Here is a 360,322-nt window from a genome sequence, read left to right as displayed (position 1 = left end):
TCACCTTCAACACCCCGAGCCCCCACTACACCCTGGGCGCTGCTGGCCAGGTACTGCTGACCCAGGCCGGGGTCAATGTGATCAACGCCGGCGGCACCCTGGATGCCATCGACCTCAAGGTCACTCAGAACAACGACGCCACCAAGGTTGGCACCGCTAGCGATACACCGGTGGTTACCGCCGTCGACGACGCGCCGACCATCACCGTCACCGCCAATGACTTCACTGAAGACAGCGGCGTGGTCGTGGGCGCGGTGGCCGGTACCTACACCACCGCCGATGCCGAAGGTGATGCACGCACCGTCACCTTCAACACCCCGAGCCCCCACTACACCCTGGGCGCTGCTGGCCAGGTACTGCTGACCCAGGCCGGGGTCAATGTGATCAACGCCGGCGGCACCCTGGATGCCATCGACCTCAAGGTCACCCAGAACAACGATGCCACCAAGGTTGGCACCGCTAGCGATACACCGGTGGTTACCGCCGTCGACGACGCGCCGACCATCGCCTCTGCCAGCGTTACGCTTTCCGAAGAAGCGCTAGCGGGAGGTATTCCGGACTCCAACGGTGCGAGCGATAGCGCCGCCCAGAGCGGTACGCTGGCAATCACTCACGAAGGTGCTGCCACCGTCAGCCTGGACCTCAACTCCTTGCCGTCTCTCACGTCGGGTGGGGTTGAAATCACCTGGAGCTACGGCAGCAATGGCAGTAACCACGCCGTTATCCTGGGCAAGGCAGGTGCCAGCGACGTTATCCAGATCAGCCTTAACGGCGGTAATGGTGCCGTTGCCGCAGGCACCAGTAACGTTGGCTACACCGTAAACCTGCTTGGCCCTGTCGATCACCCGAATACCACCAGCGAGGACGTGCTGAACTTCAACGTCGGCGTCTCCATCTCCAACGGCACAAGCAGCAGCACAGGCACACTGGCCGTGAGGATCGAAGACGACGCACCGCACGCGGGCATCATCTCGAAAACCACCGGGACCGAGACTGTCTTCAACGCCAACGTGCTGATCAGCCTCGATATCTCGACCAGCATGGACGAGTCCTCCAACATTAATGGTCTGAGCCGCCTGGACGCCGCGAAACAAGCCATCGTCTCGCTGCTCAATGACTACAAGGCAACGCTTGCAGGCGCTGACAGCGGCGATGTGCGGGTGAATATCAGCCTGTTCGGCACTACCAATACTCAGCTCTCCGCTGGCTGGGTGAGCCTCGATGCCGCAATCAACCTGATCAACACCTTCACCCGCCCAGGTGGCACCCAATACACCAACTACGACGCCGCGCTGCAGGAGCTCATCGACTCCTTCAACCCTGCCGAATACGGCGCCAACGGCCCCGTCACCGCCGTGGGTACGCAGAACGTTTCTTACTTCCTGAGTGACGGCGAACCGACCAAGTCCAACATCAACCCCGGCGGCAGCAACTCGTACCTGTCTACAGATCCGTCGTTGGGTGACGGCATCCAGGCGGGTTCTGCTAGCGGTTTCAATGCCAACAGCACCAATGGCACCAGTGATGTCGGGCAGAGCAACTGGGAGGCCTTCCTCGTTGCCAACAAGGTGATTTCCTATGCCATTGGTATGGGCTCGGGGGTATCGGCTACTTACCTGAACCCGATTGCTTACAACGGCGCCACCGGCAGCGACGACAACACCAACCTGGTCAAAGTCGTTACCAACATGAGCCAGCTGTCCAGCGTGCTGATTGGCACCACGCCGCAAGCCGAGCAACTTGCCGGCTTCCTGGTAGCAGGCACTGCCACCGCTGCTGGGTTTGGTGGTGATGGTGGCCACGTCATGACGGTCACGGTGGATGGCGTTGCCTACACCTACAACCTGGCGAGCAACACCATCTCTGCAACAGGTGTACCCACCATCAGTGGCCACACCCTTAGCCTTACCACGGCTCTGGGCGGCAGCTTCACCATCGATATGTCGACCGGCGGCTACAGCTACACGCCATCCAGTTCTGGAACTGCAGGGACGGAGCGCATCTACTTCACCCTCACCGACAAGGACGCGGACTCCGAGTCCGGGCTGTTGAAGATCGTGGTGAACAGCAGCACGACGACTGCAGCGGACGACACCGTCATCACCAACATCCTCGCCAACAGTGTCACCGTAGCGGCTGAAGCCTTGCTGGCCAACGACTCGGCCGCACACGGCGGCACCTTGAGCGGCAGCAACCAGACGCTGGCCACCGGCTGGCTGCCAACCACGCAGCCTGTGCAGAGCGTCACCAGTACACGTACCAGTGCCGCCACTGTCTCGCGCGCCAACTTCGATCTGGAGTCAGCCACCGCTGCTACGTTGCTGGTCACTGGCGCACTGAGTGGCAACAACAACAGCAGCGACAACCGCAGCGATGTACTGACCATCACCCTGCATGCCGGCGAGAAACTCACGCTGGCAACCAGTAGCGCGGTCAGCTTTGAATACCATGCAGGTACCACAACTGGCGGCAGCTATTCCGCTCTCGTCAACAACTCCATCTCCAACACAGGTACTGCTGATCAGAGCTACCAAATCCGGGTCAACAAATCTGGCAACGGTACAGTCAACTACAGCCTGGACCTGACCCTGGATGGCAGCGGTTTCAACCCGAGCGAGTTCATCTCCAGTGCCCATGGCACGTACACCGCAACCGGCAGTGCTGGTGGTACCGATACTGGCGATGTCAGCCTCACTTACCAGGCGGGCAATACCCTCACCGGCACCAGCGGCAATGACACACTGCTGGCCTCCAACACCGCGACAACACTGAACGGTAATGGCGGCCATGACGTGCTGTACGGCGGCAGTGCTGGCGACACCCTGAATGGCGGGACTGGTAACGACACGCTGTTCGGCAAGGCCGGCATAGACACCCTGCTGGGTGGCGCCGGTGATGACATCCTGATTGGTGGAACCGGTAACGACATCCTGCAAGGCGACGCCGGAAGCGACACCTTTGTCTGGAAAAGCGGCGACCTGGGCACTGACACCATCAGGGACTTCAAGCTGGGCGAAGATCACCTCGACCTCAGCGACCTGCTGCAGAACGAACAGAACTCCGCCGATCTGACCAATTACATCAAAGTCAGCGCCAATGGCAGCGACCTGTTGATCAGCAGCAGCGGCAGCCTGAATAGCGGCGGCACTGCTGATCTGACCATTCACCTGGACAACACCAACCTGCATGACCCGAGCCTGAGCCTGGGCGCGTCGCAAACAGCGATCATCAACTCGCTGGTTGCCGGGGCAGACCCCACCATCAAGCTCGACCACTAAACTGCGGCGTAAAAACAAAGCCGGCCCTTAATGGGCCGGCTTTTTTGTTTTCAGTTCGCGTGGCGGTTGCCTTTGCCAGGTTCGCCGGAGCGCCTGTCGCCTCGCTGCTGTCTGTGCGCCTGTTGCGGACGCTGATGCCCGCCATTCAGCAGTTGCTGATTCGGCCTGCTGGATGGCCGGGAAACCTGCTGCCCGTGATTGCGATCAGGCAGACGCTGGCCATTCCAACCGCTCTGCGGCGGCCGATAGTTGGCTGGCGGGCGGGCCTGGTGAGGTTTGTCGTGGCGCCGGTCGTTGTCGTGACGGCGATGATCGTTAGGGTGGCGGTCACGCCGGTCGTCATGACCACCGTTGTAGTGGTAGCGCGGCGGCTCCCGGTAGCCGTAGTGACGCGGGGCGTCGTAGCGGTAGTAGCGCTGCTGCACCGGATAAGCCGGGTACACCGGATAGGTCTCATAACGCTGCACGCTGTAGCCGCGATCTCCGTAGTAGCGGGAGTCGTAGCGATCATCGTCGTAGTCATAGACGGCACAACCATTCAGGGTCAGACCCAGTACTGCAATCAGGATTGATCGGCTGGACATGGCGGCCTCCTTCGACCGCGGGGATGGCGACGGCGATTACCGGCACCTGGGATTGCTCCCACAACTATGACTGCGACCTCCACAGACAAGTGCTGAAGCCCTGAGGCGAAAGTTGTATCGGCGCATTTCCCGTGCGCGCACCATTTTGCCCCGGCTCTCGCGCCGTATTGGCGCGCCCGGCTCCAGCAAGAAAGCTCAGACTCAGGGGAAGACCACGCCGTTAGCGGGCTACATCGAGTTGGCACAGCATTCGCTTTGCAGCCCGCGCACAAGGTCCCCATCAATGCGATGAGGATTGCCAGACACGATGATCGCAATGGTCGACTAGGGTTCCGAGCTGTCTGAGACAGGTGTCTGGTCCGAGAGTCGACAACCTCGCATTTGGGGTCACACGGAGGGACAAAAGCCCGGGAGAACGCGCAGTATGCCGCCGCGATCCCGTTCGCCCCTGCCCCGAGGTATTCATGCCCCTACGTTCGTTGCCCGCTCGCCTGCTGTCCTGCTCCCTGCTCGCCCTGCTACTGCTGCAATCCCCCCATGCCAGCGCGGATACGCCCCGCTACAAGGTCTGCTGGTCGATCTACGCCGGCTGGATGCTCTGGGGGCAAATGGCCGAGCAGGGCATCATCGACAAGTGGGCGAAAAAGTACGGCATCGAAATCCAGGTCGATCAGGTGCCTGACTACGTCGGCTCCATCGAGCAATACACCGCTGGCCAGTACGACGCCTGCGCCATGACCAACATGGACGCCCTGACCATTCCCGCAGCAGCCGGAGTGGACTCCACCGCCCTGATCATCGGGGACTTCTCCGCCGGCGCCGACGGCATCCTGGTGCGTGGTAGCAGCAAGAGCCTCACCGATCTCAAAGGCAAGACCATCCTGCTGGTGGAAAACTCGGTCTCCCACTACCTGCTCAGCCGCGCATTGGAGTGGGCACACCTGAGTGAAAGTGACGTGACCATCGAGAACGTCTCGGACAAGGACCTGGCCCAGGTCTGGCGCAGTGGCAAAGGCGATGCAGTGGTCACCTGGAACCCGATCCTCGCAGACCTGCGCCAGGACGGTGACAGCGTGCTGGTGTTCAGCTCGCACCACATTCCCGGTGAAATCCTCGACCTGCTGGTAATCAACAGCACCACCCTCGCCGCTCACCCGGAACTGGGTCGCGCACTCACCGGCGCCTGGTTCGAAGGCATGCGCCTGATGGGCATGCCGAATGCCGAAGGCCAGGCCTTCCGCGCCAAGATGGCCGCCGCCGCGGACACCACGCCGGAAGACTTCGACGAACAGTTGAAGACCATTCGCTCCTTCTACTCGCCCCGCTCGGCCTACGCCTTCGCCAACACCGAGAAGATGCCCACGCTGATGGAACGCATCGCCGATTTCGCCGACGCCCACAAACTGCTGGGCAACGACGGCAACGGCCTGCAGACACTCGGCATCAGCTTCACTGGCAACCGCGTGGTGGGCAACGCTGCGCAGATCAAGCTGCGCTTCGACCCCGTCTATATGCAGATGGCCGCCGAAGGAAAACTCTAAGAGCCTGCCGACGATCTCTTGATCGTCGGCCAAGCAGCGTTGAAATAGGGCTCAGGCTGCTCATTTACAGCTCGTAAACTCCGCGCCTTCGCCCAATTTCGCCTTGCCTGGCTCTAGCTCAAAAGATCGTAAGCAGACTCCGCGAGCACCAACAGCGAGCATTGCGCACCACAAACGCGCAATGCTCGCCCGTTTCTGCCCACAGACGGAGCGACAACGCCCAGCCGTGCTGAGCGGACACAACTGGCACGATGTTCGCTTTAACCCATTCATGCAGAAGCCCCCGCGAGGGGCGCGACACGACAATTTGCAATGGCTGACTAGGGTTCCGGCTCGACTGCTCCACACGGAGACAGACGAGTGACTGGTCCGAGAGTTGGCGACCTCGTTCGGGGTTACACGGCGGGACAAAAGCCCGGGAGAACGCGCCACCTGTTGATTCAGGAAAGTGTCGCGCTGCTCTGCCCGTATCCCAGAACTGGAGGTTCACCCCATGCGCAAGTCCCTGCTGTCCTCGCTGATCGCCGCTGGCCTAGCTGCCGCCCTGAGCATCCCCGCTCACGCCGAAAAGAAAGACCACTTCAGCGTCTGCTGGACCATCTACGCCGGCTGGATGCCCTGGGAATACGGCCAAGCCGAAGGCATCGTCGAGAAGTGGGCGAAGAAGTACGACATCGCCATCGATGTGGTTCAGCTCAATGACTACGTCGAGTCGATCAACCAGTACACCGCCGGTCAGTTCGACGGCTGCACCATGACCAACATGGACGCCCTGACCATCCCCGCCGCCGGCGGTGTGGACAGCACCGCGCTGATCGTCGGCGACTTCTCCAACGGCAACGACGGCATCGTCATCAAGGGCGAGAAAAAGACCCTCGGTGATCTCAAGGGCCTGGACGTCAACCTGGTCGAACTCTCCGTCTCCCACTACCTGCTGGCCCGTGGCCTGGAGCGTGCCGGCCTGGCCGAGAAAGACCTGAAAGTGGTCAACACCTCCGACGCCGACATGGTCGCCGCCTTCGCCACCGACGATGTGCAAGCCGTGGCCACCTGGAACCCGCTGCTGGCCGAAATCGAAGCCACGCCGAAGGTGACCAAGGTGTTCGACTCCAGCCAGATCCCCGGCGAAATCATCGACCTGATGGTGGTCAACTCCGACACCCTGAAAGACAACCCCGCCCTGGGCAAAGCCCTGACCGGCGCCTGGTACGAAATCATGGCGACCATGAGCGCCGACTCGGCCGCAGGCAAAGCAGCCCGCGAGCACATGGCCAAGGCCTCCGGCACCGACCTGGCCGGCTACGAAGCGCAACTGGCGGCGACCAAGATGTTCTACAGCGCCAAGGATGCCGTGGCCTTCGCCAACAGCCCGAAACTGCCGGCGACCATGAGCAAGGTGGCCGAATTCTCCTTTGCCCACGGCCTGCTCGGCGAAGGCGCACAGAGCGCCGACTTCATTGGCATGGGCTTCGCCAAGGGCGTAGTCACTGGCGACAAGGGCAACCTCAAGCTGCGTTTCGATCCTTCGTTCATGCAGATGGCGGCCGACGGCACGCTCTGACGCCCGCTCCCCTCTTCCAACGGGAGAGGGGAATGTCGAACCCCGAGGAAGCGCCATGCGCCTGATCAACCGACACCCGGACCGCGGCGGCCGCCTGCTGCTGATCCTGTTGCCGTTCGCCCTGCTGCTGTTCGCCTACTTCGTGGGCTCGGCGGCGCGGCTGACGGACAACCCCAACGACAAGCTGTTGCCCAGCGCCAGCCAGATGGCCAGCGCGATTGATCGCCTGGCCTTCACCGAAGACAAGCGCAGCGGCAACTACCTGTTCTGGCAGGACAGCGCCTCCAGCCTGGCCCGCCTCGGCATGGGCATCGGCATCGCCGCCCTGGTCGGCCTGTGCTTAGGGATAGCCGCTGGCATCCTGCCGCTGTTCCGCGCGCCGCTGTCGCCGCTGCTGACCGTGTTGTCGATGGTGCCACCGCTGGCGATCCTGCCGATCCTGTTCATCGTCTTCGGCCTCGGCGAGCTGTCCAAGGTGATGCTGATCGTCATCGGCATCACCCCGGTGCTGGCTCGTGATCTGGAGCAGCGCGCCCGCGAAATCCCCACCGAAATCCTGATCAAGGCGCAGACCCTCGGCGCCAGCACCTGGACGCTGATCCTGCGCGTGGTGCTGCCACAACTGCTGCCGCGCCTGCTGATCGCCCTGCGCCTGGTGCTCGGTTCGGCCTGGCTGTTCCTCATCGCCGCCGAAGCCATCGCCTCCACCGACGGCCTCGGCTACCGCATCTTCCTCGTGCGTCGCTACATGGCGATGGACGTGATCCTGCCGTACGTGGTGTGGATCACCCTGCTCGCCTGGCTGATGGACCTGGGCCTGCGCCAGACCACCCGCCTGTGCTTCCCCTGGTATGAAGGAGCGAAAGCATGAGCGCATTTATCGAGGTCAAGAATGTCTGGCAGGAGTACGGCGATCAGGTTGTGCTGGAGCGCCTGAACCTGAGCATCAACGAAGGTGAGTTCTGCACCCTGGTTGGCGCTTCCGGATGCGGCAAGTCGACCTTCCTGCGCCTGCTGCTGGGTCAGGAACGCGCCAGCCGCGGCGAGATATTGCTCGGTGGTCAGCCGCTGGCCGGCGAGCCGGATAGCAGCCGTGGTGTGGTGTTCCAGCGCTATTCGGTGTTCCCGCACCTGAGCGTGCTGAACAACGTCGCCATCGGCCTGGAGCTGCCACGCTCGCCCCTGCTCGGCCGTCTGTTCGGCGCCGCCAAGCGCGACGCCCGCGAACAGGCGGCAGTCATCCTCAAGAAAGTCGGCCTCGGCCACGCGCTGGACAAATACCCAAGCCAGCTCTCCGGCGGCATGCAGCAACGCCTGGCCATCGCCCAGGCGCTGATCATGAAGCCGCGCGTGCTGCTGCTCGACGAACCTTTCGGCGCGCTGGACCCGGGCATCCGCAAGGACATGCACGCCCTGCTGCTGGAGCTGTGGCACGAGACCAAGCTGACCGTGTTCATGGTCACCCATGACCTGAGCGAGGGCTTCAGCCTTGGCACCCGCCTGCTGGTGTTCGACAAGACCCGTATCGACCCGCACGCACCGAACGCCTTCGGCGCGCGCATCACCTACGACATCCCCCTGAACAGCGACCGCCGCGCCACCCGCGCCGCCGTCGAGGCACTGCCGGCGCACATCACCGGCACCCCGCAACCGGCCCTGTAAGGAGCAACCATGACCGCATCCCTGACCCTGCGCCCCAGCCTGTACGAAGAACTCGTACCCGGCGGCGGCCACACCTCCTTCGTCCTCAAGCGCGGCCAGCTGCTGCGCGTTACCGATCTCGAAGGCGGCGCCAACGTCAGCCTGCTGCTGCTTTCCGCCGTCGAGAAAAGCGAGCGCCTGAACCTGCCCGACACCCTCAAGTGCCAGCACACCGCCAAGCTCACCGCCGGCCACTGCCTGTACTCGGACATGGGCCGCGTGCTCGCCGCCATCACCGCCGACACCTGCGGCTGGCATGACAGCTTCGGCGGCGTGCTGAATGCCGAGGAAGTCACCGAGAAGTACGGTGCCGGGCGCTACCAGGAGCTGCGCAACGGCTACTTCCGCAACGGCGTGGACAACCTGCTGGTGGAAATGGGCAAGTGGAACCTGAACATCCAGGACCTGCTGATGGCGCTCAACCTGTTCAGCAAGGTCAGCGTCGACGGCGACGGCCGCTTCCATTTCGAACCTGGCAACTCCAAGGCCGGCGACTACATCGAGCTGTACGCACCGATGGACACCTTGGTGGCGCTCACCGCCCTGCAGCACCCGCTGGACCCCAACCCGCAGTACGCGCCCAAGCCGGTGCAACTGAGCTGGAGCAAGGTCGAGAGCGACGGCATCAGCGTGCTCTGCCGCACCTCGCGCCCGGAAAACGGCCGCGGCTTCCACAACACCGAACGCCTGTTCATTTGATTGGGTCCCCGCCTTCGCGGGGATGACGAAGAAAACCTATAGACCGTCATTCCCGCGAAGGCGGGAATCCAGTGAAACAACACCGAGGACATTCCGATGAGCCTTACTGCAAGCGACAAACACGCCGCCACCGCCGTCTACCGCCACGAGATCCCGGCCGGCGAGCCGTTCCTCTGCGAAGTCAAAGCCGGGCAGACCGTGCGCCTGCTCGACCTCGAAGGCAACCAGGCGGTCGACACGCTGTTCTTCAGCGCGAAGAACCCACGCGAGCGCTACGACCCGCAACGCACCCTGCGCAAACAGAACAGCGTGTACCTGACCACCGGCACCGTCCTCTACTCCAACCTGGGCAACCCGCTGCTGACCATCAGCGCCGACACCTGCGGCCGCCACGACACCCTCGGCGGCGCCTGCGCCCAGGAGAGCAACACGGTGCGCTACGCCTTGGACAAGCGCTACATGCACAGCTGCCGCGACAACTTCCTGCGCGCCAGCCTGCACGACGGCCGCCTGGAGAAGCGCGACATCGGCGCCAACATCAACTTCTTTATGAACGTGCCGGTGACGCCCGAAGGCGGCCTGACCTTCGAGGACGGCATCTCCGCGCCGGGCAAGTACGTCGAGCTGATCGCGCACATGGACGTCATCGTGCTGATCTCCAACTGCCCGCAACTGAACAACCCCTGCAACGGCTGGAACCCGACCCCGGCCGAGGTGCTGGTATGGGACTGAAGCAGCTTCGCGAATGGCTGTTCCGCCTGTGCCAGAGCCGCTCGGGGCAGTGCCTGGAGCAACAGCCCAAGCCACCGCAGAACCCGTAGGAGCGAGCTTGCTCGCGATCAAACCGACAGACCGCTGATCGCCAGCAAGCTGGCTCCTACACAGAACACACGCATTTCCCACCCCGGACGACCGTGGTGCAGACCGAATACAGCGGGACGGCCCGCCAACCCTTCCGAGGGCAAGCAGATGTTCGACAAACTCCTGATCGCCAACCGCGGCGCCATTGCCTGCCGCATCCTGCGCACCCTGCGTCAACTGGACGTCAAAGGCGTGGCCGTGTACTCCGAGGCCGACGCCGCCAGCCTGCATATCCAGCAGGCCGATGAAGCTTTCAGCCTCGGCGAAGGCCCGGCCGCCGGCACCTATCTGGTGGTCGACAAGATCCTTGCCGTCGCCAAGCAGACTGGGGCCAAGGCCATTCACCCCGGCTACGGCTTCCTCTCCGAAAACGCCGCCTTCGCCGAAGCCTGCGAGGCCGCCGGCATCGCCTTTGTCGGCCCGACGCCCGAGCAGCTGCGCGTATTCGGCCTCAAGCACACCGCCCGCGCGCTGGCCAAACAACATGGCGTGCCAATGCTCGAAGGCACCGAACTGCTGGAAAACCTCGACGCCGCGCTGGTCGCCGGCGAGCAGGTCGGCTACCCGGTGATGCTGAAAAGCACCGCCGGCGGTGGCGGCATCGGCATGCGCGTGTGCAACAGCGCCCCCGAGCTGAGCGACGCCTTCGACGCGGTCAAGCGCCTGGGGCAGAACAACTTCAGCGACTCCGGCGTATTTATCGAGAAGTACATCCAGCGTGCCCGCCATCTGGAAGTGCAGGTGTTCGGCGACGGCCAGGGCGAAGTCCTCGCCCTCGGCGTGCGCGACTGCTCGGTGCAGCGGCGTAACCAGAAAGTGCTGGAAGAAACCCCGGCGCCCAACCTGCCGGCCGGCATGGCGGATGAACTGTGCGCGGCAGCGATCAAGCTGGCCAAGGCGGTCAGCTACCGCAGCGCCGGCACCGTCGAATTCGTCTACGACAGCGAGGCCGAGCGCTTCTACTTTTTAGAGGTGAACACCCGCCTGCAGGTCGAGCACGGCGTCACCGAACAGGTGTGGGGCGTCGACCTGGTGCGCTGGATGATCGAACTGGCGGCCGGTGACCTCGCGCCGCTGAGCGAGCTGGCGAAGGGCCTGAAACCCAGCGGCCACGCCATCCAGGCGCGCCTGTACGCCGAAGACCCGGGCCGCGATTTCCAGCCGAGCCCCGGCCTGCTCACCGCCGTAGACTTCCCCAAGGCCGATGGCAAGGCCCTGCGCATCGATACCTGGGTCGAAGCCGGCTGCGAGATTCCGCCCTACTTCGATCCGATGATCGCCAAGGTCATCACCTGGAAGCCGACCCGCGAAGAAGCCAGCGCCGCGCTGAACCAGGCCCTGGCCGACACCCTGCTGTACGGCGTGGAAACCAACAGCCAGTACCTGCGGCAGATCCTGATCGATGCCCCCTTCGCCAGCGGCGAGCCCTGGACCCGCTGCCTGGAAGGCCTGACCTACCAGGCGCATACCTTCGAGGTGCTGTCCGCCGGCACCCAGACCACCGTGCAGGACTTCCCCGGCCGCCTCGGCTACTGGGCCGTCGGCGTGCCGCCGTCCGGGCCGATGGACGACCGCGCGCTGCGCCTGGGCAACCGCCTGCTGGGTAATGACGAAGGCGCCGCCGGCCTGGAAATCACCATGAGCGGCCCGCTGCTGCGCTTCAACACCGACGCGGTGGTCGCAGTCACCGGTGCGGCGATTCCGCTGAGCGTGGATGGCGCCGAGCAACCGATGAACACCGCGCTGCTGATCAAGGCCGGCAGCACCCTGAGCCTCGGCACCATCGCCGGTAGCGGCGCACGGTCCTACCTCACCCTGCGCAGCGGCCTGCAGGTGCCGGAATACCTGGGCAGCAAAAGCACCTTCACCCTCGGCCAGTTCGGCGGCCACGGCGGCCGCGCCCTGCGTGCCGGCGATGTGCTGCATATCCCCGCCTTGAGCGACGCGGACAACGGCGCACAACTGCCCAGCGAGCTGTGCACCGCCCTGCCCGCCGTCCGCGAAATCCGCGTGATCTACGGCCCGCATGGCGCGCCGGAATACTTCACCCCGGCCTACATCGAGACCTTTCTCGCCACCGACTGGGAAGTGCACTTCAACTCCAGCCGTACCGGCGTACGCCTGATCGGGCCGAAACCGGAGTGGGTGCGCGACAGCGGCGGCGAAGCCGGCCTGCACCCGTCGAACATCCACGACAATCCGTATGCAATTGGGGCCGTCGACTTCACTGGCGACATGCCGGTGATCCTCGGCCCGGATGGCCCGAGCCTGGGCGGCTTTGTTTGCCCGGTAACCATCATCGAGGCCGACCTGTGGCAACTCGGCCAGCTCAAGGCCGGCGACAAGCTGCGCTTCGTGCCGGTGAACATCGACACCGCGCGCCAGTTGGCCAAGGCGCGCAAGGCAGAGGTAGCCGGGCTGGAAGCCGTCGCGGTGAGCTGGAAACCGATCCCGCTGGAGCCGCCGGTGATCCTCGACATCGGCAGCCAGGACAAGCGCCTGGTCGCCCGCCTCTCCGGCGACACCCACCTGCTGCTGGAAATCGGCCAGGCCGAGCTGGACCTGGTGCTGCGCTTCCGCGGCCATGCGCTGATGCAGGCGCTGGAAGCGAAGAACCTCAACGGCGTGATCGACCTGACCCCGGGCATCCGCTCGCTGCAGGTGCATTACCAGCCGGAAACCCTGTCGCTGGCCAACCTGCTCGCGGTGGTGATCGGCGAGTGGGACGCGGTGTGCAACGCCCAGGACCTCAAGGTGCCGTCGCGCATCGTGCACCTGCCGCTGTCCTGGGACGACCCGGCCTGCCAGCTGGCCATCGACAAATACATGACCACGGTGCGCAAGGACGCGCCCTGGTGCCCGAGCAACCTGGAATTTATCCGCCGCATCAACGATCTGCCCAACCTGGATGAGGTCTACAAGACCGTGTTCGACGCCAGCTACCTGGTGATGGGCCTGGGCGACGTCTACCTCGGCGCACCAGTGGCCACGCCACTGGACCCGCGCCATCGTCTGGTCACCACCAAGTACAACCCGGCGCGTACCTGGACCGCCGAGAACTCGGTGGGCATCGGCGGCGCCTACATGTGCGTGTACGGCATGGAAGGCCCCGGCGGCTACCAGTTCGTCGGCCGTACCCTGCAGATGTGGAACCGCTATCGCGAAGTCGCCGCCTTCCACGGCAAGCCCTGGCTGCTGCGCTTCTTCGACCAGATCCGCTTCTATCCGGTGGGTGCCGAGGAACTGCTGCAGATTCGCCGCGACTTCCCGCTCGGTCGTTATGAACTGCGCATCGAAGACAGTGAACTGGCCCTGGCCGACTACCAGGACTTCCTCACCGAGGAAGCCGAGGGCATCGACGCCTTCCGCACCCAGCAACGCGCCGCCTTCGACGCCGAACGCCAGCGTTGGATCGCCTCCGGCCAGGCCCACTACGAAAGCGAGGAAGTAGCACCCGAACTGGGTGACGATGCCCCGCTCGGTGCCGGCCAGCACAGCATCGACAGCCACATTGCCGGCAACCTCTGGCAGGTGCAGGTCGAGGAAGGCAGTACGGTGAAAGCCGGTGATGTGCTGGTGATCCTCGAGTCGATGAAGATGGAAATTCCCCTGCTCGCCCCGCGCGACGGCGTGGTGCGTGAAGTGCGCGTACAGCCTGGCTCGCCGGTGCGTGCCGGGCAGCGCGTGGTGGTGCTGGAAGAGGCCTGAGCCCCACACGAACCGCCCCCTCTCCCCTCTGGGGAGAGGGCCGGGGTGAGGGGACGAGGCCCATCGCAAGCGCAGTGGCCGCCCCAAGCCCCCTCACCCTAACCCTCTCCCCAAGGGGGCGAGGGAACGAACCGCAGGCTGGGTACGCTCTATCGACCCAGTACGAACTCGCAAGAACGAGGAAGCCCGATGAAACATGACTTCGACCTGCGCCTCGGCGCCCTGAAAACCGCCTACGCAGACGGCAGCCTGACCCCGCGCCAGCTGATCCTCGCTCTGCATGAGCAGGCCGCCACGCTCAACCCGGAATTCCACCTGTTCATCCACCTGCTCAGCCTGGAAGAACTGGAACCCTACCTGGCCGCGCTGGACGGCAAGTCAACCGCCGAGCTGCCGCTGTTCGGCGTGCCTTTCGCCATCAAGGACAACATCGACCTGGCCGGCGTGCCGACCACCGCCGCCTGCCCTGCCTTCGCCTACGTGCCCGAGACCAGCGCCACCCTGGTCGCCCAGTTGATCGCCCTCGGCGCCGTACCGATGGGCAAGACCAACCTCGACCAGTTCGCCACCGGCCTCAACGGCACTCGCTCGCCCTATGGTGAATGCCGCAACAGCGTGCACCCGGCCTACCCGTCCGGCGGTTCCAGCGCTGGCTCGTCGCTGGCCGTGGCGCTCGGTGTGGCCAGCTTTGCCCTGGGCACCGACACCGCTGGCAGCGGCCGCGTGCCGGCGGCACTGAACAACCTGGTCGGCCTCAAGGCGACCAAGGGCCTGATTTCCACCGCCGGCGTGGTGCCCGCCTGTCGCACCCTGGACTGCGTCACCTACTTCACCACCACAGCGGCCGAGGCCAGCCAGTTGCTGGCGCTGACCGCCAAGCTGGATGCGCGTGACGAATACAGCCGCGCCAACCCCCTGTGGAACGACGCCAGCGCCTTCGGCAAACCCCGTGCGGGCTTTCGCTTCGGCGTGCCCAAGCAGCTGGAATTCCTCGGCTGCACGGAAAGCCCGGCGCTGTTCGCCAGCAGCATCGAGCAGTTCAAAGCCCTCGGCGGCGAAGCGGTGGAAATCGACTTCGCGCCCTTCCTCGAAGCCGCGCGCCTGCTCTATGAAGGCCCCTGGGTCGCCGAGCGCTACAGCGTCGCCGGCGCACTGATCGAGCAGCAGCCGGACGCCGTGCTGCCGGTGATCAAGGCCGTGCTGGAAAAAGCGCCCGGCGTCAGCGGTGTCGATACCTTCCGCGCCCAGTACCGCCTGCAGGCGCTCAAGGCGATCTGCGACCGCATCCTCGCTGATGTCGATTGCGTGCTGACACCGGCGTACCCGCGCCCGGTGACGCTGGACGAGTTGCACGCCGAGCCGGTCAAGCGCAACTCGGACCTGGGCTACTACACCAACTTCATGAACATGCTCGACTACGCTGCCGTCGCGGTGCCGGCCGGCTTCATGGCCAACGGCCTGCCGTGGGGCGTGACCCTGTTCGGCCGCGCCTTCACTGACCAATACCTGCTGAGTCTGGCCGACGGCCTGCAGCGCCAGCACGGCCTGCCGCTGTCGGGTGAGCGCAGCCTAAACGCGCAAGCACCAGCCACCCTCGCCCGCAACGACCGCGCCCGCGTGGTGGTGTGCGGCGCGCACCTCGACGGCCTACCGCTGAACTGGCAGCTCAAGCAACGTGGCGGCCGCCTGCTGCAAGCCACGCAGAGTTCGCCGGACTACCAGCTGTACGCCCTGGCTGGCGGCCCGCCGTTCCGCCCCGGCATGGTGCGGGTCGCCGAGGGCGGCGTGGCCATCGCCGTGGAAGTCTGGGAACTGCCGAGCGCCGAGCTGGGCTCGTTCCTCACCGGCATCCCCGCGCCGCTGGGCCTAGGCAAGGTGCAGCTGGCCGACGGCAGCTGGGAAACCGGTTTTATCTGCGAGCCATACGGCCTGGCTGGCGCGGTCGACATCACCCACTTCGGCGGCTGGAAGGCCTACATGAAGAGCAAAACCTGAGGCCGCTCAACGCTCTTGTAGGAGCCAGCTTGCTGGCGATGCTCTTGCGGTGCTGCTGATCGCCAGCAAGCTGGCTCCTACAAAAGTACTGCGCGCTGATAGCTAAGGATGCGCCCCTTGAACGGCGCATCCGGATCGACGATCAGCACCTCGGCCACCGGCTTGCTGTGGCGGCCGAACAGCAACCAGGTGGCAGAGGAAATCCCCGCTCGCTCGGCCAAACCATCGCGGTCGGCAAGGCACTTGAGCAGCCGTGGCTGCGCGGCCTTACCGGGTAACGCTAATTTACACGTCGGGCCGGTGACGCCAGCCGGCCCGCACGCTAGCATTGCGCCACTTCCCCAAGGCTCTGCCGTCATGTCGCTCCGCGCTTCCCGTAAGGCCCAGTTGCTGCTACTCGGATTGTTGCTTGTGCTGCTGGTCGGTGGCTTCGCCGCTACCAGCCTGGTCAGCTACTCCACCTCGCGCGACAGCATTCGGCAGAACATCGTCAACACCGAACTGCCGCTGACCTCGGACAACATCTACTCGGAAATCCAGAAGGACCTGATCCGGCCCATCCTGATTTCCTCGATGATGTCGCGCGACACCTTCCTGCGTGACTGGGTGCTGGCCGGTGAACAGGATGACGAGCCGATGACCCGCTACCTGCGTGAAGTGCAGGAACACTACGGCGCCTACACCAGCTTCTTCATCTCCGAGAAAACCCATACCTACTACCAGGCCAAGGGAGTGCTCAAGCAGGTCAGCGAGAAGGAGCCGCGCGACATCTGGTACTTCCGCGTGCGCGACATGCAACCGCTCTACGAGATCAATGTCGACCTGGACATGGCCAACCGCGACACCATGACCATCTTCATCAACTACAAGGTGTTCGACTACCAGGGCAACTTCATCGGCGTGACCGGCGTCGGCCTGACGGTGGATGCCGTGGTCAAGCTGATCGACGACTACCAGCAGCGCTACGGGCGCAGCGTGTACTTCGTCGACAAAAACGACAAGATCGTCCTGACCGGTGTCACCGGCGGCCCCCTGGGTGCGCGCGCCGGCCAGACACTGAGTGCCGTACCTGGGCTCGAAAGCCTCGTGCACAAGTTGCCCAAGCCCCAGAGCGGCAGCTACGAGTACCAGGAACACGGGCGCGGCCACTTCCTCAACGTGCGCTACATCCCCGAACTGGAGTGGTACCTGTTCGTCGACAAGCATGAGGAAAGCGCCCTCGCCGACATCCGCCACATCCTGTATTTCAACCTGCTGGTGTGCCTGCTGGTGAGTGTCATCGTACTCGCCGTCGTGTACCTGGCAACCCAGCGCTATCAGCAGCATATCGCCGCACTGGCCACCACCGATGTACTCACCGGCCTGTCCAACCGTCGCGGCTTCAACCTGCTGGCGCAACAGGCGGTACTCGAAGCCCAGCGCGAGCGCAGCCCGCTGAGCGCACTACTGATCGATCTCGATCACTTCAAGCAGCTCAACGACACCCACGGCCACCTGGCCGGCGACGAGGTGCTGCGCGGCTTTGCCAAGCACCTGCAAAGCAACCTGCGCCAGTCCGACATCATCTGCCGCTGGGGCGGTGAAGAGTTCATCCTGCTGCTCAAGGACACAGGCAGCAGCACCGCCCGGCAACTGGCCGAGAAGATCCGCGAACAGACCGAGAACAGCCGCTTCCCGTTCGCCGGGGTCAACCTGCAGGTCACCACCAGCATTGGCCTCACCGAACTGCACGACGACGACAGCCTGGACCGCCTGATCGCCCGTGCCGACCATGCGCTGTACCGGGCCAAGCAATCCGGGCGTAACCGGGTCTGCGAAGAAACCTACGAGCTGCGGCCGTGAGCGACAGCCGCCGCTGCCCACGCTGCGGCCAGTTGAACAGCTGCGCCCAGGCCGAGCAGTTGGAGCCGGTCGAGGACTGCTGGTGTTTCCATCAGCCCGTCGACCCCACCGTGCTCGACAGCCTGCCTGCCGAACAACGCAACCAGGACTGCCTCTGCCCGCGCTGCGCCCAGGGCCTGCCAGTGCCTGCCAAGCCTGTCGACTGAATCCATGCGCCTCGACCGCTTCCTCGGCAATCTGCCCCAACTCAACCGCGCCGATGCACGCCTGTTGCTGGCTCGCGGCCAGGTGCAAGTAGATGGTCAGGTGGTCCGCGATGGTCGCCACGACGTGCGCGAATTCAGCCGCATCCAACTCGGCGATGAGGTGCTGCAAGCCGGCAAACCGGCGCGCTACTTCATGCTCAACAAGCCGGCCGGCGTGGTCAGCGCCACCGAGCATCCCGAGCACCGCACCGTGCTCGACCTGCTCGATGAGCCGGAAAAACACGACCTGCACATCGGCGGTCGCCTCGACCTGAACACCACCGGACTGCTGCTGATCACCAACGACGGCCTGTGGTCGCGGCGCCTCACCGAACCGCGCAGCCGCCTGGGCAAGGTCTACCGGGTGCAGACCGAACAGCCGATCACGCCCGAGTACATCGAGGTGTTCGCCCAGGGTTTGTACTTCGCCTACGAAGACCTCACCACCCTGCCCGCCGAGCTCGAGATCACCGGCAGCCACAGCGCCCTGCTGACCCTGCACGAAGGTCGCTACCACCAGATCAAGCGCATGTTCGGCCACTTCCAGAACAAGGTCATCGGCCTGCACCGCGAACGCATGGGCCCGTTGCTGCTTGATCCCGACCTGGCCCCGGGCCAGTACCGCGCGCTCAGTCCGGACGAAATATCACGGGTCTGACCGTCCGGCAGAAGATGAGAAATCAGCCTTTCGATTGACTTGCTTCGGTCACACAAGCCTGCTTGAATCAAATCCAAGGTCCAGAAGTGACCAGCAAGTCAAACACAACATCTAACAAGCTTTTTTCAGATCGAAGGTGCCACGGCACTGCAAACGGGACTGCCCTCATCGCGCCACCACGGTCGATGTCCCCGGACTGGAAAAGCACCCGCCGCTAATAACAATCGTCGGCCAGCCAGTACGCGCCGACCAAGGCCCCCAAGTTCCCAAGGCACATGCCTACCTGTCGACGTTCGCGCAGCCGTTGCATTCGGTCGCGCGTGCGCAACGCCGTACCCAGGGGCATGCAAGATGAAAGCAGAAACCGCTGTGCTGGATATTCAGGGGCAATACCGGGTTTACACGGAGTTCTACCGCGCCGACAGCGCCGAGCAGACCATCATCCTGGTCAACGGCTCGTTGTCGACCACCGCATCCTTCGCGCAGACGGTCCGTTATCTCTACCCGCATTTCAACGTCGTGCTGTTCGACCTGCCCTACGCCGGGCAATCGCGCGAACACAACGAACACACCCGCTTCATCAGCCGCGAAGAGGAGGCCGACATCCTCCTTGAGCTGGTCGAGCACTTCGCCTGCGACGTCGTGTTGTCATTCTCCTGGGGCGGCATTGCCACCCTGCAGGCGCTCTCCCGGCAGCCCCGGCGCATCACCCGCGCGGTGATCAACTCGTTCGCACCGGTCACCAACAACGCCATGCTCGGCTACCTGGAGCGCGGCGTGGAAGTGATGGACGCCTGCGACCGCGAGAACATCGGTGCGGTGCTCAACGGCACCATCGGCAAGCACTTGCCGTCGCTGTACAAACGCTACAACCACCGCCACGTGGCCAGCTTGCACCCGTACGAGTACGCGCAGATGAGCCACCACGTGCAGACCGTGCTCAATATGGAAGGTCGTTCGTGCGTCAGCTTCGCCGGGGAAATCACCATCCCGCTGCTGTTCGTCAACGGCGAATGGGACGAGTACACCACTCCGGAAGACGCCCGCCTGTTCTCGCAGTACGTGCGCCACTGCGACTTCCGCATCATCAACCAGGCCGGCCACTTCCTCGATATGGAACACAAAGCCGCCTGGATGCAGACCCGCGACGCCCTGCTGGCCTTCCTGCTGCCACCACTGAGCAACCGCCAGCGCAGCATTGCAGTTCAGGAAAGCACCGCCCTCGCCGGCTGAACCCATCCCGCAGGCAGCCACCTGGCACGCCCCGCCAGTGCTCCTGCGGCCGGTCACCGGTAGGGAAACACGGTTTTTATCGTGCGGCAGCTTCTCCTGCCTGGGTGATTCTGGTACAAAGTCACCCGCAAAAGCGGGTGTCGTATAATGGCATTACTCCAGCTTCCCAAGCTGATAACGAGGGTTCGATTCCCTTCACCCGCTCCAGAATCCAAAAGATAAAGCCCTGTTTTTACAGGGCTTTGTTGTTTCTAGGGGTTGGTGGTGTCGAAGAAGTCTCGACACTCGGCTCCAGCGGCCAAGTGACCGAGCGCCTATTGCTTCGTGTAGATGCCATCAAAAGAGGCGGAGTTGTCACCCGCATTGACCCGTCGTGTAGCAAGAGCATCTGGATTACTCGCGATGCATTCACTGTTCGTCAGGTTTCGGCCTTGGGCGCCTGGAATGCCTTGCTGTAGTAACCAGACGGGTCAAAACAGCAGACGTGTTTCTTGCCCGATGCCAGCATATTGCAGGCATCACCGATTCGTTTTGCGCGCGTCTTAAGCTGCTTGGCTGAAGTGATCCAGTGAATCCAGTCCAGTCGTGCGAGGGTCGTCGTCCCGTTCCAGACCTTAAAAGCCTCAGGAGCGGCTGCCAACGCCTCCTGAAAATCAGGTGGAACCTCAGGCTCGGGCTCCTTCTCTACCGGAGCTAACTCAAGCGCGACGATATCCCCAACAGCCGCACCCGCAGCTTCGCGTAGCTCACTACGGACCTGCAGCCAATGGCTCAGCTGACCATCCGGCTCAAGAGTGGCCTGGAAAGGATGGCCATTGAGCGTACCCTCAACGGTGGTCCGTCCTCGCCTCGGAAGTTTTTCACTTACCTCCCTTGGCAGCACCACGAATGCCCATGACGCATCACCTCCCAGCGTTTTCGGACGGAGGAGTTTTGCTTCGAATCGAGACGTCACATCGAGCGTGGTCATGGCAGTTCCATCAACTAATACGCTGACGATTGGTTGTCGGGCAGGCTTCACATCACCTGCAGCACCGGCTCCCACTCGCGTACTTTTGCCGGTACCTCTGCGAAGTTGAAGCAAAGAAACGACGCCGGCGCCAGCGTGAGGCCGCCTTTCTTGAACTTCATTTTCACCAGCACCTCGGCAGCCTGCGCTCCGCGCGCCTGTAGCGCATGGGAGAAATACGCGCACTTGTCGTCGGCGTAGAGCAGGCGCGTCTCGACCCGCACCCGGCTGAAGACCGGCACAGGCCGCGAGAACTTGACCAACAGCGCCACGTTCACAAAACCCGCGCCACTGCGCAGCACGTTGAAGAACTGGCCCACCTTGAGCAGGTAATCCACCTGGGCGGTTTCGGCGAACTGCAGGTACTTGTCGCTCTTGAGCACCTTGATGCCCGAATCGAACGGCGTGACCCAGAACGTAGTCACCACCACATCGCTGGCGGCCTTGCTGCCGTGACTGAACAGCCCGATGCAGAAGGCGAGGATATTTCTCAGTAATCCGGACACTCGCGGCTCCTTTTCCTAAAGGTCAGACAATGGGCCGGCCAGGCGCGGACCGACAGCCAATCCGGCGATAAATTACTGGATAGACTCGCCACTGCCATTACGCATTAGGAGTGAATTCGCCGCTGCACGACACACTCATCACCGTATCGCCCAGCGCCTGCGCGGCGGCCGACAGCTTGTGCCCGGCCAGGCGCAGCAGGCCGACGCGGCGGGTGATCTGCGGCTCGTTCAGGGCCACGCAGCGGGCGCCGAGTTCCTTCATCTGCTCGATGCACAGGCTCGGCACCGCGCTGACGCCCAGCCCCTGGGCGACCATGCGCCCCACCGTCACCAGTTGATGACTCTCGAACGCCACCGGCAGCTTGCCATGCTGCGCAGCGATGCTCTCTTCCAGCAGCAGGCGCACGGCGGATGGCCGCTGCAGGGTGATGAAGTGTTGTTGCAACAGCTCCGCCCAACTCACTTCCGTGCGTGCGCTCAACGCACTGTCGGCCGCTACCACGGCGACGAAGCGGTCGGTGTAGAACGGGGTGAAATCGAGCCCGTCGAGGGCGTCCGGCTCGAAAGCAATGCCCAGTTCGACGCGGCGGTTACGCACCATGTCGATCACCTGTTCGTTGATCACGTCGTGCACCGCCACGTTCACCTTCGGATGGTTGTCGCGAAAGGCCTTGAGCGCGACCGGTAGCAGGTTGGCGGCGAACGACGGCATGGCGGCGATGGCTACCTTGCCCAGCTGCAAGGTGAAGTGCTGGCGCAGCAACTCTTCGGCGTTGTCCCACTCGGCCAGCAGGCGCCGGGCAATCGGCAGCAGGGTTTCGCCTTCCGGGGTCAGGGCCACGCTGCGGGTGGTGCGCACCAGCAACTGACCGCCGAGGGATTCTTCCAGGCTCTTGATCGCCAGGCTCAGCGCCGGCTGGGACAGATGCAGGCGTGCGCAGGCCTGGGCAAAGCTGAGGCTTTGGGCCACCGCAAGAAAGGCGCGTAGCTGTTTGACGGTCATTGATTTGTTTTTTTCATTAATAACCAAGAAAAACAAACTTAACAAATCAGTATCCAGCCGTGAAGCTCTCTACTCGCTCCCGGCAGCCGTACTGCCGAACCGACCCAGACACAAAGGCGCAGCAACATGAGTGGACTCGACAAGCGGGTAGGCAGTTACGCAGAAGCCCTCGACGGGCTGACCGACAACATGACCGTGCTGGCCGGCGGTTTCGGCCTGTGCGGCATCCCGGAAAACCTGATTGGCGAGATTCGCCGTCGCGGCGTCACGGGCCTGACCGTGGTCTCCAACAACTGCGGCGTCGACGGTTTCGGCCTCGGCGTGCTGCTGGAAGACCGGCAGATCCGCAAGATGATCGCCTCCTACGTCGGTGAGAACGCGCTGTTCGAACAACTGCTGCTCAGCGGTGAGTTGGAGGTCGAACTGACTCCGCAAGGCACCCTGGCCGAGAAGCTGCGTGCCGGCGGCGCCGGCATCCCCGCCTTCTTCACTGCCACCGGCTACGGCACCCCGGTCGCCGAGGGCAAGGAAGCGCGGGAAATCAACGGCCGCCACTACATCCTGGAGCCTGCCATCACTGGTGACTTCGCCATCGTCAAAGGTTGGAAGGCCGACCACTTCGGCAACGTGATCTACCGCCACACGGCGCAGAACTTCAACCCGGTGGTCGCCACCGCCGGGCGCATTACCGTGGTCGAGGTGGAGGAAATCGTCGAGCCGGGCGAACTGGACCCGGCGCATATCCATACCCCCGGCATCTATGTCGATCGCATCATCCAAGGCACCTTCGAGAAGCGTATCGAGAAGCGCACCCTGCGCGCCTGAACCCACCTGAGCAGAAGAGAAACTCCCCATGGCACTTACCCGCGAACAGATGGCTCAGCGTGTGGCGCGCGAGTTGAAGGATGGTTACTACGTGAACCTGGGCATCGGCATCCCGACCCTGGTGGCCAACTACGTGCCGGACGACATCGACGTGATGCTGCAGTCGGAAAACGGCCTGCTCGGCATGGGCGCCTTCCCCACCGAGGATGAGCTGGACGCCGACATGATCAACGCCGGCAAGCAGACGGTCACCGCACGCCAGGGCGCGTCCATCTTCTCCTCCGCCGAGTCGTTCGCCATGATCCGCGGCGGTCATGTCGACCTGACGGTACTCGGCGCCTTCGAGGTCGACGTCAACGGCAACATCGCCTCGTGGATGATCCCCGGCAAGCTGGTCAAGGGCATGGGCGGCGCGATGGACCTGGTGGCCGGCGCCGACAACATCATCGTCACCATGACCCACGCCTCCAAGGACGGCGAGTCCAAGCTGCTCACCCATTGCAGCCTGCCGCTCACCGGCTGCGGCTGCATCCGCAAGGTGCTTACCGACCTGGCCTACCTGGAGATTGAAAACGGCGCCTTCATCCTGCGCGAGCGCGCGCCGGGCGTGAGCATCGAGGAAATCGTCGCCAAGACCGCCGGCAAGCTGATTGTGCCGGACGATGTGATCGAGATGAGCTTCTAGCGCATACGACCGGGCGGGCACACTGGGCGAGTGGCCAGTACCCGTTCGTCCAAAGCTGCCAGACGGGGCTGAACTTGCCGGACTAGAGGGGTCGGAACACCACCCACCCCTCCGCGCAGGAAGCCCGCCCATGCTCGATCTGACCACCTGGAACCTCACCGTCCCCGCCACCAGCTCGACCACGCTGATCACCACCCAGCGCCTCAACGCCGGCTACAGCAGCCAGTACTTCCGCCCCCAGCGCGACCACAGCGTGGTCTTCTGGGTGCCGGTGAACGGCTCACGCACCGCCAGCGCACGCTACCCGCGTAGCGAACTGCGCGAGACGCTGCGCAACGGCACGTTGCACAACTGGTACTTCAGCGAGGCGGACAACATCCTCAGCGCCGTGCTTTCGGTGCAGCAACTGCCGAGCAAGAACAAGCTGGTGATCGGCCAGATCCACAGCAAGGACGAGCCCGGCAGCAACAATGACCCGCTACTCAAACTGCAGTACCACCTGGTCAACGGCACCGGCCGGATCGAAGCCCTGCTGCGCAAGTACCCGGGCGACAGTACGGTGCAGAACATCATTCTGGTCAACGACGTGAGCCTGGATGAACGCTTCAGCTACCAGTTGCGCCTCACCCCCAGCGGCCGCCTGCGCATCAGCGTGCACAGCGCCGACGACAATGGCACCTACTACCGCCAGCTGAGCAGCTCCTGGGGCTTGCAGCAGCTGTACTTCAAGGCTGGCGCCTACGCGCAGGACAACTACGGGCCAAGCAGCGAAGGTGCGCGGGCGACCTTCTATCACCTGAACACCTTGCACCGGAAGCCTTAGCGAGCGCCGCGCAGGTACTGCTCCGTCAGCTCGAGCATTCGCGTACGGCCGAAGCTCGGGTCGTGGCCGCCATGCACCACCTGCACCGGCAGATCGCGCAGGCGCTGCATGGTGCGCTGGTAGTCGGCCAGGTCGGCGCCGGCAATCTTGTCCAACAACGGGCCGTCGTAGATCGCATCGCCAGAGAACAGGGTGCCCGTGCTCTTCTCCCAGAGGCCGATGCTGCCTGGCGAATGCCCTGGCAGGTGCAGCACTTCGAAGGCGGTGTCGCCCAGGTCGACCACATCGCCCTCATCGATCAGGCGGGTCGGCTGAGTGCCCTGGGTGCGAAAGGCCAACGGGTCGAACCCTTCGTGCGGATAGGCATCGACCAGCACGTCCGGCACCTCGTAGCCCTGCGCCTCGATATCGGCGCGCATGGTGCCCGGCCAATGGCAACTGCACAGCACCGGGTAGTCGTCCGGGTTGGCCAGCGAGTGCGCTTCCGAGGGGTGCGCCAGGCGGTGCTCGAACTCGTGCAGGCTGCCGACATGATCCATGTGAGTGTGAGTGGCCACGGCCAACAGCGGCTTGTTGAGCAACTCGGCCAGCGCCGTCTTCAGGCTGCTGATGCCCATGCCGGCATCCACCAGCAGGTCGGCATCGCGGCCGCGCACATGCCACATGTTGCACTGCTCGACCCGCGCCACATGCGGCTCCCAGAGCAGGGTAATGCGGTCATCAATCCGCTTTGTCTCGAACCAGCGATCAGCAATTCGCATCAGCAACTCCTCGTGATGAAAAACAGTTACGCACAGCCAATCGCCCGCAAGGCAGGTGACCGGAAGGCGAAACGGTGAGGGACGACGTCAGCCCGGACAGGGTCATGACAAGGCTCCATTGGTGAAAAAAGGACGCAGGAAGAAACGCTGTAACGACGTTCTCCCGGGCTTTTATCCCTCCGTGAAGCCTCTTGCGAGACCGGCCTGCTCTCGGACCAGCCACCACCGCGAACGATGATCGGAACCCTAGCAAACCTACGCATAAGCCATCGCACCTACGGTGAGACACGCTCTTCATGCTGTTCTAGTAAAAGCACGTTGTGTGCCAATGGGTAAAGCCCGACAGGCTGCGTAGGCAAGCGTTACGCGCTGCCGATTAACCACCAAAAAGGCCCAACCTGGACTGGCCTCGAACAGCTTTGGTGCAGCCCGCAGACGCGGCAACTCGACATTGGCTTCGGCTGGCAAAGCAGTTGCCAAAGCGATGGATTCCTGCGAAAAGGCTGGCGCATGGCAGCCACCGGGCAGCTACCAAATCAATCAGAGAACGCGTGATGAGCAACGAATTGCAGATCGAGGACATCCAGCTGGGCGACGGCAAGGAGGTGGTCAAAGGCGCCCTGATCACCACCCAGTACAGCGGCTTTCTCGAAGACGGCACGCTGTTCGACTCGTCCTACCAGCGCGGCAAGCCGTTCCAGTGTGTAATCGGCACTGGCCGGGTGATCAAGGGTTGGGACCAGGGCCTGATGGGCATGAAGGTCGGCGGTAAACGCAAGCTGTTGGTGCCGGCTCACCTGGCCTATGGCGAACGACAGATGGGCGCGCACATCACGCCCCACTCCAACCTGCGCTTCGAGATCGAGCTGCTGGAAGTGCTGACCCGCGACGATTGATGGCCCGCTGACGACATGCCCGTAGCGCTGCACTCACTAGGTCGCCGGCGACAGGGTCATCTCCAGGCACCAGAGCGGCGCGTCGGCGTTCGTGCCGAACACCAGGTTGGCGTTGAGCAGTTGCAGCAGGTGCTGCAGGTAGATGCCTTGCAGGCTGCCGGCGGGTTCGGCGAGCCCTTCGGCATCCAGCGCCTGGGCAACGGCGACACGCTCCTGCGTAGCGTTCTGGCCTTGCAAGTCGAGACGGACGAGCAGCAAGCCGCCCGGTTGCAGCTGGCCGTGCAATGTCAGCTGCCACGCGGCCGGCCCAACCGCCGCCAGTGTTCGACTCAGCAACAGCTCGAGTAACTGCCGATAGTGGCGCTCATCGATCCAGGCCATGAGCTTGGCCTGGGGCGCCTGTTCCAGCGTCAATGCCGCGCCCTGGGCCTGTGCCCGGGCACTCAGCGGCGCCAGGATCGCCGCACTCAACTCGCCCAGACGCTGCACCGCCGAGCGTGGCGCCAGGCGCTCGGCATCCAGCTGCAGAAGCTGCTCCGCGTGGCGCAGGGCCTGCTGGATCAGGGCCAGCGCTGCCTGCTCCGGTGCGGCCTCGGCCCTGTCCTGTAGTGCAGTGGCCAGTTGTTCGAATGGTGCGCGCAGCTCACGGTGCAGAGCCGCCAAGGCCTCGCTTTTGGCCCGGCTCATCGCCTCCGCCTCGGCCTTGGCGTTGCGCAGCTCGGCCAGCAGTACCTCACGTTTGCTCAGGTCCTGCAGGCCGCCAACCATACCGGTCACCTGCCCCTGTTCATCGCGATAAGGGATACCCCAGACATGCAGCACCCGCGTGCTGCCGTAGATATCTATCGCCGTATCGTGGCTCAGCGAACTCTCCTGTTCGACTGCCGCGACGAAGCGCCGCTGCACCTCCTCACGAAACTCCGGCGCAAGCCAGGGCGCCTCGTCCAGGCGGGTGCCACGCACCGTGTCGAAGGGAACGTGGTAGTACTCGAGAAAGTGTCGATTGCAGGTCAGCAGGCGCCCCTCGCGATCACGAATGAACATCGGATTGGGCGACCCATCGACCAGCGCGCGGAGCATCGCATAGTCCTGTGGCAGCTCCGCGCTGGCAGCCGCCACGGGCGCCCAGGGAACGGCAGCGGCGTGACGGGTCACTTCCAGCAGTTCGACGGTGGAGTGCACATGCAGCTTCTGCTGCAGCCGCGTCTTGTAGGTACTCACGGTCTTGTAACTGAGCGCCAGTTGCTCGGCGATCTGCTGGTTGCTCAGGCCCTTGGCCAGTAGCTCCAGCACCATCAGCTCGCGCGCCGATAGCTGGGCCAACTCATTGCTGCCCTCACCGCCCGCCTCTTCCGCGGCATGCACTGCCTCGCGGGGGAAATAGCTGCGCCCGTGCACCACGGCATGCAGGGCCCGGATGAACTCCTCCAGGCCATCGAGCTTGCTGACGAAGGCATCGGCACCGGCCTGCAGGCTGCGCGAGGCGTACAAGCCACTGTCTTGCACGCTGTAGACCAGCACCTTGAGTGCGGGCTGGCTGGCCTTCAGGCGGTGCAGCACATCCAGGCCACCCAAGCGTGGGATGGCCAGCTCCAGCACTACCAGATCCGGGTGCTGGTCACGGCAAAGCGCCAGGGCATCCAGGCCGTTGTCCGCCTCGGCGATCACTTCGTGCCCCTGCTTTCCCAGCATCACCCGTAGCGCCCTGCGCATGATGGGCAGGCTGTCGACAATCATGACTCGGCTCACCGCAGACCTCCCTTTCGTGCCCGGCTCTGCAGCGCAAGCCTAGTCCAGCCAACGCAGCGCCGTGGATTACTCCTACAACCACCCCGGCAATGCTCCGACAGATCGTCCAGGCGCTCTTCGCAAGACTGCAGCCATCAGTCACTTGCAGAGACCGCCGCCATGAAAAACCAAGTACAACCACTGGTCCTCGAGCAGTTCAGAGCTAACAAACTGGCCCGTGCCATCAGCCTGCTGCTGGCCGGCTTCTTCAGCCTGCGCCTGGCCGAAGTGGAGGCCGAGGACAGCGTGATCAGTGCGCGCAGCGAAGAGCTCAACCTCAGCTCCGCCGCGGCCATGGACATCAGCCAACAGCCTGCTGCAAGCCCCGTTCCCTCCTACCTGGATATCGCCCTGCAGGCCGTACGCGTAGCGCCCATGTCCTTCGGCGCACCGGCGCCGATCAATATCGGAACGGCGGGCGGCATCGGTATCAGCAGCCACGGCGCACACGACGGCGCCACGGTGAATCTGGCCGCCGCCAACAGCGTCGGCGTACAGGCCGGGGCCGGCGCGGTGATCGGTTTCGACCAGGGCACCGTCAACAGCACGGCCGTCGCCAGCTCTACCGCTGCCGGGCAGAAAGGCCTGTACGCCAAAGATGGCGGGCAAATCAGCGCCACTGCCGCGACCATCATTTTGACCCCGAAAGTGCTGGCCACCGGCGTCGCCGTGAAAGCCAGCAACATGATCGGGGCCAGCGCCGAAACTGCCGCCCAGATCAACCTGAGCGACTCCAGCGTCACCACCGGCGGCAACACCGGTACCGGCAACCATGCGCTGCGGGCCAAAGGCGCCGAGAGCCGGATCGGATTTAATGGCGGCTCGCTCTCGACCCAGAGCACCAGCTCGCATGCCGCCCTCGCCCAGGACGGTGGCCACATCGCCCTCGACGGCGTGCAAATCAGCACCAGCGGCGCCTCGTCGAGCGGGGTTCGCGCTGAAACCGGCGCCAGCGCCAGCGTGCTCAATAGCCGCATCGACATCAACGGCGCTGCCGCCACGGCCAGCTCCACCGCCGCGCTGCATGCGCTGTCCGGCGCGCAGATCAGCGGCAGCAACGTCAGCGCCAATACCGCCGGCAACTACGTCAGCGGTGCCCGCGCCGACGGTGCCGGCAGCAGCGTGAAGTTGAGCGGCAGCCAGCTCAGCACTCTGGGCTCCGGCAGCGTCGCCAACCCGATAGCCGCCGCGCGGGCCACTGACGGCGGGCGCCTGGAGCTTGACGGCAGTGGCACGCAGCTCAGCTCCGCTGGGCAATACGCCCATGGCCTTTCGGTGGAAGGTGCGGGGGCCAGCGCCCGTGTGGCGGATGCTCACATCCAGGTCGGCGGGGCACGCTCGATTGCCATCAATGTCGTCGCCGGCGGCGGCGCCACCGTCAGCAATAGCCAACTGCTGCACGCCAACTCCGGTACCGCAGCACCCGCCGTGCTGGTCGACGGTGCCGGCTCGAACTTTGCCCTGAGCGACAGCAGCGTCACCACGCAAACCGACAACGGTATCGGCGTACGTGCCACCGCCGGCGCCAGCGTCAGCCTCGACCGGAGCGCCATCACCACCGCCGGCAAGGAGGCTGCCGGCCTGAACGCGGCCAATGCCAGCATCGTCGCCAACAACCTGACCATCGAAACCTTCGGCGACAACAACGCCATGGGTGCCGTCGCCGACGGCAACGGCAAGATCACCCTCAACGGCGGCTCGGTGACCACCCACGGCGACTCGGTGCGCCAGGCCTCCTTCCCCCATGCCCTGGTGGCGCGCAATCCCGGTGGCGAACTGATCGCCAACGGTACCAGCGTGCGCACCCTAGGGTTCAAAGCCTATGGGGCAGTGACCGACGATGGTGGCTCGATGATCCTGAACAACCTGTCAGTGGTCACCGCCGGTGAGCACTCCATTGGCCTGTACAGCGTGGTCGAACAGGTCGGTGTCCCATTCAAGGCCGACATGCAGGCGAACAACGTCAGCGTGGAAACCTTCGGCAACCATGCGGCCGGCGCCATGGTGCAACAGAGCTTCCTCGACGCCCCCGCCACCCTGACCCTCGATAACGCCACCGTGACCACCCACGGCGCCGCGGCCAACGGCCTGCACGCCGGCACTGGCGGCACCCTGGCTGCCAGCAACAGCAGCGTGGTCACCCATGGCGACGAGTCTCACGGCGCGGTCGCCAAAAGCGCACCCAGCAGCCTGAGCTTGCAACAGAGCGCCATCCAGACCAACGGAAACGGGGCCCACGGCGCCCTGGCTCAGGACGGCGGCCAGTTCAGCGCCCACGACACCACCATTCATGCCCTCGGTCAGGCCTCCGCCGCCCTGCACGCCCAGGGCACAAGCGATGCGCTGACGGCCATCGACCTGGATAACAGCCTGCTGAGCAACCGCGACGGCGCCACCATCAGCGTCGCCGGCGCCGCAGATCTCACCCTCGACCAGGTCATCGCCGGCGGCAGCGGCCAGTGGCTGCAGGTCGAGGCGCTGGAGCAAGACGGGGTCTCGACTGCGGGCCACACCAACCTGGACCTGGGCAAGTCGCTGGTCAGCGGTTCGGCCCGCACCCAGGCCGGCAGCCGCGCCGACCTCAACCTGCACGACACCAGCCTGTGGCAGCTCAGCGGCACCTCCAACCTGAGCAACCTGCGCAACGACGCCAGCCTGATCGACTTCAGCGCACCCGTGGGCAACAGCTACAAGACCCTGACGGTGAACAACTACCACGGCGCCAACGGCACCATCGCCCTCAACACCCACCTGTACGACGACAATTCGCCCTCGGACAAACTGGTTATCGATGGCGGCCAGGCCAGCGGCAGCAGCAACCTGGCGATCAAGAACGCCGGCGGTGCGGGAGCACTGACCCAGGGCAACGGCATCATGGTGGTGGATGCGCTGAATGGTGGCAGCACCGACCAGGAAGCCTTCCGCCTACTCAACCGGGTCAAGGCTGGCCCCTACGAGTACAACCTGTACCGGGGCAGCCGCGATGACAGCAACAGCGAAGCCTGGTACCTGCGCTCGTCTCAGGAAGAGCCCGATGACCCAGAGCTGCCACCGAAAAAACCGGACGATCCGGATCAACCGGAGAAACCAGAGCAGCCGGATAAACCCAATAAACCAATCAATCCAGTGCAGCCTGAACAACCTGAGAAGCCAACCCATCCAGAACAGCCGGAACAGCCGGAGAAACCAGCAAGAACCGCCAAACCAAGCAAACCACTGATCCCCAACTACCGGAGTGAAACCTCGCTGTACAGCGCCATCCCGGAAATGGCCCTGCGCTACAGCCATGCCATGCTCGATACCCTGCACGAACGGGTCGGTGAAGAACGCCGCCTGGACGTCGAGCCGCTGCCAAGTGAAGCCATCGACGAATACGGCCCGTCGCTCGGCTGGGGCCGGGTGATCTACCAGAACGGCGAGAGCGCCAGCGCCGACTACGACATCAATGCCTTCCAGGTCGGCCTCGACCTGTACCGCAACGAAGACAGCGATGGCAGCCAGGACCTGGCAGGCCTGTCGCTCGGCATCGGCCAACTCGACGGCAGCGTCACCCACAGCAACGGCCAGGATGCCGGCGACAACGCCCTGCGCGCCTACAGCCTGGGTGGCTACTGGACCCACTTCGGCCCGGCAGGCTGGTACGTCGACGGGGTGTTGCAGTTCCATGCCTTCGACATCGACGCGCACTCCGTCGACGGCGAATCCCTGCATAGCGATGGCCGCGGCTTCAGCGCCTCGCTGGAAACTGGCTATCCCTTCGAGGTCGACGACGACCTGTACATAGAGCCGCAAGCCCAGGTGGTGGTCAGCCGCATCGAACTGGACAACGCCAATGACTCGGCAGCCGAGGTGCGCTTCGAAGATGTCGACTCGCTGGCCGGACGCCTCGGCGTACGCATCGCCCAGGACTGGTTCCGCGAAGACGACAACGGCGATATCCAACGCACCAATGTCTGGGTCCGCCCGAGCATCTGGCACGAGTTCCGTGGCCAGCCGCAGACCGAGCTCTCCTCCGCCGACGGCTACCTGCCGTTTGCCGGCGACCTGCAGGGCACTTCGGGTGAGCTGAACCTGGGCGTCGACTACCAGGTCGACGAGAACACCACCTTCACCTTCTCCGCCGGCTACCAGGAAGGTTTCGATGATGACAGCAGCAGCTACGAAGGCATCCTCGGCGTGAAGATCAAGTTCTAGACCCGCGGCGCCAACCGACGCCTCTCCATCTATATGGGGAGGCGTTTTTTCATGCGTGGGTAAAGTCTATCGCCGGGTACTGTTGCGAACCGGCATCGCGTATTGCTGGCAATGCCTCGCGAGCTCAAGGGCGCTCAACAATCATCAAGCCGCGACGGCGCGAACGATCAAGCGATAGAGCGCATCCTCGCCCCGCGCCACCAGGCCGCAGGCGCCGAGGCGGCACAGCACCTGGCGCACGGTCAGCAGCGAGATCTGCTCGTTGGCCTGCAGCAGCTCGGCATGTACCGCCCGCGAAGACAGACCGCGTCCCTCGCACTCGGCGTGCTGCAACACTTCAAGAATTTTCAAACGCACCAGGCTGACCTTCAACCCGGCGCCCTGCAGCAGGCTTTTCAACTGCTGATGCTGGCTCATGCCCATATGTACTCTCCCTGCCCGACCTGCCGTTCGACGCCGGCTCAATTCCCTGATGAACGGACAACACGTCAACGCAGCCAATCTTCGTGACTGGCCATGATCATCGGCGTGGCGTGAAAATTTTGCTCTCACTACTAAGACGAACGAGCAATGCAAATCCTGTAGCCATTCGGAAACTTTTTTTGTCTCGCCTGGCTTCTGCCTTTGTGATATTTCTCAGACAGATAGGCTCACTCTGGGCAACAGGGCGCCAGCGGCAACCGAATAGAAAAGAGCCGCGGCGCAGCCAATCATTCAAAGAGGGCGGCAGATCCACAGGTCTGCCGGAAACAGACAAGCCCGCTGGGGAAAGAAATGAAAAGGCTTGTGCTGCTGATCGCTGTGCTGGCAATTGCCGGCTGCTCCGCAACTGCCAAAACCTATGACAAGAAGGGTCGTCGTGGCCTGAACATCAATTGCTCCGGCCTGACGTCCAGCTGGGAGCAATGCGAGCAGAAAGCTGTTCGTGCCTGTGGCAGCAAGGGCTACAAAGTCATCGCCCGCGCCGGGCAAGACCAGGACAACGAGGATGATCCGGCAGACTTCGCCTTCGGCATCAACCCGGCCGGTTTCTCCAGCCGCAGCATGATCGTGCTCTGCAAGTAACGGCGCCGGTATCCGCCCGATACCGGCCTCTGCCCTCGACACCCTGCCCCGCCGTACCGCTCAGGCTTGAACCCTGCCACCGCCTGATCGGCTACCATGCGCAGGTTGCTCATCGCCCTGAACGCCCATGTCCTATTCCGTTTCGCCCATCGGTTTCGTGCGCTCCTGCTTCAAGGAGAAGTTCGCCATTCCCCGCCAGCCGCAACTGGCTCCGGCGGCCCACGGCGTGCTGGAGCTGGTGGCGCCATTCGATCGCGCCGAAGCCGTGGTCGGCCTAGAGCAGGTCAGCCATGTCTGGCTGCTGTTTCTCTTTCATCAGGCGCTGGAAGACAAGCCGCGACTCAAGGTGCGCCCACCGCGCCTGGGCGGCAATGCCTCGCTCGGCGTGTTCGCCACTCGCGCCACGCACCGGCCCAATGGCATCGGCCAGTCGGTGGTGAAACTGGACAAGGTCGAACCCGGCCGTCTGTGGCTATCCGGTATCGACTTGCTCGACGGCACACCAGTGCTGGATATCAAACCCTACGTGCCTTACGCCGACTGCGTGGAGGACGCGCATAACGCCATCGCCGACGCCTCGCCCACCGCCTTGCCCGTGGACTGGAGTGAAGCCGCACTGCAACAGGCACACACTCATGCCTTGCGCCTGGGCGAGCCACTGGTGGAGTTGATCGAACAGTGCCTGGCCCAGGACCCGCGCCCGGCCTATCAGGTGCCGGAGCCGGAGCGGCGCTACGGCGTACTGTTCTGGGATGTACAGGTCCGCTGGCACTACCCGACACCCGGGCAGGTTCGCGTGCTGGAAGTGGTGCCGGCCTGATCCGCCCTACCGGCTAGGCACAGAAACAACAAACCCGCCAATTGGCGGGTTTGTTTTGTCACGCTGACGGCTTACTTCTCGACGAAGGCGCGCTCGATCAGGTAATCGCCCGGCTCACGCATGCGTGCCGAGATTTTCAGGCCGAAGCTGTCCAGCACTTCACTGGTTTCGTCGAGCATGCTCGGGCTACCGCAGATCATCGCGCGGTCGTCCTGCGGGTTGATCGGCGGCAGGCCGATGTCGGCGAACAGCTTGCCACTGCGCATCAGGTCGGTCAGGCGACCCTGATTCTCGAACGGCTCGCGGGTCACGGTCGGGTAGTAGATCAGCTTGTCTTTCAGCGCATCACCGAAGAATTCGTTCTTCGGCAGGTGTTCGGTGATGAACTCCTTGTACGCCACTTCGTTCACGTAGCGCACGCCGTGAACCAGGATGACCTTTTCGAAACGCTCGTAGGTTTCCGGGTCCTGGATCACGCTCATGAACGGCGCCAGGCCGGTACCGGTGCTGAGCAGGTACAGGTGCTTGCCCGGGTTGAGGTCATCGAGCACCAGCGTGCCGGTGGGCTTCTTGCTGATGATGATCTCGTCGCCTTCCTTCAGGTGCTGCAGCTGGGAAGTCAGCGGGCCGTCCGGCACCTTGATGCTGAAGAACTCCAGATGCTCTTCCCAGTTCGGGCTGGCGATGGAGTAAGCACGCATCAGCGGGCGGCCGTTAGGCTGCTGCAGACCGATCATCACGAACTGGCCGTTTTCGAAGCGCAGGCCCGGGTCGCGGGTGCACTTGAAGCTGAACAGGGTGTCGTTCCAGTGGTGCACACTGACCACGCGTTCCGAGTTCATGTTGCTCATGCGTTGTTTCCTCAAAGTCTCGGTGTGGGTTCAGACTGCCTGCAAAGCTGGCTGCGCCTGTTGAGACATATCAATGAAGTCTCGGGAACAGGGGCATCAAAGTGCATTGCAGAGAATCTGCCTACCGGGGGCCGGCAGCATTGCGCGCCATTCTAGTGACGGCCACAATATCTGTTAAGTGAATTATCAAGATATGGTTTATCGGTTATATAGATATGCGATTTACACTGCGACAACTTGAAGTCTTCTCCGCCGTCGCCAAGCAGGGCAGCGTGTCCCGTGCGGCACAATCCCTGGCCTTGTCGCAGTCGGCAGCCAGCACCTCGCTGACCGAACTGGAACGCCAATCCAACTGCCAGTTGTTTGATCGCGCCGGCAAGCGCCTGTCGCTCAATGCCCTCGGCCAGCAACTGCTGCCACAGGCAGTGGCCCTGCTCGACCAGGCCCGCGAGATCGAGCGCCTGCTCAACGGCAAGAGCGGTTTCGGCTCCCTGGAAGTGGGGGCGACGCTGACCGTCGGCAACTACCTGGCGACCCTGCTGATCGGCAGCTTCATGCAGCGCCACCCGGAATGCCGCGTGCGCCTGCATGTGCAGAACACCGCCAATGTGGTGCACCAGGTGGCGCACTACAAACTCGATCTGGGCCTGATCGAGGGCGACTGCCAGCACCCGGATATCGAGGTGCAACCCTGGGTGGAAGACGAGCTGGTGGTGTTCTGCGCACCGCAGCACCCGCTGGCGCAGGGCGGTACCGCCAGCCTTGAAGAACTTGGCCGCGAGGCGTGGATCCTGCGCGAACAAGGCTCGGGCACGCGCCTGACCTTCGACCAGGCCATGCGTCACCATTCGGCCCAATTGAATATCCGCCTGGAGCTGGAGCATACCGAAGCGATCAAGCGCGCCGTGGAGTCTGGCCTGGGTATCGGCTGTATCTCGCGCCTGGCCCTGCGCGACGCGTTCCGTCGCGGCAGCCTGGTGGCGCTGGCCACCCCGGAGCTGGACCTGATCCGCCAGTTCTATTTCATCTGGCACCGGCAGAAGTACCAGACAGCCGCCATCCGCGAGTTTCTCGAACTATGCCGGGAGATGACCGCCGGTATCCGGCGTAGCGACGAAATCATCCTCTCGCCCATTGCCTGAGCGGGACGAGCGCTCTACCGATCAGTAGTCGGCAGCGGTGGATGGGGTGGTATCAGGCGGACGCCTGTAGGGGACGAAAACTGAAGTAGTGACGCAGGGCGTCGACCATGTCGACGTACTCGCTCGGCGGTGCCACCAGGGCAAAGCCGGAGTCGAAGGTGCCGGGGGTGATGTCCTCGCGGCTCCACTGGCAGGTAGCGTAGAAATCGATGTTGCGGATCTGGCCATCGCGGCCAGGAATCTTAAGACGCATGTCGAAGCGTGCGTTGACCAACATCGGTAGTTGGCTGATCAGCATCAGGCCGTCCAAGGAGACGTTGCCGATATAGCCCATGGGCTTGTCGGTGATGCGGTTGAACACCTTCAGGTAGTACGGCAACTGGTGGCGTTCGATGCTGCGCTCGATATGCATGGTGGCCAATCGCTACGGTGAGATTTTTGAGTATGGGCTCAGCCGGCCAACGGCGCCAGACTCAGGAGCATCGCTCGCTGATCCGAGACGATAAACGGTTGCGTGCGTCGTCTACTTCCTTGGGGTCGATGTACGAGCGTTCGCCATTCTTGTCGGTGACGAAGTAACGTCCACCGCGCTGGATATCGGCCAGTTGCCCACGCAGTTTCTTGCACTCCTGGGAGCGCTTGGCCTGCGCCTCGGCAGACTTGGCATCGGCCTGAGCCTTCTCCTGACGGCGCGCGTCGTAGAACTGGGCGGTACGCTCCTCGCGCTGACGCGTGGCATCGTCGCGCTCGACCACCTGTGGCTTGACCTCGACCTGCTGGGCACCCGCGCCGGCAGGTTTCTCGCTGAAATGCACCTGACCACTGGCATCGGTCCAGCGATAGATCTCCGCCCCTGCCAATCCCGGCAGCAGGAGGACACTCCACAACAGCTTGCGCATATCCGACTCCTTCAGAAAAGCCGAGCTTAACCTCGGCCTGCGCGACACAAAAGCTCCCGGACTATCGGCTGGCTCAGAGCGGCGCCGGGCTGCTCTTGGCAACTTCTCTACTGCGCAAATGGTTGAGTTGCTGCAAGGTTTCCAGGCGCGCCCGCGCGCGGTAAGCGTATTCACTGGCCGGGTAGCGCGCGACGATGAACTCGTAGGTGCGCGCCGCATCGACGAACAGATTCTGCCGCTCCAGGCACTGACCGCGCAGCAGGGAGATTTCCGGCTGCACGTAGTTGCGCGAGCGACTGTTGCGCTCGGCTCGCGACAGGTCGAGCAGGGCCTGGTCGCAGTCGCCCTCTTCGTAGTGCTTGTAGGCCTCGTCCAGATGACGGTCGAGCGCCACGCGGGTACAGCCGGTCAGGCTGGCCAGCAGGGCAAGGATGATCAGGGTACGCATGGGAAATTCCTCCGTAGTGCAGTGTATCGACTGCCCCCAGGTTTTCTCCAGCCAAGAGCGATGACAGGCTGCCAGCGAACAGATGCAAGGTAGTGCAGCCGAACAATGACTACAGTGTTTTGCCGTAGTAGCCTGCGCCCAGCCGTAATACTGGAGTATCCGCATGACCCTGCGCCGCACCAAGATAGTCGCCACCCTCGGCCCTGCCAGCAACTCGCCGGAAGTCCTCGAACAACTGATTCTCGCCGGCATCGACGTGGCCCGCCTGAACTTCTCCCATGGCACGCCTGACGAGCACAAGGCACGCGCCAAACTGGTCCGCGAACTGGCCGCCAAGCACGGCCGCCATGTCGCCCTGCTCGGCGACCTGCAGGGACCGAAGATCCGCATCGCCAAGTTTGCCGGCAAGCGTATCGAACTCAAGGAAGGCGACCTGTTCCGCCTGTCCTCCAGCCACTCGCGCACCGAAGGCACCCAGGACGTGGTCGGCATCGACTACCCGGCGCTGATTCAGGACTGCGACGTGGGTGACGAGTTGCTCCTCGACGACGGCCGCGTGGTCATGCGTGTGGAACTCAAAGGCGCCGACGAACTGCACTGCCGTGTCACCATCGGCGGCCCGCTGTCCGACAACAAAGGCATCAACCGCCGTGGTGGTGGCCTGACGGCACCGGCCCTGACCGAAAAAGACAAGGCCGACATCAAGCTGGCTGCCGAGATGGAGGTCGATTACCTGGCGGTGTCCTTCCCGCGTGACGCCGCCGACATGGATCTGGCCCGCCGCCTACGCGACGAGTCCGGCGGCACCGCCTGGCTGGTGGCGAAGATCGAGCGCGCCGAAGCGGTGGCCGACGATGCCACCCTCGACGCCCTGATCCGCGCCAGCGACGCAGTGATGGTGGCCCGTGGCGACCTCGGCGTGGAAGTTGGCGATGCCGAACTGGTCGGCATCCAGAAGAAGATCATTGCCCACGCCCGCCGCTACAACAAAGCGGTGATCACGGCCACGCAGATGATGGAGTCGATGATCCACAGCCCGATGCCGACCCGTGCGGAAGTGTCCGACGTAGCCAACGCCGCGCTGGACTACACCGATGCGGTAATGCTCTCGGCAGAAAGCGCCGCCGGCGAATACCCGGTGGAAGCGGTGCAGGCCATGGCTCGCGTCTGCCTGGGCGCGGAAAAGAACCCGATCAGCCAGCGCTCCGGTCACCGTATCGGCCGTCAGTTCGAGCGCTGCGATGAAAGCGTGGCCCTGGCGACCATGTACACCGCCAACCACTTCCCGGGCGTCAAGGCGATCATCAGCCTGACCGAGAGTGGCTACAGCCCGCTGATCATGTCGCGCATCCGCTCGTCGATCCCGATCTACGCCTTCACCCCGCACCGTGAGGCACAGGCCCGCGTGGCGATGTTCCGCGGCGTCTACACCGTGCCGTTCGACCCAGCTGCACTGCCGGCCAACAAGGTCAGCCAGGCGGCGGTGGACGAGCTGCTCAAGCTCGGCGTGGTCGAGCCCGGCGACTGGGTGATCCTGACCAAGGGCGACAGCTACCACGGCACCGGCGGCACCAATACCATGAAGATCCTGCATGTTGGCGATTTGATGGTCTAAGTGTTGACCCAATAAAAAAGCCGCTCAATGAGCGGCTTTTTTGTGCCTGGCGCTTTACCTGTAGGAGCCAGCTTGCTGGCGGTCCGGACGCCCCAGAAGCATCGCCAGCAAGCTGACTCCTACAGACACAGAACGCAAGGTGGATCGGTGAAGCCCACCCCACCTACACGAAGCGAGAGAAATCCGGCTTGCGCCGCTGCAGAAAGGCCGACAGCGCCTCGATGGCCTCCGGCGAGCGCAGGCGCTGACCGAACAGGGCGCCCTCCTCCTCGATCGCCTTGCGCAGTTCTTCGCGCCCCGGCGTGCGCATCAGGCGCTTGCTATCGGCCACAGCCGAGGGCGCCAGTTCAATGAACCGCCGCGCCATTTCGCGAGCCTTGGCCAGGGTCGCCGGGCCGCCCTGCAGCACGCCACTAGCAATCCCCCATTGCGCCGCCTGCTCGCCGTTGAAGCTTTCACCGAGCAGCAACAACTCGGCTGCCTTGGCCTGGCCGAGCAGGCGTGGCAGGATCAGGCTGGAACCAAACTCCGGGCACAGGCCGAGGTTGACGAACGGCATCTTCAACTTGGCATCGTGACTGACATAAACCAGGTCACAGTGCAGCAGCAGCGTGGTGCCGATGCCCACGGCCGGCCCGCTCACGGCGGCCACCACCGGCTTGCTGAAGTCGAACAGCGCGCGCATGAAGTGGAACACTGGGCTATCCAGCGTAGTCGGTGGCACTTCGAGGAAGTCCGCCACATCGTTGCCACTGGTGAAGCACTCGGCGCCGCCGGTGATCAGCACCACGCGCACGCTGGAATCCGCATTGACCGCATCCAGCGCCTCGGCCATCTGGCTGTACATGGCGCGGGTCAGGGCATTCATCTTGTCCGGGCGGTTCAGACGCAGGGTCAGCAGACCACCATCGCGCTCGACCAGTACATGCTCGCTCATTGCAACTCCTTGCGAATCTGTGGCGTCGCGCCGCTGGCTGAGGAAAGCACGCTGAACCGGCCCGAGGGGATTCGCGTGCAGCTCCAGAGCGATCTAGGCGCGAGGAAGAAAGACGTCAGCCAGCAGCTGGTTGCGTGGCAGGCCGGCCAGGTAGAGACGGCGTGCGAAGCTCTCCACGCTGGCGGGAGAACCGCAGAGTAAGGCGCGGGTTTGCCGCGAAACAAGCTTCAGTTCCGCCAAAACCGCCGCCAGCTCGGTCGCCACTACCGGCTGCACCTGCAACTGCAGATGAGCAGCGGCAAGCGCCTGCAAGGGCTCGGCAAGGTAATGTTCGCTGGCATCATGGGCCAGGTGCAGCACACGGATCGGCCCCTGGTGTTGCTGGTTCAGAGCCTCGCGCAGGATGCCCCAAAGCGGCGCCATGCCAGTGCCGGCGGCGAACAGCCAGAGCGGCCGCTCGTGCCAGTCCGGGTCATAGTGCAGCGCCCCGCCCCGCAGCTCGCCCAGGCGCAGCGAATCGCCCGGCTTGAGCTGGCGCGCCGCATCGCTGAAGGCGCCGCTGTGCCGGCAATCGAGGTGGAACTCCAGCCAGGGGTCGATGCCCGGTACGCTGGCCAGCGAATAAGGCCGCGCCACACCGCCAGCCGTCCACAGCACCAGGTGCTGGCCAGCGCTGTAGCGCAGCGGTTTCTGTGGGGTCAGGCGCAAGCGCAGCACGTTGGGGCTCAGCCAGTCGCTCGACTCGACAACCGCCGGCAGGCCATCGCGCAGCGGGTCGAAGACCTCCACCGCGAGATCGCCCGCCACCTGGCACTGACAGGCCAGGCACCAGCCCTCGGCACGGCGCTGGGCGTCCAGCGCATCCGGCGCAGCGTCCAGCACTTCGCCGGCTACACAACGCACCAGGCACGCGTGGCAACTGCCGGCACGGCAGCTATAAGGCACGCGCAAGCCAGCGCCATTGAGAGCGTCGAGCAGATTGCTTCCGGCAACGACCGACCAGGACTGGCCGGCGACATGCAATTCAGGCACCCGCACCCTCCCAAGCCGCATCGCAACGGTTACGCCCGCCGCGCTTGGCCCGGTACAGCGCCTGGTCGGCCCGTTGCAGGGCCTCGTCGAGGTCATCGCCTTCGCCAATCAGGGTCATGCCGGCGGACAGGCTCAAATTGTCGACCTGCACGCCAACCGGCTCGGCGCAGGCGAAGGCCTCGCGCAGACGCTCGCAACAGGTGGTGAACTGATCGGCATCGGTATTGGGCAGAAACAGCACGAACTCCTCGCCACCGTAGCGCGCCAGCACATCGCCGTCGCGCAGGCAGGCCCGCGCCACTGCGGCGAAGGTCTGCAGCACGCGGTCACCGGCAGCATGGCCATGCACGTCGTTGATCCGCTTGAAGTGATCAAGGTCGATCAATGCCAGGCCATGCTGGCGCCCGCCGCCGAGGGTTTCCAGCTCACGCAGGGCCAGGCGCAGGAAATGCCGGCGGTTGAACAGGCCAGTCAGTTCATCGGTGGCCACCAGGTCTTCGAGCTGGCGCATCATGCCGCGCAGGGTGTCCTGGTGCGCCTGCAGCGCATAGCGGCGTTGGCGCATGCGCTGGCGCAGCGCCTGCACATAACTGGCGAACAGGCTCTGCCAGATCAGCGCAACGGACAGGGTGCAGTTCTGCAGCAGCGCCAACCCCGGTTCGGCCAGGCGCATGTGGTAGCCCTCCCAGAGGTTGAGGCTGGCAAAACTGAAGAAGGCGAAGGCGGCGCAACGTGCAAAGACCCCGGGGCGTAGCTGGAATACGCCGAACATCAGGATCACCACATAGAACAACAGCAACGTGCCGCGTGCGCTGTCGAGCTGGGCGAGCAGGAAGGTATGCAGGGCGAGGCCGACCAGCACCTGGGCTTCGGTCAGGCTGGGGTCGCGAAAGCGCAGGTTGAGACCACTGCGAAACAGCAGCAGGAAGGCCAGTTGCGAGACCACGACCAAGGCACTGCAGGCCAATGCACCAGACAGTGAGCCACTGAGCAGATCGTTGAAGGCCGCCACCCAGAGCAGCAGAAGTACCAGGGCATAGGTACCCGCCGCCATGCCGAAACGCTTCAGCAGCAGGCTTTGCAGACTTCGTTTCGTAACCCGTGGACTGCTCGTACTCATGGGCTCCATCCCGTACTGGCACCTTGCCTCACTCTACCCCTGTGATCACAAAAAACCTAGGGTCTTTGCGCCCTGCCAACCTAAACACAAGACCTTGGTCGCAGGCCGCTCGCGACTACCGGCGGCTGTGCCGCGGGCCTCTGGCACGCTATACTGCGGCGCCTTTTTTGTCGCAATGCGCCGGGTCGTGGTCCGGCGCTTCCCTACAGATGTTCCCGTACTAGAGGAGCGCTTGCATGACCGTGATCAAACAGGATGACCTGATTCAGAGCGTCGCCGATGCCCTGCAGTTCATTTCCTATTACCACCCCGTCGACTTCATCCAGGCCATGCATGAGGCCTACCTGAAGGAAGAATCGCCGGCCGCGCGCGACTCCATGGCGCAGATCCTGATCAACTCGCGCATGTGCGCCACCGGCCACCGGCCGATCTGCCAGGACACCGGTATCGTCACCGTGTTCGTGCGCGTCGGCATGGACGTGCGCTGGGACGGCGCCACCATGAGCGTCGACGACATGATCAACGAAGGCGTACGCCGCGCTTACAACCTGCCGGAAAACGTCCTGCGCGCCTCGATCCTGGCCGACCCAGCCGGTGCCCGCAAGAACACCAAGGATAACACCCCGGCGGTGATCCACTACTCCATGGTTCCCGGCGACAAGCTGGAAGTGGACGTCGCGGCCAAGGGCGGCGGCTCCGAGAACAAGTCGAAGATGGCCATGCTCAACCCGTCCGACTCGATCGTCGACTGGGTCCTCAAGACCGTGCCGACCATGGGCGCCGGCTGGTGCCCGCCGGGCATGCTCGGCATCGGCATTGGCGGCACCGCCGAGAAAGCTGCGGTAATGGCCAAGGAAGTGCTGATGGAGTCCATCGACATCCATGAGCTGAAAGCCCGCGGCCCGCAGAACAAGATTGAGGAAATGCGCCTCGAACTGTTCGAAAAAGTTAACCAGCTGGGCATCGGCGCCCAGGGCCTGGGCGGCCTGACCACTGTGCTCGACGTGAAGATCATGGACTACCCAACCCACGCCGCTTCCCTGCCGGTGTGCATGATCCCCAACTGCGCCGCCACCCGCCACGCCCACTTCGTGCTTGACGGCAGTGGCCCGGCCGAGCTGGAAGCGCCGTCTTTGGACGCCTACCCGGAGATCGTCTGGGAAGCCGGCCCGAGCGCGCGCCGCGTGAATCTGGACACCATCACCCCGGAAGACGTGCAGAGCTGGAAGCCGGGCGAGACCGTGCTGCTCAACGGCAAGATGCTCACCGGCCGCGACGCCGCGCACAAGCGCATGGTCGACATGCTGAACAAGGGTGAAGAGCTGCCGGTCGATCTGAAAGGTCGCTTCATCTATTACGTCGGCCCGGTCGATCCGGTCGGTGACGAAGTGGTAGGCCCAGCCGGCCCGACCACCGCCACGCGGATGGACAAGTTCACCCGGCAGATCCTCGAGACCACCGGCCTGCTGGGCATGATCGGCAAGTCCGAGCGCGGCCCGATCGCCATCGACGCGATCCGCGACAACAAGGCCGTGTACCTGATGGCCGTCGGCGGCGCCGCCTACCTGGTCGCCCAGGCGATCAAGAAGTCCAAGGTGCTGGCCTTCGCCGAGCTGGGTATGGAAGCCATCTACGAGTTCGAAGTGAAAGACATGCCGGTTACCGTGGCGGTCGATACCAAGGGCGAGTCGGTGCACATCACCGGCCCAGCGATCTGGAACAAGAAGATCGCTGAAAGCCTGGCCGTGGAAGTGAAGTAACCCGTCCAGCGGCAACAAAAAGCCCGGCCCTAGTGCCGGGCTTTTTGTTGCGCGAAACATCCGGCCAGTAGCCGCTCGATCAGGTATCCAGATGACCGGCGAGAAACTGCTGCAGGCGGCGCTGCATCAATCCACCGTCGTTGCCCAGGCAGGCGATTGGCGAGCCTTGCAGTTCCTCCTCGGCCAGGTCTGCAGCATCGCCGGCGAACAGCAATGGGCACTCCAGGCTCAGGGCCAGACGCTTGAGCTGCTGCGGCAGCTCCTTGCTCGGCGGCTGGTTGGAAAACAGCACCAGCGCCTGCGGGCGAATCTTCTCGCACACCAGCGGCAGCTCAAGCAGCGGCTGGCCCAGCCCCAACACCTGCACGCCACCGTCGCCCGCCAGCAACAGGCCGGCTACCAGCAGCTCCAGTTCACGGCAATGCCCCGGCAGCGCCGCCAGCAGCACCCGCTCGGCGCCTGAGGTACCGAGCTGCAAGCGCTGCAGCACGCGGGCGCGCAGGAAGCTGTCGAGGAAGGTCCATTCGCTGGCCTGACCATAGTCGTCACGGCGCAGCAGCAGTTCCTGCCAGAGCGGCATGAGAATGTCCTGGAACACCACCGCCAGCGGATAGGTGGAGAACACCTGGCCATACAGGCGCTCCAGCTGCAGCCCATCGAAGGCACCCAGCGCCAGGCGAATGCGCGCCTGCCAGGCCTCCCACTCGCTGGCGGTAGCATCAACTGCCACCAGCGCCGGGGTCTTGATCCCGCTGCTACGGGCCAGGATCTTGCCGACCTTGCTGACCGCCACGCCCCGCTCGATCCAGGCCAGGATGCTGCGCACCGTCTCGATATCCGCTGCCGAATAAAGGCGATGGCCGCTGTCGGTGCGCATTGGCTGGATCAGGCCATAACGCCGCTCCCAGGCACGTAGGGTGACGGAATTGACCCCGGTCAGCCGCGACACTTCGCGGATGGGGAACAGCTCCTGCTGTTTCAGGGAGTCGCAAGCCTGGGAGGCGCCAGAAAGCTCGGTCATGACAGGAGTGGCCGCCAGAGAAAGATCGGCAGAGTGTACCCCAGCCGGTGGCTGCGCTTGAATCGCCCGCGACGCCCACTCACGGTGCATCTAGCAGCAGACCGGCGCCGTTAGTCCGACTGCACAGCAAGGCGCGCCAGGCCTCTGGCGTATTGCGCAAAAACAGGAATAATCCTTGCCTGTCATTCAGGCATGCCGTCACCACCCCGACGCCATGCCCCGTGCAGGGCCCTACCCGGGCCCTGCCAGTTGCCCTGGAGATACACAATGTCTGCTGCTCCCGTCACCATGCTGGTGGCGCGTCGCGTACCGCGCGAGCGCTTCCACGAATTCCGCGCCTGGCTACACGAAGGCGAATTGCTCGCCGCCGACTTTGCCGGCTACCTCGGCTCCGGCGTACTTGCCCCGCCGCCTGACGACGACGAATTCCAGATCGTCTTCCGTTTCTCCGACGAGGCCACCCTCGCCGCCTGGGAACACTCGGCCTCGCGCCGCACCTGGCTGCAGCGCGGCAGCGGGCTGTTCGCCCAGCCGCTGGAACAGCGCGTGCGCGGCCTCGACGCCTGGTTTGGCAGCGCCCAGCGCCGACCGCCGCGCTGGAAGCAGAGCGTGGCCATCTGGCTGGCGTTCTTCCCGGTATCGCTGGCATTCAACCTGCTGTTCGGCGGTTGGCTCAGCGACCTACCCTTGGCCGTGCGCATCCTGCTCAGCACCCTGGCCCTGACGCCGCTGATGACCTACTGGTTCATCCCGCTGTCGACCCGCCTGCTCGAGCCCTGGCTGCAGCCCGCACGCACGCCGGCACCTGCCGACATCGCCCTGCAACCGCGTTAAGCACGCCTCTCCCGGTGCCATTCCCGTACAGCCCGCGTGGTTGTACAGAAATGGCCCGCTGGTATAACTTGGCGGCTTATACGGCCCCGCCCCATGCGGGTGCATGCCCCCTTTTTATTCTGCCGAACGAGACCCTCCATGAGCGGTTCCGCTGCCCCGATCCTGATCACTGGCGCCAGCCAGCGTGTGGGCCTGCACTGCGCCCATCGCCTGCTCGACCAGGGCCAGCCGGTGATCATCAGCTACCGCCGCGAACGCGAGGGCGTACAGCAACTACGCGAGCGCGGCGCGCTGGCGCTGCCGGCCGACTTCTCCAGCGAAGCCGGCATTCTGGCCTTTATCGACGAGCTGAAGCGCCACACCGACAGCCTGCGCGCCATCGTCCACAACGCCTCGGACTGGCTCACCGAAACACCCGGCAACGAAGCCCAGGTGTTCCAGCAGATGGTCGCCGTGCACATGCTCGCGCCCTACCTGATCAACCTGCACTGCGAGCCATTGCTGCGTCGCTCGACGCCGGCCGACATCATCCACATCAGCGACGACGTGACCCGCAAGGGTAGCGCCAAGCGCCCGGCCTACTGCGCCAGCAAGGCCGGCCTGGACAGCCTGACGCAGAGCTTTGCCGCGCGTTTCGCACCGGGCATCCAGGTCAACGGCCTGGCCCTGGCGCTGATTCTATTCAACGAAGGCGACGACGCGGCCTACCGCGCCAAACGCCTCGCCGAAACCCCGATGGACATCGAGCCAGGCGCGGAAGTCGTGTACCACAGCCTGAGCTACCTGCTGGACAATCCCTATGTCACCGGCACGACGCTGACCGTCAACGGCGGGCGCCACCTCGTCTGAGGGGCACCGTGAGGACTCTTTTAATGAACTCCCAACTGCCGCACCACTACCGCGAGATTCTCCTCGGCCTGGGTGAAAACCCCGAGCGCGAGGGCCTGCTCGACACCCCGAAACGCGCAGCCAAGGCCATGCAGTACCTGTGTCACGGCTACCAGCAGTCGCTGGACGAAATCGTCAATGGCGCGCTGTTCGCCTCCGATAACGACGAGATGGTGATCGTCCGCAACATCGAGCTGTATTCGCTGTGCGAGCACCACCTGCTGCCCTTCATCGGCAAGGCCCACGTGGCTTATATCCCCACCGGCAAGGTACTTGGCCTGTCCAAGGTGGCGCGCATCGTCGACATGTACGCGCGGCGCCTGCAGATCCAGGAAAACCTCACCCGGCAGATCGCCGATGCGATCCAGAGCGTCACCCATGCCGCCGGCGTGGCCGTGGTGATCGAGGCCCAGCACATGTGCATGATGATGCGCGGGGTGGAGAAGCAGAATTCGCAGATGTTCACCTCGGTTATGCTGGGCGCCTTCCGCGAGTCGACCAACACTCGCCAGGAATTCCTGCAACTGATCGGACGGAGCAAGTAAATGCCGCGACTGGAACCCGGAATGGCGCGCATCCGCGTCAAGGACCTGCGCCTGCGCACCTTCATCGGTATCAAGGAGGAGGAGATCCTCAACAAGCAGGATGTGCTGATCAACCTGACCATCCTCTACCCCGCCGCCGAGGCGGTGCAGGGCAATGACATCGACCATGCCCTCAACTACCGCACCATCACCAAGGCGGTGATTCGTCACGTCGAGGAAAACCGCTTCGCCCTGCTCGAGCGCCTGACCCAGGAAATCCTCGACCTGGTGATGGCCAGCCCGGCCGTGCGCTACGCCGAGGTAGAAGTCGACAAGCTGCACGCCCTGCGCTTCGCCGAATCGGTGTCGATCACTCTCGCCGGCCACCGCTAGAACAGCCGCTGAAATGCCCGGCGCCGCTCTGGTTCCGGGCGTTGCCGGCACCCGCCAGCCCTTCTATCATTCGCGCCACCGCCGCCGTCCGGAAGCCTCGCCATGACCGAACAACAACGCCTCGAACTGGAAGCCGCCGCTTTCCGTCGCCTGGTCCAGCACCTGCGTTCGCGCCCCGATGCGCAGAACATCGACCTGATGAACCTCGCCGGCTTCTGCCGCAACTGCCTGTCCAAGTGGTACAAGGCCGCCGCCGACGACCTCGAAGTGGACGTCAGCATGGAACAGGCCCGTGAGGAGGTCTACGGCATGCCGTATGCCGACTGGAAAGCCAAATACCAGAAAGAAGCCAGCGCCGAACAACAGGCTGCCTTCGACAAGGGAAAACACTGATGAGCCAGCTACAAGACTTCCGCGCCCGCCTGCACAGCGACAGCTTCCTGTTCGCCGACACCCTGGCCTTCGTCGCCGCGCACTACGACTACCAGCCCAGCGCGTTTCGCAACGGCAACGTGGAAAACGCCAGCGGGCAGAACGAAGGCTCGTGCAAGACCCTCGGCCTGGCCCTGCTCGAAGGCTTCAGCCTGGAAGAAACCCTGCGCGCCTTCGGCGAGCACTACCGCGCCGTGCTGGCCAACCCCGATGGCAATGACCACGGTAATATCCGCGCCCTGCAGGACACCGGCCTGAGCGGTGTGCAGTTCGCGCAACCGTCGCTCGCCCGCAAGGCCTGACCTGCGCAGAAAGTTGCCAATGTCAGCTTTGGCTGACAGACAACGCCTGCAAAGCCTCGTAATCTTCCCCCACCTGAGCGCCGGGATGCCTTCAGGGAAGTCGTTGGCAGGACGCCGACGCGAGGCGCCCGGACCTTGAGCCGTGGAGTGCAAGGATGCAACAGAGCCTGGTCTGGAAACCCTGGGACAATCCGGGTGTTGAACACCTCAACCTGGATATCGACAGCAACGGCGTCAACGCCAGCAGCCACCTGCTGCAGAACATTCGCGGCAACAACATCGCCGCCACCTATACGCTCAACTGCGATGCACGCTGGCGCTTCCGCCGCCTCTGGCTGAAGGTCGACAACCACGGCCCGCGTAGCCTGGAGCTGCGGCGTGACATGCGCGGCCAGTGGTTTCTAAACGGCGTGCTGCGCGATGATCTGCAGCATTGCCAGCAAGTGATGCTTTCCGCCTCGCCCTACACCCACACCCCCGCCCTGCAGCGCTGCGCCCTGGAAGTCGGGCAAAGTGAACAGCTCGCCGTGGCCTACATCGACCTGCTCAGCCTCAAGATCGAAGCCCGCCTGCAGCGTTACCACTGCCTGCAGCAGAACAATGCACAGACCCTGTATCGCTGCGAAGCCGAAGGCCATCCCAGCTGCGAGCTGACCGTGGATCAGTTCAGCCTGTTGCAGAAGGCCAGCGAGCAGTTCGTGCGGGTCAGCCAGCGCCGGCTGCACCTGAACACCTGGGTATGACGCATCGGCCAGACTCGCGACCATAAAAAAGCCCCGCTTGAGCGGGGCTTTTTTTCGGGTATCGATTACTGCCGTGCGTTGATCTGCTGCTGCAGGTTCTGCACCTGCGCCTGCAGGGTGCTGACGTTGCGCGTCATCTGGGCGCGGAAGGCGTCGAACTCGGCGGTATTGGTGCCGCTCTGCGCCGGGCGGTTATCCAGCTCGCTGCGCAGCACCAGCAGGTCCTGCTCAAGGCTCTTGATCGCCTGGCTCTGGTTGCCCTGCTTCTTCAGCGTATCGATGTCGCCGCCGAGCGCCTTGACCTGCTCCTGCAGCTTGCCGACACCGGCCAGGCCGCTCTTCTGCTCGGCGGCCTGCTTGTCGAGCTTGGCCAAGCGGTCGTCGTACTGGCTGGTGGTGCTCTGCTGGCTTTTCAGGTCGCTGGCCAGTTGCTCCAGGCGCTTGCCCTGCCCGCTCTGCTGGCCAGCCACGCTCTGTTGCTGCTTGCTCAGCTCAGCCAGCTTGGTTTCCAGTTGTTTGACCCGCAGTTTGAGCGCTTCGCTGCCGCTGGTGACGTTGGATTCGGTGGCCACCACCTTGCCGGAGATATCCTGGATGCGCCCGTCGGCGACCTCGCTCATCTTGGCGAAGGTTTCCTGGGTCACCACTATCGACGCCTGCATCTGGGCGATCTGCTGGTAGCTCCACCAGCTCAGGCAGCCCAGCGCGATGATCAGCGCACCGATCAGCGCCCACAACGGCCCGGTACCGAAACCACGACGACGCTCCACCTGCGGGTAGCTGCGCGCGCTGCTCTGCGGCGCGTGGGCATGGGCTGGAGCGTGGGCTGGGGCGTGGTGACCGCTCTGGTAGTCGTCGCGATCACGCGGGTCGGTGGTCAGGCTGGGAACGTGATCCAGCTCGTCGTGTGCATCGTTGCGCATGGGTAAACCTTCAGGAGAGGCCGAAGCCGAGTAACAAAACGCCAGTATACCGGTTAGTCCCGGCGCAATCAGTCCCGCGCCAGAGGAGTGCAAGCCGCACCAGCGACGGGCGGCTCGCGCAACATGGACCTGTGAAACACCGCACAGTTCGCCACCTGGGCGGCTGGTACGGCGCTTGCAATGCTGACAGGGCGGTATCGCCGCGGTGAGTCAACAGCACCGCATCGCGCCACGGACACAGGGGAAACGCGTATGGAATTGAACAAAGCCGTTCTGGACTGCATGCAAGCCCTACGTCGCCGCCTGCGCGACGAGCTTTGCGTGGATATCCGCCTGAGCCAGCCGGATGCGGTGGAGGCCATGTTGCTGGCCTGCCTGCGCTCCAGTGACCAGGAAACCCGCAGCCTGGCCATCCGCCTGGCCGAAATGAGCGACTTCCCGACCAGCGCAGTTCCCGCCGCCCATCCGCATCCTGCACGCCAGTACCGCGGCCATGCCCTGCCCGAGGCACAAAGCGCAGCGCCACTGCCAGCCGCAGTCGAGCCTGAGGAACATCGCGGCTCCGTGCGCATGTACCGCGGCCAGCGCATCTACGCCTGACAGCTACAGCACCAGGACTGGACGCAAGCAGCGCAGCCGGTTAAAAGTCAGACAAGAACTCCCAGCGAGAGGAGACCTTGATGACGGCACGCCCAGCTTGGCTGAACCACCTCGAAACAGACCCACCCGCGCTGTTCGCCGCTGCGCTGGCGATTGCCGCCGAGCATGATCCCGACCTGAACAGCGAGCACTGGCTGCGCGAGATCAGCAACCTGCGCCAGCAGGTCGCCGCCGGCCTGCCCAACCTGCCGCCTGGCGAACTGGCCCAGCCGCTGCTGCGGCGCCTCAACGAACTGGATTTTCACGAAGACGACGGCCTGCCCACCCGCCCGCAGGCCGCCTTGCTGCATCGCGTGCTGCAACGCCGGCGCGGTCAGCCGCTGTCGTTGGCGCTGATCGCCCTGGAACTGGCGCGGCAACTGGAGATCCCGCTGCAGGCGGTGAACTTCCCCGGCCATCTGCTGCTGCGCGTACCGGGCGCCGATCACCTGCTCGACCCGTGCAGCGGCCGCCGCCTGTATACCCGTGACTGCCGCGAGCTGCTGGCACGGGTCGGCGGCGTGCACCTCGAACTGAATGCCAGCCACCTGCAGACCGCAGACAGCCATGCCCTGCTGCTGCGCCTGTCGCGCAACCTGTGCAACCTGCATGGCGCCGCCGGCGAGCACCTGGCCGCCCTCAAGGATGCCGAACGAGTGCTGTTCCTGGCCCCGCCGAATGCCGCCGACCACCAGGTACGGGCCATGATCTACCGCGAGCTGGACTGCCCACAGGCCGAGCGCTATGACCTCGAACGCGCCCTGCTGCTCAGCGAGGACCCGCAGGAAAGCCTGCGCCTGAGTCAGCGGCTGCACGAGCTAGCACGCGCGCCGGCCCTGCACTGACGGGGCCGGACAAGGACAATCAGGCCTGCGGCTCAGTGAAGTCCCCGTGCCGCCCCGCTCCCGCGCTGAATCGCTGGGCGCCGGCACGGGTTTCACCACTCTGCACCACCGCCATGCCAGCGCTGAACTCCGCGCGCAAGGCCGCCTCCAGCGGCTGATCCCACTGGCCGTAGACGCTGGCGCGGTCGGTCAGCATGCACAGCTGGGGAAACCCGGCAATTTGCGCCGCCAACTGCTCCGCCGCGGTACGCGCCGTACCGCTGGCCACCACGCGATTGACCAGGCCCATCTGCAACGCCTCGCCCGCTGCGACCGGACGCCCGGTCAGAATCAGATCCAGCGCCCGGCTCTGGCCGATAAGGCGCGGCAAACGCACTGTGCCGCCATCGATAAGCGGCACACCGAAGCGCCGGCAGAACACCCCGAGTACCGCGTCTTCAGCCATCACCCGCAGATCGGCGAGCAAGGCCAGCTCCAGGCCGCCGGCTACCGCATGGCCTTCGATAGCCGCGATCAGCGGCTTGCTCAGCAGCATGCGACTCGGCCCCATTGGCCCGTCACCATCGACTTCCAGGCGATTGGCCCGCTCGGCGCCCTCTGCCACTGCCGCGAGGTCAGCACCGGCGCAAAAGGTTCCGGCGGCGCCTGTCAGCACTGCCACACGGGCGCTTTCATCTGCCTCGAAGGCGCGCAAGGCCGCCGCCAGTGCCTCGGCAGTCGGCCGGTCGACGGCATTGCGCACCTGCGGACGCTCGATGGTCAGGGTGGTGACCGGGCCGTTCTTCTCGACGCTGACGCTCATTGCGTTCTCCTGATGGTTTTCCTCGCAGCATAAAAGCAGAAAGGCCGGCTAAAGAGCCGGCCTTTCTGCGAAACGCGGCTGGATCAGCCGAGCTTCACGTACTTCTGCAGGTTGGAGAGCATCGCGCCCAGCGCCTGGTTGGTGTCAGCCGGGTGGCTGGCGCCCTCGAAGTTGCCGATCTCCTGCCAGCTGGCCGCCACGTCTTCCGGGCTGAAGCCCTGCAGCGGGTTGAAGCCGACGCCGTTGCTGCGTTCCCAGCGCACTTTGCCGACCCAGCCGCCACCGACTTCGAACAGGCCGCCGGTTTCCTTGCACCCTTCGCTGCCGAGGAACACCACCAGCGGGCTGATCAGCTCGGGCTTGAGCTGGTCGAATACCTGCGGCGGAATCAGCCCTTCGGTCATGCGCGTGCCGCCAGTCGGGGCGATGGCGTTGACGAAGATGTTGTTCTTGCGCCCTTCGATGGCCAGGGTGCGGGTCAGGCCGTACAGGCCAAGCTTGGCCATGCCGTAGTTGGACTGGCCGAAGTTGCCGTAGATGCCGGACGTCGACGCAGTGAAGATGACGCGCCCGAAGTTCTGCTCGCGCAGGTGCGGCCAGGCCGCGTGGGTCACCTTGTAGGCGCCTTCGACGTGGACCTTGTAGACCAGGTCCCAGTCAGCGTCTTCCATCTTGGCGAAGCTCTTGTCGCGCAGGATGCCGGCGTTGTTGACCACCACGTCGACGCGGCCGAAGGCATCCAGCGCGTTCTGCACGATCTTGCCGCCGTCGGTCACCGAGTCATGGTTAGCCACGGCGGTGCCACCTGCGGCCTGGATCTCGGCGACGACCTTGTCGGCCGCCGATGAGTTGGCGCCTTCGCCCTGGGTGCTGCCGCCGAGGTCGTTGACCACCACGCGCGCACCGTGTTTGGCGAACAGCAGCGCATGAGCACGACCGAGGCCACCACCGGCACCAGTGACGATTACGACTTTGTCTTCGAAACGAACGGCATCACTCATGAACTTGCTTCCTCGACGGGTGGAAAAGGCCTCGAGTGTCCGGCAATGACTGCCCCACGGCAATCATTTGCGGCACGACTGAATAATGGCCGATAAGGCAGAGGGATGATTGATGCCAGGCAAAATCAGGCAGACTGATCGGCCGAACGAATCAGACTCAAGTGGTTGTACAGATGCAACACATGGGCCTGGGCGTATTCCTCGTGGTTCAGAGCGCCGTAGGCGAAGTGCGGGTGCAGCTCGCCCTGATACCCCGCAAACCGCGCAAAGGCGCCTTGCAGACGGGCCAAGGCAGCCGCCGTGCTGGCCGGCTCCGCCAAGGGCGTGGCGCCAGGAATCGCCTCATGCAGGTTGTGGCGCATGGCCCCGCGCGCGCTGAACACGCTGAAGGCCAGCGGACCGACGCTATGGCGGAACCATGCCGGCTTCAGCTCGGGGTAACCGTCCATCGAGTAGTCGATACTCTGCGCGCAGTGGTTGAACACCTCGGCCGGGGTCCAGCCCTTGAGGCTGACCAGCTCGCGCCCCACCAGGCCACTCAGCACCTGTTCCGCGCCCTGCAGATTCAAGGCGGCGGGCGCCACGCTGGTGGGCAGTGCCCAGAAACCCGCCCCCAACACCACTACACCGCCTACAGCGGCTCCCTTCAGGACAGTACGTCGCTGCATGTTTTGGCCTCCAGACGGTCACGGAACTGCAGATAATGCTCGAGCACCTCTGCGGGTGCCTCGGTCTGCGGATAATGGCCGATCTGCTCCAGCAACACGGTGTCGGCGTTCGCAATCAGCTCGCGGTAGCGCGCCACCATGTGCGCCCCGGAAACCGGATCGAGCGCACCATCGATCACCCGCAGCGGCACTGCCGTTGCCTGCATGGCCGCCACCCAGCGCTCGCGATTGACGCGGCGATCGAGGATGTAGCGGATCAACCGGTGCATCACCGCCGGCCCGTCGTTATGGGCGATCAGGCTCCAGAACGCATCCAGCTCGGCTTCGCTGGCCGGCGTGTGCGGGCCGAATACCTTGTCCAGATTGGCCTTCAGCTTGGCCCGCGAGAACAGCTTGCCGAGCAGCGGCCCCAACGGGCTGAGCAACAGCTTTTGCGTCAGCACCGGGTGATGGGTTTCCGGAAACAGCCCGCCATTGAGGAACACGCAGCTGGCCAGCGGCAGACGCCCATCCTGGTGCCGGGCCAACAGTTCCTGGGCCACGCTGTCGCCGTAGTCGTGCGCCAGCACATGCACCGGCTCGGTAATTCCCAGGTGCGCCAGCAAGACCTGCTGCAGGTCCGCCTGTTCCAGCAGGTCGTAGGTGTGCGGGCGCGGCTTGGCCGAATAGCCGAAGCCGAGCATGTCGCAGGCGATCACCCGGTAGCGCTGGGCCAGCGGTTTCCACAGGTAATGCCAGTCCCAGCTGGCCGTGGGGAAACCGTGGATCAACAGCAACGGCTCGGCATCCGCCGCGCCAGTCACCCAATAACGGATGGCGTGGCCCTTGAAGGTGAAGCCCTGCCCCTGCGCACGCCACTCATCCAGGGCGATGCCTGGCAGCGCCGTCACTCGGCGTAACCCGGCATTTGCTGGTCGAGCTTGCGCAGCAGCGCCGGCCAGGCCAGTTGGCCGCCCATGCCCTGGCTGGTTTTCATCACCCCGGCGACCATTGCGGCGGAGCCGTCGAGAATCTGCTGAGGAATGTGGATCAGCTCGGCACCGCCGCTCTGCGCCATCACCTGCGCCTCGCAGGCACGCTGCAGGGTGAACATCATCAGGAAGGTATCGGCGATGCTGCCACCGGCGGTGAGCAGACCATGGTTGGGCAGGATGAAGAAGTGCTTGTCGCCCAGGTCGGCCTGCAGGCGCACCTTCTCTTCATGGTTGAGCGCCACGCCTTCGTAGTCGTGGTAGGCCAGGCTGGAGAGCACGAACAGCGACTGCTGGGAAATCGGCAGCAGGCCCTGCTTCTGCGCGGACACGGCGATGCCGGCCGGCGTGTGGATGTGCAGCACGCAGGCCGCGTCGTGGCGGACTTCATGCACGGCGCTGTGGATGGTGTAGCCAGCGGGGTTGATGCTGTACGGGCTGTCCATCAGCTTGTTGCCGGCCAGGTCGATCTTCACCAGGCTGGAGGCGGTGATCTCGTGGAACATCAGGCCAAACGGGTTGATCAGGAACTCTTCGGTGCCGGGGATCTTCGCCGAGATGTGGGTGAAGATCAGGTCATCCCAGCCATACAGGGCGATCAACCGGTAGCAGGCCGCCAGGTCGACGCGGGTCTGCCACTCGGCGGCGGACACCTGGCTTTTCAGATCGGGCAGATTGAGCGGAGCGTTCACGGCGGTTACCTCGGCACTTGTTGTTGTGCCGATGAGTCTAGTGGCAAGCCATGCCACCGGTAGTCGCCTTGCAGGCCAGCTTAGTGACCCAGCAGGTCACACCAGCTCGGGATAGTCCGCCGCCAATCGCGGCCATTGGCGTTGCGCCAGTGGATCGTTGGCGAGCAGGCGAAAACCCTCGAACTGGAACTCCGGCGCCACGGTACAGCCAACCAGGGTGAACGCCCCGGTGCTACGCGCCGCCTGCCAAGCCTGGGCCGGCACCACCTGCTGCGGCATCTGCCCATCGGCGACCGGGCCGAGGCGCAGGCTGCACAGGTTGTCGGGGGCTTCGGCGACCAGCAGCTCAAGCGGATCACCTTCGTAGAAGTGCCACAGCTCGTCGGCATCGACCCGATGCCAGCGCCCCACCACCCCAGCCGGCAGGAGGAACAGGATCGAGCTGGAGACCGCGCGGCCATCCGCCTGGCGCTGGGCCGAGGTGAACAGGCGCCGGTAGTAGCCGCCCTCCGGGTGCTCCGCCAGCTGTAGCTCGCGGATCAACTCGGCCGCGCGCGGGTGCATCAGGCGCTCAACGCCTCGGCGAACTCGGCCAGCCACGGCTGGGCGTCGTCTTCCGGGGTGACCGACTCGCTGGCGTCCAGGCGCAGCATCGGCAGCGCTTCACGCATGCCCAGCTCCAGCAGCAACTCGCGCATCTGCTCGCCGCCACCACAGAACACGTCGTAGCTGGAATCGCCCAGGGCGACGACGCCGGCCGGCAAACCGCTCCACGCCGGGAAACGGTCACGCAGGGTGTAATACAGATCCTGCAGGTTGCCCGGCAGCTCACCCATACCGGTGGTCGAGGTCACCACCAGGACCGCCTCGGGAGCAAAGGCCAGAACCTCATCGAGGCTTGCACCAGCTTTGTGCCATGGCTCGAAACCGGCGGATTTGAGCACCTCAACAGCGCGCTGGGCGACTTCCTCGGCGGCTCCATAGACCGAACCGGAGAGAATGGCGACTTTCATGAATGACTCCGCAACAGATTGATAATGTCTCGCATTATGCCGCAAGTGAACGGCCCATCGGGATGCCATAAACTGCAGCGCACATGAACAGGGAACCTGCACGATGATCAATGCCAAGCTCTTGCAACTGGTGGTGGACGCCTCCAACGACGGCATCGTGGTGGCCGAACAGGAAGGCGAAGACAACATCCTGATCTACGCCAACGCCGCCTTCGAGCGCCTGACCGGCTACGTGCGTGACGACATCCTCTACCAGGACTGCCGCTTCCTGCAGGGCGACGACCACAATCAACTGGGCCTGGCAGCCATCCGCGAGGCCATCCGCACGCAGAAGCCGTGTCGGCAGATCATCCGCAACTACCGCAAGGATGGCAGCGCGTTCTGGAACGAGCTGTCGATCACCCCGGTGTTCAACGCCGGCGACCAGCTCACCTACTTCATCGGCATCCAGAAGGACGTCAGTGATGAAGTCGAAGCCAAGCAGCGGGTGCGGGAACTAGAGGCCGAGGTTCGTGGTCTGAAAGCCGAGCTCGCAAGGCTGACGGCCGGCTAGGCCGCCAGGCGTATTTATTGCTTGCTACTTCCTGTTCCCCGCCTCGCAGGAGGCCTGCATGTCCGAGCACAGCACCCTGTCCGGTGAAGAACTGGACTTCATCAGCCACCTCTACGACAACCAGTTGAGCGGCAAAACCCTGCACAGCCCAACTTTCACCGTCGATGGTGGCCCGCTGGCCAACGCCCTGTTCAGCCGCCTCGGCCAGCATGCGCAGCTGAGCCTGGAAGCCCAGCTGGGCAACTACCGCATGGCCTTCCCGCTGCAACTGGTCGAAGACGAGATGCACAACCTGCAACTGGAACTGGGCGCACCGAGCATCTTCGAAGACGGTATCATCCGCCGCCCCTGGCGCCTGAACCTGCCGCAAGCGCTGTACCTGCTCGATGAACATGGCGCGGCCACGTCCTTGCGGGTCAACGAGATTTCTCCCGGCAGCCTGCTACTGAGCCAGGAAGGTGAGGGCGATCTGCCCGAGCAGTTCTGCCTGTGGCTACCGTTGCCCGGGCATGAACCCATGGCGATCAACGGCCTGCGCATCCGCCCTGCAGGCCCGCAACAAGCGGCCTACCGCCTGTTGCTCAACCACCGCGAGCATCGCGAGCGCGTGCGCCAATACATTTTCGAGCAGTACCGCGAGCGCCACCCACAACTACAAGTCGTTGGTTGATTGTCATAGATAACTGCCACCTTTTAGATGAAGGCAGATAGACCTAGCCAATCGTGCTCATGCCTTCATTCAATTTAGCGATTACGGCGCATGCGGTTAGTATGCCCAGCATCAAGTTACCAACCCCCCTAAGGAGTTCACTGATGAACCTCATCAATACCCAAGTTCAGCCTTTCAAAGCCAACGCTTTCCACAACGGCGAATTCATCGAAGTGACCGAGCAGTCCCTGAAGGGCAAGTGGTCGGTGCTGATCTTCATGCCGGCAGCCTTCACCTTCAACTGCCCGACCGAAATCGAAGACGCCGCCAACAACTACGCCGAGTTCCAGAAGGCCGGTACCGAGGTGTACATCGTCACCACCGACACCCACTTCTCGCACAAGGTCTGGCACGAAACTTCGCCTGCCGTTGGCAAGGCTCAGTTCCCGCTGATCGGTGACCCGACTCACCAGCTGACCAACGCTTTCGGCGTGCACATCCCGGAAGAAGGCCTGGCCCTGCGCGGCACCTTCGTGATCAACCCGGAAGGCGTGATCAAGACCGTGGAAATCCACTCCAACGAAATCGCTCGCGACGTCTCCGAGACCCTGCGCAAGCTGAAAGCAGCTCAGTACACCGCCGCTAACCCGGGCCAGGTTTGCCCGGCCAAGTGGAAAGAAGGCGAGAAGACCCTGGCTCCTTCGCTGGACCTCGTAGGCAAGATCTAAGATCTGCCTGGGGCCGCCAAGGCCCCATCCGCCTTGCGCTTTGCCGGCTGAGACCCAGCCGCAAGTGCCCGAACGCCCGGGCGCGATCCGCCCGGGCGTTTGTTTGTCCGCAATTCGTCAAAAAGGAACCCCGTCATGTTGGATGCCACTCTTAAAACCCAGTTGCAGGCCTACCTCGAGAAGGTCACCCAGCCGTTCGAGATCGTCGCCTCCCTCGATGACGGCGAAAAGTCCCAGGAACTGCTCGGACTGCTGCAAGACATCGTCGGCCTGACCGACAAGATCACCCTCAAGACCGACGGCAGCGATGCCCGCCGTCCGTCCTTCGCCCTGGTTCGCCCGGGCGCCGATATCGGCGTTGCCTTCGCCGGTATCCCCATGGGCCACGAGTTCACCTCGCTGGTGCTGGCCCTGCTGCAGGTCGGTGGCCACCCGTCCAAGCTGGACGCTGAGACCATCGCGCAGATCCAGGCCATCGAAGGTACGTTCGAGTTCGAAACCTACTTCTCGCTGTCCTGCCAGAACTGCCCGGACGTGGTCCAGGCGCTGAACCTGATGGCCGTGCTCAACCCCAACATCCGCAACGTCTCCATCGACGGCGCGCTGTTCCAGGAAGAAGTCGAGCGCCGCCAGGTCATGGCTGTGCCGAGCATCTACCTGAACGGCGAAGTGTTCGCCTCGGGCCGCATGGAAGTGAAGGAAATCCTCGCCAAGATCGACACCAAAGCCGGTAGCCGTGACGCCGAGAAGATGAGCGCCAAGCCTGCCTTCGATGTGCTGGTGATCGGTGGCGGCCCGGCCGGCGCCGCGGCGGCCATCTACGCCGCGCGTAAAGGCATCCGTACCGCCATCGCCGCCGAGCGCTTCGGTGGCCAGGTGCTCGACACCATGTCCATCGAGAACTTCATCTCGGTGAAGGAAACCGAAGGCCCGAAACTGGTCCGCGCCCTGGAAGAGCATGTGCGCGAATACGAAGTCGACATCATGAACCTGCAACGCGCCAGCGCCCTGGTTCCGGCCAGCAGTGAAGGCGGCCTGCACGAGGTGAAGTTCGAAAACGGCGCCAGCCTCAAGGCCAAGACCGTGATCCTCTCCACCGGCGCGCGCTGGCGTGAGATGGGCGTACCCGGCGAGCAGGAATACAAGGCCAAGGGCGTGTGCTTCTGCCCACACTGCGACGGCCCGCTGTTCAAGGGCAAGCGCGTGGCGGTGATCGGCGGCGGCAACTCCGGCGTGGAAGCGGCAATCGACCTGGCCGGCCTGGTCGCCCACGTCACCCTGCTGGAATTCGCCGACACCCTGCGTGCCGACGCCGTGCTGCAGAAGAAGCTGTACAGCCTGCCTAACGTCACCGTGATCAAGAGCGCCCAGACCACCGAGGTCAAAGGCGACGGGCAGAAGGTCAATGGCCTGGTCTACAAGGACCGCACCAGCGAAGAACTGCACACGGTCGAACTGGAAGGCATCTTCGTGCAGATCGGCCTGCTGCCCAACAGCGACTGGCTGAAAGGCAGCGTGGAGCTGAGCCGCTTCGGCGAGATCATCGTCGACGCCAAGGGTGCCACCAACATCCCCGGCGTGTTCGCCGCCGGCGACGTGACCACCGTGCCGTACAAGCAGATCGTCATCGCCATGGGCGAAGGCTCGAAGGCCTCGCTGAGCGCCTTCGACCACTTGATCCGCACCAGCTGATCACGGCGCCGTAACGAAAAAGCCGGGCTCGCGAGAGACCCGGCTTTTTTATGCCTGTCCGAAAAAGCGTTTCTTAGAACCAGGCGGGAAATTAAGAGCCACAGCGACACCGGTAGCCCGGACTTCAGTCCGGGCTACCGCGTAGTGTGTAGGGTGGAAAACCGCGAAGCGTTTTCCACCGCCGATTATTCCCGGCCACCTCGCACAGCGTTGTACGTGCGACCGATTGAAGTGGGTAGAGCTATGCCCCCTCTTCCTTGAGCGATGTACCGCCGACCAATCCCGGTGGACAAGCTTCGCGTTGTCCACCCTACGGGGCTGCGACTTAACGCTCAAAGCGCCATCAGCACCTGGTACTCATCCTGCGCCAGCTGATCGGTCAGGCCGCTGACGAAGTCCAGCAGCAGGCGGGTGCGGTGGTAGAACTCCCAGAGTGGCGCATCGCTGCCCTGCTCTTGCGTCAATGCCTCGCGGTAGGCGCTGAGCAGGTGGGTCGGCAGGCGTCGCAGCAGCATGCGCAGGTCGGCGCGACCACGACCCTCGAGCATGGCCTGGAATGCCTCGCCATCTACCGTCAGCAGCGCGCCGTAGGCATCGAGCAAGCCCTGGAGGATGCGCAGCCCCTGCAGTTGCAGGGTGTCCACCTCGCGGTGGCAGAACACATGCTCGGCGCCGACGGTCTTGAAGGTCTGCACCACCGCGCAGGCGGCGCTGTCGTCCTCCAGCAGCGCGCGGTCGAGAGTGCCGGCGAATACCGCGTCGAGCTGTTCGATGAACTGCTCGGCCGCGTGCTGCACCAGCGGGTGGATCAGGTTCACCCGCAGGCGAATGAAGAACTGGCCAACCTTGTCCACCGGCTCGGCCTGGGCGCGCGCCTGGGCATCGCCGAGCAGCTCGTCGAAACTGCGGCCACGACTGTCGATCGGTGTATCCAGCGGTTTGCTGCGCTGGAAGGTCTCGCGCAGCAAGGCGCTGAGCCGCTCCAGGTCGAGGATGCCCTTGACCACTGCATCTTCCAGATCCGCCAGGCAGTAGGAAATATCGTCCGCCGCCTCCATCACATAGACCAGCGGGTAGCGCGTCTGCGGCGCCATGCCCAAGGCCTGCCACAACCCTTCGACAAAATCCTGCTCGCCCAGGTAGAAGCCGGGTTTCTTGCGCAGGTAGGCGCCGTCGCTGCCTTTGGGCGGGCGTGGCTGATGCGCCGCACGCACGTACTTGAGCATGCACGCGGTCTGGCTGTAGGTGAGGTTCATCCGGTGCAAACGATGCACCAGGCGGATGGCCTGGGCATTGCCCTCGAAGGCGCTGAGGTCGACCAGCATGCGCTGGCGCAACTCGGCGTCACTCGGCGTTGGCACCGCAGCGGCGAACAGCCCGTCGAGGTGACGGGCGCACCAGTCGCCAATGGCAAACTCGCCGAAGTGGCCGAACGGTGGATTGCCCACGTCGTGGGTCAGGCAGGCCATTTCCACCAGGGTTTCCAGCGCGCCGTCGAGGCCGTCGAGGCCATGCTCCGCCGCACGCGGGCCGAGCTTGCGGAACAGCGTGCGCACGATATGGCGACCGACCTGTTGCACTTCCAGCGAGTGGGTCAGGCGACTGCGCACGGCGGCGTTGCGCTCCAGCGGGAAGACCTGGGTCTTCTGCTGCAGGCGGCGCACGGCGGCTGAATTGATGATGCGTCCGCGGTCGCTTTCCAGCCGTTCGATCAGTTCGTCCAGCCAGGCCGCGCCGTACCCTTCGGGCAACTCGCCACTGTCACGCGGACGCCGCAGGGAAATCTTCGCCTTGAAATCCACTCACCCACTCCCTTCGCCAATTGTTAGGGCCTGTTAAGGCTTCGGCGCGCACCGCGACGGAGCAAGTTTTTGCGCGGAGCTAGGCGCGAGACGCGAAGTTTGGTCGTCCAAATGAGCCGTCGAGTAACGACGTTCCGCGCAAAAACTGGCCCGTCCCTTCGGGTTACGCGCCAAATCGCGCCATGCGGCGTTGCGGGACTTGGCAAGGGATCACCATTACCTGCGTCCCGCGTCTTGCCTGGCGCGATTTGGCGCAGCAACGCGGTGTGCGCCGAAGCCTTAACAGGCCCTAGAGCCTACAGTGACGGCCTGCCCTTGGCCACGCGGCGCCAGCACCTTATCCTCGCTGCCTATTCCCTTGCGCGACCTGGCCCACCGATGAAACCCGAAGACCTCCTGCTGCTGGTCACCCGCACCATGCCTTTCGGCAAGTACAAAGACCGCCTGATCGCCGACCTGCCCGGCCACTACCTCAACTGGTTCGCCCGTGAAGGTTTCCCCAACGGCGAGATCGGCCGCCTTCTGGCCCTGATGCAGGAGATCGACCACAACGGCCTCAAGCCGCTGCTCGACCCGCTGCGCCAGCGCCCGCCTCGCCAATAGCACGGCATTCCCCGGGACAATAACGCCAGATCGCGCTTCATCCAGATCCTGCGGGCGATTAGGGTTAGGGCCTTCCCAACCTGCCCGAGGACTCTTCCATGCACTCCTATTTCAGCCTGCAAGGCCGCACCGCGCTGGTTACCGGCGGCACCCGTGGCATCGGCCGGATGATCGCCCAGGGCTTCCTCGAAGCTGGCGCGCGGGTGTTCATCTGCGCCCGTGATGGCGCCGCGTGCATCCAGGCTGCCGAAGAACTGTCGGTGTATGGCGAATGCATCGGCCTGGCCGCCGACCTGTCCAGTGAAGAAGGCGCCAAGGCATTGGCCGCCGAACTGGGCGCGCGCCTCGGCCAGCTCGACATCCTGGTCAACAACGCCGGCACCAGCTGGGGCGCACCGCTGGAGAGCTACCCGGTGAAGGGCTGGGAGAAGGTCATGCAACTCAACGTGACCTCGGTGTTCAGCTGCATCCAGCAACTGCTGCCACTGCTGCGCAAGTCCGGCAGCGAGCAGAACCCGGCGCGGATCATCAACATCGGCTCGGTGGCCGGCATCACCTCGTTCGGCGAACAGGCCTATGCCTATGGCCCGAGTAAGGCGGCACTGCACCAGCTGTCGCGCATGCTGGCCCGCGAACTGGTTGGCGAGCACATCAACGTCAACGTCATCGCTCCCGGCCGCTTCCCGAGCAAGATGACCCGCCATATCGCCCAGGACGAAGCCGCCATGGCCGAGGACACGGCGGTGATCCCGATGAAGCGCTGGGGCCGCGAAGAGGAAATGTCCGCCCTGGCCATCAGCCTGGCGAGCACGGCGGGTGCCTACATGACCGGCGCCATTATTCCCATCGACGGTGGTTTCAGCCTGTAAGGAGCGCCTGCTAGTGCAGGCGCAAGGCAAGCCTCAAAGCGCGCCTTCGGAGCCGGTGTAGCTGGCGCCCTGCACCTTGCCTTCAGGGCTGGACAGGCACGACCAGGGGGCATCTGCGCCGGGCACCTCGATGGTGACACCGACGCCGGCCTCGGCAGTCAGCACATCGGTCACCTTCAGTTTGGCCTGTTCGACATTGGTGCTCTTGGCCACTGCGGCCAGGCAGGCTGCCTCAGCCTTGGCCGTCGGCGAGGCAGTGCTTGCCGCGCCAGCCTTGGTCTCGGCGCAAACGCCATTGGCGCCGTGCTTGCCGGTGTAGGACAGCGACGGCGAACCGTCGGGATTGATACTCAGCGAGAGGGTCACACCCTCGCCCTTGGCCTCGAAGTAGTTGTCGTTGAACTTCTTCAGCTGGGTTTCCTTGCCGTTGATATAGATAGGGCCACCCTCATCGGCATGCACCTCCAGGTTGCCCGGGCAGGTGGCGTTGAGTTGCGGGATCCCGGCCTGGGCGGTACCCGCCATGAGCAGCGCGGCGATAGCGGTCAGGGTTCTGTTCATCTGCATTCCCTCGTCAATGAAGTGGTCGCCGCCTGCTGGCTGGACGACAGTTGCATCACTCACCTGGCGCAGCAGCGAAACCACAGCGTGGCCTACACCTCGTTGCCCAGAGCGGCCCATGCAGCTTAGCTGGCACGATCGCCAGCGCTAGGGACTAGCGCCTGCAATCGACCGGCCTTGCTGGGCAGTTGCTTGCGCCACTCGCGCGGGCTGGTGCCATACCAGCGCTGGAACGCCCGCGAAAATGCGCTCTGGTCGCCGTAGCCGAGCAAGTCGGCCAGTTGGGCGATGCTCAGCGCCGAGTCCTGCAGGTAGTGGCATGCCATGCTCTGGCGGGTCATGGACAACAGCTCCTGGAATGACGTGCCTTCGGCGTCCAATCGGCGCTGCAGCTTGCGCGTGCTCAGCATCATGTGGGCGGCGATGTATTCGATGCTGGCACGTCCTTCGGGCATGAAGCTGCGAATCAGTTGCTGGACCAGCGTCGGCAACTCCTCGGCCGTCATGTGCGCCAGGTAATCGAGGTGCTCACGGATCAACCGATGCAGCGCCGGGTCGGCCGACGCCAGCGGTGTATCGAGCAGATCCGCCGCAAACATCCAGCCGTTATAGGGCGTATTGAAGCGCGGGCTCAGATCGACCAGGCGCCGGTACTGCGCCGGCTCGGCAATCTGCGCATGCTGGAACAGCAAGGCCTGGGGGCTCCAGCGGTTGCCAAGAAGCGTGCGCATCAGTTGCATGCCCACGCCAACAGCCAGTTCGGAACCCTGGCGATACCCCGGTACCGTCGTGTCGCTGATGGTGTAGGTGAGAAAGGCATGCTTGCCCTGCTCTTCGAGGCCCACCGTGGCCGCCCCCGAATGGACGCGGTAGTACTGCACCAACTCTGACAGCGCCTCGCGCAAATCCTTGGCGTTGCGCAGCAGATAGAGCAGCGGGCCAAACACATTCACCCCCTGGAACAGGCCGTACTGCAGGGCGAACAGCGGGTTGCCGGTCTCCATTTCGCACAGCACCAGCAGGTCGAGCATCTTGCCGTAGGGGATCAGGCTGTCGGGAAGCTGCTCCAGGTCGACTGGCAAGCCACTCCTGAGGAGCAATTTTGCCGGCTGCAGGCCCTGGCTGGAGGCAAAGGCCGAAAAATCGGCCAATGCCGTGGCGCGGATGAAACCGATCATGGCGACCTCCTGGTTTTATGGGCCGCTTTTGCAGCGCAGCCCGCTCTCGGCTTTTCCGGACGAATTGTCGTGAATTGCAATATCAATGGTTCGAAATGTCAAATATTGAAGCGATGCCTGGCGCAACATGCAGTCAGATCCAACCGTGATCCGACTGACTGCTCGTAACCAGGAGAACAACAAGATGGCCATCCCTGCCCAAGTTCACGACCACAAAGACCTGCTGACCCTCAACACCAACGAGCTGCCGATCTACAAGGACGCCCTGCCTGGCGTACCGGGTATCGACGTGCAGCCGCTGTTCCTCGATCCCAACGTCGGCATCTGGGTGCTGCGGGTGATCTTTCACCCGGGCGTGATGCTGCCCAAGCACTACCACACCGGCCCGGTGCATTTCTTCACCCTGAGCGGCAAGTGGAACTACGTCGAATACCCGGACCAGCCGCAAACCGCTGGCAGCTACCTGTATGAGCCAGGCGGTTCGGTGCACCAGTTCTCCGTGCCGGCGAGCAACACCGAAATGACCGACACCATGATGGTGGTCTACGGCGCCAACGTGAACTTCGACCAGGACGGCAACTACCTCGGCATCATGGATGCCAGCGACATCATGCTGATGTTCGACAACCTGGTGCGCGAGCGCGGCCTGGAGCCTGCCAAGTACATCACCCCGCGTGCGGCGGATTACACCACCCGCGGCTGATGCCTGTGCTTCCCACCCTCGACTGGCAGGGTGGGCACTCCACGCCCACCTGTTCGTCCGCGCCTTGGCCCCCTCATGGTCGAGCCCCGCTGGGCAGGTGAGCCATCGAGGGACATGTCATGACTGCTATCACGATGCCCACCGGCAGCGCCGGTCAAACACCCGAGGTGCCTCGCGCCGTATTCATCACCGGCGCCAGCGGCTTTATCGGCCGCGCCCTGACTGCCCGCTATAAAGCACTGGGGGCCGACGTACGCGGTATGGACCTGTTTGCCGACCCGGCGAACAACGTCGTGGCCGGCAACCTGACCCAGCCACAGGCATGGGCCGAACATGCCAAAGGCTGCGATCTGTTCATCAACACCGCGGCGGTGGTATCTCTGGCCGCCGACTGGAAGCTCTATCGCGACGTATCGGTGCAGGGCGTGCGCAACTGCCTGGACGTCGCCATCGCCGCCGGAGTCAAACGCTTCGTGCAGTTTTCTTCGATTGCGGCCCTGGGCTGGGACTACACCGGCGAAGCCACTGAGCAATCTCCCGTAGTGATCGGTGAACAGTACCGCTATGGCGTTGCCAAGGGCGCCAGCGAGCACCTGGTGCTGGCCGCCCACGCAGCCGGCGAGATCGAGTGCACCATCGTCCGCCCGGGCGATGTGTATGGCCCGGGTTCGCGCGCATGGCTCAGCGAACCCCTGAAAATGGCCAAGGCCGGCGCGTTGATTCTGCCCAATGGCGGCAACGGTATTTTCACCCCGGTGTACATCGACGACCTGCTTGACGGCGTCATGTTGGCCGCGGGCTTGCCTCAGGCCGTTGGCCATATTTTCCAGGTCAGTAGCAGCAGCGCCACCACCTGCAAGACCTTCTTCAGCCACCACTGGCGCTGGGCCGGTCGCAGTGGCGCACCACGCAGCCTGCCGCTGGGCGTGGCCGTGGCAATCACCAACGTGCTGTGGAAAGTCGGGCGTCTGTTCAACAGCACCAGCGAAGCCGCGCCGGACACCATGTACATGTTCGCCCGCCGTGGCGGCATCTCCATCGCCAAGGCCCAACGCCTGCTCGGCTACCAGCCCAAAGTCGACCTTGCCGAGGGCTTGCGCCGCTCCGAAGCCTGGCTGCGCGAGACCGGCCAGATCTAAGCCAGCTCCCAGTAGTTAAACGCGACACGGCGGTGCCTGCCCCGTGCAGCCATCGCGATATACACCACAACAAGAAAGGACCACCCTATGAAAGCTGTCGTCATGCGTGACAAGCAATTACTGACGGGTACCGTCCAGGCGCCCACTCCAGCTGCCGGCGAAGTGCTGGTTAAAACCCTGGCGTGTGGCATCTGCGGGTCGGACCTGCATATGTTCCACCACTGCGAACACGTACTGGCCAACTTCAAGCGTGGCGGCATTCCGGTCGACTTCGACGCCCAGCAGGACGTAGTTTTCGGCCATGAGTTCTGCGCCGAAATTCTCGACCACGGGCCCGGCAGCGACAAGCGACTCAAGGTCGGCACCCGTGTCTGCTCGATGCCGTTTATCTTCGCTCCCAGCGGCTTCGAACACGTTGGTTTCTCCAACCGCTACCCCGGTGGTTATGGCGAGCAAATGGTGCTGTCCGAAGCCCTGCTGATTCCGGTCCCCGGTGATTTGCCCGCGCCTATCGCGGCATTGACCGAACCGATGGCCGTCGCCGTGCATGCCGTCAATCGTGCGCAACTGGCCGGTGACGAAGTGCCCATCGTGATCGGCTGCGGCCCCATTGGCCTGGCCTTGATCGCCGTGCTCAAAGCGCGCGGGATCGGCCCAGTAGTCGCCTCCGACTACTCCCCCAAACGCCGCGCACTGGCAGAAAAAATGGGCGCCGACCTGGTGGTCAACCCAGCCGAGAACTCCCCTTACCAATCCTGGGTAGAGGTAGCCGCACCCGCCAACTACGACATCAAGGGGCCGGCCGCCATGTTTAGTCTCGGTCCGCAGCCAAAGCCTTGCGTGGTTTTCGAGTGCGTAGGTATTCCGGGCCTGATCCAGCAGGTGCTGCAGCACGCCCCACCGCGCAGCCGTCTGGTCGTGGTGGGCGTGTGCATGGAGTCGGACAGGATCGAGCCGCTGATCGGCATCGCCAAGGAAATGAATGTGAGCTTTGCCTACGGCTACAACGGCGATGAATTCGCCCAGACCTTGCTCGACCTGGCCGACGGCAAACTCAATGGCGAGCCGCTGATTACCAGCACCGTGCAACTTGACGGGGTGACCGACGCATTCGCTGCGCTGAGCGACCCGCAGGAGCAAGCCAAGGTGATGATCACCTTCACCTGACCTGGCACTGCCTGCGCTCAAACTGCACGCCTGGCAGATCGACTCTCCGGGCACTCACGCAACAGCATGGGAAAAACCATGAAATCCAGATTTCTCCACTACGCCCTGGCCTCGCTGATGGCTACGGCATCGGTGATTGGCCTGAGCGCTCCCGCCTCTGCCGCCACCAAGAAACCCAACATCCTGGTGATCTGGGGCGACGACATCGGCTGGCAGAACGTCAGCGCCTACGGCATGGGCACGATGGGCTACACCACGCCAAACATCGACAGCATCGGCATGCAGGGTATCCGCTTCACCGACCATTACGGACAGCCTTCCTGTACCGCCGGCCGTGCCGCGTTCATCACCGGGCAATACCCGATTCGCTCCGGCATGACCACGGTCGGCCAACCGGGCGACAAGCTGGGTTTGCAGGCGGCTTCCCCGAGCCTGGCTGCAGTGCTGAAAAAGGCAGGCTATGCCACCGGGCAATTCGGCAAGAACCACCTCGGCGACCGCAACGAACACCTGCCCACCGCCCACGGGTTCGACGAATTCTTTGGCAACCTCTATCACCTCAACACCCAGGAAGAGTCGGAGCAGCGCGATTACCAGAACTTCGCCAAGTCCTACGCCGGCAGCCTCGAGGCCTATCAAAAGAAATTCGGCACTCGTGGCGTATTGCACTCCTTCGCCACCGACAAGGACGATGCGACAGAGGACCCGCGCTTCGGCCGTGTCGGCAAGCAGACCATCGAGGACACCGGCCCGCTTACCCAAGAACGCATGAAGATGTTCGACGAGGAGGAAGTCTTGCCGAAGGCCATGGACTTCATGAAACGCTCCCAAGATGGCGACAAGCCGTTCTTCGTCTGGCTGAACACCTCACGCATGCACCTCTACACGCGGCTTGCCGCCAAGTGGCGCTACGCGGCGGAGAAGTACACCTCGGAAGGCGACATGCACGGCTCGGGCATGCTGCAGCATGATCACGATATCGGTCTGCTCCTCGACTTCCTCAAGGCCAATGGCCTCGATGAAAACACCATCGTCTGGTACTCCACGGACAACGGCCCGGAACACTCCTCCTGGCCGCACGGAGGGACGACGCCATTTCGTAGCGAAAAGATGTCCACTTATGAAGGTGGCGTAAGGGTGATTTCCATGCTGCGTTGGCCCGGTGCTGTCAAACCCGGCCAGGTGCTCAATGGCATTCAAACGCACATGGACATGTTCACCAGCTTTGCCGCCGCAGCCGGAGTGCCTGACGTAGCCGCCGACATGAAGCAGGAGAAGAAGCAGTACATCGACGGCCTCAACAACGTGCCGTACTGGGAAGGTGAGGCCCCTGAATCGGCCCGCAACAGCCTCTTCTACTACTACGAAAGCAAGCTGACTGCCGTGCGTGTGGGGCCGTGGAAGTTCCACCTTTCCACCAAGGAGGACTACTACGCCAACGTCGTCCCCCGCACGGTACCGCTCCTCTTCAACCTGCGCATGGACCCATTCGAAAGCTATGACAGCAAAGACTCTTATGGGCATCTGCTGCAGAAGGTGTCGTGGCTGATACAGCCCGTGGGTGAGCTGATCGGCGGGCACTTGAAGACACTCGCCGAATACCCTCCCGTTCAGAGCGGAAAGAGCTTCGACATGTCGAACCTCGTGCAGGACTTCCTCAGTCGCGCCAAGCAGTAACCTCACACCTGGCGACGGCCACTCGCAACGAGTGGCAAACAGAGCAGCCCGCCCACGCTAATGCGTGGCGGGCTGTCCTGTTGCGGCCTGACCCCGCTGTCACAGATCGATAGACGCCCTCACGCACTCAGCAACCCGCCAGACCAGGCAGATCGTCCAACTGCACTGCCCGGGCCGGTTCGGGATGAACCGTGCGTCAGGCCGAGGCAATCCACTGCGCCGCGCGCTCGGCGATCATGATGGTCGGCGCGTTGGTGTTGCCGCCAACCAGGGTCGGCATGATGGAGGCATCGACCACGCGCAGCCCCTCGATGCCATGCACGCGCAACTGGCCGTCGACTACCGCCATCTCGTCGCTACCCATCTTGCAGGTGCCAATCGGGTGATAGATCGAGTCGGTGCGCTTGCGCAGCAGGTCGATCAACTGTTCGTCGCTGTGCAGGCCTTCGCTGTACATGTCCTTGAGGCTGAGCGGCTTCATCGGCGCCTGTTCGAGAATCTCGCGGGTCATGCGGTAACCCTTGAGCAGGGTTTGCACATCATCGTCGTGGCCGAGGAAGTTGGGGTCGATACGCGGTGGCGCTGCCGGGTCCGCCGACTGCAGGCCCACGCTGCCGATGCTCTTGGGCCGCAGCACGCAAACGTGACAGCTGTAGCCATGCCCCCAGTGCAGGGTTCGATTGTGGTTGTCGACCATGCCGATCACCGCATGCAGCTGAATATCCGGGCGCGCCAGGCTGGCATCGGTCTTCAGGAAGGCGCCGCCTTCGGCAAAGTTGCTCGCCAGTGGGCCGCGCTTGTGGCGCACATAATCCGCCAGCGCCTTGCCCATCTTCAGGCTGCCCCGGGCCGACACGCCCAGTAGCGAGGTGTCGCTGCTGCGGTAGCAGAGCACCACATCCGGGTGGTCCTGCAGGTTCTGCCCCACACCCGGCAACTCGTGCCGCACGGTAATGCCCTGGGCTTTCAGTTCAGCCTCGCTGCCGATGCCCGAGAGCATCAGCAGCTGGGGGCTGCCAAATGCGCCGGCACTGAGCAGCACTTCCCGGCGCGCCCGCAAGGCCTGGCTGCGGCCCTTGAACGTGACCTGTACGCCCGTAGCCCGCTTGCCTTGCAGCAGGATGCGCTCGACATGGGCGCCGGTCATCACGGTCAGGTTGCTGCGGTCGTTGCGAATCGGCTTGAGGAAGGCCGTAGCGGTGCTCCAGCGCCGGCCGTCGCGAATGGTCACATCGTAGGGGCCGACACCTTCCTGCTCGCCACCGTTGAAGTCGGGATTGAAGCGATGCCCGGCCAGCTGGGCGGCTTCGACAAAAGCCTGGGTCGCCGGGTGCGTCTCGAGCTTGCCGACATACAGCTCGCCCGTGCCGCCGTGGAACTGCCCTTCGCCGGCGTGGTGCATCTCGCTCTTGCGAAAGTACGGCAGCACATCGGCGAACGACCAGCCCGGGTTGCCCAGCGCCTGCCACTCGTCAAAGTCCGACTGGTGGCCACGGATGTAGACCATGCCATTGATTGAGCTACTACCCCCCAGGGTCTTGCCGCGCGGCTGGTAACCGAGGCGACCACCCAGGCCAGGCTGCGGTACGGTATTGAAGGCCCAGTTGACGTGACGGGTCGGCAGGATCGCGGCCACCCCGGCCGGGGCATGAATCAGCGGCGAGCGGTCTTCCGGACCGGACTCCAGCAGGCACACACGGTTTGCCGGGTTGGCGCTCAGGCGATTGGCCAGCACGCAGCCGGCAGAGCCGGCGCCGATGATGATGTAGTCGAATTCCATCGAAGAGATTCTCGGTTGCCCAGCAAGGAAAGGTGCGTAGCGCGCAATCAAGCCGTAATGAACGCCACACCGGGGACTGGAATTCTTCGCTGGCGTGGTGCAAATTTATTGATCTATACCGACTTATTTTTGATCAATAACGACTATGACCGCCCTGATCCGCACCACGTCGCTGAACGGTTTCCGCGAGCTGACCGAACAGCTCGGCGGCAATCCCGACGCCCTTCTGCAGCGCTTTGGCATCGAACCCGCCCTGCTCCTGGAAGAAGACGCACGCGTGCCGCTGCGCGCCCTGGTCGGGCTGCTGGAGTGTGCGGCGCAGGAGCTGAATTGCCCGGACTTCGGCCTGCGCATGGCCGACTACCAGGACCTGCACGTCCTCGGCCCGGTGGCGCTGATCGCCCAGAGCTCGGCCACGGTCGGCCAGGCACTCAGTGAAATCGTGCGTTTCATCGGTTATCACAGCCCGGGACTGCACCTCGACCTGGACAACAGCGAAGCCCATGCACCGCGCCTGGTGATTGGCATCCGCCTGCCCGGCCTGCTCCAGCAGCGGCAGATGATCGAGCTGGCAATGGGCGTGGGGCACAACACCATGAAGCTGCTGTGCGGGGTCGACTTCACCGCCCAGGCGGTGCTGCTCAGCGGCATCTCGCCGTTACCGCCGGCGCGCTACAAGCGCTTCTTCAAGGCCGCGGCCTACACCGCGCAGGCCTGCAATGCGCTGGTGCTCAAGGCCGAGCAACTGAGTCAGCCGATCGAGCAGCAGGACCCGCACATGCACAACACCCTGCTGCAGTACCTCAGCCAGTTCAGCGCCCAGGGGCCGGACGATCTGGTGCAGCAGGTCGAGCGCCTGATCCTGCGCATGTTGCCCACCCAGCGTTGCCGCCTGCCGCTGATCGCCGAGCAGCTCGGCCTGCACCAGCGCGTACTGCAGCGACGCCTGGCCGACCAGGGGCGACGTTTCGAGGAGATGCTCGAGGCGATTCGCCGTGACCGCGCCGAGCAGTACCTGGCCGAGCGCGCCATGCCGATGTCACAGGTTGCGGGATTGCTCGGCTACAGCGAACAGAGCGTGTTCAACCGCACCTGCCAGCGCTGGTACGGGATGACCCCGCGCGCGCGCCGGCGGCAGTTGCTGGGCACCCAGGACGCGTGAGCGGCACTGCCGGCACAGCCAGCCCCACTCATAACGCGGGTTGCATCCACCCTACCCCGTTCAACCCAGGCCCAGCTCCTTGGCCCGGGCCACGGCTTGGGTGCGGCGCTCGACGCCCAGTTTGAAGTTGATGCGCTGGGCGTGGGTTTTCACCGTGTGCAGGGAGATGAACAGGCTCTCGGCGATCTGCTGGTTGGAGTAGCCCTGAGCAATCAGCTTGAGTACATCCAGCTCGCGGCGGCTGAGCAACGCGGCGGGAGCGCCTTCATTGCTGCTGGCCTCGCCCGCCCAGCGCATCAGCGCGGGACTGCGCTGGGCGAAGGCACGCTCAACGCTGGCCAGGCCCATCTGCCGCGACAGGGCCAGGGCATCGAGCAAGGCCTGCTTGGCCTGCGCCGGTTTGTTCCAGGCGTACAGGGCTTCGGCCAGAGCGAAACCGACCTCGCAGGCCAGCGGCCGACGCCCTTCGCTCAGGACCTTGGCGTGCAGTTGCGCCAGCCCGGCGACCGCCTCCTCCACCGCACCATTGGCCAGGCGCGCTTGCAGCAGCAACAGGTTGAGGCGCAGGTGCAGATCCGGTGCGCCGAAAGGCGAGAAGTTCAGCGCATACGGCGGTAACGCCAGCAAGGCCTTCTCGGCCTGCACGGCGCGCCCCTGGCTCAGCCACAGGCGTGCCTTAGCACGCAGCAGCAGGCCCTGGTAGAGCGCCTCGCTGATGTGGTCGTACTGCATGAATCGCTCAGCATCGGTGATACGCATGAAGGCGCTGGTCGGGTCACCCTGCAGGGCATCCAGCTCGGCCAGTCCCAGGTAGGCCCAGAAAGCCGCCGGATCGTCGCAGGCCAGGGCCTCCTGCAGGCCCGAGTGGAAGCCCGCCTCCGCCTCCTGGTAGCGACCCTGTTGCAACAGCAGGGCCGCGCGGCGCAATTGCACACGGCCACGCATCGGGCTGGCCTCGGCGCCCCAGGCGCTGGTCAGTTCGCTGTACAGGCGCTTGAGCAGGGTTTCCGCGCGCAACAGTTCGCCACGGATTTCCAGCAGCTTGACGTGGCCCATCACCATTACGCTTTCCAAGGCCAGGCTGGCATGCTCGCGGGCCTGCTTGGTAACGATGCGGTTGAGTTCCTGGGCATCGTCGAGGCGGCCTTCGGTCATCGCCTGATCGACCTGCATGCCGCAACAGAACAGGCGCTGGCTCCAGGACCGCTCGGGCAACTCAGCCACCGCCTCGGCCAGCAGGTAGCGGGCCTGTTCGGCATCGCCGCGATGGAATGCCAGGTTGGCGGTCAGCGCTGTCCACTGGGCGATCAGGCCCCGCTGGCGGGCCGCCGTGGGTTGCGGCAGAAAACGCGCCAGCTCGTCGGTGTAGTACTGCGCTTCATCGAGCCGGCCGCTGAGCATCAGCGCCCAGGCGTTGAGCATCAGCAGGCGTGGTGTACTGGTGAGCAGCTCCGCCGGCAGCTCGCGACGCCATAGCAACAGTTGCGCGAGGCTACGCCCCTGCAGCAGGGAATCTTCGGTGTAGCGCTGCATCAGGCTGGCCGCCACGTCGCTCTGCTCGGCCTTGACCGCACACTCCAGTGCCAGGCGCACGTTGTCCTGGCTCAGGTACCACTGGCAGGCCTTGCGAAACACGGACTTGGCCATCGATGGGGGCAACTGGGCAGCCAGCGGTTGCGCCAGCGCCGACTGCACGCGCGACAACTGACCGTCGTCGGCAGGCTCGATAAACAAACCGCAGAGCGTGAGTTGCTCCAGCAGGCTCGCGCCTTCGCCCACGCCGAGCAGTTGCTCGCACAGCGCCGCATCGAATTGTGGCAACTGGGCCAGGGTATAGAGCGCCTGCTGCCAGTCATCGGGCAGCTCGTCGAGCACTTCGCGGCGCAGGTAGTCCAGCAGGCGCGGGTCAGCCCGATCGAATGCCACCGGGAGCTGGTCCGGCACGAGGTGCAGCAGGTGCAAGCGGATGCCGGCGAACCAGCCCTGGGAATCGCTGCGCAGTTCGTGGATCGCCTGCCACGACCACTCCAGCTGGTTGCGCTGCAGCAACTCGAACAGCTCGCTCTCGGTGCAGGCCAGTTCGGTACTGCCCAGCTCGAACAGCTCGCCATCCAGCAGCAGACGCGACAACTGCAGCGCGGGGCGACGGCGGGTGGCAATCCACCAGTGCACCCGGCGCGGGGAAGACAGGATCAGGTCATTGAGCAGCGTATCCAGCGCGCTGTCCGGAAAGCGCGGGTAGTCGTCGAGCAGCAGCCACAGCGTCCCCGGCACATCATCCAGGTGCTGCTGGATGCTGGTCAGATCGGCCGCAGCGCCCAAGGCACTGGCCAGCCGTTGCAGGAAGCTGTCGACCGTCAGCGATTTGCCGCGCAGGGCCAGATAGACCCGCTGGGTGTCTGGCGGACACTGCAGCGCGCACTCGGTGAGCACGACGCTCTTGCCGCTGCCCGCCGGGGCACAGAGCAGGCGCAGGCGACAATCGGCCTGCAACAGGGCATCACGCAGGCGCGGCCGGGGCAGATGGCCAGGAGGCAGTCGGGGCAGATCAGCAGCACGTGGAGAGGTAGACGCAGGGGGAACCATGGACAAACTCGATGTGTGACGCAGCAGGCCTTCATCCTTGCAGAGCTTAGTGTTGCTAGGCAAACCCGCCGGATAAAAAAAGGCGACCCGAAGGCCGCCTCAAATACCACGGAGTAGTAATCGAATCGATGGATCAGCGCACGCCAGCCTGACGCAGGGCCGCCGGGGTGTACTGCGAAGCGGTGGCCTTGAAGCCGAACTCCCAGCTGCGCTTCTCTTCGTTTTTCAGACCAACGACCGAGTAGCGGCCGGCGATCACGTCATACAGCGCTTCGGCGGTGTAGCCCGGAACCTGCTTGTGGTAGTAGTTCTGGATGTGGCCTTCGCCTACACGCCACAGGGCGCCACGACCGTCGTAATGGTCGGCCAGGGCTACTTCCCAGGTGTCTTCGTCGAAGTACATGTGACGGGTGGCGTAGATGTGGCGCTCGCCCGCTTTCAGCGTGGCAACCACTTCCCAGACGCGGTGCAGCTCGTAGCGGGTCAGGTCCTGGTTGATGTGGCCAGCCTTGAGGATGTCGCCGTACTTCAGGCTCGGCGAGTCCAGCTTGTAGCTGTTGTACGGGATGTACATTTCCTTCTTGCCCACCAGCTTCCAGTCATAGCGATCCGGTGCACCGTTGAACATGTCGTAGTTGTCCGAGGTGGCCAGACCGTCGGCGGCGGTAGCCGGGCCGTCGTAGGCAACCTGTGGAGCACGGCGTACGCGACGCTGGCCGGCGTTGTAGAGCCAGGCCATGCGCGGTTCCTTGACCTGGTCGATGGTCTCGTGGACCAGCAGGACGTTACCAGCCAGGCGCGACGGGGCCGTCACGCGCTGGATGAAATAGAACAGGATGTTGGCCGCCTTGGCCTTGTCCTGGTCCGCCAGGTTGCCCGGGTAGGACACCTCGTCCTCGAAGTTCACCACGCTGAAGTCGCCACCGACCTGCGGTTGCACGCGGGTCATCAGGCGCTTGATGTTACCGCCGCGGTAACGGGTGGTGTGGTTCCACACCACCTCGACGCCGCTCTTGGGGATCGGGAAGGCGTAGTAGCGGCTGTCGGAGAAACCAGACAGGCCGTTGCCGCCGTCCAGGCCTTCGGTGTTCAGCGCACTGGTCTTGGCCGCGGCGTAGATTTCATCCGGCAGCGCTGCGGTACGGTGGGTCGGGTATACCGGGATCTTGTAGGTATCCGGGTAGCGCTTGAACATCGCCAGCTGACCTTCGGACAGCTTGTCCTTGTACTGCTCGGCGTTGCTCGCGGTGATGGTGAACAGCGGCTTCTCGCTGGCGAACGGGTCGGCCAGGAAGCCTTTGCCGTCCACGGCGCCGGCGGTGGTCGGCAGGCCGCCGGTCCACTCCGGGATGCTGCCGTCGGCATTGCCGGCTTTTTCCGCGCCGATCGGGGTCAGGGTGGTGCCCAGCTTGGCGGCTTCTTCCGGGCTGACCTTGGCCATGACGCTGGTGGCCAGCAGACTCAGCGCCAGGGCGCCGGTCTGCATCAGGGTTTTGCTAGCGATCATCTAGGTATCCTCGTTCTTATTCTGTGCTTAGAAGTTCATGCCAACGCTGAGGGCAAGGAAGTCGCGGTCGGTCTGGGTGTTGTAATCGCCGTCGAAGAAGTTGGTATAGCTCAAGCTCGCGGTGTAGGTGTTCAGGTACTCGGCATCCACGCCGATACTGGCTGCCTTGGAGCCTTCGTTAAACACCGGGCCGTAGCCGTCGACATCGTGGGAGAAGGCGACGTTGGGCTTCAGGTTGACCCCGGCGAACACGTCGTTGTAGTCCCAGATGGCGCGGGCGCGGTAGCCCCAGGACGTGTTGGTGTAGAAGCCGTGGGTGCCGTACTCGTCGCGCGAGGCATTGTTGGCAGCAGTGCTGCCGTGCGGCGAGCCGTAGATCGAGTCGCGGCCGTAGGCCACTTCGTCACGGCTTTCCAGACCACCGATGGAGGTCACGCCAAACTCGCCCACCAGGGTCAGACGCTCGGCGCCCATGACCTGATCGAGGAAGTGGGTGAAGGTGGTCTGCGCCTGGGTCACTTCCTTGCGGAGGTAGCCGTGGCTGATGGCATTGGCTTGCCCCAGGGCGCCAGCGAAACCGCCAGTGGCCAGGCCGCCGGCTACGGTGGTGGCGAGTTTGGCGGTCATGTCGGTGCCGTTGATGCTCAGCGGCATGTTCGGACGGTAGCTGATTTCACCGCTCCAGGCCGTGCCGGTGGGCAGGGTGGTGGAGAAGCTCAGGCCGTACAGACGGATATCTTCCGGGTATTCCAGGAAGTAACTGCCGCGCCCCAGCAGGATCGGCTGTGCCAGTGCACCACCGGCCAGGGTGAAGGCAGTGGTGATGTCCGCCGCACTGGCGTTCTGGAAGCTCACGTTGGGCGTACGGCTGTGGTAGTTCATGAAGTAGGCACCGTATTCGGTGCTGTCGCCCAGCCAACGCAGAGCGGTACCCCACTGGCCATCGTCCCGCGCATCACGGTCGCCGCCACGCTGTACCAACAGGCCTTCTTCCTCGATCTGCACGCCCAGGGCCGACGCGAGGCCCTGGTAAGGCATCAGATTGGCAACGGTGGCCGCATCGAGAATATTGAAGTTGTCATCGCAACCGTCGGCGGCTACGTCGGCGCTGGAGAAGAAGGTGCCGCAGTTGTCCAGTACGGTCTGGTCCCATTCCAGCTGGTAGAAGGCTTCTGCCGAGAGCTGGTCGGTGATGGACTGCGACATGTAGAACATGTTGACCGGAATCAGGCCTTCCTTGATCTCCGCGCCTGGGCGGCGGAACGCGGAGACGTCGACCGGGTTGATCGAGTTGATGCTGTTACCGATGAAGGTACTCTCACCCCAGCTCACGACCTGCTTGCCGATACGCGCGCTACCCGGCATCTCGGCGATGTTGTAGTTGTGGTAGAGGAAGGCGTCGAGGATCTGCGCGCCGGAGGCCTGCGAGCCTTCCTTGCGGTTGTGGTCGTCGATGTCCTTGAACTCGCGGCTCTCGTCCTTCAGTTCGAAGTCGTACCAGTACTTGCCACGGACGAAGATGCCGGTGTCGCCGTACTTCAGTTCGAGGTCGTGGATGCCTTTGAAGATCTTCGAGAAGGTCTTGTCCTTCTTGAAGTTCAGGTGGCCGTCATCACCGGTCTGGGTGAAGCCGGTGCCGCCGTTGGCGGAACCAATCAGGTCCTTGTCCGGCGAGGCGGTGGACCAGCTCGAACCAATCGACAGCGACGAATCCAGCTGCCCTTCGATCTCCCCGATATTGAAATTGACAGCCTGCGCTTGCGAGACACAGCCCAGTGCGATGGCGGCAGCCAAGGCATGGCGTTGGAAGCGGGCATTTCTTGTTTTTGTTGTCATGCAACTTGTCCCCTGATGGGTTTTGATCGGCGACCAAAGCTAATCAATCCCCCCAGGCGGGGTAACGGACAAAGTAGTGATATTGAAAGTCATCACTAAGAGTGAGTTTTTTTGCCCTCTGGCGATTCTCCCGGCACCCTCTGCAGCCGGCGCCCGCAACGGATGACACGCACCCGGCAAACGCCCTGCGGCAATCGCCGGAGCCGCCAGACAGCGCTGCAGAGCGCTGTGGGCAGGGCAAATCACTACTAGTCAGTATTGGTCGCGGGGAGCTGAAAACCTAAGGTGCCGGGCAGTTGCAATTCGCTTAGCCACAACCTGAAGGTGACTCATGCTTTCTTCCCGTACACGCCGCTCCGTTGCCCTGACGGCCGCCCTGTCATTGCTGGCCCTCTCGGTGCACGCCCAGCCGGCCGCTTCCAAGCCCGCCACCGCCACCACCCGCGCCGCCAATGCGGCGGTGCTTGAGGCACTGCCATTCGCCGACAAACAGGACTTCGAAGACGCCCAGCGCGGCCTGATCGCCCAGCCCAAAGAGCTGACCATCCGCGATGCCAACGGCAAGGTGGTGTGGGACCTGGAGTCCTATAAGCAGTACATCGGTCTCGACCAGGCCGCGCCGGACACGGTCAACCCGAGCCTGTGGCGCATCGCCCAGCTGAACATGCAGCACGGCCTGTTCAAGGTCACCGAGCGGATCTACCAGGTACGCGGCTACGACATTTCCAACATCACCTTCATCGAAGGCGACAGCGGCTGGATCGTCATCGACCCGCTGCTCTCGGTGGAAACCGCCAAGGCCGCCTTCGCCCTGGTCACCGAGCACCTGGGCAAGAAGCCGGTGGTCGCGGTGATCTACAGCCACTCCCATGCCGACCACTTCGGCGGCGTGCGCGGCATCATCGACGAGGCCGACGTCAAGGCCGGCAAGGTCCGGGTAATCAGCCCGCCGGAATTCAGTGAGCACGCCATCAGCGAGAACGTCATCGCCGGTAACGCCATGTCCCGCCGTGCCGTGTACATGTACGGCGCCATGCTGCCGCGCTCGGCCCAGGGCGGCGTCTCCTCCGGGCTGGGGCAGACCATTTCCGCCGGCCAGGTGAGCATGATCGAGCCCACCGAAGTGGTCAGCAAGACCGGCCGCGAACTGACCGTCGATGGCGTGAAGATGGTGTTCCAGCTGACCCCGGGCTCGGAAGCACCCACCGAGATGAACACCTACTTCCCGCAGTTCAAGGCACTGTGGATGGCCGAAAACGTCACCCGCCACATGCACAACATCTACACCCTGCGTGGCGCCGAAGTACGGGATGCGCTGCAGTGGTCCAAGTTCATCCAGCAAAGCCAGGAGCTGTATGGCGACAAGGTCGACGTCGAGTTCCAGAGCCACCACTGGCCGACCTGGGGCCAGGCGCGCATCGCCAACCTCCTCAGTAAGCAACGTGACATGTACAAGTACATCCACGACCAAACCGTGCGCCTGATGAACGAAGGCCTCAACGGCGAGGAAATTGCCGAGACCATCAAGCTGCCACCGGAGCTGGACCAGGCCTGGTTCAACCGCGGCTACTACGGCACCCTCAAGCACAACGCCAAGGCCGTGTACCAGCGCTACATGGGCTGGTACGACGCCAACCCGGCCAACCTGGACAAACTGCCGCCAGAAGCGGCCGCCAAGAAATACGTGGAATACATGGGCGGGAGCGCCTCGCTGCTGAGCAAGGCGCGCGCCGACTTCGCCAAGGGTGAATACCGCTGGGTGGCCGAAGCCCTCAAACATGCGGTGTTCGCCGAACCGGGCAACGTCGAGGCGAAGAACCTGCTGGCCGACACCTATGAGCAGCTGGGCTACCAGGCCGAGTCCGGCCCGTGGCGCTCGGTGTACCTGCAAGGTGCCTTCGAGTTGCGCAACGGCCTGCCGCAAGGTCCCGGGATGAAAACCGCCAGCGCCGACATGATCCGCGCCATGCAGCCGGAAACCCTGTTCGACTACCTCGCCGTCCGCCTCAACGGCCCCAAGGCTGCTGGCAAGAAGATCAGCATCAACCTGGATCTGACTGACCTGCACAAGCAGTACGTGCTGAGCCTGGAGAACGGCGTGCTCAACTATGCCAACAGCATGAGCCCGCAGGCCGACGCCACCCTGACCCTGAAGATGAGCAGCCTGATTGCCATGCAGATGGGCCAGGGCAGCCTGAAGGACAAGATCGCCTCCGGCGAGATCAAGCTCGACGGCCGCCAGGAAGCCGTACCCGAGCTGCTGGGGCTGATGGACAACTTCAACTTCTGGTTCAACATCGTCACGCCATAACGGCAGACGCTACGACGCCCATCCCCTCGGGATGGGCGTGATTCTCCCCCGCCGGACCTTCAGCTCGGCAGATCAAATACCTGCGCCAGATGGGCCTGATAACGGGTGACATCCGCCTCGATCGCCGGCCGCTTCATCACATCCACACACAAGAACGTCGGCAGCCCGCTCATGCCGAGGAACTGGTTGGCCTTGTGGAATGGCAGGTAGACCGCATCCACACCCGCCCCGCCAAAGAAGTCCGTCGGATCGTCGAAGGCCTGCTGCGGTGCGTTCCAGGTCAGCGACAGCATGTACTGCTTGCCCTGCAGCAAACCGCCGCTGCCGTATTTTTGCGACGCGTCGGAACGGGTACGGCCATCGTTGGCGTACAGCGATCCATGCCCGGCGGTGAACACTTCGTCGACGTACTTCTTCACGGTCCAGGGCGCGCCCATCCACCAACCCGGCATCTGATAGATGATCACATCGGCCCAGAGGAACTTGGCCACCTCTTCATCGATGTCGTAACCGGCATCGATCTGGGTGGTCTTGAACTCAACCCCGGCACGATCAAGGAGGCTGGCGGCCGCGTCATGCAGGGTCGCGTTGTAGCGACCATCGGAGTGGGCGAACTGTTTACCACCGTTGAGCAGCAGGACTTTCTTCATGGCTAGGGCCTCGGCAAGGTTTCGATGGCCGGCAGACTACCGGCCACGCCCCTGCGGAAAAACCCTGCGCCAGGCAAAGCATACTTGCGGATAAGTCACGAATAGATCATCAACTATTGCGATAAGGTTTACCCACTTCCTACCAGCCAGTGGATAAACCCCATGAGCGAGTTACACGGCTTCATCCTGCACGCCCACGTCAAAGCGGAAAAAGCCGACGAGTTCGCCGCGCTGTTCGGCGCCTACGTCGAACCCAGCCGCGCCGAGGCCGGCTGCATCGAATACCACATGCTGCGCGACCGCGAAGACCCGAACCTGTTCGTGTTCTTCGAGGTGTGGCAGTCGCGCGAACACCTGGACATCCACTCCGCCCTGCCGCACATGCGCCGCTTCCATGCACAGCGCATGGACTACCTGACCCGCGACTTCGAGATCCGCCCGATCGAGATGCTCAGCCAGTCTTCGGCGCAGCGCGACTGAAGGCAGGCCTATTCGTAGGCCACCTCCCCGTCGTCCTCGCGAATGCGGGGACCCAGAAAGGTTGCAGGCAGCGCGTAGAGACGGGAGACGCGGAGTTGCCGGCTACTGGATCCCCGCATTCGCGAGGATGACGGGCTGGGAATATTCAGTGTCGATCTATCAAGGATGAAGCGGCCTGTCTGTGCGCCTTGGTGGATAAGCGCAGCGTTATCCACCCTACCCGGCTCCCAACCCCCGTCGTTCCCGCGCAGGCGGGAACCCAGTGGCCGGCAACCCGGCGCTTTCCTGTATCTGCCCACGGCCTCAAGCCTTTCTGGTTGATCCCCCTTCGGGCCAGCGCAAGCGCTGTTCAGTGATGGAGCCGCTGTCCCGCCTTCGCGGGGATGACGGGGGTTTATCAGGCCGGCACGGTGCGGGTCAGCTGTTCCAGCAGTTCCAGGTCGGTGTTCATCCCCGAGGTCTCGCGGATGCGTGCGAGGATCTCGCGCTTGAGGCTGAGAAATTCCGCCGAGAGCTTCATGTCCTGGTTGCGTTCGGCCGGCAGCGGTACGTCGTAGATGGTGTCGATGCGTCCTGGGCGCGGCGCCATCAGCACCACGCGGCCGCCGAGGTAGATCGCCTCTTCCACGTCGTGGGTGACGAACAAAATCGTGCTCTTCTCCAGCCGGTGCACATGGCGGATCAGGTCGTGCATCACCTCGCGGGTCTGCGCATCGAGGGCGCCGAAGGGTTCATCCATCAGCAGGATTTCCGGTTTTGGCATCAGTGCGCGGGCAATCGCCACGCGTTGCTGCATGCCGCCGGAGAGCTGGTTGGGGTAGGCCTTGGCGAAGGCCGACAGGCCCATCAGGGTCAGCAGGGCATCGGCGCGGCCGCTGGCGACTTCGACGTCGGCATCGCTGCGCACGGTGTCGGACACCACCTTGAGCTGGCGGCAGAACTTGATGTTCTCCATCACCCGCAGCCAGGGGTACAGGCTGTAGTGCTGGAAGACCATGGCGCGGTCGATGCCGGGGCCGTTGACCGCGCGGCCGTCGACGAGGATTTCGCCGACGCTGTGCTGTTCCAGGCCGCCGACCGAGCGCAGCAGGGTCGACTTGCCGCAGCCGGAGGCGCCGACGAAGGTGATGAATTCGTTGGCCTGGATGTCCAGGCTGACGTCCTGCAGGGCCTGCACGCTGCGGCCCTGGCTGTTGAACACTTTGCCAACGTGGCGGATCTGGATCTTGCTGTCAGTCATGGCGCTTACCTCTTCATCCAGGGAAAGGCCACGCGGCCGAGCCAGCGGAACGCCTGGTCGGTGAGCAAGCCGATGACGCCGATCAGCATGATGCCGGCGAATATCTTGTCGGTGTGCATGTAGCGCTGGGCCTTGAGGATGGCGTAGCCGAGGCCCGAGTTGGCGGCCACCAGTTCGGCCACCACCAGGTAGGTCCAGGCCCAGCCGCAGGTGATGCGCAAGGTGTCTAGCAGCGCCGGGCGGGACGATGGCAGGATCACCAGTTTGACGATCTCGCTGCGCGAGGCGCCCATGGTCTGCGCCGCCTCGATCTGCGCCATGGGCACGCGGCGCACGTCCTCGGCGACCATCAGCACCATCTGGAAGAAGGTGCCGATGAAGATGATGAGGATCTTCGAGCCTTCGTCGATGCCGACCCAGAGCATGATCAGCGGAATGAAGACCACCGCCGGCATGTAGCGGATGAAGTCGGTGAGCGGTTCGAGAAACGCCTGCACCGGCCGGTAGGTGCCGATGTACAGGCCGATCGGCAGGGCGATCAGCGCCGAGGCGGCGAAGCCGGCCATGACTCGGTAGACGCTGATGCCGATGTCGGCGAGCAGGCCTTCTTCCGTCCACCAGCGGCCGACCCGCGCCAGCACCGCGTCCGGGCCGGGCATGAACATCGGGTTGCTCAGGCCCAGCGCGGCGCAGGCCCACCAGACCAGCAGCGGCAGCAGCAGGCCGGCGCCAGCCAGGCCCCAGATGGCGCCGCGCGGCAGTTCGCCACGGATCACCCACCAGCTGGGGCGGGCAGGACGCACCGCTGTACGCGGCGATGGAACGGGTTGATAGGCAGTCATGACCTGCTCTCCTGATACCGGGGTAAGCGGCTGTTCTGGGTCGGGGCGAATAGAGGGTTCAGTCGGCATCGGCCAATCTCCTGCGCAGCCCGACATCGCGGGCGTGGGCCTGGTCGTACATGGCGCGGTAGTAGGGCATCAGTTGCTGGGCATGGGCCTCGGTGTCGGCATGCTGGCTCTGCAGTAGCTGCCCCAGCTCGCGGATCTCGCGGCGGATGGCCTTCACATCCAGCCCCGGAAAGTCGCCGTCGGCATACACCACCCGGCCATTGACCAGGGTGTAGCGCACCGAGCTGCCGTCCTCGCAATAGATCAGTTGGCGCACCAGGTCGTTGAGCGGGGTGAAGGCCCAGGTGTCCATGTCGAGCAGGATCACATCGGCGCAGGCGCCGACCTTGAGCTGGCCGAGCTGGCCGTCCATGCGCAGCGAGCAGGCGCCGCCGCGGGTCATGCTTTGCAGGATCTCACCGGCCTGTGGCCACTGGTTGAAATCCGCGGTGTGCAGGTTATGGATCAGCGCCGCCGTCTTGCCGGCGAACCACAGGTTGGCGGTGTCGTCGGAACACAGCTCGTCGGTGCCCAGGGCGATGGTCACCCCGGCCTCGCGCAGCTTGCGAAACGGCATCACCCCGCTGCCCAGGCGCAGGTTGCACACCGGGTTGTGCGCCACCACGCAGCCGGAGGCGGCCAGCAGGGCGATGTCCTGATCGTCGACCCAGATGCTGTGGATGATCTGGCAACGCTCATCCAGCACGCCGCGCTGCTGCAGCAACTGCACCAGCGACTGGCCGTACTTCTCCTCGCCCAGCACGCGCTGCAGCTTGGTTTCCAGCACATGAATATTGAACGGCAGGTCCAGCCGCCGGCTCAGCTCGCCAAGCGCCTGCAGGTATTCGGGCGTGACCCGCTGCGGCGCCGAGCAGGACACCGCAGCCGCCAGGCGCCCATCCTCGGCACCGTGCCAGCGGCTGATCAGGTGGTCGTACATGGCCAGCAACTGCGCATCGGTCTGCCGTGGCGCGGCGCGCATCTGCTCACGCAGGGGCTCGGGCAGCAGGTCATGCAGGAAGGGGTATTTGTCGTACTCGACGACGTTCGGCTGGTCGATCGCCACCGTGGCGCGAATGCCGGCATCGCGATAGGCCTGCATCAACGTATCCAGGCTCTGCTCGGTCACCAGCGGCACGTGGTAGGCGTCGTCGTGCACGGCGGTAATGCCGCGCTGCAGCATTTCCAGGGCAGCCAGCAGGGTACGCAGATACGCCATGCGTTCGGCCCCACCCTCTGCGGCCAGCGGCGGTACTTCATAGAGCATGAAGACTTCCAGCGGCAGGCTATCGAGCTGGCCCTTGAGGAAGTTGCCGGGGGAATGGAAGTGCGCGTTGATCAGCCCCGGCATCGCCAGCAGGCCCTTGCCTTCGATCACCTGCGCACCGGCCGGTACCTGGGCATCCAGCACCGGGCCGATAGCGGCGATACGCCCATCGAGGATCAGCAGATCAGCCTCGTCATAACGGCGGTCATCGTCATCCAGGCATAACAGCCGGGCCTGGCGGATATGGATTGCACGTGCTGCAGGCATTGGGGCTCTCTCGGCTAAGCGTTGCGCAGTAGCGGAGTCATCGCAAAACCCAGGCCAATCCTTGTCTACCCGTCTTCGATTCAGCGCCAGCCCCTGCGCCACCGGCATTTCACTGGAAAAACTGGCCAGGAATATCGTTAACAATCATCAAAATAAATTGTTAACGATTGCACCAAGATGGTTAGCAATGCTCCGCTTTGGATCGCAACGCACAGCGCGTCGGCGCCAGCCAAAGAACCCAACAAGAACCCTAACAACATGATTTAAATAAACATTTAATCGATAGACGAAAGTTGGCCCGCTCCCTGCTCTAGCCCTGACATGAACCATCAGGCCGAGTGCCCCGCATGCGAATCCAGCTGATCAACCCCAACACCACCCGCGCCTTCACCGAACGCCTGCAACACAGCGCCCAATTGATCGCCGCCGCCGGCACCGAGGTGTTCGCCACCCAGCCTCGGCTCGGCACCCCCTCGGTGGAAAGCCATGTCGATGAAGCCTGGGCCAGCCTCGGCGTGATCGCCCAGGTGCAGGACGGCGAAGCCAACGGCGTGGATGCCTATGTGGTGGCCTGCTTCGGTGATACCGGCGTGGCCGCCGCCCGCGAAGTCGCCCGCGGGCCGGTGATCGGCATGACTGAAGCGGCGCTGTTCAGCGCCTGCCTGCTGGGCGCCAGCTTCAGCATCATCACCCTGCCGCCGCGCACCCTTATCCACGCCCGCCGCGTACTCAATGAATGTGGCCTGCAGCACCGCTGCGCCGGCCTGCGCGCCATCGATGTACAGGTCGACGACTGCCAGGAAGAAGACAACGCGGCGCTCTACCAGGCGCTGCTCGACGAGGCCCATGCGGCCCTGGCGCACGACCGCTGCGAGGTGCTGATCCTCGGCTGCGCCGGGCTCAGCGAGATGGTCGAACCGCTGCAGCAGGCCCTCGGCATTCCGGTCATCGATGGTGTCTGCGCCGCGCTGAAGATGGCCGAAGGCCTGGTCGCCATGGGCCTGAAAACCAGCAAGCACAGCAGCTTCGATTTTCCACCGCGCGACCTGCGCGCCCAGTGGCCCGGCCTGTAAGTGGCCGTTCCCCTCTCATTACCGGAGCCGTCCATGCTCAGCAGCCACAACCGCTACCCCTACACCCCGATCACCGCGGCCAACCCGCGCTGCTGGCCGAACGGCGCACGCCTGGCGGTTTACTTCGTGATGGGCGTCGAGGAATACAACTTCGGCCCCGGCCTGACCGAGAACCTGATGAGCGGCATGGCCTACCCGGACTACGCCAACACCTCCTGGCGCGACTACGGCAACCGCGTCGGCGCGCTGCGCCTGCAACAGCGTTTTGCCGAGCATGAGGTGCCGCTGTCGGTGCTGCTCAACACCGCGGTCTATGACCATGCACCGGGCCTGGTGGAACAGCTCAGCGCGGCCGGCTGCGAGCTGATCGGCCATGGCCTGAGCAATTCCGACTCGCTGGCCGGGCGTGCCCGCGAGGATGAACGCCAATACCTCGCCAGCGTCAGCCAGCGCATCCAGCAGGCCACCGGCAAAGCACCGCTGGGCTGGTCCAGCCCCTGGCTGAGCCAGACCGAAAACACCGTCGACCTGCTGGCCGAAACTGGCTACGGCTATGTGCTGGACCTGGGCATGGACGACCGCCCGGTGTGGCTCAACAGCAGCCACGGGCGCTTCCTGCACATCCCCTACGCACTGGAGCTGAACGACAGCTCGACCATCATCGGCCGCCAGGCCAGCGCCAGCGACTTTCGCCAGATGATCACCGACCAGTTCGACGAGCTGCTCAACGCCGCGAGCGACCAGCCGCTGGTGATGTCGGTGGTGATTCACTCCTTCATCAGCGGCCAGCCATTCCGCCTGCGTCAGTTGACCCAGGCGCTGCAGCACATCTGCGCGCAGCGCGAGCAGATCTGGCTGACCACCCCCGACCAGATCTACCACAGCGTGCAGGCCGACCCCGGCCTGGCCGTCTAACCCGGAACCGAGCGAGCAGACCCATATGGCCAGCCCCGCCAACAAAGCCAAGACCGCCGCCAAGACCGTCAACCCGGACAGCGAGCGCATGTACCAGGACATCTACCGCGCCATCAGCGAGCAGCGCCTGCTGCCCGGCACCAAGCTCAGTGAAGAGCAACTGGCGGAAGCCTTTGGCGCCAGCCGTGGATCCACGCGCCTGGCCCTGCAGGCACTGGCCCGAGACAAGGTGGTGACCCTGGAACCCAACCGGGGCGCCTTCGTCGCCAAGCCGTCGCCACGCGAAGCCCGCGACGTGTTCGAGGCCCGCAAAATCATCGAAGTGGCCCTGGCCGCCGAAGTGGTGCAACGCATCGACGCCGCCGGCATCAGCCTTCTGCGCGAGCATGTGAAGAAGGAAACCCACGCCGAGGAGGGCGACGACCGCACCGCCGAGCTGCGCACCTCCCACGACTTCCATGTGCTGCTGGCCGAGTTGTACGGCAACCCGATCCTGCATGAGCTGCTGCGCGACCTGATGGCCCGCTCGGCGCTGGTCACGGCGATCTACGAGCGCCCGCACAGCGAGGTCTGCTCGCACTCCTGTCACGCCGACCTGGTTGACCTGCTCGAAGGCGACAAGACCCGGTTCGCCCAGGCCATGTTGCGCCATATCGAAGAGCTGGAAGCGCAGTTGCTGCTGATCGAACCCAAACCTGAACAGGTTGACCTGAAAGACCTGTTTGCCCCCACGCAATAGAAGAAAAAAACCTGAACCCAACCCGCACTGACCCTCATACACGTACAGGAGCTTCATCATGACTTCAGTCTTTACCGCTAGCTCGTTGCGCAAGACCCTTCTCGGCGTGAGCCTGGCCACCGCCGCTGGCGTGCTGTCGTTAAGTGCCCAGGCTATGGAAACGATGAAAATCGGCACCGTGGTGTGGGTCGGCCAGGCGCCCTTCTACATTGCTGACAAGCTCGACCTGTACAAGGCCCATGGGCTCAAGGTGGAACTGCAATTCTTCAACGACCCGACCATGGTGCCGCCGGCAATGATGAGTGGTGCGCTGGATGGCGGCACCCTGACCTATGACCAGGTGGTGGCGTCGGTGGCCAAGGGTATTCCGCAACGCGCAGTGTTGCCGATCGACTTCTCCAACGGTGGCGATGCCATAGTCGCGGAGAAATCCATCACCTCGGTGCAGGACTTCAAGGGCAAGAAGGTCGGTTTCAGCCCGCTGTCGACCACCGATTTCCTGCTCGCCTACGCCCTGAAAAGCCACGGTATGAGCAGCAAGGACATCATCTCGGTAAACCTCAGCCCCGAGGCCATCCCCAGCGCCATGGCCTCCGGCAGCCTGCCGATCGGCGTGACCTACGAGCCCAACGTGTCGCAGACCGTGAACATGCCGGGCGACAAGTACCATGTGGTGTATTCGTCCAAGGATGCGCCGGGGCTGATTACCGACGTGCTGGCCTTCGAAGAAGGCGTCATCGCCAAACGCCCCGAGGCGATCAAGGCGCTGCTCAAAGGCTACCTGGACGGCCTGGCCTATATGCAGAGCCATCCGGACGAGTCGGCGCAGATCATCGCCAAGGTGCTCGGCGTCACCCCGGCCGAAGCCAAGGAGCAACTGTCCGGCGTGTACAACATCCCGCTGCATGAGATGGGCAAGAACTTCGAGAAGTCCGACGCCACCACGTCGTTCTACGGCAGCGGCGCGGTGATTGCCGACCTGCTCAAGGCCAACGGGCAGATCCCGGTGATTCCAGACTTCGCCGACACCTTCGATGCGCAGTTCGTCGAGGCCCTGAGCCAGTAAGCCAACTGCGGGCCATGCCCTTGCGGCATGGCCCGTCAGCGCAGGCTATTCGCCTTCCTGAGCGGCCTTGAGGCTCTCGTAGGCTGGCGCGGCGTAGATCCCCACCGCCACTGCCAGCTCCACCACCCGCGCCAGGTCACTGGTGTAGACGAGCACGCACTGCAGCTCGTCATCCAGCGGCTCGCTGAGGTCCACCAGCACATAGCCGCCCTTCTCCTTGTACATACTGGAAAGCTGCACCTGGATGCGGTTCAGCGCCTTCAGCGGCTCGACCTTGGCCAGCTGCTTGGGCTTGATGTTGAAGGTCACGTCCGGGCCGAAGGATTCGATGATGCTCTGCAACAGTTCTTCGTAGCTGTCGGCCAGTAGCAGCACGGTTTCCGGCAGGCTGCCGACCACCACCCATTCGCCCAGAGGGATCGGGAAGCTGTCGTCGTAGTTGATGTCGGGGTTGGCGGCGAGGAACGCCTGCGGGTCGGCGTAGGCCTGATCGGCCTCGTCGGCGATGCGGGCGATCTCCTCGTCGGTCATGCAGCCGGAGCTGATCAGGGTAATGAGTTCGAGGAGCTGGGCTTTCATCGGGCAGACCTGACGCGCAGTTGGAAAGGCGCACAGGATACGCCGCTACCCGCCGTGGTGCACCGCCAGCTCGGTGAACTGCACCTCGCCAACCTCATCGGCACTGCCGTCATCGTCCTGCACATAGGCGCCGGCCTTGAAGTAGAAGGCCACATCGCGCCAAGCCGGGTCGGCGGCATAGAAGTCATGGCTGAAGCGCTCGCCGTTGGCCTCGACGCTGAGCACGCCGTCGCGCACCTCGATGCTGTAGGAGAACAGGTCGTTGTTCACCGGCACCGAGAAGGTGTGGCTGAGGTCTTCGTTGTCGCCCTTGGGATGCTGCTTGATCAGCGCCCGCAGCTTGCCCTTCTGCCACTGCAGCTTGACCAGCGGACGCGCGTCGAAACCGTGGATCTGCCCGACGATGATCTTTTCCGTACTCGGCGCCTGCATCACTCGGCAACTGGCCTTGAGCTGGTGGAAGCCGCTGCCCGACCAGTTGCGGTTGTCGTCCGCCGGGTCGAGCACTTCACGCAGCTCCGAGCGCGGGTAATCGGAATTCTTGGTAGTGCCGGCACCGGCCGGGGCGATGAACACCATGGCGCCGCTTTCGCTCAGGTGGAAGTAGCGCGAGGCATAGCCCGCTTCGAGTTTCTCGGCGCGCACTTCGCTGGCCTGGTCATCCGGCAAGGTCAGTTTCCAGTGCGAAAGGTCGTAGTTGCTGCCCGGCGCGGCGTAGTCGCGCTGGGGTTCCTGATCCTTGCCACAGCCGCCGAGCACCAGCAGGCCGAGGCTCAGGCAAATGAAGGGTCTACGCATGCTGTTCTCCCTGATCCACTGCGCTTCAGCGCAACGGCGGGCAACCACCCGCCTGGCAACTCCAGCGTTCTTAGAACCTGTCTACGAACTTCTGAATTAGAGCCAGACAAGGAAAGAACGGCCGAGGACGCGCAGTTTACGAGCTGTAAATGAGCAGTCCGAGGCCGTTTTTAACGCCGTATGGCCGACAGTCAGGAGATCGCAGATAGGTTCTTATGCAACGCAAGACTGCACAGGGCAAGTGAAAGTACCGAGACAGAGGGGTTCAGGGACAAACGGTCGCCCCCCCTGTAGGAGCGGTGGGCAGACTGGGCTGCATGACTATAGGGCGGGTGCAACCCGCGTCGCCGGCAACGCGGGCTGCACCCGCCCTACGGGCTGTTAGCGCAACTTTTCCATCATCTGGTAGTACCACATGCCGGCGGCCAGCATCGGGTTGCCGAAGATGTCGCCCATCGGCACCTTGATGTGCTTGCACGCGGCGAAGGTGTCGTAGTGGCCGAGGGTGCCGGTCAGGGCGTTGGCCATGATCTCGCCCATGATGTGGGTGGTGGCGATGCCGTGGCCGGAGTAGCCCTGGCAGTACCAGACGTTGTCCGACAGCTTGCCCAGTTGCGGGATGCGGTTGACCACGATGCCCATGGCGCAGCTCCACTGGAAGTCGATCTGCACGCCCTTGAGCTGCGGGAAGGTGCGCTCGATGCACGGCAGCAGTTCACCGGCGATATCCCGCGAGTCGCGCCCGGAGTAGTTGGCGCCGCCACCGAACAGCAGGCGGCCGTCGGCGGTCATGCGGTAGTAGTCGAGGACAAAACGGCAGTCGTACACGGCCAGGTCCTGCGGGTTGAGCTGCTTGGCCAGCTCGCCCAACGGCTTGGTGGTGACGATGCCGCCCATGGCCGGGAAGATCTTGCCCTTGAGCTTTTTCGGCTCGAGCTTGTGGTAGACGTCGCCAGCCAGCAGCACCTGCTTGGCGTCGATGCGGCCGTGGGCGGTGATCACCGCAGGATTGGCGCCGTGGACGATTTCCAGCACTTCGGAGTGTTCGAAGATCAGCGCGCCCAGGCTTTCTGCGGCCTTGGCCTCGCCGATGCACAGGTTGAGCGGGTGCAGGTGCATGTTGCGGGTGTTCTTCACCGCGCCCAGGTACAGCTCGCTGCCCAGGTGCTGGCGCATGTCGTCTCGGTCGAGCAGGCTGACCTGGTCGCCCATGCCGCGGCGCTGGGCCTCCTCGTAGGCGCTTTTCAGCTCGTCCATGTGGCTGGGCTTCATCGCCGCATGCAGGTGGCCGTGCTTGAGGTCGCACTGGATGCCGTACTTCTCCACGCGGTTCTTGATGATGTCGTGGCCGCGCCAGCGCAGGTGCCAGATGAAGTCGTCGACTTCCTCGCCGATGCTGTTGCGCATCTGTTTGCGCATCGCCTCATCGCCCGACAGGCTGCCGGTGACCTGGCCGCCGTTGCGCCCGGTGGCACCCCAGCCGATCTTGTTGCTTTCGACGATGGCCACCTTGAGACCGCGCTCGGCCAGCTCCACCGCACTGGCGACGCCGGTGAAGCCGCCACCGATGATGACCACGTCGACGCTGACCTGGCCCTGCAGGGTCGGGTAATTGGTCTCTTCATTGAGCGTGGCGCTGTAGTAGGACTTGCAGCGTTCGGCGGCAGCAGTCGCGGGCTGGAGGGCGGCGTTCATCGTGTTTTCCTTGTTTGCATGAGGTGGACGACCGTGGGTCTGCTCCACCGTGAAAGCTGCGGTACAGCTTTACACCGGGTAAATGGCTTCACTAACGGGTCAGGCAGCGGCCAGGACAGCTACTGGGTTCAGCATCCAGCGAAGGGGCGATCCGGTGGGCGTGCGTGGCGGCAATGCCAGAGCGCCCAGAAGGCGAGGATTTCAGGAAGCAGCGGGTTGGCCCGATCGGCGCCGAGGCGGGCCTGGGTCTTGGGCAGACGCAGGCTGAACAGCTGGCGGAAATAACGCATCGGGGCACTCATGGAAGAGGAGACTCGCACGCCGGCTAGCGTTGGTTAAATCGGATTTTTTACATGTTCAGTTATGCACTCGCTAAACAATCCAGGCGCATCCGCGCGGCCTGCTGTTGCCGCGTCAGCCGCAAACAGCGCGGGCGCCGAACTGCCCCGCGCCAGCATGGGTTAGCCTTCGAACCAGTACGGCTGGATTGCCCGGCCCACAAGGAGAGCGCCATGTTCAAGTTCATCAAGACCACCGTCGCCGGGGGGCTGCTGTTTATCCTGCCGCTGGTGCTGATCGCGGTGCTGGTCCAGAAAGCCGTGCACCTGCTGCGCGGCCCGATCCAGAAGCTGCTGCCGATGTTCGGCGACCATGCGGTGGCGGGCGTGACGCTGTTCAGCCTGGTCGCCTTCGTCGCGCTGATCCTGCTGTGCTTTTTCGCCGGGCTGCTGGCCAAGACCGCCCCGGCGCAAACCCTGCGCCACTCGCTGGAAGACAAGGTGCTGAGCAACCTGCCGGGCTATCAGCTGCTGAAAGACGCCACCACACGCCTGACCGGTATGGAGAGCCTCGAGGGCGTCAAAGTCGGCCTGATCGCCGAGGGTGACGGCTGGCGCATTTGCCTGGTGTTCGAAGCCCAGGGCGACTGGCTGACCATCTATATCCCCGATGGCGGCCCGGCCGGCAGTACCGCAGGCGAAGTGCGACTGATGCCCGCCAGCGCAGTACGCGTGACCGACATGCCCTGGCTACCGCTGCTCGGCAGCCTGCGTCGCGGCGGCCGTGGCGCCCTGGAAATGGCCATGCCCTGGCTGGAGAAGGCTTGAGTAGAGGTGGCGCTGAATAACCATGAGAGCGCGCATGAACACATCCACACGCCTGGCCATCTTCACCCTGGACGGCCTGCCAGGGCGAAGCCAGCGTAGTCTGGGGCGATGAAGCCGAGACGATGAAGTGCAAAGCGCGGGCAGCAAAACCCTGAGGCCCGACGCGCACCGAGCAGGCAATAAAAAACCGCCCATACGGGCGGTTTCCTTATGTGGGGTGAGCGAATTCGCGATCAGTCCTTGTCCAGCTCTTCCTGTTTGGCCAGGAAGTCCTCCTGCAGCAAGGCATCGGTGAGGATGACATCGTCGGACGCTTCGAGGCGGCCGGTGGAGACCACGCGGGATTCGAGCCGCCCGGTCAGGTGTTCCAGCGCGTGGCGCATTTTCTCGGCGGCGCCGTCTACGGCGACACCCATGTCGTGGGCTTTGTGGGTAACCGAGATGGCCTGGTGGCCTTTGGGACGCGCCTCGATCTGGCAGCGTTTGTCGTCGGGGCCGGATTTATGGCCGTTTTCATCACTGATATGTACTACCACCCGGCTCAGCCGCTCCTCGAAATGATCCAGCTTGTCCATCACGGCCGAGCTAACCCACTCCTGAAGCCGAGCACTGCCTTCAATCTGATTCGCGTGCACTTGAACTTGCATAAGGCTTCCTCATTTTGCTTGGGGTGTTCGTTCGAGGCGTTGCCGCCATCGAGGTTCAGCACCCCATCTATTACTCCTATCGAAGGCGCCGAGCAAATCCCGAGTGCTTGCCGAATATGTCCTGGCGATGGCAAACCCGCATGCCTAGTCGGCTTCACGTGTATCACGCAGATTGGCCAGCACCCGCTCGGCGTTGACCTGGCACGACATGCCTTCCGGCTTGCCTTCGATGCCGGCGATGATGCTCAGCAAGTGCGCCTTGTTCTGCGCCAGGCGCTGCTGCATGACCTCAATCTCGCCAACCTTGCGCTGCAGGCTGACCAGCAACTCGTCGTGGGGCCAGCCCTGCTGCTCGCTGCTGGGTAGCAGGCGGCGGATTTCTTCCAGGCTGAACCCCGACTGCTGGGCGCCGGTGATGATGTTGAGGATCTGCACCGTCTGCTCCGGGTACTCGCGATAGCCATTGGCCTGACGCTGCGCGGCGATCAGCCCGCTGGCTTCGTAGAAGCGGATGCGCGATGGCGCCAGGCCCGAACGATTGGCCAGCTCACCTATTTTCATTTTTCTCACTCACGGCTATTGACCTTAAAGTTGACTTTAACCTTAGGCTTGCTCCATCTGCTACCCCCGGAGTACGTCATGACTGCCTTCCAACCGCTGCAACTGCCCAACGGCACCACCGTCGCCAACCGCATCGCCAAGGCGGCGATGGAAGAGAACCTGGCCGACGCCAGCCAGGGCCCGTCCGCCGAGCTGCTGCGCCTGTACCAGGCCTGGGCCGAAGGCGGCGCCGGGCTGCTGCTGACCGGCAACGTGATGGTCGACCGCCGCGCCATGACCGGCCCCGGCGGCGTGGTGCTGGAAGACGATCGCCAGCTGGACAAGTTCCGCGAGTGGGCGCGCATCGGCCGTGCCCAGGGCGCGCAGTTCTGGATGCAGATCAACCATCCCGGCCGGCAGATGCAAGCCAACCTCGGCCAGCAGACCGTCGCCCCGTCGGCCGTGGCCCTGGAGCTGGGCGGCCTGTCGAAGATGTTCCCCGTACCCAAGGCGCTCAGCGACGAGGAAATCGGCGGCCTGATCCAGCGCTTCACGCGCACCGCGCAACTGGCCGAACAGGCCGGCTTCACTGGCGTGCAGATCCATGCGGCGCACGGCTATCTGCTCAGCCAGTTCCTCTCGCCGCTGAGCAACAAGCGCACCGACAGCTGGGGCGGCTCACTGGAGAACCGTGCGCGCCTGCTGCTGGAAGTGGTCAAGGCCGTGCGCGCTGCGGTGGCGCCGGGCTTCTGCGTGGCGGTCAAACTCAACTCGGCGGACTTCCAGCGCGGCGGCTTCGATGGTGCCGACGCCAAGCGCGTGGTGCAGATGCTCAACGAGCTTTCGGTCGACCTGGTCGAGCTGTCCGGCGGTAGCTACGAGGCGCCGGCCATGCAGGGCGACGCGCGCGACGGCCGGACCCTGGCGCGCGAGGCCTACTTCCTCGAATTCGCCGGCGAGATCGCCGCAGCGGCGAAGATGCCGGTGATGGTCACCGGCGGTATCCGCCGTCTACCGGTGGTCGAGCAGGTACTGGAAAGTGGCGTGGCCATGGCCGGCATCGCCACCGCCCTGGCCATCGAACCCAACCTGCCGCGCCGCTGGCAGGCGGGTGAGCGGCAGGTCAGCGCCGAGCTGGCGCCAATCCGCTGGAAGCAGAAAGCCCTGGCCTCGCTGGCCTACATGGCCACGGTGAAGTTCCAGATGCGCCGCCTCAGCCGTGGCGACCAGCCCAAGCCAAACGTCTCGCCGCTGCGCGCGCTGCTATCGGAGCAACTGAAGATCGCCCGCCGCACCCGCCTGTACAAGCGCCTGATGGCCGCAGGCTGAGAACCTGCTCAAAGTCTCGCGAGCTAGAGCCCGATTTCAACGCAGCATGGCCGACGCGCAGCAGACTTTGAGCAGGTTCTAGTCCCCCGGCATTACCAGGAGCCGGTGTTGCCCATGGACAGCCACGGCTCCTGGGGCGCCAGCGGTTCGCCGGCCTGCAGCAGCTCGATGGAGATATTGTCTGGCGAGCGCACGAAGGCCATGTGGCCGTCACGCGGCGGGCGGTTGATGGTCACGCCGTGCTCCTGCAGCCGCTGGCACAGCGCGTAGATGTCATCCACCGCATAAGCCAAGTGGCCGAAGTTGCGCGCGCCGCCGTAGTCCTCGCTGTCCCAGTTGTAGGTCAGCTCGACCTGGGCATCCTCGTCGCCCGGCGCGGCCAGGTAGACCAGGGTGAAACGCCCCTGCGGGTATTCGCGCTGCTTGACCACGTTCAGCCCCAGGGCATCGCGGTAGAAACGCAGCGAGGCGTCCAGGTCGCTGACGCGCACCATGGTGTGCAGGTACTTCATCGATTATTCCTCTTGGCTAGTCCCGGGCCTGCAGCTTGTTGATCAGCGTTTTGGCCAGGGCATGGTCGGAAAACGGATTCTGCCCGGTGATCAGCTCGCGATCGACCACTACGTTGGGTTTCCAGGCTTCGGCGTACTGCAGCTCGCCACCGGCCGCGCTCATCGCCTGGCCCGGGTAGTAGCGAATCTTGTCGCCCTTGAGCGAGGACTCGAACTGCACTTCCTCCGGCTCGGAGAAGATGGTCATGCGATAGCCCTGGTAGGTCCAGTCGCGCGCCGCCGGCCGCTCACCGCGCGCCAGCGCCGCCTCGTAGCCCTGTGGATCGGCCTGCGCCGAGAGCAGCGCAATCGGCCCGTGGCAGATGGCGGCGGTCGGCTTGCCAGCCTGGTGGAAATGCTGGAGCAGTGCGCCGACCTGCGGGTTGTTGGCCAGGTCGATCAGCGGCGCATGGCCACCAGGGATCAACAGGCCGCCATATTGATCGAGATCGCCAGCCAGCACCTCCTGCAGCGACAGGCTGTCGTCGATCCCGGCAATGCCAGCCACCACCTTCTGGATGCGCTGCATCTCGGCCGCATCGCCGCCGAAGTACATCGGGTCGAGCGAGGTCTTGTCCATGCTCGGCGCATTGCCCCTGGGCGTTACCAGCACCAGCTCATAGCCGGCCTTGAGCAGCTGGTCAGCCGGCACGCCGAACTCGTTGAGGTAGTAGCCGGTGGGGTATTGCTTGCCGTCCTTGAGTGCCAGCTGGTTCTCGCTGGACAACAGCACCAGCACTCGGCCTTGGCTTTCGCCGGCCAAGGCGGCGCCACTGGCGAGGGTGCCGAGCAGGGCCAGGGTGATCAGGTTGGGCGTCTTCATGGCAATGCCTCCGCGAGCAGATTCAGTGGCAACAGGATTGCTGCCTGGGTGGTGGGCATCTTAGAAGCACCGCTATGATTCGATAATTCGAAAGACTCTATTTCTGGTATCCAAATAGTGAATATCACCAACAAGGACCTCAACCTGCTGCTGGTCTTCCATGTGGTCTACCAGGAACGCAACGCCTCCCTGGCCGCCACGCGCATGGCCCTCAGCCAGCCGGCGCTGAGCCACAAGCTGAACAAGCTGCGCCACGAGTTCGGCGACCCGCTGTTCGTCCGCGCCCCGCGCGGCCTTACCCCGACGCCGCGCGCCCACGAGCTGGCGCCACTAGTGCAGCGCCTGGTGGAGGACATGCAGGCCTTCTACGACCTCTGCGAAGGCCGCGACTTCCTCGCCCGCGCCGAGCGCATCCACCTCTACACCACCGACTACATCGAGCAGACCCTGTTGCCGCGCCTGCTGCCGCACATTCGCGCCCAGGCCCCGGAGCTGGTGCTGATCACCCACAACACCCGTGGCCTGCTGCCCCGCGAGGAACTGGAAAAAGGAACCTGCGACCTGGCCATCGCCGGTTTCTTCGCCAACCTGCCGGACACCTTCCATCAACAGCGCCTGCTCAGCGAAGACTTCGTGGTGCTGGCCGCCCACGACAACCCGCTACTGGCCGACGGCCTCAATCTGGACGCTTTCCTCGCCTGCGAACACCTGCTGACCACCCTCACCGGAGACCTCAACGGCCTGGTCGATCGTGCCCTGGAAGCGCGCGGGCTCACGCGGCGGATCGCCGCCGGGCTGGCCAGCTTCATCGCCCCGACCCGCCTGGTACGCGGCTCGAGCATGTTGCTGACCTGCCTGCGCTCGGTGGCCGAGGAGGCCGTGGCGCGCGACGCCGAACTGCGCCTGCATGCCCTGCCGCTGGAGCTGCCGCGGGTCGAGGTGATGCAGATCTGGCATGAGCGCACCGACGCCGATCGCCTGCGCCGCTGGCTGCGTCAGCAGATCCAGCAGGTGGCAACGGAGCATGCGTCGGCGTAGAGGTACATACGCCGCCCCAGAGCACCCCGCACAATCCCCTGCCGGTTGCCTGCAAGCGCTGACGATGGCAACGTGGACACTCGTCCCACTGCCGACAAGGAAGCCCCATGAACCGTCTACTGCCCGCCGCCGCCCTGCTCGCCAGCGCCCTGCTGGCCGCCTGTGCCAGCGAACCGCAAGCGCCGGAAACCCAGGGTGATGGCACCTGCAACGCCGAAGCCGTACAGAACCTGACCGGCAAGCGGATCACCAGCGAACTGGCCGAAGAAGCACGCGCCAAGGCCGGGGCCAATTTCCTGCGCGTCACCACGCCCAACCAGCCGGTGACCCTGGACTACAACTCGCAGCGGCTGAACATCGACATCGACGATGGCGACAGCATCATTCGCCTGAGCTGCGGCTGACCACTTCGGCGCCGGCTTCAACCAGCCAGCGCCGGCTCGACCCGCATCTCCATCTGCTGCACCAACCCACCGGCCACTAACCCACCAAGCAACTGCATATGCGGCAGTTGCAGGTGACTGTGCAGCGCCTGCTCCGAGCACCACTGCCCACGCAGCTGCCAGCACTGCGGTTGCTGCGCGTCATGCAGCAGCTCACAACCCAGGCAGGTAGCATCCAGCCGCGCACGCAGCAGCAACTCGCCCAGCCGCAGCCCCAGCTCTTCACTGTGGCCAGCGCTCGCCTGGAAGCTGGCCAGGCTGACAATGGCATCGTTCATGGTGATCGCTCCCGGTAGGTTGAAACAGGCCGTGCAGCGGCGGCGCGGCAGGACAGAGCATGCCCGCCAGTGGTTGTTCAGGGGTAATCAGATCCTGCGGATGACTTGCCTGATCCTGTGAAACTCACCAGCGCCATACCGAGCAAAGCCAATAGACAGGCGAAATGCTCTGACACATTTGCGCAAGCCACTGACCCAAACCTGTCATTCACTTGCCCAATCCTGCTCGCTTTACTGCCGCCACAGGATTTGCCGGCGCACCCGGCGTAAGCTCCAGGCCATACCTTGCAGGAGAGTGCCGGCCATGCACCCGAACAGCCCCAGTGATGTCGACAACCCGCAGCGCCGCCAGGACCTGGCCGAGCTGATCGCCCGCCTGACCCCGCAGGAAGGCCTGACCCTGTCGGCCATCGGCCCACTGGCCCTGTTTCGCAGCACCCAGCCGTCGGCCATCACCCACACGCTGTACCAGCCGGCGCTGTGCATCATTGCCCAGGGGCAGAAAGTGGTGCGATTAGAGGACGAGACGTACACCTACGACCCGCTCACCTACCTGGTGGCCAGCGTCGCACTGCCGGTCACCGGCCAGGTCACCGAAGCCTCGCCGCAGCAGCCGTACCTGAGCCTGCGCCTGGATATCGACCCCGGTGAGATCGGCAAGCTGATCGCCGAAGCCGGCCCCATCGGTGTGCCCAGCCTGAGCAGCGGTCGCGGTATCCATGTCGACTGCCTGGACGGCGCCATGCTCGACGCCATCCTGCGCCTGGTGCGCCTGCTCGATACCCCGCGTGACATCGCCATGCTCGCCCCGCTGATCCAGCGCGAAATCCTCTATCGCCTGCTGTGCAGCCCGCAAGGCCAACTGCTGCGCGATATCGCCACCGCCGACAGCCAGGCGCACCGGGTCAACCGCGCCATCGAATGGCTGAACCAGCACTACGACGCGCCGCTGCGCATCGAGGAACTGGCCAGGGTGGCCAACCTCAGTGCCTCCACCCTGCACCACCGCTTCAAGGCCGTCACCGCGATGAGCCCGCTGCAGTACCAGAAACAGCTACGCCTGCAGGAAGCACGGCGCCTGATGCTCTGCGAAAACCTCGACGTCTCGGCCGCCGGCTACCGCGTCGGCTATGAAAGCCCCTCACAGTTCAGCCGCGAATACAGCCGCCTGTTCGGCGCGCCACCGGTGCGCGATCTGGCGCGCTTGCGCAACGCCGGGTAGAGCAGTGAAAAGCCCTGCACAGGCGCGAGGAACAGGCTAGGGTTGGCTCATTCATGGATGCCCCTGCGACAAGGATGCCGTATGTTCCGCGCCCTGCTACTCAGCCTGTTCCTGCTCCCTTCGCTGTCAATGGCAGACAGCGCCCCGCCACCCGAAGAGCTGGATTTCAGCAACGCCTGGTTCAAGCCGACGCTGGAGGAAAACCACAGTCCGCATTGTGCGGGTCTGCTGCGCAGTGCAGAGCTTGGGTTCTTTAGTCACCAGTCGCTCAGAGATGAGCTGATACCGGATGGCTTGCAGGAACAGACCGGATATAACTCCTCTTTGCTCCTGACCGATGGCAGCTCAGTCTACTTCAACACCTACGCCCACCCAGGTTGCGGCGGTGGCTGCGCGCCGGAGCAAATCGTCGCCAGCCACGTTGCACATAAAAATGCTTACTGGGCAGCTGACATTGATCTGAACAAAGCAGCGCCACGCAGCTCCTCTCCCAGATTATTCCTTGATGCCAATCGACAAGCCTTCGTCCTCAGCAGTGGCAGCGGCTGGTGGCAACCGCTCGAAAAGCTGTACTTGCACCAGCTCAAGGCTGACCTGAGCTGGGAAGAGGTCTGCCGCGTAAGTATTGCTCCTCAGCAACAACACATGGGTGATACACCGCTGCAAGTCGCGCGCGCCTCGATCGGGCAACTCAGTGCCACGCTGGGTTCTATCTCCGCCAGCGAAGGTGATTGTGGCTCCCTGCGTCCAGGTGAGCGACGGAAAGACATGAGAGCCAGCGCGCTCTCAGAAATACTGTTTCGACCTTGGGGCCAATACAGCCGAGCGCAATCGTCCGAGGCGCTGGAAACCCAGTTCCGCACCAATAGCGAGAACCTTGGTCGATGGGCACTGACCGGCACATCCGAATTCCAGTCAGTGCGCGATTACCAAGCCCAGTTCGAGAAGACCACCCAAGTAATGACCCACTTCTACCAATCCCACTTCGGCTGGCAACCGCAACAGGCCCGCCAGGTCGCTCGCAGCGCATTGCTATCGGCAGTCAATAGCGGCTTGGCTTTCCCCAGCAGCGGCTATAGCCCCTTTGCCAAGGAAGAATCTGCCCTGCGCCAGGCCATCCTTGAGCGCCAGCCTCTTGAGCGCGTTCGCCAGTTGGGCGGCACCCTCAGCGACTTGAGCATTGCCATCCAGCATCCTCAAGCCCTGCAGTACCTGCTCAAACAGGGCGCAGACCCGAACCAGACCAATCCTTTCGGCAAGACTGCCCTGATGTACGCCGCCCAGTACAACCAGTTGGAGTCCGCGCGCATTCTGCTGGCCAAGGGCGCCGAACCCAATGTCACCACCATCTGGCCAGAAGACACCTGCACCTACCGGCTCGATACCCGCAACATGACGGCGCTGCACTATGCAGCTCGGTACGCCTCGCCAGAGCTGATCGAGCTACTGGTGGAGTACGGCGCGGCCACCTTTATCCAGACTGTCACCCACGAATTTCCGGACGCGCGCACCGGCACACCACTGGACTGGCTCAAGCGCCACACCGCTGCCGACGCCAAAGAACCGAACCCGAATATTCCCCCGCAACGTGTTGCCGACCTGGAAGACACCCTGCGCGTACCCGATGAGCCGCAACTGCAACGACAAGCCAGAAAACTGACCCTGCAGGCCGAACAGGACTACGCCCAAGGCCACGCCGCACCGGCCTACCGGGCTCTTTTGCTGGCACGGGAAGCGACGCCGAATGATCCGCGCATCCTCAGCAACCTCTCGCTGATAGCCCTGAAAATCGGCGAACAGGGGCTCGCACTGGAGGCCGGACAACAACTGCTCGACAGCAGCCAGGACACCAAACTGCTGGCCAATGCTTGGTACAACCAAGGCCTGGTCTGCGAACAATCCAGTGGTTGGCATTCCTACAATGGCGTGTGGTACTGCCGCCGTGGTGGCAACTACCCCTATTTCCAGGCCGTACGCCTGGAGAGCACGGCACCACGCCAGGCCAAGCTGCTCGACATGCTGCGTGCGCCAAAGCAGCAGCACTGCCAGACAACCTACGGTGAAGATGAAATACATATCGTCGTCGAGGATATCTTGGGCCGAGAAGAGATGCTCTACGCCCTCTATCCGGCGACCATCACCCTCGACGCCGGAGATATCAGCTGGCAACTCAAGGACAGGCGGATCAAGCCCGTGGAAAGCGCAACCCTGGAGCTAGGCGAATGGAAAGTCGGCCTCCTGGAAAGCAGCGAATCCCTGAATGGCAAGTCGTTGCAGGTCGCCGAAGCAACCTGCACGCTGGAGCGTGACTAAGCGCCTGCTGACGATCTCGCCAGCAGGCGCTCGGTGGAAAATGCTGCGCAGCTTTCCACCCTACACAAGCCTGCAAGCCCTGTAGGGTGGATAACGCTTTGCTTATCCGCCTGTTGCTTCACCATCGGCGCCCCCTGAAAAGATCGCAAAGAGACTCCCGGCGAAATCACCAATCCAGCGTCAACCCGCTCTCGAAACTGCGCACTTCACCGCTCAACGGATCACTGAAGTTCAGGCTGTGGGCCAGCAGTTTGAGCGGGCGACTGAAGTCATCCACGCCCTTCTCATCGTTGAGTTCGGGGTAGAAGGTGTCGTTGCAGATTGGCGCGCCGAGGGCTGCCATGTGTACGCGCAGCTGGTGCTGCTTGCCGGTGACCGGGTAGAGCCGGTAGCGCCACAGTTCGTCGTTGCGCTCCAGCACTTCGAACAGGGTTTCGCTGTTCGGCACGCCGGGGACTTCTTCCATGCGGAAGAACGGCTGGCCCTTTTCCAGGCGGGTGCGCCGCTCCAGCGGGAATTGCAGGTGTGGCAAGGCCGGGGCAATGGCGTGGTAGCGCTTGTCGATCTGCCGCTCGCGAAACAGCGCCTGGTAGGCCCCGCGCGTCTGCGGGTTGGCGGAAAACAGCACCAGCCCGGCGGTGTGCCGGTCGATGCGGTGCAAGGGCGTCAGGTTTGGATTGCCGAGGCGCTGGCACAGGCGGGTCAGCAGGGTCTGCTCGGCGTAGTCGCCGGCGGGCATCACCGGCAGGAAATGCGGCTTGTCGGCCACCACCAGGTGCTCGTCGGCATGCAGCACCGACTCCACGAAGGGGATCACCCGCTCACCCGGCACCTCGCGGAAATACTGCACGCGCAAGGCTTCGCGGTAGGGCTCGTCGGGGCCAATCGGGCAGTTGCTGCTGTCCAGCACCCGGCCGCGGGCCATGCGCTCCAGCCAGGTCTCGCGGCTGATCGCCGGAAAGCGCGCACACAGGCAGTCGAGCACGGTGAGCCAGTCGCCCTGCGGTAGGTGCAGGTAGCTCGGGCGAACACTGAAGGAAGGGGCGGACATGGGCATCGGGCCTGGACACTGAGCGGGCATTATCCCCGCCGCGCCCGTGCAGCTCCAGCCACGCTAGCCGATGAATTGCGCGATATTCGGGTCGAACAGTTGCACCCGGTCGCGTCCCGCCGCCTTGGCCGCGTACAGCGCCTTGTCTGCGGCCTGGATCAGCGCTTCGGGGCCATCTTCGGGGTTCGGCACGCAGACCTGCACGCCAGCGCTGAGGCTCAGGCGCATCCACGGGCAACCGGCATGCACGATGGCCTGTGCCTCGATCGCCAGGCGCACCTGTTCGGCCACCTGCAGGGCACCCTCGCTGCTGGTTTCCGGCAGGAGCAGGCAGAACTCCTCGCCACCGTAGCGGGCGGCCAGGTCCGCCGGGCGCTTCTGCCCGCTGCGAATGGCCAGGGCCACGCTGCGCAGGCAGTCGTCGCCCGCCGAATGGCCGTAGATATCGTTGTACTGCTTGAAGTAGTCGACATCGAACAGGATCAGCGCCAGTGGCCGCTGGTAACGCGCAGCGCGGGCGAATTCGTCTTCGAGGGTGCGCATGAAGCGCCGGCGGTTGGCCAGGCCCGTCAGCTCGTCCTCCAGCGCCTGTTTCTCCAGGCGCTGGTTGAAGGAGCGCAAGGCATCGCGAGTGGCCAGCAGCTCGGTTTCCGCCAGCAGGCCCTGCTTGATCAGGCGGATCAGGTAGAAACCGAACAGGCCGAGCAGCCCCGCCAGCAGGGACACTACCGTCAGTTGCACCACGGTATCGCGACGCCAGTCGGCGAGGATGTCGTCGCGGGCCAGGGCGGCGATGGACACCAGCGGGAACTCCTGGATCTGCCGGTAGCTGTACAGGCGCTCCACCTTATCCACGATGGACGTGAGCATCTGCGTGCCGGTTGGGCTCTCCGGCAGCAGGTCACGGAAGATCACCCCGTCGGCAATGCTGGCGCCGATCAGTTTCTCGTTGAAGGGGCTGTGCACCACCAGCTCGCCGCTGTTCATCACCAGGTTGATCGAGCCATGGGCGCGCACGTCGAAGGTGGCGTAGAACTTCTGGAAGTAATCGATCGATACGCCCGCCAGGGCCACGCCAAGGAAGTTGCCCTGGGCATCCTCGAAACGCCGCGACACCGGGATGATCCAGGCGCCCGTGGTACGGCTGCGCACCGGCAGGCCGATATGCACGCTGTGATCGTTGGGATGGTCGCGGTGATAGATGAAGTATTCGCGGTCGGCGTTGTTGGCGCCCACTGGCGGGGTGCCAAAGGAGCTGGCCAGCCAGTTGCCATTGCGATCGTAGGCGAACAGGCCATGCAGCTCCGGCAGGGCATGCACATGCTGCTTCATCAGCAGCTGCAGGCGGGACAAGGCAGCAGGGCCAGTACCGCCATATTCCAGGCGCTCGACCATGCTGATCAGTACGGTATCGGCCTTCTTCAGGGTGTCGGTAGCCTGGCGCGCCAGGGCCGAGGCCAGGTTGGAGGTCTCGACCTCGGCGTCACGCAACTGAATGGCGCGGTTGGTCCAGATCAGCCAGCCATCGGTAGCCACCAGCGACAGGCAGACCAGCACCACAAAGATCCTCGCCAGCGGCAAAACCGAGGGTTTGAGTAACCAGCGTTGCCAGTTCGATACTGCGTTCTCACTCATGGGCGGCTACTGCCTACGCCTGTTCCTGATACGTGAATATAGAGAAGCACATGCCGGGTCAATAAAACCCGCGTGCCTGCTGCAACAATACCCCCAGCACCGCACAAGCCAGCAGCACCTCCATTACCCCGCGCCGAAAGCGCAGCAAGGCCACCGCTGCGGCCAGGGCAAGCAATGCCGCCGGCCAGTCGAATGCCTGCGCCAGCCCCTGCGGCCACAGCACATGGTAAGCGAAGAACAGCGCCAGATTGACGATAACCCCCACGACCGCCGCAGTGATGCCGGTCAGTGGCGCGGTAAAGCGCAGCTCGTTGTGGGTCGACTCCACCAACGGACCGCCCGCCAGAATGAACAAAAAGGATGGCAGGAAGGTAAACCAGGTCACCAGGCAGGCCGCCACGGCGCCACTGAGCAGGCTGGAGTCGGCGCCAAATTGCGGCTGCGCATAAGCCCCGAGGAAGGCGACGAAGGCCACCACCATGATCAGCGGCCCCGGCGTGCTCTCGCCCAGGGCCAGGCCATCGATCATCTGCGTCGGGCTCAGCCAGCCGTAGTGCCCGACCGCACCCTGGTAAACATAGGGCAGCACCGCATAGGCACCGCCGAAAGTCAGCAGCGCCGCCTTGGTGAAGAACCAGCCCATCTGCGTCAGCGTGCCGTGCCAGCCCTGCAGGGCCCACAGCAGGCCCATCGGCAGCGACCACAGCAGTGCACCGAGTACCAGCAACAGCAGCAGGCGCGACAGGCGAAAGCGCGCATGCGGCGGGGTTGGCGTGTCATCGTCGATCAGCGCCGGGCCGTAGGAGCGCGCAGCCGCCGCATGGCCACCGCCGAGGCTGAACTGCGCCGGCAACAGCCGCCCGCCCAGCCAGCCGAGCGCGGCCGCGCCCAGCACAATCAACGGAAACGGCACTTCGAGGGCGAAGATGGCGACAAAGGCCGCCGCGGCAATACCCCACAGCCAGCGGTTGTGCAGCGTGCGCGAGCCGATACGGTGGGCGGCCTGCACGACAATGGCCGTCACCGCCGGCTTGATGCCGTAGAAGATCCCGGCCACCAGCGGCTGATCGCCAAACGCGACATAGACCCAGGACAGGCCGATCAGGATCGCCAGCGAAGGCAACACGAACAGCACCCCGGCAATCACCCCGCCCCAGCTGCGGTGCAGCAGCCAGCCGATGTACGTGGCCAGTTGCTGGGCCTCAGGCCCGGGCAGCAGCATGCAGTAGTTCAGCGCATGCAGAAAACGCCGCTCGGAAATCCACCGGCGCCGCTCCACCAGCTCCTGGTGCATGATCGAAATCTGCCCCGCCGGCCCGCCAAAGCTGACGAAGCCCAGCTTGAGCCAGAACAGCAGGGCGCTGAGCAGACTCACCGTCGGCACTTCGTACGCCTGCTCGGTGGGTGTTTGCAATTGGCTCATCCGCACTCCTTGATTGATCTCAGGCCAGCGCCGCCGGCCGGCTGATTGGCGTGTTCAGCCGGGACGCCGCTGGCCAGGATGCATACACTAGCGGCCTGCGACTCTCTACTCACTGCCCTTTGCCACGAGGTAATACATGACTGACGCTGCAACCTCCACCGCGATCATCATCGGTGCCGGCCATGCCGGCGGCGAACTGGCCATTGCCCTGCGCAACGAGGGCTGGACCGGCCGTATCCTGCTGATCGGCGAGGAGGCGCACCTGCCTTACCATCGCCCGCCGCTGTCCAAGGCCTACCTGGCTGGCGCGAGCGCCGCGAGCAGCCTGTCGATCCGTCCGCAGGCGGCGTACGACAAAGCCGCCGTGGAGTTTGTCGGCAGCGCCAAGGTCGTGCACATCAACCGCGCGAACAAGTCCCTGCAACTGGCCGATGGCCGCAGCCTGAACTACGACAAGCTGGCCATCGCCACCGGCGGCCGCCCGCGCCCGCTAAGCGTGCCGCAAGCGGCAGCGGCCGAGCGCTGCGCCAACTTCCACTACCTGCGCACCCTCGATGATGTCGAATGCATCCGCGGCCAATTCGCCGCTGGCAAACGCCTGGTCATCGTCGGTGGTGGCTATATCGGCCTGGAAGTCGCCGCATCGGCCGTCCAGCAGGGCCTGCAGGTTACCGTGCTGGAGGCCCTGCCACGGGTGCTGCAACGGGTCACCGCCGCTGAGCTTTCCGCCTACTACGAGCGCAAGCACCGCGAAGCCGGGGTGGAAATCCGCACCGGCGTGCAAGTGGCCGACCTGGAACTGAACGGCGATGCCGTCAGCGCCCTGCTCTGCGCCGATGGCAGCCGCGTGGAAGCCGAACTGGTGGTGGTCGGCATCGGCCTGCTGGCCAATACCGAACTGGCCGCCGAAGCCGGGCTGGACGTGGACAATGGCATCCTGGTCGACCAGCACGCCCAGACCAGCGACCCGGACATCTACGCCGCCGGCGACTGCACCAACCACCCCAACGCCCTGCTCGGCCGCCGCCTGCGCCTGGAGTCGGTGCCCAACGCCCTCGAACAGTCACGCGTCGCCGCCGCCGGCATGGCCGGCAAGATCAAGGCCTACGCCTCGGTGCCGTGGTTCTGGTCCGACCAGTTCGAGCTGAAACTGAAGATGGTCGGCCTGTCCGAAGGCTACGAGCAGCTGGTTCTACGCGGCTCGCCAGACAGCGACAGCTTCTCGGCCTTCTACCTCAAGGATGGCCGCGTACTGGCCGCCGACACCGTAAACCGCCCGCAGGACTTCCTCGCCGCCAAACGCCTGGTAGCCGAACAGATAGCAGTAACCGCCGCCCAACTGGCCGACGACAGCGCCCCGCTGAAAGAACTGCTGCCCAGCCCCGCGGGCTGACGTCCAAGCGCTAACATGCACCGGCCACGGGACCGGTGCATGGGCCGTCGCCAGCTGTCATGCCGCACCTGCGCACAAGCCTAAGTCACTGACTTTACTGTCATACACAGGGCCGTGGACGTCATCACCGACAACCGATTACCCTGCAGTACCGTATCCTTCCGGGTACACACTCTTTTGCCGCAAGAGGCCCCGCGCATGCCCCTGACCCACCTCGAACGCCTCGAAGCGGAGAGCATCGATATCTTCCGCGAAGCGGTTTCCGAAGCGGAAAACCCGGTGATGCTCTACTCCATCGGCAAGGACAGTGCCGTCATGCTGCACCTGGCACGCAAGGCCTTCTTCCCTTCGCGCCCCCCCTTCCCGCTGCTGCATGTGGACACCACCTGGAAGTTTCGCGAGATGTACGAGATGCGCGAACGCATGGTGCAGGAGTCCGGCATGGAGCTGCTGATCCACCACAACCAGGAAGCCCTGGAAAAGGGCATCAACCCTTTCACCCATGGCTCTGCGCTGCACACCGACATGTGGAAAACCCAGGGCCTGAAACAGGCACTGGACAAGTACGGCTTCGACCTGGCCTTTGGCGGTGCGCGCCGCGATGAAGAAAAATCACGGGCCAAGGAGCGCGTATTCTCCTTTCGCAGCACCCAGCACCGCTGGGACCCGAAGAACCAGCGCCCGGAGCTCTGGCGTCTGTACAACGCCCGCAAGCTGCAGGGAGAAAGCATCCGCGCCTTCCCGCTGTCCAACTGGACCGAGCTGGACATCTGGCAATACATCTATCTGGAAAAAATCCCGATCGTGCCGCTGTACCTCGCCGAACGCCGTCCAGTGGTACAGCGCGACGGTGTACTGATCGTGGTCGACGATGAGCGCATGCCGCTGCACGAAGGTGAAGTACCGGAGCTGAAAAGCGTGCGCTTCCGCACCCTGGGCTGTTACCCGCTGACCGGCGCAGTCGAGTCCGAGGCCAACACCCTGCCGGCGATCATTCAGGAAATGCTGCTGGCCAAGACCACCGAGCGCCAGGGCCGGGTCATCGACCACGACAGCAGTGGCTCCATGGAGAAGAAGAAAGTCGAGGGGTACTTCTGATGAACGCACAAAACCGGCTCATCGAAGAAGACATCGAGCAATATCTCAAGACCCACCAGCACAAATCCCTGTTGCGCTTCATCACCTGCGGCAGCGTGGATGATGGCAAGAGCACGCTGATCGGGCGCCTGCTCTACGAAGCCAAGGCGTTGCTGGAAGACCAGATGACGGCGCTGGAAGCCGACTCGAAGAAACTCGGCACCCAGGGTGGCGAGCTGGACTTCGCCCTGCTGGTCGATGGCCTGAGTGCGGAGCGCGAGCAGGGCATCACCATCGATGTCGCGTACCGCTTCTTCGCCACCGAAAAGCGCAAGTTCATCGTTGCCGACACCCCTGGCCATGAGCAGTACACCCGCAACATGGTCACCGGCGCCTCTACCGCAGATGTTGCCGTGATCCTGGTGGACGCACGCCGGGGCCTGCTGACACAAACCCGCCGCCACAGCTACCTGGTATCGCTGATCGGCATTCGCCACGTGGTGCTGGCGATCAACAAGCTGGACATGGTCGATTACTCGCAGGAAGTCTTCGAACAGATCGACGCCGACTACCGCGCCTTCGCCAGCAAGCTGGGCCTCGAACATATCCAGAGCATTCCGCTGTCCGCCCTGCGCGGCGACAACATGACCAGCGCCAGCAGCAACACCCCCTGGTACCACGGGCCGAGCCTGATGGAGTACCTGGAAACGGTGCAGATCGACGCAACCCTGGAGCACGCAGCCCTGCGCATGCCCGTGCAGTGGGTGAACCGGCCAAACCTCGACTTCCGTGGTTTTTCCGGGCGCATCCTGAGCGGTAGCGTACGGCCGGGCGATGCGATCCGCGTACTGCCGTCCGGAAAGGTCAGCACAGTGGCGCGCATCGTCACCCTTGATGGTGATCTGCCTCAGGCCGTAACCGGGCAATCAGTAACCCTGACCCTCAGTGACGAGATCGACATCAGCCGCGGCGACGTAATCGCAGCTGCGGACTCGCCGCCAGAAGTAGCCGACCAGTTCGAAGCGACGCTGGTCTGGATGAGCGAAGACGCGATGCTGCCGGGCCGCCCTTATCTGTTCAAACTGGGTGCCAGCACCATCGGCGGCGCCATCGGCCAGCTCAAGTTCCAGCTCGACGTCAACAGCCTCGACCAGTTGCCAGGCAAAACCCTGGAACTCAACGAGATCGGCGTATGCACCCTGAACCTGGATCGTGCGACTGCCTTCGACGCCTATGCGACAAACCGCGACATGGGCAGCTTCATCGTGATCGACCGCTTCACCCACCAGACAGTCGGCGCCGGCATGCTGCACTTTGCCCTGCGTCGGTCGCAGAACGTGCACTGGCAAGCCGTGGAAGTGGACAAGGCGGCGCGCACCCGGCTCAACAACCACAAGCCTTGCGTGCTCTGGCTGACCGGCCTGTCCGGTGCCGGCAAGTCGACCATCGCCAACCTGCTGGAACGGCGCCTGTATGCGATGGGCGTGCATTCCTATCTGCTAGACGGCGACAACGTGCGCCACGGCCTGAACAAGGACCTCGGCTTCACCCCGGTCGATCGGGTGGAGAACATCCGCCGGATTGGCGAGGTCTCGCGCCTCATGGTGGACGCCGGCCTAGTGGTGATCAGCGCCTTCATCTCGCCCTATCGCGCCGAGCGGGAGCTGGCCCGCAGCCTGGTGGAGGATGGTGAATTCATCGAGGTGTTCGTCGACACGTCCCTGGCCGAAGTGGAAAAACGCGACCCCAAGGGCCTGTACAAAAAGGCACGACGTGGCGAGCTGAAGAACTTCACCGGCATCGACTCGCCTTACGAAGCGCCGGAAACGCCGGAAATCCACATCGACACCAGCCGTTACAGTGCCGAAGCGGCGGCCGATCACATCGTCGATCTGCTGCGTCAGCGCGGCGTGCTGCAATAACAGGGCAGGCAGCAACACCCTCGGCGCTCTCCTTCAGTCAGGCGAGCGCCGCACTTTTCACAAGACAGGTATGACCCACTCGCCCTGCGAATTGCGTACCCAAGGCGGGAACTGTCCTTACGCTGAGTAAACTCGCGAAAATACAGTGGCAAGCGATTGTCTTTCTATTTGCCATAACCAGACGCCCTGGCAAACATGTAGTGCATTCCTGGTCGCCAATACAAAAGAGTTGCACGAGCGATAAAGGGAATATTCAGACAAGGGCTTACAACAGCTATAAGCCCTCTTAGTTACTTGGTAGCCGGCAGCCGTTACGCCCTTAGCTCCAGGCGGACCAAGCAGACCGGGCAGCCCCGACAGAGAGGGCAGGCAGCCAAGACTCGCGCTACGCATGGGCACCAAAAGGGCAATTAACTGTCCACGCACTCAACTTTCCACTGAACCAAATCAGTGCTCACACGCTCAGAAGTGTATCGAGCAGGATATAAAGTCTTTTTGTAATATCTGGAAAAGATAGTTTTGCTCGTTATAATCGCGGCCGCGTTACTTGCTTCGATCGCAAGTTGGCCAATCTGCAGCACTAGCTGCACACCCCACTCCCCTCTCAGGTGAATACGTGACGAAAGACGAACTGCGCGCCGAACTGGAGCGTCAGGCGCAACGTTACAAGGATGTATATGGCGGCGAAGTGCTGACCTACGCCGCCCAGCCAGACCCCGAGCGCCGCCCCTGGCGCAAGAAAGCCAGCCTTCTGGACCAGGCATTCCAGCAAGAAATACAGAAGATTGAGCGGGCCAAGGAAGCGGACTGAGGCCAGCTGGGGCAACGGCTCGACACAACCAGCCGGCAGATAAGAGGTTGGCTCAGGGGCCATATCTGGCATAATCGCCCCCCCTTCACGAGCCTGTCATCCTACCTTCATGTTCGAACTATTCAGCGGGCTTGATGCCTGGCTGGTGCTGAGCCTGGTGCTCGCCCTGGCATTCGTCCTCACCTTCGAATTCATCAATGGCTTCCACGACACGGCCAACGCCGTGGCGACGGTGATTTACACCAAGGCCATGCCGCCCCATCTGGCAGTGATTCTCTCCGGGATCTTCAACTTCCTCGGCGTGCTGCTCGGTGGCGTCGGTGTGGCCTATGCCATCGTCCACCTGCTGCCGGTGGAGCTGCTGATCAACGTCAACACCGCCCACGGGCTGATCATGGTGTTCTCGTTGCTGGCTGCCGCCATTACCTGGAACCTCGGCACCTGGTACTTCGGCATCCCGGCCTCCAGCTCGCACACCCTGATCGGTTCGATTCTCGGCGTCGGCCTGGCCAACGCCCTGCTCACCGATATCTCGCTGAGCGATGGGGTGAACTGGCAGAAAGCGATCGACATCGGTATTTCCCTGGTGCTGTCGCCGATTGCCGGCTTCATCGTCGCGGCCATATTGCTGCTTGCGCTCAAGCGCTGGATGCCGACGCCCAAGGTGCACAGCACGCCGGAAAGCCGCAAAGAGACCAAGGGCAAGAACAAGCCGCCGTTCTGGAATCGCCTGGTACTGATCCTCTCCGCCATGGCAGTGAGCTTCGTACACGGCTCCAACGACGGGCAGAAAGGTATCGGCCTGATCATGCTGGTGCTGATCGGTATTGTGCCGGCCAAGTTCGTTCTGGACCTGGGCAGCACCACCTATCAGATCGACCGCACCCGCGATGCCGCCATTCACCTGAGCGACTTCTATCAGCGCAATGCGCCGACCCTGACCGAGTACCTGGCACTCGGCAAGCCTGGCAACACCGAGCTGCCCAAGCAGTTCCGCTGCGATCCGAAGCTGACCGAGCCGACCATCGCCGCCCTGCTCGGCAACCTGGAAGGGGTCAAGGACTACCACAGCCTGAGCGAAGAGAAGCGCATCGATATCCGTCGCTACCTGCTCTGCCTGGATGATTCGGCGAAGAAGGTCAGCAAGCTGGATAACCTGCCAGCACGCGAAAAAGCCGACCTCGACAAGCTGCGTAAAGACCTCACCGCCACCACCGAATACGCACCGTTCTGGGTCATCCTGGCGGTTGCCCTGGCGCTGGGTATCGGCACCATGGTCGGCTGGAAACGCGTGGTGCAGACCGTCGGCGAGAAGATTGGCAAGCAGGGCATGACCTACGCCCAAGGCATGAGCGCGCAGATAACTGCGGCCTGCGCCATCGGCCTGGCCAACATCTATAGCCTGCCGGTTTCGACCACTCACGTGCTCTCATCCGGTGTCGCCGGGACCATGGTGGCGAACAAGAGCGGCCTGCAAGGCAGCACCGTGAGCAACATCCTGATGGCCTGGGTACTGACCCTGCCCACCTCGATGGCGCTCGCCGCCGGCCTGTTCTGCCTGGGCTCCTACCTGTTCAACTGATGAGCAAATAGACCCATGCAAAGAAAAAGGCGCCTACGGGCGCCTTTTTCATTTCTCACCCTGACTTAACGGCGCTTGCTGCTACCCAGCAACGAGCCCATCAAGCCACGCACCAACTGCCGACCAATCTGGTTGGCAGCCTGACGCACTGCCGTTTTCATCACCTGGCTAGCCAGCGTGCCCAACAGCTCACCGGCCGCACCGCCAAAGCCTGGGTCGTCACCACCCTTGTTGCCGGCCGACGTCTTCTCAGTCGTAGTTTCAGCAACAGGGGGGGCCTTGCGCGCCATCAGCAACTCGTAGGCCGACTCCCGATCAACCGGTTTGTCATAGCGTCCAGCCTGGGGCGAGCCGCGCAACAGCTGCGCTCGCTCAGCCTCGCTCAGCGGCCCGATACGCGACTGCGGCGGGGCAATCGCCACACGCTGCACCATCGCTGGCGTGCCCTTCTCTTCCAGGGTGCCGACCAGCGCCTCGCCGATACCCAGCTCGGTCAGCACGTTAAGGCAATCGAAAGCCGGGTTAGGCCGAAAGCCATCGGCCACCGCGCGCAGGGATTTCTGCTCCTTGGCGGTGAACGCACGCAAGCCGTGCTGAATGCGCAGCCCCAGCTGGGCAAGGATGTCGTCCGGCAGGTCGCCAGGAGACTGGGTGACGAAATAAACGCCGACGCCCTTCGAGCGAATCAGCCGCACCACCTGTTCCAGGCGTTCCTGCAGCGCCTTGGGCGTATCGGCAAACAGCAGGTGCGCCTCATCGAAGAACAGCGCCAGCACCGGCTTGTCGGCATCGCCGCGCTCCGGCAACTGCTCGAACAGTTCGGCCAGCAGCCACAGCAGGAAGGTCGCGTAGACCTTGGGCGCTTCATGCACCAGGCGACTGGCATCAAGCAGGTGAATGCGCCCACGTCCATCGCGATCAGGATGAAGAATGTCTTCCAGCTGCAAGGCCGGCTCGCCGAACAATGCTTCGGCGCCCTGCTGCTCAAGCGTCGCCAGGCGACGTAGCAAGGCCTGCGCCGAGGCACCGGCGAACAAGGCACGATCCTCGCCGAGCATCTCGGGATGGTCCTTGAGGTGATTGAGCAGCGCCTTGAGGTCTTTCAGGTCGAGCAGCAGCAGGCCTTCGCGATCGGCCACCTGGAAGGCGGCATACAGCGCCGCTTGCTGGCTGTCGCTCAGCTCCAGCAGGTTGGCCAGCAGCAGCGGGCCCATTTCGCTCAAGGTGGTGCGCAGCGGATGCCCGGTCTTGCCCGCGACATCCCAGAGGGTGACCGGATAAGCCTGCGGGCTGTGGTTGAGCCAGGACATGCCGGCAATCCGCTCGGCCACCTTGCCTTGCGGGTTGCCTGCCGCGCCAAGGCCGCACAGGTCGCCTTTGATATCGGCGGCAAAAACCGCCACACCGGCATCACTGAACATCTCGGCAAGCCGTTGCAGGGTCACCGTTTTACCGGTGCCGGTCGCGCCCGCCACCAGACCGTGGCGGTTGGTCAGGCGTAGCGCCTGACTGATTGGCTGCCCTTGCGGGTCGCTGCCGAGAATAAATGAATCATTTGCAGGCATCTTGCCATCCCTCGCGCTAAAGCTTTACTGCACTTATGTCGTTATAGGTTGTGTTAGCACACAGTTGCCAGCTTCTGCGCGCCTTGCGACAGAAACCAGACTGCTGCCAGAAATTACCGGACGCAAGTGACCATGACCCAGAACCTGAAGTTCAGCCACAAGATTCTGATTGCCGCCTCCCTGGTGGTGATCGTCGCCTTCTCGCTGTTCAGCCTGTACAACGACTACCTGCAACGCAATTCGATCAAGGCCGATATCGAGGATGAACTCACCAGCATCGGTGCAGTGACCGCGAGCAACATCTCGAACTGGCTGTCAGGACGCATCCTGCTGGTGGAAAACGTCTCCCAGTCGATCCACCCGGACACCACGCCGGAAATCCTGGTCAGCCTGCTCGAGCAGAAAGTCCTGGCCTCGACCTTCGTCTTCACCTACCTCGGCTCGGCGGACGGCAGCTTCACCATGCGCCCGGAAGAAGCCATGCCGGCGGACTACGACGCGCGCACCCGCCCCTGGTACAAGGACGCCATGAGCGCCGGCGGCTCAACCCTCACCGAACCCTATGTCGACGCGGCCAGTGGTGAGCTGATCATCACCATCGCCACCCCTTCGGGCCAATCCGGCGTGGTCGGCGGCGACCTCAGCCTCGCCACCCTGGTGCAGATCATCAACTCCCTGGACTTCGACGGCATGGGCTATGCCTTCCTGGTCAGCTCGGACGGCAAGATCCTCGTTCACCCGAACAAGGACCTGGTGATGAAAACCCTCAAGGACGTCTACCCGGAGAACACGCCGACCGTCAGCAGCGGCTTCTCCGAAGTCGTACTGGATGACGTACCGCGCATCCTCACCTTTACCCAGGTCAAAGGCCTGCCATCGGTGAACTGGTACATCGGCCTGTCCATCGATAAGGGGAAGGCCTACTCCACGCTCACTGAGTTCCGCACATCAGCCATCATCGCCACGGTCATTGCCGTGGTCATCATCATGCTGCTGCTCAGCATGCTGATCCGCGTGCTGATGCAGCCGCTGCTGATGATGGGCAAGGCCATGCGTGATATCGCCCAGGGCGAAGGCGACCTGACCAAACGCCTGCCGATCCAGAACCACGACGAGTTCGGCGAGATGGCGGGCTCGTTCAACCAGTTCGTCGAGCGCATCCACAGCTCGATCCGCGAAGTATCCTCGGCCACCCAACAGGTCAACGAAGTGGCCAAGCTGGTGGTCAATGCCTCCAACTCGTCCATGGTCAACTCGGACGAGCAGGCCAACCGCACCAACAGCGTGGCCGCCGCGATCAATGAGCTGGGCGCTGCAGCCCAGGAAATCGCCCGCAACGCTGCCGACGCCTCGCACCAGGCCTCGGATGCCCGCCACCTGGCCGAAGAAGGCAGCCAGGTGCTGCAGAAAACCATCCGGGCGATGAACGACCTGTCGAGCAAGATCAGCGCCTCGAGTACCAATATCGAAGCGCTCAACAGCAAGACGGTGAACATCGGCCAGATCCTCGAAGTGATCAAAAGCATCTCCGAACAGACCAACCTTCTCGCACTCAACGCCGCCATCGAGGCCGCCCGCGCCGGCGAGGCAGGTCGCGGCTTTGCCGTGGTCGCCGACGAAGTACGCAACCTGGCGCACCGCACTCAGGAGTCGGCGCAGGAAATCCAGAAGATGATCGAGGAGTTGCAGGTCGATGCCCGCGAATCGGTCAGCACCATGACCGAAAGCCAGCGCTACAGCGAGGAAAGTGTGTCCATCGCCAACCAGGCCGGTGAACGCCTGGGCAGCGTGACCCAGCGCATTGGCGAAATCGACGGGATGAACCAGTCGGTAGCGACCGCCACGGAAGAACAAACCTCGGTTGTCGAAGCCCTGAACATGGACATCACCGAGATCAACACCCTCAACCAGGAAGGCGTGGAAAACCTGCAGGCCACCTTGCGTGCCTGCGGCGACCTGGAGCAACAGGCTGCACGCCTGAAGCAACTGGTCGATAGCTTCCGCATCTGACTATTTGGGCTTGGGCGCGGGTTCAACCTGCGCCTTGCCTACCTCTACAGGAGCGCCCTGCTCCTGCTGCAACTGCTCCCAGAGCTCAGCGGCACCTGAAAATTCGGTACCATCCTCGGGCTGCAGCGCTTCTGGATCGTAACGACTGAGGCATCCCTCGCCCAGGGTGGGCGGTGGGCTGGCCGTGGCGCGTTTTAGCGGATCGCTCATGATCAGGCTCCAGGTCTGCACTTGGAACGGAAGCGAACGCTCGACGCGCCCGCAAACTCAGTCGAACACGACTGTCTTGTTGTCGTGCACCAGCACGCGGTCTTCCAGGTGATAGCGCAGGCCTCGGGCCAACACCATCTTCTCTACGTCCTTGCCCAGGCGCACCATCGTCTCGATGCTGTCGCGATGGGTGACCCGCACCACGTCCTGCTCGATGATCGGCCCGGCGTCCAGCTCCTCGGTGACGTAGTGGCAGGTCGCGCCAATCAGCTTGACCCCCCGCAGCGACGCCTGGTGGTAAGGCTTGGCGCCGACGAAGGATGGCAGGAAGCTGTGGTGGATGTTGATCACCCGCCCGGCGAATTTCTCGCACAGCTGCGGCGGCAGGATCTGCATGTAGCGCGCCAGCACCACTGCGTCCGCCTCACACTCGTCGACCAATTGCGCCACTTTGGCGAACGCCGGCGCCTTGTCCTGCGGGTTGACTGGCACATGGTGGAATGGAATGCCGTGCCACTCGACCATGCTACGCAGGTCGTCGTGGTTGGAAATGACGCAGGGGATATCGCAATCCAGCTCATCGCTGTGCCAGCGGTGCAACAGATCTGCCAGGCAATGCGACTCGCGACTGGCCATCAGCACCACGCGTTTCTTCTGCGCCGAGTCAGTGACCCGCCACTCCATGGAGAACTCACGGGCAATCGGTGCAAACGCCTGGTGAAACCCTTGCAGATCGAAGGGCAGCGAATCGGCGCGAATTTCGTGGCGCATGAAGAACCAGCCACTCTGGTTATCCGAGTGATGACTGGCCTCAGTGATCCAGCCATTGTAAGTGGCGAGAAAATTACTGACTTTGGCCACGATGCCAACCCGGTCAGGACAGGCAATGACCAACCGAAAAGTGCGCATGCTGAAAACTCCGAAAACTTCGCAAGGCCGCCATTCTAGCCACTGCGGCGCAAAACTTCAGTAACGACGGCAGCCCAAGCCATGCACGCGCGGAGAATTGCACACCGCAGCAACTGCGCAACAGTTCGCCGGTTATGCCTGAAAAGTGGCCACCAATAACTGCCGAGCAGTTTGTTAAATCTGCATGTCGTTCGGATGAATTGGCGCAGCGGGTATTCCATGCAGGCCAAATGACACGATCAATTAGTTTGCGTGAATACAGGCCCAATAGAGCGCAAAAGATAATCTCTGCAAAACTTTTCAAGCATATTTACTTGACGCCAACGCCTGTCTATTATTGATTCCACTTACCCATCGCCACCCGCCCGCTAATTTAAGGTAGAGCCCACATGTCCCTGATCAACGAATACCGCGCCACTGAAGAAGCCATCAAAGAACTTCAAGAGCGCCTGAAAAATCTTTCGCAAGATGACAAGCTGAAGAAAGAGCTGGAATTCGAAGGCAAACTGCGCACCCTGATGGGCGAATACCAGAAGTCCCTGCGCGACATCATCGCCCTGCTCGATCCGGACTCCAAAACCAGCAAAACTCCGCGCACTGCCAAAGCCACTGGCGCCAAGCGCGCACGCAAGGTCAAGCAATACAAGAACCCGAACACCGGTGAAGTGATCGAAACCAAAGGCGGCAACCACAAGACTCTGAAAGAGTGGAAAGCCAAGTGGGGCGCTGCTGTCGTTGAAGGTTGGGCCACGCTGCTGGGCTAATCCACAACACGATCAATAAAAATGCCGGCTTATGCCGGCATTTTTATTTCCCGTGACACCCTGCATTTCAGCCGCTGTAGCGCTCGCGCAATTTGTTCGCATACTCCTGCCAGCCCAGCAATACCGCACGCTGCGCCTCAGTCGCCACGGCTAACTCTTGCGTCATTGCCGCCTCGAAGTTATCCAGTGTATTCGGAGCACCATAGTGCTCGTCGCTCAGGCGCGCCTGACAGAAACTTTGCCAACGTTCGGCTTCAGCCGGAGCCAGAGAGCTCGGAAAGTTGCGCGCCCGATAGCGGAATAACAACTCAGGCAAACGCTCATCGGCGAACGCCCAATTACCTCCCGCCAATTGCTGGGCACTGGCCTGGCGCACTTGATCACACAGGCGCCGATCCCGCGAATCGAGGAAGCCGGAGTAAAGCTGCTGCTCCGGATCATCCACCGATTCGAAATCTTCACTGGCATAAATATCCGCCAGCTTGTTCTGCCAACTCGATTTAGCATCACGCAACTGCCCGGCGCGTCGCTCGCACTCACCCATATCCAGTTGCAGGCGGGCGATATCCTGCTCACGCAGCACCTTGAGTGGAGCCACCACCGGGCAACGGTTGATATGCAGCAACTTGAGCGGCACCGGCAGCTCCCCTTCGGCCAATTGCTCGCGCCGGGTATACAGGCGCTGGCGCAAGGTTTCGGCATCCAGATCCAGCAGAGGCTGCGGATCTGCCTGCAGATCACAGACAATCAACGCATTGCGATTGGTCGGATGCCAGGCCAGCGGCAGCACCAGCGCCAGGTAATGCCGGCTTCCGGCAAAACGCCCGGAGACATGCACCAGCGGCTGCAACAGGCGAATCTGCTCCATTACCTGTGCCTTGCTGCGCAGCTGGAACAGATAGTCATAGAGTTTCGGCTGACGCTCGCGCAGCAACCGAGCCAGGGCGATGGTCGCGCGCACATCGGACAGCGCATCGTGCGCCTGCCCATGGTCGATGCCGTTGGCCTGGGTCAGCCGCTCCAGCTTGAGTGTCACCCGCCCGTCTTCGTCACGTGGCCACTCGATACCTTCGGGGCGAAGCGCATAAGCGGTGCGCATCAGGTCGATCAGATCCCAGCGGCTGTTGCCACTCTGCCACTCGCGGGCATAGGGATCGAAGAAGTTGCGGTACAGGCTGTAGCGCGTCATTTCGTCGTCGAAACGCAGGCTGTTGTAACCCGCACCACAGGTGCCCGGCTGCGCCAGCTCGGCATGCACGCGGGTCATGAACTCTGCTTCGCTCAGCCCCTGCTGCTCCAGTACCTGGGCCGTGATGCCGGTGATTCGACAGGCCGCCGGATGCGGCAGGATGTCATCGGCCGGCCGGCAGTAGATATTCAGCGGCTCGGCGATTTCATTGAGCTGTTCATCGGTACGAATACCGGCCACCTGCAAGGGGCGATCACAGCGCGGGTTGATACCGGTGGTTTCGTAGTCGTACCAGAAGATGCTCGAGGACACGGCGTTTTCCCAAGGTTGAAAGCTGCGCCAGTCTAGCATCCACCCCCGCAAAGCATGCGTGGCCTCACGCCCCCGGCCTGCGCTGCTTGCCGCCTGGCCCGCTCTGCCGATAGCATGCGGGCTTGGAACTTCACCCCATCAACAAGGACAGTCGTATATGAGTGAATCCACCGCGCCAAACCCCTACGCAGCCCCCAGTGCCAACCTGCAGGAGTTGCCCGCCAACACCCAGGTACCGAGCATTGCCGAGGCCCTCAGCCGTGGCTATGACTACCGCATCGGCGACCTGCTCGGCGAAGCCTGGCAACGGGTCAAAGGCACCAAGGGCATCATCTTCGGTGGCTTCGTCATCTTCTACGTCGCCATGATCATCGTGACCACCGTGCTCAGCGCCATTCTCGGCGCGCTCGGTATTCTCGGCGAAACCAGTGCCACCAACCTGATCATTGGCCAGTTCGCCGTGTCGATCATCGGCTCTGCCCTGACTTACCCACTGCTGGCCGGCCTGAACATGGTCGGCATTCGCCGCGCCGCCGATCAGCCGGTATCGTTCAACGATATCTTCAGCACCCTCGGCCGCTTCGTCCCGCTGGCGGTGACGGCGCTGCTGATGACTCTGCTCATCTATGTCGGCACGCTGCTGCTGATCATCCCCGGCATATACCTGGGCGTGGCCTACCTGCTGGCGATCCCGCTGGTGGCCGAGCGCGGCCTGTCGCCGTGGCAAGCGCTGGAAACCTCGCGCAAGGCCATCAGCCAACACTGGTTCAAGGCCTTCTTCCTGTTCCTCGCGCTGGGCCTGATCATGGCGCTGAGCATCATCCCGCTGGGCATCGGCCTGGTCTGGACCATGCCGCTGTTCGTGATCAGCGTCGGCGTGCTCTATCGCACCATCTTCGGCGTACTGCCGCCGGCCAACTGAGTTAGCCTGATGTTCGGGTCGCTACGGCGACCCGATTGCTTTAGCGCCCTGCTGCTGGCTAGCATCAGGCTCATTTCGACGCAGTTGACCGATGCCGCCAACCCCACAGGTTTTATCGAACGCCAGCCCGTTGCTTCTGGACACCCGCTATCAGGTGGAAACCCCGGAAGGCATCGATCTGGCCCTGCGCCCCGCCGGCCTGGTGGTGCGCGCCCTGGCATTCGCCCTTGATCTGCTGGCGCGCGGCGCCATTCTGCTGGTCGCCTTCATCGTCCTTTCCGTACTCGGTCAGTTCGGCATGGGCCTGGGCACCATCCTGTTCTTCCTGGTCAACTGGTGGTACCCGGTCCTGTTCGAAGTGCTCTACCAGGGCCGCACCCCCGGCAAGAAAGCCATGGGCCTGCGCGTCGTCCATCACGATGGCACGCCAGTCGGCTGGGGTTCGTCGCTGACCCGCAACCTGTTGCGCTTCGTCGACATGCTGCCAATGGGCTACTGCCTGGGCGCCCTCAGCTGCCTGAGCAACACGACTTTCAAACGCCTGGGCGATCTCGCCGCCGGCACCCTGGTGGTCTACCGCGATGAAGAAAGCCTGCGCCCGCCACTGCCGGACGCTGACGCCGAACGCGCCCCCTTCGCCCTGACCCTGGCCGACCAGCGCGCCATCCTTGGCTTTGCCGAGCGCCAGAGCGGATTGTCGTCCGCACGCCGTACCGAACTGGCGGCCATCCTCGCTGAACCGCTGGAATGCCTGCCGGAGCACGCCGAGGCGCGCCTCAACAGCATTGCCCGCGGCCTGTTGGGGTCGGCATGAAACAGCACCTCTTCGAACAACTCCACAACACCGACTGGCAGCGCTTCGAGCGCCTGCTTGGCCAACTGGAAAAAGGCAAGGCCGAGAGCAAGCCCTGCGAGGCTTTCGCCGCCGATTACCGGCACCTCTGCCAGCACCTGGCCCTGGCCGAAGAACGGGGCTACAGCAGCCACCTGATCGACCAGCTGCAACAACTGGCCATGCGTGGCCACCAGCAGCTCTATCGCCACCGCAGCCACCTCGGCGCGCAGATCATCGGCTTCGTGATTGCCGGCTTTGCCCAACGGGTTCGCTGCGAATGGCGCGTGGTGCTATGCGCCTGCCTGCTGTTCTTCGGCAGCCTGGCCGTGATGGGACTGCTGACCTGGCGCTTCCCCGACCTGATCTACAGCCTGCTCGACCCCGCGCAGGTATCGAACATGGAAAAGATGTACGACCCCGACGCCCGGCGCATCGGTCGCTTCAGTGAGCGTGACTCCGGGGACGACTGGATGATGTTCGGCTACTACATCATGAACAACATCGGCATCGGCTTTCAGACCTTCGCCAGCGGCCTGCTGTTTGGTCTCGGCAGCCTGTTCTTCCTGCTGTTCAACGGCCTGATGATCGGCGCCGTAGCCGGTCACCTGACTCGCCTGGGCTACAGCGAGACGTTCTGGTCCTTCGTCATTGGCCACGGCGCCTTCGAGCTGACCGCCATCGCCTTCGCTGGGGCCGCCGGGCTCAAGCTAGGCTGGGCACTGCTTGCCCCCGGCCGGCTGAGCCGCCGCGAAGCGCTGCGCCAGGCCGCCGGGCACGCCATCCAACTGGTTGCCGGGGTAATCCTGTTCCTGCTCATCGCCGCCTTTATCGAAGCCTTCTGGTCCTCCATGACCTACACCACGCCCACCATCAAATACTGGGTCGGCGGCGGCCTGTGGCTGCTGGTGATCGCCTACTTCGTTTTTGCCGGACGCAACCGCCATGCGCCTGACTGACGCCAGCGTCGCCATCCGCCCGCGCCGCGTGTGGGAAGCCATGGACCTGGGCATCCTCCTCGCCCGGCGCCATGCCGGCTTGCTGATGGCCAGCTGGGCGTTGGTCACGCTGCCGGTGTTCACCCTGATCACGCTGCTGCTGTGGCAACACCCGACCCTCGCCGCCCTGCTGTTCTGGTGGCTGAAACCCGCCTGGGAACGCCTGCCGCTGTACATCCTCTCCCACGCCCTGTTCGGCGATACACCGACGCTCAAGCAGGCCCTGCGCGCCCTGCCCGGCTTGCTCAAACCGCAGCTGCTGGCCAGCCTGACCTGGCGACGCTTCAGCCCGACCCGCAGCTTCGATCTGCCGGTACTGCAGCTAGAGGGACTGAAAGGCGAAGCCCGCGGTAAGCGCCTGGTGGTGCTTGGCCAGCGTTATGCCGGCGGCGCCACTTGGCTGACCGTGATCGGCATGCATCTGGAAGGATTGCTGTGGATCGGCCTCGCCAGCCTGTTCTACCTGATGCTGCCGCAGCAGATAGAACTGAACTGGGACTGGCAGCGCCTGGTGAATGCCGCGCAAGGCCAGTGGCTGTGGCTGGAACACCTGTCCAACCTGCTTTACGCCCTAGTACTGGTACTCGCCGAGCCGCTCTACGTGGCCTGCGGTTTCACCCTCTACCTCAACCGCCGCACCGCCCTGGAAGCCTGGGATATCGAGCTGGCCTTCCGCCGCCTGCGCCAGCGCCTGACCGGCAGCGCCTATGTCCTGCTGCTGGCCTTCGGCCTGTTCAGCCTGGCGCCAGCTCCCCAGGCCATGGCGGCGGACAGCGTCAGCAGTTGCCCGGTGCCCTACGACGACCCGCAGGGTCCGGACGCCGAGCGCCTGCAGCAGCAACCGCTGACCAGCAAGGCCGCCCATGACGGCATTCAAAAGCTGCTGGACCAGCCGCCCTTCGAGAACCGCGAAACCGTGACCCGTTGGCGCTTCGGTGACGAGAAGAAAGCAGAGGAACCGACTAAGGAGGATGCCAAGGGGCTCCTCGAACTGCTGGAAACCCTGTTCAAGCTCGGCGAGTACTGGAAGAAGCTGGACGTGGTCGCACTGATCTTCGAAGTCCTTCTGTGGGCGGCCCTGGCCTGCCTGGTGGCCCTGCTGCTGTGGCGCTATCGCGACTGGCTGCGCACCTTCGCCAGCCAGCTTGGTCTGCCGCAGCGCCGAGTACGCGAAATGCCCAGCCAGCTGTTCGGCCTGGAACTGGCGCCGGAAAGCCTGCCCGACGATATCGCCAGCGAGGCCGAGCGGCTCTGGACCGAACAGCCGCGCGAGGCCCTCGGCCTGCTCTACCGCGGCCTACTCAGCCGCCTGCTGCATGATTACCGCCTGCCGCTGAAAAACTCGCACACCGAGGGCGAAGTGCTGCAACTGGTACAGCGCCTCGACCAGGAGGAGCTGAGCCGTTTCAGCGGCATCCTGACCCGCCACTGGCAGAACCTCGCCTATGGCCACCGCCTGCCCCCCGAGCAGCTGCGCCGCGGGCTCTGCGAAGGCTGGCGGCGGCTGTTCCGTGAAGGAGCAGCGGCATGACCCGGCGCGCCAGAATCCTCCTCGCTATCGCCCTCATCCTGGCACTCGCCGGGCTGGGACTGTATGTGCTCGGAAAACTGCAGCCCTACGAAGAAACCCTCAAGCACGGCGCCGCACCGGAAGCCCGGGCCAATGAGTACCTGGCAGCCGAACATTTCCTGCGCCTGCAGAAGATCACCGTCAGCCGTGCAGACGGCCTGCAGGTACTGTCCACCCTACCCCCCGCCGGCCACACCCTGATGCTGCTTGGTAGCCGCCACAACATGACGCCACGGCAGGCGCGCCAGGCACTCGACTGGGCCGCCCAGGGTGGCCACCTGCTGTTCGTCGCCGAGAGCATCTGGGACGAGGAAGCAGGCACGAGTGAGGACCTGCTGCTGAACAGCCTGGGCATTCACCAGCAACTCAGCGAAGAACTCGACGAAGACAGTAAAAACGGCGACGAGGCGGCCAGCGACGAGGACAACAGCAGCGAAGCAGTCAAGGCCGAGGACGCAGAGGAAGCAGATGCGCCATCTGCTGACGAAGCACAGCCCGCCACCGATGATCCAGAAGAACAGGCCGAGGCAGATCGCTACCCGGAACTGACCAAGCTCTACCTGGAAAACGAAGAAGCGCCGGCCTACATTGACTTCGACACCGAATTCCACCTGTATGACACGCAGAACCGCGCCCATGCCTGGGCCAACAGCGGCGACAGCACGCACATGCTGCAACTGGATCACGGCAAGGGCCTGATCACCGTGCTGACCGACGCCTGGATCTGGCAGAACGAAAACATCGCCGACTACGACAACGCCTGGCTGCTCTGGTACCTGAGCCAGGACAGCAGCGTCACCCTGGTCTACAGCAGCGAGCGCGACGACCTGTTCAGCCAGTTGCTGCGCCACTTCCCGGCCGCCCTCGCCGCCCTGGCGCTGCTGGTCATCCTGCTGCTGTGGCATGTCGGCATGCGCCATGGGCCGCTGCAAGCGCCACCCAGCCACGCTCGCCGGCAACTGGAAGAACACCTGCGCGGCAGCGCCGACTTCCTCATGCGCCGTGTCGGCCAGGCCCACCTGCTACACAACCTGCAACGCGATATCCAACGCCGCGCGCGCCATCGCCACCCCGGCTTCGAGCGCCTGCCCGTGGCCGAGCAGTGGCAAATTCTCGGCCGCCTCACCCGTATCCCCACCAGCGCCATCAGCCAGGCCATGCGCCCCCAGGGCACGCAACGGCTGTCCGCTGCCGACTTCACCCGCCAGGTCACCAACCTGCAAACCCTCAGGAATTCGATATGAGCGATGAGACCCCGGAACAACCCGACAGCAGCGCCAGCCCCGAACTACCAGCGGCAACCCCGGTGGCCGCACCCGCTGCAGTCGCGCCCCTGGTCAGTCAGCGCCAGCGCGCCAGCCAGATGCTGGGCGCCCTGCGCGCCGAACTGCAGAAGGCCGTGGTCGGCCAGACCGCGGTTATCGACGACGTGCTCACAGCCCTGATCGCCGGCGGCCATGTACTGGTCGAAGGCGTTCCCGGCCTGGGCAAGACCCTGCTGGTACGCGCCCTGGCGCGATGCTTCGGCGGCGAGTTCTCGCGCATCCAGTTCACCCCGGACCTGATGCCCAGCGACGTCACCGGCCACGCCGTGTACGACCTGCAGACCGAGCAGTTCAAGCTGCGCAAGGGCCCGGTGTTCACCAACCTGCTGCTCGCCGACGAGATCAACCGCGCCCCGGCCAAGACCCAGGCGGCGCTGCTGGAAGTCATGCAGGAGCGCCAGGTGACCCTCGAAGGGCGCCCCCTGGCCGTGCCGCAACCCTTCCTGGTGCTGGCCACGCAGAACCCCATCGAGCAGGAAGGCACCTACCCGCTGCCGGAGGCCGAACTCGACCGTTTCATGCTCAAGCTGCGCATGGATTACCCGCAAGCCAGCGAAGAACTGGACCTGGTGCGCCAGGTAACCCGTTCGGCCAAGGCCGACATGCTCGAAGTAGCGCCGCTGCGCACCCTGCTGCAGGCCAAGGACGTTCTGGCCCTGCAGAAGATCGCCAGTGAACTGCCGATCGACGACCAGGTGCTCGACTATGCCGTGCGCCTGGCACGCACCACCCGCAGCTGGCCGGGCCTGGCCATGGGCGCCGGGCCGCGCGCCTCGATCGCCCTGGTACGCGGCGGCCGTGCCCGTGCCTTGCTGCGCGGCGGCGACTTCGTCCTGCCGGACGACGTCAAGTCCTGCGCCCTGGCTGTGCTGCGTCACCGCGTACGCCTGGCTCCGGAGCTGGATATCGAAGGCCTGTCGGTCGACCAGGTACTGCAGCAACTCCTCGACCAGACTCCGGCGCCGCGCCTGTGATCGACACCCGCCCTGCTACCCGAGGCCCGCGTCCGGCATGAAACCATCGCGTCTGCTGCTCGGCCTGCTCGCCGGCCTGCTGGTTCTGGCCATGCTGCTCGGCGCCTTGCCGTTGCTGCGCGTCAAGCTACCAGCCACCCTGCAACCGCTCTGGTGGGGGCTGCTGCTCGCTTTGTCGGTACTGGCGGCGGTCGACGCCCTGTGGCTGCGCCGCCTGCCCGCGCCACGGTTGGAACGCCATCTGCCGGGTAATCTGCCCCTCGGACGCTGGAGCGAGGTGCGCCTGACCGTGCACCACGACTACCAGCAGACGCTGGTGGCCAGCCTGTTCGATCATGTGCCCGACGGCATGGACTTCGAATTCCTGCCGCAGCAGGTGACCTTGCACCCCGGCGAGCAGACCGAGTTCGGCTACCGGGTGCGCCCGCTCAAGCGCGGCCACTTCAGCTTTGCCCGTTGCGAGTTCGGCCTGCCCAGCCCCCTGCGCCTGTGGCAGGGCCGGCGTTATCTGGAGCTGGCCAGCGCTACCCGCGTCTACCCGGATTTCGCCCGCTTGTATGGCGCCCAGCTGATGGCCGTCGACGACTGGCTCAGCCAACTCGGTGTACGCCAGCGCCAGCGCCGCGGCCTGGGTCTGGAATTCCATCAACTGCGCGAATTCCGCGACGGCGATACGCTGCGGCAGATCGACTGGAAAGCCACCGCACGCAAACGCACCCCGATTGCCCGCGAATACCAGGACGAGCGCGACCAGCAGATTGTCTTCCTGCTCGACTGCGGCCGGCGCATGCGCAGCCATGACGGCGACCTGGCGCACTTCGACCACGCCCTCAATGCGTGCCTGCTGCTCAGTTACGTCGCCTTGCGCCAAGGCGATGCCGTGGGCCTGGCGACCTTTGCCAGCAACCAGGACCAGTACGTCGCTCCGGTCAAAGGCCAGGCGCACATCAGCACCCTGCTGAATGCCGTCTATGCCCTCGACAGCACCCACCGCCCGGCCGACTACACGGCAGCAATCAACGCCTTGCTGGCACGCCAGCAACGACGCGCCCTGGTGGTGCTGGTCACCAACCTGCGCGACGAGGATGACGAGGAATTGTTGACGGCGATCAAGCGCCTGGGGCGCCAGCACCGCGTACTGATCGCCAGCCTGCGCGAAGAAGTGCTCGACCGTCTGCGCCAGGCGCCCGTGCAGAACTACGAGCAGGCGCTGGGCTACTGCGGCACGGTGGATTATCTGAACGCACGCGCCAGCCTGCACGAGCGCCTGCTGGCCCACGGCATGCCGGTACTGGATGCCCGCCCTGGCGAGCTGGGGCCGGAACTGGTGGGGCGCTACCTGGCCTGGAAAAAGGCTGGCGTGCTCTGAAGCAGAGGCAGAGCGACCCACGCCTGTAGGAGCGAGCTCTGCTCGCGAAACGCTTGTACGGATCGATTTCGCGAGCAGAGCCCGCACCTACGTCCAACCGATCAACCGATCAACCGATCAACCGATCAGGATGATGCCCCAGACCAGCGCGATCAGGCTCAGGGAGACGAACTGGGCGGCGCTGCCCATGTCCTTGGCGTTCTTCGACAGCGGATGGCGGTCCAGGGAAATACGGTCGATGGCCGCTTCCACCGCCGAGTTGAACAGCTCGACGATCAGCGACAGCAAACCCACCGCGACCATCAGCGCCCGCTCTACCGGGCTGACATTCAGCCAGAAGGCCAGCGGCAGCAACACCACGTTGAGCAGCACCAGTTGACGGAAAGCGGCTTCGCCCTTGAAGGCGGCGCTCAGGCCGTCCAACGAATAGCCTGCGGCGTTGAGGATACGTTTCAGGCCGGTCTGGCCCTTGAATGGCGACATGATTAACAACAATCCTTAGGGTGTGCGCCGCGCACTCTAGCCACGGCGTCGTCAAAAAAGCGTGAAGTACGGGTCAGTGCCCGGGAATCGATTCCATCTGCTGCAGCAACAGCGCCGCCTGGGTCCGCGTGCGCACCCCCAGCTTGCGGAAGATGGCCGTCACATGGGCCTTGATGGTGGCCTCGGAGACACTCAGCTCGAAGGCGATCTGCTTGTTCAGCAAGCCTTCGCAGACCATGGTCAGCACACGGAACTGCTGGGGCGTCAGGCTGGCCAAGCCGGCACTGGCCGCCTTGGCCTCGGCCGAAATGGCAGCCGCCTCGGCGGTCTGCGCCGGCCACCAGATATCGCCGTCGAGCACCTGACGCACCGCCTGCTGGATAGTCTCCAACGGGCTCGACTTGGGGATGAAGCCACTGGCACCAAACTCGCGCGAACGCACGATAACGGCGTCTTCTTCCTGCGCCGAAATCATCACCACGGGAATCTGCGGATACTGCCCGCGCAACAGCACCAGGCCGGAGAACCCATAGGCGCCCGGCATGTTGAGGTCGAGCAGGACCAGGTCCCAGTCGCTCTTCTCACTCAGGCGTGCTTCCAGCTCGGCAATACTGGCCGCTTCGACCAGACGTACTTCGGGGCCCAAGCCCAGGGTCAGCGCCTGGTGCAGGGCGCTGCGAAACAGCGGGTGATCATCGGCGATCAGAATTTCGTAAGCAGCCACAGTATCCCCAGTTCTTGTTGTAGGTCCCATCGGGAGGTGCACAGCTTAAGGGATGCGCGCGCCGGCGGGAATGCGCCGATAGAAAAGCGCCGCTCGGCGTGCCGCGGCCTGACGGGGTGGTCAAGTTCGACGCTTTGCGGCACAGTCGCGGCCTTTTCCTGCCGAGACCGACCATGCGCCGCCACGCCCTTCGCGCCGACCTGCTGATGCTCTTCACTGCCATGATCTGGGGCGCGTCCTTCGTCGCCCAGCGCATGGGCATGGATGCCATCGGCCCGTTCCTCTATACCGGCCTGCGCTTCACCCTGGCCAGCCTGGTTGTGTTGCCACTGGTGCTGTTCCTCGGCCGCCGCAAGGACGGCAAAGGCCCCGAGCCGATGAACCGTGGCCTGCTGTTCGGCGGTGTGGCCATGGGCCTGGCCCTGGCGTTGGGGATCAACCTGCAACAGGTCGGCCTGCTGTTCACCAGCGTGACCAACTCCGGCTTCATCACCGGCCTGTACGTGATCATGGTGCCGCTGTTCGGCCTTTTCATCGGCCACAAGACCGGCATGGGCACCTGGCTCGGCGCCGGCCTGGCGGTGCTCGGCATGTTCCTGCTGAGTGTCGGCGATGGCTTCCACGTCGCCTCTGGCGACTGGCTGCAACTGGCCGGCGCCTGCGTCTGGGGCGTGCATGTGCTGCTGGTTGGCTTCTTCGCCGGCCGCCACGATCCGCTGCGCCTGGCCTTGCTGCAGTTCGTCACCTGCGCGGTGATCAGCCTGGCGCTGGCCATCGCAACGGAGCAGATCGAGCTCGCCGCGATCCTCGCCGCCGGCCCAGCCATTCTCTACGGCGGTGTATTCGGCGTGGCAGTCGGTTTCACCCTGCAGGTGATCGCGCAAAAGGATGCCATCGCCTCCCACGCCGCGATCATCCTGTCCCTGGAAGCGGTGTTCGCCGCCATCGCCGGCGCGCTATTCCTCGGCGAGACCCTGGCGCTGAAAGGCTACTTCGGCTGCGCTCTGATGTTCGTCGGCATGCTGGTCGCCCAACTCTGGCCGAAGAAGGCCGTGCTCAACTAAAGAAAGGCCTTCACCGCCAGGTGCGCGGGGCTGTTCTCATCCACCAGCCAGCGGTGCTTGGCGCCCAGGTAACGCTCGGTGAACAGGTCCAGCCAGGCGTCCAGCGCCACGGCCGCCCGTGCATCACCCGCCTGCTCCAGGCACAGCGCCGCCACTTCGGCGGTGCACAGGTGCTCATCACGATTGGAACGGCGCAGGCGATAGCGCGACAACTGCTCCGGCTGCAGGCTGAGCACCGGCAGGTTGTCGAGATAGGGGCTCTTGCGGAACATCTTGCGCGCCTCGGTCCAGGTCGCATCGAGCAGGATGAACAGCGGCCGCTTGCCCGCCTCGACAGGCAGTTCGTTGATCACCCGCTCCGGCCGCTGCGCATACTCGCCCGGGAACACCACATAGGGCTGCCACTGCGGATCGGCCAGTAGCGCCAGCAGGGCGGGATCGACCTCTGTGCGTTTCCAGCCAAAGGCGAAGGTGTCCGCCACCAGATCGGCGATCAGCCAGCCGGTGTTGCTCGGTTTCAATGCTTCGACGTCATACATCAACAGGCATACACCGGCCCGCGCCTCGACCTGCGGCTTCCAGGCGCACAGACAGTAATTGCCGAGAACCCGACATTGCGGACAACGCGGCGCGCGGGAACCCCTTGAGACAAAGGGTTTCAGGCTGCGGGCCAGGCGCTCGGCGCGCAGCCGGGCAACGGCGTGACTCATCGGGGGAACCTGCGGGATGTAAGGCGAAGGGCGCGCAAGTCTAGAGTAAGATTGCCGGCGACTGAACCAGTCCACTGCCCACCGGTCGAAGCGTCACGTTGAATTCCGGAGAATTGTCATGCACCGCCTCGCTACTTTGCTCGCCTTCAGCTTCATCCTGCCAGCCGCCCAAGCGGCCTCCCTGAATGACTTCGAGCTGACTCGCATGCTCAACCAGGTGGCCAAGGACAGCAGCGTTGGCACGCCACGGGCCATCAACGAAGATATTCTCGACCAGGGCTACACCGTGGCTGGCAACGAGCTGATCAATCACCTCAGCGTGCGGGAAAACCATGCCGCCCAGATGCGTGGCAACCCGGACGCCGTGCGCAGCCAGCTGGCTGCCAGTGTCTGCAACAACACCGGCTACCGTCAGCTGCTGGCTCGCGGTGCAGTACTACGTTACGAGTTCAGCGAGTACAAGAGCAATCGCCCGGTAACCACCGAACGCTTCAGCAAGGTCGACTGCGGCCTCTGATCCGCCGCTCAGTCTTCCTGCGCGCGGCGCTGCTCATCGTCGGCGCGCAGCTCGGCGAGCAGGGCTTCCATATAGCGTGATCGTCGCGCACCGCCATCCAGCCTGCGCAGGCATTCGTCTTCGAGACTCAGGTTGTTGGTCCGTGCCGCCTGCTGCAACAAGCGGTACATATCCAGCTCGATCTCCAATGTGATCTTGGGCATGCCCTGCCCTCCCATTCCTCACGCGCGCCGGCCTGCCGTACCGACGCCTGCGCTGCATTGCAAGACTGAGCCTGCTCTGGCAGCTGCACTTGCGCAGCCTGACTGCGCAAGTTCCGGCAGCTGTCAGTAAAACAGAGGATTGCCGGGCGCCCTACTGATCGGACGAATGGCCGGTGGCGCGGCAAAAGGAAGCAGCACTGCAGAGCCAAAAGCACGCACTCAAAGCGTCATGGCCCAGCCATACTCTGAACAGGATCAGGCGCTCCACGGATGTGAAATGACCGGATCCGTATTGAAGGAGACGTCTCATGCCTTATGAACCGGACGATTACCTGTCTCGGCACTTCCACACCAGCGGCATCGACCTGACCAGCAAGATCGAAGAACTCAGCGCCCTGGTCGTGCCCGCCGCCAGCCCCAACCTGCCGCTGTACCGTGAGATGCTCACCACCGTAGTGCGCATGGCCCAGGCCGATCGCAACCGCTGGGACGCCAAGATCATGCTGCAGACCCTACGGGAAATGGAGCACGCCTTCAGCACCCTCGAACAGTTCAAACGCCGCCGCAAAGTCACCGTATTCGGCTCGGCGCGTACACCCGCCGATCACCCGACCTATACCCTCGCCCGCGACCTCGGCCGGGTGCTGACGCGTCTCGACCTGATGGTGGTAACCGGGGCCGGAGGCGGCATCATGGCTGCCGCCCACGAAGGTGCGGGGCTGGAAAACAGCCTGGGGTTCAACATCACCCTGCCCTTCGAGCAAAGTGCCAATGCCACCGTGCACGGCACCGGCAATTTGCTGTCTTTCCACTTTTTCTTCCTGCGCAAACTGTTCTTCGTCAAGGAAGCCGATGCCCTGGTGCTCTGCCCTGGCGGCTTCGGCACGCTCGACGAAGCCCTGGAAGTGATGACCCTGGTACAGACCGGCAAGAGCCCCCTGGTGCCCATCGTGCTGCTGGACGAACCCGGCAGCAATTACTGGGAAGAAGCCCTGCGCTTTCTGCGTGAGCAATTGCAGGAGCGACGCTACATCCTGCCCAACGACCTGCAACTGGTTCGTCTGGTACATAGCGCCGAAGAGGCGGGCCAGGAAATCGCCCGCTTTTACCGCAACTTCCATTCTTCGCGCTGGCTCAAGGATCGCTTCGTGATTCGCCTCAACCATCCCCTCCACCCAGTCGCCCTGGATACGCTGAACCGGGAGTTCATCGACCTCTGCGTGAGTCCTGGCTTCCAGCAACAGGCCTCCTATGAAGCAGAATACGACGAGCCCGAGTTGCGTGACCTGACGCGCCTCGCCTTCCATTTCAAGGCCCGCGACCATGGCCGCCTGCGTGAACTGGTGGACTTTATCAACCTGCCACAGAACTGGGCCCAGAACGGCTGAAACCGGCCGAGCAGCCGCGCACGAAGTGCCCTTCTCTGCAAACTGAGAGGACGGGCCTTGAATCAATAGCGGCAGAAAAAACAGAGCCCGAAGAGGGGAGGCTTCGGGCTCAAAGGGGAATCAGTCGAGACTGGCACCGCGCAGCAGGCGGCCAATCTGTTCCTGGGAAAAACCTCGATAAGCGAGAAAACGCCCTTGCTTGGCCTTCTCCCGCATATCCATCGGTAGCTCGCCGGCGAACTTGCGCAACCACAACTCACGCAACTGCTCGTTCCAGTCAATCCCGGACTCGGCCAGCGCCTGCTCGATGGCTGGACGCAACAAACCACGCTGGGACAACTCTTCGCGAATCCGCAGTGGACCGTAGCCAGCACGACCGCGACTGGCCACGAAGCTCTCCAGATAGCGGTCTTCCGACAACAGCCCCTCTTGCGCCAGGCGGTCGAGGGCACTGTCGATCAACTCATCGGTGGCCCCACGCTGGCGCAGCTTGCGCGCCAGCTCGACCCGCCCATGCTCGCGGCGAGCCAGCAGATCCATGGCGGTACGCCGCACAGCCACCAACGTATCGAGCACCAGAGCCATCGCAGGGGCTATCGACTATCAGCAATCAGGCGTCGAGGTCAGCCAGATCGTCGGCATCGGCAGTCGCCTCGGCACGGGCGGTCGGGCCGGAAGCCACCAGCAATTTCTCGCGGATGATCTTCTCGATGGCACTGCCCACTTCCGGGTTGTCTTCCAGGTACTTGGCCGAGTTGGCCTTGCCTTGGCCGATCTTGCTGCCCTGGTAGCTGTACCAGGCGCCGGATTTCTCAACCAGGCCAAGCTGCACAGCCAGGTCGATGACTTCGCCGGTGCGATAGATGCCCTTGCCGTAAAGAATCTGGAACTCAGCCTGACGGAATGGCGGAGCCACTTTGTTCTTCACCACTTTGACACGGGTTTCGCTACCGACCACCTCGTCGCCTTCCTTCACCGCGCCAGTACGGCGGATGTCCAGACGCACCGAGGCGTAGAACTTGAGCGCGTTACCACCGGTGGTGGTTTCCGGGCTACCGAACATCACGCCGATCTTCATGCGGATCTGGTTGATGAAGATCACCAGGCAGTTGGCGTTCTTGATGTTGCCGGTGATTTTGCGCAGCGCCTGCGACATCAGGCGGGCCTGCAGGCCGACGTGCATGTCGCCCATCTCGCCTTCGATTTCGGCTTTCGGCACCAGAGCGGCCACGGAGTCGACGATGATCACGTCGACGGCATTGGAGCGCACCAGCATGTCGGTGATTTCCAGGGCCTGCTCACCGGTATCTGGCTGCGACACCAGCAGGTCGTCGACGTTGACGCCGAGCTTGCCGGCGTAGTCCGGGTCCAGGGCGTGTTCGGCGTCGACGAAGGCGCAGGTGGCGCCCATCTTCTGCGCTTCTGCGATCACCGACAGGGTCAGGGTGGTCTTACCCGAGGATTCCGGACCGTATATCTCGACGATCCGGCCTTTCGGCAGGCCGCCAATGCCAAGGGCAATGTCGAGGCCCAGGGAGCCGGTGGAAATGGCGGGAATCGCTTGGCGCTCGTGGTCGCCCATGCGCATCACGGCGCCCTTGCCGAATTGCTTTTCAATCTGACCCAGGGCTGCCGCCAACGCGCGCTTCTTGTTCTCGTCCATTTCCATCCTCACGTGATCAAAGGGAGCCAATCGCCCACCAACAACTGTATAAGTAGACAGTAGTATTCCATAAGGCAAGTCGCTCGCCTACCCCTGTTGCGGATTTTCTCCTGCCGCCAGTCGGAGCAAGCCCTGCAATGCCCGTTCTACGGTCTGCCGGCGTACCGCATCGCGATCACCGGAAAAATGGCAGCGCTGGCTATACAGGAACTCGCCATCGCCCCAGGCCAGCCACACCGTACCCACCGGCTTTTCCGGCGAGCCGCCATCCGGGCCGGCAACACCGCTCACGGCCACGGCAAAACGTGCTGCGCTGTTCTTCTGCGCCCCCTGCACCATGGCCTCGACCACGTCCTGGCTGACCGCCCCCACGCGCATAAACAGCTCGGCCGGAACGCCCAGCTGCAAGATTTTCTGTCTATTCGAGTAAGTGACATAACCCGCCTCGAACCAGGCCGAACTGCCCGAAATGCGCGTAATCGCCTCGGCAATCCCGCCGCCGGTGCAGGATTCGGCGGTGCTGACCTGAGCCTTGATGGCCTGCAGGCTCTGCCCCAATCGGGCGGCCAATACGCTGAGGGAATCCATATGTTCTCCGGGGTTAAGCGGCTTCGGCGGATACCGTACACTACGCGACTTTGTGAATTAAGCCGGACAGCAGAACCATGAGCGACCTCTCCGCCCACACGCCGATGATGCAACAGTACTGGCGGCTGAAGCACCAGCACCCAGACCAACTGATGTTCTACCGCATGGGCGACTTCTACGAGATTTTCTACGAGGACGCGAAGAAGGCCGCTGCTCTGCTGGACATCACCCTGACCGCGCGTGGCTCATCGGCTGGCCAGGCGATTCCGATGTGCGGCATCCCGCATCATTCGGCAGAGGGCTACCTGGCCAAGCTGGTCAAACTCGGTGAGTCGGTGGTGATCTGCGAACAGATCGGCGATCCGGCCACCAGCAAGGGGCCGGTGGAACGCCAGGTGGTGCGCATCATCACCCCCGGCACCATCAGCGACGAAGCCCTGCTCGACGAGCGTCGCGACAACCTGCTGGCCGCCGTGCTCGGTGACGAGCGCCTGTTCGGCCTGGCCACCCTGGACATCACCAGCGGCCGCTTCACCGTGCAGGAACTCAAGGGCTGGGAAAACCTGCTGGCCGAGCTGGAGCGCCTGAGCCCGGCCGAACTGCTGATCCCCGATGACTGGCCGCAAGGCCTGCCGGTGGACAAGCGCCGTGGCACCCGCCGCCGCGCGCCTTGGGACTTCGACCGCGACACGGCGCGCAAGAGCCTGTGCCAACAGTTCGCCACCCAGGACCTGAAAGGCTTCGGCTGCGAGCAGCTGAGCCTGGCCATCGGCGCCGCCGGTTGCCTGCTCGGCTACGCCAAGGAAACCCAGCGCACCGCCCTGCCGCACCTGCGCAGCCTGCGCCACGAACGTCTGGACGACACGGTAATCCTCGATGGCGCCAGTCGACGCAACCTGGAGCTGGACACCAACCTCGCCGGTGGGCGCGACAACACCCTGCAATCGGTGGTCGACCGTTGCCAGACCGCCATGGGTTCGCGCCTGCTGACGCGCTGGCTGAACCGTCCGCTGCGCGACCGCGCCGTGCTCGAAGGCCGCCAGGACTCCATCGCCTGCCTGCTCGATCGTTACCAATTCGAACTGATTCAGCCGCAGCTCAAGGACATCGGTGATCTCGAGCGCATCCTCGCCCGCATCGGCCTGCGCAACGCCCGCCCACGCGACCTGGCCCGCCTGCGCGATGCCCTGGCCGCCCTGCCTCAGCTGCAAAGCGGCATGTCTCAGCTGGATATTCCACACCTGACCGAGCTGGCGACCAGCATCCGCACCTACCCGGAGCTGGCCGACCTGCTGGCCCGCGCCATCATCGACAACCCGCCGGCGGTAATCCGCGACGGCGGTGTGCTGAAGACCGGCTACGACGCCGAGCTGGACGAACTGCAGTCGCTGAGCGAGAACGCCGGCCAGTACCTGATGGATCTGGAAGTACGTGAAAAAGCCCGCACCGGACTGGCCAACCTCAAGGTCGGCTACAACCGTGTGCATGGCTATTTCATCGAGCTGCCGAGCAAGCAGGCCGAATCGGCCCCGGCGGACTATATCCGCCGGCAGACCCTGAAAGGCGCCGAGCGCTTCATCACCCCGGAGCTCAAGGAGTTCGAGGACAAGGCCCTGTCAGCCAAGAGCCGCGCCCTGGCTCGCGAGAAACTGCTGTACGACGAGCTACTGGAGCACCTGATCGGCCACCTGGCGCCACTGCAGGACACCGCCGCAGCCCTCGCCGAACTGGACGTGCTGAGCAACCTGGCCGAGCGCGCGCTGAACCTCGACCTCAATCGCCCGCGCTTCGTCGAAGAACCCTGCATGCGCATTAGCCAGGGTCGCCACCCGGTGGTCGAGCAGGTGCTGGATACGCCGTTCGTGGCCAACGACCTGGGCCTGGACGACAACACCCGTATGCTGATCATCACCGGCCCGAACATGGGTGGTAAGTCGACCTACATGCGCCAGACCGCGCTGATCGTGCTGCTCGCCCATATCGGCAGCTTCGTCCCGGCGGCAAGCTGCGAGCTGTCACTGGTCGACCGCATCTTCACCCGCATCGGCTCCAGCGACGACCTGGCCGGCGGCCGCTCGACCTTCATGGTCGAGATGAGCGAGACCGCCAACATCCTGCACAACGCCAGCGAGCGCAGCCTGGTGCTGATGGACGAAGTCGGCCGCGGCACCAGCACCTTCGATGGCCTGTCGCTGGCCTGGTCGGCCGCCGAACAGCTGGCCAGCCTGCGCGCCTGGACGCTGTTCGCCACCCACTACTTCGAGCTGACCGTGCTGCCCGAGAGCGAGCCGGTGGTGGCCAACGTGCACCTCAATGCCACCGAGCACAACGAGCGCATCGTCTTCCTGCACCATGTGCTGCCCGGTCCGGCCAGCCAGAGCTATGGCCTGGCCGTGGCGCAGCTGGCCGGCGTGCCGGCGCCGGTGATCGCCCGCGCCCGCGAGCACCTGGCGCGCCTGGAAACCACTAGCCTGCCCCACGAAGCGCCGCGCAGCGTGGCCGGCCAACCCGCCGCCCCGATGCAGAACGACCTGTTCGCCACCCTGCCGCACCCGGTGTTGGAAGAATTGGGCAAGATCAATCCCGATGATCTGACACCGCGCCGCGCACTGGAGCTGTTATATACATGGAAGACACGGATCTGACAGCGAGCCTCGCAAACTGGTAGAATCCGCGCGCTTTTAAGATTGCCCGACCTCCAGCCTGAGTCGAGGCCATCACTTTTTGTGCCGGAGACCCACCCAGAACGGGGCACGGCCGCTGTTTGAGGAGAGAATCAGAACATGACTTTCGTCGTCACCGACAACTGCATCAAGTGCAAATACACCGACTGCGTGGAAGTTTGTCCGGTGGACTGCTTTTACGAAGGCCCGAACTTTCTGGTAATCCACCCGGACGAGTGCATTGACTGCGCCCTCTGCGAGCCAGAATGCCCGGCCCAGGCCATCTTCTCCGAAGACGAAGTCCCGGAAGACCAGCAGGAGTTCATCGCCCTGAACACCGAACTGGCGGAAGTCTGGCCGAACATCACCGAGAGGAAAGATGCCCTGGCCGACGCCGAAGAGTGGGATGGCGTGAAGGACAAGCTGAAACACCTGGAGCGCTAAGCGCCCCGCAATGCAAAAGGCCCGCGCAATGCGGGCCTTTTTCTGTCTGCAGTTTTTTGCGGGCAAAAAAAGGGGCAGTGATTAGCTGCCCACTCTTTCTTCCCTACTCCCTGAGAATCCTGCCATCTTCCTGATGAACTGCATCCTGCAGTGGTTCCCTGACTGTCGTCCTGACAATCTGCGCCTTTCCCTTGGCACGGCTCCATATTACCGCCTCTCATCGCCTTCACAAGGCCACTCCTGGCTGTAAGCAGGCAGCTAGCAACAACTCATAAATATAAATAATCTTTATATTTCAATAAGTTAGTATTTATGTAAATCAGAAAAGCGCCGCCTGCGGGCGTAATCTGCCTGCGAACACTTACAGCACATGTAAGCAATGGCTTACATTTCAGCGAATAAAAAAGCCCCGGCGTGCCGGGGCTTAGAGGGGCGCAACAGCCGAGGCGTGCGCCAGGGGTAAACCTAGGGATCAGACCAGCTGCTTCAGCGCTTCGCGGCTGAACGGCAGGATGTCCTGCTCGCGGCCTTCACGGACCTTCAGCGCCCAATCCGGGTCGACCAACAGCGCGCGGCCCACGGCCACCAGATCGAACTCCTGCTTGTTCAGGCGCTCCAGCAGGTTTTCCAGGCTGGCCGGTTCGGCCACCTTGTCGGTGTTGACCATGAACTGCAGGAACTCGCCGTCCAGGCCGACGCTGCCCACGGTAATGGTCGGTTTGCCGGTCAGCTTGCGGGTCCAGCCAGCCAGGTTGAGATCAGAGCCTTCGAACTCCGGCTCCCAGAAGCGGCGGGTCGAGCAGTGGAAGATGTCCACGCCGGCGTCGCTCAGCGGCTTGAGGAAGGCTTCCAGGGCCTCCGGCGTCTGCACCAGGCGCGCGGTGTAGTCCTGCTGCTTCCACTGAGAGAAGCGGAAGATGATCGGGAAGTCCGGGCCGACGGCGGCGCGTACGGCCTGGATCAGCTCGATGGCGAAGCGCGAACGCTGGGCCAGGTCGCCACCGTACTCGTCGGTACGCTGGTTGCTGCCTTCCCAGAAGAACTGGTCAACCAGGTAACCGTGGGCGCCGTGGATTTCCACGCCGTCCATGCCGATCGCCTTGGCGTCACGGGCGGCCTGGGCGAAGGCGGCGATGACTTCGTCGATGTCGGCCTTGGTCATGCCGTGCACAACCACGTTGCCTTCCTTGATTTTCTCGCTTGGGCCGTAACCCGGCACGCTAGCGTCCGGCTCGGTGCCGAGCTTGCGCACATTGCCCACGTGCCACAGCTGCGGAACGATCTTGCCGCCTTCGGCGTGTACCGCGTCGACCACTTCCTTCCAGCCAGCCAGCGCGTCCTCACCATAGAAACGCGGCACGTGCGGGTAGCCGTTGGCAGCCTTGTGGCCGACGGTGGTGCCCTCGGTGACGATCAGGCCGACACCGGCCGCAGCACGGCGACGGTAGTACTCGACGACCTTGGCGTTGGGCACGCCGCCCGGGGAAAAGGAACGGGTCATCGGCGCCATTACCACGCGGGTCGGCAGCTCCAGGTTGCCCAGCTGGAAGGGTTGGAACAGGGCTTTTGCAGGGGCGTTCATAAGGACTCCAAATGCCGGACAGATGACCGGTCGTCTCGTTTATAGGCAATAAAAAATCAAGGCCGCAGGAGCAGCTCCAGACGGGTGTTGAAGGCGTTCAGCGGTGCGCTACCGGCGCCGACCTTGAGGCGTGCCAGCACGCCTTGCCAGGCGCTGTTGATGAAGGTCGCGAGGTTGTCGCAGTCCTCGTCGGCGGCCAGTTCACCCGCGTCACGCGCCAGCTCCAGGCAACCGCGCAGGATGTCCACCGAGGCTTGCTGGATAGCATCGACCTGGGCGCCGATCGCCGGCAGCAGGTCGGCCATCTCGAAACTCAGGCTGCCAATGAAGCAGTGGTACTCGGCCTTGTCCTGGCGGGAAAAATGCTCCTGCAGCTCCAGGTAGTAGGCGAGGATACGCGCCCGCGGGCTCAGCGCCGGATTGGCCAGAGCCTCGGCGTAGCGCTGCAGGCGCGGGCGGTAGACGAACTCGAGGGCGTGCAAGGCGAAATCTTCCTTGCTGGCGAAGTAGTGATAGAACGAGCCCTTGGGAATTCCCGCGGCCTGGACGATCTCCTGCACCCCGGTGCCGTGGTAGCCGCGGCGGGTCATCACCGCCGAGCCCTTGGCCAGGATCAGGTCGCGCTTGTCGAGTCGAATGCTGTTGTTCATGGGGCGAGGATATGACCGGTCGTCTCGCTTCACCCAGCACTATTGATATTAGTGATTAAGCCCTAGAAGCCAGTTCCTACAACCAGGTGACCTGCTGCTCCAGCGGAAAGCGCAGACGCGGGTTGTACACGCCCTTCTCGCCCTGACGTCCGACCGCTAGCAGCATGATCGGAATCGCCGCACGTGGCAGGTCGAGCACGCGGCGCAGGCGCACCTCGTCAAAGCCTTCCATCGGGCAAGTGGCGAAGCCGTGGCTCTGGAATCCCAGCATCAGGTTCTGCGCCGCCAGCGCGGTCGACTTAACCGCCCAGATGCGCATGTCGGCCTTGCTGTTGGGCGTACGCATCAGCGGCTTGCGCAGTGCCACTACACGCAGCAGTTGGCGCTTGAGAAAGCCCAGTAGCCCCAACGGCCCCTGGTTGTATTGGAACGGCGCGGTCTTGGCGTAGAAGTGGCGGATGCGCCCCGGCACTTCGGGCTCCGGCCAGTGAGTGACGATGTCGCGGCAGGCCTGACGCCAGGTGTCCGGGCGCGCCAACACGGCGATGATCAGCGGCGCCTTGGCCGCGTTCTGGCTCATGCACACCGGGTGCAGGCGCGCGAGCAACTCGGGATCGCGGATCACCTGGAAACTCCAGGGTTGCAGGTTGCAGGAGTTGGGCGCGAGGGTGGCCAGGTCCAGGCAGTCGCGAATCACCGCATCGGGCACCGGCTCGCTGGTAAAGCGGCGCACCGCACGGCGGCTTTCGATCAGCGCACGCAGGGCGGCCGGAGAAGCCAATTGGAGCGCGTCATCATGGGGAAAACTGGTCATCGCGGGCCTCCTCAGCAAGTCAGCCGATTAAGCAGCGCGCGGGAGCAGCCGACAAGCCACGAGGGTGAAACAGCCGAAGCATTGGCGCATTTGCCCGCTATCGAGCGAGTCCATGCGCCAGAACGGTCAGGCTAGCGCTTTGTCGATCGCCTGCAGCAAGGCAGGATCGTCCGGCGTGGTGCGCGGGGAGAAACGCGCCAGTACGCGACCATCACGGCCGACAAGAAACTTTTCGAAGTTCCAGGTGATATCCCCCGGGAACTCTGCGCCCTCGCCCGCCAGCAGGCGGTACAGCGGGTGGCGAGTAGGACCGTTGACATCCAGCTTGCTGCCCAGCGGGAACGTCACACCGTAGTTGAGGCTGCAGAATTCGCGAATCTCGTCTTCGCTACCCGGCTCCTGGCCGGCGAACTGGTTGCACGGCAGCCCCAGTACGGTGAAGCCACGCTCACGGTATTGCTGATGCAACGCTTCCAGGCCCGCGTATTGCGGGGTCAGGCCACACTTGGAGGCCACGTTGACCACCAATACCAACTGGCCCTTGAACGGCGCCAGCGGCAGATCCTGGCCGTCCAGCGCGCGTAGATTGAGATCGTGAAAGGCACTCATGAGTAACTCCTTGAGCCTGCATAAAAATCTGCGCCGAGGACAAAAAAGGCGCCCATGGGCGCCTTTTTCGCTTAGCTCAGCTTAGCAGCCACGATTACGCGTGGGACGACCATAAGTCGTATTGCGCAACCGATAATCAGGCTGCTAATCAGTGGTGGTGACCACCTTCGCCGTGGATATGGCCGTGGGCCAGTTCTTCGGCCAGGGCTTCACGCACGCTGACAACCTTGACCTGGAAGGTCAGACGCTGACCGGCCAGTGGGTGGTTGCCGTCGACGATCACGTCGTCGCCGTCGAGGTCACGGATGGTGACGATCTGCATGCCGCCGTCCGGGCCGGAGGCGTGGAACTGCATGCCGACTTCCAGCTCGTCGACACCTTCGAACATGCTGCGATTGAGGGTGGCAACCAGCTCGGCGCTGTATTCGCCGTAGGCATCGGCAGGTTCGACGACAGCAGTCAGCTCGTCGCCGGCCTGCTTGCCTTCCAGGGCCTTTTCCAGGCCAGCGATGATGTTGCCTGCACCGTGCAGGTAGGCCAGCGGGGCGCCGCCGGCAGAGCTGTCGATAACCTCACCAGCATCGTTGGTCAGGGTATAGTCGATGGAGACAGCCTTGTTGGCGGCGATCAGCATAGGGTGAGACCTTTTGCAAAAGATTGAAGAACCGGCGAGTTTACCTGCGGCCTCGGTTGAAAGCGACCCGAACCCAGACAAACGGGCCATACCGACCTGCTTACTGGTGGGTTTCCACCAGGACGAAGATGGCCACTGGGTCGCCGATTTGTCCTGCGGCCACACCCAGCACCTGCGCCACCAGCCGCCCTGGCAGAACCGCGCCTGGGTCATGGATGTGCAGCAACGCCAGCAGCGCATCGGCCAGCCCTTCGCCTGCGGCTGGTGCGCCGCCGAGCAGCGAGAACACGCCACAAACAGTGCACAGAGCAGATAGGGAGTCGTCATGCCGGCACGCAATATTCTGGTCATCAACTGCGGTAGCTCGTCGATCAAGTTCGCCCTGGTCAACGAGGCCCATTCGCAATTCACCTTGAGTGGCCTGGCCGAACGCCTGGGCAGCCAGGACGCCGTGCTGCACTGGCAGCGCGGCGGCGAGCAGGACAGCCTGATGCTGCCCAGCGGCGACCACCGTGCGGCCCTCGCCCAACTGCTGCCGCTGGTGCAGGGCGCGGCCGGTGGCAAACTGCATGGCATTGGCCACCGCGTGGTGCATGGCGGCGAACAGTTCACCGCCGCCTGCCGCATCGATGCGCAGAGCCTGCAGGCGATCCGCGCCACCGCGCCCTTGGCACCGCTGCACAACCCGGCCAACCTGCAGGGCATCGAAGCGGCACTCAAGCTGTTCCCCAGCCTGACCCAGGTAGCGGTGTTCGACACCGCCTTCCACCAGAGCCTGCCCGAGCACGCCTATCGCTACGCCGTGCCGGAGCCGCTGTACCGCGAGCATGGCGTGCGCCGCTATGGTTTCCACGGCACCAGCCACCGTTATGTCAGCCATCGCGCTGCCGAGATGAGCGGCCTGGCTAGCGGCGACAGCAGTTGGTTGTCGGCGCACCTCGGTAACGGCTGTTCGACCTGCGCCATCGTCGATGGCCAGAGCCGCGACACCAGCATGGGCCTGACCCCACTGGAAGGCCTGGTGATGGGCACCCGCAGCGGTGACGTCGACCCCAACCTGCACGGCCACCTGGCGCGGACCCTGGGCTGGAGCCTGGAACGCATCGACACGCTGCTGAACAAGGAAAGCGGCCTGCTCGGCCTCTCCGGCCTGTCCAACGACATGCGCAGCCTGGAACAGGCACGTGATCAGGGCCATGTCGGCGCGACCCTGGCTATCGAAGTGTTCTGCTATCGCCTGGCCAAGTCGCTGGCCGGCATGAGCTGTGCCCTGCCACAACTGGACGGCCTGATCTTCACCGGCGGCATCGGCGAGAACTCACCGCTGGTGCGCAGCAAGACCGTAGCCCACCTCAAGCTGCTCGGCCTGGCCCTGGACAAGGAAGCCAACGCCCGCTGTATTCGCGGCGTCGCGGGCTCCATTCACGCCCACGGCCACCCGCGCATCCTGGTGGTACCGACCAACGAGGAGCGGCAGATCGCCCTCGACACCCTCGCCCTGCTCAATGCTTGAAACGGGGAAGAACAAACCGGCGCCCACTGTCGAACCCGCTCGCTCCTTCAAGAACGGAGAACGCATGCATACCTTCTTTATTGCCCCCACCGGTTTCGGTGTTGGCCTTACCTCCATCAGCCTCGGCCTGGTTCGCGCCCTGCAACGTGCCGGGCTGAAAGTCGGCTTCTTCAAGCCGATAGCCCAGCCGCATCCCGGCGACGCGGGCCCGGAGCGCTCCACCGAACTGATCGCCCGCACCTTGGGCCTCACACCGCCCACGCCGCTGGCGTTGAGCCACGTCGAACGCATGCTCGGCGATGGTCAGCTGGACGAGCTGCTGGAAGAAATCATCAGCCTCTACCAGCAGGCCGCCGAGGGCCTGGACGTGCTGATCGTCGAAGGCATGGTGCCGACCCGCCACGCCAGCTATGCGGCGCGGATCAATGTGCACCTGGCCAAGAGCCTGGATGCCGAGATCATCCTGGTATCGGCACCGGACGGTGAGTCCGCCCAGGAGATGAACGAACTGTCCGACCGCATCGAAATCCAGGCGCAGCTGTTCGGTGGGCCGAAGGATCCGAAGGTGCTCGGCACCATCCTCAACAAGGTGCGTGGCGATGATTTCGCCGCCCGCCTGCAACAGCTCTCGCCACTGCTGAAGACCGAGGAGTTCCGCCTGCTCGGTTGCATTCCGTGGCAGGACGAGCTGAACGCCGCGCGCACCCGCGACATCGCCGACCTGCTCGGCGCCCGGGTGATCAATGCCGGCGACTACGAGCAGCGCCGGGTGGCGCAGATCGTCCTGTGCGCCCGCGCCGTGCCCAACACCGTGCAACTGCTCAAGCCCGGCGTGCTGGTGGTGACTCCTGGTGATCGAGACGACATCATCATGGCCGCCAGCCTGGCCGCAATGAACGGCGTGCCGCTGGCCGGCCTGCTGCTGTGCAGCGATTTCCCGCCGGACCCAAGGATCATGGAGCTGTGCCGCGGCGCCCTGCACAGCGGCCTGCCGGTGCTCAGCGTGAGCACCGGTTCCTACGACACGGCGACCAACCTCAATCGCCTGAACAAGGAAATCCCCATCGACGACCGCGAGCGCGCGGAGAAGGTCACCGAGTTCGTCGCCGGGCATATCGACCACGAGTGGCTCAAGCAGCGCTGTGGCAGCCCGCGCGAGCCACACATGTCGCCCCCGGCATTCCGCTACCAGTTGGTGCGCCGCGCCCAGGCGGCGAACAAGCGCATCGTCCTGCCCGAAGGCAGCGAGCCGCGCACCGTGCAGGCCGCCGCCATCTGCCAGGCCCGCGGCATTGCCCACTGCGTACTGCTGGCCAAGCCGGAAGCGGTGCACGCCGTGGCCAGCGCGCAAGGCATCGAGCTGCCCGCCGGGCTGGAAATCCTCGACCCGGATCTGATTCGCGAGCGTTACGTCGGACCCATGGTCGAGTTGCGCAAGGGCAAGGGCCTGAACGCGCCGATGGCCACCGCACAGCTGGAGGACACGGTGGTGCTGGGCACCATGATGCTGGCGCTGGACGAGGTCGACGGCCTGGTCTCCGGGGCCATCCACACCACGGCCAACACCATTCGCCCGGCCTTGCAGCTGATCAAAACCGCGCCGGGCTACAACCTGGTGTCTTCGGTGTTCTTCATGCTCCTGCCGGACCAGGTACTGGTGTATGGCGACTGCGCGGTGAACCCCGACCCGACGGCCCCGGAACTGGCAGAAATCGCCCTGCAGAGTGCCGCCTCGGCCGAAGCCTTCGGCGTGCCGGCACGGGTGGCGATGATCAGTTATTCCACCGGCGACTCCGGCAGTGGTGCCGAGGTGGAGAAAGTTCGCGAAGCCACACGCACCGCACAGGCGCTGAACCCGCAACTGCTGATCGACGGTCCCCTGCAATACGACGCTGCCGCCATCGCCAGCGTGGGCCGGCAGAAAGCCCCGGACAGCCTGGTGGCCGGGCGCGCCACGGTCTTCATCTTCCCCGACCTGAACACCGGAAACACCACCTATAAGGCAGTACAACGTAGCGCCGACTGTGTCAGCGTCGGGCCCATGCTGCAGGGGTTGCGCAAACCGGTGAACGACCTGTCGCGCGGCGCGCTGGTGGACGACATCGTCTACACCATCGCCCTGACAGCGATCCAGGCGGTGGCCAAAGGGTGAAACAGGCTTGATGGTTCCCACGCTCCGCGTGGGAACCATCTAGAACGCGCGTGGCACCGACGCGGGTTTCACCTCGCTTGCGCTAGAATTCGCCACGTTTGGGAACTGCGAAAACCCCAGCAGGCATGACCAAGAGGTCAAAGCCAACACTTGCCGTTCAGTGTACAAGCGTTAACCTTGGCACCGAACCGACTTGCGGCAGACCATCTGCCACAAGGTTTTCAAGCAATCCGGGGCACACAGAATGCCCCTCTGCCAGGAGGCTCAAGCCCCCATGCTGCATCTACTGCCTGCCCCGCTGCGCGGCGTTATCGCCGGCCTGCTGTTGGCCCTGAATACCCTGGTCTGCTGCTGGCCACTGTTCGCCGTGTCGCTGCTCAAGCTGCTGTTGCCGGTACCGGCGATCCAGCGCGGCCTGCGCTTCGTCATGCATGGCATCGCCGAATTCTGGATCGGGGTGAACAAGTTCTGGATGAACCAGGTACGCCGCACCCGCTGGCATGTCAGCGGCCTGGACGGCTTCGACCTGAACCACTCCTACCTGGTCACCAGCAACCACCAGAGCTGGGTCGACATCCTGGTGCTGCAGTACCTGCTCAACCGGCGCATGCCGCTGCTCAAGTTCTTCCTCAAGCAGGAATTGATCTGGGTTCCGGTGATCGGCCTGTGCTGGTGGGCGCTGGAATTCCCCTTCATGAAGCGCTTCAGCAAGGAATACCTGGCCAAGCACCCGGAAAAGCGCGGGCAGGATCTGGCCACCACGCGCAAGGCCTGCGCCCGCTACAAGACCAACCCGGTGTCGGTGTTCAACTTCCTCGAAGGCACGCGCCTGACGCCGCAGAAACACGCGCAGCAGGCTTCACCCTTCAAGTACCTGCTCAAGCCCAAGGCCGGCGGTATCGCTTTCGTGCTGGATGCCATGGGTGAGCAACTGGATGCCATCGTCAACGTGACCATCCACTATCCCGGCGGCAACCCTGGGTTCTGGGATCTGCTCTGTGGCCGTGTCGGCGAAGTAGTGGTGCAGTTCGCCCGCCTGGAAATCCCTGCGGAATTCATCAGCCGCAACTACGACCAGGACGAACAGTACCGCCTGCAGTTCCAGCAGTGGGTCAACCAGCTGTGGCTGGCCAAGGATGCCGAGCTGGCCGAGCTGCACCAGCGCTTTCCTGGCTAGCCAGCAGCAGGCTCTGTTCGCAAAGCAGCTGCTGCGTCAGCCGTTTGCCAGCAGAGCACGCCCCATGGGCTTATGCATCGGGTTTCCAGGTCGACCAGTCGAGCCGCAGCGGAAAACTGCCGGCCTTGTCCACCGACAGGCCCGGCGCCACCAGAAAGCCCTGCATGGTGCTGCACTGGTGGGCGATCAGCCAGTCGCGCTGCTCGATGGTTTCCACCCCTTCGGCAATCACTTCCAGTTCGAGGTGATGGGCCAGGTCGATGATGGTGCTGACGATGGCGGCATCCTTCGGCGAGTCGAGCATGTTGGCGATGAACAGCCGATCGATCTTCAGCGTGTCGATCTCGAAATGCCGCAAGTACGCCAGCGACGAGTAACCGGTGCCGAAATCATCGATGGCAATGCGCACGCCCAGCTCGCGCAGTTGCTGCAACTGCTCGCGGGTGTTGTCGAGGTCCTGCATAAGCGCGCTTTCGGTCACCTCCACTTCCAGCTGGGCCGGATTGAGTTGCAGCTCCTCCAACACCCGGCGCAGGTCATCCACCAGCTGCGGCATACCGAATTGCACCGGGCTGACGTTGAGGCTGAGTACCAGCTCTTCGCCAAAACGCTCACGCCAGGAGCGGCACTGGCTGATGCCCTGGCGGAAGATCCAGTCGCCCACCCGGTTGATCAGCCGGGTTTCCTCCAGCAGCGGAATGAACACCCCTGGCGAGACGGTACCGGCCACCCGGTGTTGCCAGCGCAGTAGCGCCTCGAAGCCGCGCAGGCGGCCGGTAGCCAGGTCGATCTGCGGCTGATAGACCAACACGAAATCGTCCTGCTCGATGGCCATGCGCAGGCTTTCTTCGAGCATCAACCGCGAGCGCGCGCGGCCGTTCATTTCCGGCGAGAAGAAGCGGTACTGCTGACGCCCGGCGCGCTTGGCCTCGTACATGGCCATGTCCGCCGAACGCAGCAGGCCATCCACCGTCTGCCCGCACTCCGGGTAGCAGGCAATGCCGACACTGGCACCAACGGTGAACTCGATGCCGTCCACCTTGTGCCGCACCGACACCAGTTCGATCAGCTTCTCGGCCACCCGCGCGGCATCCTCCGGGTGGTCGAGCGAATCGAGCAACGCAGTGAACTCGTCCCCGCCCATGCGCGCGAGAACGTCGTAGGGACGCAGGCAGGTCTTCAGTTGCTCGGCCACGCGGCGCAGCACAATGTCGCCGGCGGCGTGGCCGAGGGAGTCATTGATCCGTTTGAAGCCATCGAGGTCCAGGTAGATCACCGCCATGCGCTTGCCGCTGCGGTCGATGCGTGAAAGCGCCGACTCCAGCGCCTGGTTGAAGCCGCGTCGGTTGTGCAGGCCGGTCAGGGCATCGGTAACCGCCTGTGATTCGAGTTGCGCGTGCAAGTTGCTCACCACAGACATGTCCAGGGCGATCAGCACCATCGAGTTCTGGTACTGCGGCAGCGGTGAACAGGACAACGCAACAGGCAGGAAGCTGCCGCTGAAGGTATTCAGCACCGCATCGTGCAGCCGGTAGGTCTGGCCGGCGCGCCAGTGCCGGTAGAACTCGGTTTCCTGCCAGTTCTGCGCCATCTCCGGCGCCCGCAGGTAGGACAGCAACTGGGTGCCCTGCAAGTCGGCCACGTCGCCATGAAGCATCTGCGCCATGGCCGGGTTGGCGAAGTTGATCAGGCCATCCTGGCCGATCACCATGATGCCTTCCGAGGCGTTTTCCAGCACCGAGGCATTGAAGGCCCGCGCACTGTCCAGTTGCTGACTGAGCAGTTGCATCTCGTGACGATGGCGCTCGTGCTCAAGCAGGGCATTGATCTTGTGCCGCAGCACCTTGGGGTCGAAGGGCTTGAGGATGAAGTCCACCGCGCCGATGGCATAGCCGTGCAGCACCGAGTCCTCGGTATGAGCGATGGCGGAGAGGAAGATGATCGGCGTGTAGCGGGTATTCGGGCTGCCACGCATCAGGCGCGCCACCTCGAAACCGTCCATTTTCGGCATTTGTACATCGAGCAACACCAGCCCGACATCCTCGGACTGCATGCATTGCAGGGCGGCTTCGCCAGAGTTGACCGTGCGCACGTTCCACTGGCCATCGCCCAGCAGCGCCTCCATGGCCACCAGGTTCTCCTCGCGATCATCCACCACCAGCAACACCTGACTGTCCACCGGTGTTTCAAGCTGCAGCCGCGTCATCCAGCCCTCCCATGGCGCGCCCTTGCGCCATCAGCCTTGAACATTGCCCACCCCAACCCGAGGCCTGCCACCGCTTGCAGCACTCACCATATCGCGCCGTCATTGGCGTGCTCGACTCTGCGGCTCGATCGGGGTGTTGATCCAGCGCTGGAGCATTTCCAGCAGTTCCTGACGCCCAACCGGTTTGGCCAGGTAGTCGTCGGCGCCCGCGGTGATGCATTTCTCGCGGTCGCCCTTCATCGCATGGGCCGTCAGGGCGATCACCGGAATCCGGCAATCGTGCTGTTCCTTGAGCAGCCGCGTGGCGGTGTAGCCATCCATGTTGGGCATCGCCATATCCATCAGAATCAGATCGAAGGGTTCGCGGGCGAAGCATTCCAGCGCCTCCACGCCATCCTTGGCCGGCACCACGATGAGCTCTATTTCATCGAGCAGTGCAGTCATCGCATAAATGTTGCGCACGTCATCGTCCACCAGCAGCACACGCTTGCCGGCCAGCCCCGAACTATCGACCTGCGGTTCGCGCACCGTGGTGAGGAAGCCCTGCAGGGCAGAGCTGAGTGGCCGCAAATCATCGCCACTCTTGCGCACCACCACCGCCGAGTAACGGCGCAGGTGCTGCAAGTCAACGCGGGTAACGTCCACACCAGTGTTGATCACCACCTGGCTGCCATGCAGCGGGCGCTCGCGATTGAGCAGTTCCAGCAGGTCGAAACCATCCGCGTCGGGCAGATCGAGATCGATCACCAGGGCACTGAAACTCCGCGCGCCATAGGCATCGCGGGCCGCCTCGGCCGTCGCCACCGCCGTCACCGCAAAACCCAACTGCTGCAGGTGCTCGCGGTAGTGCTCGCGCTCGACCTCGACATCCTCCACCAGCAGCAGTGGCCGGGTGCCGATATCGGGCCTGCCGATATCGTGGAAGACCTGCTCCAACGCCTCACGGCCGATGGGTTTGACCAGGTAACGCGTACCGTCCTCGTGCCAGTCCTGCGGTTGCGGCACGCAGGACAGGATATGCACCGGGATATCGCGGTACTGCACCAGGCCCCGCAGGCGTCGGTAGATCTGCCAGCCGCTGATATCCGGCAACAGGATGTCGATGATCACCGCCGCGAAGCGCTCGCTCTGCAGCAGGTTGATCGCCTGCTTGCCATTGCGGCAGAGCACGCTGGAAAAACCGTGGGCCTGGGCCTCCTCGGCGATCACCGAGGCGAAGTTGAGGTCATCCTCCACCACCAATATCGCCGGCCCCTGCCCGCTGCGCAGCGGCGCGCTGCTCAGCGGCTCGTCCGGCTCGGCCTGAGCCACAGCCACCACCGGCAACAGCACGATGAAGCGCGAACCGGCACCGGCGATGCTCTCCAGGCGGATCTTGCCGCCCAGCGCTTCGACCAGCTGGCGAGTAATGGCCAGGCCCAGCCCTGTACCACCGAAGCGCCTACTGATGGAGCCATCGATCTGCTGGAAGGCCTGGAAGACGCGCTCATGTTGTTCCGCGGCGATGCCGATACCGGTGTCGCGGACGACGATCTCGAGGGTCTCCCGCTCATCATCCAGGGGCGTCATGCTGCGGTTGATCAGCAGTTCGACCTCGCCGTGCTCGGTGAACTTCAGCGCATTGGACAGCAGGTTGCGCAGGATCTGGTACAGCCGCCCACGGTCGATATGGATCACCCGTGGCACACCGGGCTCAATGCTGCTGAGCAGGCGCAGCCCTTTGATCTCGGCCATCGGCCGCAGGCTGGCATCCAGCTCCACCAACATATCGTGGACGTTCAGCGGCTCCAGCTTGAGCTGCACCCGCCCGGCTTCGATCTTAGCCAAGTCAAGTACATCGTTGATCAGTTGCAGCAGGTCGTTGCCGGCCTTGTAGATGATGTCGGCATGCTTGACCTGCTTCTCGGTGAGGTTGCCGGCCATGTTCTGCTTCAGTTGCTCGCTGAGAATCAGGATGCTGTTGAGCGGCGTGCGCAGCTCGTGGGACATGTTGGCGAGGAACTCGGACTTGTAGCGGTTGGCCAGCGCCAACTGCTCGGCCTGTTCGCGCAAGCGTTGCTCCGCCGCCTTGCGCTCGCTGATGTCGATGATCACCGCCTGCACCAGCAGCTCTTCACCGGTGCGCAGGGGCGACAGGCCCACCTCCAGTGGGATCAAGCGGCCATCGCGGTGCTGGCCGAACAGGTCGCGGTTGTTGCCCATGCTGCGTGGCGAGGGGTCATTGAAGAAGTTCTGGCGCATGCCCGGGTGCATGGCGCGCAAGGACTCGGGCAGCAGCCTCTCGACCGGCTGGCCGATCAGCTCGCTGCGCGGGTAGCCGAACATTTCCTCGGTCTGCCGGTTGGCCATGGCCACCCGGCCCTTGCCATCGACCAGCAGGATGGCGTTGGGTGAAGCCTCCACCACCTGGCGAAAGCGCTCCTCGGCGGCCTTGCGCGCGCTGATGTCGATGATCACGGCCTGTACCAGCAGCTCATCGCCGGTGCGGATCGGCGACAAGCCGACCTCCAGGGGAATCGAACGGCCATCGCGATGCTGACCGAACAGCTCGCGATTACCGCCCATGCGCCGTGGCTCGGGCGCGCTCTGGTAGTTCTCGCGCAGGCCGACATGCGCGCTGCGAATGGCGTCGGGCAGCAGTTTCTCCACTGGCTGCCCGACCAGCTCCTCACGGCCATAGCCGAACAGCAGCTCGGTCTGGCGGTTGATCATGGTGATGCGGCCACTGCGGTCGGCCAGCACGATGGCGTTGGGCGAGGCCTCCACCACCAGCCGAAAGCGCTCCTCGCGCTCACGCAGATCGTGGCTCTGACGCTCGCTGTAGGTCAGCGAACGCTCGCGCAGGTAGAGGTAGCCACCGACCAGCAACGACAGCAGCAGCGAGGCAGCCAGGCCGCTGATCAGGCTGAAGCTGAGATCGCCATTGCGCTGCGTGGCCTCGTAGCGCGGCATGCTGCGCACCTTGAGCTGCCAGTCGCGGCCGTAGAAATGCAGGGGGCGCTGCGCCTCGAAACGCGAGATATGCCCACCCGAGGCCTCTTGCTGCAACAACGGGGTCTGCTTGTCCGCTACATCCAGCAGTTCGATGCGGAACAACTCGGCGCTGCTGCCAAGAATGCCGCGCATCAGATCACCCATACGGAACGAACCGATCACCACGCCCAGCAGCGCCTCCTGGCGCTCGGCCTGGTTGCTCAACGGCGCATCACGGCGGTACACCGGCAGGTACAGCAAGGCGCCGACCTGGGTGCTTTCCTCGGTTTCCTGCTTGAGCTTGAGCGGCCCCGTCAGCCGCGACTCGCCGCTGTCGCGGGTCTGCTCCAGCGCCTGCCGGCGGGTCGGGTCGCTGAACATGTCGTAACCCACCACGCGGCGGTTGCGCCAGTCCAGCGGGTTGACGTAGTCGACCACCGCGTACAGCTCGCGCTGGCCCGGTGGGAACACCTGGAATTCGCTGCGTCCGGCTGCCCGCTCCGCCTCGATGAACGGCTGCAGCTCGGCAGCCTTGAGGTAGCGTCCCCAGCTCAGCGACTGGATGCCGGGATAGCGCTCCTGCAGCTGCAACTGCTCTGCCGCGCGCTGCCACTCATCAAACGACACATCCGCACTACCCGCCAGCAGACCGGACATGCCACGCAGGACCATTTCATAGGCCCGCAGACGATCGCGCACACTCTGTTCGACGCCATCCACGGCTAGGGCGAAGCGCTGCTCCTGCTCGGCAGCGGCACTGCCACGCAGTGCCAGCCATTGCCAGCTCACCAGCGAGCCCAACCCGAGCATCAACAGGGCCGAGACCAGCAAGGGGATCCAGGGTTTGCGTACGTGGGCGTTGGGAGCGGTTGCGTCCATGCGGTTTTGTCATCCTTAGACGGCGCACGTCGCTCACCTGACGCACACCGAACCAGCTCAAGCCAGAGAGAATTTCTGTTGAGAGTCTAGTCAGGAATCTGTGCACCACCATGCACATGACAGGCGGCACAAACAACAAGGCCCTCGAATGAGGGCCTTGTTGGTAACGTTGGACTTATTGCTGTGCGGGCAACGGCCGCAGGGTCACTTCCACCCGACGGTTCTGCGCGCGCCCATCAGGCGTGGCGTTGTTGGCCACCGGCTGATCCGGGCCGGCACCGCGGGTGCTCAGGCGCGAACCGTCGACGCCTTGGGCCGACAGGTAGTTGGCCACGCTCTGCGCCCGGCGCTGCGACAGGCTCATGTTGTACTGATGGCTGCCGGTGCTGTCGGTGTGGCCGACGATCTCGATGCTGTTCTGGTTGTACTGGCGGAAGGAGCTGGCCAGGTTGTTCAGCGGGGTATAGAAGCTGCTGGCGATATCCGCCGAATCGGTAGCGAAGGTGATGTTGCCCGGCATGATCAGCTGAATGGTGTCGCCCTGGCGCTCAACCTGCACCCCGGTGCCTTCCATGCTGCGACGCAGCTCGGCTTCCTGCTTGTCGGCGTAGTAGCCATAACCGGCACCCGCTGCACCGGCAACGGCGGCACCGATCAGTGCGCCCTTGCCGCGATTGTCGTGGTTGATTGCCGCGCCGGCGACCGCGCCAGCCAGCGCACCCAGGCCGCCGTACTTGGCCGTCTTGCTCACGCCACCGGAGCTTTGCGTGTCATAGGGATTTTGCGAAGCACAGCCCGTCATCAGGGCCGCCAGGGTGGCGACAAGGATCAGGCGTGAAGGGGTAAACATGGATTGGACTCCCACGAACAGAGGACTCAGCCGGAGCGGCTGACCGCTATTGGAACACGTTAGTTGAAGAAGATTCCTTGCTCTTAGGCACGGATAAAAGGGTTCTCACGCATCTCATCACCCAGCAGGGTATCCGGGCCGTGGCCGGTGACCACGGTGGCGTCTTCATCCAGGCTGTACAGGCGTTGCTTGATCGAGCGCTCGATGGTCGCGTAGTCGCCGCCCCACAGATCGGTACGGCCGATGCCCCGACGAAACAGGGTGTCGCCGGCAATCAGCAACTTGGCTTCCGGGAACCAGAAACTGGTCGAGCCCGGCGTATGCCCAGGCGTGTGCAGCGCCACGCCGCAGCCGCAAGCCAGCTCCTCGTCGTCGGCCAGCCACTGATCCGGCGCCGGCACCGGGACATAGGGCACGCCGAACATGCGGCACTGCATTTCCAGGTTGTCCCAGAGGAACTGGTCTTCCTTGTGCAGGTGCAGGGTGGCTCCCGTCAGCTCCTTCAATTGCCCGGAAGCGAGGAAGTGATCAAGGTGCGCATGGGTGTGGATGATGCTGACCACCTTGAGGCCGTGGGCATCGAGGCGCGCCATGATCAGTTCGGGATTGCCACCCGGGTCGACCACGATGGCCTTCTTGCTCAGCGGGTCGCCAATGATCGTGCAATTGCACTGCAAAGGCCCGACCGGGAAGGTTTCGCGGATCAGGCTGGGCGTTGGGCTGGCGGGCATCGGCGTGTCCTCGGGGTCAGATCAGGGGGCGGCACGATAATCGCTCGGCTGCTTGCCCGTCCACTTGCGGAAGGCCCGGCGAAAATTGGACGGGTCGCTGAAGCCCAGCAGCAGGGCAATCTCGTACAGCGGCAAATGGGTGGTGCTGAGGTACTGCTGCGCCAGGCGCTGACGCACCTCATCGAGTACCTGCTGGTAGCTGGTGCCGGCCACGGCCAGGTGCCGGCGCAGGCTACGCCCGCTGGTGTGCAGGGCGCGGGCGGCGCTGTCCAGATCGGGAAAGTCGCCCGGGCGCGCCAGCAGCAGGCGGCGTACCCGGCTGAGCAGGCCATCGCGCACATCGAGGGTGGCCAGCAACGCTTCGCACTGTTGCTCGCACATCTGCATGGTCGCCGGGTTGGCCAGGGCCATGGGCCGTTCGAGATAGCTGCGCGGCAGTTTGAACCAGTGCCACGACTGCTCGAACTGCACCGGCGCACCGAACACTTCTGCATAGCGCGGCGCATGCTCAGGCGCCGGGTAGGCGAAGCCCAGAGTCACGCCCTGCGGCGCCTCGCCGAGCAGAAAGCAGGCAATGCTGTACAGGCTGGCGTTCAGGCTTTCGGCGGCAAAACGGCTCAACGCCCCGAGGGGGACCGACTCCATGGCACGCAACTCAAGGTGATCGACATGTTCCAGCAGCTCCAGTTCGAAGGTCAGGCCCAGTACCCGGTAGTACTTCAGGGCGAACTGGATGGCTTTGCCCAGGTTGGCGCTGGACAGCAGTGCATAGCCGAGGATGCCGTGGGCCGATGCATTCAGCCGCTGCCCCAGCAACAGGCCCAGCGCCGGCTCGTCACAGTGCAGCAGCGCGGTATTGGCGAGCTGGTGAAAATCCATGAACGAGATACGCCCGCCCGGATTTTCCAGCACCTGCGCCGACACACCCGCAGCCTGCAGCAGCTCCGCGCGCGGCATACCGCGCTCACAGGCCAGGGTCAGCAGCGCCTCGGCGTAGGTGATCGGGACCAACTCGGAGCTGAACGTCAGCGGCTTGCTCATCGATAGTCTCGGCTAGTGCCAGTGGCCGGATATGACCCTGAGATTGGCTGAAGATAACCTTGTCCGACAAAAGCCGGCAAGGCCATAGTCGAACCCATCATAACAACGAGATGGGAGGCAACATGGCCAACCCTACCCCGCCTGATCTGCAGATCAAGCCGCGCCAGCCCGGGTTCGACTTTCCTCAGCCGTGGTCACGCCACTGGCATGGCGGCGATGCGTTCAAGAGCCACTTCTTCGATGCCATGTCGCTGCTGTTTCCGGACGGCGAGCGCTTCTTCATCGACTCGGTGCGGCACTACCGCGATCGGGTCAGCGACCCGCAGCAGCTGCAGCAGATCCGCGGCTTCATCGGCCAGGAAGCGCACCACAGCCGCGAGCATGAACACTACAGCGACGCCCTGCGTGCCAGCGGCTACGACCTCGACTACCTCGAGCGGCGTCTGAAGGGACGCCTGGCCTTCGTGCGCAAGCACCTGCCGGCGAAGGTCCAGTTGGCGGCGACCGTTTCGGTGGAGCACCTGACCGCCATCATGGCCGACGCGATTCTGCAGAACCCGGACTGGATGCAAGGCGCAGACCCGGCCATGGCACGCCTGTGGCGCTGGCATGCGCTGGAGGAAAGCGAACACAAGGCCGTGGCGTTCGACCTGTACCAGCAGGTCTGCGGCAGTGTCTGGCTACGGCGTCGGGCGATGTTGCAAAGCACCCTGTTCTTCACCCTCGACACCTTCAAGGGCCTGGTGCACATGCTCAAGCGCGACGGCCTGCTGTGGAACTGGAGGGTCTGGCGTGACGGCCTGGTCTGGCTGTGGGGCAGCCGCGGCATCCTGAGGCCGCTGTGGCGGGTCTACTGCGACTATTTCAGCCGCGACTTCCACCCCTGGCAGCACGACAACCTGCAGGTCATCGAGCACTATCGCCGCGAGTTCGACGTCCCGGCCGAGGCCAGCTAAGCATCAGCGCAGCAGCCCCAGGCCCTTGGCCCGCGCCACGGCCTGGGTACGCCGCTCGACCCCCAGCTTGCTGTTGATGTGACGGGCGTGGGTCTTCACCGTGTGCAGCGAGATGAACAGGCGCTCGCTGATCTCCTGATTCGAGCAACCCTGGGCGATCAGTGCCAGCACCGCCAGCTCGCGGGTGCTCAACGCCTCCGCCGGGGCGCAGACCACCTGCCCCTCACTCACCTGCTCCGCCGGCAGCAGCGCCTGCAACCTCTCCCCCAGGGGCGATGGCGGCGCACTGCGCAGTTGCGCACGCAGCCAGTCCGGCTGATGCGACAACAACTCGTGGAACGGCAACAAGGCGCCGCCGCTGGCTGCCAGCAGGCTGCCATGCAGTTGCTGCTGAGCCTCACGCTCACGCCCTACCGCGCACAGCAGCAGGATCAGCTGGATCTGCGCAAAGCTGCCCAGCAACTGCCCACCGCAACTCGGCGCATGCAGGATCAACGCCCGCAAGCGGCGCTCCGCCTCGCTCAGCAACCCCTGGCGACGCTCCAGCGCTGCGCGGTGCAGTTCGATATGCAAGGGCAGCTGCGGGTGGAACTCCGGGGCCGCGGCCGCGCTATCGCCGCCATAGGTTTCGGCCAGGCGCATCAGCCAGGCATTGGCCAGGTCGACTTGCCCCTGGGTCAGCCAGAGTTCGCACTTGGCCATAGTGATCATCGCCAGGTAATACACTGGCGGCACATCCCAGATATGCATCAGCCGCTCGGCTTCCGCCAACTGCGCAAAGGCTTCGGTAAAGCGGCCATTACGCCCGTCTTCGCTGGCGAGCATGCAGTAGCCGATCAGCAGGCTGATATCGCGACAGCCACGGGCCTCAGCGATACCGGCCTGCAGGCGGCTACGTGCCTCATCCGGCTGCAGGCGCAGGGATAGCAGGAAACCTTCGTATAAGGTCAGCCGCGCCCGAGCGGCGTACAGGCGTTGCGTGGGCAGATCGCGCAGGCGCTCGAGGCCGCAACGCACTTCTTCCAGGGCCCGGACGATTTCCCCCCGCGCCTGCAACACCCGGCTGCGGTCGTAATGACAGAGCGCCTCGAACAGCGGATTACCCTGGCGCTGCGCCAGCTCCAGGGCTTCGCGGTTGAGCCCGCGGGCGCGCCACAGGTCACCGCGCACCACGGCCAGGTTGGCCAGCGTCGACAAGCACAGCAGGCGTGGGCCGAAGCGCTCTGGCGGCATGCTCGCCAGCGCTTCGGAAAAATACTGTTCGGCGCGTTGACTGTCGCCGCGCCCGCGCGCGATGACCCCGCTGACCGCCAGCCACTGCGCCAGCAGGCTCTGCTGCTCGCAAGCGGTCGGCGCCGGCAGGAAGCGCGCCAGCTGGTTGGCCAGGTCCTCGGCGGCATCCAGCTGGCAGGCCAGGGCCAGGGCCCAGCTGTACAGCACGATCAGGCGCGGCGTACTGGTCAGCAGGCTGTCGGGCAGGTCCATCTTCCAGCGCAGCAGCATGGCGACGTTCTGCTCGGCCAGCAGTTGCTCTTCGGAAAAATTCTGCACCAGGCTGGCCGCCACATCCGGCTGGCCGGCACGCAGGGCCTGTTCCACCGCTTCGGCCAGCATGCCCTGGCCACTGAACCAACGGCAGGCGCGCAGGTGCAGGCTGGCCGGTGGCAGCGACAACGGAGCTGCCGAGGTGGAGCGCAACAGGTCGGTGAACAGATGGTGATAACGGAACCAGCGGCCCTGCTCGTCGAGCGGCACCAGGAAAACCTGGTGGGCCTGCAGGTGCTGAAGAATCTCGGCGCTGTCGTGGGCATCGCGCATGGCATCGCACAACTCAACGCAAAAGCGTTCGAGGCAGGCCGTGTCATAGAGGAATGACTGCACTTCAGCAGGTTGACGCTCGATCACCTCTTCGAGCAGGTAATCGCGGATCAGCCCTTCGCCGCCATGCAGATCGCGCGTGGCTTCGTCCGCCTCCTGCCGCTCGTTGGCGGTGATCAGCCACAGGCGCAGGCCGGCAGCCCAGCCCTCGCTGCGCTGCAACAGGCCATCCAGCTCGTCGCCGGCCAGGCTCGCGCCCTGGTTGAACAACAACGTGCGGGTTTCTTCGAGGGTCAGGCGCAGGTCCTGTTCGTGCAACTCCTGCAGCTGACGCGACAGCCGCAGGCGCGCCAGGTGCCAGTCGGGCCGCTGCCGGCTGGTGACCAGCACCAGCAAGCCGCTAGGCAGGTGATTGAGGAAGAACTGCAGGCAACGATCCAGCACCGCGCCTTGCGCCAGGTGGTAATCATCGAGCACCAGCAACAGCGGTGCGGCAGGATCGACCCGCCCGCCCAGCTCATCGAGCAGCCCGTCGAGCCATTCCTCGAAGGCAAAGGGCTGGTGGCGCTGGCGCATTTTCAGCATGCCGAGCGCTTCTTCGCCCAGGTTTGGAAAGTGCTGGCGCAGCCCTTCGAGCAGGCGCTCGAGGAAACGCCCGGGATCACTGTCACGACGGTTCAGGCCAAGCCACAGGCTCTGCCATTGCACCGGCAAACGTTCGCAGAATTCGATGGCCAGCGAGCTCTTGCCGAAACCAGCCGGCGCGCAGACCAGCAGCAGACGCCCATCCACCCCTTGCGCCAGGCGTTCGCACAGGCGTGGCCGGCGCACATGCCCTGCCGGCAGGGGCGGACGATAGAAACGTCCGTCCCCAGGCGTGGCCTGGAGGCTGGTGGCAGATGCAGGGGATAAATCGGTCACGGAGAGATTCAAGGGTCGCTGCCTGAGTGTTGCCCGCAGCCTATCCCCTTGGCCCCCGCTTTTGAAGCCGGGAATTTTTTCGGCAAAGAAAAAAGCCGGCACTAGGCCGGCTTTTTCTTGTTACGCAGAGCGACTTAGCGCACGCCCGCCTGGCGCAGGGCCGCCGGGGTGTAATCGCTGCTCGAAGCCTTGAAGCCGAACTCGTAAGCGCGCTTCTCTTCGTTCTTCAAGCCCATGGACAGGTAACGACCGGAGACGATGTCGTACAGGGTTTCCACGGTGTACCACGGTACTTGCTTGTCGTAGTAGTACTGCGCGTGAGCTTCGGCAACACGCCACAGCGCGCCACGGCCATCGTAGTGGTCGATGATTGCGGCTTGCCAGGTGTCTTCGTCGATGTACATGTCGCGCTTGGCGTAGATGTGGCGCTCGCCGGCTTTCAGCGTACCGACCACGTGCCAGACACGGTGCAGCTCGTAACGAGTCAGATCCTGGTTGATGTGACCGGCCTTGATGATTTCAGCGTACTTCAGCTTCGGCGAGTCCAGCGCGTAGGAGTTGTACGGGATGTACAGCTCCTGCTTGCCTTCCAGCTTCCAGTCGTAACGGTCAGGAGCACCGTTGTACATGTCCAGGTTGTCGGAGGTACGCAGACCGTCGGAAGCGGTACCCGGGCCGTCGTAGGAAACCTGCGGGGCACGACGTACACGGCGCTGACCGGCGTTGTACAGCCAAGCCAGACGCGGCTCTTTGACCTGGTCGAGGGTCTCGTGCACCAGCAGGACGTTACCAGCCAGACGCGACGGAGCGGTTACACGCTGCTTGAAGTAGAACAGGATGTTGCTCGGCTTGCTCGGATCGTAGTCGGTCAGGTTGGCCGGGAAGGTGAATTCATCCTGGAAGTACACCAGGCTGAACGAACCATTGGCCTGCGGAGTCGCCTGGGTGACCAGACGGCGCACGCTGCCGCCGCGGTAGCGGGTGATCTGGTTCCACACCGCTTCCAGACCGTTCTGCGGGATCGGGAACGGGTTGGCGGTCTTGAAGTTCTCCAGACCGTTACCACCCTGTACCAGCTTGGTGTTGGCGGCGTTGAACTTGGTGTCGTCCTGCACGTTTTGCGGAACGGTAGCCGAACGATGCGTGGTGTACACCGGCATCTTGTAGGTGTCCGGGTAGCGCTTGAACATCGCCAGCTGGCCGGGGGTCAGCTTGTCTTTGTACTGATCCACGTTCTGCGCAGTGATGGTGAACAGCGGCTTCTCACCAGCAAACGGGTCGGCCAGGAAGCCAGCCGCATCGGCAGCGCCGGCGTTGGTCGGCAGGCCGCCGGTCCACTCAGGAATGGAACCGTCAGCATTGCCGGCCTTTTCCGCGCCCAGCGGAGTCAGGCTGGTGCCGAGCTTGGCAACTTGATCAGCAGAAACGGCAGCCATAACGCTGGTAGCCAGCAGGGACAGAGCCAGGGCACCGGATTGCAGCAGGTATTTTGTTGTTTTCATGTGCATATCTTTCCTTATGTTCCGACCTGCTTAGAAGTTCACGCCGAGGCTGAGCGCGACGAAGTCACGGTCAACGTTGGTGTTGTACTCGCCACCGAAGTAATCGGTGTAGGACAGGCTGGCGGTGTAGGTGTTCTGGTACTCGGCATCCAGACCGAGGCTGACAGCCTTGTTGCCTTCGTTGAAGGTCGGACCGTAGCCATCGACGTCATGCGACCAGGACACGTTCGGCTTCAGGTTCACACCGGCGAACACGTCGTTGTAGTCGAGGATGGCGCGAGCGCGGTAGCCCCAGGAGGTTTCAGTGAAGAAGCCCTTGCTGTTGCACTCGTCCGGGTTAGCAGTGTTGCCCAGGCCCGTGCAGAGACTATTAGTCGGCAGCACACCCGAACCGAACTCTGGTGCTCGACCGAAGCGCAGTTCGTTCTCACCCAAGTTGCTCACGTGGGTGTAGCCCACTTCACCAACCAGAGTCAGACGCTCGGCGAACAGAACTTGATCGACGAACTGGGTCACGGTCACCTGAGCCTGGCTAACTGGCTTGCGCACATAACCTTTGAGCAACTCACCGGTACCAGGCTGAGCATGGCCGCTAGTGAAAATCGGGCTATTTGTGAAGACCGGGCCAAGTTGCGCAATCGACGCCAGAGTGAGGTCCGTCGTATTGAGCTGCAGCGGCATGTTCGGGCGGTAGCTGAGTTCACCGGCAACAGCGGTAGAGCCGATGTTGGTCGAGAAGCTCACGCCATGCAGGCGGATATCTTCCGGATAGTCGAGGTAGTACTTGGCATATGCCTCGCCAGTAGCCGGGTTTTCAACACCGTAGACACCCTGACCCGAGATGTAAGACAGAATCGGTGTGCGGCTGTGGTAGTTCATGGTGTAGAAGCCGAACTCGGTATCGTTCAGCTCAGGCGAGAACCAGCGCAAGGCCACGCCATATTGACCGCTATCACGTGCATCTTGATCACCCGCACGGCCAAGGTAGACATATCCTGGGGTGCCTGGACCATTAAAGTCGCTACCCAGTACTGCCAGGCGATCTGTACAGCCGTCAGCTGCTACGTCGACCGAGAAGAAGGTACCGCAGTTGTCCAAAACGCTCTGATCCCACTCCAGCTGATAGAACGCTTCAGCAGAGAGGTTATCGGTCAGGCTCTGGGACATGTAGAACATGTTGACCGGGATCAAGCCTTCCTTGATCTCGGCGCCGGGACGGCGGAATGCAGCAACGTCGACCGGGTTGATCGAGTTGATCGAGTTGAAGATGAAGGTACTTTCACCCCAGCTCACTACCTGCTTGCCCAGGCGCACGCTGCCCGGCAGTTCGGCGACTTGGTAGTTGTGGTAGATGAATGCGTCGAGGATCTGCGAGCCGGAGGACTGTGCACCCTCTTTGCGATTGTGGTCGTCGATGTCATAGAGCAGACGCTGTTCGTCTTTCAGCTCGAAGTCGTACCAGTACTTGCCGCGAACGAATACGCCGGTATCGCCGTACTTCAGTTCGAGGTCGTGGATGCCCTTGAAGATCTTCGAGAAGGTTTCGCCCTTCTTGAAGTTCAGGCGGCCATCGTCACCGGTCTGAGACGATGCAGAACCGCCATTACGCGCCCCTACCAGCGCAGGCTCGGCACCGCGTACCGACCAGCTGGCACCTACGGAGAGAGAGGAATCCAGCTGACCCTCGATCTCACCGATGTTGAAGGTGACACCGAATGCCGGGGCAGCGAGGGTTGAGGCGAGGCTGACTGCCAGAGGCAGTTTGGCCAGACGCCAGAACGGGTTGGTTGTTGTCATCGACGCTACTCCATGTGTTTTTTTGTTATGGATGGTGCGGAATATAGCTAGCAGGCCCTGAGGCTTGATCCCTCTAAAGTGTGATTTCCAGCCCCAGCCTCTCTAGACCGGCCAGTCACGGAATTCGCAACTGGCCAGAGTGGCTGCAAAACAGCAATTAATGAGCCAAGCGTTTGCTCAAAACTCAGCTTTTAGTACTAAGGCGCGCAGGCAGGCCCTCACAGGGTAGACAGAAAAGCGCTGCCCGCCGCCTGCCATTGGGCGATATCGGTCCGGATGCGTTTCTTATCCAGCTTACCGACACTGGTCTTGGGAATATCGGTAACAACTGCGATCTGGCTGGGTATCGCCCACTTGTTGATGTGGCCCTGTTCGACAAAAGGCTTGAGGTGTTCCTTGAGGCCCTTGGCATCCAGCACCTGGCCATCGTGCAGCACCAGCAGCGAGAACGGACGCTCACCCCACTGCGGATCAGGAATACCCACCACCGCCACCTCTCGCACGGCCGGGTGACGGCTGATCAGGTCTTCCAGCTCCAGCGACGACAACCACTCGCCGCCGGTCTTGATCACGTCCTTGATGCGGTCGCGGATATCGATGAAACCGAAGTCGTCGAGGGTCGCCACATCACCGGTGTGCAGCCAGCCGTGCTCCCACAGTTCGGCCCCTTTCTGCGGCTCGCGGAAATAGCCCATGGTCAGCCAGGGCGCGCGCAGCACCAGCTCGCCCTGGGTTTCACCGTCAGCAGGTAGCAGCTTGCCATCGGCCGACATGATCGCCGCCTCGACCAGCGGAACCGGCACGCCGGCCTTGATGCGGTAGGTGATGCGCTCATCCTCGCTACCGGCCAGCAGCTCCTCGTTGATGTGTGCACAGGAGATCAGCGGGCAGGTTTCGGACATGCCATAAGCCGCCGTCAGCTGGATGCCGCGGGCCTTGGCCGCCTGGTACAGCGAGCGATTCAGCGCACTGCCGCCGATGATGATCTTCCAGCCGCCGAAATCCAGGCCCTGGCCGGCCTTGGCATTGAGCACCATCTGCAGGATGGTCGGCACGCAGTGGGAGAAGGTCACCTTCTCCTTCTGCCACAGCTGTACCAGCAGTTCCGGGTCGTAGCGCCCCGGATAAACCTGCTTGAGCCCGAGCATGGTTGCCGCGTAGGGAATGCCCCAGGCATGCACGTGGAACATCGGTGTGATCGGCATGTACACGTCGTTGGTGCCCAGCAGGCGCACGCTGTCCAGGCTGCCCAGCACGCTGGCTTCGGCCAGGGTGTGCAGCACCAGTTGGCGATGGGTGAAGTACACGCCCTTGGGGTTGCCGGTGGTACCGGTGGTGTAGAAAGTGGTGGCCACCGAGTTCTCGTCGAAATCGGGGAAGTCGTAGCGCGGGCTGGCAGCCGCCAGGAGGTTCTCGTACTCGCCGACCAGATTGCCCAGGTCTGCGGTCTTTTCTGCCTCGTCGGTGAGCAGCAGGGTCTTCTCGACCGTGGTCAGCTGCGCTTCGATCGACTTGTACAGCGGCACGAACTCGCTGTTGACCAGGACAAACTTATCGTCGGCATGGTTCATCGTGTAGAGAATCTGCTCGGCCGACAGGCGGATGTTGATGGTGTGCAGCACCGCACCAATCATCGGGATGGCGAACATGCATTCCAGGTAACGGTGGCTGTCCCAATCCATCACCGCCACGGTATCACCCGCCTTCACCCCGGCCTCGCTGAGCACGTTGGCCAGCCGCGCCACGCGCTCGTTGAAGGTGGCGTAGCTGTAGCGCACCAGGTCGCGGTAGACGATCTCCCGGGTCTTCTCGTAGCGAATGCCGGACAGCAGCAGACGCTTGAGCAACAGTGGGGTGTCGTGGGCGTTTTCGGCCGGCGGGATGATACGGGTCTGCAGCATGACGGATACCTTTTTGGGGAATTGTTCTCTGGCGACCAATCTAGAGCCCCCGACCCAGACCATTAATCAGCCCAAAGAATGATTTTCCCCGTGACTCTTTGGCCACTTTTAGTCACCGAGTAGAATCGCCCCCATTGCGCAGTACCCACTATTTCCAACAAGAGGTAATCCCGATGTCCGATATCGTCATCGTCAGCGGCGCCCGTACCCCCATGGGTGGTTTCCAGGGCAGCCTGTCCGGTGTGCCTGCCGTGGAGCTGGGCGCCATCGCCATCCGCGAAGCCGTGGCCCGTGCCGGCATCCAGCCTGGCGACGTGGAAGAAGTGATCATGGGCTGCGTACTGCCCGCCGGCCTCAAGCAGGGCCCGGCCCGCCAGGCCTCGCTGAATGCCGGCCTGCCCGCCGCCACCGGCTGCACCACTATCAACAAACTGTGCGGTTCCGGCATGAAAGCCGTGATGCAGGCCCATGACGCGCTCAAGGCCGGCAGCAACAGCATCATGATCGCCGGCGGCATGGAGAGCATGTCCAACGCCCCGTACATCCTCGAGAAGGCCCGCACCGGCCTGCGCATGGGCCATGGCGAGATCAAGGACCACATGTTCTTCGACGGGCTGGAAGATGCCCGTACCGGCCGCCTGATGGGCTCCTTCGCCCAGGAAACCGCCGACAAGTACGGCATCAGCCGCGAAGAGATGGACGCCTACGCCATCGAGTCGCTGAAACGCGCCCAGGCCGCCATTGCCGATGGCTCGCTGGCCAGCGAGATCGTCCCGGTTACCGTCACCAGCCGCAAAGGCGAAGTCGTGGTCAAGGACGACGAGCAGCCGCTGAATGCCAACCTGGAGAAGATCCCGGGCCTCAAGCCAGCCTTCAAGAAAGACGGCACCATCACTGCCGCCAACGCCAGTTCGATCTCCGACGGCGCCAGCGCCCTGGTCCTGATGACCGCCGAAGAAGCCGCCAAGCGTGGCCTCAAGCCGCTGGCGAAGATCGTCGCCCACGCCACCCAGAGCCAGGACCCGAGCGAGTTCACCATCGCGCCGATCGGTGCCATGAGTAACCTGTTCAAAAAAACCGGCTGGAGCAAGGACGACGTCGACCTGTTCGAAATCAACGAAGCCTTCGCCATGGTCACCATGCTGGCCATGCGTGAGCACGGCCTCGACCACGCCAAGGTCAACGTCTACGGCGGCGCCTGCGCCCAGGGCCACCCGGTCGGCTCCACCGGCTCGCGCCTGATCGTCACCCTGATCAATGCCCTGCAGAAGAAAGGCGGCAAGCGCGGCGTGGCCTCGCTGTGCATCGGCGGCGGCGAAGCCACTGCGGTAGCCATCGAGCTGATCTAAGCGTCACGGCATAAAAAAAGCCCCGCCTAGGCGGGCTTTTTTATGGCTATGTCCAAGTTATGTGTTGCCAGGGGAGAAACCTTTCCGCCCGCCCGGGCACCGATCTGGATTCCCGCCTGCGCGGGAATGACGAGGCAGGAGGTGTGGCACAGCGTCGTCCCACCCACTCCGTCATTCCCGCGCAGGCGGGAATCCAGAGGCATTCGGCAACACGGAAAGCGGCTAGTCAGATGACACAACACGTAACTGAGACATAGCTTCTTTATAGCGATGTCTTGAGAAGGTACGCAGCACTTGTAGGAACGAGCGCTGCTCGCGAATCAGGCCCGTAAAGCGCTTCGCGAGCAGAGCTCGCTCCTACAACGGCACCGTTCAGCGCAGCTCAGTGAACGCCAGCTTGATCCCCAACCCAACCAGCACCACGCCCATCAGCCGGTCGAACCAATGGCCCATGCGCGAGAAGCCGGCGCGCACCCGCTGTTGGCTGAACAGCAGCGCCACCAGGCAGAACCACAGCGCCGTGGCGAACGCCAGGTACACGCCATAGCCGACCTGCACCGCCAGCGGCGTGTGCGGGTTGATCACCACGGTGAACAGCGAGAGGAAGAACAGCGTGGCCTTGGGGTTCAGGCCATTGGTCACGAAGCCGGTCATGAAGGCGCCACGCGGCGAGCGCGCTTCAGCATCGGTGCCCACTTCCAGCGCATCCGCGCCGGACGGCTTGGCGCGCAGGGCCTTGATCCCGATATAGAACAGGTAGGCCGCCGCCAGCCATTTCAGCGCGTTGAACAGCACGATCGACTGCGACACGATCAGGCCGATGCCGAGCAGCGAATAGCCGACGTGCACGAAGATCCCCGTGCCCACACCCAGCGCCGTCCAGATCCCGGCGCGGCGGCCGTGGGCCACGCTCTCGCGCACCACGATGGCGAAATCCGGCCCGGGACTGGCCACGGCCAGCAGGTGGATCAACGCTACGGTGAGAAACTCAGCCCAGTACATACGACCTCCGAACAGTGGGAATCAACGCGTGAGGGTGGCAACCTTACGCCAGTCCACAGACGCGAAACAGGCACAGCTGATGAATAGTCCCACCCGCGCAGTCTTCCTCGACCACGCCTCTCTCGACCTCGGCGACCTGGACATGGCGCCGCTGCGCCAAGCCTTCAGCGAGCTGACCCTGCATGCCAGCACGCCCCCTGCCCAGGTCATTGAACGCCTGCAGGATGCCCAGGTGGCGATCACCAACAAGGTGGCACTGGATGCCGCCACCCTGGCTGCCTGCCCCGACCTCAAGCTGATCCTGATCTCGGCCACCGGCACCAACAATGTCGACCTCGCCGCCGCCCGTGAACGCGGCATCTGCGTATGCAATTGCCAGGGCTACGGCACCCCGTCGGTGGCGCAGCACTGCCTGATGCTGCTGCTCGCCCTGGCCACGCGCCTGCCGGACTACCAATTGGCCATCCGCGATGGCGCCTGGCAGCGCGCCAGCCAGTTCTGCCTGCTGGACTTCCCGATCATCGAACTGGAAGGCAAAACCCTCGGCCTGCTCGGTCATGGCGAGCTGGGTGGCGCCGTGGCACGCCTGGCCGAGGCCTTCGGCATGCGCGTGCTGCTCGGCGCCCTGCCCGGCCGCCCGCCGCGTGCAGATCGCCTACCGCTGCACGAACTGCTACCCCAGGTGGATGCCCTGACCCTGCACTGTCCGCTGACCGACGAGACACGCAACCTGATCGGTGCCGCCGAGCTGGCGCTGATGAAACCTCAGGCCCTGCTGATCAATACCGCCCGCGGCGGCCTGGTCGACGAGCAGGCACTGGCCGACGCGCTGCGCGCTGGCCATCTCGGCGGCGCAGCCTTCGATGTACTGCGCGAGGAACCACCGCGCAACGGCAACCCGCTGCTGGCCGCGGACATTCCGCGCCTGATCATCACCCCGCACAATGCCTGGGGCAGTCGCGAGGCACGCCAACGCATCGTCGGTCAGTTGTCGGAGAACGCCAGCCACTTCTTCGCCGGTGCGCCCAAGCGGGTGGTCAACGGGTAAACTACGCGCCCTTTTTCTACCGCGGAGATCGCCATGGACCCACGAAGCGAGGTGCTGTTGCGCCAGGCGGAGCTGTTCCAGGGCGATCTGCTGCTGGCCGGTCTGCCTGCCGACGACCTGCTCGGCAAGCTGCCGCGCGCCCATGGCTGGGGCTGGCATGCCGGTGAGCACAGCCTGCTGCAGGCGCGCTTCGCCGAGCGCAGCGCGTTCGACACCCGCGCCCCGCAGCGCACCTTCGACAGCGCCGTGCTGTTCCTGCCCAAGTCGCGCGAACTCACCGACTACCTGCTGCAAGCCCTGGCCGCACGCCTGGCTGGCCGCGAGCTGTACCTGGTCGGCGAGAAACGTGGCGGCATCGAGCGCGCCGCCAAACAACTGGCCGCCTATGGCAAGCCGCGCAAGCTCGACAGCGCCCGCCACTGCCAGTTGTGGCAAGTGACCGTGGAACAGCCCCCCGCCGCCCCCGACCTGCACAGCCTGGCGCAACGCTATGAACTGGCCCTGGCCGATGGCCCGCTGCAGGTGCTGAGCCTGCCCGGCGTGTTCAGCCACGGGCGCCTGGACCGTGGCAGCGCCCTGCTGCTGGAGCAACTGGACAACCTGCCGAGCGGTCATCTGCTCGACTTCGGCTGCGGCGCTGGCGTGCTCGGCGCGGTGCTCAAGCGCCGCTATCCGCAAAGCCAGGTCAGCCTGCTCGATGTCGACGCCTTCGCCGTCGAAAGCAGCCGCCTGACCCTGGCCGCCAATGGCCTCGACGCCAACGTGATCGCCGGTGACGGAATCGACGCTGCTCCCCATGAACTGGCCGCAATCCTCACCAACCCGCCCTTCCACCAGGGTGTGCACACCGACTACCAGGCCAGCGAACACCTGCTGCGCCAGGCGGCCAGCCACCTGGTGCGCGGCGGTGAACTACGCTTGGTGGCCAACAGCTTCCTCAAGTACCCGCCACTGATCGAACAGCACCTGGGTGCCTGCCAGACCCTCAAGGATGCCGAAGGCTTCCGCATCTACCGCGCCCGCCGCGGCTAATCTCATCTTTCGACCCTACTGACGCATCCGCCCCCGGCCGGATGCACCGGAGCTTTTTGTGACTGATACACCGACCACCGCCCAGCCGGGCCTGCACCGCGTACTCAAGCCGCGCCACTTGAACATGATTGCCATCGGCGGCTCGATCGGCACCGGCCTGTTCGTCGCCTCGGGCGCCACCGTGGCCACTGCCGGCCCGGGCGGCGCACTGCTGGCCTACGCGCTGATCGGGGTAATGGTGTACTTCCTGATGACCAGCCTCGGCGAAATGGCCGCGTACATGCCGGTATCCGGCTCGTTCAGCACCTACGGCAGCCGCTTCGTCGACGAGGGCTTCGGTTTCGCCCAGGGCTGGAACTATTGGTACAACTGGGCAGTGACCATCGCCGCCGAGCTGGTGGCGGCCCAGTTGATCATGAGCTTCTGGCTGCCAGACGTGCCGGGCATCTACTGGAGCGCCCTGTTCCTCGGCGTGATGTTCCTGCTCAACGTCGTCTCGGTGAAGGGCTTCGGCGAGAGCGAGTTCTGGTTCGCGCTGATCAAGGTGGTGACGGTTCTCATCTTCATCGGTGTCGGCCTGGCCACCATCTTCGGCATCATGAGCGGCATCGAATCCCCCGGCTTCAGCAACTTCACCACCGGTGATGCGCCCTTCGTCGGCGGCCTGCAGGCCATGGTCGGGGTGGCGATGATCGCCGGCTTCTCGTTCCAGGGCACCGAGCTGATCGGCATCGCCGCCGGCGAGTCGGAGAACCCGCGCAAGAACATCCCCATCGCCATCCGCCAGGTGTTCTGGCGCATCCTGATGTTCTACATCCTGGCGATCTTCGTGATCGGCATGCTGATTCCCTACACCGAACCGAGCCTGATGCAGAACGATGCCAGCGACATCAGTGTGTCGCCCTTCACCCTGCTGTTCGAGCGTGCCGGTTTCGCCGCCGCGGCCAGCGTGATGAACGCGGTGATCCTCACGGCCATCCTCTCGGCCGGCACCTCCGGCATGTATGCCTCGACGCGCATGCTGTACAACCTGGCCTTACAGGGTAAGGCGCCGAAGCTGTTCGCCCGCCTGTCCGCCAGCGGCGTGCCGCGCAACGCGCTGTACGTCACCACCCTGGTCGGCGCGCTGTGTTTCTTCACCTCCATCGTCGGCGACAGCACCCTGTATACCTGGCTGCTGAACACCTCGGGCATGTGCGGCTTCATCGCCTGGCTGGGCATCGCCATCTCCCACTATCGCTTCCGCAAGGGCTACCTGGCCCAGGGCGGGCGCCTGGAAGACCTGCCCTACCGCGCCAAGCTGTTCCCCTTCGGCCCGCTGTTCGCCTTCAGCCTGTGCCTGGTGATCACCCTCGGGCAGAACTACCAGGCCTTCGTCGGCGACAACATCGACTGGGCCGGCCTGGTCGCCACCTACATCAGCCTGCCGCTGTTCCTCGCCATCTGGCTGGGCTATCGCATGAAGAAGGGCAGCCGACTGGTGAGCTACCAGGATATGGATGTGCGCAGCAGCGACGACTGACGGTTGCCACCCCAACGCAGTTTGGGCAAAATGCCGCCCGTCCTAGGGGAGTAGTCTCCCGTGAGCGCCCGCTCACCCGGCATGCGTCAACACACTTGCTCCGCAGAGCATGGCGCATGCGACCCAAGGCCCTAACCGGCCTGGGTTTGACAAGACCTATGACACGCACACCTTACCCGGGGCGGGGAGGTAGTACGTGTCATAGAACAGTCAAACCCGCCCCTTAGGAACCGCCTGATGTTGGAATCCCTGCTCGTCCCCACTGGAATCGTCGCCCTCGCCGAAATTGGCGACAAGACGCAACTGCTCGCACTCGTCCTGGCATGCCGCTTCCGCCGCCCCTGGCCGATCATCTGGGGCATTCTCGTCGCCACCCTGGCCAACCACTTCGTCGCCGGTGCCGCCGGCAACTGGGTTGCCGGGTTCTTCTCGCCCACCACCCTGCGCTGGATCCTCGCCGCCTGCTTCGCCGCCGTCGCGCTGTGGACCCTGGTACCGGACAAGCTGGACGACGATGAAGAGTCCCGCCTCAAGCGCTTCGGCCCGTTCCTGACCACGCTGATCGCGTTCTTCCTTGCCGAGATGGGCGACAAGACGCAAATCGCCACGGTCATGCTGGCGGCGCAGTACCCGGACCTGCTCTGGGTGGTGATCGGCACCACGCTGGGCATGCTGCTGGCCAACGTGCCGGTGGTATTGGCAGGTAACTTCGCTGCCGATCGTCTGCCGCTGACGCTCATTCGTCGCCTCGCCGCCCTGGCCTTTGCCGCCCTGGCGATCTACGCGAGCTGTCAGGCACTGGGGATTGGCGCCGGCGGCTGAAAACGGCCTGCGCCACACCCATTCCAGGGGCAGATGCCAACCTCGATCGGGCTGGGTAATCTGTGCAAGGAGTTGCACAGCCAGCCCGACCAAGGAGCAGTAAATGTCACTGGATGAGATGAAAAAGCGGGTACGCCAGCATATCGACCTGAGTTGGAACAAGGGTCGCCTGGCGCTCGCCGAGCAGTTGCACAGCGCCGACTTCCTCTACAAGAGCTCGTTCATGGGCCGCGCGCTGGACAGCCACGGTTTTACCCGCATGGTGCAGGAAATCCGCAGCGCCATGCCGGAGCTGGAAGTGGTACTCGAAGAATGCATCGCCGAAGGCAACAAGGTGGTCACTTGGAGCACCCTGATCGGCACCATCGAAAAGCCGGCCCTGGGCTATCCGCCCAGCGACAAGGTGCTCTCCATCTCGGCCATGGCCTTCTGGACGCTGACCCCGGCTGGCGACATTCGCGAAATCTGCACCATGTTCGACATGGAGAGCTTCCGCTCCCAGTTGGGCCTGCAGACCCAACCCTTCGCCGAAAAAGCCCTACCCTGAAACTAAACCGGCGCCCTCGGCGCCGGCTTTTCCATCACTTCTTGGCTTGCTGATACAGCGGCATCACCTTGGGAATTGCCGCCTGCAGCGCGTCGATCCGGCTGGTGGACGAGGGGTGGGTGCTCATGAACTCCGGCGGCGCACCGCCACCGGCCTTGCTCATCTTCTGCCACAGAGTGATGGCCGCGTTCGGGTCGTAACCGGCGCGAGCGGACAGTTCCAGGCCGATGATATCCGCCTCGTTTTCGTTGGACCGGCTGTTAGGCAGAGTCATCAGGTACTCCACGCCGGTATCGGCCATCTGCTTACCGACATCACCCAACCCGAGCAGGGCTGAGCCCATCTGGGTCGCCATCTGTGTGCCGTAGGCCTTGGACATCGCCTCGCGGCTGTGCTCGCGCAAGGCGTGGGCGATCTCGTGGCCCATCACCGCCGCCAGCTCGGCATCGGTCAGCTGCAACTGGGTGATCAGGCCGCTGTAGACGATGATCTTGCCACCGGGGCCGCAGTTGGCGTTGAGTTCGTCGCTCTGGATCAGATTGACCTGCCAGTCCCACTGCGCCGCATCGGCACGGAACACCGGCGCCTGGGCAATCAGCCGCTTGGCAATGGCACTGACGCGCGCGGCATTCTTGCTGTTCTTGTCCAGCGCCCCCTGGGTAGAGGCCTCGCTCAGCGTCTCCTGATAGGCCTTGGCGTACATGCCGTCGACCTCCTGTGCAGACAGCATGCTGAACATGTACTGCTTGCGCTCGACGCCTACTGCGCCGCCACTGGTGGTGTTAACGGCCTGGCAGGCGGCCAACAGGGAGCAGCCGGCAATGGCCGCCAGACGAAACAAGGTATGCATGTGAATCTCCATTTCAAACGAGCGCCGTATGCTAGGGCGCCCTTGGCTTCAGGACAACTGTCCTGCTTGAACTATGACTTGTCGCCATCTTTGCTAGTTGCAGAGGCTAATGCTTTTCCGGCCAGCGGCCGATATGCCAGGGACAGGCGCAATCTAGACACTGCGGAGTTCCCATGCGATTCAAGTCGATTCAGTTTTCCGTCGCGGCCCTGGCGGGCGCCAGCATCCTCGCAGTCGTCGTTGCCCTCGTGCTGTATGCGCTGTACACCAGCTCACGCACCCAGGCCCTGCTGCAGGAGCGCAGCCATGACCTGCTCGAGCAGGTCATCAACCAGCGCCTGGTAGCACTGGCCGAAGCCCAGGTCGGCCAGCTGCAGCGCCAGTTCGAAGTGCCCATGACCCAGGCCAAGTCCCTGGCCACCCTCAACAGCCGCCTGGGCGCCACCGATGGCACCGCCATCAACCTCAGTCGCGACGAGCTGACCGCCCTGGTCGGCGAGAACCTCAAGGCCAACCCGCAATTGATCGACTTCTACATCGGCTGGGAGGCCAATGCCTTCGACCAGGAGGACGACCTGTATGCGGGGCAGAAGGAAAGTGGCTACGACGCCACCGGCCGCTACATGCCCTGGTGGTACCGCAGCGGCAGCGAGCTCAAGCTGGAGCCGCTGACCGTCGAGTTGATGGAAAGCGAAAAGGTGCTGCCCACCGGCGTGCGTGAGGGCGAGTACTACCTGTGCCCGAAAGCCAGCAAGCAGCCCTGTGTCATCGACCCGGCCTCCTATGACTTCGGCGGCAAGCAGGTACTGGTGGCCTCGTTCAACGCGCCGATCCTGGTCGGCGGCCAGTTCAAAGGCGCGGTGGGCAACGATTTTGCCCTCGACTTCATCCAGGGCCTGTTGACCAACGCCAAGAGCGGCCTCTATGACGGCGCCGGCGAGCTGGCCCTGGTCGCCGGCAATGGCACCCTGATCGCTGCCACCAAGGACGCCAGCCTGATCGGCCAACCTGCCGGCAAGGCGCTCGGCGACACTTTGGCCAGCCAACTCAAGCAAAGCTCGGGCACCGCGCCCATCTCCAATCTCGACGAGGAGCGCCAGGTCTTCCAGCTGCTGCTGCCGTTCCAGGTTGCCGGCACCAGCACCCGCTGGACGCTGGCCATCGAGCTGCCGACTTCCGCCGTATTCGCCGACCTCAAGCAGTTGCAGGACGTGCTGGCCGACCAGGCCCACGAAGACACCATCGGCATGAGCGTGGTCGGCCTGATCATCGCCGCCATCGGCCTGCTGGTGATCTGGTTTGTCGGTTACGGTATCGCCCGCCCGCTGAAGCAGATGGTCGGCATGCTCGACGATATCGCCAAGGGCGATGGCGACCTCACTGTGCGCCTGAACGTCGACCGCGCCGACGAGCTGGGGCAGATCGCCAATGGCTTCAACACCTTCCTCAACAAGCTGCAGGGCATGATCCGCGACGTGGTGGGCTCGGTGCAGAAGGTCAGCGACTCCTCCGAGCACACCGCCGACATCGCCATCCGCACCAACCAGGGCGTGCAGAAGCAGATGGCCGAGATCGACCAGGTCGCCACCGCCGTGCACGAGATGACCGCCACCGCCCAGGACGTGGCACGCAACGCGACCCTGGCCGCCGAAGCCGCCAACCATGCCGACCGCTCGGCCAACGACGGCAAGAACATCGTGCACAAGACCTCGACGGCGATTGCCGCGCTGGCCACCGAGATCGGCCGTGCCACCAGCGTGGTGCAGACCCTGGCCAAGGACAGCGAGAACATCAACGCGATCCTCACCGCCATCCGCGGCATCGCCGAGCAAACCAACCTGTTGGCGCTCAACGCCGCCATCGAAGCCGCACGGGCCGGCGAACAGGGCCGCGGCTTCGCCGTGGTTGCCGATGAGGTGCGCAACCTGGCGCAGAAAACCCAGCAGGCCACCGAAGAAATCCAGGCGATGATCCAGCAACTGCAGCAAGGCACCCGTGAAGTGGTCAGCGTCATGGAGCAGAGCCAGACGCGCACCGACGAAAGCGTGCAACAGGCGGCGATCGCCGCCGAGGCGCTGGAATCGATTACCCAGGCGGTGTCGGTGATCAACGACATGAACACCCAGATTGCCAGTGCCGCCGAGGAGCAGAGCGCGGTAGCCGAGGACATCAACCGCAACGTCACCAACATCGGCCAGGTCGCCGCGGAAGTGGCCGGTGGCGCCGACGAAGCCAGCCAGGCCAGCGCCGAACTGACCAAGCTGGCCGAGCAGCAACGTCGGTTGATCAATCAGTTCAGGGTGTAGCCTGCCCTGTAGGAGCCAGCTTACTGGCGATCGCCACCCGACTGATCGCCAGCAAGCTGGCTCCTACAAGCTCCCTCAGACCTTGTTAGACCAGCGCTGACGCAACCAGTCCAGGTCCTCAGGGCGGGTGATCTTCAGGTTGTCCGCCCGCCCCTCCACCAGACGCGGGGCCAGACCGGCCCACTCCAGCGCCGAGGCTTCATCGGTCACCGCCACGCCAGCCACCAGGGCATCGGCCAGGGCGCGGTGCAAGGCGGCAAAGTGGAACATCTGCGGCGTGTAGGCCTGCCAGATCTGGCTGCGGTCCACGGTTTCCGCCACGCGACCATCCGCGCCGGCACGCTTGAGGGTGTCGCGCGCCGGCACCGCCAGCAGGCCGCCAACCGGGTCGTCTGCCAGCTCCAGCAACAGCTGATCGAGATCATGCCGGGACAGGTTGGGTCGCGCGGCGTCATGCACCAGCACCCAGTCATCTTCCTGCGCGCCCAGCTCGAGCAGGCGCAGCAGACCACTGAGCACCGAGTCGGCACGCTCGTTACCGCCATCGGCACGCTGGATTCGCGGGTCGCTGGCGCCGGGCAATTCCGGCCAATAGGGATCGCCCACCGACAGGCAGAGCACCAGGCCCTTGAGCTGCGGATGGTCGAGGAAACAATCGAGGGTGTGTTCGAGGATGGTCCGGCCGGCCAGCTGCAGGTACTGCTTGGGACGGTCGGCGCGCATGCGTGAACCCACGCCAGCGGCGGGAATCACCACCCAGAACGCCGGCAAGACAGCGCGGGTCATTCGGCCAACTGATAGAGGGTCTCGCCCTCTTTGACCATGCCCAGCTCGTGACGAGCCCGCTCTTCAACGGTCTCGGTGCCTTTCTTCAGCTCCAGCACTTCGGCCTCGAGAATGCGGTTACGCTCCAGCAAGCGCTCGTTCTCGCCCTGTTGTTCGGCGATCTGATGCTTGAGGTCCGTCACCTGGGCCAGGCTGCCCTCACCCACCCACAGGCGGTACTGCAGGGCAGTAAGCACCAATAGCAGGGCAACGAACAACCAGTAGGGAGCTTTAGCCATCTAACTCTGAATCCATAAGAAAAGGGCAGCTTGCGCTGCCCTTTTACCACTTCTTGTACCACTACTGAAAACGTCGCGAGCAAAGGTCAGGCGAACCCAACGTCAACGCCGTATGGCGTACGAAGCCCGCGCAGTGCTCAGCCGCGGAACTCGGCGCGGCCCTTGTACGGGGCTTTCCCGCCCAATTGCTCTTCGATACGCAGCAGTTGGTTGTACTTGGACACGCGATCCGAACGGCACAGGGAGCCGGTCTTGATCTGGCCAGCGGCAGTGCCCACAGCCAGGTCGGCAATGGTGCTGTCCTCGGTCTCACCAGAGCGGTGCGAGATGACCGCGGTGTAGCCGGCGGCCTTGGCCATCTGGATGGCTTCGAGGGTTTCGGTCAGCGAGCCGATCTGGTTGAACTTGATCAGGATCGAGTTGCCGATGGACTCGTCGATGCCGCGTTTGAGAATTTTGGTATTCGTTACAAACAAGTCGTCGCCGACCAACTGCACCTTTTCACCAATTTTATCGGTCAGCACTTTCCAGCCGGCCCAGTCGGACTCGTCCATGCCGTCTTCGATGGAGATGATCGGGTAGCGCTGGGTCAGGCCGGCCAGGTAGTCGGCGAAACCTTCGGCGCTGAATACCTTGCCTTCACCAGCCAGGTCGTACTGACCGTCTTCGAAGAACTCGGAAGAAGCGCAGTCCAGGGCCAGGGTCACGTCAGTGCCCAGCTTGTAGCCAGCATTGGCTACGGCTTCGGCGATGGCCGCCAGGGCGTCTTCGTTGGAGGCCAGGTTCGGCGCGAAGCCGCCTTCGTCACCGACTGAGGTGCTCAGGCCACGGGCTTTGAGCACGGCTTTCAGGTGATGGAAGATCTCGGTGCCCATGCGCAGCGCGTCGGAGAAGGTCTTGGCGCCAACCGGCTGAACCATGAACTCCTGGATGTCGACGTTGTTATCGGCGTGCTCGCCACCGTTGATGATGTTCATCATCGGTACCGGCATCGAGTAGACGCCTGGGGTGCCGTTGAGGTCGGCGATGTGCGCGTACAGCGGCACGCCCTTGGCCTGCGCGGCAGCCTTGGCGGCGGCCAGGGAGACGGCGAGGATGGCGTTGGCGCCCAGGCTGCCTTTGTTCTCGGTACCGTCCAGGTCGATCATGGCCAGGTCGAGGGCTTTCTGCTCGCGGGCATCTTTGCCCAGCAGCAGGTCACGGATCGGGCCGTTGATGTTGCCTACGGCTTTCAGCACGCCCTTGCCCAGGTAACGGCTCTTGTCGCCATCACGCAGTTCCAGCGCTTCGCGCGAACCGGTGGAGGCACCGGACGGCGCACAGGCGCTGCCGATGATGCCGTTTTCGAGGATTACATCGGCTTCTACAGTGGGGTTGCCACGGGAGTCGAGAACCTCACGGCCCTTGATGTCGACAATCTTTGCCATTCTTGCTAGCTCCAACAGTTGAAAGATGCGGTCTAAACAGCCAGGAAGTCGTTCAAGGTCACGGCGAGCACAGGGCAGGCGCAGCAGACATTGAACGACGTCTCTTATGCCGTCTCGATCGGGGCAAAACTCTTGACCAGATCATCCAGCTGCTTGAGCTGGGTGAGGAAGGGTTCCAGCTTGTCCAGGCGCAAGGCGCAAGGACCATCGCACTTGGCGTTGTTCGGATCCGGGTGGGCCTCGAGGAACAGGCCAGCCAGGCCCTGGCTCATGCCGGCCTTGGCCAGGTCGGTGACCTGGGCGCGGCGACCGCCAGCGGAATCGGCACGCCCGCCCGGCATCTGCAGGGCATGGGTGACGTCGAAGAACACCGGGTAGTTGAACTGCTTCATGATGCCGAAGCCGAGCATGTCCACCACCAGGTTGTTGTAACCGAAGGAGGAGCCGCGCTCGCAGAGAATCAACTGGTCGTTACCCGCCTCTTCGCACTTGGTCAGGATGTGTTTCATCTCCTGCGGCGCGAGGAACTGGGCTTTCTTGATATTGATCACGGCCTGGGTCTTGGCCATGGCCACAACCAGGTCGGTCTGCCGCGACAGGAAGGCCGGCAGCTGGATGATGTCGCACACTTCGGCCACCGGAGCGGCCTGGTAAGGTTCGTGTACGTCGGTGATCACCGGCACGCCGAAGGTCTTCTTCACTTCCTCGAAGATCTTCATGCCCTCTTCCAGGCCCGGGCCACGGAAGGAGGTGACGGAGGAGCGGTTGGCCTTGTCGAAGCTGGCCTTGAACACGTAGGGGATGCCGAGTTTTTCGGTAACCCGCACATACTCTTCACAGGCCTGCATGGCCAGGTCACGCGACTCCATGACGTTGATGCCACCGAACAGCACGAACGGCTTGTCGTTGGCGATCTCGATGTTACCGACGCGAATAGTTTTCTGGGTCATGCCTTGCGTGCCTTCTGGGCCAGCGCCGCGTTGACGAAGCCGCTGAACAGCGGGTGACCATCACGCGGGGTGGAGGTGAATTCCGGGTGGAACTGGCAAGCGACGAACCACGGATGATCCGGGGCCTCGATCACTTCAACCAGCGCGCCGTCGCCGGAGCGACCGGATACTTTCAGGCCGGCGGCCTGCAGTTGCGGCAGCAGGTTGTTGTTCACTTCGTAGCGGTGACGATGGCGCTCGACGATCACGTCCTTGCCGTAGCAGGCACGCACTTGCGAACCGGCTTCCAGCTGGCAATCCTGTGCACCGAGGCGCATGGTGCCGCCTAGGTCGGAAGCATCGCTGCGGGTTTCGGTGGCGCCAGTGGCGTCCTGCCATTCGGTAATCAGGCCAACGACCGGGTGCGCACCGTGCTGGTCGAACTCGGTGGAGTTGGCGTCTTTCCAGCCCAATACGTTACGGGCGAACTCGATCACTGCGACCTGCATGCCGAGGCAAATGCCCAGGTAGGGGATCTTGTTTTCGCGGGCGTACTGCACGGTGGTGATCTTGCCTTCCACGCCGCGCAAACCGAAGCCGCCGGGTACCAGGATGGCATCGACACCCTCGAGCAGGTCGGTGCCTTTGTTCTCGATGTCTTCGGAATCGATGTAACGGATGCTGACCTTGGTGCGGTTCTGGATACCGGCGTGGCTCATCGCTTCGATCAGCGATTTGTAGGCATCCAGCAGCTCCATGTACTTGCCGACCATGGCGATGGTGACTTCTTTCTCCGGGTTCAGCTTGGCATCCACCACGCGGTCCCACTCGGAGAGGTCAGCCGGGCCGCATTGCAGGCCGAAGCGCTCGACGACGAAGTCGTCCAGGCCCTGGGCATGCAGCACGGACGGAATCTTGTAGATGGTGTCGACGTCTTCCAGGCCGATCACCGCACGCTCTTCGACGTTGGTGAACAGGGCGATCTTGCGACGCGAGGACAGGTCGACTTCATGGTCGGAGCGGCAGATCAGCACGTCAGGCTGCAGGCCGATGGAACGCAGTTCCTTGACCGAGTGCTGGGTCGGCTTGGTCTTGGTCTCGCCTGCGGTGGCGATGTATGGCACCAAGGTCAGGTGCATCAGCATGGCGCGCTTGGCGCCGACTTCGACACGCAGCTGGCGAATGGCTTCGAGGAACGGTTGCGACTCGATGTCGCCGACCGTGCCGCCGATCTCGACCATGGCCACGTCGGCATCACCGGCACCCTTGATGATGCGGCGCTTGATCTCGTCGGTGATGTGCGGGATGACCTGGATGGTTGCGCCCAGGTAGTCACCACGGCGCTCCTTGCGCAGCACGTCTTCGTAGACGCGGCCGGTGGTGAAGTTGTTGTTCTGGGTCATGGTGGTGCGGATGAACCGCTCATAGTGGCCCAGGTCAAGATCGGTCTCAGCGCCGTCGTGGGTGACGAACACCTCACCGTGCTGGAACGGGCTCATGGTGCCCGGATCGACGTTGATATAGGGGTCCAGCTTGAGCATGGTGACCTTCAGGCCCCGCGCCTCCAGGATGGCTGCCAGTGAAGCCGAAGCGATGCCTTTCCCCAATGAAGAAACAACACCACCCGTGACGAAGATGTAGCGCGTCATGAAAAATCCTAGAAGTCTGCGTTCAGGCGGTCAGTGCCGCCGGGGTGAAAGCGCAGGCCGGCGCACCTGGCCAACCTGAAATAAGCAAGCTGCCGCGGGTTCCGAGGGAATCCGCAGAAAGCAGTAACAAGACGGGAGCGTAGTCTACCGGAAAGGCCCTTTCAGCTCAAACCTTGCTCGTTCGTCGGTGGCTGCCAGCACAGCCGCCACTCGCCCTGCTGCACAGCCTCCAATCCCGGCAGATTGGCCACCGCCAGCAGCTCGTCGTTACGGTAGAGCAATGGCAGGCGACCGCGCACGAAGGCCGGAATGCCGCGCTCGTTGAGCAAGCGCTTGAGATCACGGTGACCACGCCCGGCCACCACCAGCACTTCCCCACCCTGGCGATAACGCACCTGCAGCGATCCCGACGGCGCCTGCCCGACGATCTGTACCTGGCCATTCCCAGGCAATTCCAGGGGCACAGCGGAATCAGGCCACGGCTGTGCCTGGCCCGGAGCCTTCAGCCAATCCCCCGAGAGCCACCACAACCGTCCGTCGGCGCGGCGCAATTCACCACCAGCCAAGCGCCACAGCGGCAGCGCATCGCCCCCCGCATCACGCAGATCACGCCAGCCGGCCCAGTGCTCGCTATCAGGCAAGGGGGTGAATGCTGCCAGCCAATGACGCAGGGCATTGCGCTGGCGGGCATCGGACAAAACCTGCAGAGGGGCCAGCGCCAGCGACGGCAACCCCAGCCAGGCGAACTCATGGTCGGTATCGGCCGTACCCAGGTCGAGCGACGCCAGTTCATCCAGCAGCTCCTGCGCCTCGCGCAGATGGCCGGCGCTACGCGCCAGATTGCCTGCCGCCTGCGGCCAGTGCGGCGCCAGACCAGGCAACACCTCGCGGCGCAGGAAGTTACGCGCCAGGCGGCTATCGCTATTGGAAGGGTCCTCGACCCACTCCAGCGCCTGCTCACGGGCATAGGCCTCCAGCGCCGCGCGCGACACCTGCAGCAACGGCCGCACCAACTGCCCACGCCCCAGGGGCCGCTGCACCGGCATGCTCGCCAGGCCGCGTACGCCAGCGCCACGCAACAGGCGTAAAAGCAGGGTTTCGGCCTGATCATCGCGGTGCTGGCCAGTCAGCAGCAGCTCGCCCTCGGCCAATCGTCGGGCAAATGCCGCATAACGCGCCTCACGTGCCGCCCGCTCCAGGCTGGCTCCCGAGTCGACCTGCACGAATTCGACCTGCAGCGGCACATCCAGCTCGGCACACAGCTGGCGGCAGTGCTCCGGCCAGGTGTCGGCCACAGCCTGCAGGCCGTGATGAATATGAATAGCGGACAACGGCGGCAACGCCTGCTGGCGACTCAGGCGCGCCAGCAGATGCAGCAGTACGGTGGAATCCAGCCCACCGGACAGGGCGACGCGCCAGGCCGGCGCATTGCGCCAGGGGCCGAGGGTTGCGAGTAGCTGCTGTTCGAGATCGATCATCGGCCAAGCTTAAAACAACAACGGGCCCGAAGGCCCGTTGTGTCTGGTGCTGTACCTGAATCAGGCCAGGCCATAGCTCATCAGGCGATCGTAGCGACGCTGCAGGAGCTTGTCGGTATCCAGCTTGCGCAAGCCAGCCAGCTGCGTCAGCAGCTCTTCGCGGACATTGGCCGCCACGGTGACCGGATCGCGGTGAGCGCCGCCCAAAGGCTCGGCAATCACCTTGTCGACGATACCCAGGCCTTTCAGGCGCTCGGCGGTGATACCCATGGCCTCGGCCGCATCCGGCGCTTTCTCGGCGGTTTTCCACAGGATCGAGGCACAACCTTCGGGCGAGATCACCGAATAGGTGGAGTACTGCAGCATGTTCAACTGGTCACAAACACCGATGGCGAGCGCACCACCGGAGCCGCCCTCACCGATTACCGTGGCGATGATCGGGGTTTTCAGACGGGCCATCACGCGCAGGTTCCAGGCGATGGCTTCGCTCTGGTTACGCTCTTCGGCATCGATACCCGGATACGCGCCCGGGGTGTCGATGAAGGTCAGGATCGGCAGCTTGAAGCGCTCGGCCATTTCCATCAGGCGGCAAGCCTTACGGTAGCCCTCGGGGCGCGGCATGCCGAAATTGCGGCGTACCTTCTCGCGCACCTCACGCCCCTTCTGATGGCCGATGACCATTACCGGCTGGCCATCCAGGCGCGCCACACCGCCAACCAGCGCGGCATCGTCGGAGAAGTGACGATCACCGTGCAGCTCGTCGAACTCGGTGAAGATGTGTTCGATGTAGTCGAGGGTGTAGGGGCGACGCGGATGGCGCGAGAGCTGGGAAATCTGCCAACTGCTGAGGTTGCCGAAAATGCTTTCGGTCAATGCGCTGCTCTTGTCCTGCAGCCGGGAGATTTCGTCCCCGATGTTCAGCGCGTTGTCGTTACCGACCAGGCGCAACTCTTCGATCTTGGCTTGCAAGTCGGCGATCGGCTGTTCGAAGTCGAGAAAATTCGGGTTCATAGGCATCCGTCTTGAGTCGGCGGCCGTGGCGGCCGGGCGGCTGGTTCCAACTGCGCCTTACCTTAAGGGATAAGGCGCCCAGGGTCGAGGCCGAGAAGGCAAGCGCGCGGCCTGCTCCTCAGCGGTATTGGAGGAAGACGTTGTCCCGGCCGAACTGGTCACGCAGGGTCTGAATCAAGCTGTCGGCCGGATCGATGCGCCACTGCTCGCCGAACTGCAGCAAGGCCTTGGCCTCGTCACCGCTGTAATCCAGGGTCAACGGGCAGGCACCGCGGTGCTTGCGCAGCAACTCGCCGAGCCAGCGCAAACGGTCGCCCTGCAGCACCGAACCTGGCAGGCGCAGGCGCAGGCTTTCGGCCAGGCCGGTACGCGCTTCTTCCAGGCTCATCACGCGCTTGGCGCGCAGACGCAGGCCACCGGAGAACTCGTCGTTGCTCACTTCACCTTCGACCACCACCAGCGCATCGGTCTGTAGCAGCGCCTGGGCGCTGGCAAACGCATCGGCGAACAGCGAGGCCTCGATGCGCCCGGAGCGGTCATCGAGGGTGATGAAGCCCATCTTGTCGCCCTTCTTGTTCTTCATCACGCGCAGGGCAACGATCAGCCCGGCGATGGTTTGCGACTCGCGCGCCGGACGCAGATCGATGATGCGCTGGCGGGCGAAACGGCGAACCTCGCCTTCGTACTCATCGATCGGGTGACCGGTGAGGTACAGGCCGAGGGTGTCCTTCTCGCCCTTCAGGCGTTCCTTGAGCGACAGCTCCTTGGCCCGGCGATGCTTGGCATACACATCCAGCTCCGGCTCGGCGAAGACCCCGCCAAACAGGTCCATGTGCCCGCTGTCGTGGCTGCGAGCGGTCTGCTCGGCGGCCTGCACCGCCTCTTCCATCGCCGCCAGCAGCACGGCACGGTTGAGGTCGACGCTGGCCTGGTAGGCCTTGAGTTCATCCTGGAAGTACGGCCCCATGCGGTCCAGCGCGCCAGAGCGGATCAACGCCTCGAGGGTGCGCTTGTTGATGCGTTTGAGGTCGACCCGATTGCAGAAGTCGAACAGGTCCTTGAACGGCCCGTCCTGGCGCGACTCGACGATGGCCTCGACCGGGCCTTCACCGACGCCCTTGATCGCCCCCAGGCCGTAGACGATGCGACCATCGTCGTTGACGGTGAACTTGAAGTCGGAGGTGTTCACATCCGGCGCGTCGATGCGCAGCTTCATGCTGCGGCACTCTTCGATCAGCGTCACCACCTTGTCGGTGTTGTGCATATCCGCCGACAGCACCGCGGCCATGAACGGCGCCGGGTAGTGCGCCTTGAGCCAGGCGGTCTGGTATGACACCAGGCCATAGGCGGCCGAGTGGGATTTGTTGAAGCCGTAGCCGGCGAACTTTTCCACCAGGTCGAAGATGTTGCCCGCCAGATCCGCCGAAATGTTGTTACCGGCGCAGCCTTCGATGAAGCCGCCGCGCTGCTTGGCCATCTCCTCGGGCTTCTTCTTACCCATGGCACGGCGCAGCATGTCCGCACCACCGAGGGTGTAGCCCGCCATCACCTGGGCGATCTGCATCACCTGCTCCTGGTACAGGATGATGCCGTAGGTGGGCTTGAGCACCGGTTCCAGGCCCGCGTACTGGTAATCCGGATGCGGGTAGGACAGCTGCTCGCGACCGTGCTTGCGGTTGATGAAGTCGTCCACCATGCCTGACTGCAGCGGGCCGGGGCGGAACAGTGCCACCAGGGCGATCATGTCTTCCAGGCAGTCCGGCTTGAGCTTCTTGATCAGCTCCTTCATGCCGCGCGACTCGAGCTGGAACACCGCTGTGGTCTCGGCCTTCTGCAGCATCGCGTAGGTCGGCTTGTCGTCCAGCGGGATGAAGTCGATGTTCAGGTCCGGCAGGCCCTTCTTGGCCTGCTCGCGGTTGATCGTCTCCATCGCCCACTTGATGATGGTCAGGGTGCGCAGGCCGAGGAAGTCGAACTTGACCAGGCCGGCCGCTTCCACGTCGTCCTTGTCGAACTGGGTAACCAGGCCGCCGCCCTCGTCATCGCAGGCGATCGGTGAGAAGTCGGTGAGTTTGGTCGGCGCGATCACCACGCCCCCGGCGTGCTTGCCGGTACCGCGGCAGATGCCCTCGAGCTTGAGCGACATCTCCCAAATTTCCGCAGCCTCTTCGTCGGTCTTGAGGAAGTCGCGCAGCGGCTCCTCCATCTCGTAGGCCTTTTCCAGGGTCATGCCGACTTCGAACGGAATCATCTTCGACAGGCGATCGGCCAGGCCGTAGGACTTGCCTTGCACCCGCGCCACGTCGCGCACTACCGCCTTGGCCGCCATGGTGCCGAAGGTGATGATCTGGCTCACCGCGTTACGACCGTACTTCTCGGCCACGTAGTCGATCACCCGGTCGCGGCCATCCATGCAGAAGTCGACGTCGAAGTCGGGCATGGATACGCGTTCAGGGTTGAGGAAGCGCTCGAACAGCAGGTCATAGGCCAGCGGGTCGAGGTCGGTGATCTTCTGCACATAGGCCACCAGAGAACCGGCGCCCGAACCCCGGCCCGGGCCGACCGGCACGCCGTTGCTCTTGGCCCACTGGATGAAGTCCATCACGATCAGGAAGTAACCGGGGAAGCCCATCTGGATGATGATATCCAGCTCGAAATTCAGCCGATCGATGTAGACCTGCTTCTTCGCCTCGTAGTCCGGAGTGTCCTTAGGCAGTAAGACTTCCAGGCGCTCATCGAGGCCGTCGAAGGAAACCTTGCGGAAGTATTCGTCGATGGTCATGCCTTCCGGCACCGGGAAGTCCGGGAGGAAGTACTTGCCCAGCTGCACTTCGATGTTGCAGCGCTTGGCGATCTCGACGGTGTTTGCCAAGGCCTCGGGAATGTCACTGAACAGCTCGGCCATTTCCGCCGGCGACTTCAGGTACTGCTGATCGGAATAGCTGCGCAGGCGGCGCGGGTCGTCCAGGGCACGGCCCTCGCCGATGCACACGCGGGTTTCGTGGGCCTCGAAGTCGCCCTGCTTGAGGAAGCGCACATCGTTGGTCGCCACCAGCGCCGCGCCGCAGCGCTCAGCCAGGGCCACGGCGGCGTGCACGTGCTCTTCGTCGTTGACCCGATTGCAGCGGTGCAGCTCGAGGTAGAAGCGCTCGGGGAACACGGCCTGCCACTCGGCCAGCAGCCTATCGGCGCGGCCCGGCTCGCCGCCGAGCAGGGCTAGGCCGATCTCGCCGTCCTTGGCACCGGACAGGGCAATCAGACCCTCGGCCGCTTCTTTCACCCAGTCACGCTGGATGATCACCATGTCGTTGCTCTGCCCTTCGCTCCAGCCACGCGAAACCAGTTCGGTGAGGTTGCGGTAGCCCTTGGGGTTCATCGCCAGCAGGGTCATGCGGCTCAGCGGGCCGTCTTCGTCGGCGCTGGCCAGCCAGATGTCGGCGCCACAGATCGGCTTGATCCCACCGCCCAGCGCCGCCTTGTAGAACTTCACCAGCGAGCACATGTTGCTCATGTCGGTGACCGCCACCGCCGGCATGCCCGCCCCCGTCACGGCCTTGACCAGGGGCTTGACCCGGACCAGCCCGTCGACCAGGGAAAACTCGGTGTGCAGGCGCAGATGGACGAAGGTGGCGGTCATGACAATCCCGTACAGAACACGAAAACGATAAGGCCCGGATTGTACCGGGCCTCGACTTAAACAACAGCTGGCGAACGAGCCGTGCGGCGTTTACTCGACTCCATCCAGCACATTGCGCACTGGGGCGAAGGAGCGCCGATGAATCGGCGTGGCACCCAGGCGCTTGAGCGCTTCCAGATGGACAGGCGTGGGGTAGCCCTTGTGGCCACCGATACCGTAGCCGGGGTAGAGGCGCTCCATTTCCTGCATCTCGCGATCACGACTGACCTTGGCCAGGATCGATGCGGCGGCGATGGCTGGCACCTGGCTATCACCCTTGACCACCGGCGCACTGGGCACCGCCAGTTTCGGGCAGCGATTACCGTCGATCAGTGCCAGACGCGGCGTGACGCCGAGCCCTTCCACCGCGCGCTGCATGGCCAGCATGGTGGCATGCAGGATGTTCAGGCGATCGATCTCTTCCACGTCCGCGCGGGCAATGCACCAGGCCAGGGCTTTCTCGCGGATTTCATCGAAGAGTTTTTCGCGGCGCGCTTCGGTGAGCTTCTTCGAGTCGTTGAGGCCAAGAATCGGTCGCGCCGGGTCGAGAATCACCGCCGCAGTCACCACCGGACCGCACAGCGGACCACGGCCGACTTCATCGACACCGGCGACCAGCTCTTCGACCAGGCTGAAATCCAGGCCCATCTGCATCAGGCGCGCTCCGCCAGGGCCAACACCGCTTCGGCGGCCTGGGTCGAGGCATCGTGGCGCAGGGCGCGATGAATCACGTCGAAGCCCTCGGTCTGCACCGCGCCATCATCCAGCAGCGGCGCCAGGCTCTGCGCCAGGGCATCCGGGGTTGCCGCGTCCTGGATCAGCTCCGGCACCAGCAAGCGCTCGGCCAGCAGATTGGGCAGGGAAATGTAGGCGCTGGTCACCAGGCGCCGAAGAATCCGATAAGTCAGCGGCGCCACCTTGTACGCCACCACCATCGGGCGCTTGTACAGCAGCGCTTCGAGGGTTGCCGTACCCGAGGCGATCAGCACCGCATCGCAGGCTGCCAGGGCTTCATGGGAGCGGCCGTCGAGCAACTGCAAGGACAGATCACGCCCACCCAGCATTTCTTCCAGCTGCGTACGGCGCTCACGACTGGCGCACGGCAGAACGAAACGCACGCCTGGGCGCATGGTGCGCAAGCGCTCAGCGGCATTGAGGAACAACGCCCCCAGGCGCGCCACTTCACCACCCCGGCTACCAGGCAACAGCGCGACCACCGGCGCATCACCGTCCAGGCCCAAGGCGTCACGCGCCGCCTGGCGATCCGCCTGCAGGGGAATGGTGTTGGCCAGCGGATGGCCGACGAAGCGTACGGGCACCTGATGCTCGTCGTAGAAGCGCGCCTCGAAGGGAAACAGGGTCAGCATCAGGTCGCAGGCTTCACGGATCTTCAACACGCGCTTCTGCCGCCAGGCCCAGACCGACGGGCTGACGTAGTGCACGGTCTTGATCCCGGCCTGACGCAGCTTGAGTTCGAGGGTCAGGTTGAAGTCCGGGGCATCGATACCGATGAACACGTCCGGTTTCTCGGCGATCAGCGTGCGGATCAGGCGTTTGCGCCGCGACAGCAGCTCAGGCAGCCGGCCGAGCACCTCGACCAGGCCCATCACCGACAGGCGCTCCATGGGGAAATAGGACGCCAGCCCTTCGGCTTCCATGCGCGGCCCGCCGATACCGATGAATTCGATCTGCGGGTGCTGGAGCTTGAGTGCCTGCATCAGGCCGGAGCCGAGGATGTCGCCGGAAGCCTCACCGGCCACCAGCGCGATTCGCAATGGACGCGACATGGCTTAGCGGGTGATGCCGCGGGTCGATGCCTGGATCGAGTCGCGGAATACCGCCACTTCCGGGAACTGTGCAGCAGACTCGGCCAGTTCGGCCAATGCCTGTTCGACGGTCAGCCCCTGGCGATAAACCACTTTATAAGCGCGACGCAGAGCCTGAATCGCCTCGGCGCTGAAACCACGACGGCGCATGCCTTCGAAGTTCATGCTGCGCGCCTCGGCCGGGTTACCGAACACGGTGACGTAGGCCGGAACGTCCTTGCCGATCGCCGTGCCCATGCCGGAAAAACTGTGCGCGCCGATACGGCAGAACTGGTGGACCAGGGTGAAGCCGGAGAGGATCGCCCAGTCGTCCATGTGCACATGGCCGGCCAGCGCAGTGTTGTTGACCAGGATGCAGTTGTTGCCGATCACGCTATCGTGGCCGACATGCACATAAGCCATCAGCAGGTTGTGATCGCCGATGGTGGTTTCTGCACGGTCTTGAATGGTCCCGCGGTGAATGGTCACGCCTTCGCGGATCACGTTGTGATCGCCGATCACCAAACGCGTGGCCTCACCCTTGTACTTAAGATCCGGGGTGTCTTCGCCAATCGAGGAAAACTGGAAGATGTGGTTGTGCTTACCGATACGGGTAGGCCCTTTGAGCACGACATGCGGCCCAACCACGGTACCCTCGCCGATTTCCACATCCGCTCCGATGATCGACCAAGGGCCGACCTGAACGTCATCCGCCAGTTTGGCCGACGGATCGATGATGGCGCGAGGGTCAATCAAACTCATAGTTTGCGTTCCGCACAGATGATTTCTGCCGAGCAGACTTCCTTGCCGTCGACGCTGGCCTTGCACTGAAACTTCCAGATGCTGCGTTTGCTACTGAGGAAGCGCGCTTCGAGTATCAGTTGATCACCCGGCAGCACTGGCTGACGGAAACGCAGTTTGTCCGAACCGACGAAGTAATAAAGGGTGCCATCGGACGGCTTCAGATCCATCATCTTGAAGCCGAGGATGCCGGCAGCCTGTGCCATCGCTTCGATGATCAACACGCCCGGCATGATCGGATGCTCGGGAAAATGGCCGTTGAAGAAAGGCTCGTTGATGCTGACATTCTTGTAGGCGCGAATGCTCTTGCCCTCAATATCCAGCTCGGCAACCCGATCCACCAGAAGGAAAGGGTAGCGGTGCGGCAGATATTCGCGAATTTCGTTGATGTCCATCATTTCCGGAAAGCCTGTTCAAAAAATAGGGGCGCGCGCCAGGTGCGGGTCAGGCATCTGATGAGGCGTCGGGGCCCGGGGTCACGGCAGCCAGGCGCTTTTCCATATCGCGCAGGCGTCGTGCCATATCGTCCAGCTGGCGAATCCGCGCCGCGCTCTTCTTCCAGTCGCCAGCAGTCTGCATGGCGGTCCCGGAAGAATAGGCGCCTGGCTCGGTAATCGAGCGAGTGACCATGGTCATGCCGGTAACGAACACGTTGTCGCACACCTCGATGTGCCCAACCATGCCCACGCCACCGGCGATCATGCAGTTCTTGCCAATCTTGGTGCTGCCGGAAATCCCGACGCAGCCGGCCATGGCCGTGTTGTCGCCGATCTGCACGTTGTGCGCGATCATGATCTGGTTATCCAGCTTCACACCGTTACCGATCAGGGTATCGGCCAGCGCACCGCGGTCGATGGTGGTATTAGCGCCGACTTCGACGTCGTCACCCAACTGCACACCGCCAATCTGCGCGATCTTCTGCCAGACGCCCTTCTCGTTGGCGAAGCCGAAGCCCTCACCCCCGAGTACCGCGCCGGACTGGATCACCACACGCTTGCCAATGATCACGTCGTGATACAGCGTCACCCGCGGCGCCAGCCAGCCACCCTCGCCCACCACGCTGCGCGCACCAATCACGCACTGAGCGCCAATGGTCACGCCGGCTGCGATCTGCGCGCCACTTTCGATCACCACATAAGCGCCGACACTGGCGCTCGGATCGACCACGGCATCAGCAGCAACTACGGCAGTCGGGTGTACACCCGCTGCCGCAACCGGCTTGCGATCGAAGAGATGGGAAAGTTCGGCGTAGGCCAGATACGGATTGGCCACCACCAGCACGTCGCCGGCGTAACCCTCAGCATCGGCGGCAGTCAGCAGCAGAACACCGGCACGCGTCTCGGCGAGAAACTTGCGGTACTGCGCGTTAGCCAGAAAACTCAGCTGATCGGGGCCGGCGTCCTGCAAGGTCGCCAGACCGCTGATCTGCTTGTCTGCGGCGCCACGCAGGGTGGCACCGAGGCGCTCGGCCAGTTGGCCAAGGGTGAACACTGTTGCACTCATGATCAGCGCAGCGAGTTCATACGCTCGATAACCTGGCGGGTGATGTCGTACTGAGGTTTGACATCGACTACCGCACCGCGCTCGAGCACCAGGTCGAAGTTACCTTTGCTGATAACTTCTTCAACGGCCTTGTCCAGCTTCGGCTTGAGCTGCTTGAGCATGTCGCGATCGGAAACCGCTTTGGCTTCGTTCAGCTCCTTGGACTGGAACTGGAAATCACGGGCTTTCTGCTTGAATTCAAGCTCCAGGCGCTCGCGCTCGGCTTGTTGCAGCTTGTCGCCACCCTTGACCAGGCGATCCTGAATGCCCTTGGCGCCGCTTTCCAGCTGCTTCAGCTTGTTCAGCTGCGGACCGAATTTCTTCTCGGCATCCACGGCGTATTTCTTGGCCGCATCGGATTCCAGCAGGGCCATCTGGTAGTTCATGACCGCGATCTTCATTTCGGCAAACGCCGGGGTTGCTACCAGGGCCGCAGCCAGCAGAACCAGTTGAGTCAACTTACGCACAGTGAAACTCCTGCAACAAATACTGTTGTCATTTATCAAGCAATTAGAACGTCTGGCCCAGCGAGAACTGGAATATCTGCGGATCGGAATCTTCCGGCTTCTTCACCGGCGCCGCCAGGCTGAAGCTCAGCGGACCCAGCGCAGTCACCCAGGTCACACCAACACCCACGGAGCTGGCCAGTTCGCTGGCATCAATAGTGCCGCAGCTGGAGGTATTCATGTATTGAGTAGCCGCCGTCTTGGTCGGGCAATCGCTCAGGAACACACTACCCACGTCCCAGAACAGCACGGTCCGCAGCGAGCGCTGGTCCTTGATGAACGGCAGCGGGAAGAGGTACTCGACCCCCCCCTGGATCAACACGTTACCACCGTAAGCTACCGGATCCGGGTCATCGGTATAGCGACCATCAACACCCGGACCGGCGCCTTCGGCACCGCTACTGAGCGGAGTACCATTGGCATCTCGCGCCACGCTAGGAGTACTGCGCGGGCCTAGAGTGCTGTCCTCGAAGCCACGCACGGAGTTGAAGCCACCGGCATAGTAGTTCTCATAGAACGGCAGGCCTGTGGTCGAGCCGTAGCCGTCGCCATAGCCCAGCTCGGTGTGGAAACGCAGCGCGGTCGACTGGGTCAACGGAGCAAAGGTCTGGCCACGGTAGTCGATCTTGAAGAACGACAGGTCGCTACCCGGAATGGTCGACTCGAGCACCAGGCTCTGCGAGTGACCACGGGTCGCCATCACACCCTTGTTCAGGGTCGATTCCGACCAGCCGATGGAACCCTTGAAGTTGAGGAAGTTGTCGCCTTCGGTATCCAGGAAGGCGAGGATCTCATCCACGGTGTAGTAACCGGTATCCAGGGAGTCCTGCTGCACGGTCAGGCCGTAGGTCAGGCGCGAGGTCTCGCTGATCGGGTAACCGATGCTCACACCGGCACCCAGGCTGTCGACCGAGTAGCTGGATACATCGGTATCGAGCTCGTCGTAGTCAGTGGTGCGGTAGAAGGCGTTGTAACCCAGGCTGACACCGTCCGGCGTCCAGTAGGGGTCGACGAAACCGAAGTTGTAGCGGGTCTGGTATTCGCTACGGGTCAGCCCCAGGCTGACCTTGTTACCCGTACCGAGGAAGTTGTTCTGGCTGATCGAGCCACCAAGGATCAGGCCGGCGTTCTGCGCGAAACCAACGCTGGCGGTGATCGAGCCGGATGCCTGCTCTTCCACGCTGTAGTTGACGTCGACCTGGTCGTCGGTGCCCGGAACCTGCGGCGTTTCGACGTTCACTTCCTTGAAGTAGCCCAGACGCTCGAGACGGGTCTTGGACTGGTCGATCAGGTAGGTCGAAGCCCAGCCACCTTCCATCTGGCGCATTTCGCGGCGCAGCACTTCGTCTTCGGTCTTGGTGTTGCCGCGGAAGTTGATGCGGTTGACGTAGGCACGCTTGCCCGGGTCGACACCAAAGGTGATCGATACGGTGTGGTCTTCGTCATGGGGCTGCGGGATGCCGTTGACGTTGGCGAAGGTATAGCCTTCGTTACCCAGGCGGCGGGTGATCAGCTCAGAGGTGGTGGTCATCACTTTGCGCGAGAACACCTGCCCTTCCTTGACCAGCAGCAGTTTCTTGATTTCTTCTTCCGGAACTTTCAGGTCGCCCGACAGCTTGACCTCGCGGACGCTGTACTTCTCACCTTCGTTGACGTTGACGGTGATGTAGACGTGCTTCTTGTCCGGGGTGATGGATACCTGGGTGGAGGAGATATCCATGTTGATGTAGCCGCGATCCAGGTAGTAGGAGCGCAGACGCTCCAGGTCACCGGACAGCTTTTCGCGGGCGTACTTGTCGTCGTTCTTGAAGAACGACAGCCAGTTGGTGGTCTTCAGCTCGAACAGGCCAACCAGGTCTTCATCGGGGAATACGCTGTTACCCACCACGTTGATGTGCTGGATAGCAGCGACCGAGCCTTCGTTGATGTTGATCTTCAGCGCGACGCGGTTGCGCGGCTGCGGAATCACTTCCGCCTCGATCTCGGCCGAGTAGCGGCCCTGGGCAACGTACTGGCGCAGCAGCTCGTTGCGCACGCCTTCGAGGGTCGCGCGCTGGAAGATTTCGCCTTCGGACAGACCCGACTGCTGCAGACCTTTCATCAGGTCTTCGGTGCTGATCGCCTTGTTGCCTTCGATCTCGATACCGGAGATCGACGGACGCTCGACCACGCTGATCACCAGCACATCGCCTTCACGACCCAGCTGGATATCCTGGAAGAAGCCAGTCTTGAACAGCGAGCGAGTCGCCTCGACCAGACGACCATCGTCAGCCTGGTCGCCCACGTTCAACGGCAAGGCGCCGAACAGGCTGCCGGCGGAAACCCGCTGCAGGCCGTTGACGCGAATATCTGTGATGGTGAAGGACTCGGCGTGAACTTCGGCGATCATCAATGCGGCGAGAACCGCAGGTAGCAGCAGACGTTTCATGAAGTCCTTTCTTATTCCAACTGACAATAAAGAAACTGCCGCAATACGCGGCAGATTTCGGAATTCAGCATTTCGTTACAGACGGCCTAGGTCGTTGACCAGCGCCAGTAACATGACCCCCAGCACCAGACTGATACCAATCTGGATACCCCACCCCTGCACTCGCTCTGACAGCGGGCGACCACGCACCCACTCGACCAGGTAGAACAGCAAATGCCCGCCATCCAGCACCGGGATGGGCAACAAATTGAGAACACCCAGGCTGATGCTCAGGTACGCGAGGAAGTTGAGAAAATCCCCCACGCCGGACTGGGCCGAAGCGCCCGCCACTTTAGCAATGGTTATCGGCCCGCTCAAGTTTTTTACCGAGAGCTCGCCCAAGAGCATTTTCTTCAGCGAATCAAGGGTCAAGGCGGTCATCTGCCAGGTGCGGCGCAGGCCTTCACCCACTGCATCCAGCGGACCGAAGCTCACTTCATGGAGCATTTCGGCCGGCCATTCGCCACCTTTGACGCCAACCCCCAGATAACCCGCCTTACCGCGGGCGGCGAGGGTCAATTGCAGATCCAGCACCTGACCATCACGCTGCAGGCGCAGCACTACTTGCTCGCCCGGACGTACACGTACGCGGTCGACCACTTGCTGCCATTCATCCAGCGCCTGGCCATCCAACGCCAGCAGGCGATCCCCCAGCTTCACGCCGACCGCATGCGCCGGGCCATCCGGGTCCACCTCGTTAACCACTGGTTCGACAGCCGGGCGCCACGGGGCGATCCCCAGGGAGCCGACTGGATCAGGCTCATCGACACCCTTCTGCCAGTCGCTCAGCGCCAATTGATGAGTGCTCTCCAGGGTCGACGCAGGCTCGCGAACACGCAGTTCAAGGCTGCCACTCTCACCCAGGCGCCGCACCAGCTGCAGGTTGACCGCTGCCCAGCCGCCGGTCAGCTCGCCATCGACAGCAATGATTTCCTGCCCTGCCTGCAAGCCAGCAGTAGCTGCCAGGCTGTCGGGAGCGACCTTGCCAATCACCGGACGCACCTGCTCGCTGCCGAGCATGGCGATAAACCAGAAGAACAGGATGGCCAGGAGGAAGTTGGCAATCGGCCCGGCCGAGACGATGGCGATGCGCTGCCCCACCGACTTGCGATTGAAGGACTGATCCAGAAGCGCCTCGGGCACCTCGCCCTCACGCTCGTCGAGCATTTTTACGTAGCCACCCAGCGGAATGGCAGCCAGAACGAACTCCGTGCCCTGCCGGTCACTCCAGCGCAGCAATGGGCTGCCGAAGCCGACAGAGAAGCGCAAAACCTTCACACCACAACGACGCGCCACCCAGAAGTGACCGAATTCATGGAACGTCACCAGCACGCCGAGAGCAATCAGGGTGCCGAAAAACATGTACATCGCGCTCATCGCCTTCCTCCGACCTCAACGCCCGTGGCGATTCAACCATTCACCAGCCAGGGCACGCGCCCGGGCATCGGCAGCCAGCACCGCGCCGAGGCTTTCGACCGCAGTCGAGGCCTCGGAATTCAATACTTCATCGATGATACGCGCGATCTCCGGGAAGCGGATGCGCCGCTCGAGAAAGGCCGCCACAGCCACTTCATTGGCCGCATTGAGCAGCGCCGGCGCACTGCCACCCGCTTCTGCCGCCTGTCGCGCCAGACGCAGGCAAGGAAAACGCTGTTCATCCGGGCGCTGAAAATCCAGACGCGCCACTGCAAACAGATCGAGTGGCGCCACCCCGGAATCGATGCGCTGCGGCCAGGCCAATGCATGGGCGATCGGCGTACGCATATCCGGATTCCCCAGCTGCGCCAGCACCGAGCCATCGACATAGTCGACCAGCGAATGGATCACGCTCTGCGGATGAATCACCACTTCGACCTGCGGGGGCTTGGCATCGAACAGCCAGCAGGCCTCGATGAGCTCCAGCCCCTTGTTCATCATGCTGGCCGAGTCCACCGAAATCTTGCGCCCCATCGACCAATTGGGATGGGCGCAGGCTTGCTCGGGACTGACCTGCTCCAGCTCGGCCAGCGGCGTTTCGCGGAACGGGCCACCCGAGGCGGTCAGCAGAATGCGGCGCACACCTACCGCACCCAGGCCACGCGCATAGTCGCCGGGCAGGCACTGGAAGATCGCGTTGTGCTCACTGTCGATCGGCAACAGCACGGCGCCACTGCGGCGCACCGCCTGGATGAACAGGTCACCCGACATCACCAGCGCTTCTTTGTTGGCCAGCAGCACCTTCTTGCCCGCCTCGACCGCTGCCAAGGTCGGCTGCAAGCCGGCGGCGCCGACAATGGCGGCCATCACCGCATCCACATCGGGATGAGCGGAAACCTCGCACAGCGCCTCGGCGCCAGCCAGTACCTGGGTCGACAGGCCGGCAGCCCGCAAAGCGCCCTGCAACTGGGCTGCAGAATGTTCGTCGGCCGTCACCGCAAACTGCGGGCAGTGTTTGAGACAGAGCTGTTCCAGCTCGCGCAAGCGCGAGAAACCAGTCAGCGCAAAAACCTGATAACGCTCCGGATGCCGAGCGATCACGCCCAGGGTGCTGAGACCGATGGAGCCGGTTGCCCCGAGAACCGTGATCTGTTGCAGCTGACTCACAGAGCGCCCCAGCCGGCCAGCCAGAGCAGTACGGCGAACACCGGCACCGCAGCAGTCAGGCTGTCGATACGATCCAGCACGCCGCCGTGCCCAGGCAGCAGATTGCTGCTGTCCTTGATCCCCGACTGGCGCTTGAACATGCTTTCGGTCAGATCACCGACTACCGACACCAGCACCACCAGCGCCGCGCCACCCAGCGCCAGAGCGAAGTTCTTGCCTTGCCAGCCTTGCTGAAGACCGACCGCAGCAGTGATCAGCAGGCTGGCCAGCAAACCACCATACAGCCCTTCCCAGCTCTTACCGGGGCTGACGCTCGGCGCCAGCTTGCGTTTGCCGAAGGCCTTGCCAGAGAAATAGGCACCAATATCGGCGCCCCACACCAGCACCATTACCGCAATGATCAAGCCATTGGCCTGCGGCCACTGCTTGAGCAGCACCAGGCCCTGCCAGGCCGGTAGCAGGATCAGCAGACCGATCAGCAACTTGCCCGGTAAACCACCCCAGTAGCGACTGCTACCCGGATAACCGAGCACCAGCAGGGTCGCCAGCAACCACCAGAGCACAGCCAACCCCAGCAGCCAAGGGGCCAGCGCCGGAGTCAGGTAAAGCCCATAGAGCACTACCGCCACCACGGCGGCGTAGCCGACGCGCTGCACCTGACTAGTGAAGCCCGCCATGCGAGCCCACTCCCAGGCACCCAGAGTCACCACCGCAGCGATGAATAGGGCGAAAAGCGCGCCGTTCAGCAGAAAAAAACCTGCCAGAGCGATTGGCAGCAGAATCAGCGCCGTGATGATCCGTTGTTTCAGCATCAGTTACGCGCCTCGGCTTCTACCTGCTCGCTGGTCTTGCCGAAGCGCCGCTGGCGGGTAGAAAAGTCGGCCAGCGCCTTGCGCATGGCCTCGTGTTTGAAGTCCGGCCAGAACAGGTCGGAGAAATACAGCTCGGAATAGGCCAGCTGCCACAACAGGAAGTTGCTGATGCGGTGTTCGCCACCGGTACGAATACACAGATCCGGCAGCGGCAGGTCCCCCGTGGCCAGACAGCCCTGCAGCAGCTCGGGCGTCAGGTCTTCCGGTTGCAGATGCCCGGCCTGCACATCACGCGCCAGGCGCTGCGCGGCCTGGGCAATATCCCACTGACCACCGTAGTTGGCGGCGATCTGCAGGACGAAGCGGCTGTCACCGGCGGTCTGCTGCTCGGCCTCGCGCATGGCGGCCTGCAGTTCCGGGTGAAAGCGCGAACGATCGCCGATGATGCGCAGGCTGATGGCATTGCTCTTCAGCTTGCGCGCCTCACGGCGCAGGGCACTGAGGAACAGCTCCATCAACGCACCCACTTCCTCGGCCGGGCGCTGCCAGTTCTCACTGGAAAAGGCGAACAGGGTCAGCACTTCAACCCCCGCCTCGGCGCACACCTCAATCACCGCGCGCACCGCATCGACGCCCGCCTTATGCCCGGCGACGCCAGGCAGCAGACGCTTCTTCGCCCAGCGATTATTACCATCCATGATGATGGCCACATGACGTGGCACTATCGCCGCTGCTTCCTGCTTGCTCTTGACCATGGGAAAGGACCGTCAGACCGCCATCAGATCGGTTTCTTTGGCTTCCAGCGCCTTTTCCACTTCAGCAACGAACTTGTCGGTCATCTTCTGCACGTCATCGGCGGCACGACGCTCGTCGTCTTCGCTGATTTCCTTTTCCTTGACCAGGTCTTTGAGCTGAGCCATGGCATCACGGCGGATGTTGCGCACCGCGACACGGGCGTTTTCTGCCTCGCCACGCGCCTGCTTGGTGAAGCCCCTGCGGGTTTCCTCAGTCAGGGCCGGCATCGAGATCAGCAACAGCTCGCCCAGGTTGGTTGGGTTGAAGCCCAGGCCGGAACTCTGGATCGCCTTGTCGACGGCCGCCAGCATGTTGCGCTCAAAGGCCACCACTTGCAGAGTGCGGGCGTCCTTGACGGTGACGTTGGCCACCTGGTTCAGCGGGGTATCGGCGCCATAGTAAGGCACCATCACGCCAGCCAGAATGCTCGGGTGCGCCTGGCCGGTACGAATCCGGCTGAACGCCTGACCCAGCGAGTCCAGGCTCTTCTGCATGCGTTCCTGGGCGTCTTTCTTGATCTCGTTGATCATTGTGCATTCTCCTCGATCAGCGTGCCTTCAGCGCCACCCACCACGATATTCAGCAGGGCGCCGGGCTTGTTCATGTTGAAAACCCGCAACGGCATCTGGTGATCGCGACACAGGCAGATCGCCGTCAGGTCCATCACCCCAAGCTTGCGATCAAGCACCTCGTCATAGGTCAGGCGCTCGAACTTCTCGGCATTGGGATCTTTGAAAGGATCGGCAGTGTACACGCCATCGACCTTGGTGGCCTTGAGTACGATATCGGCGTCGATCTCGATGGCGCGCAGGCAGGCGGCAGAGTCGGTGGTGAAGAACGGATTGCCAGTGCCCGCAGCGAAAATCACCACTTCACCGGTCTTCAGGTGGCGCATGGCCTTGCGTCGATCGTAGTGATCGGTCACACCGACCATGGAAATCGCCGACATGACGATGGCCGGGATGTTCGAGCGCTCCAGGGCGTCGCGCATGGCCAGGGCGTTCATCACGGTGGCCAGCATACCCATGTGGTCACCGGTAACCCGGTCCATCCCGGCGGCGGACAATGCCGCGCCACGGAACAGGTTGCCACCGCCGATAACCAGACCGACCTGTACGCCGATACCGACCAGCTGGCCGACTTCCAGCGCCATGCGATCCAGCACCTTGGGATCGATACCGAAGTCTTCCGAGCCCATCAGGGCTTCGCCGCTAAGTTTGAGCAGAATGCGTTTATAGCGAGGTTGGCGACCACTCACCTGCTGAGCCATGCGTATCTCTCCTGCGGCGTTGTTTTCTAGTCGAAGCCTAGGGCTTCGTATTTTACCCGGCAGTCAGACCACTGCCCGGTGAATTGGTGCAGCGCTGGCAATAATGCCTCGCGCTTTGCAAAAGAGGCTGCACGCATAAGCGGGCAGCCTCTTCGGTACGACAGTGTAGAACCGTCTTACTGCTTGCTGGCGGCAGCCACTTGAGCAGCAACTTCGTCAGCGAAGTTGTCGACCGGCTTCTCGATGCCTTCACCGACCGCGAAGCGGGTGAAGGAAACGATTTCAGCACCGGCTTTCTTGGCCAGAGCACCAACGGTGATTTCCGGATCCTTGACGAAAGCCTGCTCAACCAGGCTGGCTTCAGCCAGGAACTTGCTGATACGGCCAGCAATCATCTTCTCGACGATTTCAGCCGGCTTGCCCTTCATCTTGTCTTCGTTGAGGGACAGGAACACGTTTTTCTCGCGCTCGATGGCCTCTGGGGAGACTTGGGTCGGCAGCAGGAACTCAGGGTTGCTGGCCGCTACGTGCATGGCGATGTCTTTGGCCAGCTCGACGGTGCCGCCTTTCAGGGACACGACTACGCCAATCTTGTTGCCGTGCAGGTAGGAACCCAGTACGTCGCCTTCAATACGCGCCAGACGGCGGATGTTGACGTTTTCACCGGTCTTGCCAACCAGAACCAGGCGATCAGCTTCACGGGCTTCGATCAGCGGCTCAACAGTGGTCAGTTTGTCAGCGAAGGCTTGGTCGACGCTGGCAGCCACGAAGGCTTTGAAGTCGTCTTGCAGAGCCAGGAAGTCGGTCTGCGAGTTAACTTCCAGCAGAACGGCGGACTTGCCGTCGTCCTTGATGGCGATGGCGCCTTCGGCGGCAATGTTGCCAGCCTTTTTGGCGGCCTTGATGGCGCCCGAAGCACGCATGTCGTCAATGGCTTTTTCGATGTCGCCGCCGGCCTTGGTCAAGGCCTTTTTGCAATCCATCATGCCTTCGCCAGTACGCTCACGCAGTTCTTTAACCAGGGCTGCAGTAATTTCTGCCATGTTCTTTATCCTCTTGAATCGGTAGTCAACCAATCAACCCGGATACCGGGTACAAATTCGTAAGTGGCAAAAAGGGGGCCTAGCCCCCTTCTTGCGCAACGGGTGACGTTAGTCGCCCGCTATCAGCCTTCGCTGGCCTCGGAGGCAGCTTCTTCGACGAACTCGTCGGTGCCGCCAGCGGCATTGCCGCGACCACGGATAACCGCGTCGGCCATGGCACCCATGTACAGCTGGATGGCGCGGATGGCGTCGTCGTTACCTGGGATGATGTAGTCAACGCCTTCCGGGCTGCTGTTGGTATCGACGATGCCGATAACCGGGATACCCAGTTTGTTGGCTTCGGTGATAGCAATGCGCTCGTGGTCAACGTCGATTACGAACAGAGCGTCCGGCAGACCGCCCATGTCCTTGATACCACCCAGGCTGCGATCCAGTTTTTCCAGATCACGGGTGCGCATCAGCGCTTCTTTCTTGGTCAGCTTGGTGAAGGTACCGTCCTGGGATTGGATTTCCAGGTCGCGCAGACGCTTGATCGAGGCGCGAATGGTTTTGTAGTTGGTCAGCATGCCGCCCAACCAGCGATGATCGACGTACGGCGAACCGCAACGTGCTGCTTCTTCAGCAACGATCTTGCCAGCGGAACGCTTGGTGCCGACGAACAAAATCTTGTTTTTGCCCGAAGCCAGCTTCTCAACGAACGACAGAGCGTCGTTGAACATCGGCAGGGTTTTTTCAAGGTTGATGATGTGGATCTTGTTGCGCGCGCCGAAAATGAACTTGCCCATTTTCGGGTTCCAGTAACGGGTCTGGTGGCCGAAGTGCACACCGGCCTTCAGCATATCGCGCATATTGACTTGGGACATGATAGTTCCTTGATAAGTCGGGTTAGGCCTCCACGTATCCCGCTATCCAACCCTTGCGGGCACCCAGGATAACGTGTCGATACGTGTGCGGGTTTAGTGCTTCACGGACACACAGCCCGTAAAGCGGCGCATTTTATATCACACAATCGCCCACCGAGCTAGCGTGAGTGACACCTGCAAAACCCGCGCACCTGCCCCGGCGCCCTGCCGCCACGGGTCGGCTTTCTGCTAGAATCGCCCTCTTCCCTGATTTTGCCTTGCGCCACTGGCGCCGAGAGAGACCGCATGACCGTGACCATCAAGACTCCCGCCGAAATCGAAAAGATGCGCGTGGCCGGCCGTCTGGCCGCCGAAGTGCTGGAGATGATCGGTGAACACGTCAAGCCCGGTGTCACTACCGAAGAGCTCGACCGCATCTGCCACGACTATATCGTCAACGTGCAGAAGGCCATCCCGGCGCCACTCAACTATGGCGCCGCGCCAGGCCGCCCGGGTTTCCCCAAATCGGTGTGCACCTCGATCAACCATGTTGTCTGCCACGGCATCCCCAACGAGAAGCCGCTGAAAGACGGCGACGTGTTGAACATCGACGTCACCGTGATCAAGGACGGCTACCACGGCGACACCAGCAAGATGTTCATGGTCGGCAAGGTCGCCGAATGGGCAGTCAAGCTGGCCCAGGTCACCCAGGAGTGCATGTATAAAGGCATCCAGCTGGTCAAGCCGGGCGCGCGCCTGGGCGATATCGGCGAAGTGATCCAGAAACATGCCGAGAAACAGGGTTTCAGCGTGGTTCGCGAATACTGCGGCCATGGCATCGGCGCGGTGTTCCACGAAGAACCGCAGGTCCTGCACTACGGCCGTGCCGGCACTGGCTTCGAGCTCAAGGAAGGCATGACCTTCACCATCGAGCCGATGATCAACCAGGGGCGCCCGGAAACCCGCCTGCTCGGCGACGGCTGGACCGCCATCACCAAGGACCGCAAGCTCTCCGCCCAGTGGGAGCACACCGTGCTGGTGACCGCCGACGGTTACGAGATCCTCACCCTGCGCAGCGACGACACCCTGCCGCGCACCTCCGCCTGAGCATTTATATAAGGTAGGCACGCATGCCGCAGATGGACCCGGAGTTGTTTGATCGCGGCCAGTTCCAGGCGGAACTGGCGCTCAAGTCCAGCCCCATCGCCGCCTTCAAGAAAGCCCTGAAACAGGCCCGCGAGGTGCTCGACGGGCGTTTCCGCGAAGGACGCGACATTCGCCGCCTGATCGAAGACCGCGCCTGGTTCGTCGACCAGGTCCTGCACGAAGCCTGGAAGCGCTTCGACTGGAGCGAAGACGCCGATATCGCCCTGCTGGCCGTCGGCGGTTATGGCCGTGGCGAGCTGCACCCCAACTCCGACATCGACCTGCTGATCCTGCTCGACAGCGCCGACCACGAAGTCTTTCGCACACCCATCGAGGGCTTCCTCACCCTGCTCTGGGACATCGGCCTGGAAGTTGGCCAGAGCGTACGCTCGGTGGACGAATGCGCCGAAGAGGCCCGCGCCGACCTGACGGTGATCACCAACCTGATGGAGAGCCGCACCATCGCCGGCCCCGAGCGCCTGCGCCAGCGCATGCAGGACGTCACCGCCAGCGAACGCATGTGGCCGAGCAAGGACTTCTTCCTGGCCAAGCGCAAGGAGGCCAAGGCCCGCCACGCCAAGTACAACGACACCGAGTACAACCTCGAACCCAACGTCAAAGGCTCGCCCGGCGGCCTGCGCGACATCCAGACCGTGCTCTGGGTAGCGCGCCGCCAGTTCGGCAGCCTCAACCTGCATTCGCTGGTCAAGGAAGGCTTCCTGGTCGACAGCGAGTACAACATGCTCGCTTCCAGCCAGGACTTCCTGTGGAAGGTGCGCTACGCCCTGCACATGCTCGCCGGCCGCGCCGAAGACCGCCTGCTGTTCGACTACCAGCGCAAGATCGCCGCCATGCTCGGCTTCGAGGACGGCGAAGGCAAGATGGCCGTCGAACGCTTCATGCAGAAGTACTACCGCGTGGTCATGGGCGTCGCCGAGCTGTCCGACCTGATCAACCAGCACTTCGTCGAAGTCATCCTGCGCGCCGGCGAAACCGGCCCGGCACAACCGCTGAACAGCCGCTTCCAGATCCGTGACGGCTACCTCGAAGTGACCAGCCCCGGGGTGTTCAAGCGCACCCCGTTCGCCATCCTCGAAGTCTTCGTATTGATGGCCCAGCACCCGGAAGTGCAAGGCGTGCGCGCCGACACCATCCGCCTGCTGCGCGACAGCCGTCACCTGATCGACGACGACTTCCGCCGCGACATCCGCAACACCAGCCTGTTCATCGAACTGTTCAAGTCGCCCCAGGGCATCCACCGCAACCTGCGGCGAATGAACCGCTACGGCATCCTCGGCCGCTACCTGCCGGAGTTCGGTGACATCGTCGGGCAGATGCAGCACGACCTGTTCCACATCTATACGGTCGATGCGCACACGCTGAACCTGATCAAACACCTGCGCAAACTCAAGTGGCCGGAGCTGGCAGAGAAATTCCCGCTGGCCAGCAAGGTCATCGACAAGCTGCCCAAGCCCGAACTGATCTACCTCGCCGGGCTCTACCACGACATCGGCAAGGGCCGCGGCGGTGACCATTCCGCCCTCGGCGCGGTGGATGCCGAAGCCTTCTGCGTGCGCCACCAGCTGCCCAACTGGGACTCGCGCCTGATCGTCTGGCTGGTGCAGCAGCACCTGGTGATGTCGACCACCGCCCAGCGCAAGGACCTCTCCGACCCGCAGGTGATCTTCGACTTCGCCCAACTGGTCGGCGACCAGACCCGCCTCGACTACCTCTATGTGCTGACCGTGGCCGACATCAACGCCACCAACCCCAGCCTGTGGAACTCCTGGCGCGCCAGCCTGCTGCGCCAGCTCTACACCGAGACCAAGCGCGCCCTGCGCCGCGGCCTGGAGAACCCGCTGGACCGCGAGGAGCAGATTCGCCAGACGCAGACGTCGGCCATCGACATCCTCGTGCGCGGCGGCATCGACCAGGACGACGCCGAGCAACTGTGGAGCCAGCTCGGCGACGACTACTTCCTGCGCCACACCGCCGCCGACGTGGCCTGGCACACCGAGGCCATCCTCCAGCACCCGGCCGGCAACGACCCGCTGGTGCTGATCAAGGAAACCGCCCAGCGCGAGTTCGAGGGTGCGACCCAGATCTTCATCTACGCCCCGGACCAACACGACTTCTTCGCCGTGACCGTGGCCGCCATGGACCAGCTCAACCTGAACATCCATGACGCCCGGGTGATCACCTCCACCAGCCAGTTCACCCTCGACACCTACATCGTCCTGGATGCCGACGGCGGGCGCATCGGCGACAACCCAGCGCGCATCAAGCAGATCCGCGATGGCCTGATCAGCGCCCTGAAGAACCCGGACGACTACCCGAACATCATCCAGCGCCGCGTGCCGCGCCAGCTCAAGCACTTCGCCTTCGCCCCGCAGGTGAGCATCCACAACGATGCCCAGCGCCCGGTGACGGTGATCGAGCTGACCGCCCCGGACCGCCCGGGCCTGCTGGCGCGGATCGGCAAGATCTTCCTGGATTTCGACCTGTCGCTGCAGAACGCCAAGATCGCCACGCTCGGCGAGCGGGTGGAAGACGTGTTCTTCATCACCGACGCCAATAACCAGCCGCTGTCCGACCCCGAGCTGTGTGCCCGCCTGCAGGAGGCCATCGGCCAGCAGCTGTCGCAAGCCAACGGCGAGACCGTCAGCCTCAGCTCAATCAGTATTTGAACCCGGCCGGGCCTCGCGCCGCCCGGCTCGCATGCGCAAAGAGACGTTATGAACCACGCCCTGACCCAGCTGCAGCCCTACCCCTTCGAGAAACTGCGCGGCCTGCTCGCCGGCGCCACCCCGGATGCGGCCAAACGCCCGATCGCCCTGTCGATCGGCGAACCCAAGCACCGCTCCCCGGCGTTCGTCGGCGAGGCGCTGACGGCCAATCTCGATCAGTTGGCGGTGTACCCGACCACCCTCGGCGTGCCCGCCCTGCGCGAAGCCATCGCCCAGTGGTGCGAGCGCCGCTTCAATGTCCCGGCCGGTTGGCTGGATGCCGCGCGCCACGTGCTGCCGGTCAATGGTACCCGCGAGGCACTGTTCGCCTTCACCCAGACCGTGGTGCAACGTGCCGACTCATCACAAGAGCGCGGCCTGGTGGTCAGCCCCAACCCGTTCTACCAGATCTACGAAGGCGCGGCCCTGCTCGCCGGCGCCACGCCGCACTACCTGCCATGCCTGGAAGACAACGGCTTCAACCCGGACTTCGTCGCCGTCTCGGCTGACGTCTGGAAGCGCTGCCAGATCCTCTTCCTGTGCTCTCCGGGCAACCCCACCGGTGCCCTGATCCCGGTCGAAGAACTGAAGAAGCTGATCGCCCTGGCCGACCAGTACGACTTCGTGATCGCCGCCGACGAGTGCTACAGCGAGCTGTACTTCGACGAGCAAAACCCGCCCGCCGGCCTGCTGACCGCCTGTGCCGAACTGGGCCGCAGCGACTTCAAACGCTGCGTGGTGTTCCACAGCCTGTCCAAGCGTTCCAACCTGCCGGGCCTGCGCTCGGGCTTCGTTGCCGGTGACGCCGATATTCTGAAATCATTCCTGCTGTACCGTACCTACCACGGCTGCGCCATGCCGATCCAAACCCAGCTGGCCAGCGTTGCCGCCTGGAATGACGAAGTGCATGTACGCGCCAACCGTGACCTGTACCGCGAGAAGTTCGACGCGGTGCTGGCCATCCTCGGCGACGTGCTCGACGTGCAACGCCCGGACGGCGGCTTCTACCTGTGGGCCAAGACACCCATGGACGACGCCACCTTCACCCGTGAACTGTTCGCCCGCGAACACGTCACCGTGGTGCCCGGTTCCTACCTGTCGCGCGAAGTGGAGGGCGTCAGCCCAGGCGCCGGCCGCGTGCGCATGGCCCTGGTTGCGCCCTTGGCCGAATGCATCGAAGCGGCCGAGCGTATCCGCGCCTTCGTCAAAGGCCTGTGAGTTGCAAAGGACTGTAAGTTTTCAAGGATCACGACCATGAGTATCACCCTGTACGGCATCAAAGCCTGCGACACCATGAAGAAAGCCCGCACCTGGCTCGACGAGCACGGCGTGAGCTACAGCTTCCATGACTACAAAGTCTCCGCCATCGACCGCGCCAACCTGCAGAAATGGTGCGACGAGCACGGCTGGGAGATCGTCCTCAACCGTGCGGGGACGACCTTCCGCAAACTCGACGACGCACAGAAAGCCGATCTCGACCAGGCCAAGGCCATCGAGCTGATGCTCGCGCAGCCGTCGATGATCAAGCGTCCGGTACTCGACCTGGGCAACCGCACCCTGGTCGGTTTCAAGCCTGAACTCTATTCCGCCGCGCTGGCCTGACGCCGCGCGCCCACCCCGTTCGCAACAAGGAAATCATCATGTCCACGACCCTCTTCAGCATCGCCTTCGGTGTCGGCACCCAGAATCGCCAGGGTAACTGGCTGGAAGTGTTCTACGCCCAGCCCCTGCTCAACCCGGCCGCCGAGCTGGTCGCCGCCGTTAGCGACAAATTGGGCTACAACGGTGGCAACCAGGCCATCACCATCACCACCAACCAGGCCAGCGAGCTGGCTGCCGCGCTCAAGGGCGTGGATAGTGCCCAGGCAGCCCTGCTCACCCGTCTGGCTGAGAGCACCAAGCCGCTGGTGGTCACCCTGCTGGCCGACGATGCCGCGCTGACCTCCACCCCCGAGGCCTACCTCAAGCTGCACCTGCTGTCGCACCGCCTGGCCAAGCCCCACGGCCTGAACCTGACCGGTATCTTCCCGCTGCTGCCGAACGTGGCCTGGACCAGCCAGGGCGCCGTCGACCTCGGCGAGCTGGCCGAGCGCCAACTGGAAGCCCGCCTGAAGGGCGAGCTGCTGGAAGTGTTCTCGGTGGACAAGTTCCCGAAAATGACCGACTACGTGGTGCCGGCCGGTGTGCGCATCGCCGACAGCGCCCGCGTGCGCCTGGGTGCCTACATCGGTGAAGGCACCACCGTGATGCACGAAGGCTTCGTCAACTTCAACGGCGGCACCGCCGGCCCGGGCATGATCGAAGGCCGCGTTTCCGCCGGCGTATTCGTTGGCAAGGGTTCCGACCTGGGCGGCGGCTGCTCGACCATGGGCACCCTGTCCGGTGGCGGCAACATCGTCATCAGCGTCGGCGAAGGCTGCCTGATCGGCGCCAATGCCGGTATCGGCATCCCGCTGGGCGACCGCAACACCGTCGAGTCCGGCCTGTACATCACCGCCGGCACCAAGGTGGCGCTGCTGGACGACCAGAACAACCTGGTCAAGGTGGTCAAGGCCCGCGACCTGGCTGGCCAGCCGGACCTGCTGTTCCGCCGCAACTCGCAGAGCGGTGCAGTGGAGTGCAAGACCAACAAGACCGCGATCGAGCTGAACGAAGCGCTGCACGCGCACAACTAAGCGCTACGCGGTTGCCACAGGCCGGGCTTATGCCCGGCCTGTCTATTTATACTCAGCACACATCTCCTGCGGTGCCGTAGCCCATGTCCCTGATCTCTCCCTGGCGCGCCGACTTTCCCGGCATCCAGGCCTTCGACGCCGAAGGCCAGACCTACCTGGACAGCGCCGCCACTGCGCAGAAGCCGCAGGCCATGCTCGACAGCCTGCTGGGCTACTACGCCAGCGGTGCAGCCAACGTGCACCGTGCCCAGCACCTGCCGGGCGAGCGCGCCACCCGCGCCTTCGAGGACAGTCGTACCCAGGCCGCGCGCTGGCTGAATGCGGCCGGCAGCGAGGAGATTCTCTTCACCCGCGGCAGCACCGAGTCCCTTAACCTGCTGGCCTACGGTCTGGAGCACCTGCTGCAGCCCGGGGACGAGATCGTCATCAGCGCCCTGGAGCACCACGCCAACCTGCTGCCCTGGCAGCAACTGGCGCTGCGGGGCGGGTTGAAGCTGGTGGTACTGCCGCTGGATGCCAGCGGACAGATCGACCTGCAACAGGCCGCCGTACTGATCGGCCCGCGCACCCGCGTGCTGGCGGTGGCGCAATTGTCCAACGTGCTCGGCCGCTGGCAGCCGGTGCGCGAGCTGATCGCCCTGGCCCAGGGCCACGGCGCCCTGAGCGTGATCGACGGTGCCCAGGGCGTGGTGCACGGGCGCCATGATGTGCAGGCCCTGGGCTGTGATTTCTATGTCTGCTCCAGCCACAAGCTGTATGGCCCGGATGGCGTCGGCCTGCTCTACGGGCGCCGCGCGGCGTTGGCGCAGCTGCGGCACTGGCAGTTCGGCGGCGAAATGATGCTCGACGCCGACTACCAGCAGGCGCGCTTTCGTCCCGCTCCGCTGGGCTTCGAGGCCGGCACACCGGCCATCTCCAGCGTGATCGCCCTCGGCGCGACGCTGGATTACCTGCTGCACCTGGACGCAGCGGCCGTCGCCGGCCACGAGGCCGCCCTGCATGCCAAGCTGCTGGCCGGCCTGGCCGTGCGCGACGGCGTCCGCCGGCTCGGCGAGCCACAGGTAGCCCTGGCCAGCTTCACCGTGGCCGAGGTGCACAGCGCCGACCTGGCCCACTTGCTCAGTGAACAGGGCATCGCCGTGCGCGCCGGACACCACTGCGCCATGCCGCTGCTGAAAAGCCTGGGGCTGCCTGGGGCGATCCGCGTGTCGCTGGGGTTGTACAACGATGGCGCCGACCTGGAACGCTTCTTCAGCGCCCTGGATAAAGCGCTGGAGCTGCTGCGATGAGCCCGAGCACCTGTAGGAGCGAGCTCTGCTCGCGAACGCCAGACCCGCTAAATGCTTCGCGAGCAGAGCTCGCTCCTACACAGGCGATGCCGGCATGACACTCCCACTCCCGGCCCGGGAAGCTCTGGATGCCTTTGCCGCCTGCCCGGGCTGGGAACAGCGCGCACGCCTGCTGATGCAGTGGGGCGAACGCCTGCAGCCGTTGAGCGACGAAGAAAAGCAGGACGCCAACCGCGTAGCGGGCTGTGAGAGCCAGGTGTGGCTGGTGGGCACGTGTAGCGAGGGACGCTGGCGGTTCCGCGCGACCAGCGATGCGCGGCTGATTCGCGGCCTGCTGGCGGTGTTGCTGGCGCGCATCGACGGGTTGTCGGCTGCCGAACTGGCCGCCCTCGACCTGCCCGACTGGTTCAACCAGCTGGGCCTGGGTCGCCAGCTGTCACCCTCGCGCAGCAACGGCTTGAACGCCGTGCTGCAGCGCATGCGCGAGCTGGCGCAGGGCTGAGCCGAAGACTCAGCCGCGCTGGCGCTGAGTCAGGCCGCGCAGGAAGTTGCGCAGGACCTGATCGCCGCACAGGCGGAAGTTCTTGTGCCCCGGCTTGCGGAACAGCGCGCTCAGCTCGGCCTTGGTCATCGGCAGGTCGGCGGCCTGGAGAATCTCGTGCATGTCGTCGTCCTTCAGCTCGAAGGCCACGCGCAGCTTTTTCAGGATGGTGTTGTTGGTCAGGCGTTTCTCTACCGGCAGCGCCGGACGACTTTCATCCTTGCCGCGCTTGAAAAACACCAGGCCATCGAGGAAATGCGCCAGCACCTCGTCGCTGCACGGGGTGTAACCCTCTTCCTCGTCCTTCTTCAGGAAGGCCGCGACATCGGCTTCGGCAAGCGGGTAGTCGGCCAGTTGGCAGATCTCGACCAGCTTGGCGTCGCTGATATCCAGCAGGTAGCGCAGGCTGCGCAGCACATCGTTGTTGATCATCGGGGTATCTCTTGGGGCCGGCAGGCCGGGAAAGTGCGCGATTATACGGCTAGGTGGCGCCAGCCGCGGCAGATAAAAGCGCCCGAGCTGCCGTGCGGTCCCGATAACCGCCACCGTAGGAGCCAGCTTGCTGGCGATCCAGCCGGCAAAAGCATCGCCAGCAAGCTGGCTGCTACAGGCTGGATGGGTTGCCTAGGGCTTGCGCTGCAGGCTGGCCACCGGTTGTAACCACTGCTCGGCGGCCTGGTCCAACCAGGCCTGCGCCGCAGCCGAGTGGCGCACGCGGGCATCGAGGAAGGCCAAGCTGACCGCCTGCACGCTGGCCGCCTGACGGGGATCGAACGTCTCTTCCACACCTTGGCCATGCCCGGCACGACTGGCGAACACCTCGCCACCACGACCAGGGCCACCCGGCCCGCCGGGACCACCGCCCCCCGGACCACCTGCCCCGCTGCCTCCGGGTCCGCCACCTTCGCTACCGCGCGGCGGCTTGCCGCCTCTGCCCTCCCCTGGCGGCATGCCCGCGAGCGAACCACTGAGCAAGGCGTGGCTGGCCGACCGGCTGAGCAACTGATAGCTGCCCGCCACCTGCAACCCTTGCCACAGCTGCTGGCGGCGGCTTGGCGGGCTGACCCAGCTGAACGGGTCCTCGTCACGCGGGCCCGTCACCGCCAGCACGGATGTGGCAATCCGTGCAAAGCGCTGGGGGTCAGCCTGACTAGGTGCATAAGGGCTGAGCAGAATCACCGCCTGCGGCTGCCAACCGGCCGGCATCGGCTCCCGCGCATCACGCTCACCGGCCAGCGCAGCGGCGGTCTGCGCACCGAGGTCGAAGCCCGCCACTGCCACCGGCTTCAGCTCGACACCGGCAAACTCGCCCGCCTGGGCACGGCGCCGGACTTCGCCCAGCACCTGCTCAAGCACCTCGATACGCCCCTGCAATGCCGACGCCGCATAGCTACGCTGCGCCAGACCGTAGAACACCCCGGCCTGGGCCTCATTGCTGGAATAGATGGCCCGCCCATAACGCTTGGGCTGCACCGAAAGCACCGCATAGCCAGCCTCAGCCCAGGCGCGACGCCACTGCTCGCCAGCACGACTGCCCTCACCCAGGCCCGGCAGATAAACGATCAGCGGCGCCCCCTGAGCCTCGCGCGGGGCGAGCCAGCTGACCTCCACCGCCTCCTCACCCAGCATCCACAGCGCATCCCACCCCGTAACCGGTACATGGGCAGCCGGCTGATACGCCGCCTGCAGGTAAGGCTGCATGGCGTCGGCAGGGTTCGTTGGCGGTTCGGGATGTCCGGCACAGGCGGTCAGCAGACCGAGGCACAGCGGCAGGGCAAAACAGGGCAAGGCAAGGCGCATGGGCAGGCATCCACAATGGGGCGGCAATCTGGAGCGCCATGGTGCCAAAGCCGCCCGCGCCGATGGGTCAGCCCAAGGTAATGCCTGGGTAAAGAGCCTGATACAAAGCTCAGGCCGTCGGCGCCTGCCGCTCCGATGGGCGCCGCGCGCCGGCTACCAGCTTGTCGACGATCTTTGCCGCCGCGAGCATGCCGAAGCTGGCGGTGACCATCATTGCCGCACCGAAGCCGCCCGCGCAGTCCAGGCGTGTGCCTTCACCGGCAAACACCTTGGTCTGGCACACGCTGCCATCGGCCTGCGGATAGCGCAGCTGCTCGCGCGAGTAGACGCAGGTGATGCTGTAGGTGCGTCCCGGCGTACGCGAGAAGTTGTAGTCGCGGCGCAGCAACGAACGCACCTTGGCGATCAATGGGTCGTTGACGGTCTTGTTGAGGTCGGCGATCTCGATCATGGTCGGGTCGATCTGCCCGCCAGCACCGCCGGTGGCGACGACCTGGATCTTGCGCCGCTTGCACCAGGAGATCAGCGCTGCCTTGGCCGCCACGCTGTCGATGCAGTCGATCACCGCATCCAACTCCTCGGTGATGTACTCGGCCATGGTCTCGCGGGTGACAAAGTCGGCCACCGCGTGCACCACGCAAGCCGGATTGATCGCACGAATGCGCTCGGCCATGACCTCGACCTTGGCCTTGCCGATCGCCCCGGCCAACGCATGCACCTGACGGTTGGTATTGGTCACGCAGATGTCGTCCAGGTCGAACAGGGAAATCTCGCCCACACCGGAACGTGCCAGCGCTTCCGCTGCCCAGGAACCCACGCCGCCGAGCCCCACCACCGCCACATGCGCCGCCTGCAGGCGCTCCAGCCCTTGCACGCCGTACAAGCGGGCGATGCCGCCGAAACGCTGATCATCTGTTGCCATGCCACACACCTCGAAAACCGGCGGGCATTATATAAGTGCCGCGCGCCACTGCGCATGCCGGGCAGCGGACAAGCGCTTCGCTATAGTGCAGGGACAGTCCTGCGCGGAGCCGCTCATGCGCAACTTCAACTTCTACAACCCGACGCGCATCCTCTTTGGCGAAGGCCAGATCGCCAGCCTGGCCCAGCACATCCCTGCCGGCAGCCGGGTGCTGGTGACCCACGGCGGCGGCAGCATCTTCCAGAACGGTGTGTGGGAACAGGTAGAGCAGGCCCTGAGCAGTTACCCGGTGAGCCGCTTCGGCGGCATCGAAGCCAACCCGCAATACACCACCCTGCTGCGCGCCGTGGCACAGGCCAAGGCTGACGAAAGCAGTTTCATCCTGGCCGTCGGCGGCGGTTCGGTGATCGATGGCAGCAAATTCATCGCCGCCGCCTGCGCCTATTCGGGTGAGCCGTTCGACCTGCTCTGCGGCACCCGCGCCGAACAGGCGCTGCCCCTGGGCTGCGTGCTGACCCTGGCCGCCACCGGCTCCGAGAGCAACGGCAACGGCGTGGTCAGCCATGCCGAGCGCCAGCAGAAGCTACCGTTCTTCAGCCCGCTGCTGTTCCCGCGCTTCGCCATTCTCGACCCACGGACCACCTTCAGCCTGCCGCCTCGACAGATCGGCAACGGCGTGGTGGATGCATTCGTGCACACCCTGGAGCAGTACCTCACCTACCCGAGCGATGCGCCGCTGCAGGATCGCTATGCCGAAGGCCTGCTGCTGACCCTGATCGAGGAAGGACCCAAGGCCCTGGCCAACCCCGAGGACTACAACGTGCGCGCCAACCTCATGTGGTGCGCCACCCAGGCCCTCAATGGCCTGCTCGGCTGCGGAGTGCCACAGGACTGGGCCACCCATCTGATCGGCCACGAACTCACCGCCCTGTATCACCTCGACCACGCGCAGACCCTCGCCGTGATCCTCCCGGCACTGCTGGCCGAACGCCGCGACGCCAAGCACGCCAAACTGCTGCAATACGCCGAGCGGGTCTGGGGCCTGCGCAAGGGCAGCCCGGACGAGTGTGTGGATGCGGCCATCCACGCCACCGAAGCCTTCTTCCAGCGCATGGGCGTGGCCACGCGGCTGTCCGCTCATGGCCTGGATGCCGAGGCGATTCCTGAAGTACTGGCGCAGTTGCAGCGCCATGGCATGCTCGCCCTCGGCGAGCACCGCGACATCGACCTGGCCACCAGCGAACGCATCCTCCTGCGTGCCCTGTGAGGCCTCGGCCGAAGAACTAAATCCGCGCCCCGTGGATCAAAACCGCCAGCACCTGCAAAAGCCCGCCATTAGCGGCTCTAGCGGTGCTATACAGGTAATCGGCGGCGGAGTAGCATGCGCGCCGACCGGCGTTCGCCGGCCCTTTTTCGTTCCACCTTGCGGAACCAGACAATAGCTATGCCAACGCGCAAATTCGGTCTCAATCTGGTGGTTTTCGTGGCGATTGCCGCGCTGTTCACCGGTATCTGGGCGCTGTACAACCGCCCCGTCACTGCCCCGGACTGGCCGGAGCAGATCTCCGGCTTCTCCTTCTCGCCGTTCCGCGCCGGGCAAGACCCGCAGCGCAACATCTACCCGAGCGACGAGCAGATCCGCGCCGACCTCGAGCTGCTGAGCAAGCAGACCGACAGCATTCGCACCTACTCGGTGGACGGCAAGCTGGCGGACATTCCGCGCATCGCCGAAGAGTTCGGCCTGCGCGTGACCCTGGGCATCTGGATCAGCCCCGACGAAGAACGCAACGAACGCGAGATCGTCAAGGCCATCGAGATCGCCAACAACTCGCGCAGCGTGGTTCGCGTGGTGGTCGGCAACGAAGCGTTGTTCCGCCGTGAGATCACCCCCGAACACCTGATCGAGTACATCGATCGCGTGCGCGCCGCCGTCAAGGTGCCGGTGACCACCTCCGAACAGTGGCACATCTGGCAGGAATACCCGCAGCTGGCCAAGCACACCGACCTGGTCGCCGCCCACGTGCTGCCCTACTGGGAATTCGTGCCGATGGAGGACTCCACCGAGTTCGTCCTCGAGCGGGCCAAGGACCTGAAGAAACTCTTCCCGAAAAAACCGCTGCTGCTGTCCGAAGTCGGCTGGCCAAGCAACGGTCGCATGCGTGGCGGCGCCGACGCCTCCCAGGCCGACCAGGCGATCTACCTGCGCACGCTGGTCAACACGCTGAACGCCAAGGGTTACAACTACTTCGTCATCGAAGCCTTCGACCAGCCGTGGAAGGCCAGCGATGAAGGCTCCGTGGGCGCCTACTGGGGTGTGTACAACCTCGACCGCCAACCCAAGTTCGCCTTCGAAGGCCCGATCGTGGCCATTCCGCAGTGGCGCATGCTGGCCGTTGGCTCGGTGGTCCTGGCCCTGCTGGCCCTGGCCCTGATGCTGATCGACGGCAGCTCGCTGCGTCAGCGCGGCCGCACCTTCCTGACCTTCGTCGCCTTCGTCGGCGGTTCCGCCCTGGTGTGGATCGCCTACGACTACAGCCAGCAGTACAGCACCTGGTTCAGCCTGACCGTCGGCTGCCTGCTCGGGATCGGCGCCCTTGGCGTGTTCATCGTGCTGCTCACCGAGGCCCACGAGCTGGCTGAAACCGCCTGGACCCGCACCCGCCGCCGGCCGTTCCTGCCAGTGCTGACCGACACCGCCTACCGGCCGAAAGTGTCGATCCACGTGCCCTGCTACAACGAACCACCGGAGATGGTGAAACAGACCCTGGATGCCCTGGCCGCTCTGGACTATCCGGATTACGAAGTCATCATCATCGACAACAACACCAAGGATCCGGCGGTCTGGGAACCGGTACAGGCCTATTGCGAGCAGCTCGGCGAGCGTTTCCGCTTCTTCCACGTCGCACCGATCGAAGGCTTCAAGGGTGGCGCGCTGAACTACATCCTGCCGCACACCTCGCCGGATGCCGAAGTGATCGCGGTGATCGACTCCGACTACTGCGTCAATCCCAACTGGCTCAAGCACATGGTGCCGCACTTCGCCAACCCGGATATTGCCGTGGTGCAGTCGCCGCAGGACTACCGCGACGGCAACGAGAGCACCTTCAAGAAGCTCTGCTACGCCGAGTACAAAGGCTTCTTCCACATCGGCATGGTCACCCGTAACGACCGCGACGCGATCATCCAGCACGGCACCATGACCATGATCCGCCGTACCGTGATGGACGAGCTGAAGTGGGCCGACTGGACCATCTGCGAAGACGCCGAGCTGGGTCTGCGCGTGTTCGAGAAAGGCTATTCGGCCGCCTACGCCCACGACAGCTTCGGCCAGGGCCTGATGCCTGACACCTTCATCGATTACAAGAAGCAGCGTTTCCGCTGGGCCTACGGCGCCATTCAGATCATGAAAGGCCACGCCCGCAGTCTGTTCCGCGGCCAGGGCTCGGAACTGACCCGTGGCCAGCGCTACCACTTCATCGCCGGCTGGCTGCCGTGGATTGCCGATGGCCTGAACATCTTCTTCACCATCGGCGCCCTGCTCTGGTCGTCGGCGATGATCATCGTGCCCAACCGGGTCGACCCGCCGCTGCTGATCTTCGCCATCCCGCCGCTGACGCTGTTCTTCTTCAAGTTCGGCAAGATCATGTTCCTCTACCAGCGTGCGGTGGGTGTCGACCTGAAGCGTTCGTTCCAGGCGGCGGTGGCCGGTCTGGCGCTGTCGCACACCATCGCCAAGGCGGTGCTGTACGGCGCGTTCACCAAGACCATCCCGTTCTTCCGCACACCGAAGATGGCCAGCAACCACGGCATCGCGGTAGCCCTGGCGGAAGCACGCGAAGAGGTGTTCGTCATGCTCCTGCTGTGGGGTGCGGCCATCGGCATCAGCTTCGCCCAGGACATCCACAACGCCGACGTGCAGTTCTGGGTGGCAGCCCTGCTGGTGCAGTCGCTGCCGTACCTGGCGGCGCTGATCATGGCCCTGCTGTCGTCGCTGCCGAAACCGTCCGAAGCCCCGGCCGACGAGGCTGTGGCGCAGGCCTGAGTCACGCGTGGCCTGTCGAAACGGCGGCCCTGGGCCGCCGTTTTGCTTTAAGATGTGCGCCTTTTCCGCGCCCTGAGTGTTATCCGGAGTCGATCCATGCCCACCCTCTCCCCCACCCTCGAGCTTGCCTGCGACCTGATTCGTCGCCCATCCGTCACGCCGGTCGACGAAGGCTGCCAGGAGCTGATGATGCGCCGCCTGGCTGCCGTCGGCTTCGCGCTGGAGCCGATGCGGATCGAGGAGGTGGACAACTTCTGGGCCCACCGTGGCGGCGACGGTCCGGTGCTGTGTTTCGCCGGGCATACCGACGTGGTGCCGACCGGTCCGCTGCAATCCTGGCAGCACCAGCCGTTCGATGCGCTGATCGATGAACAGGGCATGCTCTGCGGCCGTGGCGCGGCCGACATGAAGGGCAGCCTGGCGTCGATGATCATCGCAGTGGAGCGCTTCGTCGCCGATCACCCGAACCACAAGGGCGCGATCACTTTCCTCATCACCAGCGACGAGGAAGGCCCGGCCCACCACGGCACCAAGGCCGTGGTCGAGCGCCTGCGCGAACGTGGCGAGCGCCTGGACTGGTGCATCGTCGGCGAACCGTCGAGCACCACCCTGGTCGGTGACATGGTCAAGAATGGCCGCCGCGGCTCCCTCGGATGCACCCTCACCGTGCGCGGCAAGCAGGGCCACGTGGCCTACCCGCACCTGGCCAAGAACCCCATCCACCTGGCCGCCCCAGCCCTGGCCGAATTGGCCGCCGAGCACTGGGACAACGGCAACGCCTACTTCCCGCCCACCAGCTTCCAGGTTTCCAACCTGAATTCCGGCACCGGCGCGACCAACGTGATTCCGGGTGAGCTGAAAGCGGTGTTCAACTTCCGTTTCTCCACCGAGTCGACGGTCGAAGGCCTGCAGCAGCGCGTGCGCGCCATCCTCGACAAGCACGGTCTGGACTACGAACTGGACTGGGCGCTGTCCGGCCTGCCGTTCCTCACCCAGCCGGGCGACCTGCTGGATGCCGTGGCCGCCGGGATCAAAACTGTGACCGGCCGCGAGACCACCCCCTCGACCTCCGGCGGCACTTCGGACGGGCGCTTCATCGCCACCCTGGGTACGCAAGTCGTCGAACTGGGCCCGGTCAACGCCACCATCCACCAGATCGACGAGCGCGTGCTGGCCAGCGACCTCGATGTGCTGACCGAAATCTACTACCAGACCCTGGTCAACTTGCTCGCATGAGTCTGACCTGCCCGATCTGCCAGGAGGCCCTGAGCCCCGTCGACAATGGCGTGGCCTGCCCGGCCAACCACCGTTTCGACCGTGCGCGCCAGGGTTACCTGAACCTGTTGCCGGTGCAGCACAAGAACAGCCGTGACCCGGGTGACAACGTGGCCATGGTCGAGGCCCGCCGGCGCTTTCTCGATGGCGGCCACTACGCGCCATTGGCCACGCGCTTGGCCGAGCTGGCTGCCGAGCGCAAGCCGCAGCGCTGGCTGGATATCGGTTGCGGCGAGGGCTACTACACCGCCCAGCTCGCCGAGCGCCTACCGGACGCCGATGGCTATGCCCTGGATATCTCCCGCGAGGCGGTCAAGCGCGCCTGCAAACGCGCCCCGCAGTTGAGCTGGCTGGTGGCGAGCATGGCCCGCGTGCCCCTGGCCGACGCCAGCTGCACCCTGCTGGCCAGCGTATTCAGCCCGCTGGACTGGCAGGAAGCGCTGCGCCTGCTCGCTCCCGGTGGCGGCCTGCTGCGCATGGGCCCGACCGGCGAGCACCTGATGGAACTACGGCAGAAGCTGTACGACGAGGTGCGCGACTATGATGACCAGAAGCACCTCGAACTGATTCCGCCCGGCATGCGCCTGGCCCACAGCGAAACCCTGCGCTTTGCCCTGCCGCTGACCAGCAGCCAGGCCCGCGCCGACCTGCTGGCCATGACCCCGCACGGCTGGCGCGCCAGCGCCGAACGCCGCGCGGCGGTGATCGCCGAAGACTTCGAAGTTACTGTCTCCATTCGCTACGATTGGATCGAGAAAATCTAGGGACACACACTGATGCGCCAACCCGATATCGAGATCTACCTCAAGGACGCCGATCACAAGGCCATCGCAGCCTGGCTAGGTGACGCCATCGGCCCCGTCAGCGAATGGCGCCAGCAGGGCCAGACCTACAAATGCCAGGCCGGCGATGTGCCGGTTACCTGGCTGCCGAAAGCCGTGGGCAAATGGCACAGCCTCTACCTGGAAAGCGCTGCCACGCCCTGGGCCGATGACCTGACCTGCGCCCGTGCTGCCTTCGCCGCGCTGAACGTGGAAGTACGCTGCGCACCGGGCGGCTGGGACGAAGAGGAAAGCGTGGAAACCGCCGACCGCTGGATTCGCCTCAGCAGCGATGGCGAAGAAGAGATCACCTGGCGTACCGACTGAACGCCGGTATCCGCACAAACAAAAGGCCCGTCACTGACGGGCCTTTTGCATCGAGCCGGTGAAGGGCTCAGGTCTTGTTTACGATTTCTTGAGCTAGAGCCAGGCAAGGCGAAATGGGGCGAGGGCGCGGAGTTTACGAGCTGTAAATGAGCAGCCCGAGCCCCATTTCAACGCAGCATGGCCGACGATCAAGAGATCGTAGACAGACTCTCAGACCTTGGATACGTCTTCCGCTTGAAGCCCCTTCTGGCCTTCGATCACGGAAAATTCGACCTGCTGGCCTTCTACCAGAGAGCGGTGACCTTCGCCACGGATGGCGCGGTAGTGGACGAATACATCCGCCCCGCTTTCGCGTTGAATGAAGCCATAGCCCTTGGAATCATTGAACCACTTGACGGTTCCGACCTCACGATCAGCCATTACCACTTCCCTCGACTCTCAATATTGTTTTAGTGCCCGGACGGGCCTCGACGATCGAACCAACGCTCTTCTTCTTGTTTCCGCTCCCGCCAGAACAGCAGGAAGCAGGTCATTTGAATGGCGTCCTTATGCGACCGCTCGTCGAGTATAAAACAAGCATTTGACTTGCCAAGTGATTTTTTAATACGAGCCAGAAGCCAATAACCACGGGGCTTTCAGCGATTTCTCAAGGCTTCTTGGTGAGCAGATCGGTCAGCTTTTTCGCCAGCATCTGGTACTGCGTCGGTTCCAGGCGATAGGCCCACGCGGACGTACCCGGCAGGCTCTGCGCATCGAAACCCTGAGCCTTGCCGAGCACCAGCCAGGGCTGCTCGGCCTGCACGAATACCTCGCCTTCGAGCGTGGCCCCGGCAAAGGTGGACAGGCTGAAACGCAACGCAGGCTTGCCCTTGAAGCCGATCTGGCTGAGCGGTGCTACCTCGTTGAACTGCAGGTCGGTGAAGGGCAGCGCGCTGCCATTGGCGATGGACGCGAAGGCCAACTGGTGGTTCTTCGGTAAGCCTCGCACCTGCAAATCCGGCTCCTGCGCGCTGCTGCGACACAGGCTCAGCACCTCGCCCTGCGGGTAACGCAGGGTCAGCTCGCGCACCGTGGCGAAGGGAATCGCACTGACCCGTCGATCCAGCCATTGCAGCTCGGTGGCAGGCAGCTCGACGCGCTGGTCGACCAGCCAGCTCTGCTGTTCATCCGCGCGACGCACCAGTTGCCCGCCCTGCTGCCCCGGCTTGCCGATCAGCAGCGCCGTGGGCACCGCTCCCGCCTGCTCCAGGCTGAGGCGTATTGCCTGGCCTTCGGCACCGTCCTTTTCATCCAGCTCGAGTTGCGCGAACAGCGCGGGATTGGCCGTACGTGGCGCAACCTTGTGCGCCGCCAGCAGCGCCCGCAACAACGCGGACACCGCCGCCTGATCCGCCGGGTAGTCGGCCTTGGCCGGTAGCACCCAGCCCTGCTCGCGCCGCTCCAGACGCACCAGTGGCTGACCCGGACGACGCACCTCGATGGCGGTGATCGTGGCCGCCTGCCCTTGCAAGGCAGGCAACCAGGGCTGGATCACGGCAGCCGGCGGCACCTCCAGCGGCCGGTTGAACCACCAACCGGCAGACAGCGCCACCAGCAGCAAGGCCAGGGCAATCAGGCTCTGACGCGGCATGCCTACCCTGCCCGCCTCAACCGTGACGGCGGCGGCGCCACAGCCACAGCGCCAATACACCAAGGGTCAGCAACAGCGGCACCAGGGCGATGTTGACGAATTTGAGCACGCGGCCCAGGTCCTCGATCTTGGCGTTGAGCTGGTAGCGCACTTCACGCAGTTCCTTGCGGATGCGCACCTTCTCGTCGACGAACTGCTGCACCGCGGTCTGCTGCTCCGGCGTCAGCTCCAGGGCTTTGCTCGGGTCCTGCTGTTGCAGGGCGGCGAGCTTCTGCTCGGTCTCGGCCAGGCGCTTCTGCAGTGCCTCTTCCTTGACCCGGAATTGCGCCTCGGCATCACGCTGCAGCGCCTCGACCACCTCGAACGGACGGCTGAAGCGACCACGCGAGCGCACACTGATCAACGCATCGCTGCCGGCCAGGTTGTCCAGGGCATTGATGGCGAACGCGGCGTTGTCAGCGAACGGCTGCGGCACGCGCTGGCCGAAGAAGTCCTGCACCTGCACCCACATGCGGTCGGTGAGCAGGTCGGTATCGGCCACGGCGATCACGTTGATGTTGTCGGCGGACTTGAGGCCGTCCTTCTGCCCCTCGATGCCGTTGGGGAAGGCGCTCTGCACCGGGCCACTGATGCGTGCGGCAATCGCATAACGCTCGCCGGTCGGCTGCAGGTCGCGGATCAGCACTTCGGGATTGGCCAGCGTAGCGAAGCGCTCGGCGTCGAACGGCATGGCGTATTCCGAACTCTGCAGCAGCGGGGTGAAGTGGGTCTTGGTTCCTTCCAGCGGCTCGAGGATGCCGCTGGTGGCGACGTTGATGTGTTCCAGGCCGGCGGTACTGACATCCTCCTGATTCAGCGCGCGTTGCGGCAGGCCGAGCCAGCCAGGGTGGCGCACGGCGCGCTGCTCCGCGCCCTGACCCATGCCCACCGACATGGCGTAGGAGCCGTCACCCAGTACCTTGTCCGGCACCATGCGCAGGCCCCAGGCCTTGAACAGTGGTTCCAGCTCGCTGGCCTTACCGGCCTCGTCACCCGGCAGCATCGGCATGCCGCTGTCGACCTCGCTGTACGGGTCGACGAACACCAGCAGCTTGCCGCCGCGCAGGACGAACTGGTCGATGGCATACAGGGTCGGTTGCGGCAGGTTCTTCGGGTGCACCAGCAGCAGCACCGAGACTTCGTCCGGGATCTTGTCGAGGCCGGCCTTGAGGCTGTCGATCTTGAACAGCTGGCGCACCTCTTCCATGAACATCCAGGGCGCCATCGGCTGACGGCTGGCCATGTCGAAGCCGCCATTGATCGACAGCCCGGACAACAGGCCGATCACCGGCCGCTGCGGCTTGGCCAGGCCCTGCACCAGCTGGCTGAGCTGGTATTCGAGGAACTCTTCCTGATCCATCGGGAAGAACGGGATGATCTGCTTGCCATCGGTGGCATTGGTACCGGCCAGGCCGAAGTAGATCTGCTCGCCACCCTGGCTTGCCGGTACGGCTTGCAGGCCAAAGCTGGCGGCCTTGTCTTCCTCTTCGGAGAACGGCTCGGGGTCGATGATGTGCAGCTTGATCTTGCCACCCGCCTGACGCTCGTAGGCCTTGAGCATTTCCTCGACGCGCGCGGCGTAGTTGCGCAGCACGGCCAGGTCACGGGCCGACTTGTCGGAGTAGAAGAAGTACAGGTCGATCGGCTCTTCGATCTCGGCGAGGATCTGCTTGGTGCCCTCGGAGATGGTGTAGAGCTTCTGGTCGGTCAGGTCGAGACGGGCATTGGTCAGCGCCAGCCCGGAGAACAGGTTGAACGCCAGGAAGGCCAGGGCCACCAGCAACAGGCCGGCGCCGGAATACATCAGCTTCTTCATTTTCAGTCAGCCTTCTTCAGATCGACCACGATGGCGGTCGCAGCCAACCACGCAGCCATCAGGGTGATGAAATACAGCAGGTCGCGCAGGTCGATAACGCCTTTGCTGATGGCTTCGAAACGGGTCAGGAAGCTCAGCGAGGCCACCGCATCGAGCAGCCATTGCGGCGCCCAGCCGCTAAAGGCATCCAGCACCATGGGGAAACCGCTGACGATGAACAGGAAGCAGGCGCTGACCGCGAGGATGAAGGCGATCACCTGGTTCTTGGCCAGGGCCGACATGCACGAACCGATGGCCAGGTAGGAACCGGCCAGCAGCCAGCTACCGATGTAGCCGGTGACGATGGCGCCGTTGTCCGGCTGCCCCAGGTAGTTGACCGTGATCACCATCGGGAAGGTCAGCAGCAGCGCCAGACCAGCGAATACCCAGGCCGCGAGGAACTTGCCGGTGACCGCTTCGAAGCGGGTAATCGGCAGGGTCATCAGCAGCTCGATGGAGCCGGACTTGCGCTCCTCCGCCCACAGGCGCATGGCCAGGGCCGGCACCAGGAACAGGTAGAGCCAGGGGTGGAAATTGAAGAAAGCCTTGAGATCGGCCTGCTCGCCTTCGAAGAAGCCACCCATGTAGAAGGTGAACACCCCCGACAGCACCAGGAATATCAGGATGAACACATAGGCCAGCGGCGTGGCGAAGTAGCTGGCCAGCTCGCGTTTGAAAATCACCGGCAACTGCTTCATGCCGCTTCTCCTCGGGTCAGGCTGCGGAATACTTCGTCGAGGCGACCGCGCTCCACATCCAGTTCCTTGATGGTCCAGCCGCGCTGGCGGATCAGTTCGTTGACCTGCGGGAAGATCACCTCACCCGGCTTGGCCAGCAGGGTCAGGCTGTGCTCCGTGGGGTTTTCCTCGATGCCGATGACACCCGGCAGGGCGGCCAGGGCCGCCTGGTCGAGGGCGCCGTCACTGACCAGGGTCACCGCCTGGTGGTAGCGCGAGCGGCTTTCCAGCTCCAACGGCGTGGCATCGGCCACCAGCTTGCCGGCGGCGATCACCACCGCGCGTGTGCACACGGCGCTGACCTCTTCGAGGATATGGGTGGAGATGATCACGATCTTGTCGCGGGCCAGGCTCTGGATCAGCTGGCGCACCTGGTGCTTCTGGTTCGGGTCGAGGCCGTCGGTGGGCTCGTCGAGGATCAGCACCTTGGGATCATGCAGGATCGCCTGGGCCAGGCCGACCCGGCGCTTGAAGCCCTTGGACAGGGTCTCGATGCTCTGCTCCAGCACCTTGTCCAGCTCCACCTGGGCCGCCGCGCGCAGCACCCGCTCGCGCTTCTCGGCGCCACGAAAGCCGCGGATCTCGGCGATGAATTCGAGGAAGCCGCGTACCGTCATGTCGCCATAGCAGGGCGCGCCTTCGGGCAGGTAGCCGATCTGCTGCTGGGCCTTGAGGGTCTGGCTCTGCACGTCGAAGCCGAGAACGCTCGCGCTACCGGATGTCGGTGCGAGAAAGCCGGTGAGCATCTTCATGGTGGTGGATTTGCCGGCGCCGTTAGGGCCGAGAAAGCCCAGCACTTCCCCCTGCTGGACTGTGAAGCTCAGGCCGTCGACGGCCGTGTGCCCGGAAAAACGCTTGGTCAGGTTTCTTATTTCGATCATGGCCTCTCACCGTCGCGATAAAGGCCCGCCTGGCTGACATGCAGCACTCGAACGGGCCACACAAATGCCGGCCGGACTATAAGGAGCCGACCGCTGGCTTAGCAAGACAGCGCAAGTTGCAGAAAGTTGCAGCTATTTTCGTCGCATCCACGCAAGCGAACGGTTTTGCTGCCGGGCCAGCGATACGGCAAACTAGCGACCCCGTCATACCCGCAGAAGTCTTATGACCCGTTCGCCCTTTCGCCGTCTCGTTTTTGGTGCCCTGCGCCGCGTCCTGTACCTCTGGGTGCGTTCGGAAACCATCAACCAGTCCGCCTTCACCCTCAAGCTCGATCGCAGCAAGCCGGTGTTCTACGTGCTGCAGCAACCCTCGGCGAGCGACCTGGCGGTGGTCGATACGGAATGCACCAAGGCCGGCCTGCCGCGCCCGGTGTTGCCGGTGGCGATCGGTGAGCAGGTCGAACCCGCTGCCTTCTTCTACCTGACCCCCGAGCCGGGCTGGTTTGGCGGCCATGACAAGCGCGGCGCGCCGCCAATGCTGATCCGCACCCTCGCCGCACTCGACCGCAATGCCGTGGAAGACGCGCAGATCGTCCCGGTCAGCGTGTTCTGGGGCCAGTCGCCGGACCGCGAGACCAGCCCGTGGAAACTGTTGTTCGCCGACAGCTGGGCCGTCACCGGCCGGCTGCGCAAGTTGGTCAGCATCCTGATTCTCGGCCGCAAGACCCGCGTGCAGTTCTCCGCACCGATCCACCTGCGCGAGCTGCTGGCTCAGGACAAGGGCCTGGAGCGCACCCAGCGCATGGTCCAGCGCATCCTGCGCGTGCACTTTCGCAACCAGAAAACCGCGGTCATCGGCCCGGACGTGTCGCACCGGCGCAACCTGGTCAAAGGCCTGGTCCACGGCCCGCAAGTGCGCCAGGCGATCATCGAAGAAGCCGAGCGCGAGAAGATCAGCGTGGCAAAAGCCGAGGCCCAGGCCCTGCGCTACGGCAACGAGATCGCCTCGGACTACACCTACACCGCCATCCGCTTCCTTGAAGTGGTGCTGAGCTGGTTCTGGAACAAGCTGTACGAAGGCATCCAGGTCAACCATATCGACGCCGTGCGCGACGTGGCCCACGGCAACGAGGTGATCTATGTGCCCTGCCACCGCAGCCACATCGACTACCTGCTGCTGTCCTACCTGCTGTTCCGCAACGGCCTGACCCCGCCGCACATTGCCGCGGGGATCAACCTCAACATGCCGGTGATCGGCAGCCTGCTGCGTCGCGGCGGTGCCTTCTTCATGCGCCGCACGTTCAAGGGCAACCCGCTGTATACCGCTGTATTCAACGAGTACCTGCACACCCTGTTCAGCCGCGGCTTCCCGGTGGAGTACTTCGTCGAAGGCGGCCGGTCGCGCACCGGGCGCATGCTGCAGCCGAAGACCGGCATGCTGGCCATTACCCTGCGCAGCTTCCTGCGCTCCAACCGCCTGCCGGTGGTGTTCGTGCCGGTCTACATCGGCTACGAGCGCGTACTGGAGGGCCGCACCTACCTCGGCGAACTGCGTGGCGCGGCGAAGAAGAAAGAGTCGATCTTCGACATCTTCAAGGTCATCAGCGCCATCCGCAAACAGCGCTTCGGCAGCGTCTGGGTCAACTTCGGCGAACCGATCAAGCTGGCCGAGTTCCTCGACCAGGAGCAGCCGGACTGGCGCAGCCAGGACTACGGCACGCAGTTCCGCCCGGACTGGCTGAACGCCACCACCAACCGCCTCGGCGAGCGCGTGGCCCAGCACCTCAACGAGGCCGCAGCGGTCAACCCGGTCAACCTGGTGGCCCTGGCACTGCTCTCCACCAGCAAGCTGGCGCTGGATGAAAAAGCCCTGGCGCGCGTGCTCGACCTGTACCTGGCGCTGCTGCGCCAGGTGCCCTACTCGCCCCACGCGACCCTGCCAGAAGGCGACGGCCAGGCGCTGATCGGCTACGTGCAGAGCATGGACCTGCTGGCCGAACAGAAGGACGCGCTGGGCAAGATCCTCTACCTGGACGAGCAGAACGCTGTCCTGATGACCTACTACCGCAACAACGTGCTGCACATCTTTGCCCTGCCGGCGCTGCTGGCGAGCTTCTTCCAGAGCAGCTCGCGGATGAGCCGCGAACAGATCCTGCGCTACACCAGTGCGCTGTATCCGTACCTGCAATCCGAGTTGTTCATCCGCTGGTCGCGCGAGGAGCTGGAAGGCGTGGTCGACCAGTGGCTGACCGCCTTCGTTGAACAGGGCCTGCTGCGCCGCGAGGAAGACGTCTACATCCGCCCGGCACCGAGTTCGCGCCAGTTCGTCCTGCTCACCCTGCTGGCCCGCGCCATCGTGCAGACCCTGCAGCGCTTCTACATGGCCACCGCCCTGCTAAGCAACGCCGGGCAGAACGTGCTGTCGGCCGAGGAGCTGGAGAACCTCTGCGTGGTCATGGCCCAGCGCCTGTCGATCCTGCATGGCCTGAACGCCCCGGAGTTCTTCGACAAGAGCCTGTTCCGCCACTTCATCCAGACCCTGCTCGACGAAGGCGTGCTGCGCCAGGACAGCGCCGGCAAGCTCAGCCATCACCCGCAGCTGGCCGAACTGGCCGAAGGTGCGGCCAAGCGCGTACTGCCAGCGGAGCTACGTCTGTCGATCCGCCAGGTGGCGCTGGAGCGTGAAGAAGAAAAGGACGAGCCGGCCTGAAGGCTGGCTCCGCCCACACCCAACAAGGCCGCCCCATGCGGCCTTGTTGTTTTTAACGCGACAACGGCGCCTGGCACGGCCGATTGGCTGTGCCGCCCGGCTCCGTTAAGCTCGCGGCACTTTCTACCGTAAAAGGATGTCCCCATGCTTCGCCTTACCGCCCTCGTTGCCGGCCTGGCCCTTTGCACCAGCGCCTTCGCCCTGTCCCTTGCCGACCTGAGCCAGAGCGATGCCAGTGGCGGCCTCAAGGATGCCCTGACCCAGGGCGCGCAGATCGCCGTCAAGCAACTCGGAAAACCCGGTGGCTTCAGCAACAACGACGACGTGCGCATCGAGCTGCCGGGCAAGCTCGGCAAGGCCGCCAGCACCATGAAGATGATGGGCATGGGCGCCCAGGTCGAACAGCTCGAAGCGAGCATGAACAAGGCCGCCGAAGCCGCCGTGCCACAAGCCCAGGTGATCCTGGTGGATGCGGTGAAGAAAATGACCGTGCAGGACGCCAAGGGCATCCTCGCTGGCGCCGATGATTCCGCCACCCAGTACCTGAACAAGACCAGCCGCGAGCAGATCCGCGCCAAGTTCCTGCCCATCGTCAAGCAGGCCACCGACCAGGTCGGCCTGGCCAAGCAGTACAACAGCTTCGCCGGCCAGGCCGCCGCTTTCGGCGTGGTCGACGCCAAAAGCGCCAACGTCGAGAACTACGTAACCGAACAGGCGCTGGACGGCCTGTTCAAGATGATCGCCGAGCAGGAAGCCGGCATCCGCCAGAACCCCGCCGGCGCTGCCACCAGCCTGGCCAAGAAGGTGTTTGGCGCGCTCTGAGCCGCACCGCAGCAGGCATAAAAAAGCCCGGCATCTGCCGGGCTTTTTTGTGGGCGGTTACTGCGGTCTGGCTTCCGTTTCCTTGACCCGGAACCAGGTCGCGTACAGCGCCGGCAGGAATAGCAGGGTCAGCGCCGTGGCGACGATCAGACCACCCATGATGGCCACGGCCATCGGCCCGAAGAACACGCTGCGCGACATCGGGATCATCGCCAGCACCGCCGCCAGGGCGGTCAGCACGATGGGCCGGAAGCGCCGCACGGTGGCTTCGATGATGGCGTGCCAGCGATCCTGACCGGCGGCGATGTCCTGCTCGATCTGGTCGACCAGGATCACCGAGTTACGCATGATCATCCCCGACAGGGCGATGGTACCGAGCATGGCGACGAAGCCGAACGGCTGCTGGAACAGCAGCAGGAACAGGGTCACACCGATCAGCCCCAATGGCGCGGTGAGGAACACCATGGCGGTGCGCGACATGCTTTTGAGCTGCAGCATCAGCAAGGTCAGCACCACCAGGATGAACAGCGGGATGCCGGCGTTCACCGACTTCTGCCCGCGCCCCGAGTCCTCCACCGTGCCACCCACTTGCAGCAGATAACCACTGGGCAGTGAGGCACGAATCGGCTCCAGGGTCGGCATGATCTGCTTGACCAGGCTGGCGGCCTGCTCGCCGCCGTAAATATCGCCGAGGATAGTGACGGTCGGCAGGCGGTCGCGACGCCAGATCACGCCCTCCTCGAAGCCGTATTCCAGGGTGGCGATCTGCGACAGGGCCACACTCTGGCCGCTGCTGGTGGGTACCGACAGGCTCGGCAACTGCTCAAGCTGCTGGCGCTCGCGGATGGTGCCGCGCAGGAGGATCTCGATCAGCTCGTTGTCCTCGCGGAACAGGCTGACACTGGAGCCGGTCAGCGAACTCTGCAGGAACTTCGACAGGTCGGAACTGCTCACGCCCAGGGCCCGCGCGCGCTCCTGATCGATGTTCAGGTAGACCACCTTGCTCGGCTCTTCCCAGTTCAGGTGCACGTTGGATACGTGGGTATTCTCACGCACCTTGGCGGCCACCTGGCGGGCGATGGCGCGCACCTCGTCGATGTGCTCACCACTGACCCGCAGCTGGATCGGGAAGCCCACGGGCGGGCCGTTCTCCAGGCGTGAGACGCGGGTGCGAGTGAAGGGGAAGTCCTCGTTCATCACCCCGATCAGCCAGGTACGCAGCTTTTCGCGGTCCTCGATGCTCTTGGACAGGATGACGAACTGGGCAAAACGGGTAGCGGCCAGTTGCTGGTCCAGCGGCAGGTAGAAGCGCGGCGAGCCATTGCCGACGTAGGCCACGTAGTTTTCGATGCCGGGATGATCCTTGAGCTTGGCTTCCAGGCGCTTGACCTGCTCCTCGGTAGCCTTAAGCGACGAGCCCTCGGTGAGTTTGATGTCGACCATCAGCTCCAGGCGCCCGGAGGCCGGGAAGAACTGCTGCGGCACGAAGCGAAACAACGCCAGGGACACGATGAACAGGCCGACGGTCACCAGAATCACGGTCTTGCGCCGGCGCACGCACCATTCCACCACTTCGCGTACGGTCTGGTAGAAAGTGGTCGAGTACGGGTCATGCCCCTCTGGGTTGCCGCCATGTTTCTTCGCATGCAGCTTGGCCAGGTCCGGCAACAGGCGATCACCCAGGTACGGCACGAACACCACCGCCGCGACCCAGGACACCAGCAGTGCAATGGTCACCACCTGGAAGATCGAGCGGGTGTATTCGCCGGTACCCGATTGCGCAGTGGCGATCGGCAGGAAGCCAGCGGCAGTGATCAGGGTGCCGGTGAGCATCGGGAAGGCCGTACTGGTCCAGGCGAAACTGGCCGCCCGGAAGCGGTCGTAACCCTGCTCCATCTTGATCGCCATCATCTCCACGGCAATGATCGCGTCGTCCACCAGCAGCCCCAGCGCCAGCACCAGCGCGCCGAGGGAAATCTTGTGCAGGCCGATGCCGAAGTAGTTCATCAGGGTGAAGGTCATCGCCAGCACCAGCGGGATGGACAGCGCCACCACCAGGCCGGTACGCAGGCCGAGGGAGAAGAAGCTGACCAGCAGCACGATGATCAGCGCTTCGGCCAGCACCTGAACGAACTCGCCCACGCCGGTCTTCACCGCCGCCGGCTGGTCAGACACCTTGTGCAGCTGCATGCCCACCGGCAAGTCCTGCTGCGTACGGGCGAACTCCTGCTCCAGCGCTTCACCCAGCGCCAGGATGTCGCCGCCGGCTTTCATCGATACGGCAATGCCGATGGCATCCTCGCCCATGAAGCGCATGCGCGGCGCCTGCGGGTCGTTGAAGCCACGATGGACCTCGGCGACGTCGCCGAGGCGGAAGGTGCGATCACCGATGCGCATGGGGAAATTGCGAATCTGCTCGACCGTCTGGAAACGCCCGGACACGCGCAGCTGTACGCGGTCGGTCGGCGTCTCAAAGAAGCCCGAGTAGGCCACCGCGTTCTGCTCATCCAGCGCCTGCTGCACGGCCGCTAGCGGCAGACCAAGGGTCGCCAGCTTGGTGTTGGACAGCTCGATCCAGATCTTCTCGTCCTGCAGGCCGAGCAGCTCGACCTTGCCCACGTCCTTGACCCGCTGCAGTTGCAGCTGCAGGCGGTCGGCGTAGTCCTTCATCACCGCGTAGTCGAAGCCTTCGCCGGTGAGGGCATAAATGTTGCCGAAGGTGGTGCCGAATTCGTCGTTGAAGAACGGCCCGCGAATACCCGGCGGCAGGGTGTGGCGGATGTCGCCCACCTTCTTGCGCACCTGGTACCAGAGGTCGGGGATGTTCTTGGAAATAATGTTGTCGCGGGCCATGAAGGTGACCACCGACTCGCCCGGGCGCGAATAGGAGCTGATGAACTCGTAGTCACCGGTCTCCATCACCTTCTTTTCGATGCGTTCGGTGATCTGCCGGGAGACTTCCTCGGCGGTGGCGCCCGGCCAGTCGACACGCACGACCATGGCCTTGAAGGTGAACGGCGGATCCTCGCTCTGGCCCAGCTTGGTGTAGGACAGCGCGCCGATCACGGCCAGGACGATCATCAGGTAGCGGACGATGCTGCGGTTGCGCAACGCCCATTCGGACAGGTTGAAGGACATGGCTTACTCCTTGCCCGCCAGTGCGACCGGACGGTTGTCGCGATCCACCGGACGCACTTGCTGCCCGTCGAGCAGTACATGCACCCCGGCCGCCACGACCCAGTCATCCTCCTTCAAACCTTGCAACACGGAAGCCCGCTCCTGGCCATAAGCGCCAACCAGCACCGGGGTGCGCACCACCTTGCCGCTCTTGGGGTCGACGACCCAGACGAAGGGTTTGTCCTTCTCCGCACTCAGCGCCGACATCGGCACCGACAGCGGCACCTCGCCATCGGCCTTGATCGACACGCGCGCACTCTGGCCCAGCTCGGCCTTGACCTTGCCGTCGGCGAAGGTCACTCGCGCGGCGAAAGTGCGCGACTGCGCATCGGCCGCCGGCGACAGTTCACGGATGCTCCCGGGGAATTGCTTGCCCGGTTGCGACCACAGCTCGACGCTGACCGCCTGGCCGATGCGGAAACGCTCGAAGGCGTGCTCCGGCAGGCTGATCAGCACTTCACGCTCGCCATCGGCGGCCAGAGTGAAAACGGTCTGCCCGGCCGCCACCACCTGCCCGACTTCACCCAGGCGACGGGAAATCACGCCGGCCTGGGTCGCGCGCAGCACGGAGTAGCCGGCCTGGTTATTGGCCACGTTGAACTCGGCCTTGATCTGCTTGACCCGCGCTTCGCCGGCTCGGTACTGGTTTTCCACGTTGTCGAACTGCGAGCGGCTGATCATCTGCCGCTCCAAGAGGGTGTGGTAGCGATCACGCTCGGCACGCACCAGCTTGAGGTTGGCCTCGGCGGCAGCAACCTGGGCACGCGCGGCCTCCAGTTGCAGCTTGACGTCTTCCGGGTCCAGTTCGGCCAGCGGCTGATCCTTGCGCACGCGGTCACCGGCATCCACCAGGCGCTTGCTGATCTTGCCGCCGATGCGGAAGGCCAGCTCAGACTCGAAGCGCGCACGCACTTCACCCGGATAGGTATCCACTGCATCCCCCGCCGGCAGCGGGTGCACCACCATGGCCGGACGAGGTGGCGGGGCCACGGGTTCGCTGTTGCCACAGGCAACCAACAGGGTGATCAGGCTGACGGGCACAGCGAGGGACAGGGCATGGCGGAACATGGTGAATGACCTTTCGCAAAGAATGCTTGGAATACTTATACTGAGCGGTATAGTAAAAATAGCAAACTCACCAGTCCAGTATTAAAACGCGAAATGTCCAACAAACTGTTACAACCCAGCAGCGGCCCCGGACGGCCCAAAGACCCAGCCAAGCGACTTGCCATCCTCGAGGCCGCCAAGCGCCTGTTCATGAGCAAGGGTTATGAGGGCAGCAGCATGGACGCCATCGCCGCCGAAGCCGGCGTTTCCAAACTCACGGTGTACAGCCACTTCACCGACAAGGAGACGCTGTTCGCCTGCGCGGTGGAAGCCAAATGCGAGGAACAGCTGCCACCGCTGTACTTCGAACTGCGTGCCGACACGCCCATCGATACGGTGCTGTTGGCCATCGGTCGCGGCTTCAATACGTTGATCAACAGCGACGAGTCGATTGCCATGATGCGCCTGGTGACGACCCAGGCCGCGCAGAGCCCGCAGATGTCACAGCTGTTCTACGATGCCGGCCCCCACCGCATGCTGATGGCCATGGAACACCTGCTGGAACAGGCCAATCGAATTGGCCAGTTGCGCGTCAAGCATCCCCAGCGCGCAGCCGAGCACTTCTTCAGCCTGATCAAGGGCGGCTGCAACTTCCGCCGCATGATCGGCTGCAACGAGCCGGCCGACGGCCAGACGGACGACGAGCACGTGCAGGAAGTGGTGAGCCTCTTTATCCGCGCTTATCACCCCTGAGTTTGCGCCGAACATGAAAAAGGCCAGCACCTTGCGGTGACTGGCCTTTTTCTTTGCGCGCTGGCGGTAGAGTCCGTTGAAAGCCTCGCGAGGTCATTTTTAACGCCGTATGCCGACGCGCAGCAGGCTTAGAACAGGCTCTTACAGCGGCTTGCCGCGATTACCTTGGGCAGCAACGAACTGCTGCACGGTCTTCAGGTCGTTGGCCAGCACGGTGCAGCGCTCGTCACGCTGGAACAGATCGGCCAGGTGCGGCGGCAACGCCGGTGCAGCACCAACGCCAGCCTTCTCCACCGCTTCCGGAAACTTGACCGGGTGCGCGGTACCCAGGGTGACCATCGGCACGGCCAGGCTGCGACGGCATTCGCGCGCAGCACGCACGCCGATGGCTGTGTGCGGGTCGAGCAGCTCGCCGCACTCCTTGTACACCTCGGCGATGGTCTCGCAGGTCTCTTCGTCATTCACCGCCAGCGAGTCGAACAGCTTGCGCGCCTCAGTCCAGCGGTCTTCCTCGACGCTGAAACCGCCGCCCTGCTTGAAGGTGTCCATCAGCCCGGCGATAGCCGCGCCGTTGCGACCGTGCAGGTCGAACAGCAGGCGCTCGAAGTTCGACGACACCATGATGTCCATGGACGGCGACAGGGTCGGGTGCAGGTCACCCTTCACATACTGATTGCCGCTCATGAAGCGGTGCAGGATGTCGTTGCGGTTGGTCGCGACGATCAGCTGGCTGATCGGCAGGCCCATGTTGCGCGCCAGGTAGCCGGCGAAGATGTCGCCGAAGTTGCCGGTTGGCACCGAGAACGCAATGGAGCGCGCCGGGCCACCGAGCTGCAGGGCCGCGTGGAAGTAGTAGACGATCTGGGCCATGATCCGCGCCCAGTTGATCGAGTTGACTGCGACCAGACGGGTGCCCTTGAGGAAGCCCTGGTCGGCGAAGCTGGCCTTGACCATCTCCTGGCAGTCGTCGAAGTTGCCTTCGATGGCGATGTTGTGGATGTTGTCGCCGAAGATGGTGGTCATCTGCCGGCGCTGCACCTCGGACACGCGGTTGTGCGGATGCATGATGAAGATGTCGACGTTGTCGCATGCCTTGCAGCCTTCGATGGCCGCCGAGCCCGTGTCGCCAGAGGTAGCGCCCATGATCACCACGCGCTCGTTGCGCTTGGCCAGCACGTAGTCGAGCAGACGGCCGAGCAGCTGCAGGGCGAAATCCTTGAACGCCAGGGTCGGGCCGTGGAACAGCTCCAGCACCCACTCGTTGCCGTTCAGCTGGCGCAGCGGCGCCACGGCGTTATGGGCGAACACGCCGTAGGTGTCTTCGAGGATCTTCTTGAAGTCGGCATCCGGAATACTGCCGGTGACGAACGGGCGCATAACGCGGAAGGCCAGTTCGTGGTACGGCAGGCCGGCCCAGGAGGCGATCTCTTCCTGGGTGAAGCGCGGCAGGTTTTCCGGGACGTAGAGGCCGCCATCGCTGGCCAGGCCGGCGAGCAGCACGTCTTCGAAGTTGAGGACCGGGGCCTGGCCGCGGGTACTGATATAACGCATGGCTTTCTACCTCAGCTCAGTTGCTCGACGCGGATACGCACCACGCTGCCGACGATGTCGCTCAACGCTTCCAGCGCGGCGATGGCATCGTTGACGCGCGCTTCCTGGACCCGGTGGGTGACCAGGATCATCGGTACCAGGCCGTCGTGCTCTTCGGCTTCTTTCTGCATGATCGATTCGATGTTGATGCCGCGCTCGGAGAGGATGCTCGCCACCTGGGCCAGTACGCCCGGATGATCCTTGGCCTGGATGCGCAGGTAGTAGGCGCTCTCGCACTCGTCGATAGGCAGGATCGGGTGGTCGGACAGCGCATCCGGCTGGAAGGCCAGGTGCGGTACGCGGTTGGTCGGATCAGTGGTCAAGGCACGCACCACGTCGACCAGGTCGGCGACCACGGAGGAAGCGGTCGGCTCCATGCCGGCGCCGGCACCGTAGAACAGGGTCGAACCGGCGGCGTCGCCATTGACCATCACCGCGTTCATCACGCCGTTGACGTTGGCGATCAGGCGATCGGCCGGGATCAGCGTCGGGTGCACGCGCAACTCGATGCCGGCCTCGGTACGACGGGCCACACCGAGGTGCTTGATGCGGTAGCCCAGGGCTTCGGCGTAGTTGACGTCGGCGCTGGTCAGCTGGCTGATGCCTTCGGTGTAGGCCTTGTCGAACTGCAGCGGAATGCCGAAGGCGATGGAGGCGAGGATGGTCAGCTTGTGCGCGGCGTCGATCCCTTCGACGTCGAAGGTCGGGTCGGCTTCGGCGTAGCCCAGGGCCTGGGCTTCTTTGAGGACGTCGGAGAAGGCACGGCCTTTCTCGCGCATCTCGGTAAGGATGAAGTTGCCAGTGCCGTTGATGATCCCGGCCAACCAGTTGATGCGGTTGGCAGACAGGCCTTCACGGATCGCCTTGATCACCGGGATGCCACCGGCCACGGCTGCTTCGAAGGCGACGATCACGCCCTTCTCGCGGGCCTTGGCGAAGATTTCGTTGCCGTGCACGGCGATCAGCGCCTTGTTCGCGGTGACCACGTGCTTGCCGTTCTCGATGGCCTTGAGCACCAGCTCATGGGCCAGGGTGTAGCCACCGATCAGCTCGATGACCACGTCGATTTCCGGGTTGGTCGCCACGTCGAAAATGTCGGCGGTAATGGGGGTAGCGCCGGTATCACACTTCGGATTGGGACGACGAGCGGCAATCTGCGCAACCTCGATTCCGCGCCCGGCACGGCGGGCAATCTCCTCGGCGTTGCGTTTGAGTACGTTGAAGGTGCCGCCACCGACGGTCCCAAGGCCACAGATGCCTACTTTTACCGGCTTCACGCTGAACTCCCCATCTCACTGCGAAAACGGCCGGGGGGATGCCCCGGCCGCGGAAAAGAGCCGCACTTTACGAAGCGGCTGGTACTTGGTCAATCGATCCGAAAGCCCGGCCTATTTGGCCTCCAGGGCAATCTTGGCCAATTGCGGCGCCGGCTGGTAACCGGGGATCATCTTGCCATTGGCCAGAATGATCGCTGGCGTGCCATTGACGCCGACCATCTGACCCAGTTCGTACTGCTTGGCGACCGGGTTTTCACAATTGCCGGCAGGCAGTTCTTCACGCGACTTGGCCTTGTCCATCGCAGCCAGGCGATCCTTGGCGCACCAAACGCTGACCAGACCGTTGTAGCCGTGGGAGCCCACGCCCTGGCGCGGGAAGGCGACATAACGCACCTCGACCCCTTCGCGATTGAGCTCAGGCACTTCGCTGTGCAGCTTCTGGCAGTAGCCACAGTCGGTATCGGTGAACACGGTGATATGGGTCTTGGCCGGTTCTTTCGGCGAAAACACCACCATCTCGCTCAACGGAATGTCGTTGATCACCTTGGCGATGCCCTTGCTCTCGGCCTGCGCGGTCAGGTTGACCGCATCACCGTTTTTGACCTGGTACAGGTTGCCCTGCATCAGGAACTGGCCGTCACCACTGGCGTAGAGCATGCGCCCGCCCTTGAGGTGAACCTGGAACAGCCCCGACATCGGGCTTTCGGCAATTGCCTCGACGGGCAGATCGGGTTGCAGTTTGCTCAGCGTGGCACGGATGGCCTGATCAGGATCAGCAGCCAGAGCGACGACGGACAACAGGCCGCAAGCGGCACCGGCGACAAAGCGGGAAAGGTGCATGGAACACTCCTGTAACGATGGGCCAAGCCTACCATAGAAGCCCCGGCGAGCCGATTACAGACGCCGGGCGGATGTAAGCGCAGGACGAATAGACCGCGAGAACCTGCTGTCGCTCCCGCACGCCGTTAACCAGTCAGACTTTTTCAGCCGCGCGGATGGTGCAACGCATGCAGCTCCTGCAAGCGCGCCTTGGCGATATGGGTGTAGATCTGCGTGGTCGACAGGTCGCTATGGCCCAGCAGCATCTGCACCACGCGCAGGTCCGCGCCGTGGTTGAGCAGGTGCGTGGCAAAGGCGTGGCGCAGGGTGTGCGGCGACAACGGCTTGGCGATGCAGGCCACCCGCGCCTGATGCTTGATTCGGTGCCAGAAGGTCTGCCGGGTCATCTGCTCGCCGCGCAGGCTGGGAAACAGTACATCACTGGGTTTTCCATCGAGCAGAAAGGGCCGTGCCTCGCGTACGTAACGCTCGATCCAGGCAATCGCCTCCTCGCCCAGCGGCACCAGGCGCTCCTTGCTGCCCTTGCCGAACACGCGCAGCACGCCCTGGCGCAGATTGACCTGCTCCAGGGTCAGGGAAATCAGCTCGGTCACCCGCAGGCCACAGGCGTACAGCACTTCGAGCATGGCGCGATCACGCAGGCCAATCGGATCATCCAGCTCCGGCGCCGCCAGCAGCGCCTCGACATCCGCCTCGGACAGTGACTTGGGCAACGGCCGACCGAGCTGCGGCAGTTCGATCTGTAAGGTCGGGTCCTCGCCGATCAACGCCTCGCGCAGCAGGTAGCGGTAGAAGCCACGCAGACCAGAGAGAAAACGCGCCGTGGAGCGCGCCTTGTAACCCTGCTCCAGACGCCAGGCCAGGTGATCGAGGATAATCTCGCGCCCCGCCTGCGGTAGCTCGGCACCGCGCTCCTGCAGCCAGCTATTAAAATGCCCAAGATCGCTGCGATAGGCATCTCGCGTGTGCACCGACAGCCCCTTCTCCAACCACAAGGCATCGAGAAAACGATCAATCAATGGGTGATCGAGAATTGGCATAAGAAACTGCTTCACTAGCGTTAGACGAACTAGTCTTTCATAGCCTTCTACTGAACCACCAGAGACAAGGAGTCTCTATGAGCGAAACCCACATTCTCCTCGGCATCGGCGGCATCGGCGCGGCGGCTTTGGCCAGCCAGTGGCTGGCCTGGCGCCTGCGTTTGCCGGCGATCCTGTTCCTGCTGATCAGCGGCATCCTCGCCGGACCGCTGCTCGGCTGGCTGGACCCCAGCGCGCTGTTTGGCGAGCTGCTGTTCCCGCTGGTTTCGCTGTCCGTGGCGCTGATTCTGTTCGAAGGCAGCCTGACCCTGCAGCTCAGCGAATGGCGGGAAATCGGCAGCGTGGTCAAGCGCCTGGTCACAATCGGCGCCCTGTCGACCTGGGCAGTGATTGCTGTCGCCACCCACTACCTGCTGGATTTCCCCTGGGACCTGGCGATTCTATTCGGCACCCTGACCCTGGTCACCGGCCCCACGGTGATCATCCCCATGTTGCGCGTGGTCAGGCCTAGCGCCTCGGTGGCCAACATCCTGCGCTGGGAAGGCATCGTCATCGACCCCATCGGCGCCCTGCTTGCCGTGGTGGTCTATAGCTTCATCGCCAGCCACAGCGGCGGCACACCCTGGGGCGAGAGCCTGTTTACCTTCGCCGAAGTGATCATCTGCGGCTCGCTGTTCGGCGTCACTGGTGGCTGGCTGTTCGGCCTGCTGCTGCGCCACCACTGGCTGCCGGATTACCTGGAAAACCTCGCCGCGCTGGCGGCTGTACTGGGCATCTTCATTTCAGCCAACCTGCTGGTCCACGAATCCGGCCTGCTGGCCGTGACCCTGATGGGCATGTGGCTGGCCAACATGCGCGGCGTGGATGTAAAGCACATCCTGCACTTCAAGGAGAATCTCAGCGTGCTGCTGATCTCCGGCCTGTTCATCCTGCTCGCCGCCCGCCTGGATCTACACGCCTTACTGGCGCTGGGCCCGGCGACCCTGGTGCTGCTGGCAGTGATCCAGTTCGTCGCACGCCCGCTGAACGTTGCACTGAGCACTTACGGCTCCAGCCTGAACTGGCGGGAGCGCGCCCTGCTGGCCTGGATTGCTCCGCGCGGCATCGTCGCCGCTGCTGTTTCGGCGATCTTCGCCCTGCGCATGCAGGAGCATGGCTCCGAACAGGCTCAACTGCTGGTGCCACTGACGTTCCTGGTGATCATCGGCACCGTCGTTCTGCAAAGCGCCACCGCACGCCCGCTGGCCCGCCTGCTCAAGGTTGCCGAACCGGCCGCCCACGGTTTCCTGATCATTGGCGCCAACCCGGTCGCGCGGGCCATTGGCAAGGCCCTGCAACAGCGAGGCACCAGCATCCTGCTGACCGACTCGACCTGGGAAAACATCAGCGCGGCACGCATGGACAACCTGCCCACCTACTTCGGCAACCCGGCCTCGCAACACGCCGACGCCAACCTCGACCTGACCGGTATCGGCCAGTTGCTCGCACTATCGCCGTCCAGCGAACAAAACAGCCTGGCCTGCACCTGCTTCCGTCCGGACTTCGGCAAGAAGAACCTGTACAGCCTGCCCAACCAGCGCGAGCAGCGACTCAGCGAGAAACATCGCGCCAGCCACGAGTACCGTGGCCAGCCTTTCGGCTACCCGGCACAGACCTACGGACAGCTGGCGGGACTGCTGACCCGTGGCGCCGAGATACGCAGCACCACGCTGACCCCTAACTTCGGCTGGAGTGAATACCAGGCACTGCATGGCCATCGCGCCAACCTGCTGCTGGCCATCGACCCACGCGAGCGCGTGCATGTCGCCAGCGAACCCCTGGCCTTTACCCCAGGCCCGGATTGGACCCTGGTGGCCCTGATCGAAGAAGCACAGGAGTAACCGAAACCCAGAAAAAAGGCGCCCTGGAGGCGCCTTTTTTATTCTGCTGCTTGAGCCGGCTCCGGCAGTACCGGAATCGGCTTCTTGTCCTCGCCAATGGCAACGAAGCTGAACACACCACTGATAGCCTGTTCGCGACCATCGCTGTACATGCTCTCGACGTACACGTTGACCTCGACCTTGAGGCTGGTATTGCCCACCTTGATCACCCGACCGACCAGTTCGACGATGGAGCCGGCCGGAATCGCATGATTGAAGTCGATACGATCACTGGACACGGTCACCAACGGCAAACGACAGAAACGCGTGGCCGCAATGAACGACACCTCATCCATCCACGCCAGCGCCGTGCCGCCGAACAGGGTGTTGTGATGATTGGTGGTCGGCGGGAATACCGCCTTGGTCACGCGGGTTTCCGACAATTCGGTACGGCGCTGGATCTCTTGCTCTCTGGGGGTCATGCCACGACTACCTGAATAAAATTCGGTGGCTGCCTGTTCTGCGGCGTTGTAGTTGTTCTATGCGGCGGTCATGCAGAAAAGGGAAATTTCGGGCAAGAAAAAAGCAGCCCGTGGGCTGCTTTTTTCGACAAGTAAAACTGTGCGATTAGGCCAGTTTTTCCTTGATGCGTGCTGCCTTGCCGGACAGGTCGCGGAGGTAGTACAGCTTGGCTTTGCGCACGTCGCCGCGACGCTTGACGGCCAGGCTTTCAACCAGCGGGCTGTAGGTCTGGAAAGTACGCTCAACGCCAACACCGTTGGAGATCTTACGAACAGTGAAAGCACTGTTCAGACCACGGTTGCGCTTGGCGATAACCACGCCCTCGAAAGCCTGCAGACGCGAACGATCGCCTTCCTTCACTTTCACCTGAACGACAACGGTGTCGCCCGGGGCAAAGGTCGGGATCTCTTTGGTCATCTGCTCAGCTTCGAGTTGCTGAATGATTTTGTTAGTCATGCTGTGCTCCTAAGACAAGCCGCGGCCTGCCATCGATACGTTAACTATCGTCCCGTTGACGGATGTATTCCGCCAACAGCTTGGTCTCTTCCCCAGAAAGCGAGCGGCTATCCAGAAGATCAGCACGGCGTTCCCAGGTCCGACCAAGGGACTGCTGTAAACGCCAACGCCGGATGTGTTCATGGTTGCCACTAAGCAACACCTCAGGAACACGCTTTCCCGCATACACCTCCGGACGGGTGTAGTGCGGACAGTCGAGCAGACCGTCGCTAAACGAATCTTCCTCGGCCGAATCTGCATGGCCCAATGCACCGGGTAACAAACGTGTGACTGCATCGATCAGGACCATCGCCGGTAATTCACCACCGGAGAGAACGTAGTCACCGATCGACCATTCTTCATCGACATGCTCTTCGATGAAGCGCTCGTCGATTCCCTCGTAGCGACCTGCGATGAGGATCAACGCCTCTTCGCCAGCCAGCTCACGCACTGCCAGTTGATTAAGCTGGCGGCCTTGCGGCGACAGGTAGATCACCTTCGCCTGCTCTCCGGCAGATGCCTTGGCCGCAGCCAGAGCGCCTTCCAGAGGCTTGATCTTCATCACCATGCCGGGACCACCGCCAAAAGGCCGGTCGTCCACTGTCTGATGACGGTCATCGGTGAAATCACGCAGGTAGTGGCAGTTCAACTGCAACAGGTCCTGCTTCACCGCACGACTGGTAATACCGTACTGACTGATCGCGGCAAACATCTCCGGAAAGATGCTGATGACTTCAACACGCATGGCACTCGCTCGCACAAGAGACTGACAGCTCAGAAATCGGCATCCCAGTCGACCTGCATTTCGCCGGCCTCAAGGTCTACCTTGAGCACACACTGCGCGGTATACGGCAGCAGGCGCTCGCGATCATCCAGACTGCCCGCACAGGGCTTGACCACCATGACATCGTTGGCACCGGTCTCCATCAGGCTATCGATGCTGCCGAGCAGTTGCCCGAGCGTATCGACGACCTTGAGACCCACCAGCTGGTACCAGTAGAACTCGTCTTCAGCCAGGTCCGGCAACTGGGCTCGGGGCACACAAATGTCGAAACCCGCGAAGGTACGTGCCACTTCGCGGTCATCGAGGCCCTTGAGCTTCGCCACCAGAACCTTGCCTTGCAAGCGTCCGCTGACCAGCTCAACCTGCTTGACCTCGCCATCACGCTGGAGAGTCCAGCGGCGATAATCGAGCAAGTTGTCAATCGGATCGGTGAAGGAATAAATCTTCACCTCGCCACGAATGCCGTGCACCGAAGTGATCTTGCCGAGAACGATCAGGTCCTCGGCGGTCGGCATCGTGGTCATGTTACTCAGGCAGCAGCCTTGGCAGCTTCCTTGAGCAGCTGAGCAACGCGCTCAGACGGCTGGGCGCCTTGGCTCAGCCAATAGGTAGCGCGCTCCTGATCAACAGACAGCTTCACTTCCGCACCGCTGGCGACCGGGTTGAAGAAACCGATACGCTCGACGAAGCGACCATCGCGCGCATTGCGGCTGTTGGTCACGGTCAGGTGGTAGAAGGGGCGCTTCTTGGAGCCGCCACGGGCAAGACGGATGGTTACCATGTGAACATCGTTCCTGTAGTCGGTGCTTGCAAAACTAAAAGGCACACTTTGAGGGCCTAGGCCCGAAAGGCCGCATATTCTAAGGATTATGCAGCCGTTTGCAAATCTCTTTTTGGGTCCGCCGGTCGGCGGCGCGATCAAATCACCTGCAAAAAACCGCAAGAGTGCAGCACTGCACGGCTTGCAGCCTGCTGCAGGGTTACAGCTTCGGCATACCGCCGCCCGGCATCATGCCGCCAAGACCACGCATCATCTTGGCCATGCCGCCCTTGGCGGTGAATTTCTTCATCATCTTCTGCATCTGTTTGTGCTGCTTGATCAGCCGCCCGACATCCTGCACCTGGGTGCCGGAACCGAGCGCGATGCGGCGCTTGCGAGAGCCACTGATGATGTCCGGATCGCGGCGTTCGGCCGGGGTCATCGAGCAGATGATCGCGTCCATCTGCTTGAACTGCTTCTCGGCAGCGCCCTGGGCGCCACTCATCTGCGACAGGTTGACGCCACCGATGGACGGCAATTTGTCCATCAGGCCACCGAGGCCGCCCATGTTCTTCATCTGTTGCAGCTGGTCACGGAAGTCTTCGAGATCGAAGCCCTTGCCCTTCTTCAGCTTCTTGGTGAGCTTCTCGGCCTTTTCCCGGTCGATGCTCTGCTCGGCCTGCTCGATCAGACTGAGCACGTCCCCCATACCGAGGATGCGCGAGGCGATACGGTCCGGATGGAACGGTTCGAGCGCGTCGCTCTTCTCGCCCATACCGAGGAATTTGATTGGCTTGCCGGTGATCTGCCGTACCGACAGCGCAGCACCGCCACGGGCATCACCGTCGACCTTGGTCAGCACCACGCCGGTCAGCGGCAGCGCATCACCGAACGCCTTGGCCGTGTTGGCCGCATCCTGACCGGTCATGGCGTCGACCACGAACAGGGTCTCGACTGGCTTGATCGCCGCGTGCACGGCCTGGATCTCCGCCATCATCTCGGCATCGATGGCCAGACGGCCGGCGGTGTCGACGATGACCACGTCGATGAACTTGAGCTTGGCCTCGGCAATCGCCGCCTGGGCGATAGCCACCGGCTTCTGGCTGATATCGGACGGGAAGAACGTCACGCCGATGTCGCCCGCCAGGGTTTCCAGCTGCTTGATCGCCGCCGGGCGATAAACGTCCGCCGAGACCAGCATCACCGTCTTCTTCTTGCGCTCTTTAAGGAAGCGCGCCAGCTTGCCGGCGGTAGTGGTTTTACCCGCACCCTGCAAACCTGCCATCAACACCACGGCCGGCGGTGTCGCTGCCAGGTTGAGGTCTTCGTTGGCCGCACCCATGAGCTCTTCCAGCTCGGCACGGACGATCTTCACGAACGCCTGGCCCGGCGTCAGGCTCTTCGACACCTCGGTGCCGACGGCGCGCTCCTTGACCTTGTTGACGAAATCCTTGACCACCGGCAAGGCGACGTCGGCCTCGAGCAACGCCATGCGCACTTCACGCAGGGTGTCCTTGATGTTGTCCTCGGTCAGCTTGGCTTTGCCGGTGACATGGCGCAGCGTCTGTGACAGGCGGTCGGTTAGGTTTTCGAACATGCGCGTTCCTTAAACGGGGGCTTGCGACAAGCCGCGCAGTATAACCAAGTGCCCGGCCCGCCGACACCGCCGATGGTCTTTCGTGGAATGCTTCTTATATGCCAAACTCTCGACCTTTCGGGCCCTGCGTTACAAGGACTTATGCACCCTCTGCTGCCCAGCTTGGCCGCCGCTGCGCTCTACGCCGGCGCCACTATCTACCAAGGCCTGCGCCTGGCCAGGCAAGAACTGCCGAACAAGCTGCTCCTCGCGCTGCTGGTGGTAATCGCCCTGTTCTTCCATGGCGGCAGCCTGTTCATACAGCTGCATGCCACGGCCGGCCTGAGCCTCGACTTCTTCAACGCGGCCAGCCTGATCGCCTACGCGGTCATCGCCATCACCCTGCTGGCCTGCGCGCGTATCCCGGTGGAAAACCTGCTGCTGATCCTCATGCCGCTGGGCTGCCTGACTGTGCTGCTGGCGCAGTTCCTGCCCTCCGGCACGTTGAGCCCGATCAATGAGGAGCCGGGCATCCTGGCCCACATCCTGCTGTCGATCCTCGCCTACGGCGTACTGACCATCGCCATGTTCCAGTCGCTGCTACTGTCGCTGCAGGATCACCAGATCAAGCACAAGCACCCATCCGGACTGATCCGCAACTTCCCGCCCCTGCAGACCATGGAAAGCCTGCTGTTCGGTTTCCTCTGGGCTGGCTGGGCGCTGCTCACCCTGTCGCTGCTGTCTGGCTGGCTGTTCGTCGACAACCTGCTGGCCCAGCACCTGGCGCACAAGACCCTGCTATCGTGCCTGGCCTGGCTGGTATTCGCCGTACTGCTGTGGGGTCGCCACCAGCTTGGCTGGCGCGGGCACAAGGCCATTCGCTGGACCCTGGCCGGCTTCCTCCTGCTGATGCTGGCCTATTTTGGCAGCAAGCTGGTTCGCGAATTCATCCTGCATATCTAATCGACCGTGAACCTACCCCCCTGCGCGTACTGGCTTGGCGCACTGGCTCTGCTGGTGGGAGCCCTGACACTCCTGCTGCGTGACCGCCTGCCGCGACACCGCGCCAACAACACCGCACAAGCATTCGGCGCGCCCAGCCACGAACGGCGACAAACCACACGCGGCGACAGCGCCCAGGAAATCCGCCAGCAACGCCAGCACGCCCTGCTGGAGTTGCTCGAGCTGGAAAAGGTCACGGTCGACGACATCATGATTCCGCGCAGCGAAGTCACCGGGATCGACCTGGACGATGACCTGGAGCAGATCATCGAGCAACTGCATGGCGTCGGCCACACCCGCCTGCCGGTGTTCCGCGGCGACATCAACCAGGTCGAAGGCATCGTGCACATGCGCCGCCTGGCCAGCCTGCTGACGCAGAACCGACTGAGTCATGCCACCCTGCAGGAATGCTGTCAGCCACCCTACTTCGTGCCCGAGGGCACGCCGCTGGCGACTCAGTTGGTGAACTTCCAGAAGGAGAAGCGCCGCCTCGGCCTGGTGGTCGACGAATACGGCGACGTGCTGGGCATCGTCACCCTGGAAGACCTGCTGGACGAGATCGTCGGCGACTTCAGCCACGAGGATGGCGAGGCCAACCCGGATATCCACCCGCAAGCCGACGGCACGCAGATCATCGATGGCGCGGCGAACATCCGCGAGATCAACAAGAGCCTGGGCTGGCGCCTGCCCAGCGAAGGCCCGAAGACCCTCAACGGCCTGATCACCGAAGCCCTGGAAACCATCCCCGACAGCCCGGTGTGCCTGCGCATCGGCCCTTATCGCCTGGAAATTCTCGAGTCCAGCGAGAGCCGGGTGAAGAGCGTACGCCTGTGGCAGGCGCCGTTCAAGCGACGCTGAGCGTCAGCGCCAAATCTTCCGCCCAGACCCGATAGCCTTGCGCCGACGGGTGATAGCCATCCACGGCAAGAAACTCGGCGGCGAACTCCAGCTGCAGACGCTGATACTGCGCGCCCTCCTCGGCGCAAACCTGGCGCAGGCGCCGATCCAGCAGCCCCGCGCGCAACCCCAGCAGTTTGCGCAGCAGCCAGGGCAAGGCACTGAAATGCTCGATCGGCGGCACGCCGGTAAACGCCACCCGCGCGCCCTGCGCGGCCAGCGGTCGACTTAACCGACGCAGCGCCGCACTCCAGGCCGCCAGCGAACTCAGGTGTGTGGTGTCGTTGACCCCGAAGACCAGCACAGCCAGGTCGACCGGCTGCTGCAACGCCTGCGGCAACAGGCGCTCACCGGCCTGCACGGCAGTGATGCCGTTCTCGCCCAGCGCGCGCCAGGCTACCGGGCGCTGCAGACGCCGCGCCAAAGCCACTGCCAGCTGGCCGGCAAGGGCCGACTCCAGCAGCTCGACGCCTACGCCAGCGACCGTCGACTCGCCCAGCACCAGCAGGCGCAGCGGCTCACCCGCGAAATCGCCACCCACCAGGCCCTGCTGCTCACCACCTGCCGGCGGCAAGCGCAACGCCGTGCGCCGCGTCCACAGCGCCTGGGGCAGCACCAACGGCGCCAGGCTCAGGGTCAGCCCCCACCAGCCCAGCGCACGCAGGCATGTCACAGCTCGACGCTGACAGCCTGGGCGGCGCGCGTCGCCTTGGCGCGGGCGGCCTCGAGGCTTTCATCGCGAGCCAAAGCCACGCCCATGCGCCGCTGACCGCTGACCTCCGGCTTGCCGAACAGGCGCAGGGCGGTATCCAGCTCGGCCAGGGCCGCGCCGAGATTACCGAAGCTGACCTGCTGCGACTCGCCTTCCACCAGGATGACCGCCGAAGCCGATGGTCCCAGCTGGCGAATGGATGGAATCGGCAAACCGAGAATGGCCCGCGCATGCAGGGCGAATTCGGACAGGTCCTGGGAGATCAGCGTGACCAGCCCGGTGTCGTGCGGACGCGGGGAAATCTCGCAGAACCACACCTGATCGCCTTTGACGAACAGTTCCACGCCGAACAGGCCGCGTCCACCCAGCGAACCGGTGACCGCCAGGGCAATGCGCTCGGCCTCGGCCCGCGCCTTGTCGCTCATCGGCTGCGGCTGCCAGGATTCCTGGTAGTCACCCTTGACCTGGCGATGGCCAACCGGCGCGCAGAAGGTGGTGCCGCCGCCATGGCGCACGGTGAGCAAGGCAATCTCGTAGTCGAAGTCGATGAAGCCCTCGACGATCACCCGCCCCTTGCCGGCACGCCCGCCTGCCTGGGCGTAATCCCAGGCGGTTTGCAGGTCGGCCATGCTTTTCAGCAGCGACTGGCCTTTGCCCGAGGAACTCATGATCGGCTTGATCAGGCACGGAAAACCCAGCGCCTGGACCGCCGCCCAGCACTCTTCGAAGGAGTCGGCAAAACGGTACGGCGAGGTCGGCAGACCCAGTTCTTCGGCGGCCAGGCGGCGGATGCCCTCGCGGTTCATGGTCAGCTTGGCCGCACGCGCACTGGGGATCACGGTGAAGCCTTCGGCCTCCAGCTCGACCAGGGTATCGGTGGCGATGGCCTCGATTTCCGGCACGATGTAATGCGGCTGCTCCAGCTCGATTACCGTCCGCAGCGCGGCGCCGTCGAGCATGCTGATGACGTGACTGCGGTGTGCCACTTGCATGGCCGGGGCATTGGCATAGCGGTCGACGGCGATCACTTCGCAGCCCAAGCGTTGCAGTTCGATCACCACTTCCTTGCCCAGCTCGCCAGAGCCACAGAGCAGAACACGGGTGGCAGACGGCGACAGCGGAGTACCGATACGGGGCATCACATCATCCTCGGGATAACAGCGGGAAAGGGGGAATTCAGTGGCTGGCGGGCTGTTGCAGGAATTGCCCGGCGGCCTGGGTGCGTTCGACACAGAGCTGCAGCACGGCGCGGCGCTCGGCATTGTCCATGCGGCCCCAGCGGGTAATCTCGTCGGCCGTGCGCTGGCAGCCGATGCAGATGTCCTGCTCGTCCAGCGCGCAGATGCTCACGCAGGGCGAACGGACCGGGCGTTCGGCCTCCATCAGTCGGCGTCCTCGACCAGGTCGCGGGCGTAGCGCTGGGCGTTGTGCACGTAGTGGGCGGCGCTGCCTTCGAGCATCTTCTTCTGCTGCTCGGTCAGCTCGCGCACCACCTTGCCGGGGCTGCCCATGACCAGGCTGCCATCGGGAATTTCCTTGCCTTCGGCGATCAGGCTGTTGGCGCCGATGATGCAGTACTTGCCGATCTTGGCGCCGTTGAGGATCACCGCGTTGATGCCGATCAGGCTGTAATCGCCGACCGTGCAGCCATGCATCATCACGTTATGGCCGACGGTGACGCCCTGGCCGAGGGTCAGCGGAAAGCCCATGTCGGTGTGCATCACCGTGCCGTCCTGCACGTTGCTGTTCTCGCCGATGTGGATCAGCTCGTTGTCGCCGCGCAGCACGGCGCCGAACCAGACGTTGGCACCCTTATCCAGGCGCACTTTGCCGATCACCGCAGCAGTCGGGGCGATCCAGCTTTCGGCATGGGCTTGTACACGGGCATCGCCCAGGCGGTACTTCATGGTGATTTCCTCGGCAATCAGACTTTGACGATCCGCACCGACGACTTCGGCGGTTGCTGCAGATCGATGCCGGCATCGAAGAGCAGGTTGACCAACTCGACGATCATCACCGCCGTCAGCCCCCAGATCTTGTAGCCTTCGTAGTGGTAGCAAGGCACGTACCAGCTGTGCCTTTCATAATCGATGCGATGAGTGACCTCGCGCGGGTCTTCGCAGAAGAAGCGCAGCGGCACGCTGAACACCGCGGCGATCTCATCATCATTGGCGCGGTATTCGACGTAATCCGGCACCACCCCAACATAGGGCGTGACCCGAATGCCGAAGCGCGACACCAGCGGGCTGAGCGGGCCGATGACCTCGACCAGGCCGGGCGGCAAGCCGATCTCTTCCTCCGCCTCGCGCAAGGCGGTATGGATCAGGTCACGGTCCTCCGGGTCACGGCGACCACCGGGGAAGGCCACTTCGCCGCCATGGGTGGACAGGCCACTGGCGCGCAGGGTCAGCACCAGTTCGGGCTCGTCACTGCGGGTCAGCGGTACCAGCACAGCCGCTTCCGGCAGGCGCTGATCGGTCGGCAGAATGCGTGGACTATGGCTGCGCACGCGTAGCAGCAGCTCGTCGAGCATGGGAATTCTCGGTCTCTTTTTCTTCCCGGCATCATGGCAGAAACCGTGCGACCGCCCAACCCCCGTACCGACAGGACGGCTTGCCGAGGCTGCTCGGCGGCGCCAAGATGAGTGCCCCGCAAGAGGAGTCGGCATGAAGTTCTGCAGCCAATGTGGCAGCCCGGTGGAGCAACGCATCCCCGAGGGCGACAACCGCCAACGGTTCGTCTGCCCGCAATGCACCACCATTCATTACCAGAACCCACGGGTGATCGCCGGCTGCCTGCCGGTGTGGGGCGAACAGGTACTGCTGTGCCGCCGCGCCATCGAGCCGCGCCGCGGCTACTGGACGCTGCCGGCCGGCTTCATGGAGAACGGCGAAACCCTGGCCGAGGCCGCCGCCCGCGAAACCGACGAGGAAGCCTGCGCCCGCGTGCGCGACCTGGCGCTGTACACCCTGTTCGACCTGCCGCATATCAGCCAGCTGTATGTGTTCTTCCGCGCCGAACTGGTTGACCTGGACTTCGCCGCCGGCGAGGAAAGCCTCGAGGTAAAGCTGTTCCATGAGCACGAAATCCCCTGGAACGAGCTAGCCTTCCCCACGGCCGGACGTACTCTGCAGTGTTATTTCGCCGACCGCCGCGAGCAGCTCTACCCGATCCGCAACGAGGGCCTGGCAGCCCTGCGTCCGCGAGGCTGACAGCAGCCCCTGCGCCACACCACCGGAGAACGACCATGGACACCAGCAATCACCACAGCCTGCGTACCCTGTTCGAGCAGCTCGGCCTGCCCTCCAGCCACGAGGAAATCGCCGCATTTATCCGCGACCATCACCTGAACGAGGGCGAGAACATCGCCGCAGCACCGTTCTGGAGCGCCGCCCAGGCCAGCTTCCTCAAGGAAGCCCTGCAGCGGGATGCGGAGTGGGCCATCCAGGTCGATGAACTGGCTGTGTCGCTGGCCAAGTAAGACTCAGCGCGGCAGAGACAGGTCGATAGATAGCAGGCTGGCAGCGGTCTGCGGGTCGTCGGCGTCGGTTACCAGCAGCAGCCGGCCATCCTCGGCCAGGGCAATCCCCTCGACTTTCCAGTGCCCCTGTAGTTCGGCCAGGCGCCTGACCTGGCCATCGGCCTCGACCAGACCGATCACCGTGCCCAGGCAGGCACCATCGCTGTAGCTGTCCGTGGTGTCTTCGGCAGCGGCGCTGAATAACCAGCGCCCATCGGCCAGCGCCGCGCCATCGGTAAAGCCCAGGGCCACGCCGGCCAACTCGCCCAGCGCCACGGCCTGGATTGCCAGCGGCTGCGGCGGCTCAGCCCGCTCGCCCAGCAGCCAGGCCTGTAGTTGCGGCCAGGCATAACGGATCTGCGCATTGCTCGACTGGCCCTGATTACCACGCTGCAGCAGGACGAACTGCTCACCGAGCAGGAACGCCCCCTCGATATTCAGATCGGCGAAGTGCGCGTGCAGCGGTTGGTACAGCGCCGCCAGATCGCACAAGCGCGGCGCACCTTCGACCTGGCCGCCCTCGCCCAGCGCCAGCAGCACCGCCACCTGCCGATTGGCCTTGGAGCCCGAACCCAGCGCCAGCAAGGCGCCGTGGGCAAACCCCGACATCGCGGGGAGCAACGCCAGGGCTTCCAGGTCCGGTTTGAGCGCCTTGCGCTCGGCCTTATCCTGCGGCAGTTCACCGGCGAACAGACGCAGCAGTTGGCCCGGGTCTTCACCCGTGGCGGCGAATATGCCCAGGTGCAACTCATCGTCGGCCACCACGTAGAGCAACCCGCCGACTCGCACCAGGGCACTGGCCGCGCTCAGGTGTGGCCGGCCTTGCGGGTGGCTGCCTGCGGCAAGCAGCAGGTCGCGTAGATGCTGGGGGCGAATCATCGAATGGGCACCGGATCAGGAATGTCGCGCCATGAAAGCATGCCGAAGGCCGTAGCAGACAGTTCGGCGAGCTTTTGCCCGGCAAGCGGGCTACCGGCAATCCCCCGGAGATTGAACATCGGCGGCAGCATTGGCAGACTCTCGCCCCACAACAGCCTGAACCCTCAGGCCAGAGAAATATTGCGGAACACTGTAATGCGCTGGTTGCTCGCCGTCCTTTGTCTTTCCCTCACCACCCTCGCCCCTGCTTCGACCACCCCAACCCTGGGCGGCAAGGCGGTCGACAAGGTGCTGGTGCTCAAATCCGAACACAAGCTGCACCTGATGGCGCGCGGTGAGGTACTCAAGTCCTATCGCATCTCCCTGGGCCAACAACCCAAAGGCGCCAAGCTGCGCGAAGGCGATAGCCGCACCCCGGAAGGCTTCTACTGGATCGACTGGCGCAAGGTCAGCGACCGCTACAACCTGGCCATGCACATCTCCTACCCCAACGCCCGCGATGCCGCCAATGCGCGCAAGAAGGGCGTGCCGCCGGGCGGCATGATCATGATCCACGGCACGCCGCTGGATGACGAATACCCCGAGTGGTACTTCCACACCCTCGACTGGACGGAAGGCTGCATCGCCATGAAGAACGTCGACATGCGCGAGCTGTGGAATGTGGTGAAAGACGGCACATTGATCGAAATACGTCCCTAACAGGACGAAAAAGGCGCCTCCGGGCGCCTTTTTCAATTCTGCAGTGCCCAAAGAGGGCACTAGACTGGCGTAACCCTTGCAACGTATCCAAGCATTCAATTACTGTATGCAAATACAGTGTTTCTTTCCAAACGATACAGGAATGAGGTGATGAATGGCCGTCGAAGTGGTGTACCGCAGCAGTCGCGATCCGGAGCGCCTGTTCATGGATAAAGCCGAAGCCGATCGTTACGACAAGATGCTGGAACTGGCCGAAGCCCTGTCCGAAGCCCTGCACAAGGCGGTGCCTTCGCTGAACGAGGAGCAGGTCGAGGAACTCGGTATCTTCATGGCGAAAAACCGCGACACCTTCGCCAAGGCCTTCAAGAACCAGCCCGACGCCCTCGCCGAACTGGACGCTGCCTCCAGCGAAGAGTGACCCCCAACTTGCCGCGCGCCACACAGCGCGCGGCAAGCCAGCAAAGATTGACCGTCCAGCCAGGAAACGCTAGTTTCGACGGGCCCTGCAAGGCTCTCCACTGCGGACCAATGTCATGACCAGCAACAGCCTCCCCCTCACGCCTGCCACGATCACCGACACCGTCGGCCATCACGCGCGTGCTGCTGCCCGGTCCATCGCCCCACCTGTCTCGCCTCCCCGCGCAGGCCGAGCCGGCTCCCCGCCGCCTCCGCCGTTCGCTCCCGCCGGCTGACTCAGCCCGGAAACCCGCTTTCCCCGACCTCCACGGTCATCTGCGCCCTGCGCAGTCGGTGAAGCCGTTAGCGCTTTCGACAGGTATCCATCATGCAAGTCAATAACAACGCCTGGGGCACGCTTGCCTCGACCACCCTGTTCGTCCTGCTCTGGAGCAGCGGCGCAATCTTTGCGCGGCTGGGCCTGGATCATGCTTCCGCCTTCGCCTTCCTGATCCTGCGTTTCGCCCTGGCGCTGCTGGTGCTGGCCCTGATCGGTTGCTGGAGCCGAAGCTGGCTGCCCGCCCCGGGCCAGCGCCTGCGTACCGCGGGTACCGGCCTGCTGCTGATTGGCGGGTATTCGCTGGGCTACCTGCTGGCGCTGGACCACGGCATCACGCCCGGCGTCCTGGCCACCGTGCTGGGCGTGCAGCCGATCCTCACCCTGATGCTGCTGGAGCGGCGCGCCTCGCTACCGCGCCTGCTCGGCCTCGGGCTGGCCCTGCTCGGACTGGTGCTGGTGGTGTGGCAGAGCATCGCCCTAGCGCGGGTGTCAGTGGCCGGTGCCGGCTATGCGCTGCTGGCACTGGGCAGCATGACCCTCGGCGCCATCCTGCAGAAGGGCTCGCAGCAAACGCCGATGCAGACCCTGCCGCTGCAGTACCTGGTCAGCCTGCTGCTGTTCGCACTGTTCCTGCCATTCAAGCCCTTCAGTGTCGAATGGTCGCTGGAGTTCCTGGTCCCGCTGCTGTGGCTGGGCCTGGTGATTTCGGTAGTGGCGCAGTTGCTGCTGTACCGACTGATCCGCGCCGGCAATCTGGTCAACGTCACCAGCCTGTTCTACCTGGTGCCGGGTGTGACGGCGGCGATGGACTACCTGTTCCTCGGCAACCGCATGCCCATGCTCAGCCTGGTCGGCATGGGCGCGATCCTGCTTGGCCTGGCGCTGGTGTTTCGTCAGACGCGCTGAAGGCAACGGGTGGAAAATGCTGCGCAGTTTTCCACCCTACAGGGCCTGACACGTCGACGTAGGGTGGATAACGCTCTGCTTATCCACCAGCGACCTCCACCCGAGCACTGAAGCAAAACGCCCACGGCATCGCTGCCGTGGGCGTTTCTCGAACCTGGAAAATTTAACGTCGCTCCCGCGAAGTCGGGAGCCCAGGCGCGACAGACTCTCTGGTTTCCCGCCTACGCGGGAATGACGGTGTTTAAAGGCTCAGTCCTGTGGCTCCTCCAGTGCCGCCACCAGCGCCTTGAGGAAGCGCGCCGCCTCGCCGCCCGTGGCCGCGCGATGATCGAAGGTCAGCGACAGCGGCAGGATCGCGTGCACCGCCGGCTTGCCCTCCCAGGCCACCACCTCGTCACGAATGCCGCCGGCACCGATGATCGCCACCTGTGGCGGTACCACGATGGGGTTGGCGTAACGACCGAACAGGGTGCCGAAGTTGGACAGGGTGATGGTCGCGCCCATCATTTCCTGCGGCGGGATCGAGCGCGCTTTGACGTCCGCACGCAGGCGCGCCATGCCCTCCTTGAGGTCCGCCGCATCACGCTCGCCGACATTGCGCAGCACCGGTACGAACAGGCCGTCCGGGGTATCCACGGCAATGCCCAGGTCGAGCTTGTCGTGCTGGCGGATCGACAAGCCCTTGCCGTCGAACCAGCTATTGAGCACCGGTTCCACCGTGCAAGCGTGGGCGATGGCCTTGGCCAGGCGGATCAGCGGGTCGCGCGCGCTGCCCCAGCGGTGCAGGTCAGCGTCACCGTAGATGGTCACCGGCACCACTTCGGCATGGGATTTGGCCATGTTGATCGCCATGCTGCGGCGTACCCCGCGCAGGCGCTCACCGCCGAACTTGTCGCGCGCGGTCTGCGCCGCCGCTTCCACATCGGCACTGGTGACCAGGCCATCGGCGCCGCTGCCGCTCAGGCCGGCCAGCTCGACGCCGAGCTTGCGTGCCAATTGGCGCACCGCCGGCGTGGCGCGCGGCGCCAGGTGTTCGCGGGTCGAGGGGGCGGCACCGACGAAGAAGCTGTCCTCCTGCTTGGCATAGCCACCCTCCAGGCGCCCAACCACGGTGCCGGCGTCCTCCTCGCCCTCGTAGGCCAGCAGCGGCTCGCCGACATGCAGGATGTCGCCCTCGCCGCCAAAGGTCTTGCTCACCACGCCGTCATAGGGCGCCGGGATATCGACGATGGCCTTGGCGGTTTCCACCGAAACCAGCAGCTGGTCGGCCTTCACCGTATCGCCGGCCTTGACGTGCCATTCGACGATCTCGGCTTCCTGCAGGCCTTCGCCCAGGTCGGGCAATTTGAAGTATTTCATTGTTGTTCTCCTTTTCTCCGCTCTCTCCATGGAGGGGGGAGATGGCAAAGCCTGTACGCGGCCTCCGCCCTCACCCCAACCCTCTCCCGGAGGGAGAGGGAGTTGTTATGCGTAGTTGAGGGTGCTGTCGCAGGCCGCGAGGATGTCCTCGACGCCGGGGATGTACAGCTGCTCCAGGCGGTACAGCGGCGGCGGGATATCCGGCGCGGCGACCCGCTGGATCGGCGCCTGCAAATCCAGCAGCGCCCGCTCGTACAAACTGGCGGCGATCTCCGCACCCACCCCGCAGGACTTCGGCGCCTCGTGCACGATCACGCAGCGCCCGGTCTTGCGCACCGAGGCCTCGAGGGTGTCGAGGTCCAGCGGCTTGATGCAGGCGACGTCGATCACCTCGGCAGACACGCCCTGCTCGGCCAGACGGTCGGCGGCCTGCAGGGTTTCCTGCACGCTGGCGCCCCAACTGATCAGGGTGATGTCGCTGCCCTCGCGCAGGGTGAAGCAACTGTCCAGCGGCAGGCGCTTGCCGTCGTCGACCAGCGGTTGCGGGTTCATCCGATAGAGCCGGGTCGGTTCGAGGAAGATCACCGGATCGGGATCGTCGATGGCCGCCAGCAGCAGGCCATAGGCGCGTGCCGGCGAGGACGGGATGACCACGCGCAGCCCCGGCACATGGGCGAACAGTGCCTCGGTGCTTTCGCTGTGGTGCTCCGGCGCACGGATACCGGCGCCCATCGGGCTGCGCAGCACCATCGGGCAGCTCAGGCGCCCGCGGGTGCGATTGCGCAGGCGGCTGGCGTGGGTCACCAGGTGCTCCATGGCGGCAAAGATGAAGCCGAGGAACTGGATCTCCATCACCGGTTTCAGGCCTTGCGCAGCCATGCCCACCGACAGCCCGGCAATCATGGTTTCGGCCAGTGGCGTGTCGATCACCCGCTTGAAGCCGAAGGCATCGCGCAGCCCGGCAGTGGCGCGGAACACCCCGCCGTTGACGCCGACGTCCTCGCCGAGCACCACCACGTTGTCGTCCTCCTGCATCGCCCGGTGCAGGGCCAGGTTGACCGCATCGAGCAGGGCATACTTCTTCATCTCACTCATGATGCAGCCCTCCTGCGCGACGCGCCGCCCGCTCCAGCAGCATCTCGCGCTGCTCGGCCAGGGCCGCCGGCCACTGTGCATAGACGTGGTCGATCACCGAGGTCACCGGCTGGGTGCCGGCGCTCTCGAAGGCATCCACCGCCTGCTGCACCAGCGCCTGGCATTCGCTGACCAGGGCCTGCTCGCGGCCCTCGTCCCACACGCCCTGGCTGGCCAGGTAGGTTTGCAGCCGTTTGATCGGTTCTTCCTCCCAGGCCTTTTTCACCTCCTCGGCGCTGCGGTAGCGGGTGGCGTCGTCGGCAGTGGTGTGGTCACCCAGGCGGTAGCTGAGGCATTCCAGCAGCACCGGGCCCTTGCCCTGGCGCGCCCGTTCGAGGGCGATCTGCATGCGGTCGTAGACGGCAAGGATGTCGTTGCCGTCCACCTGTTCGCCCTGGAAGCCGGCGCCGATGGCCTTCTGCGCCAGGCTCGGCGCGCCACTCTGGATGCGCCGCGGGGTGGAGATGGCCCACTGGTTGTTGTTGATCACGAAGACCACCGGCAGTTGCCAGGCACCGGCCACGTTAAGCGCTTCGAGGAAGTCGCCCTTGCTGGTGGCGCCGTCGCCGCAGGTGGTCACGGCGACCCGGTGTTCGCCACGGATCTTGAACGCCGTGGCCACGCCACAGGCATGCAGCGACTGGGTGGCGATCGGCACGCACAGCGGGAAGTCCTGCTGCACCGCCGGGTCGACGTAGACGCTGCCGCGCTCGTCGCCGCCCCAGTAGAGGAGGATTTCCTCCATCTTCACGCCGCGCATCAGCTGCACGCCGGTGTCGCGGTAGTACGGCACCAGCACGTCTTCGCGCGCCATCAGGCTGCCGATGGCGACGCCAATGGCTTCCTGGCCGAGGGTGGGTGCGTAGGTGCCGATGCGACCGGTGCGTTGCAGGGCCACCGCCTTGAGGTCGAACAGGCGGGTGAGGACCATTTGCCGGTACAGGCGGGTGAGCAGGTTGAAGTCGTCGGCCCAGGCTGGGAGCTCGCCGGTGAGGCGGCCGTCGGGCGCTAGATAGCGGGTATACGCAAGGTCGATCTTGTTAGAGGTCATAGCACGCTTTCCTATCAACACACCGGATAGGTGTGAGGGGTGTACCCCGCTGCTTGTGGCGGCGGGACTGTGTCGACCCAGGGCGAAGTTCGCACTCGGTCTGCCGGCAGCGCCGCCCCGGGTAGGGGCTTAGCTGCCGTAAAGCAGGCGTTCGGCCAGCGCATCGGCGACGCGCGCCGGTGAACGTTTGTCAGCCTGCGCGTGGCCATAGATTTCGGTCAAGCGTAATCCGATCTTCGACAGGTGCGCAGTGATCGCGGCGAGAGATTGCTCACGGTGCTTGAGCGCGACGTAGATCAGCCCGCCAGAATTGATCACATAGTCGGGTGCGTAGAGGATGCCGCGCGACTCCAGCTCGTCGGCGATTTCGTTGCTGGCCAGCTGGTTGTTGGCCGCCCCCGCCACGGCCGCGCAGTGCAGCTCGCCGACGGTATGGCTGTTGAGCACACCGCCCAGGCCGCACGGCGCGAGGATGTCGCAGGGGGTGCCGAGCAGGTCTTCGCTGCTGACCGGGTGCGCCCCCAGCTCCTCCGCCGCCAGTTGCACGCGGCCGGGATCGAGGTCGCTGACATACAACTCCACCCCGGAGGCGGCCAACTGCTCGGCCAGGGCATAGCCGACGTTGCCCAGGCCCTGTATGGCCACGCGCAGGCCCTGCAGATCGTCGCTGCCAAGCCGCGCCAGGGCGGTGGCGCGAATACCGGCGAACACGCCCATGGCTGTGTGCGGCGAGGGGTCGCCAGCGGTCGTGGTGCTGGTGACGTGCTGGGTGAACTGGGCGATGCAGTCCATGTCGGCGCTGGAGGTGCCGCTGTCCACCGCAGTGATGTAGCCGCCCTTGAGCGTCTCGATCATGCGGCCAAAGGCTTCGAACAGCGCGCCACGGTTGTCGACATGCGCCGGGCGGATGATCACCGCCTTGCCCCCGCCCTGCTCCAGGCCGGCCAGCGCCGCCTTGTAGCTCATACCCTGGGCCAGGCGGATGGCGTCGCGCACGGCGCTGTCGGTATCGGGGTAGGCGAGATAGCGGCACCCTCCCAGGGCCGGGCCGAGGCGGGTGTTGTGGATGGCGATAATGGCCTTGAGGCCGGTGACGGGGTCTTGCGCCAGGTGCAGGGCTTCGAGCCGGGCGCTTTCCATCATGGTGAACATGCGGACTTCCTCGCTGGCTTTAAGGGCCAGTATAGGTCGCCCGCCGGGTCAGGCTGGGTTGACTGGGTATAAGGCTGGACGGGCTGATAACCGCAGTTGGCGATGCCCCCGTAGCCCGGACTTCAGTCCGGGAGAAACAAATGAGCGCCTCCCGGACTGAAGTCCGGGCTACCTTGCTGGAATAAGCCCGGCGCGGCCTATCGCCCCTGTACTTTCCACCAGTTGCAGAACTCCTCCAGCGCGGTCCACACACTCACCTGCGGGTCGTAGTCCAGGTACTGCCGCGCGCGGCTGATATCCAGGGAGAAGTCGCGCGCCATCACCGCCACGCCAAGACGAAACAAACCTGGCTCCGGACGCCCCGGCAGCAGCTTGCAGATCGTCTCGTTGAGCACCGCGGCCGAGTAGGCCACGCCGTAGGGCATGTGTTTGGTCACCGGCGCCAGGTCGAACTGGCGCAAGACGAAGTTGACCGCATCCCACAGCGGCACCGGCGTGCCATTGCTGATGTTGTACACCTTGCCCAGCGCCGGCCCGGCGGCCAGCAGGCTGCTGAACAGGGCGTCGTTGAGGTTCTGCATGCTGGTGAAGTCGACCTTGTTCAGGCCATTGCCGATCATCATCAGGCGGCCCTTGCGGTGCATCTCGATCAGCCGCGGGAAGATGCTGGTGTCGCCAGCGCCGGTGACGAAGCGCGGACGCAGGGCAATCACTTCCAGGCCGAACTCCTGCGCTTCCATGACCTTCTGTTCGGCGATGAACTTGGTCGCGCCGTAGTGATCGACGAACTTCTTCGGCACCTGTTCTTCGCGCAGGCCGATATGCGACTGGCCATCGAAGTACACCGAGGGTGACGACAGGTGCACCAGGCGCCGCACCTTCTGCCCCAGGCAGCCTTCGATGACGTTCTGGGTCAGCGTGACGTTGCCCAGGTGGAAATGCTCGCGGGTGCCCCAGGAACCCACCGAGCCGGCGCAGTGCACCACCATCTCGACATCGCGGCACAGCTTGTGCACCAGATCGGTGTCGCTCAGGTCGCCCTGGACGAATTCCGCACCACGTTTGGTCAGGTGCTCGACCGCTTCCGGGCGGCGCCCATTGATGCGGACCGCCAGGCCCTGCTCCAGCGCGAAGCGGGCAAAGCGCCCGCCAATGAATCCGCTCGCACCCGTTACCAGAATCTTCATTCGTCAGCCCCCTGGGGTCTTGTTGTGCCTGCGACTCTAGCAGCCGCCAAGGCTTCTGACTGTTGCTCCTGCGGCCAGAATGGCGGCCTTGCAGCCGCCTGCTCGTTTTTTTTGACAGTTGTTAATAAATTTGCACGGTTCTTGCAAAATATTTGACGTTTACCCCCATTTGTCACCCATCTACCCGCGGAGTCGTTGGACATGCCGTTGCGCGCCAAGCTTGCGATCAGTTTTCTACTGATCGGTCTAATTCCTGTGTTGGCGATGGCCTTCACGGTCTATCGCCAGGCCAGTCATGCCCTTCAGGAGCAGACCTTGAATGCCCTGGAGGCCGTAGCGAATATCAAACAGCGCCAGTTGCAAGATAACTGGCAATCACGCCACAACCAGCTCGCCACTCTGGCCAGCAACCTCGGCACCAGCTACGCAGGGCTGGACTCCACGGCGCTGGTCAGCACCAGCAACTACGACCGGCCGATCTTCGAGAACTTCATCAAGACCTTCGGCTACCGCGACCTCAAGCTGGTCGACCGCGACGGCAAGGTGCTGTTCAGCGTGCTGCGCGGCCCCGACTACCAGCAGAACCTCGGCGACCCCGCCTGGCGCGACACCCCGCTGGGCCGCCTGGCACGCAGCGGCCTGGACAGCCAGCAAGCGCAGATCAGCGACCTGACGCCCAACGGCGCCGAGCAGATCCCCAGCCAGTTGCTCGCCGCGCCGGTGATGAGCGATGGCGAACTGCAGTTGCTGCTGGTGCTGGAGCTGCCGCTGGATGCGCTCAACGACGTGATGCAGACCCGCCAGGGGCTCGGTGAGGCGGGCGAGACCTACCTGGTGGGTGCCGACAGCCGCCTGCGTTCGGACTCGGTGCGCTTCCCCGATCACCAGGTCCAGCGCGCCGACCAACTGGCCGCCGCCCTGCCGGGCAAGGCCATCGAGCAGGCCCTGGCCGGGCAGCACGGGCGCCTGGTGGAAGCCGGGCTGGACGGCCAGGCGGTGCTCAAGGCCTTCGTCCCCCTGGATCTGGACGGCATGCGCTGGGCCCTGGTCGCCGAGATGGACCAGGACCAGGCCTTCGCCCCGGTGCGCAAGCTGATGTGGCAAGTGCTGCTACTCGCCGCGCTGACCATGCTCGGCGTGGCCATCGCCACCTGGCTGATCAGCCGCAGCGTGATGCGCCCGCTGGGCGGCGAACCGAGCAACATGGCCGCCCTCGCCCGCCGCCTGGCCGCCGGCGAACTGCGCCTGAGTGGCGACAGCGCCGAGCACAGCGGCCTGATGCAAGCCCTGCACGAAATGGCCAACGCCTGGCGTGAAGTGGTCGAGCGCCTGCGCCAGGCCAGCCAGGCGGTGGGTGACGCCAGTGGCGATATCCTCGGCGCCGCCGGGCAGACCAGCAACCGCCTCGACCAGCAGCAGGAGTCACTGGAAATGGTGGTCAGCGCGGTCGACCAGATGTCCGCCACCGTGCAGGAAATCGCCGCCAACGCCAGCCAGAGCGCCGACGGCAGCGCCGCCGCGCGCCAGGCCTTCGCCACCATGCAGGGCACCCTGCAACAGATGATCGGCCGCCAGGACCAGTTGCTCGCCGGCCTGCGCAATTCCGATCAGGTGGTGCAGGCGCTGGCCAACGACAGCCAGCAGATCAGCTCGGTACTCGGGGTGATTCGCGCCATCGCCGAGCAGACGAACCTGCTGGCCCTGAATGCCGCCATCGAGGCAGCGCGTGCCGGCGAGGCCGGGCGCGGCTTTGCCGTGGTCGCCGACGAGGTACGCAACCTGGCGCTGCGCACGCGCACCGCTACCGAGGAAATCGTCACCATCGTCGGCGCCCTCGGCGCGTCCTCGGATCAGGCCCAGGCCAGCATGCAGGGCGCTACCGAACAAGCCCGCGCGCTGGAAGACGAAACCCAGGCGGTGCTCGGCTCGCTGAGCCACCTCGACGACTCGCTGCAAGGCGTGCATGCCCTGGCCTTCCAGATTGCCGCGGCGGCCGAGGAGCAAGCGGCCACCACCCATGAGGTCAACCAGCACATGCACCGCCTCAGCGACATGACCGGCGAGAACCGCCAGACCGCCGCGCACACCCGCGACTGCGGCGAACACCTGCGCCGGGTAGCCGGCAGCCAGGAACAACTGGTGGCGCAGTTCCAGCTCTGACTGGAGCCGGCCAGGTCGACTGTAGGAGCCAGCTTGCTGGCGATCCGCTGACTGTCTGATCGCCAGCAAGCTGGCTCCTACACAAAAGCAGCAGTGCGTAGCCCGGACTTTAGTCCGGGCTACCTCTCACGCCGCAGTTCCAGCTCTAAGCCTCGCAATGTAGGGCGGGTGCAACCCGCGTGGGCTCAACTCGCGGGTTGCACCCGCCCTACGTCTTGACCAGCCACTCGCCCACGCCGCGTTCCAGGTGGCGGGTGAGGCTGGCAAGCAGCTCGCCGCCGCTGCGCCAGTGATGCCAGTACAGCGGCACGTCCTGCGGCCGCCCGGGCAGGATCTCGACCAACAGGCCGCTGGCCAGCTCGCGTTGCACCTGCTGCTCCGGCACCAGGCCCCAGCCGAAGCCTGCACTGGCCAGGCGCACGAAGCCTTCCGAAGACGGGCACAGGTGATAGGCGAAGCCACCGCTCACGCCCATCGCTGCCAGGTAGCGATGCTGCAGGTAATCGTCCGGACCGAAGACGATGCACGGCGCCCGCGCCAGCGTCTGCGCCGTGACCCCGGCGGCGAAATGCCGGGCCATGTACGCCGGACTGGCCAGCGCCCGGTAGCGCATGGCACCCAGCAGCACGGAGCGGGCGCCGGCCACCGGGCGCTCGGCGGCGCACACGCAGCCGGCCACTTCACCAGCACGCATGCGCTTGAGGCCGACATCCTGGTCTTCCACCACAAGATCCAGCAGCAGCCCGTGCTCGCTACAGAAGTCGCCCATCAGCGGCGCCCACCAGGTCGCCAGGCTGTCGGCGTTGAGGGCGATGCGCAGGCGCTCCACCGGCGCGCCCTCGTCCAGCGCCGGCACCGCGCCCTGCAGGTCGCGCTCGAGCAGGCGCACCTGCTGCACATGGTTGAGCAAGCGCCGACCGATTTCCGTTGGCGCCGGCGGCGTACCGCGCACCAGCACCGGCTGGCCGACCCGCGCCTCGAGCAACTTGATCCGCTGCGACACCGCCGACTGCGACAACCCCAGCATCTGCGCCGCACGCTCGAAACCGGCCTGCTCCACCACGGCCGCCAGGGCGGCGAGCAGTTTGTAATCGAACATAAGATTTCCTAATGGGAGATCAGCATGATTTGTTTTTCTTATAAACCCTGCACCCCCAGACTGGCCAGCATCATCACCGAACCAAGGATCACCCCATGACCGGCGAAACCTCCCTGAGCAAGCTGCTCGCCAGCCTGTCGCCCCAGCTCAATCCAGGCGAGTTCGTGTTCTGCAGCGTCCGTGACCCGGCCATTGCGCAAGGCACGGAGGTGATCGGCAGCTTCCGCGAAGCCGAAGGCACCACCCTGATCCTCGCCCGTCACGAGGCTGAACGCCTGGGCCTGAACTTCGACTACGTGGCCGCGTGGATCACCCTAGAAGTGCATTCCTCGCTGGCCGCCGTCGGCCTCACCGCCGCCTTCGCCAACGCGCTGGCCAAGCAATCGATCAGCTGCAACGTGATCGCCGGCTATTACCACGACCATCTGTTCGTCGCTCAAGCCGATGCCGAGCGCGCCATGGCGGCCTTGCGCAGCCTGGCCAAAGGGGAGGCCTGAGCCATGTGGCAGAGCTATCTGAACGGCCTGCTGGTGGCCGCCGGGCTGATCATCGCCATCGGGGCGCAAAACGTCTTCGTCCTGGCGCAGAGCCTGCGCCGCGAACACCACCTGCCGGTGGCCGCGCTGTGCGTGCTGTGCGATGCGCTGCTGGTCTGCGCGGGCGTCTTCGGCCTGGCCACGCTGCTGGCACAAAGCCCGCTGCTGCTCAACATCGCCCGCTGGGGCGGCGCGGTCTTCCTGCTCTGGTATGGCGCCAAGGCCCTGCGCCGCGCATTGAGCCCGCAGGCGCTGGAGCAGGACCAGCAAAGCGGCCCGCGCTCACGCCGCGCCGTGCTCATGGCGGCGCTGGCGGTAACCCTGCTCAACCCCCATGTGTACCTGGACACCGTGCTGCTGATCGGCTCGCTCGGCGCCCAGCAGCCGGTGCCCGGCGCCTATGCCCTGGGCGCCGCCAGCGCCTCGATGATCTGGTTCTTCACCCTGGCCCTGGGCGCTGCGTGGATGGCGCCCTGGCTGGCACGACCGGCCACCTGGCGCGTACTCGACCTCTCTGTAGCGGCGATGATGTTCGCCGTGGCCTGGCAGCTCCTCGCTCACGCACCACAGGTGTGATCGCGGCGACGAGGGCGCTATCCTGCAGCCCTCGACCGCCAGCCAGGGAGCCGCGTGTGGATACGACCGTCTTTGCCGTGGTGATGGCCGCCGCGCTGCTGCATGCCGGCTGGAACGCCCTGCTGAAGATCGGTCTCGATCGCTACCTCACCGCCTCGCTGATCCAGATCGGCGCGGGCCTGGTGGCCGCGCTGGTCCTGCCCTTCGTCAGCCTGCCGGTCGCCGGCGCCTGGCCCTGGATCGCCCTCTCCGCCCTGCTGCACATTGGCTACAACCTGTTCCTCTCACGTGCCTACCAGCATGGCGACCTGGGCCAGGTCTACCCGCTGTCGCGCGGCAGCTCACCGCTGATCGTCGCCGTGCTGGCACTGCTGGCTGGCGACGCCCTGAACCTGGGGCAGTGGCCGGGTCTGCTGGTGCTGGTCGCCGGCATCTGGCTGATGGCCTGGCGCGGTGGCCACGCCCACGCCCCACTCAACCAGCGCCTGCTTGGCAATGCCCTGGCCACCGCCGCCTGCATTGCCGGCTACACCCTGGCCGACGCCCTCGGCGCACGCACCAATCAGGATCCCGTGAGTTATGCGCTGTGGCTGTTCACGGTCAATGGCGTGGTGGCGGCTCTGGTCATCACCGTGCGCCGCGGGCCAGGCATTTTCCTGCGCCTGGGCCCGCACTGGCGCGGCGGCCTGGCCGGCGGCGCCATGTCAATGCTGGCTTACAGCCTGGTGATCTGGGCGATGACCCAGGCGCCTATTGCCCTGGTCTCGGCCCTGCGCGAGAGCAGCGTGGTGTTCGCCCTGCTGATCGGCTATCTGTTCCTCCACGAGCCCCTGCCGCGCCCACGTCTACTGGCCTGCGGCGTGATCGTCGCCGGCGTGGCGCTGATGAAGCTGGCCTGATTCAAGTCGAACCTCCAACGCTGCCGCCAGTCCCAACCCATGAGCCAGCGAAGCCCCCTGGAATCGGCTTTCCCACACAGTTGCTGCGTGGTTATGGGCTGGCTCGGATGCTATGATCCGGGGCTCGCGGCACATTAAAGAGTACAAACTCGTCGCCGCCCGCTTTCCGGCCGCCCCGTGAACGGCCTCGCGCTAGTCGCACATATCCTGACCTGATGAAGGAGATAGACCATGGCTTTCGAATTGCCGCCGCTGCCGTACGAGAAAAACGCCCTCGAGCCGCACCTGTCCGCCGAGACCCTGGAATTCCACCACGGCAAGCACCACAACACCTACGTGGTGAACCTGAACAACCTGGTGCCCGGCACCGAGTTCGAAGGCAAGAGCCTCGAAGACATCATCAAGACTTCCTCCGGTGGCGTGTTCAACAACGCCGCGCAGATCTGGAACCACACCTTCTACTGGAACTGCCTGAGCCCGAACGGCGGCGGCCAACCGACTGGTGCCCTGGCTGACGCGATCAACGCCACCTTCGGTTCCTTCGACAAATTCAAGGAAGAGTTCAGCAAGACTTCCATCGGCACCTTCGGCTCCGGCTGGGGCTGGCTGGTGAAAAAGGCTGACGGTTCCCTGGCCCTGGCCAGCACCATCGGCGCCGGTTGCCCGCTGACCAGCGGCGACACCCCGCTGCTGACCTGCGACGTGTGGGAACACGCCTACTACATCGACTACCGCAACCTGCGCCCGAAGTACGTCGAGGCGTTCTGGAACCTGGTCAACTGGGACTTCGTGGCGAAGAACTTCGCCGCCTAAGTCGCAACCAGCGTCCACAAAAAACCCGGCTTTGCCGGTTTTTTTGCTTTCTGCGTTGTACTTCAGAACCTGTTTCGGAGTTTTTGAGCTAGAGCCAGGCAAGGCGCAACGACCAGCGGGAGTAACAGCCGCAGCTGGCCCGAAGGGTGAGCATCAGCGAATCAATTGGGCGAGGACGCGGAGTTTACGAGGTGTAAATGAGCAGTCCGAGCCCAATTTCAACACAGCATGGCCGACGATCAAGAAGTCCGAGACAGGTTCTCAGAGCAACTTCTGTGGCGACAACGGCAGGTGCATCAGGTCGACCTTCTGCACCGCGCGGGTCAGCACCTGATCCGCCAGCACCGGGCCGAGAAATTCGCACAGCCCTATATAAAGCAGGTTGAGCAGCACCCGCAGGTGCTCCAGGGTCAGCGCGGTCAGCCCCAGCGAGCCGCCTTGCTCCAGCCAGCCGCGCAGACGCAGGCGCAACTCGGTATCGACCTGCATACCGGTCAGGTTGCCGGCGGCGAAGCGGCGCAAACGCGGCACCAGCTCCGGGTCGAGCAAGCTGAACAGGGTCTGGCTCAAGGTATCGAAGGTCTGCCGCGCCAGCGCATCGGGCCCCGACACCTCTTCCGCCGCCTGCCCCTCACCCCGCCGCCAGGCCTGCAGGCGCGGAGCAGGGTCCGGCAGCAGTTCAGTGGCCGGGCCGGTCAGCGCGCCGACCAGCTCGCGGTACAGGCGCGCGCGCTCCAGCTTGCGCCCGCTGCGCTGCACCACTTCGGCGAGAAACTCGTTGAGCGCGAACGGCGGCTTGTCGGAATACTTGGCCTCCCATAGCGACAGCAGCGGCATGATCTCGTCTTCCGGAAAGTGCCCGGCCAGACCGGTATAGATCGCACGGCGACGGGTGGTCAGACTCATCTCAGGCCCTCCGCGTCAGTTCGGCGCCATCGAAGGTCACCGCTTGATTGAACTCCGGATAGCCCACTTCGGCATGCTCGGCGAAATCCAGGCCGCGCTGTTCATCCTGGGTCGAGGTGCGCAGGCCGATGGTCTTGGCGACGATGAAGTACATCGCCAGGGCCATCGGAAAGGCCCACAGGAAGGCCACACCGGAACCGATCAGCTGCACGCTGACCCGCGCCCAGCTGAACAGATCCCCAGTGAAAAACAGGCCGGCGGCCAGCGTGCCCCAGATGCCGCAGAAGCCATGCACCGGCACCGCGCCGACCACATCGTCCAGGCCCAGGCTATCGAGCAGGCGCATGCCGAACACCACCACGAAACCGGCAATGAGCCCGGTGAGAATGGCGTAGCCCGGCAGCATGGTGGCGCAGCCGGCGGTGATGCTCACCAGCCCGCCCAGCGAGCCATTGATGGTGGTGGTCAGCAGCAACGGGCTGGAGGTACTGCGCAGCGCCAGCATCGCGCCGATTGCGCCGGCCGCCGCGGCGAGGTGGGTGTTCAGGGCGATCAAACCGAGGCTGTGGTTCATCGCCAGGGTGCTGCCGGCGTTGAAGCCGAACCAGCCGAGCCAGAGCACGAAGCCGCCGAGGGTGACCAGGCTCAGGTTGTGCCCGGGAATCGCCCGCGGCGTGCCATCTGCGGCAAAACGCCCGAGCCGCGGCCCCAGTACCAGGATGCCGGCCAGCGCGCACCAGGCGCCGACGCTGTGAACCACGGTGGAGCCGGCAAAATCGATGAAGCCCATCTTCGCCAGCCAGCCCTGCCCACCATAAGCGCCACTCCACACCCAGCTACCAAACACCGGATAGATGAAGCCGCTGATCACCACCGCCCCCACCAGGTAACCGGCGTAACGGGTGCGTTCGGCCATCGCGCCGCTGGCAATGGTCGCGGCGGTGGCGGCGAACATCATCTGGAACAGCAGGAAGGTGAAGTCCCAGGGCTCGCCCTCGTGCGGGGCGAAATGGCTCATGCCGTACCAGCCGGTGGTGTTGGCGCCAAACATCAGGCCAAAGCCCACCAGCCAGAAGACGATGCCGCCCACGCAGCCGTCCATGTAGTTCTTCATCATCACGTTGACCGCGTTCTTGGCCCGTGACATGCCGCTCTCCAGCAGGGCGAAGCCGGCCTGCATGAAGAACACCAGCGCACTGGCCAGAACCACCCAGGCCGTATTGCTGGCCAGATCATCGGCCGCATGGGCCGGTGTAGCGAAGAACAGTGCAGACAACGACAGCAGGTACATCTTCATGGCGAATCCCCCCGAGGCGTGACAGCCAGGCATTCGCAACTCTTGTGCCAGCGCCACACGCGCCTGCTAGGCAATATTCCGTTACATTGCGCACCAATTACGCGCGTGCCAGCTGTTTCAACGATGAAACACGCGCCAAGTCAGGCCAGGGCAAAAAAACCGGCTTATGACGTAATGGCCCTTTGACGGCTCACCTGCATTTGCCAATACTCACAACGGTCAGAAGCCTCCGGCGGCGAACAAGGAATCCCGATTTGAAGCTGGAATTGAAAAACAGCCTGTCGCTCAAGCTGCTTCGTGTTGTCCTGTTGTCGGCCCTCGTGGTCGGCGTGGTGCTGAGCTGCGGACAGATCGTTTTCGACGTGTACAAGACACGCCAGGCCGTCGCCAACGACGCCCAGCGCATTCTCGGCATGTTCCGCGACCCCTCGACCCAGGCGGTTTACAGCCTCGACCGCGAGATGGGCATGCAGGTCATCGAAGGCCTGTTCCAGCATGAAGCCGTGCGCCATGCCTCCATCGGCCACCCCAACGAGCCGATGCTTGCCGAGCGCTCGCGCGAACTGAACCCCTCCCCGACCCGCTGGATCACCGACCCGATTCTCGGCAAGGAGCAGGCCTTCACCACCCAGTTGGTCGGCAAAGGCCCCTACAGCGAATACTACGGCGACCTCAGCATCACCCTGGACACCGCCACCTACGGCGAGAATTTCATCACCACCTCGGTGATCATCTTCATCTCCGGCGTGCTGCGCGCCCTGGCCATGGGCCTGGTGCTGTACCTGGTCTACCACTGGCTGCTGACCAAGCCGCTGTCGAAGATCATCGAGCACCTGACCAACATCAATCCGGACCGCCCCAGCGAGCACAAGCTGCCGATGCTGCGCGGCAACGAGAAGAACGAGCTGGGACTGTGGATCAACACCGCCAACCAGCTGCTGGCCTCCATCGAGCGCAATACGCATTTGCGCCGGGAGGCGGAAAACAGCCTGCTACGCATGTCGCAATACGACTTCCTCACCGGCCTGCCCAACCGCCAGCAACTGCAGCAGCAGCTCGACCAGATCCTCGGTGACGCCGGGCGCCTGCAACGCCGTGTCGCAGTACTGTGCGTGGGCCTGGATGACTTCAAGGGCATCAACGAACAGTTCAGCTACCAGACCGGCGACCAGTTGCTGCTGGCGCTGTCCGACCGCCTGCGCAGCCACAGCGGCCGCCTCGGCGCCCTGGCACGCCTCGGGGGCGATCAGTTCGCCCTGGTCCAGGCCGATATCGAACAGCCCTACGAAGCCGCCGAACTGGCGCAGAACATCCTCGACGACCTGGAAGCGCCGTTCGCCCTGGAACAACAGGAAGTTCGCCTACGCGCCACCATCGGCATCACCCTGTTCCCGGAAGACGGCGACAGCACCGAGAAGCTGCTGCAAAAAGCCGAACAGACCATGACCCTGGCCAAGAGCCGTTCGCGCAACCGCTACCAGTTCTACATCGCCAGCGTCGACAGCGAGATGCGCCGTCGCCGCGAGCTGGAGAAAGACCTGCGCGAAGCCCTCACCCGTGGCGAGCTGCACCTGGTCTACCAACCGCAGATCGACTACCGCGACCACCGCGTAGTGGGCGTCGAAGCGCTGCTGCGCTGGCAGCATCCGCAACATGGCTTCGTCCCGCCAGACCTGTTCATCCCGCTGGCCGAACAGAACGGCACCATCATCGCCATCGGCGAATGGGTGCTCGACCAGTCCTGTCGCCAGCTGCGCGAATGGCACGACCAGGGCTTCAGCGACCTGCGCATGGCCGTCAACCTGTCCACCGTGCAGCTGCACCACGCCGAGCTGCCGCGCATGGTCAACAACCTGCTGCAGGTCTACCGCCTGCCGGCGCGCAGCCTGGAACTGGAAGTCACCGAAACCGGCCTGATGGAAGACATCACCACCGCCGCCCAGCACTTGCTCAGCCTGCGCCGCGCCGGCGCGCTGATCGCCATCGACGACTTCGGTACCGGCTACTCCTCGCTGAGCTACCTGAAGAGCCTGCCGCTGGACAAGATCAAGATCGACCGCAGCTTCGTTCAGGACGTACTGGAAGACGAAGACGACGCCACCATCGTGCGTGCCATCATCCAGCTGGCCAAGAGCCTGGGGATGCAGGTTATCGCCGAGGGCGTAGAAACCCTCGAGCAGGAGTCGTACATCATTGCCCAGGGCTGCCACGAGGGTCAGGGCTACCTGTACAGCAAGCCGATCCCGGCACGCGAAGTGACCCTGTACCTGAAACAGGCGCGCCGCCTGACCAGCGCCGGCAACCCCGCGACGCTCTGAGCCAACGCCACACCGACAATGCCCGCCCCGCGCGGGCATTGTTGTTTTTGCAGCGAACTACACGCGCCCTCCTCCACCGACATAGCGCCAGGACAATCAGTACATCGGCGCAATGGCGGGTAAACAGAACGTTATCCGCCCTACAAAACCTGTACGTCCAAGTGGGAAATAACCACCAGCCCGTAGGCTGGGTTAGCCGCGCTTACAGTTGCCAAGGCATTGCGCGAAAGCTCGGCGCGGCGTAACCCAGCGCACCACCCCGTGGCCCCGCTGCTGGGTTACGCCGCAACCAATCCAGCCGCCAGAACTGAACATCAGGTTGGCGGCTAACCCAGCCTACGCCGCGCGCCAGAAACCAAAAGGCCGGGCTAAGCCCGGCCTTTTCTGCGACACAACCTGATCAGGAAGCTCGACGCAGCAGGAACGCCCCCGCCACCCCGCAGATCATTGCCGGCACCAGCACCGCCAGCAGCGGCGAGAAGCCGAACACCAGGCTCGACGGGCCGAGCAGGTCCTGGGCAATGCGGAACACGAAGCCCACCAGTACACCAGTGAATACGCGCTGACCCAGCGTCACCGAGCGCAGCGGGCCGAAGATGAAGGAGATTGCCATCAGCACCAGTGCCGCCGTCACCAGCGGTTGCAGCACCTTGGTCCAGAACGCCAGCCAGTAGTTGCCATTGTTCAGCCCCTGCTCGCCCAGGTAATGGATATAGCGCCACAGGCCGCTGACCGACAGGGCATCGGGCTCCATCACCACGGTGCCCAGCAGTTGCGGGTTGAGTTCGACATCCCAGCGCTCGCTCGGCGCCTCGACCACTTCGGTGCTCTTGTCGTGGAACTGGGTGGTTTTCACGTCCTGCAGCAACCAGTGATCGCCCTTGAACTGTGCGCGCCGGGCGAAGCTGGCGGACAGCATGTGGCGCTGGTCATCGAACTGGTAGCGGGTTACGCCGAACAGACGGCCATTGGGTTGCACGGCGTTGATGTGCACGAACTCCTGGCCCTGGCGATGCCACAGGCCGCGCTTGGAGCTTTGCGCTTCACCGCCGCCCTGAGCCATGGAGCGGTGCGCCTGGGCCAGGTTCTCGCTCCAGGGCGCCACGTACTCGCCGATCATCACGCTGAGCAGCATCAGCACCAGCATGGGTTTCATCACCGCCCAGACGATGCGTCCGACCGACACCCCAGCCGCACGCATGATGGTCAGCTCGCTGTTGCTGGCCAGGCTGCCGAGGCCGATCAGGCAGCCGATCAGCGCCGCCATCGGCAGCATCTCGTAGATCCGCCGTGGCAGGGTCAGCAGCACGTAGATCAGTGCCTCCAGGGTTCCGTAGGTCTCGCTCAGGTCGCCCAATTCGTCAATGTAGGCGAACAACAGGGCCAGGCCGACAATCACCCCCAGCACCGAGAGAATGGCGAAGAACACGCTGCTGCCGATGTAGCGATCAAGCTTACCCATGAGCCATCTCCTTAACAGCACGGCGACTGGCCAGCTTGAGTTGCAGGGGTTGCCACAAGAACAGCCCCAGTCCGATCAGCAGGAACAGCCCATGCACCCACCACAGGCCCAGTTCCATGGGAATCTTGCCCTTGTCCAGCTGGCCACGCGCAGCGATCAGTAGCGACAGGTAGGCCATGTACAGCAGGATCGCCGGCAGCAGCTTGAGGAAGCGCCCCTGGCGTGGGTTGACCTTGGCCAGCGGCACCGCCAGCAGGGTGACGATGAACACCAGCAGCGGAATCGACAGGCGCCACTGCAGTTCGGCCTGATGGCGCGGGTCGTCGCTACCGATCAGTTCGCGGGTTGGAATGGCCTCGCGCTCGCCCACTTCGCTGCTGACTTCCGGCTTGGCCAGCAACACGCCATAGGTGTCGTACTTGATCGCGCGGTAGTCGGCCTGACCCGGGTTGCCGTCATAGCGGTAGCCGTTTTCCAGGATCAGATAGCGGCTGCCATCGGCCTGGATTTCCTGACGCCCCTTCTCGGCGACCAACACGGCAATGCCGGGATCTTTCTTGTCCTTGGCATCGCTGCCGGTACGCAGACGTTTCTCGGAGATGAACACGCCGGACAGCTGGCTGCGATCTTCCGTCAGCGCCTCGGTGTAGGTCACCCGCGACCCATCGCGCATGGCCTGGAAGCGGCCGGGCACCAGGGTGTCGAATTCGGTCAGGGCATCCTGTTCGTTGAGGATCCGCGCCACCCCGGCCACACCTTGCGGCGCCAGGCCCAGGCTCAGCCAGGCAACCAGCACGGCAATCAGCGTCGCCGGCGCCAGGGTGTAGGCCAGCAGGCGCTTGTGGCTCATGCCGGTGGCGGACAGCACGGTCATTTCGCTGTCCAGGTACAGCCGCCCGTAGGCCAGCAGAATACCGAGGAACAGCCCCAGCGGCAGGATCAGCTCGAGGAAGCCGGGCAGGCGAAAGCCCATGATCATGAACAGCACGCCCGGATCGAGCACGCCCTGTGCGGCCTGGGACAGGTACTTGATGAAGCGCCCGCTCATGATGATCACCAGCAGCACGGCACTGACCGCGCTCAAGGTAACCAGCAGTTCACGGGAGAGATAACGGAAGACGATCAAACCAGACGCTCCAGGGTTGTCAGGCTCAGGCGGCTACGCTCAAACTAGCCACACAGTTGCCGGCCCGCCATGCGGGCAGGCCCTTGAAAAAATAGCCGGCATTATCTGCCAAACCCGACTCTTTGTCTTGGGGACAGCTCATGGAATTCCTCGTCAAAAGCACTCGCCCGGAAACCCTGAAGACCGCCACGCTGGTGGTTGCCATCGGCGAGGGGCGCAAGCTTGGCGTCGCAGCCAAGGCCGTGGATGAAGCCAGCAGCGGCGCGATCAGCGCCCTGCTCAAGCGCGGCGACATCGCCGGCAAGTCGGGCCAGACCCTGCTGCTGCACAGCCTGCCGGGCCTCAAGGCCGAGCGCGTGCTACTGGTCGGCAGCGGCAAGGGCGAGCTGTCTGACCGCCAGTACCGCAAGTTGGTTGCATCGGTGCACGGCGTGCTCAAAGGCCTCGGCGGCAGCGATGCCGTGCTGGCCCTCGACGAACTCAAGGTCAAGGGCCGCGACGCCTATGGCAAGGCCCGACTGCTGGTGGAAACCCTGGCTGACGGCGGCTATGTATTCGACCAGTTCAAGAGCAAGAAGGCCGAACCCAAGGCCCTGAAGAAGATCACCCTGATCGCCGACAAGGCCACTCTGGCCGACGTAGAGCGCGGCAGCCTGCATGCCCAGGCCATCGCCGGCGGCATGGCCTTCACCAAGAACCTCGGCAACCTGCCGCCCAACCTCTGCCACCCCAGCTACCTGGCGGAAGAAGCCAAGGCCCTGGCCAAGGTGCACAAGAACCTCAAGGTCGAGATCCTCGACGAGAAGAAGCTCAAGGAACTCGGCGCCGGTGCCTTCCTCGCCGTGGCCCAGGGCAGCGACCAGCCGCCGCGGATGATCGTGCTGCACTACACCGGTGGCAAGAAGGATGAACAACCCTTCGCCCTGGTCGGCAAAGGCATCACCTTCGATACCGGCGGCATCAGCATCAAGCCGGCCGCCGGCATGGACGAGATGAAGTACGACATGTGCGGCGCCGCCAGCGTGTTCGGTACCCTGCATGCGGTGCTCACCCTGCAACTGCCGATCAACCTGGTATGCCTGCTGGCCTGCGCCGAGAACATGCCCAGCGGCGGCGCCACCCGTCCCGGCGACATCGTCACCACCATGAGCGGGCAGACGGTGGAGATCCTCAACACCGACGCCGAAGGCCGCCTGGTGCTGTGCGACACCCTGACCTATGCCGAGCGCTTCAAGCCGCAAGCAGTGATCGACATCGCCACCCTCACCGGCGCCTGCATCGTCGCCCTGGGCAGCAATGTCTCCGGCCTGATGGGCAACAACGACGCCCTGGTGAAGCAGATCCTCAAGGCCGGCGAGCACGCCGATGACCGCGCCTGGCAACTGCCGCTGTACGACGAATACCAGGAGCAACTCGACAGCCCGTTCGCTGACATCGCCAACATCGGCGGGCCGAAGGCCGGCACCATCACCGCCGGCTGCTTCCTCTCGCGCTTCGCCAAGAGCTACCACTGGGCGCACCTGGACATCGCCGGCACCGCCTGGATCAGCGGCGGCAAGGACAAGGGCGCCACCGGCCGTCCGGTACCCATGCTGACCCAGTACCTGCTGGATCGGGTCAAGTGAGGATAGAGTTCTACGTCCTCTCCTCCGCCACCCCGGCAGACCGCCAGCGCGCGGCCTGCCAGTTGGCGCTGAAAGCCTGGCGCGCCGGCATGCCGGTGTTCCTGCGTGGCGCCGACCAGGCCCAGTGCGAGGAGCTGGACGAGCTGTTGTGGCGCTTCAAGGCCGACAGCTTCGTGCCCCACGACCTGCACCAGCACAACCCGCAGGCGCCCGTGGTGCTCGGCCTGGACGAACAGCCGGCAACCAGCCAAGGCCTACTGATCAACCTCAACCCCGGCCTCTCGCCGCATCTGGAGCAGTTCAGCCGGGTGATCGAGATCGTCAACCAGGAGCCGCAGCTGCTGGCCCTGTGCCGCGAGAACTTCCGCCTGTACCGGCAGAAAGGCTATGACCCGCAACGCGTCGAACTGTAGAGATTCGAGGCCTACCCAGCGCCTGAAGCCGTAACGCAGCGTCGCCAGACCCGAGCACAACGGGTAAAATCCGCCCCCTCAGCCATTTCAGCCACGCCCGACCGCCCCTTGCGACGACTCGGACAGGCCCAGAAGCCGCCATGGACATCCCCAAGTCGCCGAAGCCCGCCCATCTCCTGGATGACCTCGAAGCCATCCGCGAGCTGCTGGAAAAAGACCAGCTAGAGCCGCCACTGCTCACCGACACACTGGACGACAGCCTGCAGATCCCGCTGCTGTCGGACATCATCGAGCCAGGCCCGGCCATCCCGCCTGCCTTGCCGACGGCGCCACCCGTAGCGCCGGCGCCCGCCTCCAGTCCCACGCTCAGCATCCCGCCGCAGCCGCCTGTCAGCCCTGCACCGGTGGCGCCGGTGGTGAGCAAGCCCATGCCCAGCGTGACGGCAACGGTAATTGGCAACGCCGTACAACGCAGCCTGCCCCCGCCAAGCAGCACCGAGCAGAACCGCCTGGACGCCGAACTGCGCGCTGCGGCCCAGCTGATCCTGCAGGACGTGATCGACGACTTCGTGCCGCAGATCGAAGCCGAACTCAAGCGCCGCCTGGATGCCCGCCTGGATCGCCTGATCAAGCGCCCCAAGCCCTGAGCAACCGCGCCTTGCACCTGTTTCGACCGCAATAGCCCCACCAATCCGCCGGCCTTACGCCTCGCGCACCATCCCCGTTATACTTGCCGGCTTTCCCGATCAGTTGCCAATACGGTCCCGCCGCACCCATGGACAAGACCTACCAGCCCCACGCCATCGAAACTTCCTGGTACCAGACCTGGGAGCAAAACAACTACTTCGCCCCGCAAGGTTCCGGCGAGCCCTACACCATCATGATCCCGCCGCCGAACGTCACCGGCAGCCTGCACATGGGCCATGGCTTCAACAACTCGATCATGGATGCGCTGATCCGCTTCCGCCGCATGCAGGGCCGCAACACCCTGTGGCAGCCGGGCACCGACCACGCGGGCATCGCCACGCAGATGGTGGTCGAGCGTCAGCTGGCCGCCGACGGTATCGGCCGCCACGACCTGGGTCGCGAGAAGTTCCTGGAAAAGGTCTGGGAGTGGAAGGAACAGTCCGGTGGCACCATCACCCGGCAGATCCGTCGCCTGGGCTCCTCGGTGGACTGGTCGCGCGAGCGCTTCACCATGGACGAGGGCCTGTCCGAGGCCGTTAAAGAAGCCTTCGTGCGCCTGCACAACGATGGCCTGATCTACCGCGGCAAGCGCCTGGTCAACTGGGACACCAAGTTCCACACCGCGATTTCCGATCTCGAAGTGGAAAACCACGACGAGAAGGGCCACCTGTGGAACCTGCGCTACCCGCTGGCCGACGGCAACAAGACCGCCGACGGCAAGGATTACCTGATCGTCGCCACCACTCGCCCGGAAACCATGCTCGGCGACAGCGCCGTGGCCGTGCACCCGGAAGACGAGCGCTATAAAGCCCTGATCGGCACCTTCGTCGAGCTGCCGTTGGTGGGTCGGCGCATCCCGATCATCGCCGACGACTACTGCGATCCCGAGTTCGGCACCGGCTGCGTGAAGATCACCCCGGCCCACGACTTCAACGACTATGAAGTCGGCAAGCGCCACAACCTGCCGCTGCTCAACATCTTCGACAAGAACGCCGCCGTGCTGGCCAAGGCCCAGGTGTTCAACGTCGATGGCAGCGTCAACGCCGAGATCGACGGCAGCCTGCCGGCCGAATACGCCGGCCTCGACCGCTTCGTCGCGCGCAAGCAGATCGTTGCCGCCTTCGAGGCTGCCGGCCTGCTGGAAAGCATCGACGACCACGCCCTGAAAGTACCGAAGGGCGACCGCTCCGGCACCATCATCGAGCCGTGGCTGACCGACCAGTGGTACGTCTCCACCAAGCCGCTGGCCGAGAAGGCCATCGCCGTGGTCGAGAGCGGCGAGATCCAGTTCGTGCCCAAGCAGTACGAGAACATGTACTTCAGCTGGATGCGCGACATTCAGGACTGGTGCATCAGCCGTCAGCTCTGGTGGGGTCACCGCATCCCGGCCTGGTACGACGACGCCGGCAACGTCTACGTCGGTCGTGACGAAGCGGAGGTACGCACCACGCACAACCTCGGCGACGCCAACCTGCGCCAGGACGAAGACGTCCTCGACACCTGGTTCAGCTCCGGCCTGTGGACCTTCTCCACCCTCGGCTGGCCGCAGCAGACCGACTTCCTCAAGACCTTCCACCCCACCGACGTACTGGTCACCGGCTTCGACATCATCTTCTTCTGGGTCGCCCGGATGATCATGCTGTCCACCCACCTGACCGGACAGATCCCGTTCAAGACCGTGTATGTGCACGGCCTGGTGCGCGACGGTCAGGGCCAGAAGATGTCCAAGTCCAAGGGCAACGTGCTCGACCCGCTGGACATCGTCGACGGCATCACCCTCGACGAGCTGCTGGAAAAACGCACCACCGGCCTGATGCAACCGAAGCTGGCCGAGAAGATTGCCAAACAGACCCGCGCCGAGTTCCCGGAAGGCATCGCCGCCTACGGCACCGACGCCCTGCGCTTCACCAACCTGGCGCTGGCGTCCACCGGTCGTGACATCAAGTTCGACATGGGCCGCGTCGAGGGTTACCGCAACTTCTGCAACAAGCTGTGGAACGCTGCCAACTTCGTGCTCGAAAACACCGATGGCCAGGACACTGGCATCAACGGTGAAGCGGTCGAGTTGTCCTCCGTGGACCGCTGGATCATCAGCCAGCTGCAGCGCACCGAGGCCGACGTCACCCGTCACCTCGACGGTTTCCGCTTCGACCTGGCCGCCCAATCGCTCTACGAGTTCGTCTGGGACCAGTACTGCGCCTGGTACCTGGAGCTGGTCAAACCCGTGCTGTGGGACGAGAACGCCCCGGCCGAGCGCCAGCGCGGCACCCGCCGCACCTTGGTGCGAGTGCTTGAGGTCGTCCTGCGCCTGGCTCACCCGTTCATGCCCTTCATCACTGAAGAAATCTGGCAGCGGATCAAGGCCCAGGCCGGCGTCAGCGGCGAGACCATCATGCTGCAGGCCTGGCCGGTGGCGAACGAGAGCCGCATCGATGCCGCCGCCGAAGGCGACATCGAGTGGGTCAAGCAGCTGATGCTCGGCGTGCGGCAGATCCGTGGCGAGATGAAGATCTCCATGGCCAAGCGCATCGACATCATCGTTGCCAACGCCAGCGCAGAGGACCTGCGTCGCCTCAACGACAACGCGCCGCTGCTGAACAAGCTGGCCAAGCTGGAGTCGGTACGCGTACTGGCCGCCGGCGAGGAAGCACCGATGTCCGCCACCGCCCTGGTCGGCGACATGCAAGTGCTGGTGCCGATGGCCGGGCTTATCGACAAGGACGCCGAACTGGCGCGCCTGGACAAGGAGATCCAGCGCCTCTCCGGTGAAGTGCAGCGCGTCGGCGGCAAGCTGAGCAACGAAGGTTTCGTCGCCAAGGCGCCGGCAGAAGTGCTCGACAAGGAGCGCGCCAAACTGGCCGAGGCCGAACAGGCGCTGGCCAAGCTGGTCGAGCAGCGCGAGAAGATCGCCAACCTGTAACCCCACAAGGCCCGCCATCGCGGGCCTTGTGCTTTCTGTAGGAGAACGCTCATGGATATCAGCAAAACCAAAAGCAGCTTCTATCGCCGCCTCTACGTGGCCTGGCTGATCGACAGTGGCGTGGCCGCCAGCGTGCCGGCGTTGATCGAGGCCACCGGCATGCCCCGGCGCACCGCCCAGGACACACTGTTGGCTCTGGGTGAACTGGATATCGAGTGCGTCTTCGAGCAGCAGGAAGGCGAGCGCAACAACGCTGGGCATTACGTGATCCGCAATTGGGGCGCCATCGACAAGCAATGGGTCAGCGCCAATCTGGCGCGCATCAAGGCCCTGCTCGGCTACCCCTGAACCCGCCCATGTACACCCTGCAACCCCGCAGCCAGGGAGTTTTGGCCGCACCCGCCTATCGCCCACACTAGAAACCGCCACAAAAACTGTACAAATTATTTGATATGTACAGCTATAAGCCTATGATGAACCAACATTGTACAGAACTATATTTCTGTACAAGTTATCAGCATAGGTGCCCGCCATGTACCAGAGCCCGTCCCCCAGCAAGCCCAGACTCGGCATCAGCGCCTGCCTACTCGGCGCCGAGGTGCGCTTCAACGGCGGGCATAAGGAATCGCGCCTGTGCAGCCAGATCCTGGCCGAGCACTTCGACTTCGTGCAGGTGTGTCCGGAAGTGGCCATCGGCCTCGGCACCCCGCGTGAAGCGATCCGCCTGGTCGGCGACCCACAAGCCCCGCGCGCCATCGGCAGCCGGGATCGCGAGCACGATGTCAGCCAGGCGTTGAGCGACTATGGCCAGCGTATGGCTGGCGAGCTGGGCGATATCAGCGGCTATATCGTCATGCAGAAATCACCGTCCTGCGGCCTGGAGCGGGTCAAGGTCTACCAGGACAGCGGCTACCCCGCCGAAGGTGGCGGCACCGGCCTGTACACCGCCGCCTTCAGCCGCCTGCGTCCGGACCTGCCGATCGAGGAAGACGGCCGTCTCAACGACCCGGTGCTGCGCGAGAACTTCCTCACCCGCGTCTACGCCTACGCCGAATGGCAGCGCCTGCTGGCCGCCGGCCTGAGCCGCCGCGCCATCACCGACTTCCACGCCCGTTACAAGTACCAGCTGATGGCCACCAACCCGGCGCAGTACCAGGCCCTCGGCCGCCTGCTCGGCGACCTCGGCCAGCATGAGCCGCTGGAGCTGGGCCCGCGCTATTTCAGCCTGCTGATGGCGGCGCTGAAGAAATGCGCCACCCGCGGCACCCACAGCAACGTGCTGCAGCACCTCTCCGGCTACCTCAAGCAGGCCCTCAGCCGTGAGGAGAAACAGGAAATGCAGCAACTGATCGACCAGTACCGCAGCGGCATCATCCCGCTGGTGGTGCCTCTGACCCTGCTCAAGCACCACTTCCGCCAGCATCCGGACCGCTACGTGGCGCACCAGGCCTACCTGCAGCCGCACCCGGAAAACCTCAGCCTGCGCAACGCCATCTGATGAACGCTCCCGACGACTATCAACAAGCCCTCGCCCAAGGCTATCTGCCGATCCGCGAGGTGGCGCGCAGCACCGGGGTCAATCCGGTGACCCTGCGCGCCTGGGAGCGCCGCTACGGCCTGATCGTGCCGCACCGCACGCCCAAGGGCCATCGCCTGTATTCGGCCGACAACGTCGAACGCATCCAGGCCGTACTGGCCTGGCTGGCACGCGGCGTGGCGGTCAGCCAGGTCAAGGAACTGCTCGAACAGCGCACCCCTACCGCCAGTGTCGGCAGCAACCTGTGGCAGGAACAGCGCCAGGCCCTGCTGCACAGCATCGCGCAGCAGGCCGAACGGCAACTGGACGAACAGTTCAACCGCGCCCTGGCGCTCTATCCGCCGCGCACCCTGTGCCAGCAACTGCTGCTGCCGCTGCTCGCCGAGCTGGACCAGCGCTGGCACGGCGCGCCCTTCGGTGCCCAACTGGAGCGGGTGTTCTGGCACTCCTGGCTGCGCAGCAAGCTCGGCGCACGGCTGTACCACAACAACCGCCAGCAGGCTGGCGCCGCCCTGTTGCTGGTCAACCTGTCCGACCTGCCGCTGGAGCCCAACCTGTGGCTGAGCGCCTGGCTCGCCAGCAGCGCCGAGTGCTCGGTGGAGGTGCTCGACTGGCCGGTGCCCGCCGCCGAACTGCTGCTGGCCGTGGAGCACAGCGCCCCGCGCGCCCTGCTGCTGTACGCCGGCCAGGCCCTGGACAACGCGCAGCTGCGCCGCGAACTGCCGCGCCTGCACAGCGCCTGCAACGTGCCCGTGCTGCTGGTCGGCCACGCCACGCAGATCCACGCCGACGAACTGCACACCCTGCCCGGCCTGCACCTGGCCCGCGACCCACTCGATGCCGAACAGCTCCTGCAACGCCTAGGGCTGCTTGGCGAACCGCAAAAGGACACCCCATGCGCCAACTGATGTGGCTGCGCAGCGACCTGCGAACCCAGGACAACACCGCCCTGCACGCCGCCATGGGCGCCGGCCCGACCATCGCCCTGTACCTGATCAGCCCGCAGCAATGGCTGGAGCACGACGATGCGCCGTGCAAGGTCGACTTCTGGCTGCGCAACCTGGTCGAGCTGCGCCAGCGCCTGGCCGAACTCAACGTGCCACTGCTGATCCGCCGGGCGCCGCACTGGCGCGATGCACCCCAGGTGATCGCCGAGCTGTGCCGGCAGCACGCCATCGACTGCGTGCAGGTGAACGAGGAATACGGCCTCCACGAAAGCCGCCGCGACCGTGAGGTGGCGGCCAGCCTGGAGCCGCTTGGCGTGCGGCTGCGCAGCCACCTGGACCAGCTGTTCTTCCCGCCCGGCAGCGTGCTGACCAAATCCGGTAGCTACTTCCAGGTCTACAGCCAGTTCCGTAAGATTTGCTACCAGCGCCTGCACACCGCCTTGCCGGCCCTGGTCGGCCTGCCCGCGCCCCAGGCGCCGCTGGGTATTGCCAGCGACGAAGTACCCGCCGCGGTAGACGGTTTCGCCACGCCCAGTGACAGCCTGCGCCAGCTCTGGCCCGCCGGTGAAGATGCGGCCCAGGAACGCCTGGCGCTGTTCGCCGAAGAGCGCCTGGCGTACTACCAGGACAGCCGCGACTACCCGATCGTCCCCGGCACCAGCCAGCAGTCGACCTACCTGGCCGCCGGGGTGATTTCCCCGCGCCAGTGCCTGCATGCGGCGCTGCGCGGTAACCAGGGCGAGTTCGACAGCGGCAACCCCGGCGCCGTCAGCTGGATCAATGAGCTGCTCTGGCGCGAGTTCTACAAGCACATCCTGGTCGGCTACCCGCGCGTCTCGCGCCACCGCGCCTTCCGCCCGGAGACCGAGGCCCTGCCCTGGCGTGACGCCCCGCAGGACCTGCTCGCCTGGCAGCAGGGCCGCACCGGCATCCCGATCATCGACGCGGCCATGCGCCAACTGCTGGCCACCGGCTGGATGCACAACCGCCTGCGCATGGTGGTGGCGATGTTCCTGACCAAGAACCTGATGATCGACTGGCGCGAAGGCGAGCGTTTCTTCATGCGCCACCTGATCGACGGCGACCTGGCGGCCAATAACGGCGGCTGGCAGTGGAGCGCCTCCACCGGCACCGATGCGGCGCCCTACTTCCGCATCTTCAACCCTATCAGCCAGTCGCAGAAGTTCGACGCCGACGGGCGCTTTATCCGCACCTGGCTGCCAGAGCTGGTCGGCCTGAACAAGCGCGACATCCACGACCCGTCGGCGATGGGCGGGCTGTTCGGCCTGGCCGACTACCCACGGCCGATCGTCGACCTGGCGCACAGCCGCGAGCGCGTGCTGCAGGCGTTCCGCAGCCTGCCGCCGCTGGAGCCGGCACATGTCTGACTTCCTCCGCCAGTTTGCCGAACGCTTCGCCGCACTCGATGCCGGCAACCTCGACCAGCTGGGCGAGCTGTACAGCGACGACATCCTGTTCCGCGATCCGCTGCATGAGGTGCGCGGCCTGCCGGCGCTGCGCGGTTACTTCGGCGAGTTGTACGCCAACATCGACCAGCTGCATTTCGATTTCCACGGCTACGACCAGGTCAGCGACGGCGAAGGCTACCTGCGCTGGACCATGACCTATCGCCACCCGCGCCTGGCCGCGGGCCGGCCGATCCGCGTGGACGGCTGCTCGCACCTGCTGTGGTGGGACAAGGTCTACCAGCACCGCGACTACTTCGATGCCGGCGCGCTGCTCTACGAGCACCTGCCCGTGCTCGGCCGCGTGATCGCCTGGCTCAAGGGGCGTCTGGCATGAGCAAGCGCATCTGGCTGACCGGCGCCAGCAGCGGCATTGGCGAAGCGCTCGCCCACTTGCTGCTGCAGCAGGGCCATCGCCTGGCCGTCAGTGCGCGCAATGCCGGCGCCCTGCAAACCCTCGCCGAGCGCTACCCGCAGCAGGTGCTGCTGGCCCCCGGCGACCTCACCGACGCCGAGCAGGTGCAGGCCATCGGTGCGCGCATCGCCAGCCAGTGGGGCGCCCTCGACCAGGCAATCCTCAACGCCGGCACCTGTGAATACATCGACGTGGCGACCTTCGAAGCCGCCATGGTCGAGCGCGTGGTACGCAGCAACCTGCTCTCCGCCAGCCTCTGCGTCGAGGCCGCCTTGCCCTTGCTGCGCCTGGGGCAGAACCCGCACCTGGTAGCGGTGTGCAGCTCGGTGACTTTTCTCCCCCTGCCGCGTGCCGGTGCCTACGGCGCGTCCAAGGCGGCGATGCGCTACCTTTTCGAATCACTGCGCATCGACCTGGCAAGTGCCGGCATCGATGTCACCCTGGTCAGCCCCGGCTTCGTCGACACCCCGCTGACCCAGCGCAACGACTTCCCCATGCCGATGCGCTGGCCGGTGGACAAAGCCGCCCGCTACATCGTCGAGCACCTCGATCGGCGCCCGCTGGAAATCGCCTTCCCGCGCCTGTTCATCGCCACCCTGGTGCTGCTCGCTCACCTGCCCAAACGCCTGCAACTGGCGCTGGGCAAACGCCTGGCGCGCACATCCTCCGACGCGGATTCCAGACCATGAACATCGCCATCATCGGCAGCGGTATTTCCGGCCTGACCAGCGCCTACCTGCTCAATCGCCAGCACGACATCACGGTCTTCGAGGCCAGCGACTGGGTGGGCGGGCACACCCACACCGTCGATGTCGAGGTGGGCGGGCAGCGCCATGCCATCGACACCGGTTTCATCGTGTTCAACGACTGGACCTACCCCAATTTCATCGCCCTGCTCGAACGCCTCGGCGTGGCCACGCAACCCGCCGAAATGAGCTTCTCGGTGCGCGACCCGCTGACCCGCTGCGAGTACAACGGCAACACCCTCAACAGCCTGTTCGCCCAGCGCCGCAACCTGCTGTCGCCGCGCTTCTGGGGCATGTTGCGCGACATCCTGCGCTTCAACCGCGAAGCCCTCGACGACCTCGCCCGGCAGCGCATCGCCGCCGACACCACCCTCGGCGACTACCTGCGCGAACGGCGCTACGGCCAGCGCTTCATCGACCACTACATCGTGCCGATGGGCGCGGCGATCTGGTCCATGTCGCTGGCCGACATGCTCGGTTTTCCGCTGCAGTTCTTCGTGCGTTTCTTCAGCAACCACGGCCTGCTCTCAGTCAGCCACCGCCCGCAGTGGCGGGTCATCGCCGGCGGCTCGCGCAGCTATGTGGCGCCGCTGTGCGCAAGCTTCGCCGAGCGGATTCGCCTGAACTGCCCGGTGCAACGCATCGAGCGTGATGCCGACGGCGTGACCCTGCACAGCCCGGCCGGCGCCGAACGCTTCGACAAGGTCATCTTCGCCTGCCACAGCGACCAGGCCCTGGCGCTGCTGGCCGCCCCCAGCCAGGCCGAACGGGAGATCCTCGGCGCCCTGCGCTACGCCGAAAACGACGTGGTGTTGCACACCGACACCCGCCTGCTGCCCGAGCGCCAACTGGCCTGGGCCAGCTGGAACTACCGCCTCGGCGGACCGCGCGAACAACCCGCCGCCGTCACCTACAACATGAACATCCTGCAGGGCATCCAGGCGCCGCACACCTTCTGCGTCAGCCTCAACCAGAGCGCGGCCATCGACCCGGCCACGGTCCTCGGCCGCTACACCTACGCCCACCCGCAGTACAGCCTGGCCGGGGTGGCCGCGCAGGCGCGCTGGGCGGAGCTCAACGGCGCGCAGCACAGCTACTACTGCGGCGCCTACTGGGCCAATGGCTTCCACGAAGACGGCGTAGTCAGCGCATTGCGCGTGGCCGCCGCCTTCGGTGAGCAGCTGTGAACAGCGCCCTCTATCGCGGCTGGGTCAGCCACCGGCGCCTGCTGCCGCGCAGCCATGCCTTTCGCTACAGCATGGGCATGCTCTACCTCGACCTGGCCGAACAGGACGCCGTGCTGGCCCTGTCACCCCTGGCCGGACGCTCGCCCTGGGCCGCCTTCGCCTTCCGCGAAAGCGATTTCCTGCCGCAGCTCACTCGCCACGGCACGCCCCTGGTGGACGCCGTGCGCCAGCGGGTCGGCGCGGCCCTCGGGCATGTCCCGCAGGGCCGCATCTGCCTGCTGGCGCAGCCGCGCAGCTGGGGCCTGGCGTTCAACCCGGCGAGCTTCTTCTACTGCTTCGAGGCCGACGGGCGCCTGGCCGCGATCCTCTGCGAAGTGCGCAACACACCCTGGCACGAGCGTTATCACTACGTCCTGCCGACCCATGCCGAGGGTGAATCGCGCCATCGCGTGGCCAAGAGTTTCCACGTCTCGCCCTTCCTGCCGCGCGAGCTGGAATACCGCATGCGCTTCAGCGCACCCGGCGCGCAACTGCACGTACGCATGCAGGACTGGCAGGGCGACGAGCTGCTGTTCAGCGCCGGCCTGGCCCTGGAGCGCATCGAGCTGACCCGCGCCAGCCTGCACCAGCACCTGCTGGCCTTTCCCTGGATGACCGGCAAGACCCTGCTCGGCATCTATTGGCAGGCCCTGCGCCTGCTGCTCAAACGCATCCCCCTGTTTCCCCATCGCGCCGCGGACGGCGAGCAACGTACCGCCCATCTGGAGCCCAGCCATGAAAAGCCCTGACCTGACTTCCGCCAAGACCCGCGTGCGCGCCGGCAGCGGCCTGGGCGCCGGCCTGCTGCGCAGCGCCGTGCTGCGCCAACTCGGCCAACTGCGTCACGGCCAGCTGGCAATCATCGAGAACGGCGAACGCCTGCTGTTCGGCCAGGCCGGTTCACCGCTGCATGCGGAAATCCAGGTGCTCGACCCGGCGGTGTGGGGCATGGTCGCCGGCAATGGTTCGATCGGCTCCGGCGAAGCCTATATCCACGGTTACTGGAGCACCCCGGACCTGACCGCGGTGATCCGCGTGTTCGTCAGCAACCTCGATGTGCTGGACGGCATGGAGCGCGGCCTGGCCCTGCTCGGCCGGCCGCTGATCCAGGGCCTGCACTGGCTCAACCGCAACACGCGCCAGGGCTCGCAGAAGAACATCGCCGCCCACTACGACCTCGGCAACGCGCTGTTCGAGCAATTCCTCGACCCGACCATGATGTATTCGGCCGCCATGTTCGAGCGCCCCGACGACAGCCTCGAACAGGCCCAGCTGAACAAGCTCGAACGCATCTGCCAGAAGCTCCAGCTCAAGCCCGCCGACCACCTGCTGGAAATCGGCACCGGCTGGGGCAGCATGGCCATCTACGCGGCCGTGCACTACGGCTGCAAGGTGACCACCACCACCCTGTCGCGCGAACAGTTCGCCTACACCCAGCGGCGCATCGAGGAGCAGGGCCTGCAGGAACGTATCACCCTGCTGCTGAAGGACTACCGCGACCTCGACGGCCAATACGACAAGCTGGTGTCGATCGAGATGATCGAAGCGGTCGGCCATCGCTTCCTGCCCACCTACTTCCAGCAATGCGCGCAGTTGCTCAAGGACGACGGCCTGATGCTGCTGCAGACCATCACCATCCGCGACCAGCGCTACGAACAGGCCAAGCGCTCGGTGGACTTCATCCAGCGCTACATCTTCCCCGGCGGCGCCCTGCCCTCGGTGAGCAAGATGCTGGAAATCGTCAGCCGCGACACCGACCTCAACCTGCACCACATGGAAGACTTCGGCCTGCACTACGCCGCCACCCTGCGCCTGTGGCACGACAACCTGCGCCGCGCCCGCCATGCCCTGGAACAACTCGGCTACGACGACTACTTCTACCGGCTGTGGGAGTTCTACCTGTGCTACTGCGAGGGTGGCTTCCTCGAACGCACCATCGGCACCGCGCAACTGCTGCTGGCCAAGGAAGGCGCCCGCCCGGCGCCGCTGCTCGGCCGCTTCGATGCTTGATGCATGACCTCCCCTCTCCCCCCGGGAGAGGGGCCGGGGGTGAGGGCACTCTCAGCCCCTCGAACTATCGGCCCGCCCATATGCCGCTGACAGCGCCCCGCTCACTGATCCTCAACGCCCTGCTGTTCCAGCTCGGCTGGTTCGCCTGCGTGTTCGGCGCCCAGCGGCCCTGGCTGTTGCTGCTCGCCGGCGCCTGCCTGGTGGCGCACTTCCTGTGGATTTCCAGCTGGCGCGAAGACGGCCGGCTGGTGCTCAGCGTGCTGCTGTTCGGCTGCCTGCTGGACTCCAGCCTGCTCCACCTCGGCGTGCTCGCCTTCCCCAGCGATAGCCCCCTGCTGCCAGGTTGGCTGGCACTGCTGTGGGCCCTGTTCGCCACCACCCTGAACCACAGCCTGGCGTGGAGCGCGCGCCCCTGGTGGCTGGGCGCCCTGCTCGGCGCAGTGTTCGGGCCACTGTCGTACTACGCCGGCGCGCAACTGGCAGACGTGGGCATGCCACTGGGCACCTGGCCGACGCTGGCCGTGCTGGCGGGAATCTGGGCGGGGGCGATGGTGGGATTGAATACGCTGGCGAGGGTCTGCAAGCCCCGAGCGGCATGAGATTGATCGTCTGATCGTTGCCACGCTCCGCGTGGGCATGCCGTTGCAGACGCTCTACGTCTGTGGGACGCAAAGCGTCCCGGAAGCATGGGAACCCTCTATCTAGAGCGCAGCCGCCTGATCGGCCTTGTCCGCCGGCGCACTCACCCCGAAGCGCTTGCGGTAATCGCTGGGCGACAGCCCGGTGATCTTCTTGAAGGTGCTGCGAAAGGCTCCCGGGTCCTGGTAGCCGACGTTCCAGGCGATGTGGTCGACCGTGCCGTTGGTGAATTCGAGCATCTCCCGCGCCTTGCCGACGCGCACATGCTGGCAGTACTCGGTGGGCTTGAGCCCGGTGGCGGCACGGAAGCGGCGCAGGAAGGTGCGCTCCTCCAGCCCGGCACGTTCGGCCATCGCACTCAGCGATACATCCACTGCGCCATTGCCCTGCAACCAGTGCTGCACCTTGAGCACGGCGGCGTCGCCATGGCTAAGGATCGGTGCGAAGTTGCTGCCGCATTCGCGGGCGCTGTCCATGTGCTCGACCATCAGGAAACGCGCCGTGTGGGCGGCAATGCTCGGCCCCATCAGCCGGTCCACCAGGCGCAGGCCCAGTTCGGCCCAGGCCATCAGGCCGGCGGTGGTGATCATGTCGCCGTCGTCGACGATCGGTGTATCCACTTCTACCTTGAGCCGCGGATAGCGCTCGGCCAGTTCCTTGGCGCGGGTCCAGTGGGTGGTCGCCTTGCGCCCGTCGAGCAACCCGGCTTCGGCCAGCACGAAGGAGCCGAGGCACACCGAGCCCACTGTCGCACCGCCGGCATGGTGCTCGCGCACCCAGGCAGCCAGGCGCTGCATCACCTCGGAAGCCGGCAAGGTGGTCAGCGAGGGAGGAATCAGCACCGCCACCAGCTTGCTCGCAGCACCGGGCTGGCTGTCGAACGTCCGCAGCGGCTGGCCGCCACTCTCATCCAGGCGCCAATGGCTGATGCGCAGTACCGGCAGCTGCGCCGAGGCCTGCTCAGCGGCAATCTGATTGGCCACGCTGAACAGATCGGTCAAGCCATCCACCGCCGAGGTCTGTGCACCCGGGTAGACCAGCAGACCGATCTCGGCGATCGCACGCGTATTGCTCATTGTCAGTTTACCCACCGCAGTTGTCGTTCCTGCCAATCCTCGGCGCGCCGCAAAAGGCCAACACTGGCCCCAACACCACAGCACAACCCACCCGAGGAAAACATCATGGCTAAGCAAGCGCTCATCGTAGTTGATATCCAGAACGACTATTTCCCTAACGGCAAATGGCCCCTGGTCGGGGTTGAAGCAGCTGCCGACCAGGCCGCCCGCGTTATCGCCAAGTTCCGCGCCGCCGGCGACCTGGTGGTGCATATCCGCCACGAGTTCACCAGCGCCGACGCACCGTTCTTCGCCCCCGGCTCGGAAGGCGCGCAACTGCACCCGAAAGTGCTCAACCGCAGCGATGAGCCAGTCGTACTCAAGCACTTCATCAACTCGTTCCGCGAGACCGAGCTGGAAGCCATCCTCGACCAGCACGGCATCGACGAACTGGTGGTGGTCGGCAACATGAGCCACATGTGCGTCCACGGCATCACCCGTGCCGCCGTCGACATGGGCTACACCGTCACGGTGATCCACGACGCCTGCGCTACGCTCGACCTGGAGTTCAACGGCGTGAAAGTCCCGGCCGCCCAGGTGCATGCCGCCTTCATGGCAGCACTGGCCTTCGCCTACGCCGGCATGAGCAGTACCGATGACTTCCTGGCTCCCTGAGCCTCCACCTGCCCCTATCGATAAGGAGTTAGTCACATGAGTACCATCACCACTCGCGACGGCACCCAGATCTACTACAAGGACTGGGGCAGCGGCCAACCCGTGGTCTTCAGCCACGGCTGGCCACTGAGCGCCGACAGCTGGGAATCGCAGATGCTGCACTTCGCCGCCAACGGCTACCGCGCCATCGCCCATGATCGTCGTGGCCACGGCCGCTCCAGCCAGCCGTGGAACGGCAACGAGATGGACACCTATGCCGACGACCTGGCGCAGCTGATCGAAGCGCTCGACCTGAAAGACGTGGTGCTGTTCGGCTTCTCCACCGGTGGTGGCGAGATCAGCCGCTACATCGGCCGCCACGGCACCAGCCGCCTGGCCAAGGCCGGGCTGATCTCGGCGGTGCCGCCGCTGATGCTGCAGACCGAGAGCAACCCCAAGGGCTTGCCCATCGAGGTGTTCGACGGCATTCGCGCCGGGCAGATCGCCGACCGCTCGCAGCTGTACAAGGACATCGCCAGCGGTCCGTTCTTCGGCTTCAACCGCCCCGGCGCCAAGTTCTCCCAGGGCCTGGTCGACTCGTTCTGGATGCAGGGCATGCTCGGCGGGCACAAGAACACCCTGGACAGCATCAAGGCGTTCTCGGAGACCGATTTCCGCGAGGACCTGAAGAAGTTCGACGTGCCGACCTTGATCATCCACGGTGACGACGACCAGATCGTGCCGATTCAGGCCGCCGGCCTGGAGTCCGCGCGGCTGATCCCGCACGCCAAGCTGATCGTCTATCCGGGTGCGCCCCACGGCCTGACCGATACGCACAAGGAACAGGTCAACGCCGACATGCTGGCCTTCGTCAAATCCTGAGCCTCACCGGCCGCCGCCGCACCTTCAACCGTGCGGCGGCGCCGTTTGTCCCTTTGCGCCGCTCGCCACACCATCAGTAGCGACTCGGCGCGCGACTAAACGCGGGGGCCGCGGGCGTTCTTCTTCTGCAGGATCATCGACGCTTCGTTGTAGGCATTCTGGAAGGCATCGCCGCCGACCCAATTCACCGCGCTGTCTTCGTCTTCATCGTGGAAGATCCCGCGATAGGTAATCAGCAGGCCCATCATGAAGTCGGTCGCCGCGTCTTCCGCCTCCTCCGCGACCACCAGTTCCAGCACCGGGTATTGCAGGAACACCAGGCACATCGCTAGCAGGCTGATGCCTTCGCCGACTTTCATCGCCTGGAACAAATCGTCGAAGTGCGCCGGGTCGAAGCCGTTCTCTTCGATGTCTTTGAAGTCGAAGGTGCTGAGGTCGATCTCGACATCATCGAATGGCTCGTCGATCAGCGGGTTGGCCAGCAGCGGATGCACGACATTGGCTTTGAACTTGCCAGAGCGGTTCTGCTTGGCCTTGGCTTTGGCCCGCTGGGCGCGTTTTTGCTGTTTATCTGGGGAGGCCATAGCGGCGAGCTCCTTGTTCGTTGCAGCCATAGTCATGGCCCAGGGTAATCGGGTGCAAATTGTATGCAGTCTTGGCCAGGTACAGCGGCCAAAGGGGACAGTTTTTCAGGTTACAAACATCCGCCAAGCGCGCTAAAAATAGACATTTCCTGGAAGTGGCGCATGCAGAGTGCTGTTTCGTTAAACGGAGGATCGGCACTCTACTGCTCAGAGAATCCCCATCGACTTGGCCTTTGCTACCGCTTGCGCCCTACGCCTCACGCCTAGCTTGCCGCAGATCCGTTGGATATGGCTTTTCACAGTAAACATGGAGATGAATAGCCGTTGCCCGATCTCGACATTCGATAGGCAGGCCTCCACGAGTCGAAGCACCTCGGTTTCTCGCTCAGAAAGAAGGTCGTGCTGCCGCTCTCGCTCCACGAGGGAGCAAAGATCTGGATGGGTGCGCTCCAGATACTCCATGGGCAGCCGATGGTTTAGCGGCTTGGCCGTCTCCAGAGCTTGAAGTAACCAGGTCCGTGCCTCGTCCTTCTCCCCGGCGTTGTAGGAAAGTAGGGCGAGCTTGAACGTCAGGTCAGCAGCACAGGTTAGATAACCAAGGGGAGTGGCTTTGGCGATGACTTCCTGGAGTTCCCTGCGTGCTTGCGAGTGATCTGCCGCACCTACTTCTGCTATTAGCCCCTCACACTCCAGCAGCAACTCAAGCGTAGACATCGGTTGAGTGCTTTGGCCGCAAGCATGCCGCTGGCGAATGTTCTCAAGTAGCAGCAATGCTCGGGCGGGTTCTTGGCGCCGGATCAGTACCTTCGCTTGTGCCAGCTCTAGATTCGCCAGGTAGCTCGATGGTGTCATTTTCCGTTCGGCCAATAGCCTGGCAGCTTTCTCCACCAGGCTATTGGCTTTCCCGACCTCATCATCCAGTAGCGCTAGATCGGCCAAAGCCAGCAAGGCCTGGTACGCAGCAGGCTCTAGAGCATTGCGCATGATCCGGAAGGCGGTCCAGAAATGCTCCTCAGCCAGAGCGATTTTGCCTAGGCGCATTTGGACTTGGCCAAGTTTGAGGTGGAGCCGCCCCACCCATCCTCGCTCGGAGAAGATGGTGTTGGTGATGAGTAGCAGATTGCGCTCAAGCATCGTTTCTGCCTGAACTAGCTGGCCTCTAACCATCATGACTTCGGCCTGATAGTTATCCATCACCACCGCAGGCAGCTCGCTGTCGAACAGCTTCAAGAATTGCCGTGCGGAGGCTAAAAGGTCGTCGACGGCTGCGAGTTGCCCGGCAAACAATGCGTGGTTGATCAGGGTGGTGCGGCAAAGCAGTTGAACCGCCCAGTCTTTGACCGGTAGGACTGCAATAGCTTCTTTGCAGTGGCGCTGAGCGTGCTCGCGGTCACCTGAGGCATGTGCCAGGAGCCCTAGTAACGCTTGGCCGCGACCCAGTGTCCGTAGGTGCTGCTCAGCCGTTGCTGCGGGGAGAAACTTGTTGAGGCTTTCCAGGCAGGCCGCTGCTTTCTCGACTTGGAACGTAACGCCAAACGCGAAGGCGTTGAGCAGAACCAAGTCGCTGCTGCTGTGCGTGAGGCTATTGGGAAGGTCGTTGAACCACTCAAAAACCTGTGTGGATTGAAAGCCGTGTAGAAGACGTCTGTCTGCAAGCTGCTCGAGTAGTTTTGTCGCCCGTTCATGCTTGCCTGCGGCCAGGGCATGGTCGATTGCGAAGCGGTATTGCTCCTGCTGCGCCAGCCAATCGCATGCTTGCAGATGAATACGCTGGGTGTCTTCGGTGCTCAGCTCGCGAGCCAGAACGGAGGCTGCGGTGGGCATGAGCCGGAACCATCCTGGGTGTTCAGCGATGGGATAGAGCAGTGCACCCTGACTCTCAAGATCCCGAAACCATGCATAGCTATCGGTTAGGTTTAGTAGGTGCGAGCAGAGCGCTTCATCGAAGGCCGAGGCAACTGCCAGGACGGCTAATTGCTGCCGAAGCTGGCCTTGCAGCGTGCCTAGCACCTCGATTTCAACGTAGTCCCGAAGCAAGGATTCGAGCTGGTAATTGCTGCTCAGATGGCTGCGCTGGCTCTGTTGCGCGGCAAGCCAGATGGAGGCAGCCGCAAACCAGCCCTGGGTATCACGAAAGGTGCCTTCGAAAGCCTTGAGATCGGTTCCTTCGCCGAGCAAGGCCGGCAGCTCGGCATGAGTGAGGGCAAGGTCCACACCATTGAGCTCCAGTAGCTCATCAGCGATCAGCAGCTTCGCCATGTTGATGGCAATGCGTCGCCGGCTCGTTATCCACCACTGAACAACGGGGGTGTGCAAATTCAGAAGCCGCCCCAGCAAGGCATCTAGTTCTGGTGTGGGCTGGTGGGGGTAGTCATCGAGCATGACCCAGACAGGCTCGGAAATTGACAGCAACGCTCTAGTTGCCAGGGCTTCGTTGATCCCCTCCGGGGCAGCCAACCCCAGCGCGTCCACGAGGTGTTGAAGAAATGCCTCGTTGCTAAGTGCCGTGCCATGCAGGGGAATCCAAGCGACCTTTCCACCAGTATGAGAGCGGGCACAGTCCGCCATCAGCGTGGTTTTCCCGCTGCCAGCCGCAGCGCAGAGCAGGCGCAGGCGAACATCGCGTGAGAGCACCTTGCTCATCAGAGACGTGCGCAAGACGTGGCTTCTTGGTTTTCGGGGAAGCTGGACAGTCAACGCGTTCTGGGAGGAAGCAGCCGGAATCATAAGCTCGTCTTGTTCGTGGAAAGGAAACCGCTCATTTCCTCGCTCCCTAATATGAGGCCTGTCCCCTCCATATGCCATTCACCCAAAAGCACTAACGATATGAAGCAAAGGACTACGGTTGCGTGTATATCGACTTAGAAATTATATAAATCTAATAAAAACAGTTAGATACATATTGTTATCGAATTTGGTGCTTTGAGGTTAATGCGAGCAGGCATACCTGAGACGTAGTGTTCAACCGACCCGTGAGTCCGACCTGCACCGTGGGCTCATGCTGTCTGAACGTGTGCGTCTGCAATGACCGTCTTGCCGCCGTTAGCAAGTGGGGTTGCGCTCAACAATAAAAACAAGTGAGACACAGGATGCAAAAATCACCCACGCTACGCCGTGCTGTTCGTGCGGCTATCTATGGCTACTCCCGGCCCCGCCTGGCTCTTGGTGCCCTGGCTCTAAGCTTGGTTCCGTGCGGGTCGGCATTCGCCTTTCAGTTTGAAGGTGAAACACTGTCTGGCTCTCTCGACACGACCGTCTCGTACGGTGCCACCTATCGCACGCAGGCGCCATCCAAGAAGCTGATTGCCAGCTCCAATGGCGGTAGTCTCGACAATGGCCCAATCGTTTCCGACGATGGCGACCTGAACTTCCGCAAAGGCGATCTGGTGTCGGAAGTGGCGAAGGTCGTGTCTGACCTGAACCTCCGCTTTCAGGACGATTACGGCGTCTTCATGCGTGGTCGAGCCTTCTATGATTTCGAATTGAAGGATGACCCTCGTCGTCATCGTGAGATCAGTAACGATGGTGAGGATCTTGCCGGCTCCGGTGCGGAGCTGCTCGATGCGTTTGTCTATGGCGGCTGGGATATCGGCGATCGCCGGTTCACCGCGCGCTTAGGCCGCCAAGTGATCAACTGGGGTGAGTCGATGTTCGCCCAAGGCGGCATTTCGGCAACCAACCCCTATGACGTGAGCGCTCTTCGTGCTCCAGGGTCGGAAATCAAGGAAGCCTTCCTGCCAACCCTGATGGGGTCGTTCTCCTTCGAGCTGACCGAGAATGTGGCGCTTGAGGGCTACTGGCAACCGGGCTCTTCCTGGGAAGCCGCGAAACTCGATGCCTGCGGGACCTTCTTTTCGACCTCCGACGTGATCGGCGACGATGACTGCGACTATCTGCCTGTCGCGGCCATTCAGGAGTCGATCACCGGTCTGCTGGGAAGCGCGACTGCATTCGATAGCCCAGACGAAGTGCGCGCCTATCTCAATAGTGTGCCGGCCCCCATACGCCCGCTCGCTGAATCCCTGCTCATGACGACCTTTGTTCCACGCGCACACGATGTTGAGCCTGATGACGATGCTCAATACGGATTGAGCTTGCGTTGGATGGCTCCGGAGTTGAACCAGACGGACTTCGGGCTCTATTACCTTCGCTACAGCACGCAGACACCGGTAGTCAGCGCCACGGCAGGTGCCACCGTGGCGGTGCCTGGTGTAGGCCCCATTCCGTTTGCCAATCGAGCCACCTACTTTGCGGAGTATCTGGGCAAGCGAGATCTCTATGGCTTCAGCTTCAACAGCACTATTAATGGTGGGCTGCTGGATGGTTTGGCCGTTGCAGGTGAACTGAGTTATCGCCCTGACTCCATTGTCGGCAAGTACACCTCTCGCGCCGTGATTTCTCCGGCAGTGGTGGGCGGGTTGCCTGAGGGGACTTACATCCCTGGCTATGTCGAAAGGGATCGGGCGCAAGCCACTCTTTCCGCCATCTACCTGCTCCCCAGCGGCGTGCTGGGTGCGGACCTGGGAAGCATCGTCGCCGAGGCGAGTGCCAACCGCATCTACGGAAGCCTGCCTGCACAGACATTTGATAACCCCGATTTTCCCGGCGGCATGACCAACAGCTCCTGGGGTGCCACCACCTCTGCTTCGCTGACCTACAACGACATCCTGGGACAGTTCACCGTTTCTCCCGGTGTCAGCGTGTACAGCGCCATCAACGGGCGCAACGGCGCCAACAACGAAGGCGAGCGGGCCTACACCGCGAAGGTGGATGCCACTTACAAGGAGGTGGTCGGTGCCGGCGTCAGCTACACCGCGTTCCATGGCGGTGGGCGCTACAACCGCGACCGCGACTTCCTGAGTTTCAACGTCAAGTACAGTTTCTGAGGGTGTAGTAATGACTGCTTTCTATAAGACTCATCTTGTTGCTGCACTGGCGTTGATCTCGTGTGGTCATGTACTGGCGGCTTCTGATGTATCCCGTCTGGGCCAAGATCTCACTCCGGTCGGAGCTGAAAAGGCCGGTAATGCCGACGGCTCGATTCCGGCCTGGGATGGTGGCCTGCCAATGACCAAGGATGCCTTCGACCCGGCAACGGGCTACAAGGATCCCTATGCAGCAGACAAACCCCTGCTGACTATCACCGCAGCCAACGCAGAGAGCTACAAGGACAAGATTAGCGAGGGCCAACTGGCCATGCTGCGCCGGCACCCCGATACCTGGAAGATGAACATCTATCCAACTCACCGGTCCGCGTCCTTTCCGCAGTTTGTCTATGACGCGGCCAAGGTAAACGCTGAGCAGACCAAGCTGACCGAAGATGGCAACGGCATAACGGAAGCGAAGGTTGCCACTCCGTTCCCTCTGCCTAAATCTGGTTTGGAGCTCATCTGGAATCACCTGCTGCGCTACCGTGGCAATGCGGTCCAGCGGACCAATGCCGGGGCCAATATCCAGGCTGGTGGTAGCTACACCATCGGCAAGAACCGCGACATCTACCTGTACAACCGCGACTTCCGCAATGACGGCTCCCAAGAAGGCAACATGCTCTTCTACTACCTTCAGGAAACGCTGGCACCGCCGCGTGATGCGGGTGGGGTTCGACTGATTCAGGACACCGTCAACCAGACGATCGCTCCACGCCAGTCTTGGGCATACACACCGGGGCAGCGTCGAGTTCGGCGATCCCCCACGGTCGGTTATGACACCCCGACCGCCGGCGGTCTCATGACGGTGGACGATGTGGACATGTTCAACGGTGCCCCGGATCGCTTCACTTGGGAGATCATGGGTAAGAAAGAGATGTACGTTCCGTACAACAGCTATCGGTTCGCCTCGCGTACCAATACCTACAAGGACATCATCCAGAAGACCCACATCAACCCGGATCTCACCCGTTACGAACTGCACCGTGTTTGGCATGTACGGGCCAAGTTGAAGCCGGGTGTGCGGCACATCTATTCGCAGCGTGACTTCTACTTCGACGAGGACTCCTACCAGATTCTTGTCGCCGAAAGTCGTGATAGCCGAGGTGCCCTGTGGCGCCTCGCAGAAACCTACATCATCAACTACTACGACCATCAGATCATCTGGACCTCAGGTGAGGCGCAGTACGACCTCATCTCTGGCCGCTACACGATCAATGCTCTTGCCCAGGAAGAAACGCCAGTTAACTTCGACGTGAAGCCTGATCTGAAAGAGTTCACCCCCGCACGTTTGAGGCAGGCCGGAGTGCGTTAACGCACTCCTTTCCTCTCAATTTCAAACCGTACTGGGGATCTCAAAATGCTACGTCGGCAGTTTCTGGCAAATACATGCGTGCTACTCGGTGGCCTTACCTCCAGCGGGTTGGTCAATGCGTTGGCGGGGGGCGATAAGCAACTGCTTTCCTTTCCACTCAACTCTCATCAGGCCCGGCTTTGCTCGGTCCTATCGGACCTGATCATCCCTCGCACAGATACGCCTGGCGCGGTGGATGCGAAGGTCCCTGACTTTGTCGAGAGCGTGGTCTCTGACTGGTATGCCCCGCGTGAGCGAAGCATTTTTCTCGAAGGGCTAGCAGCACTCGATGAGCACTGCCTGAAAGCGTTTTGCCGCGAGTTCATCAAGAGCGAGCAGGCGCAGCAAGTGGCTTGCTTGCAGAGCTTCGAGGCCATCGCAATGGAGTACGCGAAGGCTCATCCGCAGCCCATCACGCCAGCCTCTGTGATGGGTAAGGGCGCTATCGATCAAGAAGCGCCTTTCTTCACCAAGCTCAAAGAGTTGGTGGTGGTTGGTTACTACACCTCTGAAGCGGCTTCCAACACCGAAATGCAGTACCTGCCTGTACCGGGCAGATACAGCGGTGAGGCCGATCTAAAAGACAGCGGCGGTCGCCAGTACATCTGGTGATCGACCGGCTGCACCAATAAGCCACTCGCCTGATGGCAATTTTTTAATGGTGTTTTATGCAGACTGATTTTGATGCAATCGTCATCGGCTCGGGTATCACTGGCGGCTGGGCTGCCAAGGAACTCTGCGAAAAAGGTCTCAAGGTTCTCGTGCTGGAGCGCGGCAAAGAGATCAAGCACGATGTCGACTACAAAGGCATGTTTCAGCCGCCGTGGAAGATTCCATTCGGTGGTAAACCTTTGCGTGAGCTGTATGACTCCGAGTATCCAGTTCAAAGCAAAATCTATGCATTCGACGAAACCACGCGCCACTTCTTCAACAACGACAAAGCGAACCCTTACGCTTTCAATCCAGAGAAGCCCTTCGTGTGGATTCGCCCTGGCGTGCTCGGTGGTAAATCCCTTGTCTGGGGGCGTCACGTCTATCGGTTCAGCGACCTAGATTTCGAAGCCAACAAAAAAGATGGCCATGGCTGCGACTGGCCGATCCGCTACGACGATCTGAAGGACTGGTACAGCTATGTAGAGAAATTCATTGGCGTCAGTGGGCAAAAAGAAGGCCTGGCGCAGCTCCCTGATGGTGAGTTCCAGCCGCCGATGGAGATGAACCATGTAGAGAAGGTTTTTGCCCAGAAGGTCAAGGAGACTTACGGCGGTTCCCGTTGTGTAACGATGGGGAGAATGGCTGTCCAGACCGAGGCGAAGAACAACCGTGGGGCCTGCACCTACTGCTACAAGTGCGAGCGTGGTTGCACCTTCAAAGCGTATTTCAACAGCATCGTCTCGACGCTACCGGCTGCTCAGGCCACCGGAAATATGACGTTGCGTTGCGACAGCGTCGTGGAAAGCATCGAGTACGATCACGCGACCAAGCGAGCGTCGTCGGTTCGCGTGATCGATGCGAACAGCCGAGAAAAGCTGAAGTTCTCCGCGAAGATGATTTTCCTCTGCGGCTCTACCATCGGCAGTACGCAGATCCTGCTGAACTCCAAAAGCGAAACCTTCCCCGAAGGCTTGGGCAATACCAGTGGCGTGCTAGGGCGCTACCTCATGGACCACACCTACGGTAATGGTGCCTTGGGGGTGATGCCTGGCTATCTGGAGAAATACCCATACGGATACCGGCCCAACCAGATCTACATTCCCCGGTTTAAAAACCTCAACAACAAGGAAGAGCCGTACCTGCGTGGCTATGGCTACCAGGCTGCTGCACAGCGCCTGGGCTGGAACTCCAAGTTCGGCGCGATTCCTGGCTTCGGGGCGAAGTTCAAAGAGGCAATGAAAGGCCCCGGCCCCTGGCTCATGTACGTGGCCGGTTTCGGCGAGGTTCTGCCTAACTATGAGAACAAGATGTTCCTGCACCCTACTTTGACTGACTCGTACGGCATCCCGTTGGCCTGCTTCGATTACGTCTACAGGGACAACGAGAAGGCCATGGTCAAGGACATCGTGTCCGAAGCCCATCAGATGCTTGCCGCTGCCGGTGCTGTGATGATCCAGGACTTCTCCGGTACGCCTCCAGGAGCCAGTGTTCATGAAATGGGCACTGCTCGTATGGGCCGCAATCGAGAGGACTCCTTCTTGAACAAGTGGAATCAGAGCCATGAGGTTCCCAATCTCTTCGTTACCGATGGCTCCTGCATGACCTCTGTGGCTTGCGTAAACCCATCGCTCACGTTGATGGCGCTGACGGCGAGGGCAGTGGATCACGCGGTGACTGAGTTCAAGGCCGGTCGGATCTGACTTCACAACTGGGTATTTTTATGAAAATCATCCGTCGTACGCTGCTTGTATTGCTTGCAGTTGTGGCCCTGCTCGGCACCTTGATCTACTTCTTCCTGCGGGCCCAAGGGTTATTCCGTGACCCTGTCTATGATCAGGACGCGCCGCAAAACGTGAATGTCGAGTCGCCCGCCATTCTGGTCTTCGACAAGACCAATGGCTTCATTCACAAGGATGCGATTCCTGCGGCCAACGATTTACTTGCTCGGCTTGCGGAGGCGAATGGCTGGCACATTTATCAAACCGATAACGCTGCCATTCACAATACCGCTGACCTGAGCAAGTTCGACGTTATCGTCTGGAATAACGTGTCCGGCGACGTACTGACTGAAGCGCAGCGGCAAGCTTTCGAGCGTTACCTCAGGAGCGGTGGCGGTTACGTAGGCCTGCATGCCTCTGGAGGCGACCCTGAATACGCCTGGTCGTGGTACGTGAGCGATGTGATCAAGGCGCAGTTCAAGGGTCACCCGATGTTTCCGCAGAAGCAATCCGCAACGCTGACCGTCGATGCACCAGAAGACCCGATTGTGGCCCACCTGCCACACACCTGGGTCATGGCGGATGAGTGGTACTCGTTCGATAAGAGTCCGCGCCCTGGAGTCGAGGTTCTACTGAGCATCGACGAGGCCAGCTATTCACCCAAGATGGTCGGCGTGGACATCAGCATGGGTAAGGATCATCCCATGATGTGGAAGCATTGCCTGGGCAAAGGTCGCGCGTTCTATTCCGCGCTGGGGCACTACGCTGAAATCTACAGTGATGCCAATTATTCAAGAGTGGTGGAGCAGGCAATTGCATGGGCGAGCGGAAAATCTGGCGAGCCTTGCAAGTTGTCGGCTGCACAGTAACGGTTAGGCTGCGGGTGGGATTCTGATGGTCGATAATGTCAAAGTTGAGCGGCGCGGCAATGTTCTTTGCATCGGGTTCAATCGTCCTGAAAAGATGAACGCGATGGACATTGATCTCTATGTTGAATTGGCTGTGGCTTATGGGGTTCTGGATGCAGACCCCACTTTGCGCTGTGGCTTGCTCTATGGCGAAGGGAAACATTTCACCGCAGGGTTGGAGCTGGAGCAGTGGGCTGTTCAGTTCGCCAAAGGTGGTTTTCCAGCGCTACCGGAAGGCGCTTGCGATCCCTTTGGCCTTGATCCGTCTCGTCGTGTTCGCAAGCCGGTCGTCGTGGCCACGCAGGGCGTCTGCTACACCCTGGCGCTGGAGCTAATGCTTGCCGCCGATGTAAGAGTCGCGGCGGATAACTGTCGTTTTGGCCAGATTGAGGTCCAGCGGGGCTTGTATGCAGTAGGCGGCGCCACAGTGCGTTTCGCTCAGAATATTGGCTGGGGCAACACGATGCGCTACCTGCTGACAGGCGATGAGTTCGATGCCCACGAGGCCTACCGAATGGGGCTCGTACAGGGGGTATACCCAGTTGGTCAGCACTTCGATGAAGCGCTGAAACTAGCCGAACGTATTGCGCTTCAGGCACCGCTGGGCGTGGCCGCGACCCTGAACAGCGCACGCATTTCGCTGAATCAGGGAGAGCAGGTCGCGATGGATAGGTTGATCCCAGATCTCGCTCCACTGCTAGGCAGTGATGATTTCAAAGAGGGCGTCAGCTCGTTTCTTGAACGCAGAGCAGCGAATTTTAATGGGTGCTGAGGAATCCTGGTGAGGTGTTCCTGCTATCGATTTCCCATTGCCAGCCGTGAGGCTGGCTTTTTTTGCTGCGCGTTTTGCCACGACTTAATGGATACAAGTGGGTCGATCTGCGATGGCAAGGGCTGGAGCCTCTGCTTCTGGCAGACAACGCCTTTAGCAAAGGGCTACTCCCGGAAAAATGCGGACTGGCCAACGGTTAGTCAAACATCGCCTTGTTATGCGACGTAGTCCTCTAGCCCACTGGCGTAACGGATATTCATGCCCTAACGCTCAACCAGCATACGCCCAGGTTAGTTACCGGCGCGTTGCGCAGACCGGAAATCAGCCCTTCAGCGCCTCTCGCCTTCTGCCGCCAGCAGTTCGCTGATCCACCTGACCTGTTGCGTGAGCGCTTGCAGCTTCTCCTCGGGCACGGCCTGCCGCGCCCGGGTGAAGTTGCTCAGGGTCTGCCGCTTGAGACGCAACAGGCGCTGCCACTTGGCTATAAATGCGGCGCTGCGCTCCTGCAACTGCAGCGGGCCGAAGTACAGCTGCTCGGCGCTATAGCTCACCGGCCCGCTGCGCTCGGCGACGATAATTTCGTAGTCGAAGCGGTTTTCCCGCAGCACTTCCTCGTCGAGGATGCGGTAGCCATTTTCCATCAGCCATTGGCGCAGTGGCTGCTCGCCGCCGTTGGGCTGCAGGATCAGGCGCTCCCCGCCGCTCAGGTGCGCCTTGTCGCGGTCGAGGATGTCGCGGATCGTCTCGCCGCCCATGCCGCAGAAGCTGATCGCGGTGATTCCGTCTGCTGACTCAATCGCTGCCAGACCATCGGCCAGGCGTACGCTGATCCGCTGGCTCAGGCCATTTTCGCGCACGCTGCGTTGAGCCGCGTGAAACGGCGTCAAGGCCACCTCGCCGGCCACCGCCGCCGCGATCACGCCACGCGTCAGCAAGGCGACAAGCAGATAGCCGTGATCGGAGCCGATATCGGCCAGCCGCGCACCTGCCGGCACATGCGCCGCCACGCGTTCCAGGCGTACGGACAATCTCTGTTGGTTCAACTACAGCCCCCTTTCACCGCCGCAGTCCGGCACGTTGCGCCGAATCGGCGCGAGATTCTGTCGAGCAACAGCCTGCCTGGCAAATTCCTGCGACCAATGCCATGGCTCGACCTGCGTCATCGAGTGCTTTGCGTCGGTCGCCGTAGCACCACATCCCCGGGTGCCTGCCGTAAACTTGCGCCCATGAAGCAAATCCCCGTCACCCAGCTCCCCGTCGAGCCTGCCGTCAGCTGCTCCAACTGCGCCGCCTGCTGCTGCCAGCTGGAGGTCATGCTGATCACCGATACCGGCGTACCGCAGCGTTTCATCGATACCGATGACTGGGGCGGTGAAGTGATGCTGCGCCTGGATGACGGCTGGTGCGCCGCACTGGATCGCGACAGCATGCGCTGCACCATCTACGAGGTACGTCCGCTGATCTGCCGTGAATTTGAAACCGGCTCCCCCGAGTGCCTGGACGAGCGCAAGGGCATGGGCACTATCTATCGCTGATTGCGGCCACCCACAAATAACCGGGCGCATGGCCCGGTTATTTATTGCTATGTCCCAATAGCGTGTTGCGTCATATGACTAGCCGCTTTTGGTGCTGCCGGATTCCTCTGGATTCCCGCCTACGCGGGAATCCAGCTCGGTGCTGGGCAGACGGGAAGGTTTCTCCCCTGGCAACACGTAACAGGAACATAGCTTTTTTATGCAGCCCGCCTTAGAAACTCAGGCGGTAGTGCAGGGTATAGGCCTCGGCCCCATCGTTCGGTTGCTTGATGCCGGCGTTGGAGTAGTGAATCGCGCGGATACCCACTTCCTGCCCGGCGAAGCGCAGGCCGGCGCCGAGGCGGTCCTCGAACTGGAAGGAGGAGCTGAGATCGTTGCCCTCCAGCTCGGTGCTGGAGAACAGCGCCACACCGATACCGGCTTCGATGTAGGGCTTCACGGTTTCCCCGGCGAATTCGTAAACGAACACCGGCGAGAAGGACAGGCTGTTGTTGCTGGCGGTTTCGTCACCGACCCAGTAGGTGTAGCCGGCGTCCCAGTAGCCGGTCAGGCGGCCGGTGGAGCTCTGCAGCCAGCTCTTGTCCCAGTCCCACTGGGCACCCAGGCGAAACACCGCATTGGAGTCGCTGGACTGGCCAGCAGCGAAGGTGAAATCAACGGCCTGAGCGGACAGGCTACCGAGGCTAAGGGCTGCAGCTACAGCCAAAGAAAGCGTCTTTTTCATGGCAACTTCCTGTATTCGTAAGCGGAATTCGACGAAACCGTACAAACGAGTATAGAAAAAATCGCTATGAGTAAAACCCTACTTAAGTAATTCGGTTGAGGCTGGTGGCTCGCGCAACGGTTCGACCCGCGCCTGCTCGCCCCACAACACCGGCAGCACACGCTGCATTTTCTGCAGGTCACCACTGGACCACAAACGCGTCTGCCGCACCTCGCCCAGTGGCGCGCGCAAGCCGTGCTGATCGAGCAGGCTTTGCAGGTGCCGGGCCACCGCCGCACCGGTATCCACCAGGCTGACGTCAGCCGGAATCAGCTCGCGCAGCAGCGGTTTGATGAAGGGGTAATGGGTGCAACCGAGGATCAGCGTGTCGCAGCCTTCGTCCAGCAAGGGCGCAACAAAGCCTTGCAGCAGGGCGCGGGTGCGCGGGCTGTCCAGTTCGCCGGCTTCGATCTGTTCCACCAGCCCCGGGCACGGCTGGGTGATGACCCGCACATCGTTGGCGAAGCGGTCGAGCAAGGCGGCGAACTTGGCGCTCTTCAGCGTACCGGTGGTGGCCAGCACCCCGACCACGCCGCTACGGGTAGCCGCTGCGGCCGGTTTGACGGCAGGTTCCATGCCGACGATGGGCAACGCCGGGTAACGCTCGCGCAACTCGGCCACCGCCGAGGCCGTGGCGGTATTGCAGGCCAGCACCAGCGCCTTGGCGCCTTGAGCGAGAAGGAACTCGGCGATGGCCTGGCTGCGTGCGCGGATGAATTCCGGGGTCTTCTCGCCGTAGGGCACATGGCCACTGTCAGCGACGTAGAGCAGCGACTCGCCGGGCAGTCGCGCGCGGATTTCGCCCAGCACCGAGAGGCCGCCGACGCCAGAGTCGAACACCCCGATCGGCGCACTGCTCATGCTCGCTCCCCGCACACGCTGCACGCCGGATCACGCTTGACCCGCAGCTCGCGAAAGCGCGAGCCGAGCGCGTCGATCAACAGCAAGCGGCCCACCAGCGGTTCACCGAAATTGGCCAGCAGCTTGAGCGCTTCCAGCGCCTGCAGGCTGCCGACCAGCCCCACCAGCGGGCCAACCACGCCGGCCTCGCTGCAGGTCAGCTCGGCCTCGCTGCCGTGGCCATACAGGCAGTGGTAGCAGGGACTCTCGGCACGCCGCGGATCGAACACCGCGAGTTGGCCTTCCAAGCGGATCGCTGCGCCACTCACCAGCGGTTTGCCGGCTGCCACACAGGCAGCGTTGACCGCCTCACGGGTGGTGAAATTGTCGGAGCAGTCCAGCACCAGGTCGACCGCATTCACCGCCGCCGCCAACGAGTCGACATCCAGTGCCGTGCGATGGGACACCAGGCGGATCTGCGGATTGAGCGCGCTGAGCCGGCTGATGGCCGAGTCGACCTTGGCCACGCCGACCTGGCTTACGTCATGGATGATCTGCCGCTGCAGGTTGGTCAGGTCGACCGTGTCGAAGTCGGCCAGGTGCAGTTCACCGACGCCGGCTGCGGCCAGGTACAAGGCCACCGGCGAGCCCAGGCCGCCGAGACCGACAATCAGCACACGGCTGTGCTTGAGGCGCAGCTGACCGGCGATATCGATCTGCGGCAGGAGGATCTGCCGGCTGTAGCGCAGCAGTTCGTCGTCGTTGAGTTCCAGGCTCATGCCGGCCATTGCCCCAGGGAAATACGTTCATGCCCGCCCAGATCGCGGCGGCTCTCTACCGCACAGAAGCCGGCCGCCAACAACAGGGCGCGTACGGCTTCGGCCTGATCATAGCCATGTTCCAGCAACAACCAGCCGGCCGCGTCGAGATGCGCGGGGGCCTGGGTAATGATCAAGCGGATATCGTCCAGCCCATCGGCCCCGGACACCAGCGCGCTGGCCGGTTCGAAGCGCACATCGCCCTCGCCCAGGTGGCGGTCGTCTGCCGCGATGTACGGCGGGTTGCTGACGATCAGATTGAAGCGCTCGCCCGCCAGAGCGGAAAACCAGCTGCTGGTGCGGAATGCGGCATTGTTCAGTTTGAGCCGTTGGCGATTGCGCTCGGCCAGGGCCACGGCCTCTTCGACCCGATCCACCCCGGTCACTCGCCAGCCACCGCGCTCGCTGGCCAGGGCCAGGGCGATGGCGCCGGTGCCGGTACCCAGGTCGAGTACGCGCAGCGGTGTGGCCGGCAGCAGTTCGAGGCTGGTTTCCACCAGTAATTCGGTATCCGGGCGGGGAATCAGGGTGTGCGGGGCGACTTCCAGATCGAGGCTCCAGAAGCCCTGCTGGCCGAGGATATAGGCCACCGGTTCACCCGCGCGGCGGCGCACCAGCATGGCGCTGAACAGTGCCTGCTGCTCGGCGCTCGGCTCACGCTCCGGCCAGGTGCGCAGGTAGCTGCGCGGTTTGCCCAGGGCGGCAGCCAGCAGCAGCTCGGCATCCAGGCTGGCGCTGGGCGAGTCGGGCAGATCGGCGCTATCGAGCAGGGATTGGATCGTCACCACGGGATTTCTCCGTAGGAGCCAGCTTGCTGGCGATCAGGGGCAAACCACAACAGAAGAGCATCGCGAGCAAGCTCGCTCCTACAGGTTTGCGCTGAGGGGCGATCAATCGCCCAGGGCAGCCAACTGGTCGGCCTGGTATTCCACCAGCAGCGGCTCGATCACCGCTTCCACGCCACCGGACAGCACGTCGTCCAGGCAGTACAGGGTCAGGTTGATGCGGTGATCGGTGACCCGGCCCTGGGGGAAGTTGTAGGTGCGGATGCGCTCGGAACGATCGCCGGAACCGACCAGCAGTTTGCGCGTGTCGGAGATTTCCTTGTGCGCGGCAGCGTCCTGCTGGTCATTCAGCTTGGCCGACAGCCAGGCCAGTGCCCGGGCCTTGTTCTTGTGCTGGGAGCGCTCTTCCTGGCACTCGACCACCATGCCCGAGGGAATGTGGGTAATGCGCACTGCCGAGTCGGTCTTGTTGATGTGCTGACCACCGGCGCCGGAAGCACGATAGGTATCGATGCGCAGGTCGGCCGGGTTGATCTCGATGACGGCCTGCTCATCCGGCTCGGGCAACACTGCCACGGTGCAGGCCGAAGTGTGGATACGGCCTTGGGATTCGGTTTCCGGCACGCGCTGTACGCGGTGGGCGCCGGATTCGAACTTGAGTTTGGCGTAGACGTTGTCACCCTCGACGCGGGCAATCACCTCTTTATAGCCACCATGCTCGCCCGGGCTCTCCGAAAGAATCTCGACTCGCCAGCCCTGGCGCTCGGCGTAGCGCGAATACATGCGGAACAGGTCGCCGGAGAAGATCGCCGCCTCGTCACCGCCGGTGCCGGCACGCACTTCGAGGAACACGTTGCGGCCGTCGCGGGGGTCCTTGGGCAGCAGCATGCGCTGCAGGCGGTCTTCCAGGTCAACCAGCTGCGCCTTGGCCTCGGCCACTTCTTCCTCGGCCATCTCGCGCAGGTCCGGGTCGCTGTCCTTGAGCAGCGCCTGGGCGCCCTCCAGGTCGTCGGTCACCTTGCGGAACTCGCGGTAGGTGAGGATCACCGGTTCGACTTCGGCATATTCCTTGGAATAGGCGCGGAACTGGGTCTGGTTGCTGATCACCTCGCCATCGCCGAGCAGCGCAGTGAGCTCCTCGTAGCGGTCGTGGAGGATGTCCAGCTTGTTCAACAATGAGGCTTTCATGGCTTCGACTCGCCCTCGTCGAGGGCAAACAGTTCCTGGGCCACGGCCAGTGCATCGTAGCGGCCATCGGCGGAGATTTTCTTCAGCTGCACGCTGGGTGCATGCAGCAACTTATTGGTCAGGCCACGCGCCAGCAGGGCCAGTACTTCATCGGCCGAGGTGCCATTGGCCAACATGCGCTGGGCCCGCGCCAGCTCCTCGTCGCGCAGGCGCTCGGCCTGCTGACGGTAGGCCTTGAGCACATCCACCGCGGCCAGCGCGCGCAGGCGCTGCATGAAATCGTCGGCACCGGCGCTGACCAGTTCTTCGGCGGCCTGGGCGGCGCCCTGGCGGCTCTTGAGGTTCTCGGCGATGACTTCGTGCAGGTCATCGACGGTATACAGGTAAACGTCGTCCAGCTCGCCGACTTCCGGCTCAATGTCGCGCGGCACGGCGATGTCGACCATGAAGATCGGCTTGTGCTTGCGCTGCTTCAACGCACGCTCCACCGCGCCCTTGCCGAGGATCGGCAACTGGCTGGCGGTGGAGCTGATGACGATGTCGCTGTTGACCAGCTCCTGCGGAATATCAGCCAGCAACACGGCATGCGCGCCGAACTGTTCGGCCAGCTGGCTGGCGCGCTCCAGGGTGCGATTGGCCACGACGATGCGCTTGACGCCCTGATCGTGCAGATGGCGAGCGACTAGGCTGATGGTCTCGCCGGCGCCGATCAGCAACGCCTGGCTGCGGTGCAGGTCGGAAAATATCTGCTTGGCCAGGCTGACGGCGGCAAAGGCCACCGACACCGGGTTCTCGCCGATGGCGGTGTCGGTGCGCACGGTCTTGGCGGTACTGAAGGTCGCCTGAAACAGCCGACCAAGCAGCGGGCCGACGGTACCGGCCTCGCGCGCCACGGCGTAGGCGGACTTCATCTGGCCGAGGATCTGCGGCTCGCCGAGCACCATGGAGTCCAGCCCGGAAGCCACGCGCATCATGTGGCGTACGGCGGAATCGTCCTGGTGCACGTAGGCACAGGCGCGCAGGTCATCGATATTCAGGCGGTGATAGTCGGCCAGCCAGCGCAGTACATCGTCGGCGGCCAGTTCATCCTGCTCCAGGTACAGCTCGCTGCGGTTGCAGGTGGAGAGGATCGCCGCTTCCCGGCTGGGTGTGCTGCGACACAGCAACTGCAAGGCCTCGACCAACTGCTCGGGGGTAAATGCCACGCGCTCGCGTACGTCGACCGAGGCGGTCTTGTGGTTGATACCGAGGGCGAGGAAAGCCATGCAGGGTCGCTAAGGGAGACGGGATAACGGGCAATTGTCCTACGTCACCGGAACGAGAACAACTGGCAGAGCCTGCTTACGATCTGCTGCGCGTCGATCATGCAGCGTTAAAAACAGGCTCGGAATGCTCATTTACCACTCGTAAACTGCGCTTCCTCACCTGTTTTTGCCTTGCCTGACTCTAGCTCGCGAGATCGTAAACAGGCTCTGCGTGTTTATTGCCCCTATAGACGAACAGCCCAGCACGCCCCGGAATGGCCCAGCCCATTGGGCTTGCCAGATCGCTTGTGTCATGATGACCGCACCGCAGGTTAGTCGCATTTTCCCTCATGAATAAATCGTTCGCGTTGCTGACCGCCCTTCTGCTTGTTGGAGGCTGCCAGACCCTGGCGCCCTCTGCGCCGGACGGCACCCCGCCAGTCGAAGACACGGCCGCCAACCAGGCGCCCGCGGAACCCAAGGTGTACGCCTCGTTCAGCGAGGAAACCCTGTATTCCCTGCTCTCCGCCGAACTGGCCGGGCAACGCAACCGCTTCGACATTGCCCTCGGCAACTACGTGCAACAGGCCAACGCCACCCAGGATCCGGCCGTCGCCGAGCGCGCCTTCCGGATCGCCGAGTACCTCGGCGCCGAGCAGGCCGCCCTGGACACCGCACTGATCTGGTCGAAGAACGCCCCGAACAACCTCGACGCCCAGCGTGCCACCGCCGTGCAACTGGCTCGCAGCGGGCGCTATGACGAATCCATGCAATACATGGAAAAAGTCCTTCAGGCCCAGGGCGACACCCACTTCGACTTCCTTGCCCTGTCGGCTGCAGAAACCGACCCGGACACCCGCACCGGCCTGCTGCAGAGCTTCGACCGCCTGCTGGTGAAATACCCGGAGAATGGCCAACTGCTGTTCGGCAAGGCCCTGCTGCTGCATCAGGACGGCCGCCCGCAAGAAGCCCTGGAGCTGCTTGAAGCACACGACGCCAGCGAGCAGGAAATCCCACCTCTGCTGCTGCGCGCACGCTTGCTACAAAGCCTGGACCGTGGCGAGGAAGCCGTTCCGCTGCTGGAAAAAGGCATCAAGCAGCACCCGGAAGACAAACGCCTGCGCCTGGCCTATGCCCGCCAGTTGGTCGAACTGGAGCGCCTCGACGATGCCAAGAGCGAATTCGCCGGCCTGGTCCAGCAATACCCGGATGACGACGACCTGCGCTTCTCCCTGGCCCTGGTGTGCCTGGAAGACCAGGCCTGGGACGAGGCCTCGGTCTATCTGGAAGAACTGGTCGCGCGCAACAGCCATGTCGACGCGGCCCACTTCAACCTCGGGCATGTCTATGAACAGCGTAAAGACCCGGACAGCGCGCTGATCGAATACGCCCTGGTCGGCCCCGGCAACGACTACCTCGCCGCCCAACTGCGCCAGACCGAAATCCTCCTCGACAGCGGCCGCGCCGATCAGGCCAGCAACCGCCTGAGCAAGGCCCGCGAAAGCCAGCCCGACTACGCCATCCAGCTCTACCTGCTGGAGTCCGAGGCCCTGGCCAACCGCGAGCGCCTGGAGCAGTCCTGGCAGGTCATCCAGCAAGGCCTGGTGCAGTTCCCCAACGACACCAACCTGCTCTATACCCGCGCCATGCTCGCCGAGAAACGCGGCGACCTGCCGGGCCTGGAGAAGGATCTGCGCAGCATCATCGAGCGCGAGCCGGACAACGCCGCCGCGCTGAACGCTCTCGGCTACACCCTGGCCGACCGCACCACACGCTATGCGGAAGCGCGCACGCTGATCGAGAAAGCCCACCAGCTCAACCCGGATGACCCGGCGACCCTCGACAGCCTCGGCTGGGTCCACTTCCGCCTGGGCAACCTCGACGATGCCGAGCGCTTCCTGCGCCAGGCCCTGGATAAATTCCCCGATCACGAAGTCGCCGCCCACCTCGGCGAAGTCCTCTGGGCTCAAGGCAAGCAGCGCGAGGCCCGCAAGGTCTGGGCCAGCGCCCTTGAAGCACAGCCCGACAGCACAATCCTGCGCGGCACCCTGCTGCGCCTGACCGGTTCCGAGACGCTCTGATCCATGCTTCGCCACCTTATTGTCATCAGTCTGCTTTCCCTGCTCGCCGGCTGCGCCGGCCTGACCAGCCACGAATCCATCGGCGGCCAGGGCGATCCACTGCTCTGGAAGGCGCACAAGGAACAGATCAGCACCCTCGACGGCTGGCAGATCAGCGGCAAGGTCGGCATCCGCGCCCCGAAGGATTCCGGCAGCGGCACGCTGTTCTGGCTGCAACGCCAGGACTACTACGACATTCGCCTGTCCGGCCCGCTCGGCCGCGGCGCCGCCCGCCTGACCGGCCGCCCCGGCGCCATCCTGCTGGAAGTGGCCAACCAGGGCCGCTACGAAGCCGAATCGCCCGAAGCACTGCTGGAAGAGAAACTCGGCTGGCGCCTGCCCGTTTCGCATCTGCAATGGTGGGTGCGTGGCCTGCCGGCACCCGACAGCCGCAGCCGCGTCACCCTCGATGGTGACAGCCAGCTGGCCCGCCTGGAGCAGGATGGCTGGGACGTGGAATACCTGAGCTACGTCGAGCAGAACGGTTTTTCCCTGCCCGAGCGCATCAAACTGCACGGCGACAAGCTCGACGTGACCCTGGTGATCAAGGACTGGCAACCGCGCAAGCTCGGCCAATAAGCCCCCAAGACAAAACCTATAGGAGCGAGCTCTGCTCGCGAAGCCCTTTCACGCCAGGCTCGCTCCCAGATAACGGCACATCGCAATGACAGCCCATTCCATCCCCGCGCACGCTCAACTGACCCTGCCCGCCCCCGCCAAGCTCAACCTGATGCTGCACATCCTCGGCCGCCGCGCCGATGGCTATCACGAGCTGCAGACCCTGTTTCAATTCCTCGAGCATGGCGACGAGCTGGGCTTCTCTACGAGACAGGACGGCGTAATCCAGTTGCACACCGAGATTTCTGGCGTCCCCCACGACAGCAACCTGATCGTCCGCGCCGCGCGCCAATTGCAGAACGCCAGCGGCTGCTCGCTCGGTGCCGATATATGGCTGGAAAAGCGCCTGCCCATGGGTGGCGGCATCGGCGGTGGCAGCTCGGATGCGGCAACCACCCTGCTCGGCCTCAACCACCTGTGGCAGCTGGGCTGGGACGAAGAACGGCTGGCCACGCTGGGCCTCGGCCTGGGCGCCGATGTGCCGGTGTTCGTGCGCGGTCGCGCCGCCTTCGCCGAGGGCGTCGGCGAACGCCTGCAAGCCGTCGAATTGGCGGAGCCCTGGTACTTGGTCGCCATACCCCAGGTATCCATCAGCACCGCCGAAGTTTTTGCCGACCCCGAGTTGACACGGAATACCCCGGCCATTACAGTTCGCAGCCTTCCCGAGGGGGGTGGTCATAATGACTGCCAACCAGTTGTCGAGAAGCGCTACCCCGAAGTGCGTAACGCTTTGAACTTGCTGAACAAATTTGTTCTCGCAAAGATGACTGGAACCGGAGCTTGTGTATTTGGGAGCTTCCCAAATCAGGGCGATGCTGATAAAGTCTCGCGCCAACTTCCGGCCACCCTGCCAAGTTTCGTCGCTCGTGGTTGCAACCGATCTCCGGTGCATCTGCAGCTCGAAAAACTAGTATCGGAAGGGAATGCCTAGCATTCGGTTATGCAAGATACAGGGGCGTCGCCAAGCGGTAAGGCAGCAGGTTTTGATCCTGCCATGCGTTGGTTCGAATCCAGCCGCCCCTGCCATAACCGCCTAGCGGTTGCGTAATCGATTCAAGCATTTGCGGTAACTCTACAGGGGCGTCGCCAAGCGGTAAGGCAGCAGGTTTTGATCCTGCCATGCGTTGGTTCGAATCCAGCCGCCCCTGCCATATATTCGAGAGCTGTTCAAAGAGCCCTGCTTTTTGAACAGCTTTTTAATTCATCGGACCCACCCTCAGGCAGGTACTGCGCGTGTCCAAGATGATGGTCTTCACGGGGAATGCCAACCCCGACCTGGCGCGTCGCATCGTGCGCCAACTGCACATTCCTCTCGGTGATGCCTCCGTAGGCAAATTCTCCGACGGCGAAATCAGTGCTGAAATCAATGAAAACGTTCGCGGTAAAGACGTCTTCATCATTCAGCCGACCTGTGCACCCACCAACGACAACCTGATGGAACTGGTAGTGATGGCTGACGCCTTCCGCCGCTCCTCGGCTTCTCGTATCACTGCAGTCATTCCCTACTTTGGCTATGCCCGCCAGGATCGCCGCCCGCGCTCCGCTCGCGTGGCCATCAGCGCCAAGGTAGTAGCCGACATGCTGACCGTGGTCGGTATCGACCGCGTGCTCACCGTCGACCTGCACGCTGACCAAATTCAGGGCTTCTTCGATATCCCGGTAGATAACATCTACGGCTCCCCGGTTCTGGTGGATGACATCGAAAGCCAGCGTTTCGACAACCTGATGATCGTCTCCCCGGACATCGGCGGCGTAGTGCGTGCACGCGCCGTGGCCAAGTCCCTGGGTGTTGACCTGGCGATCATCGACAAGCGCCGCGAGAAAGCCAACCACTCCGAAGTGATGCATATCATCGGTGATGTGGACGGCCGCACCTGCGTACTGGTGGACGACATGGTCGACACCGCCGGCACCCTCTGCCACGCCGCCAAGGCGCTGAAAGAGCACGGCGCCGCCAAGGTCTACGCCTACTCCACCCACCCGGTGCTGTCGGGCCGCGCCATCGAAAACATCGAAAACTCCGTGCTGGACGCACTGGTGGTGACCAACACCATCCCGCTGTCCGCTGCGGCGCAAGCCTGCCCGCGTATCCGTCAACTGGATATGGCTGCAGTTGTGGCTGAAGCGATGCGTCGCATCAGCAATGAAGAATCGATCAGCGCGATGTTCCGCTAAGCGAAACATTGACTGACGACTAGTGCCCCGCCGCGTGCGGGGCTTTTTGCCCAACCGCCCGCACGCTGGTCGCAAGCGCAGCTGGCGGTTTGGTTATTTTGGAGAAGTGAAATGACTGAATTTGCCCTGAATGCCGACGCGCGTTCCGACCTGGGGAAAGGTGCGAGCCGCCGCCTGCGTCGTATCGCCAGCCTGGTTCCGGCCGTAATCTACGGTGGTGACAAAGCCCCGCAATCCATCAGCCTGCTGGCCAAAGACCTGGCCAAGCTGCTGGAAAACGAAGCTGCCTTCAGCCACGTGCTGACCCTGAACGTTGCCGGCACTGCCGAAAACGTTCTGATCAAGGCCCTGCAACGTCACCCGGCCAAAGGCTTCGTGCTGCACGCTGACTTCGTTCGCGTTGTTGCCGGCCAGAAGCTGAGCGCCCACGTTCCCCTGCACTTCATCAACCAGGAATCCTCGGTTGGCGTGAAGCAGCAAGGTGGCGAAGTGTCCCACACCATCGTTGAAGTTGAAGTTTCCTGCCAGCCGCAAGACCTGCCGGAATTCATCAACGTCGACATGGCCAAAGTTGAAGTCGGTCAGATCGTTCACCTGTCCGACCTGCAACTGCCGAAAGGCGTCGAGCTGGTGGCCCTGGCCCACGGCAACGACCTGGCCGTAGCCAACATCCACGCGTCCCGCGTGGCGAAAGAAGAAGGCGCTGCCGAGTAATTGATACTCAGCACGCCTTAAAGGAAGGGCCTCTGTCGTGACTGCCGTGCAACTGATCGTCGGCCTGGGTAATCCAGGCCCAGAATACGACCAGACCCGGCATAACGCAGGGGCCCTTTTTGTTGAGCGCCTGGCCGACCGCGAACGCGTCAGCCTGAGCCTCGACAAAAAGTATTTTGGCCTGGTGGGCAAGTTCAGCCATCAGGGCCGCGATGTTCGTCTGTTGATCCCCACCACCTTCATGAACCGCAGCGGTCAGTCCGTAGCGGCACTGGCGAATTTCTTCCGGATCACTCCGGACGCCATTCTGGTGGCCCACGACGAACTCGACATGCCCCCCGGCGTCGCCAAGCTCAAACAGGGCGGCGGGCACGGCGGACATAACGGGCTACGCGACATCATTGCCCAGCTCGGCAATCAGAACAATTTCCACCGCCTGCGGCTTGGCATCGGCCATCCCGGGCACAGCAGCATGGTCTCCAACTTTGTCCTCGGCCGCGCCCCGCGCAGCGAACAGGACCTGCTGGACACCAGCATCGATTTCGCCCTCGGCGTACTGCCCGAAATACTCGCCGGCGAATGGAGCAAAGCGATGCACAAGCTGCACAGCCAGAAAGCCACCCTTTAACTCTTCACCGCCATATCGCGCGAGGGACACATCATGGGATTCAACTGCGGCATCGTCGGCCTGCCCAACGTCGGCAAGTCCACCCTGTTCAACGCCCTCACCAAATCCGGTATTGCGGCGGAGAACTTCCCGTTCTGCACCATCGAGCCGAACAGCGGCATCGTGCCGATGCCCGACCCGCGTCTTGCGGCCCTGGCGGCCATCGTCAACCCCAAGCGCATCCTGCCGACCACCATGGAATTCGTCGACATCGCCGGCCTGGTAGCCGGCGCGTCGAAAGGTGAAGGCCTGGGCAACAAGTTCCTGGCCAACATCCGCGAAACCGACGCCATCGCCCACGTCGTGCGCTGCTTCGAAGACGACAACGTGATTCACGTCGCCAACAGCGTCGACCCCAAGCGCGACATCGAGATCATCGACCTGGAGCTGATCTTCGCTGACCTCGATAGCTGCGAGAAGCAACTGCAGAAAGTCACCCGTAACGCCAAAGGCGGCGACAAAGACGCCGTCGTGCAGAAAGGCCTGCTGGAGCAACTGATCGCTCACTTCAGCGAAGGCAAGCCGGCGCGCAGCCTGATGAAGAACATGAGCACCGACGAGAAATCGGTGATCCGTGGCTTCCACTTGCTCACCACCAAGCCGGTGATGTACATCGCCAACGTCGCCGAAGACGGCTTCGACAACAACCCGCTGCTCGACGTCGTACGCGCGATTGCCGACGAAGAAGGCGCGATCGTGGTGCCGGTGTGCAACAAGATCGAAGCGGAAATCGCCGAGCTCGACGACGGCGAAGAGAAAGACATGTTCCTCGAAGCCCTGGGCCTCGAAGAACCCGGCCTGAACCGCGTGATTCGCGCCGGCTACGAAATGCTTCACCTGCAGACCTACTTCACCGCCGGCGTCGAAGAAGTCCGTGCCTGGACCGTCAAAGTCGGTGCCACCGCCCCGCAAGCAGCGGGCGTGATCCACACCGACTTCGAAAAAGGCTTTATCCGCGCCGAAGTCATCGCCTACAACGACTTCATCCAGTACAAGGGCGAAGCCGGCACCAAAGAAGCCGGCAAATGGCGCCTGGAAGGCAAGGACTACATCGTCAAGGACGGCGACGTGATGCACTTCCGCTTCAACGTCTAAGCGTAAGAGAGGTCCTGACGGATCTCGCTGGACACGAAACCCCTTGATGGCAGCCGCCTCAAGGGGTTTTTCTTTTCCAGCCCTCCTCACCGCGCCGACGGGAGCACGGCAGCTGCGTTAATTGCAGGATGATGCGGCACAAGGCCATCTATCCACTCATCGTTCGGGCCGCCTGACGCGTCATAGCTGAGAGCTGTTTTTCATCACGACGCAGACCGCCTAGGGAGAATTACCGATACCCGCCCACCCGACACGCAGAGAGGAAAATCCATTGCCAAGCGCCAGCTAAAGCGCTGAAACTAGACTCGCACAAGGAAAAGTGGGTCTATATTTCAAGGCTTAATAGTCCTCGGAAGGGAGTCTTTAGTAATGGCGAATATCCTCCAGAAAAACCGGGACTCTCTGAGGCCGCAAAGTCATTACTTGGCCTTGGAGCCACGCATTCTGTTCGACGGCGCCGCAGCGGTGGCCACCGAGCAGCAGCACAACAGTGGCGCCGATCATCCCATCCAGGATGCCCATGCCACGCCTGTGGAAACGGCGGCCACACCCGCGCAGAGTGCTCCGCGTCACCTGCTGGTGATCGACAGCCGCGTAGAGAACCGCGAGCAGCTGACCCAGCAACTGCCGCCAGGCGTGCAGGCCCTGGTGATCGAGCAAGGCCAGGATGGCATTGCCGCCATCGAGCAGGCTCTGGAGACGTTGGGCCAGGTCGACTCGATCCAGATTCTCTCCCACGGCGCCGCCGGTCAGTTCACCCTCGGCAAAACCACCCTCTCCAGCGACAACATCGGTCAGTTCGGCCACGCCCTGCAGCAATGGAGCGACAACCTCAGCGAGGGCGCCGACATCCAGCTCTATGGCTGCAAGGTCGGTGCCGGAGAGGCAGGACAGACACTCGTAGGAGAACTGGCACGCTGGACCGGCGCCGACGTGGCTGCCTCCAATGACGATACCGGCGCACGCGCCGCCGGCGGTGACTGGAATCTGGAAGTCCGCAGCGGCGATATCGACAAGGGCATCGCCCTCAGCAGCGCCGCGCTGAGCGGCTATGACGATTTGCTGGCCAACGCCGCCCCCACCACCAGCCTGCCGGCCACCAGCGCGCAGGTACTGTTGGGCGGAAACTTCACCTTCACGGTGAACTTCGACAACACCTCCAGCCAGGCTGGCTATGCCCCCTTCATCGACCTGTTCCTGCCTGCCACCGGCAAGGACGGTGCCGGCAGCGCTACGGACGACGGCATCACCTTCGTCTCTGCCCAGTACCTCGGGCAGACCCTGACGGCCCAGGTCATCACCTTCGACAGCAATGGCCAGGCCACCCACCCGCTGGCGGTGGATGCCAGCGGCAACCCCCTGATCATCAATGCCGCCACCTATGGCATGCGTGCCGGCGATCAGTTGGTGGTATTGGCATTGCCCTTCGCCAGCGTGACCGACGGCCAACCGCTGATCGGCATCCAGATCACCGCCAAACTCAGCAACCTGGCCGACACCAGTTTCTCCAACGGCACACCAGAGCTGACCATTCGTGCACGCAGCGGCTTCCAGTACGGCAACGACTCGCTGAACAACCCGGCCAGCGACCCCAGCCTGGTCGAGTCCGGCAGCAAAAGCTTCGTGGTTCGCCCCACCGTACTGACCTTCGCGCAGACCGTGATTACCCCGGAAGGCGAGACCGCCACCGGCCCCAACTTCGAGCGCACCCTGCAGGCCACCGTCACACCGGCCGCAGGTCAGACCCTGACCGACGTGGTGGTTACCCAGCCGATTCCGGGCAATGTCATCGTCACCGGCATCACCCCCGGCAGCGGCGGCGTCATCACCTCCATGACGCTGTACGACGGCCGCACCAGTACCGACCCGGTGGTAATAGCTGCGGCGCTGGCGCTGAACAACGATGCCGACCTGAGCAATGACCTGTACATCAGTTCGTTCACCGTCACCTATGCGACCCTGAGCGCTGCCACCACTACCAATGTCACCTTCTTCGTGCCGGACACCGATCTGGACGGCAAGCCCGTGATCAACCCCGTCAGCGGCGACGATGTCACCATCACCTTCGGCGGCCCCAGCGCCACCGGCGAATGGGTCCCCCTCGATAGCCGGGACGTCACCGCGCCGGCCACCGAGATCGATGTCAGCGGCACCGGCGCCAGCACCAGCTTCGTTGCCAAGTCCATCACCCTGATCAAACAGGTGACCATCCAGACCGACCTCGGCACCACCGGCCTGACCCCCGGCGATACCCTGAAATACGACCTGAACATTGCCATTTCCGATTACTTCGCCTTCGGCAAGAGCTTCCTGGAGCAGGGCCAGTTCACCGTTACCGACACCCTCAGCGATGGCCAGACCCTGCAGGGCACCCCTACCCTGACGGTGAACTTCAATGGCGGCGGGCCGCAGACCATTACCCTGATCGTGTCGTCGACGGTGAACAACGCAGACGGCAGCGTCACCCGCACCTTCGACATCGGCCAGTCGTTGCTCGACGCCTTCGGCGACCGCGGCTGGCTGAACGGCGACCTGGCCTTCGACAGCGACCTCGAGGGCGCCACCACGGCAGTGATCAGCTACCTGGCGGTGGTCGGCCAGAGCTACGCCCCGCCGGCCGGCAGCCCGCACAGCGAGATAAACGAAGGCGACAAGCTGAGCAACAACGCCACGGTCACCGCCACTGTCCTCGAGGACTACATCAACCTCACCGGCAGCAATGAGAGCGATACCTCCAGCACAGTCAGCAGCGTACCGAAGAGCCAGATCGACATCGTCCTGGCCGACCTCAACGACGGCGGCGCCCCGGCGCCTGGCGTCGAGCTCAAGCCCGGCGACGAAGTGACCTTCCGCCTCAGCTACGACCTGGTCACCGGCGACTACGAGAACCTCAAGCTGACCGCCTACCTGCCGCTGCCGCTGTTCGATGTCAGCGGCATCAGCTGGCAGCTCGGCAGTGGCGGCGAAGCCAACGTCGGCCAGTGGGTGCTCGGCGCTGGCAACACCAACGCCGACGGCACCATCTCCGTTAGCAATGGCCCCGGCAACTCGGTGGTGTTCGACCTCGGCAGCTACGTCAAGGCCAACAACATCACCACTGGCAGCCGCATCGAGATCGAGTTCACCATGCTCGTCGGCGACCAACCGTTCGCCGATGGCCGCGAGTTCGATGTGCTCGCCGAGTCCAGCCAGACCACTACCCTGGAGGGCAAGACCGTCTTCAACTCCAGCGATGTCGCGGTGATCGCCTCCATTGCCGAACCGGTGCTGAGCATTAGCCACGGTGTGGTCTCCAGCAGCAATGGCACGGTCAGCGGCACCAGCGGCACCTGGGGCGCACCCGGCAGTAGCGGCGTACCACCGTTCAGCGGCAGCGTCACCGCCATCACCGCGGTCAACGGCAACGTCACCGGCATCGACGGCGGCGATACCCTGCGCCTGGCCACTGCCATCGAGAACAGTGGTGGCGGCGCGGCTTTCGACGTCCGCACCAGCGTTACCCTGCCCACCGGTCTGTCCTTCGTTGGCGGCAGCCTGGCCAATGCCAACCTGCAGATCTACCGCGGCGACGGCACGCTTCTGCAAGCGGGTAGCGACTACAGCGTCAGCGGCAGCACCATTACCTTCATCGACGGTGCCGGCACCGGTGGCCTGCTCGCCGGACGCCCCGGCACAGCGGCCGACACCAGCGGCGCCAACCTGGTGGTGATCACCTACGACGTCACCGTCAGCAACAGCATCGCCGCCAGCCGCACCTTGCAGAGCAGTGCCAGTCTGCTCAACTACGCCAGCGCCGAGGGCGGCGACAACTTCATATCCGGCGCCCCGCTCTCCGATACCGCCGGCCAGCAGGTCGCCGCACCCACGATTACCCAGGGCTTCGCCGGCGGCAGCCTGGACGACGGCGACTCCAGTGCCAGCCACACCACCGGTGCCAACCTGGTGGTCGGCGAAGGCATGCTCTACGACATCGTGGTGACCCTGCCCGAGGGCAGCACCCAGAGCCTGCGTATCGACGACCTGATTCCCCCCGGCATGCGCTTGGACACCAGCTTCGCCAGCGGTGCCGGTTACCAACTGATCACCACCGGTTTCGCCGGTAGCGTCACTTTCTCCGGCATGACCGGGGTTGGTGGCACCCTGGGTGCTGACGGCGTCGATGCGCGCTTCACCTTCAGTGCCGCTGGCGCCACGGCCGACAACAATACCGGCAACAACAGCTTCACCATCCGCGTACACCTGATCGCCAACAACGTGGCAGGCAACCAGGAGGGCGTCGCCCGCACTAACGATGCGCAGTTGATCTACAGCGACCCGGACGGCAATACCGTCAATGGCAGCACAGCAATCGACCGCACCGTGGACAGCAACGGCACACCAACCATCACCGTGCGCGAGCCGGTGCTGAGCGTTACCCAGCAACTGTTGACCGTTCCGCCTCTCGTCGGCTTCGACCTCGGCGCGGTGATCGACTTCACCATTACCCTGACCAATAGCAGCGGCTACGACGCCTTCGACATCACCCTGCTCGACAACCTGCCCACGCAGCTGAATGGGCTGACCCTGGTCGGTAAGGTTTACAACGGCGACGCTACCAACAATGGCGGCGCCGACTTCGAAATCGCCCTGGTCGGCAGCCAGTACGTACTGCGCAGCGTCAGTGGAGCCAATATCGATATCGGCACGGGCGATAGCATCGTGCTGACGGTACGCGGCACGGTAAACGCTACCGCCAACAACGCGGCCATTTTCACCAATATCGCTACTGCACAGTGGACCAGCCTGGACGGCAACGCCGGTGGTACCGCAAATCCCGCTGGCGAGCGCACCGGTGTCGATGGCCCGCTGAATGGCGGTAGCCTTAACGATTACCGCAGCAGCGCCAGCCTGATTATTCCTGCCTCCACAGGTTTCCGGATCTCGCGGGTCGGTGGCCTCGACGATACCCCGGCAGCCAACCCCACCAATGGCATCAACGAAACGGTCAGCATTGGCGAAATCGTGCGTTATCGGGTCGTGGCCAACGTTCCCGAGGGTGGCCGTAGCGGTTACCAGATTCAGATCACCCTGGCCGATGGCCTGGAGTTCATCCCGGCCAACCTGAATAACGTGCTGATCGGCCTGATTTCCAATACCGGCTTGACCAGCAGCCTCGGCGGCTCACTGGTCAGCAGCGGCGACCCAACCATCACCGGCGACCAGGATACGCCTCAGGCCGGCCCCATCGAGCCGAACCTAGCCAACCCGCTGACTGCCGTGCTCAATTCCAGCCTGATCTCGGTTTCCGCCGATGGCCGCACGGTCACTTTCAGCTTTGGCAACCTGGACACTACCGACAGCAACGACAACAACCTCGAGGGCCTGGCACTGGAGTTCAACGTCAGGGTCAGCAACCAGGCTTCCAACCAGGCCGGCGACCATCTGGCGGTCACGGCACGAGACTTCGTCGGCAATGGCGCCACCCAGATCAGCACCAGCGCGACCTTGTATCAGGATATCGTCGAGCCGAGTTTCACCGGCATGGACAAGACGGTCACCACCTTCGACCCCAATCCGGGTGGCAGCACCGGAACGGCCACGGTGGAAGTAGTATTCACCCAGAATGGCGGCCTGCCAGCCTATGACGCGGTGCTGACCGACGGCTTCACAGGCGGCTCCGCCTACAGCCTGACCAGCATCACCGTTGGCAGCACGACCTACCTGGTTGGTGACCTGCCCGCCGATGGCATCAGTTTCAGCACCAGCGGCAGCCTCACCGTTAATTTCGATCAGCTGGACGTCGGCACCCAAGTCAAGGTGGTCTATGAGGTCACCGTGCCCAATAGCGCCCTGGTCGCCCAGGCCAACGGTACGGCGACCCTGCGCTGGTCGAGCCTGCCCGAGGACTTCACGGCCTGGGGCGGCAGTAGCGTCGGCGCGGATGGCGGCGCCACCGGCGAACGTACCGGCAGCGGCGGCGTGAACGACTATGTGCTCAGCTCTGCAGCGGGCTTGGGCATCATCGCCGGCACCCTGTGGAACGACACCGCCAGCGCCACCACCAGCACCACGCCCGATGGCACCGGCCTGGACGGACAGACCGTGACCCTGACCTGGGCCGGTACTGACAACGACTTCGGCACCACCGGCAACAATGCCACCTTCACCACCACTACCAACGCCAGTGGGCAGTACAGCTTCGGCGTGCTGCCCTCGGGCCTCTACCGCATCGACACGCCTACCGGCACCATCAACTACACGCAGCCGGTCGGCGACCTGCGCATCCGCATCGACAGCGACGGCAGCACCCTCGGCCAGATCGTGGTCACCCTCGGCGAAGGCGTGCAACAGAACGCCAACGCTGGCTATGTCGAGCAGAACGACGCGCCGATCAATACCGTACCCGGAACCCAGAGCGGCTCGGAAGACACGCCACTGAGCATCACCGGCATCAGCGTCGCCGACGTAGATGCCAACCGTGACCCGAACAGCGCCAGCCGCACCCTCACCGTTACCCTCAGCGTGCTGCACGGCACCCTGTCGCTGTCCAGCACCCCGGCCGGGGTGACGGTAGGCGGCGCCAACTCGGCGCAGATGGTGCTCACCGGCACCCTGGCCAACCTCAACAGCGCCCTGGCCAACCTGCGCTACCTGGGCAGCCTCAACTACAACGGCAACGACACCCTGACGGTGCTGACCAACGACCAGGGCAACTTCGGCGACAAGGACGGCGACGGCACCCCCGGCGAAACCAGCCAGGACGCCCTCACCGACCTGGATACCGTGGCCATAGTGCTGGCCCCGGTGAACGATGCACCAGTGGCGGTCAACGACAGCGCCCTGGCCACCGAAGCCGGCGGCGCCAACAACACCAGCCTGGGCGTCGACCCGCGCGGCTCAGTGCTGAGCAACGACACCGACGTCGATATCGCCACCAATGGCGATGTCCTCAGTGTCGTCTCGATAACGGCCCTGAAAGGCGCCGGCAGCGGCGACGATGTGATCCAGGCACTGGTCGATGACGGCACCCAGTACGAGATAGTCGGCCTGTACGGCACCCTGAAGATCAACGCCACCGGCCGCTACGAATACGTGGTGGATAACAGCAATGCCCTGGTGCAGGCCCTGCGCCTAAGCGGCCAGACCTTGAGCGAGAGCTTCAGCTACGAGATCACCGACAGCGGTAATCCGAGCAACACTGCCAACTCCATCGCCACGCTCAGCGTGACCATCCGCGGCGCCAACGACACCCCCGTGGGTGTCGACAACGTCGGCACTGCGGTCGAGGCCGGCGGCGTGGCCAACGGCTCCGGTGGTTCCGATGCCACCGGCAATGTGCTGCCCAACGACACCGACGTCGACAGCGTGGCCAATGGTGAAACCAAGCATGTGTCCGGCGTGCGCGCCATTCTCGAAGGCGTTGCAGGCCCGACAGTGCCCGTCAATACCGGCACTACCAGCGCCACCGGCACCTCGATCGCCGGGCTCTACGGCACCCTGCGCATCGGTGCCGACGGCAGCTACCGCTACGTCATCGACAACAACAACGCCACCGTGCAGGCCCTGGCCATCGGCGATACGCTGACCGAAACCTTCTCCTATACGGTGACCGATGCCGGTGGCCTCAGCGGCCTGGCAGCGCTGACCATCACCCTCCAGGGCAACCAGGACAACCCCATTGCCCGCAACGACAGCGACACGGCACAGGCCGGCTCGGTAGCCCTGAGCATTCCTGAAGTGCCGGCCACCGGCAACGTCATCACCGACAGCCCCGGCACCGACAGCGACGTCGATACCATCGACAATCCGGCCAACACCAAGCTACAGGTCAACGGCATCCGCCAGGGCATCGAGACTGCAGGCGGCAGCCTCACCAGCGTCAGCGGTACCACGACAATCCCCGGTCTCTATGGCAGCCTGACCATCAACCCGGACGGCAGCTACAGCTACGACGTCGACAGCAACAACGCCACCATTCGCGCCTTGCCACCGGGCTCGACGATCAACGAGGTGTTCACCTATCGCATCGTCGACACGGCCAACCTGACTGACCTTGCCCAGCTGACCATCACCATCAGCGGCGTCAACGATGCACCGGTGGTAACCAACGACACCGCCCAGGCGGTCGAGGCCGGCGGCGTCAACAACCAGACTGCCGGGGTCAACCCGAGCGGCAACGTACTGAGCAACGACAGCGACCCGGATGGCGACGCCCTGAGCGTCAGCGCCATCAGCGGCGGCAGTGTCGGCGTAGGCCTGACAGGCAGCTACGGCACCCTGACCCTGAACGCCAACGGCAGCTACACCTACGTCGTCAACAACAGCCTGCCCGCCGTGCAGGCCCTGCGACTGAGCGGCAACCAGCTCAACGAGACCTTCAGCTACACGGTAAGAGATGCCCGCGGCGGCACCAGCACCGCGCAACTGATGGTGGTGATTTCCGGCCAGAACGATGCGCCAGTGGCCGGCAACGACACCATCGTGGCCCAGGAAAAAGGTGGCACCGCTAACGGCACGCCGGGCGTCGACCCCGACTCCATCGGCAACCCCGGCAGCTTTGCCAACCTGCTAAATAACGATACCGACGTCGACGCTGGCGACAGCAAGACCATCAATGGCATTCGCACCGGCAGCGAGGGGGCCGGCGGCACCTTCACCAGCATCAGCGGCAGTCAGGTGATCCAGGGCCAGTACGGCACCCTGACCATCCATGCCAACGGCAACTACCAGTACGTCGTGGATAACAACCTGCTGGCCGTCCAGCAGCTGCGCCAGGGCCAATCGCTGAGCGACACCTTCACCTACCGCATGCGCGACACTGCCGGGCTGACCGACAACGCCCAGCTCAACGTCACCATCCAGGGCGCCTGGGATGCGCCGGTGGCCTACAACAACCTGGCCTATGGCGTGGCTGCCAACCCCGGCGGCACTGGGCTTGACCCCAGCGGCAACGTGCTCACCGATGCGCGCTTCTTCCTCGCCGACAGCGACATCGACCAGGGTGATGTGCTCAGCGTCAGCGGTATCCGCACCGGGGCCGAAGCAGGCAGCGGCACGGCAGGCGCCATCGGCGTAGCCCTGCTCGGCGCCAACGGCTATGGCAGCCTGACCCTCAACGCTGACGGCAGCTACAGCTTCGCCGTCGACCCCAACAACGCGACCCTGCAGGCGCTCGGCCCAGAGGAGCTCCGCACTGAAGTATTCACCTATGAAGTCAGAGACCTCGGCGGCCTGACCGACGTCGCCCAACTAACTGTATTCATTCGCGGGCAGGACTCCGCACCAGTGGCCGGCAACGATCAGGGCAGCGCCATCGAAGCCAGCGGCCTAAACAATGCTACGCCGGGCAGCAACCCCTCCGGCAACGTGCTGGGCAACGACACAGACATAGAAGATGACATCCTGATCGTCGCGGCCGTGCGTACCGGCGGCGAGTCCGGTAGCGGCACCGCTGGCACTCCAGGTACTGCCCTGCGTGGCCTGTACGGCGACCTGACGCTGAATGCCAATGGCAGCTGGACCTATGTACTGGACAATGACCTGCCCGCCGTTCAAGCCCTGCGTACCAGCGGCCAAACCCTGACAGACACCTTCACTTACACGGTAGAGGAAACACTATGGGGAGCCACTGACCTGGCCGAACTGGTGATCACCATCGACGGTCGCAACGACACGCCGATCGCGGTCGACGACAACGCCACCGCCGTAGAGGCTGGCGGCATCGGCAACGGCACCCCGGGAACCAACCCAGTCGGCAACGTGCTAGGCAACGACACCGATGTCGACAGCGTGGCCAATGGCGAGACCCAGCAGGTGCTCGGCGCCAGCAGCGAGCTGGGCAACAGTGCTGGCGCCGGCCAGGTGTTGCAGGGCCGCTACGGCAGCCTGACGCTGAATGCCGACGGCAGTTACCAATACGTGCTGAACAACAATGATCCCGTGGTTCAAGCGCTGCGCACCGCCGGGCAGACCCTGCGCGAAGTGTTCACCTACCGCATGCGCGACACCACCGGTGCCGAGTCCACGGCGCAGCTCAACGTGCTGATCCAGGGTGCCAACGACAACCCGGTGGCGCAGAACGACAGCAATGTGGCCAGCGACCAGACTCGCGCACCGCAGGCCACTGGTAACGTACTGCCCAACGACGGCGACGTGGACAGCGGTGAGCGCTTCCAGGTGGTGGGTATTCGCACCGGAGCGGAAGGCGCCAGCGGCACTACCGGCAGCATCGGCCAAACCCTGGTCGGGCGTTACGGCACCCTGGTCATCAATGACGATGGCAGCTACACCTACACCATCGACCTGACCAACTCCGAAGTCCTGGCGGCCGCTGGCCTCGGCCAGGTGCTGCAGGACGTCTTCACCTACACCATGCAAGACCTGGCCGGCGCCACCGACCAGGCCGAACTGGTGATCGACCTGGACATCGCCGCACCCTACGTACCACCACCCGATGACACAGACATCGACGGGCAAGGCGGCTGGCGGCCCTATCAACACTCCACGCCGGCACAAAACAGCGTTGACCTGAACTTCGACCCGGCGATCTTCGTCACCCCGGTGGTGCAGAACAACAGCAATCTGGACCAGGCGCTGTCCTGGGGATCGGATGGCAGCGACCTGCGCATGACCCTGCCGGTCGAAATGCAGAGCCCCTTCATGCAGCGCCTGCTGCCTGCAGTACCCGGCCAGTTCGTCGGCCAAAGCGTCGATCAAAGCAGCTTCCAAAGCTCGCTGGATCTTGCCTGGATCCTCGGCCGGCAGAGCCGTGTCGACCTGACCGCCGATGGCCTGCTCAGCGATCCGTCGCTGTTCGCCAGCGGCCTCCAGGACATGCTGGGAGAGCAACCGACCTCAAGCGACGAAACTGAAGCAGAATCCACCCAAACCGCCCGCAGCTTTCAGCAACAGCTACAGTCAGCCGCAAAGCGGTTGAGTCCGTTCGGCAACTCGACGCCGCGTAGTTAGGATGAATAAGGACTTCTCATGCCCCACTACTCACCCAAAACCCTGAGCCTCGCCATTGCCTCGACCCTGCTGCTCAGTGCCTGCTCGGCACTGGTGCCCAAGCCCTATACCGCGGAGGAAAAGAGCGAGCGCATCCTCGACGACCGTGCTCATATGTACGGTCAACAGGAGCCGGTGACAGCTCCCATCACCTTCTACGATGCGGTAGCCCGTGCCCTCAAGTACAACCTCGACTACCGTCTGAAACTGATGGAAAGCGCACTGGCCTCCGATCTGCGCGATGTTTCCAGCCACGAGATGCTGCCGCGCCTGGTCGCCTCGGCCGGCTACTCCGGACGCAACAACGACTCCGGCGGCACCTCGATCGGCATCCAGGATGGCGAAGAAAGCCTGCGTGCCTCCACCTCGCAGGAACGCTACCGCGACCTAGCAGGCCTCGGCCTGAGCTGGAGCCTGCTGGACTTCGGCGTGGCTTACTACCGCACGCAGCAGAAGAGCGACCAGATCCTCATGGCCGAAGAGCGGCGCCGCAAGGTCGCGCAGAACGTCCTGCAGGATGTGCGCAATGCCTACTGGCGTGCCCTTGGTGCCCAGCGCCTGCTGCCCGAGGTCAACCGCCTGCTGGCACGCACCGAACAGGCCCTGGATGCCGCCCGCCAGGCCGAGGCCAAGGGCCTGTTGCCGCGCCTGGAAATCCTCGCTTACCAGCGCGCCCTGCTCGACTCGATTTCCCTGCTCACCGTACGCCGCCAGGACCTCGAGTTCGCCCAGGCCGAACTCGCCGCCCTGATGTCGCTGCCACCGGGTACACAGTTGGTGCTGGCCGAGCAGACTGAACCCGCACTGCAGCCCATCGAGGTCGACATCGATCGCCTCGAACAGCTGTCGCTGCAGAACCGCCCGGAAATCATGGAAGAGTGGTACCGCAAGCGAGTCAACGAGAACGACCTGAAGATCGCCAAAGCCCAGCTATGGCCCAACGTCGGCCTCAACTGGGGCTACCAGTACGACTCCAACAAATACCTGTACAACAATCACTGGTCGGAAACCGGCGTGCAGGTATCCCTCAACCTGCTGCGCCTGATGCAGCTACCGGCCCTGCTGAATGCCGAAGGCTCCCAGGGCGCCACCGACGACACCCGGCGCGTCGCGCTGTCCATGGCCATCCTGACCCAGGTTCGGGTCGGCGCCCTGCGCTACCAGTTGGCGCGTCAGGAAATGGACTTCGCCGAAGAAGGCCTGCGTGTCGACGAAGGCCTGCTCGATTATGCCCGCGCCGCCCGTAGCAGCTCACTTGGCTCGGAGCTGGAAGTGATCCGTGCGGAAGGCCGCTACCTGCTGTCGCGCTACCAGCGCGAGGCGGCCTACTCCAGCGCCCAGGCGGCCTGGGGGCGGCTCTACAACTCGATAGGCCTGGATGTGCTGCCTGAGGCCATCGACAAGCACGACATCAAGAGCCTGTCGCGGGAAATCCAGAACACCATCGAAGCCCGTCAGTCGCAGAGCCTGCTGCTGACCACACAAGGAAGTACGCATGCCGTTCAGCCGTAGCCCTGTGCTGTTGTTGGCCTCTCTGCTCCATGTTTCCCAGGCATATGCGGTAGAGGTCGGCGCCGACTTCTCCGACCCCTCAGCCATCCGCGTGCTACTGGCGGCCAAGACGGAAACCACGCTGTCCAGCCAGATGGCCGGCACCCTCGGCGAGTTCAACGCCAGCCTCGGCCAAAGCGTGAACAAAGGGGCGCTGCTGGCCCAGTTCGATTGCCGCGAGGGCCAGGCGCGGGCCAAGGTGGCCAACGCCGAGCTGGCCATGGCCAAGCAGAACCTGGAAGCCAAGCGCCATCTGCGCAAGCTCGACGCGGTGGGCGACCTGGAAGTGGCGATGGCCGCCACAGAGGTGGAGAAGGCCGACGGCGCGCGCAGCATGTCGCAGACCCAGACCAGCTACTGCAAGGTCAACGCCCCCTTCGCCGGGCGCGTGGCCAAGGTACACGCCAAACCGTTCCAGACCGTCAGTGCCGGTACACCGCTGTTCGATCTGGTCAGCGACGGTGCGCTCAAGGTGCGCCTCAATGTTCCCTCCACCCTGCTGCCAAACTTGCAGACAGGCATGGCCCTGCAGATCAGCATCGCGGAAACCGGCAAAACTTACGTCGCGCATATCAGTGCCATCAACGCACGGGTCGATGCGGTAGCCCAGGCGGTCGAACTGGAGGCCACGCTGGATGCCACCCACCCTGAACTGATCGCCGGCATGAGCGGGGTGGCGCGCCTGGCCGACAGTCAATGAGCGACCTGCAACCCAACCCGCGCCTGCTGCTTAGCCTGGCGAACCTGCGCGACCGAGCCCTGGCCGCCGACTCGCTGAACGCCCTGGCGTTCAGCATGGCCAACGACCTCTACCCGCTGCTGCGCTACCACCAGGCCTTGGTGCTGGCGCAACAGGGCGAGGGTTTCCAGCTGCTGTGTATCTCCGGCCTGGCCAAGCCCACCGAGGACTCGCCCTACCTGATCTGGCTGCAGCGCGCCGCACGCTGGATCGGCCAGCACGTCACCACGCCACAACCATGCTGGCTGGCGCGCGAGGCACTCGAACCGCCCGAAGAGATCGCCGAAGGCTGGCAAGAGTGGTGGCCAAACGGCCTGTGGTGCGTGCCCCTGCATGACCGCGAAGGGCAACGCCTGGGCCTGCTGCTGTTCCTCCTCGACGCCGAGCCGGCTGCCCCACTGCCCGAGCTGCTCGGCGGCCTGTGGCAAACCTGGGCTTACTGCTGGGCAGCACTCACCCGCCAGCACCGCCTGCTGCGCTGGCGCCCCAGCCGCCGCCAGGTGCTGCTCGGCCTGGGCCTGGCCGCCCTGCTGCTGTTGGTCCCGGTGCGCCAGAGCGTACTGGCGCCGGCCGAAGTGGTCTCGCTGCAAGCGCAGAACATCAGCTCGCCGATTGACGGCGTCATTGCCAGCATCGAGGTACGCCCCAACCAGGAGGTGCAAGCCGGCACCCTGCTGCTGACACTGGACGAAACCACCCTGCGCAACCGCGCCGAAGTACTCAGCAAGGAAGTCGCAGTGGCCGATGCCGAGCTGCTCTCCGCCAGCCAGGGCGCGTTCGACAACCCGCAAAGCAAGAGTGAGCTGACCCTGCTCAATGGTCGCGCCAAGCAGCGCCGCGCCGAACTGGCAGCGGTGCAGGCGCAGCTCAAACGCACCCAGGTAGTCGCTCCACGCGCCGGTGTAGCGGTGTTCAGCGACCCCAATGACTGGCTGGGCAAACCGGTGGCCACCGGCGAACGCATCATGCAACTGGCCGACCCCGCCGTGCCGGCCATGCGTATTCAGCTGCCGGTGGCCGACGCCATCGCCCTGGAACCCGGCGCCCAGGTCACCCTGTTCCTCACCGCCTACCCGCTCACCCCGCTCCAGGGCGAGGTGCTGGAAACCAGCTATCAAGCCAAACCCGGCGATGATGCCGTGGTCTCCTACCGCCTGCTGGCCAGCATCGAAGGCCAGCCAGCCCATGCTCGCCTGGGCCTGCACGGCACCGCCAAGCTGTATGGCGAACGCGTGCTGCTCGGCTACTACCTGCTACGCCGCCCGCTGGCCTCGCTGCGCGCCTGGAGTGGCTGGTAATGCTCGACCCCGCGGACCTGCCAACCCCGGCCATGCGCGAGGACCTGCGCCTGAGCGAAGTCGCTGCCGGCGCCAACGGCGAGCCGGGCTGGGTCATCCACGACACGGTGGTCAACCGCTTCTATCGCATCGGCTGGCTGGAGTTCGAGTGCCTGCTGCGCTGGGAGCGCACGCCACGGCAGATCTGCCAGGACATCGCCGCGCAGACACCGCTACGCCCCGAGCCAGAACAGGTACTGGGCCTGCGCCAGTTTCTCGAACAGCACCAGCTGCTGCGTCCCGACGCAGCCGCAGTGGCGCGCCTGCAGGCGCGTAGCGAGGGCAACCAGTGGCTGACCTGGAACTGGTGGCTGCACCACTACCTGTTCTTCCGCGTCCCGCTGCTGCATCCGCAGACCCACTTGCAGAAACTCGCCGGCGCCCTGGGTTGGCTATTCCACCCCTTCACCGCCTGGCTGGTGATACTGCTCAGTACCCTGGGCGTGATTCTGGTGCTGCAGCAATGGGACACCTTCACCCATGCCGTGGTCGAGTCCTTTTCCACCGAAGGGCTGCTCAGCTTCGCCCTGGCACTGATCCTGGCCAAGACCCTGCACGAGCTGGGGCACGCCCTGGTCGCCACGCGCCTGGGGCTGAGGGTCGCGCACATGGGCATTGCCTTCGTGGTGCTCTGGCCGATGCTCTACACCGACACCGGCGAGAGCTGGAAGCTGCGCAGCTCGCGCCAGCGCCTGGCCATCGCCTCTGCCGGCATCCTCACCGAGCTGGCCATCGCCGGCCTGGCCACCCTGGGCTGGGCCCTGAGCGAGCCCGGCGTACTGCGCAATGCCCTGCTCTACCTGGCGACCACCAGTTGGATCCTCTCCCTGGCGCTGAATGCCAGCCCGTTCATGCGCTTCGACGGTTACTTCATCCTCTCCGACCTGCTCGACTTTCCCAACCTGCATGAGCGCTCCTCGGCGCTGGCCCGGACCACCCTGAGACGCAACCTGCTAGGCCTCGACGAACCCTGGCCCGAACCATTCGCCCCGAGCCAACGGCGCCTGCTGGTGGCCTTCGCCATCATCACCTGGCTGTACCGCCTGGTCCTGTTCCTCGGCATCGCGGTCGCGGTGTACCTGATGTTCTTCAAGCTGCTGGGGATCTTCCTGTTCATCGTGGAGATCTCCTGGTTCGTCGTACTACCGGTATGGCGCGAACTGAAGCACTGGTGGGCCGCCCGCGAACGCGTACCGGGGCGGCGCAAACACCTGTTCTGGGCCTTGCTGGCACTGGTACTGCTATTGCTCGCAATACCCTGGCGCAGCCAGGTACATGGCGACGGCGTGGCTCGCGCCGAACAGCAACTGCGGGTGTTCAGCCCTTACCCGGCGCAATTGCAAACGCTTCGGCCAAGTGGCCCGGTACGCAGCGGCGACAGCCTGGTCGTGCTGGACGAACCGGATATCAGTGCACGCATGCTCGGCAACCAGGCCAGCCTCGACAGCTACCAGGCACGCCTCAAAGGGCTGCTGGCCGACCCGCGCGGCCTGGCGCAACAGAACGCCACCCTGCAACGCCTGGACGTTGAATCCCAGGAAATCCGTGCCGCCCGTTCGGAGATGGCGCGCCTGAGCCTCAGGGCGCCCTTCGCTGGCGTGTGGCGCGACGTCAATCCCGACTGGCAACCCGGCCAGTGGGTCGGCAGTCGCGAAGCCCTCGGTGTGCTGGTCGACCCTCGGCATTGGCAAGTCGACGCCTATGTCGAGCAGGACCAGGTACACCGCCTGGCAACCGGCAGCCCGGTGCGCTTCTATCCAGTCGGGCGACCGCAGCCGATCAGCGGCAAAGTCATCGCCATCGGCAGCACCCGGGTCAACCAGCTCAGTCACCCGATGCTCGCCTCCCGCTACGGCGGCCCAATCACCACAGCGGGACACGGCGACGGCATGACCCCGACTGAGTCACTGTTCCACGTACTGGTACAACTGGACGACGCCCCCGTGGGCCTGCAGGAAACCCGTGGCCGCGTGCAGATAGAAGGCGCCCGCCGCAGCCTGCTGGGCGAAGGCCTGACCTACACCCTGGCCATCCTGCTGCGGGAAAGCGGATTCTGAAACCGACAAGCCAACCTCAACGCCTCGAAGCAGAGATGCCACTGGCGCGGCCTTTCGGCATGAGCGTGTAAGCGCTTGATCAACCGCGAAAATCTCCAGGAGCAGGCTTGACAGCCAGTACACAGCCGAGAATAATGCGCGCCTCAAACGGCTACGTAGCTCAGTTGGTTAGAGCACGGCATTCATAATGCTGGGGTCCGGGGTTCAAGTCCCTGCGTAGCCACCAAACAAAACAAAGGCTTACCTTCGGGTAGGCCTTTGTCGTTTCTGGGGTAGTGACTACAAAGTGACTACCCGCCGACTACCCCTTGCGCGGGGCAAGCAACCCAGCCAACCCTCCAACGGCTGCGGATCCAATGGCTACCAAACCATCTGGAACCAACTTGTCACACAGCCCTAGCCATATGATGCCGACCATAGCCAACAACGCAATCGCGACAAGGGAATAGATCGCGTAACGACTAGTCCAGCGATCACTTGCAGGCGTGCTCTTTCGAACCTCGTCAATCAGCATGACTTTCTGTTCAGGGCTCAGTCCAGGATCCTTGAGAACAGATCCAATCAACCCATAAAAGCCCGAAGACAAACTCAGAGACGAACCGTCAGCAACAGAATCGGACCGCCCTGCCTCAATCACATCTGTCATTGCCTCCTCCTTGATTAGCAGCAGCACTTAAGCAGCATAGTCTCAACAAGAAACACTAACCCGCTGCGCGCAACGGCTCTATTTCATGCTCGATTGCTTTTCCTGCCTCAGCATATGTCGTCGCTAGGGCGTACTCCGTTTGTAGGTTCATCCAGAACTGAGCCGACGTGTCGAAGTAACGCCCCAGACGAATAGCCATATCCGCAGTCACACCACGACGCTCACGAACAATGTCATTCACGGTCGGAGCGGATACGTGCAGAGCCCGTGCAAGCGCGGCAGGAGCAATATCCAGCGGTTCAAGAAACTCTTCACGCAGCACTTCACCTGGGTGAATGGGGCGCATGCCATTAACTGCCATGATTCCACCTCCTCAGTGGTAATCGACTATCTCAACACTCTCAGGGCCTGCTGCCGTCCATACGAAGCAGACACGCCACTGGTCATTGATCCTGATGCTATGTTGGCCTGCACGGTTCCCGTGCAGTTGCTCCAGCCTGTTCCCAGGTGGAGACCTTAGGTCTCGAAGCTCTACGGCAGCGTTGAGCATTGCCAGCTTTCTAGTGGCAACGTTCAGAACGCTCTTCCAGCGCCTGGAGTCTCCCGACTCGAACAGATGCTGGGTTTCCTCACAGCTGAAACTCAGAATCACGCTTTAATCCTTAACGTTAAGCGTTAAACAAATCATACACCGACATACAAACCAGTCAACGTTGGTCAGTGCTGGCCCATCTGAGCCAATGGGGAGAACCGCAGAGCAGACTCGAGGTGCTCCGGTGACAGATGCGAATAGCGCATGGTCATCGTGATCGAGGAATGGCCCAGGATGCGCTGCAAACCGAGAATGTCCCCTCCCCCCATCATGTAGTGGCTGGCGAAGGTGTGCCGCAGGATGTGGGTTAGCTGCCCCGGTGTATCGAAGCCACAACGCTTATAGGCACTGCGGAATGCAGCACGGCACGACATGAACAGCCGACCATTGCCGGGCATGCCCACTGCCAAAGCCGCCTCCTCGACTTCCTTGGGAATCGGCACCGCCCGAGACTGCCGGTTCTTCGTCCGATGGAAATGCGCTTTCCCGCCAAAAATGGCGTTCCGCTGGATCGACTCGGCCTCATCCCAACGCGCACCAGTTGCCAAGCAGATCAAAGCAACCGGATAGGTATGGTTGTTCGTCGACTGGCGGCACTCATCGAGCAACTGGCTCACCTGATCCAAGGTCAGAAATGACAGCTCGGTTTGGTCGGTTTTGATCTGGCGGATCTTGGCCAAGGGATTGATACCCGACCATGCGCCCAAGCGGATCAGCTCAGAGAAGACCGCCGACAGATACCGTTGTTCATGGTTGACCGTTTGCGGCGAGGCATCCTTGAGGCGCATTTGGCGGTAACGAGCCCAGGCCAAAGCATCGAACTCAGAAGCACGCGGATTGCCCAGGCGCTCAACCACCGCCAACGTCCGAGATAGCCGATGCTTTTGGTCTTTGAGCGAGCAGCCGTGCAGGGAATGCCAGAGGGTCACCAGATCCGAGAGCCGATCATCCAACGGGCGACCAGTCTGGTTCAGCGTGGCGAAGAAATCGGACTCATAGCGCTGGGCTGCAGCTTTGGTTAGAAAGCCTTTCTTACGGATACGGCGACCGGCGCGGCCATTTTCGTAAAAGTCAGCCGTCCATGTTTTGCCATCTTTGCGTACGGTCATACCGCCCTACCCCATCGAACATGCCGCTCCTCAATCAGCTTCTCGATATGGGCCAGTAGATCCGGCGTGGTCATTCCCTTAGCGGCGTAGTGCTCCCGGATGACGGGCCAGCAATCCCATTTGCGCAGCACCGAGAACGCCTTTTTTGCGCCCACCCGCTCCCTTGCCAGCAAGCTGACGAAGTTGCCCAGGAACAGCTCGACGTTCTTTCCCGAGAAGCCATGCGAGGTCTTGTAGTAGCGCTTGTAGGCGGTGTCATCGAGCAGCGAGTCAGCGGCGATATCGACCCGGACGTCTTCACGGAACAACGTCCAGACCGGCTCAAAATAGCCAGGGCGGGCCAGCAGCTTGAATTGCCGTAACCCATAGCGCCAAAGGCCGTCCAAGTGCCCAGAGAAGGCTGCAAACGAATCAGTTTCGATAGCCTGACCAGTGCGTACGTCGACAGATCCGCTGGCGAACTGCTGAACAACCGAATGGTGGTAACGCAGCTCAATACGCCACACATCCGACTGCGGATCGTAGTTAGCAGGATCGGCCTCATCGAATGAGTTTCGACGCTTCCAGACGCTTTCCCAGTAGTCGAGCTTGTCGATTGCGCGGGCCTGCTCGGTCTTGTTGTAGATAGCGAGCTGCACGCCACTGGCAGAGCCGAACATTGAGGTTTCACCCCGGCCGTAAACACTGCTCTTGGTCGCCCAGGAAATCTCACTGATGCCCGAGATATCCCGGTGCACTTTGGCGTTGCAGTGCATACGCGCCACCAGATCCACTGGGGGCTTCCAACCCTGTACATCTAGCGCCAGATGCACGGCGCATTGATTGCGCTCCACATGACTCAGCAGATGCGAGGCGTAGAAATCCAGCCGCTCTTGCAGACGCTCAGGCGAGTGGTTGTCGATGGCGTGGGGCGAGACTTCGATTTTCAGATGCGGCCCAATCGCGTCGAGCTTCGCGTTGAAGTTCTTCACCAGCAGAACGAAGCCCAGATCAGCGTTCTGCAGCTTGTACTGGTAACCGGAGTCACGCCCTACCCGTCCCGAATGCCAGCGCTGGCCAGCGAAGTCGACCATGACGCCAGGGGTCTCAAACAGCGCCATGATTTCCGGGCGGATCATGCCCCGGTAAAGCTGGCGGACTGTGTCGACGCCGCAACGCAGCAGGCGAACACCTGACAGGTCGACGAAGCCAACTTGCCCAGGATCTACGAAGAGCCTGCTTGTCGAATCCGGCGCACCGGTCAGTAGATCTATACGGTGGAAGTCTCTGGCCTTACTCATGGTTTCCCCATCACTCTGGTTTAACGTGGGACTTAATCTCTGTCTTTCTGACGTGTTACAGGGACGTCGCGAAGGCGCGTGCCTCGCTCGCGCCTTCGTTCTGAACCGAGCCACTTTGGCGCTCGCTCATCACCGCCACGGCCTTGCTGGATACTCTGAATCGGGCACAACGGTGACCACGCTACGACGAGCCGTAGAGGCTGTAGCGGTGGTTACGGGGTTATTGGCTGGTGTGCTGCTAGCGGCCATTGCGATGGCCTGGCTAGGCTCTTTGCTGGGTAACGTGCCCGGACAGACCGCTTGCCCCTTGAACCCCATGGCGTGGCTGATATCGAGCAGGCAGGGGCTGCGCGCATGCAGGTGGTAACCGAGCTTTCGTAGGTCGGCAAAGGTCTGCCTGAGCACCGCGCCATCGGCACCGATGACATCGACTTGCCCCAGTTCGACGGGGTGTCCATCGCGCTTGCCTTCGATCAGTCCCCGGAAGGCAAAGGTGCGCGGTGCAAACGGGTGGTTCAGCTCAACAGCAGGAACAGCATCCGGTTGATTCCCCACAACAGGAATACGAAGAGCAGCAGACGCGGGAGCAGGATTTTCAGGAGGCGCAGCATCAGGCGCAGCGGCTTTAGCAGGAGTTTCATCAGCGGTAGAAGCAGCGCCCGCAGGCCCGAAATCAATGCCGCCGAGAGAAAATAGAGCGATAACAAGAGCGGCCATAAATGCCAGGAGAAAAAGTAGCTTAGGCGAGCGGAGAAGGCTCTTTCCGGCCTTGGTGTCCTGGCTGATACCGGTGGCGGTGGACTGGTAGAGGCGGAAGGTGGCGGGTTTGATTTTCTTGTATTCAATGACGGTGCCTTCCATGGGAGGGCGATTGGTTTGTGCGTCATGTTGAGCCTCTTTGTAGCGGCCTTTGATGCCGATGACCGCGAGGTTGGAGTGTTTGTAGGCCATCTCGCAGGTCATGCGGATGTCGTCGCGGATGTAGCTGATGTTCGGCGTGGTTAAGACGATGTCCCAGTTCCAATGCCGGTGGCGGGTCCAGCCATCGAGCCAGCACATGGGCCGGTCAGCCTGGGCCGCAGCCTCGGGGCCACCCGGGAAGTCGAAACGATCCAGATCCTTTTCCCGCCACGCCTTGGGAAACACCAGCTGGGTTTCGTCGAAGATGATGAACGCGCCCCGCGGTGCCCACTGAAACCACGTGCGCATGCGCTCCATATCGGCCAAGGATTCAAGGTCGAGGTTGATGATGTCGACCGTGCCGGGCAGCTCGGGCATCACCTCCAGCACCCGCTCCAGGGTAAAGCCCCGCACGTTGGTGATGATCAGCCGCCCCTCTTTGAGGGCGCGCACGGCATCGTCCTGAATAGCCCCGGAGGTTTTGTAGGAGCCGTTGGGGCCATGGTGGATTTTGATCGACATGGTTAGCGTCCGAAGAAGGGTACGAACTTCAGGACGAATCGGGTCGAGAGCGCCGAGAAGATGATGTTCAGCGCTTGCGGCACACCGAAGAAGGCCAGGGTGTTGGCCACCTCAGCGGGCAGGCCAGACCAGCGCGAGCGCACCGCCTCAACTACGCCCAAGTCGGACATCAGGCTTTGCGCCGTCTCATAGGCCACATCCAAGGCAAACAGCTGGATCTGAAACCATGAGTACATGGCGGCCTTGGTGAGCAGCACCATGCCGTCTTTGATGAAGTCGTAAATACCGTTGGCGAGGAAGTCCCACACCCACTGGAGGAAGGTGGTGAAGTTGTCGAGATAGCCGGCAATCCAATCCATGTTCGTTACCCCATGACGATGAGAGCGGCGAACGCAGACGCCGCGAGCAGAAGCGCGTAGCGCAGGTAGGACAAGGTGTCGGCGTAGCGATCCAGGCACATATCCAGGGAGACGGTGGCGGTGCCAATGGTGACCGGGATCTGTTCGCACGGCAGGGAGCCGCCACCACTGCCCAGGTTCAGGTCGAATACACCGGCGAACAGCGCCGAGTACTCCTCGAGCTTGTCATCGAGTTCATCGCGTGCGCCCTGGAGCTTTTCGTCCCACTCGGTCACGCCCTCGGTGAAGTCGCCTTGCTCACCTTTGCCGAGCGCCTTGGTCGGGCTGGCGATTTCTTCGTCTTCTTCCTCTTCCTCGCCCTGGTCATCCGAGCCAGATCCAGACCCTGAGCCCGAACCGTTACCGGCCTGGCCGTTGGTGGTGCAATTCGAGCCCTTGCATTGCGACGAGGAAGAGCCGGCTGTGCCATCGGCATTGGTATTGGAGGTGGTAACCACAGTGGTGGTAGAGGTAGAGCAGGCACCAGCGCCCACGCAGGTTTTCGTGGTGGTGGTCGTGGTGGTCGTCTCTTTCTTGCCACCGTCGGCTTTTTCATCGGTGGTCTTGTCGACTTGCTTGGTGGTCTCGGTGAGCTTGGGGCCTTTGTTGGAGGCAATGCAGGTCATCGTGCCGTTGTAGGCACCGACCGAGCCGCCCGCCGCCACGCACTTCTGGTTGTCGGAGTCGGTGGTGGTCGTGGTGCAGCTGTTGCTTTCGTGACGTCGACCTTCAGCGTCATAAGTCACCGTGGTTTCGGTGCACTCTTCGGTTTCTTCTGACTCAGTTGGCGAAGGTGGCGAGGCTTCGACCGTGGTGATGGGTGACGAACATGATTCGCCGGTGTACTGGCCGTCATAGAAAAACAGAAGGTCAGGCTTAGGCTCGACTTTGAACGGAATGATGTTCGTTGCCGCAACCGTACAACCGTCGAAGCAAGGATCTAAAGAAGATGCGGAGGACGTGAAGCTGACGGTCTGACCAAACTTGTCGGTGCAGGGGTTTTTGCAGGTGGCGCTAGAAGCGTCCCAGGAGGTACCCGACGGGCAAGAGTCACCGTACCGAGTGAATACTGGATATGCGCTACCTCTAGCACTACCAGAAGCAACCTTTACTTCGATGGTGCAAGTGAATCTAAAGCTAGCACCAGTGGCCGTAATCGGCCCCACGCTATGCGCGGTAACGACAGGGAAAGTTGAATTTGAGTAATAGGTTACCGCCGCGTCACAAGCCGCAGTTGGTGTCGGAAACTGCAAGTTGTACATGCCGGGAAACGAAGTCGTACCGGAGCTGTATTTCCAGTAGTAGTTCTCAGCTGTCGCGATGCTGGAGAAGGTAAGCAGTAACAGCAGGAAGATGGCGCGCATAAACAAATAAGGGGCCTTTCGGCCCCTCACTCCCCGGTCAGAAGAACTCACCGATCCGAAAGCCTGTGATAAATGCACCGGCTACGAAGGCGCCGAGCATCACTGACCAGAGCACGGCTTAGCTCTTGCGGAGCATGCCGAAGATGACGCCAGCACACGCCAGAACGGCCAGTGCCAGGGCCACGTAGCCGGCCACCGAACCGGCGCTGGTTGCACCGGCGTTGATCTGCTCTTCGATGCCGCTGATGTCGATCGGGATGGCAGCAGCCATGGCCTGACCAGCCGAGAAGACGGACACGCCAACCACCAGGGCCAGGTTGCGAGCGGAACGGGTGAAGCGGTTCAGTTGGTTCATTGGTGTTACCTCATGCGTCTCAGGATTGATGCGACCATTCCACCGGAAAGGCCGATTGCGAAAACCAGAAGCGTCCCGCCGAAACCAACGGCGAAGGCTTCCGGTGAAAAACCGCCCGACACCAAGATGTCGACGTAGCCAGCGGCCTCGGGCGGAATCAGGTAGGCCTGATGCCACTCAAGCGCTGCACAACTCACCGTTGCATCGGGATTGGTGAGCCAGCTTGTGCAGGCCTGAACGGACACCACGGCCATGGATTACGGCTCCAGGCGTGGGGCGGGCGTGTGGAAGGTGTCAGCGAGCAGCTGAGTGCCTTCCAGCAAGCCGGTGGAGTAGCCCCACAGATGCCCGCCCAGGAAAGCCAGCGTGGCGATGAACAAGTAGCGCCCCATGACCGACTACCCCTTAGGCCTTGGGTTGTTCGGCAGGCTTGGCTGCTGGGTTCGGTTGTGGGCTAGGTGCTGCCGTGCGGGCAGCCGGGGCTGGGGCCACGGCTTCGATATGCAGAGCGAGATTGTTGCCCTTCTGTTTGCCAGCCCGAGCCACCTCAAAGGTGATGCGGACTTTTTCGAGCGGGTCGAAATTGGCACCTGCGGCGAATACTTCGTCGGCCACCTCCAGCGGAACATCCATCGAAACGATGGACAGACCGTTTTCGGTTTCGCCGTCCGGCTCATCGCCGTAGAAGACTTTTACGATCTTCACTTCCGAGCCGTTCTGGCTGAACGCCAGTTTCTGAGTGCCCAGAAATGCAACTTCCATAGTCGAACGTGCCATCGGTATTTCCTCACTTGAGTTGCGCGTTATTGCGCGGCTTGCCTTTCTGCAGGCCGAGCGATCCCGCGAAGGTGAATTCTTAAAAATTCACCACCGTGGCTATCTCGGCTTACTGGGGTTTAAGTGACCTATGCGCGGGTCGGTATCGCGTAACACACCAAGGGCCTCGCCCTTGTCATCCCGTTTCGCCACCTTCGCCCGCGACTGGCGGGCCAGTCCCGGACGCCGGAGGCGATGGGGTATCTGGCGGCTCGACTTTGCATGCCTCAACCGCCGATTGCAGGGAGTGGGTGAAGGCCGACTCATACAGGTCGGTCACCTCAATCAGTTGCCACGTGCTCAAGCCGGTGCCGAGGGCAATGCCGATCACGATGGGAATTGACCACTCCCCCATGAGCGCGATCAGGCAGCGGGCCATATAGAAAGAACGGCTCATTCGCCCGCCTCCTGCTCATCGCTTGGCTCTTGGAACTGAAGGGCCAGCCTTGCCAGTTCGGAGCAGGCATTGCAGCCGCAAAAGCTACCGCCGCACTTGGGGCAGTTTTCACGACCGTGATGCCGTTCGGAGGTGTAGGGCTCGACGTGGCTGCAGTCCTGGCACAGCACGTAACCATCGGTTTGCTCAGGGGAAGCGCTCATGGGTTCAGCCCTCCAGCGTGAACGGCTCGTGGATCGGCACGAAAGGCGTGGGCTTGCCCGTGGTGAAGCACTCGCGCCAGTACTGCGGCGGGCGCAGGCTGGGCGTGTGTTTCGCGCAGGTGAAAGCCGGGGTGATCTGCCAGCGACCATTTGCCTTGTGCGCTGATGCGGGGCGGCAGTGGGCGCAGGGTGTGGATTGGCAAAGAGCGGGCTTGGCCGCTTCGCGCTTTGACCAGCACACAGAGCAGTCGCAGTCCTGGGTATGTGTGGGCTTGTACGGGCTCATGGGAGGACGCCTTATTCATCGGCGTAGTCCCCGGCGCAGAACACCGTTTTGCCACGGTCGAGGTCGCGGCGGATGCGGTGCAGGTTGATCACCCGATGGCGACCAATTTTGACGGTCGGCACGGTGTAGCTTTCAGTCCAGCCACGTACCACGTCTTCGCTGATCTTCTCGTTGTCGAGCATCTGAGCCAACGCGAGCTTCGTGCAAAACGGCGCATCGCGAAAATCGGTGACGCGCTCGGGATTCCCCTCAAACGAAAGCCCCACTACACCAGACTGTTCCATGTTCTTTGCCCTATAATCCGAATAATCCTCAAATAGCTTGTTTCAAACTATTTGAACAAACTATAGAGGCGTCATCGGCCAAATTCAAACTATTTGAACAAGATATTTATATCGAATGAGCACAATTGACGAGCGCGTTAGAACCGTTGCATCTATAGCTGGCATGGATCGGCTTGTTCGGGAAACGCCGATAGGCTCGAATCGCTGGAGGACGGTGCTCTACAACAAGGAGATCCGCATCAGCACAGTGGAGGTCGAAGAGCTCAGCAGACTCTATCCACACTATCGATGGTGGATGATTAGCGGAGAAGTGGCGCCTGAGATGGGCCAAACGAGTCCGGCCTATGACGAAGCCAACCGAAACTTGAGCAGTCCGAACGCGGGATAGCGATCACCCAGGAAGTAGCTAGGCGCTGGTATGCCCGATATGAACTTCGGCGGAAAGACAGGAGTCATGACAATTATGGATCAGAAGAGTAAAACGAGAGCCTTATATGAGCACTGAATCGGATGTTGTGTTTCAACGTCTGAAGGCATGGCTATTGCGCAAAATGCCCACAGCATCAATAAAAAAAATCCCGGCATTAAATGCAACTCTTAGCTCAGACATCGGCTATCAGCGCTCGCAAAATCAAGACCGAGTAGCAATGGCGCGCGGACATGATTTTAGCGGAAACGCTTATATCTTGATTGCAATTAGTGACGGCATGGGTGGCATGATTGATGGTGAGTTATGCGCCGCTACTGCTATTGCAGGTTTTTTCAGTTCATTCTTTAGAAACAGCTCAAGTTTTGGAATGCCCAATGACTGGCTAAATTCTGCCACTCTAAGTGCCAACAAAGAAGTCTACAAACTACATAATGGCCGAGGTGGAGCAACTTTATCCGCAACCCTCTTAAGAGCAGATGGAAAGATTCATTATGTAAATGTCGGCGATAGCCGGATATACAGCCAGCACAGCTATCATATAGAACAAATTACTACTGACGATACCATTGCAGCTCAGATGGGTGACGTCGCACCGGGACTCGCCAATAGGCATGAGCTACTACAGTACATAGGGATAGGCGAAGCGCTAGAGCCTCACATTATTAAATCAGAGATACACGACGCAACATCTATAATAATGACTACGGATGGCGTGCATTACCTCGGGAACGAAGTAATGGAAAGAATTGCCATAGTCGCCTCAGACCCAAGCACTACAACTAAAAGATTAATAGACGTTGCAAAATTTCTTGGCGGACACGACAACTGCACCGCTGCCGTTATAGCCATCCCGCCTCAAGCAGACGCTTTTGTTACTGATAGCACGGGAGTGATTGAGCTATGGGATCATAACGGGGAAATTCAATTAATCCCGGTAGCACATAGCAAATCCACACCAAACGAGAAGCCTATTTCTCAGGAACAGATTATATCGGCGGAGGTCGAGCCGAAAAATAAAGACGGCAAAAGCAACCCGGTAAGAATCAAGAGATCGAGAAGGCCTCCGATAAAAAAAGCAATTAAAGATCTGCTAGGCGACGAAATAGAAAGCAAGGCCGCTTCCAAAAAGGAAAATGAAGATCCGAAGTTCACGATGACCTTCAATCTCAGGGAGAAATAAAAATGCAGGGACTGCCAGACCGATATCAACCCATCGGCTCAAGTTTTCTAGGCGGTATGGGAGGAGTAATTCCTTGCACTGACACCGTACTTGAGCGTCAGGTCGCAATAAAATTCATCAAAAGCTCAATTGATCAGAGACGAATGCTAGACGAGCTGGCAGCACTGATGCGGGTACGATCCAAGCACGTAGTTCAAGTTTATGACATAGTGAACACTACAGAATTCGGAACAGGCATAGTTCAAGAGTACATTTTCGGCGAAGATCTTATTGATGGCTTTGTCCCTCCCAAAGATGAAATCACATACTATAAGAACATCTGGCAAATAGCATCTGGCATAAGCGACATCCACGACGCCGGAACCATCCACAGAGATATCAAGCCGAACAATATGAAGCTTGACCCGGAGGGAGTTATAAAAATCTATGACTTCGGACTATCTCGACAAGAAGGTTTTAATGCAGCCACAGTCGGTTTTATAGGGACTCATGGCTTCGCAGCCCCAGAGCTCTACGGTGAAAGCCCCAAATTCACCTCCGCAGTTGATGTCTATGGATTTGGTGCAACAGCTTTATTCCTTGCACTTGGAAGCGTACCTAAAGAATTAGTATGTGCGTATGACAAGCCAGTATCGCGACATCACTTTAACCTAACACCGCTGAACCTAGCTCCGGAAATACAAAGCATTCTAAACGACTGTCTACACTACTCTCCAGAGCAAAGACCTCCCATATCCGCCATCAAGGCTGCGCTGGCCAAGCATATTCTACTCAATCAACATCAAGCACTAGTGGTTCACAAAGGGGTCCCTACTTATCTCACCTCGAAAAACCCAAGCACAACACTAGAGTTTACAAATATTGGAAAAGCAACCATTGAATATAATGGTACAGACTTCATCGTAATAGATGTATCTGGAGAGGTCTTAATAAATAATCGTGTAGTATCAAATGGTGCAGTGCTACCCGGAAGCTGCGTCGTAGCGCTAGGTTCTCCGGCGAGAAGAGCAAATGAGCGAGAGTTCATTACCTTCGACATATCCAATCCAGAGATAACAATATAATGTCTAGATTCGAACAGGGCACTATAATTGGCGAGCGTTACGCAATAGACAGCTACATCAATGAAGGCGGCATGCAATACGTATACAAAGCACATGATCGACTGCTAGATAGATACGTGGCATTAAAAACCCCAAAAAACTCATCTGCAACTAAAAGATTCAAACAAAGCGCCATACTTTCAGCAAAAGTCAACCATCACAACATAGCAAAAACCTTAGACTATGTTAGGGATGGCGAAGATAGATACCTTATAGAAGAACTTATAGACGGCACCGATCTCCAACAAGCGCTGCTAAGCCGAGCACAATTTATCGACCCCCATCTTGCCGCTAGAATATTTAACTACTTAGCGAAGGGGCTTGCAGCTGCTCACCATGCCAACGTTGTGCATCGAGACTTAAAACCCACCAATATAATGGTAACTGGCAAGCATTCATTAACTTCGATAAAAATAACAGACTTTGGCATTGCCACCATGGCCAAAGATGAACTTGTAGAAGCTATCGAAGGCGGCGACTCCACCCTTTCCATGTCTCAAACTGCAGTTGGCGCCCTTCCATACATGGCTCCTGAAGCAATTGAAAGCCCTCGAACTGTAAGTGCAGCAGCAGATATCTGGTCTATTGGAGCGATGTTTTATCAACTAATAACTGGAGCCTTGCCATTTGGAAATGGTTTAAAAGCAGTTCAGAGAATCATGAATGTAGATATCACCCCTCCACCTGCTTTTGTTCTATCAAATCCACAATTCAGACCGCTCGCAGAAAGCTTATTATCAATATCGCTTTCCTGTCTAAAAAAGAATCCAAAAGACAGACCAACAGCAGACAGCTTAGTTTCAGCCTGCAGCAGGCTTTGCTATGCAACTGCTCAGCGACATGAAGGGCAGATCAATAACTTCCTTCACAAAGCATGGGGCTTTATATCCCAAGAAGAAAATAATGTATTCTTCCATAAAGAGAGTGTATACGGGCCAAATCCTATCAAAATAGGGGCTCATGTAAACTTCTCAAAATATGATGGTGGAGGCTCCTTTCGGGCCCATCCAGTTTTAATATATGACGACCAACCGGAGTGACTACATCGACAGCTTTCTCTGGAAAGCTCTGGCGTAGCGGGAAGAAAGTAAGGCTAGAAGGCCCATTCTATGGGTTTGTGGGGCTTACTCTGGCGCCACTCAGGTGATTCATAATGCTGGGGTCCGGGGTTCAAGTCCCTGCGTAGCCACCAAACAAAACAAAGGCTTACCTTCGGGTAGGCCTTTGTGTTTCTGGGCTAGCAATTTCCCGGTGCTCTATCTATATCCATGCAGCCAGGATCACCAACAGCTCCAATCCGAGAATGACGTACAAGCCATTCTCCACCCATCTGTAGGCCCTACTCACACCTTTCCCCGTAGCCGTACGATAAAGGCCGTAGCTGGTAACAGCAGTTGCTAGCGCCGGGAAAAAAGCCAATACAGCCATCACCACTCCTTCCTCCTTAAAGTTTTACGCCCCCACGAATTCGAGCGTTCTTACTGCCTCCACCCACGCTCAACCAATCCGTGCCAAAACACCTTCTGATACCACCCGCGTCGTATCCCCCGCCAGATCGTCACGCCACTCCTCGCGTAGAAAGTCCGCCACCGCACGCTCCAAGCGCTCCGCCAAATCCTCACGCTGCCAGTGATGACGCAGTAACAGAGCAATGCTAAGGATGGCAGCCAGCGGATTGGCGCGGCCGCTGCCGACAATGTCGGGGGCGCTGCCGTGTACCGGTTCGGCCAGGGCCAGGCCGTTGCCCCAGTTGAGTGAGGGTGCCAGGCCCAGGCCGCCGCTCCAGTGGCAGGCCAGGTCGGAGAGGATGTCGCCGAACAGGTTGCTGGTGACGATCAGGTCGAAGGTTTCTGGCTGCGCCACCAGTTGCAGGGCCGCCACATCCACCAGGCGTTCATCCACTACATCGCGCCAGCCCTGTGCTTCGAGGTGCGCGCGGCAGGTGTCGCGGAACAGGCCGCAGGTCAGTGGCAGCACGTTGGCCTTGTGGACCAAGGTGATACGCCGCGCCTGGCGCTGGGCAGCTACCTGCGCAGCGCACTCGGCCAGGCGCTGGCTGGCGGTGCGACTGATCACCCGCTCGGCAATCGCCACACCCTCCTCCTGCCAGTGTTCGCGGCCGCTGTAGAGGCCTTCGCTGTTCTCACGCAGGATCAGCAAATCGATGCCTACCTTGGGCGATACCTGCGGCCAGCTGCGCACGGGCCGCAGGTTGACGTTGAGGCCGAGTTGCTGACGCAGGGTAAGGATGGCGCTGCGGTAGCCTGGCACCTGATGGCTCGGCGATGACACCGCGCCAAACAGGCCGGCGCCGCAGTTACGCATGGCCTGCAGGGTGACCTCGGGCACCGCCACGCCGTGGCGCTGGAAGCATTCCCAGCCGGCCTCGGCTTCGACCAGAGTCAGATCCGGCAGCAGGCGCTGCAGCACCGCCACGGCTACCGGCACCACTTCCTGGCCGATGCCATCGCCGGGGATCACGCAGAGGCGCGGGCTCATGTCCGCCCGCTCTGCAGCCTGCCAGCCAGCAGCAGGCCGGCGAAGATCAGAGCGCCGCCGACCCAGTGGAAGTCCTGCAGCCCCTCGCCCAGCAATACCCAGCCCAATAACGCGGTAAACACCGGCATCAGGTAGTTGCTCATCGCCGTGCGCGCCGCACCGAGTTCGCGTAGGCCGATGTTCCACAGTTGGTAAGCGATGACCGACGCGAACAGTGCGGTGTAGCCAATCGCGGCCAGATTGCCCAGGCTCGGCTCGAAGCGCGCACCCTGCCACAGCTCCCAGACGTACAACGGCGAGAGCATCAGCAGGCCGAGCAACACCAGGGCACCGAGCAAGGTGAAGGGTGGGACCTGGAAGTGCGCCCGCCAGCGGCGCAACAGCAGCGAGTACAGGGCCCAATCCAGGATTGCCAGCAGCATCAGCACATCGCCCTGGGCGAAGGACAGGCTGCTCAGTACCTGCCAACTGCCTTTGGCGATCAGCCAGAGCAGGCCGATCATCGCCAGGCCCAAGCCAACCCAGGCACGCCGCGCCGGCCACTCGCCCAGCAGCAACCCCGCGCCAATGAAGGTCGCCAGCGGCAAACAGGTGCTCACCAGGCTGAGGTTGATCGCCGCCGTACTCTGCGCCGCGGTGTAGAGCATGACGTTGTACAGGGTGATGGCCAGCAATGCGGCGACCCACAGGCGCCAGCCGGCGCGGCGCAGCACCTGGCGATGCGCCCAGAGAGACGGCCCCACCAGGGGCAAGAGGATCAACAGCGCTATCGCCCAGCGCCAGAAGGCCAGCGAGAAAGGCGGAATGATGCCGGTGAATGCACGGGCGACCAGTGAGTTGCCCGCCCAGAACAGGCTCGCCAGGGCCAGACCCAGCCAGGCGAAGAGTTGCGCGCGAGGCAACTCAGGATTGGCCGAGCGGGCGCAGCCGGTATTGCGGCGGCAGTTGTTCCAGGCCGCTGACGGTGACGTTGAGATTCTTCCAGCGACCGTCCTTGATGCCGTAAATGCAGCCGTGCACCGACAGCTCCTGGCCGCGATGCCAGGCGTTCTGCACGATGGTGGTGTGGCTGACGTTGGCCACCTGCTGGATGACGTTCAGCTCGCAGAGGCGGTCGACTTTATCTTCCTCGTTGTCGATCGCGGCGAAGTGTTCGCGCTGCTCGTAATAGAGGTCGCGAATCGAGCGCAGCCAACCGTCGATCAGGCCGAACTGGCGGTCCTGCATGGCCGCGCGCACACCACCGCAGCCGTAGTGGCCGGTGACCAGGATGTGTTTGACCTTGAGCACGTCGACCGCGTACTGGATCACCGACAGGCAGTTGAGGTCGGTGTGCAGCACCACGTTGGCGACGTTGCGGTGGACGAAGATATCGCCCGGCAACAGGCCGACAATCTCGTTGGCCGGTACCCGCGCATCCGAACAGCCGATCCAGAGGAACTCGGGAGTCTGTTGCTTGGCCAGCTTGGCGAAGAACTCGGGGTCCTCCTCGTTGATCGCCTCGGCCCAGCGCGCGTTGTTGTCGAACAATTGCTGCAGATCGCTCATGTCTATCCTCCCGTGCCCGCGGCGAAACATACGGAGCCGCCGCCCCATTTACAAGGCGTTTCAGCCCTGTAGAGCAGCCTTGCGCCGCCACCACAGCGGCAGTGATATAGAGCCGGCGCTGGCCTCGACCTGCCAGTGGCGATGCCAGGCCGCTGCCTGTTCGGCCGCGCCCTGCCAATCCACCTGAGCGGCGCCCAGCTGCTCCAGCAACCGTGGCTCCAGCGTAGCGCGACTGGCCCTGAGCGCCTGGCGAAAACCCTCGTCGACCAGCGCACGCCGGTGCACGGCCTCGAACTGCCACCAGAGCGAGGCGGACACCGGCTCTTCGCTACGACTGAGCAACGCGGCCCCTGCGCCCTCGTCGAAGCCCAGCGGCTGAAACAGACCGAGGCACGGGGCGGATGTGCCGGTCGCGGCCAGTTCGATGCGTTCAGGCTGCAAGCGGGCGATCAGGCTGGCAGTGGTCTGCGACGGCCGCCAGAAGGCGCCGGCATGCAGGCACACCTGACGATTGTCGTGGTGGTGCAGATCGTCGCCGCGCCGGCCATGGCTGCGCAGCGCCGCCGTCAGTTCAGCCCAGCTGGCAGTGGCCGGGCACTGCGCGAGGAAATCCTGGTTCAACGCCCGTCGCCGATGCGCCCCACCAACCCAGGGCAACAGGCGGGTATCGAAGGCACGGGCGAAGTGGAAATCGCCGCGCCCGTCCCAACAGCCCAGCTTGCGCGCCTGCCCCGGCAGATCGGCACTGCTCAGGTCGAACTCATGGCCAAGGCTCAGCGCGTTGGAAATCGCCCAGCGCTCGACGCGCTTGGCCGCCCACAACTGCCCGGCCGTTTCCAGCACCCAGGCCTCACCTGCGTCAGCGATCAGAAAGCTGTTGTCGTAGCGAAAGCCCTTGTCGCGAAAACCGGCCGGACCGCCCTGGCCGAAGCGCTCGAGGTGCTCGGTGATCACCGCCAGCGCTTCGCGGGCCGAACCACCACGCTCCAGGCCCAGGCGCAGCAGGTCCATGCCCAGCAGCGCCTCGCCGCGCTTGCGCGTCAGGCGGGTGAACACCGCCTCGTTGCCGATCACCACACCGCGCTGGTTGACGCCCATTTCGCCGCCCCACAGCCAGCTCGGCTGACTGAGGATCAGGCCGTGGCGCTCGGCCGTCTGCGGGATGCGCAGGTAGGTGGTCTGCAGCTCACGCTCACGATCGCCCTGCACCGCCTCGATACGCAGCAGGCGCTGTGGCTCGGCCGGCTCGCGGTCGCTGTTCTTGGCAAACCAGGTCTGGCCGCCTTGGCGCATTACCAGGGTGTCGCACATGCGCGCCTCCTTTATTCGGCTGCCAGCACTTCGCTCACGGCACGCTCAGCAGCCTGCACAGCGCCGTCGAAATAACCCATCCAGCGGGTAGCCGTCTCGGTACCGGCAAAGTGCAGGCGGCCGAACGGCTCGCGCAGGCGCACCGCCCCGGACGTCCACAAACCCGGCGGGAACAGCGCGGCGTAGCAGCCACGGGCGAACGGTTCGTCGGCCCAGCATTTGTCGACGTACTCCAGCGGCGCCAATGCCTGCTCGCCGAAGTAGCGGGCGAAGCATTCGAGCACCACCGCGCGCCGTTCGGGCTCGCTGCGGGCGCTCCAGTGGCGCGCCTCGTCGCCCTCGATAAAGCCCATCAACACGCCATGCGACGAGTCCGGCAAGCTGTTGTCAAAGGTCAGGCGCACCGGGCCTAGCTCACTGGTGGCCTGGCCGGAGAGGCCGCGTTCGCGCCAGAACGGTGTTTCATACAGGGCCATGCACTTGATCACCGCGCCTTGCGGCTGGCGTTGCAGCAACTGGTCGCGCCAGCCCGGCAGCTGTGGCTCCTGGCTGATGCGCAGGAGCATGGTCGGCGGCACGGCGAAGATCACGCGCGCCGCGCGATGCACACCCTGGTCGGTAACCAGCTCGACGCCTTGATCATCCTGGCGCACCGCCCGCACCGACTGCTTGAGTAACACCGCATCGCCCAGGCGCTCGACCAGGGCCAGGCAGATACGCTGCGAGCCGCCGGTTATGCGGTCCTGCTGGGCGCCGCCCTCGACGCCGAGGATGGTGTCGAAGTCGGTGCCGCTGTTGACGTAGAACAGCACATGCAAAAAAGACAGGTCATGGGGGCTGGCGGCGAATACCGCGCCACTGAGCAGCTCGAACACCTTGCGCCCGTGGGCGGTCTTCAGGGTCCGGTTGATCCACTCGGCGAAGGTCATGCGATCCCACTGCGCCGCCTTGGGGTGGCGGGCCGGATCGTCCAGGGGAATCTGCCGCGCCAGCCGTTCGAAACGCAGTTGCGCCTGCAGCACGTCGAGCAGCACATGCGGGGCGAAACGCGGGATGGTGCCGCGATAGGACTTCAGCGCGCCGCCGAACAGGGTCAGGTTGTCGCCCTGGTTCCACAGCGGGAAGGTTTGCAGGCCCAGCTCGTCGATCAGGGCAAGGATGCGCTCCTGGGTCGGCCCCACCCACTGGCCACCGACTTCCACCACCTCGCCACTGGCAAAGGCATGGTTGAGCGTGCGCCCACCGACACGGCCCGACGCCTCCAGCACCCGCACCGAACGCCCTGCCTGCTGCAAACGCCAGGCCGCCGTCAGCCCGGAAATACCCGCGCCCACCACCAGCACATCGACCGCGTTCATTGGCTGCTCCGCCTTATTGTTATGCCTCGATCCTACGCGGCAAAACAACAGCGGACAAAAGCCGAAAGCGCCAAAACGGCGGACATCTACAAGGGCGGGAGCAGCGGGATCAGTCGAGCAGGGTGCAGGCCATCACCAGTGCATCTTCGCGACCACCCGGCGCCGGGTAGTAGTCGCGGCGCCGGCCGATCTCGTTGAAGCCGAAGCGCTCGTACAGGCGGTACGCCGACTGGTTGCTGGCGCGCACCTCGAGGAAGCATTCGCCAGCCTTCATGGCGTAGGCGCGACGCATCAGGTGCTCCAGCAGCAGCAAACCGTAGCCCTTGCCCTGGCTCTGCGGGCGCACGGTGATGTTGAGCAGGTGCGCCTCGTCGATGATCACCTGGATCACGCCGTGACCGACCTGTTCCTCGCCCTCGAACATCACCCAACAGTCGTAGGACTTCAGGCCATCCTCGAAGATGCCGCGCGTCCAGGGATGGCTGAAGGCCGCGGCCTCGATCTGCAGCACGCGGTCGAGATCCGCCGCGACCATCGGGCGGAAGGTAATGGCGGTGCTCATATGGAAGGCTTCCAGCGCTGCATCACCCGACGCATGGCTTGCCACAGCTCACGCTTGCGCTCGGGCTCGTCCATCAGCAGTTCCAGCCCCGGCAGCGCCCAGGCAGGGCCGAGGCCGTCGATGGTCAGTTCGCGATTGAAGCTCTCGGCATCGCCTTCGCCAGCAAAACGCACGGCCGGTAAACCGATCAGCCACAGGCAGGCACACGGCTGGCTTTCCAACTGGCCAGCCAACACGCCCTGCACATAGTCACGGGCGGCATCCGGGCCCTGATCGAGGTTGCCGCGCGACAGCAACGGCCAGTGGATCGGCGAACCGTCACCAACCTGCTGCGGGCTGTCCGGCAGGCCGGCGGCGCGCAGCAGGTCTTTCAATAAGAGATAGGCCGGGTCGCGGCTCTGGAACGATTCGCCGGTCGGCAGTTCGACCAGCAGGGCGCAGTCGCCAGCCCGCAGCAGCTGCAGGGCGAAGCGCGGCGGCGGTACGGGGGTAGTTCGGGTTGGTGCCGGGGTTTCTTCTGCTTCGGTCGCGGCCGGCTCTGCCTTGATCATCGGCTTGGGCATCGACACGGCCGGGCGCGGCACTTCGATGCTCGGGCGGGGGGCCGGCGCTTCTTCGCGTACCGTTGCAGGCGCGGCAGCCGCTACCGGCGGCGCGACAACCGGCGGCTCCGGCTCGGGCAATGGCTGCAGCAGCTCGGCCCGCGACGGCGCGGCAAAGGGCAACACACTGCGCGGCAGCCAGCTGACCACCTGCATGGCGGTCAGATAGGCACGGCGACGGGCTTCTTCGATCAAGGTAGAGAGTTCCTGTGGCGGGCAGCGGCCCGCTCTGATGGGCGGGAATTGTGGCCTGAATCGCCGCGTCGGGGAAGGCCGACAGGCGTTTCGACACCCGGTCGGCCAGCCCCACACCTTTGCAGTACAATTCCGCCGCCTTTGAACTATTGATGATCTCGCGAGCTAGAGCCAGACAAGGCAAAAATGGCTGAGAAAGCGCAGTTTACGAGCTGTAAATGAGCATTTCGAAGCCATTTTTAACGCCGACTGGCCGACGCGCAGCAGATCAGGAAAGCAGCCTGCAGAACGGATGCCCCAATGATTGACCCCAAGCGCGTACTGCGCGCCCTCGCCGAGCACTGGACGCTACTGGAACCGCTGTGCGAGCGCTTCGACGCCGGCACCCTGAGCCTGGTGGAACTGCGCAACCAGCTCGGCGCCCAGTTGCCCGAGGGCAGCCCTGCCGACATCACCGCCCTGCTCGACCAGTGGATTCGCCTGGATATCCTGGTGCCGGTGGCCAAGAGCCCCAACCGCTTCGAGCTGAACGCGCAGATCCACGACTTCCTCGCCTACCTGCGGCGTGAACACCGCCTCGGCCTGTGCCTGGAGATCGAAGCCTACCTGCGCCACCTGGAGCGCCTGGCCGGCTATATCCAGGACGCGTTTGAAGTCCGCGACGGCAACGACCTGGCGCGCCAGCTGCGCCTGCTCGACATGCGTGTGCGCGATGTACTGAAGAAGCTCGGCAATGACGAGCAGGCGCTGATCGGCGTGGCCGAGCGGGCCAAGACCAGCGACCGGCAGATTCCGCTGCGCCAGCGCTACGCCGAAGTGCTGGCGACCTGGGACGAATACGTTGAGCCGATGATCCAGCTGGTCGCCGCCGACGGCGCCTTCGAGCAGGGCGTGCGCCGCGTCGAGCAGGTGCTGCTCAAGCTGCTCGGTGAACAGCAACGCCTCGGCCAACTGGTCGACGACGATCTGCTGCTGCGCACCCACGCGCGCATCCTGGAAATGCAGACCACCGCCCAGCTGACCCTGCGCAAGGCCCGCGAGCTGCTGCTGCCGCTGCGCGAGGAAGCGCGCCGGCACAACGCCGTGACCCGCGGCGCTGCGCTGGCCCTGGCGGCAATCCGCAAGAAGGGCCTGGATGCCGTGCCGCAGGCCTCCCTGCCGTTGCACACACGACCGCAGAGCACCTTCCTCGGCACTGCTTCGCAGGTCGAGGCATACGTCTACGCCCTCGCCCGCTTCGAACCCAAGCCGTCGCAGTTCCCCAAGGCCAGCACCACGCGCAAGGGCGAACCACAACGCGCACCGCGCACCGCGCGCGAGATGATCGAGCGCTGCGAGCAGGCCCTGCCGCTGCCGGACCTGATGGTCTGGCTGCTGGAGCAGGAACCGACCGGCGCCACCGACGAATTGCTCTACTGGTTCTCGCGCCTGTCCCGCGATAGCCGCTTCCAGCGTGAACGCCTCGAGCGCCGCGATTACCTCACCCGCGAGCATCAGGTCAGCCTGAGCTCCTACGCGCTGGTAGGCCGCCCTCATGGTTAAGCCTTGCGTAGGGTGGACAACGCTCTGTTTGTCCACCATCCAGCACCTCGAATCCTCTGGTGGAAAACGCTTCGCGGTTTTCCACCCTACGACTGCCTGCGAGCATCGCGTATGAATATCGACCTGAAAGAACTGACCCAGCTGGCGCCGATCTTCCGCGAGCTGTTCAAGGGCTACCACATCAGCCGCCGCGACCCGGAGCTGTACACCCAGCTGTCCAACCTGCAGGACCAGTACCGCGCGCTGTTCAAGTCGCTCGGCTACGAGCTGACCTGCGACACCCGCGGTTTCTATTACTTCGTCCCCGAGCAGATGGGCGCCCAGGTGAACAAGACCGCCCAGCGCCTGGCGCTGTTCACCTTCATCCTGGTCGAGCACCTCGCCGACCAGGGCCGCGACCCGCTGGCCGTGCTTGATGGCGGTAGCCTCGGCCGCGACGAGCTGCCGCCGCTGCTGGACAAGTATAAGGACCTGTTCCTGCAGGCCGAAGTCACCACCCAGGAAGAACTGGAAGAGAAGGTCATGCGCCGCCTGACCCAGCTCGGCTTCGCCGGCGAGGAGAACGGCGTGTACCGCTTCCTCGCGCCGATGCACCGCTTCCTCGACGTGTGCCTGTCCGTGCAACAGGACCGCGACCTCGCCGCCAGCCTGCACAGCGCCCTGCCGCTGCCGACGCCGGTGCTGGTCGCCGATGAAGTCGAGGACGACATCGTGATCATCGAACCGGCCGACGCCGAAGAAAGCGAAGAAGACGCCCTGGCCCGCGCCATGGCCGAAGAACGTGATGCCCAGGAGATCGACGCATGAGCCAGGAACGCTACGGCATCCGCCGCTTCGCCCTGCTGAACACCGCCGGCTACAGCCTCGGCCTGTTCCCGCTGGAAAACCCGCTGTCGGTGTATGGCGCCAACAACCTGGGTAAATCGGCGTCGATCAACGCCCTGCAGTTCCCGATCCTGGCGCGCATGTCGGACATGAGTTTCGGCAAGTACAGCCTGGAGCAGTCGCGCAAGTTCTACTTCGCCAGCGACACCAGCTACATCCTCGTCGAAGTGTCGCTGCCCCACGGCCCGCACGTGATCGGCGTGGCCGGTCGCGGCCCGGGCGGCGGTTTCGGCCACCAGTTCTTCGCCTACCGTGGCGAGCTGGACCTGCAGCACTACCAGAGCAACGGCACCTGCCTGCGCCAGCGCGAGCTGTTCAACAACCTTGGCCAGGCCGGCATCGTCGCCTATGAACTGAAGCCCGATGAACTGCGGCGCCTGCTGGTTGGCGGACACACCTCGATCCCGCTGGACCTGACCCTGATCCCGCTGCGCTCCACCAGCGAGCAGAGCCTGAAGACCTTCCGCGCCCTGTTCATCAACCTGCTGCATATGCGCGAGATCACCGCGGCGAAATTGAAGCAACTGTTCCTCGACGCTTTCGAGCACAGCCTGCGCTCCGGAAGCGTCGACTATATCGCCGCCACCGAAGAGGCGTTCCGCGATGTGCGCCGCATGGAGCAGGACTACCAGGCACTGGTCACCGCTGGCCCGCTGATCGAGGCGCTGTCCGCAGGCGTGGCGCAGCGCGAAGTGCTGCGCGGCAAGCTGCATCGCCTGTCGCCGCTGCTGGATAACCTGCTCGGCACCTGGCAGGACTACTCCGGCGCCCGCCGCGACGAACTGCTGGCCCAGCACGAGCATTACCGCGCCGAGCAGGACGGCCTGCAGCACGAGCAGCGCGGCGGCACCCAGGAGCTGATGCGCCTGGAACGCGAGATCAGCGAGATCCAGCGCTGGATGGGCGAACTGGCGGTGCTGAAGAACCGCTTCGCCCTGGTCGACGATGTGAAAGTGCTGGAAGCACAACTGCTCGCCGCCAAGGACGCCCACGACGAACTGGCCGGCGCCCTGGCGCAGTCGCGGCAGTTCTCCGCCGAGGACCTGGACGAGCGTCTGCGTGACCTGGAGAAACGCCTGAAGTCGGTCAAGCAGCAGCTCGACCACGCCGACAACAACAGTTACTCGCGCCTGCGTGAGGAGTTCAGCCAGGCCGACGTCGATCGCCTAATGCGCCTGTTCAACGGCCAGCTGTTCAGCCTGCCCCTAGGCGAGAAAGGCATCCAGGCCGAGGGCGACGACTGGGTCAAGGCCGTGGAAGCGGTGCTGGATCGCTTCAAGGGCGAGCAGTTCAGCGTGCCTGGCCTGACCATCGACCTCTCGCATATCGAGCCGCCGGCCCTGCAGGCCCTGGCCGACCGCGCCGCCCTGCGCGACCAGCGCGATCGCCTGGAGCGCGAGCTCAAGCAACTCAAGACCCAGCAGGCCGTGGCTGCCGACCGCGCGGCGAGCAAGGCCCAGGCCGAGCAGCTGTACAAGGACGTGCTGGACGCGCAGAAGGCGCTGGAAGACTTCCGCCGCTGCCAGACTCTGTCCGTCGAGGACGCCAGCAAGCTAGAACAGCTGGCCCAATTGGAGGCTGCCCAGGACGAGCTCAAGCGCGCGTCGGACGCCTTCACCGAGCGCGTGCAGCAGCTGTCCGCCAAGCTGCAACTGGTCGGCCGTCAGTTGGCCGACCTGGAAGCCAAGCAGCGCACCCTGGAAGACGCCCTGCGCCGTCGCCAACTGCTGCCGGCCGACCTGCCATTCGGCACGCCGTTCATGGACCCGGTCGACGACTCGCTGGACAACCTGCAGCCCCTGCTCAACGACTACCAGGACAGCTGGCAGGCGCTGCAGCGTATCGACGGACAGATCGAGGCGCTGTACGCCCAGGTACGCCTCAAGGGCGTGGCCAAGTTCGACAGCGAAGACGACGTCGAGCGCCGCCTGCACCTGCTGGTCAACGCCTACGCGCACCGCCAGGACGAAGCCCTCACCCTGGCCAAGGCGCGCCGTGCTGCCGTGACGGATATTGCCCGTACCCTGCGCAATATCCGCAGCGACTACGACAACCTGGAACACCAGCTGGCGCTGTTCAACCGCGAGATCAACAAGCGCCAGGTGTCCAACCTGGAGAGCTTCCGCATCGTCCTCGCACCGAACAAGGACGCGCTCAAGCACATCGACCAGATCATCCACAGCGCCGGTAAGTACGAGGAAGGCGAGACCCTGTCGGTGTTCGACCTGCAGCAGAGCGGCGATCAGGACGCCAAGAACGAGGAGGCCAAGGAGTACCTGGCGCGCCTGGTCGCGGCCAACCACAACCAGCTGGGTCTCAAGGACCTGTTCGAGCTGGCCTTCGAGATCACCAAGGTCGGCGGCGCGCCGGTGATGCACACCGACATCGACGGCGCCGCCTCCAACGGCACGACCATGACCATCAAGGCGCTGACCAACATGTACCTGTTGCTGCACCTGATGGATCGCGAGCAGGCCGGCAAGGTACGCCTGCCGTACTACCTCGATGAAGCGGCGGACATCGACGAGCGCAACCAGCAGGCGCTGATCGAGACCAGCCTGCAGCTGGGCTTCGTGCCGATCCTGGCCTCGGTGAAACCGCAGGTCTCGGCAACCGTGGCTATCGATCTGGAAGGTGGCAGCGGCCCGAACGGCATCTACATCGACGAAGCGGACTGGAAGTTCATCAAGCGCCGCGAGGTGGTGAAAGCCGCCGAGCCGGAAAGCCAGCCGGCCTGATCCTCAACCCGCACAAACGACAAGGGCCGCATAAGCGGCCCTTTCGTTATCTGGCGATCGATCAATCGTCGCGATGGTCTTTGAGGATCTGGCCACTGGTGGCATCCAGCTCCAGGTCCCACTGCACGTTTTGCGCGTCACGCAGTTCGACCTGATAGATGTAGCGGCCGTATTCCTCTTCCAGCTCGGTCTCTTCGATCTTGCTGCCGGGGTGCTTGGCGATGGCAGCGGCGTTGAGCTTCTCGAAGCTCTGGATGGTGCCGGCATCACGCAGCTTCAGCGCTTCGTCCGGCCCCAGGTCACGGGCCTGGACAACACCGGCAGTAGCAGCAAGGGCAGTAATGGCAAACAGGGCAGTCAACTTGTTCATGTTCAATCTCCGCTAGGGGTAGTTGGTTCCGACAAGAAACAAGATAGCCGCCCTGACTTAACCCAAACTGAATCGCCGCCGCTTACTTATCCAGCACGATCTTCGGTGCCCACTTCATCCATTCCTCGTTCGGCTCTTCGTTCAAGGCAAAAGTCTGCCCAGGAATCGCCGGCCCGCCCATCTGCGCATTGTCTGGCGTGGCAAAGGCGATCCCGCCCTCGAGCAGCGCTTCCAGGGACTCGGTACGCACCTTCAGGCCTTTGAACAAGCCGGCGTCCACACCAATGCCACTGGCGTTCCAGAAGCGACTGCCGCTGCGCACCAGAGGCGCATAGCGCGACTCGATCAGCACATGAATCAACACGCGATCAGAGGTTGGGCCTAGCTCAAAGCGGGTGACCTTGCCTACCGGCACCTCGCGATAGCTGACCACCACACCCGGCTTGATCGAGCCACGACGCGGGGCGCTCAGGATGACCTTCAGGCCTTCCTCACGGCTCTCGGCAATCGGCGTCTGCTGGCGTATCTCGAAAAAGGTCTGCGCCTTTCCAGGTTTGCTGGCCGGCTGCACTTCGAGGTACTGACCACTCACCAGCGTCTCCAGGTTGGCCGTACGTGCCAGGCCCAGCTCGGGCTTGACCACCCAGAACTGGCTGCCCACGGCCGCGATACGCGTGGTCGCCTTGGTGATACGGGCATTGAGCAACACGGCCTGCAGATCGTCGGTAAACTCGACTGTTTCGATCTTGCCGACCTCCAGCCCTTTGTAACGAATCACCGTGCCCGGATTCAGGCCGTCACCGCTGGCCACCTTGATCTGGATCGCCACGCCCTCCTGCACGGCATCACTGCGGTCCTTGTGCAAAGTGAAACGCTGGATCTTGCGCTCAACCGGCGCCTTCATATCCGGGGTTTCGAAACTGACACCGCCAGCCAGCAGACTCTGCAAGGAATCACTTTTGACTTCGATACCGGATAGCCCGCCAGTCAGCGTGATGCCACTGGCGTTCCAGAAGCGTGTGGAGCTGTTCACCAGGTTGGCGTACTCCGGCTCGATATGCGCACCCAGAACCACTCGTTTGCGGTCGTGGGAAAACTGGTAGCTCTGGATCGAGCCGACCTTGACCTGGTGGTAGAGGATCGGGCTGCCCACATCCAGCGAACCCAGGGCATCGGCAAACAGCACCATGTGCAGGCCCGGCGCGCCGAGATCCAGAGGCGGCGCCTTGGCCCGAGCCACGAAATTGCGCGAAGGCGCAGCGCCCTTCTCACCCGGGCGAATGGCAATGTAGTTACCTTTGACCAACGCCTCCAGACCGGTAATCCCCGCCAGCGAGATGGACGGTTTGACCACCCAAAAATCGGTCCCTTCGACCAAATAATCTTCTGTGCTCGGGTCTAGGGCCAGCTCCGTGGAAGCACCTGCCAGGTCCTCATCGACCTTGAAGGCCTTCAGGGTGCCGACCTGAATGCCCTTGTACATGACCGGTGTGCGCCCAGCCTCCAACCCCTCGAAGTCGGTAAGTTTCAGCGCAACCTTGATCCCGGACTGGGCGGCCTCGTAATCCTCATAGAGACGGAAAGGAATGGTCGGGTCGGTTGCTGGGCTATCGGCACGATGTTCCGGCGTGGCAAACGCAATGCCCCCTGCAACAATGCTGGAAAGCGACTCGGTACGTACCTTGACGCCAGACAGGCCGGCATCGATGGACACACCACTGGCATTCCAGAAGCGTGTGTGCTTGCGCACCAGGCTGGCGAACTGAGGCTCAATGAATATCTTGATCTCTACCGTGCTTTGGTCAGCAGCAAGGACATAGCTTTTCACCTTGCCGACTTGAATCTGCTTGTAGAACACCGGGCTATCGCGATTCAGCGAGCCCAGCCGATCAGCCTTAAGGATCAGGTGCAAACCAGCAACGCTATCCGCCAGAGGCGGCGCTTCTGTGAGCGCCACGAACTCCCGAGTGGGTTCTCCCGCCCCTGGATTCACAGTGATGTAGTTACCGGAAACCAGGGTTTCCAAGCCGGTTATACCTGCCAGAGAAACACTCGGCTTAACCAGCCAGAAGCGCGTGCTGCTGCGCAGGTGATCTTGAACCTTCTTGTCCATCTCGATGGCGACCCGCACACCGCGGTTCTTACCTTGGTCGTCGAGCTCCATGGCCACGACCTTGCCGATCGACATCCCCTTGTAGACCACCTCGGTCTTGCCGACCTGAATCCCATCCCCGCTCGGAAAGAACACCTGGATCTCGATGCCAGCCTGATCATAGGCGCGCCAAGCGAGCCAACCACCAATCAACATGGCAATCAGGGGCAGAATCCAGATGGCGGACCAGTTGGTTGTTCGGCGGGTTTTGGCTGATTTCAGCTCAGTCATGATCGAGGTCAGACTCCATTCCAAAAATACATAGATATGTGCGGAGCTCCACGATACCCCCAGTGGTAAAGGTTCCCGCCTAATGAGAAACAGCTTACAGGCTAGATTCTAGAGCGACAACGCACTACCGGCGGAGGCAGCAAAGCCAGCCAGACTTCAGGAGTTTTCCTAGCCCAAAAAGCCAAACCCCCAACCCGTTTACACGGATTGGGGGTTTGGGGATAGGAGCTTGACGATGACCTACTCTCACATGGGGAAACCCCACACTACCATCGGCGATGCGTCGTTTCACTACTGAGTTCGGGATGG

Annotated in this window: 322 protein-coding genes, 4 tRNA genes, 1 rRNA gene, 3 pseudogenes and 4 riboswitches; of the genes and pseudogenes, 160 read left to right on the top strand and 170 right to left on the bottom strand. The window is 63.5% G+C overall.

Translation table 11 applies throughout. The features are described from left to right. Window positions 1-3,278 (top strand): beta strand repeat-containing protein (locus tag H3H51_RS07115; protein ID WP_183088356.1); only part of this gene is annotated, 3,278 nt, incomplete at its 5' end. A 50-nt stretch (window positions 3,279-3,328) separates the two neighbouring features. Here H3H51_RS07115 and H3H51_RS07110 read toward each other — a convergent pair. After that, on the bottom strand, window positions 3,329-3,862 hold the full coding sequence (locus H3H51_RS07110) for a hypothetical protein (protein ID WP_183088355.1): 534 nt from the start codon (window positions 3,860-3,862) through the stop codon (window positions 3,329-3,331). Window positions 3,863-4,175: 313 nt separating this feature from the next. Next, window positions 4,176-4,278: riboswitch (guanidine-I (ykkC/yxkD leader) on the top strand. A 48-nt stretch (window positions 4,279-4,326) separates the two neighbouring features. On the opposite strand from H3H51_RS07110, the gene H3H51_RS07105 reads away from it, so the two are divergent. The 8 genes from H3H51_RS07105 to atzF all read left to right on the top strand — a co-directional run bounded on the left by H3H51_RS07105 (window position 4,327) and on the right by atzF (window position 15,928). Continuing rightward, a complete protein-coding gene (locus tag H3H51_RS07105; RefSeq protein WP_183088354.1) occupies window positions 4,327-5,403 on the top strand; it encodes a putative urea ABC transporter substrate-binding protein in 1,077 nt (358 codons plus the stop codon). 309 nt (window positions 5,404-5,712) lie between these two features. Next, window positions 5,713-5,827, top strand: a riboswitch (guanidine-I (ykkC/yxkD leader). Between the two features lie 69 nt (window positions 5,828-5,896). After that, window positions 5,897-6,964 (top strand): putative urea ABC transporter substrate-binding protein, encoded by a 1,068-nt coding sequence (locus H3H51_RS07100; protein WP_183088353.1) that lies wholly within the window; start codon window positions 5,897-5,899, stop codon window positions 6,962-6,964. 55 nt (window positions 6,965-7,019) lie between these two features. Further along, window positions 7,020-7,835, top strand: coding sequence for an ABC transporter permease (locus tag H3H51_RS07095; RefSeq protein WP_183088352.1), 816 nt, complete (start codon window positions 7,020-7,022; stop codon window positions 7,833-7,835). Continuing rightward, window positions 7,832-8,626, top strand: coding sequence for an ABC transporter ATP-binding protein (locus H3H51_RS07090; RefSeq protein ID WP_183088351.1), 795 nt, complete (start codon window positions 7,832-7,834; stop codon window positions 8,624-8,626). Before H3H51_RS07095 ends, H3H51_RS07090 begins: the two co-directional genes overlap by 4 nt. 9 nt (window positions 8,627-8,635) lie before the next feature. After that, window positions 8,636-9,364, top strand: coding sequence for an urea amidolyase associated protein UAAP1 (locus tag H3H51_RS07085; protein ID WP_183088350.1), 729 nt, complete (start codon window positions 8,636-8,638; stop codon window positions 9,362-9,364). A 96-nt stretch (window positions 9,365-9,460) separates the two neighbouring features. After that, window positions 9,461-10,096 carry an urea amidolyase associated protein UAAP2 gene (locus H3H51_RS07080; protein ID WP_183088349.1) on the top strand — a complete coding sequence of 212 codons (636 nt, stop codon included), beginning with the start codon at window positions 9,461-9,463 and terminating at the stop codon, window positions 10,094-10,096. Between the two features lie 237 nt (window positions 10,097-10,333). Beyond that, window positions 10,334-13,933 carry an urea carboxylase gene (gene uca, locus H3H51_RS07075; RefSeq protein WP_183088348.1) on the top strand — a complete coding sequence of 1,200 codons (3,600 nt, stop codon included), beginning with the start codon at window positions 10,334-10,336 and terminating at the stop codon, window positions 13,931-13,933. A gap of 189 nt (window positions 13,934-14,122) precedes the next feature. Beyond that, on the top strand, window positions 14,123-15,928 hold the full coding sequence (gene atzF, locus H3H51_RS07070) for an allophanate hydrolase (protein ID WP_183088347.1): 1,806 nt from the start codon (window positions 14,123-14,125) through the stop codon (window positions 15,926-15,928). 77 nt (window positions 15,929-16,005) lie between these two features. On the opposite strand, the gene H3H51_RS07065 is transcribed toward atzF, so the two are convergent. Further along, entirely contained in the window at window positions 16,006-16,149 is a 144-nt protein-coding gene (locus H3H51_RS07065) for a hypothetical protein (RefSeq protein WP_183088346.1), read from the bottom strand. Window positions 16,150-16,285: 136 nt separating this feature from the next. Here H3H51_RS07065 and H3H51_RS07060 point away from each other — a divergent pair, with 136 nt between their 5' ends. From H3H51_RS07060 to H3H51_RS07040, 5 genes are all read left to right on the top strand, one after another. Further along, a complete protein-coding gene (locus H3H51_RS07060) occupies window positions 16,286-17,770 on the top strand; it encodes a sensor domain-containing diguanylate cyclase (RefSeq protein ID WP_183088345.1) in 1,485 nt (494 codons plus the stop codon). Beyond that, the gene (locus tag H3H51_RS07055) at window positions 17,767-17,976 is read left to right on the top strand and encodes a cysteine-rich CWC family protein (RefSeq protein ID WP_183088344.1); all 210 of its coding nucleotides are present in this window, start codon (window positions 17,767-17,769) and stop codon (window positions 17,974-17,976) included. The genes H3H51_RS07060 and H3H51_RS07055 overlap by 4 nt, the downstream gene beginning before the upstream one ends. Before the next feature lie 4 nt (window positions 17,977-17,980). Further along, window positions 17,981-18,673: a pseudouridine synthase gene (locus H3H51_RS07050; RefSeq protein ID WP_183088343.1), complete on the top strand. Its 693-nt coding sequence runs from the start codon at window positions 17,981-17,983 to the stop codon at window positions 18,671-18,673. A 351-nt stretch (window positions 18,674-19,024) separates the two neighbouring features. After that, entirely contained in the window at window positions 19,025-19,906 is an 882-nt protein-coding gene (locus tag H3H51_RS07045; RefSeq protein ID WP_183088342.1) for an alpha/beta fold hydrolase, read from the top strand. Between the two features lie 133 nt (window positions 19,907-20,039). Continuing rightward, window positions 20,040-20,113: transfer RNA gene (locus H3H51_RS07040), tRNA-Gly, on the top strand. Between the two features lie 211 nt (window positions 20,114-20,324). Here H3H51_RS07040 and H3H51_RS07035 read toward each other — a convergent pair. The 3 genes from H3H51_RS07035 to H3H51_RS07025 form a co-directional block, all read right to left on the bottom strand. Further along, window positions 20,325-20,876, bottom strand: coding sequence for a YdeI/OmpD-associated family protein (locus H3H51_RS07035; protein ID WP_183088341.1), 552 nt, complete (start codon window positions 20,874-20,876; stop codon window positions 20,325-20,327). Between the two features lie 47 nt (window positions 20,877-20,923). Continuing rightward, entirely contained in the window at window positions 20,924-21,421 is a 498-nt protein-coding gene (locus tag H3H51_RS21150) for a thioesterase family protein (protein ID WP_183088340.1), read from the bottom strand. Between the two features lie 97 nt (window positions 21,422-21,518). Then, window positions 21,519-22,424, bottom strand: a complete 906-nt coding sequence (locus H3H51_RS07025; RefSeq protein WP_183088339.1) for a LysR family transcriptional regulator — start codon at window positions 22,422-22,424, stop codon at window positions 21,519-21,521. Between the two features lie 126 nt (window positions 22,425-22,550). Between H3H51_RS07025 and H3H51_RS07020 the strand changes: the two genes are divergently transcribed. From H3H51_RS07020 to H3H51_RS07010, 3 genes are all read left to right on the top strand, one after another. Further along, complete coding sequence (locus tag H3H51_RS07020) at window positions 22,551-23,249, top strand: CoA transferase subunit A (RefSeq protein WP_183088338.1); 699 nt, start codon at window positions 22,551-22,553, stop codon at window positions 23,247-23,249. Between the two features lie 28 nt (window positions 23,250-23,277). Then, the gene (locus tag H3H51_RS07015) at window positions 23,278-23,934 is read left to right on the top strand and encodes a CoA transferase subunit B (protein ID WP_183088337.1); all 657 of its coding nucleotides are present in this window, start codon (window positions 23,278-23,280) and stop codon (window positions 23,932-23,934) included. 130 nt (window positions 23,935-24,064) lie between these two features. Next, window positions 24,065-24,757, top strand: a complete 693-nt coding sequence (locus tag H3H51_RS07010; protein ID WP_183088336.1) for a polysaccharide lyase family 7 protein — start codon at window positions 24,065-24,067, stop codon at window positions 24,755-24,757. Here the strand turns inward: H3H51_RS07010 and H3H51_RS07005 are convergent. Beyond that, a complete protein-coding gene (locus H3H51_RS07005) occupies window positions 24,754-25,518 on the bottom strand; it encodes an MBL fold metallo-hydrolase (RefSeq protein WP_183088335.1) in 765 nt (254 codons plus the stop codon). The genes H3H51_RS07010 and H3H51_RS07005 overlap by 4 nt on opposite strands. Before the next feature lie 158 nt (window positions 25,519-25,676). After that, a riboswitch (guanidine-I (ykkC/yxkD leader) is annotated at window positions 25,677-25,779 on the bottom strand. A gap of 293 nt (window positions 25,780-26,072) precedes the next feature. Here H3H51_RS07005 and H3H51_RS07000 point away from each other — a divergent pair. Continuing rightward, a complete protein-coding gene (locus H3H51_RS07000; RefSeq protein WP_183088334.1) occupies window positions 26,073-26,414 on the top strand; it encodes an FKBP-type peptidyl-prolyl cis-trans isomerase in 342 nt (113 codons plus the stop codon). A 36-nt stretch (window positions 26,415-26,450) separates the two neighbouring features. Here H3H51_RS07000 and H3H51_RS06995 read toward each other — a convergent pair whose 3' ends face one another. After that, window positions 26,451-28,163 (bottom strand): response regulator, encoded by a 1,713-nt coding sequence (locus tag H3H51_RS06995; RefSeq protein WP_183088333.1) that lies wholly within the window; start codon window positions 28,161-28,163, stop codon window positions 26,451-26,453. A gap of 159 nt (window positions 28,164-28,322) precedes the next feature. Between H3H51_RS06995 and H3H51_RS06990 the strand changes: the two genes are divergently transcribed. Continuing rightward, a complete protein-coding gene (locus tag H3H51_RS06990; RefSeq protein ID WP_183088332.1) occupies window positions 28,323-32,396 on the top strand; it encodes an autotransporter outer membrane beta-barrel domain-containing protein in 4,074 nt (1,357 codons plus the stop codon). Window positions 32,397-32,540: 144 nt separating this feature from the next. Here H3H51_RS06990 and H3H51_RS06985 read toward each other — a convergent pair whose 3' ends face one another. Next, window positions 32,541-32,813, bottom strand: coding sequence for a transcriptional repressor (locus H3H51_RS06985; RefSeq protein WP_183088331.1), 273 nt, complete (start codon window positions 32,811-32,813; stop codon window positions 32,541-32,543). Between the two features lie 357 nt (window positions 32,814-33,170). Here H3H51_RS06985 and H3H51_RS06980 point away from each other — a divergent pair, with 357 nt between their 5' ends. Together H3H51_RS06980 and tsaA are read left to right on the top strand one after the other, a co-directional pair. Next, window positions 33,171-33,461 (top strand): hypothetical protein, encoded by a 291-nt coding sequence (locus tag H3H51_RS06980; protein WP_183088330.1) that lies wholly within the window; start codon window positions 33,171-33,173, stop codon window positions 33,459-33,461. A gap of 127 nt (window positions 33,462-33,588) precedes the next feature. Then, window positions 33,589-34,281 (top strand): tRNA (N6-threonylcarbamoyladenosine(37)-N6)-methyltransferase TrmO, encoded by a 693-nt coding sequence (gene tsaA / locus H3H51_RS06975; protein ID WP_183088329.1) that lies wholly within the window; start codon window positions 33,589-33,591, stop codon window positions 34,279-34,281. A gap of 71 nt (window positions 34,282-34,352) precedes the next feature. Here tsaA and fpr read toward each other — a convergent pair whose 3' ends face one another. Then, window positions 34,353-35,132: a ferredoxin-NADP reductase gene (gene fpr, locus H3H51_RS06970; protein ID WP_183088328.1), complete on the bottom strand. Its 780-nt coding sequence runs from the start codon at window positions 35,130-35,132 to the stop codon at window positions 34,353-34,355. Window positions 35,133-35,347: 215 nt separating this feature from the next. Between fpr and H3H51_RS06965 the strand changes: the two genes are divergently transcribed. Then, the gene (locus H3H51_RS06965; protein WP_183088327.1) at window positions 35,348-36,274 is read left to right on the top strand and encodes a LysR family transcriptional regulator; all 927 of its coding nucleotides are present in this window, start codon (window positions 35,348-35,350) and stop codon (window positions 36,272-36,274) included. Window positions 36,275-36,326: 52 nt separating this feature from the next. On the opposite strand, the gene H3H51_RS06960 is transcribed toward H3H51_RS06965, so the two are convergent. From H3H51_RS06960 to H3H51_RS06950, 3 genes are all read right to left on the bottom strand, one after another. Continuing rightward, window positions 36,327-36,686, bottom strand: a complete 360-nt coding sequence (locus H3H51_RS06960) for a PilZ domain-containing protein (RefSeq protein WP_183088326.1) — start codon at window positions 36,684-36,686, stop codon at window positions 36,327-36,329. 61 nt (window positions 36,687-36,747) lie between these two features. Continuing rightward, window positions 36,748-37,173, bottom strand: coding sequence for a DUF4124 domain-containing protein (locus H3H51_RS06955; RefSeq protein ID WP_183088325.1), 426 nt, complete (start codon window positions 37,171-37,173; stop codon window positions 36,748-36,750). Window positions 37,174-37,246: 73 nt separating this feature from the next. Continuing rightward, window positions 37,247-37,621, bottom strand: a complete 375-nt coding sequence (locus H3H51_RS06950; RefSeq protein WP_183088324.1) for a tetratricopeptide repeat protein — start codon at window positions 37,619-37,621, stop codon at window positions 37,247-37,249. A gap of 163 nt (window positions 37,622-37,784) precedes the next feature. Between H3H51_RS06950 and pyk the strand changes: the two genes are divergently transcribed. Then, on the top strand, window positions 37,785-39,236 hold the full coding sequence (gene pyk, locus H3H51_RS06945; RefSeq protein ID WP_183088323.1) for a pyruvate kinase: 1,452 nt from the start codon (window positions 37,785-37,787) through the stop codon (window positions 39,234-39,236). 163 nt (window positions 39,237-39,399) lie between these two features. Here pyk and H3H51_RS06940 read toward each other — a convergent pair whose 3' ends face one another. The 3 genes from H3H51_RS06940 to H3H51_RS06930 form a co-directional block, all read right to left on the bottom strand. Further along, on the bottom strand, window positions 39,400-40,173 hold the full coding sequence (locus H3H51_RS06940; protein WP_183088322.1) for an enoyl-CoA hydratase: 774 nt from the start codon (window positions 40,171-40,173) through the stop codon (window positions 39,400-39,402). A 93-nt stretch (window positions 40,174-40,266) separates the two neighbouring features. Next, window positions 40,267-41,205 (bottom strand): iron-sulfur-binding ferredoxin reductase, encoded by a 939-nt coding sequence (locus H3H51_RS06935; RefSeq protein WP_183088321.1) that lies wholly within the window; start codon window positions 41,203-41,205, stop codon window positions 40,267-40,269. Continuing rightward, entirely contained in the window at window positions 41,198-42,325 is a 1,128-nt protein-coding gene (locus H3H51_RS06930; protein ID WP_183088320.1) for a GGDEF domain-containing protein, read from the bottom strand. The genes H3H51_RS06935 and H3H51_RS06930 overlap by 8 nt, the downstream gene beginning before the upstream one ends. Window positions 42,326-42,561: 236 nt before the next feature. On the opposite strand from H3H51_RS06930, the gene H3H51_RS06925 reads away from it, so the two are divergent. After that, window positions 42,562-44,085, top strand: a complete 1,524-nt coding sequence (locus tag H3H51_RS06925) for a fumarate hydratase (protein WP_183088319.1) — start codon at window positions 42,562-42,564, stop codon at window positions 44,083-44,085. 79 nt (window positions 44,086-44,164) lie between these two features. Here the strand turns inward: H3H51_RS06925 and H3H51_RS06920 are convergent, their stop codons facing one another. Further along, entirely contained in the window at window positions 44,165-45,106 is a 942-nt protein-coding gene (locus H3H51_RS06920; RefSeq protein ID WP_183088318.1) for a MerR family transcriptional regulator, read from the bottom strand. A 267-nt stretch (window positions 45,107-45,373) separates the two neighbouring features. On the opposite strand from H3H51_RS06920, the gene H3H51_RS06915 reads away from it, so the two are divergent. From H3H51_RS06915 to H3H51_RS06885, 7 genes are all read left to right on the top strand, one after another. Further along, the gene (locus H3H51_RS06915; protein WP_183088317.1) at window positions 45,374-45,940 is read left to right on the top strand and encodes an antibiotic biosynthesis monooxygenase; all 567 of its coding nucleotides are present in this window, start codon (window positions 45,374-45,376) and stop codon (window positions 45,938-45,940) included. A gap of 138 nt (window positions 45,941-46,078) precedes the next feature. After that, window positions 46,079-46,789: a dihydromonapterin reductase gene (folM, locus tag H3H51_RS06910; RefSeq protein ID WP_183088316.1), complete on the top strand. Its 711-nt coding sequence runs from the start codon at window positions 46,079-46,081 to the stop codon at window positions 46,787-46,789. Window positions 46,790-46,812: 23 nt separating this feature from the next. Beyond that, on the top strand, window positions 46,813-47,373 hold the full coding sequence (gene folE, locus H3H51_RS06905) for a GTP cyclohydrolase I FolE (RefSeq protein WP_183088315.1): 561 nt from the start codon (window positions 46,813-46,815) through the stop codon (window positions 47,371-47,373). Further along, the gene (gene folX, locus H3H51_RS06900; protein ID WP_183088314.1) at window positions 47,374-47,745 is read left to right on the top strand and encodes a dihydroneopterin triphosphate 2'-epimerase; all 372 of its coding nucleotides are present in this window, start codon (window positions 47,374-47,376) and stop codon (window positions 47,743-47,745) included. Window positions 47,746-47,847: 102 nt separating this feature from the next. Further along, window positions 47,848-48,138: a DUF1244 domain-containing protein gene (locus tag H3H51_RS06895; RefSeq protein ID WP_183088313.1), complete on the top strand. Its 291-nt coding sequence runs from the start codon at window positions 47,848-47,850 to the stop codon at window positions 48,136-48,138. Beyond that, the gene (locus tag H3H51_RS06890) at window positions 48,138-48,479 is read left to right on the top strand and encodes a HopJ type III effector protein (protein WP_183088312.1); all 342 of its coding nucleotides are present in this window, start codon (window positions 48,138-48,140) and stop codon (window positions 48,477-48,479) included. Before H3H51_RS06895 ends, H3H51_RS06890 begins: the two co-directional genes overlap by 1 nt. A gap of 155 nt (window positions 48,480-48,634) precedes the next feature. Beyond that, window positions 48,635-49,222 carry a putative glycolipid-binding domain-containing protein gene (locus tag H3H51_RS06885; RefSeq protein WP_183088311.1) on the top strand — a complete coding sequence of 196 codons (588 nt, stop codon included), beginning with the start codon at window positions 48,635-48,637 and terminating at the stop codon, window positions 49,220-49,222. 65 nt (window positions 49,223-49,287) lie between these two features. Here the strand turns inward: H3H51_RS06885 and H3H51_RS06880 are convergent, their stop codons facing one another. Next, window positions 49,288-50,145, bottom strand: coding sequence for an ATPase (locus tag H3H51_RS06880; protein WP_183088310.1), 858 nt, complete (start codon window positions 50,143-50,145; stop codon window positions 49,288-49,290). A 252-nt stretch (window positions 50,146-50,397) separates the two neighbouring features. Here H3H51_RS06880 and H3H51_RS21355 point away from each other — a divergent pair, with 252 nt between their 5' ends. Both H3H51_RS21355 and H3H51_RS06870 read left to right on the top strand, forming a co-directional pair. Next, the gene (locus tag H3H51_RS21355) at window positions 50,398-50,745 is read left to right on the top strand and encodes a hypothetical protein (protein WP_183088309.1); all 348 of its coding nucleotides are present in this window, start codon (window positions 50,398-50,400) and stop codon (window positions 50,743-50,745) included. A gap of 80 nt (window positions 50,746-50,825) precedes the next feature. After that, the gene (locus H3H51_RS06870; protein WP_183088308.1) at window positions 50,826-51,629 is read left to right on the top strand and encodes a SirB1 family protein; all 804 of its coding nucleotides are present in this window, start codon (window positions 50,826-50,828) and stop codon (window positions 51,627-51,629) included. Window positions 51,630-51,648: 19 nt separating this feature from the next. Here the strand turns inward: H3H51_RS06870 and H3H51_RS06865 are convergent, their stop codons facing one another. From H3H51_RS06865 to H3H51_RS06835, 7 genes are all read right to left on the bottom strand, one after another. Beyond that, window positions 51,649-52,431: a crotonase/enoyl-CoA hydratase family protein gene (locus tag H3H51_RS06865; RefSeq protein WP_183088307.1), complete on the bottom strand. Its 783-nt coding sequence runs from the start codon at window positions 52,429-52,431 to the stop codon at window positions 51,649-51,651. An 83-nt stretch (window positions 52,432-52,514) separates the two neighbouring features. Then, a complete protein-coding gene (locus H3H51_RS06860) occupies window positions 52,515-53,432 on the bottom strand; it encodes an SDR family oxidoreductase (protein WP_183088306.1) in 918 nt (305 codons plus the stop codon). 125 nt (window positions 53,433-53,557) lie between these two features. Beyond that, window positions 53,558-54,100, bottom strand: a complete 543-nt coding sequence (locus H3H51_RS06855; RefSeq protein WP_183088305.1) for a DUF1569 domain-containing protein — start codon at window positions 54,098-54,100, stop codon at window positions 53,558-53,560. Further along, window positions 54,079-54,990, bottom strand: a complete 912-nt coding sequence (locus H3H51_RS06850; protein WP_183088304.1) for an alpha/beta fold hydrolase — start codon at window positions 54,988-54,990, stop codon at window positions 54,079-54,081. The genes H3H51_RS06855 and H3H51_RS06850 overlap by 22 nt, the downstream gene beginning before the upstream one ends. After that, window positions 54,987-55,763 carry a class II aldolase/adducin family protein gene (locus H3H51_RS06845; RefSeq protein ID WP_407926466.1) on the bottom strand — a complete coding sequence of 259 codons (777 nt, stop codon included), beginning with the start codon at window positions 55,761-55,763 and terminating at the stop codon, window positions 54,987-54,989. Before H3H51_RS06845 ends, H3H51_RS06850 begins: the two co-directional genes overlap by 4 nt. Before the next feature lie 96 nt (window positions 55,764-55,859). Beyond that, complete coding sequence (locus H3H51_RS06840) at window positions 55,860-56,327, bottom strand: cupin domain-containing protein (protein ID WP_183088303.1); 468 nt, start codon at window positions 56,325-56,327, stop codon at window positions 55,860-55,862. Further along, window positions 56,327-56,776, bottom strand: a complete 450-nt coding sequence (locus tag H3H51_RS06835) for a flavodoxin (RefSeq protein ID WP_183088302.1) — start codon at window positions 56,774-56,776, stop codon at window positions 56,327-56,329. Before H3H51_RS06835 ends, H3H51_RS06840 begins: the two co-directional genes overlap by 1 nt. 103 nt (window positions 56,777-56,879) lie before the next feature. On the opposite strand from H3H51_RS06835, the gene H3H51_RS06830 reads away from it, so the two are divergent. The 4 genes from H3H51_RS06830 (at window position 56,880) to ahpF (ending at window position 60,398) form a co-directional block, all read left to right on the top strand. Further along, window positions 56,880-57,329 (top strand): PAS domain-containing protein, encoded by a 450-nt coding sequence (locus tag H3H51_RS06830; protein ID WP_183088301.1) that lies wholly within the window; start codon window positions 56,880-56,882, stop codon window positions 57,327-57,329. A gap of 58 nt (window positions 57,330-57,387) precedes the next feature. Further along, complete coding sequence (locus H3H51_RS06825) at window positions 57,388-57,999, top strand: PilZ domain-containing protein (RefSeq protein WP_183088300.1); 612 nt, start codon at window positions 57,388-57,390, stop codon at window positions 57,997-57,999. Window positions 58,000-58,142: 143 nt separating this feature from the next. Further along, complete coding sequence (ahpC, locus tag H3H51_RS06820; RefSeq protein WP_183088299.1) at window positions 58,143-58,706, top strand: alkyl hydroperoxide reductase subunit C; 564 nt, start codon at window positions 58,143-58,145, stop codon at window positions 58,704-58,706. A 135-nt stretch (window positions 58,707-58,841) separates the two neighbouring features. Further along, window positions 58,842-60,398 carry an alkyl hydroperoxide reductase subunit F gene (gene ahpF, locus H3H51_RS06815; RefSeq protein WP_183088298.1) on the top strand — a complete coding sequence of 519 codons (1,557 nt, stop codon included), beginning with the start codon at window positions 58,842-58,844 and terminating at the stop codon, window positions 60,396-60,398. Between the two features lie 332 nt (window positions 60,399-60,730). On the opposite strand, the gene dgt is transcribed toward ahpF, so the two are convergent. After that, the gene (gene dgt, locus H3H51_RS06810; RefSeq protein WP_183088297.1) at window positions 60,731-62,200 is read right to left on the bottom strand and encodes a dGTPase; all 1,470 of its coding nucleotides are present in this window, start codon (window positions 62,198-62,200) and stop codon (window positions 60,731-60,733) included. 378 nt (window positions 62,201-62,578) lie between these two features. Here dgt and H3H51_RS06805 point away from each other — a divergent pair, with 378 nt between their 5' ends. Then, entirely contained in the window at window positions 62,579-62,803 is a 225-nt protein-coding gene (locus H3H51_RS06805; RefSeq protein ID WP_183088296.1) for a DUF3820 family protein, read from the top strand. A 98-nt stretch (window positions 62,804-62,901) separates the two neighbouring features. Continuing rightward, window positions 62,902-63,672, top strand: a complete 771-nt coding sequence (locus tag H3H51_RS06800) for an SDR family oxidoreductase (protein WP_183088295.1) — start codon at window positions 62,902-62,904, stop codon at window positions 63,670-63,672. Window positions 63,673-63,957: 285 nt separating this feature from the next. On the opposite strand, the pseudogene H3H51_RS21110 reads toward H3H51_RS06800, so the two are convergent. Further along, window positions 63,958-64,233: pseudogene (locus H3H51_RS21110) on the bottom strand (hypothetical protein); the annotation flags it as partial. Between the two features lie 125 nt (window positions 64,234-64,358). Next, window positions 64,359-65,411, bottom strand: a complete 1,053-nt coding sequence (locus H3H51_RS06790; protein ID WP_183088293.1) for an AraC family transcriptional regulator — start codon at window positions 65,409-65,411, stop codon at window positions 64,359-64,361. A 184-nt stretch (window positions 65,412-65,595) separates the two neighbouring features. Between H3H51_RS06790 and H3H51_RS06785 the strand changes: the two genes are divergently transcribed. The 4 genes from H3H51_RS06785 (at window position 65,596) to H3H51_RS06770 (ending at window position 70,097) form a co-directional block, all read left to right on the top strand. Continuing rightward, window positions 65,596-66,114 (top strand): 2,4'-dihydroxyacetophenone dioxygenase family protein, encoded by a 519-nt coding sequence (locus H3H51_RS06785; protein WP_183088292.1) that lies wholly within the window; start codon window positions 65,596-65,598, stop codon window positions 66,112-66,114. Window positions 66,115-66,233: 119 nt separating this feature from the next. Then, window positions 66,234-67,253 carry an NAD-dependent epimerase/dehydratase family protein gene (locus H3H51_RS06780; protein ID WP_183088291.1) on the top strand — a complete coding sequence of 340 codons (1,020 nt, stop codon included), beginning with the start codon at window positions 66,234-66,236 and terminating at the stop codon, window positions 67,251-67,253. Window positions 67,254-67,340: 87 nt separating this feature from the next. Beyond that, the gene (locus H3H51_RS06775; RefSeq protein ID WP_183088290.1) at window positions 67,341-68,420 is read left to right on the top strand and encodes a zinc-binding dehydrogenase; all 1,080 of its coding nucleotides are present in this window, start codon (window positions 67,341-67,343) and stop codon (window positions 68,418-68,420) included. Window positions 68,421-68,498: 78 nt separating this feature from the next. Beyond that, the gene (locus tag H3H51_RS06770; RefSeq protein WP_183088289.1) at window positions 68,499-70,097 is read left to right on the top strand and encodes an arylsulfatase; all 1,599 of its coding nucleotides are present in this window, start codon (window positions 68,499-68,501) and stop codon (window positions 70,095-70,097) included. Window positions 70,098-70,293: 196 nt separating this feature from the next. Here the strand turns inward: H3H51_RS06770 and H3H51_RS06765 are convergent, their stop codons facing one another. Continuing rightward, window positions 70,294-71,877: a GMC family oxidoreductase gene (locus tag H3H51_RS06765; protein WP_183088288.1), complete on the bottom strand. Its 1,584-nt coding sequence runs from the start codon at window positions 71,875-71,877 to the stop codon at window positions 70,294-70,296. 145 nt (window positions 71,878-72,022) lie between these two features. Here H3H51_RS06765 and H3H51_RS06760 point away from each other — a divergent pair, with 145 nt between their 5' ends. Beyond that, window positions 72,023-73,039 carry an AraC family transcriptional regulator gene (locus tag H3H51_RS06760; RefSeq protein ID WP_183088287.1) on the top strand — a complete coding sequence of 339 codons (1,017 nt, stop codon included), beginning with the start codon at window positions 72,023-72,025 and terminating at the stop codon, window positions 73,037-73,039. Window positions 73,040-73,099: 60 nt separating this feature from the next. Here the strand turns inward: H3H51_RS06760 and H3H51_RS06755 are convergent, their stop codons facing one another. The 3 genes from H3H51_RS06755 to H3H51_RS06745 all read right to left on the bottom strand — a co-directional run bounded on the left by H3H51_RS06755 (window position 73,100) and on the right by H3H51_RS06745 (window position 78,968). After that, on the bottom strand, window positions 73,100-75,625 hold the full coding sequence (locus H3H51_RS06755; protein WP_183088286.1) for a LuxR C-terminal-related transcriptional regulator: 2,526 nt from the start codon (window positions 75,623-75,625) through the stop codon (window positions 73,100-73,102). 133 nt (window positions 75,626-75,758) lie between these two features. Beyond that, a complete protein-coding gene (locus tag H3H51_RS06750; RefSeq protein WP_183088285.1) occupies window positions 75,759-77,132 on the bottom strand; it encodes a DUF1329 domain-containing protein in 1,374 nt (457 codons plus the stop codon). Between the two features lie 27 nt (window positions 77,133-77,159). Continuing rightward, on the bottom strand, window positions 77,160-78,968 hold the full coding sequence (locus H3H51_RS06745; RefSeq protein ID WP_183088284.1) for a DUF1302 domain-containing protein: 1,809 nt from the start codon (window positions 78,966-78,968) through the stop codon (window positions 77,160-77,162). A gap of 331 nt (window positions 78,969-79,299) precedes the next feature. On the opposite strand from H3H51_RS06745, the gene H3H51_RS06740 reads away from it, so the two are divergent. After that, the gene (locus H3H51_RS06740; RefSeq protein ID WP_183088283.1) at window positions 79,300-81,279 is read left to right on the top strand and encodes an alkyl/aryl-sulfatase; all 1,980 of its coding nucleotides are present in this window, start codon (window positions 79,300-79,302) and stop codon (window positions 81,277-81,279) included. A 59-nt stretch (window positions 81,280-81,338) separates the two neighbouring features. Here the strand turns inward: H3H51_RS06740 and H3H51_RS06735 are convergent, their stop codons facing one another. Next, a complete protein-coding gene (locus H3H51_RS06735; RefSeq protein WP_183088282.1) occupies window positions 81,339-81,929 on the bottom strand; it encodes an NAD(P)H-dependent oxidoreductase in 591 nt (196 codons plus the stop codon). Window positions 81,930-82,091: 162 nt separating this feature from the next. Here H3H51_RS06735 and H3H51_RS06730 point away from each other — a divergent pair, with 162 nt between their 5' ends. Further along, on the top strand, window positions 82,092-82,409 hold the full coding sequence (locus H3H51_RS06730) for a putative quinol monooxygenase (protein ID WP_183088281.1): 318 nt from the start codon (window positions 82,092-82,094) through the stop codon (window positions 82,407-82,409). Window positions 82,410-82,806: 397 nt separating this feature from the next. Here H3H51_RS06730 and H3H51_RS06725 read toward each other — a convergent pair whose 3' ends face one another. Genes H3H51_RS06725 through H3H51_RS06715 form a run of 3 tightly spaced genes read right to left on the bottom strand, consistent with a single transcriptional unit; the run spans window position 82,807 to window position 86,073 of the window. Further along, complete coding sequence (locus H3H51_RS06725) at window positions 82,807-83,649, bottom strand: ABC transporter ATP-binding protein (protein WP_183088280.1); 843 nt, start codon at window positions 83,647-83,649, stop codon at window positions 82,807-82,809. Window positions 83,650-83,654: 5 nt separating this feature from the next. Beyond that, the gene (locus H3H51_RS06720; RefSeq protein ID WP_183088279.1) at window positions 83,655-84,491 is read right to left on the bottom strand and encodes an ABC transporter permease; all 837 of its coding nucleotides are present in this window, start codon (window positions 84,489-84,491) and stop codon (window positions 83,655-83,657) included. A gap of 58 nt (window positions 84,492-84,549) precedes the next feature. After that, window positions 84,550-86,073, bottom strand: coding sequence for an amidohydrolase family protein (locus H3H51_RS06715; protein WP_183088278.1), 1,524 nt, complete (start codon window positions 86,071-86,073; stop codon window positions 84,550-84,552). 347 nt (window positions 86,074-86,420) lie between these two features. Here H3H51_RS06715 and H3H51_RS06710 point away from each other — a divergent pair, with 347 nt between their 5' ends. The 4 genes from H3H51_RS06710 to H3H51_RS06695 are packed head-to-tail and all read left to right on the top strand — an operon-like array spanning window position 86,421 to window position 89,866. Beyond that, window positions 86,421-87,146: an aspartate/glutamate racemase family protein gene (locus H3H51_RS06710; RefSeq protein WP_183088277.1), complete on the top strand. Its 726-nt coding sequence runs from the start codon at window positions 86,421-86,423 to the stop codon at window positions 87,144-87,146. A gap of 33 nt (window positions 87,147-87,179) precedes the next feature. Then, on the top strand, window positions 87,180-88,061 hold the full coding sequence (locus tag H3H51_RS06705; protein WP_183088276.1) for a polysaccharide deacetylase family protein: 882 nt from the start codon (window positions 87,180-87,182) through the stop codon (window positions 88,059-88,061). A 25-nt stretch (window positions 88,062-88,086) separates the two neighbouring features. Further along, window positions 88,087-88,800, top strand: a complete 714-nt coding sequence (locus H3H51_RS06700; protein WP_183088275.1) for a GntR family transcriptional regulator — start codon at window positions 88,087-88,089, stop codon at window positions 88,798-88,800. Window positions 88,801-88,858: 58 nt separating this feature from the next. Beyond that, the gene (locus H3H51_RS06695) at window positions 88,859-89,866 is read left to right on the top strand and encodes an ABC transporter substrate-binding protein (RefSeq protein ID WP_183088274.1); all 1,008 of its coding nucleotides are present in this window, start codon (window positions 88,859-88,861) and stop codon (window positions 89,864-89,866) included. Between the two features lie 45 nt (window positions 89,867-89,911). Here the strand turns inward: H3H51_RS06695 and H3H51_RS06690 are convergent, their stop codons facing one another. From H3H51_RS06690 to H3H51_RS06675, 4 genes are all read right to left on the bottom strand, one after another. Beyond that, window positions 89,912-90,445 (bottom strand): hypothetical protein, encoded by a 534-nt coding sequence (locus tag H3H51_RS06690; RefSeq protein ID WP_183088273.1) that lies wholly within the window; start codon window positions 90,443-90,445, stop codon window positions 89,912-89,914. Window positions 90,446-90,490: 45 nt separating this feature from the next. Continuing rightward, a complete protein-coding gene (locus tag H3H51_RS06685; protein ID WP_183088272.1) occupies window positions 90,491-91,243 on the bottom strand; it encodes a polysaccharide lyase family 7 protein in 753 nt (250 codons plus the stop codon). Between the two features lie 381 nt (window positions 91,244-91,624). Continuing rightward, on the bottom strand, window positions 91,625-92,938 hold the full coding sequence (locus tag H3H51_RS06680; protein WP_183088271.1) for an NAD(P)/FAD-dependent oxidoreductase: 1,314 nt from the start codon (window positions 92,936-92,938) through the stop codon (window positions 91,625-91,627). A 128-nt stretch (window positions 92,939-93,066) separates the two neighbouring features. Beyond that, window positions 93,067-93,240, bottom strand: a complete 174-nt coding sequence (locus H3H51_RS06675; protein ID WP_183088790.1) for a hypothetical protein — start codon at window positions 93,238-93,240, stop codon at window positions 93,067-93,069. A gap of 210 nt (window positions 93,241-93,450) precedes the next feature. Here H3H51_RS06675 and H3H51_RS06670 point away from each other — a divergent pair, with 210 nt between their 5' ends. Further along, window positions 93,451-94,044 carry a DUF502 domain-containing protein gene (locus H3H51_RS06670; protein ID WP_183088270.1) on the top strand — a complete coding sequence of 198 codons (594 nt, stop codon included), beginning with the start codon at window positions 93,451-93,453 and terminating at the stop codon, window positions 94,042-94,044. Window positions 94,045-94,277: 233 nt separating this feature from the next. Here the strand turns inward: H3H51_RS06670 and H3H51_RS06665 are convergent, their stop codons facing one another. Then, complete coding sequence (locus H3H51_RS06665) at window positions 94,278-94,691, bottom strand: HPF/RaiA family ribosome-associated protein (protein WP_183088269.1); 414 nt, start codon at window positions 94,689-94,691, stop codon at window positions 94,278-94,280. 144 nt (window positions 94,692-94,835) lie between these two features. Further along, on the bottom strand, window positions 94,836-95,252 hold the full coding sequence (locus tag H3H51_RS06660) for a MerR family transcriptional regulator (protein WP_183088268.1): 417 nt from the start codon (window positions 95,250-95,252) through the stop codon (window positions 94,836-94,838). A 78-nt stretch (window positions 95,253-95,330) separates the two neighbouring features. Here H3H51_RS06660 and H3H51_RS06655 point away from each other — a divergent pair, with 78 nt between their 5' ends. Further along, on the top strand, window positions 95,331-96,560 hold the full coding sequence (locus tag H3H51_RS06655; protein ID WP_183088267.1) for an NADH:flavin oxidoreductase/NADH oxidase family protein: 1,230 nt from the start codon (window positions 95,331-95,333) through the stop codon (window positions 96,558-96,560). 92 nt (window positions 96,561-96,652) lie between these two features. On the opposite strand, the gene H3H51_RS06650 is transcribed toward H3H51_RS06655, so the two are convergent. Further along, complete coding sequence (locus H3H51_RS06650) at window positions 96,653-97,072, bottom strand: VOC family protein (protein ID WP_183088266.1); 420 nt, start codon at window positions 97,070-97,072, stop codon at window positions 96,653-96,655. A gap of 16 nt (window positions 97,073-97,088) precedes the next feature. Then, the gene (locus tag H3H51_RS06645; RefSeq protein ID WP_183088265.1) at window positions 97,089-97,934 is read right to left on the bottom strand and encodes a type 1 glutamine amidotransferase domain-containing protein; all 846 of its coding nucleotides are present in this window, start codon (window positions 97,932-97,934) and stop codon (window positions 97,089-97,091) included. Window positions 97,935-98,051: 117 nt separating this feature from the next. Here H3H51_RS06645 and H3H51_RS06640 point away from each other — a divergent pair, with 117 nt between their 5' ends. Continuing rightward, window positions 98,052-98,972 carry a LysR family transcriptional regulator gene (locus tag H3H51_RS06640; protein ID WP_183088264.1) on the top strand — a complete coding sequence of 307 codons (921 nt, stop codon included), beginning with the start codon at window positions 98,052-98,054 and terminating at the stop codon, window positions 98,970-98,972. 107 nt (window positions 98,973-99,079) lie between these two features. Beyond that, window positions 99,080-99,376, top strand: a complete 297-nt coding sequence (trbK, locus tag H3H51_RS06635; RefSeq protein ID WP_183088263.1) for an entry exclusion lipoprotein TrbK — start codon at window positions 99,080-99,082, stop codon at window positions 99,374-99,376. A 17-nt stretch (window positions 99,377-99,393) separates the two neighbouring features. On the opposite strand, the gene H3H51_RS06630 is transcribed toward trbK, so the two are convergent. Next, window positions 99,394-99,693, bottom strand: coding sequence for a putative quinol monooxygenase (locus H3H51_RS06630; RefSeq protein ID WP_183088262.1), 300 nt, complete (start codon window positions 99,691-99,693; stop codon window positions 99,394-99,396). 304 nt (window positions 99,694-99,997) lie between these two features. On the opposite strand from H3H51_RS06630, the gene H3H51_RS06625 reads away from it, so the two are divergent. Together H3H51_RS06625 and H3H51_RS06620 are read left to right on the top strand one after the other, a co-directional pair. Further along, the gene (locus H3H51_RS06625) at window positions 99,998-100,915 is read left to right on the top strand and encodes an AraC family transcriptional regulator (protein ID WP_183088261.1); all 918 of its coding nucleotides are present in this window, start codon (window positions 99,998-100,000) and stop codon (window positions 100,913-100,915) included. 81 nt (window positions 100,916-100,996) lie between these two features. Beyond that, window positions 100,997-103,228, top strand: coding sequence for an ankyrin repeat domain-containing protein (locus tag H3H51_RS06620; RefSeq protein WP_183088260.1), 2,232 nt, complete (start codon window positions 100,997-100,999; stop codon window positions 103,226-103,228). A 166-nt stretch (window positions 103,229-103,394) separates the two neighbouring features. Here the strand turns inward: H3H51_RS06620 and H3H51_RS06615 are convergent, their stop codons facing one another. The 3 genes from H3H51_RS06615 to chrA all read right to left on the bottom strand — a co-directional run bounded on the left by H3H51_RS06615 (window position 103,395) and on the right by chrA (window position 107,337). Next, window positions 103,395-104,279, bottom strand: coding sequence for an RluA family pseudouridine synthase (locus H3H51_RS06615; protein ID WP_183088259.1), 885 nt, complete (start codon window positions 104,277-104,279; stop codon window positions 103,395-103,397). Between the two features lie 63 nt (window positions 104,280-104,342). Then, window positions 104,343-105,914, bottom strand: a complete 1,572-nt coding sequence (locus H3H51_RS06610; RefSeq protein ID WP_183088258.1) for a sensor domain-containing diguanylate cyclase — start codon at window positions 105,912-105,914, stop codon at window positions 104,343-104,345. A gap of 58 nt (window positions 105,915-105,972) precedes the next feature. Then, on the bottom strand, window positions 105,973-107,337 hold the full coding sequence (gene chrA / locus H3H51_RS06605; RefSeq protein ID WP_183088257.1) for a chromate efflux transporter: 1,365 nt from the start codon (window positions 107,335-107,337) through the stop codon (window positions 105,973-105,975). Between the two features lie 136 nt (window positions 107,338-107,473). Between chrA and H3H51_RS06600 the strand changes: the two genes are divergently transcribed. From H3H51_RS06600 to H3H51_RS06580, 5 genes are all read left to right on the top strand, one after another. Continuing rightward, window positions 107,474-108,730: an NAD(P)/FAD-dependent oxidoreductase gene (locus H3H51_RS06600; RefSeq protein ID WP_183088256.1), complete on the top strand. Its 1,257-nt coding sequence runs from the start codon at window positions 107,474-107,476 to the stop codon at window positions 108,728-108,730. A gap of 198 nt (window positions 108,731-108,928) precedes the next feature. After that, on the top strand, window positions 108,929-109,828 hold the full coding sequence (cysD, locus tag H3H51_RS06595; RefSeq protein WP_183088255.1) for a sulfate adenylyltransferase subunit CysD: 900 nt from the start codon (window positions 108,929-108,931) through the stop codon (window positions 109,826-109,828). Continuing rightward, on the top strand, window positions 109,828-111,729 hold the full coding sequence (cysN, locus tag H3H51_RS06590) for a sulfate adenylyltransferase subunit CysN (RefSeq protein WP_183088254.1): 1,902 nt from the start codon (window positions 109,828-109,830) through the stop codon (window positions 111,727-111,729). The genes cysD and cysN overlap by 1 nt, the downstream gene beginning before the upstream one ends. 616 nt (window positions 111,730-112,345) lie before the next feature. Continuing rightward, on the top strand, window positions 112,346-112,540 hold the full coding sequence (locus H3H51_RS06585; protein ID WP_183088253.1) for a hypothetical protein: 195 nt from the start codon (window positions 112,346-112,348) through the stop codon (window positions 112,538-112,540). A gap of 109 nt (window positions 112,541-112,649) precedes the next feature. Beyond that, window positions 112,650-114,122: an inorganic phosphate transporter gene (locus tag H3H51_RS06580; RefSeq protein WP_183088252.1), complete on the top strand. Its 1,473-nt coding sequence runs from the start codon at window positions 112,650-112,652 to the stop codon at window positions 114,120-114,122. A 65-nt stretch (window positions 114,123-114,187) separates the two neighbouring features. Here the strand turns inward: H3H51_RS06580 and H3H51_RS06575 are convergent, their stop codons facing one another. Continuing rightward, on the bottom strand, window positions 114,188-115,687 hold the full coding sequence (locus H3H51_RS06575; RefSeq protein WP_183088251.1) for a helicase HerA-like domain-containing protein: 1,500 nt from the start codon (window positions 115,685-115,687) through the stop codon (window positions 114,188-114,190). Between the two features lie 132 nt (window positions 115,688-115,819). Here H3H51_RS06575 and H3H51_RS06570 point away from each other — a divergent pair, with 132 nt between their 5' ends. Next, window positions 115,820-117,697, top strand: a complete 1,878-nt coding sequence (locus tag H3H51_RS06570; RefSeq protein WP_183088250.1) for a methyl-accepting chemotaxis protein — start codon at window positions 115,820-115,822, stop codon at window positions 117,695-117,697. Here the strand turns inward: H3H51_RS06570 and H3H51_RS06565 are convergent, their stop codons facing one another. Together H3H51_RS06565 and purU are read right to left on the bottom strand one after the other, a co-directional pair. Beyond that, window positions 117,698-117,907, bottom strand: coding sequence for a hypothetical protein (locus H3H51_RS06565; RefSeq protein WP_183088249.1), 210 nt, complete (start codon window positions 117,905-117,907; stop codon window positions 117,698-117,700). Between the two features lie 57 nt (window positions 117,908-117,964). After that, a complete protein-coding gene (gene purU / locus H3H51_RS06560; RefSeq protein WP_183088248.1) occupies window positions 117,965-118,816 on the bottom strand; it encodes a formyltetrahydrofolate deformylase in 852 nt (283 codons plus the stop codon). A 389-nt stretch (window positions 118,817-119,205) separates the two neighbouring features. Between purU and mvaT the strand changes: the two genes are divergently transcribed. Further along, window positions 119,206-119,580: a histone-like nucleoid-structuring protein MvaT gene (gene mvaT, locus H3H51_RS06555; RefSeq protein ID WP_183088247.1), complete on the top strand. Its 375-nt coding sequence runs from the start codon at window positions 119,206-119,208 to the stop codon at window positions 119,578-119,580. A 67-nt stretch (window positions 119,581-119,647) separates the two neighbouring features. On the opposite strand, the gene sbcB is transcribed toward mvaT, so the two are convergent. After that, window positions 119,648-121,081: an exodeoxyribonuclease I gene (sbcB, locus tag H3H51_RS06550; protein WP_328803630.1), complete on the bottom strand. Its 1,434-nt coding sequence runs from the start codon at window positions 121,079-121,081 to the stop codon at window positions 119,648-119,650. A gap of 157 nt (window positions 121,082-121,238) precedes the next feature. Here sbcB and H3H51_RS06545 point away from each other — a divergent pair, with 157 nt between their 5' ends. The 7 genes from H3H51_RS06545 (at window position 121,239) to H3H51_RS06515 (ending at window position 129,071) form a co-directional block, all read left to right on the top strand. Then, complete coding sequence (locus tag H3H51_RS06545; RefSeq protein ID WP_183088245.1) at window positions 121,239-122,003, top strand: DUF975 family protein; 765 nt, start codon at window positions 121,239-121,241, stop codon at window positions 122,001-122,003. Window positions 122,004-122,094: 91 nt separating this feature from the next. After that, window positions 122,095-122,817 carry an RDD family protein gene (locus H3H51_RS06540; protein ID WP_183088244.1) on the top strand — a complete coding sequence of 241 codons (723 nt, stop codon included), beginning with the start codon at window positions 122,095-122,097 and terminating at the stop codon, window positions 122,815-122,817. Continuing rightward, the gene (locus tag H3H51_RS06535; RefSeq protein WP_183088243.1) at window positions 122,814-123,794 is read left to right on the top strand and encodes a stage II sporulation protein M; all 981 of its coding nucleotides are present in this window, start codon (window positions 122,814-122,816) and stop codon (window positions 123,792-123,794) included. The genes H3H51_RS06540 and H3H51_RS06535 overlap by 4 nt, the downstream gene beginning before the upstream one ends. Further along, entirely contained in the window at window positions 123,781-125,364 is a 1,584-nt protein-coding gene (locus H3H51_RS06530) for a DUF4129 domain-containing protein (protein ID WP_183088242.1), read from the top strand. The genes H3H51_RS06535 and H3H51_RS06530 overlap by 14 nt, the downstream gene beginning before the upstream one ends. Further along, window positions 125,361-126,647 carry a DUF4350 domain-containing protein gene (locus H3H51_RS06525; protein WP_183088241.1) on the top strand — a complete coding sequence of 429 codons (1,287 nt, stop codon included), beginning with the start codon at window positions 125,361-125,363 and terminating at the stop codon, window positions 126,645-126,647. The genes H3H51_RS06530 and H3H51_RS06525 overlap by 4 nt, the downstream gene beginning before the upstream one ends. Further along, window positions 126,644-127,702, top strand: coding sequence for an AAA family ATPase (locus H3H51_RS06520; RefSeq protein ID WP_183088240.1), 1,059 nt, complete (start codon window positions 126,644-126,646; stop codon window positions 127,700-127,702). The genes H3H51_RS06525 and H3H51_RS06520 overlap by 4 nt, the downstream gene beginning before the upstream one ends. Before the next feature lie 37 nt (window positions 127,703-127,739). After that, window positions 127,740-129,071, top strand: coding sequence for a DUF58 domain-containing protein (locus tag H3H51_RS06515; RefSeq protein ID WP_183088239.1), 1,332 nt, complete (start codon window positions 127,740-127,742; stop codon window positions 129,069-129,071). Between the two features lie 117 nt (window positions 129,072-129,188). On the opposite strand, the gene H3H51_RS06510 is transcribed toward H3H51_RS06515, so the two are convergent. After that, the gene (locus H3H51_RS06510) at window positions 129,189-129,554 is read right to left on the bottom strand and encodes a diacylglycerol kinase (RefSeq protein WP_183088238.1); all 366 of its coding nucleotides are present in this window, start codon (window positions 129,552-129,554) and stop codon (window positions 129,189-129,191) included. A gap of 73 nt (window positions 129,555-129,627) precedes the next feature. Further along, complete coding sequence (gene erdR, locus H3H51_RS06505) at window positions 129,628-130,278, bottom strand: response regulator transcription factor ErdR (RefSeq protein ID WP_183088237.1); 651 nt, start codon at window positions 130,276-130,278, stop codon at window positions 129,628-129,630. Window positions 130,279-130,451: 173 nt separating this feature from the next. Here erdR and H3H51_RS06500 point away from each other — a divergent pair, with 173 nt between their 5' ends. Beyond that, window positions 130,452-131,342 carry a DMT family transporter gene (locus H3H51_RS06500; RefSeq protein ID WP_183088236.1) on the top strand — a complete coding sequence of 297 codons (891 nt, stop codon included), beginning with the start codon at window positions 130,452-130,454 and terminating at the stop codon, window positions 131,340-131,342. On the opposite strand, the gene H3H51_RS06495 is transcribed toward H3H51_RS06500, so the two are convergent. Then, a complete protein-coding gene (locus tag H3H51_RS06495; RefSeq protein WP_183088235.1) occupies window positions 131,339-132,052 on the bottom strand; it encodes a tRNA-uridine aminocarboxypropyltransferase in 714 nt (237 codons plus the stop codon). The genes H3H51_RS06500 and H3H51_RS06495 overlap by 4 nt on opposite strands. Before the next feature lie 118 nt (window positions 132,053-132,170). Between H3H51_RS06495 and H3H51_RS06490 the strand changes: the two genes are divergently transcribed. After that, entirely contained in the window at window positions 132,171-132,569 is a 399-nt protein-coding gene (locus tag H3H51_RS06490) for a quorum-sensing-regulated virulence factor family protein (RefSeq protein ID WP_183088234.1), read from the top strand. A gap of 8 nt (window positions 132,570-132,577) precedes the next feature. On the opposite strand, the gene H3H51_RS06485 is transcribed toward H3H51_RS06490, so the two are convergent. Beyond that, window positions 132,578-132,772 carry a hypothetical protein gene (locus H3H51_RS06485; RefSeq protein ID WP_183088233.1) on the bottom strand — a complete coding sequence of 65 codons (195 nt, stop codon included), beginning with the start codon at window positions 132,770-132,772 and terminating at the stop codon, window positions 132,578-132,580. Between the two features lie 308 nt (window positions 132,773-133,080). On the opposite strand from H3H51_RS06485, the gene H3H51_RS06480 reads away from it, so the two are divergent. After that, on the top strand, window positions 133,081-134,160 hold the full coding sequence (locus H3H51_RS06480; RefSeq protein ID WP_183088232.1) for an LOG family protein: 1,080 nt from the start codon (window positions 133,081-133,083) through the stop codon (window positions 134,158-134,160). A 120-nt stretch (window positions 134,161-134,280) separates the two neighbouring features. Here H3H51_RS06480 and recX read toward each other — a convergent pair whose 3' ends face one another. The 3 genes from recX to H3H51_RS06465 form a co-directional block, all read right to left on the bottom strand. Then, window positions 134,281-134,745, bottom strand: a complete 465-nt coding sequence (gene recX, locus H3H51_RS06475) for a recombination regulator RecX (protein ID WP_183088231.1) — start codon at window positions 134,743-134,745, stop codon at window positions 134,281-134,283. A gap of 25 nt (window positions 134,746-134,770) precedes the next feature. Beyond that, window positions 134,771-135,823, bottom strand: coding sequence for a recombinase RecA (gene recA, locus H3H51_RS06470; protein WP_183088230.1), 1,053 nt, complete (start codon window positions 135,821-135,823; stop codon window positions 134,771-134,773). Window positions 135,824-135,910: 87 nt separating this feature from the next. After that, window positions 135,911-136,411, bottom strand: coding sequence for a CinA family protein (locus H3H51_RS06465; RefSeq protein ID WP_183088229.1), 501 nt, complete (start codon window positions 136,409-136,411; stop codon window positions 135,911-135,913). A gap of 77 nt (window positions 136,412-136,488) precedes the next feature. On the opposite strand from H3H51_RS06465, the gene mutS reads away from it, so the two are divergent. Next, window positions 136,489-139,056 (top strand): DNA mismatch repair protein MutS, encoded by a 2,568-nt coding sequence (mutS, locus tag H3H51_RS06460; protein ID WP_183088228.1) that lies wholly within the window; start codon window positions 136,489-136,491, stop codon window positions 139,054-139,056. A gap of 138 nt (window positions 139,057-139,194) precedes the next feature. Continuing rightward, complete coding sequence (gene fdxA, locus H3H51_RS06455) at window positions 139,195-139,518, top strand: ferredoxin FdxA (RefSeq protein WP_183088227.1); 324 nt, start codon at window positions 139,195-139,197, stop codon at window positions 139,516-139,518. A 472-nt stretch (window positions 139,519-139,990) separates the two neighbouring features. Here the strand turns inward: fdxA and H3H51_RS06450 are convergent, their stop codons facing one another. From H3H51_RS06450 to H3H51_RS06430, 5 genes are all read right to left on the bottom strand, one after another. Further along, window positions 139,991-141,100, bottom strand: coding sequence for an NADH:flavin oxidoreductase (locus tag H3H51_RS06450; protein ID WP_183088226.1), 1,110 nt, complete (start codon window positions 141,098-141,100; stop codon window positions 139,991-139,993). Window positions 141,101-141,156: 56 nt separating this feature from the next. After that, window positions 141,157-141,750, bottom strand: a complete 594-nt coding sequence (locus H3H51_RS06445; protein WP_183088225.1) for a TetR/AcrR family transcriptional regulator — start codon at window positions 141,748-141,750, stop codon at window positions 141,157-141,159. 76 nt (window positions 141,751-141,826) lie between these two features. Beyond that, complete coding sequence (locus tag H3H51_RS06440) at window positions 141,827-142,564, bottom strand: nitroreductase family protein (protein WP_183088224.1); 738 nt, start codon at window positions 142,562-142,564, stop codon at window positions 141,827-141,829. Between the two features lie 126 nt (window positions 142,565-142,690). Next, window positions 142,691-143,173 carry a glutathione peroxidase gene (locus tag H3H51_RS06435; RefSeq protein ID WP_183088223.1) on the bottom strand — a complete coding sequence of 161 codons (483 nt, stop codon included), beginning with the start codon at window positions 143,171-143,173 and terminating at the stop codon, window positions 142,691-142,693. Window positions 143,174-143,321: 148 nt separating this feature from the next. After that, window positions 143,322-143,807 carry an FKBP-type peptidyl-prolyl cis-trans isomerase gene (locus tag H3H51_RS06430; RefSeq protein WP_183088222.1) on the bottom strand — a complete coding sequence of 162 codons (486 nt, stop codon included), beginning with the start codon at window positions 143,805-143,807 and terminating at the stop codon, window positions 143,322-143,324. Between the two features lie 13 nt (window positions 143,808-143,820). Between H3H51_RS06430 and H3H51_RS06425 the strand changes: the two genes are divergently transcribed. The 4 genes from H3H51_RS06425 (at window position 143,821) to H3H51_RS06410 (ending at window position 148,649) form a co-directional block, all read left to right on the top strand. After that, window positions 143,821-144,123 carry a DUF3565 domain-containing protein gene (locus tag H3H51_RS06425; RefSeq protein WP_235981305.1) on the top strand — a complete coding sequence of 101 codons (303 nt, stop codon included), beginning with the start codon at window positions 143,821-143,823 and terminating at the stop codon, window positions 144,121-144,123. A 9-nt stretch (window positions 144,124-144,132) separates the two neighbouring features. Continuing rightward, window positions 144,133-145,320 (top strand): acetate kinase, encoded by a 1,188-nt coding sequence (locus H3H51_RS06420; RefSeq protein ID WP_183088221.1) that lies wholly within the window; start codon window positions 144,133-144,135, stop codon window positions 145,318-145,320. Window positions 145,321-145,384: 64 nt separating this feature from the next. Beyond that, window positions 145,385-147,472 carry a phosphate acetyltransferase gene (pta, locus tag H3H51_RS06415; RefSeq protein ID WP_183088220.1) on the top strand — a complete coding sequence of 696 codons (2,088 nt, stop codon included), beginning with the start codon at window positions 145,385-145,387 and terminating at the stop codon, window positions 147,470-147,472. A gap of 274 nt (window positions 147,473-147,746) precedes the next feature. Then, window positions 147,747-148,649, top strand: a complete 903-nt coding sequence (locus tag H3H51_RS06410) for an acyltransferase (protein ID WP_183088219.1) — start codon at window positions 147,747-147,749, stop codon at window positions 148,647-148,649. Window positions 148,650-148,719: 70 nt separating this feature from the next. On the opposite strand, the gene H3H51_RS06405 is transcribed toward H3H51_RS06410, so the two are convergent. The 5 genes from H3H51_RS06405 to H3H51_RS06385 all read right to left on the bottom strand — a co-directional run bounded on the left by H3H51_RS06405 (window position 148,720) and on the right by H3H51_RS06385 (window position 157,329). Beyond that, a complete protein-coding gene (locus H3H51_RS06405; protein ID WP_183088218.1) occupies window positions 148,720-150,855 on the bottom strand; it encodes a putative bifunctional diguanylate cyclase/phosphodiesterase in 2,136 nt (711 codons plus the stop codon). A gap of 99 nt (window positions 150,856-150,954) precedes the next feature. Beyond that, window positions 150,955-154,707, bottom strand: a complete 3,753-nt coding sequence (locus H3H51_RS06400; RefSeq protein WP_183088217.1) for a PAS domain S-box protein — start codon at window positions 154,705-154,707, stop codon at window positions 150,955-150,957. Between the two features lie 175 nt (window positions 154,708-154,882). Further along, entirely contained in the window at window positions 154,883-155,557 is a 675-nt protein-coding gene (locus H3H51_RS06395; RefSeq protein ID WP_183088216.1) for an OmpA family protein, read from the bottom strand. Window positions 155,558-155,640: 83 nt separating this feature from the next. Further along, window positions 155,641-156,288, bottom strand: a complete 648-nt coding sequence (locus H3H51_RS06390; RefSeq protein WP_183088215.1) for an MBL fold metallo-hydrolase — start codon at window positions 156,286-156,288, stop codon at window positions 155,641-155,643. 21 nt (window positions 156,289-156,309) lie between these two features. Continuing rightward, complete coding sequence (locus H3H51_RS06385) at window positions 156,310-157,329, bottom strand: AraC family transcriptional regulator (protein WP_183088214.1); 1,020 nt, start codon at window positions 157,327-157,329, stop codon at window positions 156,310-156,312. Between the two features lie 122 nt (window positions 157,330-157,451). On the opposite strand from H3H51_RS06385, the gene H3H51_RS06380 reads away from it, so the two are divergent. Further along, window positions 157,452-158,285: a metal-dependent hydrolase gene (locus H3H51_RS06380; protein WP_183088213.1), complete on the top strand. Its 834-nt coding sequence runs from the start codon at window positions 157,452-157,454 to the stop codon at window positions 158,283-158,285. Window positions 158,286-158,288: 3 nt separating this feature from the next. Here the strand turns inward: H3H51_RS06380 and H3H51_RS06375 are convergent, their stop codons facing one another. From H3H51_RS06375 to H3H51_RS06360, 4 genes are all read right to left on the bottom strand, one after another. Then, entirely contained in the window at window positions 158,289-161,024 is a 2,736-nt protein-coding gene (locus H3H51_RS06375; protein WP_183088212.1) for a LuxR C-terminal-related transcriptional regulator, read from the bottom strand. Between the two features lie 134 nt (window positions 161,025-161,158). Beyond that, window positions 161,159-162,526, bottom strand: coding sequence for a DUF1329 domain-containing protein (locus tag H3H51_RS06370; RefSeq protein WP_183088211.1), 1,368 nt, complete (start codon window positions 162,524-162,526; stop codon window positions 161,159-161,161). 30 nt (window positions 162,527-162,556) lie between these two features. Further along, window positions 162,557-164,323, bottom strand: a complete 1,767-nt coding sequence (locus H3H51_RS06365) for a DUF1302 domain-containing protein (protein ID WP_183088210.1) — start codon at window positions 164,321-164,323, stop codon at window positions 162,557-162,559. A gap of 218 nt (window positions 164,324-164,541) precedes the next feature. Then, window positions 164,542-166,224 (bottom strand): fatty acid--CoA ligase, encoded by a 1,683-nt coding sequence (locus H3H51_RS06360; protein ID WP_183088209.1) that lies wholly within the window; start codon window positions 166,222-166,224, stop codon window positions 164,542-164,544. Between the two features lie 173 nt (window positions 166,225-166,397). On the opposite strand from H3H51_RS06360, the gene H3H51_RS06355 reads away from it, so the two are divergent. Beyond that, window positions 166,398-167,573, top strand: a complete 1,176-nt coding sequence (locus tag H3H51_RS06355; protein ID WP_183088208.1) for a thiolase family protein — start codon at window positions 166,398-166,400, stop codon at window positions 167,571-167,573. A 372-nt stretch (window positions 167,574-167,945) separates the two neighbouring features. Here H3H51_RS06355 and H3H51_RS06350 read toward each other — a convergent pair whose 3' ends face one another. Next, window positions 167,946-168,575 carry a LysE family translocator gene (locus H3H51_RS06350; protein ID WP_183088207.1) on the bottom strand — a complete coding sequence of 210 codons (630 nt, stop codon included), beginning with the start codon at window positions 168,573-168,575 and terminating at the stop codon, window positions 167,946-167,948. 79 nt (window positions 168,576-168,654) lie between these two features. Here H3H51_RS06350 and H3H51_RS06345 point away from each other — a divergent pair, with 79 nt between their 5' ends. From H3H51_RS06345 to H3H51_RS06325, 5 genes are all read left to right on the top strand, one after another. Beyond that, a complete protein-coding gene (locus H3H51_RS06345) occupies window positions 168,655-169,623 on the top strand; it encodes a 2-hydroxyacid dehydrogenase (RefSeq protein WP_183088206.1) in 969 nt (322 codons plus the stop codon). Between the two features lie 33 nt (window positions 169,624-169,656). After that, window positions 169,657-170,655 carry a class I SAM-dependent methyltransferase gene (locus tag H3H51_RS06340; RefSeq protein WP_183088205.1) on the top strand — a complete coding sequence of 333 codons (999 nt, stop codon included), beginning with the start codon at window positions 169,657-169,659 and terminating at the stop codon, window positions 170,653-170,655. Between the two features lie 58 nt (window positions 170,656-170,713). Beyond that, complete coding sequence (locus tag H3H51_RS06335; protein WP_183088204.1) at window positions 170,714-172,177, top strand: amino acid permease; 1,464 nt, start codon at window positions 170,714-170,716, stop codon at window positions 172,175-172,177. A gap of 33 nt (window positions 172,178-172,210) precedes the next feature. Beyond that, window positions 172,211-172,325: riboswitch (yybP-ykoY riboswitch) on the top strand. A gap of 89 nt (window positions 172,326-172,414) precedes the next feature. Beyond that, window positions 172,415-172,999 (top strand): TMEM165/GDT1 family protein, encoded by a 585-nt coding sequence (locus H3H51_RS06330; RefSeq protein ID WP_407926465.1) that lies wholly within the window; start codon window positions 172,415-172,417, stop codon window positions 172,997-172,999. Window positions 173,000-173,102: 103 nt separating this feature from the next. Beyond that, complete coding sequence (locus tag H3H51_RS06325) at window positions 173,103-173,546, top strand: ketosteroid isomerase-related protein (protein WP_183088203.1); 444 nt, start codon at window positions 173,103-173,105, stop codon at window positions 173,544-173,546. Between the two features lie 34 nt (window positions 173,547-173,580). Here H3H51_RS06325 and H3H51_RS06320 read toward each other — a convergent pair whose 3' ends face one another. Beyond that, on the bottom strand, window positions 173,581-174,396 hold the full coding sequence (locus tag H3H51_RS06320; protein ID WP_183088202.1) for a M48 family metallopeptidase: 816 nt from the start codon (window positions 174,394-174,396) through the stop codon (window positions 173,581-173,583). A 173-nt stretch (window positions 174,397-174,569) separates the two neighbouring features. Here H3H51_RS06320 and H3H51_RS06315 point away from each other — a divergent pair, with 173 nt between their 5' ends. Beyond that, complete coding sequence (locus H3H51_RS06315) at window positions 174,570-176,702, top strand: methyl-accepting chemotaxis protein (RefSeq protein ID WP_183088201.1); 2,133 nt, start codon at window positions 174,570-174,572, stop codon at window positions 176,700-176,702. Between the two features lie 75 nt (window positions 176,703-176,777). Here H3H51_RS06315 and ispD read toward each other — a convergent pair whose 3' ends face one another. The 23 genes from ispD to rpsB all read right to left on the bottom strand — a co-directional run bounded on the left by ispD (window position 176,778) and on the right by rpsB (window position 202,423). Further along, window positions 176,778-177,488 carry a 2-C-methyl-D-erythritol 4-phosphate cytidylyltransferase gene (ispD, locus tag H3H51_RS06310; RefSeq protein WP_183088200.1) on the bottom strand — a complete coding sequence of 237 codons (711 nt, stop codon included), beginning with the start codon at window positions 177,486-177,488 and terminating at the stop codon, window positions 176,778-176,780. Then, complete coding sequence (ftsB, locus tag H3H51_RS06305) at window positions 177,485-177,766, bottom strand: cell division protein FtsB (protein WP_183088199.1); 282 nt, start codon at window positions 177,764-177,766, stop codon at window positions 177,485-177,487. The genes ispD and ftsB overlap by 4 nt, the downstream gene beginning before the upstream one ends. Window positions 177,767-177,903: 137 nt before the next feature. Next, window positions 177,904-179,193 carry a phosphopyruvate hydratase gene (gene eno, locus H3H51_RS06300; protein ID WP_183088198.1) on the bottom strand — a complete coding sequence of 430 codons (1,290 nt, stop codon included), beginning with the start codon at window positions 179,191-179,193 and terminating at the stop codon, window positions 177,904-177,906. Window positions 179,194-179,297: 104 nt separating this feature from the next. Beyond that, complete coding sequence (gene kdsA, locus H3H51_RS06295) at window positions 179,298-180,143, bottom strand: 3-deoxy-8-phosphooctulonate synthase (RefSeq protein WP_183088197.1); 846 nt, start codon at window positions 180,141-180,143, stop codon at window positions 179,298-179,300. Next, a complete protein-coding gene (locus H3H51_RS06290; RefSeq protein ID WP_183088196.1) occupies window positions 180,140-181,771 on the bottom strand; it encodes a CTP synthase in 1,632 nt (543 codons plus the stop codon). The genes kdsA and H3H51_RS06290 overlap by 4 nt, the downstream gene beginning before the upstream one ends. Window positions 181,772-181,932: 161 nt before the next feature. Continuing rightward, a complete protein-coding gene (tilS, locus tag H3H51_RS06285) occupies window positions 181,933-183,249 on the bottom strand; it encodes a tRNA lysidine(34) synthetase TilS (RefSeq protein WP_183088195.1) in 1,317 nt (438 codons plus the stop codon). Window positions 183,250-183,309: 60 nt separating this feature from the next. Then, window positions 183,310-184,260 (bottom strand): acetyl-CoA carboxylase carboxyl transferase subunit alpha, encoded by a 951-nt coding sequence (gene accA / locus H3H51_RS06280; RefSeq protein WP_183088194.1) that lies wholly within the window; start codon window positions 184,258-184,260, stop codon window positions 183,310-183,312. Between the two features lie 118 nt (window positions 184,261-184,378). After that, window positions 184,379-187,897 (bottom strand): DNA polymerase III subunit alpha, encoded by a 3,519-nt coding sequence (dnaE, locus tag H3H51_RS06275; protein WP_183088193.1) that lies wholly within the window; start codon window positions 187,895-187,897, stop codon window positions 184,379-184,381. 90 nt (window positions 187,898-187,987) lie between these two features. Beyond that, window positions 187,988-188,590: a ribonuclease HII gene (gene rnhB / locus H3H51_RS06270; RefSeq protein ID WP_183088192.1), complete on the bottom strand. Its 603-nt coding sequence runs from the start codon at window positions 188,588-188,590 to the stop codon at window positions 187,988-187,990. After that, window positions 188,590-189,723, bottom strand: a complete 1,134-nt coding sequence (gene lpxB, locus H3H51_RS06265; protein ID WP_183088191.1) for a lipid-A-disaccharide synthase — start codon at window positions 189,721-189,723, stop codon at window positions 188,590-188,592. The genes rnhB and lpxB overlap by 1 nt, the downstream gene beginning before the upstream one ends. 3 nt (window positions 189,724-189,726) lie before the next feature. After that, window positions 189,727-190,503, bottom strand: coding sequence for an acyl-ACP--UDP-N-acetylglucosamine O-acyltransferase (gene lpxA / locus H3H51_RS06260; RefSeq protein WP_183088190.1), 777 nt, complete (start codon window positions 190,501-190,503; stop codon window positions 189,727-189,729). Then, window positions 190,500-190,940, bottom strand: coding sequence for a 3-hydroxyacyl-ACP dehydratase FabZ (gene fabZ / locus H3H51_RS06255; protein WP_183088189.1), 441 nt, complete (start codon window positions 190,938-190,940; stop codon window positions 190,500-190,502). The genes lpxA and fabZ overlap by 4 nt, the downstream gene beginning before the upstream one ends. 46 nt (window positions 190,941-190,986) lie before the next feature. After that, complete coding sequence (lpxD, locus tag H3H51_RS06250) at window positions 190,987-192,045, bottom strand: UDP-3-O-(3-hydroxymyristoyl)glucosamine N-acyltransferase (protein WP_220790888.1); 1,059 nt, start codon at window positions 192,043-192,045, stop codon at window positions 190,987-190,989. 2 nt (window positions 192,046-192,047) lie between these two features. Further along, window positions 192,048-192,551: an OmpH family outer membrane protein gene (locus H3H51_RS06245; RefSeq protein WP_183088188.1), complete on the bottom strand. Its 504-nt coding sequence runs from the start codon at window positions 192,549-192,551 to the stop codon at window positions 192,048-192,050. 43 nt (window positions 192,552-192,594) lie between these two features. Continuing rightward, entirely contained in the window at window positions 192,595-195,018 is a 2,424-nt protein-coding gene (bamA, locus tag H3H51_RS06240; RefSeq protein WP_183088187.1) for an outer membrane protein assembly factor BamA, read from the bottom strand. Between the two features lie 75 nt (window positions 195,019-195,093). Continuing rightward, window positions 195,094-196,434 carry an RIP metalloprotease RseP gene (gene rseP / locus H3H51_RS06235; protein ID WP_183088186.1) on the bottom strand — a complete coding sequence of 447 codons (1,341 nt, stop codon included), beginning with the start codon at window positions 196,432-196,434 and terminating at the stop codon, window positions 195,094-195,096. A 15-nt stretch (window positions 196,435-196,449) separates the two neighbouring features. After that, a complete protein-coding gene (gene ispC / locus H3H51_RS06230) occupies window positions 196,450-197,640 on the bottom strand; it encodes a 1-deoxy-D-xylulose-5-phosphate reductoisomerase (protein ID WP_183088185.1) in 1,191 nt (396 codons plus the stop codon). Beyond that, window positions 197,637-198,452, bottom strand: coding sequence for a phosphatidate cytidylyltransferase (locus tag H3H51_RS06225; RefSeq protein WP_183088184.1), 816 nt, complete (start codon window positions 198,450-198,452; stop codon window positions 197,637-197,639). Before H3H51_RS06225 ends, ispC begins: the two co-directional genes overlap by 4 nt. Continuing rightward, a complete protein-coding gene (uppS, locus tag H3H51_RS06220; protein ID WP_183088183.1) occupies window positions 198,452-199,207 on the bottom strand; it encodes a polyprenyl diphosphate synthase in 756 nt (251 codons plus the stop codon). Before uppS ends, H3H51_RS06225 begins: the two co-directional genes overlap by 1 nt. Before the next feature lie 12 nt (window positions 199,208-199,219). Next, a complete protein-coding gene (gene frr / locus H3H51_RS06215) occupies window positions 199,220-199,777 on the bottom strand; it encodes a ribosome recycling factor (protein WP_183088182.1) in 558 nt (185 codons plus the stop codon). Beyond that, entirely contained in the window at window positions 199,774-200,517 is a 744-nt protein-coding gene (gene pyrH, locus H3H51_RS06210; RefSeq protein WP_183088181.1) for a UMP kinase, read from the bottom strand. Before pyrH ends, frr begins: the two co-directional genes overlap by 4 nt. Window positions 200,518-200,693: 176 nt before the next feature. Next, window positions 200,694-201,560 carry a translation elongation factor Ts gene (gene tsf / locus H3H51_RS06205; protein ID WP_183088180.1) on the bottom strand — a complete coding sequence of 289 codons (867 nt, stop codon included), beginning with the start codon at window positions 201,558-201,560 and terminating at the stop codon, window positions 200,694-200,696. Between the two features lie 122 nt (window positions 201,561-201,682). Continuing rightward, entirely contained in the window at window positions 201,683-202,423 is a 741-nt protein-coding gene (rpsB, locus tag H3H51_RS06200) for a 30S ribosomal protein S2 (protein WP_183088179.1), read from the bottom strand. 285 nt (window positions 202,424-202,708) lie between these two features. On the opposite strand from rpsB, the gene map reads away from it, so the two are divergent. The 7 genes from map (at window position 202,709) to H3H51_RS06165 (ending at window position 210,740) form a co-directional block, all read left to right on the top strand. Continuing rightward, window positions 202,709-203,509, top strand: a complete 801-nt coding sequence (gene map / locus H3H51_RS06195) for a type I methionyl aminopeptidase (RefSeq protein WP_183088178.1) — start codon at window positions 202,709-202,711, stop codon at window positions 203,507-203,509. Window positions 203,510-203,532: 23 nt separating this feature from the next. Further along, window positions 203,533-206,235 (top strand): [protein-PII] uridylyltransferase, encoded by a 2,703-nt coding sequence (locus tag H3H51_RS06190; RefSeq protein ID WP_183088177.1) that lies wholly within the window; start codon window positions 203,533-203,535, stop codon window positions 206,233-206,235. Between the two features lie 48 nt (window positions 206,236-206,283). After that, window positions 206,284-207,492: a succinyldiaminopimelate transaminase gene (dapC, locus tag H3H51_RS06185; protein WP_183088176.1), complete on the top strand. Its 1,209-nt coding sequence runs from the start codon at window positions 206,284-206,286 to the stop codon at window positions 207,490-207,492. Between the two features lie 36 nt (window positions 207,493-207,528). After that, window positions 207,529-207,876, top strand: a complete 348-nt coding sequence (locus H3H51_RS06180) for an ArsC family reductase (protein WP_183088175.1) — start codon at window positions 207,529-207,531, stop codon at window positions 207,874-207,876. A 38-nt stretch (window positions 207,877-207,914) separates the two neighbouring features. Beyond that, the gene (gene dapD / locus H3H51_RS06175; protein WP_183088174.1) at window positions 207,915-208,949 is read left to right on the top strand and encodes a 2,3,4,5-tetrahydropyridine-2,6-dicarboxylate N-succinyltransferase; all 1,035 of its coding nucleotides are present in this window, start codon (window positions 207,915-207,917) and stop codon (window positions 208,947-208,949) included. A gap of 83 nt (window positions 208,950-209,032) precedes the next feature. Continuing rightward, complete coding sequence (locus H3H51_RS06170) at window positions 209,033-210,238, top strand: aminotransferase class V-fold PLP-dependent enzyme (protein WP_183088173.1); 1,206 nt, start codon at window positions 209,033-209,035, stop codon at window positions 210,236-210,238. A 94-nt stretch (window positions 210,239-210,332) separates the two neighbouring features. Next, window positions 210,333-210,740: a SufE family protein gene (locus H3H51_RS06165; protein WP_183088172.1), complete on the top strand. Its 408-nt coding sequence runs from the start codon at window positions 210,333-210,335 to the stop codon at window positions 210,738-210,740. 9 nt (window positions 210,741-210,749) lie between these two features. Here H3H51_RS06165 and H3H51_RS06160 read toward each other — a convergent pair whose 3' ends face one another. From H3H51_RS06160 to tcdA, 3 genes are all read right to left on the bottom strand, one after another. Beyond that, on the bottom strand, window positions 210,750-211,211 hold the full coding sequence (locus tag H3H51_RS06160; RefSeq protein WP_183088171.1) for a YehS family protein: 462 nt from the start codon (window positions 211,209-211,211) through the stop codon (window positions 210,750-210,752). 192 nt (window positions 211,212-211,403) lie between these two features. Continuing rightward, the gene (locus tag H3H51_RS06155; RefSeq protein WP_183088170.1) at window positions 211,404-212,579 is read right to left on the bottom strand and encodes an alpha/beta hydrolase; all 1,176 of its coding nucleotides are present in this window, start codon (window positions 212,577-212,579) and stop codon (window positions 211,404-211,406) included. Window positions 212,580-212,688: 109 nt separating this feature from the next. Then, entirely contained in the window at window positions 212,689-213,501 is an 813-nt protein-coding gene (gene tcdA, locus H3H51_RS06150) for a tRNA cyclic N6-threonylcarbamoyladenosine(37) synthase TcdA (RefSeq protein ID WP_183088169.1), read from the bottom strand. A gap of 115 nt (window positions 213,502-213,616) precedes the next feature. Here tcdA and H3H51_RS06145 point away from each other — a divergent pair, with 115 nt between their 5' ends. The 5 genes from H3H51_RS06145 (at window position 213,617) to H3H51_RS06125 (ending at window position 219,966) form a co-directional block, all read left to right on the top strand. Continuing rightward, window positions 213,617-214,768, top strand: coding sequence for an iron-containing alcohol dehydrogenase (locus H3H51_RS06145; RefSeq protein ID WP_183088168.1), 1,152 nt, complete (start codon window positions 213,617-213,619; stop codon window positions 214,766-214,768). A gap of 177 nt (window positions 214,769-214,945) precedes the next feature. Continuing rightward, complete coding sequence (locus H3H51_RS06140) at window positions 214,946-217,543, top strand: glycosyltransferase (RefSeq protein WP_183088167.1); 2,598 nt, start codon at window positions 214,946-214,948, stop codon at window positions 217,541-217,543. A gap of 96 nt (window positions 217,544-217,639) precedes the next feature. Beyond that, complete coding sequence (gene dapE / locus H3H51_RS06135) at window positions 217,640-218,779, top strand: succinyl-diaminopimelate desuccinylase (RefSeq protein ID WP_183088166.1); 1,140 nt, start codon at window positions 217,640-217,642, stop codon at window positions 218,777-218,779. Further along, the gene (locus H3H51_RS06130) at window positions 218,776-219,582 is read left to right on the top strand and encodes a putative RNA methyltransferase (protein ID WP_183088165.1); all 807 of its coding nucleotides are present in this window, start codon (window positions 218,776-218,778) and stop codon (window positions 219,580-219,582) included. The genes dapE and H3H51_RS06130 overlap by 4 nt, the downstream gene beginning before the upstream one ends. Before the next feature lie 12 nt (window positions 219,583-219,594). Beyond that, window positions 219,595-219,966, top strand: coding sequence for a hypothetical protein (locus H3H51_RS06125; RefSeq protein ID WP_183088164.1), 372 nt, complete (start codon window positions 219,595-219,597; stop codon window positions 219,964-219,966). Window positions 219,967-220,176: 210 nt separating this feature from the next. Here the strand turns inward: H3H51_RS06125 and H3H51_RS06120 are convergent, their stop codons facing one another. The 5 genes from H3H51_RS06120 to H3H51_RS06100 form a co-directional block, all read right to left on the bottom strand. Then, the gene (locus H3H51_RS06120) at window positions 220,177-220,386 is read right to left on the bottom strand and encodes a cold-shock protein (protein ID WP_183088163.1); all 210 of its coding nucleotides are present in this window, start codon (window positions 220,384-220,386) and stop codon (window positions 220,177-220,179) included. A gap of 226 nt (window positions 220,387-220,612) precedes the next feature. Further along, window positions 220,613-221,596 carry a DUF4340 domain-containing protein gene (locus tag H3H51_RS06115; protein ID WP_183088162.1) on the bottom strand — a complete coding sequence of 328 codons (984 nt, stop codon included), beginning with the start codon at window positions 221,594-221,596 and terminating at the stop codon, window positions 220,613-220,615. Between the two features lie 16 nt (window positions 221,597-221,612). Then, complete coding sequence (locus H3H51_RS06110) at window positions 221,613-223,451, bottom strand: GldG family protein (RefSeq protein WP_183088161.1); 1,839 nt, start codon at window positions 223,449-223,451, stop codon at window positions 221,613-221,615. A 2-nt stretch (window positions 223,452-223,453) separates the two neighbouring features. Then, window positions 223,454-224,188: an ABC transporter permease gene (locus H3H51_RS06105; RefSeq protein WP_183088160.1), complete on the bottom strand. Its 735-nt coding sequence runs from the start codon at window positions 224,186-224,188 to the stop codon at window positions 223,454-223,456. Then, entirely contained in the window at window positions 224,185-225,108 is a 924-nt protein-coding gene (locus H3H51_RS06100) for an ABC transporter ATP-binding protein (protein WP_183088159.1), read from the bottom strand. Before H3H51_RS06100 ends, H3H51_RS06105 begins: the two co-directional genes overlap by 4 nt. Window positions 225,109-225,331: 223 nt before the next feature. Here H3H51_RS06100 and plsB point away from each other — a divergent pair, with 223 nt between their 5' ends. Together plsB and H3H51_RS06090 are read left to right on the top strand one after the other, a co-directional pair. Continuing rightward, on the top strand, window positions 225,332-227,818 hold the full coding sequence (gene plsB, locus H3H51_RS06095; RefSeq protein WP_183088158.1) for a glycerol-3-phosphate 1-O-acyltransferase PlsB: 2,487 nt from the start codon (window positions 225,332-225,334) through the stop codon (window positions 227,816-227,818). 144 nt (window positions 227,819-227,962) lie between these two features. Next, window positions 227,963-228,640: a DUF4197 domain-containing protein gene (locus H3H51_RS06090; protein WP_183088157.1), complete on the top strand. Its 678-nt coding sequence runs from the start codon at window positions 227,963-227,965 to the stop codon at window positions 228,638-228,640. Between the two features lie 57 nt (window positions 228,641-228,697). On the opposite strand, the gene H3H51_RS06085 is transcribed toward H3H51_RS06090, so the two are convergent. Together H3H51_RS06085 and H3H51_RS06080 are read right to left on the bottom strand one after the other, a co-directional pair. Then, window positions 228,698-231,778: an efflux RND transporter permease subunit gene (locus tag H3H51_RS06085; RefSeq protein ID WP_183088156.1), complete on the bottom strand. Its 3,081-nt coding sequence runs from the start codon at window positions 231,776-231,778 to the stop codon at window positions 228,698-228,700. 3 nt (window positions 231,779-231,781) lie between these two features. Then, window positions 231,782-232,885, bottom strand: coding sequence for an efflux RND transporter periplasmic adaptor subunit (locus H3H51_RS06080; protein ID WP_183088155.1), 1,104 nt, complete (start codon window positions 232,883-232,885; stop codon window positions 231,782-231,784). A gap of 93 nt (window positions 232,886-232,978) precedes the next feature. Here H3H51_RS06080 and H3H51_RS06075 point away from each other — a divergent pair, with 93 nt between their 5' ends. Then, window positions 232,979-233,617 carry a TetR/AcrR family transcriptional regulator gene (locus tag H3H51_RS06075; RefSeq protein WP_183088154.1) on the top strand — a complete coding sequence of 213 codons (639 nt, stop codon included), beginning with the start codon at window positions 232,979-232,981 and terminating at the stop codon, window positions 233,615-233,617. Window positions 233,618-233,758: 141 nt separating this feature from the next. Here H3H51_RS06075 and thrC read toward each other — a convergent pair whose 3' ends face one another. From thrC to xerD, 4 genes are all read right to left on the bottom strand, one after another. Then, window positions 233,759-235,168, bottom strand: coding sequence for a threonine synthase (gene thrC, locus H3H51_RS06070; protein WP_183088153.1), 1,410 nt, complete (start codon window positions 235,166-235,168; stop codon window positions 233,759-233,761). A gap of 11 nt (window positions 235,169-235,179) precedes the next feature. After that, window positions 235,180-236,484, bottom strand: a complete 1,305-nt coding sequence (locus H3H51_RS06065; protein ID WP_183088152.1) for a homoserine dehydrogenase — start codon at window positions 236,482-236,484, stop codon at window positions 235,180-235,182. A 111-nt stretch (window positions 236,485-236,595) separates the two neighbouring features. Then, entirely contained in the window at window positions 236,596-237,324 is a 729-nt protein-coding gene (locus H3H51_RS06060) for a DsbC family protein (RefSeq protein ID WP_183088151.1), read from the bottom strand. Between the two features lie 143 nt (window positions 237,325-237,467). After that, a complete protein-coding gene (xerD, locus tag H3H51_RS06055; RefSeq protein ID WP_183088150.1) occupies window positions 237,468-238,364 on the bottom strand; it encodes a site-specific tyrosine recombinase XerD in 897 nt (298 codons plus the stop codon). A 77-nt stretch (window positions 238,365-238,441) separates the two neighbouring features. On the opposite strand from xerD, the gene H3H51_RS06050 reads away from it, so the two are divergent. Further along, window positions 238,442-240,244 (top strand): cation:proton antiporter, encoded by a 1,803-nt coding sequence (locus tag H3H51_RS06050; RefSeq protein WP_183088149.1) that lies wholly within the window; start codon window positions 238,442-238,444, stop codon window positions 240,242-240,244. 38 nt (window positions 240,245-240,282) lie between these two features. Here the strand turns inward: H3H51_RS06050 and H3H51_RS06045 are convergent, their stop codons facing one another. The 6 genes from H3H51_RS06045 to ffh form a co-directional block, all read right to left on the bottom strand. Beyond that, on the bottom strand, window positions 240,283-240,705 hold the full coding sequence (locus tag H3H51_RS06045; protein ID WP_183088148.1) for an acyl-CoA thioesterase: 423 nt from the start codon (window positions 240,703-240,705) through the stop codon (window positions 240,283-240,285). A 145-nt stretch (window positions 240,706-240,850) separates the two neighbouring features. After that, window positions 240,851-241,201, bottom strand: coding sequence for a 50S ribosomal protein L19 (rplS, locus tag H3H51_RS06040; protein WP_183088147.1), 351 nt, complete (start codon window positions 241,199-241,201; stop codon window positions 240,851-240,853). A gap of 40 nt (window positions 241,202-241,241) precedes the next feature. Continuing rightward, window positions 241,242-241,985, bottom strand: coding sequence for a tRNA (guanosine(37)-N1)-methyltransferase TrmD (trmD, locus tag H3H51_RS06035; RefSeq protein ID WP_183088146.1), 744 nt, complete (start codon window positions 241,983-241,985; stop codon window positions 241,242-241,244). Window positions 241,986-242,014: 29 nt separating this feature from the next. Continuing rightward, the gene (rimM, locus tag H3H51_RS06030; protein WP_183088760.1) at window positions 242,015-242,539 is read right to left on the bottom strand and encodes a ribosome maturation factor RimM; all 525 of its coding nucleotides are present in this window, start codon (window positions 242,537-242,539) and stop codon (window positions 242,015-242,017) included. 14 nt (window positions 242,540-242,553) lie between these two features. After that, window positions 242,554-242,805, bottom strand: a complete 252-nt coding sequence (gene rpsP, locus H3H51_RS06025) for a 30S ribosomal protein S16 (protein WP_183088145.1) — start codon at window positions 242,803-242,805, stop codon at window positions 242,554-242,556. 199 nt (window positions 242,806-243,004) lie between these two features. Continuing rightward, window positions 243,005-244,381 (bottom strand): signal recognition particle protein, encoded by a 1,377-nt coding sequence (ffh, locus tag H3H51_RS06020; protein WP_183088144.1) that lies wholly within the window; start codon window positions 244,379-244,381, stop codon window positions 243,005-243,007. A 141-nt stretch (window positions 244,382-244,522) separates the two neighbouring features. Here ffh and H3H51_RS06015 point away from each other — a divergent pair, with 141 nt between their 5' ends. Together H3H51_RS06015 and H3H51_RS06010 are read left to right on the top strand one after the other, a co-directional pair. Beyond that, entirely contained in the window at window positions 244,523-245,323 is an 801-nt protein-coding gene (locus tag H3H51_RS06015; protein ID WP_183088143.1) for a cytochrome C assembly family protein, read from the top strand. Window positions 245,324-245,521: 198 nt separating this feature from the next. After that, window positions 245,522-246,220 (top strand): annotated as a pseudogene (locus H3H51_RS06010) (transporter associated domain-containing protein); the annotation flags it as partial. Here the strand turns inward: H3H51_RS06010 and H3H51_RS06005 are convergent. The 5 genes from H3H51_RS06005 to H3H51_RS05985 are packed head-to-tail and all read right to left on the bottom strand — an operon-like array spanning window position 246,207 to window position 249,504. Further along, on the bottom strand, window positions 246,207-246,932 hold the full coding sequence (locus H3H51_RS06005) for an SGNH/GDSL hydrolase family protein (protein ID WP_328803628.1): 726 nt from the start codon (window positions 246,930-246,932) through the stop codon (window positions 246,207-246,209). The pseudogene H3H51_RS06010 and the gene H3H51_RS06005 sit on opposite strands and share 14 nt — an antisense overlap. After that, complete coding sequence (gene purT / locus H3H51_RS06000) at window positions 246,929-248,110, bottom strand: formate-dependent phosphoribosylglycinamide formyltransferase (protein ID WP_183088142.1); 1,182 nt, start codon at window positions 248,108-248,110, stop codon at window positions 246,929-246,931. Before purT ends, H3H51_RS06005 begins: the two co-directional genes overlap by 4 nt. Window positions 248,111-248,147: 37 nt before the next feature. Continuing rightward, a complete protein-coding gene (locus H3H51_RS05995; RefSeq protein ID WP_183088141.1) occupies window positions 248,148-248,354 on the bottom strand; it encodes a DUF1289 domain-containing protein in 207 nt (68 codons plus the stop codon). Next, the gene (locus tag H3H51_RS05990; RefSeq protein WP_183088140.1) at window positions 248,354-248,878 is read right to left on the bottom strand and encodes a gamma carbonic anhydrase family protein; all 525 of its coding nucleotides are present in this window, start codon (window positions 248,876-248,878) and stop codon (window positions 248,354-248,356) included. Before H3H51_RS05990 ends, H3H51_RS05995 begins: the two co-directional genes overlap by 1 nt. A 17-nt stretch (window positions 248,879-248,895) precedes the next feature. After that, a complete protein-coding gene (locus H3H51_RS05985; RefSeq protein ID WP_183088139.1) occupies window positions 248,896-249,504 on the bottom strand; it encodes a CoA pyrophosphatase in 609 nt (202 codons plus the stop codon). A gap of 133 nt (window positions 249,505-249,637) precedes the next feature. Here H3H51_RS05985 and H3H51_RS05980 point away from each other — a divergent pair, with 133 nt between their 5' ends. Both H3H51_RS05980 and H3H51_RS05975 read left to right on the top strand, forming a co-directional pair. Next, window positions 249,638-250,183 carry an NUDIX hydrolase gene (locus H3H51_RS05980; protein ID WP_183088138.1) on the top strand — a complete coding sequence of 182 codons (546 nt, stop codon included), beginning with the start codon at window positions 249,638-249,640 and terminating at the stop codon, window positions 250,181-250,183. Between the two features lie 35 nt (window positions 250,184-250,218). Next, window positions 250,219-250,452 carry a DUF2789 domain-containing protein gene (locus H3H51_RS05975; protein ID WP_183088137.1) on the top strand — a complete coding sequence of 78 codons (234 nt, stop codon included), beginning with the start codon at window positions 250,219-250,221 and terminating at the stop codon, window positions 250,450-250,452. Window positions 250,453-250,455: 3 nt separating this feature from the next. Here H3H51_RS05975 and H3H51_RS05970 read toward each other — a convergent pair whose 3' ends face one another. Next, entirely contained in the window at window positions 250,456-251,370 is a 915-nt protein-coding gene (locus tag H3H51_RS05970; protein ID WP_183088136.1) for a DUF6929 family protein, read from the bottom strand. Next, entirely contained in the window at window positions 251,367-251,501 is a 135-nt protein-coding gene (locus H3H51_RS21260) for a hypothetical protein (RefSeq protein WP_268945813.1), read from the bottom strand. Before H3H51_RS21260 ends, H3H51_RS05970 begins: the two co-directional genes overlap by 4 nt. Window positions 251,502-251,565: 64 nt before the next feature. Between H3H51_RS21260 and H3H51_RS05965 the strand changes: the two genes are divergently transcribed. From H3H51_RS05965 to H3H51_RS05955, 3 genes are all read left to right on the top strand, one after another. Beyond that, window positions 251,566-252,069 carry a L,D-transpeptidase family protein gene (locus tag H3H51_RS05965; protein WP_183088135.1) on the top strand — a complete coding sequence of 168 codons (504 nt, stop codon included), beginning with the start codon at window positions 251,566-251,568 and terminating at the stop codon, window positions 252,067-252,069. A 154-nt stretch (window positions 252,070-252,223) separates the two neighbouring features. Continuing rightward, window positions 252,224-252,487 carry a YebG family protein gene (locus H3H51_RS05960; RefSeq protein ID WP_183088134.1) on the top strand — a complete coding sequence of 88 codons (264 nt, stop codon included), beginning with the start codon at window positions 252,224-252,226 and terminating at the stop codon, window positions 252,485-252,487. 366 nt (window positions 252,488-252,853) lie between these two features. Continuing rightward, window positions 252,854-253,711 carry a DMT family transporter gene (locus H3H51_RS05955; protein ID WP_183088133.1) on the top strand — a complete coding sequence of 286 codons (858 nt, stop codon included), beginning with the start codon at window positions 252,854-252,856 and terminating at the stop codon, window positions 253,709-253,711. A gap of 249 nt (window positions 253,712-253,960) precedes the next feature. On the opposite strand, the gene H3H51_RS05950 is transcribed toward H3H51_RS05955, so the two are convergent. The 5 genes from H3H51_RS05950 to H3H51_RS05930 form a co-directional block, all read right to left on the bottom strand. Next, window positions 253,961-255,070: a dihydrolipoamide acetyltransferase family protein gene (locus H3H51_RS05950; protein WP_183088132.1), complete on the bottom strand. Its 1,110-nt coding sequence runs from the start codon at window positions 255,068-255,070 to the stop codon at window positions 253,961-253,963. Between the two features lie 105 nt (window positions 255,071-255,175). Further along, a complete protein-coding gene (locus H3H51_RS05945; protein WP_183088131.1) occupies window positions 255,176-256,165 on the bottom strand; it encodes an alpha-ketoacid dehydrogenase subunit beta in 990 nt (329 codons plus the stop codon). Then, window positions 256,158-257,255: a pyruvate dehydrogenase (acetyl-transferring) E1 component subunit alpha gene (gene pdhA, locus H3H51_RS05940; protein ID WP_183088130.1), complete on the bottom strand. Its 1,098-nt coding sequence runs from the start codon at window positions 257,253-257,255 to the stop codon at window positions 256,158-256,160. The genes H3H51_RS05945 and pdhA overlap by 8 nt, the downstream gene beginning before the upstream one ends. 129 nt (window positions 257,256-257,384) lie before the next feature. Next, window positions 257,385-258,407, bottom strand: a complete 1,023-nt coding sequence (locus H3H51_RS05935) for a Glu/Leu/Phe/Val dehydrogenase family protein (protein ID WP_183088129.1) — start codon at window positions 258,405-258,407, stop codon at window positions 257,385-257,387. Between the two features lie 197 nt (window positions 258,408-258,604). Further along, complete coding sequence (locus H3H51_RS05930) at window positions 258,605-259,594, bottom strand: NAD-dependent epimerase/dehydratase family protein (RefSeq protein ID WP_183088128.1); 990 nt, start codon at window positions 259,592-259,594, stop codon at window positions 258,605-258,607. A gap of 201 nt (window positions 259,595-259,795) precedes the next feature. On the opposite strand from H3H51_RS05930, the gene H3H51_RS05925 reads away from it, so the two are divergent. Continuing rightward, window positions 259,796-261,754 (top strand): methyl-accepting chemotaxis protein, encoded by a 1,959-nt coding sequence (locus H3H51_RS05925; RefSeq protein WP_183088127.1) that lies wholly within the window; start codon window positions 259,796-259,798, stop codon window positions 261,752-261,754. Window positions 261,755-261,962: 208 nt separating this feature from the next. Here H3H51_RS05925 and H3H51_RS05920 read toward each other — a convergent pair whose 3' ends face one another. Beyond that, the gene (locus H3H51_RS05920; protein ID WP_183088126.1) at window positions 261,963-262,853 is read right to left on the bottom strand and encodes a LysR family transcriptional regulator ArgP; all 891 of its coding nucleotides are present in this window, start codon (window positions 262,851-262,853) and stop codon (window positions 261,963-261,965) included. A 95-nt stretch (window positions 262,854-262,948) separates the two neighbouring features. On the opposite strand from H3H51_RS05920, the gene H3H51_RS05915 reads away from it, so the two are divergent. The 4 genes from H3H51_RS05915 (at window position 262,949) to sodB (ending at window position 265,677) form a co-directional block, all read left to right on the top strand. Continuing rightward, window positions 262,949-263,350 carry an ACT domain-containing protein gene (locus tag H3H51_RS05915; RefSeq protein WP_183088125.1) on the top strand — a complete coding sequence of 134 codons (402 nt, stop codon included), beginning with the start codon at window positions 262,949-262,951 and terminating at the stop codon, window positions 263,348-263,350. A 3-nt stretch (window positions 263,351-263,353) separates the two neighbouring features. Further along, entirely contained in the window at window positions 263,354-263,965 is a 612-nt protein-coding gene (locus H3H51_RS05910) for a LysE/ArgO family amino acid transporter (RefSeq protein ID WP_183088124.1), read from the top strand. Between the two features lie 56 nt (window positions 263,966-264,021). Then, window positions 264,022-264,864 carry an EamA family transporter gene (locus H3H51_RS05905; RefSeq protein WP_183088123.1) on the top strand — a complete coding sequence of 281 codons (843 nt, stop codon included), beginning with the start codon at window positions 264,022-264,024 and terminating at the stop codon, window positions 264,862-264,864. A 231-nt stretch (window positions 264,865-265,095) separates the two neighbouring features. After that, window positions 265,096-265,677, top strand: coding sequence for a superoxide dismutase [Fe] (gene sodB / locus H3H51_RS05900; protein ID WP_183088122.1), 582 nt, complete (start codon window positions 265,096-265,098; stop codon window positions 265,675-265,677). Between the two features lie 261 nt (window positions 265,678-265,938). On the opposite strand, the gene H3H51_RS05895 is transcribed toward sodB, so the two are convergent. Both H3H51_RS05895 and H3H51_RS05890 read right to left on the bottom strand, forming a co-directional pair. After that, window positions 265,939-266,583 (bottom strand): hypothetical protein, encoded by a 645-nt coding sequence (locus H3H51_RS05895; RefSeq protein WP_183088121.1) that lies wholly within the window; start codon window positions 266,581-266,583, stop codon window positions 265,939-265,941. Window position 266,584: 1 nt separating this feature from the next. Continuing rightward, window positions 266,585-267,880 (bottom strand): ammonium transporter, encoded by a 1,296-nt coding sequence (locus H3H51_RS05890; RefSeq protein ID WP_183088120.1) that lies wholly within the window; start codon window positions 267,878-267,880, stop codon window positions 266,585-266,587. Window positions 267,881-268,134: 254 nt separating this feature from the next. On the opposite strand from H3H51_RS05890, the gene H3H51_RS05885 reads away from it, so the two are divergent. Then, complete coding sequence (locus tag H3H51_RS05885) at window positions 268,135-270,198, top strand: putative bifunctional diguanylate cyclase/phosphodiesterase (protein WP_183088119.1); 2,064 nt, start codon at window positions 268,135-268,137, stop codon at window positions 270,196-270,198. A 400-nt stretch (window positions 270,199-270,598) separates the two neighbouring features. On the opposite strand, the gene lptG is transcribed toward H3H51_RS05885, so the two are convergent. Continuing rightward, on the bottom strand, window positions 270,599-271,660 hold the full coding sequence (lptG, locus tag H3H51_RS05880) for an LPS export ABC transporter permease LptG (protein WP_183088118.1): 1,062 nt from the start codon (window positions 271,658-271,660) through the stop codon (window positions 270,599-270,601). Beyond that, window positions 271,653-272,786 (bottom strand): LPS export ABC transporter permease LptF, encoded by a 1,134-nt coding sequence (gene lptF / locus H3H51_RS05875; RefSeq protein WP_183088117.1) that lies wholly within the window; start codon window positions 272,784-272,786, stop codon window positions 271,653-271,655. The genes lptG and lptF overlap by 8 nt, the downstream gene beginning before the upstream one ends. A 140-nt stretch (window positions 272,787-272,926) precedes the next feature. Here lptF and H3H51_RS05870 point away from each other — a divergent pair, with 140 nt between their 5' ends. The 14 genes from H3H51_RS05870 (at window position 272,927) to H3H51_RS05805 (ending at window position 287,377) form a co-directional block, all read left to right on the top strand. Then, entirely contained in the window at window positions 272,927-274,411 is a 1,485-nt protein-coding gene (locus tag H3H51_RS05870) for a leucyl aminopeptidase (RefSeq protein WP_183088116.1), read from the top strand. After that, window positions 274,408-274,824, top strand: coding sequence for a DNA polymerase III subunit chi (locus tag H3H51_RS05865; protein ID WP_183088115.1), 417 nt, complete (start codon window positions 274,408-274,410; stop codon window positions 274,822-274,824). The genes H3H51_RS05870 and H3H51_RS05865 overlap by 4 nt, the downstream gene beginning before the upstream one ends. A gap of 140 nt (window positions 274,825-274,964) precedes the next feature. Then, the gene (locus H3H51_RS05860; RefSeq protein WP_183088114.1) at window positions 274,965-275,471 is read left to right on the top strand and encodes a DNA polymerase III subunit chi; all 507 of its coding nucleotides are present in this window, start codon (window positions 274,965-274,967) and stop codon (window positions 275,469-275,471) included. Between the two features lie 128 nt (window positions 275,472-275,599). After that, on the top strand, window positions 275,600-278,431 hold the full coding sequence (locus H3H51_RS05855) for a valine--tRNA ligase (RefSeq protein ID WP_183088113.1): 2,832 nt from the start codon (window positions 275,600-275,602) through the stop codon (window positions 278,429-278,431). 51 nt (window positions 278,432-278,482) lie between these two features. Then, window positions 278,483-278,779, top strand: a complete 297-nt coding sequence (locus tag H3H51_RS05850) for a winged helix-turn-helix domain-containing protein (protein WP_183088112.1) — start codon at window positions 278,483-278,485, stop codon at window positions 278,777-278,779. Window positions 278,780-278,963: 184 nt separating this feature from the next. Then, window positions 278,964-279,929, top strand: a complete 966-nt coding sequence (locus tag H3H51_RS05845; RefSeq protein WP_183088111.1) for a YbgA family protein — start codon at window positions 278,964-278,966, stop codon at window positions 279,927-279,929. After that, window positions 279,929-280,876, top strand: a complete 948-nt coding sequence (locus H3H51_RS05840) for a MerR family transcriptional regulator (RefSeq protein ID WP_183088110.1) — start codon at window positions 279,929-279,931, stop codon at window positions 280,874-280,876. Before H3H51_RS05845 ends, H3H51_RS05840 begins: the two co-directional genes overlap by 1 nt. Further along, on the top strand, window positions 280,864-282,303 hold the full coding sequence (phrB, locus tag H3H51_RS05835; RefSeq protein ID WP_183088109.1) for a deoxyribodipyrimidine photo-lyase: 1,440 nt from the start codon (window positions 280,864-280,866) through the stop codon (window positions 282,301-282,303). The genes H3H51_RS05840 and phrB overlap by 13 nt, the downstream gene beginning before the upstream one ends. After that, window positions 282,296-282,718, top strand: coding sequence for a nuclear transport factor 2 family protein (locus tag H3H51_RS05830; RefSeq protein ID WP_183088108.1), 423 nt, complete (start codon window positions 282,296-282,298; stop codon window positions 282,716-282,718). Before phrB ends, H3H51_RS05830 begins: the two co-directional genes overlap by 8 nt. Next, complete coding sequence (locus H3H51_RS05825; protein ID WP_183088107.1) at window positions 282,715-283,485, top strand: SDR family NAD(P)-dependent oxidoreductase; 771 nt, start codon at window positions 282,715-282,717, stop codon at window positions 283,483-283,485. Before H3H51_RS05830 ends, H3H51_RS05825 begins: the two co-directional genes overlap by 4 nt. Then, window positions 283,482-284,729, top strand: coding sequence for an NAD(P)/FAD-dependent oxidoreductase (locus H3H51_RS05820; RefSeq protein WP_183088106.1), 1,248 nt, complete (start codon window positions 283,482-283,484; stop codon window positions 284,727-284,729). The genes H3H51_RS05825 and H3H51_RS05820 overlap by 4 nt, the downstream gene beginning before the upstream one ends. After that, window positions 284,726-285,517, top strand: a complete 792-nt coding sequence (locus tag H3H51_RS05815; protein ID WP_183088105.1) for a DUF1365 domain-containing protein — start codon at window positions 284,726-284,728, stop codon at window positions 285,515-285,517. Before H3H51_RS05820 ends, H3H51_RS05815 begins: the two co-directional genes overlap by 4 nt. Beyond that, window positions 285,504-286,778, top strand: coding sequence for an SAM-dependent methyltransferase (locus H3H51_RS05810; RefSeq protein ID WP_183088104.1), 1,275 nt, complete (start codon window positions 285,504-285,506; stop codon window positions 286,776-286,778). Before H3H51_RS05815 ends, H3H51_RS05810 begins: the two co-directional genes overlap by 14 nt. Window positions 286,779-286,858: 80 nt before the next feature. After that, window positions 286,859-287,377: a DUF2878 domain-containing protein gene (locus H3H51_RS05805; protein WP_183088103.1), complete on the top strand. Its 519-nt coding sequence runs from the start codon at window positions 286,859-286,861 to the stop codon at window positions 287,375-287,377. A gap of 102 nt (window positions 287,378-287,479) precedes the next feature. Here the strand turns inward: H3H51_RS05805 and H3H51_RS05800 are convergent, their stop codons facing one another. Then, the gene (locus H3H51_RS05800) at window positions 287,480-288,493 is read right to left on the bottom strand and encodes a GlxA family transcriptional regulator (protein ID WP_183088102.1); all 1,014 of its coding nucleotides are present in this window, start codon (window positions 288,491-288,493) and stop codon (window positions 287,480-287,482) included. Between the two features lie 105 nt (window positions 288,494-288,598). Here H3H51_RS05800 and H3H51_RS05795 point away from each other — a divergent pair, with 105 nt between their 5' ends. Both H3H51_RS05795 and H3H51_RS05790 read left to right on the top strand, forming a co-directional pair. After that, window positions 288,599-289,147 carry a cysteine hydrolase family protein gene (locus tag H3H51_RS05795; RefSeq protein WP_183088101.1) on the top strand — a complete coding sequence of 183 codons (549 nt, stop codon included), beginning with the start codon at window positions 288,599-288,601 and terminating at the stop codon, window positions 289,145-289,147. 36 nt (window positions 289,148-289,183) lie between these two features. Beyond that, window positions 289,184-290,008, top strand: coding sequence for an alpha/beta fold hydrolase (locus H3H51_RS05790; protein WP_183088100.1), 825 nt, complete (start codon window positions 289,184-289,186; stop codon window positions 290,006-290,008). Window positions 290,009-290,103: 95 nt separating this feature from the next. Here the strand turns inward: H3H51_RS05790 and H3H51_RS05785 are convergent, their stop codons facing one another. Both H3H51_RS05785 and H3H51_RS05780 read right to left on the bottom strand, forming a co-directional pair. Next, complete coding sequence (locus H3H51_RS05785; RefSeq protein WP_183088099.1) at window positions 290,104-290,592, bottom strand: hypothetical protein; 489 nt, start codon at window positions 290,590-290,592, stop codon at window positions 290,104-290,106. Between the two features lie 207 nt (window positions 290,593-290,799). Further along, the gene (locus H3H51_RS05780; RefSeq protein ID WP_183088098.1) at window positions 290,800-293,235 is read right to left on the bottom strand and encodes a LuxR C-terminal-related transcriptional regulator; all 2,436 of its coding nucleotides are present in this window, start codon (window positions 293,233-293,235) and stop codon (window positions 290,800-290,802) included. Between the two features lie 446 nt (window positions 293,236-293,681). Here H3H51_RS05780 and H3H51_RS05775 point away from each other — a divergent pair, with 446 nt between their 5' ends. Genes H3H51_RS05775 through H3H51_RS05750 form a run of 6 tightly spaced genes read left to right on the top strand, consistent with a single transcriptional unit; the run spans window position 293,682 to window position 300,923 of the window. After that, window positions 293,682-295,478 carry a DUF1302 domain-containing protein gene (locus H3H51_RS05775; RefSeq protein WP_183088097.1) on the top strand — a complete coding sequence of 599 codons (1,797 nt, stop codon included), beginning with the start codon at window positions 293,682-293,684 and terminating at the stop codon, window positions 295,476-295,478. Between the two features lie 10 nt (window positions 295,479-295,488). Continuing rightward, window positions 295,489-296,832 carry a DUF1329 domain-containing protein gene (locus H3H51_RS05770; RefSeq protein ID WP_183088096.1) on the top strand — a complete coding sequence of 448 codons (1,344 nt, stop codon included), beginning with the start codon at window positions 295,489-295,491 and terminating at the stop codon, window positions 296,830-296,832. 45 nt (window positions 296,833-296,877) lie between these two features. Next, entirely contained in the window at window positions 296,878-297,483 is a 606-nt protein-coding gene (locus H3H51_RS05765) for a gluconate 2-dehydrogenase subunit 3 family protein (RefSeq protein ID WP_183088095.1), read from the top strand. A gap of 56 nt (window positions 297,484-297,539) precedes the next feature. Then, entirely contained in the window at window positions 297,540-299,225 is a 1,686-nt protein-coding gene (locus H3H51_RS05760) for a GMC oxidoreductase (RefSeq protein ID WP_183088094.1), read from the top strand. Window positions 299,226-299,245: 20 nt separating this feature from the next. Next, window positions 299,246-300,112, top strand: a complete 867-nt coding sequence (locus H3H51_RS05755; protein ID WP_183088093.1) for a ThuA domain-containing protein — start codon at window positions 299,246-299,248, stop codon at window positions 300,110-300,112. Between the two features lie 25 nt (window positions 300,113-300,137). Then, a complete protein-coding gene (locus tag H3H51_RS05750) occupies window positions 300,138-300,923 on the top strand; it encodes a crotonase/enoyl-CoA hydratase family protein (protein WP_183088092.1) in 786 nt (261 codons plus the stop codon). A gap of 329 nt (window positions 300,924-301,252) precedes the next feature. Here the strand turns inward: H3H51_RS05750 and H3H51_RS05745 are convergent, their stop codons facing one another. Then, complete coding sequence (locus tag H3H51_RS05745) at window positions 301,253-301,966, bottom strand: tRNA (adenine(22)-N(1))-methyltransferase (protein ID WP_183088091.1); 714 nt, start codon at window positions 301,964-301,966, stop codon at window positions 301,253-301,255. Between the two features lie 183 nt (window positions 301,967-302,149). Here H3H51_RS05745 and H3H51_RS05740 point away from each other — a divergent pair, with 183 nt between their 5' ends. Next, window positions 302,150-302,458, top strand: a complete 309-nt coding sequence (locus H3H51_RS05740) for a YkgJ family cysteine cluster protein (protein ID WP_183088090.1) — start codon at window positions 302,150-302,152, stop codon at window positions 302,456-302,458. A 211-nt stretch (window positions 302,459-302,669) separates the two neighbouring features. Here H3H51_RS05740 and H3H51_RS05735 read toward each other — a convergent pair whose 3' ends face one another. The 6 genes from H3H51_RS05735 to hemA all read right to left on the bottom strand — a co-directional run bounded on the left by H3H51_RS05735 (window position 302,670) and on the right by hemA (window position 308,117). Beyond that, window positions 302,670-303,182 carry an acyloxyacyl hydrolase gene (locus H3H51_RS05735; RefSeq protein ID WP_183088089.1) on the bottom strand — a complete coding sequence of 171 codons (513 nt, stop codon included), beginning with the start codon at window positions 303,180-303,182 and terminating at the stop codon, window positions 302,670-302,672. 78 nt (window positions 303,183-303,260) lie between these two features. Continuing rightward, on the bottom strand, window positions 303,261-304,082 hold the full coding sequence (murI, locus tag H3H51_RS05730; RefSeq protein WP_183088088.1) for a glutamate racemase: 822 nt from the start codon (window positions 304,080-304,082) through the stop codon (window positions 303,261-303,263). Continuing rightward, window positions 304,079-304,840: a molybdopterin-synthase adenylyltransferase MoeB gene (locus H3H51_RS05725; RefSeq protein WP_183088087.1), complete on the bottom strand. Its 762-nt coding sequence runs from the start codon at window positions 304,838-304,840 to the stop codon at window positions 304,079-304,081. Before H3H51_RS05725 ends, murI begins: the two co-directional genes overlap by 4 nt. After that, entirely contained in the window at window positions 304,837-305,667 is an 831-nt protein-coding gene (gene prmC, locus H3H51_RS05720; protein ID WP_183088086.1) for a peptide chain release factor N(5)-glutamine methyltransferase, read from the bottom strand. The genes H3H51_RS05725 and prmC overlap by 4 nt, the downstream gene beginning before the upstream one ends. Window positions 305,668-305,769: 102 nt before the next feature. Continuing rightward, complete coding sequence (gene prfA, locus H3H51_RS05715; RefSeq protein ID WP_183088085.1) at window positions 305,770-306,852, bottom strand: peptide chain release factor 1; 1,083 nt, start codon at window positions 306,850-306,852, stop codon at window positions 305,770-305,772. After that, complete coding sequence (hemA, locus tag H3H51_RS05710) at window positions 306,849-308,117, bottom strand: glutamyl-tRNA reductase (protein WP_183088084.1); 1,269 nt, start codon at window positions 308,115-308,117, stop codon at window positions 306,849-306,851. The genes prfA and hemA overlap by 4 nt, the downstream gene beginning before the upstream one ends. 329 nt (window positions 308,118-308,446) lie before the next feature. Between hemA and H3H51_RS05705 the strand changes: the two genes are divergently transcribed. The 15 genes from H3H51_RS05705 (at window position 308,447) to H3H51_RS05635 (ending at window position 332,381) form a co-directional block, all read left to right on the top strand. After that, window positions 308,447-310,177 carry a tetratricopeptide repeat protein gene (locus H3H51_RS05705; RefSeq protein ID WP_183088083.1) on the top strand — a complete coding sequence of 577 codons (1,731 nt, stop codon included), beginning with the start codon at window positions 308,447-308,449 and terminating at the stop codon, window positions 310,175-310,177. A gap of 3 nt (window positions 310,178-310,180) precedes the next feature. After that, a complete protein-coding gene (lolB, locus tag H3H51_RS05700; protein WP_183088082.1) occupies window positions 310,181-310,795 on the top strand; it encodes a lipoprotein insertase outer membrane protein LolB in 615 nt (204 codons plus the stop codon). Between the two features lie 85 nt (window positions 310,796-310,880). Continuing rightward, window positions 310,881-311,765 carry a 4-(cytidine 5'-diphospho)-2-C-methyl-D-erythritol kinase gene (gene ispE, locus H3H51_RS05695; protein WP_183088081.1) on the top strand — a complete coding sequence of 295 codons (885 nt, stop codon included), beginning with the start codon at window positions 310,881-310,883 and terminating at the stop codon, window positions 311,763-311,765. 20 nt (window positions 311,766-311,785) lie between these two features. Further along, window positions 311,786-311,860: transfer RNA gene (locus H3H51_RS05690), tRNA-Gln, on the top strand. A gap of 50 nt (window positions 311,861-311,910) precedes the next feature. Further along, window positions 311,911-311,985: transfer RNA gene (locus H3H51_RS05685), tRNA-Gln, on the top strand. An 82-nt stretch (window positions 311,986-312,067) separates the two neighbouring features. Continuing rightward, the gene (locus tag H3H51_RS05680) at window positions 312,068-313,009 is read left to right on the top strand and encodes a ribose-phosphate pyrophosphokinase (RefSeq protein ID WP_183088080.1); all 942 of its coding nucleotides are present in this window, start codon (window positions 312,068-312,070) and stop codon (window positions 313,007-313,009) included. 111 nt (window positions 313,010-313,120) lie between these two features. Further along, window positions 313,121-313,723, top strand: coding sequence for a 50S ribosomal protein L25/general stress protein Ctc (locus H3H51_RS05675; RefSeq protein ID WP_183088079.1), 603 nt, complete (start codon window positions 313,121-313,123; stop codon window positions 313,721-313,723). Window positions 313,724-313,760: 37 nt separating this feature from the next. Beyond that, window positions 313,761-314,351, top strand: a complete 591-nt coding sequence (pth, locus tag H3H51_RS05670) for an aminoacyl-tRNA hydrolase (protein WP_183088078.1) — start codon at window positions 313,761-313,763, stop codon at window positions 314,349-314,351. Window positions 314,352-314,384: 33 nt separating this feature from the next. Then, window positions 314,385-315,485 (top strand): redox-regulated ATPase YchF, encoded by a 1,101-nt coding sequence (gene ychF / locus H3H51_RS05665; protein ID WP_183088077.1) that lies wholly within the window; start codon window positions 314,385-314,387, stop codon window positions 315,483-315,485. A gap of 369 nt (window positions 315,486-315,854) precedes the next feature. Next, window positions 315,855-326,432, top strand: a complete 10,578-nt coding sequence (locus H3H51_RS05660) for a VCBS domain-containing protein (RefSeq protein WP_183088076.1) — start codon at window positions 315,855-315,857, stop codon at window positions 326,430-326,432. Between the two features lie 18 nt (window positions 326,433-326,450). Next, a complete protein-coding gene (locus H3H51_RS05655) occupies window positions 326,451-327,983 on the top strand; it encodes a TolC family protein (RefSeq protein ID WP_183088075.1) in 1,533 nt (510 codons plus the stop codon). Beyond that, window positions 327,967-328,722 carry an efflux RND transporter periplasmic adaptor subunit gene (locus H3H51_RS05650; protein WP_183088074.1) on the top strand — a complete coding sequence of 252 codons (756 nt, stop codon included), beginning with the start codon at window positions 327,967-327,969 and terminating at the stop codon, window positions 328,720-328,722. Before H3H51_RS05655 ends, H3H51_RS05650 begins: the two co-directional genes overlap by 17 nt. Further along, on the top strand, window positions 328,719-330,059 hold the full coding sequence (locus H3H51_RS05645) for an efflux RND transporter periplasmic adaptor subunit (RefSeq protein WP_183088073.1): 1,341 nt from the start codon (window positions 328,719-328,721) through the stop codon (window positions 330,057-330,059). The genes H3H51_RS05650 and H3H51_RS05645 overlap by 4 nt, the downstream gene beginning before the upstream one ends. Then, on the top strand, window positions 330,059-332,155 hold the full coding sequence (locus tag H3H51_RS05640) for an HlyD family efflux transporter periplasmic adaptor subunit (RefSeq protein WP_183088072.1): 2,097 nt from the start codon (window positions 330,059-330,061) through the stop codon (window positions 332,153-332,155). Before H3H51_RS05645 ends, H3H51_RS05640 begins: the two co-directional genes overlap by 1 nt. Before the next feature lie 149 nt (window positions 332,156-332,304). After that, window positions 332,305-332,381: transfer RNA gene (locus tag H3H51_RS05635), tRNA-Met, on the top strand. A gap of 75 nt (window positions 332,382-332,456) precedes the next feature. Here H3H51_RS05635 and H3H51_RS05630 read toward each other — a convergent pair. The 16 genes and pseudogenes from H3H51_RS05630 to H3H51_RS05560 form a co-directional block, all read right to left on the bottom strand. Next, complete coding sequence (locus H3H51_RS05630) at window positions 332,457-332,801, bottom strand: hypothetical protein (protein ID WP_183088071.1); 345 nt, start codon at window positions 332,799-332,801, stop codon at window positions 332,457-332,459. 55 nt (window positions 332,802-332,856) lie between these two features. Continuing rightward, a complete protein-coding gene (locus H3H51_RS05625; RefSeq protein WP_183088070.1) occupies window positions 332,857-333,162 on the bottom strand; it encodes a HigA family addiction module antitoxin in 306 nt (101 codons plus the stop codon). 12 nt (window positions 333,163-333,174) lie between these two features. After that, window positions 333,175-333,453 (bottom strand): type II toxin-antitoxin system RelE/ParE family toxin, encoded by a 279-nt coding sequence (locus H3H51_RS05620; protein WP_183088069.1) that lies wholly within the window; start codon window positions 333,451-333,453, stop codon window positions 333,175-333,177. Between the two features lie 65 nt (window positions 333,454-333,518). Then, a complete protein-coding gene (locus H3H51_RS05615) occupies window positions 333,519-334,502 on the bottom strand; it encodes a phage integrase (RefSeq protein ID WP_183088068.1) in 984 nt (327 codons plus the stop codon). After that, window positions 334,499-335,782 (bottom strand): hypothetical protein, encoded by a 1,284-nt coding sequence (locus H3H51_RS05610; RefSeq protein WP_183088067.1) that lies wholly within the window; start codon window positions 335,780-335,782, stop codon window positions 334,499-334,501. The genes H3H51_RS05615 and H3H51_RS05610 overlap by 4 nt, the downstream gene beginning before the upstream one ends. Before the next feature lie 710 nt (window positions 335,783-336,492). After that, window positions 336,493-337,204: pseudogene (locus H3H51_RS21350) on the bottom strand (zonular occludens toxin domain-containing protein); the annotation flags it as partial. 2 nt (window positions 337,205-337,206) lie between these two features. After that, window positions 337,207-337,563, bottom strand: coding sequence for a DUF2523 family protein (locus tag H3H51_RS05600; protein WP_183088065.1), 357 nt, complete (start codon window positions 337,561-337,563; stop codon window positions 337,207-337,209). Window positions 337,564-337,568: 5 nt separating this feature from the next. Then, the gene (locus tag H3H51_RS05595) at window positions 337,569-338,348 is read right to left on the bottom strand and encodes a hypothetical protein (RefSeq protein ID WP_183088064.1); all 780 of its coding nucleotides are present in this window, start codon (window positions 338,346-338,348) and stop codon (window positions 337,569-337,571) included. Window positions 338,349-339,084: 736 nt separating this feature from the next. Further along, on the bottom strand, window positions 339,085-339,321 hold the full coding sequence (locus tag H3H51_RS05590; RefSeq protein ID WP_183088063.1) for a major capsid protein: 237 nt from the start codon (window positions 339,319-339,321) through the stop codon (window positions 339,085-339,087). Between the two features lie 5 nt (window positions 339,322-339,326). Beyond that, complete coding sequence (locus H3H51_RS05585; RefSeq protein ID WP_183088062.1) at window positions 339,327-339,575, bottom strand: hypothetical protein; 249 nt, start codon at window positions 339,573-339,575, stop codon at window positions 339,327-339,329. Window positions 339,576-339,578: 3 nt separating this feature from the next. Further along, complete coding sequence (locus H3H51_RS21255) at window positions 339,579-339,713, bottom strand: hypothetical protein (RefSeq protein ID WP_268945812.1); 135 nt, start codon at window positions 339,711-339,713, stop codon at window positions 339,579-339,581. A 13-nt stretch (window positions 339,714-339,726) separates the two neighbouring features. Then, entirely contained in the window at window positions 339,727-340,098 is a 372-nt protein-coding gene (locus tag H3H51_RS05580; protein ID WP_183088061.1) for a hypothetical protein, read from the bottom strand. A gap of 175 nt (window positions 340,099-340,273) precedes the next feature. Continuing rightward, complete coding sequence (locus H3H51_RS05575) at window positions 340,274-340,534, bottom strand: hypothetical protein (protein ID WP_183088060.1); 261 nt, start codon at window positions 340,532-340,534, stop codon at window positions 340,274-340,276. Beyond that, the gene (locus H3H51_RS05570) at window positions 340,531-340,737 is read right to left on the bottom strand and encodes a hypothetical protein (protein WP_183088059.1); all 207 of its coding nucleotides are present in this window, start codon (window positions 340,735-340,737) and stop codon (window positions 340,531-340,533) included. Before H3H51_RS05570 ends, H3H51_RS05575 begins: the two co-directional genes overlap by 4 nt. Before the next feature lie 4 nt (window positions 340,738-340,741). Continuing rightward, entirely contained in the window at window positions 340,742-341,023 is a 282-nt protein-coding gene (gene pflM, locus H3H51_RS05565; RefSeq protein ID WP_183088058.1) for a lysogeny maintenance protein PflM, read from the bottom strand. A gap of 11 nt (window positions 341,024-341,034) precedes the next feature. Next, the gene (locus tag H3H51_RS05560; RefSeq protein ID WP_183088057.1) at window positions 341,035-341,307 is read right to left on the bottom strand and encodes a DNA-binding protein; all 273 of its coding nucleotides are present in this window, start codon (window positions 341,305-341,307) and stop codon (window positions 341,035-341,037) included. 494 nt (window positions 341,308-341,801) lie between these two features. Between H3H51_RS05560 and H3H51_RS05555 the strand changes: the two genes are divergently transcribed. The 3 genes from H3H51_RS05555 to H3H51_RS05545 are packed head-to-tail and all read left to right on the top strand — an operon-like array spanning window position 341,802 to window position 345,060. Continuing rightward, the gene (locus tag H3H51_RS05555) at window positions 341,802-342,917 is read left to right on the top strand and encodes a PP2C family protein-serine/threonine phosphatase (RefSeq protein WP_183088056.1); all 1,116 of its coding nucleotides are present in this window, start codon (window positions 341,802-341,804) and stop codon (window positions 342,915-342,917) included. A 2-nt stretch (window positions 342,918-342,919) separates the two neighbouring features. After that, window positions 342,920-343,981, top strand: coding sequence for a serine/threonine-protein kinase (locus H3H51_RS05550; RefSeq protein WP_183088055.1), 1,062 nt, complete (start codon window positions 342,920-342,922; stop codon window positions 343,979-343,981). Then, entirely contained in the window at window positions 343,981-345,060 is a 1,080-nt protein-coding gene (locus H3H51_RS05545; RefSeq protein ID WP_183088054.1) for a serine/threonine-protein kinase, read from the top strand. Before H3H51_RS05550 ends, H3H51_RS05545 begins: the two co-directional genes overlap by 1 nt. A 457-nt stretch (window positions 345,061-345,517) precedes the next feature. On the opposite strand, the gene H3H51_RS05540 is transcribed toward H3H51_RS05545, so the two are convergent. From H3H51_RS05540 to H3H51_RS05510, 7 genes are all read right to left on the bottom strand, one after another. Further along, a complete protein-coding gene (locus tag H3H51_RS05540) occupies window positions 345,518-346,519 on the bottom strand; it encodes an isocitrate/isopropylmalate dehydrogenase family protein (RefSeq protein ID WP_183088053.1) in 1,002 nt (333 codons plus the stop codon). After that, the gene (locus tag H3H51_RS05535; protein ID WP_183088052.1) at window positions 346,516-347,421 is read right to left on the bottom strand and encodes a DMT family transporter; all 906 of its coding nucleotides are present in this window, start codon (window positions 347,419-347,421) and stop codon (window positions 346,516-346,518) included. The genes H3H51_RS05540 and H3H51_RS05535 overlap by 4 nt, the downstream gene beginning before the upstream one ends. Before the next feature lies 1 nt (window position 347,422). After that, the gene (can, locus tag H3H51_RS05530; protein ID WP_183088051.1) at window positions 347,423-348,067 is read right to left on the bottom strand and encodes a carbonate dehydratase; all 645 of its coding nucleotides are present in this window, start codon (window positions 348,065-348,067) and stop codon (window positions 347,423-347,425) included. A 60-nt stretch (window positions 348,068-348,127) separates the two neighbouring features. After that, window positions 348,128-349,378 carry a C69 family dipeptidase gene (locus tag H3H51_RS05525; RefSeq protein ID WP_183088050.1) on the bottom strand — a complete coding sequence of 417 codons (1,251 nt, stop codon included), beginning with the start codon at window positions 349,376-349,378 and terminating at the stop codon, window positions 348,128-348,130. A gap of 11 nt (window positions 349,379-349,389) precedes the next feature. Further along, entirely contained in the window at window positions 349,390-350,736 is a 1,347-nt protein-coding gene (locus tag H3H51_RS05520) for a flavin monoamine oxidase family protein (RefSeq protein WP_183088049.1), read from the bottom strand. Window positions 350,737-350,845: 109 nt separating this feature from the next. Continuing rightward, window positions 350,846-351,298, bottom strand: coding sequence for a ribosomal protein S18-alanine N-acetyltransferase (rimI, locus tag H3H51_RS05515; RefSeq protein WP_183088048.1), 453 nt, complete (start codon window positions 351,296-351,298; stop codon window positions 350,846-350,848). After that, window positions 351,295-352,095, bottom strand: a complete 801-nt coding sequence (locus tag H3H51_RS05510) for an energy transducer TonB (RefSeq protein ID WP_183088047.1) — start codon at window positions 352,093-352,095, stop codon at window positions 351,295-351,297. The genes rimI and H3H51_RS05510 overlap by 4 nt, the downstream gene beginning before the upstream one ends. Window positions 352,096-352,395: 300 nt before the next feature. Here H3H51_RS05510 and mksB point away from each other — a divergent pair, with 300 nt between their 5' ends. The 3 genes from mksB to mksF all read left to right on the top strand — a co-directional run bounded on the left by mksB (window position 352,396) and on the right by mksF (window position 357,260). Further along, the gene (gene mksB / locus H3H51_RS05505) at window positions 352,396-353,637 is read left to right on the top strand and encodes an Mks condensin complex protein MksB (RefSeq protein ID WP_183088046.1); all 1,242 of its coding nucleotides are present in this window, start codon (window positions 352,396-352,398) and stop codon (window positions 353,635-353,637) included. 111 nt (window positions 353,638-353,748) lie between these two features. Then, window positions 353,749-354,444, top strand: coding sequence for an Mks condensin complex protein MksE (mksE, locus tag H3H51_RS05500; protein ID WP_183088045.1), 696 nt, complete (start codon window positions 353,749-353,751; stop codon window positions 354,442-354,444). Continuing rightward, window positions 354,441-357,260, top strand: a complete 2,820-nt coding sequence (mksF, locus tag H3H51_RS05495) for an Mks condensin complex protein MksF (protein WP_183088044.1) — start codon at window positions 354,441-354,443, stop codon at window positions 357,258-357,260. The genes mksE and mksF overlap by 4 nt, the downstream gene beginning before the upstream one ends. A 61-nt stretch (window positions 357,261-357,321) precedes the next feature. On the opposite strand, the gene H3H51_RS05490 is transcribed toward mksF, so the two are convergent. The 3 genes from H3H51_RS05490 to rrf form a co-directional block, all read right to left on the bottom strand. Continuing rightward, complete coding sequence (locus H3H51_RS05490; protein ID WP_183088043.1) at window positions 357,322-357,630, bottom strand: PepSY domain-containing protein; 309 nt, start codon at window positions 357,628-357,630, stop codon at window positions 357,322-357,324. 82 nt (window positions 357,631-357,712) lie between these two features. Beyond that, window positions 357,713-360,013 carry a PqiB family protein gene (locus H3H51_RS05485; RefSeq protein WP_183088042.1) on the bottom strand — a complete coding sequence of 767 codons (2,301 nt, stop codon included), beginning with the start codon at window positions 360,011-360,013 and terminating at the stop codon, window positions 357,713-357,715. 227 nt (window positions 360,014-360,240) lie between these two features. Continuing rightward, window positions 360,241-360,322, bottom strand: a 5S ribosomal RNA gene (rrf, locus tag H3H51_RS21390); the annotation flags it as partial.

The organism is Aquipseudomonas ullengensis (assembly GCF_014174475.1).
Taxonomy (GTDB): Bacteria; Pseudomonadota; Gammaproteobacteria; order Pseudomonadales; family Pseudomonadaceae; genus Aquipseudomonas; species Aquipseudomonas ullengensis.
The sequence above is the reverse complement of the archived record's forward strand: the minus strand, read 5'-3'. Positions and strand labels throughout refer to the sequence as shown.

Coding starts and splice junctions, on each gene's coding strand:
- H3H51_RS07110 (WP_183088355.1), bottom strand. CDS start 3,862: ATGTCCAGCCGATCAATCCTGATTGCAGTACTGGGTCTGACCCTGAAT.
- H3H51_RS07105 (WP_183088354.1), top strand. CDS start 4,327: ATGCCCCTACGTTCGTTGCCCGCTCGCCTGCTGTCCTGCTCCCTGCTC.
- H3H51_RS07100 (WP_183088353.1), top strand. CDS start 5,897: ATGCGCAAGTCCCTGCTGTCCTCGCTGATCGCCGCTGGCCTAGCTGCC.
- H3H51_RS07095 (WP_183088352.1), top strand. CDS start 7,020: ATGCGCCTGATCAACCGACACCCGGACCGCGGCGGCCGCCTGCTGCTG.
- H3H51_RS07090 (WP_183088351.1), top strand. CDS start 7,832: ATGAGCGCATTTATCGAGGTCAAGAATGTCTGGCAGGAGTACGGCGAT.
- H3H51_RS07085 (WP_183088350.1), top strand. CDS start 8,636: ATGACCGCATCCCTGACCCTGCGCCCCAGCCTGTACGAAGAACTCGTA.
- H3H51_RS07080 (WP_183088349.1), top strand. CDS start 9,461: ATGAGCCTTACTGCAAGCGACAAACACGCCGCCACCGCCGTCTACCGC.
- uca (WP_183088348.1), top strand. CDS start 10,334: ATGTTCGACAAACTCCTGATCGCCAACCGCGGCGCCATTGCCTGCCGC.
- atzF (WP_183088347.1), top strand. CDS start 14,123: ATGAAACATGACTTCGACCTGCGCCTCGGCGCCCTGAAAACCGCCTAC.
- H3H51_RS07060 (WP_183088345.1), top strand. CDS start 16,286: ATGTCGCTCCGCGCTTCCCGTAAGGCCCAGTTGCTGCTACTCGGATTG.
- H3H51_RS07050 (WP_183088343.1), top strand. CDS start 17,981: ATGCGCCTCGACCGCTTCCTCGGCAATCTGCCCCAACTCAACCGCGCC.
- H3H51_RS07045 (WP_183088342.1), top strand. CDS start 19,025: ATGAAAGCAGAAACCGCTGTGCTGGATATTCAGGGGCAATACCGGGTT.
- H3H51_RS07035 (WP_183088341.1), bottom strand. CDS start 20,876: ATGACCACGCTCGATGTGACGTCTCGATTCGAAGCAAAACTCCTCCGT.
- H3H51_RS07025 (WP_183088339.1), bottom strand. CDS start 22,424: ATGACCGTCAAACAGCTACGCGCCTTTCTTGCGGTGGCCCAAAGCCTC.
- H3H51_RS07020 (WP_183088338.1), top strand. CDS start 22,551: ATGAGTGGACTCGACAAGCGGGTAGGCAGTTACGCAGAAGCCCTCGAC.
- H3H51_RS07015 (WP_183088337.1), top strand. CDS start 23,278: ATGGCACTTACCCGCGAACAGATGGCTCAGCGTGTGGCGCGCGAGTTG.
- H3H51_RS07010 (WP_183088336.1), top strand. CDS start 24,065: ATGCTCGATCTGACCACCTGGAACCTCACCGTCCCCGCCACCAGCTCG.
- H3H51_RS07005 (WP_183088335.1), bottom strand. CDS start 25,518: ATGCGAATTGCTGATCGCTGGTTCGAGACAAAGCGGATTGATGACCGC.
- H3H51_RS07000 (WP_183088334.1), top strand. CDS start 26,073: ATGAGCAACGAATTGCAGATCGAGGACATCCAGCTGGGCGACGGCAAG.
- H3H51_RS06990 (WP_183088332.1), top strand. CDS start 28,323: ATGAAAAACCAAGTACAACCACTGGTCCTCGAGCAGTTCAGAGCTAAC.
- H3H51_RS06985 (WP_183088331.1), bottom strand. CDS start 32,813: ATGAGCCAGCATCAGCAGTTGAAAAGCCTGCTGCAGGGCGCCGGGTTG.
- H3H51_RS06980 (WP_183088330.1), top strand. CDS start 33,171: ATGAAAAGGCTTGTGCTGCTGATCGCTGTGCTGGCAATTGCCGGCTGC.
- tsaA (WP_183088329.1), top strand. CDS start 33,589: ATGTCCTATTCCGTTTCGCCCATCGGTTTCGTGCGCTCCTGCTTCAAG.
- fpr (WP_183088328.1), bottom strand. CDS start 35,132: ATGAGCAACATGAACTCGGAACGCGTGGTCAGTGTGCACCACTGGAAC.
- H3H51_RS06965 (WP_183088327.1), top strand. CDS start 35,348: ATGCGATTTACACTGCGACAACTTGAAGTCTTCTCCGCCGTCGCCAAG.
- H3H51_RS06960 (WP_183088326.1), bottom strand. CDS start 36,686: ATGCATATCGAGCGCAGCATCGAACGCCACCAGTTGCCGTACTACCTG.
- H3H51_RS06955 (WP_183088325.1), bottom strand. CDS start 37,173: ATGCGCAAGCTGTTGTGGAGTGTCCTCCTGCTGCCGGGATTGGCAGGG.
- H3H51_RS06950 (WP_183088324.1), bottom strand. CDS start 37,621: ATGCGTACCCTGATCATCCTTGCCCTGCTGGCCAGCCTGACCGGCTGT.
- pyk (WP_183088323.1), top strand. CDS start 37,785: ATGACCCTGCGCCGCACCAAGATAGTCGCCACCCTCGGCCCTGCCAGC.
- H3H51_RS06940 (WP_183088322.1), bottom strand. CDS start 40,173: ATGAGCGAGCATGTACTGGTCGAGCGCGATGGTGGTCTGCTGACCCTG.
- H3H51_RS06930 (WP_183088320.1), bottom strand. CDS start 42,325: ATGAGTACGAGCAGTCCACGGGTTACGAAACGAAGTCTGCAAAGCCTG.
- H3H51_RS06925 (WP_183088319.1), top strand. CDS start 42,562: ATGACCGTGATCAAACAGGATGACCTGATTCAGAGCGTCGCCGATGCC.
- H3H51_RS06920 (WP_183088318.1), bottom strand. CDS start 45,106: ATGACCGAGCTTTCTGGCGCCTCCCAGGCTTGCGACTCCCTGAAACAG.
- H3H51_RS06915 (WP_183088317.1), top strand. CDS start 45,374: ATGTCTGCTGCTCCCGTCACCATGCTGGTGGCGCGTCGCGTACCGCGC.
- folM (WP_183088316.1), top strand. CDS start 46,079: ATGAGCGGTTCCGCTGCCCCGATCCTGATCACTGGCGCCAGCCAGCGT.
- folE (WP_183088315.1), top strand. CDS start 46,813: ATGAACTCCCAACTGCCGCACCACTACCGCGAGATTCTCCTCGGCCTG.
- folX (WP_183088314.1), top strand. CDS start 47,374: ATGCCGCGACTGGAACCCGGAATGGCGCGCATCCGCGTCAAGGACCTG.
- H3H51_RS06895 (WP_183088313.1), top strand. CDS start 47,848: ATGACCGAACAACAACGCCTCGAACTGGAAGCCGCCGCTTTCCGTCGC.
- H3H51_RS06890 (WP_183088312.1), top strand. CDS start 48,138: ATGAGCCAGCTACAAGACTTCCGCGCCCGCCTGCACAGCGACAGCTTC.
- H3H51_RS06885 (WP_183088311.1), top strand. CDS start 48,635: ATGCAACAGAGCCTGGTCTGGAAACCCTGGGACAATCCGGGTGTTGAA.
- H3H51_RS06880 (WP_183088310.1), bottom strand. CDS start 50,145: ATGCGCAACGATGCACACGACGAGCTGGATCACGTTCCCAGCCTGACC.
- H3H51_RS21355 (WP_183088309.1), top strand. CDS start 50,398: ATGGAATTGAACAAAGCCGTTCTGGACTGCATGCAAGCCCTACGTCGC.
- H3H51_RS06870 (WP_183088308.1), top strand. CDS start 50,826: ATGACGGCACGCCCAGCTTGGCTGAACCACCTCGAAACAGACCCACCC.
- H3H51_RS06865 (WP_183088307.1), bottom strand. CDS start 52,431: ATGAGCGTCAGCGTCGAGAAGAACGGCCCGGTCACCACCCTGACCATC.
- H3H51_RS06860 (WP_183088306.1), bottom strand. CDS start 53,432: ATGAGTGATGCCGTTCGTTTCGAAGACAAAGTCGTAATCGTCACTGGT.
- H3H51_RS06855 (WP_183088305.1), bottom strand. CDS start 54,100: ATGCAGCGACGTACTGTCCTGAAGGGAGCCGCTGTAGGCGGTGTAGTG.
- H3H51_RS06840 (WP_183088303.1), bottom strand. CDS start 56,327: ATGCACCCGCGCGCGGCCGAGTTGATCCGCGAGCTACAGCTGGCGGAG.
- H3H51_RS06835 (WP_183088302.1), bottom strand. CDS start 56,776: ATGAAAGTCGCCATTCTCTCCGGTTCGGTCTATGGAGCCGCCGAGGAA.
- H3H51_RS06830 (WP_183088301.1), top strand. CDS start 56,880: ATGATCAATGCCAAGCTCTTGCAACTGGTGGTGGACGCCTCCAACGAC.
- H3H51_RS06825 (WP_183088300.1), top strand. CDS start 57,388: ATGTCCGAGCACAGCACCCTGTCCGGTGAAGAACTGGACTTCATCAGC.
- ahpC (WP_183088299.1), top strand. CDS start 58,143: ATGAACCTCATCAATACCCAAGTTCAGCCTTTCAAAGCCAACGCTTTC.
- ahpF (WP_183088298.1), top strand. CDS start 58,842: ATGTTGGATGCCACTCTTAAAACCCAGTTGCAGGCCTACCTCGAGAAG.
- H3H51_RS06805 (WP_183088296.1), top strand. CDS start 62,579: ATGAAACCCGAAGACCTCCTGCTGCTGGTCACCCGCACCATGCCTTTC.
- H3H51_RS06800 (WP_183088295.1), top strand. CDS start 62,902: ATGCACTCCTATTTCAGCCTGCAAGGCCGCACCGCGCTGGTTACCGGC.
- H3H51_RS06790 (WP_183088293.1), bottom strand. CDS start 65,411: ATGATCGGTTTCATCCGCGCCACGGCATTGGCCGATTTTTCGGCCTTT.
- H3H51_RS06785 (WP_183088292.1), top strand. CDS start 65,596: ATGGCCATCCCTGCCCAAGTTCACGACCACAAAGACCTGCTGACCCTC.
- H3H51_RS06780 (WP_183088291.1), top strand. CDS start 66,234: ATGACTGCTATCACGATGCCCACCGGCAGCGCCGGTCAAACACCCGAG.
- H3H51_RS06775 (WP_183088290.1), top strand. CDS start 67,341: ATGAAAGCTGTCGTCATGCGTGACAAGCAATTACTGACGGGTACCGTC.
- H3H51_RS06770 (WP_183088289.1), top strand. CDS start 68,499: ATGAAATCCAGATTTCTCCACTACGCCCTGGCCTCGCTGATGGCTACG.
- H3H51_RS06765 (WP_183088288.1), bottom strand. CDS start 71,877: ATGGAATTCGACTACATCATCATCGGCGCCGGCTCTGCCGGCTGCGTG.
- H3H51_RS06760 (WP_183088287.1), top strand. CDS start 72,023: ATGACCGCCCTGATCCGCACCACGTCGCTGAACGGTTTCCGCGAGCTG.
- H3H51_RS06755 (WP_183088286.1), bottom strand. CDS start 75,625: ATGGTTCCCCCTGCGTCTACCTCTCCACGTGCTGCTGATCTGCCCCGA.
- H3H51_RS06750 (WP_183088285.1), bottom strand. CDS start 77,132: ATGATCGCTAGCAAAACCCTGATGCAGACCGGCGCCCTGGCGCTGAGT.
- H3H51_RS06745 (WP_183088284.1), bottom strand. CDS start 78,968: ATGACAACAAAAACAAGAAATGCCCGCTTCCAACGCCATGCCTTGGCT.
- H3H51_RS06740 (WP_183088283.1), top strand. CDS start 79,300: ATGCTTTCTTCCCGTACACGCCGCTCCGTTGCCCTGACGGCCGCCCTG.
- H3H51_RS06735 (WP_183088282.1), bottom strand. CDS start 81,929: ATGAAGAAAGTCCTGCTGCTCAACGGTGGTAAACAGTTCGCCCACTCC.
- H3H51_RS06730 (WP_183088281.1), top strand. CDS start 82,092: ATGAGCGAGTTACACGGCTTCATCCTGCACGCCCACGTCAAAGCGGAA.
- H3H51_RS06725 (WP_183088280.1), bottom strand. CDS start 83,649: ATGACTGACAGCAAGATCCAGATCCGCCACGTTGGCAAAGTGTTCAAC.
- H3H51_RS06720 (WP_183088279.1), bottom strand. CDS start 84,491: ATGACTGCCTATCAACCCGTTCCATCGCCGCGTACAGCGGTGCGTCCT.
- H3H51_RS06715 (WP_183088278.1), bottom strand. CDS start 86,073: ATGCCTGCAGCACGTGCAATCCATATCCGCCAGGCCCGGCTGTTATGC.
- H3H51_RS06710 (WP_183088277.1), top strand. CDS start 86,421: ATGCGAATCCAGCTGATCAACCCCAACACCACCCGCGCCTTCACCGAA.
- H3H51_RS06705 (WP_183088276.1), top strand. CDS start 87,180: ATGCTCAGCAGCCACAACCGCTACCCCTACACCCCGATCACCGCGGCC.
- H3H51_RS06700 (WP_183088275.1), top strand. CDS start 88,087: ATGGCCAGCCCCGCCAACAAAGCCAAGACCGCCGCCAAGACCGTCAAC.
- H3H51_RS06695 (WP_183088274.1), top strand. CDS start 88,859: ATGACTTCAGTCTTTACCGCTAGCTCGTTGCGCAAGACCCTTCTCGGC.
- H3H51_RS06690 (WP_183088273.1), bottom strand. CDS start 90,445: ATGAAAGCCCAGCTCCTCGAACTCATTACCCTGATCAGCTCCGGCTGC.
- H3H51_RS06685 (WP_183088272.1), bottom strand. CDS start 91,243: ATGCGTAGACCCTTCATTTGCCTGAGCCTCGGCCTGCTGGTGCTCGGC.
- H3H51_RS06680 (WP_183088271.1), bottom strand. CDS start 92,938: ATGAACGCCGCCCTCCAGCCCGCGACTGCTGCCGCCGAACGCTGCAAG.
- H3H51_RS06675 (WP_183088790.1), bottom strand. CDS start 93,240: ATGAGTGCCCCGATGCGTTATTTCCGCCAGCTGTTCAGCCTGCGTCTG.
- H3H51_RS06670 (WP_183088270.1), top strand. CDS start 93,451: ATGTTCAAGTTCATCAAGACCACCGTCGCCGGGGGGCTGCTGTTTATC.
- H3H51_RS06665 (WP_183088269.1), bottom strand. CDS start 94,691: ATGCAAGTTCAAGTGCACGCGAATCAGATTGAAGGCAGTGCTCGGCTT.
- H3H51_RS06660 (WP_183088268.1), bottom strand. CDS start 95,252: ATGAAAATAGGTGAGCTGGCCAATCGTTCGGGCCTGGCGCCATCGCGC.
- H3H51_RS06655 (WP_183088267.1), top strand. CDS start 95,331: ATGACTGCCTTCCAACCGCTGCAACTGCCCAACGGCACCACCGTCGCC.
- H3H51_RS06650 (WP_183088266.1), bottom strand. CDS start 97,072: ATGAAGTACCTGCACACCATGGTGCGCGTCAGCGACCTGGACGCCTCG.
- H3H51_RS06645 (WP_183088265.1), bottom strand. CDS start 97,934: ATGAAGACGCCCAACCTGATCACCCTGGCCCTGCTCGGCACCCTCGCC.
- trbK (WP_183088263.1), top strand. CDS start 99,080: ATGAACCGTCTACTGCCCGCCGCCGCCCTGCTCGCCAGCGCCCTGCTG.
- H3H51_RS06630 (WP_183088262.1), bottom strand. CDS start 99,693: ATGAACGATGCCATTGTCAGCCTGGCCAGCTTCCAGGCGAGCGCTGGC.
- H3H51_RS06625 (WP_183088261.1), top strand. CDS start 99,998: ATGCACCCGAACAGCCCCAGTGATGTCGACAACCCGCAGCGCCGCCAG.
- H3H51_RS06620 (WP_183088260.1), top strand. CDS start 100,997: ATGTTCCGCGCCCTGCTACTCAGCCTGTTCCTGCTCCCTTCGCTGTCA.
- H3H51_RS06615 (WP_183088259.1), bottom strand. CDS start 104,279: ATGTCCGCCCCTTCCTTCAGTGTTCGCCCGAGCTACCTGCACCTACCG.
- H3H51_RS06610 (WP_183088258.1), bottom strand. CDS start 105,914: ATGAGTGAGAACGCAGTATCGAACTGGCAACGCTGGTTACTCAAACCC.
- chrA (WP_183088257.1), bottom strand. CDS start 107,337: ATGAGCCAATTGCAAACACCCACCGAGCAGGCGTACGAAGTGCCGACG.
- H3H51_RS06600 (WP_183088256.1), top strand. CDS start 107,474: ATGACTGACGCTGCAACCTCCACCGCGATCATCATCGGTGCCGGCCAT.
- cysD (WP_183088255.1), top strand. CDS start 108,929: ATGCCCCTGACCCACCTCGAACGCCTCGAAGCGGAGAGCATCGATATC.
- cysN (WP_183088254.1), top strand. CDS start 109,828: ATGAACGCACAAAACCGGCTCATCGAAGAAGACATCGAGCAATATCTC.
- H3H51_RS06580 (WP_183088252.1), top strand. CDS start 112,650: ATGTTCGAACTATTCAGCGGGCTTGATGCCTGGCTGGTGCTGAGCCTG.
- H3H51_RS06575 (WP_183088251.1), bottom strand. CDS start 115,687: ATGCCTGCAAATGATTCATTTATTCTCGGCAGCGACCCGCAAGGGCAG.
- H3H51_RS06570 (WP_183088250.1), top strand. CDS start 115,820: ATGACCCAGAACCTGAAGTTCAGCCACAAGATTCTGATTGCCGCCTCC.
- H3H51_RS06565 (WP_183088249.1), bottom strand. CDS start 117,907: ATGAGCGATCCGCTAAAACGCGCCACGGCCAGCCCACCGCCCACCCTG.
- purU (WP_183088248.1), bottom strand. CDS start 118,816: ATGCGCACTTTTCGGTTGGTCATTGCCTGTCCTGACCGGGTTGGCATC.
- mvaT (WP_183088247.1), top strand. CDS start 119,206: ATGTCCCTGATCAACGAATACCGCGCCACTGAAGAAGCCATCAAAGAA.
- H3H51_RS06545 (WP_183088245.1), top strand. CDS start 121,239: ATGAGTGAATCCACCGCGCCAAACCCCTACGCAGCCCCCAGTGCCAAC.
- H3H51_RS06540 (WP_183088244.1), top strand. CDS start 122,095: ATGCCGCCAACCCCACAGGTTTTATCGAACGCCAGCCCGTTGCTTCTG.
- H3H51_RS06535 (WP_183088243.1), top strand. CDS start 122,814: ATGAAACAGCACCTCTTCGAACAACTCCACAACACCGACTGGCAGCGC.
- H3H51_RS06530 (WP_183088242.1), top strand. CDS start 123,781: ATGCGCCTGACTGACGCCAGCGTCGCCATCCGCCCGCGCCGCGTGTGG.
- H3H51_RS06525 (WP_183088241.1), top strand. CDS start 125,361: ATGACCCGGCGCGCCAGAATCCTCCTCGCTATCGCCCTCATCCTGGCA.
- H3H51_RS06520 (WP_183088240.1), top strand. CDS start 126,644: ATGAGCGATGAGACCCCGGAACAACCCGACAGCAGCGCCAGCCCCGAA.
- H3H51_RS06515 (WP_183088239.1), top strand. CDS start 127,740: ATGAAACCATCGCGTCTGCTGCTCGGCCTGCTCGCCGGCCTGCTGGTT.
- H3H51_RS06510 (WP_183088238.1), bottom strand. CDS start 129,554: ATGTCGCCATTCAAGGGCCAGACCGGCCTGAAACGTATCCTCAACGCC.
- H3H51_RS06500 (WP_183088236.1), top strand. CDS start 130,452: ATGCGCCGCCACGCCCTTCGCGCCGACCTGCTGATGCTCTTCACTGCC.
- H3H51_RS06495 (WP_183088235.1), bottom strand. CDS start 132,052: ATGAGTCACGCCGTTGCCCGGCTGCGCGCCGAGCGCCTGGCCCGCAGC.
- H3H51_RS06490 (WP_183088234.1), top strand. CDS start 132,171: ATGCACCGCCTCGCTACTTTGCTCGCCTTCAGCTTCATCCTGCCAGCC.
- H3H51_RS06485 (WP_183088233.1), bottom strand. CDS start 132,772: ATGCCCAAGATCACATTGGAGATCGAGCTGGATATGTACCGCTTGTTG.
- H3H51_RS06480 (WP_183088232.1), top strand. CDS start 133,081: ATGCCTTATGAACCGGACGATTACCTGTCTCGGCACTTCCACACCAGC.
- recX (WP_183088231.1), bottom strand. CDS start 134,745: ATGGCTCTGGTGCTCGATACGTTGGTGGCTGTGCGGCGTACCGCCATG.
- recA (WP_183088230.1), bottom strand. CDS start 135,823: ATGGACGAGAACAAGAAGCGCGCGTTGGCGGCAGCCCTGGGTCAGATT.
- H3H51_RS06465 (WP_183088229.1), bottom strand. CDS start 136,411: ATGGATTCCCTCAGCGTATTGGCCGCCCGATTGGGGCAGAGCCTGCAG.
- mutS (WP_183088228.1), top strand. CDS start 136,489: ATGAGCGACCTCTCCGCCCACACGCCGATGATGCAACAGTACTGGCGG.
- fdxA (WP_183088227.1), top strand. CDS start 139,195: ATGACTTTCGTCGTCACCGACAACTGCATCAAGTGCAAATACACCGAC.
- H3H51_RS06450 (WP_183088226.1), bottom strand. CDS start 141,100: ATGAACGCCCCTGCAAAAGCCCTGTTCCAACCCTTCCAGCTGGGCAAC.
- H3H51_RS06445 (WP_183088225.1), bottom strand. CDS start 141,750: ATGAACAACAGCATTCGACTCGACAAGCGCGACCTGATCCTGGCCAAG.
- H3H51_RS06440 (WP_183088224.1), bottom strand. CDS start 142,564: ATGACCAGTTTTCCCCATGATGACGCGCTCCAATTGGCTTCTCCGGCC.
- H3H51_RS06435 (WP_183088223.1), bottom strand. CDS start 143,173: ATGAGTGCCTTTCACGATCTCAATCTACGCGCGCTGGACGGCCAGGAT.
- H3H51_RS06430 (WP_183088222.1), bottom strand. CDS start 143,807: ATGCTGATCGCCGCCAACAAGGCTGTCTCCATCGACTATACCCTGACC.
- H3H51_RS06420 (WP_183088221.1), top strand. CDS start 144,133: ATGCCGGCACGCAATATTCTGGTCATCAACTGCGGTAGCTCGTCGATC.
- pta (WP_183088220.1), top strand. CDS start 145,385: ATGCATACCTTCTTTATTGCCCCCACCGGTTTCGGTGTTGGCCTTACC.
- H3H51_RS06410 (WP_183088219.1), top strand. CDS start 147,747: ATGCTGCATCTACTGCCTGCCCCGCTGCGCGGCGTTATCGCCGGCCTG.
- H3H51_RS06405 (WP_183088218.1), bottom strand. CDS start 150,855: ATGACGCGGCTGCAGCTTGAAACACCGGTGGACAGTCAGGTGTTGCTG.
- H3H51_RS06400 (WP_183088217.1), bottom strand. CDS start 154,707: ATGGACGCAACCGCTCCCAACGCCCACGTACGCAAACCCTGGATCCCC.
- H3H51_RS06395 (WP_183088216.1), bottom strand. CDS start 155,557: ATGTTTACCCCTTCACGCCTGATCCTTGTCGCCACCCTGGCGGCCCTG.
- H3H51_RS06390 (WP_183088215.1), bottom strand. CDS start 156,288: ATGCCCGCCAGCCCAACGCCCAGCCTGATCCGCGAAACCTTCCCGGTC.
- H3H51_RS06385 (WP_183088214.1), bottom strand. CDS start 157,329: ATGAGCAAGCCGCTGACGTTCAGCTCCGAGTTGGTCCCGATCACCTAC.
- H3H51_RS06380 (WP_183088213.1), top strand. CDS start 157,452: ATGGCCAACCCTACCCCGCCTGATCTGCAGATCAAGCCGCGCCAGCCC.
- H3H51_RS06370 (WP_183088211.1), bottom strand. CDS start 162,526: ATGAAAACAACAAAATACCTGCTGCAATCCGGTGCCCTGGCTCTGTCC.
- H3H51_RS06365 (WP_183088210.1), bottom strand. CDS start 164,323: ATGACAACAACCAACCCGTTCTGGCGTCTGGCCAAACTGCCTCTGGCA.
- H3H51_RS06360 (WP_183088209.1), bottom strand. CDS start 166,224: ATGCTGCAGACCCGTATCATCCCGCCGGCCGAAAACGCCCACGACACC.
- H3H51_RS06355 (WP_183088208.1), top strand. CDS start 166,398: ATGTCCGATATCGTCATCGTCAGCGGCGCCCGTACCCCCATGGGTGGT.
- H3H51_RS06350 (WP_183088207.1), bottom strand. CDS start 168,575: ATGTACTGGGCTGAGTTTCTCACCGTAGCGTTGATCCACCTGCTGGCC.
- H3H51_RS06345 (WP_183088206.1), top strand. CDS start 168,655: ATGAATAGTCCCACCCGCGCAGTCTTCCTCGACCACGCCTCTCTCGAC.
- H3H51_RS06340 (WP_183088205.1), top strand. CDS start 169,657: ATGGACCCACGAAGCGAGGTGCTGTTGCGCCAGGCGGAGCTGTTCCAG.
- H3H51_RS06330 (WP_407926465.1), top strand. CDS start 172,415: ATGTTGGAATCCCTGCTCGTCCCCACTGGAATCGTCGCCCTCGCCGAA.
- H3H51_RS06325 (WP_183088203.1), top strand. CDS start 173,103: ATGTCACTGGATGAGATGAAAAAGCGGGTACGCCAGCATATCGACCTG.
- H3H51_RS06320 (WP_183088202.1), bottom strand. CDS start 174,396: ATGCATACCTTGTTTCGTCTGGCGGCCATTGCCGGCTGCTCCCTGTTG.
- H3H51_RS06315 (WP_183088201.1), top strand. CDS start 174,570: ATGCGATTCAAGTCGATTCAGTTTTCCGTCGCGGCCCTGGCGGGCGCC.
- ispD (WP_183088200.1), bottom strand. CDS start 177,488: ATGACCCGCGCTGTCTTGCCGGCGTTCTGGGTGGTGATTCCCGCCGCT.
- ftsB (WP_183088199.1), bottom strand. CDS start 177,766: ATGGCTAAAGCTCCCTACTGGTTGTTCGTTGCCCTGCTATTGGTGCTT.
- eno (WP_183088198.1), bottom strand. CDS start 179,193: ATGGCAAAGATTGTCGACATCAAGGGCCGTGAGGTTCTCGACTCCCGT.
- kdsA (WP_183088197.1), bottom strand. CDS start 180,143: ATGACCCAGAAAACTATTCGCGTCGGTAACATCGAGATCGCCAACGAC.
- H3H51_RS06290 (WP_183088196.1), bottom strand. CDS start 181,771: ATGACGCGCTACATCTTCGTCACGGGTGGTGTTGTTTCTTCATTGGGG.
- tilS (WP_183088195.1), bottom strand. CDS start 183,249: ATGATCGATCTCGAACAGCAGCTACTCGCAACCCTCGGCCCCTGGCGC.
- accA (WP_183088194.1), bottom strand. CDS start 184,260: ATGAACCCGAATTTTCTCGACTTCGAACAGCCGATCGCCGACTTGCAA.
- dnaE (WP_183088193.1), bottom strand. CDS start 187,897: ATGACCGCCACCTTCGTCCATCTGCGCCTGCACACCGAGTTTTCCCTG.
- rnhB (WP_183088192.1), bottom strand. CDS start 188,590: ATGCAGATGGGCCTGGATTTCAGCCTGGTCGAAGAGCTGGTCGCCGGT.
- lpxB (WP_183088191.1), bottom strand. CDS start 189,723: ATGTCGCGTCCATTGCGAATCGCGCTGGTGGCCGGTGAGGCTTCCGGC.
- lpxA (WP_183088190.1), bottom strand. CDS start 190,503: ATGAGTTTGATTGACCCTCGCGCCATCATCGATCCGTCGGCCAAACTG.
- fabZ (WP_183088189.1), bottom strand. CDS start 190,940: ATGATGGACATCAACGAAATTCGCGAATATCTGCCGCACCGCTACCCT.
- lpxD (WP_220790888.1), bottom strand. CDS start 192,045: ATGAGTGCAACAGTGTTCACCCTTGGCCAACTGGCCGAGCGCCTCGGT.
- bamA (WP_183088187.1), bottom strand. CDS start 195,018: ATGAAACGTCTGCTGCTACCTGCGGTTCTCGCCGCATTGATGATCGCC.
- rseP (WP_183088186.1), bottom strand. CDS start 196,434: ATGAGCGCGATGTACATGTTTTTCGGCACCCTGATTGCTCTCGGCGTG.
- H3H51_RS06225 (WP_183088184.1), bottom strand. CDS start 198,452: ATGCTGAAACAACGGATCATCACGGCGCTGATTCTGCTGCCAATCGCT.
- uppS (WP_183088183.1), bottom strand. CDS start 199,207: ATGGTCAAGAGCAAGCAGGAAGCAGCGGCGATAGTGCCACGTCATGTG.
- frr (WP_183088182.1), bottom strand. CDS start 199,777: ATGATCAACGAGATCAAGAAAGACGCCCAGGAACGCATGCAGAAGAGC.
- pyrH (WP_183088181.1), bottom strand. CDS start 200,517: ATGGCTCAGCAGGTGAGTGGTCGCCAACCTCGCTATAAACGCATTCTG.
- tsf (WP_183088180.1), bottom strand. CDS start 201,560: ATGGCAGAAATTACTGCAGCCCTGGTTAAAGAACTGCGTGAGCGTACT.
- rpsB (WP_183088179.1), bottom strand. CDS start 202,423: ATGTCCCAAGTCAATATGCGCGATATGCTGAAGGCCGGTGTGCACTTC.
- map (WP_183088178.1), top strand. CDS start 202,709: ATGACCGTGACCATCAAGACTCCCGCCGAAATCGAAAAGATGCGCGTG.
- H3H51_RS06190 (WP_183088177.1), top strand. CDS start 203,533: ATGCCGCAGATGGACCCGGAGTTGTTTGATCGCGGCCAGTTCCAGGCG.
- dapC (WP_183088176.1), top strand. CDS start 206,284: ATGAACCACGCCCTGACCCAGCTGCAGCCCTACCCCTTCGAGAAACTG.
- H3H51_RS06180 (WP_183088175.1), top strand. CDS start 207,529: ATGAGTATCACCCTGTACGGCATCAAAGCCTGCGACACCATGAAGAAA.
- dapD (WP_183088174.1), top strand. CDS start 207,915: ATGTCCACGACCCTCTTCAGCATCGCCTTCGGTGTCGGCACCCAGAAT.
- H3H51_RS06170 (WP_183088173.1), top strand. CDS start 209,033: ATGTCCCTGATCTCTCCCTGGCGCGCCGACTTTCCCGGCATCCAGGCC.
- H3H51_RS06165 (WP_183088172.1), top strand. CDS start 210,333: ATGACACTCCCACTCCCGGCCCGGGAAGCTCTGGATGCCTTTGCCGCC.
- H3H51_RS06160 (WP_183088171.1), bottom strand. CDS start 211,211: ATGATCAACAACGATGTGCTGCGCAGCCTGCGCTACCTGCTGGATATC.
- H3H51_RS06155 (WP_183088170.1), bottom strand. CDS start 212,579: ATGCGCCTTGCCTTGCCCTGTTTTGCCCTGCCGCTGTGCCTCGGTCTG.
- tcdA (WP_183088169.1), bottom strand. CDS start 213,501: ATGGCAACAGATGATCAGCGTTTCGGCGGCATCGCCCGCTTGTACGGC.
- H3H51_RS06145 (WP_183088168.1), top strand. CDS start 213,617: ATGCGCAACTTCAACTTCTACAACCCGACGCGCATCCTCTTTGGCGAA.
- H3H51_RS06140 (WP_183088167.1), top strand. CDS start 214,946: ATGCCAACGCGCAAATTCGGTCTCAATCTGGTGGTTTTCGTGGCGATT.
- dapE (WP_183088166.1), top strand. CDS start 217,640: ATGCCCACCCTCTCCCCCACCCTCGAGCTTGCCTGCGACCTGATTCGT.
- H3H51_RS06130 (WP_183088165.1), top strand. CDS start 218,776: ATGAGTCTGACCTGCCCGATCTGCCAGGAGGCCCTGAGCCCCGTCGAC.
- H3H51_RS06125 (WP_183088164.1), top strand. CDS start 219,595: ATGCGCCAACCCGATATCGAGATCTACCTCAAGGACGCCGATCACAAG.
- H3H51_RS06120 (WP_183088163.1), bottom strand. CDS start 220,386: ATGGCTGATCGTGAGGTCGGAACCGTCAAGTGGTTCAATGATTCCAAG.
- H3H51_RS06115 (WP_183088162.1), bottom strand. CDS start 221,596: ATGCCGCGTCAGAGCCTGATTGCCCTGGCCTTGCTGCTGGTGGCGCTG.
- H3H51_RS06110 (WP_183088161.1), bottom strand. CDS start 223,451: ATGAAGAAGCTGATGTATTCCGGCGCCGGCCTGTTGCTGGTGGCCCTG.
- H3H51_RS06105 (WP_183088160.1), bottom strand. CDS start 224,188: ATGAAGCAGTTGCCGGTGATTTTCAAACGCGAGCTGGCCAGCTACTTC.
- H3H51_RS06100 (WP_183088159.1), bottom strand. CDS start 225,108: ATGATCGAAATAAGAAACCTGACCAAGCGTTTTTCCGGGCACACGGCC.
- plsB (WP_183088158.1), top strand. CDS start 225,332: ATGACCCGTTCGCCCTTTCGCCGTCTCGTTTTTGGTGCCCTGCGCCGC.
- H3H51_RS06090 (WP_183088157.1), top strand. CDS start 227,963: ATGCTTCGCCTTACCGCCCTCGTTGCCGGCCTGGCCCTTTGCACCAGC.
- H3H51_RS06085 (WP_183088156.1), bottom strand. CDS start 231,778: ATGTCCTTCAACCTGTCCGAATGGGCGTTGCGCAACCGCAGCATCGTC.
- H3H51_RS06080 (WP_183088155.1), bottom strand. CDS start 232,885: ATGTTCCGCCATGCCCTGTCCCTCGCTGTGCCCGTCAGCCTGATCACC.
- H3H51_RS06075 (WP_183088154.1), top strand. CDS start 232,979: ATGTCCAACAAACTGTTACAACCCAGCAGCGGCCCCGGACGGCCCAAA.
- thrC (WP_183088153.1), bottom strand. CDS start 235,168: ATGCGTTATATCAGTACCCGCGGCCAGGCCCCGGTCCTCAACTTCGAA.
- H3H51_RS06060 (WP_183088151.1), bottom strand. CDS start 237,324: ATGCACCTTTCCCGCTTTGTCGCCGGTGCCGCTTGCGGCCTGTTGTCC.
- xerD (WP_183088150.1), bottom strand. CDS start 238,364: ATGCCAATTCTCGATCACCCATTGATTGATCGTTTTCTCGATGCCTTG.
- H3H51_RS06050 (WP_183088149.1), top strand. CDS start 238,442: ATGAGCGAAACCCACATTCTCCTCGGCATCGGCGGCATCGGCGCGGCG.
- H3H51_RS06045 (WP_183088148.1), bottom strand. CDS start 240,705: ATGACCCCCAGAGAGCAAGAGATCCAGCGCCGTACCGAATTGTCGGAA.
- rplS (WP_183088147.1), bottom strand. CDS start 241,201: ATGACTAACAAAATCATTCAGCAACTCGAAGCTGAGCAGATGACCAAA.
- trmD (WP_183088146.1), bottom strand. CDS start 241,985: ATGCGTGTTGAAGTCATCAGCATCTTTCCGGAGATGTTTGCCGCGATC.
- rimM (WP_183088760.1), bottom strand. CDS start 242,539: ATGCCGACCGCCGAGGACCTGATCGTTCTCGGCAAGATCACTTCGGTG.
- rpsP (WP_183088145.1), bottom strand. CDS start 242,805: ATGGTAACCATCCGTCTTGCCCGTGGCGGCTCCAAGAAGCGCCCCTTC.
- ffh (WP_183088144.1), bottom strand. CDS start 244,381: ATGTTCGAAAACCTAACCGACCGCCTGTCACAGACGCTGCGCCATGTC.
- H3H51_RS06015 (WP_183088143.1), top strand. CDS start 244,523: ATGCACCCTCTGCTGCCCAGCTTGGCCGCCGCTGCGCTCTACGCCGGC.
- purT (WP_183088142.1), bottom strand. CDS start 248,110: ATGCCCCGTATCGGTACTCCGCTGTCGCCGTCTGCCACCCGTGTTCTG.
- H3H51_RS05995 (WP_183088141.1), bottom strand. CDS start 248,354: ATGGAGGCCGAACGCCCGGTCCGTTCGCCCTGCGTGAGCATCTGCGCG.
- H3H51_RS05990 (WP_183088140.1), bottom strand. CDS start 248,878: ATGAAGTACCGCCTGGGCGATGCCCGTGTACAAGCCCATGCCGAAAGC.
- H3H51_RS05985 (WP_183088139.1), bottom strand. CDS start 249,504: ATGCTCGACGAGCTGCTGCTACGCGTGCGCAGCCATAGTCCACGCATT.
- H3H51_RS05980 (WP_183088138.1), top strand. CDS start 249,638: ATGAAGTTCTGCAGCCAATGTGGCAGCCCGGTGGAGCAACGCATCCCC.
- H3H51_RS05975 (WP_183088137.1), top strand. CDS start 250,219: ATGGACACCAGCAATCACCACAGCCTGCGTACCCTGTTCGAGCAGCTC.
- H3H51_RS05970 (WP_183088136.1), bottom strand. CDS start 251,370: ATGATTCGCCCCCAGCATCTACGCGACCTGCTGCTTGCCGCAGGCAGC.
- H3H51_RS21260 (WP_268945813.1), bottom strand. CDS start 251,501: ATGCTGCCGCCGATGTTCAATCTCCGGGGGATTGCCGGTAGCCCGCTT.
- H3H51_RS05965 (WP_183088135.1), top strand. CDS start 251,566: ATGCGCTGGTTGCTCGCCGTCCTTTGTCTTTCCCTCACCACCCTCGCC.
- H3H51_RS05960 (WP_183088134.1), top strand. CDS start 252,224: ATGGCCGTCGAAGTGGTGTACCGCAGCAGTCGCGATCCGGAGCGCCTG.
- H3H51_RS05955 (WP_183088133.1), top strand. CDS start 252,854: ATGCAAGTCAATAACAACGCCTGGGGCACGCTTGCCTCGACCACCCTG.
- H3H51_RS05950 (WP_183088132.1), bottom strand. CDS start 255,070: ATGAAATACTTCAAATTGCCCGACCTGGGCGAAGGCCTGCAGGAAGCC.
- H3H51_RS05945 (WP_183088131.1), bottom strand. CDS start 256,165: ATGAGTGAGATGAAGAAGTATGCCCTGCTCGATGCGGTCAACCTGGCC.
- pdhA (WP_183088130.1), bottom strand. CDS start 257,255: ATGACCTCTAACAAGATCGACCTTGCGTATACCCGCTATCTAGCGCCC.
- H3H51_RS05935 (WP_183088129.1), bottom strand. CDS start 258,407: ATGTTCACCATGATGGAAAGCGCCCGGCTCGAAGCCCTGCACCTGGCG.
- H3H51_RS05930 (WP_183088128.1), bottom strand. CDS start 259,594: ATGAAGATTCTGGTAACGGGTGCGAGCGGATTCATTGGCGGGCGCTTT.
- H3H51_RS05925 (WP_183088127.1), top strand. CDS start 259,796: ATGCCGTTGCGCGCCAAGCTTGCGATCAGTTTTCTACTGATCGGTCTA.
- H3H51_RS05920 (WP_183088126.1), bottom strand. CDS start 262,853: ATGTTCGATTACAAACTGCTCGCCGCCCTGGCGGCCGTGGTGGAGCAG.
- H3H51_RS05915 (WP_183088125.1), top strand. CDS start 262,949: ATGACCGGCGAAACCTCCCTGAGCAAGCTGCTCGCCAGCCTGTCGCCC.
- H3H51_RS05910 (WP_183088124.1), top strand. CDS start 263,354: ATGTGGCAGAGCTATCTGAACGGCCTGCTGGTGGCCGCCGGGCTGATC.
- sodB (WP_183088122.1), top strand. CDS start 265,096: ATGGCTTTCGAATTGCCGCCGCTGCCGTACGAGAAAAACGCCCTCGAG.
- H3H51_RS05895 (WP_183088121.1), bottom strand. CDS start 266,583: ATGAGTCTGACCACCCGTCGCCGTGCGATCTATACCGGTCTGGCCGGG.
- H3H51_RS05890 (WP_183088120.1), bottom strand. CDS start 267,880: ATGAAGATGTACCTGCTGTCGTTGTCTGCACTGTTCTTCGCTACACCG.
- lptG (WP_183088118.1), bottom strand. CDS start 271,660: ATGGGTAAGCTTGATCGCTACATCGGCAGCAGCGTGTTCTTCGCCATT.
- H3H51_RS05870 (WP_183088116.1), top strand. CDS start 272,927: ATGGAATTCCTCGTCAAAAGCACTCGCCCGGAAACCCTGAAGACCGCC.
- H3H51_RS05860 (WP_183088114.1), top strand. CDS start 274,965: ATGGACATCCCCAAGTCGCCGAAGCCCGCCCATCTCCTGGATGACCTC.
- H3H51_RS05855 (WP_183088113.1), top strand. CDS start 275,600: ATGGACAAGACCTACCAGCCCCACGCCATCGAAACTTCCTGGTACCAG.
- H3H51_RS05850 (WP_183088112.1), top strand. CDS start 278,483: ATGGATATCAGCAAAACCAAAAGCAGCTTCTATCGCCGCCTCTACGTG.
- H3H51_RS05845 (WP_183088111.1), top strand. CDS start 278,964: ATGTACCAGAGCCCGTCCCCCAGCAAGCCCAGACTCGGCATCAGCGCC.
- H3H51_RS05840 (WP_183088110.1), top strand. CDS start 279,929: ATGAACGCTCCCGACGACTATCAACAAGCCCTCGCCCAAGGCTATCTG.
- phrB (WP_183088109.1), top strand. CDS start 280,864: ATGCGCCAACTGATGTGGCTGCGCAGCGACCTGCGAACCCAGGACAAC.
- H3H51_RS05830 (WP_183088108.1), top strand. CDS start 282,296: ATGTCTGACTTCCTCCGCCAGTTTGCCGAACGCTTCGCCGCACTCGAT.
- H3H51_RS05825 (WP_183088107.1), top strand. CDS start 282,715: ATGAGCAAGCGCATCTGGCTGACCGGCGCCAGCAGCGGCATTGGCGAA.
- H3H51_RS05820 (WP_183088106.1), top strand. CDS start 283,482: ATGAACATCGCCATCATCGGCAGCGGTATTTCCGGCCTGACCAGCGCC.
- H3H51_RS05810 (WP_183088104.1), top strand. CDS start 285,504: ATGAAAAGCCCTGACCTGACTTCCGCCAAGACCCGCGTGCGCGCCGGC.
- H3H51_RS05805 (WP_183088103.1), top strand. CDS start 286,859: ATGCCGCTGACAGCGCCCCGCTCACTGATCCTCAACGCCCTGCTGTTC.
- H3H51_RS05800 (WP_183088102.1), bottom strand. CDS start 288,493: ATGAGCAATACGCGTGCGATCGCCGAGATCGGTCTGCTGGTCTACCCG.
- H3H51_RS05795 (WP_183088101.1), top strand. CDS start 288,599: ATGGCTAAGCAAGCGCTCATCGTAGTTGATATCCAGAACGACTATTTC.
- H3H51_RS05790 (WP_183088100.1), top strand. CDS start 289,184: ATGAGTACCATCACCACTCGCGACGGCACCCAGATCTACTACAAGGAC.
- H3H51_RS05785 (WP_183088099.1), bottom strand. CDS start 290,592: ATGGCCTCCCCAGATAAACAGCAAAAACGCGCCCAGCGGGCCAAAGCC.
- H3H51_RS05780 (WP_183088098.1), bottom strand. CDS start 293,235: ATGAGCAAGGTGCTCTCACGCGATGTTCGCCTGCGCCTGCTCTGCGCT.
- H3H51_RS05775 (WP_183088097.1), top strand. CDS start 293,682: ATGCAAAAATCACCCACGCTACGCCGTGCTGTTCGTGCGGCTATCTAT.
- H3H51_RS05770 (WP_183088096.1), top strand. CDS start 295,489: ATGACTGCTTTCTATAAGACTCATCTTGTTGCTGCACTGGCGTTGATC.
- H3H51_RS05765 (WP_183088095.1), top strand. CDS start 296,878: ATGCTACGTCGGCAGTTTCTGGCAAATACATGCGTGCTACTCGGTGGC.
- H3H51_RS05760 (WP_183088094.1), top strand. CDS start 297,540: ATGCAGACTGATTTTGATGCAATCGTCATCGGCTCGGGTATCACTGGC.
- H3H51_RS05755 (WP_183088093.1), top strand. CDS start 299,246: ATGAAAATCATCCGTCGTACGCTGCTTGTATTGCTTGCAGTTGTGGCC.
- H3H51_RS05750 (WP_183088092.1), top strand. CDS start 300,138: ATGGTCGATAATGTCAAAGTTGAGCGGCGCGGCAATGTTCTTTGCATC.
- H3H51_RS05740 (WP_183088090.1), top strand. CDS start 302,150: ATGAAGCAAATCCCCGTCACCCAGCTCCCCGTCGAGCCTGCCGTCAGC.
- H3H51_RS05735 (WP_183088089.1), bottom strand. CDS start 303,182: ATGAAAAAGACGCTTTCTTTGGCTGTAGCTGCAGCCCTTAGCCTCGGT.
- murI (WP_183088088.1), bottom strand. CDS start 304,082: ATGAGCAGTGCGCCGATCGGGGTGTTCGACTCTGGCGTCGGCGGCCTC.
- H3H51_RS05725 (WP_183088087.1), bottom strand. CDS start 304,840: ATGAGCCTGGAACTCAACGACGACGAACTGCTGCGCTACAGCCGGCAG.
- prfA (WP_183088085.1), bottom strand. CDS start 306,852: ATGAAAGCCTCATTGTTGAACAAGCTGGACATCCTCCACGACCGCTAC.
- hemA (WP_183088084.1), bottom strand. CDS start 308,117: ATGGCTTTCCTCGCCCTCGGTATCAACCACAAGACCGCCTCGGTCGAC.
- H3H51_RS05705 (WP_183088083.1), top strand. CDS start 308,447: ATGAATAAATCGTTCGCGTTGCTGACCGCCCTTCTGCTTGTTGGAGGC.
- lolB (WP_183088082.1), top strand. CDS start 310,181: ATGCTTCGCCACCTTATTGTCATCAGTCTGCTTTCCCTGCTCGCCGGC.
- ispE (WP_183088081.1), top strand. CDS start 310,881: ATGACAGCCCATTCCATCCCCGCGCACGCTCAACTGACCCTGCCCGCC.
- H3H51_RS05675 (WP_183088079.1), top strand. CDS start 313,121: ATGACTGAATTTGCCCTGAATGCCGACGCGCGTTCCGACCTGGGGAAA.
- ychF (WP_183088077.1), top strand. CDS start 314,385: ATGGGATTCAACTGCGGCATCGTCGGCCTGCCCAACGTCGGCAAGTCC.
- H3H51_RS05660 (WP_183088076.1), top strand. CDS start 315,855: ATGGCGAATATCCTCCAGAAAAACCGGGACTCTCTGAGGCCGCAAAGT.
- H3H51_RS05655 (WP_183088075.1), top strand. CDS start 326,451: ATGCCCCACTACTCACCCAAAACCCTGAGCCTCGCCATTGCCTCGACC.
- H3H51_RS05650 (WP_183088074.1), top strand. CDS start 327,967: ATGCCGTTCAGCCGTAGCCCTGTGCTGTTGTTGGCCTCTCTGCTCCAT.
- H3H51_RS05645 (WP_183088073.1), top strand. CDS start 328,719: ATGAGCGACCTGCAACCCAACCCGCGCCTGCTGCTTAGCCTGGCGAAC.
- H3H51_RS05640 (WP_183088072.1), top strand. CDS start 330,059: ATGCTCGACCCCGCGGACCTGCCAACCCCGGCCATGCGCGAGGACCTG.
- H3H51_RS05630 (WP_183088071.1), bottom strand. CDS start 332,801: ATGACAGATGTGATTGAGGCAGGGCGGTCCGATTCTGTTGCTGACGGT.
- H3H51_RS05625 (WP_183088070.1), bottom strand. CDS start 333,162: ATGGCAGTTAATGGCATGCGCCCCATTCACCCAGGTGAAGTGCTGCGT.
- H3H51_RS05615 (WP_183088068.1), bottom strand. CDS start 334,502: ATGACCGTACGCAAAGATGGCAAAACATGGACGGCTGACTTTTACGAA.
- H3H51_RS05610 (WP_183088067.1), bottom strand. CDS start 335,782: ATGAGTAAGGCCAGAGACTTCCACCGTATAGATCTACTGACCGGTGCG.
- H3H51_RS05600 (WP_183088065.1), bottom strand. CDS start 337,563: ATGGATTGGATTGCCGGCTATCTCGACAACTTCACCACCTTCCTCCAG.
- H3H51_RS05590 (WP_183088063.1), bottom strand. CDS start 339,321: ATGAACCAACTGAACCGCTTCACCCGTTCCGCTCGCAACCTGGCCCTG.
- H3H51_RS05585 (WP_183088062.1), bottom strand. CDS start 339,575: ATGGCCGTGGTGTCCGTTCAGGCCTGCACAAGCTGGCTCACCAATCCC.
- H3H51_RS21255 (WP_268945812.1), bottom strand. CDS start 339,713: ATGGGGCGCTACTTGTTCATCGCCACGCTGGCTTTCCTGGGCGGGCAT.
- H3H51_RS05580 (WP_183088061.1), bottom strand. CDS start 340,098: ATGGCACGTTCGACTATGGAAGTTGCATTTCTGGGCACTCAGAAACTG.
- H3H51_RS05575 (WP_183088060.1), bottom strand. CDS start 340,534: ATGAGCCGTTCTTTCTATATGGCCCGCTGCCTGATCGCGCTCATGGGG.
- H3H51_RS05570 (WP_183088059.1), bottom strand. CDS start 340,737: ATGAGCGCTTCCCCTGAGCAAACCGATGGTTACGTGCTGTGCCAGGAC.
- pflM (WP_183088058.1), bottom strand. CDS start 341,023: ATGAGCCCGTACAAGCCCACACATACCCAGGACTGCGACTGCTCTGTG.
- H3H51_RS05560 (WP_183088057.1), bottom strand. CDS start 341,307: ATGGAACAGTCTGGTGTAGTGGGGCTTTCGTTTGAGGGGAATCCCGAG.
- H3H51_RS05555 (WP_183088056.1), top strand. CDS start 341,802: ATGAGCACTGAATCGGATGTTGTGTTTCAACGTCTGAAGGCATGGCTA.
- H3H51_RS05550 (WP_183088055.1), top strand. CDS start 342,920: ATGCAGGGACTGCCAGACCGATATCAACCCATCGGCTCAAGTTTTCTA.
- H3H51_RS05545 (WP_183088054.1), top strand. CDS start 343,981: ATGTCTAGATTCGAACAGGGCACTATAATTGGCGAGCGTTACGCAATA.
- H3H51_RS05540 (WP_183088053.1), bottom strand. CDS start 346,519: ATGAGCCCGCGCCTCTGCGTGATCCCCGGCGATGGCATCGGCCAGGAA.
- can (WP_183088051.1), bottom strand. CDS start 348,067: ATGAGCGATCTGCAGCAATTGTTCGACAACAACGCGCGCTGGGCCGAG.
- H3H51_RS05525 (WP_183088050.1), bottom strand. CDS start 349,378: ATGTGCGACACCCTGGTAATGCGCCAAGGCGGCCAGACCTGGTTTGCC.
- H3H51_RS05520 (WP_183088049.1), bottom strand. CDS start 350,736: ATGAACGCGGTCGATGTGCTGGTGGTGGGCGCGGGTATTTCCGGGCTG.
- rimI (WP_183088048.1), bottom strand. CDS start 351,298: ATGAGCACCGCCATTACCTTCCGCCCGATGGTCGCGGCGGATCTCGAC.
- mksB (WP_183088046.1), top strand. CDS start 352,396: ATGATTGACCCCAAGCGCGTACTGCGCGCCCTCGCCGAGCACTGGACG.
- mksE (WP_183088045.1), top strand. CDS start 353,749: ATGAATATCGACCTGAAAGAACTGACCCAGCTGGCGCCGATCTTCCGC.
- mksF (WP_183088044.1), top strand. CDS start 354,441: ATGAGCCAGGAACGCTACGGCATCCGCCGCTTCGCCCTGCTGAACACC.
- H3H51_RS05490 (WP_183088043.1), bottom strand. CDS start 357,630: ATGAACAAGTTGACTGCCCTGTTTGCCATTACTGCCCTTGCTGCTACT.
- H3H51_RS05485 (WP_183088042.1), bottom strand. CDS start 360,013: ATGACTGAGCTGAAATCAGCCAAAACCCGCCGAACAACCAACTGGTCC.